This window comes from Microbacterium invictum (assembly GCF_034421375.1).
Classification (GTDB): domain Bacteria; phylum Actinomycetota; class Actinomycetes; order Actinomycetales; family Microbacteriaceae; genus Microbacterium; species Microbacterium invictum_A.
Map to the genome: position 1 here is coordinate 1,189,113 of NZ_CP139779.1, position 456,690 is coordinate 1,645,802.

Below are 456,690 nucleotides of genomic sequence, written 5' to 3' on the forward strand. Positions count from 1 at the left end.
GGCGAGGTCGATGGCCCGCCGCAGATAGTCCTGTGCCCTGCCGTCGCCGAGCTCCAGCGCGAGATTCGACAGGATGCGCGAGTGCAACACACGCGCGTGGTCGGTGTCGATCCCCTCGAGCAGGCTGATGGCCTCGAGCAGTTCTTCGCGCTGCGGGTCATGGTGCGTGTTGAACTCCTGCACGAACTTCTGGCGGATCAGCGCCGCGCGGACGATCGGATCCTCGGGCTCCGCGGCGAGGCCCTCGAGCGCCGCTCGCAACGCACGATCGGGGTCGCCCAGGTCGTGCCAGTCCTGCGCGGCGCTGAGATGAAGTGCCGCCAGCGTCGTGCCCGATCGCATCGCCGCATCGGGCACCTGCCCCCACAGTTCCGTCAAGCGTTCGGCGAGCTTCACCGACGTTGCGGGAGCGAACGTCGCGCGTGACTGCTCCAGCGCCCGCACGGTTGCGTCGAACGCCGGCCCGAGTTCGCGCGCGACGAGCCAGTGCTCGGCGATCGCGGACACCGCTTCCGGTGCGTCGCCGCGATGGTCGGTGAGGTGACGGGCGAAGCGCCGGTGCACGCGAACCCGCTCACTGGGCAGCATCTCGTCGTGGACGGCCTCCTGGGTCAGCGCGTGCCGGAACGTGTAGCCGGAGGCCTCGGCGACGATGACGCGGGCATCGATCGCGTCGCGGAGAGCCTGGTCGAGGGTCCGCTCGTCGTGCCCGGCCACCGCGGTCAGCGTGTCGTGCTCGGTGTGCATGCCGCCCGCGGCCATCACCCTCACGATCTCCTGCGCGGTGTCGTCAAGCCTGCTGTATCGCGCGAGGACGAGCTCGCGCAGTGTGTCGGGGAGGTGCGCCTCGCCGAGATCGACGAGCTCCTCGACGAGGAAGGGGATCCCGCCGCTGCGGTCGATGAGGGCCCGCAGCTCGGTCTCGGGAGGATCGACCCGGGCGAGGAGGCTGACCTGCTCTGCCACCTCGCCGGGGCTCAACGGCAGCACCTCGACCCGGACGATCGCTCGCGTCCGGTCGAGTTCGGCCAGGACGGGACGCAGGGGATGGAAGCGGTCGATGTCATCCGAGCGATAGGTCGCCACGATCGTCAGGTGCCGACCGCGCAAGGTGCTGGCGAAGGTCTTCAGGAGTGCCAGCGTGGCCGCATCCGCCCACTGAAGGTCTTCGATCACGACCACCAGGTGCCGGCTGGCCGACAGGTTCTCCAGCACCACCTCGATGGCCTCGGCGAACTGACCGATCAGCTCTTCGGGCGAGGGGATCTCGGCGGTGACGCCGGGAACGAAGGCGGCGATGGTCGCCAGGGCGGCGGGCGAGCCCGCTGCATGGCGGAGCGCTTCGGTTCCGACAGCGGCGTGGAGGTCGCGCAGGACCCGACGGATGGGCCCGAAGGGTGCGCCGATCGGACCGAGATCGACGCATTGACCGACGGCGACCACGACCGGCAGATCGGGGCGCTCGCGGCGCCCGGCCTCCCTGACGAACTCCTGGATCAGTCGGGTCTTGCCGATGCCCGCCTCGCCACGCACGATGACGGATCGAGGTGTGCCGTCGCGGCCGTCATCCAGGGCGCGCAGCAGCGCACCGAGTTCGTCACCACGACCGACCATCCGAGGGCTCGAGGCGAGGGTGGGCATGCTCATATCGTGGCACTCACCTCCGACAGCGTCGACGGGATCCGCGTGCCGTCGGACCGGTCCCCAGCGCGGACGGGCGGGCTCGGATCATGCCGCGGGTCCGGCGAGCCCGAACCGGCCGGCATGCGGTGCCGATCGGTCGGCTCGGGGGCCGTCGGCCCGGGGTTCGCCCCCCTCCGTCCGCTGGGCCCGGGCCTCACGCATCCGGAGCTCGGCGCGAAGCGCCTCCGCACGCTGTGCCGCGATCCGGCTGGCGGCGTACGTCATCGCGTCCATGTCGCTCTCCCGTCCTCAGGTCTGACAGGGTCGACTCTGCTCCCTAAGGTGGCCGCCCCCCATCGGGCGATCGCCCTATTTCGGGGCCACGCGATCACGTCTGGTCTGAGGGCAGCTGCGGCGTCGGCGCCTCGGGCCATACTCGACGGATGGTGCACCGACTCAGCCGCGACCAGGCGCGACGCATCATCGTGCGCGCGCAGCTGCTCGACGCCGACCGACCCGGCGATGTCGTCGAGGTCGCCGAGCAGCTGGGATACGTCAAGATCGACCCGACCGCGGTCATCGCGCCCTGCGAGCACACCGTGCTGTGGTCGCGGATCGGATGGTCGTACGAGACCGGACAGCTGAAGAAGGCCGTGGAGATCGACCGGCTCCTCTTCGAGTTCCAAGGCGCGTTCCGCCCCATGAGCCTGCTGCCGCTGCTTCGCCCGGGGATGCGCCGGCACCCCGAGCGCGAGAGCAGCCGGCAGTGGCTCGAGGCGAACGCGGGGTTCCGCGCCGATGTCCTGGCGCGGCTGCGGGCGGAGGGTCCGTTGACCTCACGGGAGATCCCCGACACCGCCGCCGAGGCGCGACGGCCCGACGGATGGTCGGGGTCGAATCAGGTGCCGCTCATGCTCGACCTCCTCGCGCGGCGGGGCGAGGTGGCGGTGTCGCGGCGCGAGAGTCGCAGCCGGGTGTGGGATCTCGCCGAGCGCGTGTACCCCGCCGGTCTCCCCGAGATCGACGACGACACCGCCGCAGCCGAGCTCGAGACCCGGCGGCTGAGGGCCGCGGGCCTCGCCCGCGAGAGGTCGGGATGGACGCGGGTGGGCACGGCGGGCGAGCCTGCCGAGGTCGAGGGATCTCCATGGAGATGGCGCGTCGATCCCGAGGCGCTCGACGCGGCCGACATCGACGTCGACGGTCGCGTGGCCCTTCTCAACCCCTACGACAGTCTGCTGTTCGATCGCCCGCGCCTGACCGAAGCCTTCGACTTCGACTACGTGCTCGAGCAGTTCAAGCCCAGGGGAGAGCGGCGGTACGGGTACTTCGCCCACCCCATCCTCCTGGGTGACCGCTTCGTCGGGATGCTGGATGCCGAGCTCGAGCGCGACGCCGAGGTGCTGCGGGTCAACGCGGTCCACGAATTCCTCCCGTTCGAGCGGGAGGAGACCGACATCGTCCGCGCCGAGATCAGCGACCTCGCCGACTGGCTCGGCGTGCGCCTGACCGGGCTGGACTGAACGGCCCGGCGGGAGGCGGGATCAGGCGGTGCCGAGCGACACGGGTGCCCGCTCGGTGGAGGGGATCCAGCCCAGCGACGGCGCAACGTCCCTCGCGAACGACTCGACGAGACGCAGGTTGAACGCGACCCCGAGCTGGCTCGGGATGGTCAGCATGAGGGTGTCGGCGCTCATCACGGCGGCGTCCTCGCGCAGCTGCTCCACGAGCACGTCGGGTGCGGCGGCGTAGGTCTTGCCGAAGGTGGAGCGGAAGCCGTCGATGTAGCCCACGCCGTCGCCGTCCTGCCGGCCGCCGAAGTACAGCTCGTCCTCCGCGCTCGTGATCGGGAAGATCGACCGGCTCACCGAGACGCGGGGCTCGCCGGGGTGACCCGCCTCGCGCCACGCGGCGCGGAAGGCGTCGATCTGCTCCGCCTGGAGGATGTCGAAGGGAAGCCCCCGGTCCTCAGTGAGGAGGGTGGATGACATGAGGTTCACTCCCATGCGGCCGGCCCATTCGGCGGTCTCGCGGTTTCCGGCGCCCCACCAGATGCGCGATCGCAGGCCGGGGGAGTAGGGCTCGATGCGCTGGAGGCCGCTGCCGCCGCCGAAGGGGCTCGACGGGTCGCGCTCGGCGATCCCGTTGCCCTCGATCGCGTGCAGGAACGTCCCGAAGTGGTCGCGGGCGAGGTCTGCGCCGCGGGGATCCTCCGCGCCGGTGTATCCGAAGGCTTCGTACCCGCGCACCACCGTCTCGGGTGACCCGCGGCTCACGCCGAGGGCCAGTCGGCCACCGCTGATGAGATCGACCGACGCAGCCTCCTCCGCGAGGTACAGGGGGTTCTCGTAGCGCATGTCGATGACCCCGGTGCCCATCTCGATGTGCCGCGTCCGAGCCGCGATCGCCGCGAGGAGCGGCATGGGCGAGGACTGCTGGCGCGCGAAGTGGTGCACGCGGAACGAGATGCCGTTCACCCCGAGGTCATCCATCCCCTGCGCGAGGTCGATGGCCTGGAGCATCGACTCGCCGGCGCTCAGCTGCCGACCTCCGCCGAGCGGACCGTAGTGACCGAACGAGAGGGTGCCGAAACTCTTCATGCGAGGAACAACCCCCGCCGGCCGATTCACATTCCCGAGAATGGATCGGATGCTTCGTCGCGGCCGATCACGGGCTCGATGTCGAGGGTCAGATCGATGATCTGCCTCAGCAGTCCGCCCATCGTGGTCGCGCGCAGCAGGGTGAACCGGTCGAGCTCGCCGAGGGGGGCGATCGCGGCGAGCTGCCAGGCCGATTCGACCGGGTCTTCGGACAGCTCGATGTTCGGGTCGTAGGACGCCACCCCGGCGGCTTCGGCCTTGCCCAGCACGCGTCGCACGATGCTTTCGGCCTCGGTGCGCAGCGGCGTCAGCGCGTCATCCCAGGTCAGCTCCGGAAGCGTCGTGACGTCGGCGACGGGGTGCGGATCGTCGTCCAGCCATGCGTCCACGGTGACGCGCTGCTCGCCGACGGCGAGGACGAAGATGTCGTCCTTTCCGACCTGCACCTGCGCCAGGCGCGCCATGGTGCCGAAGGAACTGCGCTGGTCGCCGCCGCCCGCCTCGGGCCCGCGCTCGATGAGCACCACGCCGAACTGCGGATTCTCCTCGTCGAGGAGGCGGCCGAGCATCGTGAGGTAGCGCGGCTCGAAGATGCGCAGCGCCAAGGGCGCGTGGGGGAAGAGCACGCTGCCGAGGGGGAACATCGCCACCTGCGTCACACCCTCAGTCAACCAGCGGATGACCCGGCGCGGGCGGTTTCCCGCGGGATCGCCGTCGCGGGGCATCCGGAGCCGTCGGGGCCTGCGAGGCGTAGCCTGAGAGCATGCGTCATCCGTCACCCGACCCCGTCGCGCCAGGGCAGGAATCGGTCTGGGACTACCCGCGGCCGCCGCGGATCGAGAAGGTCGACGCCCGCGTCACGATCACCCTCGGCGGTGAGGTGATCGTCGACACCGGCGACGTGGTCCGGGTGCTCGAGACCAGTCATCCACCGGTGTACTACCTGCCGATCGGCGCGTTCGTCGAGGGTGCGGTCACCGACGGCGTCGGATCGTCGTTCTGCGAGTTCAAGGGGGCTGCGCGCTACCTCGACGTGCGCGGCGGCGGCGAGAGCCGGCCCGCGGCGGCGTGGAACTATCCGCGGCCGAGCGGCGGGTACGAGCTGCTCGCGGATCGCGTGGCGGTCTACGCGCAGGCGATGGACCGCTGCACGGTCGACGACGAGCTCGTCACGCCGCAGCCCGGAGGCTTCTACGGCGGATGGATCACCTCGCGCGTCGCCGGGCCGTTCAAGGGCGTCGCAGGCTCCATGGGGTGGTGAGGGCGCCCGGGCGGAACCGGGCTGCGTGATAAAGTCGGCGACGGAAGCGTGTCCGAGCGGCCTAAGGAGCATGGCTGGAATCCATGTAGGCGGGGTAACTCGCCTCGCAGGTTCAAATCCTGTCGCTTCCGCGTCGAGGCCCTCATCCCCCGGGATGAGGGCCTCTCCCTTTCACGGGAATGATCGCGACAGCATGCGTCGTTGTCATCCGGGGTCACGTGACGGCGTGCCCCGCCCGGCTCGCCGTAGCCTCGACCAGGCCGTCCTCACCCCCGGACGGACCGACGACCCCCCAGGAGAGATATGAGTTCCGCCACGAGCGCTTCCCCCGCGACCTCCCGGCCCACCACGCCGCAGAGGTCGCGCGCCCGCCGCATCCTGACCTCGTTCGGGTTCCAGATCACCCTCGCCCTCGTGCTCGGGGTCGTGCTGGGTCTGGTGGCCCGTCAGCTCGGGCCCCTCCCCGACGGCAGCCCGAATCCCCTCGCGGCGACCCTCGGCACGATCGGCGACTCGTACGTCACGCTGCTGAAGACCGCGGTCATCCCGCTCATCTTCTTCGCGATCGTGGCGAGCATCGCCCAGCTGCGTCGCGTCACGAACGCGGCCCGCCTCGCCGGGCAGACCCTGCTGTGGTTCGCTATCACCGCCCTCATCGCGGTCTCGATCGGCATCGGGCTCGGCGTCACGATCCAGCCGGGAGCCCGTGTCGACCAGACGGCGCTGACCACCGCCGAGCCTTCCACCGTCGGCACCTGGTGGAACTTCCTCGTGGGCCTCGTGCCGCAGAACGTGTTCGGGCTCACCGTGTCGACGTCGGTGGACGCCGAGACCGGTGCCGCGGTGTCTTCCGTCGGCTTCAACGTGCTCCAGGTGATCGTCGTCGCCGCCGCCGTCGGCATCGCCGCGCTCAAGCTCGGCCGCCGCGCCGAGCCGTTCCTCACCTTCACCGAGTCGACCCTCAAGGTCATCCAGCGCGTGCTGTGGTGGATCATCCGCATCGCCCCCCTCGGCACCCTCGGGCTCATCGCCTCGGCGGTCGTCGAGTACGGGTGGGAGAAGCTCACCACCCTCGCCTGGTTCGCGCTCGCCGTCTACGCCGGCCTCGCGCTCGTGCTCTTCGTGGTCTATCCCACGCTCCTGCGCAGCCACGGTCTGTCCATCCGGCAGTACTTCTCCGGCGTCTGGCCTGCCGTTCAGCTGGCCTTCGTCAGCCGGTCGTCGATCGGCACGCTGCCGCTGACCCAGCGGGTGACCGAGCGCAACCTCGGCGTCCCGCGCGAGTACGCGTCGTTCGCCGTGCCGTTCGGTGCGACGACCAAGATGGACGGCTGCGCGGCGATCTACCCGGCGATCGCGGCGATCTTCGTGGCGCAGTTCTTCGGCATCGACCTGACGATCTGGCAGTACGTGCTCATCGCGCTGGTCTCCGTCGTCGGCTCTGCGGCGACGGCCGGCACCACCGGGGCGACGGTCATGCTCACCCTGACGCTCTCGACGCTCGGGCTGCCGCTCGAGGGCGTCGGGCTCCTCCTCGCGATCGACCCCATCCTCGACATGGGCCGCACCGCGGTGAACGTCGCCGGGCAGGCGCTCGTGCCGACGATCGTCGCGAAGCGCGAGGGCATTCTCGACGTCGAGCTCTACGACGCCCCGCGCGGGGATGTGCCCTTCGCAGACGACTCCGACGACGTCGCCGCTGACGACGCCCCCGGGCGGAACGGGGCGGATGCCGCGGACCGGCCTACGTCGGACGAGTTCGAGGGCCCCGCGGCACCCCCGCAGCTGCAGCCGTCGTCCCGCTGATCCCGCCCCCGCCGCCGAGCGCCCACCTCCCCGCGGCGAGAGTGCATCCGCGGGCCGAGAACGTGGGTGACCCCCGCGCCTTCGGCGCCCAGATGCACTCTCGCGGAGGACGGGCGGGGGCGGCGCGTCAGCCGGCAGGGCGGGACGCGCCCCGGCCGGCGCCGGCGTACAGCGAGCCGGGACGGATGATGAGCGAGCGCGGCACGAGCTGGGCGAGGATGCGCCGCGCCGGCGGCGCGGCAGCCAGCAGACCCGCCCGGACCTCGCTGGCCGCGGTCGCCATCGCCTCGCCCTGACCGAAGCCATGACGCCCGCCGGGCGCGTAGCTGGCCCGCTCGATCGCGCCGATGAGAACGCCCATCGCCTCTGAGGGCGCCCCGGCTTCGCCGACGAGTCGGGAGCCGAGCGCGCGGGGGCTCTCGCTGACCGGCGACGGGATGCCGAGGTCGATCGCGGTGTCCTGCACGACCGCCCATGCCGCGGCGGCATCGCCGGCCCGCGCGCCGGACACCTGCTGCCTGCGGCGGAGATCCCGGACGAGGAGGGGGATCCCCAGGACGACCAGCACGGCGAACACCACGGCCACCGTCGGGAGGGCGTCGACCTCGGCGTCGGGCGCGGCGGTCCCGGCATCCGGTGTCAACGGCTCGCCCGTGTCGGGGTCGACGGCGTCGGGCACGTCGGCGGGAGCGGATGCCTCGGGGGCGGCGTCGGCCCCGTCGGCGGTCTCACCCGGGGCGGAGGTCTCGGGAGAGAAGCGGGTCGGCTGACCCAGACCGTTGGTCGGCTCGAACGGAATCCAGCCGACGCCGTCGAAGTAGATCTCGGGCCAGGCGTGCAACTGCCCCGACATCACCGAGTACACGGTCTGGAACTCCACCGCGTCCCCGGTCGAGGTCCCCGGGAGGTATCCCACGACGATGCGGCTGGGCATGTCGAGGGTCCGGGCCATGAGGGCGAACGCCGAGGCGTAGTGGATGCAGTACCCCTCGCGCACCTCGAGGAACTGCGCGACCGCTTCGGCGCCGCTGCCGTCGAAGCCCTCCTCGACCGGCGCGTCGAGGGAGTAGCGGAAATCGGTGCCCCGGAACCAGCTCTGCAGCGCCAGGAGAGCGTCGTAGTCGGAGGCCGCGCCGGCGGTCACCTCGGCGGCGAGCTCGCCGACGATGGGAGGCAGATCGGCGGGAAGCCCGAGCGTGTCGGCGCGCACTCCCTCGCCCCCGGCCGAGCGCGCGCGGATCTGCTCGAGCGTCGGTCGCGGGACGCTCGAGGTCACCTCGTAGTCCTGACCCTGCGTCCCGCCCTGGCGGGCCTCGACCGTGCGGTTGTAGGGGAACGCCCCCCACACTCCGTCGAGTCCGTCGATGACGGTCGCCGGGTACGACACCGGAAGCCACGTGGAGTTGAGATTGCGGATCTCCACGGTCGTCGAGTACTCCGCCACCTCGATCTCGGGGTCGACCGGGAGGGCGGTCAGAGCCTCGGCGCTGTCGAGCGGGTAGGAGCGACCGCTGTCGGGTTCCCACACCGCGCCGGTGAACTCGGTGAGAGTCGTTGCCCGCAGGTACGGCGGGGTGGGCGCGTCGCTGCGCATGCGCAGCACTTCGACCTCGCGAGGCCGGCGGAGGTCGTCGCCGAGTTGCAGCGTGGCGTCGATGCCGGGCCCGGGACCGAGCTCTCCCGACCCCGGCCGGATCGTGGGCTGGGGGAGGAGGGGGGTGGCCACGAGGGCCACGACGACGGCGATGGCGCCGATGCCGACCGCAGTCGCCGAGACCCCCGTTGCGCGGGTCGCCTCGGTCGTCGCCGGCTCTTCCCGCATGCGGGTGTCGGTGCGGATGAGGAAGAGGATGGCCGCGGCCAGCAGCGCGAAGGCGACGACGTCGATCTCCGCCGGCACGGCGATGGCCGGGATGAGCGAGACGGCGATCAGTCCCACGCCCGCGAGGAGCGGCATCCGTGCCGTCAGGACCACGTGGTCGATGACGACGGCCAGGAGCCCGGTCGCTCCGACGATGAGCAGCGCGAGCGGCCCGCTCGGAGCCAGCGGTGCGACCCCGAGCGCGATCTCCTCGCCGGCGGCGGAGAGGACGTCGGGAATCTCCCGGAAGGTCTCGACCGTCGGGATGACGAGGAGGAACGCCGTGTCCCGGAAGAACACGGCGGTCACGAACGCTGCCCAGACGAGCACCTCGATCAGCGAGACCGCCACCGCCGGAAGTCGGAAGCGGCGCGCGACGTACCCGGTGGCGAGGACCGCCGCGACGATGACGAGGGTCCCCAGCAGCCAGCCGGTGGGGCGCACCACCCGCATGAGGGGGAGGAGCGCGGCGATGAGGGCGGCGAAGACCCCGGCGGTGAGCAGGAGGTCCGCGGCGCGGCGCGAGGACGGTTCAGCGGAGGGCACGGGTCACCCCCCGCTCGCCGGCGGCGGCCCATTCCTGGACGAGATCGCCGTCGGGGTCGAGATGGACCGCGTGCCAGCCGACGTCGCCCGCGCGGTCCAGAGCGCCGCTCCGCGGTGAGGCGGCGAGCAGCACGGCGAAGGTGGAGTGATGCACGATCGGTGCGAGCGCGTCGACGTCGGCGGGGTCGAGGCGTCCGGTGAGGACGATGACGGGGCCGGTCATGACTCCCGCGAACTGCCGCGCCAGCCGCGGCAGATGGTCGTCCCGCCGGGCGGTGACGGTGGCGAACTGGGTGACGAGGTCCTCCACCGCCGCGGTGTCTCCGCCGTCGATGCGCTCGGCGAGGGCGGCGCCGTCGCTGTCGAGGACGCTCACGCCGTAGCCGTCGCGCACCAGTCGTGAGACCACCGAGACGCACGCCGACACCGCGGTCTCGAAGGCGTCGTCGGCGCCCGGTTCGTGCAGCGCCTCGGTCGACCACCGCAGCACCCCGCGATCGAGGACCACCGTCGCCTCGGGGGTGGCCTCCTGCTCCTCCTGCCGCACCATGAGCGCGTCGCGGTGGGCCGTGGCGCGCCAGTGGATGCGTCGCATCGAGTCGCCCGGCGCGTAGGGCCGGGCGATGAGGTTGTCCGCGCCCTGACCGGGCTGATTGTTCTGCGTCTGCAGCGTTCCCCCGGCCTCGCCCGCGAGGCCCGTGAGCGGCGGCAGCTCGATCACGGCCGGGGCGACGGTGACGCGGGTGCGCTGACCGTAGAGGGTGCTGCGGCGGGCCAGGGCGAAGGGGTCGGCGGAATGGACGCGCAGGGGGCCCAGATGGTGGATGCCGCGGCGCACCCCGGTCACCGTGTAGGCGAGGTTCACCACGCGGTCCGAACCCCGCAGGCCCGAGCCGAGGGCGGGGAAGACACCGGCCGCGGCGCCCTCCAGCCCGGGGGGCAGCGTGTCCGTCCACGTTCCGGGCGGCGTCGGCAGCGCGGTGCGGACGCCCACGCGCACGCGTACGAGCGAGGCCCGACCGACTCCCACGGTGTCGGGGGCGAGCGACCGGGTGACCGAGTCGGCGTGGCGGGTGAGGTAGAGGGAGGCCACGGCAGCCACGAGGACGGCGACCAGCAGCATCCCGAAGTACATCAGCTCGGGAATCCCCACCTCGTTCGCGACGACGAAGCAGGTGAGCGCGAGGAGCGCCGCACCGGTTCCGCGCAGGGTCAGGGGCCAGAGTCGTCGGAGCATCGGGTCACTGCCGTGCGGCGATCGGCACCCGCACGCTCGCGGCGATCTGTCCGAGCGCCGACTCGATGACCTCGGTCATCGACTTCGCCCGCGCTCCGCCGGCGGAGCGGGTCGGGATCAGCCGGTGCGCGAAGACCGGGACGAGGAGGGCGGTGATGTCGTCGGGGATGACGAATCCGCGGCCGTCGAGGGCCGCCCAGACCTTCGCGGCCCGCACCAGCTGCAGCGTCGCGCGCGGGCTCGCCCCGAGCCGCAGGTCGCCGTGCGTCCGCGTGGCGGCCGCGAGCGCCACGGCGTAGTCCTCGATCGCCGGAGCGACGTGCACGGCGCGCGCCCAGGCGATGAGCGCCGCGATCTGCGGCGCCGAGGCGACGGGACGGATCGCGTCGAGCGGGTTGACCGACTCGCGCTGACGCAGCATGAGCGCCTCGGACCGGGCATCGGGGTATCCCATCGAGATGCGCATCATGAAGCGGTCGCGCTGTGCCTCGGGGAGGGCGTAGGTCCCCTCCATCTCCAGCGGGTTCTGCGTCGCGACGACGAGGAACGGGTCGGGGAGGGGGTGGGTCGCGCCGTCGACGGTGACCTGGCCCTCCTCCATGGCCTCGAGGAGGGCGGACTGGGTCTTCGGGGAGGACCGGTTGATCTCGTCGGCGATGACGATGTTGGCGAAGACCGCGCCGTGCTTGAACTCGAACTCGCGGGCGACGGGGTTGAATACACTCACCCCGGTCACATCGCCCGGCAGCAGGTCGGGGGTGAACTGGATGCGGCGCACCGTGGCATCCACGCTGGCTGCCAGCGCCCGCGCGAGCATGGTCTTACCGACCCCGGGGACGTCCTCGATGAGAAGGTGCCCCTCGGCGAGGAGGCACACGAGGGCGCTGCGCACCGCGTCGGGCTTGCCGTCGATCACCCGCTGCACCGAGGCCACGATGGACTCTGTGAGGCCCGCGAACTCCTCGGCGGACGCCGGTCGTGGCGGCACGGGGGCTCGGGAGAGCGCGACCTGCTCGGTCGTGACGGGATGATCCATGGGGTCCTCTCGGACGGCGCGCGGGTCGAGCGGCGGCGCTCGTTATGCGATCGTAACCGCCACCGGCACAGGGCGGCCTGGGAATCGTCCGACCTCTCCCGGGGTAGACTCGAGGCAGCTCTCCGCGAGGCGGCACCCAGGCCAACTCCCCCAGGACGGAAACGTAGCAAGGGTAACCAGGCTCTGCCGGGTTCGCGGAGAGTCTTACTTTTCCCCCGGGACGTGCCCCGCTCGAGGCCCCGCCCATAGGCTGGACGGGTGGCGCAGAGCATCTACATCACCTCGGCCGAAGGTCACTCCGGGAAGTCGACGATCGCCCTCGGGGTGCTCGATGCGCTCAGTCACGCCGCCTCGCGCGTCGGGGTGTTCCGCACCATCGCACGGTCCACGGACGAGCCGGACTACGTCCTGGAGATGCTCCTCGCCCACGACGGCGTCGACCTGGCCTACGAGGACTGCATCGGCGTGACCTACGACGACGTGCGCCAGGATCCCGAGCGGGCGCTGGCCACGATCGTCGAGCGCTACCACGCCGTCGCGGCGGCGTGCGACGCCGTCGTGGTGCTCGGCAGCGACTACACCGACGTCGGCAGCCCTGCGGAGCTGACGTACAACGCGCGCATCGCGGTCAATCTGGGGGCGCCGGTGCTCCTGGTCCTCGGCGGCCGCGCCCAGCACGGGCAGGGCGAGCAGCTGGGCACGACGATCGCCCGGACGCCCTCCGAGATGGGTCAGATCGCCGCGCTCGCGCTGGCCGAGCTCGCGCACGAGCGCGCGGAGCTCTTCGCCGTCGTGGCCAACCGCGCCGACCCCGATCGCCTCGACGACGTCGTAGAGGCGATCTCCGGCGTGGTCTCGGCGGCCCGCGCTGCCGGGGGCCGCGCCGTCGACGGCGCGCGACCGGTGCCGGTGTGGGCGCTTCCCGAAGACCGGCTGCTGGTGGCCCCGTCGGTGCGCGACGTGGCCCGCGCCGTGGACGGACGCCTCATCAAGGGCGACGCCGACCTGTTCACCCGCGAGGTGCTCGGGGTGGTCATCGCGGGGATGTCGATGGTGAACGTCCTGCCGCGCCTGACCGAATCGGCGATCGTGGTGATTCCCGCCGATCGCACCGAGGTGCTGCTGGCGACACTCCTGGCGAACTCGTCGGGAACGTTCCCGAGCATCGCCGCGGTCATCCTCAACGGTCCCTTCCCCCTTCCCGAACCGGTCGACACCCTCATCGACGGTCTGGATTCGTCGCTGCCGATCATCGCCACCGACCTCGGCACCTACGACACCGCGGTGAGGATCATGGGGACGCGGGGCCGGTTGGCCGCCGACTCGCAGCGCCGCTACGACACGGCCCTGTCGATGTTCGAGCGGCACGTCGACACCGAGAGCCTCGTCACCGCGCTCGGGCTCGCCCGCCCCACCGTCGTCACACCGCTGATGTTCGAGTACCGCCTGCTCGAGCGCGCCCGCGCCGAGCGCCGCCGCATCGTGCTGCCCGAGGGGGATGACGACCGGATCCTGCGGGCCGCCGGCACGGTGCTGGCGCGGGGCATCGCCGATCTCACGATCCTCGGCGAGGAGATCGAGGTGCGAAACCGCGCGATCGAGCTCGGGATCGACATCCGCGCCGCCGACGTCATCTCGCCCTTCGATGCCGTGCACGTCGACCGCTTCGCGAGGGAGTACGAGAGGCTGCGCGCCCACAAGGGCGTGACCTATGCGCAGGCGGCCGACACCGTGACCGATGTGTCGTACTTCGGCACCCTCATGGTGCACCTCGGCCTCGCCGACGGCATGGTCTCGGGTGCGGCGCACACCACCGCGCACACGATCCGTCCGGCGTTCGAGATCATCAAGACCAAACCCGGCGTGTCCGTGGTCTCCAGCGTCTTCCTCATGGCCCTGGCCGACCGGGTGCTGGTCTACGGCGACTGCGCCGTCATCCCCGATCCGACGGCCGAGCAGCTCGCCGACATCGCCATCTCGTCGGCGGCGACCGCCGAGCAGTTCGGCATCGAGCCGCGGGTGGCGATGCTGTCGTACTCGACGGGGGAGTCCGGCTCGGGGGCCGACGTCGAGAAGGTGCGGGCCGCCACGGCGCTCGTGCGCGAGCGGGCACCCGAGCTGCCCGTCGAGGGCCCGATCCAGTACGACGCCGCCGCCGACGCCGCCGTCGCAGCGGCCAAGGCCCCCGGCTCGGCCGTGGCGGGGCGGGCGACGGTGTTCGTGTTCCCCGACCTGAACACCGGGAACAACACCTACAAGGCGGTGCAGCGTTCGGCGGGGGCGGTCGCGATCGGTCCGGTGCTGCAGGGGCTGAACAAGCCGATCAACGATCTGTCCCGGGGAGCGCTCGTCGACGACATCGTCAACACGATCGCGATCACCGCGATCCAGGCGCAGGGGGAGGACGGGGCGTGAACCCGGTCCTCGTCGTCAACAGCGGCTCGTCGTCGTTCAAATACCAGCTGATCGACATGGCGGACGAGACGCTGCTGGCGTCGGGACTCGTCGAACGGATCGGCGAGGACCGCCCGGGGCGGGCGACGCATACGGTCCACCAGCCGGCGACGACGGGGCCCGCGACCACGATGGTCGATGCGACCTTCTCGCGCGAGCTGCCGATCCCCGACCACACCGCCGGATTCGCCGTGATGCTGGAGGCCTTCGCCGACAATGGCCCGTCGCTGGCCGACACCCCTCCCGTCGCCGTCGGCCATCGCGTCGTCCACGGCGGTGCGCGCTTCTTCGCGCCGACCCTGGTGACCCCGCTCGTCGAGATCACCATCGACGAACTGTCGGTGCTCGCCCCCCTGCACAACCCGGCGAACCTCGCCGGGATCGTGGCGGCGAAGAAGGCCTTCCCCGACGCGCCCCACGTCGCGGTCTTCGACACCGCGTTCCATCAGACCCTGCCGCCCGCCGCCTACACCTATGCGATCGACGCCGACCTCGCGGCGGCCCACCGGATCCGGCGCTACGGCTTCCACGGCACCAGCCACAGATTCGTCAGCGAGGCCGCCGCGGCTTTCCTCGGACGGCCGACGACCGAGCTTCGTCAGATCGTCTTCCACCTCGGCAACGGCGCGTCGGTCACCGCGATCGACGGCGGGCGATCGGTGGAGACCTCGATGGGCCTCACCCCGCTCGAGGGGCTCGTGATGGGCACCCGCTCCGGTGACGTCGATCCGGCTGTGCTGTTCCAGCTCTCCCGTCGTGCCGGGCTCTCCATCGACGAGCTCGATGCGCTGCTGAACAAGCGGAGCGGCCTTCAGGGCCTCGCCGGGGTCTCCGACATGCGCGACATCCAGGCCGGCGTGGATCGCGGAGACGCCGCCGCCACCCTCGCCTTCGACGTCTACGTGCATCGCCTCCGCGCTTACGCGGGGGCCTACCTCGCACAGCTCGGCGGCGTGGACGTCATCTCCTTCACCGCAGGCGTGGGCGAAAACGCCCCCCGTGTGCGCGCCGCGACCCTTCAGACCCTCGGGTTCGCCGGCGTCCGGGTCGATCCGGCACGCAACGACGCGCGCGAGCGCGGCATCCGAGTGATCTCCCGCGACGATTCCGCGGTCACCGTGCTCGTCGTGCCCACCAACGAAGAACTCGAGATCGCGCGGCAGACGCTTACCGTGGCCGGGCGCCCCGAGACCGTGTAACACGCGCGAAACCGCGGTGTTCTCCGGGCTCGATCCCGGGCCACTACGCTTTATCCGACCCTCTCGCTGCTCCGTCCTGCACCCCCCGGCTCGGAGCCTCGCATCGCGTATGGAGAACCCTTGACCGGTCCCTCGCTTCCCGACCTCACCACCTACGACGGTGTGCTGTTCGACCTGGACGGCGTGCTCACGCCCACCGCCGAAGTGCACATGCACGCCTGGCGCACGATGTTCGAAGAGCTCTTCGCGGCGTGGGAGGTCACCCCGCCCTACAGCGACGCGGACTACTTCGCGCACCTCGACGGCAAGAAGAGGTACGACGGTGTGGCCGGCCTGCTGCGCAGCAGAGACGTCGAGGTGCCCTGGGGAGACCCGTCCGACGCATCCACCGCCGACACGGTCTGCGGCATCGGCAACCGCAAGAACGACGTGTTCGCGCGCGTGCTCCGCGACGAGGGCATCGCCCCCTATCCGGGCTCGGTCGCGCTCCTCGACGTCCTCATCGCGGCGGAGGTGCCGATCGCCGTGGTCTCGAGCTCGAAGAACGCCGAGGAGGTGCTCGCCGTCGCCGGCATCCGCGACCGCTTCTCGGTGGTCATGGACGGCGTGATCGCCGAGCGCGATCACCTCGCCTCCAAGCCGGCGCCCGATGTCTTCGCCGAAGCGGCGCGGATGCTGGGGGTGGACCCCGCGCGCAGTGCCGCCGTCGAGGACGCGCTGAGCGGAGTGCAGTCGGCGGTCGCCGCCGGCTACGGGCTCGTGGTCGGGGTCGACCGTGGCGCCGGTGCCGAGACCCTGCGCGACGCGGGCGCCCACGTCGTGGTGAACGACCTCGCCGAGTTCGTGGAGAAGGAGATCCCGGCATGATGGACCGCGACCGGTTCCCCGTCGATGAGTGGCGGCTGATCGAGAAGCGGTTCTCGCTGGAGGATCAGGGCGTCACCGAGACGCTCTTCGCCGTCGGCAACGGCTACGTCGGGCTCCGCGGGAACACCCCTGAGGGGCGTCACGCCCACGAGCACGGCACCTTCATCAACGGGTTCCACGAGACCTTCCCCATCCACCACGCCGAGCAGGCCTACGGCTTCGCCGAGGTCGGTCAGATCATCGTCAACGCCCCCGACGCCAAGATCATGCGCGTCTACGTCGACGACGAGCCGCTGTCCCTGGACGTCGCCGATGTGCGCGAGTACCACCGCGAGCTCGACATGCAGAGCGGCGTGCTGCGTCGTCGCGTGCTCTGGGTGACACCCTCGGGCAAGGAGGTGCTGATCGAGGACGAGCGGATGGTCTCGTTCGAAGAGAAGCACCTCGTGGTCCTCCGTCTCGAGGTCACGGTGCGAAACGCCGACGCGCCGGTGACGATCAACTGCCAGCTCATCAACCGGCAGGACGGCGAAGACGTCTACGGCGGATCGCCCGCGCCGGCCAAGAAGGCGGGGTTCGATCCTCGTCGCAGCGACAAGATCCACGAGCGGGTGCTCCAGCCCAAGGAGTACTGGCAGGACCGCGACCGCTCGGCGCTGGCGTATCAGGTGAGCGATTCCGGGATGACCCTCGCCGTCGTCGCGGACCACGTGGTCGAGACCGAGAACCACTACTCGGCGCGGGGCATCGTCGAGCCCGACATCGCCAAGAACGTCTTCCGGGTGCAGGCGCGCGCCGGCGTTCCGATCCGCGTGACCAAGCTCGTCAGCTACCACACCTCGCGGGGCGTCCCCGCCCGTGAGCTGGTCGATCGGTGCCGCCGCACCATCGACCGGGCCCTGGCCGAGGGCGTGAGTCATCAGTTCGAGCGGCAGCGGGCCTGGCTCGATGCGTTCTGGGCGCGCAGCGACATCCGGATCGGGGGTCAGCCCGAGATCCAGCAGGCCACCCGCTGGTGCCTCTTCGAGCTGGCGCAGGCCGCGGCGCGCGCCGACGGGCAGGGCGTGCCGGCCAAGGGCGTGACGGGGTCGGGGTACAGCGGCCACTACTTCTGGGACACCGAGGTGTACGTCCTGCCGTTCCTGGCGTACACGACCCCGCTCTGGGCGCGCAACGCCCTGCGGATGCGCTACCTCATGCTCCCCGCCGCACGGCGGCGCGCGTATCAGCTCAACGAGGCGGGCGCCCTCTTCCCCTGGCGGACGATCAACGGCGAGGAGGCCTCGGCGTACTACGCCGCGGGCACCGCGCAGTACCACATCAACGCCGACGTCTGCTTCGCGCTGGCCAAGTACGTGCGAGCGACCGGCGACACCGACTTCCTCTACCGCGAGGGCGTGGACATCGCCGTGGAGACCGCGCGGCTGTGGACCACCCTGGGGTTCTGGCGCACGTCCAACGGCGATGCGATCGAATCGTTCCACATCCATGGTGTCACCGGACCCGACGAGTACACCACCGTCGTCAACGACAACCTCTTCACCAACGTCATGGCGCGCTTCAACCTGCGTTTCGCCGCCCGCACCCTGCGGGACATGGCCGAGAGCGACCCCGACGCCTACCGTGCGACGGCACAGCGCCTCTCGCTGGATCCGACCGAGGCCGAGCACTGGGAGCGCGCGGCCGAGGCGATGCACATCCCCTTCAGCACGGCGCTCGGCATCCACCCGCAGGACGAGATCTTCCTCGAGCGCGAGGTGTGGGATCTCGAGGCGACCCCGCCCGACAAGCGCCCGCTGCTGCTGCACTTCCACCCGCTGGTCATCTATCGCTACCAGGTGCTCAAGCAGGCCGACGTGGTCCTCGCGCTGTTCCTGCAGGGGGAGCACTTCTCCGACGAGGACAAGCTCGCCGACTTCGAGTACTACGACCCGCTGACGACGGGCGACTCGACGCTGTCCGCCGTGGTGCAGACGATCCTCGCCGCCGAGGTCGGGTACCAGGAGTTGGCGCTGGACTACTTCCGGCAGGCCATCTTCGTCGACCTCGCCGACCTCCACCACAATGCCGCCGACGGAGTCCACGTCGCTTCGGCGGGCGGGGTGTGGACGGCTCTCATCAGCGGCTTCGGCGGCATGCGCGATCACGCCGGCGAGCTCTCCTTCGACCCGCGTCTGCCGGCCGGGTGGGAGGAGCTGTCGTTCCCCCTGCGCTGGCGCAGCACCCCTGTCCACGTGGCGATCCGCGCCGCCGAGATGCGCGTGCGGATCGAGGGTGAGGAGCCGCTCATCTTCAGCGTGCGCGGGACGCCGTACGTCGTCGCCCCCGGCGAAGAGGTCACCGTCGCGCTGGCGGATCAGGGACCGCTCATCCCCGGACGACCGTCGCTCACCCAGTTCGCCGACGTGCGCCTGGAGGACGGCACGACGCTGTCGGCCTCGGTGCCGACGGTGACCGCGTCCATCCCGATCATCACCTCTCCGATTCCGGCGAGCGGTGAGCCGGAGCCCGTCGGAGAACGGTGAGCCCGCCGGGTCGCGGGTCGACGTGGCCGGCAGAACGGATGTCGGGGCCACGCCGTAGGCTGTTCGGGTGACCACCGCCCTGTATCGCCGCTACCGACCCGAGGCGTTCGGCGAGATGATCGGGCAGGCGCAGGTCACCGAGCCCCTGATGACGGCGTTGCGAAGCGATCGGGTCGGTCACGCCTACCTCTTCTCCGGCCCCCGCGGGTGCGGCAAGACGACCTCGGCACGCATCCTCGCGCGCTGCCTGAACTGCGCCGAGGGCCCCACCGACACCCCCTGCGGCACCTGCGAGAGCTGCGTCGAGCTCGGCCGGGGCGGGGGCGGCTCCCTCGACGTGGTCGAGATCGACGCCGCATCCCACAACGGTGTCGACGACGCCCGAGACCTCCGGGAGCGGGCGGTCTTCGCCCCGGCGCGCGACCGCTTCAAGATCTTCATCCTCGACGAGGCGCACATGGTGACCCCGCAGGGCTTCAACGCCCTGCTGAAGCTCGTCGAGGAACCGCCGGATCACGTGAAGTTCATCTTCGCCACCACCGAGCCTGAGAAGGTCATCGGCACGATCCGGTCGCGAACGCACCACTATCCGTTCCGGCTCGTGCCGCCCGCCGCGATGCTCGAGTACGTCCAGACGCTCTGCGAGAGCGAGGGGGTCACCGTCGAGACCGGTGTGCTGCCGCTCGTCGTGCGCGCCGGGGGAGGCTCACCCCGCGACACACTGTCGCTGCTCGACCAGCTGATCGCCGGGTCCGACGGGCCCGTGGTGCGGTACGAGCGGGCCGTGGCGCTGCTCGGCTACACCCACGGCGAGCTGCTGAACGAGGTCGTCGACGCCTTCGCCGCCGCCGATGCCGCCGCGGCCTTCACCGCCGTCGACCGAGTGGTCCAGACCGGTCAGGACCCCCGCCGTTTCGTCGACGACCTGCTGGAGCGGCTGCGCGACCTCATCATCGTCGGCGCGGCCGGTCAGGGTGCCGCCGCGGTCCTGCGGGGCACCTCGGAGGAGGAGCTCGCGCTGATGATGCGTCAGGCGGACTCTTTCGGCGTCGAACGCCTCTCACGCACAGCCGACATCGTCGTCGGCGCCCTCGACGACATGACCGGCGCGACGTCGCCCCGGCTCCAGCTGGAGCTGATGATCGCGCGCGTTCTGACGCACACGGTGCCCTCGGCGAGCGGCGTCGGCGCGGCGACGGCGGCGCACGTGCCGACGGTGCCCGCACCCGTCTCCGTACCTCCCGGCCCGTCGAGCGCTCCCAGCGCTCGGAGTGCTCCGGCTGCCCCGGGCTCAGTGGGCTCCTCGACCGCCGCGATTCCGCCGGCACCTCGGGACGAGACGGCGCCGGAGGCGGCGACGAGCCCCGCACCGACACCGGTGCAGCCCGTCGCCACCCCGCCCGCCGGCCCCGTCACCCTCGACCTCATGCGCAACGCCTGGACGGAGGTGCTCGCCAGGCTCGAAGATCTGAGTCGGTCGTCCTGGCTGGTGGCCACCAGCGCGCGGGTCGCCGATCTGCAAGACGACGTGCTGACACTGTCCTTTCGGAGTCAGGCCGACGTGGCCAAGTTCAAGCAGCGGACCGGCGGGACCGGCCCCAGCGAAGACCTCCGCACCGCGATCCAGGGCGTCCTGGGGATGCGGGTCAAGTACCTCGCGCGGCACGACGCCGATCCCGCCGAGACGTCCGGTGGCGAAGACCCGGACGGCGACCGCGGGGACGAGGGCCCGCCGCCGCCCCCGGATCCGCAGGACGATCCCGGGCCGGCGGATCCGCAGGGTCGAGGCGGGGGTGCGCGTTCGGATGCGGCGCCGCGACCTCGTCAGGAGGCGCCGATGCGCGGCGGCTCCGGTCGCCCGGCCGGGTCCCCACGCGATGCGATGACTGCGAGTGCCGCGGCGTCGGTGACGGAGTGGGCCGTCGCCCCGGTTCCCGGCGACGACGGGGGCGCACGCGGTGGTGCCGACGCGCGCGCGACGCAGGCGTTCGCCGTCGACGACGACCCCGAGGACGCCGCGATCGAGGTCGCGCGCGTCCGAGCGGCGACAGCGGCCCGCTCGCGCGAGGGCGAGGTGCTCCCCGCCTCCGAGATCGCGTCCTCGGCGGAGCCCGACGACGAGGGCGAGATCGCCCCGACGATCGTCGACGCACCGGTTCCTCCGGTCGTCGCGCCACCGATCGTCACACCCCCGCGACGCTCCGCCGGGATGCAGCGCTATGGCGAAGCGGTCGTCCGCCAGGTTCTCGGCGCCCGGTTCGTCCGTGAAGAGCCCTACGAGCCGCCGACGAGGTTCAGCTGATGTACGACGGCATCGTCCAGGACCTCATCGACGAGTTCGGGCGCCTTCCCGGCATCGGGCCGAAGTCGGCGCAGCGCATCGTCTTCCACATCCTCCAGACGCCGAACTTCGACGTGTCGCGCCTGTCTCAGCTGCTCGGCGACGTGCGTGAAAAGGTGCGCTTCTGCGAGATCTGCGGCAATGTGTCCGAGCAGGAGCGCTGCGCGATCTGCCGCGACCCGCGCCGCAACGTCACGCTCATCTGCGTGGTCGAGGACGCCAAGGACGTCGCAGCGATCGAGCGGACGCGGGAGTTCCGCGGGCTCTACCACGTGCTCGGCGGTGCCATCAGCCCGATCGCGGGGATTGGCCCCGACGATCTGCGGATCACATCGCTCATGCAGCGTCTCGCCGACGGCACGGTGCAGGAGGTCATCCTGGCCACCAACCCCAACCTCGAAGGCGAGGCCACGGCGACGTACCTGAGCAGACTGCTGCACACCCTTCAGATCACCGTCACCCGCCTGGCCTCGGGACTCCCGGTCGGAGGCGACCTCGAGTACGCCGACGAGGTGACCTTGGGGCGGGCCTTCGAAGGCCGGCGCTCGATGTGACCGTATCCGTCACCGCCCCTGTGGCCGCGGCGCGCTTCAGTTCGCGCGGGTGGCTGCTCTTCGCCGTCATGGCGGTGCTCTGGGGCATGCCGTACCTCTTCATCAAAGAGGCCGTCGACACGATCTCGCCCGCAGGGGTCGTCGCCGGTCGGACGCTCGGCGCCGCGCTGCTCCTGCTGCCCTTCGCGCTGCGCGCGCGGGCGCTGCGTCCCGCCTTCGCGAAGATCGGCTGGGTCCTGGCGTTCGGCGCGATCGAGATGGCGGGGCCGTTCTTCCTGCTGAGCCACGCCGAACTGACGCTGTCCTCGGGGCTGACCGGACTGCTCGTGGCCACCGTGCCCCTCTTCGCCGCCATCATCGCCGTGATCGGGGGCGACCGTGCCGCTCTCCGTCCGACGCGCGTGCTGGGCCTGGTGATCGGATTCCTCGGCGTCGGCGTGATCGTCGCGGGGCCCGCTCTCGCCGACGGTGATGTCGTCGCGAGCCTCCTCGCCGTCGGCGAGGTGCTGCTGGTGGCGGTGCTGTATGCCATCGCTCCCTTCATCGTGGCGCACAAGCTGCGCGACGTGCCGCCGCTCGGCACGATCACCGTGTCGCTGTTCGCGGTCGGGGTCTGCTACCTCCCGGTGGCGCTCGTCGTCCAGCAGGGACCCCCGAGCCCGCGGAGCCTGTGGTCGCTCGGACTCCTCGCGGTCCTGTGCACGGCCCTGGCCTTCATCGCGTTCTTCGCCCTCATCCGCGAGGTCGGCCCCGCCCGGGCGCCGCTGTTCACCTACGTCAATCCCGTCGTGGCGATCCTTCTCGGTGTCATCGTGCTCTCCGAACCGCTGACGGCAGGGCTGCTGCTCGGCTTCCCCCTCGTCATCCTCGGATGCTGGCTCGCCGCGACCGGCGGCACTCTCCGCCCGCGGCGCGCCGCGCTGGATCCTCCACCGGTCGCGCCCGGCTGATCACCGGAGGACCTCCACGAGGGCGATCCACGAGACCAGCAGCGCGGAGGCGATGGTGAGGAGCGCTGCCGCCGCCGCTGCGTACAGCCCCCAGGGGTGCCCGAGGAGCATCGCGATCCCCGCCACGGCGTACGCGGCGATCGGCACGAAGCCGATGACGGCCTTGATCACCGGCGGTCGGGTGTCATCGCTCGGTGGGGGAGTCCGCAGGATGACCCGTGCGGCATGCCACGGGAAGACGGCGCCGACGGCGGTGAGCGCGAGGATGATCGCACCGTAGGCGACGACGTCGAGGGCGGGGATCACTCCGATCGCCGCGATCGAGAGGGCCACGACGAGAGCCACGATGCCCGCCCCCAACCGTGCGGTGACGCTCCTCGCCTGGATGACCTCCCGGATGTTGACGCTCGCGGCGACGATCACGAGGCCCGCGAGAGCCGCGGTCGCGCCCACGATCGCCACGTTGAAGTCCGACCACGCCGCCAGATCCGCCGTCATGGTCGGCAGGCTACATGGGAGTCGGGGAATGCGAAGGTCCGTAAGATGGGGGATCGGCGCGCCGTCCCGTCGCGCGTCATCGCCGGGCGCTCTCGCGCCAGACGTACGCGGGGGTCTTACACGTGGCGTTGATCGTCCAGAAATACGGTGGCTCGTCCGTCGCCGATGCCGAGAGCATCAAGCGGGTCGCCAAGCGGATCGTCGACACCCGGCGCGCGGGGCACGAGGTCGTCGTCGCCGTCAGCGCGATGGGCGACACCACCGATGAACTCCTCGAGCTGGCGGGACAGGTCGCCCCGATGCCGGCCCCGCGCGAGCTCGACATGCTGCTCTCCAGCGGTGAGCGCATCTCGATGGCGTTGCTGGCGATGGCGATCCACTCGATGGGCTTCGAAGCGCGATCGTTCACGGGCAGCCAGGCGGGCATGATCACGGATGCCACCCATGGCGCCGCGCGCATCGTCGACGTCACCCCGGTGCGCCTGCGAGAGGCCCTCGACGACGGGGCCATCGTCATCGTCGCGGGGTTCCAGGGCTTCAACCGCGACACCCGAGACATCACGACGCTCGGACGCGGCGGATCCGACACCACCGCCGTGGCGCTGGCCGCAGCGCTCCGCGCGGATGTGTGCGAGATCTACAGCGACGTGGACGGGATCTTCACCGCGGACCCGCGGGTCGTGCCGAGGGCGCAGAAGCTCTCCAGCATCTCCAGTGAGGAGATGCTGGAGCTCGCCGCGAACGGCGCGAAGGTCCTGTACATCCGCGCGGTCGAGTACGCCCGGCGGCACGGGGTGCTGATCCACGCGCGCTCGACGTTCAGCCCGGACGTCGGCACCTGGGTGGTGGGCCCGGGCCAGAGCCTTCCCGAGGGGGAAAAGGGAGAGAACATGGAAGAGCCGATCGTCGCCGGAGTCGCGACCGACCTCAGCCAGGCCAAGATCACCGTCATCGGTGTTCCCGATGTGCCGGGCAAGGCCGCGGACATCTTCAAGATCGTGGCGAAATCCGGCGCGAACGTCGACATGATCGTCCAGAACGCCTCCGCGGCGGCGACCGGTCTGGCTGACATCTCCTTCACGCTGCCCAAGTCCGACGCGACCGCCGCCCTCAAAGCGCTCGCCGGCGAGCAGAGCGAGGTGGGGTTCCAGAGCCTCGTCCACGACGACCAGATCGGCAAGCTCTCGATCGTCGGGGCGGGGATGCGCACGCACTCCGGCGTCGCCGCGACGCTGTTCGAGGCCCTGAGTGTCGCGCGGATCAACATCGAGATGATCTCGACGTCCGAGATCCGCACCTCCGTCGTCGTCCGCGGCGACAATCTCGGCGAGGCGGCGCGCGTCGTCCACAGCGCCTACGGCCTCGACGGCGAGACGGAGGCCGTCGTCTACGCGGGCACCGGGCGCTGACCCTCGGGGGGATCCTCGCCCAGGATTCCCCGCACGAAGGCATCCACCGCGGCATCCGTGGAGATCTCGGGATCGATCGACACCGTGAGCCTGTCGAGCACCAGCCCCTCCAGGGCGTAGTGGAACAGGGCGATCTCGACCTCGCCGCCCGGCAGACCCGCGGCCCGGTTGAAGGCGACGTCGGCGGCGAAGCCCTGCCGCATCCACGCTCTCAGCGGGCCGGCGATCTCGGGGTTGCGCGCGGCTTCGAGGCGGAGGGTGAACAGCGCGAGCGAGACCTCGCGGTCGGCCAGCAGCCGTCGCACGACGTCGCGCGCGTAATCGGCGAACAGCGACGGGGTCGCGGGGCGATCGCGCCAGGGCGCGTACACGGCCGGGTCCGGCGCGAGGCGCTCTCCGATGCGCTCGACGAGCGAGGCGACCAGCGCGGCGCGACTGCGGAAGTAGTTCGAGGTGGTGCCCACAGGCACCGCTGCCTCGGCGTCCACCGCGCGGTGGGTGAGACCCCTCATCCCGTCGCGCGCGATGACCGACAGCCCCGCGTCGGCGAGCATCCGCCGTCGTGCGTCATTCCGTGCCACACCGTCACCCTAGCGTGACCACAACATTTGTCGTACATTGACCACGACAGATGTTGTGAAAGGGGAATCCATGACGAAGCTCGTCTACTACGTCGCGATCAGCCTCGACGGGCGGATCTGCGCACCCGACGGAGGGTTCGAGGCGTTCCCGATGACCGGCGACCACCTCGAGGCGATCCAGGAGGACTGGGCGGACACGCTGCCCTCCGTCCTCTACGATCGGTCCGGGTCGACCGCACCCCGGGAGCGGTTCGCCACCGTCCTCATGGGCTGGAACACCTACGCCGCGGGGCTGAGCATGACCGACTCGCCCTATTCCCATCTCGAGCAGATCGTCTTCTCGCGATCGCGCACCGCGGCGGACGTGGGGGCCGGGGTCACGCTGACGAGGGAGGATCCTCGCCGCGTCGTCGCCGCTCTGAAAGAGCGTGGCGGCGGGGATGTCTGGCTCTGCGGAGGCGGCGACCTCGCCGGTCAGCTCATCGCGGACATCGATCGGCTGGTGCTGAAGGTCAATCCCGTCGTCTTCGGAGACGGACGCCCTCTCTTCGCCGGAGAGTACGACCCGACGGGGTTCGTGCTCGAGTCGAGCCGGACGTTCCAGTCCGGTGTGCTCATCACCGAGTACGCGCGCATGCGCCCTCCGATGTGAGGCGCGCGTTCAGCCTCGCGTCCTACCATTCGCCTGTCGGGACCATCGGTGTGTACCGGGCGGAGGCGGACAGTGCAGAAGCGGGATGCGTCGACGCCGCGGAGATCGCGCAGGATCTGGATCATCGGCGGGACGCTCGCGCTCGCCGCCGGTGTGATCGCCGCTCTCGTCTTCCAGCCGTGGCTGGCCCTCATCGACGTGCGGGTCGACGACGAAATCCCCGTCGCCGTCGCGACCCCGGCGCCGTCTCCCACGGCCGAGCCGCAGATCTCCGCGCCCTCGGAAGACGGCGCCCCCGAGGCATCCGCACCGCCGGCGCCCGCGGGCCCGGTCGATCTGCTCTCAGGGACGTTCATCAGTCACGAGCACGCCACCTCGGGAACCGTCCGGGTCATCGAGAACCCGGACGGTTCGCGGTATCTCGCCATCGAGGACCTCGCGACCACCAACGGCCCCGACGTCCACGTCTGGCTGAGCGCCGGCCCGGTCGTCGAGGGATTCGACGGCTGGTTCACGGCCGCACAGCACCCCTTCGTCGACCTCGGACAGATCAAGGGCAATCTGGGCGATCAGCTCTACGAGATCCCCGATGACGTCGACCTCGACCGATTCCGGACCGTCGACCTGTGGTGCGTGCAGTTCAGCGTGTCGTTCGGTGCGGCCGCGCTCGGCTGAGGCCGGCGCGGCCCGTCACAGACGCGAGCGCTCCGGGCGTCAGCGATAGACTCCGTGACCATGGCACGCATCTCCGACTCCGGTCTCTCCCTCGCCGTCGTCGGTGCCACCGGACAGGTGGGCACCGTCATGCGAGAGATCCTCCTGGAGCGCTCGTTCCCGATCCGAGAGCTCCGCCTCTTCGCCACGGCCCGCTCTGCGGGCACTGCCGTGGAGTTCGGCGGTCGCACCGTGATCATCGAGGACGTCGCCACCGCCGACCCGCAGGGAATCGACATCGCCCTCTTCTCAGCGGGCGCGACGGGAAGTCGCGCCCACGCACCGCGCTTCGCCGAGGCGGGAGCGATCGTCATCGACAACTCCAGCGCCTGGCGCATGGATCCCGACGTGCCTCTCGTCGTCAGCGAGGTCAACCCGCACGCGATCGACGACGCCGTGAAGGGCATCATCGCCAATCCGAACTGCACGACGATGGCGGCCATGCCCGTGCTGAAGCCGCTCCACGCCGAGGCCGGACTCGAGCGGCTGGTCGTGAGCACCTACCAGGCCGTGAGCGGCTCGGGGCTTGCCGGCGCCGAGGAGCTGCTCGGCCAGGTCGAGGGCGTGCTGGCGCAGGGGGACACGCTCCGCCTCGTCCACGACGGATCGGCGGTGGACTTCCCCGCGCCCGAGAAGTACGTCGCGCCCATCGCCTTCGATGTGATCCCGCTGGCGGGGAACCTCGTCGACGACGGCGACAACGAGACGGATGAGGAGAAGAAGCTCCGCAACGAGAGCCGCAAGATCCTCGAGCTCCCCGACCTCCGTGTCGCCGGAACCTGCGTCAGGGTTCCCGTTTTCACGGGTCACTCGCTGAGCATCCACGCGGAGTTCGCGCGCGGGATCTCGCCCGCGCGGGCGACCGAGATCCTCGCCGACGCCCCCGGGGTCCGTCTCGAGGAGGTCCCGACGCCGCTCCAGGCCGCGGGGAAGGATCCGAGCTTCGTCGGCCGCATCCGTGCCGACCAATCGGCCCCCGAGGGGCGCGGGCTCGTCCTGTTCGTCAGCAATGACAATCTCCGGAAGGGCGCTGCACTCAACGCCGTGCAGATCGCCGAGCTCGTGGCTTCGCGCCGGTTCGCCGCTGCCGGCGCGTAGACGGCCGGTCTTTCGATGACGAGAAACTTCCGTCATCCTTTCGCTTCCTCAGACCCTGCTCCCGATCAGGATGTTTTCGACCGCGCGTAGAATCATGGTGTGAGCGATTCCTCCGATTCCGAGACCCCACCGGTGGCACCAGACGAGGTCATCGACGTCGTCCTGATCGGCGGGGGCATCATGTCGGCCACCCTCGGGACGCTGCTCAAGGAGATCCAGCCCGACTGGAGGATCGTCGTCTACGAACGCCTCGGCGAGGTCGCGCAGGAGAGCTCCAACGCGTGGAACAACGCCGGTACCGGCCACGCCGCCCTGTGCGAGCTTAACTACATGCCCGAGGGGCCGGACGGGTCGCTCGACCCGGCGAAGGCCATCGCGATCAACGAGCAGTTCCAGCAGAGTCGCCAGCTGTGGTCCTCCCTGGTCGAAAAGGGCGTGCTCGACGAGCCGTCGACCTTCATCAACGCCACCCCGCACATGACCTTCGTCACGGGCGAGAAGGACGTCGCCTACCTCCGCAAGCGCTACGAGGTGCTCAAACAGCAGCCGCTGTTCGCCGGCATCGAGTACAGCGAGGACTCGCGCGTGATCAACCAGTGGGCGCCGCTGCTGATGAAGAAGCGCAAGAAGGGCGAACCCTTCGCGGCCACCCGGGTTCCCAGCGGCACCGATGTCGACTTCGGTGCGCTCACCCGGCAGCTCTTCGACGACCTCGTCGAGAAGGGCGCGGAGGTCGTCACCAACCGCGAGGTCAAGAAGATCCGGCGGGCGGGGGACGGCACCTGGCGGGTCGTCTGGCGCAACACCGTCGGCCACACGCCCGGCGAGACCCGCGCGCGGTTCGTCTTCGTGGGTGCCGGCGGGTGGGCTCTGAAGCTCCTGCAGTCCAGCCGCATCCCCGAGATCCGCGGTTACGGAGTCTTCCCGATCGGTGGGCAGTGGTTGAAGACCAGCAACCCCGCCCTCGTCGCCCAGCACCGGGCGAAGGTCTACTCGCAGGCCTCGGTCGGAGCGCCGCCGATGTCGGTGCCGCACCTCGACACGCGCGTTGTCGACGGTCAGGCTTCGCTGTTGTTCGGTCCCTTCGCCACCTTCAGCCCCAAGTTCCTCAAGAACGGCAAGATCACCGACATCGTGGCGCAGGTGCGTCCGGGCAACATCCTGCCGATGCTGAAGGTCGCCGTCGACAACCCCGGCTTGATCAAGTACCTCGTGGGCGAACTGCTCAAGAACCACGCCCGCAAGGTGGACAGCCTCCGCGACTTCATGCCGACCGCCCGCGATGAGGACTGGGAGCTGCTACAGGCCGGTCAGCGGGCGCAGGTCATGAAGAAGGACCCGAAGAAGGGTGGCGTGCTGCAGTTCGGCACCGAGGTGGTCACGTCGGCCGACGGCACGATCGCGGGGCTGCTCGGAGCCTCGCCCGGAGCGTCCACCGCGGTGTCGATCATGCTCGGGCTCCTCAAGACCTGCTTCCCCGACCGGATCGACGCGTGGGAGCCGCGGCTGCAGCAGCTCATCCCGAGCTACGGCCACACCCTGAACCCCCGACCCGAGATCGCCGAAGAGGTCCTCTCCGAGACCGCGGAGGCTCTGGCTCTCACAGCCTGATAACGCTGGTCGCTACGCTGGCGCGGTGGGGATCGCGACGCACGCAGTGGCCGGGGCGATGCTTCTCGCCGTCGCCGGCGGGCTGGGCTCGACCGTGGCGTCGACGGGGTCGGAGGTCCCGGCGTGGGAGGTGGGCAGAACCGTCGCCGCCGATGTCGACGACTTCTCCTACGACTCGTTCCGGGGGGAGTACTGGCTCGGGCGAGAGCCGAACGGGCGGAGCGCCCTGTTCACGACCGAGACGATCGTCGCGCGATTTCCCGACATCGATCAGAACCGGGGAATCGTCCGCGCACTCCCGAAGGCCGATGCGGGTGTCGAGCACGACACCTCGGTGGTGAGCGTCACCGGTGGGGACGGCGACCCGATTCCGTGGTGGATCGAGGAGGATGACGACTTCCTCTACGTGCTGACCGGGGACGACACGTTCGTCCGAGGTCCGCAGACCTACATCATCTCGTACACGATGACCGACGTGGTAGTACGGTACGACGACACCGACGCCGACGAATTCACGTGGGACACCGTCGGCACCGACCACGCGCAGCCGTTCGACCGTGTCGAGGCCCTCGTGCACGTGCTCGGCGACGCGTCCGACGGACTGCTCCCGGGACGCGCGTTCTGCTATACCGGGCCCGCGGGATCGACCGAGAGATGCCACATGCGTCCGGTGACCCCGGTCGCGGTGCCGGAGGGATCGGTCGCGGCCTGGGCGGCGGAGCTCGGTCCGGGTGCGCCGCCGGTCGTCGAAGCGACCTTCGTCGCGGACGATGCCGGCCTCGGACCCGACGAGAACGTCACGGTGTCGCTCGGCTTCGCCACCGGCACGTTCGCGGCCCTCTCACCGCCACCCCCTCCCGCCTATCCCTGGACGGAGTGGATGCTGCCGGCCGCGGGATACCTGGCCGGCGTCGGGGGCTTCCTCTTCGTCGGCGCGATGCGCGCACTGCTTCGGCGGAACCCGGACCGCGCCCCGGTCGTCGTGCAGTACGCGCCCCCGGTCGATGAGTCCCCCACGCTCTCGGCGGGTGTGTGGGGCGTGCCCGAGCGGGCACTCGCGGCTCACGTGGTCGATCTCGCCGTTCGCGACAAGGTCGAGATCGTCGCCTCCGGCGACCGTGCCGACGCCGATGACTTCTCCGTGGTGCTGCGCAGCACCGACGATCTCGCGCACGACGATCGACGGGTCGTGACCGCGCTGTACGGGAAGGATGCCGAGGCCGGTGATCGGGTCGATCTCGGGGCCTTCGCGCGCACGCCACCGGTCCGCTCGGTCACCTACGTGCGCCAGATCGATCGGGCCACCATCGACCGCGGCTATCGGGCTGCCGCGCCGGCCTGGATCGGCTGGGTCAGGGGCCTGTTCTCGTCGGGAGGTCTCGTCGTCGCCATCCTGCTGTGCTTCTTCGCCGACGACGTGCCCTCGGTCGTCCGCGACCTCGGCGCCGCCGGAGGGTGGATCTACGGCCTGGCGATCGCGAGTGGTTTCGCCGCCTTCTTCATCCTTCCATTCTTCTCCGTTCCCGGAACCGTCCTGACCCTGGCCGGTGGGCGGCACCGGACCTTTCTCGAGGGGATCCGTCGCTACCTCCTCCTCGCCGAGGAGGAGCGGCTGCGGGCCGCACAGGCCCCGGCGACCGCCGACCTGGTGTCTTCGGGCAGACGACCCCTGACCGATGCCCCGGGCGCGCCGGGGGCCGACGTCGTGAATCTGTACGAGCGGCTTCTTCCGTACGCCGTCCTCTTCGGGATGCAGGGGGAGTGGGTCGAGGTCATCCGCACCGCGGGCGGCAACCTGGTCGGTTCGACGGGGTCGCGGCCGGCGCTCTTCGACGCCGTCACGACCGGCTCGCTCTCGCGGGCGTCGTCCTCCCTCGGCACGCTCGCGGCGACCCCCGTGTCGCGGACGGGCTCGTCGTCGTCCGGGTCGTCCGCCTCGCGCAGCTGGTCATCGTCGGGGAGTTCGCGCGGCGGCGGGTTCTCGGGTGGCGGGGGCGGGGGAGGGCGCTTCGGCGGCCGGTGATCGCGGCGACCGGGCCTAGACTCTCCGGGTGGCCAAGCTGTATTTCCGCTACGGAGCGATGAACTCCGGGAAGTCGACCGCCCTCCTGCAGGCCGCCTACAACTACGAGGAGCGCGGACAGCACGTGCTGCTGGCCAAACCCGCGATCGACACGAAGGATGCCACGAAGGTCTCGAGCCGCCTGGGGGTGACCCGCGACGTCGACTTCCTCGTCGGCCCCGACGACGACATCCGGCTGCTCTTCGGAGAGCACCGCGAGCGCGTGCGGAATGCCGAAGAGGACGCGCTGATGCCCGAGGCGGGGGAGAGTGCGCCCGACGTGGCATGTCTCCTCATCGACGAGGCCCAGTTCCTCACCCGCGAACAGGTCGACGACCTGCTTCGGATCGTCGTGCTCGACGGGGTGCCGGTGCTCGCCTACGGTATCCGCACCGACTTCCGCACCGATGCGTTCCCCGGGTCCGCCCGGCTGATGGAGCTCGCCCACAGTCTGGAAGAGCTCAAGACCATCTGCCGGTGCGGACGCAAAGCGCTCTTCAACGCCCGGCTCGTCGGCGGCCGGTTCGTCTTCGATGGCGACCAGGTCGCCATCGACGAGCTCTCAGCCGACCGCGTGACCTACGAGTCGATGTGCGCGGAGTGCTACCTCCGCGAGTCGGGCGGGCGCCTGGACGGACGGTGATCCGCCCCCTTGCGTGTGGTCTGACCACAAGCTAGGGTGGCGATCTGTTCATCGGAGATCCCATGCCTTCACCGGACGGCGCCGCGGCGCCTGCGCCCGCGCCGCGCGCGTGGCAGGTCGTGCTCGAGCACATCGAGCGAGACCTCCTCGGCGACAGACTCGCCCCCGGCGACCACCTTCCTCCCGAGCGCGACCTCGCGGCGCGACTGGGGGTCGGCAGGTCCAGCGTCCGCGAGGCACTGCGGGTGCTCGAGGTGATGGGGCTGATCCGCACGGGAACGGGTTCGGGCCCGAGCTCGGGGGCGGTGATCATCGCCACCCCGCAGGGTGGCATGTCGGCACTGCTGCGACTGCAGGTGGCCGCGCACGGGTTCCCGCTCAACGACGTCGTGCGCACCCGTGTCGCGCTGGAGACCGCTGTCGTCGAGGACCTCGCCGAGGCGGCGGATCCCGACACGGCCGCCGTCCGCCGCATCCTCGATGCGATGGATGCCGCCGGACGCAGCCGCGAGGAGTTCCTGGCGCTGGACGCGCAGTTCCACCTCGGCCTCGCCGAGGCCTCCGGGAATCTCGTCATCACCGCCACGATGGCGGGGCTCCGCAGCGCGATCGAGTCGTACGTGCGGATCGGCGCCGCACGCGTGGCGGACTGGTCGAAGATGGCGACCCGGCTCCAGCGCGAGCACCGCGCCATCCTGCACGCCGTCGAGGCCGGTGACCCGGGCCTTGCCCGTGACCTCGTCCGCGCCCATATCACCGGCTACTACGCCGACGCGCATCTCGCGCGCGAGAGCGCGACGGAAACGGAGAGGAACCGCTCATGACCGAGTCGTCCATCCCGCGTCGGCTGCCCGTGCCGGCCGATCTGCGGGAGCTGATGCGTTTCACGCGTCCTGACCTGAACGGCACCCGGCGTCGGCTCTCCGCGGCGTTGACGATCGCAGACCTGCGGCGGATCGCTCAGCGCCGCACCCCGAAGGCGGCGTTCGACTACACCGACGGGGCGGCCGAGGGCGAGCTCTCGTTGGCACGGGCCCGGCGCGCGTTCGAGGATGTCGAGTTCCATCCGTCGATCCTTCGTCCTGCCGAGCACGTCGACACCTCCCTCGCCCTCCTCGGCGGCCACAGCGCCCTTCCCTTCGGCATCGCGCCGACCGGCTTCACCCGGCTGATGCACACCGCGGGGGAGCGCGCCGGCGCCTCGGCGGCCGGCGCGGCCGGTATCCCCTTCGCGCTCTCGACCCTCGGAACGACCTCGATCGAGGACGTCAGGGCGGCGAACCCCGATGGTCGCAACTGGTTCCAGCTGTACGTCATGCGCGACCGCGAGATCTCGTACCGCCTGGTGAGGCGGGCCGCCGCGGCGGGCTTCGACACGCTGCTGTTCACGGTGGACACCCCCGTCGCGGGGGCGCGCCTGAGGGACAAGCGGAACGGCTTCTCGATCCCGCCGCAGCTGACGATCGGAACGGTGCTCGACGCCCTTCCGCGACCCTGGTGGTGGTACGACTTCCTCACCACGCCGAAGCTCGAGTTCGCCTCGCTGACCTCGACCGGCGGCACAGTCGGCGAACTGCTGGATGCCGCGATGGACCCCACCATCAGCTATGACGACCTCGCCGTCATCCGGGATCTCTGGCCGGGGAACATCGTCGTCAAGGGTGTGCAGACGGTCGAAGACGCTGTGCGGCTCATCGATGCCGGGGTCGACGGCATCGTGCTGTCCAACCACGGCGGACGTCAGCTCGACCGCGCGCCGGTGCCGTTCCACCTCCTGCCGCGGGTCGTGCGCGAGGTCGGCGAGGACGCCACCGTCATGGTCGATACCGGGATCATGCACGGCGCCGACATCGTCGCCTCGATCGCGCTCGGAGCATCCTTCACCCTCGTCGGGCGGGCCTACCTGTACGGGCTGATGGCCGGCGGGCGGGCCGGCGTCGATCGTGCGATCGCGATCCTCCGCGAGGAGATCGAGCGGACGATGCGCCTGCTCGGTGTGTCCACCCTCGCCGAACTCGCACCGAGCCACGTCACCCAGCTGACCCGACTGGTACCGGTGAGCGACGCGCGCAGCGCGGCGGAGCGCTGAGCGTGTTCTTCGGGCGCTGAGCGGGTTCTTCAGGCGCGGAGCGGAAGTGTCGGCAGGAGCGCGTCGAGGTACTCGGCGGTGTCGTGCCAGCCCTCGACCGCGTGGCAGCGCACTCCCATCGCGAGGACCGGGTAGTCGTTGCCGTGCGGATCGAGGCGATCGCCGACGAAGAGCATGTCGTCCAGCGCAATGCCGGTCTGCTCGGAGAGCCGGCGCATGCCGTACGCCTTGTCGATGCCGCGGTGGGTGATGTCGACCGACGTCGACCCGCCCGAGCGCACCTCCAGGTCGGGGATCCGCGCGGCGACCGCATCGCGGAGGGCGTTCTTCTTCTCGCCGGTGGGATCCCAGGCGGTCTTGGCATCCAGCGGCGCCTGCTGCCCGAGCGCCGAGAAGGTGATCTGCGAGCCGCGGTCCTCGAGGATCTCACCCCACGGCTCGCTCTCCCACAGACCCAGACGCTGAGCCTCCTCCTCGACGGCGGTGAGCGCGCGGGACTTCTGGTCGTCGGTGAGGCTGTGGGCGTAGACCGTCCGGATGCCGTCGGCGTCGATGCGGTAGTACTGCGTCCCGCACGTGGGGAGCAGATGGACGCGATCGAGGACGTCGGATGCCGCAGCCGGGAGCCGGTCGACGACCTGCGTGCGGAACTGGGCGAGCTGTCCGCCGGAGATGATGGCCACCTCGACGCGCTCGGCCAGTGCGATCAGCAGATCGCCGATGCGAGGATCGATCGCGCTCTTGGACGGGGCGAGCGTGTCATCCAGATCGAAGGCGACGAGCTTCGGCGTGGGCTGGGGCGGGGTGGCGTTCACGGCGCTCCTGTTCGGTGTAGTGCGAGAGGCCCCACCGATTCCGGTGAGGCCTCTCTGCGGTCGGGGTGACAGGATTTGAACCTGCGGCCTCTTCGTCCCGAACGAAGCGCGCTACCAAGCTGCGCCACACCCCGTGGCAACCCCCCAAGCCTACCCGATGCCCGCGGTCTGTTCGAACCGGCGCCATCTCGACAGCCCGAGGGCGATGCCGGTGGCGACGACCGTCACTCCGACGACGAGCGGGGCCGCGGTCGTGGCGATGCTCGCGCCGGTGGCCGCGAGAGACGGGGCCGGCGCCGGGGGTGCCGCCTCGACGATCGTGGTCTCGTTCGCCACGCCGCAGGGGCCGTGATGAACCTCTTCGCCGGCGGCATCGACGGCGCGCTCTCGCCAGTAGTAGGTTCCCGGCTCGGTGATCGCGGGGGAGGTCACGGTGTATTCGCCGGCGGCGGCGACGGTGATCGGCGCGCTCTGCCACACCAGGGATTCCGGAGTGCAGGCCTCGGCGGCGGGCACGTCCTGGTCAGCGCGGAAGACGGCGGACGAGACGGTCAGTCCTCCCGGGGGAACGACGCCGCCCACGATGATCGTGTCCGACATCGGCTCACCGGCCGTGACGCGTTCCTGAGCACGCGAGGAGATGTCGGGGACGACCGAGATCTGACTCCTCACACCGAACGCCTCCGTCCACGAGAAGTCGGCGGCGAGGTGCGCGGCGAGCTCGGGCTGCTGCGCGTCGCGAGTGATCGTCCACACCGCCGTGTAGAAGCCGGGGCCGGGGAGTTCTTCCTCCGACGACACGCGATAGGGCACGTCCCCACCCTGGTCGCCGGTCACGAGCGAGAGCGAGCCGACGTGCTCGGCGTCGGCGGGGACGGCGGGCTGAGGTTCGGCGGGTTCCGATGTGGTGCGGTAGATCTCCGCGCTGGCGGTGAGGGGCAGCGGCGACCCGTCTTGCGTCCGCGGCCAGTCGCCGTCGGCGAGTGTGACGGTGACGTCGTCGACGAACGGTCCGCCGGGGATGTAGCGGGAGGCGACCTGCGTGGTGATGGCGGGGGAGAAGAGCGGAACCCGGGGTGCGGCGTCGGCACCGGACACGTCGAAGGTCGCGGGGCCGCCGGGGCCCGCGGTGTCCTGACCGCCGGCGGTTGTGATGTGGCGGACCGCCGGCGCGACGCCGCCGGTGAAGCGACCGGTGCCGCTCACCGTGTAGGCGCGTCCGGGTGCCGGAGGCGCCGTCGTGATGGCGTAGTCGGTGCCGGGGGTCACACCCTCCCGCGTCGCCGCACCGGTGTCGGCGAACACCGCACCGGTGAGGGTCACCGTCCCGACCGCGCTCGCCGCGCCCGTCTCGACCCGGACGGAGCCCCGGCGGTGGTCGACGGGGTCGACGGTGAAGACGAGGGTTCCCGACGGGATGTCGGCGGCGATCCCCATCGCCTCGTCGTAGTACGCGACAGCGCGCTGCTGCACGGCCGCGTTGTGCTCGGGCGCGAGGCGGGAGAAGACCCGGTCGATCACTCCGGCCAGCGCGTCGCCCTGGTAGCCGAACTGGCGGAGCGTCGCGTCCCAGTCGGCGATGGCCTTCACGGCCCAGCCGACCGCCGCGGCCTGCACCGGGTCATCCGTCTGTCCATGGGAGGAGACGAGGTGATTGATGCGGGCGAGCTGCTCGGGAGACAGACCTGCGGCGTCGCCGCTGATGCCGTGGTCGACGCTCGGGCCGGTCGGCAGCGGCAGGCCCGGGAGGATGCAATAGGTGTGCACGCCGTTCACGAGCATGCTGCCGTGCCATCCGAGGGCCGACACCGGCGCCCAGGTGCCGAAGCCGGTGCCGCGGTCTGCGGCGGAGGCGGGTGCGGCCGTGACGACGCACCCGAGCATGAGGGCGAGGATCAAGGCTGCCGTCGCGGCGACGAGCCGGACGGCGCGGCGGGACGCCGAAGATCGGGAGATGGCGGAGTGAGGGACGGTGACGGACATCGTGGCGAACTCCCGGGATGACGGATCGGACGCATCGATCGTCGCCGTCCGCCGTCCCGCGGATTCCGCTCTGACGAGGTTCGGTGGACAAGTCCGCGCTCCCCGCTGTTGTGCAGGAGAGGACGCCGGATCTCAGCGGCGGGGGAGGACCGTGATGAGCGTCGCCTCGGGGCGGCACGCGAAGCGCACCGGGGCGTAGATGGAGTGGCCGAGACCCGCGCTGACATTGAGCGGTGCGGTGCGGTCGGCACGCGTCCAGGTGCTGAGCCCCCGCGCCTGATCGAGCGGGATGTCGCAGTTCGCCACGAGCGCGCCGACGCCGGGGAGGCGCACCTGCCCGCCGTGGGTGTGGCCGGCGAACACCGCGTCGGCTCCGAGATCGACGAAGGAGTCCAGAATCCGTCGATAGGGGGCGTGCGTGACCCCGATGGTCAGCGCGGCGCTCTCCGTCTGCCGCATCCGATCGAGCGGCTCGACGAGGGACCCGAGGCGATCCCAGCCGCGGTGGGCGTCGTTGACGCCGAACGCGTGAAGAGCGGTGCCGGCGACGTCGAGCGCGGCAACGGAGTTGTTCAGGTCGTGCCAGCCGAGCTCGTCCGCGAGATACCGATCCAGCAGATCGGTGTCGAGGTACTCGGTCTCGGTCTTGATCTTGGACGGGCCGAGGAAGTACTTGAACGGGTTTCGGGGGCTGGGGGCGACGTGATCGTTCGATCCGTGCACGTAGACCCCGGGGGTTCCGCGGAACGGCCCGAACGACGCACGGATGCCATCGAGCCCGAGGGGGTGTCCGAGGTTGTCGCCGGTGTTGACGATGAGGTCCGGCTTCAGGGATGCCAGGGCAGCGATCCAGCGCTGCTTCCGACGTTGCCACGGCGCCATGTGGGCGTCCGACAGGTGGAGGACGCGCAGGGGCCGGGCCCCCGCGGGCAGGAGTTGCAGCTGATGTTCACGGAGCGTGAAGAGGTAACGCTCGATCCCGATGCCCCACACGGCGGCGGCGGTGCCGGCCGCCCCCACCGCGCCGAGCGTGGTGAGGGCGGCCCTCGTCAGAGGGTGAGGCACTACTCGTCGTCGTCTTCGTCGTTGCCGGGACCACCCTGGCCGGGGCAGGCTGCGGCGGCGAAGTTGATCGCGACCGTGGCCCCGCGTGTGGTGGCTGTGCCCGCACCCGGATCGGTGCCGGTCACGCGTCCGCCGCCGGCGGACGGATCAGGTGTACACGACCCTTGCACGGCCGAGAATCCGGCAGCGTTCAGCGCACCCGCGGCGACGGCGGGGTTCTGCCCGCTGACGTCGGGGACCGTGACGGCCTGCCCGTTACTGGGGTTGATCGTCACCACCGTGCCTCCCGGGGCCTGGCCGGACGGGTTCTGCTGCACGATGATGTTGGTCGGCTGGTCGGAGTTCACCGCTTCACCCACCGCGACCTCCCAGCCGGCCCCCTCGAGGGTCGCGCGGGCCTGGTCGATGGTCTGGCCCACCACGTTCGGCACCTCGCGGACGACCTGGCGGATCAGGTTCTGCGCGGGGGCGGGGAACTCGTCCCCGCCGTACGCCGCGTTCGCCGCCGCCTGGATCTGCAGGGCGATCGGGTAGCGGATGTCCATGACGCGTCGGTCGTAGGCGTAGGTGCGCGAGATGTCGACGAGGCCGTCGTAGTTGCCGGCCATGACGGCGGTCGTCACATTCGTCGACGACTCGATCATCCACGAGTGACGCTGCTCGTTCGTTCCGGTCTTGCCGAGCATCGGCGTGCCGTCGAACGGGTTCGCCTGCGAGCCCGTTCCGCCCCGCACCATCACGCCCTGGAGGGCGAAGGCGGCGGTGGAAGCGACCTCGGGGGTCAGCACCGTCGAACAGCTCCGAGCGGGGACGAGCTCGGGGCGGTCCACGCCGTTGTTGTCCACCACGCGGTCGATGACCTTCGGCTGGCAGAGGGTTCCGCCGTTGGCGACGGCGGCGTAGGCGCCCGCCATGGCGATCGGCGACACCGACTCGGTGCCGATGATGTCCGAGGGGACGTCGACGTTGATCTGCTCGCCGTTCGTCGGGTTGGTGACGCCCATCTTCGCGACCACGTTGGTGATGTCGCAGAGATCGAGCTCCGCCGCCATCCCGATGAAGCCAGTGTTCAGCGACTGCGCAGTGAACTGCAACGGTGTGCCGTTGTAGCCGCGCTGATTGCCGAAGTTGCGGATCCGGTCGCTCCCGGGGTTGACCCAGTCGCCCTGCCCCTCGCACGAATTGGTCATGCGGGGGATGTTGCGGTCGGTCCCGTTCACGACCTCGCGCAGCGACTTCCCCTGCTCGAGCCAGTCGATGAGGGTGAAGAGCTTGAAGGTCGAACCTGCTCCGAATCCGCCCGACCCCCCGGTGGCTCGATCGCCCGCGAAGACGATCGACGACTCGTTCGGGTCCTCCGTGTAGCCCGGCACGTAGCGGGTGTTCTGCGCGATCGCCAGCACGCGACCGGTCTTGGCCTCGACGCTCGTGGCGACGGCGCCGAATTTCATGCCCTCGATTGACGTCGGCGCGTATTCGGCCATCGACTGCTCCGCGGCCGCCTGCACACGCGGGTCGATCGTCGTGTAGATCTTCAGACCGTCCTGACGGAGCGCGCGGTCGCGCGCCTCCTGCGTCTCGCCGAAGGCGGGGTCGTTCTGGATGGTCGAGACGACGTACTGGCAGAAGTAGGCCGCGGACCCGGTGGACTGGCATCCGGTCACCGGCTGGGTGATCGCGGGCGTGATCGGCTCGATCGCGGCCTGGATGTACTGATCGCGGTTGATCTTGCCGTCATCCAGCATCCGGCTCAGGACGTACAGCTGGCGACCCTTGGTCGCGCTGTAGCCGTCGGCGGCGGCGAGGAGCTGTTCGTCGTTGATGACGCCCTCGTCGCGGAGCGTGTAGAGCGCCTGGATGGTGGTGGGCTCCACATCGTCGATCGACCCGTCCGGCGCGGTGTTGCGCGGAGTGCCATCCGACCCGGTGAATGATCCACCCGGAAGATCGATGCGATAGGAGTTCGGGTTCTGCACGATGCCCGCGAGCGTTGCGGCCTGAGAGACGCTCAGCTGCGACGCGGGAACGTTGAAGTAGTACTTCGACGAGGCATCGATGCCGTAGTTCGTGCCACCGAAGTTGGCGATGTTGAGGTACCCGAGCAGGATGTCGTTCTTGGAGTAGCGCTGCTCGAGGGCGATGGCGTACCTCATCTCCTGGAGTTTGCGTTCGTAGCCCTCGGCGCCGGTGGCGTTCGTCGCCTCCTCCCAGCAGTTGCGCAAAACCTCATCGCGGGTCTTCACAACGTTGTTGTCGGCATCGAGTTCGGCCTCGGCATCGCGCTCGCAGCGCTGGATGAGCACGTTCTTGACGTACTGCTGGCTGATCGACGAGCCACCCTGGGTCTGACCGCCCGAGGCGTTGCTGAGCAGAGCACGGGTGGTGCCGATGAGGTCGACGCCACCGTGCTGGTAGTAGCGCGGGTCCTCGGACGACAGCACCGCGTCGTAGACGACCGGTGCGACCTGGTCGAAGTTCACCGGCGACCGGTTCTGGTCGTAGAACTTCGTCCACTCGACTTCTTGGCCGTTGTCGGGGTTCACGTACATGAGCGTGGTCGGCAGCATCAGCTCGTCGATCTCGAGGTAGCTCGGCATGTTGTCGAACATCGAGATGGCGCTGGAGGCCGCGGCCCCGGACACCGCGATCGCGGGGGTGACGGCGGCGGTCACGAGAACACCGGCGACGGCACTCAGCCCGACGACCCCGAGGAGGCCGCCGAGCACACCGCTACCCGTCCGTTTCGTCTCAGGCATAGGGTTGATCGTAAGGGAGCTTCCTGGGCGATCCCTCGACCGGCGTGCGCCCACGAAGATCTTTCCCAGCATCCGCCTGCGATTCCGCCCCGACCCCAGGAGCCTCGATGACGACGTGGGAGTACCTCACCACTCCGCTGCTGATCCACAACACCGCCGCCATCCTCAACAACTGGGGCAAGCAGGGGTGGGAGCTCGTGCAGGTCGTCCAGGGCCCGGAAGGGGGCCTCGTGGCCTACTTCAAGCGGCCCTCAGGCGGCGGCGCGCCCAACGCGGCGCTCGGTGCCGCGGAGCAGGCGGCGCGCCAGTTCGGAGACGAGCAGTGAGCGTTTCCGCGCGCCTCGCCGAGCTCGGCATCGAGCTCCCCTCTGTCGTTCCTCCGGTGGCCGCCTACGTCCCCGCCAAGGTGCACGGCGACCTCGTCTACACCGCCGGTCAGCTGCCGATGGTCTCGGGGGCACTTCCCGCGACGGGGAAGGTCGGTGAGGGCGAGGGGCTCGTGCCCCCGGATGCCGCGGCTGGATACGCCCGTCAGTGCGCCTTGAACGCCCTCGCGGCGGCAGCGGCCGCCGCTGGGGGTGTGGACCGCCTCGCCGGAGTGCTGAAGGTCACCGGTTTCGTCGCCTCGGTGCCGGCGTTCACGGGTCAGCCCGGGGTCATCAACGGTGCGAGCACCGTTCTCGGTGAGATCTTCGGCGACGCCGGTCGTCACGCCCGCTCCGCCGTCGGCGTGCCGGTCCTGCCCCTGGACGCCCCGGTCGAGGTCGAGGTCGTCTTCACCCTCGCCTGACGCCGCTTCGCGGCATCCCGCTCCCTCACCCTCGGCCCTCCCCGCACGCCTCGGCGAGAGTGCATCGGGGCGCCGAGAATGCGGGTGAACCCCGCACCCTCGGCCCCCTGACGCACTCTCGGCGGAGGTGAGCCGCGCGCGCCTATTTCACCTGGGCGGAGATCACGCTCATGACGGCGGTGTCCGCCAGCGTCGTGGTGTCTCCGACCTCGCGTCCCTCCGCGACATCCCGCAGCAGGCGCCGCATGATCTTGCCCGACCGGGTCTTGGGCAGCTCGCCGACGATGTAGACATCGCGCGGGCGTGCGATCGGGCCGATCTGCTCGCCCACCCACGCGCGGAGCGTCTGCGCGAGACCCTCGGGCGAGTTCTTGTCGAGGTAGCTCTGCTTGATGATGACGAACGCGACCACGGCCTGGCCCGTCGTCTCATCCGATGCTCCGACGACCGCCGCCTCCGCGGTGGCCTCGTGCGCGACGAGCGCCGATTCGATCTCGGTGGTCGACAGGCGATGGCCCGAGACGTTCATCACGTCGTCGACGCGGCCGAGGAGCCAGACGTCGCCGTCGTCGTCCAGGCGGGCGCCGTCACCGGCGAAGTAGTAGCCCTTGTCGTGGAACTTGTCCCAGTAGGTCTCTTTGAATCGCTCAGGGTCGCCCCAGATGCCGCGGAGCATGGACGGCCAGGGCTCCGTGATCACCAGCAGGCCGCCGTTGCCGTTGCCGACGTGGGTGCCGTCGTCGTCGACGACGTCGATCGAGATGCCGGGGAGCGGCACCTGCGCCGATCCGGGCTTCGTCTCGGTCACGCCCGGGAGGGCGGAGATCATCATCGCGCCCGTCTCGGTCTGCCACCAGGTGTCGACGATGGGCGTCTCGCCGTGGCCGATGATCTCGCGGTACCAGACCCACGCCTCGGGGTTGATGGGCTCGCCGACAGAGCCGAGGAGGCGGAGGGACGACAGGTCGAACTTCTGCGGCACCGCGCGTCCGATCTTCATGAACGAGCGGATGGCGGTGGGGGCGGTGTAGAGGATCGTGACGCCGTACTTCTCCACGACCTCCCACCAGCGCCCGGGGTGCGGGGTGTCGGGAGTGCCCTCGTACAGGACCTGCGTGGCACCGTTGGCCAGGGGCCCGTACGTGACGTAGGAGTGTCCGGTGATCCAGCCGATGTCGGCGGTGCACCAGTACACGTCGGTCTCGGGGTGGATGTCGTGGACGACCCGGTTCGTGAACGCGGCCTGCGTGAGGTACCCGCCGGACGTGTGGAGGATGCCCTTCGGCTTCCCTGTGGTGCCCGAGGTGTAGAGGATGAAGAGGGGATTCTCGGCCGGGAAGGCGGATGCCTCGTGCTCAGCCGATGCCGCCGGGACGACGTCGTGCCACCACAGGTCGCGGCCCTCGACCCAGTCGACGTCGTTGCCGCCGCGGCGGACGACGAGGACGTTCTCGACCGTCTCCTGCGGGCCTGAGCCGTTCCGATCGGCGAGGGCCATGTCGACCGCGGGCTTGAGCGGCGACACCTTCCCCTTGCGGTAGCCGCCGTCGGCGGTGATGACGAGCTTGGCACCGGCGTCATCGATGCGCGCCCGGAGGCTGTCGGCGGAGAAGCCGCCGAAGACCACCGAGTGCACGGCGCCGATGCGGGCGACCGCGAGCATGGCGGCGATCGCCTCGGGGATCATCGGCATGTATATGGCGACCCGGTCGTTGACCCCGACACCCAGGCCTTCGAGCACGTTCGCGACGCGCTTGACCTCGTCGGTCAGCTCGGCGTACGTCACGCGGCGTTCCTCGCCCGGCTCGCCCTCCCAGAGCAGGGCGACACGGTCGCCGTTGCCGGCCTCGACGTGACGGTCGAGGCAGTTGTAGGCGACGTTGAGCTCGCCGTCGGCGAACCACTCGGCGAACGGCGGGTTCGTCCAGTTCAGCACCTGGGTGAAGGGGGTGTGCCAGTGGAGCAGATCCCGGGCCTGATCGGCCCAGAATCCTTCACGGTCCTCGGCCGCGCGGGCGTAGAGGTCAGCGTTCGCGATGGCGTTGTCGGCGAACTCGGCCGACGGGGCGAACCGGCGGTTCTCGTTCAACAGGTGGTCGATCTGGCTGCTGGTCATGCTCATCGGTGCGCGCTCCTTCGCGGGCGAACGGGTGTGCCGTGTTCGGCGACGACACTCGTGAGGGTACCGACGGCTCTCACCCCGTCACTACCTCCGTTAGTGGGTGGATGAGAGGAACGTGATAACCCGATGAGAGATCACACCCATCGTTTTGACGACTCCCGCCTCGTGCGTAAGATCATCTCCGGCCGAACTTCGATTCTGGCATTCGCGACGCCCGCCCATCCCCCCGAGCCAGGGCGTCGCAGGAGGCGGTATCCCATTCCCCCCCATGGGATACCGCCTCCTTCTGTCCCCGGCGGCGCCCTGGATCGGGTCGCGCTGCTCCGCGATCCGTCGAAGAATGCTTTCCCGAGCGGGCGCGGGCCACATCCTCTGACGGATCGCGTTCTGGAGGGGTGGCCCGCGTATCGAGGCGTCGACGTCTCCTGCACAGTCGGGTCGGCGGGTGGACTGTCCACCGATGCGTCCGGCGCGACCACCGGAAGCGTCGGCCGTCCCTACGGTCGAGGGCATGTCGCTCCCCTTCGTCGTCCGGCCCCGAGAGGGGACCGGCGGAGCGGACGCCGCGGGCGGGGGCGTGCCGGGGCGCGGTCGGCGCCCTGCGGTGCTCGACGTCCTCTCACCGTTCATCGACGATCCGGACGTCTCGGATGTCTTCGTCAACGGCGCACAGGGCCTGTTCGTCGATCGCGGTGCGGGACCCCGGCGCGCCGACGGCTGGTGCGCCGGCGAAGACGAGGTCCGCGACCTGGCGGTGCACCTCATCGGCGCCGGAGGACGTCACATCGACGACGCGACGCCGTGCGTCGACGTGCGCCTGGAGGGCGGCATCCGCGTCCACGCCGTCCTCCCTCCCATCTCGCCGGAGGGGACCCTCATCTCGCTGCGGATCCCGCGACTGGGCACGCCGACGCTCGACGACCTCGCCGCGACCGGCATGTTCGATCGCGGCGCGCAGCGTGCTCTCGAGCAGCTGGTGGCCGGGCGCGCCAACCTGCTCGTGAGCGGCGCCGCAGGCGCGGGGAAGACCACGCTGCTGGCTGCGCTCCTCTCCGCCGCTCCTGCGCACGAGCGGATCGTCACGATCGAGGATGTCGCGGAGCTGCGCCTCTCGCATCCGCACCACGCCCGCCTCGAGGCGCGCCAGGCCAATCTCGAGGGCGCGGGCGAGATCGCGCTGGCCCGCCTCGTGCGCGAGGCCCTGCGGATGCGCCCGGACCGATTGGTGGTGGGGGAGTGTCGGGGCGCCGAGGTGCGCGAGCTCCTCTCGGCGTTGAACACCGGTCACGACGGGGGCGCGGGAACCGTGCACGCGAACGGACTGGGCGAAGTCGCCACGCGGCTCGAAGCCCTCGGCGCGCTGGCCGGGCTCACCGACCACGCACTCGCCCGTCAGGTGACGAGCGCGATCGACGTCGTGCTGCACGTCGAGCGCAGCGCCGCCGCCCGCCGTCTCGCGGGGGCAGGCCGCCCGCGCCTGGCCGCGACCGGTCGCCTCGAGATCATCCCGGTCGACCTCGAGGAGGTCGCCCACCGATGAGCACGCTGCTTCCGCTCCGCCCGGTGCGGAGGTCGTCGCCGATGGCGCCGCCCGCCGCCGACACCGTTCTGAAGCTCGCGGTCCTCCTGCAGGCCGGGGTGACTCCCGACCGGGCCTGGGAACACCTCGCCGAGACGGGGGATGTCGCCGCCCGCACGATCCGCGACCGTCGCCTTCAGGGCTCGCCCCTTCCTGCGGCGATCAGCGGCACGGGCACGGGCGCCGACGCCTGGCGGGAGGTCGGAGCGGCCTGGGAGGTGGCGACCGTCGCCGGGGCACCGCTCGCGCCGAGCCTGCGGGGTCTCGCCGCCGCCCTCCGCGACGCGCAGGAGGCGGCGGACGAGATCCGCGTCGCCCTGGCCGAACCGACGGGAACGGCCCGGCTCATCGGCTGGCTGCCGCTTCTCGGGATCGGACTCGGCCTCCTGCTCGGCTTCGACACCATCGGGACCCTGACCACTCATCCAGTCGGTATCGCCTGCCTCGTCGGCGGCGGCGTCCTGGTCCTCGTCGCCCGGCGCTGGACGACGGCGCTCGCGCGGCGCGCCCGACCTCCCGCCGGCATCCCGGGCCTCGACGGCGAGTTGCTGGCGATCGCCCTGAGCGGCGGCGTCTCGATCGAGCGGGCGATCGCCCTCGTCGTCGCGGCGTCGGGCGAGCCCCCCGCACCCGCGACCGCCGGACTTCTGGATCTGTCCCGTCGCGCGGGCGTGCCCGCGGTCGAGCTCCTGCGCGCCGCCGCAGCCCTCGCGCGCCATCAGGCCCGTGTCGAGGGGCGCCTGCGCGCGGCGAAGCTGGCGACGAGGCTTTTGCTGCCGCTGGGGGTCTGCACCCTCCCGGCCTTCCTCCTCCTCGGCGTCGGACCGATGTTCCTCAGTGTCCTGTCCTCGGCGGCGATCAGCCTCTGAGCGTCGCCGCCTCGAGCGTGCCCACCATCCATCCCACACGAAGAAGGAAGCCACCCATGACCCACCACCGCACTGCGCGACCGCTCCGGCTCACCCGCCGCCGCGCCGCGACGCTCTTCACCGACGACTCCGGCGCCGCGACCGCCGAGTACGCCATCGCGACCATGGCCGCGGTCGCCTTCGCGGGGCTCCTGGTCCTGATCATGCGCAGCGACGAGGTGCGGGGCATCCTCACCGAACTGGTCCGGCGCGCCCTGACGGTCGCATGACACGCCGTGGGCTCGGCGATGACCGCGGGTCGGTCGTCGCCGAGTTCGCGGTGGCACTCCCCGCCGTCATCGTCGTGGTCCTCTTCTGCGTCGCCGCGCTGACGGCGGCGGCCGTGCAGGTGCGGCTGCAGGACGCCACCGCCGACGCCGCGCGACTCGCTGCGCGCGGCGAGGACGCCGGACGCATTGCCGGCGCGGTCGTCACGGCCGTGCCCGGAGCCGCGAGCACCGTCTCGCACGAGGGCGATCTCGTGTGCGTCTCGGCGACGGCTGCTGCCCACCCGGCGGTGCCGGTGCCCCTCTCCGCACGCAGCTGCGGGCTTGCGGGAGGGTGGTGACCCGATGGCCGGTTCAGCCCTCACCGTCGGGGTCGTCGGGGTGACCGCCGTCCTCGCGATGGGTCTGCTCGCCGTGGGCGGGGCGGCGGTCCAGGCTCAGCGGGTCGCGGGAGCCGCAGATGCCGCTGCGCTCGCCGCCGCCGATGCGGCGTCCGGCGCGATCACGGGCGCGCCCTGCGAGCGAGCGGCTCAGATGGCTGCGACGGTCGGGGCCGAACTCACCCGCTGCGCGCTTGACGACCTCATCGCGACGATCACTCTCGAGCGGCTCGTCGTCGGCTTCCCGGTGTCGGCGTCGGCGCGCGCCGGACCGCCGCCGTGAGGACGACCGGTTCCGCCGGACGCGATCCGGCGTCTCGCTTTCCCGCGACGTCGCCGGGCATGCCGCGCCCGCTCTCAGCGATCACCCCCCTGTGCGGTGTGTATGGTGTGCATCGAAGAAAGGACCCCCGTGGCATCCACAGGCAAGAAGCTCGTCATCGTCGAGTCCCCGACGAAGATGCGCTCCATTCAGGGGTACCTCGGTGACGGGTACGAGGTGCTCAGCTCCGTCGGGCACATCCGCGACCTGGCGAGCAAGAAGGACATCCCCGCCGACAAGAAGGCCGCGTACGGCAAGTACTCCATCGACATCGACAACGACTTCGATCCGCTCTACGTCGTCAACGACCGCAAGACCAAGACCGTCGCCGAACTCAAGCGTGCGCTGAAGAATGCCGACGAGGTCCTCCTCGCCACCGATGAGGACCGCGAGGGCGAGGCCATCGCGTGGCACCTCCTCGAGGTGCTCAAGCCCAAGGTGCCCGTCAAGCGCATGGTCTTCCACGAGATCACCAAGGACGCCATCCGCGCCGCCGTCGACAACACCCGCGAACTCGACCACGCGCTCGTCGACGCCCAGGAGACCCGGCGTGTGCTCGACCGGCTCTACGGCTGGGATGTCTCGCCGGTGCTCTGGCGCAAGGTCGGCAGCGGCCGCGAGGGCGCGGCGCTGAGCGCCGGCCGCGTGCAGTCCGCGGCGACCCGCATGGTGGTCGACCGCGAGCGGGAGCGCATGGCGTTCGTCACCGCCAGCTACTGGGACGTCGAGACCGCAGCGGTCAAGGGATCCCTCGCCGACGGCGCCCAGCCCTTTACCGCGCGGCTCGCGCGCCTGGACGGTGCCTCCCTGGCTCGCGGCACCGACTTCGACGACACCGGAACCCTGAAGAAGGCCGTCGTCGTCCTCGACGAGGCGCGGGCGCGCGCGCTCGCCGCCGCGCTGGAGGCCGCCGGCGAAGCATCCGTCACGGGTCTGGAATCCAAGCCCGGCACCCGCAGCCCCAAACCCCCCTTCACCACCTCGACCCTCCAGCAGGAGGCCGGGCGCAAGCTCTCGATGAGCGCGAAGCACGCCATGGGCGTTGCGCAGCGCCTGTACGAGAAGGGGTACATCACCTATATGCGCACCGACTCCACGGCGCTGTCGACCCAGGCGGTCACAGCGGCGCGGGCGCAGGCTGTGAGCCTCTACGGCGACCGGGCGGTCCCTGCCAATCCGCGGGCGTATCGCAACAACAGCAAGAACGCGCAGGAGGCGCACGAGGCGATCCGTCCCTCGGGCGAGGACTTCCGCACGCCCTCGTCCGTGAAGGATCAGCTCGATCGCGACGAGCTGCGCATGTACGACCTGATCTGGAAGCGCACCATCGCCAGCCAGATGTCGGACGCCAAGTACGAGACGACGACGGTGACGATCACGGCCGACGTCTCCGTCGACGGTGCCGCGCAGCGCGCCGAGTTCACCGCGTCGGGCACCGTGTACACCTTCAAGGGATTCCTCGAGGCGTACGAAGAGGGGACCGACGAGAAGCGGGGCGACGCCCACCGCAGCGACGACCAGTCGCTCCCGATGCTGGCCGTCGGCGACGCGCTGCGCCTGCGCGACATCGAGGCCAAGGGCCACGCGACCTCGCCGAAGCCCCGCTACACCGAGGCGAGCCTGGTGAAGGCCCTGGAGGAGAAGGGGATCGGTCGCCCCTCGACCTTCGCGAGCATCATCGACGTCATCCTCGACCGCGGGTACGTCCGAAAGCGCGGGCAGGCGCTGGTTCCCAGCTGGTTGGCCTTCAGCGTCGTCCGACTGCTCGAGCAGCACTTCGCCGATCTCGTCGACTACGACTTCACCGCCGCGCTCGAGGACGACCTCGACCGGATCGCGCGCGGCGAGCAGCGGCGCACCGATTGGCTCCGCGCCTTCTACTTCGGCAACGAGGAGCATCCGGGTCTTCGCAACATCGTCGAGAACCTCGGCGAGATCGATGCGCGCGAGCTCAACGCCACCCGCATCACCGACACCGCCACGCTCCGCTTCGGCAAGTTCGGCCCCTACCTCGAGATCACCGATCCCGATCAGCCGGAGGCCGAGCCGCGCCGGGTGAACATCCCCGAGGATCTCGCCCCCGACGAGCTCACCCCCGAGAAGGTGCAGGAGCTGCGCGACGCCCCGGTCGCGGGCAACCGCGTGCTCGGCACGAACCCGGCCAACGGCAAGCTCGTCGTCGTCAAGGACGGTCGATTCGGTCCGTACATCGAAGAGAACGACCCCGAAGAGCCCGCCGAGGTCGACCAGGCCACCGGCGAGGTGATCGAGGAGACGCCGAAGAAGGGCAGGAAGGATGCCGCCAAGGCGGCGCCCAAGCCGCGCACGGCATCGCTCTTCGCCTCGATGAGCCCCGACACGATCGACCTCGACACGGCGCTCCGCCTCCTCGACCTTCCGCGTGTCGTCGGTGAGGACCCCGAGTCGGGAGAGCCGATCACGGCGCAGAACGGCCGATTCGGCCCCTACCTGAAGAAGGGCTCCGATTCCCGCTCGCTGGAATCGGAGCAGCAGATCTTCGACGTGACGCTCGAGCAGGCGCTCGCGCTGTACGCGCAGCCTAAATACGGCGCGCGGAAGGCGTCGAGCGCGCTGAAGGAGTTCGACAACGATCCCGTCAGCGGCAAGCCCATCAAGCTCCGTGACGGCCGCTTCGGCCCGTACGTGACCGACGGCGAGACGAACGCGACCATCCCGCGCGGCGAGAACGCGATGGATGTCACCTTCGAGCGCGCCGTGCAGCTGATCGCGGACAAGCGGGCGAAGGGGCCGGCGCCGAAGCGGACGACGCGACGGACGACGACGACCACCCGCAAGCCCGCGGCGAAGAAGAAGTGACTTCCGGCGCCGCCGAGGCGTCGGAGGGGCGGCCCGCAGCGGTCGATCGCCGGCCGGCACCCGGGCTGTTCGTGACGTTCGAGGGCGGTGACGGATCCGGCAAGACCACGCAGGCATCGCGCCTCGAGGAGTGGCTGACCGGGCGCGGCCGCGGGGTGGTGCGCACCCGGGAGCCGGGCGGCACCGAGGTCGGGGTGCTCATCCGCGACATCGTGCTCCACCATCGCGGAGACGTCTCGCCGCGTGCCGAGGCCCTGCTCTACGCCGCCGACCGCGCTCACCACGTCCAGACGGTGGTGCATCCCGCTCTGGAGCGCGGCGACGTCGTGATCCAGGACCGCTACCTCGATTCCTCCGTCGCGTACCAGGGAGCCGGCCGCGTCCTCGGGCCGCGTGAGGTGCGAGACCTCTCGCTCTGGGCCACCGAGGGGTTGCTGCCCGATCTGACCGTGCTGCTCGACCTCGATCCGGCGTCAGCCCGCGCCCGCCTCGACGCCGACGACAAGCCCTTCGACCGGCTCGAAGCCGAGCAGGACGACTTCCACGCGCGTGTGCGCCGCGAATTCCTCGCCCTCGCCGACGCCGAGCCCGGACGCTTCCTCGTGCTCGATGCGACCGCGTCGCCTGACGAGATCGCGGCGGCCGTGCGCGCGCGTGTCGCAGCGCTGCTCGATGCCCGCACATCGTGAGCAACCCCCCAGCCGGGGTGTCGGGCGCGAAGATTAGGCTGAAGCCCATGGAGGCCACCGCGACGACGACGGGCGCCGCGACCGATCCGTGGCGCGGGGTCTGGGGGCAGCCCGACGCCGTGGACGCGCTGCGCAGCGCGGCGGCCGACCCGGCGTCGATGACGCATGCGTGGCTCCTCGTCGGGCCTCCCGGATCGGGTCGGTCCACCCTCGCGTACGCCTTCGCCGCCGCCCTCATCGCCGAACCGGGCGACGAGGCGGCGATCGCCCAGGTCCTCGCCGGCACCCACCCCGATCTCACGGCGTTGCGCACCGAGCAGGTCATCATCCGCATCGACGAGGCTCGGCGCCTGGTGGAGCGGGCCTATTTCGCGCCGTCGCTCGGGCGCCATCGGGTGATCGTCGTCGAAGACGCCGATCGGATGGCCGAGCGCACCTCGAACGTGCTGCTGAAGGCGCTCGAAGAGCCGCCGGAGCGCACGGTGTGGGTGCTCTGCGCGCCGAGCGACGCCGACCTGCTGCCGACTATCCGCTCGCGCGTGCGCACCCTGCGGCTCCGCGAGCCCGCTGTCGCCGATGTCGCGGCGCTGATCGCAGCCCGCACCGGAGCGTCCGCCGAGATCGCCGAGCAGTCCGCGCGGCACGCGCAACGGCACATCGGCATGGCGCAGCGCCTGGCCAGCGACGAGGCCGCCCGTCGGCGTCGGGCCGACACCCTCGCCGACGTGCTGTCGGTGCGCGGTGTCGGGGGAGCGGTCGAGGTGGCCGCCCGCATCGTCGCGGCCGCCACCGAGGATGCCAAGGCCCTCAGTGCGGAGCGCGACGACCAGGAGCGGTCGCAGCTCCGGCGCACGCTCGGCGTCGCCGAGGGAGCCCCCCTCCCGCCCGCGGTCCGCGGCCAGCTCTCCGCGCTGGAAGACGACCAGAAGCGCCGGGCGACACGGAGTCTGCGCGACGGGATCGATCGCGTCCTCACGGATCTGCAGTCGCTCTTCCGCGACGTCCTCATGCGCCAGTTCCATCGTGAGGACGACGTGATCAACCGCGAGTTCGCCGACGACATCCACGCGCTCGCCGATCAGTGGCAGCCGTCGCGTACGCTCGTGGTCCTCGATCAGATCTCCGAGACCCGGCGAAATCTCGAGCAGAACGTCGCTCCGACCCTCGCGATCGAGAGCATGCTGATCACCGTCGCCACCGGAAGGACACCGTGACCCCCGCACCCCCTCGTCTTGGCCGCCGCGTCGCGGCGGCGCTCGCCACCGTCGTCGCGGTGACGCTGGTGCTGTCGGGATGCGTCTACTCCCTGATCCCCGAGACCCGGCCGGCGTCGACGGCGAGCCCCACGCCCGACACCGACGGGGTGGAGCAGGAGCTGCTGCCGTTCTACGAGCAGACGCTCACGTGGACCGACTGCGGCGACGGCTTCGACTGCACCATGGTGAGGGCGCCGCTGGACTGGAGCGACCCGTCGGCGGGCGAGATCCAGCTCTCCGTCGTCCGCCACCGGGCCACCGGCGGCGAGGCGATCGGGTCGTTGCTGACCAATCCGGGAGGACCGGGGGCCAGCGGCGTCTCGCTCATCCGCGACTCCCTCGGATTCGCCGTCGGCGGGCAGCTGCAGGAGCGGTTCGATGTGATCGGGTTCGACCCCCGAGGAGTGGGGGAGTCCACGGCCGTGCGGTGTTACGACTCTGCCGAGATGGACGCCTACCTCTTCCCCGAGGTCTCGGAACCGCGGGGCAGCGAGGCCTGGACGCAGGAGCTGCTGGACGCACACGAGGGCTTCGCGGAGGCGTGCGAGGCGAACAGCGGCGGCATCCTGCCCTTCATCACCACCGAGAACGCGGCCCGCGACATGGACCTCCTGCGGGCGGTCCTCGGCGACGAGCAGCTGAACTACCTCGGCTATTCGTACGGCACCTTCCTCGGGGCCACCTACGCCAAGCTCTACCCCGAGCGGGTCGGGCGCCTGGTGCTCGACGGCGCGATCGACCCGGCCGCCTCGGGAATCGACGTCAGCACGACGCAGGCCATCGGGTTCGAGTCGGCGCTGCGGGCCTACATGGCCGATTGCCTGGCCGGCGACGACTGCCCGTTCCGGGGTGCGGTCGACGAGGCGATGGCCGATCTGGGTGCGCTCCTCGCGAGCGCCGATGCGGCCCCCCTCGTCGCGTCCGACGGGCGTGCGCTCAACGCCGACGCCCTGACCACCGCGATCGTTGCGGCGCTGTACTCCCGCGACAACTGGACGTTCCTCACCAACGCCCTCGGCGACGTCCTGCAGGGCGACCCGGAGTTCGCGTTCGTGCTCGCCGACTTCTACTACAACCGCCAGGAGGGCCAGTACCTCGACAACTCCACCGAGGCGTTCCGGGCGTACAACTGCATGGACTACCCCGACGACGAGACGTTCGAGGCGGACGAGGAGGCGGCGCAGGCGCAGCTGGAGGCCGAGGCCCCCACGATCGCGCCGTACTGGGCAGGGCCCGACCCCTGCGCGGTGTGGCCCTACCCGCCGACGGGAGTGCGTGAGGCGATCACCGCCGACGGTGCCGCGCCCATCGTCGTGGTGGGTACGACCAACGACCCGGCGACCCCCTACGAGTGGTCGGTGTCACTGGCCGATCAGCTGGCGTCGGGGGTGCTCGTGACCCGCGTGGGTGAAGGGCACACCGGGTACAACAAGGGCAACGCGTGCGTCGACGCGGCCGTGGAGTCTTACCTCGTCGACGGCATCGTGCCGGAAGACGGACTGCGGTGCGAGTAGCCCGCCGGTAAGCGCCCGCGCGGTTCGCTCGGGGCCGGGTGAGGCTGTAAGATCGGTGATCGTGCATCGCGAGAGCGACGCGCGCCACCTTAGCTCAGTCGGCAGAGCGATTCACTCGTAATGAATAGGTCAAGGGTTCGATTCCCTTAGGTGGCTCCACGATCCGATCATCCCCGCGCCGGCGTCATCGGCGTCCGCGGCCGAATAAACTCACGGAGTGACCACCTCTGCCGACACCGCGGTGAACGCGGTGCTGGAGATCTTCAGCTGGGTGGGTCTGGGTCTCGGCGGTCTCGTTCTGGTCGTGGCCGGCATCCTCGCTCTCGCGGACGGCACGTGGGAGCCCGTCACCGCCATGATCGACGATGATGACGAGCAGGGGGGCCGGGTCGCCCGGTGGTTCGGCTCCGACGGAGAGGTCGGTGAGGCTCGGTTGACGCACGACCAGCTGCACGCACTGGCGGGTCAGGACTCCGCGCCGGTGTTCGCCCGCCGAGACGATCCGGGGCGGATGCGCCTCACGAAGGGATCGCCCACCGTGCGCTTCGTCGCCTGGTTTGGAGTCGGCCTCGTGGGCCTCGGCATGGTCACCCTGGTGATCTCGTGGATCCTGCTCTTCGCGGGCGGATGAGCCGGCTCGCCGAATAACGGCGGGAGCCGACGGGTCACCCCCGAGGACACCCGCCGTCGTAGGCTCGACCCATGACCCGGGCGCTGTTCATCGTCGACCTCCAGAACGACTTCACCGAGCGCGGTGCGCTGGGCGTGGTGGGGGGAGATGACGTCGCGGCGCGGGTGACGAGATTCCTCGCCGAGCACGCCCGGGACTACGCCCTCATCGTCGCCTCGCGCGACTGGCACGACCCCGACAACGACAACGGCGGCCACTTCTCCGACGCCCCCGACTTCATCGACACGTGGCCGCCCCACTGCGTCGCCGGCTCGTACGGCGCGCAGTACGACGATCTCTTCGACGCCTCGTCGGTCACTCATCACCTGAAGAAGGGCCAGGGGCGGCCGGCGTACTCCCTTTTCGAGGGGCATGCCGAGGACGGCGCCACCGCGGCCGACCTGCTCGATCGTCACGGCATTGTGGACATCGACGTCGCCGGGATCGCGACCGACTACTGCGTGCGCGCCTCGGCGCTGGACGCTCTGGCCGCCGGCCGTCGCGTACGGGTGCTGACGGACCTCATCGCGGGTGTGCACCCGGAATCCAGCGCCCGGGCCCTCGACGAGATCGCACGGGCGGGCGCCGAGCTCGTGCCTGCGCAGATCTGAGTCAGCTGCTCGAGCTGGATCCGCGGTCGAAGGGGGGCGGGCTCACCCCGTCCGGGGGGCCGTTCCCGTTCCCGTTCCCGGGACCGCCTCCGCCGCCTGGCCCGGAGGATCCCTCGTCCGAGGCCGGGTCGCTCGGTGCGGGGGTGGGTGCAGGAGGCGCGGGCGTGGGCGTCGCGCCGCCGACCGCGCCGTCATCGCCGCCGGGCGCGGGAGAGGGGGCGCTCGGGTCAGGAGCGCTCGGGGCAGGGGTCGTTGCCGTTCCGATCGGGCCAGAGCTCGCCGCCGGGGTGGGCGATGTCTGCGGCTCCGCGACCTGACCGTCGTCGAGCCCGACTCCCGTGTCGGACGCCGGGACTGAGTCGAGAACGGTGGCGGGCGAGGTCCCGCCGTCCTCCGCGATCTCCTCGGTGGGCGCGGGGGCGGGGAGGATGCGGGCGGGGGTCGGCTCGGAGACGACCGGGGTCACCGATCCTGCCGTCCCGAATGCGCCCGACAGCGCGCTGACGACGCCGGCGACCAGGAGGGTGGCCACGGCGGCCGCGCCCCACAGGGCCGTGGCGCGGCGGGAACGCCGGGTGCGACCGAGGCGGGCGGCCCGACGGGTGGGTGTGATCGTGGCTGTCGGCGACGCGGAGGCCGGTCCGCTCACCAGGGGCGCGGCGGTCGGCAGCGTCGTCGGCAGTGCGGAGGTGTCCAGATCCCAGACCGGCGTCACCGGCTCGCGGGCGATGTCGCCGGAGGGCTCCGGTGAGGGCGCCGGCGCGGCGGGCGGCATGGCGATCATCATGCCCGTGCTGGTGAGGGCGGATGCCGCGACGGCCACGTCGAGGGCAGTCGGCCGGTCGCGGGGATCGAGCGCGGTCATCGCGATCAGGAGTTCGCGCCAGCCGTCGTCGAGGTCGGGCGGGATCGCCGGCGCCGCGGCCAGCCGGGCGACGAGGGCTTCGGCGCCGGTGCCGCGCCGGTACGCGCGAAGGCCGGTGAGGGCCTCGATGATGACCAGACCCAGCGAGAACACGTCGACCGCGGGGGTCGGGGCATCCCCGCGCACCTGTTCGGGCGCGAGGTAGGCCGCGGTGCCCAGGACGAGGCCCGGCGAGGTGATCCGCGCGCTGTCGTGCAGATAGGCGATGCCGAAGTCGGCGAGCTTGGCACGGAACTGCCGCATCGGCAGCGGCGAGGGGGAGAGCAGGATGTTGGACGGCTTGATGTCGCGGTGCACGATCCCCGCCGAGTGCACGGTGTGGAGGGCATCGGCGAGATCCACGGTCACCGCGGCCGCCGTCGCCGCCGGAAGCGGGCCACCGCTCAGACACTGCGCGAGAGTCGGCCCGTCGACGTACTCCATGACCAGGAAGTCTCCGTCGCCGCCGGGGGTCTCATCCCCGAGGTGGGCGTCCAGAAGGGTCACCAGGGACGGATGGCTGAGACCGGCGAGGAGCCGCATCTCCGACCGCACGCGCGCGGGGTCGTCGTCGATGGATCCCCGCATGCGCTTGATGGCGACGGTGCGGCCGAGGGCGACATCCTCGGCACGGTACACCCGTGCCATCCCGCCTTCGCCGATGCATTCGCCGACGCGGTACCGCCCTGACAGCAAGGGGGGCTCGGCCGGTGGCATACCTGAAACGGTACGGCGGGAGGAGAAGTGGCCGACGGCCCTTGACGGATCGTCCCGACCATGCAGGGGTTGATGCGGTGGGCCCCGTGGGGCTCGAACCCACGACCCGCGGATTAAAAGTCCGATGCTCTACCGACTGAGCTAGAGGCCCGTGGATCCAGCCTAACGGTGTCTCAGCGGCCGGACCGACCGCCGGTTAACGACGTGACCGCCGGTGCCAACCTCGCTCGGCACCGGCGACCACGCCGCCCCATTCACCCGGCCGCACCCCAGATACGGACGGGAGTATCAGATCACTGAGCCGGCGGCGTCAGGACCGAGTCGATCAGGTACACCGTGGCGTTCGCGGTGACCACGCCACCGCAGATCACGCTGGCCTGGTTGACCATGAGCTCGTCACCCGAGCCGGTCACCTCCAGGTCTGCGCCCTGCACGGTGGTCTGGGTGCCGACGACCTCGTCGGGCGAGAGCTGACCGGGCACCACGTGGTAGGTGAGGATCGAGGTCAGGCCGGCGGTGTCGGTCTGCAGCGACTCGAGCGTCGCCGGGTCGAGCGCGGCGAAGGCGTCATTGACCGGCGCGAAGACGGTGAACTCGTCACCGTTCAGCGTGTCGACGAGGTCGACCTCGGGGTTGAGCTGACCGCTGACGGCCTGCACGAGCGTGCTCAGCAGCGGGTTCGCCGACGCGGCCGTGGCGACCGGCTCGGTGGACATGCCCTCGATCGAACCGGCGCCGTCGGGCACCTGCTCGGCGTAGGCCTCGCAGCCGGGGCCGACGAGGTTGGCAGCCGGGTCCATGGTCATGTCCTCCTCCATGGCGGGCGACGACGCTTCGGTCGAGGGCTCCATCGAGGGCTCCATGGTGTCTTCCGCGGTGCCGGCGCCGGACGAACAGGCGCTCAGCGCGAGCGTCGCAGCGAAGGCGAGGGAAAGACCGGCGGTGAGACGAGTCTTGCGTGACATTGCGTTCCTCCTGATAGTCGAAGCGGCTTCGGGCCGCATCCCTGGTGCAGGGACCCCGCCGGTTTCAGCGGGTACAACGGGTCCTTCGGAACGCCTCACCGATCGGATGGGACCGGTCCGGATCCCGGGTTCTGGCAAACCGCTGGATGCTTCGCAACGAACAGGTGTCGACCGAGCGGCGGAATCGGGATTCCGGGGGGAGTACGGCATGCTGGTGCATGTGGTGATCGACGGAGCCGACGTGCGCGAGGACGAACCGCACGCCGACCACGTCGGAGATCTTCTCCAGCGGGTCGCTCAGGGCGATCGCGAGGCCTTCACCCGGCTGTACGACATGCTCTCGTCACGCGTGTTCGGCCTGATCCTGCGGGTGCTGGTCGACCGGTCTCAGAGCGAAGAGGTTCTGCAGGAGGTCTTCCTCGAGATCTGGCAATCCGCTTCCCGATTCGCCCCGAACAAGGGGCAGGGCAGAACGTGGGTGCTCACGATCGCACATCGCCGCGCGGTCGACCGGGTACGGTCGTCGCAGTCGAGTGCAGATCGAGACATCCGCGTGGGGTACCGCGATCTCGGTGTCGCGCACGACACGGTCGCCGAGCACGTGGAACTCCGCCTCGAAGCAGAAAAAGTGAATCGGGCGCTCGACGCCCTCCCGGTGCCGCAGCGTGAGGCGCTGACCCTCGCCTACTTCGGTGGCTACAGTCAGAGCGAAATCGCGGCGCTGGTGGGTGCGCCGCTGGGAACGATCAAGACGAGGATGCGGGACGGACTCTCGCGCCTGCGCATGGAAATGGGGGTGACAACGTGAACGAACAGGAATTCGCCGAGCTTGCAGCCGGCTTCGCGCTCGCCGCGCTGTCACCCGAGGACGCGCAGGTGTTCGCACAGGCGCGGGCCGCCCACCCGGAGTGGGCTCACCATGTCGACGATGCGCTCGAGACGGCCTCCCTCCTGGCCGGAATGGCGCCCGCCGTCGCCCCGCCGCCGTCCATCCGCGACGCCCTTCTGGCGCACGTCTTCGACCGGGATGAGCGCGAACCGGAGATCTCCTCGGCCACCGGGCTGTTCGCCGCGGTGGGCGGCACGTCCGATGCGCCGGCCCCGGACGCCGCCGGGCCGGCCGCTGCACGCACCGACGAAGACGATCACCACCCGGCCACGACGGGCGCGGTCGCCGTCGTCCGTCGCCGGTGGACCCGTGGGCTCCTCGCCCTCGCGGCGAGCTTCGTCCTTCTCGTGGCGCTCGGGTTCGGGGCCGCGTCGGTCAACGAGTACCTGAACCGCACTCCCGCCCAGGTGGCCCTGGCCGCCATCGAGGCGGCGCCGGATGCGACGTCCGTGACGGCCGAAGCCGCCGACGGCGGGGTCGTGACGGCCCGCTGGTCTCCCTCGCTCGAGCAGGCGGTCGTCGTCACCGACGGACTGCCTCGACTCGCCGACGACCAGGTCTTCGAGCTCTGGGTCCTCCGCGGCGACGAGGTGACCTCGGCCGGCACGTTCGAGCCGGCGCCCGGCGGCGAGACCGTCGCGCTGCTGGAGGCGGGCTTCGAGCAGGGCGACACGATCGCGATGTCGGTCGAGCCGACGGGCGGCTCGCCCACGGGGCTGCCGACCTCCGACCCGCTCGTCGCCATCCCCACCGACGCCTGAACACCGACGCCTGAGAACCGACGCCTGAGAACCGACGCCACGGAACCGGCCGCCCGTCGAGACACGGGGGTAACCTGGGGCGGGTGAGTGACGGATCGAGGGAATTCCACAAGCCGGTGAGGCGCCCTGCAGAGCTGTTCGACCGCGTCTTCGCCTCGCGGGATCCTGCGGAGGTCTCACGCGTGGCGCACTCGACCGCGCAGGCCCTGCTGACGAGGGTGCGCTCCGAGCCCACCGCCGAGATCGTCGATCGCCTGGTGACGTTCACCGACCACCACGGAATCGACGATCTCGCGGAGCTGTGGTCTCACGCCCCCGCCAAGAGCCTTCCGGGGGCGCTGTGGCGCCTGTACCTGCTGCAGCTGATGATCCACGACGATCCGCGCACCGCGGCGCTGCTGTACGAGCGCGGGCGTGCGGAGCTGGCGTCGGCGGACGAGGTCATCGCGGGTGCTCCGAGCCCCGCCGGCCCCGACGAGCTCGTCGAGCTGGTCGACACGCTGCTGCGCGGCCTCTTCCAGGGTGATTTCGCCGTCGCGCTCGACCGGGCGGCGGCGTTCTGTCGGGTGCAGGCGTCCGGGGCGAGTCACCTCGCCGACGACTACGAGGCCACCGAGCCCGATCGCGCCGGGGCACTGACCACCCGCGCGCTGCGCCTCACCGACTACGCGGTCGATCTCTCCGCCTGCGCGGGTCTCTGGCGCCGCGACGCGCTCAGCTGACGCACGCCCTCGCCGGAAGACGATGGTGCCGGGCCGCAGAACGCCTCTCGGCGCATGGCCGCTCGCAGCGGCAGAAGATGGAGCCCGGGGTTACTGCGGCCCGGCTACGACAGTCTAACCGACCTCCGACGACGGCTATTCCCGTCACCTAGGCTCGAGGGATGACCTGGCGACACGCCCTGATGATCGACCCCGCCGCATCCGGCGCGGACCTCACGGATTTCACCGCGACGTTCTCCGACGTCGATCCGGCAGGGCCCGTCCTGAGCCTCGGAGAACTGAGCGCGCAGCGCGGCGACGGCGTCTTCGAATCCATCGGCGTCGTCGACGGGCACCCGCAGGACGTCACCGCGCACCTGGAGCGTCTCGCGCACTCGGCACGGCTGTGCGACCTGCCCCGCCCGCATCTGGGTCAGTGGCGGGCGGCGGTGCACGTCGTCGCCGAGCGCTGCCCGGCGGGGGAGAGCGTCATCAAGCTCGTCCTCAGCCGCGGCGTCGACCGGGGCCCTGCCCCCACGGCGTGGGTCACGGCGACGGCTGCGCCGGACTTCACGCGGGTCCGCCGGGACGGTGTCCGGGTGGTGACGCTCGACCGCGGCATCGACAGCGACGCGTCCGCGCGCGCCCCCTGGCTGCTCCTCGGGGCGAAGACCCTGTCGTACGCGGTGAACATGGCGGCGATCCGCGAGGCGCACCGACGGGGGGCGGATGACGCGGTCTTCGTGTCGTCCGACGGGATCGTCCTGGAGGCTCCCACCGCGTCGGTCATTCTGCGATTCGGCGACCGCTTCGTCACCCCCGAGCCCGCGGCGGGCATCCTCCACGGCACGACGCAGCTGAGCCTGTTCGCCTTCCTCGCCGCCCGCGGGTTCGAGGTCGGCTACGAGAGGGTGTCGGTCGATCGCCTGCAGCGGGCGGAGAGCGGATGGCTCGTATCGAGCGTGCGGCTCGCGGCACCGATCGCGCGGGTGGACGACCACCCGATCCCGGTCGACGCCGCGCTGACGGCATCCTTCAACGACCACCTGCTGAGCCCGCGCGGATGACGTCGCGCGCCGCGCGACGGTACTCTCGCCGCGCGACGGTACTCTCGCCGCGCGACGGGCCGAGCCCCCCAGCAGGGCGCGCCGCGCGGCGGAGGTTCGCGGGCTGCTTATCCGAAGCGGCCGGAGACGTAATCCTCGGTGGCCTGGACCGAGGGCGTGGTGAAGATGGTGGTGGTGTCGTCGTACTCGATGAGCTTGCCCGGCTTGCCGGTGCCGGCGATGTTGAAGAACGCCGTCTTGTCCGACACCCGCGAGGCCTGCTGCATGTTGTGGGTGACGATGACGACGGTGTACTCGTTCTTCAGCTCGGCGATGAGCTCCTCGATCGCGTAGGTCGAGATGGGGTCGAGCGCCGAGCAGGGCTCGTCCATCAGCAGGACCTGGGGTGACACGGCGATCGCACGGGCGATGCACAGTCGCTGCTGCTGGCCGCCCGAGAGGCTGGAGCCCGGCCGGTCCAGGCGGTCCTTGACCTCGTTCCAGAGGTTCGCGCCCTTGAGCGACTTCTCCACCAGGCCATCGGCGTCGGACTTCGACAGCCGCTTGTTGTTGAGCTTCACGCCGGCCAGCACGTTGTCGCGGATCGACATCGTGGGGAAGGGGTTGGGGCGCTGGAAGACCATGCCGATCTGGCGGCGGACCAGCACGGGGTCGACGTTCGAGCCGTACAGGTTGTCGCCGTCCAGCAGCACATCGCCCTCGACGCGCGCGCCGGGGATGACCTCGTGCATGCGGTTGAGCGTGCGCAGGAACGTCGACTTGCCGCAGCCGGACGGACCGATGAACGCGGTGACGCTCCGCGGCTCGATGTTGAGGGAGACGCCTTCGACGGCGAGGAAGTCGCCGTAGTAGACGTTCAGGTCGTTGACTTCGATGCTCTTGGACACGGTTCCTCTGATTCGGGTGGGAAGGCTCAGCGGCCCTTGGAGGGCGCGTAGAAGTTGGCGATGACGCGCGCGACGATGTTGAGGGCCATCACGATGAGGATGAGCACGAGCGCGGCGGCCCACGCGCGGTTGATGTAGGCCTCGGCGGGGATGCCCTGGTTCATGAACTGCGTGTACGTGAACACCGGGAGGGTCATCATGCGCCCCTCGAACAGGTTGTAGTTCATGCTCGTGGTGAACCCCGCCGTGATGAGCAGGGGAGCCGTCTCGCCGATCACACGGGCGATCGAGAGCATGATGCCGGTGACGATGCCGCCGATCGCGGTGGGGAGGACCACCTTGGCGATGGTCAGCCACTTCGGCACGCCGAGCGCCAGGGATGCCTCGCGCAGCTCGTTCGGGACCAGCCGCAGCATCTCCTCGCAGGAGCGCACCACCACGGGGATCATCAGCACCGACAGGGCGATGGCGCCCATGATGCCGAGGCGGATTCCCTGACCGAAGAAGATCGCGAAGAGGGCGTACGCGAACAGCCCCGCGACGATCGAGGGGATGCCGGTCATGACGTCGACGAGGAAGGTGATGCCCTGCGCGAGGCGCTTGCCCTCGCCGTACTCGACGAGGTAGATCGCGGTGAAGATGCCGATCGGGATCGAGATGATCGCCGCGGCACCGGTGATGAGGAGCGTGCCGACGATGGCGTGCAGCGCGCCGCCGCCCTCGCCGACGACGTTGCGCATCGACGAGGTGAAGAACTCCGCCGACAGGCCCGCGACGCCGTTGACGACGGCGGTGATCGCCAGCGAGATCAGCGGGACCATGGCGATCGCGAAGGCGGTGGAGACGATGCCCGTCACCAGGCGGTCCACGGCCTTGCGGCGGCCCTCGACGACGCTCGAGACGACCGTGATGAGCACCAGGTACACCAGTGCGGCGACGACCGCAAAGCCGGCGATGTTGAAGCTGCCCTCGGGGGCGAGCGAGACGATGCCGAAGAGGATCAGGCTGAGCAGGATGCTCGCGCCCAGGATGCCCCACGGAGCCCACTTCGGCAGCCGCCCGGTGGTGATCCGCTGGTCGACGGTGAGCGTGGGTGCCGAAGGGGTCTCGGTGGGGGGAGCGGAGGTGATGGCCATGTCAGTTCGCTCCCGAGAATTCCTTGCGCCGGCTGACGATCCAGCGGGCGAGCGCGTTGACGGCGAAGGTCACGATGAAGAGGATGAGGCCGGTGGCGATGAGTACGTTGACGTTCACGCCGTACGCCTCGGGGAAGGTCAGGGCGATGTTCGCGGGGATGGTGCTGGGGTTCTCGGACGTGAAGAGCCGGAAGGTCACGACGCCCGTGGCGGAGAGGACCATGGCCACGGCCATCGTCTCGCCGAGGGCGCGTCCCAGACCGAGCATCGAGGCCGAGACGATCCCCGAGCGACCGAACGGGAAGACCGCCATCCGCACCATCTCCCAGCGGGTGGCGCCGAGGGCGAGGGCGGCCTCTTCGTGGAGGACCGGGGTCTGCAGGAAGATCTCGCGGCAGATGGCCGTGATGATCGGGGTCACCATGACCGCCAGCACCATGGCGGCGGTGAAGATCGTGCGCCCGGTGCCGGAGACGGGGCCGGCGAACAGCGGGAACCATCCGGCGTTGTCGACGAGCCAGGTGTAGACCGGCTGGACGGCGGGGGCGAGGACGAGGATGCCCCAGAGTCCGAAGACCACCGAGGGGACGGCGGCCAGCAGGTCGACGATGTACCCGAGGGTCTGCGCGAGACGCCGCGGGGCGTAGTGCGAGATGAACAGTGCGACGGCGACCGAGAGCGGCACGGCCATCACCAGGGCCAGGAGCGAGGCCCACAGGGTGCCGAAGGCGAGGGGCCAGACGTAGGACCAGAAGGTGGAGGTGAGGACCGAGGCGTTCTCGCTCGTCGCGGTGAGGCCGGGGATCGACTGGACGATGAGGAAGATCGCGACCGCGGCGAGGGTCACCAGGATCATCGAGCCGGCGAACAGCGCGGTGCCCGAGAACCAGCGGTCGCCGGGCCGCTGCTTCGGCTTCGTGCGGGGCTCGGCCGCCGGAGGAGCCAGAGTGGTCATCTCATCCTGTTCTCGGGTGGGGTGGTGAGGTTCTCCCGGGGGAGAGGAACGGTGTCCGACCCGCCGGAGCGGGTCGGACACCGGGGTGTCACTCGGTGACGATCAGGTCGATCGCGGCCTGCATGTTCTCGCGCTGGGTGTCGGAGATCGGAGCGGAGCCGGCGGCCTCAGCCGCGGCGTCCTGGCCCTCGGGGCTGATGACGTACTCGAGGAAGCCCTTCACCAGCGGCGCCTGAGCGGCGTCGGCGTACTCCTCGCACGCGATCATGTAGCTGACCAGGACGATCGGGTATGCGGCCTCATCGGGAGTGCGGTCCAGGGCGATCGCGAGGTCGCCGTCGGTGCGGCCCTCCTCGCGCGGCGACGCGTCGACGATCGCCGACGCAGCCTCGGGGGAGAACGGGATGAACTCTTCGCCGACCTGCACCGCGACCTGACCGAAGCCCTCTGCGCGCGACGCGTCGGCGTAGCCGATGGTGCCCACGCCGCCCTCGACGGCGGAGACGACGCCCGAGGTGCCCTGCGCGGCCTCACCGGTGCTCAGCGGCCACACGCCGTCGGGCTCGTAGGTCCACACGTCGGGGGCTGCCTGGTAGAGGTAGTCGGTGAAGTTCTCGGTGGTGCCCGAGTCGTCGGCGCGGTGGACAGGGGTGATCACCTGGTCGGGAAGCTCGACGCCCTCGTTGAGAGCGGCGATGGCCGGGTCGTTCCAGTTGGTGATCGTGCCCGCGAAGATGCCGGCGATCGTCGCGGCATCCATGTTCAGCTCGTCCACGCCCTCGAGGTTGAAGATCACCGCGATGGGGGAGATGTAGGAGGGGAGCTCGACGATGCCCGAGCCCTCGACGCAGCCGTCGAAGGGGCCCTCGGCGATCTCGTCGGCGGTGAAGGCCCGGTCGGAGCCGGCGAAGGCGACCGCACCGGCCTGGAAAGAGTCGCGGCCCGCGCCCGAGCCCGAGGGGTCGTAGCTGACGGTGACGTCGGGGTTCGCGCCCTGGAAGCCGGCGGACCAGGCCTGGACCGCGACCTCCTGCGACGACGCGCCCGAGCCGACGAGCTCGCCCGAGAGGGTCGATTCGGCGGGGGCGTCGGAGGAGTCGCCACCGGCGGGGGCGGTCTCGTTGGCGGCGCAGGCGGTGAGCGTCAGCGCCGCGACGGCCGCGACGGCGCCCAGCTGAGCAATGCGAGAGATCTTCACTGTGTGAGTCCTTCGGGTTGGGGATGTGGATACCCGGTGCAGGGTCCGAGGGGCACGCTAAGCATCGACTCTTAAGAGAGTGCGCTGGGCCGGTGAACGGGAGGTGAACGGGGCCCGCCCCCGCATGGCCGGCTGCGTTACCTTCTCTCGCTACGATCCGAGACATGCCCGAGCCCGAACCGGACCCTCAGCCCCCGCTGGCGGGTGCCGGTGGCGACCAATCGCCGCTCGATCGCGCCGCGGCCGCCGCCCCGCCGCGGACCCTGTGGGACATCATCCGCGAGACCGCGTCCCGTCACCCGGAGGCGTCGGCGCTGGATGACGGCTCGACGGCCCTGAGCTACCGCGAGACGGTACGCGCGGCGAGCCGTCTCGCGCTCCGGCTCCGCGGTGAAGCGGTGACCACGGGCGACCGGATCGGCGTGCGGATCGCCTCGGGCTCGAAGGATCTCTACGTGGCGATCCTCGGGATCCTCGCCGCCGGCGCGGCGTACGTGCCGGTCGACGCGGACGATCCCGACGAGCGGGCACGCCTGGTCTTCGGCGAGGCCCGCGTCGCCGGCATCCTCACCGACGGGCTCGTCTTCGTCGCCGGTGAGGGCAGGGCGTCCGTACCGACGCCACCGGACGCTCGGGATGGCGCCGTGCCGACCGACACGGCGGCTCTGGCCGCCCTCGCGCCGCCGACGCCCGACGACGACGCGTGGATCATCTTCACCTCCGGCTCGACGGGGGTGCCCAAGGGGGTGGCGGTCACCCATCGGTCGGCGGCGGCCTTCGTCGACGCCGAGGCCCGGCTTTTCCTGCAGGATGCGCCGCTGGGAGCGGAAGACCGGGTGCTCGCGGGGCTGTCGGTCGCCTTCGACGCGTCCTGCGAGGAGATGTGGCTCGCCTGGCGTCACGGCGCGTGCCTGGTCCCGGCCCCGCGGGCGGTGGTGCGATCGGGCGAGGACCTGGCGCCGTGGCTCATCCGTCAGGGGATCACGGTGGTCTCCACCGTGCCGACCCTCGCGGCGATGTGGCCGCAGGACGCGCTGGAGAGCGTGCGGCTCTTGATCTTCGGAGGCGAAGCGTGCCCGCCCGAGCTCGCCGCGCGACTGTCGGTGGAGGGTCGCGAGGTGTGGAACACCTACGGGCCCACCGAGGCGACCGTCGTGGCGTGCGCTGCGCCGCTCGGGGGCGACGGCCCGGTGCGCATCGGTCTGCCCCTGGACGGCTGGGCGCTCGCCGTGGTCGACGCCGACGGCCGGCGGGTGGAACCCGGCGAGACCGGGGAGCTGATCATCGGCGGGGTCGGTCTCGCCCGCTACCTCGACCCGGCGAAGGACGCCGAGAAGTACGCGCCGTTCCCCCCGCTCGGGTGGGAGCGGGCTTACCGGTCGGGCGACCTCGTCCGGTACGACCCCGCGGGGCTGGTGTTCGTGGGTCGCGCCGACGATCAGGTGAAGGTGGGCGGCCGTCGCATCGAGCTCGGCGAGGTCGAGGCGGCGCTGCAGGACATCCCGGGTGTGGCTGCGGCCGCCGCGGCGGTGCGCACCAGCGACGCCGGAGTCCCCCTCCTCGTCGGATACCTCGTCGCCCCAGCGGACCTGGATCGTTCCGCCGCGCGGGCGTTCCTCGCCGAGCGGCTTCCCGCTGCCCTCGTGCCCCTGCTCGCCGTCGTCGACGACCTCCCCGTCCGAACCTCCGGCAAGGTCGATCGTGCCGCCCTGCCGTGGCCGCTCCCCGGTGTCGAGATCGACGTCGGCGACCTCTCGCCCGACGAGGTCTGGCTGGCCGGCCAATGGCAGGCGGTGCTCGGCATGCCCGTGGCCGACCGCGAGGCGGACTTCTTCGACCTGGGCGGCGGCTCGCTCGCCGCGGCGCAGCTCGTGTCGCGTCTTCGGGCCCGGGTGCCGGAATTCTCGGTCGCCGACATCTACGACGTGCCGCGACTCGGCGCGATGGCGAAGGCGCTCGGAGCGGTCGCCGAGGATGCCCGCACCGACTTCCACCGGCCCGTGCCCACACCCCGCCGCGCTCAGTGGGCGCAGACGCTGCTGGCGGCGCCCCTGTTCGTCTTGAGCGGCATCCGGTGGCTCCTCTACCTCCTCGCCGCCTCGGCGCTCCTGCGGCTCGTGCCCGGCTTCGAGGCGCTCCCGAGCGCACCGTGGCCGATGATCGTCGTCGGACTGCTGATCTTCGCCACGCCGCTCGGCCGGATGGCGATCGCCGCCGCGGCGGCGAGGCTCCTGCTCGCCGGCGTCCGGCCCGGCGACTACCCCCGCGGCGGGAGCGTGCACCTGCGGCTCTGGCTCGCCGAGCAGATCGCCGATCAAATCGACGCCGTCGGGCTCGCCGGCGCGCCCTGGGTGGTCTACTACGCCCGCGCCCTCGGGGCGAAGGTGGGCCGAGGCGTGGACCTTCACACCCTCCCGCCGATCACCGGGATGCTCGAGGTCGGCGACGGGGCCGCGATCGAGCCGGAGGTCGACCTCACCGGCACCTGGATCGACGGCGACGTCGTGCGGATCGGCCGCGTGCGGATCGGTGCCAACGCCACGGTCGGTGCGCGTTCGACGCTGGCTCCCGGCACCCGCATCGGTCAGCGGGCCGAGATCGCCCCGGGATCGGCGGTGTTCGGCCGGGTCAAAGCCGACCAGTCGTGGGCGGGATCGCCGGCCGTCCGGGTCGGCGAGGTCGCGGCCGGGTGGCCGGTGGACCGCGCCCCCGCGCCGACCCGGTGGCTGTGGGCGTACGCCGCGGCATCCGTCCTGCTGGCACTCCTGCCGATCGCGGCGTTCTCGCTCGGCGGCCTCGTGGTGGCCGCGGGGATCCGCGGGGCGGATGACCTGGGAGCCGCGTTCCTCGGCGCCCTCGCCCTGCTCGTCCCCGGGGTCCTCGTGGCCGGGATCGCCTTCGCCGGTGCGGTGGTCGTCACGGTGCGGCTGCTGTCCCTCGGGCTGAAGGAGGGCACCTTCCCGGTGCGAAGTGCGAACGGATGGCGCGCCTGGACGATCGAGCGCCTGCTCGACTCGGCACGCACCATCCTCTTCCCGCTCTACTCGAGCCTGTTCACCCCGGTGTGGCTCCGGCTCCTCGGTGCCGAGGTCGGCAAGGACGTCGAGGCGTCGACCGTCCTCCTCCTGCCGTCGATGACCCGGATCGAGGACGGCGCGTTCCTCGCCGACGACACGATGGTGGCCTCCTACGAGCTGCGGCGCGGCTGGGTGCGGATCGGCGCGGTGCGCATCGGCAAACGCGCGTTCCTCGGGAACTCCGGCATGGCCGCGCCCGGTCATCGGGTGCCGCGGGACGGCCTCGTCGCCGTGCTCTCGGCCGCGCCGCGCAAGGCCAAGGCCGGATCGTCGTGGCTCGGCTCGCCCGCCGTGCGGCTGCGCCGGGTCACCGCCGGCGGCGACGACGAGCGGACCTACCACCCGCCGACGCGACTCCGCGTGGCGCGGACCCTGTGGGAACTGTGCCGGATCGTTCCGGTCATCCTCACCTGCGGCATCGGACTCGGGGTCCTCTTCGCCCTCGCGGCGCTCTGGGAGGCAGCCGGACCGGTCGCCGCCCTCCTGCTCTCGGGCGCGGTGCTGCTCGTCGCCGGGGCCGTCGCGGCGCTCTTGAGCACCGCCGCGAAGTGGCTCATCGTCGGGCCCATCCGCGCCGGCGAGTCGCCGCTGTGGTCGAGCTTCGTCTGGCGCACCGAGGTGTCGGACACCTTCACCGAGATGGTCGCCGCGCCCTGGTTCGCCCGGGCGGCCGCCGGAACGCCCGCACTCGCGGTGTGGCTGCGCACCCTGGGCGCCCGCATCGGCCGGGGCGTCTGGTGCGACAGCTACTGGCTGCCCGAGCCCGACCTCGTCACCCTGGGCGACGGCAGCACCGTCAATCGCGGGTGCGTCGTGCAGACCCACCTGTTCCATGATCGAATCATGAGTATGGACACCGTCACCCTCGAACCCGGGGCCACGCTCGGGCCGCACAGCGTCATCCTGCCCGGCGCGGTCATCGGCTCGCACGCCACCGTGGGCCCGGCATCGCTGGTGATGCGCGGCGAAGCGGTGCCCGTCGGCTCGCGCTGGAGCGGCAACCCGATCGGCCCCTGGCGTGCGGTGAAGATCCGCGCCTACCAGTCGACCTCGTGACCGTCTGGCGTTCGTGACACCCGTTTCGGCCTACACCCCCGACAGCGGTGATCCCACCTTCGACGTCGAGTCGTACGACCTCGACCTGACGTACCGTGTGCGCACCAACCGCCTCGACGGGCGGGCGGTGCTGAACGCCGTGGCCGCGCTCCCCACCCGCCAGGTGCGTCTGGACCTCGTCGGGCTCCGTGCCGGAGCGGTACGCGTCGACGGCGACCCGGTCTCGTTCCGCCAGGACGCGCGCTCGCTGCGACTCACCCTTCCCGTGCCGCTCGAGCCGGGGGAGCGATTCTCGATCGATGTCGCCTATGCCGGCGCGCCACGGCCGCGACGGACGCGCTGGGGGACGCTCGGCTGGGAGGAACTGCACGACGGAGCCCTCGTGGCGGCCCAGCCCATCGGTGCGCCGACGTGGTTCCCCTGCAACGACCGCCCCGACGACCGCGCGACCTACCGGATCACCCTCGCCACCGATGCGCCCTACCAGCCGCTCGCCACCGGCGTCGCCGTCGACTCCCGCCGCCGCGGCAGACTCGAGCAGCGCACGTTCGAGCTGCGCGTGCCGACGGCGACCTACCTCGTCGCCGCGCACGTCGGACGCTTCGCGACCACCGAGGTGGCGGTCCCCGGAGTGATCGCCGAGCTCGTCCATCCGCCGGAGCTGGCGGAACCCGCCGCGCGGGCGTTCGCGATGCTTCCGCGCATGATCGCGGTGTTCGAGGACGTGTTCGGTCCGTATCCGCAGGAGCGCTGCACGATGGTCGTCACCGCCGACCCCCTCGAGATCCCGCTCGAGGCGCAGGGTATGGCGCTCTTCGGCGTCAATCACCTCGACCCCGTCTACGAGCGGCTCATCGCGCACGAACTGGCCCACCAGTGGGTGGGCAACAGCGTCGGCCTCCGGGACTGGCGCGACATCTGGCTGAACGAGGGCTTCGCCTGCTACGCCGAGTGGCTGTGGTCGGAGCGCTCGGGGGGACCCACGGCGCACTCCCTCGCCGCCCTGCACCGCGAACGGGTGCGGGCGGAGCCCGCCGACCTCATCCTGTCGGATCCGGGGGCGGCGGCGATGTTCGACGATCGCGTGTACAAGCGCGGAGCGCTCACCCTGCACGCCCTGCGCCTCGCCGCGGGCGACGAGGCGTTCTTCGCCTTCCTGAGGCGATGGACCACGACGCACCGCCATCAGCTGGTCGGTACCGCCGACTTCCGTCTCGCCGTCGCCGAGTCCTTCGGCACGGCGGGGGAGGAGCTCCTTCACCGCTGGATCGATGCCGCCGCGCTCCCGCCGCTTCGCTGACGCAGGATGGCCGCGCTGACGACGAGCTCGGGCGCCGCAACGTCCCATCCCTCGGCCGGCTGCGCGCGGCCGGGCACGATCGCGGACCACGAACCGCCCCGCCCCTCGCGCACGACGACCTCGGCGGGATCGACCGCGAGCCCCCGCCCGTCGGCCTTCAGCGCCGCTTCGATCCGAGTCCATCCGCGCAGGGTGCCGGGCAGACCCGGCCCGGGTACCCCCTCCCATCCCGCGGCGTCGCGTCGGGGATCGGTGCGGGCTTCGGCGTCGATTCCGAACCCGAGGATCCCCGCCGCGGGAACGACGGCGGCGATCGCGATCGCTCCGGCGTAGGCCACCGATCCGCGCAGTCGGGTGCCCTCGAGGACGACGGGGCCGTGCGGCCCCCCGCAGCGCGGACAGGGATTGCGCAGACGGAGGCCGGCGGGGTGTCCCGCGAGCTGCGCGAGCAGCGACCAGGCGACCTCTCGCCGAGCGACCCCCTCGGGCACCTCGGCCCAGTCCAGGGTGAATCCGGGGGGATGCCGCGGGGGCTCGCTCATTGTGCCGCGCTCACGGTGCCGCGCCCGCGGTCATCGCGCGCTGTCACAGCGCGGGCGTGAAGGTCTCGATCGCCAGGACACCGGAGCCCGGTGCGTCGGCCGAGACATGGAGGACGGAGTATCCGGCCGGCTCGAGCGGGGGCGCCTTCGCCAGCATCCCGGGGAGCGTGCCGGTGGCGAGCACCACTTCGCTCAGAATCGTGGGGAGCACCGGGCGGTGGCTGACGAGCACGACCGGTCTGCGGCTGCGCACCCGCTCGCCGATGACCCGGCGCACGTCCGCGGAACCGTCGTCCCACGCTTCCTCACTGATGTTCCGGCAGAACTCCACCTTGCGCCCGGCCGCGGCGGCGAAGGGGGCGACGGTCTTGACGCAGCGGACCGCGGGGCTCGAGAGCACCTGTTGCACACCGAACGCCTGCAGCTGGCCGACGAGGGCCGAAGCCTGGCGCTTGCCGCGGACCGTGAGAGGGCGATCACCGTCCTTCCCGTCCCAGTCCTCGCGCCCGAGGGCTTTGCCGTGGCGGAGCACCACGACCGGGAACGTGCGGGGCGGATCCCCCTCTCGGAGGGCCAGGAACCGCTCCAGGATGTCGATGTCGACCGGGTAGCTGAGGAGCTTCAGGGCCTTCTTCGGCGACCGCCATTCGAGGGCGGCGATCTCGCGGTTGGGAACGAAGGACGAGGCGCGGATGGCGGTCTCGGTCGCCTCCGCGGCCCAGTAGTGCACGACCTTCTCGCGCTTGCTGGGCAGGTGGTACCGGGACACCCCGACGGGGGCGCCGAGGCTCACCTTGATGCCCGTCTCCTCGTGGATCTCGCGCGCAGCCGTCTCGGCGAGGCTCTCGCCCGGATCGACCTTGCCCTTGGGGAGCGTGATGTCGCGGTACTTCGTGCGGTGGATGAGGAGGATCCGCAGCTTCCCCTCCACCACGCGCCACACGACGCCGCCCGCGGCGTAGACCGTGTCGGCCGTCATCGCACCGCCCGTGCGCGCCGGCGGCGCTGCACGTTCGTCATCGTGCGATCCTGCAGGTCGACGAGGGCCTTGCCGTCCTCGCTCCGGCTGTGGCGGGTCCACTCGCCCTCGGGCCCGAGCCACCACGAGCTCGTGGCGTCGTTCATCGCGAGGTCGAACAGGTCCGAGAGCTCTTTCAGATGCTGCTCGGCGGTGACCCGCACCAGCGCCTCGACGCGACGGTCGAGATTCCGGTGCATCATGTCGGCGCTGCCGATGTAGACCTGCGGGTCGCCGTCGTGCGCGAACGAGAAGATCCGCGAGTGCTCGAGATACCGACCCAGGATGCTGCGGACGGTGATGTTCTCACTCATCCCGGGCACCCCGGGCTTGAGGGAGCAGATGCCACGCACCCAGATCTCCACCGGCACCCCGGCCTGGCTCGCCCGGTACAGCGCATCGATGATCTGCTCGTCGACCATGGAGTTGACCTTGATCCGGATGCGCGCGGGCTTTCCCGCCAGGGCGTTCCGGCGCTCGCGATCGATCAGACGCAGCAGGCCCTTGCGCAGGTGCAGGGGGGCGACGAGGAGGCGTTTGAACTTCTTCTCGATCGCGTAGCCCGACAGCTCGTTGAACAGGCGCGTGAGATCGCGCCCCACCTGGTCGTTGGCGGTGAACAGCCCGAAGTCCTCGTAGATGCGGCTGGTCTTGGGGTTGTAGTTCCCGGTTCCGACATGGCTGTACGAGCGCAGGACACCGTCCTCCTCGCGGATGACGTGCGCGAGCTTGCAGTGGGTCTTCAGCCCCACGAGGCCGTAGACGACGTGGACCCCGGCCTTCTCGAGCTTGCGGGCCCAGACGATGTTCGCCGCCTCGTCGAACCGCGCCTTCACCTCGACCAGCGCGAGCACCTGCTTGCCGGCCTCGGCGGCGTCGATGAGAGCCTGCACGATCGGGCTGTCGCCCGAGGTGCGGTAGAGCGTCTGCTTGATGGCGAGGACGTGCGGGTCCTTCGCCGCCTGCTCGAGGAAGGCCTGCACGCTCGTCGCGAACGATTCGTACGGGTGGTGGACCAGCACGTCGGCCTTGCGGATCGCGGTGAAGATATCGGCGCGCTCGTTGTTGTCGCCCGGCTGGAACGCCACCGCGGTGGTCGGCAGGTGCGGCTTGTAGCGCAGATCCGGGCGGTCGAGGCGGGACAGATCGAACAGGCCGCGCAGATCCAGCGGCCCGGGGAGGCGATAGACCTCCTGCGCCGTGATGTCGAGCTCGCTGAGGAGGAGCTCCAACGTCAGGTCGTCCATGTCCTCGGTGACTTCGAGGCGGATCGGCGGGCCGAACCGGCGGCGCAGGAGCTCGGCTTCGAGGGCCTGGATGAGGTTCTCGGTCTCATCCTCCTCGATCGTCATGTCCTCGTTGCGGGTCAGGCGGAAGGCGTGATGGTCGAGGATCTCCATGCCGGGGAAGAGATCGTCGAGGTTGTGGGCGATGAGGTCTTCCAGCGGCAGATAGCGCACACGCTCGCCGTCACGGCCCACCTCGACGAACCGCGGGAGCATCGGGGGGACCTTCAAGCGCGCGAACTCCTGACGCCCCGTGCGGGCGTTTCGGATCCGGATCGCGAGGTTCAACGACAGGCCAGAGATGTAGGGGAAGGGGTGCGCGGGGTCGACCGCGAGCGGCATGAGGACCGGGAAGACCTGCGCCTGGAAGTAGTCGTAGAGCGCGGTGCGCTCGTCGTCGGCCAGATCGTCGTAGGAGAGGATCTCGATCCCCTTCGCCGCGAGCTCGGGACGCACCAGGGTCGTCCAGGCGTCAGCGTGCCGGAGCTGCAGCGCGTGCGCCGCCGAGGAGATGTCGGCCAGCACCTCCTGCGGGGCACGGCCGACATTGGTGGGGACGGCCAGACCGGTGAGGATGCGGCGCTTGAGCCCGGCGACGCGCACCATGAAGAACTCGTCGAGATTGCTGGCGAAGATGGCCAGGAAGTTCGCCCGCTCCAGAGCGGGGAGCGAAGGGTCTTCGGCGAGCTCGAGGACCCGCTGGTTGAACGCCAGCCAGCTCAGCTCGCGGTCGAGGTACCGATCGTCGGGGAGCTCGGAGTCGAACGCCTCGGGAACGTCGAAGTCGTCGTCATCCGCGTCGCCCAGGCCCGCGTCGAGCACGTCGTGTTCGATCATCCCCACATCATTGCAGGGAGAGGTGTCGCATGCGTGAACAGCGTGGACGCGACGGAGGGATCAGGCGTCGGTGCGCTCTCGGTTGGCCGCGCGATCACGGGGTGCGGGGATCTGATCGTCCTCGTAGACGTTGAACCGGTATCCGACGTTGCGCACCGTGCCGATGAGCTGCTCGAGGTCGCCGAGCTTCGCGCGGAGACGCCGCACGTGCACGTCGACGGTGCGGGTGCCGCCGAAGTAGTCGTAGCCCCAGACTTCGCTGAGCAGCTGTTCGCGGGTGAACACGCGGGAGGGGTGTGTGGCGAAGAAGTGCAGGAGCTGGAACTCCTTGTAGGTGAGGTCGAGCGGCTTGCCGTGCACCTTGGCCGAGTAGGACGATTCGTCGATGCTGATCCCGGACGTCTGGATGCGAGTGGAGACCTGCTCCTTCGACACCCGGCCGATCACCAGTCGGACGCGGGCGTCCACCTCGGCGGGGCCGGCGGTCACCAGGATGACGTCGTCGACGCCCCAGTCGGTCGAGACGGCCGTCAGCCCGCCCTCGGTGACGACGAGGATGAGGGGCGCGTCCAGTCCCGTCGTGTTGAGGATCTTGCAGAGCGACTTCGCGCCGACGAGGTCGACGCGCGCATCGACGAAGATGACGTCGGCGGCGGGGGCGTTGACCAGCTGCGCCGGCTCGGCGGGAATGAGACGCACGCGGTGGCTGAGCAGCTCGAGGGCAGGCAAGACAGGGCCTGCTCCCTGCGTGGAGCTCAACACCAGAAGCTGTGCCACTCGCTGCGACCGTCCTCCCGACGCCGTGGGGCGTCGTGCACTTTGACTTCACGTCGTAAAGGCCAGTGTAGAGCGTGGCAGGAAGAGCGCCGACGCCCCGGCGCGCGGGGCTGACCTCGCGCTCCTCGTAGGTCACAATGAAGGCATGTCCGAGATCGAGCTCGTTCCCCGCCGCACCATCGGCGGCATCATCGCGGTGTGGGTGCTCGCGGCGATCGCGGGCACCGTGGTCGGACTCTTCGTTCCCGCCGAGTGGCGCGCCGCCTGGCTGACGGTCAGCCTCGGCGCCTGCCTGATCGTCGCGTTCGCCGTGCAGCTCTGGTACGGCCGGTCCCAGGGCTTCACCGAGCGCGTGGCAGCGAGCGTCCTCGGTGCCCTCCTCGTCCTCGGGGTGCTGAGCATGGGGTTCGCGCTGGCCGCGGTCGTGACGGGATAGGCCTCGGCGGGCGGCGCTAGACTCGAAGTCATGGACCTTCTTGCGCTCGAAATCTTCTACCTGGGGTTGCTGGGTCTCGCGTCGGTCGCGATCGCGGTGGTGTCGGCCGTCGTGGTGAAGAACCTCTATCGCGGTCAGCGCTGACGAGCCCTTCGTGCTCGAGCTTCCGACCGACCTCCCCGCCGATCTCGCCCCCCTCTCGTGGCTCCTGGGCGTCTGGGAGGGTACGGGTGTCATCGACTACGACACCCCCGGGCACCACTACGCCGGCGAGTTCCGTCATCGCGTGAGCTTCAGCCATGACGGCGGCGACCACCTGAACTACTCCGCGCGAGCGTGGCTGCTGGCCCCGGCTCCCGATCCGGCGCCGCAGGAGCTGGTGTCGGAGATGGGGTTCTGGCGCCTGTCGCGCTCCGCCACCGACGCCGATGCCGGTCCGGGCCTCCTGCCGCCGATCGCTGCCGGGCCGACCCGCACCGTCGATGACGTCGAGTCCCTGCGCACCCCCGAGGGCGACTTCGAGGTCGAGGCGGCCGTCGTTCACTCCGACGGTGTCAGCGAGCTGTATCTCGGACGGGTCCGCGGTCCGCGGATCGACCTGGCCACCGACGCCGTGGTCCGCACCGCGGGTGCGAAGCCCTACACCGCCGCCACCCGCATGTACGGGCTCGTCGACGGCCACCTGCTGTGGGCGTGGGACATCGCCGCCGTCGGCGCGCGCCTGGCGGCGCATGCCTCGGCCCGACTGGCGAAGGCGGACTGACGTGCTCCCCTCCCTCGACCTTCCCGGCGCGATCGTCGTCGACGGTGTGCTCCAGCACCTCGGCAATCCCCTCGGCGAGCAGCGGGCGCTCGATCGCGGGCGCGCCGTGGCGCTCCTCGGCGACCGCGGGGTCGTCGCCGTCACCGGGCCCGACCGGCTGTCGTGGCTGGACTCGCTCACCTCGCAGGCCGTGGCCCGTCTCGCCCCCGGGGAGAGCACCGAGCTGCTCGTGCTCGATCCGCACGGACACGTCGAGCACGCGGCATCCGTCCTCGACGACACCGAGACGACCTGGTTGATCGTCGACGCCGCCGACGCCGAGCCGCTGGCGGCGTGGCTGATGCGGATGCGGTTCCGGCTGCGCGTGGAGATCGGGGACGCGAGCGGCGATTTCGTCGTGGTGGGCGGGACGGATGCCGCGGTCCGCGGCGTCCCCGCGGCGGAGCCTGCGGGTCACCGTCTCGCGTGGCAGGACCCGTGGCCCCGGGTTCAGCCCGGCGGTCACGCCTACGGGCCGGACGAGCACCACCCCGGCGCGGACTGGGACTGGACCGAGGTGCTCGTGCGTCCGGACGACGCGGCACGGCTCGTCGACGACGCCCGCCGCGGCGAGCGGATGCTCGCCGGCTCCCTCGCCGCCGACGCTCTGCGCATCGCCGCCTGGCGGCCGCGCTGGCGCACCGAGGTCGACGACCGCGCCCTCCCGCACGAGGCCGATTGGCTGCGGACGGCGGTGCATCTGAGCAAGGGCTGCTATCGCGGGCAGGAGACAGTGGCCAAGGTGCACAACCTCGGTCATCCGCCGCGCCGCCTCGTCGCCCTGCACCTCGACGGCAGCGACAGCGCCCTCCCCGGCACCGGATCGGTGGTGCGGATGGGGGAGGACGCGGTGGGGACGATCACCTCATCGGCGCTGCACCACGAGGACGGGCCGATCGCCCTGGCCCTGGTACGCCGGAACACCCCCATCGACGCCGACCTCGTGGTCGACACCGACGACGCCGCGATCGCCGCGTCGCAGATCGCCATCGTGCCACCCGAGGCAGGTGCGGTCGCCGGCGTTCCGCGCATCACCCGCCTCTCGCGACGCAAGGTCGTCGAGTCCTGACGGCGGCGTGACCGCCGCCGTCGCCGGCGCGGGCACGGTGACGGTCAACGCGGTGCGACCGCCGCCCACGGAACGGTCATCTCACCCAGGCGCCAGCGCCCGCGGTCGCGGACGTCCACACCACGGGCCCGCAGCGCGCGGAGGGCCCCCTCCCACCGCTGCACAGGGCCGAACGGGGCGAGGGCCGCGGCGCGGTCCCACTCGTCGTCCAGCGCCCGCAGCACGTCGTGGACCCTCTCACCGGGCACGTTCCGGTGGATGAGCGCCTTCGGCAGGCGTTCGGCGACGACGCCGGGCCGCTCGAGACCGGCGAGACGGAGCGAGACGGTGAGCGTCCGCGGGACCGCGGAATCGTCGACCGCGATCCAACTGGCGATCCGGCCCCGCTCGTCGCACGTGCCCTCCACCAGGACGCCGCCGGCCTGAAGCCGGGCGGCCATCCGCTCCCAGGCGCCGGCGACGTCGGTCTCGTCGTACTGCCGGAGGACGTTCATGGCACGGATGACCACGGGGCGGCGTCCGGCCGCGAGGGGAACCTCGAATCCGCCGCGGTCGAAGCGCACGCGGGCATCGGTGGCGAAAGAGGTCTCGCCGGAGCGCACCCGGGCGAGCTCCGCCCGGGCGGTCTCCACCCGGGCGGGGTCGATCTCGAGCCCGACGACCTCGGCGTCCGGGCGGACGCGGGCGACCCGTGACCACAGCTCGAGCGCCGTCCAGCCGCGGGCCCCGTAGCCGAGGTCGACGACGATGGGATCCTCCGAGCGTCGGAGGGCCGGGTGCCGGGCGATCCAGCGGTCCACGCGGCGGAGCCGGTTGGTGCCGGTCGTCCCCCGCGTGACGCGACCGATGGGAGCGGGTCCGCCGGTCATCCCTCCATGATGCCAGCGGGTTCGGGGGGCGTCGACGCGCTCAGTAGCATGAAGGTATGACCGAGCCCTCTACGCTGATCCTCCTTCGTCACGGCCAGAGCGAGTGGAACGAGCTCAACCTCTTCACCGGATGGGTGGATGTCCGCCTCACCGAGCAGGGCAAGGCCGAGGCCACCCGCGGCGGCCAGCTGCTGGCCGAGTCGGGGCTCGCTCCCGACATCCTCTACACCTCGGTGCTCAGCCGCGCGATCCAGACCGCGAACCTCGCCCTCGACGCCGCCGACCGGCTGTGGATCCCGGTGAAGCGGTCGTGGCGTCTGAACGAGCGCCACTACGGCGCCCTGCAGGGCAAGGACAAGGCGCAGACCCTGGCGGAGTTCGGTCAGGAGCAGTTCATGCTCTGGCGCCGTTCGTTCGACGTGCCGCCGCCGCCGCTGGACGACGACTCCGAGTTCAGCCAGGTCGGCGACCCGCGCTACGCGGGCATCGACGGCGAGGTGCCCCGCACCGAGTCGCTCGCGCTCGTGATCGACCGTCTGCTGCCGTACTGGAACAGCGACGTCGTCCCCGACCTCCAGACGGGCAAGACCGTGCTCGTCACCGCGCACGGCAACTCGCTGCGGGGCCTGGTGAAGCACCTCGAGGGCATCAGCGACGCCGACATCGCCGAGGTGAACATCCCCACCGGCATCCCGCTCGTCTACCGCCTCGACGAGAACCTCGTGCCCGAGGGCCCGGGGCAGTACCTCGACCCCGAGGCCGCCGCCGCCGGAGCGGCCGCCGTGGCTGCGCAGGGCGCCAAGAAGTAGAACCCCAGGACGCAGAACGGGCCCGCGAATCCGCGGGCCTGTTCTGTCGTTGTCGGGAGCGCTCAGGCGTTCGCCGCCTGCGCCGCCTCGAAGGCTTCGCCGTGGCTCGCCCAGTCGCCGGTGGCGAGGTAGATCATCTTCTTGCCGATCGAGACCGCGTGGTCGGCGAAACGCTCGTGGTAGCGGCTGGCGAGCGTGGCATCCACCGTCGCCGAGGCCTCACCCTCCCAGCTGTCGGAGAGCACCTTCTCGAACACGCTGACGTGGAGGTCGTCGATCTTGTCGTCGAGGTCGCGGATGCGGTCGGTGATCGTGAGATCGATCGTGCGCAGCAGCTCGGTCAGCAGCCGCGCCGCCTCGACGTCGAGCTGGCCCATCTTCGAGAACGTGGACTTCAGGCCCTTGGGGACGGCCCGCTCGGGGAAGCGCATGCGCGTGAGCTGGGCGATGTGCTCGGCGATGTCGCCCATGCGCTCGAGCGACGCGCTGACGCGCAGGGCGCTGACGACGATCCGCAGGTCGCGGGCGACGGGCTGCTGGCGGGCGAGGATCTCGATGGCCAGTTCGTCCAGCTCGACGGTCTTCTGGTCGATGACGAGGTCGGCGTCGATGACCTCCTCGGCCAGTGAGACGTCGCTGGAGCCGAAGGCGCGTGTCGCCTTGTCGATGGCCACCGTCACGAGCTCCGAGATCTCGACCAGACGCGCCTGCACGTCCTCCAGCGACTGATGGAACACTTCGCGCATCGCAGCACCTTTCCTCGTGATCGTCATCCGCGTCGGGCGGGCACGCGTAACCCCCGCGATTGTCGTCAGCGGAGGTTAACGAACGGTGCCCGAACGGTGAATAGTACCGGCCCCGCCCTCGCGGGGCCTTCCGCGGCGCCGGAGCGCTGCTGTCCGGCACTCTACGCTTGATCCCATGGACACGACGCAGCTCGCGCTGCTGGCCCTCCTCGCCGGGGTGGTCATGGGAGCACTTCTGAGCGCCATCGTCCTGGTCTCGATGCGGGCCCGCGATCGCCTCCGCGCCGCGGATTCCCGCGAGCTCCCCGAGGGCATGAGCGAGGTGCTCCACGGCATGGACGACCCGGCGGTGGTGGTCGACAACTCCTTCACCGTGCTGGCGGCGTCCACCTCGGCGGCGCCGTTCCACCTCACCGAGGGCTCGGCGCTCCCCGCCGACGAGCTGCGGGTGCTCGTGCGCAAGATGAAGGATGACGCCACCTCGGCGTCGTCGACCCTGCGCCTCCAACGTGGTGCCCCGCCGGCCGAGCCGCGGCTGGTGTCGGTGCGGGCGACGCGGATCTCTCCTCGCCTGACGCTGCTGGTGCTCCGCGACATCACCGAGCGCGAGCGGGTCGAGCAGATGCGGCGGGACTTCGTCGCGAACACCAGCCACGAGCTGAAGACCCCGGTGGGAGCGGTGAGTCTGCTCGCCGAGGCGATCGAGTCCGCCGCCGACGACCCCGACCAGGTGCGGGTCTTCGCCTCCCGGCTGACCGCCGAGGCGCACCGCCTGGCCCTCCTCACCTCACGGATCATGAACCTCTCCCGGCTGCAGTCGGCCGACGAGCTCTCCGAGGAGCGGAGCGTCTCGGTCGACGAGGTCATCGCCTCCGCCGTGGACGCCCACACCCTGCAGGCCGAATCCGCGGGGGTGACGCTCACGCGCGGCGGATCGCGCGGCCTCTACGTCCGCGGCGACGGTCAGATCCTCAGCGAAGCGGTCGGCAACCTCATCGCCAACGCGATCGCCTACTCCCCGAAGGGCTCGAGCGTCGGCGTCGGCGTCAAGGCCGTCGACGACATCGTCGAGATCGCCGTCGCCGACCGCGGCATCGGCATCCCCGAGGCCGACCAGGAGCGGATCTTCGAGCGCTTCTACCGCACCGACCAGGCGCGGTCGCGCCGCACCGGCGGAACCGGTCTCGGACTCGCCATCGTCAAGCACGCCGTGCAGCGCCACGGCGGGGAGGTGCGGCTGTGGTCGCGCCCCGGGAACGGCTCGACCTTCACGATCCGGCTGCCCCTGGTCGAACCTCCGCTGGACGATGCGCCCGGTCGCCGTCCTCGGCGCAAGCGCCACGCCTCCGCGCTCGGCCGCGCCGCGGCATCCGTCCCCTCCCGCCCCGTCCCGAACGGAGAACCCGAATGACCCGCGTCCTGCTCGTCGAAGACGAACCCGATCTGTCCGACCCGTTGGCCTACCTGCTGGGGCGCGAGGGCTACGAAGTCGAGATCGCCGAGGACGGGGCGCTCGCCCTCACCGCCTTCCGGGAGCGCGGAGCCGACATCGTGCTGCTCGACCTGATGCTCCCCGGCATGCCCGGGACGGAGGTCTGCCGTCAGATCCGGACCACCTCGGCCGTGCCGATCATCATGCTGACCGCGAAGGACTCGGAGGTCGACATCGTCGTCGGGCTCGAGCTCGGAGCGGATGACTACGTCACCAAGCCCTACTCCGCCCGCGAGCTGCTCGCGCGGATGCGCGCGGTGCTCCGCCGCCAGCAGCAGACCGATTCCGACCTGCAGGACCACGTGCTCGTCGGCGGGCGGGTGGTGCTGGACATCGACCGCCACACCGTCAGCGTCGACGACGAGCAGATCAACATGCCGCTCAAGGAATTCGAGCTGCTCGAGGTGCTCATGCGCAACGCGGGGCGCGTCCTCACTCGGGGTCAGCTCATCGACCGGGTGTGGGGGAGCGACTACTTCGGCGACACCAAGACGCTCGATGTGCACATCAAGCGGATCCGGTCGCGGATCGAGCAGAATCCGTCCGACCCGACGATGCTCGTCACGGTGCGGGGTCTCGGCTATCGGTTCGAGGGCTGAGCCGGGCGACCGGGGTCGGTCAGGAGGATTCCGGGACGAACGGCGCGAGGTAGTCCTGCTCGCCGTCGAGCACGGGGACATCGGCGATGACGGTCTCGCCGTCGCCGGACTGGAAGCTTGCGGGCACGTCGCTGCCCGGGAGCATCTCGATCCCTTCGAGGAGGATCGGGTCCTCACCGTCGACCCCGAGGCTGACGACGGTGTTCGCCGGCACGCGGACGGTCTCGGAGACGCCGCTGCCGGGCTCGCCGAACTCCATCGTCACGGTGTGGTTCTCGTCGGTCGAGTTCACGAAGGCACCCAGGAGGTTGCCCGCGGAGCCGTCCTCGTTCGCGACGATGAGCACGTTGCGGATCTGCACGGGTCCGCTCAGGGGGTCGATGATGATGCCGTCCGACGGGGCGTACTGGATGGTCGTCGCCTGCGTCGAGATGAAGGCGCATCCGCTCGCGCCGAGGAGAACAGCCGTGCCGAGGGCGCCGGCAGCCACGAGGCGCGCGGCGGTCCGGGAGCGTCCCGTGCCGAAAGTGCGGTTCAACGAAATCACGGATCCTCCCGGGACGGACGGCGGCAACCCTTGCATTCTATGGGGTGCGCCCGACCCGCACGGGCCACCCGGGAGGGAGTCGCGAGGAGAGGGCGCGGGCGGCCGGCGAACTCTAGCGTATGTCGCCTGTGGTATTCTGGACGTTGCCGAAAGGACATAACTCCATGCTTTTTGAGGTTGGCGAGACGGTCGTCTACCCCCACCACGGGGCAGCGACGATCGCGGAAGTGAAGACCCGCATCATCAAAGGCGAAGAGAAGGTCTATCTCAAGCTCCGCGTCACACAGGGCGACCTCACCATCGAGGTTCCCGCTGACAACGTCGACCTCGTCGGCGTCCGCGATGTGATCGGCAAGGAAGGCCTCGAGCGCGTCTTCGACGTCCTCCGCGCTCCCTTCACCGAAGAGCCCACGAACTGGTCGCGCCGCTACAAGGCGAACCTCGAGAAGCTCGCGTCGGGCGATGTCATCAAGGTCAGCGAGGTCGTGCGCGACCTGTGGCGCCGCGATCAGGACCGCGGCCTGTCGGCGGGCGAGAAGCGGATGCTCGCGAAGGCCAAGCAGATCCTCATCTCCGAGCTCGCGCTGGCGGAGAAGACCGACGAAGAGAAGGCCAGCGTCCTTCTCGATGAGGTGCTCGCCTCCTAGTCGCTAGCGTGGGGATGTGACCATCACCCCCGTTCCCCGCGTCGCGGTCATCGTCGTCGCCGCCGGTTCCGGCACCCGCCTGGGCGCAGGCCCGAAAGCGTTCGTCGGCCTCGACGAGCACACGATCCTCCGTCACGCGCTCGCACGGGTCTTCGAGGCCGCGCCCGCCCAGGTGGTGATCGTGGCACCGTCGGGTCTGGAGGGCAGTGCCCTCACCGACGCGATCGAGGCGGCGGGGGAGCGTCGTGATCTCGTCACGGTCGTCACGGGCGGGGATTCCCGGCAGGCGTCGGTCGCCGCGGGCATCCGGGCGCTCTGGGCCGACGTCGATCACGTCCTCGTCCACGACGCCGCACGCTGCCTCACTCCGCCCGAGGTCTTCGACCGCGTGATCGCCGCGCTCGAACTCGGGCACGCCGGCGCCGTCCCCGTGCTGCCGGTGATCGACACCATCAAGCGTGTCGAGGGCGACCTCATCGTCGGCGTCGTCGACCGCAGCGAGCTCGCCGCAGCGCAGACCCCCCAGGGTTTCCGCCGCGACATCCTCGAGACGGCCTATCGTGCGGCGACCGCGGAGTTCACCGACGACGCCGCCCTCGTCTCCGACGCCGGTCATACGGTCCTGGCGGTCGCCGGCGACGCCCGCGCGTTCAAGGTCACCACGCCGGCCGACCTCGAACGGGCCCGAGGCCTCGTCGCGGCCGCGCCGGTGGCTCACGTGCCCTCCTTCGGCTCTCCCGGCCCGGTCGCGCCGCGCGTGGGGATCGGCACCGACGTGCACGCCGTCGGCGGCGAGGGGACGCTGTGGCTCGCCGGGCTCGAATGGCCGGGCGAACCGGCCCTGTCCGGGCATTCAGACGGCGATGCCGTGGCCCACGCCATCGTCGACGCCCTCCTCGCGGCCGGAGGCCTCGGAGACATCGGCACCCACTTCGGCACCGATCGACCGGAGTTCGCCGGCGCGCACGCCGACGCGTTCCTCGCCCGCACCCGGGCGCTCCTCGCGGAGGCGGGCCTGCGCATCGGGAACGTCTCGGTGCAGGTCCAGGCCCGACGACCGCGTTTCGCCGCGCGACGAGCCGAAGCCGAGGCGGCGCTCTCGCGCGCGCTCGGGGGTGCGCCGGTGTCGGTGTCGGCGACGACGACGGACGGACTCGGATTCACCGGTCGCGGCGACGGTGTGGCCGCGTTCGCGGTCGCCCTCGTCCTGCCCGTGTGAACGACCCTCGGGGGATCACACCTCCCGGGTGAGGAAGACCGAGTGCGGGTCGAGGACGTACTCGCCGAACGGATCGCAGAACGCGAACCCCTCGCTGAGGTAGAGCGCTCGGGCCGGGGCGAATGCCGGTGCGGACCCCGTCTCCAGCCACAGCGATGACATGCCGAGCCCTCGGGCCCGCGCGATGAGACGGCGGAGGATCCGCCGACCGATCCCGCGGCCGCGGTACCCGTCGGCGACCCGCATGGACTTCAGCTCCCCGCGGTCGGGGTCCAGTCTCATCAGCGCACCGACGCCGGCGAGCGCGGCACCGTCCCACGCGCCCCAGAGCTCCACCGCCGGGTCGTCCAGCGCATCGGCTCCCCGGGCGTGCACACTTTCGGGCGGCGACAGCCGGTGCATGTCGCGCAGGTGCAGCTCGATGAGCTCGCGCACCGCGGGATCCCCGACCGTGGCCGGGCGCAGCACGATCTCGGACATCGCCCTAGCCTTCCACCGCGAAGGGTCGCGGATCGCGGGGCGTCCGGGAACCGCGCGCGAGGAGGGCGAGGCCGACCCCCAGAACGATGAGCCCCAGCACCGCGAGCGCCGAGAGGCGCTCGCCGAGGAGGGTGAGGCCGAGGATCGCCGCCGTCAGCGGTTCGCCCAGGGTGAGGGTGGCCGCGGTCGCTGCGGTGAGGCCCCCGAGGCCCCAGGTGAACAGCACGTAGGCGACGGAGATCGTGCCGAGACCGAGCCAGAGGGCCATGGCGAGCCCGACGGGCTCTCCGAGCCACGACACGTCCACGAACGGCAGAGCCGGAAACGACACCAGGGCGGCGCTCGCGCCCATGCCGGCGACGACGGTGAAGGGATCCCAGCCGGAGTCGAGGAGCCTGCGCTGCACGTTCGCGATGACCGCGAACGAGGCGGCGGCGCCGAGGGAGCCCAGGAGGCCCACCGGATCGGTCCCGCTGCTCCCGCCGACGTCGCCCCCGCCGATTCCGAGGAGGATGACGCCGATCGTCGCGGCGCCGGTCGCGAGCGCCCAGGTGGCCGTGGGCAGGCGTCGGGTCAGCAGCCATTCGAGCAGGCCCGCCAGCACCGGTGCCGAGCCGAGCGCCACCACCGTGCCGACCGCGACGCCGTTGCGCTCGGTGCCGAGGAAGAACAGCGGCTGATAGAGCGCCAGACAGATACCGGTGACGGTCATCAGCAGCAGGGGACGGATGCCCGGGCGCGGAGCGGGAGGTGCGTGCACCGGTCGTCGCCCGGCGTGACGGCGCGCGAGGACGCCCGCGAGGAGCGCGAGCCCGGTGCCGCCGATGACCATGCGCATGACGCCGATCGACAGCGGCGTGGTGTCGTCGGGACCCAGAGCCTGCGATGTGCCCGTCGTCCCGAACAGCACCGCGGCGGCGAGGACGGCGAGAACGTGCACCCTACAGTTCTACCGGCCCGCGGCGCGTGCACCCGACCGTTCCGGCGGGGGGCCGGCGGGCGCCGCCGGTAGGCTGGGTCGGTGACTCTCCGGCTCTACGACACCAAGGCGCAGTCCCTGCGCGACTTCGTGCCGCTCGACCCTTCCGAGATCACCGTGTACGTCTGCGGCCCGACCGTGCAGTCCGGGCCGCACATCGGTCACCTGCGCGGCGCGCTGAGCTTCGACATCCTCCGCCGGTGGCTGCGCCACCGCTACGGCCGGGTCACCTTCGTCCGCAACGTCACCGACATCGACGACAAGGTGCTGGCGAACGCGACGACCGACGAGTCGTGGTGGGCGCTGGCCTACCGCATGGAGCAGCAGTTCGCCCGCGCGTACGCCGAAATCGGCATCCTTCCTCCCACCTATGAACCGCGGGCGACCGGATCCATCCCGCAGATGCAGACCCTCATCGAGCGGCTCGTCCAGCGTGGTCACGCCTACGCGGCGGCCGGTGACGTGTACTTCGACGTGCGTTCCTGGCCGTCGTACGGCGACCTGACACGGCAGAGCCTGGACGCGATGGAGCCGGCCGCCGACGCCGACCCCCGCGGCAAGCGCGACCCTCGCGATTTCGCCCTCTGGAAGGGTGCGAAGGACGGCGAACCTGAATCCGCGACGTGGGAGTCGCCCTGGGGCCCCGGGCGCCCCGGCTGGCACATCGAGTGCTCGGCGATGTCGCGGCGCTACCTCGGCCCGTCGTTCGACATCCACGGCGGTGGACTGGATCTGCGCTTCCCCCACCACGAGAACGAGCTCGCGCAGTCGGCTGCCGCCGGCGACGACTTCGCCCGCTACTGGGTGCACAACGGCCTCGTGACCGTCGGCGACCAGAAGATGTCGAAGTCGCTCGGGAACTACCTCCTCGCCGCCGACGTGCTCGCCGAGCGCGACCCGCTCGTGGTGCGCTACGCGCTCGCCGCCGCGCACTACCGCTCGAGCCTGGACATCACCGCCTCCAGCTTCGACGAGGCCGCGGCCGCCGTCGAGCGCATCCGCTCCTTCCTCGAGCGCGCGGCTCGCACGCTCGCGCGCCCCGACGACGACACGGTCGTCACCGCGACCGTCCCCGACGCGTTCGCGGCCGCGATGGACGACGACCTCAACGTCCCGCAGGCGCTCGCCGTGATCCATGAGCGGGTGCGGCAGGGCAATGCTGCGCTGGACGCGGGGGAGAAGGATGCCGCGCGCGCGGCGTGGGCCGATGTCGCCGTGTCGGTGGGCATCCTCGGCATCGATCCGGAGGATCCCCGCTGGCGCGTGGGCGGCGGGGCGGAAGCCGCGGCCCTCGATGCGCTGGTGCACACGATGATCGCCGAACGCGCACGGGCGCGCGCGGAGAAGGATTGGGCGAGCGCGGATCGCATCCGCGACGCGATCGCCGCAGCAGGCGTGGTCCTCGAGGACACCGCCGACGGAACGCATTGGAGTCTGGACAATGGCTAAGCCGGGAAACCCCGCCGCCGGGCGCGGCAAGAAGAAGGGCGCCACCAAGGGCTCGGGCGGGAAGAACCGCCGCTCGCTCGAAGGTCGCGGTCCGACACCGAAGGCCGAGGATCGCGCCTGGCACCCCGCCGGCAAGCGCAAGGCGGCCGCCGAGCGGTATGCGGCTGCGGGCGGCAAGGGGCGTCCGAGCGGATCGGGCACGACCGCCTCCCGGCGGGGGGCGCCGAAGAAGGACGAAGACACCGAGAACGTCACCGGTCGCAACTCCGTGCTCGAAGCCCTCCGGGCGAAGATCCCGGCGACCGCGCTGTACATCGCGCAGCGGGTCGAGATGGACGACCGGGTGAAGGAGATGCTCGCGATCGCGACGCATCGCGAGATCCCGGTGCTGGAGGTCACCCGGCCCGAGCTCGACCGGATGGCGGGGTTCGACGGTGTGCATCAGGGAGTGGCGCTGAAGGTGCCGCCCTATGAGTACGCCCACCCGCAGGACCTCCTGGAGAAGATCGTCGACAGTGGACAGACCCCCTTGCTGGTGGCGCTGGACGGCATCACCGACCCCCGCAACCTCGGCGCGATCATCCGCTCCACCGCGGCATTCGGCGGTCAGGGCATCCTCGTACCCCAGCGGCGCTCGGCCGGAGTGAACTCGGCGGCGTGGAAGACCAGCGCGGGGGCGGCCGCGCGGGTGCCGGTCGCGCTCGCGGCGAACCTCACCACCACGCTGAAGGAATTCAAGAAGCAGGGCGTGTTCGTGCTCGGCCTCGACGGCGGCGGAGACGTCGCCCTGCCCGACCTGCAGCTCGCCGACCGGCCGGTCGTGATCGTCGTGGGGTCGGAGGGCAAGGGTCTGTCGCGGCTCGTGACCGAGACCTGCGATCAGATCGTCTCGATCCCGATCTCCGCGGCCGCGGAATCCTTGAACGCCGGCATCGCGGCATCCGTCGCCCTCTACCAGGTGGCGACGTTGCGGACAGCGAAGAAGACAGCATGACTGCGGGCGGCGTCCGGCTTCGTCGAGACGCCGCCCGCAGGGCACTTCAGGCTCGGCAGCCCATCACTTCTTGTACTGGTAGGGGTTGTAGAGCACCTCGACCTCGGGGATCTCGGGGTGCATCCCCGCGACCCAGTCGTCGCCGACCTCGCGCTCGAGGTACGAGACGGTGTCGTCGAGCTTCGCCTTGACGCCCGGCAGGTCGCCGGCGATCAGCCGCCCCTCGGCCTTGACGACCTCGCCGCCGACGAGCACGGTGTGCACGTCGCCGCGCTGGGCCTGGTAGACCACCTGGCCCCAGGGGTTCACCAGCGGGGCCCACGTCGCCGAGTGCTCGTTCTTCAGCAGCACGACATCGGCGAGCTTGCCCTTCTCGAGCGAGCCGATCTCGCCGTCCTTGCCGAGCGCCTGCGCGCCGCCGCGGGTGGCCATGTGCACGACGTCCTCCGCGCGGAGCTTCACGTGGGTGACGGTCTCGGCCGGCTCGAGCTGGTGAGCGAGGTAGTGCTCGAGGGCGCGGTCGGCGTTGACGGTCGCCCGCATCGCCGAGAACAGGTCGGCGCTGAACCACACACTGGTGTCGACCGAGAGAGAGGTGGGGATGCCGTACTTGCGCAGCTGGTGCACGGGCGGGTAGCCCTGGCCGCACGTGTCCTCGGACTCGGTGGCGAGGGAGACGTTGCCTCCGGTCGCGGCGATCTTCTGATACGAATCCGCCGACAGCGTCGCGGCGTGGACGTAGGTGAACCCCTCGTCCATGACCCCGGCGGCGTAGGCGTTGCGGATCCCCCAGTCGTTGGTCGCGCCCCAGACGCCCGCGTGGGTGGTGACCCGCAGACCCAGGTCCTTCGCGACGCGGTAGGCGGCGAGCTCGGGGAAGTTCTCGTCCTGGTTCGGCACGTCGAAGGCGATCTGGGTGCCGAACATGCGCGCGTCGTCGCGTGAGGCGGTGAGGATCTTCTGCACCTCGGGGTCGGCGGTCCACTCCCACGGCGAGACGTGGATGTTGCCGTAGGCGAAGACGAATCGCCCGGGCGAGGTGGCCAGGGCCTCGTACGCCGCCCAACCGTGGTCGGGCGTGCGCAGGCCGTGCGACCAGTCGACGCTCGTCGTCACCCCGGATTCCACGGCGTCCAGGGCAGAGATGAGATTGCCGGCGGCGTAGTCCTGGGGGCGGAACTTCGCGCCGTGCTGCAGGTAGTACCAGACGAAATACTGCGTGAGGGTCCAGTCGGCGCCGTAGGCGCGCATGGCGGTCTGCCACATGTGCCGGTGGGTGTCGACCATCCCGGGCATGAGGATCCCGCCGGTGGCGTCGATCTCGAAGGTGTTGTCGGGGACGGAGAGATTCGTGCCGACCTCGGCGATGGTGCCGTCGACGACGAGGACGTCGCCGTCGGGGATCACGGTGTGGGTGTCGTCCATGGTCAGGACGATGCCGTGACGGAACACGATGGGCTGGCCGCTCTGCGGCAGCGGGGTTTCAGGCATTTGCGCTCATCCTCCTTGACGGGCGGTTCGTTGCGGTGGTGGGTCGAAGCGGTGCGGGATGTCGGGTCTCAGCTCGGCCGGCGTCTGCTCACCTCCGCGATGGCGGACCAGTCCAGGTCCTTCAGGTCGGGATCGGCCAGGGCGCGATCGAACACGGAGATGAGGGCGGGAAGGGTGGCGGGGTCGACGTCGACGGACGCGGCGACCTGCTCGGCGAGATCGAGGTCCTTCCGACCGAGGGCGATGTGGAAACCCGGCGGGTCGTACGCGCGCTCGGCGATGATCCGGCCGTAGCCGGTGTAGACGACGCCGCCGAACAGCGTCTCGGCGAGCAGCCGGGTGAACTGCGCGGGATCCACGCCGAGCCGCTCCGTCATCGCCACGGTCTCGCCGATCGCCTGCATGGCGTGGATGATGTTGTAGTTCACCGCCGCCTTCACCGCGTTCGCCACGGCCGGGCGCGTTCCCAAGCGCCAGGTGCGGGCGCCGAGCACGTCGAGCAGGGGGGCGACGGTGTCGACGGCGTCGGTGGGGCCGGCGGCGAGGATGTTGAGCTTCCCCTCGGCGGCCACGGCGGGGCGCCCGAGCACCGGGGCTCCGACGTAGCGGGCGCCGACCGCGCCGAACCGGGTGTCGAGCTCTTCCGCGAGGGCGGGGCTGATCGACCCCATGGCGACGTGGACGCCGTCACGGGCGCGGCCGATGGCCTCGTCGGTGAGGACGTCGGTCATCGCGGCGTCGTCGGCGAGCATCGAGAACGACACGTCGGCGGCGAGGGCCTCGGCCGCCGACGCGGCCGCCCGGCCGCCGCGTTCGACCAACCGGGCCACGGCGTCCGGCGAACGGTTCCACAGCACGACGTCGTGTCCGGCGTCGACGAGGCGACCGGCCATGCCGGAGCCCATCGAGCCGAGGCCCAGGAATGCGATGGTGCTCACGCTTCGCCGCGCCCCCAGACGGTGTTCAGGTGGGATTGGGCGTCGCGGTTGAGGTTCAGGGGCCCATCGATCGTGTAGTAGCGGCGGCCTGCGACGATGAGCTCTTCGGCGGGGAACTTGGTGATGACCTCGCAGCCGTCGGCGGTGACGACGACTTCTTCCTCGATGCGGGCGGCGCCCCAGCCGTCGGCGGCGGGCCAGTAGGTCTCGAGGGCGAACACCATGCCTTCTTCGAGGGTCTCGGGGTGGTCGAACGAGGTCAGGCGGGAGAAGATCGGCTTCTCCCAGATCGACAGGCCGACACCGTGGCCGTACTGCAGGGCGAACGCGGCCATCTCGTCGGGGAACCCGAACTCCTCCGCCTTCGGCCACACCGCGACGATGTCGGCGGTTGTGGCGCCGGGCCTGACGAGGGCGATGGCGCGGTCCATGTACTCGCGGGCCCGGGTGTAGGCGTCCTTCTGCGCGGGGCTGGCGGACCCGACGGCGAAGGTGCGGTAGTAGCAGGTGCGGTAGCCGTTGTAGCTGTGCAGGATGTCGAAGAACGCGGGGTCCCCCGGCCGGATCAGCCGGTCGGAGAACACGTGCGGGTGGGGGGAGCAGCGTTCCCCGGAGATCGCGTTGACCCCTTCGACGTACTCCGACCCGAGGTCGTACAGGGTCTTCGCGACCACACCCACCGCCTCGTTCTCGCGGACGCCCGGGCGCAGGAACCGGTACAGCTCCTCGTACGCGGCGTCCACCATCGATGCCGCCTGGGTGAGCAGGCGGATCTCATCATGGGTTTTGATGCGGCGCGCCTCCATGAACACCTGCTGCCCGTCGACGACCTCGATCCCCTCCCGCTGCAACGCCAGCAGCACCGGCATCTCGACCACGTCCACACCGAGCGGCTCACCCGCGAGCCCGAACCTCTCCAGCTCCCGCTTGATCTTGCGGGCCACATCCCCGGCCAGGTCCGCATCCGGCGGGAACGCCCCCCGCAGCGTCGAGATCCCCGCCCGCGCGCCGCTTTCCAGCCGGGGCCGCTTCGCGCCCTCGTGCGGGGCGTGCGGGTCCGCGTCCGCCTCAGCGGTGGTGACATCCAGCCACGGGTTGTACAGCGCATGGTGCTTGGCCGCCGACCCGAAATCCCACACGATCGGATCGGTCTTCCGGGTCAGCAGCGCGAACCGGATCAGCTTGTCCATCGCCCACGTGCCGATATGGGTGCCGCTCATGTACCGGATGTTGGAGAAATCGAACGCCAGCACGGCCCCGAGGCTCGACCGGTCCAACTCGGCGTGAAGTCTGGCCAGCCGCGCATCCCGCAACCGCTCCATGTCGACGCGCTCTTCCCAGTCGACCGCCGCAGGACCCGTCGTGCCGGTGCTCTTCATCGAGTGTTCCCCTTCGCCGGCGAGGGTGTCTTGACTTCACCGCTCGCGTCGAGTTGACTTCCCCAGTAAAGCTCTACTGGACACAGTTGTCCAGTGTTGCTTCCGACATCGCGAGGAGGAGATGTGAGCGGACGCACCATCGTCGTCGTCGGAGGAACCTCCGGCATCGGGCGGGAGATCGCAGCGGACTGCGTGCGACGCGGCGACGGGGTGGTGATCACCGGTCGTGACCTCGGGCGCACCGAGGCGGTCGCCGCCGAGCTCGGCCCCGGTGCCCGCGGCGTCGCCCTGGACATCTCCGAGCCCCACACGATCGCCGACAGCCTGTCGTCCGTGGACAGGGTGGACGGACTCGTCCTCGCCGCCATCGAGCGGGACGCCAACACCATCCGCGATTACGACATCGACCGCGCCATCCGGCTCACGACCCTGAAGCTCGTCGGCTACGCCGCGACCGTGCGGGCGCTGCTGGATCGCATGCCCGTCTCGGCCGACACCGGGATCGTGCTGTTCGGCGGCCGTGCCAAAGACCTGCCCTACCCCGGATCCACGACGGTGTCCACGATCAACGGCGGGGTCACGGGCCTCATCAACACCCTCGCCCTCGAGCTCGCCCCGATCCGCGTCAACGCCCTCCACCCCGGCATCATCGGCGACAGCCCGTTCTGGGCCTCCAAGCCCGCCGGGGTCCTCGAGCAGTACGAGCGCCACACACCCGGGGGACAGCTGGCCACGATGGCCGATGTCGTGGATGCCACGCAGTTCCTGCTGCGCAATCGCGGCGTCTCTGCGGTCAACCTCCCTGTGGACCGTGGCACGGCACTGCTCTGACCAGCGAGAATCAGGGGATGGCTGACACTCTCGGAGCCCGCATCCGCGCCGCGCGCGTGAGTCGTGGGCTGAGCCTGCGGTCGGTCGCCCAGTCGCTGGGGGTCTCTGCGAGCCTGGTGTCGCAGGTGGAGATCGGCAAGACCCAGCCGTCGGTCTCGACGCTGTACGCCATCGCCAACCACCTCGGGGTCTCGCTCGACGAGCTGGTCGGCGGCGCGGCGGCGTCCGCTCCCGCCGGTGCGATCGCCGATGCGGCGGCATCCGCGATCCAGCGGGCGGCCGAGAACCCGGCGATCGAGATGGAGAACGGCGTCCGGTGGGAGCGCCTGGCAGGGCAGCCGGGGGGGCCGGCCGATGCGCTCCTGGTCACCTACCAGCCGGGTGCGAGCAGCTCGATCGAGGGCAAGCTCATGCGGCACGCCGGCACCGAGTACGCGTACCTGCTCGAGGGGGAGCTGACCCTCCAGCTCGAATTCGACACCCATGTCCTGCGCGCAGGGGATTCGCTGCACTTCGACTCCACGAGGCCCCACCTGTTCTCCAACCGGGCCGAGGCGCCCGCACGCGGGGTGTGGTTCGTCGTCGGCCGGCGCCAGCATCACCAGGAGATGCCCGTCGCACCCGGATACGACGACGCCGAGGCCGGCGGTCAGCCCGCCGCGGCCCCGTCGTCGGCGGTCGACGTGCTGCGGGCAATGGAGGGAATGGCAGACCCCGCGACGCGGTGACGGGCGCTCCGCGGGGCGTCGATCCACGGGTCGACGAGCGTCTTGATCTGGCGGGGCCCACCGTCGAGCAGCGGGCGGAGCGCCGCCTGTTCGACATCCTCCAGCGGCACGACGGTCCGGGCGACGTCCGACCAGTCCTCGCGTGTGGCGAGGAGTCTCACCGCCTCGGGGATGTCGTCGGCGAAGACGTGGGCGACCGTCCCGACGATGGTGTACTCGCGGAGGGTGAACGACCCGAGGGGCAGGGCGGGCTCGCCGCGCTGGATGCCGACCGGCAGGATGGTCGCGCTCGGGCATGCGGCGCCCAGCACCTGGGCGAGTCCCTCGGGGCTCCCCGAGACCTCGAAGAACACCTCCGGCTCGAGTCCGGCGGCCGCGATCGCGGCGGTGAGCTCGGTCGTCCGGGCGTTCTGTGCGGCGAAGGCGCCGAGGCGACGGGCGAGCTCGAGCCTGTCGTCGTTGCGGTCGAGGACGAGTACACGCGCGCCGGTGCTGGCGGCGGCGAAGGCGATGAAAGCGCCGATGCCGCCGGCGCCGACCACCACCGCGTCCTGCCCCGCCCGCAGGCCGCTCCGCCGCACCGCGTGCACCGCGATGGCCATCGGCTGTGCGAGCCCCAGCGTGTCCGTGGTCAGTCCCGTGTCGCTGACGTCGAGGACGATCGCCGCCGGGGCGACGACATAACCGGCGAGGCCCCCGTCGCGGTGGAAGCCGAGCGTGCGGTAGGTGCGGCAGAGGTTCGTCCGTCCGGCACGGCAGGGTGCGCACCGGCCGCATGACACTCCCGCGCCGCAGACCACGGTGGCCCCCGGAGCGAGGCCGTCGACGTCCGGGCCGATCGCCTCGACCGTGCCGACGAACTCGTGGCCGAGCACGACCGGCGGCTCGGCGAGCACCTTCCCCCGTCCGAACTCCGTGGCATCCGACCCGCACACACCGCACACTTCGACCCGGATGAGCACCTCGTCGGGGCCGGGAGTGGGGATCGGCCGGTCTTCGACGCGCAGATCGCCGACCGCGTGGAGAACGGCGGCGCGCATGGTCGTCACGTCAGAGTGCCCGCTGTCAGGGGGAGCTGCACGGCCGACCGATCGGCGACGATCGGGCCGAGGTGATCGCGGTACACCTCCGAGTGCAGCGGATGGTCCAGGTACGCATCGAGGGCGGCGGCGTCGTCCACCACGGCGGCGACGGCGAAGTCGGCGCCCCCGGGCCGGAGGTGCAGGTTCGCGCCCGCCACGTACGACCGCAGCACGTCGATGCCCTCGGCCATGCGGTTCAGCGCCTCCGTCAGCGCGGCGACGCGCTCGTCGGAGACGCCGTCGACCCATCGGAACGTGACCAGGTGCAGGATCATGGGGTTCTCGCTCTCCTCGTCGAAAGCCGGAGCATTGTCCAGCATCAGCGGACGACGCTCTCACGCTAGACCGACCCGGTGCTGGGGGCAAGCCGACTGTACACTCTGGCTTGATAGACACTGGTGTGAGAGACACACAGACCGTCGGGCATCGCCGCCCGGCGCCGAATCCGGGAGGAACCATGGTCGGTCCCCGCGTCGCCGTCGTCGGAGCGGGCGCGAACGGTGCCTCGATCGGAGCCGATCTGCACGGGGCAGGGGTCGATGTGACGCTGGTCGAGCAGTGGCCCGTCCACGTCGAGACCATCCGGTCCGAGGGGCTCCGGATCCTCACGCCCGAGGACGAGCTGCACGTGCGCCCGCACATCATCCATCTCTGCGAGGTCGCCGAGCTGCGCGCGGGTTTCGATGTCGTCCTGCTGGTGATGAAGGCCTACGACGCGGGGTGGGCGAGTCGACTGATCGCGCCCTACCTCGCCTCCGACGGCGTGATGGCGGCGGTGCAGAACGGGATGACGGCCGACGCCGTCTCGGCGGCGGTCGGCGTCTCGCGGGCCGTCGGCGCCGTCATCGAATGCTCCGCCACGATGACCGATCCCGGGGTGGTGCACCGGCACACGCCACGGGAGCGGTCGTGGTTCGCCGTCGGGCCCCTGCCCGGCGGCGCCGAGCGGATCGAGCCCGTGGCCGATCTGCTGGCGCTGTCGGGGACGGTGGCGCGGGTCGACGACATCCTCAGTGCCAAGTGGATGAAGCTCGTCAGCAACTGCACTCTTCTCGTGACCTCGGCGATCCTCGGCCTGCCGATGCTCGATGCCCTGCACCAGCCCGGCTTCCGCGACGTGATGGTGGCGGCCGGGAACGAGGCGCTCGCCGTCGGCGGGGCCCTGGGGTACCGGACGCTCCCGATCTTCGGCCTCGAACCGGGCGACCTCGACGACCCGCGGGGAGTGGTCGAGGTCATGACCGATCGTCTCTTCGCCGGCTTCGTCGTGCCCGGCGCGACGACCACCGTGCTGCAGGACTGGCGAAAGGGCCGGCACAGCGAGGTCGACGACCTCAATGGCGAGGTCGTCCGCCGGGGTGCCGGGCTTGCGATCCCGACGCCGGTCAACGCGCTCATCACCGACATCGCGCACCGGATCGAACGGCGTGAGCTCGAGCCCGCGGTCTCTCACCTCGGGATGCTGCGGGCCGCGGTCAGCTGAGCGGCTCGGGGGCGAAGATCCCGGGGTTCCGGCCCAGCTGGCGCCGCGTGCGCCGGATGTGGCCGGCGAGGACGCGCTCGGCCTCCTCGGTGTCGCCGTCCTGGAGGGCGGCGACGATGAGATGGTGCTCCTCGTGTGCGATGCGCCGCGAGTCCTCCGCCCACGACGCCACGTACGCCCGGCGGTAGGGGGCGGTGATGTTCCAGAGCCTGCCGACCAGCTCGCCGAGATGGGCGGTGCGGGCGGCGCCGTAGCTGCGGAGGTGGAACGCCGTGTCCAGTTCGAGGAACGCGTCGGTGTCGGCGCCGACCTGACTGATCCGCGCGGCGAGGGCGCCGAGCTCCGCGATCGCCTGGGAGGTCAGCAGCGGCGCGCTGTAGCCGAGCAGCAGCGGCTCGAGCCGCTCGCGCATCCGGTAGATCTCCTCGCATTCGGCGAGGGTGAGTCGCGCCACCCAGGCTCCGGAGTTGGGGACGACCGTGATGAGCCCCTCGTACTCGAGCTGGCGGATCGCCTCTCTGACCGGCACCCGGCTCGCGCCGAACTGCTCGGCGAGATCCTCCTGACGGATGCGGGTTCCCGGCGGGAAAGTCCCCTGCACGATTCCCTCGCGCACACGCTCGGCAACCCGCGCCCCCGCGTCGCCGTCGCGGCTTCGCACATCCGTCGCGCTCATTCGCCCGGCCTCGCCGGGTGCCACAGCAGCGTCTCGGCCTCGCTCTCGTACGCCTTCCCGCCGGGGAAGCTCACCAGCTCGAGCTGCAGCCCCCACGGGGCGCGGAAGTACAGCCACGTCTGACCCGCGCTCGCACCCGCACTCGCGACGGGCTCTCCCATGATCTCCACGTCGTGCGCACGGAGGTGGGCGATCGCGGCATCCATGTCGTCGACGTATATCGCGAGGTGATGACCGCCGATGTCGCTGTTGCGCGGCGGCGGCCCCTGGCCGTCCGCGGCGTCGTAGGCGAAGACCTCGAGGTTGGTCCCGTGCCCGAGCCGGTAGAAGCGGATCTGTCGGATCTCGGTCCTCGGATGGACTCCCAGCTGCACGGCCATCCAGTCGTCATCCGCGCGCTTGGGACCCAGGCGGTAGACCGGCACCGCGCCCAGCACCTCGACGAGGAAGTCCTCGGCCTCGTCGAGGTCGGGCACCGTGATGCCGATGTGGTCCATCCCCCGCATCCCGGGTATGCCTCGCACCATCGCGTTCACCTTCCGTTTGGATCCAGGATGCCACCTGTGGCGGTGATCTACCAGGAGAACCATGCCCGATCCCTTGCCATTGGATCCAATCAGCCGTACCGTGGGATGGCGCCCTCGGGCTGCCGACCATCGAAGGAGATGCGATGCCGCGACGACGCCGGCTGGACACCGGAACCCCGTGGGTGGAGCTGCGCACCACCGCCGCCGACTGGAAGGCGGCGGACCCGGCGCTGCTGGTGACCATGCTCGGCCAGCTGCATCTGATCCGCGCGTTCGAGGAGTCCGTCCTCGACCTCGCCTCCCAGGGGCTCGTCCACGGGCCGGCGCACTCGAGCATCGGCCAGGAGGGCGGCGCCGTCGGGTCGATCGTGTCGCTGCGGTCATCCGACGCGGTCAACGGATCGCACCGGGGGCACCACCAGTTCCTGGCCAAGGCCATCGGCCACGTCTCCGGCGGCGGTCTGAGCCTGGACACGCTGGTCACCCCCGACCTGCAGGCGCTCCTTCGCCGCACTCTCGCCGAGATCCTCGGCCTCGCCGAGGGCTTCTCCGGCGGACGCGGCGGATCGATGCACCTGCAGTGGCTGGAGGCCGGGGCGCTCGGCACCAACGCCATCGTGGGCGGCGGAGCGCCGCTCGCGACCGGTAACGCGTGGGCGCAGAAGCACGCCGGCACCACCGATATCAGCATCAATTACTTCGGCGACGGGGCGAGTCAGATCGGCTCGGTCCTGGAGTCGATGAACCTGGCCGCCACCTGGCAGCTGCCGGTGATGTACTTCATCGAGAACAACCTCTACGCCGTGTCGACCCACGCCGGCGAAGCCTCGGCCGATCCGCGGTTCTCGATCCGCGCGCAGGGGTTCAGCATCCCTGCGTGGCGCGTGGACGGGATGGATCCGCTGGCCGTGCACCTCGCCACCCAGGAAGCCCTCGAGCGGATGCGCGCGGGGGAGGGCCCCGCCGTGATCGAGGCGGAGGTCTATCGCTTCTTCCACCAGAACGGACCCTACCCGGGGAGCGCCTTCGGCTACCGCACCAAGCAGGAGGAGGCGGAGTGGAAGGCGCGCGACCCGCTGGAGAAGGCCGCGCGCGAGCTCTCCGCCCTCGGGGTCGCCTCCCCGGACGAGATCCGGGCGGTGCGCGAACAGGCCGTCGCCGCCATGGCCGACGCGGTGTCGGCGCTGACCGAGGGTGATCCCGAGAACGCCGGCCGCTCTCGCATCCGCCCCTCCCTCTGGCCGGACCCGGCGGGTGTCGACCGGGGCATCCGGGGCGACGAGAGCGAGCTGGAACGGCTCGTGGCCGCCGACCCCGCCGCGCACGCCGGAGGGTGGCGCGAGGTGAAGTTCGTCGACGCGGTCGCCGAGACGATGAACCGGCGGATGTCGGAGGACTCCCGCATCATCGTGCTCGGCGAAGACGTCCACCGCCTGAACGGAGGGACCAACGGCGCCACGAAGGGGCTGGCCAAGGCCTTCGGGCCCGACCGCGTCATCGGCACGCCCATCAGCGAGAACGGCTTCTTCGGCCTTGCGGGCGGGATCGCCCTCGACGGACGCTTCCGCCCGGTCGTGGAGTTCATGTACCCCGACTTCATGTGGGTCGCCGCGGACCAGGTGTTCAACCAGGTCGGCAAGGCCCGTCACATGTTCGGCGACAACAACCGCGTTCCCCTGGTGCTGCGCACGAAGGTCGCGATGGGCTCGGGGTACGGCTCGCAGCACCTCATGGATCCGGCGGGCATCTTCGCCACGAGCGTCGGCTGGCGGATCGTCGCCGCCTCCACCGCCGCCGACTACGTCGGACTCATGAACGCCGCCCTCGCGCTGGAAGACCCCGTGCTCGTCATCGAGCACGTCGACCTCTACGGCACGGCCGATCGCGTTCCCGACGGCGACCTCGACTACATCATTCCGCCGCGCAGCGCCGCGATCCGCCGCGCGGGCGACGAGGTGACGGTGCTGACCTACCTGTCGATGGTCGCCCACAGTCTCGAGGCGGCGGCCGAGACCGGGATCGATGCCGAGGTGATCGACCTGCGCTGGCTCGACCGTGCGTCGCTGGACTGGGACACCGTGGGCGAGAGTATCCGCAAGACCAACAACGTCCTCATCGTGGAGCAGGGATCGCAGGGGCCGTCGTACGGTGCGTGGCTGTCCGATGAGATCCAGCGTCGCTTCTTCGACTGGCTCGATCAGCCGGTGCAGCGCGTGACCGGGGGAGAGGCGAGCCCGAGTATCTCCAAGGTGCTCGAACGCGCCGCCATCGCCCGCACGGAGGAGGTCGCGCGCGGCCTCGAACGCGTGCGGGCCGAGTGGGGAGGCCGCTGATGGCCGCCGTGGTGAGGATGCCGGCGCTCGCCGCCGGGGCGACCGAGGCCGCGATCCAGAGCTGGCTGGTCTCCGTCGGTGACGAGGTCTCGGCCGGACAGCCGATCGTCGAGATCGAGACCGAGAAGGCCGTCGTCGAGTACGAGGCCGAGGAAGCCGGTGTCCTCGCCCGCATCCTCGTGGACGAAGGCGGGTCGGCCGAGGTCGGATCGCCCATCGCTGTGCTCGCCGCCGCGGGGGAGGAGCTCTCCGACGTGGACGAGAGCGCGACGGATGCCCCGCCCGCGCAGACCCCCGCGACGACGGGCGCGGGCATGGGCACGGAATCCTCCGAGGACGGGACCCTCGCACCGCCCTCGCCGGTGACGGAGGTCGAGGCCGCGCCGGACACCGAGCCTGCACCTCCTCCCGGGCCGGCGCGCCGGCTCTTCGCCTCGCCGCTCGTCCGACGTCTGGCCGCCGAGCGCGGCCTCGACCTGTCGGGGCTGGTCGGCACCGGCCCGAACGGACGGATCGTCCGTCGCGACCTCGAGGCGCACACCGCCCTCGCCGCCGAGCCACCCTCGACGCCGGCCGCTCCTGCCGTGCCCGCCCCCGCGGTTCCCCCCGCCGCGGCCCGCACGGAGGAAGCCCCCGCGGCCGACGTCGAGGTGATCCCCCACACGGGGATGCGCCGCGCGATCGCGCGGCGGCTGACCGAGAGCACCTCGACGGTGCCGCACTTCTTCCTGCGGTCCCGCATCCGTGTCGACGAGCTGCTGGCGCTTCGTGCCCGGATCAACGAGGGGCGGACGAACCGGATCTCGGTGAACGATTTCGTGGTCAAGGCGGTCGCGGCCGCCCTTCGGGAGGTGCCCGAGGCGAATGCGATCTGGACCGACCAGGCGATGCACCGCTTCTCGCACGCCGACATCGCGGTGGCGGTCTCCGTCCCCGGGGGTTTGGTCACCCCCGTCGTCCGCGGGGTGGATCGGATGTCGCTCGGCGAGGTGAGCGCTGCGATCGCCGATCGCGTGGAACGGGCGCGCGCGGGACGTCTGAAACAGGGGGAGCTCGAGGGCGGGAGCTTCTCGGTCTCGAATCTCGGGATGTTCGGCACCGAGGAGTTCGCCGCCATCATCAATCCGCCGCACGCGGGCATCCTCGCCGTCGGGGCGGCGCGTCCCTCCCCGGTGGTGGTCGACGGGGAGCTCGCGGTCGGGACGGTCATGACCGTGACGCTGTCCGCCGATCACCGGGTGATCGACGGCGCACTGGCCGCGCGGTGGCTGGCAGCTTTCACGGCGAGGATGGAGAATCCGCTCAGCATCCTCGTGTGACGGCGCGGGTCCGCGCGAACGTCCGCTTGAATGAGACGAGGACAACGGAAGGATCGCACCATGGCTCGCATCGCCGTCATCGGAGGAACCGGCTACGCCGGAGGACACATCGCTCAAGAGGCCGCCTCGCGGGGCCACACCGTGGTCTCGGTGGCCCGCACCGTGCCGAGCGAGCGCCTCGAGCATGTGACCTACGTCGAGGGGACGATCCTCGACGTGCCCGGGCTCGTCGCGGAGCTGCAGGGCGTCGATGTCGTCGTCATCAGCGTTCCCGCCCGGGATGACATGGCGGGCAAGGTACGTCCGGCGGTGGCAGAGCTGGTGAAGGAGCTGCCGGAGACCGTGCGCATCGGGGTGATCGGCGGCGCCGGCGGGAGCCTTGTGTCGCCCGACGGGCCCCGTGTCGTCGACACCCCCGGGTTCACCGAGGAGTTCAAGCCCGAGGCGCTCGAGGCGATCGGCGTGCTCGAAGACCTGCAGGCAGACGCGGTCGGCCACGACTGGTTCTACGTCCACCCCGCGGGCGGGTTCGGAGCCTGGAACCCCGGAGAGCGGACAGGGAGCTACCGCGACGGCGGGGAGGTTCTCGTGACCGACGCCGACGGGGAGTCCTTCATCTCCGGTCCCGATCTCGGCGTGGCCGTCGTCGACGAGATCGAGCAGCCCACGCACCACCGGGAGCGTTTCACCGTCGGATACTGACGGCAGATCTCACACGAGGTCTCGCCAGTCGACCTCGTCCTCCTCGCCGCCAGACAGGGCGAGCTCGCCGGTGATCACGGGGATACCCGTCGTCTCGGTGGGGGGTCCCATCACGGTCGCCTCGTCGCGCCGGTGCTGGAGGACGTCGTCGATGTAACTCGTGAGGACTTCGGCGAGCGGTACCGAACGGCCCCGCTCCTGCGACATGTACCACCGGTGCTCCAGCACCTGGTGGAAGACCTCGGCGGGTTCGAGCTTGGCCCGGTACTCGAACGGAACGGCCTTGACCACCGGTTCGAACACCCGCGTCAGCCATTCGTGGGCGACCATCTCCTCGTCGGATCCGAGCCGCGAGACGCGGGCGCGGTACTCGTCGAGGTCGTTGAGGAGTCGGCGCGCCTGATTCTCCTCGACGTCGAGCCCCGTGAGGCGCAGAAGTCGGCGCTGGTGGTGGCCCGCGTCGACGACCTTCGGCTGGATCGAGACGCGGGTGCCGTCGCGCGTGGTGTCGATCGACATCTCGCCGATGTCGAAGCCGAGGTCGTTGAGCCGGTGCACCCGCTCGGTGATGTGCCAGATCTCGTCAGAGCGGAACGTCTCGGTGTCGGTCAGGGCGCCCCACAGCGAGTGATACGACTCCATGATGCCGTCGGCGATCGCGATGGCGTCCACACCGCCCTCGAGCCGGCCGCCCGCTTCGAGATCCATGATCTCGCCGGCGATGTTCGTCCGCGCGACGTCGAGGTCGTGCGCACGCTGCCCCGCTGTCAGACCGCTCTCGTGCAGTTCTCCGGTCTCGGCGTCGACGAGGTAGGCGGCGAAGGCGCCGGCGTCGCGGCGGAAGAGGGTGTTCGAGAGAGACACGTCGCCCCAGAAGAAGCCGACGTTGTGCAGCCGCACGAGAAGGAGCGCGAGGGCGTCGACCAGCCGGGTGGCGGTGTCGGGCCGCAGCACCTGGGTGAACAGGGCGCGGTAGGGGAGCGAGAAGCGCAGATGCGAGGTGACCAGGGCCGCGGGGAGCGGCTCGCCCGCGGCATCCGTCCTCCCGGCGATCACCGCGACGCGCTCGACGCACGGGGCGTCGAGCCGCTGCAGATTGCCGAGCATGTCGTACTCGCGGCGCGCCATCTCTTCGGTGGTCTCTTTGATCGCGACCACCCGGCCCGAGAGGGTGGCGAATCGCACCAGGTGCCGTGAGATGCCCTTGGGCAGGAAGACGATGTGGTTCGACGGCCAGTCCGCCAGCGGCGTCGACCACGGAAGTGTCAGCAGCCCCGGATCCACCGCGCTGGCGGTGATGCTCAGGGAATCGACCATCTTTCCTCCGGGGACATGACGCGGCGCGGGGGGCTCAGAGAACCCGCCCGCGCCGCGTCGAGGTGTGTCAGGAGTTCGAGACCACCGGGGCGTCGTTCAGGCGCTCGCCGGTCTCCATGTCGAACGCGTGCACGTGGCCCGCGGTCGCGGCGAGGGTGACCGTGTCGCCGGCCATCGGGTGGCGGCGGCCGTCGACGCGCGCGACGATGTCGGTGCGCTTGCCGTTGATGTCGGTGTGGCCGTACAGGTAGCCGTCCGCGCCGAGCTCTTCGACCAGGTCGACGGTGACCGACAGGCCCTTGCCGTCGGCGGGTCCGACCACGATGTCCTCGGGGCGGACCCCGACGGTGACCTCAGAGCCGTGGGCGCGGCCGACGGTGTCGCGGTCGAGCGGCACGATCTCCGAACCGAAGTGCACGCCACCCTCGGCGAGGGAGGACGGGAACAGGTTCATCGCGGGCGAGCCGATGAAGCCGGCCACGAAGACGTTGTTCGGGCGCTCGTACAGGTCGCGCGGGGTGCCGACCTGCTGGAGGAGGCCGTCCTTGAGCACCGCGATGCGGTCGCCCATGGTGAGGGCCTCGGTCTGGTCGTGGGTGACGTAGACGGTGGTGACACCCAGGCGACGCTGCAGCGACGCGATCTGCGTGCGGGTCTGCACGCGCAGCTTCGCGTCGAGGTTCGACAGCGGCTCGTCCATGAGGAACACCTGGGGCTGGCGGACGATGGCGCGGCCCATGGCGACGCGCTGACGCTGACCACCCGAGAGGGCCTTCGGCTTGCGGGTGAGGTACTGCTCGAGGTCGAGCAGCTTCGCGGCCTCGAGCACGCGCTGCGCGCGCTCTTCCTTGCCGACGCCCGCGATCTTCAGCGCGAAGCCCATGTTCTCGGCGACGGTCATGTGCGGGTACAGCGCGTAGTTCTGGAAGACCATCGCGATGTCGCGGTCCTTCGGCGGGACATCGGTGACGTCGCGGTCGCCGATGAGGATGCGGCCGGAGTTGACCTCTTCCAGGCCCGCGAGCATGCGCAGCGACGTGGACTTGCCACAGCCGGAGGGTCCGACGAGGACCAGGAATTCGCCGTCGCCCACCTCGAGGTTGAGCTTGTCGACGGCCGGGCGAGTGCCGCCCGGGTACAGACGGGTTGCGTTGTCGAAAGTGACGGACGCCATGTGTTCTTCTCCTTCACCGGCAGGTACGTGCCGGACGATCCGTTGTGAATGGAGCGGTATGACCGCAGACGCCCACCATCGGGCGCCTGCCCACAGTATGTCACGCGTGGGCGCGAGCGCCTACGCCCGGGGGCGCGGGAGAGCGCGAAGGGCCGGCATCGTCTGGGCTTTTCCCAGCCTGCCTGATTAGCATCGAACCCGGCCCGCCTCGCCCGCGCCCCGCTTCGTTGCCCATCGGCAGCCCCCATCGTCCGAGAGGTTTCATGTCCCACGACCAGTCACCGAACGTTCCGGCCCCTCGTGAACGCCGGAACGCGGTCCGCGAGAAGGCCCAGCAGGTGCAGGCCCGCCAGTCGCGGCTGCGCTGGCTGCGTCGCGGCAGCCTCACGCTGCTGGCCGTGGGCGTCGTGACGGTCGCGGCGGTCATGGTGACGTGGGCGGTCGGGTCGGCGATGTCGCGTCCGGAGCTGCGTCCGCAGAACGTCACCGATGACGGCTTCGCCGTGACCTCGGTCACCGGCGTGGCCGCCGCCGACGTGGCCTCGGCAGCGGATGACGCGGCCGCGAGCGCCACCCTGGGGGCGACGCCCGAGGCCACTCCCTCGCCGACGCCCACGCCCACCGAGGCGCCGGTCGTCGACATCCGCGTCTATGTGGACTACCTGTCGACGGGCTCGCGGGAGTTCCAGCTCGCCAACGTGCAGCAGCTGAAGACCTGGGTGTCGCAGGCCGCCGTGGAATTGACCTACCACCCCGTGGCGATGCTCACGGCCAAATCGAACGGCACGAAGTACTCGCTGCGCGCGGCCGCGGCGGCCGCGTGCGTCGCGACGCATTCGCCCGAGGAGTTCTTCGCCTTCAACGACGCCCTGCTGCGCGAGCAGCCCGAGGTGGACACCGACGGCTTCACCGACAGCGAGCTCGCCGATCTGGCGCAGGCCGCCGGTGCCGAGTCGCCCAAGCTGGTGCGCTCGTGCATCGAGGAGGAGTCCTTCCTCTCGTGGGCGCGGGATGCGACCGAGCGCGCCCTCAACGGCATTCCCGAGACCGACGGCGTGACCCTGACCGGCACCCCGATGGTGCTCGTGAACGGTGTGCCGTACGTCGGTGCGCTCGACGACCCGCAGGAGTTCTCGCAGTTCGTGCTGACGATCGGCAGCGACGCGTACTACCAGGAAGCGTCGCCGAGTCCGACCGAGACGCCCGCGTCGACCGAGACGCCGTCGCCCGCCGCGACTCCGTGACCCGTGCGCCGGTCGGTAGGATGGGATCCCTGCCGGCTTGGCGCAATTGGTAGCGCACCTAACTTGTAATTAGGGGGTTGCAGGTTCAAGTCCTGTAGCCGGCACCACCCGCTCCGCGCCGCGATCCGTCAATCGATGCGGCCTCGAGCTGATCCGGACAGCGTTTTGTGACGGGTCGCGCCCCCGCCGCGGGCGCTCCCTCCGCGGCGCCCCCGCCGCGCGCGCTCCCTTCGCGGCGCCCGCGCCGCGCTCCTCCGGCGGCCCGCGTCCGACCATGCGCGATCCGTCGATGGACGCGGCCTCGAGCCCTTCCGGGCCGCAATTTGTGACGGGTCGCGGCCGAGAGGACGGGCGGATGCTACGCCGGCGGCGCGAAACTCAGCGCCACCGTGGTGGCGCCGCCCTCGCGCGAGAAGGTCACGGTCGCTGTGACCGTGGTGTCCGCATCCTGCCCCGGACCGATCTGCACCTCGAAGACCTCGCCCGACCCGGTCGAGTTGAACTCCAGCAGGCGCTCGTCCAGCCCCTCGAACTGCGCGGCGTCCCAGCCGAACTCCGCCGCCCGCGCGCGCAGTCCCTCGATCGCGCCACGCCACGACCCCGCGCCGTCGATCCCGACCGTCACCTCCGCGAGGCGGTCTGACGAGGCCACAGCGGTGGCGGTGATGACGTTGTCGATGACGTGCACGTCGTCGCCGGCGGCGATGAGCGCCTGCACCGGCCGGCGGAACTCCGCGTCCTTCGTCTCGTTCGCCCGCAGCCCGAGATCGGACGCCGGAAGAGCGCCCTCGCCCACCCGCACCCGCAGGACGCCCTCGACGTTGACGTAGTCGAACCCTGCGTCGGTCAGCATGCTGCCGCCGTCGGAGGCCTTCTGATCCGCCGAGGCCTCGGGGTCGTCCTCCGCCCACCACGACGCCTGCAACGTGAAGGTCCCGACGACGATCGCTCCGATGATGACGACCAGCAGCGCCGCGGGCAGCCAGCTGAGGAGCGTCCGGGTTCGACGGGTGAGGGGCACACTCCAGCGTACGTCGGCGCATCCCTCCTGTCCTGCGCCCGAGCGGCCATGCCGGTGACTGCATGATGGAGGGATGCCGCCGCCGCGCCTTCCGCTGGTCCTCGCCGTGGGCGGCGCCGTCCTCGTGGGAGTGCTGACGGCGCTCCAGGCGCGGGCCAACGGTCAGCTCGGCGCGAGCATCGGCGACGGGATGGTCGCCGCCTTCATCTCCTTCGCGTCGGGGCTCGTCCTCCTCATCGTCCTCAGTCTTCTCCTCCCCGAGGGTCGCCGCGGGTACCGGCGCCTCGTCGAGGGCCTGCGTGAGCGCGCCATCCCGGGATGGATGCTCCTCGGCGGCGCCGCCGGCGCCCTCACCACCGCGACCCAGGGGCTCGCCGTCGGCATCATCGGCGTCTCGCTCTTCACGGTGGGTGTGGTGGCGGGACAGACCGTGTCGGGGCTCGTCCTCGACCGTGCCGGGTACGGCCCGGCCGGGGTGGTCGCCGTCACCGTGCCGCGGCTGGTCGGGGCGCTGCTGGCGATCTGCGCCGTCGCGTTCGCGCTCGGCGGTGACACGCTCGCCACGGTCCCGCTGTGGATGCTCGTCCTCCCGCTCCTCGCGGGGGCCGGCATCGCCTGGCAGCAGGCGACCAACGGCCGGCTGCGGGTACGGGTCGGTTCGCCCCTGACGGCGACGCTGGTCAACTTCATCGGCGGAACGGCGATCCTGGCCGTGGCGTCCGGGGTCAGTGTCGCGATCTCCGGACTCCCGACGCGCCTGCCGTCTGACCCGCTGCTCTATCTGGGAGGTGCGGCCGGAGTCGTCTACATCGTTTTGTCCGCGGCGATCGTCGGATACACCGGCGTGCTGCTGCTCGGCCTGGGCGCCGTGGTCGGTCAGCTCGCGACATCCGTCCTCGTCGACGCCCTCTGGCCGGCCGTCGGCACTCCCGACACCCTCCAAGCCATCGCGATGGTGACGCTGGCGCTGTCGTCGGTGATCGTCGCGAGCCTGCCGTGGCGCCGGATGCTCCGCGGGTGAACGTTCCACCCCGGCGCGGACGCCACCGCCTCAGCCTCGGTCGGCCTTCCCCACCGGCATCCGCGAGAGGAAGCGATCGGGCTCGATCGGAGTGCGTCGACCCGGGCGCGCGTCGGCCGGCTTGCCGCCGACGTAGAGCCAGCCGAGGAGCTCTTCGTTCTTCTTCAGGCCGTGGGCCCTCGCGACGGCCTTGCTGCGGGTGTAGTGCCCGGTGCGCCAGATGACGCCGTAGCCCGCGTCGTCGAGCAGCAGGCTCAGCATGTGCGCGACGCCCGAGGCGACGGCCTCCTGCTCCCATCGCGGCACCTTGCCGCTCTTGCGGTAGCTGGCGACGACGGCGACGAGGAGCGGGGCTCGCTGGGGCTTCGTCGAGGCGCCCTTGTGGCCCTCGGCCTTGTTGATCGCCCGGCCCAGTCGCTCGCGATCGTCGCCGCGGAGCTCGATGAGGCGCCAGGGCCGCAGCGACGAATGGTCGGCGACGCGGCCGGCGGCGGCCACGAGCCGCGCCAACTCGTCGTGGGTCGGCGCGTCGGTCGTCACCCGCGACCACGATCGCCGACCGGCGACGGCGTCGTACACAGCCGTATTCGTGACGGTGATGCTCACGATTCGGGTGTGAAATCCAGGGCGAGCGAGTTCATGCAGTAGCGGTCGCCCGTCGGGGTGCCGAAGCCGTCGGGGAAGACGTGCCCGAGGTGCGAGCCGCACGCCGCGCAGCGCACCTCGGTACGCACCATCCCGTGGCTGTTGTCCTCGATGAGCTCGACCGCCTCGGGCCGGATCGACTCGTAGAAGCTCGGCCACCCGCAGTGCGAGTCGAACTTCGTGCCGCTCTTGAACAGCTCCGCGCCGCAGGCGGCGCAGGTGTAGAGACCCGCGCGTTCCTCGTCGAGCAGCTCTCCGGTCCAGGGGCGCTCGGTCGCCGCCTCGCGCAGCACCGCGTACTGCTCGGGGCTGAGCTCGGCCCGCCACTGCTCGTCGGACTTGTCCACCGTGTAAGACATGGAACCTCCTTCGTCCATTCAACCGCAGACCCGCGACCCCGGGACGCGCGAGGGGTGTCGCCGGGTACGCGCGGCGACACATTCGGGATGCCGGGGAGGCTCGATCGCGGCACGATGGGGGAGTGCCCGACTCCGCCGCTGACGCCGACGCCGCCGTAGTCGACGCCGCCGCCGACGTCGCCGCGCGGTACCGCAGGTTCGCGGACAGCGAGGCGCCCGGGCGCTCGGCGCTTTACGAGGAGTGGTCGGCGGGCGTCGCCGGCGACCCCGCCATGCAGCGGGTGCTGGCACGGATCCCCGCCGCGCACCGGCAGCCGCCGCTGGTGTTCGCCGTCACCCGCCTCCTCGGCGCTCCTGAGGAGGGCTACCCGGCGTGGGCCGCGTGGACGCACGCGCACGCCGACGCCGTGGTCGACCTGTGCGAGGCCCGGTCGCTGCAGACGAACGAGCCTCTCCGCTGCGCGGCCCTCCTCCCCGCGCTCGCCATGATCACGGGACCCCTGGCGCTGCTCGAGGTCGGCGCGAGCGCGGGCCTGTGCCTCTACCCCGATCGGTACTCCTACCGCTATGCGGCCGGACCGGCGCTCGACCCCGTCGACGGCCCGTCGACGGTCGTCCTGGGCAGCGCGCTACGCGGCCCGGCCGCAGCCCAGGTCGCCGAGACCCTGACAATGCCCCGGGTCGTCTGGCGGGCGGGTCTTGACCTCGCCCCCCTGGATGCCGCCGACGCGGCCGATCGCGACTTCTTGACCGCTCTCGTGTGGCCGGGCGAGACGGGGCGCCGCGAACGGATCGCGGCGGCCCTCGACATCGCGGCGGCGGATCCGCCGCGGTCGTGGCGGGGCGACGCCGCCCAACCGGGTGTCGTGGCGGCCGTCGCCGCCGAGGCTCCGGCGGGGGCGACCCTCGTGATCACGACCCCCGGGGTCCTCCCGCACATCCCGCGCGACGGGCGGCGGCGCCTCCGGGCCGAGATCGATGCCCTCCGCGCCAGGGTCGGGGCGCGGTGGGTCACCCTCACCCCCGCGGGATTGGCCGATCAGTGGCATCCGCCCCTGGATCCGCGGCGATGGACGGGGTTCGTGCTCGCGGTCGACGGAGTCGCGTGCGCCGAGGTCGACCCGCTGGGCGGTTTCGTGGAGTGGCGCGCCGGCAGGGCCGACGTGCGGGGTTAGCGTGAGCGGGTGCCCCTGAACGACAGACCCCTGAGCGAGAGAGATCGGCTGATCCTCGACTTCGAGGCGCTGTGGACCCGGCACGGCAGCGCGAAGGAAGAGGCCATCCGCCTTCGTCTCGGCATGTCGCCGGGGCGCTACTACCAGCTGCTCACACGGCTCATCGACACTACCGAGGCGCAGGAGTACGACCCCATGCTCGTCAAGCGTCTGCGGCGCATTCGCGACGCGCGCGTGCGCGCGCGGGTCATCCGCACGGCGGCGACCGGGCGCTGAGGACCGCTCTGCGCCATCCGGGCATGCGTCCAGCTGTCGCTTAGGTTGCCCCAGCCCGCTTCGGTAGCATCTTGTGGTGCCGAAAACGACCTTTCCGCGGGATCGCTTCGATGACCTCACCGCGGACGAGGGCCGGGTCGGAGCACACCGTGCCGAGAATCCCCGGATGCGCCCCTGGGTGGTTCTGCTGTGGGCGAGCCTCGCCACCATCGTCCTCATCGTCGTGGGCATCTTCGGCACGCTGCTGACCTCGGGTCGCATCCAGCTCGCGCCGGACGCCGAGCCGAGCGCCACGCCCGAGGCCACTGTGGAGCCCGTCATCGACACGGCCTACACGGTGCAGGTGCTCAACGCCACTCCCGAGCAGGGTCTCGCGACTCAGGTGAAGGACGAGATCGTCGCGGCCGGTTGGTCGGCCGATGCGGTCTCGGCCAGCGGTGCCGGGACGACGGACTTCGCCGAGACCACCGTCTACTACGCCTTCCCCGGCGACCAGGCGGCCGCTGCGGGCCTCGCCGAGCTCGTGCTCGGCGGCGCGCGCATCGAGCAGACCGACGTCTACCAGCTCGCCGACGACCCCAACACCCCCGAGGACGAGAGTCAGGCGCTGCAGCTCACGGTCGTCATCGGCCTCGACCGCACCGCCGATGCGCCCGCCGAGGAGTCGCCCGCGCCCTGACGGGCGACGGTGTGTTTCGCCCGCGTAAATGTTTGACAGCGAGCATGTCAACAGTTGCGTGAGAGCACTTTCCGAGCCTGCTGCGATCCCTAGCATGGGCCCTGTCCCGCCGCAGTACAGGAGAGTTCGCAATGACACAGGGCACCGTCAAATGGTTCAACGCCGAGAAGGGTTACGGTTTCATCACCGCCGGTGACGGTCAGGATGTCTTCGTCCACTACTCGAACATCGACATGAGCGGCTTCCGCGTGCTCGAGGAGGGTCAGACTGTCGAGTTCACCGTCGGCTCGGGCCAGAAGGGGCCGCAGGCCGAATCGGTCCGCGTCGTCTGAGAGGCGGATGCCGCAGGGCGGCGTCCCACTCGGACCCCGCCACACGCCGTGTGTCGCGTGGCTTGCACTCACCCATGGCGAGTGCCAGAATGGATTAGCACTCGTGATTGTTGAGTGCTAAGTCCGAAAGCCAACGTCCGGGAGGGACGACACACACATGGCAAAGATCATCGCTTTCGATGAGGAGGCCCGTCGCGGCCTCGAGCGCGGCCTGAACATTCTGGCCGACGCCGTCAAGGTGACCCTGGGTCCCCGCGGTCGCAACGTCGTGCTGGAGAAGAAGTGGGGCGCCCCCACGATCACCAACGACGGTGTCTCGATCGCCAAGGAGATCGAGCTGGACGACCCCTACGAGAAGATCGGCGCCGAGCTGGTCAAGGAGGTCGCCAAGAAGACCGACGACGTCGCCGGTGACGGCACGACCACGGCGACCGTCCTCGCCCAGGCTCTCGTTCGCGAGGGTCTGCGCAACGTCGCCGCCGGTGCCGACCCCATCTCGCTCAAGAAGGGCATCGAGAAGGCCGTCAAGGCTGTGACCGACCAGCTGCTGGCTGACGCCAAGGAGGTCGAGTCGAAGGAGCAGATCGCCGCCACCGCGTCGATCTCGGCCGCAGACTCCACCATCGGCGACCTGATCGCCGAGGCGATCGACAAGGTCGGCAAGGAGGGCGTGGTCACCGTCGAGGAGTCGCAGACGTTCGGCACCGAGCTCGAGCTCACCGAGGGTATGCGCTTCGACAAGGGCTTCATCAACCCCTACTTCGTCACCGACCCCGAGCGCCAGGAAGCGGTCTTCGAAGACCCCTACATCCTGATCGCCAACCAGAAGATCTCCAACATCAAGGACCTTCTGCCCGTCGTCGACAAGGTGATCCAGGACGGCAAGGAGCTCGTCATCATCGCCGAGGACGTCGAGGGCGAAGCCCTGGCGACCCTGGTGCTGAACAAGATCCGCGGCATCTTCAAGTCGGCTGCCGTCAAGGCTCCCGGCTTCGGCGACCGTCGCAAGGCCCAGCTGCAGGACATCGCGATCCTCACCGGCGGCCAGGTCATCACCGAGGAGGTCGGTCTCAAGCTCGAGAACGCCACCCTCGACCTGCTCGGCCGTGCGCGCAAGGTCATCATCACCAAGGACGAGACGACCATCGTCGAGGGTGCCGGTGACGCTGCGCAGATCGAGGGTCGCGTGACCCAGATCCGCCGCGAGATCGACAACACCGACAGCGACTACGACCGCGAGAAGCTCCAGGAGCGTCTCGCCAAGCTCGCCGGCGGCGTCGCCGTCATCAAGGCGGGTGCGGCCACGGAGGTCGAGCTGAAGGAGCGCAAGCACCGCATCGAGGACGCCGTCCGCAACGCGAAGGCTGCCGTCGAAGAGGGCATCGTCCCCGGTGGTGGCGTCGCGCTGATCCAGGCCGGCAAGATCGCCTTCGAGACCCTCGACCTCGTCGGTGACGAGGCTACCGGCGCGAACATCGTCAAGGTCGCCATCGAGGCTCCGCTGAAGCAGATCGCCCTCAACGCCGGCCTCGAGCCCGGCGTCGTCGCCAACAAGGTGGCGGAGCTGCCCGTCGGTCACGGTCTGAACGCCGCGACCGGTGAGTACGGCGACCTCTTCGCTCAGGGCATCATCGACCCCGCGAAGGTCACCCGCTCGGCGCTGCAGAACGCCGCGTCGATCGCCGGCCTGTTCCTCACCACCGAGGCCGTGGTCGCCGACAAGCCCGAGAAGGCTGCCGCGGCGCCCGCCGACCCGACGGGTGGCATGGACTTTTGATACGACGGGACTCAATGTCGCGCAGCGGCGTTGAGTCCCGGGCGTATCAAGGTCGAGTAGCCGCCACCGGCGGCGTATCGAGACCCTAGCCCGCCCGCACACACAGAAGCGCCTCTCCTCCGGGAGGGGCGCTTCTGGTATCACGGCGCATCCCGCAGCATCCCACCCTCGCCTCCCACCCGCCAACTACCATCTCCCGCATGGCCTTCGACGGACTCGACCCCGCCGCCTCGCGCTTCTACGACGACCTCGCCGCCGACAACACCCGCGAATGGTGGCTCGCGAACAAGGCGCGCTACGACGCCGTCGTGCGTGGTCCGTTCGAGGCGCTCGCCGCCGAGCTCGAGCCGGAGTTCGGTCAGCTGAAGATCTTCCGACCGAACCGCGATGTGCGCTTCAGCGCCGACAAGTCCCCCTACAAGCTGCACATCGGAATGGTCTCGCTCACGCCGGTCGCGTACTACCTGCAGCTTTCGGCCACCGGACTTCTCATCGGTGGGGGCTCCTATGACGTTCCGCCGGCCGCGCTCGCGCGCTTCCGTGAGCTCGTCGACGACGACCGCCGCGGCCCCGAGGTGGAGGGCCTTTTCTCGGCGCTCGCCGAGGACGACCTCGTGCCGATGAGCGACGACGCGGTGCTCACCGCACCGAGGGGGTACTCCATCGATCACCCCCGGATCGAGCTGCTGCGGCTCAAGCACCTGGCGGTCGGGCGCACCGAGCCGCTCGCGGACTGGATGTGGGGCCCTGAGGTGTTCGACATCGTCAGCGACGCCTGGCGCAATGTGGGGATGTGGAACGGCTGGATCGCGCAGAATCTGGGGGATCTGCTGATGCGTCCGGATCGCGAGCGGCCCGGTCGGCGCTAGCCGACGCTCGCACGGGTGGACGGTCCCTCCGGGGGAGGGACCGTCCGGTCTTCCGCTGCAGCTTCGTGTGGGGGTCAGCGGAAGAGGCTCGCGGTGGCCAGTTCGGCGTCGGCGTACTGCCGTCCGGCGGAGGCCAGGGCGGTGTTGATGCCGTTCAGGCTGTCTTCGACCTGACGCTGGGTGGCGCGCCACTGGTCGACGACGGAGTGGAAGGCGACGGCGGCGCTGCCGGTCCACGAGCCCTGCAGGTGCGTCAGCTGGGCCAGCATCGACTGCGTGTCGGCCTGGATCCGGTCGATGGTGCCGCGGATGGTGGATGTCGCGGCGAGGAGGGAATCGCTGTCGACGGAATAGGTGGCCATGGGGTACTCCTTTTCGAGGTGGACACCCGCCACGTTAGGGAGGCGACCGGGTCGCCGAACCGGCGACCGGGGGATCGGTGGAGAACCGCGAGCTCGTGCCGCCTGTGCAGGAGAGGACGACCCCGCGTCAGTCCCGAGGCGGCCGCGGGAGCGGCTGCGTCTCGAGCAGCAGGTGGTCCGTGGCATCCCGTGATTCGGCCAGGGGGAAGCCGACCCGGAATGTCGCCCCGCCGCCGGGGGTGTCGAAGACTTCGACCGATCCGTGCAGAGCGTCGACGATCGACGCGACGATCGACAGTCCGAGCCCGGTGCCCCCGGTCTCGCGGGTGCGGGAGGTGTCTGCCCGCCAGAATCGCTGGAAGATCTTGTCCTTGATCTGGTCGGGCACACCCTCGCCGTGGTCGATGACCTCGATCCACCCCAGGTTCGCGTCTCGGTCCAGACCCACCCGGAGTTCGATCGGCGAGTCGTCCGGGGTGAAGCGGCGGGCGTTCCCGAGCAGGTTCGCCACGACCTGGCGGATGCGGTTCTCATCTCCCCAGACGACGACCGCGGAGGCCGCCGCGGCGGTGACGGCGGGCGGCTGAGGGGCGGGCGCGGGCGTGAGCTCCCCGGTCGTCTCGGGGGCCTCAGCCGCCGTGCGGGGGCGGCGGCGCAGGCGCGACAGCGACGCGCTGCGCCGCGGGACGGCCCCGGTGCGGGGTGCGCCGCCGCGTCGCCCGGTGTCGGTCACGGCGGCATCGGCCTCGGGCGCCGGAGCTGTGTGCAGCTGATGGACGGTGGCGTCGAGCACCGTCACGGTGCGCTGCGGAGAGGCGGCGCGGGCATCCAGGCCGGCGTCTCGCGCGATCGGCACCAGATCGACGGGGGTGATCGCGACGTCCCGGCGTTCGTCGAGGCGGGCCAGCGCGAGGAGGTCTTCGACGAGGAGGCCCATGCGGACGGCCTCCTTCTCGATCCGCTCCATCGCCTGGCCGGTGGCCTCGTCGCCGGAGATCCCTCCCATGCGGTACAGCTCGGCGTAGCCCCGGACCGTCACGAGGGGCGTCCGCAGTTCGTGGCTCGCATCCCCGATGAAGCGGCGCATCTGGCGCACGGTCGAATCGCGCTGGGTGATCGCGGCGTCGACGCGCGAGAGCATCGCGTTGATCGCTGTCTTCAGTCGCCCCACCTCGGTCGTCTTCGGTTCGATGTCGGTCATCCGCTGGCTGAAATCGCCCGCGGCGATCGCGTCGGCGGTCGTCTCGACCTGTCCGAGGCTGCGGAAGGTCAGCGTCACGAGGAACCGGGTGAGGGCCGCGGCGGCGGCGATGATGATGACGGCGAGGATGCCGTAGATCGCGATGTAGTTGGCGATCGTGCGGTTCACGGGAGACACGGGAAGCGCGACCATCTCCGAGTAGAAGCCGGCGGCGCCGGGATACTCGTTGAGAATCGTGGTGGCCTGGAATTCGACCGCGCCGTCACGGGACAGGAGCGTCTCGATCGACAGCTCGCTGATCGTCGCGTCGGCGAGCGGATAGGTCTCGGGGAACTCGGGCTGCGGGCCGCCGCGCCCGCCGGCAACGGCGAGAAGCTGACCGTCCTTATCCCAGACGGCGACGTAGTAGTCGGTCGGTGGGGCGCCGGGCACCGCCCGCGCGACGAGGACCCCGTCCTCGATTCCGATGTCGATGAGCGGTGCGGACGAGTTCGCGCTGGCGAGCGCTTCGACCTGGGTGTTCAGGCTCCCGATCAGGCTGTTGCGCAGAAAGATCGCCGTGCCGACCCCGGCCGCGAAGAGACCCACGATGAGCAGGGCGACCGTGACGCCGGTCACCTTCGTCCGTAGACTCGTGCCCCGCCACCATCGCGTGATCGCGTCCGGCTGTTGCCCCAGGGTCTGCTCCTCGTCGTATCCGGCGCAGTCTCGCGCCGTGGTGCCCGGCGTCAGACGGTCTTGCCGGCCTTGAGCATGTAGCCGAACCCGCGCTTGGTCTGGATGAGCGCCTCGGAGGAGTGCGGATCGATCTTCCGGCGGAGGTAGGAGATGTAGCTCTCGACGATCCCGGCGTCGCCGTTGAAGTCGTACTCCCAGACGTGGTCGAGGATCTGGGCCTTCGACAGCACCCGGTTGGGGTTCAGCATCAGGTAGCGCAGCAGCTTGAACTCGGTGGGGGAGAGGTCGATAGAGACGTCGCCGACCCGGACGTCGTGGGTGTCCTGATCCATCGTCAGCTCGCCGGCGCGGATGACCGACTCCTCGTCGGCCTGCATCGTTCGGCGGAGGATCGCCTGGATGCGGGCGACGATCTCGTCGAGGCTGAAGGGCTTGGTGACGTAGTCGTCGCCCCCGACATTCAGGCCGGTGATCTTGTCTTCGGTCTCGTCCTTCGCGGTGAGGAAGAGGATAGGCGCGGTGTACCCGGCGCCGCGGAGGCGCTTGGTGACGCTGAACCCGTTCATGTCGGGGAGCATGACGTCCAGCACGATGAGGTCGGGTTCCTCCTCGAGCACGGCCGAGATCGTCTGCGCACCGTTGGAGACGGCCCGGACCTGGAAGCCGGCGAAACGGAGGCTCGTGATGAGCAGATCACGGATGTTCGGCTCATCGTCCACAACGAGGATGCGGGGTGCAGTCATCCCCTCATTATGGCCATCGATCTCATACGCCGCCTGGATACCGCGCGGAGGGGCGGGATCTCACCCGGCGGGGAGCGGCGTCGTCTCCACGGTGAAGCGGTGGTGACGGAGGCGCTCGGCGAGCGCCTCGCCCATTGCGCTCATCGGGGTGAGCACCCCGCCGACGTCCGGCAGGTCGTCGAAGGCGAGACAGAGCGCCGACTCGCCGAGCATCACGGCGGTGCCGTCGTAGCCCGGGTCGTAGGGGGCCGAGATCCGCGTGCGCATCGGCGCGCCGTCGACGGGATAGACATCCGACTCGACCGTGAATCGGCCCGCCTGCCTCGCCTGCTCGCTCGGTCCCTCGCCGGGGGCGGGGAGCACGCGGTCGAGGAGCGCTCGGGTGGGCGGGAAGAGCAGCCCTCCGACGAGGGCGGCGGTCCCCGCCGACACCCCGGCGGCGATGATGCGGCCCGTCGTGCCGGTGGTGGTGTCGACGACCTCGCGGTAGCGCATCAGCTCGCCGTACGACCAGCCGCCGAGATAGCTCGTCCGCTGCACGATCTGCTGGTTGAAGGCTCCCATCACGAACGGGGCCTGCCAGACCCCGGATGTCTCGTCGAGACGTAGGCCGCGCGGGCGGCTGCTCGCGGGGAGCCGGCGGGATGGCCCCGGGGTGAGGGCGTAGGGGTTCGCCACCGTGCGGCGAAGCGATGAGTCGTTCCGAGCGTCGAGGAGCTGCTGGCGGAGGGAGTCGATCGTCCCCCCGCTCACGCCCCCCTTGATCGCGCGCACCTGCACGACGGCCTCGGCGAGCGGGCCGCCGCCGGAGGCGGCGTGAGCGAGACCGACGCCGATGTCGGACGGGATCGAGTCGAACCCGCACGCGTGGACGATCCGGGCGCCGCTGTCGCGGGCGGCGTCATGCACCTCTCTCACGCTGCGCGCGGCGAAGGTGCTCTCACCGGTGAGGTCGGCGTAGGCCGTGCCCGCGCGGGCGCAGGCCCGCACCAGGGGAAGTCCGTGACGCGCGTAGGGCCCGACGGTCGAGGCGATCACGCGCGTCGACGCCGCCAGCCGGTCCAGAGCCGTCGCGTCGGCGACGTCGACGACGAGCGTGTCCCACGCGACATCCAGATCCCGGCGGAGCGCCGCCAGTCGCTCGGCCGAGCGGCCCGCCAGCGCGATCCGCGCGCCCTCACCGGCGCTCCGGGCGAGGTGCGCGGCGGTGAGCCGGCCGACGAAGCCGGTGGCGCCCAGCAGGACGACGTCGTAGTCCCGCTCCCCGTCGCCCATGCCTCGACACTACGTGCGTATGAGGGCACCGGGCCCCGCCGGGGCGCCTCGATCAGGCCGCAGCGACCTCTTCGGCGTCGAGGATCGTGTAGCTGTAGCCCTGCTCGGCGAGGAAGCGCTGACGGTTCTGCGCGAAGTCCTGGTCGACGGTGTCGCGGGCGATGAGGGTGTAGAAGCTCGCGGTGCGGCCGGACTCCTTCGGGCGCAGCAGGCGCCCGAGGCGCTGGGCCTCCTCCTGACGCGAGCCGAACGACCCCGAGACCTGGATGGCGACGGATGCCTCGGGCAGGTCGACGGAGAAGTTCGCCACCTTCGACACCACGAGCAGCGAGATCTCGCCCTCACGGAAGGCGCCGTAGAGCTCCTCGCGCTCATCGACGGGCGTGGCACCGGTGATCTTGGGCGCCCCCAGGGCGTCGGCCAGCTCGTCGATCTGGTCGAGGTACTGCCCGATCACGAGGATGCGCTCGCCGGGATGGCGGGACACGAGCTGTCGCACGACGTCGATTTTCGCCGGAGCCGTCGCGGCCAGCCGGTAGCGCTCCTCGTCGGCGGCGGCAGCGTACTCGAGGCGCTCGTCGGCGGGGAGGTCGACGCGCACCTCGTAGCAGGCGGCCGGGGAGATGAAGCCCTGCGCCTCGATCTCCTTCCACGGGGCGTCGAACCGCTTGGGGCCGATGAGGCTGAACACGTCGCCCTCGCGGCCGTCCTCGCGCACGAGCGTGGCGGTGAGCCCGAGCCGCCGGCGGGCCTGCAGGTCGGCGGTGAGCTTGAAGACGGGCGCCGGGAGCAGGTGCACCTCGTCGTAGACGATGAGGCCCCAGTCGAGGGCGTCCAGCAGTGCGAGATGGGCGTACTGGCCCTTCCGCTTCGCGGTGAGGATCTGGTACGTCGCGATCGTGACGGGCTTGACCTCTTTCGCCTGGCCCGAGTACTCGCCGATCTCCTCGGGGGTGAGGCTCGTGCGCCGCAGCAGCTCGTCGCGCCACTGCCGAGCGCTGACGGTGTTCGTGACGAGGATGAGGGTGGTCGTCTTGGTCTCGGCCATCGCCCCGGCCCCGACGAGCGTCTTCCCGGCCCCGCAGGGGAGCACGACGACCCCCGAGCCGCCGTCGGCGAAGGTCTCGACGGCCTGCTGTTGGTACGGCCGCAGGTGCCAGCCGTTCTCGGCCAGATCGATCGGATGGGGCGTCCCCGGCGTGTAGCCGGCGTGGTCTTCGGCGGGCCACCCGATCTTCAGCAGCTCCTGCTTGATCTGACCGCGCGCCCAGGCGTCGACTACATACGTGTCGGGGGCGGGGTGGCCGATGAGGAGCGGCTGGATGCGCTTGTTCCGCGACACCTCGGTGAGCACGGCGGAGTCGCTCGAGCGCAGCACGAGGGTGCCCTCGTCGTCGCGCTCGATGACCAGTCGCCCGTACCGCCCCACGGTCTCGCGGATGTCGAGCGACACCGACGGCGGCACCGGGAATCGCGACCAGCGGTCGAGGGTGCCGAGCATGTCGTCGGCCCCGTGCCCGGCGGCCCGGGCGTTCCACAGCCCCAGGCGTGTGATCCGGTAGGTGTGGATGTGCTCGGGCGCACGCTCGAGCTCGGCGAAGATCGCCAGCTCGTGCCGCGCGGATTCCGCCTCGGGATGGGCGACTTCCAGCAGCACCGTCCGATCGCTCTGCACGATGAGGGGTCCGTCAGCCATAGCGTTCCAGTCTACCGGTGCCTCCGGGGGAGGGCGGCCCGAGGGCGGGATGCGGGCGGGATGCCGGAACTCAGGCGACGCTTCGGACGGTGACCACGTGCGAGAGCGGCAGGGTGCGTTCGACATCGCTCGACTGATCCCGGCCGCGCAGCCGGCCGCCGCCGAACCCGGTCGCCTCGAGCGTGAAGGTGCGCTCCGCGCCGTCGGGCATGCGCACCACGACGTCGATCACCGATCGGTTCCGCACCGCCTGGACGATCTCGCGTTCGAGCCAGGCACCCTCGGCGTTGTCGTCGTGCGACCCGCGCAGCACCCGGATGAGTGACGCGTGCGGCTCGGGCGCCGGCTCGGCGCGATCGGTGCGGGGGCGCGCCCGATTGCGAAGGGCCGCCGGGCGGCCGTCGTCGCCGACCGAGACGACCGGGTAGCGGGCGTCGCTGAGGGCCCAGGCCACGGTCTCCTGCGACACCCCCGTGGTGAGCGCGTCGCCGTCGGCGACGAGCCCGAGCGCGCGCAGCCCCTGATCGACCGAGACGGCGTCCAGCAGGGCGGGATCGCCGCTCTCGACCATGGTGCGCCGCGTCGCGGCATCCGTTCGGACCCGGATCAGCCCGTGGCGGGCCGCGGTGCTGTCGATCAGGTAGCCGAGCGGCTGGGGGAGTCCGGTCAGGGACAGACCGGTGAGGAACTCGCGGATCGACGCCGCGGTCTCGCCCTCGGTGAGGCCGGCGGTGAGCGATTCGGCGGTGAACCGGTAGGTCGAGGCCTGGGCACGCGATTCCCGCGCGGCGAGGCGGCGCAGGCGCAGCTCGAGGCGAGGGGCCAGGGGTCCCGGCGCGATCGCCGTGAGGTCTGCCTGCAGGTAGACGCGGTCGATCTCGGCGGGAAGGTGCCGCGTGAGCTCGTCGGTCTGCGGGTCGCCGCCGTCGCGGAGCGGTGTCGCCCAGGCGGGCTCGTGGGCCTCGGGGGTGAGGAGGCCCCACTGCCGCGCGATGCGCGCGAGGCGGTCGGATCGCGGGGCCCACTCCGGGTCGAGCGGGTAGCGCGTGGTCCATGCCGTCACCGGCACATACCCTCCGCGGGGAGTGCGGAGGCCCGAGGGGAGAGCGTCCCGGAACCCGGTCACGACGATCCGCCACCGCTCGGCGGTCGAGGCCTCCAGCCACCGGGCGCCCGCGTCGGAGACGTCCCAGTCGCGTCCGCTCGTGGTCAGAAGACCCGCCGCCGCGGCCGCCCCGACGATGTCGTCGAGCTCGTCGCTCTCGCCCAGCGCCCCCGCATCCAGGAGCTTCCGGCGGTCGGCGGCGCTCACGCCGCCCGAGGTGATCCGGGCGAGGGGTGCGTGGGTCGCGGCGACGAGGACGTCGGCGAGCGACCCGACGGTGGCGAACGTCCGCTCGGCCGCCGCGAGGGTCTCGTCCTCGGACGCCGGCTCGGGGGCGGTCTCGTCCGTCACGGCCTCGAAGGCGTCGGGCCGCTCGTCGCGGATCCGCCGGAGGGCGGTGGCGACCGGATGCCACGGGGCGCCGTCGACGCCGGTGAGGGCGAGTCGCGCCGGCGGCCCGGCCGTCTCCGACGCCGGGAGGGGCCGCCCGTCCAGCTGCGCCGCGAGGGCGGTCAGCTCGCCCCGCGTGAGGTGGACGAGGGCGCGCTCGATCGACGTCTTCTCCAGCAGCGCGTCCGCCGCGTCGAAGAAGTCCTTCCAGGGCGCGGACGGCGAGACTCCCCGGGCGACGAGGATGTCGGCGAGCTCGCGGTCATCGCGACCGGCGAGCCATGTCGCGAGGGCGCGCTCGTCGGAAGCCATCACCCGGCCCGGTTGGCCCGCGCCCTCCGCACGAAGCTCATGATGAGGACCGTCAGCATCAGCACGAACGCCAGCGGCGGGGCGATCCAGACGATGACGCCGATCGTCGGCCAGATGCCGGCCGACATCTCCGCGCCGGCCGCCGACCCGATCATGATGCCCAGGAAGCACACGATCGACAGCAGAATCAGTCCCAGCGACATGAAGGCCAGGATGCGGTCGATCCGCCGCACCGGCAGGTCGGCGTTCGAAGTGGGCGTGCTCATCGTCCACAGCCTATCGGGTGCGCCCCCGCAGCGGTCGGGGGCGTGACCCGCGGTGACGAGCTCGCGCCTGCCCGCGTAGGCTTGGGGAGGGCGCGATCCGCCCGCCATCCATCATGCCCGCAGAGCGCGGGCACCGATTCCAGCGAGGTCTCATGCCCACCGGCAAGGTCAGGTTCTACGACGAGGAGAAGGGCTTCGGCTTCATCACCACAGATGACGGCCAGGACGTGTTCCTGCACGCCACCGCCCTTCCCGCGGGCTCGGAGGCGCCCAAGCCCGGCGCGCGCGTGGAGTTCGGCGTCGCGGACGGCCGCCGTGGTCTGCAGGCGCTGTCGGTGCGGGTTCTGGAGGCCCCGGTGAGCCTCGCCAAGAGGTCCCGCAAGCCCGCCGATGACATGGCCGTGATCGTCGAAGACCTGGTGAAGCTGCTCGACGGGATCGGTGCCGACCTCCGTCGCGGGCGCTACCCCAGCTCTTCCCATTCGAAGAAGGTCGCCGCCGTCCTCCGCAAGGTCGCCGATGACTTCGAAGCCTGAGGCCGACCCGAGGCTGCTCGAGGCGCATGACCTCGCGCTCACGGCGCTGCACGAGATCACGCCGCCCGAGACGATCGGCGAGCCCGCCGGGGTGAAGGTCGAGGATGACGGGGTCGTCTCGCTCCGGTTCGAGAACCGCCTGCACGGCTACCCGGGGTGGTTCTGGACGGTGAGCCTCGCCCGTGTCGACGACGCCGAGCCGACCGTGCTCGAGGCCGAGCTGCTGCCGGGTGATGGTGCGCTGCTCGCCCCCGACTGGGTTCCGTGGGCGGTGCGCCTGGCGGAGTATCAGGCCGCCCAGGCCGCGGCCGTCGATGACGCCGAGGAGGAGGACGAGGACGTCGACGACGACGAGGAGTTCGACGACGACGCGGACGTCGACGACCTGGATGACCTCGACGCGACCGACTTCGATGCGGACGGGTCGCCCATCCTCCACGCCGGGGATCTCGACGGTGTCGACATCGACGAGCTCGCCGACGATGACGAGGCCGACGATGAGGATGTCGACGGCGGGGATGCTGACGAAGACGAAGACGATGACTCGGACGAAGACGACGACGACGTCACCGATGACGACGACGACGAGGCATCCGACGACGAGGAGCCGGACGAGGACTGAGTCGGGGCGCCGGGCCCCGGGGTCTCACATCCGTTCGAGCGTGTAGTCGATCGCGCCGACCAGGGCGCGGACGTCGTCGGGCTCGATCGAGACGAACGTGGCCACGCGCAGCTGGTTGCGACCGAGCTTGCGATACGGCTCGGTGTCGACGATGCCGTTGGAGCGCAGGCTTGCGGCCAACGCAGCGGCATCCACCGTCTCATCGAAGTCGATGGTGACCACCACCGGCGACCGGTCCGCCGGATCGGCGACGAAGGGCGTGGCCACCGGCGAGGCCTCGGCCCAGTCGTAGAGGACCCCCGACGACTCGCGCGTGCGGGCATCGGCCCACGTCAGTCCGCCGTTGTCGAGGATCCAGCCGAGCTGCTCGTCCAGGAGCACGAGCGTCGCCACCGCCGGGGTGTTCAGCGTCTGCTGCAGCCGGGAGTTGTCCAGGGCGTTCTTCAGGCTCAGGAACTCGGGGACGTAGCGGTCGGAGGCGGCGATGCGCTCGATCCGCTCGATGGCGGCGGGAGACACCGCCGCGAACCACAGGCCGCCGTCGGAGCCGAGGTTCTTCTGCGGGGCGAAGTAGTACACGTCGGCCTGCGCCATGTCGAGGTCGATGCCGCCCGCGGCGCTGGTCGCGTCGACGACGGTCAACGCCCCCTCGTCGCCGGTGACGCGCTCGACCGGGGCGGCGACGCCGGTGGAGGTCTCGTTGTGGGGCCACGCGTAGACGTCGACGCCCTCGACGGCCTCGGGGCGGGCGCGGCCGCCCGGGTCGGCCGTGCGCATATCGGGCGCCTCGAGCCAGGGGGCGCGGGCGGCGGCGGCGAACTTGCCCCCGAACTCCCCGAAGACGAGGTTCTGGCTGCGGCGCTCGATCAGTCCGAAGGCCGCCGCGTCCCAGAACGCGGTCGAGCCGCCGTTGCCGGTGATGATCTCGTAGCCCTCGGGAAGGGTGAAGAGCATCCCGAGGCGCTCGCGCACCGACCCCACGAGGTTCTTCACCCCGGCCTGACGGTGCGAGGTGCCCAGCAGGGTCGCGCCGCGGGTCACCAGTGCCTCGAGCTGCGCACCGCGGACCTTGGACGGACCGCATCCGAAACGACCGTCGGTGGGCAGCAGGTCGTGGGGCAGTGCGACGTGGGCCATGCGAGTGATTCTAGGGATGTCGCTGGCGCGCCGTTTCTCGCAGGCTCCGCGCCCGGCAGCGGCCCGAGCTCGGTGTCGGCGGCGGCGACTAGGCTGGAACAGCCCCTGAGACCCGCGAGGACACCGCCAAATGACCGACCTCATCGACACCACCGAGATGTACCTGCGGACCATCCTCGAGCTCGAGGAGGAGCGGATCGTGCCGCTGCGGGCGCGCATCTCCGAGCGCCTCGGGCACTCGGGCCCGACGGTGTCGCAGACGGTGGGGCGGATGGAGCGCGACGGGCTCGTCGTGGTCTCCGAGGATCGCCGGCTCGAGCTGACGGATGCGGGGCGGCAGAAGGCGATCGACGTGATGCGCAAGCACCGCCTCGCCGAGCGGCTCCTCTCCGACGTCATCGGTCTGGACTGGGCATACGTCCACGAAGAGGCGTGCCGCTGGGAGCACGTGATGAGCGAGCAGGTCGAGCGGCGCCTGGTCGAACTGCTCGGCCACCCGACGGAGTCTCCGTACGGCAATCCGATCCCGGGTCTCGACCAGCTGGGCGACATCCCGGCGAACACCTTCGCGCAGGGGGTCATCGGACTCGTCACCAAGCTCAACGCCGCGGGCGGTCCGCTGCGCGGAACGGTGCGCCGACTCGCCGAGCCGGCGCAGGTCGACCCTGAGCTGCTGCAGCAGCTGAAGGCCGCCGGCGTCGTCCCGGGCGGCACCGGCACCTACCGCTACAGCGAGGGGTACGTGCTGGTCGAGATGGACGGCAACGACGAAGCGCTGGAGCTTCCCGTCGAGGTGGCGTCGCACATCTTCCTCGTCGACGCCGAGGTCGAACCGATCCCAACGTGACTTATTCGTTACCTTCGGGTAGCCTCTGAGAGTCCACAGGCGAGAAGCCCGCCGACGGACTCCGCGTGAATTGCCTCATCGGCTCGTCGTTCACGCGGCCCGCCCCGCACATCGTGCCCCCACACTGAGTGTCGACGAGCCAGCGCAGAAATGCGCAGAGGCGCCGGAGGACAATGGCCGATCATCACCACACCCCCGATTCCCCGTCGGCGACCGACGGACCGGGGCTCGAACGCCGAGACCGCACCCGACGCAAGCCCTCGGCCCGCACCACATCCCTGAAGACCGCCCGCCCGGCCGTCGTCGCCCCCGCCGCCCCGCCGAGGAGCAGGCGCCCGCGATCGGGCCGCAAACCGGCGCGGACCCTCGTCATCCTGACCATGGTCGGCGGACTCATCGCCACCGTGGCACTGCCGGCCTACGCCGCCGTCGAGAGCGCGACCGCCGATCCGATGACGCTGCAGCAGGTGGCCGTCGACGACGCCCAGTCGCTCGTCGTCGCCTCCGACGCCGGAGCGGCCGAGCTCTCGCGCAGCAGCTACTCCGCCACCACCGCGGAGGAGATCGAGAAGAAGAAGGCCGAAGAGGCCGCCGCCGAGCGTGCGCGCATCGCCGCCGAGCTCGCGGCCTCCGCCGCATCGTCGTCATCCTCGTCCTCGGGCTCGCGCGCCAACGTCGACCTCTCGATGGTCGCCCCCGGCACCGGCGAGGTGCGCTGGCCGCTGACGGGCTTCACCGTCGGCGACCGCACCTTCGCACGCGGCGGCGCTCACATGGGCACCGACATGCTCGCCCCGTGCGGTGAGCCGCTGTTCGCCGCAGCTGCAGGTGTCGTCCGCGTCTCGCAGGAGAGCTACGGCGGCTACGGTGTGGCCGTCACCATCGACCACGTCATCAATGGCCAGCGCGTCTCGACGCTCTACGGTCACATGACCTACGGCAGCCGCGCCGTCCAGGCCGGGCAGACCGTCTCGGCCGGGCAGATCATCGGCCTCGTGGGCAGCACCGGTCGCTCGACCGCGTGCCACCTGCACTTCGAGACCTACATCAACGGCTCGGTCGTCGACTCCTACGAATGGCTCCTCGCCAACGCAGGCTGACGCGCAGCAAAGAATGACGAGGGCGCCGGGGCATCCCCGGCGCCCTTCGTCGTTTCTCGACACGTCATGCGATGTTCACGTCGCTGAACCCCCGGGCGTGTCGCGTGTATTAGCCTGAGGTCAGCTGACGCTCTAGAGAAGCGGAGGGAGCCGATGGACGGCGTACCACGTATCCGAACCATGGATGCGTTGGGCCTGCTCGTCCTTCGGCATCATGTCGATGGAGGCCACGGTGTGACCGTGGCGCCAAGGCGCTGTCTGTAGACAGCGCCTTTTTTCATGCCCTCAGCCCTCGAATCGTCACGAGTCGAATAACCGTGAAAGCCGTCCCGGCCATTCGAGGGGAACAGGAATGCGCACACTGGTGCTGAATGCGGGCTACGAGCCCTTGGCCGTCGTGTCGTTCAAGCGAGCGCTCGTGCTCGTGATGAACGACAAGGCCACAGTCGTGGAGCACATCCACGGCGAGCCGGTCTGGGGAGCCGCCGGGTCGTACGACCGCCCCGCGGTCATCCTGCTGACCAGATACGTCCGCGTCCCGGGCAGCCGGCGCGTCCCGGTCACCCGGCGGGGCGTGCTCCGCCGCGACGGGCACCGCTGCGGATACTGCGGCAAGTCCGCCTCGACGATCGATCACATCCTGCCGCGTTCGCGCGGCGGGGCGGATTCGTGGGAGAACCTCGTGGCCTGCTGCCTGCGATGCAACAACGTCAAGGGCGATCGCACCCCGCAGGAGATGTCGTGGGAGCTGCGCATCACCCCGCAGCCCCCGCGCGGCGGGCAGTGGACCGTGCGCGGAACCGAGCGCTCCGACCCCCGCTGGGAGCCCTACCTGGCTCTCGCGGCCTGAGCGCCGCGGCGCAAGCGCTTTCGAAAACACGCCCGCAACGCCGTCGACGGGCCGGGCGTTCGTAGCATCGACGGATGCACACTGTTCGACGGATGCACACTGTCGCGCCACCCGCCGTCGCCCTCGGCTCCGTTCCCATGCACCGCCTCGGCGAGGCCGTCGTCACGGTCGTCGGTGCCGACGACGAGCCGATCGCGAACGCCGACGTCACGATCACCCAGATACGCCACGACTTCGCCTTCGGCAACACCGGATTCGACGTCGGCGACGGCGAAGACCTCACCGGCGAGTGGCAGCTGACCGCCGCGGAGGCCGAGCTCTGGCTTCAGATTCACAACGCCGCGACCCTGCCGTTCTACTGGGGAAGGTTCGAGCCGACCCGCGGGGCGCCGCGCACGGCCGAGATGCGCCGGACCGCGCAGTGGCTGCGACAGCGCGGCGTCGCACTGAAGGGGCATCCCCTCGTCTGGCACACCGTGACCGCGCCGTGGCTGCTCGACCTCGACCTCGATGAGATCGAGCGGGCGCAGCGGGAGCGCATCCGGCGCGACGTCGCCGACTTCGCCGGGCTCGTCGACACCTGGGACGCCATCAACGAGACCGTGATCATGCCGGTCTTCGACAACGGCGACAACGGCATCACGCGCCTGGCGAAAGACCGGGGGCGCCTGGCGATGCTGCGGCTGGCGTTCGACGAGGCGCGCGAGACCAACCCGAACGCCGTCCTCCTGGTGAACGACTTCGACCTGTCGCCCGCGTACGAGCGCGTCATCGAAGAGATGATGGATGCCGGCATCCGGCCGGATGCGATCGGACTCCAGACGCACATGCACCAGGGGTACCGCGGTGAGGACGAGATCCTCGAGGTCGCCGACCGATTCGCGCGCTTCGGGCTGCCGCTGCACTTCACCGAGACGACCCTGCTCTCGGGCGACCTGATGCCTCCCGAGATCGACGACCTCAACGACTATCAGGTCGATCACTGGCCGTCGACGCCGGAGGGCGAGGCCCGCCAGGCCGACGAGATCGAGCGGCACTACCGGTCTCTCGTGTCGCATCCGGCGGTGGAGGCCGTCACCTACTGGGGCTTCAGCGACCGGGGCATGTGGCTCGGGGCTCCCGGCGGCCTCGTCCGGGCGGATGGCACGCCGAAGCCGTCCTTCGACGCGCTCCGGCGGCTCATCGCGGACGAGTGGTGGGTGACGCCGACGACGGTGCGCACCGATTCCGTGGGGCGCGTGACGCTCTCGGGCTTCCGGGGGGAGTACGCGGTGAGCGTTGCAGGTCAGCCGGCCGTGCCGCTCCGCCTCGGCCGCGACCTGCTGGCCGAGACGATCCGCGTGTCGCCCGCCGGCCCCTGATTCGAACATCCTCCGCGTTTCCCCGCGCAGAGGATGTCGGAGGCCCCTCCTACGCTCACCACAGGCGTTGAGTTCGTAGAACACATGTTCTACCCTGTGGAGGTGAGGGTGATCGTGCAGAGCGAGGCGACCCGCGACGAGGTTCGCGGCGAAGTGCATCGCCTTCGCGCGCAGCTCGAGCGCGTGCAGGGCCGCCGGATGGATGCTCCGGTGCTGCCGGTCCTCGCCCCGCTGACCGGCATCCTGCCCGGGGGAGGGCTGCGCACCGGGTCGGCCTACTCGCTCACCCGCTCCGCCTCGCTGCTGGCGGCGCTGCTGGCCGGTCCCTCGCAGGACGGCACCTGGTGCGCCGTGGTGGGCATGCCCGACTTCGGCATCGAAGCCGCCGAGAGCGCGGGCGTGGATCTGTCCCACCTCGTCCTTGTTCCCGAGCCCGGTCCCCGCTGGCTGGCGGTCGCCGCCACCCTCGCCGAGGTCATCCCCGTGGTGGCGGTGCGCCCGGCGTCCCGCACGACGAATGCCGAGGTGTCCCGGCTGGGGGCGCGCCTGCGGGATCGCGCAGCGGTGCTGCTGGTGCAGGGGCCGTGGCCCCAGGCCGAGGCCTCGCTCGACCTCGCCGAGCCGGAGTGGTCGGGGGTGGGGCGCGGCCATGGATACCTGGCGGCGCGCGAGGTCACGATCGATGCGCGCAGCCGGCGGTGGCCGATGCCCCGGCGGGCGCGGATGCTGCTGCCCGCGGCCGACGGCGTCGTCGGTGCCGCCGGGTCGGAGGCGGCGTCGGTTCCGGCTCTTCCCCGTCTCGAGGCGGTCGGCTGATGCGCCCCGACGCCCCGGTGCGCAGTCTCGTGCTGTGGTTCCCGGATTGGCCCGTGGCGGCGCTGGCGCGGGATGCCGCCGGCTCGGCGCCTGAGGGCGACGACACCCCGGTGGCCGTCATCGCCGGGGGGATGGTCACCTCCTGCTCGGCGACGGCCCGTGCGGAGGGCGTCCGCCGTGGGCAGCGTCGCCGCGACGCGCAGTCCCGATGCCCGGGACTGCGCGTGGTCGACGCCGACGAGGCCCGCGATCACCGGGCGTTCGCGCCGCTCGTCGCGGCGCTGGAAGAGCGGGCGCCGGGGGTGCAGATCATCCGCCCGGGACTGTGCGCGCTGCGCGCGCGGGGGCCGGCCCGGTACTACGGGGGCGAGACCGAGGCCGCCCGCGTGCTCCTGGGCACGGTCCGCGCCCACGGTGTCGTCGACGCGCGCGCCGGCATCGCCGACGGCCCTTTCACCGCCGAGCAGGCCGCCCGCATCACCCGCGCCTCCGATCCGGTGTCGATCGTTCCCACCGGGGGAGCGGCGGGGTTCCTCGCCCCGCTCCCGATCACCGCGCTCGCCGATGCCGATGTCGTGGCGCTGCTGGCGCGGCTGGGGGTGCAGACCCTCGGCGACTTCAGCCGTCTGGACGCCGAGCGGGTGCGAGAACGCCTCGGAGAGCCGGGGATGCGGCTGCACCGGTTGGCGTCGGGGCTGGATTCGCGTCCCGTCGAACCGCGCGTGCCCCCGCCCGAGCTGCACCGCGAGGTCGCCTTCGAGCCGCCCCTCGAGATCGCCGAGCAGGTGGCGTTCGCCCTGCGCATCGCGGCCGACGAGTTCATCGCGCGCCTCGGCGCGATCGACCTCGTCTGCACCGAGCTGAGGGTCGAGCTCACCGGCGACCGTGGAGAGCGCAGCGAACGGGTGTGGCTGCACCCGCACTCCTTCGACGCGGCGGCGGTCGTCGACCGGGTGAGATGGCAGCTGGCCGAAGAGGCGACGGGTGACGACGGGGGAGTGCTGGCCAGCGGCGTGGCGCTCGTGCGCATCTCTCCCGAGGCGGTGGACGCCGCCTCGCACCACGCCCCGGCGATGTTCGGCGCCGGCACCGATGAGCGGGTCCATCACGTCCTGTCGCGGGTGCAGGCGATGCTCGGTCATCGCGGCGTGCTGACCGCCGAGGTGGGAGGGGGCAGGTGGCTCGCCGAGCGTCAGGTGCTCGTGCCGTGGGGCGATCGCACCGTCCTGACTGCGGAGCGCACCCGGCCCTGGCCGGGGAGCCTCCCCGACCCTCTCCCCGGCACCGTCTTCCCCGAACCGGTGCCGGTGCGCGTCGTCACCGGCGAGGGTTCACCGGTCGCCGTCGACGAGCGCGACCGGATGACGGCGACTCCTGCGGTGCTGGTGGAATCCGGGCGCCCCCGGGCGATCCGGGAGTGGGCGGGTCCGTGGCCGATCGTGGAGCGCACGTGGGATGCCGCCCGCAGCCGCCGGGCGCACCGGTTCCAGGTGGTCGACGCCGACCGCACGGCCTGGCTGCTGGTGTGCGCGGGCGGCTCGTGGATCGCCGAGGGCCGCTATGACTGATCGATGCGGACGGGGCCGCTGATGGGCTTCAACAACCCCGGCGTCCCCTGGTCGGAGCTCGAGCGCGTCCTCAGCGACCGGCGCCGACCGCGCAACGTCCCGGCCGGCGCCGACGGGGGCGACAGTCCCGCCTGGTCGCACAAGCGGGGACCCTACGTCCCGCCCACCATCGAGCGTCCGGCCGAGACGGTGCCGTATGCCGAACTGCATGCGCACTCGTCGTTCTCGTTCCTCGACGGCGCGTCCTCGCCGGAAGAACTGGCAGAGGAGGCCGAGCGTCTCGGCCTGCACGCCCTGGCCGTCACCGACCACGACGGGTTCTACGGCATCGTGCGCTTCGCCGAAGCCGCCGAGAAGCTGCAGGTGAAGACCGTGTTCGGGGCGGAGCTGTCACTCGGTCATGACGACCGGGCGCCCACCCCCTCGCGGGCGGGTGACCCCGACCCCGAGGGGTCGCACCTGCTGGTCCTCGCCCGGGGGGAGGAGGGCTATCACCGGCTCGCCGCCGCCCTCACCCGCGCCCAACTCTTGGGGTCTGAGAAGGGGCGTCCCGCCTACGATCTCGACGAGCTGGCCGCGCGGGCGGAGGGGCACTGGGCGATTCTCACCGGATGCCGCAAGGGGGCCGTTCGCCGGGCGCTCGTCGACGACGGTCCGGCGGGCGCCGCCGCGGCGCTCGATCGCCTCGTCGCCCTGTTCGGCGCGGAGGCGGTGAACGTCGAGCTGATGGATCACGGCAACCCGACCGACACCCGCGACAACGACATCCTCGCCGCGCTCGCCCGGGAGCGCGGGCTCCCGGTGCTGGCGTCCAACAACGTCCACTACGCCGCCCCCGAGCGGGCGCGACTCGCCTCCGCCGTCGCGGCGATCCGCGCGCGCCGGGGGCTCGACGAGCTCGACGGGTGGCTGCCCGCCCACGCCGCCGCGCACCTGCGCTCCGGCGCCGAGATGGCCGAGCGCTTCGCCCGCTACCCCGGAGCGGTGGCGCGGACGGTGGAGCTCGCCGACGAGCTGGCATTTCCGCTCCGTCGCGCGCGCCCCGCACTGCCACGCCAGAAGGTGCCCGAGGGGCACACGCCGATGTCGTGGCTGCGGCACCTGGTGTGGGAGGCCGTTCCCCGCAAGTACCCCGACCTCTCGGCCGACAACCGCGCCCGCATCGAGCGCGAACTGCAGGTCATCGAGACGAAGGACTTCCCCGGCTACTTCCTCATCGTGCACGGCATCGTGCAAGAGGCGCGGCGCCGCGGCATCCTCTGTCAGGGCCGCGGATCGGCGGCCAACAGTGCGGTCTGCTACCTGCTCGATATCACCGCGGTCGACGCCATCGCCTACGAGCTGCCCTTCGAACGCTTCCTCTCCAGCCTCCGGGACGAAGAGCCCGACATCGACGTCGACTTCGACTCCGATCGCCGCGAAGAGATCATCCAGTGGGTCTACGCCACCTATGGTCGCGACCGCGCCGCGCAGGTGGCCAACGTCATCCAGTACCGCCCCAAGAACGCCGTCCGCGACGTCGCCAAAGCCCTCGGCTACTCCACCGGCCAGCAGGATGCCTGGTCGAAGCAGGTCGAGCGCTGGGGGGCGTCGCTGGAGTCGGGCCCCGACAACGACATCCCCGCCCAGGTGATCGAGTACGCCTCCGAGCTGCTGAAGGCCCCCCGCCACCTCGGCATCCACTCCGGAGGGATGGTGCTCACCGACCGCCCCGTCGGCGAGGTCGTCCCCATCGAGCACGCCCGGATGGAGGACCGCACCGTCATCCAGTGGGACAAGGACGACGCGGCCTGGATGGGGCTGGTGAAGTTCGATCTGCTGGGCCTCGGGATGCTCGCTGCGCTGCAGTACTGCTTCGACATGGTCCACACCGCCACCGGTGAGCGGTGGGAGCTGGCGACGCTGCCCAAGGAAGAGCAGGCGGTGTACGACATGCTCTGCCGCGCCGACTCGATCGGGGTGTTCCAGGTGGAATCCCGTGCCCAGATGGGACTTCTCCCGCGGCTGCAGCCGCGGCGGTTCTACGACCTCGTCGTGGAGATCGCCCTCATCCGCCCCGGTCCCATCCAGGGCGGGGCGGTGCACCCGTTCGTGCGGAGGAAGCTGGGCCAGGAGCCGGTGACCTACGCCCATCCGAAGCTCGCGCCGGTGCTGCAGCGCACTCTGGGAGTGCCGGTGTTCCAGGAGCAGCTCATGCAGATGGCGATGGCCATCGGCGACTGCTCGGGTGAGGATGCCGACCTGCTGCGTCGTGCGATGGGATCCAAGCGCGGAGTCGAGCGCATCGAGTCGCTGCGCGAGCGGCTGTACGAGGGGATGGCGCGCAACGGCCTCGTCGGAGAAGATGCCGACGCGATCTACCGTCAGATCCAGGCGTTTGCGAACTTCGGCTTCGCCGAGTCGCACTCGCTGTCGTTCGGGCTCCTCGTCTACGCCAGCTCCTGGATCAAGCTGCACTATCCCGCGGCCTTCCTCGCCGGGCTCCTCCGCGCCCAGCCGATGGGGTTCTACTCGCCCGCGACCCTCGTCGCCGATGCGCGCCGGCACGGGGTCGAGGTGCAGCGCCCCGACCTGCTCCGCTCCGACGTGCACGCGACGCTCGAACCCGTCGGCGACGCGCGCGGCGCGACCGGCCGCCCCGAGTGCGCGCACCGGAACCAGCCTCCGGTGCCGGTGTTCGACCCGAAGGCGCCCGACGAGTCTGCCGCGCATCGGCGCGACGGCCATCACGCCGTGCGGCTGGGGCTCGCGGCGATCAAGGGGATCGGTGAGACCCTCGCGGCGAAGATCGTGACCGAGCGACGGCAGCGGGGCGACTTCCGCGACATGCGGGATCTCGTCCGCCGGACCGGGGCCACCGCGGCGCACCTCGAGGCGCTCGCGACGGCGGGAGCGTTCGAGTGCTTCGGGATCACCCGCCGCGAGGCGCTGTGGATCGCCGGCTCCGCCGCACAGGATCGCGCCGAGTTCCTGCCCGATTCGATGGTCGCGGTGCAGCCGCCGCTCTTCCCGGATCAGTCCAGCTACGACATCCTCGCCGCAGACCTATGGGCGACCGGGATCTCCACCGACGACCACCCCCTCACCCACTTCCGCTCGGGTCTCGATGCCCGCGGGGTGCTCACCTCACAGGAGCTGCGGACCCACGACCCGGGGCGCCGCGTCGAGGTGGCGGGGCTCGTCACCCACCGTCAGCGGCCCGCCACGGCGTCGGGCATCACCTTCCTCAACCTCGAGGACGAGCACGGCGTGGTCAACGTCATCTGCTCCGTCGGCGTCTGGAACCGCTATCGCCGCGTGGCGCGGGATGCGCCGGCCCTCATCGTGCGCGGGATGCTGGAGCGATCGGAGGAGGGCGTCACCAACCTCGTCGCCGATCGCTTCGAGGATCTGCGGGTGGGCGTCGGGCACCGGTCGAGGGACTTCCGCTGACCCCTATGGCGGTAATCGCCGGGGCGGTCCCTCAGGCGACGCGGCGGTGCCGGCGCGAGCGGGCCTCGTCGAGGATGGTGTCGAGGGAGTCGAACCAGCCGGTCCGCACCGGCGCTTGGACCCAGACGACCTCGAACCTCGACCCGTCCTCCTGCACGTAGGCGAGGAGGCAGGCCGGATCGTCGTGAGGCAGTGCGAGGTCGGTGATGACCCATCCTCCGGCCGCAAGCCGCACCAGTTCGAACTGGTCTGCACCGAACGATTCTCTGTCGAACGGCTCCGGCGATGTGCGCGGTGACTCGGTCAGCATGGCGTCCTCGTCCTTCTGCCTGGAATATCAGTGAACCCCTCGCGGACGCTTTTCGGAGGACCCTTTTCTTTCGGCGTTCGGTGTGGCAATATCCGCTGCTCCAACAGGGTGAATCCGAGTCGTCGCGTGCACGCGACAGCACGGCTGCAGCGGCGTCAAGCCCCCTGACCTCCTTCCCCTCCGCTCCTACCGTGGCCGGTGCCCGTGGACGAGTGCGCCGCGGGGACACGGGAGGAACATCATGGCTGACAACCCCACACCGATCGAGCTCCAGAAGTATCTCGGCGGCGTCGACTATCCCGCCTCGCAGGATGACCTCGTCGAGGCGGCCCGAACCAACGGCGCGCCCGACGACCTGGTCTCCGCGCTCGAGAACGCCGGGCAGGACTCGTTCGACAGCCCCACCGACGTCAGCAGCGCCGTCTCCGGCAGCTGACCCGCCCGCGCGCCCGCGGGTCACACCATCCCGGTGCCGAGCAGCGATCCGATGAGGAACGTCGCTCCCAGTGCCAGCGCACCCCCGACGACCGTGCGGATGATCGCACGGAGGCGACGGGCGCCACCGATCCACGCGGCGATATAGCCGGTGATGGCCAACGCGACGAGGACGCTGGCGAAGGTCAGCGCGATGCGCGCCGGGTGGGAGACGAGCAGGATGGTGGCCAGCGGGAGCAGGGCACCCACCGTGAACGCGACGGCGGAGGCGATTGCCGCCGACCACGGGCTCACGACGTCGCTCTGATCGATGTTCAACTCGATCGACAGGTGCGCGGCGAGGGCGTCGCTGTCGGTCAGCTCCCTCGCCACCGCGGTCGCGGTCGGCTCGCTCAGCCCCTGGGCGCGGTACAGGCCCACGAGTTCGGCGAACTCGCCCTCGGGGTCGGTGGCGAGCTCGCGGCGCTCTTTCTCGATCAGCGCGTGCTCGCTGTCGCGCTGACTCGAGACCGACACGTATTCGCCGAGGGCCATCGAGACCGCGCCGCCGACGAGGGCCGCTGCCCCTGCGAGCAGGACCGGACCTACCTCCGCCGTCGCGCCCGCCACGCCCACGACTACCGCTGCGGTGGAGACGATGCCGTCGTTGGCACCGAGCACCCCGGCGCGCAGGCCATTGAGGCGCTGGGCGAGCCCCGGCCGGTGCGGCTCATCGGGGTGCGGGCCGAGAGGCCGATCGTCGGTCATCTTCTGACGTTAGCGGCCGGTCGGGTGTCGTCGCCCGAGGAGAAAACCTGCGATGATGCCGAACCCGAGGAGACCGGCGACCGCAATTGCGACTCCGGCCACCATGAGCGGCGTCAACACGACGAGCGAGCTGGGGAAGAAGGCGGCGCCCGCGAGCGGCTGATAGGCGAACCACCCGAAGGATGCCGCGCCGGCGGAATTCCCCACCAGGTACACCGTGATGCCGCCGAGGACGAGCAAGCCTGCGATGATCGCGGCGATCACGAGGCCGCCCGGCATCCGACGCATGACGCTCACGATAGCGACGCTCATCTACGCGAACATCTGACGCAGCACGGCGAGGTCACCGCCGTCGAGCGCGCGCGCAATGAGATCGGCGTCGGCCGGGTCGGGAAAGAGGTGAGCCAAGTCGTTCGCGAAGATGGCTCGCATCGCGTCGAGATCGCCCGCATGTGCGGCGGCGCTCATCGCCTCTACGGCGAGTTGATACGGAATCTGCTGGTAGCCGGCGGGGGCGTCGTCGGGGTTGAAGTACGGAATCCAGGGGATGGAGCTGTCGGGACGCAACAGAAGAACTTCTCCCGGCTGGATCGTCCGCGTGTGGTTGAGCATCGTGATCATCAGTGGGTTCGCGATACAGAACCGATCACCGATGGCGTGAGGCGCGTCACCGGGAGCAACGGTGTAGGTCACGACCTCACCCTGGTCGTTCAGACCCGTCGTCCCCGCGGCCAGGTCTCGTACGCCACGGTCCACCAGGTCGCCGCTCAAGCTCGCCTTCATCCGGCCGATGTGAAGCCACGCCGGCTTGTCGCATCCCGCGGGGTTGCCCTTCGGGATCGCGGTGCCGTTGCCGACGTACACGTACCCATCGCCAAGCTCGTCGAGCATTCGGTCCGGGTTGGCATCGTCATCACCAGACGCAGGCTCGGCAGGCGCCTCCACGACGCGCTCCTCGGCCGGTGGGGATAGTGCCCAGGACGACACCGCGCCATAGACGCCTGCCACAGCGGGAGCCGCGAGAGCAACGAGGCTGGCGACGCCCGCCACGACAACGCCGGTTGCGACCTTGGCAGCGCGACTCATGTGAGGAACCTAACCTGATGGACCGACTCGTGCCAGACCAGTGGCCGTGTCAGTCTTCGGTCACATCACGGTTCAGCAGGCGGCGGCTCAGGCGACGAGCGCCAGCGCCCGGGCGAGTGACTCGGTCGACTCGTGGTTCTCGGTGAAGGGGACGATGCCGAAGTAGCTGCCGATCACGAGCAGGAAGACGAAGATGATCGACAGGAACAGGATGCCGAGCGACGCCAGGGACAGCAGGAGCGGAAGACGGGAGGTCACCTCTCCATGATGGCGCATCCGCGTCATCCGAGATCGACCGATCTCTCGACGACGATCAGCGCGATTCCAGAATCTGGCGCACCCGGCCGAGCCCGGTCGCCAGGGTCGAGCGGATGGTGTCTTCGATCATCGGCTCCACCAGCCGCAGCATGCCCGACGGCTCGCCGTCGATGGTGGCGCTGACGCGCGTCGCCGCCCCGTCGTCGGTGAGCTCGAACAGGAGGGATGTCGGGAACGTCCCCTTCGTGCTGACGATGGCCATCCGTCCCGGCGGCACGTACTCGGTGACCCGCCAGTCGAAGTCGACCTCGCGGCCCATCACTCGCATCCGGCTGTGGATCGTGCTCCCCACCCCGACCGGCGGCGGCGAGGTCAGCGCCTCCGAAATGACGGTGTCATCCCATTCGGGGCGCCGGCCGGCGTCGGTGAGGTACGCGAACACGTCGGAGCGCGGCCGCGCAATGGTCACGACCTCGGTCACCGAGAACATGGCGGGAGCGCCGTCAGTTGAGTTCGGGGGTGTCGTCGGGGATGACCCCGTCGCCGTAGAGCGACGTGCCCAGGTCGCGCAGGGCCCGCAGGGCGACCCGCTGAGTGAGCGGGCCGTACGAGATGCGGGCGACGCCGAGCTGCTCGTACTCCTTGGCCGGAAGGGCACCGGGGAATCCGATGACCGAGAGCTTCCCGCGGCCCAGGGCCTCGACGATCCGCTCGACGTGCGCACGCTGGATGGCGCCCGGGACGAATACGACGGCAGCCCCCTCGTCGAGGAACGCGCGGCCGCGCCGGATGGCCTCCTCGATGCGCTCGTCGATCGGGGCGTCGCCGCCGCGCAGAAGCGCGTCGGTGCGGGCGTTCAGCTGGAAGGGCACGCCCTCGGCCTCGGCCGCACGCACGATCGCGCGGACCCGCGCGACGGCATCGTCGAAGGGGCGCATGCGGTCTTCGACGTTGGCGCCCACGATGCCGAGCCCGATCGCGCGGCGCACCGTTTCGCCCGGCTCGTCGTACCCGTCGTCGAGGTCGGCGCTGACCGGCAGGTCGACGGACTGGGCGATCCGCCCCGCCGCCTCGAGGGCGGTGTCGAGCGGCATCCCGCCGTCGGGGTAGCCGAGGCTCGCGGCGATCGAGTGCCCGGCGGTCGCGAGCGCGCGGGTCTCGGGCAGGTCGGCGATCGTCCGGGCGCTGATGACGTCCCAGACGTTCACCACCCGCAGGATCTCGGGTGCCTGGTGGAGCGTCTGAAGGGTGCGGGCCTTGTCCTGGGTGCTGGTACCGGAGGTCATACCGCGACGCTACCCGACCCTCACGGTGTCGAGCGCGTCGAGGGCCGCGAGGATCTCGCTCGTCTCGGTGCGCTGGGTGTAGTCGACCTGGATGTCGGCGAAGACGACGGTCCGGGAAGGGTCGAGCACGATCACCGACGGGAACGGGATCGCGGGGGTGTCATCGGCGTTGCTGTCCTTGACGGCGAAGCCGAGCTCGGTGTGGGCCTCCTGCGCGGCGGCGCTCGGCGCGGTGACGATGCCCAGCTCGTGCGCGAGCGCGTTGCCCGGGTCGGAGACGACGGTGTAGCCGAGCTCGCCCTTCTCGACGGCCGCGGCGGTGCCATCGGGGGACTGGGGACTGATCGCGATCAGAGCGACCCCGCGCTCGTCGAGGGCGGGTGCGAGCGACCGCTGGTAGTGGGCGAGGGTGATGTTGCAGAACGGACACCACGCGCCACGGTAGAAGACCAGCACCGCCGGGCGGTCGCCGAGCAGCGAGGCGAGGTCACGCGCCTCCCCCCGCACATCGATCACCGTGGCTGCCGGCAGGGTGTCGCCGACCGACACGACGCCGTCGGGAACACCGGCCTCGCGCAGGTCGCGCTGCTCACCGTCGAAGACCGCGGAGAGTTTCGGGCCGACGGCCTCGGAGAAGCCGGGCACGAACGCGGTGACTTCGTCGGCGATGGTCGTGGGGGAGGTCGTGCTCATAAGTACTCCTCTGTCGAAGATCGGATGTCGGTGGGGCCGCGCGCCGACGGCGGCGTGCTCCGATTATTCGGCGCCCTCCGAAGTGCGGGCTCCGGAAGGCCGGAAATCGCAGTCACGATCCGTAACACTCGGGCGTCAGCCGCTGAACGCGTCGACGAACCGGTCGCGGAAGGCATCCATGCGCCACACCGGCGCATCCACGGACGGGCGGAACCCGGCATCCCATCCCCACGCCTCGATCCGTTCGAACACCGCGGGGTCTTTCGACACGATCGTGACGGGCACGTCGCTGTCGGCATCCGGCCCGCTGACGACACGAGAGGGCTGGTGATCGCCGACCAGCATGAGAACGAGATCCTCGGGGTCGTAGGTCTCGACGAACGACAGGGTCGCACCGAGCGAGTACTCCATCGATTCGGCGTAGTCGGCGCGGGTGCGTCGCTCGTCGGGCCAGAAGCCTGCTGCGGCCGCGTCATCCAGCTGTCCGGCGAAGCGGCTGCCGTCGCCGAGGTCCGCCCACGGCACGAGCCGGGGCGTCGGGCTCCACGGCGTGTGCGACGAGACAAGGGAGACCTCGGCCATGATCGGCGCGCCGTCGCGGCTCAGCTCCTCGTCGAAGAAGCGCTGCCAGGTGAACTGATCGGGCACGCGCGCGAAGCCGAAGGCGGGGCCGGCGTACGCGAGTTCCTGCTCGTCGAGCATCCGATCGAAGCCGTAGAACGCCTCACCCTCCGGCCACGGCTCGGTGTGCGCGGGGTTAACCGTGACCGTGCGCCACCCGGTCTCGCCGAACAGGCGGCTCAGCGTCATCCGCTCACTCGACAGCAGCGCGTCATATTTCTGCTGCGTGTCGACCCACGCGCCGCTCTGCAACGTGCCGTGGGCGAGCCAGCTCACGCCGCCGAAGGTGGGGGAGGTGAGGAACGCGCTCTCGGCGCGGTATCCGTTCTCGGCCAGCCGCGCGGCGCTCTCGTCGATCAGCCGCGTTATGCCCGCCATCTCGTCGGCGTCCGACACCGCGACCTCGCCGTAGCTCTCGACGAACGCGATCACGACGTCCTTGCCGCGGAGCCCGGCGAGGGGGTCGCCGGGAGCGCTACCGGCGAGCGAGTCGTCCTGGAGCGCCCGTTCGAACGCCTCCTGGTCGGGGATGCTCTCCGCCGCCTGCACGGCTTCGCCGACGAGGGTTCTCGTGACATCCGCCGCCGCGACAGCTGCTCCGGTCGGATGCTGCGCCCCGACGACCGACAGGATCACCCACGCGGTCGCCGCGGCGGCGACCGCCATCCGTCCCCGCGCGCCCAGATGCGTCACCGACCGGGCGCACCGCAGCACGCACCGGCCGACCACGAACACGGCGGCAACAGCGACACCAATGATCACGAGCGCTGCGAGGGCCGCGGTGAACGGCCCCACGACGTCCTGCACCACCTTGTAGGCGTTGACGACGGCGCGCCAGTCTTCGGTGGCGGCGAATCCGCGATCGATCGTTCCCCGGAACGTCAGGTCGAGCAGGGCGACGAGCGCCGCGATCACGGTGACCGCCCCGAACGCATACGCGACGACTCGCTGGAAGACGCCGCGAACGGCGACGACGAGCAGCAGCACGAGGATCGTCTCCACCGGCAGCCGCGCCGCGAGGCCCGTGCCGGGATCGAGCGCACCCGCGAGAAGCGGCGCGCCGAGGACCGTCACCCAGGCGAGAGCGGTGACGATCGACGCCCGCCAGGTCACCGGCGCCGGCGGCGCGACACCAGACCCGCCACCGAGGTGACGATTCTGCGGGTGCTGCGCGGCAGCCGTGGCATCCTGTCCGATACCGCGACGCTACCCGACGGGGAGGCCCTGCCCGACGGTGTAGCGGGATCCGTGATGGTCGCTCGGGAGGCGGTCGCCGCGACCGTGCAGCTTCTGCCGCAGGGTGCCGGGCTCGTACGCCTCGGGGTAGACGCCCCGGCGCCGCAGCTCGGGAATGACCCATTTCACGATGTCTTCGAACGTGCCGGGGGTGATCGCGTAGGCGAGGTTGAAACCGTCGACATCCGTCTCGTCGACCCACGCCTGCAGCTCGTCGGCGATCTCTTCCGGCCCGCCCACGATCAGCGGGCCGAGACCGCCGATCGCGCTGTGACGGCCGATGTCGCGGACGACCCATTCCTCGCCATCGTCGTTCGCGGCCTGGAAGTTCGAGACCGTCGACTGGATGGCGTTGCTCTTCACGTTGCCGATCGGGTCATCGAGGTCGTACTCCGACAGGTCGACGCCCATCCACCCCGACATGAAGACGAGGGCCCCCTCTGGGCTGGCGTACTGCAAGAAGTCGGCGTGCTTGGCCCGCGCCTTCTCGGGGGTCTCGTCGGTGATGATCGTCAGCAGGGTGTAGATCTTCGCGGCGTCGCGTGGACGCCCCGCGGCTTCGAGGGCGTCGCGGATGCGCGCGACGGTCGACTTGAGGACGTGCTTGGTGGGGGCGGCGACGAAGATCGCCTCGGCGTTGCCGGCGGCGAACGCGATGCCGCGCGGCGAGGCCCCCGCCTGATAGATCACGGGCGTTCGCTGCGGCGACGGTTCGCTGAGGTGGATGCCGGGGACGGTGTAGTGAGTGCCGTAGTGGCCGATCTCGTGCACCTTGGCCGGGTCGGTAAAGACGCCGGTCCCGCGGTCGCGGACCACCGCGTCATCCTCCCAAGACCCCTCCCAGAGTTTGTAGAGCACCTCGAGGTACTCGTCGGCGACGTCGTAGCGCTGGTCGTGCTCGAGCTGGTCGTCGTGCCCCATGTTCCGCGCGGCGCTCGGCAGGTATCCGGTGACGACGTTCCAGCCGACCCGGCCCTTGGTGAGGTGATCGAGCGTCGACATGCGCCGGGCGAACGGGTAGGGGTGCTCGTACGCGGTACCCGCGGTCACCCCGAATCCGAGGTTCTCGGTGACGGCGGCCATCGCCGACACGAGCAGGATCGGGTCGTTCACCGGCACCTGCGCGCCGTGACGGATCGCGGCCTCGTTCGAGTTGCCGTACACGTCGTAGGTGCCGAGCACATCGGCGATGAAGATGCCGTCGAAGGTGCCCTGTTCGAGAAGCCGTGCGAGGTCGGTCCAGTAGGAGAGGTCCTTGTACCGGGCGGACTGGTCATCGGGATGACGCCACATGCCGGATGACTGGTGCGCGACACAGTTCATGTCGAAGGCGTTGAACCGGATCTGCTTGCTCATGCTTCCAGCATCGGGATGACGTCCGGGGAGGTCGACCGGGCTGTCATCGGGCGTCACACTGCGGGGTGCGCGGCTCGGAGGCCGTTGACGTGGTCTACGACGAGGCGGACGATGGGCGTTGAGGCCAGCCGAGGTGTTCGGTGAGGCCCGACACCGCAGGAACCGGGGGACCGACCATGACCGACGCAGCAGCTCCCAGCCAGGCACGCTCCGTGCTGGCCAGCTTCACCGAGTACGCCGACGCGCAGGCGATGGTCGACAGGCTGTCTGATCAGCAGTTCCCCGTCGAACACGTAGCGATCATCGGCTACAACGTCCGGATCGAGGAGCAGGTGACCGGGCGGATGACGAACTGGACGGCCGCCGGCTACGGCGCCGCCTCGGGCGCTTGGTTCGGCCTTCTCATCGGACTGCTCTTTGGGCTGCTGTCCGACAACATCGCGGCGTGGATCCTGCTGCTGATCCTCGGCCTCGGACTCGGCGCTCTCTGGGGAGCGGTGTTCGGCTTCGTCGGACATGCGGCCACCCGGGGCCGCCGCGACTTCAGCTCCGTCAAGCAGTTCCTCGCGGAGCGGTGGGACGTCACCGTCAGGTCCGACGAGCTGCTGCGGGCCCAGAGCCTTTTGGCGAATACGACGCAGGGCGCGTCGGCGGCTCCGGCCGAGGGTGATCCGGCAACACCGCGGGCGTGAGGGGCGATGTGCGCTCTTGTTCGGGTCCCCTGGAGGGACTCGAACACGTTTTGAGCATTTTGCATAGCGGCGTCGAACAACAACTTCCGCGGATTTACGCGGGTTTTCGAGACCACTGCGACATCCGGCGACGTCCGAAAACAGCCAGCAGCGAATAAGATGCGGCCAAAATGCGGGCAAGAGTTGTTAGTCCTGGAGCAAGCTTCGGGGACATGTCAGAAATGGATGCGGCCAAGTCGGTATTCGCGGCAACCGGAAGAGCACCACTTTGGGCGGTCTGCTCGCAGCGGCTGGTTTTGTTTGGCAGAGTGCTCAGATGGGCTCAAATGCGCGTTAACGCATCCCAATGGTGTCAGCGACCGATCGAGGGCCCCGATGGCCTTGAGCGGACGACAGGTCCGGTGAACTGCTCGCGGAGCTGCTGCTCGCGAGCCTGAACGAGGACCTCCCGACCGGTGGCCTCGTCGACAAGACCCGCAACGCGGGCGCGATTCATCATGCGCGTCGCGGTGCTGACGCTGATGCCGAGCTGTTCCGAGACGAGCTTGAGTGGGCCGTCGTTGATAACGGAAGCGAGCCGGTAGAGCCTGACCGCCTCGCGCAGGTTCTGTTCCTCGGAGCGCGACTCGTCCGCCCGCAGGCGCGCCAGGTACTGTCCGTAGGTCTCCGGCTCGGAGAGATCACCGTCAATGCGGACAACGCGAGCCGCGGCCCACTTGACGATGGCCTGCACTCGGAGGTCGCGCAGCAGCGTGGTGGTCACCTCATCGCCCTGGCCGCTCCGATCCACTCGAATCGACTCAGCCGCCGCCCGCCTCAGCGTCGGGTCGTACACGACGTGCGCGCGCACGGCGCCCGGAATGTCAGGAAGACCAGTCACGACGGCGACCCAGGAGCGTGGAATGTGAATGCCGTCGCCGGCGTCGAGGATCTCGTCGTCGATCAGTTCGATCGAGAGTTCAGGCATGCTGCGAGTTTCCCAGTTTCGGGGAATGCGAGCAAGTGATGACATCGGCCACTCACCGGTGTACAGTGCGTGAGCAAGTGATGACATCTACCAATCAGCGGAGGAGAAGGTCATGAACTCATCGCCGAATTCGCTTGCCCTGACGATGAAGGATGCCGCGAAGCTCGTCGGCGTCGACTACCGCACGATCAAGCTCGGCATCGAGAGCGGGACCATCCCGACGGTCCAGCTCGGCCCGCGCCGGATGATCCCACGCGCCGGACTGCTGCGCGCCTTCGGCGTCGACGCCTGATAGCGGCACGACAGGGGAGGCGGCCCGGCGTCCAAGCGGCCGGCAGGCGCGTCGCCATCCATGTTCGCGCGACGCCCGAACTTGGGGCCCGAGCAGATGCGAAGGCGATCCGTTGGGCCGCGCTAGAGATGCGGCAGCTTTTCGCCGTAGCGCCCGGCATCATCGAAGCATGACGCTCATCGCCGATGCGACGGACCAGACCCCAGGCGCACTGGATCTCGCGGGCGATACAAAGGTCTGGTCGAAGGGCGCTTCATGGCCGATTTTCGGACACGAATCTCACGCCTCCAAACGCGATTTAACTGGCTATCGCTTCCAGTGTCGGAGCCACGATGGCCCACTTCGGTGGGAAGAAGGCGTCGAGCGGTTCGGGTGAGGGGGCGAACTTGGCCTTGATTCGTGTACGCGCGCTCTTCAGATCAGGCAGCGCCTCACGGCAGTACTTGTCCGTTTCGCAAAAGAGGTTCTGCACGTCAATGGCCTGCAGCGGTCGCCCAAACAACCCATTGAATGTCAGGTCGCGGGCTGCAAACTCTTCCTCTTGCCGGTCGACCATCCAGTGCACGACATCGCTGGGGGAGTATTCGCCCGTGCTCTCAAACACCTTCTTGATTCCGCGGAGCGCACCAGGGCCCGGTTGCGTGAAGTCGTTCTCGGAGAAGTCGGTCAACTCGGAGTAATTGAGATCGATCGCCACCTGGTACGACATGAAGTCGCCCATCAGTGGAAACCGGTGCAAAGCGTCGTAAACGTCCTTCAAAGATGACGCCTCAAGGATCTGCTTCTGCAGGTTCTGGATGACGAACATGTCGCGGAACAGCTCGACGTGGTTGAGGTGCTTGATGCCGCGGCCGTACGCGTCCGTCGCGCAGAGGATGAATGCACCCGTGTACAGCCTGCTGTTCTCGGCACGCACGGCATTCAGTGCCTCTTCGAGTCTGTTGCCGCAGAGGTCGTCGATGACGGGCTTGCGCCCGAGATGATGGACGAGGGACCGCCACGTGTTGATGTTGCTGAAAGTTCTGAACAGCACTATCTGGAACGCCAGGTCTTCAGCTGCCGTCGCGTCGTCCACGTAGATTACCTCCTTGATGAGGCCCTGGGAGACGCGGTCCGCAGCGCGGTAGACGTTGCAGAACTTGAACTGACGCAGGATCGCGTCGTCCGTCCATGGCCCAGGCTCGCCCGCGACCCGTCGTTCGTAGACGCGGTGACGCTCGGCGGTGAACCGCCAGAAGATGTCGAACACCTCGTCGCGTGGCTCCGGCGCTATCCGTCCCACGTCAATCCTTCCAGTCCGCAAACTTAACGAGCTCGGCCGCTGCTTCACGCACGACCCAGGGGTTCCTGCGGGCGAGCGTCGCCAAGAGAATCCATGCCGACGACGCCAGCGCTTCCACGGCTGTTGCTCGTTCCGCGGCACTGTTCGTGCCGCCCACTACCTGTGCTTCTACGTGGTGGTACGCGCCCAGGACCATGCTGCGAGCGGCTTCGATATCGATAGTCGCATCGCCGGTCATGTATTGTCTGGCCACGCGCTCGAACCCCTCCACTCCGTCGCTCCACGACGCAAGCCCCGGGTTCGATTCGACGTCTGCAAGGAACGTGCGGTGCTTAACCGCGTACACAAACAGGTCGACGGCGGTGTCGAAACTGACACTCGGCGCCCCGCGCTCGAGGTCCAAGCGTTCCAGGCGATCGACCTTGCGGGCGACGTTCGGCAGGATCGACAGTAGCTCGCCGCGCCGTTTCCAGCTGTCACCGTATGCATCCGCCTTCACGCGATGAAGTGAGACCACGAAGTCGGCGAGATAGACGTCTATCGAAGGAGCGCTCGACAGCGTTTCGTCGCGGGACAAAAACTCTCTGCCGGCAGCGCGGAGACCGAGGTCGGCGACCAAGTCGAAGTGCGAACCTTCCCCACGCTGGTGTGCCCAGTACACGTTCACCATCGTCAGGAAGTCTCGGAGTAGTGGATCGGCGACCTTTGCCAGAGCTTCCGCGTCCAGGCTCCGCCCTCCACGCGCTTGCGCCTCCAATTCGAACCACTGGTTGAGCGCCGCATCAAATTCGACCAGCGGGGTCATGAACTGCGGCGCCGCACCCGCCAGATATGGGTCCTCGGCCAGCGCGTTGCCGAGCATGCGTTCGACTCGCCCGAAGTGGCGCTCGTAGAGATGGAGCGAGCCGATGAAATAGGTAGCGCTCCCTGCCTGTGCACCCGTCCAGAACGACATCATCTCGTGCAGCACGCTCCACTCGAACGTGTTAATGCCGGTGAATCCCCACATCAGATCGTTGCTGCGGACCGTAATCGCGAGGTCCAGGACGTCATCGCGGCACGTGAACTGCAGCCAGTTGGTGCAGGGGATGTCCTTCGACGGCTGATAGTCGAGCGCGGGGTCGAAGATCGACATCACAGCTCGGCGGCTTTGCCGGTCTTGCGTCAGGACGTCGACGACTGCCGTGAGCTGATCTACGCCATGCCAGGCCCGCAACCGGGGACCGTAACCGGCGCGCCAGGTCTTGCCGTCGTCGGAGAAGTCCGCCGCCCGAGGAAGGTAACTCACCAGATCTCCGATGTCGTTCCTGCCGGAAAGGACCCACAGCGTCTCGTAGATCGCGGCGAACGGATTGTTATTGCGGCCGGGTATGACGATGCAGCGTTCGAGTGGATTGAGGAGGGTGATGGTCACCTGGCGCAGCTCACGAGTGACCGCCCCGCGAACGTTGGCCATCTGGCCGCGAGACAAGATCTCTGCGGCCTGCGCAAGAAACGCGGACTGTGCGTTGCGATATTCCATCTCCCCTCCTCCGGTCCAGAGCGTATCGGGGTATGCGCCACTGTCCGCGGATGGCGAGCCGTGCGCTGCGAGGTCTACGTAGTCAGTGGGGTGCGGAAAGACCTGCGCGGGGAAGTGAGGCGACAGTGTTGCATCTCTCGGACGTTCAGCTCGCAGGCCGTCGGAGGACCGCGGATCACGAGGTGGAGGTGATTCCGGTGGATGCTGCCGCCACGCGCAACAGGCTCGTAGAGTCGGCCTCCGCAGGTGCGCGAGGCTTCTCGGGCATCAACGAACCTCGTTACCGGACGCATCACGAACGCTGTAATGCGAGGTTGCCGGCGAGAAATCGCACCCTGATCGTGGCGGGAAACGAAGAAGTTGATGTGAGGCCGAGTGCGACACGTGCGTCGCGGCGGATTCGGAAACTGCGCGACGAATACTAACTCGTGGCTGTTGGAGGCGGCGGTGAATATTGAACCGCCCCTGTCCTGAACGCCACGGACGACGGCTTCGTGCTGTTGCGCTGAACTCCTTGATCGAATCCGGTCTGCGGGAGGTGACTGTTCCGAGTGAAATTCGTTGCGCGTCGCTCAAGATCGCGAGAGCGGGACCGCGTCGGGCCTCTCGGATACGTGGAGCGACGAGATCCAGAGAGGCGAGTTCACCGACGTCTGAGTCCCACCCAGAACGCAAGCATTCTCTCCATCACGCTCCACTCGAGAACGCCAGCGCCCGAGACGGCGATGTGCTCGATGGCCGGTTGCGTGTCAGGTCTGTGCGAACTCGCCCCGAAACCAAGCTCTGGAATGGGCGCCTCTCGGCCATGATAGGGGCGTGGCGCGCATCCTGCATCTCTCCGACCTCCATCTCCACGGTGATCGCGATGACGAATTGGTTGCCGACAACAAGCAGAATGCTGTTCCCGCCTCGGCTCAGGCTTCGGCGGGGGACCGATTGCGCTCGACACTCGAGGCGCTGACACGCGCCGTCAACGAGGACGAACTCGGGCTCGACTGCATCGTCATCTCGGGCGACATCGTTGACCGCAATGATCCCGGTGGCTACCGTCGTCTGCCGGAGATCCTTGCGCCGCTGGTGCCGGCCGTGGTGCCGCCTGAGAGGGTCGTTGTGGTGCCGGGGAACCATGATGTACTCCGCGGAGCGCCACCTTCATCCTCTGAGCGCTATGAGGACTTTGTTCAGCTTCGCAAGCACGGCTACATCACGCCGTTGCTAGAAGGCGTTGACTGGCCGGGAGCAGATGAGGCTCCGGCCCAGCCGACAACGCTCACGGCGAGGGATGGCTCGTATGTCATCGTTGCGATCAACTCTGCGGATCTCTGTCAGACCGACCTGCCGATTGAGCCCGCTCTCGACTCCCGGTTTAGCCAACTTCCTAACGCAGGAGATCCGGCGGTCACCGAGCTTCTCAAAGCCTGGGCGGAACGGGGCGAAGTAGATATAGCGTGGCTCGGGCAGCATCAACTCCGGCATGCAGCCGAGGCTCTTGAAATCGCGTCGAAGCCACTCCGCGATCCGTTGAGAATCACCGTGATGCACCATCAGCTCATGCCGGTCGGTGCGGTAGCCGAAATCAAGCCCTATGAGTCGATACTGAACTTGGGCGAGGTCCTCGAATGGCTCGCCACACAGCGGGTAGATATCGCGTTACACGGCCACAAGCATGTCTCTCGGCCCTTTGCGCTGTCGCACCGAGGTCTGACGACCGTCGATGCTGAGCAACGCATGCTGGTAGTGAGCGCTCCCAGCGCAGGGCACATCGATAATCAAGGTTCGCCCATTGCGCGACTCCTGACGATCGCCCCCACGGCGCCCCGGACTGCGGGCGTGACGATCGTAGATCTCAAGCCTGTTGGCCCGGGAGGGGCGATCGACCTCCATAACCTTCCGACTTCGCAGTGGTATCTCAACGATGACGCGGAGAGGGGGCGCATAGTTGGCACGACGGCGCAAGAGGTGCACGAGCGGATTGTCTCGCTGCCGACTCCGCACAATTCCGCTGCTCTTCCACTCGTGTGCGTTGTCATTGACGGTGCTAGCGGGCTGAGCATCCCTCCGCTCTACCCGGATCTGCCATCAACTGAATCGGATCCACAAGCATGGTTCGATCGGACGATCGGGTGGTGGCAGTCGCCTCGAGCGGGCCGAGGCGCCAGCTTTAACCACGGACAGAGGATCAGCGCCCACGGGTCGGTTGACCCGGAACTGCAAACCGGCCACACGGACCAACTGAAGGAAGCGGCGCGTGCTCTTGCGGACGATGCGGAAACCAGCCGGGCCGTCGCCATTCTGGTCGAGCCGTCCGCAGATCTCTCTGCTGAAAGGCGCTTGTTTCCCGCGTTTGTCCTCGTCCAGTTCCAGATTCGCGCGGGGCAGGTTCACGTCACCGCCTATTTCCGAAAGCAAGAGATGCCGCATTGGTGGCCGATCAACGTGGGAGAGCTCGCCCACCTACAGGGCCGGCTAATCGAGGATCTCTCCGCCCGGGGCAAGCACTACGCCCCGGGATCGATTACGACGATCACCGCCCACCCCGCGTTCGGTCGCGGCACGCCACGCGTCCAGATTCCGGACCTCGACCGCCGAGCCGATAAGCCAATCCGGCTCCTGGAACTGGTCATGCCGCTCTACGGAGTCGGCGACGCCGGGAAGGCGCGGAACGCCTGGGTGGTTGCTCTGTCGGACTGGGCTCCAAGCGAGAAGGCTCCAGCAGATGGCGACCCTGTCCCGGTCTTCGGCCTCAAGGAGTTGATCACGGCACTAAGAGAAGCGAGGGTGATCGCGGGAAGCACTCAAGACCAAGTCGAGCTTGAAGAGCAACTGACGACGCTGCTTCTGATCTGCGAGCGATATCTGGCGACGAATGACGACGATCGAGCGAGGGCTCGACTGCCGTGGCTCGACGCCGTGCCCGGGCGACTCAACCGCCTGCAGAATATCGTCGACCGCATTCTTGGGGTTATTGATGACTAAGGTGGCAGTTCCCCGGGCGCGGGCCTGTATGTATTGGACCATGAGGACGAAGACCCCCTTCATCGTCAACGTCGTTACGTGATCCCGAGGTCGCCCCTGTTAAGGTCTGCGTCCCATGTGATCGACGACTGGCTGGGCGAGAAACTCGGAAGCGCGCGGCGGTCCGTGCCTTGTGGTTGCATTCGGGATGCGCAAGCGGTCGGGTGAGTCCACGGGTGGGCTTGCCGTCGTCGGTAACCTCGTCCTCCAACGCCCTATACACACGGCTGGTGAATGGTGCGAAGCGCTCGCATTTGAGCGAAGACCGTCGACTCGGCCGAGCGTCGGAGGCGATTCAGCTGCGTCGACTTGCCGGATTGATCGACTCCCTCGACACAATCACGGCGCCCGGTGCGGATCGAGAAGTGAGCCTTGGCCATCACCCCCACCCTCTCCGCCCAGCGTGGCTCCCAGGGTGTGTCGGAGGCCAGCCGTAGCATCAAAGTGTGCGAGAAGCCAGGGAACACGGCGAGGGCGCGGCAGCGCGGCGGCTTGGCGACCCATGGCGCAAGCTTCATGACACCGGACGCGGCTACCTGTCCGTTTACTTCTCGGACCCTCTCGCGCGATGGCCGGTTCGCGAGATCACCCGACCTGCGGACAATAAGAGCGATCCGAACATCGAGACCGGAACGTACGGCCTGTTCTCTACGTGCGAGCCGTCGATGCGGAATCGGATCGTTCACGATGGCGCGGCCACTATCTTCTTCCTCACGACGCGCAAGCCGCATCAAGGGAGAGTGATCTCCGGTTACTACCACGTTGGCTGGTACACGGAAGGCACCCAAGGTGCCGTCAATCGTGACTACGCGCTCGCCGCCGACAGGATGCATTTCATCGACCCCATCGCCGTGGAGGACCTGGCGGAGCCGCTGGCAGGAATATGCTCTGCCCAGTTCCGCACAATGAAGCCGATTGACGCCGAGACCGTGGCAGCGCTTCGCAGCGCATGCGACGAACGCCCCGAACGCACAGCCGATTATCTCGGCGAAGTCACTCGCATCGAAACGTTTGCACGCGCTCGATCCGGCTACGCATATCCGTCATGGGGGCGGGAGGCCGGATTCAGCTGGTCGGACGCTCACGACTACTACCAGACGGATGCCGAACTTTCGAGAGTGCCTAACAGCTCCAAGAGCCGTAAGTGGCGCTGTCGAGAGTGCGGCTATGTCATCAAAAGCGGCGCCCTGCTTAAGAAGTGCCCGTTGTGCAAGCAGATGGCCACGCTCACTCCAGCTGAGGAGGGCACGTGACCCGTCGGGTTTTTATCAGCTACCAGCACGCCGATCAGATGAAGGCTCGTGGCTTGAACCTCATGACCTATAACAAGAACGTGAACATTGACTTCACCGGACGGCACCTGCTCGACCCGGTGAAGAGCCAAGATGCGGACTACATCAGCCGAAAGATCAAGGAGCGGATCAAAGGTTCGTCGGCGACGATCGTGCTCATCGGCAAGGAGACCTCGCAAAGCGAATGGGTCGAGAAAGAAATCCGATGGAGTAAGGAGCAGGGAAAGGGGATCATAGGTATCCGTATCGATCCCGACGCCCAAGTCCCTGAGGGGTTGACCGAGTACGGTGCCGAGATTCTTGACTGGAGCACGCCGGCGGACGTCAACCAATTCGACGACGCAATCGAACGGGCGATTGCTGCGACGAGCAGGAGTCGCTCTATGCCGACCAACACCATGAGCACATGCACGAGATGAGCGTTAGCCCTGCGGCGCCCCCTAATATCGTGCTGCCCGGTGTGCACGATGCCGCGAACAGCGCATCTGCGCGCGGACAAACGGCTTACGTGCGTCTTAGTGCGGCGCGACTGCTCTCTCTCCTAATCGCTACTCTCGCGGCTGCTCTTGGCATCGTGATAAGCGGGTTCGACTTTTCTGGTTTGGTGTTACTTGTCGCATTCGTAGCTGCCGCTCTTGCCGAAATCGCTCTCATCCGGTTCCAGCCCGAGCGAGACTGGTATGCCGGCCGAGCTGTGGCAGAGTCCACGAAGACACTCGCCTGGCGCTTTGCGGTGCAGGGCGAGCCGTTCGGGCCTAACGTGAGTGAAGCTGACGCGCAGTCGTTGCTTAGGGAGCGGGTAGAAGAGGTTCTTCAACGCGGTCGGGATCGAATCAACGTCGGCCCCGGGGATGCGATCCTCACCGAAAGCATGATCGAGCTTCGGTCGTCGCCTTTTTCGGTGCGACGAAATGCATACTTGATGCACCGAACTGAGGATCAGCGCCACTGGTACTCGTCGAACGCTCGCAAAAACGAGGTTCGGGCGACTTCCTGGCGGTACGGCCTCCTATTGGGAGAGCTGATCGCTGTCGTCGCAGCGGCGATCGCGTTGGGGCGCGACAAGCCCTTCGACTTCGCGGGGATAATCGCCGCAGTCGTCGCTGGCGGAGCGGCATGGTTGGCAATAAAGCAATACTCTCAATTGACCTCTGCGTACCGAGTAGCAGCGGCCGAGCTCGCGGTTCAGGCGGATGTCCTACGACGAGTCGCTGTTAACGATTGGCCGCAAGCCGTCGCTGACGCGGAGGAAGCGATTAGCCGAGAGCACACCATGTGGCTGGCAACCCGCGGCGAAGAAGGCCCGCCCACCAGTCGGCCTCGCGCAGGGTTATAGGCGAACCGAAAAGTTGACAGGAGCCTTATAGACGAACGCGGGTGTCCTATCCCGTGCTCGATCGCCGACCTTGGACGTCCGGGAACGGATCTGGTTGCAGGACGTCGGGGACGACATCGGCAGCGGAATCAACTAAGAGAGCGCCTTCCCCACCTCCGTTGAGTACCGAGTGGGGCCGTTGCGATAGTCCAAGGACCTGCTGCGTCAGATACAACTTGATGGGCTCACGCCCTTCGGAGACGCATCGAGAGATCCAATACGAATCTATGTTCATGACCTCATAGGAGTGATGCCCACCTCCCTTGCGGAGAAGGCCGGCGGCTGAGCCACGATCATAGAAAAGTTCGAGAAGCGGGGCGGAAGCGCGTCATACGTAATCCTCCTTCTCACACCGGACGACGTCGGCCAGACGATCTCGGAGCACCAGGCTGGCTCGACGCCCAGTCTGCGTGCTCGACAGAACGTCGTGCTCGAGTTGGGCTACTTCATCGGCAAGATCGGGCGGGAGAACGTCGTGGTGATGGACGCAGACGTCGAGCGGCCGTCCGACCTAGCGGGACTCAGCTACGTTGCGTACCCAGGCCTGAATTGGAAGGACGAACTGCGGAAGGAATTCAAGGAGGCGGGCCGGATCTGATGGATCCTGCATCCATCGGGTAGGTCTTAGGATCGCAACGCGTCGCGAAGCCACCGCGATTCGCTTCATCGTGGAGTTGCTGGGCGCCAGACCGCAGGGGTCAGCACCCGAGAAACGAACTCCGCGATGCTGGGTGCGAGACCCACGGAGAAACCGTTGTTCCCGTAGCCCCTGCGGGCGGCACTAATGTATGGCGCATGCCCGATGCGCTCCCAACCTGCTTCATCGCGATGCCCATCACTACGCACCCGGAGCAAGCCGAGGTGTACGGCGATGCCGATCATTGGAAGCACGTGATGGAGACCCTCTTCATCCCCGCGGTCGTCAGGGCCGGCTTCGAACCAATCAGCCCGATTGCCCAGGGAACCGACCTGATCCATGCCGGGATCGTGAAGCATCTGTCGACCGCCGATCTCGTGCTCTGCGATATGAGTACTCATAACCCCAACGTTTTTTTCGAACTTGGCGTTCGTACAGCCGTCAATCGTCCGGTCGCCCTAGTGTGCGAAATCGGTACCCGGCTTCCATTTGATATCTCCAGCCTGATCACACATTCGTACAAACCTACGCTCAATGCGTGGGACACGGGCTCTGAAGTTGCTGCCCTTGCCACACACATCACGGACAGCGCCGCAAGGAGCGAGAACACGAATCCACTTTGGCGTCACTTCGGGTTGACTATCGAGGCCACGGAGCCGCAGCCCGGCGTTACACGTGACGAAGCGCGTGACGAGCTCATGTGGGAGGCGCTCCACGACATTCAGCGCCAACTGTCGGAGCTGACTGACGAGCGGTTCGCTCCGGGCGTCCTTCGGAATTGAGGACCTACTCGACCCCGGCCGCGCATCCGAGCATTTAGTGCCGGGCGAGATGAGACTTCGAGGCCAGCTGCTAGTTAATGACATCGCAAAGACGGTTCATAGAAGTGTCAAGCCGGCCTGGCGAAGCGATACCACAGGTATGTTGCAGCTCGCAGTCAGATTTGCAGCACCCGAACAAGGATCGGCTTTCTCCCTGCCAGTCCGCGATCAAGACCTCCGTGTGGTCGCGCGCCGTCACTCGTTTGAACTCGTTGGTGTCTCAAAAAATCGGGATGGTGTGTCGAGAGCACAGTTCGCTCCCCACGATCAAATGCTCGACCCGAGCCCGATCGAGTGATCCAATTGACGGCCGCCTTCACGTGATCGCGTCGCCGCAGGCCGGTGCTCCACAGAACAGACGGCGGAAGTCGCGCGGGAGCGTCGCTCGCTCTTCAGCCGCGCATTTACAGCTTGCCCGAGCTGCCTTGGCACGGTGAGCGCCGCCGATCCAGCGCGTCTAGATGCCAATCCCGCGCCCGGCAGTCGGCGTCCTGCCCACCGGCCCCGTAGTCATCGCCGCCTCCCGGTTCCTCGCCGCACGCCGCACCTCCGCCTCAGCCGCACGCACCGCATCCTGCATCGTCAACTCGGGTGTGCCGCGCTGCATCGACTCAGCGAGGCACTCGCGGGCCGCGGCATCCGTCCGCGCTACGACGACCGCGACGTTGCTCAGCCGACCGCGCGTGAGGCCCACGTAGAGCCCCGCGGCATCGACATCGGGCCCGACCACCGACGCGTCGGCGGTGTCGCCCTGCACACCGTGCACGGTGGACGCGTAGGCGAGCTGCAGGTGCTCGCGCGCGTATTCGGTGGACACACGCGCCACCTCGCCGCTGTCGCTCACCGAGACAAGAGACAGGTACTCGTCGCTGATGCCGCGCACGATCCACTGTGCGCGATTCTCGACTCCCGTGAGCCGGTCGTTGCGACGGGTCTGGACGGTGTCGCCGACGAGGATGCGCTGCTGCCCGAGTCCCCACGCGGCGACGCGGGCGTCGAGCTCGCCCTGATCGATTCGCCGCTGCTGGATGCCGTCGTTGATCGCATCCGCCTCAGCATTCGTGCCAGATACCAACGTCACCCGGTTGCCGCGTGCGTGCCAGCCAAAGTACGCGTCGATCATCCGCTCACGCGCCGCGTCGTGATGATCGACCCGGTCGACGTGACCGTGTTCGGCAAGCTCGCCCGCAACCACCAGCGCACGCTCGCGATCACCCGCATCGCGGAGCCGCAGCGTGAGCGCCGCGTAGTCGGGATCGCGGAACCGGTGCACCGTGTCGAGCTCGATCGCAGCGTTCGCGTGCCGGAACGCAGAACCCATCGCACCCGCATGCCCGACCGGCAACGCCTGATGCGTGTCACCCACGAACGCCAGCCCGACACCCTGCTCGATCGCGAGCTCGAAGAGGACGGTCGCCGTCCGCAGGTTGACCATTCCGGCTTCGTCAACGACGATCCGATCGCCAGATCGCAGCACGTACTGCGTCGGTCCGCTGTAGGGCACGAATGCTGGATGCCGCGGCCCCGACCTCGCGCGGAAGCCACCGATGCCGCCTTTCGCGCGGGTGCAACGACGAGCATGCGCCGCCGTTGCGACGTGCGCGCCGCGAACGCAGCGCGCAGCATCGTCGTCTTGCCCGTGCCGGCGGGTTCGGTCACGTCACGAGATCGTCGGTGCCGGCGATGGCGCACGCGGCAACGCTTTGCGATGCATCCAGTACTGACGGATCTTCGTTCGGTGCGAACCGGCGCAACTCGCCCGCCAACCGCGAGCGGCCCGGCCAGGCGAGCGCATCCAGGCGGCCCACGAGACGCACCTTGGCGCGCACGGTCTCGGTCGCCATGAACGCCTTCACGTGGGCCGGCGGCACATCCGCAACGAGCCGATAGACGGAACACGTGGCGCGCTCCGTGATCTCGGCGATCACGCCGTCGAGGCGGTCGCGCTCCGCAACGACCCTCGTGCGTGAGAGCGCGCGTATTGCGCCCGCTCGGATGTCGAAGAAGCTGAACCTCCCGCCGCAGGAGGTGGACCGTTCGTCCGCGTCGACGACCGCCTGTGCAGCGAGCAGATCCAGATTGATGGCATGCGGGTCTGTTGCAGCCACTGGAATGGGGGCGCGCGGGGTGGTCAGATTCGGATCGATCGCTGCGATCTCGTCGCGGACGCGCGCCTCCCACGACGTCTCGTCGAGATTGGCCGGCTTGTTCGGACGCGACACCGCCCACGCGCGCCGATCGATTTGCTGCAGCACCTCCACGCTCGGCGCAGATCCTCCGTGCGCCGCCGACCACTCCGTGATCAGGCGCGCGCGGTTGTCTTCGATTTGCGCCGACCGACGCGAGATGGGTCGGACGGCGCCCGCGAGCACGGCGATCTCGCCAGTGTCGTCGAGCGAGTATCCGTGCCGGGCGAGCGCGGCGATCCAGGCGGGATCCGTGCGGGCGGCGAGCTCGCCCTCGGCGTTGATGACGGTGTGCAGTTTCATCGCGACGCGCGAGTCGAGGTTCGACCACCTGTCGTCCGCGCCGAGCACCTTGATGTTCAGCCAGAGGTGACGGTGGATGTGCGGGTCGAGCGCGCGCGAGCGCCGATGCTGCAGCTCGACCACCTCGATGCGGGTGATCGCCTCGCGGATGAGCCCTCCGTGCCCGCGCCGCGCGTTGAGCTCCGTCTGCCATGTGAGCAGGATCCGGTCACGTAGCCGGTCCTGAAGCGCTTCGAACTCGGCGGCAAGTTCGGGATGCAGCAGCGCGGCGATGCTGTAGGACTTCGGGTGGTTGAGCGTTCCGTCGAGCAGCAGGTCGGCGTCGGGGCTCAGCCGCTGATGGCCGCGCTCTTCCCCGGTGACCGGATCATGTCCGGTGAGCCAGACACGAAGGCCGCCGGCGGTGAGCTCGTCCGAGGTGATGACGCCGTTCGCCACGATGAATCGTGAGACGGTCGAATCGGATGCGGCACTGTACGCTTCGAGCGCGTCAATGCCGGGGGAGCGCTGCATGTGAGCATCGCAGGTGCCCTCTAGCGCGTAGCCGATCGCCTGCCGAACCCCTCTGGACTCGACACCTCGCTTCCATCGCTCAAGGCCTCCTCGCATGCCCTCAGAATAGGGTGTGTTTTGCCAGTTATCCAGGTATTTTCCTGGTGTGCAGGTGCGTGCAGGGCAGTGCTTCTAAACGGTGTTCGTCACCCTGGGTGCCTACGTGCATTGTTCTCTGAATTGCTCTCTCGATGGTTACCGCGTCTTCATCGCAGCAGAGCCTTCTTCGGGCTTAGTGGGGCTCTGTGCGGACGCGAAATAGATGAGCCGGCGCATCCGAATGGCTCAGCGGCAGGAATCTGTGAGTAGAGTGCACCTGCCTAGCCGCAGCATCACAGCGGAAGCGGGCGGATGTCTCCAGGCCGCGCCGTCGACGCGCGCGATGGATTCGTAGTTGGATTAGACATCGTGCGATCGTCTACCGCCTTCTCACCCTCGGCCGCACTACCCACCAATCACACGGGGAGCACCATGCCAGACATCGACTTCCAACCCGAGAAGCGATCGGTCGAGGATCTCTATGTTGGCGCTGATTACTACGTGATTCCACGCTTTCAACGGCCCTACAGCTGGGAGGCGACCAACCTAGACGACTTCTGGCGTGACATCGTGTTTGACAATTCGGTGGGCTACTTCATCGGCCCCATGGTCGCTTGGCGTGAATCGGGAAGCCCGATCCGCAGACTCGTCGACGGACAGCAACGCTTGACGACTATCTCGATCATGTTCGCGGTGATCCGTGACGAACTCAAGGCGCTGGGTGAGGAAACCCTCGCGGCCGGAGTTCACCGGTATCTAGAGAAGTACGACCGGAGCAACGAGCTCCAGTTCACCCTGCAGACCGAGGTGAGTTCGCCGTTCCTCTCGCAAGCGATCTTCAAGTACCCGGCGAACAGTGCAATCAATCCGGCAACCGAGGAGGAAGTCGCCCTTTCCCAGGCCCTTGCGCAAGTACGGCGGCTGATCACCGAAGAACTCGGCAAGCGTCAGGATCCGCTCGACTGGCTCTTGGAACTCCGTGATCGAATTCTAGGGCTGAAGGTCATCTGGATCGAGCACAGCAACGAGGATGACGCGTACATCATTTTCGAGACTCTCAACAGTCGCGGAAAGGATCTGGAGGTCGTCGACCTACTCAAGAATCACTTGCTTGCCCGGTTGCGCGGAAACGGGAACGCGGCCGCAGACACATACCGCGCGACTTGGGAGAAGTTGCGGGACCGCCTCGAGTCGACCGATTCAAGAGTTCGTATCGATGCCAATCGGTTCATCCTCCACTGGTGGCTCTCGCAGGAGGACTACGTTGCTCAGCGCAAACTCTTCAGAGCAATCAAAGCGAAAGTGAATTCTGAGCCTCTTGCCGAAGCCCGATTGAATTCCCTAGTCCGCGATGCCGCCCTCTATCGCAAGGTCGTCGAACCTTCCGGAGTGAACTGGGCCACCGAGGTGTCTGACGCCGGACGCAGCCTGAGTGCACTCGCGCTCTTCGGAATCGTGCAACCGGCACCCCTCCTCCTCTCATTGATGCGAGCCCGCGAGGCTAGCCCAAAGCTCGGTGCAGCTCATTTCAAGAAGACTCTTCAGACGATTGAGCGATTCCACTTCCAACGCACAGTCGTGAGTCAGCTGAGCAGCAGCGGCGGCGTTTCCGAGATGTACGCGAAAGCCGCGCGCGAACTCTACCTAGCTGGAACAGACCAGTCAGCGAGAGTGCGAGTCTTGAACGATCTCCGAGCAAAGCTGATCGATCGCAAGCCAGATCGTGAGCAGTTTCTCTTGGCGTTCGAGGAGCGATTCCTCTTCACAGACGACTTCACTCGCGACAGCAAGCTGGTCCGATACGTCCTCTCCGCGTTCCTGCGGGCGGCGCACCCGACGACGGGCCTAGACAACCTGACGATCGAGCACATCATGTCTCAAGCGAAGATCGGCAACGGAGAATCTATGGAAACAGTTGGCTCCCTGGGAAATCTCCTGCTGGTGAGTGAGGCTGTCAACCAGAAGTTGGGAAGCAAGACCTTCGAGGCAAAAAAGGCTGTGCTCAAGCGGGTCGGCTCCGCGTACGACATTGGCGGCGTCGTCGACCAGGCGAACTGGTCTGCGAGCGAGATCACAGCCCGCACCCGTATGCTCGCCGAACGCGCTCACGACGTCATATGGAAGCTCCCAGTCTGACGCCATGCTCGCTGGTCGGACCCTGCCTGGGTCGGATTGGCGACTACATCCCAGCTGGGCGCCTCACAACGCCAGGTGAGCCCTTGTTTCCCGCATGTTCACGGAAGCCGACGGCGGGGGTAAGAGGTTGGGACGAGCTGACGGCGATACGGACGGCAGAAGCTGAGTATCGCTGCGACGGTGTCACCGCGACATCTCACGGCCCGATCATCTCGCCTTCATTTGCGCGCATCGTCGTGTGCTCTGATCGCGGTACGCGCCTGCCCGACTACAGTCCGCCAGGGGCTCAGCCGCCGATCCTGGAACGGGAATGACGGAGAGGTATCGCGGTATCCATGTGTAGAAGACCACTCAAGTTGACCGCCTCATAGTGACCAATGAGCGAGGGGCCCAGTATTGGTGGCCTTCTGCGAGGGTCCGCAATGCGGAGCTTCCTCTCAGGCGAAGATCAGTTCACTGGTCGCCCGGTGGGAGTGTAGGTAACCGAGTTGCGTCATGAGCGCTTTCACGACGGCCTTGCCCAGCTCCAGTGGCACGGCGTTACCAAGCTGGCGCTGAACTTCGACGCGCGTGCCATCGATCTTGAAGTCATCAGGGAAGGACATGAGACGAAGCATTTCCTTCACTCGGAGGCGGCGCGCACGCTCGTCGCCTGAGGCGGTGCGCACGTTCTCCCAGTGGAAGGGACCGACCCAAGGCCCGGGCTGCGCCTGAAGGGTCGTGGAAGGGCGGTTCGGGTCAAGCCGCAGCAGGAAAGTCCAATACCGGCTGCGCCACTCGAAGTGATCTCGGCCCGCGTAGCGATCGGTATGCCACAGATAGTTCTGGCCCGGCGGAACCTCAGATGCGAGTTCGCCATACACGCCATCGACAATCTCGTCGTCGCTTAGGGGCACAAGTTTAGGCAGATCTGCGAACGCCTGGGACGCGGTCACATGCGGCACTTTCGTAACGTCGATCTTCCGATCGCGTTCGCTCCACCCGGAATGCGTGGGTTCGGGAAATTCGAACTTCTCGCCGTCTCGGCGCCCGACGACGAAGACCCGGCGTCGTAGTTGCGGCACGCCGTAGTCGGCGGCAAGCAGAACCTTCCATTGCGGGTTGTATCCGAGTTCGCCGAGCGCTCTCAGTAGCCGGTCGAACTGAGCTCGATGTGTCTTGTAGGTGAGCCCTTGCACGTTCTCGAGAACAAAAGCTTCCGGGCGAGAGTCTCGAACCACGCGAACGTACTCATCGAGTAGGGAAGCGTTAGGGTCCCGGCTCTCTCTCTTCTGTTCGAGCCAGAAGCCCGATTTGCTGAATGGCGTGCACGGTGGGCCGCCCACGACAAGAACCGGCTCCGTGGAGCGAAGCCCTGCTGAAGCGAGGATCTGCTCAGTTGGAACTTCACGGATGTCGCCTGTGAGAGTCGCCGTGTTGGAGAAGTTCGTCTTCAGCGTCGCGAGCGCCGGTGCGTTGTAGTCCGTCGCGACAGCAACTCGCAGGAGACCCTCACCCGGGTCGTTTGAGACGAGCGCTTGCGCGTCAGCGCGTTCCACTGCCAGATCCAGTCCGCCGGCTCCAGAAAACAGGCTCACCACCGGTAGTTGTTCGCGCATCGTCACCTTCTCGTCTCGCACCCGCACGGGCCGGGGCCGGTGCGCGCGCATGTCTGACCAGTATCGTCGGTACCAGTCTGCCGTCTGTGTCCGACATGCCATCGATACGGTCCTGATCGGTGGAGATCCTGCCCGAGGAGGCCACTGTGGAGGAACCGATTGCAGGTCGATCTGTCGGGGAGGTCTATCGGGTCCAGGGACGGGCCGATCTACATGCGTTCCTCCTCGACGCCGTGGAAGAGTCCGGCGGACGCATCCTCTACGCAAGCGACGCCAGTCGAGCACCGATCTTCATTGGTGCTCAGCTCGACACTGATGAGCGCATTGGCATGCTCATCTATCCCTTCCGTGTGACTCGGAACGCGATCAAGAATCGCCCCGTCGATGAGGTGCGTGGCCAGCTTCGCTACGGCTCAGAAGACAGCTGGGAGCGAGAACATCCCGTTGGACGTGATGTTGCCGGCCTCGACGTAACGATGATCCTCGGGATCGATATCGCTGACGACGTGGTGATCGGGCTCGACGCGAATCTCTGGGACCCGCTGCCCATGGGAATCTCGTTCTATGCCAAGGATTCTGAACTCGACCAAGCCATGCGCAATGGATGGCACGTCTGGGAGAAGATCAATCGCGGCGGAAGTAGACGATCTGAGCCACGCTCGCCGACCAACCTCGAGACCGTTGTCGCGTTCGTGCCGAGGCGGCTATTCGATTACGTTCGCCTCGAGCGGCGAGCGAGTGCTCTACGGCTTGATCCGGCGCTTCGCTACTCCGCGGCTCTCGCGATCGGTGACAACGCCAATCGCGACACGACGCCGATCAGGCACGTTCTCGAAGAACAGTTCGCGCTGACAAGCGAACAGATACTTGACATCATTGGCGGACGAAATCGTCTGGCGGTGGCTGTGCGCGGTGGCGTCGCCGAACATCACCTCGAGGACCAGCTGCGCCGGTCACCGGATGTCAAGCAAATCGAGCGTCTTGATGTCGATGCAATGCACGACTTCAATGTCACACTCGTGGACGGGCGGAAACTCCGGGTCGAGTGTAAGAACGCGAGCCCGCGGACTACGGCTGGTGGCGATTTCAAGGTAGAGGTGCAAAAAACTCGCGCGTCAAAGGCGGACCCTGCCTCGCGGTTCTACCCGGTCGACGGCTTCGATGTCGTGGCGGCTTGTCTGTTCTCGCCGACGGGCAAATGGGAGTTCAGGTTTGGTGCTACCGACGCGATGCCTCGGCATGGCAGCTTCCCGGACCGTCTTGCGCCCGTCCAGACGGTGACGGCCGATTGGCGTTCCAATCTCGCGGATCTCGAAACATGAGGATGCGCTCGGGTCCTCGCTTGCGCGATCGGACTGCCCCTATCGAGTCTCGAACTGCTCGCGGCCGCGTGGTTTCTATCCCGCCGCGGTAGGCGGAGGCTCGATTACAGAACCAGACGAGGCGATCCGATCACGAATCTGAGCGACCGTGGATTCGGCGTCCCGCATCAGCTCAAGAATCGCAGCGTGATTACGCCAGTGCTGGTTCCAAAGCTCATCGCCAACTACCTCCAAGAAATCGACGCGCGTCGGGGTACCCCACTGCTCGTAGCGCCGAAGTCGTTCTGCGCGTTCGTCGAGTCCGGGGACGCCGCGCGTTGTCGGGGACAGTCGGGCGGCACCGAACAACCAGTCATACCAGTAGCTGTTTCCTTTGCTCTGATTGCACTTCCCGCATGCGGGTACAAGGTTGTGGATCTCCGAGATGTAACCGGTCGGCTGCTGATTGACTACGAGCGGCCGAAGGTGATCCCACTCGGTCGAAGGGTCACCACAGTAGGCGCACAAGACCTGGCCTGGCATCCCAAGAATGTTGAGCGCCTCCTCGACCTGGGCGGCCGTAGGCCAGATCACTGGGATGATGCCGTTCACGAAGGAGTTCGTGATGCTCGAGGAACGACCCGAGATCCGAACGGCCTTGGGCATTGAAAATCGGTCCAACCGTGGCACGGTTGCGAGCCTACAGATCAACACGCGAACCCTGTCAGGTCGCGAGCCGGTGGACTACATCAGCCCAAACACAGGCGCGACCGCAAAAACTCACGCAACGCGGGGTCGCAGACATAGAGGTAGGTGCCGCGCATTCCGTGCGTCAGCAGCACCCCATAGATGTTGCGGATTACTGGAGCAGGTCGTCGTCGGTGAAGGCGATGCCCGCTCTCGAGTTGACCTTCTCGACGCTAAGGGGCGTCATACTTCGTGGTCCGTCCCTTCGCGCGTTCGGCAGGGTACTTGTCAGCGGTCACGACCAGTTTCGCGAGCACGATCTCGTCAGGATCGACGCTCAGCTGTTCGGCGAGGAGCATGCAGTAGGTAGGGACGTCCGCGAGTTCTTCGCTAACTCGCGGAGGGTCGGCATGATCGTTCCATTGGAAGCACTCCAGCAGCTCGCCAGCCTCGATCGAGCTGCTCTTGGCGAGGTTTGCGGGGGTGTGGAACTTGGCCCAGTTGCGCTCTCGAACGAACTCCTTCAGGGCTTGTCGAACTCGCTCACTCGTCACGAGTGCGACCGTGCAGGGCACCCACTTGGTTCTCCATGCCTGGCGCTCTCCCGACAATCAGCAATCAGCGAGCGGGCGCGGCGGAGTGCCGGGACCGTGAAAATAGCGCAGGCCGGAGCGCAGCGGAGCACCGAGTCTATGTCGCGAAAGCCCGGAATGGAGCCGAACTCGATCGCTACACTCTCGGCGTCGGAGGGAAGCGCGGCCCTGTACGCCAACGCCAGGTGACGACGTCTTCCGTCATCTATCCACATCTGTCATCGGCCGCATTGAAGGCATCCGGTCCGTGCTCGATACTGGCCGGATACTGACCGTCGAGCCGGCATGAGCGGAGGTCGAGATGGGCAGCATCACCCCGTACGAATCGGCGAAGGGCCGCCGCTACCGCGTGCGGTATCGCAAGCCGGATCGCACCGAGGCGGAGAAGCGCGGCTTCACGACGATGCGCGAAGCGAAGCTGTACCTCTCCATGGTCACGGTGTCGAAGTCAAAGGGCGAGTACATCGACCCGTCCTCGTCGCGGGTTCCTGTCCGGATGTTCGCGGACAGCTGGCTGCGATCCAAACAACCGCCGATGTCGAAGCCGTCGTACTACATGACGCTCGAGCGCGCGTGGAAGAACCACGTCGCGCCGGTCTGGGCCGACAGGGAGATTTCTTCGATCCGTCGCTCTGAGGTTCAGGATTGGGTGTCCGACCTCGCGACGCAGAAGTCACGGACCGTCGTCCTCCGTTCGCTGGGGATCCTTGCCGGCATTCTCGATGTGGCGATCGACGATCGGCGTCTCGCGAGCAATCCGGCCCGCAACGTGCGCAACCTGCCTCGGCACGGACCGGGCAAACGTCGCGTCTACCTCTCGCACGACCAGGTCGCGACGCTGGCGGCGTGCTCCGCGCATCCGACGCTCGTCCTGACGCTGGCGTACACCGGCCTGCGGTGGGGTGAGGCGACCGGGCTGCGGGTCCGCAGCGTGAACCGCCTCCGTCGACGGTTCGTCATCGAGGAGAACGCGGTGATGATCGCGTACGAGATCCATGTCGGCACGCCGAAGACGCACGAGAAGCGCTCGGTCCCTTACCCGGAGCGTCTCGCTCCGATGATCGAGCAGGCGTGCGCCGGCAAGGGCCCGGAGGGTCTGCTGTTCGGCGACGGGGTCCATCACATGCGCAACTCGGGGGAGAAGGGGTGGTTCGCGAACGCGGTCCGGCGTGCGCAGGAGTTCGATCCGTCGATCCCGCGGCTGACTCCTCACGACCTCCGTCATACCGCTGCGTCGCTCGCGATCAGCTCAGGCGCGAACGTGAAGGCCGTGCAGCGCATGCTCGGGCACGCGTCTGCGGCGATGACGCTGGACACGTACGCCGACCTCTTCGACGACGATCTGGATGCCGTTGCCACCCGACTGAACGACCAGATGCCGTTGGTGGCGCTGCCGTCGGGTCCGCAGACCCGCTACGCCCGACCGCAGTGACCGCAGAGAGCAGATTGCTCAGTCCTGCCGAGGCTCGAGACGTCCGAGATGCTCGTTTTCGGCGTTTCGAGACGTCCAGCGGAGTGCGCTGAAGGGGCATGTCGGTGCCCTCAGCGCGGCCTCAGAGTTTTCAGAATGCGGGCAAAAAGCGGGCAAAAACGCCATCTGTGTGGTCTGACCTTAGAAGAAACTCCTGGTCAGAGGCTAAAAGAGACTGTGCCCCTGGAGGGACTCGAACCCCCAACCGTTTGCTTAGGACGCAACTGCTCTTCCATTGAGCTACAGAGGCTGGCGGATCGAGTCTAACCGCCGACGACGAGGGCCCCGGTGCGTGTGCACCGAGGCCCGTCGTCAAACTTCAGGTCGTTACGCCTGCGCCGCGAGGGCGAAGCGCACCGAGCCGTCCTCGTTCATCTGAGCGTCGAGGACCTGGTCGTCCAGCGCCGCCTGCGCGGTGCTGTCGAGGAAGACGCGAGCGCCGTCCGCTTCAACGACGGCGTCCGCAGGCTCGGGCTGCGGGGCCAGGGTCAGTTCGAAACCGGCAGTGGGTGCCTCGGCTCCGCGGATGCGGATACCTGCGGCCTGGACGTCGGGGGTGCCTGCGACCACAGCCTTGACGGCGATGGCGGCGTTCTCGGTGAGAGTGAGCATGTGCTTCTCCTTCCGTGGTGGAGTCAGCCACGCTTCCGAGTATCGAGCGCAGGCGCAAGCCAGAGCGCCGATACCCAGGGTTCTTCGATGGAACACTCACGGAACGCAGAAGCGCCGCGATTGCCTAATTCGCGGCTTCGTACGCCTCCATCACCGACGCCGGAATGCGGCCACGCTCTGACACCGACATTCCGCGTTCTTTCGCCCACTGACGAACGGCCGTGTAGTCGGCCTGTCCCGTGCGGCGGCGCTTGCGGGATGCCGCGGATTCGGCCTGTCGGCCGGTCGACACCGAGCGGGCGGCGTCGACATATCGGGACAATGTATTCCGGAATTCGGCGGCGTTATCGACGGTGAGGTCGATCTCATACGCGACGCCGTCGAGAGAGAAGAGAACGGTTTCACCTTCGCCGACTTCGAGGACAGTTCCGTCCAGATCGTCAACGAGTTGATGCACAATTTTTCGGGCCATGGTCACACATTATGGGGTGACGAAGATGCGAAAGGCGCCGCACCGCAGAATTTCGGCTTTTCAGGGGAGGAGGCCCGCCCGACGCGCTTGCATCACTGCGGCATGGCGGGTCGAGACATCCAGTTTCGCCATCGCCGATTTCAGATACGACTTCACCGTCGCTTCGCGAAGCCCCAGGGTGTCGCCGATCTCGGCGTTCGTCTCTCCGAGGGCAGCTCGGGCGAGGACATCCGTTTCCCTGGGGGAGAGGTGGATGTCGCCGATCGACGGGTGGGGCTCATCGTGCGAGAGGGCGGCAAGTCGCTGCTCGACGCGCGCCAGGCGCCGGCGCAGCCCGTCGTCATCCACTCCTGCGGCGATGCTGCGCAGTTCGGCGTAGCTCTCGCGCAGCTCTTCGCGCGCCGCGGCGGGCATCGAGGCCGCGGGCATTTGCAACGGGGTGAAGGTCTCGAGCCGCCGCGCGACCTCGTCGCGGACGCGGAGCTCGGTCGCGAGCTCTTCCGCGACCTGGAAGGCAGGGCGGGCGATGACGTCGCCGACGCGGCGTTCGCCCCAGGATCCGCAATAGATGACGCCCCGGGGCTTTCCCGACACGAGCACCGGTACGGCGAACAGCGTGGCGATGCCCTCACCGAGGATGGCGCGGTCGTAGTCGTGCGTGATGCTGCGGGCGGTGCGGTAGTCGAGCGCGAGCCGCGGTCGCTTCTCGACGTAGGCTCGGCCGCCCAGCCCCTTCATCGGGTGGACGACGAGCCCCTCGAGGTATCGGGTGCGGGCGCCGGAGATCGCCGACACATGGATCGCGTCGTCTCGCGAGAGGCCGCCGAAGGCGACGGGGAAGCCGGTGCGGCGGGTGAGATCTCCCACGGCACGGGAAACGAGTTGCACGTCGCTCGGAGCGCTTGACGAACCGACCACGAACTACCTACTTCCGGGGGTGACGGCTACGTCGCCGCCTTTCGTAGCGTCGACCATAGCAGGCGCCTCGCCGACGGTGGGGGGCGTCGTGAGTTCGGGACCGGCGCAAATGCGCCCACGGTTTGTGTGCAAGGAGGCCACATGTCCGATCGACGCACCGAGTCCGCCCCACCGGGTGGAATCGACTACATCGCGGTGGAGGAATCGCCGCGATTCGGGGAACTGAAACGGCGGCAGCGCAGTTTCATCTTCCCCTTCGCCCTCGCCTTCCTCGTCTGGTATTTCGCTTACGTGCTGCTGTCGTCTTTCGCGGTCGACTTCATGTCGCAGCGCGTGTGGGGTGACATCACCGTCGGCCTGATCTTCGGGCTCGGACAATTCGTCACCACCTTCGGCATCACGATGCTCTACGTCTGGTTCGCCAACCGGAAGCTCGACCCCATCGCCGAAGAGATCCGTGAAGAACTCGAGAAGCGAGAGGCGGCCGGCGCATGAACGAATTCTTCGCCTCCGTCGGGTCGGCGGTCAGCGCCGCGGTGGAAACGACCGAGAACAATCCGGTGCTGAACATCTCGATCTTCGGCGCCTTCGTCGCGGTGACGCTCTTCATCGTCATCCGCGCGAGTAGGAACAACAAGACCGCCGCCGACTATTACGCCGCCGGACGCTCCTTCACCGGGCCGCAGAACGGGTTCGCCATTTCGGGCGACTATCTCTCCGCGGCATCCTTCCTCGGCATCTGCGGCGCGATCGCGATCAACGGATACGACGGCTTCCTCTACTCCATCGGATTCCTCGTCGCGTGGCTCGTCGCCCTGCTGCTCGTGGCAGAGCTGATGCGCAACACCGGCAAGTTCACGATGGCCGACGTCCTCTCCTTCCGCCTGAAGGAGCGCCCCGTGCGCATGGCGGCGGCGATCACGACCCTCGCGGTGTGCTTCTTCTACCTGCTGGCGCAGATGGCGGGGGCGGGGGGCCTGGTCGCCCTGCTGCTCGGCATCACCGAGAGCGTGGGCCAGGCGGTGGTCGTCGCCGTGGTTGGCGTCATCATGATCGTCTACGTACTCGTCGGCGGCATGAAGGGCACCACCTGGGTGCAGATCGTCAAGGCGTTCCTCCTCATCGGCGGAGCGCTCATCATGACCATCTGGGTGCTGGCGATCAACGGCTTCAGCCTCAACACGCTGCTCGAGAACGCGGTGGCCGCGTCGGTGACCGAACCCGCTGACGCCATCCTCGGCCCGGGCCTGCAGTACGGCGGCAACCCGTGGGACTTCATCTCCCTCGCGATCGCGCTCGTGCTCGGCACCGCGGGCCTGCCGCACGTGCTGATGCGCTTCTACACGGTGCCGACCGCCAAAGAGGCGCGTCGCTCGGTCGTGTGGGCGATCTGGCTGATCGGCCTCTTCTACCTGCTCACCCTCGTGCTGGGCTACGGCGCTGCGGCGCTCGTCGGCCCGGAGCGGATCGCCTCGGCACCCGGCGGGGTCAACTCGGCCGCGCCGCTGCTCGCGCTCGAACTCGGCGGGCCGCTGCTCCTCGGGTTCATCAGTGCGGTGGCGTTCGCCACGATCCTCGCCGTGGTCGCGGGGCTCACCATCACCGCCGCGGCGTCGTTCGCCCACGACATCTACGCCAACGTGGTGAAGAAGGGGAACGTGCCGCCCGACGGCGAGGTGAAGGTCGCCCGGCGCACCGTCATCGTGATCGGCATCCTCGCGATCCTCGGCGGCATTGCCGTGCAAGGTCAGAACGTCGCGTTCCTGGTGGCGCTGGCGTTCGCGGTGGCGGCGTCGGCGAACCTCCCGACCATCCTCTACTCGCTGTTCTGGCGGAAGTTCACCACGCGTGGAGCGGTGTGGAGCATGTACGGAGGACTCGCGGCCGCGATCATCCTCATCGTCCTCTCGCCGGTGTTCTGGGGGTCGGAGACCAGCGTGTTCAAGGTGGGCACCGCGATCTGGCCGCTGAACAACCCCGGGATCGTCTCGATCCCGCTCGGGTTCTTCCTCGGCTGGCTGGGGTCGGTCACCTCGCGCGGCGGCGAAGACCGCACCAAGGCGGCCGAGATGGAGGTGCGCTCGCTGACCGGCTTCGGGGCCGAGAAGGCGACGAACCACTAGGACGCCTTCGATCCGGATGCCACGGCCCGGCGGCCCCGCGGAGAGGAACCTCCCGCGGGGCCGCTGCGCGCGACCGGCGGCCTACACGCCCGCCGCACGCTCGAAGTCGACGAGGAACCGCTTCACCTCGGGATGGCCGCCGTACTCGCCGAGCGACCCGTCGGCGCGCACCACCCGGTGCACGGGGATGACGATCGAGAACGGCGTTGTGGCGCAGGCGGTGCCGACCGCGCGCGCCGCGCCGGGGCTCCCTGCGGCAATGGCGACCTCGCCATAGCCGGCGGTCTCGCCGTAGGGGATCCGCTGGATCGCCTCCAGCGCGAGTCGGGTGAAGCCGGTGGCCTGACCGAGGTCGAGCGGCAGGTCGAACTGACGGCGCTCACGGGCGAAGTACTCGTCGAGCTGCTCGGCGGTGCGGCGGGCGAGGGGGTGCTCGGGCCCGGGCTCCACGTCGCCGTAGCGGCGGGCGAGGCCCTCGAGCTCCGGCTCTGCCGGCCCGTGGATCGGGTGCACGGTGAGCAGGGCGTCGTCACGCGCGACGATCAGCACCTCGCCGACGGGGGAGGGGTGGAGGAGGAACCGGGGGGCGAGGGCGGCGATCATGACGACATCCTCGCCCGTCACGCCCACTCCCGCGGGTGCCGGGGCGGCATCTGTGAGTGATCGGCGATCGGGGGTGCCTGTGCAGGAAGGGCCGATCACCCGGCGTGTCGTCAATACCGCGAAAACCCGCCCCGCCTAACGGCGCCCGACCTGGCGGGCGCTTAGTGTGGCTGACGTGTGGCGAGTCGAATCGGATGTCATGGAGAACCGGGGAGGAACAGTGACCGGTCCGGCCGTGAACCCCGGTGACCTCGGTCTTTCCGAGCCGGGCGTCACGGTCGCCCACATCGCCGACCCCGCGCGAGAGACCCTGCGGCGTCAGGCGTCGCAGCTGGGCGGTCGGTCGACACTGCTGCACTACAGCGACTCCCGCGAAGAGGGCATCGAGATCACCGGCGCCCACCCGGGGAGCCTCCCGCAGTTCATCACCGGCCGATCCACGCTGCTGTCGGGGCTGTTTCGCGACGAGGTGGCGCTGCGAAACGCGCGGCTCGCCGCCGAGCGCATCACCGCCAAGAACGTCGAGCTGCGCACCGCCCGAGGGATCGACGCGGTCCACCTCGCGGTGGGCCTCGCCTCATGGCGACTGGGCGGCCTCGCCTGCACCGCACCGGTGCTGCTGCGACCCCTCGCCATCCGGCGGCACCACTCCGACTTCGAGCTGAAGCTGCGGGGCTCGTTCCACGTCAACCCCGAGCTCATCCGGGCCTTCAAGACCCACTTCGGCATCACCGTCGACGGGGCGGCGCTCGCCGCCCTCGCCTACGACGGCGGCGTCTTCAAACCCCAGCCGGTCATCGACCACCTGCGGGCCCTGACCGCCTCGCTGCCGAACGTGAAGGTGCAGCCGCGCCTGGTGGTCTCGACCTTCGCCGACGTCGCATCGCCGATGTCGAGGGATGCCGCGAACCTCGACCACCCTGTGCTGAACGCCCTCGCGGGGCATCCTGCCGATCGCGAACGGGTGATGCACCGCCGGGAGATCCCCTCGATCCTCCCCGCCGACGAGCGTCCCCCCGCCGCCGACGCACTGCTGCTCGACGCCGACGCCGAACAGGAGGGAGTTCTCGCGCGCATCGCGTCGGGCCAGTCGCTCGTCGTCCACACGCTCCCCGGCACCGGCGGCACCCAGACCGTCATCAACGCCGTCGGCTCGCTCGTCCGCGAGGGGCGACGCGTCCTCGTCGTGAGTGCGCGACGCGCGACCCTCGAGGGCGTCCGTCACCGCCTCGCGGGTGTCGGGCTGCCGGGCCTCACCGTCTCGCCGCGGCACGTGCGCCGCGACCTCATCCGCGCGATCGGTCGCAACGAGAAGGCCGAGAAGCCGGCCGTGGCCGAGGTCGATGACGCCCTCGTGCGTCTTCGCACCGTGCTGCGCGACTACCGTCACGCCCTGACGACCACGCACTCCGACCTCGGCGTCTGCACGCTCGACGTGCTGCGCCGGCTCGCAGAACTCTCGGCCCTCGACCCCACGCCGTCGACCGCCGCGCGCTTCGACGTCAGCACGCTCATCCGCCTGGCGGGCAAGCGGCGAGAAGCCGCGACCAAGCTCGCCACCGCCGCGCGCCTCGGCGAATTCCGGTTCGGCCCGCACGACTCGCCGTGGTTCGGCGTCTCGTTCGCCACCACCGCCGATGCCCGCCGTGCGCACGGCCTCGCAGCCCGCCTCCACCGCGCCGACGTGCCGGCGCTCCTCGAGCGCGGCTACGCGATGGTCGGGCAGACCCACATGCGGCCGTTCCAGAGCGTCGCCGAGCTCGGGGTGCAGCTGCGGCTGCTCTCGGGCATCCGCGATTCGCTCGACCGGTTCAGCCCCACGGTGTTCGAGCGGCCGCTCGGCGAGCTCATCCAGGCCCACGGCCCGCGTCGCGACTCGCCGTCGATGAACGCGGCGAACCGTCGACGGCTCAAGCGTCTCTCGCGCGAGTACATCCGGCCCGGCGTCCACATCGTCGACATGCACGAGGCCCTCCTGAAGGTGCAGCAGCAGCGCACCGAGTGGCACCGCTACGTCGAGGCCGGCGTCATCCCCGAGGTGCCCTTCGGGCTGGCCGACGTGCACGTCGCCTGGCAGCGGGTCGACGCCGACCTCGCCGAGCTCGACGAGATCCTCGGGCGCTCGGGCGCCGACGCGCTCGGCTCGATCCCGGTATCGCAGCTCGTGCGCACGCTTGCCGAACTCGCCGCGGAATCGGACGTCTTCGACAACCTCGTCGAGCGGGCGACCCTGCGCTCCGAACTCGCAGGGCTCGGGCTCGAGCCACTCCTCACCGAGCTCTCAGTGCGTCACGTGCCCGAGCAGCAGGTCGGCGCCGAGCTCGAGTGGGCGTGGTGGCAGTCGGCGCTGGAGTACCTGCTGCGCACCGACCGCGCGCTCCTCGGCGCCAACACCGCCGTCGTGGACCGCCTCGAGCGCGACTTCCGGCTCGTCGACGAGGCGCACACCGGTGCGTCCGGGCCGCTGCTGGCCTCGCAGCTCGCAACCCAGTGGCGGATCGGCATCGTCGACGAGGCCGAGGAGGCCGCGGCCCTGCGAGCCGCCCTGAAGTCGGGCGACATCAGCCCCGCTCAGTTCCTCGACGCCGCCCCCACGCTCTCGCGCGCCCTCGCGCCGGTGTGGCTCGCATCGCCCTACGACGTGCCGCTCATCCCCGACTCCCTGCGCTTCGACGTCGTGATCATCGCGGATGCCGGGGCGCTGTGCCTCGCCGAGGCAACGCCGGCCCTGCGGCGCGGCGGTCAGCTGGTGGTCTTCGGCGACCCGGTGACGCAGAAGCCCACACCCTTCCGGGTGGCGTCGGCCATTCCCACCGATGACCCCGATGCGCCCGACGACCCGTTCGACGACGAGAGCGTGTTCGTCCGGCTCTCGGAGCTGTTCCCCGTCGAGACCCTCACCCGCAGCTACCGCGCCGGGGGAGAAGACCTCGCGGCGCTCGTGAACGACGCCTTCTACGGCGGCGAGATCGTGTCGCTGCCGTGGGCGGGGTCGTACCTCGGCCGCGGGAGCCTCAGCGTCGACTACGTCGAGGGCGGCACTGGCGCGCCCGACCCGATCAGCGGAGCCGTCGAGACCCCCGACGCCGAGGTCGCCCGCGTGGTGACCCTGGTCGTCGAGCACGCCGTGAACCGGGCGTCGGAGTCGCTGATGGTCGTCACCGCATCGCGGAAGCACGCCGAGCGGATTCGCGCCGCCGTCGGTGCCGCGTTCGCCGGGCGGACGGATGTCGCAGACTTCGTCGGTCGCGACACCGCCGAGCCGTTCGCCGTCCTCAGCCTCGAAGAGTCGGTGGCCGAGAGCCGCGACCGCGTCATCTTCTCGCTCGGGTTCGGCCTCACCAAGCACGGCCGCGTACTGAGCGACTTCGGCGACCTCTCCACCCCCGACGGCGAGCGGCTGCTCACCGTCGGCATGACCCGCGCCCGCCGGTCGATGGTGATCGTGTCGTCCATCCGTCCCTCGGCGTTCGACGAAGGACGCCTCGAGCACGGCGCGGCGACCCTCATGGGCATCCTCGGCGGCCTCGCCGCCCGCGCGCGCGAAGCGCGCCTCGAAGACCTCGCCGACCCGCTCACCCGGTCGCTGGCCCGCGAGCTCCGCCGCCTCGGCGTCTCGGTCGACGTGCAGTACCGGGGCCTCCTGCCCCTCGTCGCCCAGTACAACGGCAAGGCCGTCGTCGCCGAGAGCGATCCCGAGACCCGCGGCGAGTCGCTCCGCGAAGCGCTGCGGCTGCGGCCCCAGATCCTCCGCCGCCTGGGCTGGCACTACGTGCGCGTGCACTCGTTCGACCTGTACAGCGACCCGGCAGGGGTTGCGGCGCGCATCGCCGAGCTTCTGGGAGCCCCGGCGATCACCGCCGACCCCGACACGCAGCCGGTCGACCTCATCGAGTAAGTCGATGGCCGAGGACGAGCCCCGCCAGCGCGTGGAACGGGTTCCCGGGTCACGACGCGCCCGGCTGACACCCGCGCCCGACACGGAGGCCGAACCCTCCGCCGTCGATGACAGCGAGGACGCCGCCCCCGCGGCATCCGATGGTCTTTCCGGCCCGAATGACGAACGGATGCGGCGGGAGAAACCACCCCACTACTGAGGCGGCGTCTGCGGCAGCAGCCGTTACGGCGTCGGGGGAGTGGTCCGCGAGGTGCCGGCGCCGGGCTGCGCGGCGAGCAGGTCGCGGATCTGGACCAGCAGCTCCTGCTCGGTCGGCACGGGGTCGGCTGCGGCCCCGGTCGCGGCGCCGGCGCGTGCCTCCTGACGCTTCTTCCAGTGGTTCATCGGCATGACGAACACGAAGTAGACGACCGTGGCGACGGCGAGGAAGTTGATCACCGCGGCGATGACGGCGCCGAACGAGAAGACCGAGACGCCGCCGAGCAGGGTGGGCACGTTCACGACGAACGCCGTCTCGAGGTCACCCGTCTGGAAGACCAGCCCGATGAGCGGATTGATGAAGGCGGTGACGAGGACGTTCACGATTCCGGTGAACGCGGCGCCGATCACGACGGCGACGGCGAGGTCGATCACGTTCCCGCGAAGGATGAACTCCTTGAAGCCCTTGATCATCGATGGTGCCTTCCGACGTCGCCGGCTGCCGCCGGGCTACGAACCGCTGGACGCGGGCGAGGCCTTCGCCTCGGACTTCGATGATGGCGAAGACCCGCTCGATTCGCCACCGGAACTCGCCGGTGCGCTCTCACTCTTCGTACCTTCGCTCTTCTTGCCCTCTCCACTGCCGGCACGCGAGTCGGTGCGGTAGAAGCCCGAGCCGTTGAAGGTGACGCCGATCGAGCCGTACTCCTTGCGAAGCGGTCCCTCGCACTCGGGGCAGGTGGTCAGCGCCGGATCGGCGAAGGACTGCACGGCGTCGAAGCGGTGCCCGCACTGCTTGCAGGCGTAGGCGTAGGTGGGCATGTCGGTGTCTTTCGTCGGGGGTGCGCCGATCAGCGTCGGGCAGGCGCGAGATCGATCGTACGCGTCGGGGTGACCACACCCGACACCGGCTGGTCGTGCACATCGCGCGGAACGGAGTCGAGCAGCTCGGTGTCGTAGATGACCGCGTAGACCGGGGGACAGCGCTCCATCGATCCGATGGTCTTGTCGAAGAACCCGCGCCCCCAGCCGAGGCGCGTGCCGTCCTGCCCGACGGCCGCGGCGGGGATGACGAGAAGGTCGACGTCATTCACCGCGATCGGGCCGAGCACCTCGCCGACGGGCTCGGGCAGGCCATACATCCCCTCGGTGATGTCGAGGTCGGGCGTGGCGACCGACCAGTCGAGCAGTCCGTCGGCGCGGGTGATCGGGAGGAGCACACGGATGCCGCGGCGCACCGCCTCGGTGACGAACTGCCGGGTGCCCGGCTCGGTCGTCGTGGAGAGGAAGCACGACATCGAGCGGACGCCGAAACGGTCGAGGAGCGCATCGAGCTGTGCGGTGATGCCGCTCTCGGCGGTGTCGCGTGCTGCCGCCGACATCAGATTCCGGCGCTCGCGCAGATCGGCGCGGAGCGCCCGTTTGGCGTCGGCGATCGCGTCGGACATGCGTTGATCATAGGCGGCGCGGTCTCGGAGATCGCGGTGCTCTGGTGCGGCACGTGCTTTCCGTGAAACATCCACCCCCTACAATCGGGCTCGTGCCTCGTAGCTCATTCAAAGCCGTCATTCCCGCCGCCGGACTGGGAACGCGATTCCTGCCCGCAACCAAGGCGATGCCGAAGGAGATGCTCCCGGTCGTCGACAAGCCCGCGATCCAGTACGTCGTCGAGGAGGCCACCGCGGCCGGCATCGACGACGTGCTCATCATCATCGGGCGCAATAAGAACAACCTGTCGAACCACTTCGACTCGGTGCCCGAGCTCGAGTCGACGCTCGAGCGCAAGGGCGACCACTCGAAGCTGGCGAAGGTTCAGCACTCCAGCGACCTCGCCGACATCCATTTTGTCCGTCAGGGTGAGCCGAAGGGTCTCGGGCACGCTGTCCTGCGGGCCCGCGCCCACGTCGGCGACCACCCGTTCGCGGTGCTGCTGGGCGATGACCTCATCGACGAGCGCGACCCGCTCCTCACGACCATGCTCGAAGAGCACACCAAGCGCGGTGCGGCGATCGTCGCGCTGATGGAGGTCGACCCCGACTCGATCCACCTCTACGGTGCTGCGGCGGTCGAAGCGACCGACGACGACGGTGTGGTGAAGGTCACGGGCCTCGTCGAGAAGCCCGCGAAGGAGGACGCCCCCTCCAACCTCGCGATCATCGGCCGCTACGTTCTCTCGCCCTCGGTGTTCGACATTCTCGAGCGCACCGAGCCCGGCAAGGGCGGCGAGATCCAGCTCACCGACGCCCTTCAGGAGATGGCTTCCGACCCCGACGGGCCGGGCGTCTACGGCGTCGTGTTCCGCGGCCGTCGCTACGACACCGGCGATAGAGTGGATTACATCAAGGCCATCGTGCAGCTCGCCGCCGACCGTGAGGACTTGGGTCCTGAGCTGCGTCCCTGGTTCAAGGAGTTCGCGGCGAAGCTGTGAGCTGACACGGAGCGACCGCCGCAGCGAGGGGGGTGTGTGGACCTGTCATCCCCCCGTGAGCATGGCCCGATCTCGATCCGGCTCATCCGTCAGCGCGACGCGCGGACGGTGCAGAACGAGTTGCTGACCAATCGGTCGTGGCTGCGCCCCTGGGAGGCCACGAGCCCCGACGGCCCGGTGTCGTTCGACATGCGTGCGGGCATCCGCCGTCTGCTGCAGCAGTACCGCGACGGCGCCGGCATCCCGTTCGTGATGGAGTACGACGGCGTGATCGCCGGACAGCTCAACGTGTGGGGGATCGCGCGGGGGTCTTTGGCGACCGCGACCATCGGGTACTGGGTGAGCGAGCGGTTCGCGGGGCGCGGGATCACGCCCACCGCCGTGGCGCTCGCGACCGACGTGTGCTTCGCCGAGGCGCGGCTGCACCGGATGGAGATCTGCATCCGCCCCGAGAACCGCGCGAGCCTGAGGGTGGTGGAGAAGCTCGGATTCCGGTACGAGGGGCTGCGGCGCCGGTACATCCACATCGACGGGGACTGGCGCGACCACTACTGCTTCGCGCTGGTGCGCGAGGACGTTCCCGGGGGAGTGCTCGCCCGGTGGGTCGAGGGACGCGCGCCGCAGGACGCGGCGACGATCCCTCCGGCGGATCGGTTGCACGCCTGATCCGGATGGGCTCGGGTTCGTGCCTCCTGCGCACAGGGCGTGCATGGTGTACCGATGCCACCCCTGTCGTCGCCGATCTGCTTCAACCGGTGGATCGTGCCGCCTGCGGCTCATGCTGCCAGGGGTTCGTGACGCACGGGTTAATGCCGGCGCCCGCGGCGTGCATGGTGTCCGGATGCCACCCCTGTCGTTGCCGATCTGGTTCAACGTGTGGTTCGTGCCGCCTGGGGTTCGTGCCGCCGCGCGCGGCGTGCGTGGTGTCCCGATGCCAGGTCTGCCGTCGCCGATCTGGTTCAACGTGTGGTTCGTGCCGCCTGGGGTTCGTGCCGCCGCGCGCGGCGTGCGTGGTGTCCCGATGCCAGCTCTACCGTCGCCAAATCTGCTTAAACCTGTGGTTGAGGGTTTCGGGTTTGGATGTCGGAGGGTGGTGCCATGATTCATACATGCGTTCGAACCCGCGGCTCACTCTCCTCAGTGACGAGGATCGGTCTGAGCTGACCGGGGTGCTGAGCCGGGTGGAGGCTGCGCAGGTGGCGCTGGCTGCCGCGGAAGCCGAGCAGACACGTGCGCTGGCTGAGGCCGGGGAGTTCGCGGCACGGTTGGCGGAGGGGTCGTCGGCGGTGGTGCGGGATCGGGATATGGCGCTCCGGGGTGTGGCGGCGGAGATCGCCGCGGCGGTCAGGTTGTCGGACCGGTCGGTGCAACGCCAGATCGATTCCGCCTACGCGCTGGTCAACGACTACCCCGCGACGGTGCACTGCCTCGAGAAGGGGCTGATCACCCGGGCGCATGTCGCGGTGGTTGAGGATGTCGGGCGGCGCCTGCCGCCGGGGGTGAAGGGGGAGTTCGATCAGCTGGCGGCGGAGGTCTGTTTGGACGAAACACCCGGGAGGGCGAGGGCGGATTTGGAGGTCATCGCGGAGCGGATGCACCCTCGGTCGCTGACCGAGCGGCACGGGGAGGCGTTCCGGGAGCGGAGGATCGTCCGGTACAGCCTCGGGGAGGGGATGTCGGAGTTGCGGGCGGTGCATTCCACGGTGCTGATCGAGGGGATCTTCCAGCGGATCACCGAGCAGGCGAACGAGGTCATCGCCGCGCGGGAACCGGAAGCGGGTGGGGCTGCGCTCAACGCGGCGGATGCGGAAGCCCTGACGCCGGACACCCGGTCGATCGATGAGGTCCGGGCCGACGTGTTCGCGGACATGCTCCTCACCGCCACCCCGAGCCTTGACCCGGTGCGCGACGGCGAGCTTCCGGGAGGGTTGGGGGCGATCCGGGCGAAGGTGCAGGTCGTGATCCCCGTGATGGCGTTGATGGGGCAGAGTGACGTCCCGTGCGACCTGGCCGGGGTGGGACCGATCGACGCGGGAACCGCGCGGTTGTTGGCGGGGAACAGTGACGGGGTGTGGGAGCGGCTGCTGGTTCATCCGATCACGGGGTTGATCATGGCGGTGGATCAGTACCGGCCGACCGGGGCGATGGTCCGGTTCCTGAAGGGGCGGGACAAGCACTGCCGGTGGCCGGGATGCCGGATGCCCGCCCGAAAATGCGAAGTCGACCACAACCACGACGCCGCCCTCGGGGGGAAGACGGAGATCTGCAACCTGTGCTGTCTGTGCCAACGGCATCACAGTATGAAGCAGTTCACCGCCTGGGAAGTGAAGCAACTCGACGGTGGGGTGATGGAGTGGACCTCCCCTACCGGCCGGATCCACATCGACAATCCACCCGGCCACGGGGTGCACTTCCATCCGGAAGAAGATCTCCCCGACGACCTGTGGGTGAAATGGACCACCCCCGGCACCGAATTCCGGATCTTCGATGAACCGGTCGACGACCCGCACGCACCCGCACCCTTCTGACGCTCGCGCGAGACCATGGCAACCCCAGGTGGTCGCTTGGCCTTCCGAGTTGACACGGTGGCTTCCGGCTGAAGCGGCGGCTTCCCCGGAAGCATCGTGTGATCAGACGACGGCGCGGCTTTGCGGTGCACCACGCGCCAGTGAGCATTTCGCCGACGGTGAACGTCCGGCGAAAACTGATGAAAACCCGGGCCGCATACCCCCGCGCGGACGTAGCGTGACGCCATGCAGGCAGGCTTCCACTTCTGGAACTTCTCCGTCCCCGGCGCTCCCGACACCCTTGCCGAGGTGCTCGGCCGCACCGCGCGCACCGCTGAGCAGGGCGGGTTCGCGCAGTTCACGGTCATGGACCACTGGTTCCAGATGGAACGGGTCGCTCCGGCCGATGAGCCGATGCTCGAGGCCTTCACAACGCTCGGCTTCCTGGCGGCGCACACGCACTCGATGCGGATCGGTCCGCTCGTGACCGGCGTGACCTACCGGCATCCGGGATTGCTCGCGAAGATCGTCACGACGCTCGACGTCCTGAGCGAAGGCCGCGCGATGCTCGGGATCGGTGCCGCCTGGTACGACCGGGAGCACCGTGGCCTGGGGGTGCCCTTCCCGCCGCTCGCCGAACGCTTCGAGCGGCTCGAAGAGACCCTGCAGATCGCGCTGCAGATGTGGAGCGATGACAACGGCGCCTACCGGGGCGAGCACTACGTCCTCGAAGAGACGCTGTCGAGCCCGGCGCCCATCCAGCGGCCCCACCCTCCCATCATGATCGGCGGTCAGGGAGAGAAGAAGACCCTGCGACTGGCCGCCCAGTACGCGCAGATCGTGAACCTCACGACCGCCGACCCCGAGCGCGTGGCGCACCTCCTCGATGTGCTCCGAGGGCACTGCGACCGTGCCGGCACGGACTACGACGCGATCGAGAAGACCGTGGTCTCCGCCTTCTCCGACCCGCACGATCCGGGGTTCCTCCCGCACATGGAGAAGCTGTCGGCTCTCGGGATCACACAGGTCGTGCTCGGCGCCGCCCCCGACGATCCCGTCGGACGGGTCGCGCGGATGGCCGACGAGGTTCTGCCCGCCCTCGCCGACATCTGAGGCGAATCCGCCGCGACGACACGCAACCGCCTTGCCGGGCGCGGATGCCGGTGTCGCATACCGTTATGCGCATGGGCGGACAGGTGCTGGGTGGCGGGGTGATCGTGCTCGTGGCGGTGCTGCTGTGGCTGGTCTACCTGTTGCCCTCATGGCACAGCCGCCGTCAGTTCGACGCCGCGGAACGCAACGCCGTCCGGCTGAACCAGGCGCTGCGGGTCCTCGCCGAGACGAGTGAGACGCCGGCAGAGGTGCGCCTCGAGCTCTCCGCCCGCACCGCGGCGGCACAGCAGAAGCTCGCCAAACGCGCCATGGCCGAACGCGAGGACGCTGCCCTCGAGCAGGCGCGCGTCGACCTCGAGCGGGCACGCGCCGAGAAGGCCGCCGCCAAGGCTGCTCCTGAAGCTCGTCAGGCACGCGCTCGTCGCCGCGTGAGACTGGTCGCGACCTCGCTGGGCTTCGCCGGGCTGGGTCTCGCCGGATGGGGCGCATGGCTGACCGTGTCGACCGGGGCGATCGGCGCCCTCGTCGGAGGTCTCGCCCTCGTCATCCTGTCTATCGCCGCGCTCGCGCAGATGGCTCGCGTCGCGGCGCGGGTGGCGCGTCGGTCTGCGGCATCCGCTGTTCCGGTCGCCCGGACCGCGCCCATCGTGCAGGACGTTCCGCTGCCGGTGGCTCGGCAGCGGGCGGCGTGGGCGCCGCGCGAGCTGCCGAGGCCGCTCACCGTCTCGGCCGGGTCGCAGGCAGCCGCGGTCCGCGACGTCGAGGACGCCCGCGAAGAGCTGCGCCAGGCCGCGGTCGCCGAGGCCCTGCGCGTGCGCGCCGAAGCTGCGCAGCCGCCGTCGATCGAGGTCGCGCGGGCCGCGCGCGCTGCGCAGACCGGTCCGGACTTCGCCCGTATGGGCTTCGTCGACGACGCCGAGATCGAGGATCATGTCCGGCGTTTGCTCCAGCGCCGCGCAGCGGGCGCCTGAGCCCGCCCGGGTTCGTCGGCGACCCGGCGAGGGTGATAATGTAACGGAGGTTCTCGGGCCTGTGGCGCAGTTGGTAGCGCGCTTCGTTCGCAATGAAGAGGTCAGGGGTTCGAATCCCCTCAGGTCCACCGATCCGAGAAGAGCTCGCCCGGCAGGGCGGGCTCTTCCTGTTTCGCGGGTCTGTCAGGTCGCCGGCGGCGCGCTCATAATGGGCGGATGGCCGCGCATCCTCCCCTCCACGACGGACCGTTCTACCACGGCACCCGTGCGGAGCTGGCCCCGGGCGATCGCCTGAGGCCAGGGTTCCGCTCGAACTACCGCTCCGACGTCACCATGAATCACGTCTACTTCACCGCCGCGCTGGACGGCGCCGGCTTGGCGGCGGAGCTCGCCGTGATGCTCGGGCCCGAGAATGCCCGGCCGCATGTCTACCGCGTCGAGGTGACGGGGGATTTCGAGGACGACCCGAACGTCACGGACAAGAAGTTCCCGGGCAACCCGACGCAGTCCTACCGATCGGACTCGCCGCTCATCGTGATCGAAGAGGTCAGCGACTGGACGCGATTGAGTCAGGACGCGCGGGAGATATGGCGCGAACGCCTCGCCGCGCTCGCCGCGACTGGGGCCGAGATCATCAACTGACCTCGGCCCGCATCGGTCAGGCCATGGCCGGTGAGCGGTCGCCGACGGAGAGCCGCTGCGCGGCGAGCCCCTCGGCGGCCATCAGCGGCGTGATGCCCCGTTCGGCGGCATCGTCGAAGACGCGGCGGAGGGTGTCGCCGATGCCGGCGACCCGGTCCATGATCTCGTCCCGGGTGCCGAGCTTCTTCGCCTCGAGGTCGAGGTAGATGACCCCGCCGGCGTTGACGACGAAGTCGGGGGCGTAGAGGATGCCCCGCGCGGCGAGGCGGTCGGAGCCAGAGTGCTCGGCGAGCGGGTTGTTGGCCGGGCCGCAGACCGCGCGGGCGTCGAGATCGTCGATCACCTCGGAGGTGAGGATGCCGCCGATCCCCGCGGGCACGAAGACGTCGGCCGGCACGAGGTGCTCGAACCCGGGTTCGCTCCACGAGGCCTGCAGCTCGCGGGCGAGGTCCCGCTTGGCGGGGTTGACGTCGGTCACCGTGAGGACGGCGCCCTCGGCGGCGAGGCGGAGCGCCAGGCGGCTGCCGACCTGACCGAGGCCCGAGATCGTGATGCGCCGGCCTGCGACCTCCGCACTGCCGGTCACACGCTCGAGCGTCGCGCGCAGCGACGCGTAGACGCCGAGGCTCGTCGGGCCCGCGGGCTCACCCGATCCGCCGACCGCGTCGGGAAGACCCACGACGTGCTCGGTGCGCTCGCGAACCGTGAGCATGTCGTCCGTGGTCGAGCCGACGTCTTCCGCCGTGCGGTAGAGGCCGTTCAGCGCCTCGACCGCGTCGCCGAGGTCGAGGAAGGCCGCGCGTCGACGGTCGGCGTCGAGCATCGTCCCCTCGGGGAGGGCGATCACCGCTTTGCCGCCCCCGGCGTCGAGCCCGGCCGCCGCGTTCTTCAGCGTCATCGCCGCCGACAGGCGCAGGGCATCGCCGAGGGCGTCGCTCCAGTGCGGGTACGTCCACAGCCGCGCGCCGCCGAGGGCGGAACCGAGGACGGAGGAGTGCAGGGCGACCGCGAGGAACAGTCCGCTCCGCCGCCCCGTGATCACCTCCACGCGCTCGTGGGTGAAATCGGGCAAGGGCAGGGTGTGCGACATCGCGTCCTCTTTCGGCGGGCCTTGTGGGCGTGCTCTCTCGGATGCGGCCGCTTCGCCGCACCCGACTCCATTGCATCATCGCCCGGGCTGTGGTTCAACCGGCCGCCGACGCGCGGCGCGTCACCTCACCACGCGAGGAGTTTTTCGGGCTCCATCCGGATGACGGCTTCGAATTGCTGAACGAGTTCGTCGACCGGCATCCCGAAGTCCTCGATCGCCTCGACATACTTCTCGGTCCACGGCTCACGGACGGTAATCAGCCACTCGGCGGCGGATTGATCGATGATCCGGGCCGACCCGCTCAGCACCACCACGTCCGCGCCGAACCGGCCCTGCGTGTTCAGGTGCACCAGCGCCCGAGATCCGCGCCGCACCTGCCGCGCCTTGACCGAATCGGGTCGGGTGAGGATCCATACGGCACCGTCGTGCCAGAAGAACCACACCGGCACCGCGTGGGGCGTGCCGTCCTCTCCGACGGTCGTGAACCAGGCGATCAACTCGGAGTCCAGCAGATGCTGGGCCTTCTCGTGCACGGGGTCGCCTGGTGTGAACAATTCGGCCATCGTGTCCTCCTTCGGTCGGGAGCGGGTCTGTCCGCGGCCAGGCTAATCGGGACCTCCGACCCTAGGCTGACGGTCATGACCTCCTCGCTCCCCGCCCGCAGCCGCCTCGTCCACGACGCCCTCCGCGCCGCCGGCATCGCCGGTGACATCGTGGTGCTTCCCGATGCCGCCTCCACCGCGGTCCTCGCCGCCGAGGCTCTCGGCGTCGAGGTGGGGGCGATCGCGAACAGCCTGGTGTTCTGGAGCGACGGCGAACCGCTCCTGGTGATGACGAGCGGCGCGCACCGCGTCGACACCGCCGCGCTCGCCGCGCGCCTCGGTCGGGACAGCATCCGGCGTGCGACGCCCGAGCAGGTGCGGGATGCCACGGGTCAGGCGATCGGGGGAGTGGCGCCCACCGGCCACCCCGCCCCCCTCACGACGGTGGTGGACGAGGATCTCGCGCAGTATCCCGAGATCTGGGCCGCCGGCGGAACCCCGCACACCGTCTTCCCGCTCACCTTCGACGAACTGGTCCACCTCACCGGCGGGACGGTGAGCAAGGTCGACTGAGCGCCCGGCGCGTCAGCGCCGCTGCAGGGCGCTCAGCGCGACGACCGATGCGGCCGCCGACCACGCCTGCGGCCGGCACGCCGCCGGATAGGGCGCGGGGCGCGACACCTCGGTGACCGGGTCGCCCGAGTGCAGCTCGGGAACCCGGTACGAGAACGCCTCAGCCGCGGCGAGCAGGCCGGAGACGACCTGCTCAGCCTCGTCGCGGAGGCCGGCGCGCAGCATCCCGTGCGCGGCGATCGCGGTGTCGTGGGTCCAGACGCTCCCGCCGTGGTACGACAGCGGCCAATACCCCGCGGCTCCGGTCGACATCGTGCGAATGCCGAACCCGCTCGACAGCGAGGGATCCAGAAGGAGCCGCGCGACATGCGCCTCGTCGTCGGCATCGAGGATGCCGGTGCCGATCAGGTGACCGATGTTGCTCGTCAAGGTGTCCACGGGCTGCTTGTGACGGTCCAGCGCCACCGCCGGGTAGCGCCCCTCGGGGGTCTCGACCCAGTACGAGGCGGCGAAGCGCTCGCGCAGGTCGCCGGCCCAGGCCCGCAGTCGTGCAGCCTCGTCGGCGTCGCCGGCGAGCTGCTCGAGGATCTCGGCCCCGGCGAGGGCGGCCTCGTAGGCGTAGCCCTGCACCTCGCACAGCGCGATCGGGCCCTCCGCCAGCCGGCCGTCGCGCCACTGGATGGAGTCTCCGGAGTCCTTCCAGCCCTGATTGGCGAGTCCGTGGCCGGTGCGATCGAGGTAGTCGATGAAGCCGTCGCCGTCGTTGTCGCCGTGGTGGCGGAGCCAGCCGAGCGCGGCGCGGAGGGCCGGCACGAGCGCGGTGACCTCGGCCTCGGGCATGCCCGCCCGCCAGGCGTCGGCGAGAAGGCAGACCCAGAGCGCCGTCGCGTCGACCGTGCCGTAGTAGAGCGGCGGCAGGGCGATCCCTTCGCCCGGCTGCTCGAGGGTGGTCGAACGCAGTTCGTGGAGGATCTTCCCGGGCTCCTGCGCAGAGTCGGGTTCGTCCCGATCGCCCTGCAGGCGGGCGAGCACCCGAAGAGTGGATGCCGCCATGCCGACGTCGAGCGGCAGCGCGAGCCGCGCCGCCCAGAGGGAATCGCGACCGAACAGCGTGAAGAACCAGGGCGCGCCCGCCGCGTAGAACGCGTCGTCGCCCTCGCCGGGGAGGGTGAGCCGGAGCGCGTCGAGGTCGCCGAGGGCGACCTCGAGCCACCGGCTCAGCCGAGGATCGTGGCCGCGCGCGGCGTCGATCGCCGCCTCCGTGTCGACGCCGGTCGGGCGCGCCGCCCCGCGGACGACCAGGGTGGTGTCGTCGAGGATCATCCGCCACGACACCGTCGCCTCACCGCGAGCGGGGACGGTGATCGACCACACCGCGCGGATGTCGGAGCCGGTCGCCTCGACGAAACCCCCCGCCGCCTCGAGGGTGAACGACGCCGTCTGCGACCGCGCCGACGCTGTGGCATCCGTCCCCCTCACGTCGATGACGGATGGAACGGGCGCGCCGCCCTTGACGTCATGGAGCGAGGCGAACTCGGCGCCGAGGCGGAGCCGCAGGGTCGCCGTCAGCGGTGCGTCCCGCGCGGATCGCAGCGTCACCGTCTCGCGCACCTCGCCGGGGGCCACGACGCGGTCGCGCAGCAGCCTCACCTTGGGATCGGGCGTGTCGTCGTCGACGCCGCGGAGCACCGCGCTGAAGACGGCGCGGGACGGGCCGTCGGGGGCGACCGAGATCCACTCGACCTCGGACTCGTCGCAGGTGAGCTCGAGCTCGCGGACGTGCCGGACATCGCCGTGGTAGATCCCGTCGATCGCCCCCGGGCCGGCGTCGCCGGTCTCGCGCGACCACACCTGCGTGGGAGCGCGGAGCACGATGACGGCGTCGTCGAGCAGCGGCTGACGCGTGCGGGTCGCGGGGGCGGTGGCGGTGTTCATCCTTTGACGGCTCCTTCGGTGGTGTTCATGATGCGCTTTTGGAAGACGAAGAACATCACGGCCACGGGGATCGTCATGATCAGCGCCGCCGCGAGCTTGATCGGGTACTGCGTGCCCTGACTGAGCTGCCCCGAGGCCAGCGATGCGACGCCCTTGGTGAGGGTCGTCAGTTCGGGCGACTGCGTGGCGACGATGAAGTGGCTGAGCTCGTTCCACGACCCCTGGAAGGACAGGATGATGATCGTGATGAGGGCGGGCCTGGCCATCGGCAGCACCACCGACCAGAACACCCGGAAGGCGCCCGCGCCGTCGATGCGGGCCTGCTCCTCGACCGAGACCGGAATGGACTCGAAGAAGTTCTTCATGATGAACACCCCGGCCGCATCGACGAGGAGCGGCAGGATCATCGCCGCATAGGTGTCGTAGATCCCGATCTGGTTCAGCACGAGGAACTTCGGGATAAGAAGGACCACGGCCGGCACGGCCATCACGCCGACGACGAGCGCGAAGATGGCTCCGCGGCCACGGAAGTGCAGGCGGGCGAGGGCGTACCCGGCGAGGGAGACGAAGAACACCCGCCCGAGGGTCACGGCGATCGTGACGATCGTGGAGTTGGCGAACCACAGCGGGAAGTCGCTCCGGCTGAACAGCGTCTCGTACGCCGCGAACGTCACGGTCTGCGGGAAGAGCGAGAGTGCGTTGCTCGCCGCCTCGGAATCGGTCTTGAACGAGGTCGCGACCTGCACCAGGAACGGGAAGATGTAGATGATCGCGAGGATCACCAGGAGCGCGTACAGGAAGATCTGACCGCTGAGGCGGCGGGACAGGCCGCGGCGCCGACCGGCCGGCTCCCGCGTCGTCCGATCCGGATCGACCTGCTCGACCTTCGCCTCTGCCGGAAGTGTCTCACTCACGATCTGCCTCCCTTCACTTCGTAGCGCGCGGCACGCCGCTTCGAGACTCCGCGCTCACGCAGTGCCCAGCGCTGGATGAGCGTGAAGAAGATGATGATGAGGAAGAGCAGGAACGCGATGGCCGACCCCTCTCCCCACTCCTGACGGGTGAACGCCGCCTCGTAGGACAGGTAGGCGGGGGTGACGGTGGTCTTGGCCGGACCGCCCTCGGTGCCCGTATAGATCTGATCGAAGACCTGCCAGCCGCCGATCAGGCCGAGGGTCACGACGGTGAAGATCGTCGGTCGCAGCTGCGGGAGCGTGATGTGCCAGAACCGCTGCCAGCCGTTCGCGCCGTCCATCATGCTGGCTTCGCCGAGTTCGACGCCCACGTTCTGCAGGGCCGCGATGAAGAGGAGCATGAAGGTGCCGCTCGTGGTGAAGACCGCCATGAGGATGAACGCCGACAGGGCGACCGAGGGGCCGGCCAGCCACTCCCACAGGCTCACGCCGAGCACGTCGGTCTGGGTGAGCGCCTCTGGACCGGTGGTGATCCCGACGCCGGCGAGGGCGTTGTGGACGATGCCGCTCGGCTCTTGGAACCAGTTCGGCCCCGAGATGCCGATCCAGGCGAGGACGGCGTTGACCACACCGGTCTGCGAGAAGAGGAACAGCCACAGGATCGTGATCGCCACCGAGGAGGTCACGGAGGGGAAGTAGAACGCGGTGCGGAAGAACCCGCGGCCTCGGAGGACCGCGCGGTTCACCAGGACCGCGAGGAAGAGCGACAGCGCCGTCTGCAGCGGGACCACCAGCAGCACGTACCATGCGATGTTGCGGAGCGAGATGCCGAAGTCGCGCTCGGCGAGGCCGCCTCCGGTCGTCACTGCGGCGTAGTTCTCCAGGCCGACGAAGTTCACCGTCCCCGACAGGGGGCTCCCGCGTCCCGACCAGTCCGAGAAGCTCACCCACAGCGCCATCAGCACCGGGATCAGCAGGAACAGACCCAGGATCAGGATGACGGGGAGGACGAACACCCACCCCGCGGCGGCCTCCCCGCGTCGGATCCCGGAGTTCCGGGACCCGACGCGGGGGGTGGTGACCGTGGCGGTCATGTCAGCCGACCACGGCCTCGAGGTTGCCCTGGACCGAGTCGAGGATCGTCGTCGGGTCGGACTCGGCCAGCGACTCCAGCTGCGCGTTGAAGTCGGTGATCACCGCGGCGGCGTCGGCCTGAGTGGGCAGGAACTGGGCGTACTCGGCACCGTCGATGAAGGCGGCGAGGTCGGGGTTGGCCTCGCGCCACGCGTCGGCGGTGGTCTCCAGCGACGGCATGATGCCGAACGCCTCGGAGAAGGCGAGCTGCTGCTCGGAGGCGGTCAGGTACTCCACCAGCTCGAGGGCGGCCTGCTGGTTGGGGCTGTCGGCGGCCATGCCCCAGCAGTTGGTGAACTGCAGCGTTCCGGGACCACCGGGGCCCTCGGGCAGCTGAGCGACGAGGTAGTTCACATCGGGGTAGTCGTTGCGCATGGCTCCCTCGATCCAGTTGCCCTCGATCACCATCGCGGCAGAGCCGAGGCCGAAGGCCTCGCCGCCCCATCCCGCGCCGATGTCGGTGGCGTAGGCGAAGTTGCCGCCCTCGAGGTTGGTCTTGACGTACTCGAGCGCCTCGACGTTCTCGGGGCTGTTCGCCGTGGCTGCACCGTCGGTGACGAGGCCGCCGCCGGCCTGCGCCATGAAGGCGCCGAGGCGCTGGACCTCGGGGCCGAAGGCGAGACCGGTGACGCCGTCGGTGGTGAGGGTCTGGCTGACCGTGGAAAGCTCTTCCCACGTGGTCGGCACGTCGTCCTCGGTGAGCCCGGCCGCCGCCCACAGGTCGGCGTTGATGATGAGCGCCAGGGTCGAGAAGTCCTTCGGGGCGCAGTAGAACTCGTCCTCGTAGGTGAAGTTCTCCACGAGCGGCGCGTAGAAGTCCCCGGCGTTGGACAGCTCGTCGCCGTAGGCGCGCAACGAGCCGTTGTCGGCGTAGCCGGCGAGGGCGTCGGGGGAGAGGTAGAACAGGTCCGGCGGCGAGCCGGCGGCGAAGCCCTGCGCGAGCTGCTGGTTGAGGTCGCTGGCGATCTCGACGCTCGCCTCGACGCCGGATTCGGCCGACCAGGCGGCGACGGCGTCTTCGACCGCGGTCGCCTCGGCCTCGCCGCTCGAGGCGATGAGGACGCTGATCGCGTCGTCGGAGGACGTCAGCTCGCCGTCGGATGCGGCTCCGCCGCCGTCGTCGAAGCTCCCGCCGCCGCATCCGGTCAGCGCCAGGGCGCCGGCGGTGAGAATCGCTCCCGCGCCGAAGGCGGCGCGCATCTTGCTGCGTGTCATGTCTCCCTCTCCTTTGAATGAAGTCGCGACACCGGTTCCCGAGGATGCTTGATCGTTCAAATATGAACGTTCAAATTGGTGTCGACATGAGACTAGGACGAGGTTCTTTCGGATGTCAACGCGCGACGGATACGCTCGGGTAACAATTTTGATCGTTCAGAGCCGGGGGGTGGGGGATGGCGAAAGCGCCGACGGTCGAGGACGTCGCCCGCCGCGCCGGGGTGTCGCGTCAGACGGTGTCGAACGTGATCAACACCCCCGCCATCGTGCGCGAGGAGACCCGGGCACGGGTGCAGCGGGCGATCGACGAGCTCGCCTATCGTCCCCATGTCGCCGCCCGGAGCCTGCGGACCCGGCGAAGCTCGACCATCGGTGTGCACATCGACCCGTTCACGGGCGGCATCTCCGGCGTCATCCTCGACCGGTTCATCCACGCACTCACCGAGAACGCTAACGAACGAGCGCTGCGGGTGCTGATCTACAGTGCCCGCACCCGCGATGAGGAGATCGCGCGTCTGAGCGACCTGATCGACGGCGGCGAGATCGATGCGGCCGTGATCACGGGGACTGCGTTCGGCGATCCGCGCACGGGGTGGCTGGACGGTCGAGAACTGCCCTACGCGGCATTCGGGCGGCCCTGGGGTGGCGGCGACGTGTGGGAGTCCGGTCACTCCTGGGTGGATGTCGACGGTGCCGCCGGCACCCGAGCGGCGACCTCGCACGCCCTCGAGGTCTACGGACCCCGCGTCGCGTGGCTCGGCTGGCCGCCCGATGCGGGCACGGGGGATGACCGCGAGCGCGGGTGGCGAGAGGCGATGACGGGGTCGGGCTCCGCCGACCGGGTCTTCCGCGTGCCCGACAGCGTGGCGGACGCCCGCGACGTCATGGCACAGGCGTTTTCGGACGCGACCGTGCGCGACGACATCGACGCGGTGGTGTGTGTGAGCGATGCCCTGGCGGTCGGCGCTCACCTCGCAGCCGTCGACACCGGCGCGACCCGCATCGGGCTGATCGGTTTCGACAACACCCCCGTCGCGGAGGCACTGGGACTGTCGAGCGTCGAGCAGGCGCCCGAGCTGGTGGCCCGCGCCGTCCTCGACCTCCTCACCGACGACGGCGGCCGCCGCATCTCGACCGGGGAGCGGGCGCCCGAGCGTCTGCTCGTCCAGCCGCGTCTCGTCATTCGCTGACGCTCACCCGCCGATCCGGCGGGTCAGGGTGCCGGCGGTCTCGCGGACGAGTGCCGCCATCCCGTCATCGGCATCGGCGTCATCCTCGGCCCAGGTCGTGGCGACCGCTGCGGCGGGCCACCCGGCGTGGTCCAGGACGACGGCAGCGACCGAGCCGAATCCGAGCGTGACCTCACCGTGCTCCTCGGCGACCCCCTCGGCGCGGACGGCACGGAGGACCTGGCGGAGCTCGCTCAGGCGCCGCGGACCTCGCCCGGTGCGGTCGGAGAAGGCCCCCGCATCGGGGAACAGCGCACGCACCTGCGCCGGGGGAAGGGCGGCCAGCATCGCCCGACCCGTCGCGGTGAGGTGGGCGGGAAGACGCACCCCGACATCGGTCACCAGGGCGGGGCGACCCGGCGCGCGTTCCTCGACGATGTAGAGCACATCGCGACCGCTCATCACCGCGAGGTGCGCGCTCTGGCCGGCACGGTCGGCGAGCGCTGCCACGACGGGGCGCCCGAGACGGGCGAGCGGCTGCTGGCGTGCATACCCGCCACCCAGCTCGAAGGCGGCGATGCCGAGGCCCCACCGACGTTCCGTCGTCACGTGGACCACGAAGCCGCGCCGTTCCATCGTCGTGAGCAGGTGGTAGACGGTCGAGCGGGGCAGAGTGAGGGCGTCGGCGATGGTCCGGGCGGGGACGGGTCCGCGCTGTCGGGCGAGATAGGAGAGCATCCGCAAGGTCTGGTCGGCGGCGGGCACCTGCGGGCGTCCCCCGGCGACGGCACTGTCTGAGATCACAGACACAGGATGCCACGCGGGCGTGGCGATCCGCCCGGCCACGGAGTGCAATCGAGTCATGTCCCTACTGTCCACGACCACGGAAGTGCTCCTCGGCGATCATCCCCTCGCCCCGGCCGAGGTCGTCGCCGTCGCGCGCCACGGCGCGTCGGTGCGCGTGTCGTCCGCCGCGCTCGCCCGCGTGACCGACTCCCGTGCCCTGATCGAGAGACTCGCCGACGACCCGCGTCCGCACTACGGCATCTCGACGGGTTTCGGCGCCCTCGCGACCACCTTCATCGCCCCCGAGCGACGCCGTCAGCTGCAGGCGAGCCTCATCCGCTCGCACGCCGCCGGAACGGGCGCTGAGGTCGAGGACGAGGTGGTCCGGGCGCTGCAGCTCCTGCGCCTGCAGACCCTCGCCTCGGGACACACGGGCGTGCGCGCCGAGGTCGTGGAGCTGTACGCGGCGATGCTGAATGCGGGGATCACGCCGGTCGTCCGCGAGTACGGGTCTCTCGGGTGCTCGGGCGATCTCGCGCCCCTGGCGCACGTCGCCCTCGCAGCGATGGGAGAAGGGGAAGTGCGGGTGGGCTGCGGCGAGGTCACGTCGGCGCGCGACGCGCTCGCCGCGGCATCCCTCACCTCCGTCGTCCTCGAGGAGAAGGAGGGACTCGCGCTCATCAACGGCACCGACGGGATGCTGGGGATGCTGCTCCTGGCCGCCCACGACCTCGAGATGCTCCTCGACACCGCCGATGTCGCCGCAGCGCTCTCCATCGAGAGCCAGCTCGGCACCGACGCCGTCTTCGCCGCCGACCTCATGGCACTCCGGCCCCACCCGGGACAGCGCGATGCCGCCGCTCAACTGCGGGCGCTCCTCGCCGGCTCGGGCATCGTCGCCAGCCATCGCGACCCGGCCGTCTGCACACGCGTGCAGGACGCCTACTCGCTCCGGTGCAGTCCGCAGGTGCACGGTGCCGCGCGCGACACCCTCGCGCACGCCTCGACCGTCGCCGCCCGCGAACTCGCCGCCGCCATCGACAATCCCGTCGTGACACCCGATGGCCGGGTGGAGTCGAACGGCAACTTCCACGGCGCGCCCCTCGCCTACGTCCTGGACTTCCTCGCGATCGCCGTGGCCGACGTGGCGTCGATCTCGGAGCGACGCACCGACCGCGCGCTCGACGTCGCGCGCAACCAGGGCCTGCCGCCCTTCCTCGCCCACGAGCCCGGGGTCGACTCGGGGTTCATGATCGCTCAGTACGCCGCAGCCGGCATCGTGTCGGAGCTCAAGCGCCTCGCCGCACCCGCCTCGGTCGATTCGATCCCGTCCTCGGCGATGCAGGAGGACCACGTGTCGATGGGGTGGGCGGCGGGTCGCAAACTCCGTCGTGCCCTCGACGGCCTGGCACGCGTGCTGGCGATCGAGGTGATGGTCGGCGTCCGGGCGCAGCTGCTTCGCGCGCCGCTCCGGCCCGCCGCCGCCACCGGTGCGGTCGCCGACCTCGTCCGTGGAGTGTCCGGCGGGCCCGGACCCGACCGCTTCCTCTCGCCCGAGATCGAGGCGGTCACGGGCCTCGTCTCGGCCGGCGCCGTCGCACGCTCCGCGGCGTCCGCTCTCTCGTCCACCGCACCGAAGGAGGATTCATGATCGACGTTCCTGCCCCTGCCCGCTCGATCCGCGCGCCCCGAGGAGGGGAGAGGACCGCGAAGAGCTGGGGAGCCGAGGCTGCCAAGCGCATGCTGATGAACAACCTCGACCCCGAGGTCGCCGAGCGCCCCGACGACCTCGTCGTCTACGGCGGCACCGGGAAGGCGGCCCGCTCGTGGGAGGCGTACGACGCGATCGTGCGCACGCTCGACGAGCTCGAGCCCGATGAGACGCTGCTCGTCCAGTCGGGAAAGCCCGTCGGCGTCTTCCGGACGCACGAGTGGGCGCCCCGCGTGCTCATCGCCAACTCGAATCTCGTGGGCGACTGGGCGACGTGGCCCGAGTTCCGCCGTCTCGAGCACCTGGGCCTGACGATGTACGGCCAGATGACGGCCGGTTCCTGGATCTACATCGGCACGCAGGGCATCTTGCAGGGGACGTACGAGACCTTCGCCGCCGTCGCACGCTCGCTCGGGCGCGATGACCTCGCAGGCACCCTCACGCTCACCGGCGGGTGCGGCGGCATGGGCGGCGCCCAGCCGCTCGCGGTGACACTCAACGGGGGAGCGGTGCTCATCGTCGACGTCGACGCCTCGCGCCTCGCGCGCCGCGTTGCGCACGGGTACCTCGACGAGTACACCACCGACCTCGACGCCGCGATCGCGCGGGTCGTCGCCGCGCGATCGGCGGGCGACGCACTCTCGGTCGGTGTCGTCGGAAATGCGGCCGAGGTCTTCCCCGAGCTGCTGCGCCGGGGCACGCCGATCGACATCGTCACCGACCAGACGAGTGCTCACGATCCGCTTTCGTACCTGCCCGTCGGCGTCTCGGTGGAGGAATGGCGCGCCGAGGCCGAGCGCGACCCGGGGGAGTTCACGCGTCGGGCCCGGGAGTCGATGGCGGCACAGGTGGCCGCGATGGTCGGATTCCAGGATGCCGGCGCCGAGGTGTTCGACTACGGCAACTCGATCCGCGCCGAGGCGCAGCTCGGCGGCTTCGACCGCGCTTTCGCGTTCCCCGGCTTCGTGCCGGCCTACATCCGTCCGCAGTTCGCCGAGGGGCGCGGGCCCTTCCGCTGGGTGGCGCTGTCGGGGGACCCCGACGACATCCGCAATACCGACGAGGCGGTGAAGGCCCTGTTCCCCGACGACGCCGGGCTCGTGCGGTGGCTCGACAGGGCCGGCGGGGCGGTGCATTTCGAGGGGCTCCCGGCGCGCATCTGCTGGCTCGGCTACCAGGAGCGTCACCTCGCGGGGCTGCGGTTCAACGAGATGGTCGCCTCCGGAGAGCTTGCGGGACCCATCGTGATCGGCCGCGATCACCTCGACGCCGGGTCGGTCGCGTCCCCCTACCGGGAGACGGAGGCGATGGCCGACGGCTCCGACGCGATCGCCGACTGGCCGCTGCTGAACGCCCTGCTCAACACCGCGTCGGGCGCGTCGTGGGTGTCGATCCACCACGGGGGCGGGGTGGGGATCGGGAGGTCGATCCACGCCGGTCAGGTCACCGTCGCCGACGGGACGCCGCTCGCGGCCGAGAAGCTCGCCCGCGTGCTCGTCAACGACCCCGGAACCGGCATCATGCGCCACGTCGACGCCGGCTACGACCGCGCGCGAGAGGTCGCCGCCGAGCGCGGCCTGAAGGTGCCGATGCCGTGACTGCGACGCTCATCACGAACATCGGCGAGCTGACGACCAACGTCGGCGCCGCGGGGGATCCGTGCGGCACCGTCCGCGACGCCGCCGTGCTGATCGACGAGGGTCGGATCGTCTGGGTCGGCGCCGCGGCGGAGGCATCGGACGTCTTGTCTCGCTTCGCTCGCGCAACGTCCGGGATAAGGGTCGTGGATGCCGCGCGGCGGGCCGTGCTGCCGGGCTTCGTCGACGCGCACACCCACCTGGTGTTCGCGGGTGACCGTGCCGACGAGTTCGAGGCGCGGATGGCCGGCCGGTCCTATTCCGCAGGGGGAATACACCGGACGGTGGCGGCGACGCGCGCTGCGGGCGATGACGAGCTGCGCATCCGCCTGGCGGAACTCATCCGCGAGCTGCGCGGTCAGGGAACCACCACCGTGGAGATCAAGACGGGGTACGGGCTCACCGTCCACGACGAGGAGCGGCTCGCGCGCCTCGCGGCCGAGGTGACCGCCGAGGTGACGTTCCTCGGCGCGCACGTGATCCCGCCGGAGTACGCCGGTGACCGGAGCGGCTACCTCGACCTCGTCTGCGGCCCAATGCTGGAGTCCTGCGCGCCGTTCAGTCGCTGGATCGACGTCTTCTGCGAGGACGGCGCCTTCACCGGGGAGGAGGCACGCCGGGTGCTCGAGGCCGGTCAGCGCCGGGGCCTCGCGGCCCGCGTGCACGGCAATCAGCTCGGGGAGGGCCCGGGCGTCGCCCTCGCGATCGGTCTCGGCGCCGCATCCGTCGACCACTGCACCTTCCTGAGCGACGCCGACGTCGCCCTGCTCGCGGGCTCGGACACGGTCGCCACGCTCCTGCCGGGGGTGGAGTTCTCCACTCGACAGCCCTACCCCGACGCCCGTCGCCTCATCGACGCCGGGGTCACCGTCGCCCTCGCAAGCGATTGCAACCCCGGGTCGAGCTTCACCAGCTCGATGCCGCTCATGATCGCCCTCGCCGTGCGCGAGATGGGGATGACCGTGCCCGAAGCGGTGTGGGCGGCGACCGCCGGCGGGGCGCGGGCGCTGCGGAGACAGGACGTCGGCGGCATCTCGCCCGGGATGCGTGCGGATCTCGTGCTCCTGGATGCGCCGTCGCGGACCCATCTGGCCTATCGACCGGGCGTGCCGATCGTCGCGGCCGTCTGGAAGGACGGTGAAACGGTCGGGTGACCGCCGTCAGCGCGGCGTGTCGAGGTGCCACTCCGCCGGGTCGACGGCGCCGACGACGGCCCAGTCGTCATCGTCCCAGCGGAACCGGGCGACCGCGCACGTGGGCATCTCGCCGATGCCGCCTCCCGAGAGCGCCTCGGCGAGCTCGGTCATGCCGGGATTGTGCGCGACGACCATCACGCGGGCCGCGCCGCTGCGCCCCGCCGTCGCGAGGAGCGTCGACGGCGGGGCGCCGTAGAGGTCGGGATCGAGGGTGAGCTCGGCCCCGAGCGCCGCCGCGAAGGCGTCGGCGGTGGTGCGGGCGCGGACGGCCGTGCTCGACAGCAGAGCGTCGGGGCGGAAGCCCGTCTCGGCGAGGCGCGCGGCCATTCTCGGGGCGTCGCGCAGACCCCTCTCGTTCAGCGGTCGATCGTGATCGCGAAGCCCCGGGTCGCCCCAGTCCGACTTCGCGTGTCGTACCAGCACCAGTTCGATCGTCATCGGATCGCCCTCCCCGCCAGAAGCTCCAGAACGCACAGCGCCGCCAGTCTCACCGTCCGGCCGTCGTCGGTGTCGGCAGTGGCGTCGATCTCGACGATATCCGCCGTCACGAGTCGCGCGTCCGACGCGGCCGCACGGACCAGCGCGCGCAGCGCGTGGGCGCTCAGCCCGCCCGGGACCGAGGCCGGGCACGCCGGCGCGACGGATCTGTCGCAGACATCCACGTCGATGTCCAGGTGCACGCCGCCGGTACCCGCACCTGCGATCGCGAACGCCTCGTCCATCAGGTCGCCGGCCGGACGGCCGCGAGCCTCGTCGAGGGTGACCAGGGTGATGCCGAGCGCTCGTGCCCGGGCGATGTAGGCGGGGGAGTTGGCGAAGTCGGCGATGCCGATCTGCACGATCCGCGCCGGATCGAGTCCGTCCTCGACGAGCCGGCGCACCGGTGAGCCGTTGGATCTGCCGTCGCGGAGGTCGAGATGAGCGTCGAGCGTGATCAGGCCGCCGGCCCTGGCTCCCTGGGCGACCGGCACGGTGGCGGCGTTGTCGCCGCCGAGGGCGATGACCAGCCCGCCGCGGGCGGCGAGGTCGGCGACGAGGCGGCGGACGCGCGCCTCACCCTCCTCGCCGTCGGGCTCGGGAACATCTCCCGCGTCGACGATCGTGAGCGCGGCGTCGAGGTCGACGGCGGGGGGACCGATCACGGTGGGGCTGTACCGCCGGAGAGCCTCGCGCACGGCCGCAGGGGTGGCGTGGGCCCCGGTCGCCGACAGGGACGTCCGATAGGTCGGCACCCCGAGAAGGGCCACGTCGATCGGGCCGGAGGTCTCGGCGCCGTCGTGCGCCGACGGCCAGTCACCGGCGCGCGGCCACAGGGGGTCGTGGAAGAGGCCGCTCACACCGACACGTAGACCCAGGCCGTGCGGCCGCTGGCGAGCGGCGCCGCGATGCGCCGGTAGAGCGAGACCTCGTACTCGTCCGCGGCGTCGAGCTCGTCCTCGGTGACGCGCAACACCTTCCCCACCACCTTGTCGAGGGGATTCCCGGTCGGCCGGACGATGGGGTGCACCGCATGCCCCGAGACATCCACCACCCGTTCGTCGATGATCTCGGCGTAGTCGACGGTGAATCCGGGCAGGATGTCGGGCTCGGCCTCGACGATCCTGCCGAAGGTGTCCAGCTGCACCTCGGGCTGCTGGAGCGTGCCGTAGCTGAAGAGCAGTTCGCCGCTCACCGATTCCACGCGCTCACTGTAGCGCCGCAAGGAGCGTCATCCCCAGATGGCGCGGGCGATCGTGTAGATGACGAGCCCCGCCAGCGCCCCGACGATCGTGCCGTTCAGACGGATGTACTGCAGGTCGCGTCCGACCATGAGCTCGATCTTCTCGGTCGTCTCCTCGGGGTCCCACCGCTCGACGGTGTCGGTGATGATCGACGCGATGTCGTGGCGGTACCGGTCGACGAGGAAGACCGCGGCCTCGGTCACCCAACCGTCGGCGCGCTTCTGCAGCGCCGCATCGGTCACGAGGCGCTCGCCGATGTCGGCCAGCGCGTCCGTGAGGCGGTGCCGCAGGCCGCTGTCGGGGTCGTCGAGGGCCGCGAGCAGCCCAGACTTCGCCGTGCCCCACGCCTGCGCGGCGAGCTCGCGCACCCGCGGGCTGTCGAACACCGCCGACTTGGCGTCTTCGAGCCGTCCGATGGTGGCCGGGTCGGTCTGCAGATTGTGCGCGAGCCGTTCGAGGTATCCGTCGATCGCGTGCCGGGCGGGATGATCCGGATCGGCGCGCACCGCCGCGACGAACTTCACGGCCTCGTTGTAGACGGTGTCGTCCACCAGTCGCTGCGCGATCTTCGGCACCCAGGCGGGCAGGCGCCGCGAGACCAGGCCCTCGAAGGCGACCCGGTTCGCCGAGAGCCAGTTCTCGATGGTCTCCGCGGCGAGATCGACCGCCCCGTGGTGCGCACCGGCCTCGATGACCCGCTCGAGCCACCCGCCCACCGGGGGCCCCCATTCGGGAACGAGCACGTGCTCGCGCGCGAGCTCTTCGATCACCTCGCGCACGTCGTCGTCGCTCAGCGCGCGCAGCACGCCCGCGGCGATCGCCGACGCCTCCGAACCGACGCGCGCGGCGTGCTCGGGCTGGCGGAGCCACTCCCCGGCGCGGCGCGAGATGCGGGTGGCGGCGAGCTTCGTGCGCACGACCTCGCCGCGAAGGAACTCCGTCTCGACGAACTCCCCGAGCGTCCGGCCGATCTCGTCCTTCCGCTTGGGGATGATCGCGGTGTGGGGGATGGGGAGGCCGAGCGGATGCCGGAAGAGCGCCGTCACGGCGAACCAGTCCGCGAGCGCCCCGACCATCCCGCCCTCCGCGGCGGCGCGGACGTAGCCGAGCCAGGGCACCTGCTCCTGGAGCGAGAACGCGATCGCGAAGACCACGGCCATCGCCAGGAGCGCCCCGAGCGCGACGGCCTTCATGGTGCGCAGAGCGCGGCGCCGCTGCTGATCGGCAGGGCTCAGCTGGTCCGTCGGGGTGCGTGCCATCAGGTCATCCTCGCACGGGCGCGGCCGCCCGTCATCGAACGCCGGATCCGACAGCATCCGCCGCTGTTGACGACGGAATCCGTGAGGTTTTACATCTCCGACACACAATCACGTCTGTACGGGCAACAGCACGTGTGTTTGACTACGGGGCACAGCGGTTCAAAAAGGCGCGGCACTGCCGCCGGCGGAGGATTCATGCCCGAGGCTTCCCTGACCACGCACCCCGCCCCGCGCGTGCCCTCCGCGGGGCCAGCGGAGGACGCGAGCGGCACCACCGGATCGGTCGTTCTGGATCGGGTCACCAAACGCTATGCCGGTCAGACGGCCGTCGACGAGCTCTCGCTCTCGATCGAGTCCGGCGAATTCGTCTCGCTCCTGGGACCCTCGGGATGCGGGAAGACGACCACGCTCCGCATGATCGCGGGATTCGAGCATCCCGATGCCGGCGACATCACCGTCTCCGGTCGGTCGGTCCTCGGCTTGCCGCCCTACCGTCGCGACGTCAACACCGTCTTCCAGGCCTACGCGCTCTTCCCGCACCTGTCCGTCGCCGAGAACGTCGCCTACGGTCTGCAGCAGACGCGCACGCCGAAGGGAGAGGTGCGCGAGCGCGTCGCGGACGCGCTGGACATGGTGCAGATGCGCCGCTTCGCCGACCGCAAACCCACGCAGCTCTCGGGTGGGCAGCAGCAGCGCATCGCCCTCGCCCGGGCGCTGGTCAATCGGCCCTCCGTGCTCCTCCTGGACGAGCCCCTGGGCGCCCTGGACCGGCAGCTGCGCGAGGAGATGCAGCTCGAGCTCAAGCTCCTGCAGTCGCGGCTGGGGATCACCTTCGTCTTCGTCACGCACGATCAGGGCGAGGCGCTGTCGATGAGCGACCGGATCGCGGTGATGCGCGACGGCCGGATCGAACAGCTGGCCGACTCGGACACCATCTACGCACGGCCCTCCTCGGCCTACGTGGCGGCGTTCGTCGGCCAGCAGAACTTCTTCCGCGGTGCGGTGGCGGAGTCGGGTGCGGCGGTCGCCTCTCCGCACGTCCTCGTGCGCGGAACGGAGCGAGTGCTCACCGGATCGCGGGGCGAGGCGGCGGTGCGCCCGGAGTACATCCGGATCGAATCCTCGACGGACGCCGACGGCGTGAACGCCGTGCAGGGCACGCTCATCGGCCTCTCCCACCTGGGCGACACCATGCAGTACCTCGTGAGCCTCGGCGGAGATCAGAGCCTGATCGTCCGCCGGCCCACTCCCGACGCCCCGGCCCTGCGCGTCGGGGATCCGGTGCGGTGCTCCTGGGCCGACCACCACGTCCTGCTCTTCCCCGCCGACGACGCCGCCGAGGAGGGCGGCTACGTCCCGCCGCCGACCGTCTGACCCCCGCCGCAGCATCCCCGCCCTCCCGACACTCCCCGCCCTCCCGACACCCAGGAGCCCCGATGACCGAATCCCGAAACCCGCTCCGGATCCTCGCCCCCGACGCCGCCGTGCCCGTGATCGCGCGTGAACTGTCGAGGCGACGGTTCCTGAGCCTGGCCGCCGTCGTCGGCGGAACGGCCGTGCTCGCCGCCTGTGCGCCCGGCGCGGGGAGCGCACCGGCCCCGCAGGCGACCGGGGGCGATCTCGAGGGCGACCTGTCGGTCTACACCTGGGGCGACTACGACTCGCCCGACGTGGTGGCGAACTTCACGTCGGAGCTCGGACCGAGGGTGGCCCTGGACTCGTACAGCTCGAACGAAGAGCTCATCGCCAAGCTCGTCGCGGCGCGGGGAACGTCCGGCTACGACATCGTGGTCCCCACCGGCGTGTTCATCCCGCAGATGATCGAGAACGATCTGCTCACTCCCTTCAATAAGGACCTGCTGCCGAACCTCGCCAACATGGATCCCGCCTATCTCGGGCGGGCGTGGGACCCCTCCAACGACTATTCGGTGTGCAAGGCGTGGGGGACGACCGGGTTCGTCTACGACAAGACGGTCATCACGCGCGAGCTCGCGACCTGGTCGGACTTCTTCGACGCGGCGCAGAACGAGGCGAGCGGACGGACGTCGATGTCGGACGACCCGGCGGGAATCATCGGCGCGTACTTCTGGGCGAACGACATGGACTGGAACACCGAGGATGCCGCCGAGCTGGAGGAGTGCCGCGCGTTCCTCGTGGAGACCATCGCGCCGCACATCTCCGCGTTCGACTCCTACCCCGGCACGAACGCCATCCCGCAGGGAACGCAGGTGCTGATGCAGGCCTGGAACGGCGACGCCCGGCTCGGCCTGCTCGAGAGCAGCGAGCCCGACCGGTGGCAGTGGGTGCTCCCCGGCCCGGTGACCGAGCTGTGGATGGACAACTGGGCGATCGCCGCGGGCGCGCCGCACCCCGAGGCCGCGCACGCGTTCATCAACTTCTCGATGACGCCTGAGAACCTCGCCCTGAACCTCGACTACATCGGCTACAACGTCGGGGGGAAGGACATGGAGCAGGCCGCCGTCGACGCGGGTCTGGAGTTCACCGACATGATCTTCTTCACCCCCCAACAGCTCGAGAGCATGCGCGAGCAGACTCTGAACGACTCGCAGACCACCCGCGTGGAGATCTGGAACGAGATGAAGGCCGCGGCGGGTGCGTAGACGCAGCGCCGGTGCCGCGCTCGCCGTTCCGGCGTGGGCGTGGCTGCTGGTGTTCTTCGTCGCCCCCGTGGCGATGGTGGTGTGGTTCAGCTTCGGGTACAAGCCCGGAGTCTTCGGGACCCATGCCAACGATGTGCTCTCCTTCGACCGGTACGTCGAGGCGCTGTCCCCGACGTTCTTCGCCACCTTCGCGAACACCCTCTGGGTGGGGATGCTCGGCACGGCGATCTGCTTCCTGATCGGGATGCCCGTCGCCTACTGGATGGCGTTCAAAGTGCGGCCCCAGCGCCGCGGGCTGCTCATCGCCCTCGTGCTCGTGCCCTTCTGGACGAACTTCCTCGTGCGCACGATCGGCTGGCAGGTGATCCTCGCCCCCGAGGGCTGGACGTCGGGGGTGCTGCAGTCGGTCGGCATCATCGACGGCCCCCTCGAACTGCTCTACACCCGCACCGCCGTCCTCATCGGCGTGGTGTACAACTATCTGCCGTTGATGATCCTGCCCCTCTTCGTCGCCTTCGACCGCGTGGGACCGGCTGTTCGCGAGGCGTCGAAGGACCTGGGAGCGGGAAAGCTGACGACGTTCCTCCGGGTGACCCTTCCCCTCTCGCGTCCGGGGGTCATCGCCGGCGTGCTGCTCGTCTTCATCCCGCTGATGGGCGACTACATCACCGCCACCGTGCTCGGCGGAGCACGGGGCAACATGGTCGGGCAGCTCGTGGCCAGCCAATTCCAGACCGCGCAGAACTGGGCGCTGGGCTCGGCGATGGCGGTGCTGCTGATGCTCGTCATCGTGCTGACCATCGCCGTCGCGGCCGCGCTCATCTGGCTGATTGCGCTGCCGTTCCGCGCCCGCACGGGGCTGGTGCTCGGGCCCCCGCCCGAGCCCCCGGCGCCGGTGACCGCCGCGCCCGAGCGGGTGGAGGTGGGGTCGTGACCCTCGAGCGGCGGACGGCTCCGCGATCGTGGTCGGAGATCGCGCTGACGGTCTGGGGCGTCCTGGTGCTGCTGTTCCTCTTCGCCCCGATCATCGTGATCGTCATCTCGTCCTTCAACACCGGGCGCCTCCTCGTGGCGTGGGACGGCTTCGGGTTCGACGCGTTCGGCGCCATCCTCGAAAAGCCCGCCATCCAGAACGCCGTCCGCGTCTCGATCATCACCGCGCTGATCTCCGCCGTCATCGCCACCGTGCTCGGCACCCTCGCCGGAATCGCGATGGCACGGCATCCGGGTCGATGGGTCTGGTGGTTCCTGGGCCTCCTGCTGCTCGTCTCCGTCACCCCCGAGATCGTCGACGCGGTGGCTCTGCTGCCCTTCATGGTCTTCCTCGGGCAGGATCTGGGCCTCGCGATCTTCAACGACGGCATCGTGCGCCTGTCGATCGGCAGCTCGCTCTTCGCCACCGCGGTGGTCTCCTACATCGTGCGCGCGCGCCTGGTCGGGCAGGAGGCGAACCTCGAAGAGGCCTCCGCCGACCTCTATGCGACGCCGCTGACGACCTTCCGTCGCATCACGCTCGCCCTGGCCATGCCCGCGGTGCTCGCGGGATTCCTTCTGGCGTTCACCCTGAGTCTCGACAACACGATCATCGCGGCCTTCGTGCAGGTCTCGGGCACCACCCCGTGGCCGGTCTACGTCCTGAGCGCGGTGCGGTCTGGCCTTCGACCCGAGATAGCCGCCGTCTCCACGATCATGCTGCTCCTGACGCTCGTGGCCCTGGCCCTCGTCGCGCTCGTGCTCCGGCGCGCGGGCGACTCCGCGACCCAGATCGCGCGCACCATGACCGGAGGCTGATCGTGCACGCGGACGTCGTCTTCACCGGGGGACCGGTCTTCCTCGCCGACGCGGCCCGCAGCCGCGCATCGGCCGTCGCTGTGAGCGGCGAGCGCATCGTGGCGGTCGGCCACGACGTGAGCGGCTGGGTCGGCCCGGGCACCGAGGTGGTCGATCTGCGCGGAAGACTCCTCGTCCCCGGCTTCCAGGACGCGCACGTCCACCCGGTGTGGGGCGGGCTCGACATGCTGCGCTGCGACCTGTCGACCGACTCGAGCCGCGACGCCTACCTCGCTCGCATCGCCGCGTTCGCCGCACAGCATCCGGACGACGAGTGGGTGCTCGGCGGCGGGTGGATGATGTCGGCGTTCCCCGGAGGCACGCCGACCGCCGCCGACCTCGACACCGTCGTGGCCGACCGTCCCGCCTTCCTCCCCAACCGGGACGGGCACGGCGCCTGGGTCAACTCCCGCGCGCTCGAGCGGGCGGGCATCACCCGTGACACCCCCGATCCGGCCGACGGTCGGATCGAACGGGATGCCGCGGGGGAGCCCACCGGCACGCTCCACGAAGGCGCGATGAGCCTGGTGAACAGGCTGCTTCCCGCCGAGCCGCCCGAGAGGCTCGTCCAGGCCCTCCTCACGGGGCAGCGCCACCTGCACTCCTTCGGGATCACCGGCTGGCAGGATGCGATCGTCGGCACCGAGTACTCCGACGCTGGCGACCCGCTCCCCGCCTACCTGACGGCCGCCGCATCCGGTCGGCTCACCGCCCGCGTGGTCGGTGCGCTCTGGTGGGACCGACATCGGGGCCTCGACCAGATCGACGACATCGTCCGCCGCCGCGCCGAGTCGTCCGTCGCGCGGTTCCGGGCGACGAGCGTGAAGATCATGCAGGACGGTGTGGCGGAGAACTTCACCGCCGCCATGCTCGATCCCTACCACGACGGGCACGGCCACCACACCGACAACGCGGGCATCTCCTTCGTCGAGCCCGCCGTGCTGAACGAAGCGGCGATCCGGCTGGACGCCCTGGGGTTCCAAATGCACTTCCACGCGATCGGCGACCGCGCCGTGCGCGAATGTCTCGACGCCATCGAGGCTGCCCGACAGGCGAACGGCCCGAGCGGGAATCGTCACCACATCTCGCACATCCAGGTCATCCATCCCGATGACATCCCGCGATTCCGCGACCTGGACGTCACCGCGAACATGCAGATGCTCTGGGCGACGCTCGAGCCGCAGATGGTCGACCTCACGGTGCCGTTCCTCGGCGAGCCGCGCGCATCGCAGCAGTACCCCTTCGGCGATCTCCTCCGATCGGGCGCGACGCTCGCGGCCGGCAGCGACTGGTCGGTCAGCACACCCGACCCGCTCGCGGCCATCCACGTCGCGGTGAATCGTCGTTCCGCACCCAGCGAATGGGAGGGCGACTACGAGCCGTTCCTGCCCGAGCAGGCGCTCGACCTCGGGACGGCGCTCGCGGCCTACACCGCGGGTTCGGCCCGTGTGAACGGCTTCGACGACACCGGCACCATCCGCGTCGGCGCGTTCGCCGACCTCGCGCTCCTCGATCGAGACCCCTTCGCCGCGCCGCCCGACGAGATCGGCTACACCCGTGTGCTCGGCACCTGGGTGGGCGGCGTGCGGGTCCACACCGCCTAGGAACGGCCGCTGATCACGTCGGCGACGCGGGCCAGCCGCGAGGTCTGCGCGCCGCCACGGCTCTCGCGACGATCAGCCGCGCGATAGGCTGCGTAGATCCCCTGGATGCCGAGCCACCGCAGCGGCTCGATCTCCCACCGCCGCGCCGGCTGATCGACCCACGGCAGACGCGTGAGGTCGGTGTCCCGTCCGGCGACGAGGTCGGCGAGCGTGCGCGCGGCGAGGTTCGTGGCGGCGACGCCGGTGCCGACGTACCCGCCGCCCCAGCCGATCCCCGTGGCCGGGTCGTACCCGACGCTCGCCCGCCACGTGCGCGGCACTCCCAGCACACCGCTCCACCCGTGGGCGAGAGGAGTGCCGGCGGTCGACGGGAACCAGGAGCGAAGGATGCCCGCGAGTCCCGCCACCGTGGCTGCGGACACAGCTCCGTCGGCGTCCGTACGCGACCCGAACCGGTAGGGGTTCCCGCGTCCGCCCAGTGCGATCCGCCCGTCCGGGGTGCGCTGCGCGTACGCGTACACGTGCGAGAGGTCCTCGAGCGTGTCGTAGCCGTCCCACCCGATCTCCGCCCACACGGATGCCGGGAGGGGTTCGGTGATGACCATCGCGGAGTTCAGTGGAACCCAGGTGCGGCGCTCGCCCCGCAGAGTCGCCGTGTACCCCTCCGTGGCGCGGATGACGTGCCGGGCGCGAACCGTGCCGGTCGCGGTGACGGCGCGGCCGGGACGAATCCGCTCGACGGGGGTGTCTTCGTGGATCCGCACGCCGAGCCCGCGGACGACGTCGGCCAGGCCCGACACCAGCTTCGCGGGGTGGATCCGTGCGCAGTGCGGCTGCCAGAGTCCGCCGAGCGATCCGGCGACGCGCACCCGCGCATCCGTCTCCTCTCGACTCAGCCGCCGGAAGCCCTCTTCGGGCCACGCGGCCGCGTCCCGCGCGAACGCGTCCGCCCGGGCGAGCTGCGCCGGGTTCCGCGCCACGATGAGGCTTCCGCCCTTGCGGATCTCGGCGTCGATCCCCTCGCGTTCGGTCACGGCGATCACCTCCTCGACCGTCTCGTTGAGCGCGACCTGCAGCGCCGCGGCGGCGGCGCGTCCGTTCTTGGCCGCGTAGTGGTCGTGGCCGCCGGTGACGGTGTTCGTCAACCAGCCCCCGTTGCGCCCCGACGCGCCGAAGCCGGCGAAGCGCGCCTCGAGCACGCGGACGGACAGGCCGGGGTTCTGCCTGGCGAGGTAGTAGGCGAGCCAGAGGCCGGTGTAGCCGGCGCCGATGATGGCGACATCCGCCTCGGCATCCCCGACGAGGCGATCCGTCGGTCGCGGAACGCCCAGCTCCGACATCCAGAACGAGACGTTCCCGATCGAGGGAGGCACGCCGGCTACAGCACCCTCTCGGCGTCCGTCAGCACGGCGCGGAGGATCTGCTCGATCTCGGCGAACTCGGCGGGTCCCGTCGTGAGCGGGGGAGCGAGCTGGATCACGGGGTCGCCGCGGTCATCCGCCCGGCAGTACAGGCCGGCTGCGAACAGCGCCTTGGACAGGAAGCCGCGCAGCAGCCGCTCCGATTCGTCGTCGTCGAACGTCTCACGCGTGGTCTTGTCCTTCACCAGTTCGATGCCGAAGAAGTACCCGTCGCCGCGCACGTCGCCCACGAGCGGCAGATCCCGCAGCTTCTCGAGCTCGGTGCGCAGGAGCGGTGAGTTCTCCCTTACGCGCTCGTTCAGCCGCTCCTCTTCGAAGATGTCGAGGTTCTCGAGGGCGACCGCCGCCGACACCGGGTGTCCGCCGAACGTGTACCCGTGCGCGAACGTCGTCTGGCCGGTGGCGAAGGGTTCGTAGAGGCGGTCGCTGACGATGGTCGCGCCGATCGGCGAGTATCCGCTCGTCATCCCCTTCGCGCACGTGATCATGTCGGGCACGTAGCCGTACGCATCGCAGGCGAACATGTGGCCGATGCGGCCGAAGGCGCAGATGACCTCGTCCGAGACGAGCAGCACGTCGTACCGGTCGCAGATCTCGCGCACGCGCCGGAAGTACCCGGGCGGCGGGGGGAAGCATCCGCCGGAGTTCTGCACCGGCTCGAGGAACACCGCGGCGACCGTCTCGGGTCCTTCGAACTGGATCATCTCCTCGATGCGGTCGGCCGCCCAGACGCCGAACGCCTCTTCGTCGTCTGTGGGTGCGCCCATGTCGCCGGCGCGGTAGAAGTTCGTGTTCGGTACCCGGAACCCGCCGGGCGTCACCGGCTCGAACATCGCCTTCATCGCCGGGATGCCGGTGATCGCAAGGGCTCCCTGCGGCGTGCCGTGGTACGCGACGGAGCGCGAGATCACCTTGTGCTTGGTCGGCTTGCCCTGGAGCTTGAAGTAGTACTTCGCGAGTTTGAACGCGGTCTCGACGGCCTCGCCCCCGCCGGTGGAGAAGAACACCCTGTTCAGGTCGCCCGGAGCGTACGACGCCAGACGATCGGCGAGCTCGATCGCCGCGGGGTGCGCGTACGACCAGATCGGGAAGAAGGCCAGTTCGGATGCCTGCCGCGCGGCCGCCTCGGCCAGTCGCCGTCGCCCGTGGCCGGCGTTGACGACGAACAGCCCCGACAGCCCGTCGAAGTACCTCCGGCCGGCGGCATCCCAGATGTGGTGACCGTCGCCCTTCACGATGATTGGCACCCCGTCGGCGACGGTGGACTGGCGCGTGAAATGCATCCAGAGGTGGTCTTCGGCCATCTGTTGAAGCGACGCGGCGTCGGGCGTGATGCGTGCGGTGCCGGTGGATTCGAGCGTCATCGTGTTCCCCAGTTGTAGAGCTGCTTGTGGAGCTTCAGGTAGACGAACGTCTCGGTGGAACGGACGCCGTCGATGCTGCGGATCTCGGAGTTCAGCAGGGCGAGCAGGTCGTCGTCGCTCTCGCAGACCACCTCGGCGAGGATGTCGAACGACCCCGCCGTCAGCACGACGTAGTCGACGGCGGGGAGGGCAGCCAGCGCCTCGGCGACCTGACGGGTGTCGCCCGAGACGGTGATGCCGATCATCGCCTGGCGGAGAAAGCCGAGTTGGAGCGGGTCGGTGACCGCGACGATCTGCATCACTCCCGACTCGGTGAGCTTCTGCACACGCTGACGCACGGCCGCCTCGCTGAGCCCGACGGACTTGCCGATCTCGGCGTACGAGCGGCGCCCGTCCTCCTGCAGCAGTTCGATGATCGCCTTCGAGACCTCGTCGATGTGCGGGGGAGTGGTCCGCGCTGTCATGGCTCGATTCTGGCACTCGAGCCCGCCCCCGGCAACCGATTCCGTCGATTTGTCGACCCGGAACTATCGAAAACGACAGTACGAGGCCGGTGCGGGCCGACTCAGTGGATCGGGATCAGTGGAGCACGGAGAGCGGCCACGAGCAGTACATGACGATCGAGTTCTTATAGGCCACGACCTTGGTCCGGGACTTGGGAGCTGGTTCCCCGGTGTCGAGCCACGTCTCACCCGCGGCCTCCGTGCCGGGGGGCAGGCAATTGTCGGACGTGCTGATGGACGTCGTCGGACGGGTCGGAGAAACCCACGGTCCCTTCTCTTCACCGGGCGACCCCTCCGACGGGGCGGGGAGGTTGCTCGGCACGGTGAAGTAGCACACCAGGTGGAGCGAACCCCCGTACTCGGCCGTCCGCCAGTTGCGTGTGGTGATGTCCACCCCCGGGGTGCCGGGTGTGCTGGCGCCCGCATAGCAACTGGAAGGTCCGCCGGTCGCGTCAGTGAGACCGGCGCCCGCGTTATGGTCCGCATTGGCCGGTGCGGCGGTGGCGAGGATGAGGACAGCGGCTGCGGCTGCAGCCAGAGGGAGGCGGGTGTGGCGCATGGTGAAGCTCCTCGGAATGTCGTGAGACGGAGCGACCGGTGGAGCGCAGGTGGCCGTGGCGCTCAGAGTAGTGATCCGGAGCCGAGCGTGTCTATGCTCCGCGCGGCGGCCTCCCTCGCCGTCAGCGCGGGGTGACCGGCCCGAGCCAGGCCGAGGCGACGGTGGAGTGCGCCGACTCCGGATCCGACGGGTGGAACTGGCCGGCGATCACGTCGCGATAGAGCCGCGACAGCTCGTTGCGGGCGAAGAAGGACGAACCGCCGGCGACGAGCATTGCCTCGTCGACCACCCGCTTCGCGGTCGTGACCGCGCGGTGCTTGACTCCGGCGAGGAGCGAGAACCAGCGGCTGCCGTGGTCGACACCCGTGTCGAGGTCTTCGCTGAGCGCGGCGATCTGCGGGGGAAGGGCGTCATACGCGATCGCCATGTCGGCGATCCGCCACCGGATGTCGGGGTCGTCGCTGTACTGCGCGCCGGTCTTCTTCGACGTCCGCTGGTGTGCGCACGCCACCGCGAGGTCGAGTGCCCGCCGGGCGATCCCGGTGTACACCGAGGCGATGAGCACCTCGAAGATGCTGAAGATGGCGAACACCAGCGGGTCGGGCTGGGGTCCCGGTGCCACGTGGCGCACCACCCGTCCGGGCGGGGCTACCGCGCCGTGAAGCTCCGTCGTGCGCGACTGCGTCGCCCGCATCCCGAGGGTGTTCCAGTCGTCGCGGATGCTCACCCTCCCCGCCGCCTCCTCGCTGCGGGGAAGGAAGGCGTAGACGATCTTCGGGTCATCGCCCGAGCCGGAGTCCAGACCGTGCAGACCGAGCTGCGTCCACACCGGCGACAGGGTGGTGAAGATCTTGGTGCCGGTGAAGGCGTAGCCGCCGTCGGCACGACGCTCGGCGGCGGTGTCGCTGCCGAAGAGCACCAGGTCGTTGCCGGCCTCGCTGATGCCGAAGGCGAAGATCTCGCCCGCCGCCGCGCCCTCGAGGACGAAGGCGAGGTCGTCGATGCCGCGGTCGGCGAGCTGCCGTGCCACCCCGGTCCAGATGAGGTGCATGTTGATCGCGAGCGCGGTCGCAGGCGCGGCGGTGGCGAGGCGCTGCTGCAGCAGGGCGACCTCGCCCAGCCGCAGTCCCGCACCCCCCGAGCTCGTCGGCACCAGGAGCGAGAGGTAGCCGATGCGGCGGAGCTCGTCCAGGTCGTCGGAGGGGAAGGTGTTCTCCCGGTCGTGGACGGCCGCGCGCTCTCGGAATCGCTCGAGCAGGTCGGAGGGGAGGATCGCCTCGGGATCGGTCACGAGCCCATTGTCCGTCCGTCATGGAGGATGCGGCGCAGTTCGGCGATGGTCTCCTCGGGCTTGTCGCGGTGCGGCGAGTGTCCGGCGCCGGCGACCACCGTCATCCGCACCCGGTCGCCTCCGGCGAGCACCTCGGCGGCGAGCGCGCCGTCGAAGATGCTGTAGACCCCGGGGTCCGCGGCGATGACATCGACGTCGACCTCGAGGCGCGCGACGGCATCGCGGACGTCCCACGCCGGGTTCTGCGTGCTCGTCTGCTCGACCGCCCAGCGGCTGGCCTGCCGGGCGGCGAGGGCCTTCAGCTCGATGTCGTGCGGATGCCACTGCGGGTGCGCCGCACGCACCGCGGTCTCGGTGGGGTCGGCGAATGCGTCCTCCTGACTGCGGCGCACGACCTCGCGGTCGTGATCGGAGAGGTGGATCGCCGGATCGATGAGGACGATCCGACGGGTCCAGCCCGGCGTGTCGGCGGCCGCCAGAGCCGTGGCCGCGCCGCCGAGGGAGTGGCCGATGACGAGATCCCACGTCGGCTCACCGGCGGTGGGATGCGCTTGCACGAGATCGGCGGCGTAGGCCGGGATGGTGTAGTCGAGCGCCCGCGGAGCGGCACCGTGCCCGCGTAGGTCGACGGCGTCTGCGCGCCATCCGTCTTCGGCCAGCGCCACGCCGTAACGCCACATCAGGGCGGCGGTGGAGCCGAGTCCGTGGACGAGGAGGGCGCGCCGCGCGGCCTGCGGATCGCCCCACGAGATGCGGGGGAGGGTTACCGGAAAGATCACGCCCTTCAGCGTATGCGGGCCGTGCCGCGTCGGGGTGGCGGAAGATGGAGGGCATGATCTCGACCGAACTCGCCCTCCAGCTTCGCGCGGCGGGTCTCGTGTGGCATCCGACCTCGGGGGACCGCTTCCAACTGGACGAACCCGAGTTCGACGCCGACGTCTTCACCGTGAGCGAGATGACGATCGAGCCGCGCGACTACCCGACCGGTCGCATCCTGGCCTTCAACGGCACCACCGAGTGGGCGCTGGATTCCGTCGCGCTCGAGGACGCCCTGTGGCTCCCGCACGAGAGCCAGCTGCGGGAGCTCCTTCGCGGGGCGTTCCGGTCCCTGCGCCGTCTCGTCGACACCCACGAGGTGGAGATCGAGCTGGGGGGAGACGTCATCGTCTTCGAGCACCCCGAGCCCGCCGACGCCTACGCGCTGGCCGTGCTGGAGCTGCTGCGTCGCATCCAGTAGGTCCGCCCGGGCGTGTGCTCAGGTGATCGTCGAGACCGGCTCGGTGTCGGGGATGGGGCTCGCGTCGCGCCCGCGCAGATCGGGGAAGCCGCGGACGAAGACCACCGCCACGAGGAAGCCGATGCCGGCGAAGGCCGCCGCCGCCATGTAGGCGCCCTGCGGGCCCACGCCGTCGATGAGGAACCCGGCGACGGCCGACCCGGCGGCCGCGCCGATGAGCTGCCCGGTGCCGATCCATCCGTAGGCCTCGGCGGTCTCGCTGAACTTCACGCTCGCCGAGGTCATCGCGAAGAGCACCGCCAGCGCGGGGGCGATGCCGATCCCCGCGAGGAAGAGCGTGCCGCCGAGCCACCAGACGTCGAGCGAGACCACCGCGAGGAGGAGGCCGAGGGTGAAGATCCCCATCCGGCGTGCCATCGCCCACGGCCCGATCGGGATGTGACCGAAGCCGAGACCGCCGGCGAGGCTGCCGATGGAGAACACCGCCAGCACGAGCCCGGCCTCCAGACCGCTGTGGCCGAACGTCGCCACCACGCCCGCCTCGACCGCGGCGCAGCCGCCGATGAGCAGGAACCCGATGACGGTGGCGAGGAGAACGGGCGGCTTGGCGAGCACCTTGCCGATGCTCCGGCGGCTGCGCGGGATGCGGACGCGTCCGACCTCGGGCGACAGGATGAACCAGAGGCCGCCGCCGACGAGGATCACGACGATGAGGATGAGCGCCTCGACGGTGCCGATCTGGGTCGCGACGAAGGTCACCAGCACGGGCGCGATGATCCAGATGATCTCCTGCAGCGAGGCGTCGAGCGAGAACAGCGGCGTCAGCTGCCGTGAATTGACCATCTTCGGGTAGATCGTCCGCACCGCCGACTGGATCGGGGGCGTGGACAGCCCCGCCACGAGGCCGAGCACCATGTAGGCGGGGAGCGGCATCTCCACGAGTGCCAGCGTCGCGATCGCCGTCGCGCAGATCGCCAGGGTGATCGAGAGCACCCTGCGCATCCCCCACAGGCCCATCCAGCGACTCGTGACCGGGCCGGCGACCGCCTGGCCGACGGAAGTGGCGGCGAGCACCAGGCCGGCCGCCCCGTAGGAGCCCGTCACCTGCTCGATGTGCAGCAGGACGGCGAGGCTCGTCATGCCGCTGGGGAGCCGGGCGGTCAGCTGTGCGGCGATGATGCGCGCCACTCCGGGTGTGCGCAGAAGGTCTCGATATCCCGCCACCCCACCACGGTAGTGCGACACGCCGCGACACGCCGTCGCGCGTTGTCCACAGGAAAACCGATGTCGGAACCCGCCGTTATCGTCGCGCCTGTGGAGGAGTGTTCCGCCGGGAGCGGAAAGCCGCAGGAATCCGGGCTTTCCTGCAACGGGGATCAGGGCGCCGCCTGTGGATGAAACGGTGGACAACCTGTGTTGTACATGGGGATGACGGGGGAAAACTACACGGATGTAACTACTATCCCTAGTGGTGCTGTCCGATGTCGGCACCCATATGTAGTATTGGACTCCCGGTGGGGGTCACCGGCGGAATCATCCGAGATCGAGGGGAGAACGGATCGACATGACGATCACCGTTTACACCAAGCCGTCCTGCGTGCAGTGCACCGCGACCTACCGTGCACTGGACTCGAAGGGCATCGAATACGAGGTCCACGACCTCTCCGAAGACCCGGCCGCGCTCGAGCAGGTCAAGGCCCTCGGCTACCTGCAGGCACCCGTCGTCATCACCGACGAGGACCACTGGTCGGGCTTCCGCCCCGACAAGATCGACGAACTGGCGTCGCGCCTGGCCTGAGCCCGGCGCCGCGTCGGGGACCCGCGAGGATCGAGCCCAGGAGGGAACGATGAGCGCACTGGCGACCTCCGCCCCGCTCCTGGTCTACTTCTCCAGCGTGTCGGGCAACACCGCACGCTTCATCGAGAAGCTCGACCTCCCCGCCGTCCGCATCCCGATCACCGCCTCCGAACCGACCCCGGTCGTGGACGAGCCCTTCGTTCTCGTGACCCCCACCTACGGGGGAGGCCAGGGACGCGGTGAAGAGAAGGGTGCCGTCCCCAAACAGGTCATCCGTTTCCTCAACGACGAGCGGAACAGGCGACTCCTCCGCGGTGTGATCTCCGCGGGGAACAGCAACTTCGGCGAGTCGTTCTGCCTCGCCGGCGAGATCATCAGCCGCAAGTGCCGTGTGCCGCACTTGTACCGGCTCGAAGTATTCGGCACGCCTGAAGACGTGGCACGCGTCAGCGATGGATTGGAACGATGGTGGAAGCTGCACTGACCGAGAAGGACTTCAAGACCGACGCGCGATTCGAGGGTCTGGACTATCACGCCCTGAACGCGATGCTGAACCTGTACGGCCCGGACGGGAAGATCCAGTTCGACGCCGACAAGCGGGCCGCGCGGGAGTACTTCCTGCAGCACGTGAACCAGAACACGGTGTTCTTCCACTCGCTCAAGGAGCGCCTGGACTACCTGGTAGAGAAGGAGTACTACGAGCCCGCCGTGCTCGAGAAGTACCCCTTCGAGTTCATCCAGCAGCTCAACGACCTCGCCTACGGCAAGAAGTTCCGCTTCGAGACCTTCCTCGGCGCGTTCAAGTACTACACCAGCTACACGCTGAAGACCTTCGACGGCAAGCGGTACCTCGAGCGCTTCGAGGACCGCGTGGTGATGACCGCCCTCGGGCTCGCCGACGGCGACCAGGCGCTCGCCGTCCAGCTGGTCGAGGAGATCATCTCCGGGCGGTTCCAGCCGGCCACGCCGACGTTCCTCAACACTGGGAAGGCGCAGCGCGGCGAGCTCGTGTCGTGCTTCCTCCTCCGCATCGAAGACAACATGGAGTCGATCGCCCGCGGCATCAACTCCGCCCTGCAGCTGTCCAAGCGCGGCGGCGGCGTGGCGCTGCTGCTGTCGAACATCCGCGAGGCCGGGGCACCGATCAAGCAGATCGAGAACCAGTCCTCGGGCATCATCCCCGTCATGAAGCTGCTCGAAGACAGCTTCAGCTACGCCAACCAGCTCGGCGCCCGTCAGGGCGCGGGCGCGGTCTACCTCTCGGCCCACCACCCCGACATCCTGCGGTTCCTCGACACCAAGCGCGAGAACGCCGACGAGAAGATCCGCATCAAGACGCTGTCGCTGGGCGTGGTGATCCCCGACATCACCTTCGAGCTGGCCAAGAACGACGAGGACATGTACCTCTTCTCGCCGTACGACGTCGAGCGCGTCTACGGCGTGCCCTTCGGCGACATCTCGGTCACCGAGAAGTACCGCGAGATGGTCGACGACGCCCGGATCAAGAAGACGAAGATCAACGCGCGCGAGTTCTTCCAGACCCTCGCCGAGATCCAGTTCGAGTCGGGCTACCCCTACATCATGTTCGAGGACACGGTGAACAAGGCCAACCCGATCAAGGGTCGGATCAACATGTCCAACCTGTGCTCGGAGATCCTGCAGGTGAACACCCCGACCACCTACAACGAGGACCTCTCCTACGCCCAGATCGGGAAGGACATCTCGTGCAACCTCGGCTCGATGAACATTGCGCTGGCGATGGACGGGGGTGATCTCGGCCAGACGGTCGAGACCGCCATCCGGGCGCTCACCGCAGTGAGTGACCAGAGCCACATCCGCTCGGTCCGCTCGATCGAGGACGGCAACGACCGCTCGCACGCCATCGGCCTCGGGCAGATGAACCTGCACGGCTTCCTCGCCCGCGAGCACATCCACTACGGCTCGGAAGAGGGCCTGGACTTCACGAACATCTACTTCTACACGGTGCTCTTCCACGCGCTGCGCGCGTCGAACCGCCTCGCCATCGAGCGCGGCACCGTCTTCGACGGTTTCTGGGACTCGACCTACGCGTCGGGGGAGTTCTTCGACAAGTACACCGACCAGGTGTGGGCACCGACGACGGAGCGGGTGACGGAGCTGTTCGCCGAGATCCCCGTCCCCACGCAGGACGACTGGCGCGCGCTGAAGGCGAGCATCCAGCAGCACGGCATCTACAACCAGAACCTTCAGGCGGTTCCGCCGACCGGGTCGATCTCGTACATCAACAACTCGACGTCGTCGATCCACCCGATCGCGTCGAAGATCGAGATCCGCAAGGAGGGCAAGCTCGGCCGCGTCTACTACCCGGCGCCGTTCATGACGAACGACAACCTCGAGTACTACGAAGACGCCTACGAGATCGGCTACGAGAAGGTCATCGACACGTACGCGGCGGCGACGCAGCACGTCGACCAGGGGCTGTCCCTCACGCTGTTCTTCAAGGACACCGCGACCACGCGTGACATCAACCGGGCTCAGATCTACGCCTGGAAGAAGGGCATCAAGACGATCTACTACATCCGCCTGCGGCAGATGGCGCTTGAGGGAACCGATATGTCCGAGTGCGTCAGCTGCATGCTGTGACCCTCTGACCAGGACTTTTTAGGAGACACGATGGCTGAGAAGCTGCAACTGCTCAACCGGGTCCAGGCGATCAACTGGAACCGCATCCAGGACGACAAGGACCTCGAGGTCTGGAACCGTCTGGTGAACAACTTCTGGCTGCCCGAGAAGGTGCCGCTGTCCAACGACATCCAGTCGTGGAACACGCTGACCCCGCAGGAGCAGACCCTCACCATGCGGGTCTTCACCGGCCTGACCCTCCTGGACACCATCCAGGGCACCGTCGGCGCGGTCTCGCTGATTCCCGACGCGATCACCCCGCACGAGGAGGCGGTGTACACCAACATCGCATTCATGGAGTCGGTGCACGCCAAGAGCTACTCGTCGATCTTCTCGACGCTGTGCTCGACGCCCGAGATCGATGACGCCTTCCGCTGGTCGACCGAGAACGAGAACCTTCAGAAGAAGGCGCGGATCGTCATGGACTACTACCGCGGCGACGAGCCCCTCAAGCGCAAGGTCGCATCGACCCTGCTCGAGTCGTTCCTGTTCTACTCGGGTTTCTACCTGCCGCTGTACTGGTCGTCGAAGGCCAAGCTGACGAACACGGCCGACATCATCCGCCTCATCATCCGCGACGAGGCCGTGCACGGCTACTACATCGGCTACAAGTTCCAGCGCGGTCTGGAGCTGCTGGATGACGCGGCGCGCCAGGACATCAAGGACTACGCGTTCTCGCTCCTGTACGAGTTGTACGACAACGAGATCCAGTACACGCAGGATCTGTACGACGAGGTCGGCCTCACCGAGGATGTGAAGAAGTTCCTTCACTACAACGCCAACAAGGCGCTGATGAACCTTGGCTACGAGGCGATGTTCCCGGCCACCGTCACCGATGTGAACCCGGCGATCCTGTCGGCGCTGTCACCGAACGCGGACGAGAACCACGACTTCTTCAGCGGGTCGGGATCGTCGTACGTCATCGGCAAGGCGGTCGCGACCGAGGATGACGACTGGGACTTCTGAAAACCCCTGGTGAACGCCCCGTTCCACCAGTCGGCGCATGACGACGAGGCCCCCGGCCAAGGCACCTTCTCGGGTGACTGACCGGGGGCCTCGTCCGCGTATCTCGGGTTCGAGCTGTTGTCGAGGGTTTCGGGTTTTAATGTCGGAGGGTGGTGGGATGCTTCATACATGCGTTCGAACCCGCGGCTCACTCTCCTCAGTGACGAGGATCGGTCTGAGCTGACCGGGGTGCTGAGCCGGGTGGAGGCCGCGCAGGTGGCGCTGGCTGCCGCGGAAGCCGAGCAGACACGGGCGCTGGCTGAGGCCGGGGAGTTCGCGGCACGGTTGGCGGAGGGGTCGTCCGCGGTCGTGCGGGACCGGGACATGGCGCTCCGGGGTGTGGCGGCGGAGATCGCGGCCGCGGTGCGGTTGTCGGATCGTTCGGTGCAACGGCAGATCGATTCTGCGTTCGCATTGGTGACCGAGTATCCCGCGACGCTGCACTGCTGGGAGAAAGGGCTCATCACCCGGGCGCACGTCGCGGTGGTCGAGGACATCGGGCGGCGCCTGCCGGTGGGGGTGAAGGGGGAGTTCGATCAGCTGGCCGCGGAGATCTGCCTGGACGAAACCCCCGGTCGTGCCCGGGCGGATCTGGAGGTCATCGCGGAGCGGATGCATCCCCGGTCGCTGACCGAGCGGCACGGGGAGGCGTTCCGGGAGCGGAGGATCGTCCGCTACAGCCTCGGGGACGGGATGTCGGAGTTGCGGGCGGTGCACTCCACGGTGCTGATCGAGGGGATCTTCCAGCGGATCACCGAGCAGGCGAACGAGGTCATCGCCGCGCGGGAACCGGAAGCGGGTGAGGCTGCGCTCAACGCGGCGGATGCGGAAGCCCTGACGCCGGACACCCGGTCCCTGGACGAGGTGCGCGCCGACGTGTTCGCCGACATGCTCCTCACCGCCACCCCGAGCCTTGACCCGGTGCGCGACGGTGACCTTCCGGGAGGGTTGGGGGCGATCCGGGCGAAGGTGCAGGTCGTGATCCCCGTGATGGCGCTCATGGGGCAGAGTGACGTCCCGTGTGACCTGGCCGGGGTGGGACCCATCGACGCGGACACGGCGCGGTTGCTCGCGGGCAACAGCGACGGCACCTGGGAGCGGCTGCTGACCCATCCGATCACGGGGTTGATCATGGCGGTGGATCAGTACCGGCCGACCGGGGCGATGGTCCGGTTCCTCAAGGGCCGGGACAAGCACTGCCGGTGGCCGGGATGCCGGATGCCCGCCCGAAAATGCGAGCTCGACCACAACCACGACGCCGCCCTCGGGGGCAGAACAGAGATCTGCAACCTCTGCTGCCTGTGCCAACGGCATCACAGCATGAAACAGTTCACCGCCTGGAAAGTGACACAACTCCACGGTGGGATGATGGAGTGGACCTCCCCCACCGGCCGGATCCACATCGACAACCCACCCGGCCACGGAGTGCACTTCCATCCCGAAGAAGATCTCCCCGACGACCTGTGGGTGAAATGGACCACCCCCGGCACCGAATTCCGCATCCTTGACGAACCCGCCGACGACCCCCACACGCCCGCACCCTTCTGACGTCTGAGGCAGCGGTGTGCGCTCACGTCATCGCCCGGCCACGAGCCCGAAGCCGAGGCACACGACGCCTGCGACCGCGAGGACGATGGCGTAGGTCCACCGGAGGTCGAGGTGGATGAGGCGGTCATACGCGCGCGATACGAACCCCGCGGCGCCGGGCAGCCGCGACCACACTCCCGCGAGCAGGACGAACGGGGCGATGAGGGCCAGGAGGAACACGGCGTACGCCAGGATGCGGGGGAGGATCTCGTCACTGACGCCTGCGGTGAGGCGGCCCGTCGTGTACATGATCGGCAGCGTCGTGAACCCGACGATCGAACAGCTGAGACCGAGCCAGAAGTAGCTCCCCGGGTGGGCGTGCGTCCGCGCGGGGCGAGCAGCGTCGGGCCGACGCGGCACGCGGAGCCGCCAGACGGCGACTCCCGCTGCCGCGGCGAGGAAGACGCCCCCGGCGATGAGATCCACGGTCCGGCTCAACGCGAGGGCATCCGCGTCCCGTTCGGCCAGGGCGACGAGATGTGCCGGATTGAAGCTCTGCAACGCCACGAAGAGGATGGTGGCGCCTGTCGCGAGACCGCCGACCATCCACGCCGTCCTCGCCGCGACCTGCGTGTTGCGGGCCAGCATGTCGGCGGTCGCGCCATACAGGGCGGGGTTCAGGCCGAGCGCCAGCCCCAGACCGATCAGCGTCGAGAGGGTGACCACCCATCGGCCGAGGTCGTGCATGTCAGCGACCCCTCGACACGGTGACGGTGAACTTCGCGTTCCGGGCGACCTGACGGGTGGGGCCGACGAGCCGCTCGAGCGCCGCGCGATAGCGCAGGTGCGAGTTCCAGACCGTCCAGAGCTCACCACCCGGAGCGAGCACCCGAGCGGCATCGGCGAACAGTCCGTGGGCAAGCCGCTCGTGCACGGCTGCACCGGTGTGGAACGGGGGATTCACCGCAATGAGGTCGGCGACACCGTCGGGGAGGCTCGACAGCCCGGCATCCTGAATGACCTCGACACGGTCGGCGACGCCGTTGGCGGCGGCCGTTGCGCGGGCGGACGCGACCGCGGCGGCCGAGACGTCCGACGCATGAACACGCAGACGCGGATGCTGCCGAGCCAGCGTCACCGCGATGACTCCCGACCCGCAGGCGAGGTCGACGGCGAGTGCATCATCGCCGATCTTCTCCGGCAGGCTCTCGAGGAGGAATCGCGTGCCGATGTCGAGGCCGGCGCCCGCGAAGACCCCACCGAAGGCGCAGATCTCGAGGTCATCGATCTGCGCACGCCGGGGCTCGGGGTCGCGTCCGTCGTGAGGCTCGGCGGCGATGAGGACCCGCGACTTCTGTCTCGCGGGGCTGACGTCGATGCGTCCGAAATACCGGTGCAGCACATCGTTCATCGCGAGGCTCATGTGCTTGATCCGGCCCCCGGCGTAGACCCGCACCGCGGAGTGGGCGTGCCGCGCGATGAGGCCCGCGATGTCGTCCAACGCGTCCAGCGAACGCGGCAGGCGCAAGAGCACGAGGCGGGCTTCGCGGACGAGCTCGGCGCTCAGCGGCAGCGAATGGAAGCGCCCCGCCATCCCGAGCGTCGCCGCATTCTCTGCGAGGGCGCGCTCCCCGAGGAGGGAGTCCTGGTGCACCCGGATGCCCTCGCCCGGCCCCGTGGATGCGAGGGTCAACGCCCCGTAGGCGTCTCCGATCACGACGACATCCCCGGCGGCGGTGTCGCGGCGGGCCTCCTCGGAGACATCGAGGATCAGTCGGTCGGCGGCGTCGACCGCGACGAGATCCGGCGCCTCGACGTCTGGCCATCGCCGCAGCACGTCGAAGGGGAACTCCACCCCTCCACGCTAGAGGGAGCCCGGCCGGGTCGCCGTCACGACCCGGCCGCTGTGGGTCACCCGATGTGCAGGGGGCGTTCGAGATCGATGTCGATGGGAGGTGCGTCCAAGACGTCGTCGACCCGAGCCGGACCGGCGTATCGGATCAGGCGATCGCTGATCTCCACCCCGTCCGCGAAGACGCGTCGCATCTCCAGGAGGCATCCGTTCGCGAGCTGGACCCGGTCGCCCGCACCCGGCGCCGGAGCATCGTCCGTGGGTGCTTCCGGGCCGCCGAGGCGCAGAGCCGCCGGCGTCACGCCGGCAACGGCGGCTGCGAGGGTATCGAACTCACGGATCTCGCCATTGGGGAGGCGCTCCTTGATGTGGACGTCGAGGTTCCAGAGCGATCCCGGGGTTCGAGTGATCCAGCACTCGATGCCTCCGGATGCGGACTCCCACCCGCCCAACCAGGCGGCAGGCATCGTGTCGGTGTCCGGCTGCGTGCTCCAGGAGATGGGTCTCGTCGGCGGGAACACAGGGTACGGCTCCTGCCAGGTGACGGCGAACTCGAGGGCGTAATCCCAGTCGGAGATCGTGATGAGGGCGGACTTCTCGCCGCGGACTCTCGGGGCGATGATCTTCGTCTCGGTCTGGCCGGGCGCGAGCCGTTCGAGGGGGACGTTCTCGGCCCACCGGAAGACCTCGTCGTCCTCGTCGAGCCCGGTGAAGAAGTCGATCGCGTCCGGGATGTGCTCGATCACCGAGTCGATGTACGGCACCGGGAGATATGACGCCGCCTTCGCGATCGCCTTCGTGACCTTCCGCACATCGTCCTCGCTGTGGGCCCACCCGTCGCTGTTGTCCAGGTCCATCCCGAGGGCCCCGATCCCGATCGAGGGTTGCTGGACCCATCCCGCGAACAGCGGCATCTGGTAGCTGAAGGTCCACCCGGTCTTCAACGGCACCGCCGGGTGAGCGAAGGGGAAGGTCTGCCCGTCCGCGACCACGGCGCCCGTCAGCGCGAAGACATCATGCTCGGCAGACGAGGATTCCATATCGTGACAGATGACCCGGATGAGTCTGACCTCGACATAATTCGCCATGATGATCCCTTCCGATCGATCCATTGATCGTGAGGAGACGGTGGTGCGATGTCTTGATACCGATCGATCCGGCCGGAGAGGCTCGGTCCGCCTCCGTAGGCTGGAAGCCCCCACCTCTCGCCGAGGAGACCTGTGTTCCGCACGCCCCTGACCCTCTTCCGCACGCTCGCCATCGCCGAGGCGGTGTCGTGGACGCTTCTGATCACCGGACTGATCCTCCGTGCGACGGCCGGCCTCGACATCGCCGTGACGATCGGCGGCGGCATCCACGGGTTCGTCTTCCTCGCCTACGGCGCGACCGCGGTCCTCGTCGCGCTCAACCAGCGCTGGGCTCCCGGCCCCGCCATCGTCGCCATCGGCAGCGCAGTGATCCCGTACGCCACCATCCCGACGGAGATCTGGTTGCAGCGCACGGGGCGGCTTCGCGGCCCCTGGCGCACCGAAGAGACCTCCGATCCCCGCGACCGTCGCATCCTCGACCGGATGTTGCGCTTCTTCCTGCAGCGGCCGTGGGTGCTCGCCGTCCTCATCGCCGCCGCAGTCGTGCTGCTGTTCACGGTGCTGCTGATCGTCGGACCGCCTGGGGGCCGGGACTGACCTCCGCGCGATTAGGCTGACGGGATGTCGGACACCACGAGTTCGCTTCGCACCTTCGCCCGCTGGTCGCTGTCCGGTGCGATGGTGTTCGCCGGCCTCACCCACCTCTTCTGGGGCCGCAAGGAGTTCCAGGCGCAGGTGCCGGACTGGACCACGCGCGGCACCGGATTCGACAAAGACGACGTCGTGATCGTCTCGGGGGTGCTGGAGGTCATGCTCGGAGCATCGCTCGTCGTCCTCCCCGGGTCCCGCCGCACGCTCGGGAACTGTCTCGCGGCGTTCTTCGTCGGGATCTTCCCGGGGAACGTCGAGCAGTACCTGAAGAAGCGCGACGGCTTCGGCCTCGACACCGATCGCAAACGATTCCTGCGGCTGTTCTTCCAGCCCGTCCTCGTCGCCGTGGCGCTGTGGTCCACGCGGGACGGACGCCGCTAGCCGCTCGCATCTTCCCCGACGAGCGTGCGCGCGAGCATCGTCGCGCCCGCCGTCGCCGCCGGCATGACGGCCACCGCGCCCAGCGGGATCAGGAAGCAGAGCTGGGTCGCGATCCCGAACCCCCAGACGCGCGGGCGGGCGCGGCGGAGGAGCGCACGCCGTTCCTTCCGCGAGATTCCGCGCGCCGTCAACGCACGCGAGGTCAGCTCGTCCGCGAGGATCCAGCCGGTCAGCACCGTGCCGGTGACCGCCCCGAGGACCGTGCCGACGACGGGGATGAATCCCAGGAGCGCCGCGCAGATCGCGATCAGGATGCCGCGAACGAGAAGGGACAGCGCGTCACCGGCGGATCGCCAGAAGCCGTAGTCTTCTCCGGGGATCTCGCCGCCCGCGCTCTTCTCGACCGAACGCCAGATGCGGTCGTAGAACGGCTCGCCGACGATGAGCGTGACGGCGGTGAAGGTCACGATCGCGATGATGCCCGCACCACCGAGGAGGGCGGCGCTCACGGCGATGCGGAGGACCCCGGTCCAGAACTCCGGCCACCCCGATGCGAAGGGCGTGAGCCACTCGGCGACCTCGGGAACCCAGGCGCCCAGAAGCACGAGGGCCGCGAGGAACACCATCGCGACGACGACGGCGGGCACGAGACCGAGCGCCATCGCCCCGGGACGACGGCCCCACCACCCGAACCCCCGGAGGAGGAGCCCCACCCCGCGCCACAGTTCCGACATCCCGTTCCTTCCGGCCCTGTGAAGGATAGCGAGGCCCGGCCGGATATCGTGGCGGAGTGAACGCGACCGGCTCCACAGTCCTGCATTCGGCGCGACTGGTTTCGGGTGGTGAGGTCACCGAGGACGCCTGGCTGCTGCTCGACGGCGAGGTCGTCTCCGCCCGCGGAACCGGCGACGACTGGCCGCGCCACACGGCCGGAGAAGTGATCGACGTGGGAGGGCGCGTCCTCGCGCCGGGGTTCATCGACCTGCACTGTCACGGCGGCGGGGGAGCGGCCGTCGACGATGGTGCGGCGGCGATCGAGCGCGTCCTTGACGCCCACACCGCTCACGGCACGACGCGTTCTGCGCTCTCGCTGGTCAGCGCCCCCGTCGACGTGCTCTCCTCGCGCCTCGCGGCGATCGCGGAGGCGAAGGCGCGCGACCCCCGCGTGCTCGGCGCGCACCTGGAGGGCCCCTTCCTCCACCCCGACTTCCGGGGGGCGCATGATCCGGAGGCGCTCTGCGATCCCGACCCCGAGACGGTGCGGCGCCTGCGGGATGCCGCCGCCGGCGCGCTCGTGCAGATCACCATCGCCCCCGACCGGCGTCACGCCCTGGAGGCGATCGAGACGTTCGCGCGCGCGGGCGTCGTCGTGGCCGTCGGCCACACCGGTGCCGACCGTGACCTCGCCGACGCGGCGTTCGACCGGGGCGCGACCCTTCTCACCCACGCGTTCAACGCCATGCGCGGCATCCATCATCGGGCGCCCGGGCCGGTGCTCGCCGCGGTGAACACGCCGGGAGTCTTCCTCGAGGCGATCCTCGACGGCAGCCACCTGAACCCCGCAGTCGTCCGCATGCTCTTCACCCTCGCCCCGGGGCGGGTCGCGCTCGTCACCGACGCGATGGCGGCCGCGGGCGCCGCCGACGGCGACTACGCCCTCGGCGATCTGGAGGTCACGGTCTCGGGAGGGGTGGCGACGTTGACGGGCACCGAGACGATCGCCGGTTCCACCCTCACCCAGGATGCCGCGCTCCGCCGCGCCGTCGACGAGGTCGGACTCGACCTTCCCACCGCCGTCACCGCGTTGACCGAGGCCCCGGCGACCGTCCTCGGGCTCGAGGATCGGCTCGGGCGCCTCGCACCGGGCTACGCGGCCGACGTCGTGATGCTCGGACCGGGCCTCGAGGTCGACGCGGTGTGGGCGGCGGGGCGGCGGTTCCGGTGAGTCAGACCGCCGCGGCGACGTCTCTCGCGCGCACCTACCGGTACGTCCGCCTGGCGATCCTCGGCGCGGTCCTCGCCCTCCTCGTCTCCGTCGCGGGGGTGGCGATCGCCGACGGCGTCGCGCCGGAGTCGCTGAGCGCCGGCTTCTACACGCCCGCCCGGACGGTGTTCACCGGATCGCTCTTCGCCGTCTCGCTCGCGCTCCTCGCGCTCTCGGGGCGGAGCGTCCCGCAGGCTCTGCTCGACGTCGCCGCCGTCCTCGCACCGCTCATCGCGATCATCCCGACCCCGGTGGGCGGCGAGGTGCCCGCCGCAGTGCACGGCGACGTCGTCAACGGGCTCGCCACGTTCCTCCTGGTCGGGATCGTCGGGCTCATCGTCGCCCTGCTCGTCGCGCGTGCGCAGGGGAGCCTTACCCGCGGTGTCGCGGCCACCGCCGCCGTCGCCGGCGTGGTCGTCGTCGGCTTCCCGGTGTGGGGGGTCGTTGATCAGGAGAGCCTCCTCCGCGTCGGACATCTCACGGCGACCCTGGCATTCTTCGCCTTGATCGCGGCGGTGGCCGGATGGACCGCCTGGGCGCCGTCGTCCGCGCGACCCTCCGCGCGCGGCGTTTACGGAGGCATCGCGATCGGGATCCTCGCCGCCATCCTCTTCCTCTTCGCCGTCGTCGTCCTGCCGCTCGCCGCCCCGGATCCGCCGGCCTCCGGCATCCCCTTCGTCCTCATCGGCGAGATCGTGCTCCTGCTTCTGTTCGCGGCGTTCTGGGTCGTCGAGACGGCCCGCACCTGGAAGGATCCGGACCCCACGATTCGGTGACAGGCCCCGGGAATAGCTGGCGACCCGTCACGTTGAAGTTGATACGTGTCTGCTCAAGTTCCATGGAGCAGACTTCGCATCACCATTCACGGAGAGTGACATGCCCGAAGACTTCCCCCAGACCGGTGACGGTCAGAGCGCGTTCGACGAGTTCCTCGCTCGCTACCTCGCGGGTGAGCGGGCTCGGGCCGAGCGTTCGATCGACCTGAGCCGCTTCCTGAGCGCCCGCACGCAGGAGATGCTGCAGCGTTCCGGCCGCTACGCGCTCGAGCGCGGTCAGCGTGAGCTCGACGCCTTGCACGTCCTGCGCGTCCTCGTCCAGCACGCCCCGGCGAAGGACGCCGTGGCCCGCATCGGCGCCGACCCCGCGGCGATCGCCCGGGCTGCCGAGGAGCGGCTTCCCGCCGCGTCGACGGCCGCCGACGTCGACGGCGCCGTGGTCACCCCGTCGGTGCAGCGCGCCCTGTTCCACGCGTTCCAGGTCGCCCGCTCCTCCGGCTCGACCTACGTCGACCCCGAGCACCTCTTCTTCGCCCTCGTGCTGGCACAGGACACCCCGGCCGGGCAGATCCTCGCGCAGGCGGGGGTGACCGCCGAGGCCCTCACCCAGAGCGTGCGCGAGACGGTCACGCCCGGCGCAACGAGCACGGACGAGAGTTCGGATGCCGCGGCATCCGATTCCCCGATGCTCGACCGATTCGGCACCGACCTGACCGCGCGTGCCCGTGAGGGGCTGCTCGACCCGGTGATCGGCCGTGAAGACGAGATCGAGCAGACGATCGAGATCCTCAGCCGCCGGACCAAGAACAACCCCGTTCTGGTGGGCGAGGCGGGCGTGGGCAAGACCGCCGTCGTCGAGGGCCTGGCGCAGGCGATCGTGTCGGGCGGCGTTCCCGAGCAGCTTCGCGACAAGCGCGTCATCACCCTCGATCTGCCGGCGATGCTCGCCGGCACCCGCTACCGGGGCGACTTCGAAGAGCGCCTGACGAACACGATGGACGAGATCGCCGCGCGCTCGCACGAGCTGATCGTCTTCATCGACGAGGTGCACACCGTCGTCGGCGCCGGAGGCGGCGGTGAGGGCGCCATGGACGCGGGGAACATCCTCAAGCCCCGCCTCGCCCGTGGCGAGCTGCACCTCGTGGGCGCCACGACGCTGAAGGAGTACCGGACGATCGAGAAGGACCCCGCGCTGGAGCGGCGTTTCCAGCCGGTGAAGGTGGGCGAGCCGTCGCTCGTCGACGCCGTCGAGATCCTCCGCGGCCTCCGCAGCGCCTACGAGGAGCACCACGGGGTCTCGTACACCGACGACGCGCTGCGCGCCGCCGTCGAGCTCAGCGACCGCTACCTCACCGACCGGGTGCTGCCCGACAAGGCGATCGACCTCATCGACCAGGCCGGGGCGCGCCTGCGGCTGCGGCTGGGCGCGAAGATCGACACGCGCGAGCTCATGGCCCGGCTCGCGACGCTCGAGGCGGACAAGAACGCCGCGGTCGCCGCGGAGCGCTACGAAGAGGCCTCGCAGATCCGCGACGAGATCACCGCCGTGCAGGAGCGCCTGCGCGAGGCGACCGACGCGGGGGCGAAGGCCGGGGCGGCCGTGGTGGACGAACCCGAGATCGCCGCGGTGATCAGCCGCGCGACGGGGATTCCCGCACAGCGCCTGACCGAGACCGAGCGCGAGCGCCTGGCGCAGCTGGAGGACGAGCTGCACGCCCGGGTGATCGGACAGGATGACGCGGTGGCCGCCGTCGCCAAGGCGGTTCGCCGCAACCGCACCGGCATGGGCGACAGCCGTCGCCCGGTGGGGTCGTTCCTCTTCCTCGGCCCGACCGGGGTGGGAAAGACCGAGCTGGCGAAGGCACTTGCCCACTCCCTGTTCGATGACGACGGAGCCGTCATCCGCTTCGACATGAGCGAGTTCGGAGAGCGGCACACCGTGTCGCGCCTGGTCGGCGCTCCTCCGGGATACGTCGGCTACGACGAGGCCGGGCAGCTCACCGAACGCGTGCGGCGCAACCCGTACTCGATCGTGCTGTTCGACGAGATCGAGAAGGCCCACCCCGACGTGTTCAACCTGCTGCTGCAGGTGCTCGACGACGGCCGGCTCACGGACGGCCAGGGACGAACGGTCGATTTCCGCAACACCGTGGTCGTGATGACCTCGAACATCGGAAGCGAGTTCCTCGCGTCGCGCTCAGGTGCCATCGGCTTCATCGCCGACGGCGGCGGGGCCACCGGGTTCGGCTCGGACAAGGATCTCCGCGACCGCGTGATGGGGCGTCTCCGCGACGCGATGCGGCCGGAGTTCCTCAACCGCATCGACGAGATCGTGCTCTTCCGCAAGCTCGAGAAGGAGCAGCTGGAGCAGATCGTCGGTCTCATGCTCGGGGCCACCCGGGTGCGGCTGGCAACGCGCGAGGTGTCGCTCGAGGTCGACGACACCGCGATCGCCTGGCTCGCCGACAACGGGTACGAGCCCGAGTACGGGGCGCGTCCCCTGCGCCGGCTCATCCAGCGCGAGGTCGACGACCGCATCGCCGATCTGTTCGTCTCGGGAGCACTCGTCGACGGCGGCTCGGTGCGGCTCGACGCGCTCGCGGGCGAGCTGCGCGTGAGGGCCGCACAGGTGGTCGCTGCGGCCTGACGCCCGATCCGATGGGGCATGCTGAGGTCATGGCATGCTCCATCGGAATCGCCGCCGCGGCCGGGCCTGAGTTCGCCCGGACGATCGCGCCGGCCATCGAAGACGCCGGGTTCAGCGCCCTCTGGGTGAACGACACTCCGGGCCACGATGCGCTCGAAGTCCTCGCCGCTGTCGCCGAGGTCACCGGGCGGCTGGGGCTGGCGACAGGCGTCATTCCCGTGGATCGCCGGCCGGGTGAAGAGATCGCCCGTCGCGTCGTCGATCTGGGTCTCCCGGACGACCGCCTGACGCTGGGGATCGGGTCCGGCGGCCTCCGGCACGGCGCCCTCGACGCGGTGCGTACGGCGGTCGACCACCTGCGGGACGGCACGCCCGCGCGCCTGGTCGTGGGCGCTCTCGGACCCCGGATGCGACACCTGGGAGCAACGACGGCGGACGGCGTGCTGCTCAGCTGGCTGAGCCCCGAGATCGCCGCGGCGCAGGCGGACCAGGCGCACCGGGCAGGCACCGCTGCCCATGCGGCCCTCTACGTCCGCGCCGCCCTCGACGCCGATGCGATGCCACGACTCGAGGCCGAGCGCGACGCGTACGCCGGGTATCCCGCCTACGCGGCGAACTACGCCCGGCTCGGACTCTCGCCCGCCGACACCGTGATCACGCCCGAGACCGCCGCGGATCGGCTCCCCGCCTACCTCGGCGGAGTCGACGAGGTGGTGCTGCGGATGATGCTCGCCGACCCGTCGGACGGAGCGGCCGCTCTCCGGTTCATCGACCGGGCCGCCGAGATCGCCGTTCCCTGACGGGTGTCGCACCTCCGTGGCAGAATCGCGCGCATGCTCCTGAGAGAGGTCGTCGGTGCCGCCGACGCGGTGTCGCGGACGGCGTCGAGGAAGGCGAAGGTCGCCGTGCTGTCCGAGACGCTCCGCGCCATGGCGCCGGAGGAGGTCCCGATCACCGTCGGTCTGCTGCTGGCCAAGCCCCGGCAGGGGCGGCTGGGCGTCGGATGGCGCTCGCTCGCCGCCGAGCGGGATCATGCGCGGGATGCCACGCTCACCGTCCTCGAGGTCGACGCGGCGTTCGAACGCCTCGCCGTCGCCGCCGGAACCGGCTCCGCAGGGCGGCGACAGGGTGAGCTCGACCGCCTCGCTCAGCAGGCGACGGCGGCGGAGTGGGACTTCCTCAGCCGCGTCATCCTCGGCGAGCTGCGCACCGGGGCCCTCGAGGGGGTGCTCCTCGACGCCGTCGCCGCGGCGGCGGATCGCCCCGTCGCGTCGGTGCGCCGCGCGGCGATGCTCTCCGGAGATCTCGGCGAGGCCGCCTCGGTGGCCCTGTTCGGCGAGCCCGCGGCGCTCGACGACGTCGGCCTCGTCGTCGGTCGCGCCGTGCTCCCGATGCTCGCCGCGACGGCGTCCTCGGCGGGTGAGGCGGTGGCGGCGGGTGAGTCGTCCGTGGAGTACAAGCTGGACGGCGCGCGCATCCAGGTGCACCGCGACGGCGACGAGGTGCGGGTGTTCACCCGCACCCTCGCCGACGTCACCCACCGGCTGCCTGAGATCGTCGACACGGTCCGCGCGCTGCCGGTGCGCGCGGCGATCTTCGACGGCGAGACGCTCGCGCTGGACGACGATGGCGCCCCACGGGCCTTTCAGGAGACGATGTCGCGCTTCGGGTCCGAGAGCGCCACGGCCGTCGCCCTCCGTCCCTGGTTCTTCGACCTGCTGCACCTGGACGGCCGGGATCTGCTGGACGAGCCGCTGCACGTGCGACAGGCGGAGCTCGAGCGCGTGGCAGGGGAGTGGCGTATCCCGGCCGTCCGCACGGGTGATCCGGATGTCGCGGAGCAGACGGCGCGCGCGGCCCTCGCTGCCGGACACGAGGGCGTGATGGTCAAGGCCATCGACTCCGCCTACCAGGCCGGCCGGCGAGGCAAGAGCTGGCTGAAGGTCAAGCCCGTCCTCACCTTCGACCTGGTCGTCCTGGCCGTGGAAGAGGGGTCGGGCCGGCGGAGCGGGCTGCTGTCGAACCTGCACCTGGGTGCCCGCGACCCCGACGGCGTCTTCGGGCCGCCCGGCGGGTTCGTGATGGTCGGCAAGACGTTCAAGGGCCTGACCGATCAGCTCCTCGCCTGGCAGACCGCACACTTCCCCACGATCGCGACGGCCCGGACTGCGCACACCGTGCACGTCCGACCCGAGACGGTCGTCGAGATCGCCATCGACGGGGTGCAGCGTTCGACCCGCTACCCCGGCGGCGTCGCGCTGCGCTTCGCGCGCGTCAAAAGGTATCGACCCGACAAGACCGCGACCGACGCCGACACCATCGACGCGCTCCGCGCGCTGCTGCGCGGCTGACCGTGCGCGTCGTCGTCCTCACCGGCGCGGGCATCTCCGCCGAGAGCGGTGTGCCGACGTTCCGCGACGCCGACGGGCTGTGGGAGGGGCATCGCGTCGAGGATGTCGCGACCCCCGAGGCGTTCGAGCGCGATCCCGACACCGTGTTGCGTTTCTACGACGCGCGACGGCGCGCGGTGGCATCCGCTCTGCCCAACCCCGCCCATCGCGCTCTGGCGGAGCTCGAAGACGCTCTGGGGGACGACCTCCTCGTCGTCACGCAGAACGTCGACGACCTGCATGAGCGCGCCGGCACGCGGCGGCTGGTCCATATGCACGGCACCCTCGCGCATGCCCTCTGCACGGCGTGCGGCGGGGTGTCGACCATCGTCGACGACCTCGCCGATCGGCCGGGGTGTCCGCGGTGCGGCGTGCGCGCCCTCCGGCCCGACGTGGTGTGGTTCGGTGAGATGCCCTACGAGCTCGACCGGATCGAGCGGGCGCTCGTGACTGCGGACGTGTTCGTGTCGATCGGCACGTCGGGGAACGTCTACCCGGCCGCGGGGTATGTCGCGTTCGCGTCGGCGCTCGGCGCCCGCACCGTCGAGCTCAACCTCGTGCCGAGCGATGCCGCCGTGCCGTTCGACGAGGTCCGCGCAGGGCCTGCGTCGCAGGTCGTTCCGGCGTGGGTGGCGGAGGTGCTCTCGCACGGATGAGGGCGCCGCGGACCGTGCCGCGGCGCCCTCATCGAGGACGTCAGATCCTGATGCCGCCCGCTCGCAGACGCGACAGCGCATCGACCGTCGCCGCGAGGATGAGCACGCCACCGGTGACCAGGAGGTTGACACCCGCCGGCAGGTTGAGCAGGCCCAGGCCATTGGTGATGACGGCGATGACGAGCGCGCCGATGGCGGCGTGGACGAGACGCCCGCGTCCGCCGAAGAGGCTGACGCCGCCGACGACCGCGGCCGCGACGCCGCTCAGCACGATGTCACGGCCGACCGTGGCGTCGACCGAGCCGACGCGGGTCACCGCCAGGAGCGCCGAGGCGACGGCAAGGCTCGAGCAGATGACGAACGCCCACCACTTCACCCACCGCACCTTCACGCCCGAGCGGCGCGCGGCCTCGGCGTTGCCGCCGATGGCGTAGATGTAGCGCCCGAACTTCGTGCGGTCGAGCACGAGGGTGCCGATCCACAGGATCGTCAGCACGACGGGGACGATGATCGGGACGCCTTCGACCGCGACGACCGACTGTCCGCGGTTCTGGTTGAGGACGTAGACGACCACTCCGCCGATGACCGCGATCGCGGCGAGCTTGATCCACACCAGCGACAGCGCGCGGTTCGGCACGCCGGCGCGGGTGCGGCGGTTGCGGTCCCAGAAGCTCGTCGCCGCCGAGATCAGCAGCATCACCACCAGCATCGCCCATCCGCCCCAGACCGGCAGGTTGCCGTTCTGCAGCGCCAGGAGCTCGGGCACCTCGACGCGGTACAGACCACCGGGCCCGATGACCGTCAGGGCCAGACCCTGGAATCCCAGGAACAGACCCAGCGTGACCACGAAGGAGGGTATCCCCACCCTCGCCACGAAGAACCCGATGAACGCGCCCGTGAGGAAGCCGAAGGCGAACCCGATGAGGAGCGCCAGGGGCCAGGGAATGCCGAACTGGGCCGTGAGCACGACGAACAGTGCCATGCCGACGCCGCCGGTCACCCCGGCGGACAGGTCGATCTCTCCCAGGAGGAGGACGAAGACCAGCGCCATCCCGAGGACGACGAGGGTCGCCGCCTGATTCAGCAGGTTGGCGAAGTTGCGCTCGGTGAGGAAGAACGGACTCAGCGTCGAGAACAGCACCGCCAGCACCAGCAGTCCGCCGACGGCGGGGAGGGCCCCCATGTCGCCGCCGCGGACGCGCTGCATCCACGCGCGGACCTGGTCCATGAGGCCACCCTCGACCCCGCTTCCGATGAGGTCGCTGGTCACCGGGTCGGGCGCCGCCTCGGTGCGGGTCGCATTGCTGCTCATTCGGCTCCTCCCGTGCTGAGCGTGGTGGTGTCGATGATGTCGACCCCGTTCGTCTTGGTTCCGGTGATGTAGCCGACCACGTCGTCGCGGGTGGTCTCGGCGGTCGGGATCTGGGCGACCATCTGACCGAGGTAGAGCACGGCGATGTCGTCGGCGACCGCGAACACGTCGGCCAGGTTGTGGCTGATGAGGATGACGGCGACACCCTGCTGTGCCAGGCGCTGGACGAGATTCAGCACCTGCTCGGTCTGGGCGACCCCGAGCGCCGCCGTCGGCTCGTCGAGGATCACCACGCGGGCCTTCTTCAGCACCGCGCGGGCGATGGCGACGGTCTGACGCTGTCCACCCGAGAGGGACGACACCTTCTGTCGCACGGATTTCACCGTGCGCACCGAGAGGGAGCGCAGGGTGTCGGACGCATCCTTCTCCATGCGGCCCTCGTCGAACATGCCGAAGGTGAGTTCCTCGCGACCGAGGAACATGTTCTGGACGATGTCGAGGTTGTCGCAGAGGGCGAGGTCCTGGTAGACGACCTCGATGCCGAGGCCCGAGGCGTCGCGGGGGGCGACCAGATCGCGGTGCTGTCCGTCGATCAGCACCTCGCCCTCGTCGTAGGGCTGCACGCCGGCCAGCCCCTTGATGAGGGTGGACTTGCCGGCGCCGTTGTCGCCGACGAGGGCGGTCACCTTGCCGGGGTAGACCTTCAGGTTCACGCCCTTGAGGACGCTGACGGGGCCGAAGGACTTCTTGACCCCGACGAGTTCGATGATGGGTTCCAGGGCGGTGGAGGTGTGGGTGGTGTCTGTCATGCTCGCTTCCTTGCGGCCGGAGGGAGGGGCGCGGCGGGGGCGCCACGGCGCGGTGCCGTGGCGCCCCCGGTTCGGCGCGTTCTCACGCGCGGGGCGTCACTCGGTGACGCCGAACTCCTCGCACGCTGCCATCACGTCGGGGGTGCAGACGTCGTCGTAGGCGGCGTCGCCGGCGGCGATGACGTCCTTGACCTCGTTCGGTCCGACGAGGACGGGCGTGACCTGGATGTAGGGCGTTCCGTCTTCGAGCTCGGCGTCGGCGGTGACCTCTTCGCCGTTGAGCAGCGCGACGGCGAGCTCGACGGCGGCTGCGGCCTCATCCGCCACCGGCTTGTAGACCGTGGCGGTCTGCCAGCCGAGGAGGATGTTCTGCAGACCGGCGACGTTGGCGTCCTGGCCCGAGACCGCGACGCCTTCGAGGTTGTTGTCCTGCAGCACCTTGATGACGCCGGCGGCGTTGGTGTCGTTGGCCGCCCAGACGCCGTCGACCTGGCCACCGAGCGAGGTCAGGGCCTGCTCGAAGTTGGTCTGCGACTCGGCCTGGTCCCACACCCCCGGGGGCTCGGCGGCGGGAGTGATCCCGGCCGCTTCCATGACCTCGACCGCGCCGGACTTGAACATCGCGGCGTTGCCGTCGGTCGGGTCACCGCCCATGTAGACCACGGTCGCGGAAGCGGGGTCCTTGCCGGCGGCCTCGAGGCCGTCCAGCACCGTCTGGCCCTGCAGGCGCCCGACCTCCATGTTGTCGAACGACACGTAGTAGTCCGCGCCCTCGAAGGGACGGTCGTACGCGATCACCGGGATGCCCTCGGCGGTGGCGTTCGCCGCAACGGCTTCTGCGGCACCCTGGTAGTCCACGAGCAGCATCACACCGCAGCCCTGGGTGAGCTGCTGGTCGGCGATGGTCGAGTAGGTGTTGGTGTTGCCCTGCGCGTTCTGGATGTCGACCTCGAAGCCCGCGGCCTCCAGGCCCTCCTGCAGGTAGGGGCGGTCGAAGTTCTCCCAGCGGGGCGAGGACGCCGCGTCGGGAAGGATGACGCAGGCGCGGCCCGCAGCGTCGCCGCCGCCGGTGTCTCCGCCGCCATCACCGCTGTCGCCGCCGGTCGAGCTCGAACAGCCCGCCAGCAGCATCACGGCTGCGCCGGCGACCGCCGCGGCCGAGAGGAAGGATTTCTTCATTGTTCACCTTTCATCGTCGAATGGTGAGCGCGACGCCCCGTTGGGCCGCTCACGAGAGCGATCATCCCGAGAGTCGACCCTTGGCGTCAAGTAGTGAACGTAACGCTTTGGCAACGGCCCGGAATGCGTTCGGTCCGTGAAGTCATTCAGCGGCCGGTCGCCTCCCGGGTGCGGCGCGACAGCGAGTCGATGATGACGGCGATGACGAGGACGAGCCCGGTGATCATGTAGCGCACCGACGAGTCCAGGGTCAGCAGCGTCAGGCCCGAGGAGATCGACTGGATCACGATGATCCCGAGCAGTGCGGAGTACGCCGTGCCGCGGCCGCCGAAGAGGCTCGCCCCGCCGATCACCGCCGCCGCGATCGCATTGAGGTTCGTGTCCCCGCCGCCGGAGCTCTGGCTCACGGCGGCCAGTCGGGCGGCCGCCAGGATGCCGCCGATCGCGGCCAGGCTCGAGCACAGGGCGAAGACGGTCACGTAGATGCGTCCGACGCGGATCCCCGCGCGCCGCGCGGCCTCCTTCGACCCGCCCACGGCGTACACCGCCCGTCCCCATCGCGTCTGCTGCAGCACGATGTCGACGACGACCACGAGGGCGAGGAAGAACAGGAACATCACCCCCACGCCCCGAGAAAGGTTGAGGTACCACGTGGCGCCGGCGAGGAAGACGCCGAGGATGATCGTCCGGACGGCGATCTCGCGGTAGCTCTGACTGTCGAGGTTCGCCTGGACACGGCGCCGGGCGCGGCGCACGCGCGAGAGCGCGAACCCGACGACGGCGAGGGCGACGAGCAGGTACGACGCCCAGTCGGGCAGGAACAGCTGCTGCGCGAACACCACGAGCCACGAGTCGAAGGGGAGGTTGATCGAACCGGTCTCGCCGAGGACCCACAGCTGCAGGCCGAGGAACCCCAGGAGGCCGGCCAGCGTGATGACGAAGCTCGGCAGCGCGAACCGGGTCAGCAGAACCCCGTACCCAGCGCCGATCGCCGCCCCGGCCGCGACGGCGGCGACGATGGCCAGCAGCAGATCCCACTGGAGCTGGACGAAGGTCACCGCGAGGATGGCGGCGGCCAGGCCCGAGACCGAGCCCACCGACAGGTCGATCTCGCCGACGAGCAGCACGAGCACCACCCCCAGCGCGATGGTGCCGATGGCGGCGCACTGCATCGTGAGGTTGACGAGGTTCTGGCTGGAGAGGAACGAGGGGTTCAGCGACTGGAACACCGACCAGATGACGACCACCCCGACGATGACCGGAAGGGCACCCAGGTCGCCCTCCCGCACGCGGGCGGCCACGCGCGAGAACGTGTCGGCGGCGGTCATCCGTCGAGGTCCTGCGCGCGCGGACGTCGACGGGGGCGATCGGTGGGGAGGGGGATGATCCGACCCGGCGTGATCTGCTCGGGTGCCGGAGCGGGCCGCGCCGGGACGTCGGCGGTGGCCCCGGTGATCGCGGCGATCAGGGTCTCGGTGGTGATGTCGGCGATGTCGTACTCGCCGTTGTTGCGGCCGAGACGCAGGACGACCGCCCGATCGGCGACGGCCATCACATCGGCCATGTTGTGGCTGATGAGGATGACCCCGTGCCCGCGTTCACGCAGGCGCTCGATGAGGTTCAGCACTTCGGCGGTCTGCGCGACACCGAGCGCCGCCGTCGGTTCGTCGAGGATCACGACGCGAGGATCGCCGATCAGGGAGCGGGCGATCGCGACGGTCTGGCGCTGACCGCCCGACAGCGACGCCACCGGCACGCGCACGGAGGGCAGCTTCGCCGCGAGCTCGCGCAGCAGCGTCCAGGTGCGCTGCTCCATCTCGACCTCGTCGAGCCGCCGGCCCGATACCAGCTCGCGGCCGAGCCACAGGTTCGCCACGACATCGAGGTTGTCGCAGAGCGCGAGGTCTTGGAACACGGTGGCGATGCCGAGCTCCTGAGCGTCGGCGGGGCTCTGCAGGCGCACCGGCGACCCGTCGAACTCGATCACGCCCGCATCGGCGGTGTAGACGCCGGCGAGGATCTTCACGAGCGTCGATTTGCCGGCGCCGTTGTCGCCCACGAGGGCCACGACCTCGCCCTCGTCGACCCAGAAGTCGACGTCGCTGAGGGCCCGGACGGCGCCGAAGCGCTTGCCGATGCCGTGCATGGTCAGCACGCGCTCGCGAGGGCGGGGGCGCGGCGCTGTCATCCCGGTGCTCATCCCAGTCCCGCCCTCTCGCAGGCCGCCGCGTAGTCCGGGGTGCAGATGTCCTCGATCGTCCAGAATCCGTCGGCGACGACGGTGTCGGCGATGTTGTCGACCGTCACCGCGACCGGGTCGAGGAGCGTGGTGGGCGTGCCCTCGATCTCGAGCGGTGCGCTCACCTCGTCGCCGCGCAGGAGCGCGACGGCGACGTCGGCGGCGCGCTCGGCCTGCGGCCGGATCGCCTTGTACACCGTCATGAACTGATCGCCGGTGAGGATCCGCTGGATGGCGGTGAGTTCGGCATCCTGACCGGTCACGATCGGGAACGGGGTGACATTGCCGGCTCGGAGCGCGGCCACCGCACCCCCGGCGGTGGCGTCGTTGGCGGCGTACACGGCGGCGATGCGGTCGCCGTACTGCGCGACCTGCCCGGCGACCCACTCCTGGGCGAGGTCGGGGCTCCACTCCGGGGTGTCGAAGGACGATAGGACGGTCAGTCCGGCGTCGTCGATGACCTCCTGCGCACCGGACTTGAACAGCGCGGCATTGCTGTCGGTCGGCGAGCCGTTGACCATCAGGATGCCTCTCTGCTCCATCTCGGGTTCGACGCCGGCCAGGGCCTCGGTGAGCGCGGCCGCTTGGAGCTGACCCACCTTCTCGTTGTCGAACGAGACATAGTAAGCCAGATCGCCTCCAGCGACGAGTCGGTCGTAGGAGATCACCGGAACCCCCTGCGCATTCGCCTCGCGGACGATCGAGACGGCCGCATTGGCGTCGACCGGATCGAGCACCAGGACGCCGGCGCCGCCGGTGAGGGCCGCCTCCGCCTGCTGCTGCTGCTTCGCAGCATCCTGATCGGCGTTGGAGTACAGCACCCGGAAATCGCCCAGCTCGGCCACGCGCTCCTCGAAGTACGGGCGGTCGAAGGTCTCGTACCGTGCGGTCTTGGCGTCGGGGAGGAGGAGCGCGATCGTCCCCTCCGTGCCGCCGCTCTGCGCAGCGCACCCGGCCGTCGCCAGTGCCATCGCCGTCGCGAGGAGGGCCGCACCGATGCGGCGGAGAGCGGCGGTCATCGGCCGCTCACGCGGTGGCGCGATCGACTCCGGTGTCGACCGCGACGTGATCGAAGGCGACGGCGTCGAGCGCCGCGGCAATGGCTCCCCGGGTCTCGGTCCATTCCCCGAACGAGCTCGCCACGATCTCGGGCAGCCCGTTCCCGGCTGCCAGCGCCGTGCGTTCCAGCGAGTGCCGCATCGGTGCCATCAGGGTCTCGCCGGCCTCGGCGAGCTCGCCGCCGACGACGATCAAGCCTGGATCCAGGAGGTTGCACAGGCTCGCCGCGGCGATGCCGATGTGCCGGCCGGCGTCGGCGATCACGCGCCGGGCGCTGCCGTCGCCGGACTCGGCGCCCTGGATGAGGTCGCCCAGGCGCCGCATCCCCTCTCCCGGCGGGAAGAGGGACAAAAGCGCGGGACCGCCCGCGTAGGTCTCGAGGCAGCCGCGGTTGCTGCAGCGGCAGATGGGCCCGTTCTCGTCGATCGTGACGTGCCCGATCTGACCGGCCTTGCCGTTGACGCCGCGGAACAGCTCCCCGCCGACGACCATGCCGGCGCTGATGGTGTGCCCCACACGCAGGTAGACCGACGACGCGACGTCCCTCGAGACGCCCTCGCGGGCTTCGGCCAGCGCCCCGAGGTTGGCTTCGCTGTCGACGAGGACCGGTCGCTGGATGCGGGCGGTGAGGGATGCCGCGATGTCGACGTTCTCCCATCCTCGGAGGATCCCGGCGGCGCTGACCATCCCGGTGCGCGGATCGATCGGAGCGGGAAGAGCGAGACCGACGCCGAGCAGGTCGTCGACGGAGCCGCCGAGGGAGTCCATCATGTCGCCGAGGAGGAGGGCGAGCCGATCGAGTTCGGCGTCGTGCCGGTGGTCGAGGGGGAGGGGGAGGGAGCTCTGGCTCACCACCGTTCGGGTGACGTCCGAGATCGCGATGTGCAGCTGTCGCGAGCTGAAGTGCGCGCCGGCGACGAGCCCCAGTTGACGGGCGAGGGAGACGAGGGTCGCCCGACGGCCGCTGCGCGAGGTGATCGAGGTGTGGAGCACCCCCGACGCGACGAGCTCCTTGACGATGTTCGACACCGTCGCGGGAGAGAGGCCGGTGATGCCGGCGAGCTCCACCTGCGTCATCCGGCCGTGGCGCTTCAGCGTCTCGAGCAGGCGCGCGCGGTTGGCTTCACGCAGCGACGACTGCGAGCCCGGCGGCGTCTCTCGGCGGATCACATGCACACTGTAGCGGGTCAGGTCTTCTCACCCGCGAGACGGACCAGCACGATGTGGCCCGACTCGTCGACCTCGGCGACGTCCGCGTGCGCCTTGACGAACTCCGAGAAGCTTCGGAACCCATAGGCCTTCTCGCTGAAGGACGGGTCCAGCCGCTTGATCAGGCTCTTCACCGCCGACGCGTGCTGCCAGGCCTCGCCCTCGCGGTCGCTCTCCAGCCGCAGCGCTCTCTGGAGCAGGTCTGCGCCGGGGTCGACGGTCTTCTTCCGCGACCGGCTGCGCGCCGTCTCGGGCTTCTCCGTCACTGCCGGGGCGGGGATACCGGGGAGGGCGTCGTACGCATGGAACTGGTCGCACGCGGCCGCGAGCGACTTCGCGGTGGATCCCGCCACGCCGATGCCGACGACGAAGCGTCCGAGTCGCTTGCAGCGCTGCGCGAGCGGGACGTAGTCGGAGTCGCCCGCGACGATGACGACGTGGGTGAGGTCGTCGAGGCGGAACATGTCCTCGACCGTGTCGACGGCGAGCCTGATGTCCGCGCCGTTCTTGGCATAGGCCGCGGCGGGGAACAGCTGGACGAGATCGACGGCGCGGGCGACCAGCTGCGACCGGTAGACCGCGTTGACCGGCGACGACCAGTCGGCGTAGGCGCGGGTGAGGACGAGGGTGCCGAAGGTGGCGGCGTAGTCGATGATCGCCCCCACGTCGATCATCGCCGCGGCCAGCCGCTCGGTGATCTCGGGGTCGCCGTCCCCGGCGACGATCCGCTGACGGTCGCGGGCATAGGAGTTGCGCCCGTGGACCCGGTCGTACCAGGACATCACGATGTTGTCGAAGTCGAGGTAGACGGCCACGCGGCCGTGGGAATCGGCCATCACTTCTCTCCGGGGTAGCGCACGCCGATCTGCGCGCGGACGTCGTCGAGTGTCCCCATGATCGCCACCGTCTGGTCGATCCCCAGCAGCGGGCTGTCGGTGTCCCCTCGCGCGATGATCTCCTCGGCCGCGAGAGCCTGGAACTGCATGCCGCGTCCGGAGATGTCGGTGACGTAGTCCTCGATCACGGTGCCGTCGGGCGCGGTCACCCGGAAGCTCGTCGGGGCGTACCAGGTGCGGTCGATGTCGATGCGCGCCTCGGTGCCGATGATGTGGGCGGTGTTGGGGCCGGCCGAACGGGACGAGGTGACCGATGTCGAGAGGGCACCGGAGGCATGGGTGAAGATCGTCGCCACGTCGGAGTCTGCGCCGGTGTCGGCGAGGCGCGCGCGAGCGGTGACCGATACGGGCTCCCCGAGGATGTCCCAGAAGAAGGAGATCGGGTAGATCCCGAGGTCGAGGAGGGCGCCACCACCCAGGTGGAGCGCGTTCAGCCGGTGCTCGGGGTCATCGGTGATCTTCTGGGTGTGATCGGCGAACACCGCGCGGATGTCGCCCAGCGTCCCGGCTGCGATGATCTCGCGGATGCGGATCATGTGGGGGAGGTACCGGGTCCACATCGCCTCCATCGCCAGGCGCCCGTTGGCGCGGGCTGCGTCGCGGATCGAGGCGGCCTCGGCGGCGTTGAGGGTGAAGGGCTTCTCGACCAGGACGTGCTTGCCGTGCTCGAGCGCGAGGATCGCGTTCTCGGCGTGGAAAGGGTGCGGGGTGGCGATGTAGAGGATGTCGACATCGGGGTCGGCGACAAGCGCCTCGTAGGAGGAGTGCGCGTGCGGGATGCCGAACTCGGCCGCGAACTCGCGCGATGCCTCCTCACGACGCGAGCCGACGGCGACGAGGTCGCGCTCGGCGGTACGGAGGTCGGAGGCGAACGCGTGCGCGATGCCTCCCGTGGCGAGGATGCCCCAGCGAAGTCCGGTCATGGGTTCGAGCGTACCGGGGTGGACGGTGTCGTCACGGATGCAGGATGACCTTCCCCGCGGCGCCCTGCTCGACGGCCCGGTGCGCGGCCGCGGCGTCGCCGAGGGGGAAGGAGGGACCGAGCTCCACGGAGAACGCCCCGGCGGCCAGGAGGGAGAGCGCCACGGGGAGGGCCTCGGCACGCCACGCCAGCTGCTGCGACGTGAGCGGGTGCGGCGCACCGCCCCCGAACGCCCGGATGCCGAAGCCCGCCGCGTCGCGGCCTCGGACGAGGGTAGCGATGCGCTCGGCGGGGGCCAGAGCGAGGGAGGTGCGGATCGCCTCATCCGTTCCGGCCGCGTCCAGGGCGACGGAGATGCCCTCGGGCGCCACGGCGCGCACCCGGTCGGCGAGGCCCTCGCCGTACGCCACCGGCTCTGCGCCGAGGTCGCGGACGCGGTCGAAGCGCTCCGGCGAGGCCGTCGCGATCACCCGTGCGCCCCAGAGGGCGGCGAGCTGGATGGCGGCCTGACCCACCGCGCCGGATCCGGCATGGAGGAGGAGGGTGTCGCCGTCGCGGACGCCGAGCGAACGCAGCGCCTGATAGGCCGTGCCGACCGGGACCCCGAGTGCCGCACCCTCCGCGGCGGTGACGGACGCGGGGCGAGGCTGCACCGCGCGGATGGGGGCGGCGAGGTCGGTGGCGTAGGTGCCCGTCGCGCCGAAGACGACCACGGGATCGCCCGCGCGGAAGCCGTCCACGCCCTCGCCCACGGCGGTGACGATGCCGGCGGCATCGCTTCCGATGCGCCGCGGCTCCTCGATCGCCGGCGAGGGGCGCAGACCCGAACGCAGCTTGTGATCGATGGGGTTGACCCCCACCGCTTCGACCCGGACGACGACCTCGCCCGCCCCGGCGACGGGATCGGGGATGTCCACGAGGGTCAGGACCCCGGGGTCGCCGAAGGAGGAGTACGCGATCGCCTGAGCCATACCTGCGGGAACGCGGGGCGGCGGCGCGGCTATTCCCGGAGCGCCTTCTGGATGCGCTGCAGCGACACGGGCTCGGCCGTGCCGAGCGGCTGGGCGAACAGGCTGACCCGGTACTCCTCCAGCATCCACCGGGCGCGCACAAGCGCATGCGGCGCGTCCGGCGGGAGCGGGATGACCCCGCCCGCCTCGGCGTAGGCCGCCGCGGCGCGTTCGAACTCGGTCAGTCGCTGCCGGTCGCGGCCGGGGTTGTCGGCGAGGGTGGACGCCCGGTCGGCGGCGGCACGCAGGTAGCGCGGGAGGTGGGCGAGCCGGGCGGCGCCGGTGCGGGAGAGGAAGCCGGGGAAGATCAGGCCCGCCAGCTGCGCCTTGATGTCGCCGAGAGCGCCGAGGAGCGCCATCGAGGTCACGGCGCGGACAGCCCGCTCGACCTCGCGCCCGGCCGTGAGGATCTTCGCCGCCAGGGACACCAGGGCGAACAGCTCGTCGACGCCTGCGCGAGAGAACTCCTCGCGGGCCCGCGCGAACACCGCGGCCGACCGCACGGGCTCCGAGCCTGCGACACGGTCGAGGACCGCGTCGGCGAGCGTCGAGCGCGCGTCCTCGATGAGCGCCCGGGCCGACGGGTAGGGGCTCGCGGCGAGCGCGAGCTTCTCCGGGGCGGTGAGGTGCTCGAGGACGTAGGTCGCCGGGGAGGGCACCGCGAGCAGCAGCAGCCGTCGCACGCCTGCGCGCAGGGCCGCGGCCGCGGCATCCGGAGTCGACTCGATCCGCAGGGCCACGCTCTCCCGCTCGTCGAGAAGGGCGGGGTAGCCTCGCACGACGCCGCCCGCGACCCGGGTGTCGACGAGGGCCGGGAGGTCGCCGAGATCCCAGGTCGTGATCCCGGTGCGCTCGGCGACCGTGACTCCCGTCGCCGCAGTCGCCGACGCCCCGGCCGCGGCGACTTTCGCGGTCGGGCGCTCGAGGGTGCGGGCGACCGAGGAACGTGCGCGGCCGCGGAGGCGGTCCTGGAGTGCGGTGAGGTCGCGATCGCTGCCGAGGGCCCGGCCCCGATCGTCCACGGCGCGGAACGACATGCGGAGGTGCCCGGGGATCCGCTCCAGATCGAAGTCCTCCTCGCCCACCGGCTGGCTGGCGGCGCGTTGGATCAGCCGCGCGAGGGCGACGGTGAGCGTCGTGTCGGGACGACCGTCGGTGGCCTCTGGGCCCTGACCGTGGAGCTCATCGCCGAGCCGGGCCGCCCAGTCGGCGGCGGGGACCACGTGACGGCGGATGGCCTTGGGGAGGGAGCGGATGAGCGCGGCGATGAGCTCGGGACGAAGCCCCGGCACCTGCCAGTCGAAGCCGTCGGGGCGCAGCTGTGCGAGAAGCGGCAGCGGGATGACGACGGTGACGCCGTCGTCGGGAGCGCCGGGCTCGAACCGGTAGGCGAGCGAGAGCACCTGATCGCCCTGCCGCCACCGGGTGGGGAAGTCGCGCTCGTCCGCGCGGGCGGCGTCGTCGAGGAGATCGGCCTCGCTCATGTCGAGCAGGCGCGGGGTGCGGGTCGAGGCGTCCTTCCACCACCGCTCGAACGAGCGCACGTCGAAGACGTCGGCCGGCAGGCGCGCATCGTAGAACGCGTAGACCGCCTCGTCGCCGGCGAGGATGTCTCGGCGGCGTTCGCGCTCCTCGAGCTTCTCCAGCCGTCGGCGCAGGTCGGCGTTGCGGCGCTCGAACGCGCTGAGCCGCTTGTCGAGGTACGACAGATCCACGTCGCCCTCGACGAGCGCGTGGCGCACGAACATCTCCCGGGCCAGCGGCCGGTCGAAGCGGGCCAGCTGCACCCGGCGCCGCGGGATGATCTCGACCCCGAACAGCGTGATCTTCTCGTACGCCGACGCCGCGCCCGCGCTCTTGGACCAGTGGGGTTCGCTGACGCTGCGGTGCGCGAGATCGCCGGCGAGGGCCTCCGCCCAGGCGGGGTCGATCTCGGCGACGGTGCGGGCGAACAGGCGCGAGGTCTCCACGAGTTCGGCGGCCATCACCGCCGCGGGGCGGCGCTTGCGCAGCCCCGAGCCGGGGAAAATCGCGAAGCGTGTTCCTCGCGCGCCGCGGTACTCGGCGCGTCCCTGGTCGCCGCGCCGGCGATCACGACCGCGCTCATCGGGTCGGGAGCTCGGGCGCTCGTCGAGGATGCCGATCTGCGAGAGGAGGCCGGACAGGATCGCCCGGTGGATGTCATCGGGATCGGCCGTGTCCGCGGCATCCGCTCTTCTCGCACCCAGCAGCGCACTGAGCTGCCGGTGCACGTCGAACCATTCCCGAACGCGCACATAGTTCAGGTGCTCGCTGCGGCACAGCCGCCGGAACGCGCTCGAGCCGAGCTCGGCCTGCTGCTCGCGCAGGTGCTTCCACAGATTCAGCAGCGTGAGGAAGTCGCTGGTCGGATCGGTGAAGCGGGCGTGGAGGCGGTCGGCCTCCTCGCGACGCTCCTCCGGTCGCTCGCGGACGTCCTGGATCGACAGGCCCGCGACGATCGCGAGCACCGGAGCGAGCACCTTCGTCCGCTCGGCCTCGATCAGCATGCGCGCGAAGCGCGGGTCGATGGGCAGCCGCGCGATGCGGCGTCCGATGTCGGTCAGCCGCGGGCCGCGCTCCCCGGCGTGCACGGCGCCGAGCTCGGTGAGGAGATCGAGCGCCGCTTTCACGCCGCGAGAATCCGGGCGCGTGAGGAACGGGAACGATGCCACGTCTCCGAAGCCGAGGCTGAGCATCTGCAGGAGCACGGCGGCGAGGCTCGTCCGCAGGATCTCGGGCTCGGTGAATTCGGGTCGAGAGAGGAAGTCGTCCTCGCTGTACAGCCGGATCGCGACGCCCGGCGCGGTCCGCCCGGCGCGGCCCGCGCGCTGCTGGGCCGAGGCCTGGGAGACCGGCTCGATCGGGAGCCGCTGGATCTTGCTGCGGTTGCTGTACCGCGAGATGCGGGCCGTGCCGGTGTCGATGACGTACCGGATGCCGGGCACCGTGAGGCTCGTCTCGGCGACGTTGGTCGCGAGGATGATGCGGCGACGGATCCCCGCGGTGCTCGAGCGTTCGAACACCCGGTGCTGCTCCGCCGAGGTGAGCCGGCCGTAGAGGGGGAGGACCTCGGTGGGTGCGACGTCCCTGGCGTACATGCCGCGGACGGCATCCATGGCGTCGCGGATCTCGGCCTCGCCGGGGAGGAACACCAGCACATCGCCTGCCGGTTCGCGATCGAGCTCTCGCAGGGCCGACAGCAGCCCGTCGATGTCGTCGTCCTCGTGCTCCGTGGCGGGACGGTAGCGGATCTCGACGGGGTAGGTGCGTCCGGAGACCTCGATGATCGGCGCGGGGGTGCCCGAGCGGTCGGCGAAGTGCGCCGCGAAACTCTGCGGATCGATCGTGGCGGAGGTGATGATGACTTTGAGGTCGGGACGCTTCGGCAGGATGCGGGTGAGGTAGCCGATCAGGAAGTCGACGTTCAGCGACCGCTCGTGCGCCTCGTCGACGATGATCGTGTCGTAGCGGCGCAGCAGCCGGTCGCGGTGGATCTCGTTGAGGAGGATCCCGTCGGTCATGAGGGCGACCCGCGTGTCGTCGGAGACCTGGTCGGTGAAGCGCACCTTGTATCCGACCGTGCCGCCGAGAGGCACCTCGAGCTCCTCGGCGATCCGCTCCGCGATCGAGCGGGCGGCGATGCGGCGGGGCTGGGTGTGCGCGATGCGCTCCCGCCCGAGCTCGAGGCAGATCTTCGGCAGCTGCGTGGTCTTGCCCGAACCGGTCGCCCCCGCGACGATCACCACCTGGTGGTCGCGGATGGCGGCGGCGATCTCGTCCCGGGCCGCGCTGACGGGCAGCTCGGGCGGGTAGGCGATCACCGGGGCGGTCGTGGGCATAGCCCTCCATCGTACGGCCGCGGGGGCCGTCGTTAGCGGGTCGCGCGGGATGGCGCAACACGCGACCTCCGCACCGGCGGTGATTCTAGGCTGAGGCCATGACCATCCCCACTGTGAAACTCAATGATGGACACCAGATCCCCCAGCTCGGCTACGGCGTCTTCCTGGTCCCGCCGGAGGACACCGAGCGGGCCGTGAGCGAGGCCCTCGAGATCGGCTACCGCCACATCGACACCGCGGCCATCTACCGCAACGAAGAGGGCGTCGGCGCGGCGATCGCGCAATCGGGCATCCCGCGCGACGAGCTGTTCATCACCACGAAGCTCTGGAACGACCGGCAGGGCGGCGACGAGCCGCTCGCGGCGATCGACGAGAGCCTCGCCAAGCTGGGCCTCGACCACGTCGACCTGTACCTCATCCACTGGCCGGCGCCGAAGCGCGGCTCCTACGTCAACGCCTGGGAGAAGCTCGTCGCGATCCGCGACGCGGGCAAGGCCCGCTCGATCGGGGTGTCGAACTTCCACGTCAGCCACCTCGAAGAGGTCATCGCGGCGACCGGCGTGACGCCGGCGATCAACCAGATCGAGCTGCACCCGGCCTACCAGCGGCGCGACATCACCGGGTGGGCGGCGGAGCACGACGTGCACATCGAGTCGTGGGGGCCGCTCGGCCAGGGCAAGTACGACCTGTTCGAGCTGCCGGCCGTCGCGGATGCCGCCGCTGCCCACGGCAAGTCGCCGGCTCAGGCGGTGCTGCGCTGGCACATCCAGCACGGCTTCATCGTCTTCCCGAAATCGGTGCGCCGGGCACGTCTGCAGGAGAACTTCGACCTGTTCGACTTCGAACTGACGACCGATCAGATGGCGTCCATCGACGCGCTCGATCGCGCGGACGACGGGCGCGTCGGCGCCACGATCGACGAGGTCAACTGACCCGCAGCGCCTCAGCCGGCGGCCGGTGACACCGCGCCGCCGGCTTCGGCTGCGCCGTGGTCGACGGTGATCCCGAACACCAGGTCCAGCGCGCGCTCGAACTCCTCCAGCTCGCCGGCGGCGGCCGCTTCGCGCGCCCGGACGGAGGGCCGGTGCGACAGCACTCCGGCGAGGTGACGGAGCGCGCTGCGGGCCTGCTCGGCGTCGGCGGGCAGCCGCGATAGCTCGTCCTGAAGGGCGTCCTCGATATGACGGCGCACCGCGACGATCGCGGGAGCCGCGGCCCGCTCGGCGGTGAAGGTCGCCGCCGCCGATCCCACGAGTTCGTGGGCACCGGGACCGAGCTCGGGGAGTGCCGCGTGGCGGCCGAGGAGTTCGAGGTCGAGGAGCTCGACACCGGGGAGCTCGCCCACTTCGGGCGAGACATTGCGGGGGAGGCCCAGATCGATGACGATGCGGCGGGCGGTGTCGGGGATGTCGTCGGGGGTGACGACGTACCGGGCGGTGCAGGTGATGACGATCTCGGCGTGCGCGATGGCGCGGGAGAGATCGGCCTCGGGCCGGACGCCGTAGCGGGCGGCGAACCGGGCCGCGCGGCCGGTGGCGGAGTAGACGCCGATGTCGCGGGCCCCGCGGGCGCGAAGGGCGGCGATCGTGGTCGCGGCGTAGCTGCCCGTGCCGACGAGGAGGACGGGAACGCGTCCCCAGTCCGTCACACGGGTGTCGACGAGATCCAGGGCGAGGCGCGCGAGGGAGCGACGGCCGGCCCCGACATCGGCCTTGGCGCGCATCTCTCGGGTGGCGTGAGTGGCGCGCTGAAAGACCTGCTCGAGCTCGGTGCTGGTCGTCCCCTCGGTACGGGCCTGCACGAGCGCCCGCTGCACCTGGCCGCTGATCTCCTCTTCGCCGACGACCATGGACTCCAGGCCTGAGCTCACGGCGAACAGGTGGCGGACGACATCGTCACCGCAGAGCGAGACGGCCGATTCGCGCAACGCGTGCGCGTCGTCGCCGGCGGCATCGCCGAGTGCCTCGAGGACCGCCTCCCGCGCGACGACGGCGCCGCCGGTGAGGGGCTCGTCGAGTTCGAGGTACGCCTCGAAGCGGTTGCAGGTCGACAGGACGACCGCTCCGCGCACGAAGTCGTGCTCCGAGACGAGCGCCCGGCCGGTGGATTCGGCGACGGCCGAGATGCGACCCAGCACCTCGAAATCCGTATTGCGATGATTCGCCGTCACACAGAACAGCACCGGACAAGTCTACCCAACCGACGAGCTCCCGGCCGCGCGCGTCTAGCCTTGAGGGCGTGTCATCCCCCGAATTCCCGCCCCTCCTTCCCGCCACGCATCCCCTCGTCGACGGGCGCACCGCCGACAGTCCGCTGGTGCGCGCTGCGCGCGGGGACCGCCCCGACCGGCCCCCGGTGTGGTTCATGCGGCAGGCGGGCAGGTCGCTCCCGGAGTACCGCGCGTCGCGCGCCGGCACCGAGATGCTCGACGCGTGCCTGACGCCGGACCTCGCCGCCGAGATCACGCTGCAGCCGGTGCGTCGACACGGCGTGGATGCGGCGGTGTTCTTCAGTGACATCGTCGTCCCCGTGCTCCTGGCCGGCGTGGATGTGACCATCGTCCCGGGCCGGGGCCCCGTCATCGATCGACCGGTGCGCTCGTCCGCCGACATCCTGCGCCTGCGCCCCCTCGACCCCGCGGCGCTTTCCCCCATCCGTGAGGCGGTCGCGATCGTGGTGGCCGAGCTCGGATCGACGCCCCTGGTCGGATTCGGCGGCGCACCCTACACGCTCGCGAGCTACCTCGTCGAGGGCGGGCCGTCGAAGGAGCAGCTGCGCACCCGCGCCCTCATGCGCACCGATCCGCACGCGTGGGCGGCTCTGCTGAACTGGTGCGCCGACGTCACGGGTGCGTTCCTGCGCGCCCAGGTCGAGTCGGGCGCGAGCGTGGCCCAGCTGTTCGACTCATGGGCCGGGTCGCTCTCGCGCGCCGACTATCAGAAGCGGGTGGCCCCCCACTCCCGTCGGGCGTTCGATGCGCTCCGGGGAAGCGGCGTGTCCCGCATCCACTTCGGTCTCGGCCTCGGCGACGTGCTCGACCTGTTGCCGGGCATCGGCGCCGACGTCGTCGGCATCGACTGGCGCCTGCCGCTCGATGAGGCCAGCCGCCGCCTCGGGGGCCGTGTTCCGCTGCAGGGCAACATCGATCCCGCCCTGCTGAACGCCCCCTGGCGCCTTCTCGAGCGTCACGTCGAGGAGGTCATCGAGGCGGGCTCGGCGGCCCCCGCCCACATCCTGAACCTCGGCCACGGCGTTCCTCCCGAGACCGACCCGGACGCCCTCACGCGCATCGTCGCGTTCGTCCATGACCGCTGACCTCCTCGTCGTCGGCGGCGGCGTCGCGGGCCTCGTCTTCGCACGACGCGCCGCGCTCGCCGGTCACCGGGTGAGGCTCTTCGAGGCCGCGCGCGTCTTCGGCGGTCAGGTGACGAGGCAGGATGTCGCCGGCGTCGCCCTCGACGCCGGCGCGGAGTCGTTCGCGACGCGGGGCGGCGACGGGCCCGGGACCGTCCTGGGGCTCCTCGGCGAACTCGGCCTCGCCGGCGATGTCGTCGCTCCGGCCGCCGGGTCACCCGCCTGGGTGCAGGAGCGCGACGACCGCGCCTTCCCCCTTCCGGCCGCGGGGCTCCTCGGGATCCCCACAGTCCTCGACGACGCGCTCCTCCCCGCCCTCGGCGAGGCGGGGCTCGCCCGTGCCCGCCAGGACGCGGTCCTGCCTCCCGAGCAGGGCGCCACGGCCCTGACCCTCGGCGAACTCGTCCGCGCCCGCATGGGCGACCGCGTGGTCGAAGCGCTCGTCGCGCCGGTCGTCCGCGGCGTGCACTCCACCACCCCCGATCAGCTGCCCATCGACAGCGCCTCGCCCCACCTGCGGGCGGAGTTCGGGCGAACCGGCTCGCTCGCGGCGGCCGTCGCGTCGATCCGCTCGACATCGCCGGCCGGCAGCCAGGTCGCGGGAGTGCGCGGCGGGGTGTTCCGCCTCGTCGACGCCCTCGTCGCCGACGCCGCCGCGCACGGGGCCGAGCTCACTGCCGGCGCCCGGGTGACGGCCGTCGAAGACGACGGCGTCGAGGTCGACGGACGCCGCCTCCGCGGCATCCCGGTGCTCGCCCGCGCACAGCGTGCGCCCGACCCGGCCCGGCGGATCACCGTGGTGACCCTCGTGGTGGAGGCGCCGGGGTGGCGGGATGCTCCGCGCGGGACAGGGGTGCTCGTCGGGCCCGAGGCCGGGCGCGTGCGGGCGCGGGCCCTCACCCACCTCACCGCGAAGTGGCCGTGGGTCCGCGAGGCGATGGGGGACCGGGAGGCGGTGCGGTTGTCATACGACGGGTCGGCTGCTCCGGATGCCGCGGCCGCGGCCGTCCGCGATGCCGAGACGCTCCTCGGCGCACCCGTCGACGCGCTCCTGGACCACACCGTCCGCACGTGGGACCGCTCCGGCCGCGCCGTCTCGGATGACGCCGCCCTCACCGTCGGCGAAGAGCGGGCGGGAACGGGGCTTTCCGCCGTCGTCCGTCAGGCCGAGGGACTGGCCACATCTCTCACCGTCGAGAGGGCGAGTGGCCGGTGCCCGGGCGAACGGGGGAGGATGGAGGGGTGACCGATACCGCCTCCTCCGCTGCACCCGAGACCCCGAACGACCGCCACTATGCCCTCTGGGCGGTGCTGCGGCGTGCGCCCGGGACGCCGGTACCGGACGGTCTGCCGTCGATCGTCGTGGCGGCCGAGGCCGCCGGCGACACCCTCCGCGGCGTCTACGACGTCTCGGGGCTGCGCGCCGACGCCGACATCCTGCTGTGGTTCGTCGGCCACACCGCCGAGCACCTGCAGGCGGTGCTGCGCGACCTTCGGCGCACCCGCGAGCTCGCACCGCTGGCCCCGACCTGGAACGCCCTGGGCGTCCACCGCGACGCGGAGTTCAGCCGCGACCACAGTCCCGCCTTCGCCCGGGGGCTCGCTCCCAAGCAGTGGCTGACGGTCTACCCCTTCGTGCGCAGCTACGAGTGGTACCTCCTCCCCGCCGCCGAGCGCGGCGCGATGCTCGGCGAGCACGGGCGGATGGGCCGCGACTACCCGCAGGTGCAGAGCAACACCGTCGCGAGCTTCGCCCTGGGCGATTACGAGTGGCTCCTCGCCCTCGAGGCCGACGACGTGATCGACCTCGTCGACCTGATGCGCTACCTCCGTGCCACCGAGGCGCGCCGTCACGTCCGCGAAGAGGTGCCGTTCTTCACCGGGCGACTGATCGACCCCGCCGAGATCGCCGACGTGGTGCGATGACGCTGCGGCTGGGAACCCGCGCGAGCGCGCTGGCGATGGCGCAGGCCGGCACCGTCGCCGCCGCCCTCGGCGCCGAGCTCGTGCCGATCGTCTCCGACGGCGACCGCTCGACCGCGCCCCTTGCCTCGCTCGGCGGCGCCGGGGTGTTCGCCACGGCTCTGCGCGCGGCACTCCGCGCCGGCGAGGTCGACGTCGTCGTGCACTCGTACAAAGACCTCCCCACCGCTCCCGAGGAGGGGCTGGCGATCGGGGCCGTTCCCGCTCGCGCGGACGCGCGGGATGCGCTCTGCGCGCGCGACGGCTTCACCCTCGACACGCTCCCCGAGGGCGCGCGCGTGGGCACCGGTTCGCCCCGCCGGCGCGCGCAGCTCGCCGCCCGGCGCCCCGACCTCGACCTCGTCGACATCCGCGGCAACATCGACACCCGGCTCTCGCGGGTGGGAGCGGATGACACGGAGCGGCGTCTGGATGCGATCCTCCTCGCCGCCGCGGGGCTCAGCCGGATCGACCGCTCCGACGCGGTGACGGAGTTCCTGCCCCTCGAACGCTGGCCGACGGCCCCGGCGCAGGGTGCCCTGGCGGTGGAGGTCCGCGCGGGGGAGGAGCATCGCGTGTCGCGGCTGGATCACCGCCCGACCCGGATGGCGGTCGACGCCGAGCGTGGCGTGCTCGCGCGGCTCGAGGCCGGCTGCGCCGCGCCCATCGGCGCCCACGCCTTCTTCGACGACGGGCTGATGTTCCTCACCGCCCGCATCTACCGTCCCGACGGCTCCGCCCAGCTCACCAGCGCCCACGCCGCCGACGCCGACGACCCGGGCATCGCCGCCGAGCTGGCGGTCCGCGTCGCCGACGAGCTCCTCGCTCAGGGCGCCGCCGATCTCGCACCGGTCGGCCCCGGCGCCCGAGAGGATCACGAATGACCCCGACCCCTCCGCCGTTCCCCGTCACCCGCCCGCGCCGGCTGCGTCAGAGCGCCGCCTGGCGGCGGCTCGTCGGCGAGACGCGGCTGCACCCCGCGCAGCTCGTGCTGCCGATGTTCGTCCGCGAGAACGCCGACGCGCCCCTCCCGATCGGCTCGATGCCGGGTGTGCAGCAGCACTCGCTGGAGTCCTTCCGCCGCGAACTGCAGCGCGCCGCCGCCGCCGGCATCGGCGGGGTGATGCTCTTCGGGGTGCCCGAGCAGAAGGACGCCGTGGGGTCGGGCGCGACCGATCCCGACGGCATCCTCAACGTCGCCACCCGCATCGCCGCCGACGAGGTCGGTGACGCCCTGGTCGTGCAGACCGACCTGTGCCTCGACGAATTCACCGACCACGGTCACTGCGGCGTGCTGGACGCCCGGGGCGAGGTCGACAACGACGCCACGCTCGCCCGGTACCGCGACATGGCGCTCGCGCAGGCTGCCGCCGGCTCTCAGCTGCTCGGGCTCTCGGGGATGATGGACGGCCAGGTCGCCGTCATCCGCGCAGCCCTCGACGAGGCGGGGTTCACGCGCGTCGCGCTGCTGGCCTACGCCGCCAAGTACGCCTCGGCCTTCTACGGTCCCTTCCGCGAGGCCGTCCAGTCCTCGCTCCGGGGCGACCGGCGCACCTACCAGCTCGATCCGGGGAACCGCCGCGAGGGGGCCCTCGAAGTGGCGCTGGATGTCGCCGAGGGGGCGGACATCGTGATGGTCAAGCCCGCGATGTCGTATCTGGACGTCCTGGCCGACGCCGCGGCATCCTCACCGGTCCCGGTCTGGGCCTACCAGGTCAGCGGCGAGTACGCCATGATCGAGGCCGCCGCCGCCCACGGCTGGATCGACCGGGAGCGCGCCATCGACGAGTCGCTGCAGAGCATCGTCCGGGCGGGCGCCGACGCGGTGCTGACGTACTGGGCGCTGGAGGCAGCAGAGAGGTGGGCACGATGAGCACGACCCTCATCCCGACCGACAACGTCGAGGCCGCGGCTCGGGCGCGCGCGGTGATCCCCGGCGGGGTGAACTCGCCGGTCCGCGCCTTCGGGTCGGTGGGTGGCACGCCCCTGTCGATCGTGGGTGCGCACGGAGCGTACGTCCGCGACGTCTCGGGGCGCGAGTACGTCGACCTCGTCGCGTCGTGGGGCCCGGCCCTCCTCGGCCACGCCCACCCCGGTGTCGTCGCCGCCGTGCAGGAGGCCGCCGCTCGCGGACTGTCCTTCGGTGCGTCCACGCCCGGCGAGACGCTCCTCGCCGAAGAGGTGATCGGTCGCCTGCGCGTGGCGGACGCGTCCGAGATCGAGCGGCTCCGCCTGGTGTCCACCGGCACCGAGGCGACGATGACCGCGATCCGCATCGCCCGCGGCGCCACGCAGCGCGACCTCATCGTGAAGTTCTCAGGCCACTACCACGGTCACTCCGACGGCCTCCTTGCCGAGTCGGGGTCGGGGGTCGCGACCCTCGGCCTTCCCGGTTCGGCGGGAGTGCCGGCCGACATCGCCGCGCTCACCCTCGTGCTGCCCTACAACGATCGGGCCGCCATCGCAGAGGCGTTCGCGCTGCACGGCGACCGGATCGCGGCGGTGATCACCGAGGCGGCGGGCGCCAACGCCGGGATCCTGCTGCCCGAGGACGGCTTCAACGCCTTCCTCGCCGAGACGGCGCACGCGCACGGCGCCCTGCTCATCTCCGACGAGGTGCTGACCGGCTTCCGGGTGGACCCCGCCGGATGGTGGGGACTCGAGCATCGCGCCGGGGCGTCGTGGACCCCCGACCTCGTCACCTTCGGCAAGGTCATCGGCGGCGGGATGCCGCTGGCCGGCATCGGCGGGCGCAGAGACCTGATGGAGCTTCTCGCCCCGCTCGGCCCGGTGTACCAGGCGGGCACGCTCAGCGGGAACCCGCTGGCCGTGGCCGCCGGGCTGGCGACGCTGCGGCTGGCCGACGACGCGGTGTACGCCCACGTCGACCGGGCCGCCGCCGCCGTCTCCCGCGCGGCCGGCGAGGCGCTGGATGCCGCCGGGGTCGCCCACGTGGTCACCCACGCCGGGAGCCTGTTCTCGATCGCCTTCCGCGACCGGCCGGTGCGCGACTACGACGACGCCCGGGCGCAGGAGGGATGGCGCTACCGCGCGTTCTTCCACGCGATGCTCGACGCGGGGGTCTCGCTTCCCCCGAGCGTGTTCGAGGCGTGGTTCCTCACGGCCGCGCACGACGACGAGGCGCTGGAGAAGATCCTCGCCGCCCTGCCGAAGGCGGCCGCCGCCGCGGCATCCGCCACGCCTCCCGACGTGGTCTGACGCGCTCCGCGCGGCGCGGCGGGTTCAGACCCAGCCGGGGAGCCAGTTGTGCGCCCGCCAGAAGTCGTAGGGCACGGTCGTGGCGGTGAGGATCGGGTACCAGAACGCCGACACCAGCAGCACGATCACGAGGAAGGCCAGCACGGCGACCCGTCCCTGGAGGCGACGCTGCGGATCGGGGGAGCGGGTGACGTCGCGGAGGGCGAAGGTGAGCGCGAGCACCGTGAAGGGCAGGATCGCCACGGTGTAGAACTGGAACACGGTGCGCTCGGGGTAGAGCAGCCACGGCAGGTAGGTCACCGCCACACCGGTCAGGACCAGCGCGTGACGCCAGTCGCGGTCGCGGAAGAAGCGGTAGGCGAGGTAGACCACCGCGGCGGCGCCCGCCCACCAGATGACGGGGTTCGGCATGGAGTAGATGTTCTGCACGCCCGCGTCGGTCTGGTCGTAGAACATCGAGGTCGGCCGCAGCAGCAACGGCCACTGCCACGCGGGGCTCTCGTACGCGTGATCGGTGTCGAGGGTGACGTGGAAGTTGTAGATGCCCTGGTGATACAGCCACAGGCTCTCGAGCGCGGTCGCGCCGCGCTGACGACCATAACCCCCGGTCGTAGCGAGCCATCCCCACCACGAGGCGAGGTAGATGAGCACCGCCACCGGGACGACCAGCAGGAACGACACCGGCCCCTGCCGCAGCACGCCGTCGACGGCCCAGAGCCGGATGCCCGCGCGCCGACGCTGGAGCAGGTCGGTGACCACGGCGTAGATGCCGATCCCCGCCAGGGCGTAGAGCCCCGACCACTTCACGCCGGTGGCCGCGCCGGCGGCGACCCCGGCGGCGACGAGCCACGGGCGGTCCCAGAGCACCGGTCCGAGCCGGTAGCCGCCGTCGCCGTCGGGTGATCGCGCGGCGAGCGCCGCCGCGAGGCGGTCGGGAAGGCTTCTGCGGTCGAGGGCGACGAACCAGAAGGCCAGGAGGACGAAGAAGGCCACGAAGATGTCGAGCAGGGCGACCCGGCTCATCACGATCGCCAATCCGTCCACGGCCAGGAGCAGCCCCGCGACGCCGGCGAAGACGGTGGAGCCGGTGAGGGTGCGGGCGAGCAGGAACAGCACCAGCACCAGGGCGGTGCCCACCAGCGCGGTGGCGAACCGCCACCCGAAGGACGAATCGGCGCCGAAGAGCCCCATGCCGGCGCCGATCAGGAGCTTGCCGAGCGGCGGATGGACGACGAAAGCGGGATCCCCGGCGAGGAAGATGTCGGTCTCGCCGGCGACGAAGCGGTCGTTGGTGTCGTCGCCCTCGGGCCACTCCGCGGCGTACCCCAGCACCCACTGGGTCCAGGCGTCCTTGACGTAGTACGTCTCGTCGAAGACGAGCGCGTGCGGATGGGCGAGGTTCCAGAACCGCAGGACGGCCGCGAGAAGAGTGACGGCGGTGGCGGTGAGGATCGTCCATCGGCGGAGCTGCCGCGGATCGCCCGCGAGGCGATGCTGCCACCGATCCCATGCCGACGGCAGCGTCGGCGCGGGAGCGGGGGCGGTCACATCGACCAGCCTAAAGGCGCCGCGCGCCTAAGCTGACGGCATGCTGATCCTCGCGGCCACACCGATCGGCAACCTCGGCGACGCGTCGGACCGGCTGCGGCGCGCGCTCGCCGAGACCCCCGTGATCGCGGCCGAGGACACCCGCACGACCCAGCGGCTGCTCGCGGCGCTCGGGGTCGAGAACCGCCCGCGGCTGATCGCCCTGCACGATCACAACGAGAAGGCCAGGGCGGCAGAGATCGTCGACCTCGCCCGTGAGCAGGACGTCCTGCTCCTCAGCGACGCCGGCATGCCCACCGTCAGCGATCCCGGCTTCTCCGTCGTCGCGCGGGCGGCTGTCGAGGGGGTCGCCGTCACGGTCATCCCCGGGCCGAGCGCCGTGGTCACCGCGCTCGCCGCTTCGGGGCTCCCCACCGACCGGTTCACCTTCGAGGGGTTCCCCCCGAGGAAGGCCGGCGAACGCGACACGCTCCTGGCGGAGCTTTCGACCGAGCGGCGCACGATGGTGTTCTTCGAAGCCCCGTCGCGCCTGGCCGAGACCCTCGCCGCGCTCGCCCGGGCCTTCGGATCGGATCGCCCCGCAGCGGTCTGCCGCGAGCTCACCAAACTCCACGAGGAGATCCGCCGGGCGTCTCTCGGCGAGCTCGCCGCCTGGGCGGAGGGCGGAGTGCGCGGTGAGATCGTCGTCGTGGTCGCCGGTGCCGAACGGCGCGGGGTGTCGCTGGCCGACGGGGTGGCGGAGGTGACGGCGCTGGTCGCGGGAGGAATGCGGCTGAAGGATGCCGCCGCGGACGTGGCCGGTCAGACCGGGTTGTCGCGCCGGGATCTGTACGAAGCGGCGCTCGCCGGTCGTCACACGGCAGCCGGCGGCATCCGGTCCACCTAGAATTCTCGGGTGACTTCCGGCCGATCCTTCTACATCACGACGCCGATCTATTATCCGAGCGACGTGCCCCACATCGGCCACGGCTACACCACCGTCGCCGTGGACGCGCTGGCGCGCTGGCATCGGCAGGCCGGTGACGACACCTGGATGCTCACCGGCACCGACGAGCACGGGCAGAAGATGCTGCGTGCGGCGGCGGCGAACGGCGTGACGCCCCAGGAGTGGGTCGACCGCCTGGTGGGCGAGTCGTGGTTCCCGCTGCTGAAGACACTCGACGTGGCCAACGATGACTTCATCCGCACCACGCAGGAGCGGCACGAGGGCAGCGTGCAGAAGTTCTTCCAGGCACTGTACGACCGCGGCTACATCTACGCCGGAGAGTACGAGGCGCTCTACTGCGTCGGGTGCGAGGAGTTCAAGCCCGAGTCCGAGATCGTCGACGGGACGGGTCCGTTCGAGGGCCTGAAGGTGTGCGCCATCCATTCCAAGCCGCTGGAGCTGCTGCAGGAGAAGAACTACTTCTTCAAGCTCAGCGAGTTCACCGAGCCGCTCTTGGCGCTGTACGCCGAGAACCCCGACTTCATCCGTCCGGAGTCCGCCCGCAACGAGGTGATCTCGTTCGTTAAGCAGGGGTTGAAGGATCTGTCGATCTCGCGGTCGACGTTCGACTGGGGCATCCCGCTGCCGTGGGACGAGAGCCACGTCATCTACGTGTGGGTGGACGCCCTGCTGAACTACGCCACCGCTGTGGGCTACGGCAGCGATCCGGAGACGTTCGCGCGGCGCTGGCCGGCGTACCACGTGGTCGGCAAGGACATCCTCCGCTTCCACGCCGTCATCTGGCCTGCTCTGCTGATGGCCGCCGGCATCGAGGTGCCCCGCGGTGTCGTCGCCCACGGCTGGCTGCTGGTCGGCGGCGAGAAGATGTCGAAGTCGAAGCTGACGGGGATCGCCCCCACCGAGATCACCGACGTGTTCGGATCGGACGCGTACCGGTTCTACTTCCTCTCGGCGATCGCCTTCGGCCAGGACGGGTCGTTCTCGTGGGAGGATCTGTCGGCCCGGTACCAGGCCGAGCTCGCGAACGGCTTCGGCAATCTCGCCTCCCGCACGACGGCCATGATCGCCCGTTACCGCGAGGGGATCATTCCGCCCGCGGGGGAGGAGACCGACGGCGACCGGGTCATCCGTGAGACGGTGGCGAGCGCTGCCGAAAGGGCGGATGCCGCGATCGAACGCTTCCGGCCCGACGAGGCGATCGCCGCGATCTGGACGATCGTGGATGCGCTGAACCTCTACATCACCGAGAACGAGCCGTGGGTGCTTGCGAAGGACGACGCCTCGCGCGGACGCCTCGACACCGTGCTGTACACCGCTGCCGAGGGGCTTCGCGCGCTGGCGGTGCTGCTCTCGCCCGTGATGCCGATCGCCACCGAGAAGCTCTGGGTGGGTCTCGGCGGCGACGCCTCGCTCGGCCGGCTGCAGGATCAGCCGCTGCGCGACGCGGGGCGTTGGGGGCAGCTTCTCCCCGGGACGAGCGTCAACGCCCTTGCACCCCTGTTCCCGCGCGTGGAGCAGGCGGGGGACGAGAGGCCCGGAGCGGCGAAGGCGTGAGCGATCCGAGCGGATACATCCGCGAGCGCCACAACGACGGATCGCGGGACGTGCGCTGGCCCGCCGCTCCGGAGCCGCTGCCGGTTGCGGTCTACGACAACCACGCGCACCTCGAGATCATCGACGGCGACGAGCCGCTCGACCTCGACGCCCAGCTCGCTCGCGCCCGGGCCGTCGGTGTGATCGGGGTGGTGCAGGCCGGCGGCGACATCGAGTCCAGTCGCTGGTCGGCCGCCGCCGCGGCATCCCATCCCGACGTCCTCGCCGCCGTCGCCATCCACCCCAACGAAGCACCGGCCTACGCCGAGGCCGGACGCCTCGACGAGGCGATCGGCGTGATCGACGCCCTCGCCGCCGAGCCCCGCGTCCGCGCGATCGGCGAGACGGGGCTGGACTTCTTCCGTACCGGCGAAGAAGGTCTCACCGCCCAGCACACCTCTTTCGAGGCGCACATCGCGCTGGCGAAGAAGCACGGGATCGCCATGCAGATCCACGATCGCGACGCCCATGACGCCGTGCTCGACACCCTCGCCCGGGTCGGAGCGCCCGACCGGACCGTGTTCCACTGCTTCTCGGGAGATGCCGAGATGGCGCGCCGCTGCGCGGACGCGGGCTACTATCTGTCCTTCGCCGGCAATGTGACGTTCAAGAACGCCCAGAACCTGCGTGATGCCCTGAAGGTGACGCCCAGAGAGCGGATGCTGGTCGAGACCGACGCGCCCTTCCTCACCCCGACGCCGCACCGGGGCCGCCCGAACGCGCCCTACCTCGTGCCCGTGACGGTGCGTTTCCTCGCCGCCGAGCTCGAGGTCGAGGTCGATGAGCTGTGCGCCCAGATCGCCTCCAACACCCTCGCCGTCTACGGCGCGTTCACCGACTGAGGCGCGATGAGCGAGCTGTGGGACCTGGTCGACGAGACGGGCCGTCCGCTCGGGCGGACGCATCGGCGGGATGACCCGGCTTTCCCCGAGGGGGCGTTCCACCTCGTCGTGTCGGTGTGCGTCGTGCGGCGGGACGGGCGGGTGCTGACCTCGCGCCGCGCGGCTGTGAAGGACTGGCCGCTGTCGTGGGAGTTCCCTGCGGGCAGCGCCCTGGCCGGCGAGACGAGCCGGCAGGCGGCGGTACGCGAACTCGCCGAGGAGACCGGTGTCGTCGTCGACCCCGCCGCGCTCGTGCTCGTCGGTCGCGTGCGGGAGGAGCAGGCCCTGTTCGACCTGTACCTCGCGCGGGTCGACGATCCCGCGGTCGTGCCCGATCCCGCCGAGGTCAGCGAGGCCGAATGGGCGCCGGTCGACACCGTCTTCGCCCGCACGGCGGCCGGCGAGATGGCAGGGCCATGGGTGCGGCGTCTGCGCGAACTCGGCGACACGCTGCGGGCGCTGATCCGGAGCTGACGGTCAGGCAGGGGTCGGGGCCGCGCCGAGGGCCGGGGGAGCGGCGGCGATGTGGGAGATCGACCGCCACACCAGGGCGAGGGTGATCGCCGACCCCGCGAACGCGAACCACCAGGGTCCGGTCGGTCCCCAGATCTGGGCGATCACGCCGCCGAGGAACTGGCCGATCACGAGCCCGCCGAACACGCCCACCATGTTCACCGACGCGATTCTGCCCTGGAGCGGCAGCGGGACGAGGCGCTGGCGGACGGTGGTCGAGATCGTGCCCCACACGAAGGCGTAGAGGCCGAAGCCGAACATGATGACGAAGGCCACGGCCGGGACGGTGGTCAGCGCGAAGGCGAGGTGCATGAGCACCTCGCACGTCAGGCACACGCGCATGAGGGTCGCGAAGCGGACGCGCTTCTCCAGGAATCCGAAGCCGAACACCGCGATGATCCCGCCGAGGGCGGAGGCGGTCGTGAGCGCGCCGTAGCCGACCGGACCCATGCCGAGATACTCGGTGGCGTACAGCACCAGCACACCCCACGGGGCTGCCCAGGTGACGTTGAAGACGAGGATGATCACCACGAGCGTCCGCACCGGCGCGTTGTGACGCAGCCAGCGCAGGCCTTCGCGGATGGCGCGGAGCTTGGACTCCCGCTCGGTCTCGCCGGAATCGGGCGCGGGGGTGCGAGCGATCCGTGAGATGAGGAGGATCGCCAGGCTCACGCAGAACACCTGCAGCAGGAACGGCACGAACGACCCGGCGGCGAAGAGGAATGCGCCCAGCGGCGGGCCGGCGAGCTGATTTCCCACGAGGAATCCGGCCTGCATCCGTGCGTTCCCGATGCCGAGATCACCGGGCTGGACCAGCATCGGCAGCAGTGTGCTGCCCGCAGAATCGGCGAACACCTCGGCGGTGCCGTAGAGGAACGAGGTCACCAGCACCAGCCAGACCGTCGCCTGCCCGGTGAGCAGGAAGATGACGAGCCCGACGATCACCAGGGCGCGCAGCGCGTTGGCGAGCATGACGAGGCGACGCCGGTCGTGGTGATCCGCCACCGCGCCCGCGAGCAGCCCGAACAGCAGCCACGGCAGGAACTGCATCATGGCGCCGGCGGCCACCAGGATCGGGGACGACGTCAGCGAGGCGATGAGCAGGGGTGCGGCGGCCAGCGCGATCCCGTCACCCAGGTTGCTCGTCCACGACGACGCCAGCAGCCATCGGAAGTCCCGGCCGAGTCGACGAGGAGCGATGAGGTCGCCGAGGGAGGGCATCCGATCATCCTACGATCGGTGGCCGCACAGGGCGCAGCCGGTCAGGCTCCTCTGCCGACCTTCGCCTTCGAGACGAACAGCGTCTCGGTCTGCTCCAGCTCCATCCCCTTGGTCTCGGGGATCTTCAGCAGGACGTAGAAGAACGACAGGCCCGCGAAGACGGCGTACATGGCGTAGGTGAGCGGAAGCGACCAGCTCGACATCGCCGGGAAGCTGACCGTGATGAGGAAGTTCGCGATCCACTGCGCCCCGGCGGCGACGCCGAGCGCCTTCCCGCGGATGCGACTGGGGAAGATCTCGCCCAGCAGCACCCAGACCAGCGGCCCCCACGATGCTCCGAACCCGATGACGAACAGGTTCGCCGCGACCAGCGCGATGGGCCCCCAGGCGCCGGGGAGGCTCACCTCGCCGTCCACGGTCTCGGCGAACGCGAACGACAGCGCCATGGCTCCGAGCGCGACGGTCATCATCACCGATCCGGTGAGGAGGATGGGCTTGCGGCCCACCCGGTCGACGAGCACGATCGCCACGATCGTCACGAGCACGTTCGTCACGGACGTGATGACGCTGATCAGCAGCGAGTTCTGCTCGGTGAAGCCGACCGCCCGCCACAGGGTCGTGGAGTAGTAGAAGATCACGTTGATGCCGACGAACTGCTGGAACACCGACAGGATGATCCCGACCCAGACGATCCCCTGCAGTCCGAACCGGGGGCCGCGCAGCGACACGCCCTTGGACTTCTTGTCGGCCGCGATCGCCTGCTCGAGGTCCTTCATCGTCTGATTCAGGTCCGCTTCGGGCACCAGCCGGGCGAAGATCGCCCGCGCCTCGTCGTACTTCCCCTGCGAGATGAGGAAGCGGGGGGACTCCGGCATCGTGAAGGCCAGGACGCCGTACACGATCGCCGGCACCGCCTCGACCAGCAGCATCCACCGCCAGGCCTCCAGCCCCAGCCACAGCGGCGACGAGGCACCGCCGGCGACCCCCGCGAGGAGGGCGTTGGAGAGCAGTGCGCCGAAGATGCCGAGGGTGATCGCGAGCTGCTGCAGCGAGCCGAGGGTTCCCCGGATCTGCCGCGGGGCGACCTCGGCGATGTAGGCGGGGGCAACGACGGAGGCGATGCCGATCCCGAGGCCGCCGATGAAGCGCCAGACGGTGAGGTCAATCGCGCTGAAGGCCAGTCCCGACCCGATCGCGCTGACGAAGAACAGCACCGACCCGAGCATCATCACGCGCAGACGCCCCCAGCGGTCGCTGAGAACGCCCGCCAGCACCGCGCCGAGCGCACACCCCAGCAGTGCCACGGCGACGACGAAACCGGTGATCACCGCGGTGAGGTCGAACTGGCTCTCGATGGAGTCGACGGCGCCGTTGATGACCGACGAGTCGAACCCGAAGAGGAACCCGCCGACGGCCGCAGCGATCGAGAGGGCAACGGCTCGGCGCCCGAACGGGCTGCGCATGGAGAAGGCCTGGGTGGGAATCGACGCTGAGGAACTCACGAGGGTCACCATAGACCCGGGCGGATGCGCGCGGGGGCGGTTGCGCGGCGAGTCACTAGGGTGGAACACATGGCGGTGACCCTTCTCGGTGCGGGCGAGATCCGTGCCCTCGCCGCCGAGCTGGACGTCACCCCGACCAAGAAACTCGGTCAGAACTTCGTCGTGGACGCCAACACGGTGCGCCGGATCGTCCAGGTCGCCCGGGTCGCGCCCGGCGAGCACGTCGTCGAGGTCGGTCCGGGGCTGGGTTCGCTCACCCTCGCGATCCTGGACGCCGGTGCCGAGGTGACGGCCGTGGAGATCGACCATCGCCTGGCCGCACGGCTGCCGGTCACCGCCGGCGCGCACGGCGTGGCGCCGGGGTCGCTGCACGTCATCGACGATGACGCACTCGCGGTCACCGTCCTCCCCGGCGACCCGACGGTGCTCGTGGCCAATCTCCCCTACAACGTCTCGGTGCCCGTGCTGCTGCACTTCCTGGAGACGTTCCCGGCGCTTCAGCGAGGAGTGGTGATGGTGCAGGCCGAGGTGGGGGAGCGGCTCGCCGCCGCTCCCCGGACCAAGGCCTACGGCTCGCCGAGCGTCAAGGCCTCGTGGTACGGCGCATGGCGGCTGGCGGGAACCGTGCCGCGGCAGGTGTTCTGGCCCGTGCCCAACGTCGACAGCGTCCTCGTGGCCTTCGAGCGGCATCCCGTACCGACCGGCACCGACGACGAGCGGCGCGCGACCTTCTCGCTCATCGACGCCGCGTTCGGGCAGCGACGGAAGATGCTGCGACAGGCCCTGTCGGCCGCGCTCGGGGGCAGCTCGGCGGAGGCCTCGCTGATCCTCGAAGAGGCGGGTGTCGCACCCACTGCTCGAGGGGAGGAGCTCCTCATCGGAGACTTCCTCCGCATCGCGCACGTCCTCGAGGCCCGATCCGCCGCCTGACTACATCGCGCGTACACGGGGTGTGCCCCCTGCATTCACCCGAACGCACCCTACGGTTCATATATCCGGCTACCATCGGACGCACCCGACACCGCCAAGGGGGCGGAGAAGACAGTGGACAGACTCCTCGCCGAGTACCCCAGACCCGAACGCGTGCTGCTGCACCTGAGCGACACGCACCTGCGGGCCCATGGCTCGCGCCTCTACGACCGCATCGACGCGGAAGAGCGCCTGCACAAGGCACTGGCCGCCATCACGGACTCGGGTGTGCGCCCGCACGCGCTGGTGTTCACCGGCGATCTCGCCGACTTCGGCGAGCCCGAGGCCTACGAGCGGGTGCGCGAGCTGGTCGATCCGGTCGCCCAGGCCGTCGGTGCGCGCGTCATCTGGGTCATGGGCAACCACGACCAGCGCTCGGCCTTCCACGCAGGGCTCTGGGGGCACCGGGATGACTCGGGTCGACCGATCGACCGTGTCGACGAGATCGACGGCCTCCGCATCGTGACCCTCGACACCAGTGTCCCCGGCAAGCACCATGGCGAGGTGACCGACGCCCAGCTGTCGTGGCTTCGCCGGGTGCTCGCCGTCCCCGCGCCCCTGGGGACGATCCTCGCGATGCACCACCCGCCGGTGCCGAGCGTGCTCGATCTCGCCGCCAGCGTCGAGCTGCGGGAGCAGTCGCGTCTCGCCGACGTCATCCGGTCGACCGACGTCCGGGCGATCCTCGCCGGTCACCTCCACTACTCCACCTTCGCCACCTTCGCCGGCGTTCCGGTCTCTGTGGCGTCCGCCACCTGCTACACGCAGGACCTGACCGTTCCGGTCGGGGGCACGAGACCCCAGGATGCCGCACAGGCGTTCAACGTGGTGCACGTCTACGACGACACCGTCGTCCACTCGGTCGTGCCGGTGGATGCAGGGCCCGTGCTCGACTTCGTCGATGCGGCCGAGTCGCGGCGACGTCTGGACGACGCCGGCATCGAACTCCGCGGACCCGAGGGAGTCGACGCGGACGCGATCAACGGGAGTTCGCCGCCGACGTCTCCGCTGCCGGTGCTGCACTGACCTCGTCCCGCTCCCACGGGGCCCGCACCGGGAAGTAGCGTTCGAGGCTGTCGCGGATCGCGCGGATGCGCACCTCTTCGGGCAGTTCGGGGAGGCTCCCGTCATTCAGGCAGAACATGTCGGTGTCGCGGCGGGCGAGCAGCCGTTCCATGCGACGCAGCGACGCGAGCTGCGTCGTCTGGATGTAGCGCACCCGGGGCTTGGTGGTCACGATCGCCCGGCCGGTCAGCAGCGCGTAGTAGTGGTAAAGGCTGTTCGTGACGGAGATGTCGGTGGCCGACCGGAACGGGCTGCCCGCGGTGCGGGCGTAGTCCTCGGCGAACTCGCGCTCGAGCTCGTACGCGACCGACCGGCGCATGGGGACGGCGCAGTGCTCGAGGTCGTGCGTGATGAGGCGTCCGAACCGCTCGCGCAACAGGGCTCGGTTCACGCGCAGGCCGTTGTCGTGGCCGCTGCGCTCGGGGCGCGGGTCGCCGGTGCCGATCCGCACGCGGCTTTCCACGAACGTGCTGACGCCCCCGGGGGAGAAGAACAGCTCCGGATCCACCGGCCGCCCGAAGAACATGTCGTCGTTGCTGTAGAGGAAGTGCTCGGCCAGTCCGTCGATGCGGTGCAGCTGCGCCTCCACCGCGTGCGAATTGTGCGTCGGGAGCACACCCGGGTCGGCGAAGAACTCCTCGCTGCGCACGATCGTGACCCGCGGGTGGTCGGCCAGCCACGCGGGGGCGGGGGAGTCGGTGGCGATGAAGATCCGCCGCACCCAGGGCGCGTGCATGTGGACGCTGCGCAGGGCGTACTTCAGCTCGTCGATCTGCCGGTAGCGGGCGGGGGCGTCGTCGCCGTCGCCCACGACATAGCTCTGCATGCGGGCGGCCCGGCTGCGCTGGAATTCGTTGGACGAGCCGTCCACCCACGAGAAGACCATGTCGACCTCGCCCGAGAACTCCGTCGCGTGGGTCTCGTACATGCCGGCGAGGGTGCGCCAGCGCCGGCCGTGGCGCTCGACTGTGGTGTAGGACACATCGTCGGTGCTCATCATCCGGCGGGTGAGGAGCGTGGGGCGCGGTGCCTCGACGAGATCGGCGCCGAATCGCCAGAGATCGACGCGGGTGCCCGAGGACGATCCGTAGCGGAGAGTGCCGCCCGGCGTCACCCGGGGCCGGAACACCGTCACCGTGGCCAGTCCCGCGGGGTCGGACAGGGTGTGCAGGGGAACCGCGTCCTCGCCGGGCGTGCGCGCGTAGAACGGGTCATCCGCGCCGAGACGCCGGAGGGCGTCGTACGCGCGCGCACCGTCCTCGACGTCGACGACGAGGCGGTCGCGGCGCTCGGCGTCGCGTACGAGCAGGACGCCGATGCCGACGGCGGCCAGGGCGTCGGCGACGGCGAGCAGGTCGACGATCGCCGCCTCGCTCACGGGGAGCGTGTCGTGGACGGTGTGCAGCATGCCGTCGACCAGACGCACGTCGTCGCGAGCGAGCAGGTTCGTCCAGGGATCGCTCATCGACGGAAGGGGAGCGACGCGTGCCATGGGAACCTCCTCGGGATGTCGGGTGGGGCGTGCCCAGGGGTGGGCACCGGACAACTGTAGTTCTCCTTCTGTTTCCTCGGCGTTTCCTCGAAAGTCGGCCGCGGGCGCGCGGACCGCCCTTCGCCGTGGGCGATAGCCTCGATGCATGACCGTGGACCCTGCCGGCCCCGCCGATCGCGTCCACGTCCGTGCCCCGGGCAAGCTCAACGTCTTCTTCGAGGTCGGCGCGGTCCAGCCGGACGGCTACCACGACGTCGCCTCGGCCTACCAGGCCGTCTCCCTCGTCGAGGATCTATGGGCCGAGAACGCCGACGACTTCTCCCTCACGGTGTCGGGCTCGGTGGATGTCGCGGGGGTGCCGGTGGACGATCGGAACCTCGCCCTGCGGGCGGCTCGACTGCTGGCCGGCGAGATCGGTCACCGCGGCGGAGTGAGACTCCACATCGACAAGCACGTGCCGGTGGCAGGCGGGATGGGCGGAGGATCTGCGGATGCCGCAGCCGCGCTGGTCGCCTGCGACGCCCTGTGGGGGGCCGAGCTCGGGTCATCCGGACTGCATCGGCTCGCCCGGCGCCTCGGCGCCGACGTGCCCTTCGCCCTCATGGGGGGCACGGCCATCGGCACCGGTCGCGGCGACCAGCTGAACCGCGCTCTGGCCAAGGGGCGCTTCGACTGGGTGGTCGTGACCTCGGAGGACGGACTGTCGACCCCGGAGGTCTACGGGCATCTCGACGTGATGCGGGGTCGATCCAACATCGCCCTGGCCCCGCGGACCCCGGACGTGGATCCGGGTGTGCTCCAGGCGCTGCGGGTCGGCGACGCCGTCGCGCTCGCCGCCCATGTGCGCAACGATCTGCAGACCGCGGCCCTGTCGCTGCGTCCGGACCTCAGGGACGTCCTCGAGCTGGGAGAGGGATCGGGAGCCCTCGTCGGCATCGTGTCGGGGTCGGGGCCGACCCTCGCCTTCCTTGCGGCCGACCCCGAATCGGCGCTCGAGCTGCAGGTCGCGCTGAGCGTCGCCGGACACCGCGCCCTGCACGTTCACGGGCCGGTCGCGGGTGCGCGGATCGTTTCGGAGTAAGTCGCGATCGGGTCCCGGTGTCGGCGGCGTCGGCTAGCGTGAACAGGGTGGTCGCCCCGGCGGCGCATCCGCACGACGTCAGGAGGACTCGATGAAGGCAGTACTGGACGGAACGGTGATCGCCGAGGCATCGAAAGACGAGCTCGTCTCGATCGAGGGGAACTGGTACTTCCCGCCCTCGAGCGTCGTGGAGGGTGTGCTCGTCGAGAGCCCTACGCCGTACACGTGTCCGTGGAAGGGCGAGTGCCAGTATTACGACGTGACGTCGGGCGAGGGCGCGCTGAAGGACCGCGCGTGGTCCTACCCGACCCCGTACCCGACCGCGATCGAGCGCGTCGGCACGGATTTCTCCGGATACGTCGCCTTCTGGAAGGAAGTTCAGGTCGTCGACTGAGGCGACCTGAGGCACCCGCGCGATGATCGAGTTCCGAGGCATCACCAAACGGTTCCCCGACGGCACGGAGGCGGTTCGATCCTTCGACCTCGTCGTGCCCGCCCACACCACCACGGTCTTCGTCGGTTCTTCCGGATGCGGCAAGACCACGCTCCTGCGCATGATCAACCGCATGGTCGAGCCCACGGACGGGACCATCCTCATCGACGGCGACGACATCGCCGGCCGTGATCCGGTCAAGCTCCGCCGGAGCATCGGGTACGTCATGCAGAACTCCGGGCTGCTCCCGCACTTCACCGTCGCCGAGAACATCGCCACCGTCCCGGTGCTGGAGGGCGCGAACCGCAAGAAGGCCCGCGCGCAGGCGCTCGAGCTCATGGACACGGTCGGACTCGACCGCGGCATGGCCGACCGCTACCCCAGCCAGCTCTCCGGCGGTCAGCAGCAGCGCGTCGGGGTCGCCCGAGGCCTTGCCGCCGACCCCAACATCCTCCTCATGGACGAACCCTTCGGTGCGGTCGACCCGATCGTGCGGGCGGAGCTCCAGGAGGAGCTGCTGAGGATCCAGCGCGAGGTCGCCAAGACGATCGTGTTCGTCACCCATGACATCGACGAGGCGTTCCTGCTCGGGGATCAGGTCGTGATCCTCGAGAAGGGCGCCCAGGTGGCCCAGCGCGGCACGCCGGACGAGATCATCGAGGACCCGGCGACCGACTTCGTCGCCTCTTTCATCGGCGCGGACAAGGGCAAGCGTGCGCTGAGGTTGAAGCAGACGCCGCACGGCACGGTCGTCGTCGACGGCGAGGGGCGCACGCAGGGAGCTCTCATCGAGGATGGCGCTCGCACGTGACGTGGGTGCTGAACAACCTCGGACTCATCGGGGAGCTCGCCGTAGTGCACCTGCGGCAGAGCGTCATCGCCCTGGTCCTGGGCTTCGTCATCTCCGTGCCGCTGGGCTGGGTCGCCTGGCGCTACCGACTGGTGCGCAGCGGCGTGATCACGATCACCGGTCTGCTCTACACCATTCCCTCGATCGCCCTGCTGGTGCTGCTGCCCAGCGCCACGGGGTTGTATTCCATCACCAGCGAGACGAACCTCATCGTCGCCCTGACGATCTATGCGGTGGCGATTCTCGTGCGCGCCGTCGCCGACGGGCTCGACTCGGTCGACGAGGGCGTGCGGCAGTCGTCCACCGCGATGGGGTATGCCTCGTTCCGCCGCTTCTGGGCGGTGGAGTTCCCGCTGGCGGGTCCCGTCATCCTCGCCGGGCTCCGGGTGACCGCGGCGAGCACCATCGCGCTGGCGACGGTCGGGATCCTCGCCGGGATCATCAACCTCGGCTACCTGTTCACCAACGGCCTCGACCGACGGATCATCCCCGAGGTCGTCGCGGGTGTCGTCGCCGTCGTGGTCCTCGCCCTCCTCGTCGATCTCGTCCTCCTCGTCGCGGGCCGGCTCCTCATGCCGTGGACCCGGCGCGTGGCGAGCACGCGGGTGAGGACGGGCCGCGTCGCCCTGACGGGAGCGGGCGCATGAACTACTTCATCGACGCGTTCGCGTGGATCTTCGGCGGCGACACCGGCTACCTCGATCCCATTCCGGTCGCCTTCGCCCAGCAGGTCGCCTACACCGTGGTCTCGGTCGTGATCGCCGGCGCCATCGCGACGCCCATCGGATGGTGGATCGGGCACACCGGCAAGGGCCGGGAGATCGCCGTGGCGATCTCGGGCGCCGCACGCGCCATCCCCTCGTTCGGACTGCTGATCCTCCTCACGCTGCTGCTCGGGGTGCTGCGCAAGCCCGAGGCCGCCGTCATCACGTTCGTCGTGCTCGCCATCCCGTCGATCCTCGCCGGGGCGTACGCGGGATTCGAGGCCATCGACCGCCGGGTGATCGACGCAGGGCGGTCGATGGGCATGACCGAACGGCAGATCCTCTGGCGGGTCGAGGTGCCGCTCGGGCTCTCGCTCCTCGTCGGCGGGATCCGGTCCGCGACCCTCCAGGTGGTCGCCACGGTCACGATCGCCGCGTATATCGGACTGGGCGGCCTCGGGCAATACATCATCACCGGCTTGGAGCTGCGCCGCATCGAGGTCATCATCGGTGGTGCGATCCTCGTCGCCGCGCTGGCCCTCGTCCTCGACGGCGTGTTCGCGATCCTGCAACGACTCGCCGTGCCGCGGGGCGTCGTCGCCGGTCTCCGGCAGTCCACCTCCTCACGTGCCCGGGCCCCCCGCATGGCGGCGGCCTGATTCGGCTCCTTCCCTATCCGCATCAGAAAAGAGGAAACCATGTTCACAGCACGACTTCGAAAGGGCCTTGCGGGCGTCGCGATCCTGACGGGTGCCGTCCTCACGATGGCCGGCTGCGCGTCGAGCGACCCGCTCGACTCCGGCGGCGGCGACGAGAGTGCCGGCGCCGGAGACAGCAGCACCATCGTCGTGGGATCGCAGGCCTACTACTCCAACGAGATCATCGCGGAGATCTACGCCCAGGCCCTGGAGAACGCCGGGTTCGAGGTGGAGAGGCAGTTCAACATCGGGCAGCGGGACGCCTACATCCCGCTCCTGGAGAGCGGCGAGGTGAACCTCTTCCCCGAGTACAGCGGCAACCTGCTGCAGTACTTCGACGAGGAGACCACCGCCCGTACCGCCGACGAGGTCTACGCCGCCCTGCCCGACGCGCTCCCGGAGGGGCTGACGGTGCTCGACCAGTCCACCGCCAGCGACCAGGACTCCTACACCGTGACCGCCGCGTTCGCCGACGAGTACTCCCTGTCCTCCATCGCGGACCTGGCGAACGTCGACGTGCCGCTGACCCTCGGCGGTCCGCCCGAGCTCGCCGAGCGCCCCTACGGCCCCGCTGGCCTCGCCGAGACCTACGGGGTGGACGTGTCGTTCTCCGCGACCGGTGACACCACGGTCGAAGACCTCGTGGCCGGCACCGTCAACGTCGCCAACGTCTTCACCGCCGACCCGCGGATCCAGACCGAGGACCTCGTCGTGCTCGAAGATCCCGAGGGCCTGTTCCTCGCGTCGAACGTGGTGCCGGTGGTCAGCGCCGACGTCGCGGACGAGATCGCCGACGTCATCAACCAGGTCAGCGCCGCGCTGACGCCCGAGGCCCTGGTCGCGCTCAACGTGCAGAGCACGGTCGACCAGCTCTCCAGCGCCGAGATCGCCACGCAGTGGCTCGAGGAGAACAGCATCTCCTGACCCGGGAACGGGGGAGGGGCATCGACGGGCGTGCGCCTGTCGGTGCCCCTCACTAGCGTGGTGGGTATGGATGCAGCTGCTGCCGACGCCCATCTCGCGCGCGATGTGGATCCGGTCTCCCGAGAACGCCTCGAGGCTCAGGGCCTCGAGATGAGAATGGTGACCGACGACGCCGACCGGGACGCCTTCATCCAGGTCGTCGCCCGCGGGTTCCTCGATCCCGAACTGACCGACGAGCAGGTGCGCGAGACGCGCTCCCGCGGGAGCTACCGTCGCCTCACGGGCGTCTACGACCCGCAGACGCCGACGGCGTCTGCGCCCGTGGCCACGAGCGCCTCGTGGCTGTCCGAGCTCACGCTGCCCGGCGGCGGCGTGCTGCCCGGAAGCGCCATCAGCGCCGTCACCGTCGCGCCCACCCATCGGCGACGGGGGGTCGCACGGGCTCTGCTGGAGGCCGAGCTGCGCAGCGCGGTCGCGGGCGGTGTGCCGCTGGCGATGCTGACCGTCAGCGAAGCCACCCTGTACGGCCGGTACGGCTTCGGCCCGGCGGCCCCGGCGGCGAACTGGGTCATCGACACCAAGCGGGCCGGATGGCGCGGGCCCGGCCGGTCCGGCCGGGTGGACTTCATCTCACGGGAGACCTGGCGCGAGATCGCGCCCGCCCTCCACGAGGAGGTGCGCCTGCGCTCGGTGGGCGAACTGGAGATCCCCGCCGGCCATTGGGACAGCTTCGCCGGTACGAGGCCCGACGCGAAAGACCCGGGCAAACGCCGCGCGATCCAGTGGCGCGACGACGCCGGACGGGTCCGCGGCGCGGCGCTCTACACCGTCACCGAGAACAGCGACGACTGGACGAAGTCCCGCGTCGACGTGACCTCCCTCCTCGCCGTCACGCCCACCGCCTACGCGGCGCTGTGGCGCTTCCTCCTCGAGCTCGACCTGATCGGCGAGATCCATGCCGGAGAACTCGCCGTGGATGAGCCGCTGTGGTGGATGATCGCCGACCAGCGCGCAGCCACGATCACGCTCCGCGATCACCAGTACGTGCGGATCATCGACGTCCCCCGGGTGCTCGAGGGGCGGACCTACAGCGGTTCGGGCGAGGTCGTCCTCGATGTGGAGGACTCGCTGGGCCTGTCCACCGGCCGCTGGCATCTGCGGGTGGTCGACGGCATCGGCACCGTCGAAGACATCGGCGATTCCGCCGCCGCCGCGCCGGTGGTGCGCCTGGGGATCGAGGAGCTGTCGGCGATCTCCCTCGGTGGCGTGTCGGTCGCGACCCTCGCGGCTGCGGGGCGGCTGGCCGTCGACGACGCCGAAACCGTCTCCCTCCTCTTCCTGACCGCTCGTGCGCCACGGCTGAGCTTCTGGTACTGACTGCCGTGGTCGGCGCGCCCCGACGGTGGCCATAGCCTGGAACGGATATGGCGCATCTTCTCGGGGCCGAAGCCCTGCACCTGGAATTTCCCACGAAGGTCGTCTTCGACGGCATCTCCCTCGGCGTCGATGAGGGAGACCGCATCGGCGTCGTGGGACGCAACGGCGACGGCAAGTCCACCCTGCTGGCCATGCTCGCCGGACGCCTCGAGCCCGATTCCGGCCGCGTGACCGTCCGGCGCGGCGTCCGGGTGGGGGTCCTCGATCAGTCCGACACCCTGGACGACGACCACACCGTGCGCTTCGCCGTGGTCGGCGACCGCGCCGATCACGAATGGGCGGGAGATCCGCGGGTACGCGACGTCATCGAGGGTCTGCTCGAGGGACTGGACTGGGACGGACCGGTCACCGGTCTCTCCGGCGGTCAGCGGCGACGCGTCGCCCTCGCCGCCCTCCTCGTCGGCGACTGGGACGTCCTCTTCCTCGACGAGCCGACCAACCACCTCGACGTCGAGGCGATCGCGTGGCTGGCCGACCACATCCGCGGTCGCTGGCCGGCGAACCAGGGGGGACTCCTGGTTGTCACCCACGATCGGTGGTTCCTCGACGAGGTCTGCACGACGACGTGGGAGGTGCACGACCGCATCGTGGAGCCCTTCGAGGGCGGGTACGCCGCGTACATCCTGCAGCGGGTCGAGCGCGACCGGCAGGCGGCCGCCATCGAAGCGCGCCGGCAGAACCTCGCCCGGAAAGAGCTCGCGTGGCTGCGCCGCGGCGCCCCCGCGCGGACGTCCAAGCCGAAGTTCCGCATCGACGCGGCGAACGCCCTCATCGAGGACGTCCCCGAGCTCCGCGACCCGGTGGCCCTGCAGGCTCTGGCGATCACGCGGCTCGGCAAGGACGTGGTCGACCTGCTCGACGTCTCGGTGGTGTACGACGACGGAGCCACCCGCACCGAGGTCTTCCACGATGTCGAATGGCGCATCGCGCCCGGCGAGCGCACCGGCATCCTGGGCGTCAACGGCGCGGGCAAGTCGACGCTGCTGTCGCTCATCTCGGGGGAGTTGGAGCCCAGCTCCGGCCGGGTGAAGCGGGGGAAGACGGTGCGGGTGGCCATCCTCAGCCAGCAGATGGACGAGCTCGACCCCCACCTGGACGATCCGGTGCGCGTGGTCATCTCAGGCCTGCGCACGACCTACACCCTCGGTGCCGGGTCGAAGGCCCAGGAGCTGTCGCCGGGGCAGCTGCTGGAGCGGATGGGCTTCTCCAGCGCGCAGCTGTCCACCCCCGTCCGCGACCTCTCGGGCGGGCAGAAGCGGCGGCTGCAGCTGCTGCTCATCCTCCTCTCGCAGCCGAACGTCCTGATCCTGGACGAACCCACGAACGATCTCGACACCGACATGCTCGCCGCTCTCGAGGACCTCCTCGACTCCTGGCCGGGCACTCTCCTCGTCGTCTCCCACGACCGGTACTTCATGGAGCGGGTGACCGACCAGCAGTACGCGCTGCTGGGCGGACGCCTGCGTCACCTCCCGGCCGGCGTCGACGAGTACCTGCGGCTGCGGGCCGCGGCACGGCACGCTCCGACGGCGCTGCCGACGTCCTCACCGCCGTTCACGACGCTCGGCGGCGCCGAGCTCCGCGCCGCGCAGAAGGAGGCCGCGGCGCTCGAGCGTCGCATCGAGAAGCTCGAGAGCGAGGTGTCGCGCGCCAAGATCGCCCTCGCAGAGCACGACCAGTCCGACTACACGGGGCTCTCGGCGGAGATGAGCCGCATCGGCGCACTCGAGGCCGAGCGCGACGCGACCGAGGAGCGCTGGTTCGCCCTCATCGAGCAGATCGGCTGAGACTCAGGCGTCGAAGCCGAGGCTGAGCTTGCGCAGCAGTCCCGCGAGGCGATCCCGATCGCTTCGCGACAACGCGCCGAGAAGGAGCGCCTCGGCGTCGACGAGGCGGGTGATCGCGGCGTCGACGCGGGTGCGGCCCTCCTCGGTGAGGGTCACCAGGATGCTCCGGCCGTCCCCCGGGTCGGCCTCGCGTCGCACCAGACGGCGCCCCACGAGGCGGTCGATCCGGTTGGTCATGGTGCCGCTGGAGACGAGCGTCTGCTGGAGCAGCTGCTTGGGGCTCAGCTGGAACGGCTCGCCCGCGCGTCGCAGCGCCGACAGCACGTCCCACTCCCACGGTTCCAGCTCGCTGCGGCGGAACGCCTCGCGCCGGGCGCGATCGAGATGCCGCGACAGCCGATCCACCCGGGAGAGCACCTCCAGGGGAGAGAAGTCGAGGTCGGGCCGCTGCGCGCCCCAGGCCTCGACGATGCGGTCGACTTCGTCCGACTCTCGGGGCATGCATCCACTCTGGCAGACTTGTCGGGCGCCCTCAGCGGGCGCGGTCCGCCGTGGTGTAATGGCAGCACGACAGCCTTTGGAGCTGTGAGGTCTAGGTTCGAGTCCTGGCGGCGGAGCATGACAGACAGCACCGCCCCCGCCTCCCTCTCGGTCATCGTCCTCGCCGCGGGGCAGGGAACACGGATGAAGTCCGCCACCCCGAAGGTGCTCCACCGCATCGGGGGCCGCTCTCTTCTCGGTCACGTCCTGCACACGGCGGCGCACCTGAATCCCCGGCGCACCGCCGTGGTGGTGCGGCATGAACGCGATCTCGTGGCCTCCGAGGTCGCCGCGGTGGCCCCCGGGGCGGTGATCGTCGATCAGGACGAGGTGCCCGGCACCGGACGCGCGGTCGAGCTCGGCGTGGAGGCCCTCGGCGACGACACCGCCGACGTCCTGGTGCTCAGCGCCGACGTGCCCCTGCTCGACGTGCCGATGCTCACCGCGCTCCTCGCCGCGCATCGGGAACGGCGGGCGGCGGCGACGCTGCTGACGGCGGTGCTGGAGGATGCCACGGGCTACGGCCGGGTCATCCGCGCCACGGACGATGCCGTCTCCCGGATCGTGGAGCAGAAGGACGCCGCCCCCGACGAACTGGCGGTGACCGAGATCAACGCGGGCGTCTACGTCTTCCGGGCGGACACGCTCCGGCGAGAGCTCGCACGCGTGGGCACCGCGAACGCGCAGGGCGAGAAGTACCTCACCGATGTCATCGGTCTGCTGCGCGACGCGGCGCTTCCGGTCGCCGCCGTCACCGCACCCGATGCCGCCGCCGCGCTCGGGGTGAACGACCGGATCCAGCTGTCCGAGGCGGCGCGCACCCTCAACGCCCGCACCGTCCGGCACTGGCAGCGGGAGGGCGTGACGGTGATGGATCCGGCCACGACCTGGATCGATGTGACCGCGACCCTCGCCCGCGACGTCACCCTGCTCCCGGGCACGCACGTCCTGCGGGCCACGGTCATCGGGGAGGGGGCCGTCGTGGGTCCCGACACCACACTGGTGGATTGCGAGGTGGGGGAACGTGCGACGGTCACGCGCACCGATGCGACCCTCGCCGTGATCGGCGCAGATGCCTCGGTCGGGCCGTTCGCCTACCTGCGACCGGGCGCCCGGCTGGGCGCCGGCGGCAAGGTCGGGACGTTCGTCGAGGTGAAGAACTCCGACATCGGCGAGCGGAGCAAGGTGCCGCACCTGTCGTACATCGGCGACACCACGATCGGCTCCGGAGTCAACCTGGGTGCCGGAGCGATCACGGCGAACTACGACGACCTCGCCAAGCATCGCACCGAGATCGGCGACGAGGTCCACAGCGGCTCGCACAACGTCTTCGTCGCGCCCGTTAGGATCGGAGACGGCGCGAAGACCGGAGCCGGCGCCGTCATCCGCAAGGACGTCCCCGCCGGAGCTCTGGCCCTGAGTGTGGCCCCTCAGCGCAACATCGAGGGGTGGGTCGAGAAGAACAGGCCCGGGACGGCAGCGGCCGAGGCCGCCGCGCGAGCCCGGACGTCACAGGAAGCGGACGATGGCGCGCAAAACGAAGACGGTTGACCTCGACCTCGACAACGACATCGCCCCGGGCATCGTCGCCAAGACCAAGAAGCGGCTCGTCGTCGCATCCGGCCGTTCACACCAGACCCTGGCGGTCGACGTCGCCGCGGCGCTCGGGACGCAGCTCGTCCCCACCGAGTACCGCACCTTCGCGTCGGGCGAGATCCTCACGCGCTTCGAGGTCTCCATCCGCGGGTGCGACTTCTTCCTCATCCAGTCCTTCGGTCCTCCCGTCAACGAGTGGCTGATGGAGACCCTCATCATGCTCGACGCCGCCAAGCGGGCATCCGCCAAGCGCATCACCGTCGTCGCGCCGTACTATCCCTACAGCCGGCAGGACAAGAAGGGCCGCGGTCGTGAGCCGATCAGCGCCCGCCTGGTCGCCGACCTCCTCCGCACCGCCGGCGCCGATCGTGTGATGAGCGTGGATCTGCACGCCGCCCAGATCCAGGGCTTCTTCGACGGACCCGTGGATCATCTGTTCGCCAAACCCGTGCTGCTCGAGTACTTCCGCAGCACCCTCAGCACCGAGGACCGCGCCAAGCTCACCGTCGTCTCGCCCGACACCGGACGCGTGCGGGTGGCCGACACCTGGTCGGACAGCCTCGGGGCGCCGCTGGCGATCATCCACAAGCGGCGCGATCCGAATGTGGCGAACCAGGTCACCGTGAACGAGATCGTCGGTCAGGTGGATGGCCGCGTCTGCCTCCTCGTCGACGACATGATCGACACCGGCGGCACCATCGTGAAGGCCGCCGAGGCGCTCAAGGCCAGCGGCGCGGAGCGGGTCATCGTCGCGGCGACCCACGCGATCTTCAGCGACCCCGCCGCCGAGCGTCTGCGCAGCGACGCCATCGATGAGGTCGTCGTCACCGACACCGTGCCCGTCCCCGACTCCAAGCGCTTCCCGGGGCTGACGATCCTCCCTATCGCGCCGCTCTTGGCCCGGGCGATCCGAGAGGTCTTCGAGGACGGCTCGGTCACGAGCATGTTCGACGGCGCCGCGTGAGCTGACTCTTTGCTGCGCCTGCGCCGGCTCAAAGCCACTCCATAGGGTGACCGCGGGAGGATGACGGTATCGGCCCCCGTCCCCCTTGGAGGAACAATGATCCGTCTCGATCTCGCCCCCCGTCCCGTCCGCGTCGGTGCCGCCGGAGTCGGTATCGCGGGTGTGCTCCTGCTCGCCGGCTGTGCGAGCGGCGCCGCCGACGGTGCGGATGACTCCGGTTCGACCTCCACCGACACGGGGGCCACCTCGAGCGATTCGGGCACCCCGTCGAGCGATTCGAGCTCCACCGACACCGGATCCTCCAGCGGCGCCTACGCCGACGGCACATACACGGCCGAGGGCACCTACAACACCCCCGAGTCCGTCGAGCAGATCACGGTGACCCTGACCCTCGAGGACGACATCGTCACCGCTGTCGAGGTGACCGGAGACCCGCAGGCCCGCGAGTCGCAGCAGTACCAGTCGCAGTTCATCGGCGGCATCGCCGACGAGGTGGTCGGTCAGAACATCGACGATCTCTCGGTCGATCGCGTCGCGGGCTCTTCGCTGACGAGCGGCGGCTTCAACGCCGCGGTCGAGGAGATCAAGGCCGAAGCGGCGGCGTGAGATGACCCCGCCCGCCGCAGTACGCACGACGCCCGAGATCTGGCGCTTCGAGGCGATCGGCACCCGGTGGGAGGTCGGCACCGCCCAGGCTCTGACCGCGGACGACCGCGCGGCGGTGGCCGAGGCTGTCGACGCGTTCGATCGGGCGTGGTCGAGGTTCCGCGACGACTCCGCGGTGACCACCCTCGCACGCGGGGGCGGAGCCGTCGCCGCCCCGGCCGACACCGACCTGCTGCTCTCGCGCCTGGCCGAGATCGCCGACGCCACCGGCGGTGCGGTCAGTCCGCTCGTCGGCGGTGTGCTCGCGCGCCGCGGATACGACGCCGGGATGTCGCTGACCGACCGGGGCGCCGAACCGGCACCCCTGTGGCGCGAGACCCTGTCGTGGACCCCGGACATGCTGCGCCTGTCCGAACCGGCGACCATCGATGTCGGGGCCCTCGGCAAGGGCCGCCTCGTCGACATCGTCCACGACCTCCTCGCCGAGCGGACGAGCGGCCCCCTCGTCGTCGACGCGTCGGGGGATCTCCGGGTGAGCGGCGCCGAGCTGCGGATCGCGCTCGAGCACCCCTTCGACACCACGCGGGCGATCGGCGTCGTGACCGCGTCGTCCGGGGCGGTCTGCGCGTCAGCGACCAATCGACGCCGCTGGGGCGACGGCCTCCACCACGTGCTCGACGCGCGCACCGGCATACCGGTCCGCACCGTCGCCGCGACCTGGGCGTTCGCGCCCGAGGCGATGACGGCGGACGCGGTCGCCACCGCGCTGTTCTTCGACGGCGGCCCCGAGATCGCCCACCGATGGGGTGCGGAATGGGTGCGCATGACCACCGACGGCCGTGTCGACTGGTCACCGGGTAATCCGGCCGAGCTGTTCCGGCGGACAGCTACGGTGGCATCGTGAACTCGCTGACCGTCGGTATCCGGGCCTTGACCGCCCGGGTCTTCGCGATTCTCGGCCGATACTCGATGTACCGGATCATGCTCCTCGCGCTGGCCGCGCTGACGGCCGTCTCGCTCGTGCTGTCGCTCTTCGGTGTCCTGTCTCAGGGGCCGCTGGAGATCCTCGCCACCGCCGTCGTTCTCGTCGTCGCCTGCGGTGCGGTCGACCTCCTCGCCCAGCGCGTGCTCCGCCTGCCCTGGCGGTGGGAGTCCTCGGTGATCACCGCCGGCATCCTGCTGTTCGTCCTCCGTCCGTCGCTGGACCCGCTGCTGCTCCTCGGCGCCGCCCTGGCCGGTGCGATCGCCGCGCTGTCGAAGTACGTCCTGGCCTGGCGCGGCCGGCACATCCTCAACCCCGCCGCGACGGGCGCCTCGGCGCTGACCCTGCTCAGCGTCTGGGTGCCGGCGCTCGGTGCGTCGGCGTGGTGGGTCGGCAGCCCGGTGCTGGCCGCGCCCGTCATCCTCCTCGGGATCATCGTGCTCTGGCGTGCGGAGAAGCTCCGGATCGCCGCCCTCTTCCTCGTCGTCGCCGTCGGAGTAGCCCTCGTCCGGGTCTTCTCGCAGTACGCGGCGCTGGGTGCGCCGGTGACGCTCGGCGACATCCTTCCTCAGGTGCTGTTCTCGTCGCCGTTCCTGTTCCTCGGCGCCTTCATGCTCTCCGAACCGCTCACCCTGCCGCCCCGGAGGTGGCAGCAGCTGCTCGTCGCCCTCGTCGTGGGCGTCCTCGCGGGGTGGCCGATCGTGATCGGATCGTTCAGTCTCGGGCAGGAGCGGGCCCTGTTGATCGGGAATCTCCTCGGCTTCCTACTCGCCGTCCGCGCGGCGAATCGGCTTCGGCTGCACCAGCGCTCCCATCTCAGCCCCACGGTGCGCGAGCTCACCTTCCGGGTGTCCGGCCCGATGACCTTCGCGCCCGGTCAGTACCTCGAGCTGGACGTGCCCCACCGGCGCGCCGACAGCCGGGGCACCCGCCGTGAGTTCAGCATCGCCAGCGCCCCCGAAGACCTTCCAGAGGTGAAGATCGCCTACCGCGAGCCGGCCCGCAGCGCCCCCTCGAGCTTCAAGCGCGCTCTCGCGCAGCTCGACGCCGGCACCGACCTCTCGGTCACCGGGGTGTGGGGAGACTTCGTCCTCCCGCGGAGTACCGCCGCACCGGTGCTCCTCGTCGCCGCCGGCATCGGGATCACCCCCTTCGTCTCCCAGCTGCGCCATCACCGTCTCGCGGGCGAGGACCGCGACATCGTGCTCGTCTACGTCGCCTCGGATGCCGCCGAGCTGGCCTATCGCGACGAGATCGCCGCCTCGGGGGTGCCCGTGATCGTCTTCACCCGCGGAACACCCGCCGATCTTCCCCCGCACTGGCGATGGGCGCGCGGTGTCCGCCTCGATGCCGACGGTCTGCTCGGTGTCGTTCCCGACATCTCCGCCCGTGACGCGTTCGTCTCGGGCCCGGCCGGGCTCATCGCCGAGCTCGCTCCGGCGCTTCGGCGGGCCCGGTCGCTGACGACGGACGCCTTCAGCGGGTACTGACCCCGGCGGGATCCTCGGGTCTGACGGGCAGCCGCATCTCGAAGGTCGTGTCGCCCGGCGCGCTCGTGACGGCGAGGGTGCCGCCGTGAGCCGCGACGATCGCGCGGGCGATCGACAGACCGAGCCCCGTGCCGCCGGTGTTCCTCGCCCTCGACCGGTCGGCACGGGAGAACCGCTCGAACAGTTCGTCGGCGACGGCGGGATCGATCCCGGGGCCGTCGTCGTGCACCCGCACCACCGCGTGTGTGCCCTGCCGCTCGATCGAGACGCGCACCGTGGTGCCCGCGGGGGTGTGGATGCGCGCGTTGCCGAGGAGGTTCGTCATCACCTGATGCAGGCGCCGCGCGTCGCCCGCGACCACGATCGGATCCTCGTCGACATCGGTCTCCCAGTGGTGATCCGGCCCCGCCGCCTGGGCGTCGCCGAGGGACTCCACGACCAGCTGCGACAGATCGACCGTGCCGTAGACCAGCTCCTGGCCCTCGTCGAGGCGCGCGAGGAGGAGCAGGTCCTCGACGAGCGAGGTCATCCGCAGCGACTGGCTCTGGATGCGCTCCAGAGACGCCTCGGCGGTGTGCACCGCGCCGTCGTCGTGCCCGCGCTCGAGGGCGCGGAGCGACAGCTCGGAGTAGCCGCGGATCGACGCCAGCGGGGTGCGCAGCTCGTGGCTGGCGTCGGCGACGAAGGAGCGCATCCGCTCCTCGTTGCGCTGTCGTGCGGTGAGCGAGGTCGACACGTGATCCAGGAGCGTGTTCAGGGCCTGCCCCACCTGCCCGATCTCGGTGCGCGGGTCGGCCTCGTCGTCGGGGACGCGGTCGCGGATGGAGACCTCGCCCTGATCGAGAGGGACCGCCGCGACCCGACGGGCGGTCTCGGCGACGGAGCGGAGCGGGGCGAGGCCCGCCCGCACCGTCCATGCCGTGGCCACCGCCAGAAGCAGCAGGCCTCCGAGGGTGAGCAGGGCGATGGTCAGCAGCATCTCGCCGATCGTCGTCGCCACCGCGGTGCGGGAGATGCCGACGACGACGATCGCGGGGGAGGCGGGCACGTTGGCCAGTCGGTAGGTCCCGACGCCGTCGAGGGCCGACACGGCGGGGCCGGCGGTGTCGAGCCGATCCACCAGCTCGGTGATCTGGTCGTCGCTGAGCTCGACCACCTTGCCACCGTCGTCGGTGGCGGCCGCGGTCGTCTCGCCGGTGACCGGATCACCGACGACGAGGAGGAAGCCCGGTTGCGGGGCCTGTTCCTCCAGGATGTCCGCGGCCGTGGCGCCGCTGCCGATCAGGGGCCGGATCCAGATCGCCGCCCGGTTCGCGGTCGCCTCGACCTGGCTGTCCAGACTCCGCTCCAGCACCGATCCGAGGATCGCCGAGGTGGCGACGCCGACGAGGATCAGGATGAGGGAGACGATGGCGGCGATCGTGACGATCAGTCGTCGTTGGAGGGTCCAGGGGCGGCGGGCTGGCCTCACTGCGGCGCCTTGATCATGTATCCGACACCACGGACGGTGTGGATCAGGGGCTCCTGGCCCTGGTCGATCTTCTTGCGCAGGTACGAGATGTAGAGCTCGACGACGCTGGAGCGCCCGCCGAAGTCGTAGTTCCACACCCGATCGAGGATCTGGGCCTTGGAGACCACGCGTCGCTGATTGCGCATGAGGAAGCGCAGCAGTTCGAACTCCGTGGCTGTCAGCTCGATCTCCACCCCGGCGCGCTGGACCTCGTGGCTGTCCTCGTTCAGCGAGAGGTCGCCGACCCGGAGGATCGGCTCGGCCTCGGCGGTCTGAGCCGTTCCCGCACGCCGCATGAGTCCGCGAAGGCGCGCGACGACCTCTTCGAGGCTGAACGGCTTGGTGACGTAGTCGTCGCCGCCGGCGGTGAGTCCGGCGACCCGGTCCGAGACGGCGTCCTTCGCCGTGAGGAAGAGCACCGGCACATCGTCGCCGGAGGCGCGCAGGCGCTGCAGCACCGACATGCCGTCGAGGTCGGGCATCATGATGTCGAGCACCATGGCGTCGGGACGGAAGTCGCGCACCGCCTGCAGCGCCTCGAAGCCGGAGGACGCCGTCTTCACCTCCCACCCCTCCATCCGCAGGGCCATCGAGAGCAGGTCGGTGAGCATCTGCTCGTCGTCGACGACGAGGAGACGGAGCGACTCGCCGTCGGGGCGGCGGAGGGCGGAGGGCGAGAGGGCGGTCATGGTGCCCAGTGTGCCTCGTCTCCTATGGATTACCTATGGCGTCCGCTATGCACCGGCTGAGAGCGTCCCATAGGGATCCCATAACTCCTCCTGACGATGCTCTTTGCCGGCATCCCTAGCGTCTCCTCGACGGCCGGTACCGCAGCCCGGCGAGAGGAGACCCATGTACGGGACGTATCTTCGGCGAGAGCTCGCCGGACGGAAGAAACAGACGATCATCGTGGCAGCCGGGCTCGCGCTGGCCATCGCTCTGGTGATGATCGTGACCTCGTTGGCGGCCGGTGTCCGCGATGCCCAGGCCCAGGCGTTGGAATCGGTCTACGGGATCGGCACCGATCTCACGGTGACCGGCAGCACCGCCGAGCCCGGACAGGGCGGCGCCCAGTTCGATTTCGACGAGGACGCCGGGCAGACCGGTGACGACGGCACCACCCAGTTGAACCAGTCGCGCCTGATGACCGAGCCCTTCCGCTCGACGCTCGACGCATCCGTCATCGAGACCGTGACCTCGACCGACGGCGTCGCCTCCGCAGCGGGCGCGCTGAGCCTGACCAACGTGACCTTCTCGGGCGAGCTCCCCGAGCCGCCGAGCGGCACGGGTGACGACACGACGATGCAGGGGCAGCCGCCCCAGCAGTCCGAGGGCGGAGGCGGCGGATTCGGTGGCGGATCCTTCGACCTGAACTCCTTCACCGTGCTCGGCCTGGAGCCCGGCGCCGAGGGCATCGGGCCCATGTCCGCCGTCGACGTGACGGATGGCCGCACGCTGGCAGCCGACGATGCCGGTCAGGACGTCGCCGTGCTCGACGCGACCTACGCCACGAGCGAAGAGCTCGGCGTCGGAGACACCATCGAGATCGGCGGCGCCGAATTCGAGATCGTGGGGATCGTCGCGTCGACCTCGGACGAGGCCGACACGGCGGCGAACGTCTACATCCCGCTCGATGTGGCTCAGGAGCTGTCCGGAGCGGGCGTTGCCGTCTCGACCGTCTACGTGCAGGCCACGTCGTCCGACGCGATCAGCACCGTCCAGACGGCGCTGCAGGACGAGCTTCCCGACGCCACGGTGAGCTCCCAGTCGGACCTCGCCGCCTCGGTGTCGGGGTCGCTCTCCAGCGCCTCGTCCCTCATCACCGACCTCGGCACCTGGCTCGCGCTCATCGTCCTCGCGCTCGCTCTCGCCCTGGCCGTGCTGTTCACGATCTCGGGTGTGTCGCGGCGGACGCGGGAATTCGGCACGCTCAAGGCCATCGGGTGGTCGAACGGCCGCGTGGTCGGTCAAGTGGCCGGTGAGTCGGTGGTCCAGGGACTCATCGGGGGAGCGGTGGGCGTCGCTCTGGGACTGGCCGGCATCCTCGTGGTCAATCTCATCGCCCCGACGATCTCCTCGACGGCCACCGCCCAGACCACGACCGGTCCCGAAGGTGCCGGCGGCCCGGGCGGACCGGGCGGTGGTGGCTTCGGCGAGGCGATGACGACGGCTGCCGCCGACGTGGTCCTTCAGGCTCCCGTCACCCTCTGGGTGATCCTCGCCGCCGTCGGCATCTCGATCCTCGGCGGTCTGGTGGCCGGGGCCTTCGGCGGATGGCGCGCCGCCCGGCTGAGCCCGGCCGAGGCCCTCAGGTCGGTGGGCTGACCGTGATCGACCCGCATGCCGCTGCGCCCTCTCATCCTCATCCCCCCTCTCATCCGGCATCCCAGACAGGAGAACCCGTCATGACCCTCGACACCCCCGCAGTGCAGACACCAGCGACTGATTCGACGTCGGCAGCGCTCTACCGACTGAACGGCGTCACCCGCACCTACTCCCAGAAGGGCCGCGAGGTCACCGCGCTCGTCGGCGTCGATCTGGAGATCGAGGCGGGGGACTTCGTGACGATCCAGGGACCCACGGGAGGGGGGAAATCGACGCTCCTGCAGCTGCTCGGCGCCCTCGACCGCCCGAGCACCGGATCGGTCCACCTCGGCGAGCTCGACATCGCCACCGCCGACAACCGCCGCCTCGGTCGCATCCGTGCGCACGAGATCGGTTTCGTGTTCCAGGGGTTCAACCTCATCCCGACCCTCACCGCAAGCGAGAACGTCGACATGGCTCTCGAGCCGCTGCGCCTTCCCGCGACCGAGAGGGCCGAGCGCGTGAGCGATGCGCTGAGGCGCGTCGGTCTCGCAGAGCGCGCCGATCACCGGCCGGGAGAGCTCTCCGGGGGCCAGCAGCAGCGCGTCGCGATCGCACGGGCCATCGTGAAGAGACCCCGCGTCCTGCTCGCGGACGAACCGACCGGCAACCTCGACGAGAGCATGAGGGACGAGATCCTCGGGGTTCTGCAGCGGCTGAACGACGACGGACTCACCCTCATCATGGTGACCCACGATTCCGCGGTGGCCCGGCGCGCGCGCCGCCGGCTCCGCCTCGAGAAGGGGGTGGTCCGCGACATCACGCGGTGATCCGTCTTACCCGGCACTCCGGGCGTGGGCCGCGATGCGATCGAACAGCGCATCGCGGTCCGCGTCCGTGCGCAACCGGGCGGGGTCGGCGTCGTAGAACGCCACGATCTGCCGCGCGCCCTCGTCGAACGTGATCGTGGTGGTGAACTCCGGCACGAGGGTGCTGACCTTGGTGTTGTCGAAGATCATCGAGTGCGCCTTGTCTCCGAGGAGAGTCGGCCCGAGCTCCGGGGCGAACGCGGCGATCGTCTCGGATGCCACGTGGACGAGGTCGGGGGACGGCACTCCGGCCGCATCGGCGAGCCACCCGTAGATCCGATTCCAGCTCGGTGCGTGATCGCCCGTGACGGTGAAGGCCTCGCCCACCGCGTCGGGATGACCGGCCAGCCCGACGATCGCCACCGCGACGTCATCGCTGTGAGTGATCGTCCACAGGCTCGTCCCGTCGCCGTGCACGATGACCGGGCGACCCGCCCGCATCCGGGCGATGTCGGTCCACCCGCCGAGGGTGGGGAGGAGCTGCTCGTCGTACGTGTGCGACGGACGCACCACGGTCACGGGGAAGCCGCGGTCGCGGTAGGCCTCGACCAGCAGATCCTCGCAGGCGATCTTGTCCCGCGAGTACTGCCAGAACGGATTGCGCAGCGGCGTCGATTCCGTCACCGGGAGCCGCAGGGGCGGCTTCTGATAGGCGGACGCGGAGCTGACGAAGACGTACTGTCCGACGCGGCCGTCGAACAGCTCGAGGTCGGACCGGACGTGCTCGGGGGTGAAGGCCAGGAACTGCAGCACGACGTCGAACCCCTCGGAGCCGAGCGCCGCGCGAACCGCGTCGGGGTCGCGCAGATCCGCTGTGAGCGAGCGCACCTCCGGTGGGAGCACCCGACGCCCCGTCCCGCGATTGACCACGGTGACCTCGTCGCCACGTGCCACGGCGCGGCGCACGCAGGCCGCGCTGATGGTTCCGGTGCCGCCGAGGAAGAGGATGCGTCGCGTCATCCTCCGACCCTAGATCCTCGGGGCGACCGGCGGCGGATCAGTGCGTGTCTTCGGCCGCCGTCTCGGAGCGATCACCCGACCACAGCGTGTGGAAGGTGCCGTCCTGGTCGATGCGCCGGTAGGTGTGCGCCCCGAAGAAGTCGCGCTGTCCCTGGATGAGCGCCGCCGGGAGCCGCGGAGCGCGCAGTCCGTCGTAGTACGCCAGCGAGGACGAGAAGGCCGGGGCCGGGATCCCCGCCGTAGCCGCGGTCGCGACGATGCTCCGCCACGAGTCCTGTGCACGGCCCAGCGCCTCGACGAAGTACGGCGCCGACAGCAGGACCGACAGGTCGGCGGCGTCGGCGTAGGCGTCGGCGATGCGGTTGAGGAACTGCGCCCTGATGATGCAGCCGCCGCGCCAGATGCGCGACACCGCTCCGAGGTCGATCTGCCATCCGTACTGCGCGGCGCCGGCGCGGATGGCGTCGAACCCCTGCGAGTACGCGACGATCTTCGACGCGTACAGCGCGAGCCGGACCTGTTCGATGAAGGCGTCGGGATCGGTGACGGACGTGCCCACCGCGTCCTCCGCCGGCCCGGGGAGCCCGGCGGCGGCCGCACGCTGCTCGGGGTGGGAGGACAGCGATCGTGCGAAGACCGCTTCGGCGATCCCCGACACGGGGACGCCGAGGTCGAGCGCGGTCTGCACCGTCCACGCACCGGTGCCCTTCGCTCCCGCCTGATCGACGATGACGTCCACGAGCGGACGTCCCGTCGCCGCATCGCTCTGCCGGAGCACCTCGGCGGTGATCTCGATGAGGTACGACTCCAGTTCGCCGCGGTTCCATTCGGCGAAGACGTCCGCGATCTCGGCGGGGGACTTGCCGGTGCCGCGGCGGATGAGGTCGTACGCCTCGGCGATCAGCTGCATGTCGGCGTACTCGATGCCGTTGTGGATCATCTTCACGAAGTGACCCGCGCCGTCACGGCCCACGTGCGTCACACACGGTTCGCCCTCGGCGATCGCCGCGATCGAGCGCAGGATCGGGCCGAGGGTGACCCAGGACTCATCGGACCCGCCCGGCATGAGCGACGGGCCGAGCAACGCGCCCTCCTCCCCGCCCGAGACGCCCATGCCCACGAAGTTGATCCCGGTCTCGCGGACGGCCTTCTCGCGGCGGATGGTGTCGCTGAACAGCGCGTTGCCGCCGTCCACGATGATGTCGCCCGGCTCGAACACGCGGACCAGTTCGTCGATGACCGCGTCGGTGCCGCGACCGGCCTTGACCATGATGATCGCCGTGCGGGGGGTGGTGAGGGCGGCGGCGAACTCCTCGTAGGAGAAGGCGGCGACGAAGCCCGCCTCGGGGTGCGCCTGCAGCAGGTGATCGGTCTTCTCGCGGCTGCGGTTGAACACGGCCACCGTGTTGCCCTCGCGGCTGGCGAGATTGCGGGCGAGATTCGAGCCCATCACCGCCAAGCCCACGACACCGATGTTGGCCGTCGGGGCGGCATCGGACGGGCTGGCGACTCCGGCCTCGGCCCGGGGGCGGGGAACGTCTTCCGGCGCCGGAGCGCCTTCGTGTTCCTCGGTCGACCCGGGCTGGTCGTCGCGGTCGGTGGAGATCTTCGGCGCGTGGGAAGGATCGGTCACGGTGAAAGATTATCGGTTCGGTCGCTCTCGACCCGACCCGGGTCTGGCGCCGCGTTCAGTCCTTGCGGTATGCCGTGCGTCCCATCGAGAAAATCGCGCCGACGAGGCCGACGGCGCCGATGACGGTGATCGCCCCGACCACCCAGACGATGACGTGCGAGAGAAAGCCGTAATCCATGGTGTCCTCCGTTGGGATGGCCGGACTCCCATGCTATCGCCGGTCGCTGGTAGACTCTCCCACTGGACTTCGGCGAGGGATCCCTCCTGCTGCGGCAGGGGAGTGGATCCGTGATCGACGGGGGTGTGCAGGCTCGTTTTCCTCACGCGCTCGCGTTCGAGTCGACCCAGACCCAGACCCAGGCCCCCGCGGGCCGAGACGACAGGCGAGAGCCTGCGAGGAGAACATCATGCCCACCGAGACCGACACCACCGTCGTCGCCGAGCGCCGCGAGAACTTCGGCAAGGGATTCGCCCGCCGCCTTCGCGCCGCAGGCAAGATCCCCGCCGTGCTCTACGGCCACGGCACCGACCCCGTGCACCTTGCGCTGCCGGGTCACCAGACGGCGCTGCTCATCCGCCGTGCCAACGCCGTCCTCGACCTCTCCGTCGACGGTGCCCCGCAGCTGGCCCTCGTCAAGGACGTGCAGAAGGACCCGGTGCACCAGATCATCGAGCACATCGACCTGCTCGTGGTCAACAAGGGTGAGAAGGTCCAGGTCGACGTCCCCGTCGTCATCACCGGCGAGCCCTTCGCCGGCACCATCGCGAACCTCGACTCGGCCACGGTCGCGCTCGAGGTGGAGGCCACCCACATCCCCGAGACCATCGAGGTCGACGTGGAGGGTCTCGAGGACGGCACCCACATCACCGCCGGCGACCTCACCCTGCCGCGCGGTGCCGCGCTCCTCACCGAAGCCGATGTGCTGGTCGTGGCGATCTCCGTGCCGATCTCCACCCTCATCGCCGAAGAGGAGATCGCAGAGGCCGACGCCGAGGTCGCGGCCGAGCAGGCCGAGGAGTCCGAGCAGGGCGAGGGCGAGGCGTCGGGCGACGACGACAAGGCCTCCGACAGCGAGTAATCACCGGCCGTGCCGGAGACGTGGCTCGTGGTGGGCCTGGGAAACCCGGGACCCCGCTACGAACGCACACGTCACAACGTCGGCCAGCTCGTCCTCGACGAGCTGGCCGGCCGTCGTGACGCCTCCTTCCGCGCTCACCGCGCGAATGCGCGCGTCGCGGAGACCTGGTTGCGAGCCGGTGGGGCGAAGCTGATCCTCGCCAAGCCCAATTCGTTCATGAACGTCTCCGGCGGCCCGGTGTCGCAGCTCGCGCGGTTCTACCGCACCGAACCGGAGCGGATCGTCGTCGTCCACGACGAACTCGACATCCCCTTCGACACGGTCCGACTGAAGTCAGGCGGTGGACACGGCGGTCACAACGGCGTCCGCGATGTGGCCGCCGCCCTCGGGTCACCGGACTTCGCCCGGGTGCGGGTGGGGATCGGCCGTCCGCCCGGCAGACAGGACGCGGCGGATTGGGTGCTGCAGCCCTTCGCCGCGGGCGACCGGGAGGCCGTCTCGATTCTCGTCGCCGACGCCGCCGACGCGGTCGAAGAGCTGATCGAGCACGGCCTCGTCACGGCCCAGCAGCGATTCCACGCGCCCCGCGCCTGACGCGGACTTCAGCCCGTCGCCGCGGACGCCGCCAGCCCCGCGACGATCACCGCCTGCAGCGTCAGCCCGAAGATGACGGGTCCGAGGGCCGCGCAGACGACGGCGGCGATACCCCAACCGCGTCCCGCGCGCCGCGCGATGGCCACGATGCCCTGGAGGAGGGCCCAGACACCGAGGAGGGTGCCGCTCCAGAAGCCGATCTCGGCCAGCAGCACCCAGTCGCGCACCGGACTGAGCAGCGACCAGTCGAAATCCGTTCCCAGGGTGCCCGCCAAGAGTCGCTCACCGGTTCCTGCGCCGATGAAGTACCCGCCGACGCCGCCCACCGCGGGCGCGACCACGGCGGCGGCGAGCGCCAGGAGGAAGGCCGTCAGCCCCAGGGCTGCGCCGCGGATGGGTTTGGGCGATGAGGGCTCCCACCCCTGCCCGGGCGCGAACCCCGACGGTGGAAGGTACCCCGTGGGCGGCGCGTAACCGGCGGCAGGGGGGTAGCTGCCGGGCATCGGCGCTCCGGGCGCGGGGGGTGTGCTCACGCTGACATCCTAGGAGCGCCGATGTCGGCGGGCGACCGTAGACTTCTGCGGTGACAATTCCCGGGATCGTGCGCGCCCTCGAGCAGGCTGACTCCTTCCGGGAGGCGGTGGCCGCCGGCGCGGCCGACGCCGAGTACTCGGTGGTCGAGGGGCTGGACGCGCCGTTGCTCGCGTCCCTCCTGCAGCGGCGACGCACCGCCGGCAAGCCCGCGGTGCTGCTGGCCATCGCTCCCACCGGCCGCCGGGCCGAGACCCTCGGGCCGGCACTGCAGGCGCTCCTTCCCGACGCCGAGGTGCGTCACTTCCCCGCGTGGGAGACGCTGCCGCACGAACGGCTGAGTCCGACGCCCGAGATCGTCGGCCGTCGGCTCGACGTCCTCGGCCGTATCGCGCGTCTGCACCCGGACGACACGCTCGTCGTCACCGCCTCGGTGCGCGGGGCGGTGCAGCCGCTGGCCGCGGGGCTCGATGCGGCCACCCCGATCGAACTCGCGGTCGGCGAGCGCGGCCATGACCTGGGGCAGGTGGCCGCGCAACTGGTCGAGCGCGCCTACCACCGGGTGGACATGGTGTCGCGGCGCGGCGAGTTCGCCCTGCGCGGCGGCATCCTCGACGTCTTCCCTCCCACCGCCGAGCACCCGTTCCGAGTCGAGTTCTTCGGGGACGAGGTCGATCAGATCCGAGCGTTCTCGGTGGCGGATCAGCGCTCCCTTCCCGGCGAGGTGGCCGTGGTGAGTCTCCTGGCGAGCCGCGAGCTTCTCCTGACCGAGGCCGTCCGCGACCGGGCGCGGGAGTTGAAGGACGAGTTCCCGGGCCTGCGCGGCATGCTCGAGAAGATGGCCGAGGGCATCCCCGTCGAGGGGATGGAGTCGCTGATGCCGGCCGTGGTGGACCAGCTCGTCACGCTGGTGGACTATTTCCCCCGGGGAACGGCGGTCGCCCTGGTGGACCCCGAGCGGGCGATCGCGCGTGCCACCACGCTGAGCGACACCAACCGCGAGTTCCTGGATGCCGCATGGAACGCCGCGACGTCGGGAGCCGAGTCTCCCATCGATCTGGGCGCCGGCGACTTCGTGCCGCTTCCGCGCCTCCGCGAGGTCGTCGCCGAGCGCGGCGGCGTGTGGTGGAGCCTCAGCTCCTTCGATTCGGGGGCGGCCGATGCCTCGGCCGAAGGACTGCTGGATGTCGGCGACACCGGCGTCGCGCGCGTGGCGGCGACCTCCCTCCCCGCCTTCCAGGGGAATGTCGACGGCGCGATCAGCCATGTCGCGGAGCGACTGCGCGCCGGGTGGCGGGTCGTGGTCATGGCCTCGGGGGGTGGGCTCGTCGAGCGTGCCCGCGATGTCCTCGCCGAGCGGGGCCTGGCCGCGCGGCGGGTGGAATCGATCGAGGATCTGCCCGAACCCGGCGTCGCCCAGGTGGTCGCGTGCTCGCTCGAGCGCGGATTCGAGGTCGCCGAAGCACAGCTGTCGGTGATCACCGAGTCGGAGTTCTACGGCCGCACCATCGGCGGCGACGCGCGGGTCGTCAAGAAGCTCGCCTCGCGCCGGCGCAACGTGGTGGACCCGCTTCAGTTGAAGACCGGCGATCACGTCGTCCATGCCACTCACGGCATCGGGCGTTTCATCGAGCTCACCCAGCGCGAGGTGTCCAGCGGCGGACGCAACGCCGTCAAGAGCGTCCGGGAGTACCTGGTTCTCGAGTACGCGCCCTCCAAGCGCGGTTACCCCGGCGACAAGCTCTTCGTGCCCACCGATCAGCTCGACCTGCTGTCGAAGTACGTCGGCGGAGAGGCTCCCACGCTGTCGAAGATGGGCGGGAGCGACTGGGCGCAGGCGAAGGGACGTGCGCGCAAGGCGGTCCGCGACATCGCGGTGGAGCTGGTCAAGCTCTACTCCGCGCGGATGGCGGCGCGCGGTCACGCCTTCGGACCCGACACCCCCTGGCAGCGCGAGCTCGAGGAGGCCTTCCCGTTCGCCGAGACGCCCGATCAGCTGCAGACGATCGATGAGATCAAGGCCGACATGGAGAAGCCGATCCCGATGGACAGGCTGCTCTCGGGCGATGTCGGATTCGGCAAGACCGAGGTCGCGGTGCGTGCCGCCTTCAAGGCCATCCAGGACGGCAAGCAGGTCGCGATGCTCGTGCCCACGACCCTCCTGGTCAAACAGCACCTCGAGACCTTCACCGAGCGCTTCGCCGGGTTCCCCGTGAAGGTGCGGGCGCTGTCGCGATTCCAGACAGACAAGCAGGCCAAGGAGATCGTCGCGGGCCTGGCCGACGGGACGATCGACATGGTCATCGGGACGCACCGCATCCTCACCGAGCGCGTGGTCTTCAAAGACCTGGGGCTGATGATCATCGACGAGGAGCAGCGGTTCGGCGTCGAACACAAGGACGCGCTGAAGAAGCTCAAGACCAACGTCGACATCCTCGCGATGAGCGCGACCCCGATCCCGCGCACGCTCGAGATGGCGGTGACCGGGATCCGCGAGATGTCGACCCTCGCGACACCGCCCGAGGACCGGCATCCGATCCTCACCTACGTCGGAGCCCGCAACGACAAGCAGATCACGGCGGCGATCCGTCGGGAGCTGCTGCGCGAGGGGCAGGTGTTCTACGTGCACAACCGGGTCTCGTCGATCCAGCGGGTGGCCGCCCACCTCGCCGAGCTCGTGCCCGAGGCCCGTGTCGTCGTGGCGCACGGCCAGATGGGCGAGCATCAGCTCGAGCAGGTCGTAGACGATTTCTGGGAGCGCCGCGCGGACGTCCTGGTGTGCACGACGATCATCGAGACCGGGCTCGACATCGCCAATGCCAACACGATCATCATCGACCGGGCCGACAAGTACGGGCTGTCGCAGCTGCACCAGCTCCGCGGGCGCGTGGGTCGCGCACGCGAGCGCGCATACGCGTACTTCCTCTACGACGAGAACAAGCCGCTGTCCGAGACCGCCGCCGATCGGCTGGAGACGATCGCGGTGAACAACGATCTCGGCAGCGGCATGCAGGTGGCGCTGAAAGACCTCGAGCTGCGCGGCGCAGGGAACCTCCTCGGCGCGGAGCAGGCCGGTCACATCGCCGGCGTCGGCTTCGACCTCTACCTCCGCATGATCGGTGAGGCCGTGGCGACCTTCCGCGGCGAGGACACCGAGGGGCCGACCGAGCTCAGGCTCGAGCTGCCCGTGCAGGCGCGTCTGCCCGAGGAGTACATCGACAGCGAGCGGCTGCGGCTGGAGGCCTACCAGAAGCTCTCCGCCGCCGCGACGCCGACCGCGGTCTCGCGCGACGCGGATGGCCGCGATCCGATCGACGCGGTGATCGACGAACTGCGCGATCGCTACGGCGAGCCGCCCGCAGAGGTCGACGGACTCGTCGCCGTCGCCCGACTGCGTCGCAGGGCGGCACGTGCGGGTCTCACCGACGTGGTCGCGATGGGGCCGAATCTGCGTATCGCGCCGGCGGACCTCCCCGACTCGATGCGGGTGAGGCTCCAACGCCTGCACCCCAAGGCCAAGCTCCTCGCCGGCGGCGAAGCGCTGGTCGTCCCGCTTCCTCGCGCGGGGGACGCCCCGCTCGGGGATGCCGAGCTGCTGGCGTGGGTCGAGCAGCTGCTCACGCAGCTGTGGCCCGACGCGACGGTCGACGCGGCGGCCCCGGCGACGGCCTGAGAATTCGTGGGGGCGATTCGACCACCAGGTCGTAGAGTCACCCCATGACGTCGGGCGTTCGCAGCCGGCTGGCCACGGGGGCCCAGGCGTTCGTCAGCAACGCCCGCAATCCCAATCTGCGACGGGCGCAGCTGAGCTTCCTGGGCGCGTGGACCGCGGAGTGGGCGTTCACGGTGGCTCTCGGGATCGTCGCGTACAACAGCGGCGGACCTCTCGCCCTCGGCTTGGTCGGGCTGCTGCGGATGCTGCCGTCCGCCCTCCTGGCTCCCGTCCTGTCTCCTCTGGCCGACCGGGGAAGACGCGAGCGGGTCCTCATCGTGGTCTCGGTCGCGCGCGGCGTCGCCACGGCTCTGGCCGCCGTCACCATCGCGTTCTCAGGACCGGTGGCGCTCGTCTACGTGCTCGCCGTGATCTCCACGATCGCGGCCACGCTCTTCCGCCCCGCCCACTCCGCGCTCCTGCCGACGCTGTGTCGGACCGGGCACGAGCTGGCGAGCGCCAATGTCGTGCGCGGGATGCTCGACTCGATCGCGACCCTCGTCGGGCCCCTGCTGGCAGCCATCCTGCTCGCGGTCGCCGACGTGTGGGTGGTGTTCGGTGTTGCCGCGGCGGCGTCGTTCTGGGCTGCGCTTCTCCTCCTGCGTCTGCGCTACGACGCGCCGGCCCGTGGGCGGTCCGCGCGTCCGGCGCTTCTGAAGGAGACCGTCGAGGGTCTCCGCGCGGTCAGAGGTGACGGCGGCCTGATGCTCATCCTCGGACTGGCCGCAGCGCAGTCGCTCACCCGGGGGGCCTTGACCGTCTTCTCGGTCGTCGTCGCGATCGAGCTCCTCGGACTCGGCGAGCCCGGTGCGGGGGCTCTGATGGCCGCGGTCGGGGTGGGGGCCGTGGTCGGATCGCTCTTCGCCTCCCTGCTCGTCGGCAGCGGACAGCTCGGGGCGTGGTTCGCGATCGGCGTGGCGCTCTGGGGGCTTCCGATCGCCCTCATCGGCGTCTTCCCTGCGCAGGCCGCCGCGCTCGTGCTTCTCGCCTTCGTGGGCATCGGCAACGCCCTGATCGATCTCGCCGGCTTCACCCTGATCGGCAGGCTCGCCCCGGATGCGGTGATGGCGCGCGTCTTCGGAGTGCTCGAGAGCCTCGTCACGATCTCGATCGGGGTCGGGTCCGTTCTCGCGTCGATCGTCATCGCGTGGGTCGGTCTTCCGTGGGCGCTGATCTCGATCGGACTCGTCTGTCCCGTCCTCGCCGCAGCGTCGTGGTGGCGGCTGCGGCGCCTGGATCGATCCGTGGGGGCCTTGGACGCGGACGTGAGTCTGCTGCAGCGGGTCCCCATGCTGGCGCCCCTGCCTCTCCCCGCCATCGAGCAACTCGCTCGGGGTCTCGACGACAGCGAGCTCGCCGCCGGCGAGACGGTCTTCCGCCAAGGCGACGTCGGGGACCTCTACTACGTGATCCGATCCGGCACGGCGGAGGTCCTCGGCGACGGACGACGGGTGGCGAGCCTCGGCCCCGGCGACGGATTCGGTGAGATCGCCCTTCTGCGCCGAAGTCGCCGTACGGCATCAGTCGTCGCCACCGAGCGGCTGAACCTCACTTCGCTGACCGCCGATCGATTCGCGACCGCCGTCCTCGGCTATGCGCCGGCGACCGCTCGTGCCGAGCAGGACGTCGTCGACCATCTCGCCCGCTTCTCGCCGGCCGGGGACCACGCGCACACTGACGAAGAGAGTCACGATCGATGAACGAAAAGCGGAGGATCGGATGACGACACGCAGGACGGCGTTGCTCATCGCCGACATCGGCGGGTACACCGCCTATATGGGCACGCACCGCATGAGCCTCGCTCACGCGGAGGTGAACACCGCACGCCTGCTCGACCGCATCGTGGCCGCCGCGCCGGGATTCGATCTCGTCGAGATCGAAGGGGATGCCGCGTTCCTCTCGCGACGCGTGGCACCCGAGTCCGACGCGACCCTCTCGGACGTGCTGCGCACGGCCGCCGCCATGCACCGGGCGTTCCACGCCGAGCGTGAGTACGTCGTCGCCAATCTCTGCCCGTGCGGCGGGTGCCGGGAGGCGAAGGGGCTGACGCTGAAGTTCGTGGCCCACGTCGGCGACGTGGCACTCCAGAGCATCCGGGGCCGGACCAAACCGGTCGGCATCGACGTGATCCTCCTGCACCGTCTGCTGAAGAACGATGTCTCGATCCGCGAATACGTGCTGCTGACGGACGATCTCTACGCCGGCGGCGCCGATCTCCCGGCTACGGCGACCGGGATCACCGCCGATCTGGAGGGCATCGGGCCGGTGCCCGCCCATTTCGTCGACGTCACGGAGCTCGACGCCGGACCGGGACCGTCCCGTCCGGGCCTCGGGGCGCGCCTTGCCAGCACGTTCTCCGCCGTCGGGCGAGGACTGCCCTACATGGTGGGCTCGAAGAAGCCGCGGAGGGACAGATCGCCGGCGGCGATGGGGTGAACGCTCACCCCGTGTTCTGGAGGCCTGCGGCGACGCCGCTGACCGAGAGCAGCAGAAGGCGCTGCTGCTCGGGATCGGCAGGGGAGCCCGTCGCCGCGTCCGCCCGTAGCGCTCGCAGCGCCCGCAGCTGGAGCAGCGAGAGGGCGTCGACGTAGGGGCTGCGCATCTTCACCGCGCGCTGGAGCACCGGCTTGTTGCCCAGCAGCTCGGCGCCGCCGGTCACCCGGATCACCCACGCCCGTGTGAGCTCCATCTCGCTCATCACCAGCTCGGCGAGGTCGTCGCGGTCGCCGAGGTCCAGGTAGCGCCGGGCGATCCGGGCGTCGGCCTTGGCGAGGCTCATCGCGACGTTGTCGATCAGGGTGTGGAAGAGCGGCCACTCCTGATAGGCGCTCCTGAGCACCTCCTCGTCCCCGACGGCCTCCAGAGCCGATCCGAGGCCGAACCAGCCCGCGAGGTTGATGCGGGCCTGCGTCCACGCGAAGACCCACGGGATCGCGCGGAGATCGGCGAGGGACTCCACCGACAGGCCGCGCCGGGCCGGACGCGATCCGAGCGCCAGCAGTCCGATCTCCTCCATCGGGGTGACCTGGGCGAACCACGGGGCGAAGCCCGGAGCCTTGACCAGCTCGAAGAACCGCGCCCGGGAGGCCTGGTCCATGCGCTCGGCGACCTCGGCGAACCGCTCGGCGGCGCTGCGGTTCCGCACCTCGATCGAGGGCGAGGAAGCCAGCAGCATCGCCGCGACCACCTGGTCGATGTGACGCATCGCGATGGCGGAATCGCCATAGCGCGCGAAGATCACCTCGCCCTGCTCGGTGAGCTTGAAGCGCCCGTCCACCGATCCCGGCGGCTGAGCGAGGATGGCGGAGTTCGCCGGACCGCCGCCGCGCCCGAGGGCGCCGCCTCGTCCGTGGAAGAGCGTCAGCTCGATGTCGTTCTCCTGCGCCCACGCCGAGATCTGCGCCTGCGCCTGGTAGAGCGCGAGGGTCGCGGCGACCGGCCCGACGTCCTTGGACGAGTCGGAGTAGCCGAGCATGACCTCCATGCGCCGGCCGGTAGCCTCCAGCCGTGCGCGGAACTCGGGGTGCGTGACGATCTCGGCGAGGATCCGGGGGGCCGCCTGGAGATCGGCGAAGGTCTCGAACAGCGGGATGACGTCGAGCACCGGGACCCGACCGCCCGGCCCCGCCGCATGGCGGGCCAGACGGTGGACAGCGGCGAGGTCGTCGGCGGACTGGGTGAACGACACGATGTAGCGCCCCGCGGCCCTCGGGCCGTAGCGATCCTGCAGGAACAGCACCGCCCGGAAGACATCGAGCACCTCTTCGGCCAGCTCCGAGCGCTCCCCGCCCTCGTCCAGCTCGGCGAGGACCTTGGCGTGCACGGCGGAGTGCTGTCGCACCTCCAGCTCGCTGAGGTGGAAGCCGTAGGTCTGCACCTGCCAGATCAGCTGCTGCAGGTGTCCGTAGGCCTGCCGCGGCGCGTGCGCGGTGATGAGGGAGTCCTGCACCACCGCGAGATCGCGGTGCAGCTGGTCGGGATCGGTGTAGGCGAGGTCGGCATTGCGCAGACGGGTGGCCTCGATCTTGCGGGCGATCATGAGGAGGATCTGCCGGTGCGGCTCCTGCGGCGAGCGCGCGGCGATCTCGGCGGCGGCATCGTCGTCCTCGGCGCGCAGTCGCTGCCACAGTGCGACGGCCTCGGGGCTCGGGGGAGTGGTCGCGGCGTCGAGGGTCAGGGTCCGCCCGATCCGCTCGGCCGAGCGCTCGAGCCCTCGCAGGACGTGCTCGCTGGCGATCGCGGCGGCCTTCCTCGTGACCGAGGCCGTGACGAAGGGGTTGCCGTCGCGGTCGCCGCCCACCCAGGATCCGATGCGCACGAAGGGCCGCACGAGCGGCGCGGCGCTTCCCGCGCTCTCGGCCTGCAGGGCGTCATCGACCCGGCGGTAGACGTGGGGGACGGCGGTGTACAGCGTCTCGTCGAAGACGGCCATGACCGCTCGTACCTCGTCGGTCGGCGTGGGCTTCTCGTGCCGAAGCGGAGCGGTGCGCCACAGCGTGTCGATCTCCTCGAGCATGCGCCGGCGTGCGCGTCGCTCCTCGCTGCCCCCGTCGGGCGCGCTCTCGTGCTCGGCGAGGAGGGCGGCCAGCCGTCGGATGCTCGTCGACACCGCGCGGCGTCGCGCCTCGGTGGGGTGCGCAGTGAAAACCGGGTGGAAGCGCAGCGACTGCAGGCGGTTCGTCGCGGCATCCTCGCCGATCTCGTCGGCCAGCCGTCGGAATGCCGCCGGGATCGAATCCCCTTCGGCATCGGGGGTGCGGTCCCGCTCGCGCAGCACCCGCACCCGCTGGTGCTCCTCGACGAGATTGGCCAGGTGGAAGTAGCAGGTGAACGCCCGGGCGACCTCGTCCGCGCGGGCGACGGAGAAGGAATCGGCGATCTCCGCGGCGCGGGCGAAGGCCTCGTCGGTCTCGTCGGTATAAGCCTGGATCGTGGCGATCCGCAGGCGCTCGACGTCGTCGAAGAGCTCGGGCGAACCGCTCTCGCGCAGGACCTGCCCGAGGAGCGCGCCGAGGAGCCGGACGTTGGCCCGCATGGATTCGGGGATGCCCTGCCCTGCCTCGTAGCGACCGACGAGATCGATGGCCTCGGTCCGGGTGAGTTCGCGCATCCCCCCACGGTATCGCCGCTGTGTGACGGGGATGTCACAGGGCCGACCGGTAGAATGGGCGACGGTGTGCCGGGAAGCCTGGTCGGCGTACGTTCCGACGTGCCCGCCAGACACCGACGAAAGGACCGCCCGTGTCCCTGCTTCGTTCTGCCCGCTTCCCCGCCGTCGTGCTGCTCGCCGCCGCCGCCGCCGCGCTCATCATCGCCAACTCACCGCTCGGCGCCTCCGCCCAGGCGCTGAAGGAGACCTACCTCGGCATCCCCGGGGTGTTCGAGATGTCCGTGGGCCACTGGGTCCAGGACGGCCTGCTGGCGATCTTCTTCTTCGTCGTCGCCGTCGAGCTTCAGTACGAGCTCACCAGCGGCGAGCTCAACTCGGCGAAGAAGGCGCTCCAGCCCGCGATCGCCGCCGCAGGCGGCGTCATCATCCCGATCGCGATCTTCCTCCTCATCGCCGGACGCTCGGATGCCGCGCAGGGATGGCCGATCCCCACGGCGACCGACATCGCCTTCGCCCTCGGGGTCCTCGCCGTCTTCGGAAAGGGGCTGCCCTCCGGCATCCGCATCTTCCTCCTCGCCCTGGCGATCCTCGACGACATCGTCGGCATCATCTTCATCGCGGTGCTGTTCACCACCGACGTCAATGTCGGGCTCCTCGCCGTCGCTGCGCTGCTCGTCATCGTGTTCGGCTTCCTCAGCCGGCGCCTGGACACCCGCGGGCGGATCCCGATCGCGGTCGCCCTCGTCGTCGTCGGGCTTGCAACCTGGGTGCTGGTCTACCTCTCCGGCGTGCACGCGACGATCGCCGGCGTGGCACTCGGCATCGCCATGGCCCAGCAGCCGGCCCTTCGCGCGCGCCACGCGCTCGAGCCCTGGGTGAACGGGCTGGTCCTGCCGCTCTTCGCCTTCTCGGCGGCGCTCGTGGTCATCCCCGCCGTCTCGCCGACCGAGCTGTCACCGGCGTTCTGGGGCATCCTCGTCGCCCTCCCCGTCGGGAAGATCATCGGCATCTCGATCTTCAGCTGGATCTCGATGAGGCTGCTGAGCCGCGGCGCGACGCCGCCGCTGTCGTTCCTCGACCTCCTGGCGGCGGGAGCGCTCGGGGGCATCGGGTTCACCGTGTCGCTGCTGCTGTCCGAGCTCGCCTTCGCGGGCAGTCCGCTCGTGCGCGACGAGGCGACACTGGGCGTCCTCGCCGGATCGGCGATCTCGATCATCCTCGCCGCCCTCCTGGTCGCGCAGCGCGCGCGCCACTATCGTCGGGTGTCTCCCGAGACCGCCGACGACGAGCTGCCGGAGCCGGCTCGGACGACGGGCGACCTCGCCTGAGCGAGAGGTGCGGATGAGCGAGAACGACGGACTTCGGCGGGCGGCCGAGGTGATGCACGCCGTGCGAGAGCGGTGCGCGTGGTCACGGCTGATCACCCACGACGACCTCGTGCCCTACCTGGTGGAGGAGTCCGCAGAGCTCATCGATGCCGTCGAGGAGGGGTCTCGAGCCGAACTCCGCGAGGAGCTCGGCGACCTCCTCTGGCAGGTGCTCTTCCATGCCGAGATCGCCTCGGAGGATCCCGGCGACCCCTTCGACATCGACGATGTCGCCGCCGCGCTCGCCGAGAAGATGCTGCGCCGTCATCCGCACGTCTTCGGGGACGCCGTCGCCGAGACGCCCGAGGAGGTGCTGGTGCACTGGAACGCCGCCAAGGCGGCGGAGAAGAGCACGCGCACGAGCGTCCTCGACGGGGTGTCGGAGCGGATGCCGGCTCTCGCCCTCGCCCAGAAGATGCTGGGGAAGGCGGCACGCGTGCCGGGCGTCCCCCCGCGTGGGGCCGCCCACCCGGCATCCCCGGCGCCGTCCACCGAGACCGAGCTCGGCGAGGCCCTCCTCGCGCTGACGGCGCACGCGCGCGAGCAGGGGTGGGATGCCGACCGGGCGCTCCGTGCTGCGCTGCGGAACCTCGGGGAGCAGATCCGCACGGCCGAGGCGTCGGAGCGCGCGGCGACCCGCGGCGACGACCTGGAAGGATAGTGCGGTGCCCTCCATGACCCCGCCGCGCGGCATGCGCGACTTCCTCCCCGCAGACAAAGCCCGCCGGGAGCGGGTGCTTCGCACCATCCGGGACCGCTACCGCGTCCACGGGTTCGACGAGATCGAAACCCCGGTGATGGAGGATTACGACCGCCTCCACGCCGGCATCGGCGGCGACAACGAGAAGCTCGCCTACAACGTCCTCAAGCGCGGACTCGACGCCGATGCCATCCGCGCGGCCGCCGACGACCCGGCATCCCTGACGGATCTGGGCCTGCGGTACGACCTCACCGTGCCGCTCGCGCGCTTCTACGCCAGTCACCGCGCTGAGCTGCCGAGCGTCTTCCGCGCGGTGCAGATCGCTCCGGTGTGGCGCGCCGAGCGCCCCCAGAAGGGGCGGTACCGCCAGTTCCTGCAGTGCGACATCGACATCATCGGCGACGGCACGTCCCGTGCGGAGGCCGAGCTCGTCACGGCCACCCTCGACACCCTCGATGCGCTGGGGCTCGAGGGCGGCGAGGTGCGGGTCGGCGACCGGCGACTGCTGGATGCGATGCTCGAGGCCTTCGGCTTCCCCGCCGACGCCCGCCCCGGTGTGCTCATCACCCTCGACAAGCTCGACAAGGTCGGGCCCGAGGGTGTGACGGCGGAACTGCGCGAGCGCGGGGCCGACGAGACCGCGGTGATGGCGGTGGCGAGACACCTCGACAGGGCGGCGGCCGCGGCCTCCGGGTCCGGTCACGCGCTCACCATCGAGGGCATCCGCGCCGCCCTCCCCGACGGCATGCCCGACGAGGTCGTGGCCCACCTCGCGGGGATCGGCGACGCCGTCGCCGCCGCACGCGGGCTGCGCGGGAGAGACGCCGAGATTCCGCTGCGATTCGACCCGTTCCTCGTACGGGGGATGGGCTATTACACCGGAACGATCTTCGAGCTGGCGCACCCCTCGGTGTCGTACTCGCTGGGCGGCGGCGGCCGCTACGACGGGATGATCGGGAGATTCCTCGGGCAGGACGTCCCCGCGGTGGGTTTCTCGCTCGGATTCGAGCGGCTCGTCGACCTTGTGCCGTCGGGCGAGGACACCGTCGCCGACGCGGTCGTGCTGGTGCACGATCGCGAGGCTTCCGTCGACGACCTGCTGGCTCTGAAGTCCGCGCTCGTGGGCCGCGGCGCACGCGTGCGCCTCGAGCAGCGGACGAAGAACCTCAAGGCCCTCCTCGAGCGCGCTCGCGCCGACGGTTTCACCGCTTTCGCGACGGTCGCACCAGGCGAGCGCGACGCGGAGCGGCTCGAGGTCAAGTCGCTCGGCTGATCACCGCCGGCGGTTCCGGCGAAGCCGTGCGAAACGGTAGCCCAGCCCGATCGCGAGGACCGCGGCGCCCCCGATGACGCTCTGCCACGGCAGAGTCAGCGCGAGGACGACGCATCCGGCGGCGCCGAGGAGCGGGAGCCAGCGGGGGTAACGACGAGCGCTCCCCGTCTGCCGATGGGCCGCCAGGTTCGCCACCAGGTAGTAGGTGAGCACCCCGAACGAGGAGAAGCCGATCGCGCTGCGGAGGTCGGTGAACGCCACCAGAAGCGTCACGGCGACCACGATCAGCACCTCGGCGCGGTGGGGTACCCGCCACCGCGGATGCACCGCCGAGAGGAAGGCGGGCAGGTCGCGCTCGCGCGCCATGGCCAGGGTCGTCCGCCCGACGCCGGCGATGAGAGCCAGGAGGGCCCCGAGCGCGGCGGCCGCGGCGCCGATCCGGACCACGGGGTCGACCCACGCCCACCCCGCGGTCGCAGCCGCCGCGGCGACGGGATCGGAGGACGCCGCGGTGGCTTCCGGGCCGAGGGCGGCGAGAATCGCGACCGCAACGACGGCGTAGACCACCACGACGATGAGGAACGCCAGGGTGATCGCCCGCGGGATGACACGCGCGGGGTCGCGCACCTCCTCTCCCATGGTGGCGATGCGGGCGTAGCCGGCGAAGGCGAAGAACAGCAGGCCCGCGGACTGGAGAATGCCGTAGGGGCCTCCGACGAACAGGTCCGCCGCGGTCACCGAGAGGGCCGCGGACGCGCCCGCGGCTCCGGCGCCGGCGGCGATCACCGCGACGGCCAGGCACAGCAGGACGACCGTGACGATGATGCGCGTCAGCTGCGCGGTCCGCGTGATGCCGAACCAGTTGACCGCTCCGAGGCTGACGACGGCGGCGATAGCCAGGGGGCGCTCCCACCCGTCCGGCGCGGCGTAGGCGGCGAAGGTGAGGGCCATGGCCGCGCAGCTGGCGGTCTTGCCCACGACGAAGCCCCAGCCCGCGAGGAACCCCCACCACGGGCCCAGTTCCGCACGCCCGTAGACGTAGGTTCCGCCGGAGGTCGGATAGACCGCGGCGAGCTGGGCGGAGGACGTCGCGTTGGCGTAGGCCACGATGCCGGCCAGCACGAGACCGAGGAGAAGACCCACCCCGGCGGCCTGCGCCGCCGGGGCGAAGGCGGAGAAGACACCGGCGCCGAGCATCGCGCCCAGCCCGATGAACACCGCGTCGCCCAGGCCCAGTCGTCGAGCGAGGGAGGGGGAGGCCATGAGCGGCACCCTACTGAACCCCGGAGACCGAGGCCGTCACCCTCGCGTCGCCATCCGTTCACCGAATCACCGTGCAATGAGCTCATGCGGTCTTCGCCCAGACCCCGTCGCCGCTCGTCCCGAGGTCCCGCTGTCACCGTCGCCTCCGTCCTCGGCGCCACGGCCGCGGTCGTCGTCGCCGTGGGCGTCGGGGTGCCCCGCGCCCTTCGCCGGCAGGCGGCGATCGCCCGCCGGCGGATCGGAAAGCCCCTCGGAGAGCAGGCGCGCGACGCCGACCGCGTCTGGAGACGCCGCCTGGAGGGCGATCCGATCGAGCTGGTGATCCTCGGCGACTCGATCGCGGCGGGGCTAGGCGCCGATCGACCGAAGGAGACGCTGGGGGCCCGAGTGGCGAAGGGGGTGGGAGCGGCGGCCAGACGCCCGGTGCGGCTTCGATCCGTCGCGGTCGTCGGCTCCGAGTCATCCGCCCTCCCCGCGCAGATCGAGCGGATCCCGTCTGATCTGCGCCCGGATCTCGCGGTCATCATCGTCGGCGGCAACGACGTCACCCACCGGGTGCCCCTCGACGTGTCGCTCAGGCACCTCCGCGACGCCGTGCGGGTCCTGCGCGCCCGCGGCGCGCGCGTGGTGGTGGGCACCTGCCCCGACCTCGGCGCGCTCCGGCCGGTTCCGCAGCCCCTGCGCGTCCTGGCCTCGCGGCTGTCGCGTCAGCTCGCGGCCGGGCAGGCGCGGGTCGCGCGGGAGGAGGGCGCGCATGCCGTGTCGCTGAGGGCGGCCGTCGGTCGTTCCTTCGCCCGAGAGCCCGAGACGATGTTCAGTGTCGACCGGTTCCACCCGAGTGCGCTGGGGTACCGGCGCACGGCGGAGGCGCTGATTCCGGCACTCGTGACCGAATGGCGGGCTCGTCCTTGACGCGCGGGGCGGAGCACTTGTTGGCTGAGGGCATGACCCTGCCGACTCCCGACGCGTGGTCGCGCGTCGACCGCTATCTGACCGGCGCCCTCGTGGGCGACGACGCCGCGCTCCGCGAGGCGGTGGCCGACCAGCGGGCAGCCGGCCTCCCGGCCATCGAGGTGGCGCCGCTGACCGGGAAGTTCCTCCACCTCATGGTGCGGATGACCGGCGCCCGACGGGTGCTGGAGATCGGGACGCTCGGCGGGTATTCGTCGATCTGGATGGCGCGGGCTCTGCCGGAGGGCGGGACCGTCGTCACCGTCGAGGCCGAGCCCCGCAACGCCGCCGTCGCACGGACGAACCTCGCCCGTGCCGGAGTGGGGGAGCGGGTGAGCATCAGGGAGGGGCGCGGCTCGGAGGTGCTGCCGGAACTCGTCGGCGAGGAGCCGTTCGACCTGGTGTTCATCGATGCCGACAAGGAGTCCAACACCGTGTACCTCGACTGGGCGGCGCGGCTCGGGCGCGCCGGCACCGTTGTGATCGTCGACAACGTCGTGCGGGCCGGCGAGGTGGCCAACCCCGCCAGCGAGAGCCTGCAGGTGCACGGCGTCCGCCGAGGTCTGGAGATGCTCGCTCGCGATCCGCGCTTCGACGCCACCGCGCTGCAGACCCTCGACGCCAAGGGGTGGGACGGGCTGGCGCTGGCCGTGGTGGTGTGAACGCGCATCACTAGACTCGGTGGCGGACCGACGACGCTCCACCGTTTCATCGGGCGCACGACGCCCTCCCACGAGCAAGGAGACACCCCGTGGCATCAATCGAGGCTGTAGGCGCGCGCGAGATCCTGGATTCGCGCGGCAACCCGACCGTCGAGGTGGAGGTGTTGCTCGACGACGGCATCGTGCAGCGCGCGGCCGTGCCTTCGGGCGCGTCTACCGGTGCGTTCGAGGCGTACGAGCTGCGCGACGGCGACAAGAGCCGGTACGGCGGCAAGGGCGTGCTGAAGGCCGTCGCCGCCGTCATCGACGAGCTCGGCCCCGCGATCGAAGGCGTCGATGCCAGCGAGCAGCGCATCATCGACGAGATCCTCATCGAGACTGACGGCACCGAGAACAAGTCCCGCACCGGCGCCAACGCGATCCTCGGCGTCAGCCTCGCGGTGGCCAAGGCGGCAGCCGACAGCGCCGACCTGCCGCTCTTCCGCTACCTCGGCGGACCCAACGCGCACCTCCTGCCTGTGCCGCTGTTCAACGTCATCAACGGCGGTGAGCACGCCGACAACGGCATCGACTTCCAGGAGTTCTTCCTCGCGCCCATCGGTGCCGACACCTACGCCGAGTCGCTGCGCTGGGGCACCGAGGTGTACCACGTGCTCAAGGGCGAGCTGAAGGCCGCCGGCTTCGCCACGGGCCTCGGTGACGAGGGCGGCTTCGCCCCCGACCTCCCGAGCAACCGCGAGGGTCTGGACTTCCTCGTCCGCGCGATCGAGAAGGCCGGCTTCACCCCCGGCGCGGACATCGCCGTGGGCCTGGACGTGGCGGCGACGGAGTTCTTCGCCGACGGCGTCTACACCGTCGAGGGGAAGGCCTGGAGCGTCGACGACCTCATCTCGTACTTCACCGAGCTGGTCGCCGACTACCCGATCGTCACCATCGAGGACGCCCTCGCCGAGGACGACTGGGACGGCTGGAAGAGCCTGACCGATGCCATCGGGTCGAAGGTGCAGCTGGTCGGCGACGACCTGTTCGTGACCAACCCCACGCGCCTGGCCGACGGGATCTCCCGCGGTGTCGCGAACGCGCTCCTGGTGAAGGTCAATCAGATCGGCACGCTGTCCGAGACCCTCGACGCCATCGCCCTGGCCACCCGGTCGGGCTACGCGTCGATGCTCTCGCACCGCTCGGGCGAGACCGAGGACACCACCATCGCCGACCTGGCCGTGGCCGTCAACGCCGGTCAGATCAAGACCGGCGCGCCCGCTCGCAGCGAGCGGGTGGCGAAATACAATCAGCTTCTGCGCATCGAAGAGGAGCTGGGCGACGCCGCGGAGTTCGCCGGCCGCTCCGCCTTCCCCCGCTACCGGGGCTGACGCGCGTCCGATCGTCGACGAAGGGGGAGCCGTGACCACCGGATCGGCTCCCCCTTCGCCGTCCTCGACGCGCGGGCGCCGTCGTCCCGGAGGCCGCTCCGGCGGCGGCCGTGTCGACGTGCGCGGCTGGCTCGGCGGCATCCGCCTCTCGGGGTTCATGGTGATCATGCTGGGCCTGGTCGTCCTCGCCGCCTTCGTGCTGGTTCCCACGGTCGGGACCTACCTCGATCAGCGTCAGCAGATCGCCGCCCTGGAGCGGTCGGTGGAGCTGACCCGGGAGCAGATCGACGAGCTCGAGTCCGAACGCGAGCGGTGGAGCGACCCCGCCTACATCACCACCGAAGCCCGCGAGCGGCTCTATTACGTGCGTCCCGGAGAAGTGGTGTATCTGATCGACAATGACCTGCCGCCCGAGGACGTCCCCCGTGAGCAGGGCGCCGTCAGCGACGAGGTCGAGCGCACCCGCACCGACTGGATGTCGCAGCTGCTGCGCTCGGTCACCGAGGCCGGTCTCGCCACCAGCGTCACCGACCCCGGGTAGCCTGTCGGGGTGACGAGGCCCCCGTTTCCCCCGGTGAGCGACGCCGACCTGACCGTGGTCCGGCGCCAGCTCGGGCGTCCGGCCCGCGGCGTCCTGGGCATCGCCGCGCGATGCGTGTGCGGCAATCCCACCGTCGTCGCCACCGCGCCCCGGCTCCCCGACGGCACGCCCTTCCCGACCTTCTACTACCTGACCCACCCGGCGGCGACCGCGGCCATGTCGGCGCTGGAGGCCGGGCACGTCATGCCCGAGCTCCTTGCCGAGACACAGGCCGATCCCGACCGGATGGCGGCGTACCGGCGTGCCCACGAGGAGTACCTCGCCGATCGCGCGCAGTTCGGCGAGGTCGTCGAGATCGCCGGGATCTCTGCGGGAGGCATGCCCACGCGGGTGAAGTGCCTGCATGCGCTGGCAGCGCACGCGCTGGCCGCCGGCCCCGGCGTCAATCCGGTGGGCGATGCCGCACTCGCGCGATCGACGTGGTCACCCGATGTGTGCGCGTGCGCCCCGGAGGAGAGCGGATGACCCGGCGCGGCTGCGCGGCGACGATCGGCGTCCTCGTCGCGGCGCTCCTCGGGGGGCTGGTCGCCCCCGCGGCGGCCGTCGCGTCGCCGACGCCCGATGCCGCGGCCGCTGATCCCGTGCGGGCGGCGGAGTACTGGCTCGACGACTACGGCATCCGCGACGCGTGGCGCACCACGCGCGGAGAGGGCGTGCGCATCGCGGTCATCGACACCGGCATCGGCCGCGGTCCGGTCGAGTTCGCCGGTGCCGTCGTCGGCGGCACCGACGTGTCCGACATCGGCGCGCCCGACGGCCGGCTTCCCGTCGGCGCCATCGACGGCAATCACGGCAGCTGGGTCGCCTCGCTCGCCGCGGCGCGCGGCACGGGTCCCGACACGGGCATGATCGGTGTCGCCCCGGCGGCGGAACTGCTCTCGGTGTCGATCGGGGTGGGCAACTCCTCTCCGGTGCCCTTCGCCGAGCAGATCGCCGAAGCCGTCCGGTGGTCGGTCGACAACGGCGCCGACATCATCAACCTCTCCCTCACGACGAACACCCCCGACTGGGATCGCAGCTGGGACGACGCGTTCCTCTACGCCTTCGACAACGACGTGGTCGTGGTGGTCGCCGCCGGCAACCGGGGGACCGGCACGACACGGGTCGGAGCGCCGGCCACCATTCCCGGGGTCCTCGCCGTGGGCGGCGTCGACCCGGAGGGTCGTGCGAGCGTCGAAGCGTCCACCCAGGGCATCACGATCGGAGTGGCCGCGCCGAGCGAGAACCTCCTCGGCGTCTCCGCCGACGGCCGGGTGGTGTCGTGGAACGGCACCAGCGGGGCCGCGCCCATCGTCGCCGGGGTCGCCGCGCTGGTGCGCTCGGCGTACCCCGAGCTCGACGCGGCCAACGTCATCAACCGCATCATCGCCACGGCGCGCCCGGTGCCGGGGGTCGCGGTGCCCGATCCGCTGTACGGCTACGGCCTCATCGACGCCTCGGCGGCGCTCTCGGCGACGGTGCCCGAGGTGACGCAGAATCCGCTCGGCGACCTCGCGGAATGGGTGCGGCTCTACCGCCGGGCCGAGAGCACGAGCGCGCCCGAGCCGCAGCCCACGCCGAGCACCGTGGAGGTGCCGGCGTTGCCGCCGGCCGACGCCGCGGGCCCTCCCGGATCGCCGTTCCTGCCGACGGCGCAGACCCTGCTGTACGGCACCCTGCCGCTCGGGGCCCTGACCGTCGGGGCTATACTGGTGGCGCTCGGCGTCACTGCTGCTGTCCGACGCGTCCGATTGGCGTCCCGCACGCCGAGCCGTTGATCTAGGGGAGTACTCCACATCGTGACCCACACCGCGCACAGGATCCTCATTGTCGGTGGCGGATACGCAGGCTTCTACACGGCGTGGAAGCTCGAGAAGCGTCTGCGCCGCGGCGAGGCCGAGGTGACGATCGTCGATCCGCTCGCCTACATGACCTATCAGCCGTTCCTGCCCGAGGTGGCCGCCGGCTCGATCGAGGCTCGGCATTCGGTGGTCCCCCTGCGACGACACCTGAAGCGCACCCGGATCGTCGCGGCGAAGGTCACCGGAATCGATCACGCCCACAAGACGGCGACGATCACGCCGATCGCCGGTGAGCCGTATCAGCAGGAGTACGACCAGATCGTCGTCACCGCGGGCGCGGTCTCACGCACCTTCCCGATTCCGGGCATCGCCGACAACGCGATCGGGCTGAAGACGATCGAAGAGGCCGTCGCGATCCGCGACCGCCTGCTGACGAACTTCGACAAGGCCGCCGCCCTGCCGCCCGGCCCCGAGCGCGAGCGCCTGCTCACGGTCGTGGTGGTCGGCGGTGGGTTCGCGGGCATCGAGGTCTTCGCCGAGCTGCGCTCGTTCGCGTCGTCGCTCGTGGCGAAGTACCCCGAGCTGACCTTCGACGAGACCCACTTCCACCTCATCGAAGCGATGGGCCGCATCATGCCCGAGGTGTCGCTGAAGACCAGCGAGTGGGTGCTGAAGGACCTGGCCAAGCGCGGAGCCTTCGTCCACCTCGACACCCAGGTCACGAGCGCCGTCGACGGCGATGTGGAACTGTCCACCGGAGAGGTCATCCCCGCCGACCTCATCGTCTGGACGGCCGGTGTCATGGCCAACCCGACCGTCGTACGCGGTGGCGATCTGCCGGTCGAGGAGCGCGGTCGCATCCGCACCCGCGCCGACCTGCGCGTCGGCACGGACGACGAGATCGTCGAGGGCGCCTGGGCGGCGGGCGACGTCGCGGCGGTCCCCGACCTCTCCGGTGGCGGCGTCGGCGGCTACTGCGTGCCGAACGCCCAGCACGCCGTTCGGCAGGGCAAGCTCCTGGCCAAGAACATCGTCGCGGTGCTCCGCGGTGAGAATCCCGTCGACTATCTCCACAAGAACCTCGGAGCCGTCGCAGGTCTCGGCCTCTACAACGGCGCATTCCAGTCGGGCAACATCGCCATCAAGGGCTTCCTCGCCTGGCTCGCCCACCGCGGTTACCATGGCCTCGCCATGCCGACCTGGGAGCGCAAGCTGCGCGTCGTCGCCGGCTGGCTCGGCAACGTCGTCCTGGGTCGTGACATGGCCAATCTCGAAGCGGTCCAGCACCCGCGCGCGGCATTCGAGGAGTTCGCTGCGCGCCCCCGGCCGGCTCAGCCCGCGGTGACACCGCCGCAGGCGCCCCGCGACGCGGGCGCTGCTGCCGACGCACCCGAGAAGTCGCGGGTCGCCGCCGGACGCTGACGCTAAGGTGACGGGTGTCGGACGACGGCGCCCCCGTAGCCCAATGGCAGAGGCAGGCGACTTAAAATCGCTTCAGTGTGGGTTCGAGTCCCACCGGGGGTACGGATCTGCGTGGAGATCGACCCGCGGCGGGCCATGATGATTCGGTGACGATCGATCTTCTGGCCCGGGATGGCGCGGCGACTCTCTCCGCTGAGCGCTGGCGGACCCCGGCGCGGTACTGGGCGGAGCTGTCGGCGGCGACGGCGCATCTGCCGGCACCGGTGGCGGCGATCGATCGCGAAGCACTGTCGTACAACGCCCTCGACATGATGGTGCGCGCCGGGGGCGTCCCCATCCGAGTGGCGAGCAAATCCATCCGCGTCCGCGAGGTGCTCGACGCCGTCCTCCGGCTGCCCGGGTACCGCGGCATCCTGGCTTTCACCCTCGCCGAGGCGCTCTGGCTGAGCGCCGGCTCCGACGATGTCGTCGTGGGCTACCCCACGGCCGACCGGCAGAGCCTCGCCAGACTCATCGCCGACGAGTCGGCGGCGGCCCGGATCACGCTGATGGTGGACGATCCCGCCCAGCTCGACCTCATCGACGCCGTCGCCGGGCCGTCCGCACGTACCGAGCTGCGGGTGGCGCTGGATGTGGACGCCTCGTGGCGCGCTCCGGGGCTCGGTCATGTCGGGGTGCACCGCTCGCCGCTTCACACGGCCCAGGATGCCGCGGGTCTCGCACGGCTCGTCGCCGAGCGTCCGGGCTTCCGATTGGTCGGGCTGATGATGTACGAGGCCCAGATCGCGGGCCAGCCGGACGCGGCCGGGGCCGAGGACGCCGTCATCCGCTGGATGCAGCGCCGATCCGCGGCGGAGCTGCGTGAGCGTCGCGCAGAGGTCGTGGAGCGCGTCCGCGAGGTCGCGCACCTCGACTTCGTCAACGGCGGGGGCACGGGGTCGCTCGAGTCGACAGCCGCCGACCTCGCCGTCACCGAGCTGACCGCCGGGAGCGGGCTGCTCGCGGGTCACCTCTTCGACGGATACCGTGCGTTCGACCCGGCCCCCGCCGCCGGGTTCGCCCTCGATGTGGTCCGCAGGCCCGCACCCGACATCGCCACCGTCCTCGGGGGCGGATGGGTCGCCTCGGGCCCTGCGGGGGACTCACGCCTGGCTCGACCGGTCTGGCCGGCGGGGCTTCGGATGCTGCCGCGCGAGGGCGCGGGAGAGGTCCAAACCCCGCTGCGCGGACCGGCCGCGATGCACCTCGCGGTCGGAGACCGCGTCTGGTTCCGGCATGCCAAGAGCGGAGAACTCGCAGAGCGCGTGGCCGAGTTCGCCCTCGTGTCCGCGGGAGCGATCGTCGATCGGATTCCGACCTACCGCGGCGAAGGGATGGCCTTCCTGTGACCCGCCCGGGCGCCGTCTGGCGCAACTGGGGACGCACCGCGGAGGCGAAACCGGTACGCGCGGAGTTCCCCGGCAGCCCCGAGGCAGTCGAGCGCGCAGTCCGCGCGGCCGCCCGCCGCGGCCTGCGGATCAAGCCGGTCGGGTCGGGGCACAGTTTCTCGGCGATCGCCGTCGCGCCCGAAGTGCTCCTGAACCTCTCGGCACTCTCGGGTGTCGTGGCGATCGACCGGGCAGCCGGGCGGGCGACCCTCGGAGCCGGCACGCCGCTTCATCAGGTGCCCCGCCTCCTCGCCCGTCACGGCCTCGCAATGCAGAACCTCGGCGACATCGATCGACAGACCCTCGCCGGCGCCCTCTCCACCGGCACGCACGGCACGGGCGCCGCCTTCGGGGGTTTGGCCACGCAGGTCGTCGGCGTCACCCTGGTCACCGGCACCGGTGAGACCCGCCGGATCGGCGAGGACGATCCGTTGCTGGCCGCCGTCGCTCTCGGCCTCGGAGCGCTGGGCGTCCTCGTGGATGTGACCCTCCAGTGCGTTCCCGCCTTCCACCTCGCTGCGGTCGAGCGTCCCGAGCCGCTGGACGACGTCGTGGCGGCACTCGACGAGCGGGCGGGCACCGCGGACCACTTCGAGTTCTACTGGTTCCCCCACACCGATGTGGCCCTGACGAAGACGAACGAGCGGCTCCCCGAGACGACCCCGCGTCGTCCTCTGCCGCGTGTCGGCCGCTTCGTGGACGAGACGATCCTCGCCAACGGCGTGTATCGCGGAATCTGCGCCGCAGGAGTCGCCCTCCCCCCGGTCATCCCGGCGTTCTCGCGCCTGGCCGCACGGGTCACCGGCGATCGCGCCTACCTCGATCGGTCGCACCGCGTCTTCACTCAGCGGCGCAACGTGCGCTTCCGTGAGATGGAGTACGCCCTTCCCGCGTCACAGGTCGCCGCGGCGTTCGGCGAGGTGCGCGCGCTCATCGACGCTGAGGGATGGCGGATCTCGTTCCCGATCGAGGTGCGCTTCGCAGCGGGGGACGACCGCTGGCTGTCCTCCGCGTACGGCAGACCGACCGGATACATCGCCGTTCACCGCTACTTCCGCGAGGATCCCACGGCCTACTTCGCGGCCGTGGAGCAGATCATGCTGGCCCACGGCGGGCGCCCGCACTGGGGCAAGCTGCACGCGCTCGACGCCGATGCGCTGCGGGAGCGGTACCCGCGGTTCGATGACTTCCTCGCGGTGCGCAGCGAGTTCGATCCCGAGGGGCTGTTCCGCAATGCGTACCTCGACCGCGTGCTCGGCGTCCCGTCGCCTGTCTAGGGCTGTGAGGTCGCCGCACAGCCGGGGGAGGGGATTGGGGGACGGTTAGGATTGTCAGCACTGACTGGAACGGAGACCCCGGTATGTGGGAATGGCTCATCCCCGTCCTGATCGTCGTCGCACTCGTCGTCATCGCGGGGATCTATCTCTGGGCGACGTACAACTCGCTGGTGCAGCTGAATGTGCGCGTCGACGAGGCATGGAGCGACATCACCGTTCAGCTCAAGCGCAGAGCCGACCTCCTGCCGAACCTCATCGAGTCGGTGAAGGGATACGCCGCACACGAGAAGGCGGTGTTCGAGAACGTCACCCGGGCGCGCGCCGAGACCCTGTCCGCGGGCGGCCCCGCCGAGGCGGGCGTGGCGGAGGGTCACATGCAGCAGGCGCTGCGGTCGCTGTTCGCCGTCGCGGAGGCGTACCCCCAGCTGCAGGCGAGTCAGAACTTCCTGCAGCTGCAGCAGTCCATCGTCGACACCGAGGACAAGATCCAGGCGTCGCGGCGCTTCTACAACGGGGGCGTGCGCGAACTGAACACCAAGATCAAGGTGTTCCCGAACAACCTGTTCGCCCGCAACCTCGGCTTCGACGAGCGGGAATTCTTCGAAGTCGTCGACGGCGCGGCTATTTCGGAGCCTCCGCGCGTTCAGTTTTGACCTCGGTTCGCATCCTCTCCCGCGCCGAGGCGGCGCGCATCGCCGTGCAGGCGCAGCTGCTGACCGCGCAGCGGCCCGGTGACATCGTCGAGACCGTCCAGTCCCTGACGGTCCTTCCCATCGATCCGACGGCGGCGATCGCCCCGACCGCCGACCTGATCCTGTGGAGCCGTATCGGCTGGCCCTATGAGCCGTCCGACTTCCGCCGGCTCTTCCACGACGATCGTGAGATCTTCGAATGGCACGGCTTCTATCGGCCGATGAGCGACCTTCCGCTCTTCCTCCCCGAGATGCGCCGCGGTCCGCGGTCGGCATCCGCCCGCGACTGGGTCGCGTCCAACGAACGGTTCCGTCGCGACATCCTGGACCGGCTTCGGGTTGACGGGCCGCTGCGGCCGACCGACATCGAAGACACCGCCGACGTGCCCTGGCGATCGACGGGATGGACGAACGATCGCAACGTCCTGCAGATGCTCGAGATCCTCACCGGTGTCGGCGAGGTGGCCGTGGATCATCGGGATGCGAAGGGCAGATGGTTCGACCTCGCTGAGCGCATCTACCCGGAGGTGGCGTCACCGCCCGACGACGACGCCGCACGCGGGAGGGCGGAGCGACGGCTGTCGGCCTTGGGGATCGCACGGCGGAAGGCTACCGCGCAGCCGGGGGAGCCCATCGATGTCGGCGACATCGGTGTCGAGGTGATCGTCGACGGGGTCGACGGGCGATGGCGAGTCGACCCGATACTGCTCGACGCCGGCGCTTCGGATCCGCGCACGGCCCTCCTCTCGCCGCACGACCGCCTCGTCTTCGATCGCGTGCGCCTGCGGGAGATCTTCGGCTTCGAGTACGTCCTGGAGATGTACAAGCCCGCCGCATCGCGGCGCTGGGGATACTTCGCGCTGCCGATCCTCCACGGTGATCGGCTGATCGGAAAGCTCGACGCCACCCTCGATCGCCGGGCGGGCACCCTCCGCATCAACGCCGTGCACGAGGACGAGCCCTTCGCCGGCTCGACAGCCGATGCCGTGGACGCCGAGATCGACGATCTGGCCAGATGGCTCGGCGTCGATGTCGCGCGGCCCTAGAGCACGCCGAGCCGGATCCGGTCGCCGGTGACGGCGACGGTTCCCCGCACCCCCCAGGCATCGTCGCGGTATGTCGCGGAGACCGGGGCGCCGTCACGACCGGTGCCCGTCGCGGTGGCGACCACGCTGCCGCCGGTCGCGGCGAAACCGTCGCCACCGATCAGCTGCACCTCGGGGAGGCGCTCGACGCGATAGGCGATCCGCTCGAGCTGCGCGATGTCCGCCGGCCAGGGCACGCGGAGGCCGCAGTTGTCCGGTACGGTGGCGGCGGCGCGGGTGCAGGCGTTCAGGTGCGCGGTGAGGGCGTCGCGCACGGCCTCGACCCCGGCGGCGCCCCACCCGGCCTCGATCGTGACGTCCCGCGTCCGCGCGGGAAGGACCGACACGGAGGCCTCCCCGTCGAGGTAGTCCGCTGGAGCGGCGGTGACCTCGTAGACGCCGGGGAGGAGGAGGACCTCTCCCGTGGGGATCACCGAGGCCCCGACGGTGACGCTGTCGCCGATGGTGGTGGCGACGCTCAGGCGTCCCAGTCCGTCGGTGCCGACCCGCCACCGGTCCGCGGATCGCGCGAGCGACAGGGTGACGTCGTGCTCCTCGCCGGACAGGACGAATGACACATCGACCTCCGCCGAGTCGCCGTCGACGCGGACGCCGACGACGACCGGATCGGTCAGTCGCTCCGCGGCGTCGCCGATGCCGACCCCCGCCGCGCCGGCATCGGGAGTCATCGCCGCTCGCGCCGCCTCATCGTCGCCCTCCGCGAGTGCACGCAGCCACGTGGTCGCCATCGCCTCGGGACCCTCTTCCCGCGATGCGGCGACGGCGAAGACCCCGACCAGCACGGCGACGAAGACGAATCCTGCGGCGGTGAAGATCGCGATCGTGCGCGTGCGGCGCGACCCTCTCATCCCTCCACGCTAGGTCATCCCGCCATGCCGGGTCGCGCCCGGCAGCGCGGCGGCCAGGTGGTCGACCGCGTCGCCCCAGTGAGAGATGGAGATCTGCTCCAGTCCCTGCCAGAGCGCCGCCTGACGCAGCTGCCCGGCGACGCGCTCCACGGTGTCCGGTGCGGTCGCCCGCTCCCACCACGCGGACTGCACCTGCAGCGTCTGCGTCGAGCGCTCGGCCTTGAGATCGACCCGCCCGACGATAGCGTCGTCGACCAGGACGGGCAGCGAGTAGTAGCCGAAGCGCCGCCGGGCGACGGGGGTGTAGATCTCGATGCGGTAGGCGAAGCCGAACAGTCGCTCGGCGCGGTCGCGGAACCACACCATCGGATCGAACGGGGTGAGGATCGACGCCGCCTCGACCCGTCGTGGCACCACGGCGTCGCGATGCAGCCACGCCGGCGCCGGGCGCCCCGCGCTCTGCCAGCCGTCGACACGGACCGGGAGGAGTTCCCCCTCGTCGACGAGGTCGGCCACGGCGGCCAGAACGGCTCGCCGGTCGCGGATCCGCCAGTAGTCGGCGAGATCTGCCGCGGTCGCCACGCCGTATGCCCGCGCCGCACGCCGCACCAGCTCCCGGATGGCGTCGGACCGCGGCACCTCTCGGCCGGCGAGGTCCGCGCCGAGGACGTCGGCGGCGAGCCCGTAGCGGCGCTCGAAACCCCGGCGGCCCGCGATGGCGACCTCGCCGAAGAGCCAGAGGAACTCCAGCGCCTCTTTGACCGCGTCCCATTCCCACCAGCCCCCGCGCGGCGAACGACGCGCATCGCGCTCGATCTCCGCGGGGCGAAGCGGTCCTCGTGCCGCGAGTTCGCTGCGGACCCAGTCCACGACGTCGCGGTGCCGGGAGACCCATCCGCCGGGGTCTCCGGCGTACTTCTGCCGGAACTCCGCCATCCGGAACGTGAAGAGCGGGCGGTCCGCCGCGTCGATGAACGCCGCCACGTGCGCCCAGTACTCGACGTACCGCGGTCGGGGAGCGAAGAGCAGGCGATCGAGGAGCGCGGTGTCGTAAGGCCCGAGCCGGGAGAACAGGGGGAGGTAGTGCGAGCGGGCGAAGACGTTGACGGAATCGATCTGCAGCACAGACATCCGGCGGAGGGACTCGTTCAGCTGCCGCGTGCCGACGCGGGCGGGGCGGACGCGGTGAAGACCCTGAGCCGCTACCGCGACGCGACGCGCCTCCGCGGCGCTCAGCGTCTCACGGGTCGTCACGGCCGCAACACTAGACCCCGCCCCCGACATCCGATGCGGGCGTCGGTTCTAGACTTGCCGAATGGCCGGGTCGGACGAGCGCGAATCGCTGTGGAGCGCCCTGCGCGACCGCTCGCGCGTGGTGTCGACGGAGCTGTCGGGATCGATTCCGCGCGGGCTCCGGCTGGCGGCGGCCTATTCCTGGCGTTTCCTGGCCATCGCCGCCGCCGCGGGCGTCGTGATCTGGCTCGTGATCCAGCTGAAGCTCCTGGTGGTGCCGCTGCTCATCGCGATCCTGGTCACCGCCCTCCTCTGGCCGTTCTTCAGCTGGATGCTGCGCCACCGCGTGCCACGATGGCTCGCGATCGTGATCGCGGTCGTCACGACCCTGGCGGTGGTCTCGGGCCTGCTGTGGGTGGTCGTCTGGCAGGTCACACGCGAGTTCGGCCGGGTCCAAGCGCGGACCCTGGACGCCATCGCCGCCTTCCGCCAGTACCTCATCGACGGGCCCCTCCACCTCTCCGCAGGGCAGATCGACGATCTGCTGAACCAGGTGGGAACGCTCCTGCAGGAGCAGGCCTCGCTGCTGTGGTCGGGGGCGCTCGCGATCGGCACGACCCTGGGCCACGTCGTCACCGGCGCGCTTCTGGCCGTGTTCATCCTGCTCACCCTCCTCGCCGACGGCGGCGGGATCTGGCGATGGAGCACCCGCCTGCTGCCCAAGGCCGCCCGCGTCCCGGTGGACGGGGCCGCGCGCGCGGGCTGGGTGACGCTGGTCAACTATGCGCGCACGCAGCTGCTCGTGGCCACCATCGATGCGATCGGCATCGGGCTGGGTGCTCTCCTGCTGGGGGTGCCCCTGGCCGTCCCCATCGCCGTCCTGGTCTTCCTCGGTGCCTTCGTCCCGATCGTCGGTGCGGTCCTGACCGGCGCGGTCGCCGTGTTCGTCGCGCTGGTCTACAACGGTCCGCTGATCGCCCTGTGGATGCTGATCGTGGTGCTCGGGGTGCAGCAGCTGGAAGGACATGTGCTGCAGCCGCTGCTGATGGGTGCGGCGGTGAAGGTCCATCCCCTCGCCGTCGTGCTCGTCGTCGCGGGCGGGGCGATGATCGCCGGGATCCCGGGCGCCCTCTTCGCCGTGCCGCTGGCCGCCTTCGTCAACGTCGTCGTGCTCTACCTCGGCTCCCGCGGGTGGGAGACCGGGGATCGGCCGCCGCCGGAAGACCTCATCTGGAGCACCGTCCCCCGTCGAAGGAGAACCCCCACGTGAGCATCCCGACGATCGCCGCCTCCGGCATCCCGACGCTCGCAGAGTTCGAGGACGCCGCGGCCGCGCTGCGCGGCGTGGCCGCGCACACGCCGCTGGAGGAGTCGCAGCATCTCACCGACGTCCTCGGCGTCCCGACCTACCTGAAACTGGAGAACCTGCAGCGCACCGGGTCGTTCAAGATCCGCGGGGCGACCTACCGGCTCTCGCGCCTCACCGAGGCCGAGCGCGCGCGCGGCGTGGTCGCCGCCTCCGCCGGCAATCATGCCCAGGGCGTGGCGCTGGCCGCCCAGAAGCTCGGGATCCCGGCGACCATCTTCATGCCGCTCGGTGTCCCGGTGCCCAAGCTCCTGGCGACCCGGGGGTACGGCGCGGACGTTATCCTCGAGGGCGAGACGGTGGAGACGCCGCTCCGGCTGGCGGCGGAGTTCGCCGAGCGGACGGGCGCCGTCCTGATCCATCCCTTCGACCATCGCGACATCATCCTCGGCCAGGGGACCCTCGGGCTGGAGCTGCATCACGACCTTCCCGACGTCGAGACCGTGGTGGTGTGCGTCGGCGGCGGCGGGCTCATCGCCGGGGTCGCGGCCGCCATGAAGGCGCGCGCGGCCGCCGAGGGGCGCCGCATCCGCATCATCGGCGCGCAGGCCGAGAACGCGGCGGGCTACCCCCCGTCGCTGGCCGCCGGCCACCCGGTCACCGCATCGTCGCGCCCGACCATCGCCGACGGCATCGCCGTGGCGCGTCCGGGCGATCTGCCCTTCGCGATGATCCGCGATCTCGTCGACGAGATCGTCACTGTGACCGATGACGACATCGCCCGCGCCATCCTGGTCCTCCTCGAGCGCGCCAAGCAGGTCGTCGAGCCGGGCGGTGCCGCCGGCGTCGCGGCGATCCTGGCCGGCAAGGTCCGATCGGACGGACCCACCATCGCGATCCTCTCGGGCGGGAACATCGATCCGCTCCTGCTGCAGCGCGTCGTCGCCCACGGTCTGGCGGCCTCGGGACGGTACATGACCCTCCGCATCCCGCTGCCCGACCGCCCGGGTCAGCTCGCCCGGGTGTCGGAGGTCCTCGCCCAGGCGGGGGCGAACGTCATCGAGGTGCTGCACACGCGCCACGGGCAGGGGTTGCAGATCAGCGAGGTGATCCTGCAGCTGAGCGTGGAGACCCGCGGGGAGGAGCACCGCGCGCACGTGATGCAGATGCTCTCGGCTGCGGGGTTCGCTCCGACGATCGCCGTCGACTAGGGCCGAGCGGTGGCGGGGCTCACTGCCCTGAGTAGGTCTCGACCTTGAGGATCTCGACGGCGATCTCCCGGCCGTTCGGGGCCGTGTACGAGGTCTTCTCGCCCTCTTTCTTCCCGAGGATCGCCGCGCCCAGCGGCGAGGCCTCGCTGTAGACGTCGAGCTCGGAGCCGGCGGCGATCTCACGGTTGCCGAGCAGGAAGACCTCTTCGCCGCCGGCGACGATCGCCGTCACGACGGTTCCGGATTCGACGACGCCGGTGCTCTCGGGGGCATCGCCGACCTTGGCGTCCTTCAGCAGCTGCTGGAGGGTGCGGATGCGCGCCTCCTGCTTGCCCTGCTCGTCCTTGGCCGCGTGGTAGCCGCCGTTCTCCTTGAGGTCGCCCTCTTCGCGAGCGGCTTCGATGCGCTTGGCGATCTCCTCGCGGCCGGTGGTCGAGAGGTGCTCGAGCTCGGCGGCGAGACGGTCGTAGGCGTCCTGGGTCAGGAAGGTCACCGGGGCTTCGCCAGTCACGTTCGTCTCCTTCGGTCGTCGGCTGGTATGCAAAGACGCCCCGGCGCGGGCCAGGGCGTCCATCTGAGTTGTCCGGCCAGATTACGTCACCCAGCAGGAGTTGACCAAACCGGTGGTGGCCTCGGCGACGGTGGGGATGCTCTCCTGGAAGGCCCGCGCGGTGCCGTCCGTCTCGTCGAGGGTGATCACCTTCCAGCCGACCACCCCGTGGTCGGCGTCCTGCGCCTCCAGCGCGCAGGCGACGCTGCGCCCGGGAGGCGCCGTCACCTGGAAGTCGATGCGGACCGAGCCGTCGTCGACGAGCTGGAAGCCGGTGGTGCGGGCGTCGACGTCGTCCAGAGCGCCGGCCACCGTCATCCATCCGGCCCCGACGATCACGGCCGCGGCGACGACCACGCCCGAGACGACCAGCCACCGGGGCGCGCGGGAACGGGTGCGTCCGTAGCGCTCGTCGAGCATCTGGTGAGTCGTCATGGCCTTCTTCGGGGCGTCTAGGCTGGAGGTTCCAGGCTACGCGTTCCCACGCCCGGAGAGGACACCATGCATCACGCTCTCGCGACTCTCGTCGCGGCCGCCACCCCCTCCCCGGTCCCGACGGTCGATCCCGACCTCGTCACCCCCGGGCCGGTGGGGTTCGCGGTGATCGCGTTCATCGCGCTCGCCGTGGTGCTGCTGGTGTGGGACATGATGCGACGGATCCGTCGCGCTCGGATCCGCGGTGAGATCGCCGAGCAGCTCGATGCCGAGGAGCGGATGCGAGACGGCGACGGAGCGTCCTGACGCTCAGGCGTGGTAGGCCGGCGCCAGCGCGATGAGCAGGCACGCCGTCCAGTGGCAGAGGAACGCCAGCACCGTGCAGACGTGGAAGATCTCGTGGAACCCGAAGTGCCCGGGCCACGGATTCGGTCGCTTCAGGGCGTACACCACGGCGCCGGCGGTGTAGAGCACGCCGCCGACGGCCACCAGGATCATCATCGCGGCGTTGGCGGCGAAGAGGTCGAAGAGGTACATCACCGCCGCCCACCCCAGGACGAGGTACAGCGCGACGTACAGCCAGCGCGGGGCGTGGATCCAGAAGACGCGGAAGAGGATGCCGAGGACGGCCCCGCCCCACACCAGCGACAGCAGCAGGATCGCCTTGTCGGTCGGCAGCGCCAGCACCGCGATCGGTGTGTAGGTGCCGGCGATGAGCAGCAGGATGTTGGCATGGTCGATGCGCTTGAGGATGACCTTGGTTCGCGGTGACCAGTCGAACCGGTGATACAGGGCCGAGGTACCGAACATCAGCATCGAGGTCGCCATGAACACCGTGGACGACCACTTGGCCGCGGCGCCGTCGGCGAAGAGGATGAGCAGGATGCCGGCGACGATCGCGACCGGGAAGGTTCCGGCGTGGATCCAGCCGCGCCAGCTGGGCTTGACCTCGGTCCGTGCGTCGACGGCCGCGGCGTTGAGCAGGGGCAGCTGCGGCATGTCCGGTCCGTCGGGGGAGAGGTCGGTGTCCGGGCGGGAGGTCATCTTCCCAAGGGTACGGCGCCGCGCATGCCGGCGGCTGCACGTGACCTGACGGTGCGCACGGGCGGCGCGGTGGCGGGAGTAGCGTAGATGTGTGAGTGCGACGGACGAGGGGCGGGGGCCGCTCTACCGGCTGTACATCTCGCGGCTGAGGCGCAGTCTCACGCCGGACGTGGTGCCCCACCACATCGCGATGATGATCGACGGCAACCGTCGGTGGGCCAAGCAGCTCGGATACGACTCCGCCGCGCACGGTCATCGTGCGGGAGCCGCGAAGATGCGCGAGTTCCTCCGCTGGTGCGACGACATCGGGGTCAAGGTCGTATCGCTGTACCTCCTCTCCACCGACAACCTCCGTCGCCGCGACTCGCGCGAACTGACCGATCTGCTCGAGATCATCGCCGAGCTCGCCCACGAGCTCTCCCACGAGCGCGACTGGCGGGTGCAGCACGTCGGACGTGCCGACCTGCTCCCCTCCGAGCTCGCCGACGTCCTGGCCACCGCAGAGGAGCGCACCCGCGGCCACCGGGGCCTGCATGTCAATCTCGCCGTCGGCTACGGCGGGCGCAGCGAGATCGTCGATGCGGTGCGGTCGATCATCGCCACCCACGATCGCGAGGGCGGGTCTCTGGAGGAGCTGGCGGCGAGCCTTACCCCCGAGCAGATCGGCGAGCACCTCTACACCGGCGGACAGCCCGACCCCGACCTGGTGATCCGCACGTCGGGCGAACAGCGGCTGAGCGACTTCCTGCTGTGGCAGAGCGCGCACAGCGAGTTCTACTTCGTCGAGGCCCTCGGGCCCGATCTGCGTGAGGTCGACCTCCTACGCGCCGTACGGGACTTCGCCCGCCGCGATCGTCGCTTCGGACGGTGACCGGCGCTCGCCGCGGGCACCCGACGACGCGTCGAAAGAACTTCATCTGCTCGTAACCGGCGGACAGCGTGTCTGGGCCCCGCGAACCCCCGAACGGTCGTAGCGTCATCTCACCGGGCAAGGTGCCCGGTCGGGTCGGCCTTTCGGATCGCGACTCGTGACCCACGGTCGACTCGAGACTGCCGGGTGACACGCCCGGGGCAGGAGTGGGTTGTGACCACACGAGCACCGCACGACCAGCGCCGCGAGCAGTACATCGACGAGGACACGCAGTCGCAGGATCTGCGCACGTACGTCCTGGATACGTCGGTTCTGCTGAGTGATCCGCGGGCGTTCTTCCGGTTCGCCGAACACAGCATCGTCATCCCGGTGGTGGTGATCACCGAGCTGGAGAAGAAGCGTCACGATCCCGAGATCGGGTACTTCGCCCGGCAGGCGCTGCGCCATCTCGACGAGCTGCGCATCGAGCACGGTCGCCTCGACTTCCCGGTCCCGGTCGGATCGGGGGGAACACTCCGGGTCGAGCTCAACAACACCGACCCGACCGTCCTCCCCTCGGGCATGCGCCTGGGCGACAACGACACCCGCATCCTCGCCGTCGCGATGCACCTGACGCAGGACGGCCAGGATGTCACGGTGGTGTCCAAGGACCTCCCGATGCGGGTGAAGGCGGCGTCGCTCGGCATCGTGGCCGAGGAGTATCTCGCCGAGCAGGCCGTGGACTCCGGCTGGACGGGCATCGCCGACATCGACCTGTCCGGCGACGAGGTCAGCGACCTCTACGAGAGCGAGGTCGCGACCGCCGACGTGGTGCACGGGCTGCCCGTCAACACCGGCCTCATCATCCACTCCGAGCGCGGCTCCGCCCTCGGGCGCGTGACCGGCGACGGAGCGTTCCGTCTGGTGCGCGGCGACCGGGACGCCTTCGGGCTCCACGGCCGCTCGGCCGAGCAGCGGATCGCCCTCGACCTGCTGCTGGACCCCGAGGTGGGCATCGTGTCGCTGGGAGGTCGAGCCGGGACGGGGAAGTCCGCGCTCGCCCTCTGTGCGGGCCTCGAGGCGGTGCTGGAGCGTCAGCAGCAGAAGCGGATCATCGTCTTCCGGCCGCTGTTCGCCGTGGGCGGCCAGGAACTGGGGTACCTCCCCGGCGATCAGGCCGAGAAGATGAACCCCTGGGGCCAGGCGGTCTTCGACACCCTCGGCTCGGTGGTCTCCGCCAACGTCATCGAAGAGGTGATCGAGCGCGGCATCCTCGAGGTGCTCCCGCTCACCCACATCCGCGGTCGCTCACTGCACGACGCCTTCGTGATCGTCGACGAGGCGCAGTCCCTGGAGCGGAACGTGCTGCTGACGGTCCTCAGCCGCATCGGCCAGCACTCACGCGTCGTCCTCACCCACGACGTCGGACAGCGTGACAACCTGCGCGTGGGGCGTCATGACGGCATCGCGTCGGTCATCGAGACGCTGAAGGGCCATGACCTGTTCGCCCACGTCACCCTCACCCGTTCCGAGCGCTCGGCCATCGCGGCGCTGGTGACCGACCTGCTCGAGGCGGGGGAGCTCGCGTGAGGCGTCGCGCCCTCGTCGCCGCCAACGTGAGAAGAGTCTCATCTTGCGCAGTGCCGGCGGACGTCGCCGGTCTGCCACCATGGGGGATACGGCCGCGTATCCCCCAAATCGCACGCGGTCGGTGACCGGGCCCCCAACCCGGATACAGCCCCCGGTGTTCCCCCAACGCCGGGGGCTCTCCCGTCCCGCCCCTCAGGAGCGGCGGCGTCACTCCCAGCGGTACCCCGCGCCTCGCACCGTCACGATGTGGTGGGAGCCGAGCTTGGCGCGCAGATACCGGACATAGACATCGACGACGTTCGACCCCGGATCGAAGTCCAGAGACCACACCCGGCTGAGCAGCTGCTCGCGACTGAGGACGCGTCCGGGGCTGCGGAGGAACTGCTCGGCCAGCGCGAACTCGCGCGCCGACAGCTCGACCTCGTCGCCGGCGACTGTGGCCCGGCGACCCAGCAGGTCGAGCATCACCTCGCCGTGCCGCAGCGTCATCCCCGCCGGCGCGGGATTCTCACGCAGGCGCGAGCGCACCCGGGCGAGGAGCTCCTCGAACGTGAAGGGCTTGCGCACATAGTCGTTGGCGCCGGCTTCGAGTCCCTCGACGGTGTCGCGCGTGCTCGTGCGGGCCGTGAGCATGATCACGGGGACGGCGGAACCCCGGGCGCGGAGCTCTCGCAGCACCTCGAAGCCGTCCATCGTCGGCAGGCCGACGTCCAGGAGCACGAGGTCCACGCCGTCGCGGAGGGCGACCGTCAGCGCCTCGCCGCCGTCGGTGACGAGCACCGTGGTGAAGCCGGCATTCTCCAGGCCCCGGCTGACGAAGGCGGCGATGCGCGGCTCGTCTTCGGCGATGAGGATCGTCGTCATGTGCTGGACTCCCGCTGCAGCACGTCGCCCGCGCGCACCGGAGCGGGAAGCTCGGCCGTCTGCGGGGGGACGTGGATGGTGAAGGTGGCGCCGCCACCGGGGGTGTCGGTGACCGCGCAGTACCCGTCGTGACCTTTCGCGATGGCATCGACGATGGCGAGTCCGAGACCCGACCCGCCGGCCAGTCTCGCTCCTTCGGCGCGGTCGAACCGCCGGAAGATGCGATGCCTCGAGGCGTGGGGGATGCCGCCGCCGTGGTCTCTCACGTACAGGCGCGCGCCCGCGGCATCCCACGTGCTCCCCAGCTCGATCGGCGACCCGGCAGGCGTGTACTTCGCGGCGTTGTCGGCGAGTTGCAGCCACGCCTGGAGCAGCCGGTCGGCGTCGCCGGCGATCGTTGCGTCGGCGATCTCGTCGATCCGCCACCGATGCCCGGGGATGACCGCCACGAGCTCGCCGATCCTGGCGGTGAGCAGAGCGAGGTCGACGTCGCCCATCGCGAAGGAGTCGCCCTCGACGGCCGCCAACAGGTCGATGTCCTCGACCAGACGGGTCATCCGGTCGAGTTCGGCGATGCTGATCTCGCGGATCGAGGTGACGTCGGAGGCATCCCGGGGGTCCATCATCTCCAGATGCCCGCGGACGATCGTGATCGGCGTCTTCAGCTCATGACGCACATCGTCCAGCAGCTGTCGCTGCACGTCGACCGAACCCTCGAGGCGGTCGAGCATCGAATTCACCGTGCGGTTGAGGTCGGAGATGTCGTCGGTGCCTTCGGCCGGCAGACGAGGGGAGAGGTCGGTGAGGGTGATGGCGTCGGCGGTCTCGCGGAGCCGGCGGATGGGGGAGAGGAGGCGGCCGGTGACGAACCACCCGACCACCCCGATGGCCGCGAGCACGGCGACGGCCGTGATGCCGTAGGTGACCAGCGCCGAGGCCACCGGGCGAAGGGCGGCGCCGAGTTCCACCGCCCGCACGACGACGCCGCGCGAGGGGTCTGCTGGCAGCGACACCGGCAGGGCGATGTAACGGAGCGTCCCCTCGGGGGTGACCGCCGTCTTCGGCGCGACGGGGACGCCGCTTTCGACACCGCTGAGGATGCGCGCGATGAGCGCGCCGTCTCCGGAGATGTCGATCCCCGAGGCGACACCCGGACCGATGAGCGTCGTGCCGTCGAGGATCGCCAGCGCCGCCTCGTTCCGGGAGGGCACCGTGCGCTCCATCGCCGCGCGGAGGAACTCCTCCACCGTGGCGAGGTCGTCGATCTGCGCGACGTCGTCCTCGGACTCGGCCACGGAGAGCAGACTCTCGGCCTGCCCCGCCAACCGGTCGTCGATCTCGGTCAGCACCATCTCGCGCTGGACGAGGAACGTCACGCTTCCCACCAGGGTCAGTCCGACGCACGCGACCGCGAGGACGGCGGCGAGGATGCGCGTTCTCGCCGACAGCGGGCGCGGGATACGGACCACGCTGTTGATTATCGCCCCCCGCGGCCGCGCGAGGCGGAACCCCGCTCAGACGCGGCGCGCGAGGCTCATCCCGGTCGGGTCATCGACAGCAGGTCGAGGCGCTCGTCGAGCTGCGCCTCGGTGAGTTCGCCTCGCTCGAGGTAACCGAGGTCGATCACCGCGTCGCGCACTGTGATTCCCTGCGCCACCGCATGCTTGGCGATCTTCGCCGCCGCTTCGTAACCGATGAGCTTGTTCAGCGGGGTGACGATCGACGGCGACATGCCCGCGTAGGCGGCGGCGCGCTCGACATTGGCCTCGAGTCCCCGGACGGTCTTGTCGGCCAGCAGCCGGACGGCATTGGCCAGGAGCCGGATCGACTCCAGCACCGCGGTGCCCATGACCGGGATCGCCACGTTCAGCTCGAAGGTTCCCGAGGCACCCGCCCACGCGACCGTCGCATCGTTGCCGATGACCCGAGCGCACACCATGAGATTGGCCTCGGGGACGACCGGATTGACCTTGCCCGGCATGATCGACGACCCCGGCTGGAGGTCGGGGATGTGCAGCTCCGCGAGACCGGTGTTCGGGCCCGATCCCATCCAGCGGATGTCGTTGTTGATCTTCGTCAGCGAGACGGCGATGGTGCGGAGGGCTCCGGATGCCTCGACGAGGCCGTCGCGCGCGCCCTGCGCCTCGAAGTGGTCCTTCGCCTCGGTGATCGGCAGGTCGGTCTCGGACACGATGAGTTCGAGCACGCGCTGCGGGAAGCCGACGGGAGTGTTGATGCCGGTTCCGGTCGCGGTGCCGCCGAGGGGGACCTCGGCGACGCGGGGGAGGACGGCCTGCACGCGTTCGATGCCCAGCCGCATCTGCCGGGCGTAGCCGCCGAACTCCTGACCCAGGGTGACAGGGGTGGCATCCATCAGGTGGGTGCGGCCGGACTTCACGACCTCCGCCCAGGCCTGCGCCTTGTCCTCGAGAGCGACGGCGAGGTGATCCAGTGCGGGAATCAGGTCGTCGATGAGCTCCTGTGTCACGGCGATGTGGACCGACGTGGGGAAGACGTCGTTGGAGGACTGAGAGGCGTTGACGTGATCGTTCGGGTGGACCGCACGGCCGAGGTCACGGGTGGCGAGGGTGGCGAGGACCTCGTTCATGTTCATGTTCGACGAGGTTCCGCTGCCGGTCTGGTAGACATCGATCGGGAACTGGTCGGCGTGGTCGCCCGCGATGATGCGGTCCGCCGCGCGGGCGATGGCGTCGGCGATCTCACCGTCGAGGGTTCCGAGCTCCTTGTTCGCGAGCGCTGCCGCCTTCTTGATACGCGCGAGCGCGACGATCTGCGACGGATCCAGGGGATCGCCCGAGATCGGGAAGTTCTCCACGGCACGCTGTGTCTGGGCGGCGTAGAGCGCGTCCTTGGGTACGCGCACCTCGCCCATGGTGTCGTGTTCGATGCGGTATTCGATGTCGGTCACGTCGTTGTCCTCCGAGGTGTGACGGATGCCGCAGGGCGCGGCGAAGGGGTCGGTGCGGGCGGGGACCTTTCCGGTCAGGCCGCCGAGGTGGTGAGGTCGTCCGAAACGGCGCCCACGATGATCTCGGGGACGGCCACGCCTTCGGCGAGGCGATAGTTCGCGCCGATGACCGCCAGGCGGCCCTCGGCGACGGCGTCGCTGATCAGTTCCGAGGTCTGCAGGATGTCGCCGACGGTGTCGCGCAGGTGCTCGCGTCCGACGGCTTCGCCGTCGATGCTGCTCGAGGCCGGATCGGCGCGCACGACCCGCTGCACGGCCGGGACGATCGGGGCGATCAACCGCCAGATGTGCGGGGGCAGGGCGGGCGCATCGGGGCGCACGGAGTCGATCGCGGCTCGGACCGCACCGCATTCGTCGTGCGCGAGGACGATGATCAGCGGCACGCCGAGGACGGCGACGGCGTACTCGAGGCTGCCGATGACCGAGTCCGAGACGACCTGTCCGGCGTTGCGGACGACGAACAGGTCGCCGAGTCCCTTGTCGAAGATGATCTCGGCGGCCAGCCGCGAGTCGGCGCACCCGAAGAGCGCGGCCCGCGGACGCTGACCGGCAGCGACCTCGTTGCGACGCTCCGCGTCCTGGCGGGGGTGACGCGGTGCTCCCGCGACGAAGCGTGCGTTGCCGCGCTTCATCTCGTCCCACGCCTGCTGCGGACTGGTCTCGCTCACTGACCCTCCTCCTCGGTGGGCAGCGGCAGGTCGGCGGCGACGGCGGTCGCGGCCTCTTCCAGCGCTGCCTGATCGGTGGTGCCGTAGATGAGGATGGTGTCCTCACCGGACGTGGTGCCCAGGGCGGCGGCGACATTGCCGGCTGCGGAGGGGTTGCGGATCTCGTAGCGGTCGAACGGGATGCCGCCGATGGTGACCGTGTCGGCGATCTCGGCGCCGCGGAGGGTGCGCGACGGCCACCCCTCGTCGGCGTCGAAACCCTGCGCCACGCGCACGAATCCGCGGTCCTCGGCGGGGACGTAGACGATCGTCCAGGCGCGGACGGAGTCGCCCTCGACCGTTGCGGCGTTGACCTGCCATTCCGCCGGGACGTCGGGAACCACGAGGGCCCGGTTCTCATTGGCCGAGATGCGCGCCGCGACCTCGGCGACGTCGATCGGCTCTCGCTCCGGGGGAGTGCCGCGGGGGACGGCGAGGATGATGATCAGGACCACGGCGAGGGTCGCGATCAGGGCGGCGATGAGGTTCCGGGTGTTCTGGCTCGCCCGATAGGTGCGCGACGACGCGGCCTTGCGATCGGCGGCCTCGTCGGGCGTCTCCGGGCGCCCCAGCTCGGCGACGATCTTCGGATCGCGGGCCATCAGCCCTCCTGTCCGGCCGGGGCGGCCGAGCGGGCGGCGTCGAGACGGCGCTTCGCGCCCCGCAGCCACTCCTCGCAGCGGGCGGCGAGGGCCTCGCCCCGCTCCCAGAGGGCGAGGGAGTGCTCGAGGGTCGGGGTGCCCTGCTCGAGTTCGGCGACGACACGGACGAGCTCGTCGCGGGCCTGCTCGAACGTCATCGCCTGGATGTCGGCCACGTTCGCGCTCGCCCCGGTCATACCCATCATTCTAGTTCGGCTCCGGCGCGCTCATCCCGAGCCGGATCCGGCGCGACGGTGACGTCGGAGACCCCCTCCGACCGCGCGGCGATGATCCCCCGCTCGACGGTGATGACGAGCTTGGTGCCCGCGGGTGCGGCCGTCGCGTCGCGGACGACGCGGCCGTCCTCACCCTGGGCGATGGCGTACCCGCGCGCGAGCGTCGAAGCGGGGGAGAGCGCGCGCAGGGACGCCCGCAGTTCGGCGGTGGCGCGCTCCGCGGTGTGGAGGGCGCGATCGACCACGTCGCGGCCGCGCACCGTGGTCAGCCAGATCTGCTGCGCCCGCGTGTCCACCATCTGCTCGGGCGCACGCAGGACGGGGCGCGATCGCAGCTGCTCCAGCTGGGCGATGTCGTGCGATACGCGCTGGGTCAGGCGCGAGGTCATCCGCGATCGCAGCTGTCCGATCAGCGCGCGCTGCTCGGCGACATCCGGCACCACCCGCTTGGCGGCGTCGGTGGGCGTGGATGCGCGCACGTCGGCGACGTCGTCGAGGAGCGGATGGTCGTTCTCGTGCCCGATGGCGCTGACCACCGGCGTGTTCGCCTCGGCGACCGCACGGAGCAGGCGCTCGTCGCTGAAACCCAGGAGGGTCTGCGGGTCGCCGCCGCCGCGGGCGATGATGATGACGTCGACCCCCGGGTCGGCATCCAGCGCCTTCAGTGCCCCGATGGTCTCGGGCACGCAGCGGTCCCCCTGCACCGCGGCGTAGGCCGTGCGGAAGTCGACCTGCGGCCAGCGGAGCTCGGCGTTGCGGCGCACGTCCTTCTCGGCGTCGGATCGCTCACCGGTGATCAGTCCGATGGTGCGGGGCAGGAACGGAAGGGGCTTCTTGCGGGAGGGATCGAACAATCCCTCGGCGCGCAGCTTCTGCCGGAGCCGCTCGAGCTTCTCGAGCTGGTCGCCGAGACCCACATGCCGCATCGCCGACACCGCGAAGGTGAAGTCGCCCGTGCGGACGAAGTAGTCCGCCTTGACGCACGCGATGACGTGATCGCCCGCCTTCAGGTCCGAGGGAAGACGCTGCAGCGTCGAGGACCACACCCGGAAGGACACGGTGGAGTCGGTCGCGAGGTCCTTCATGCGGCCGAAGACGTTGCCGCCGCGCACATTCCACGAGGTCACCTCGCCCTCGACCCACACCGAGCCCCAGCGATCGATGAACCCCCGGATGGTGTCGTTCAACCGCGAGACCGAGGTCGGCGCCTCCGCTTTCGAATCGCGCGGGTGGACGGAGTCGGGAGGCGGCGCCATTCCCGGCACCGCGGCGGGTTGGAAGGTCGTCATCGGACTCCATCGGTCGATCGGGGTCGTCGGGGGCGGTTGCCCCGTAGAATCAAGGGGATGAGCACTCCGAGCGTGAGCCTTCCCCTTCCCCGCATACCGGGGCGCCGCGGGCGGCTCCAGGATATCCCGGTGTCCGGACCGAAGAAGGTGCTCCTCGCCGCCCCGCGCGGGTACTGCGCCGGCGTCGACCGGGCGGTGATCGCGGTCGAGAAAGCCCTCGAGCGCTACGGCGCTCCGGTGTACGTCCGTAAGCAGATCGTGCACAACATCCACGTCGTCACCGAGCTGGAGCAGAAGGGCGCGATCTTCGTCGAGGAGGTCGACGAGGTCCCCGAGGGTGCGCACGTCGTCTTCAGCGCGCACGGAGTGTCGCCGGCCGTTGTGGCCGCCGCTGCAGATCGCGGACTGCAGGCGATCGATGCCACGTGTCCGCTGGTGACGAAGGTCCACCGCGAGGCCGTGCGGTTCGCCCGCGACGACTTCGAGATCCTGCTGGTCGGCCACGAGGGTCACGAAGAGGTCGAGGGCACAGCGGGTGAGGCCCCCGACCACGTCACGGTGGTGAACTCGCCCGATGAGGCCGACCGGGTCGAGGTCCGTGACCCGTCGAAGGTCGTGTGGCTCTCGCAGACGACGCTCTCCGTCGACGAGACGATGGAGACCGTCCGGCGCCTGCGCACGCGGTTCCCGCAGCTGCAGGACCCGCCCTCCGACGACATCTGCTACGCCACCCAGAACCGGCAGGTCGCGATCAAGAAGGTCGCCAAGGACGCCGACCTCGTCATCGTCGTCGGCTCGGCGAACTCGTCCAACAGCGTCCGCCTCGTCGAGGTCGCCCTCGAGTACGGCGCGAAGGCGGCCTACCGGGTCGACTACGTCGATGAGGTGAAGCAGGAGTGGCTCGACGGCGTGCAGACCGTCGGGGTGACCAGCGGTGCATCCGTGCCCGAGGTGCTCGTCGAGGAGGTGCTCGCCGAGCTTTCCGGCGCCGGTTACCGTGACGTCGAAGAGGTGCGCACGGCCGAGGAGGATCTGATGTTCTCCCTCCCGAAGGAGCTGCGCACCGACCCCGCCGGTCGTCGTGATGCCCGAGCTCTGGGCGGCCGGGGTCGCGCGTGACCGACGGGTCCGACCCGCGGCCGAGGCCGCAGTACGGCGAGTACGCCACGCCCGAGGAACAGCGGGCGCGCATCCAGCAGCCGGACGTCACCGTCGCGCTGGAGACCGGCGCTTCCCCGTCCGATGCCGCGGCCGACGCACCGGCGCAGCCTACGCCGAAGGAAGCCGCTCCCGACGTCATCGCGATGCGACGCCGCTTCTTCGACCGTGTCCTCACGATCGCCCTGCTCGTCTACGCGGTGCTGTCGGTCGCCACGTCGATCCCGGCGCTCGTGGACTACACCGGCTACGTGCAGACGCTCTTCGAGTTCATGGGCATCACCGAGGCTCCCGCAGCGACCGTCGACGGACGTCCGTGGGGCATCGCGGCGTCCCTCGTGCTCGGCGTCGGCCTCCTTCTGACCGCCACGGTGTCGTGGATGATGCTTCAGCGCGGGAAGGTCGCCTTCTGGGTGCCCATCGCGGGAGGAGTGGTCTTCAACCTCCTCTCGGGTGTGCTCCTCATGGTGCCGCTTCTGAGCGCCCCCGCCCTCATGGGGGCGCTGCTGTCGCAGTGACCGACATAGAGCTCGCCCGCATACCGGCCGGCGACCTGATCGAACGAGACGCCCGCGGGCGTGCCCGCGGCGTCATCCGGATGTCGGCCTTCGACATCGGGGTGTTCCCCGTGACGGAAGAGCTCGTCGCCGAGCTCATCGGCGAGGTCGGCCGACATCCCCGACGCCCTGCGACCGCGCTCAGCTGGTTCCGCGCGGTGCGGCTCTGCAACGCCGCGTCCGAGTGGGAGGGCCTGGACCCGGTGTACACCTTCGAGGGCGAGGAGGTCTTGTGGGACCTCGACGCAGACGGTTTCCGGCTGCCGACCGAGCGGGAGTGGGAGTTCGCGTGCCGCGCGGGGTCGCCCTCGCCTCACTACGGGCCGCTCCCCGATGTGGCGTGGACGGCGCTGGACGGCGTCGGAAGCCCGCAGGATGTCGGTGGCAAGCTCCCGAACCTCTTCGGGATCTTCGACACGCTCGGCAACGTCTGGGAGTGGTGCTGGGATCCGTTCGACCCGGACGCGTCCGGCGATGCGCGTGTCATCAGAGGGGGCGGCTTCGCCGACGATGCCTGGTCGGCGCGAGCCGACATCCGCCGCGGCGCACCTGCCCGATCGACCCACGGGGATGTCGGGATCCGATTCGCCCGGAGCAGTTCGTAGGCTGGAGGACATGCCTCGCCTGATCGCCGTCTGCGCCGTTCACCAGCTGCGACCCGACGCCGGGAGCAACGGCGTGACCGCCATCGACAAGCGCCCGGTGGAAGGCCCCGCGGCCGTCGGCCGTTACGGTGTGCGCGGTGACGTCCAGGCCAATCGCACGCACCACGGCGGGCTCGACAAGGCGGTCTACGCCTACGCGGCGGAGGACGCCGCGTTCTGGGAGCGGCAGCTCGGCCGCGAGCTCGCACCGGGATGGTTCGGCGAGAACCTGCGGGTCGAGGGCCTCGACGTCAATGCCGCGCGGGTCGGCGAGATCTGGCGCATCGGCGATCGTCTGGAGCTGGAGGTGACGATGCCCCGCACCCCCTGTGCCACGTTCGCGCGCTGGGTCGGCGGCAGCGACGGGCGAGGCTGGGTCAAGCGCTTCTCGGACGAGGGTCGGTTGGGGGCGTACCTGCGCGTACGGAGGACCGGTTCGGTCGCCGCGGGAGACGTCCTCGACGTCATCGAGCGCCCCGAGGACGCCCCCACTGTGCTGGAGGTCTACCGCGGCGTCTGACCGTCCGGTCCAGATCCGCCGTCAGGCGCCGAGCGACTTGCCCGCCGACCCCAGCTGCTGGGTCGCCTCGACCACGCGCGCGGCCATGGCCGACTCGGCGACCTTGCCCCACGCACGCGGGTCGTACTGCTTCTTGTTCCCGACCTCGCCGTCGACCTTGAGGACGCCGTCATAGTTGACGAACATGAACCCCGCCACCGACCGGGTGAAGGCGTATTGCGTGTCGGTGTCGATGTTCATCTTCACCACGCCGTTCGCCACGGCCAGGGCGATCTCCTCGTCGCTGGATCCGCTGCCGCCGTGGAAGACGAGGTCGAGCGGCTTGGGAGCCGTCCCGAAGCGCGAAGCGATGCCCTCCTGGATCTCGCCGAGAAGCTCGGGGCGGAGCTTGACGTTGCCGGGCTTGTACACGCCGTGGACGTTTCCGAAGGTGAGCGCGGAGATGTAGCGACCGTTCTCGCCGAGCCCCAGGGCCTCGACCGCCTTGGTGACATCGCCCACGGTCGTGTACAGCGCCTCGTTGGAGCCCTCGTGGGCGACACCGTCCTCCTCGCCCCCGACGACGCCGACCTCGATCTCGAGGATCGCGTTGATGTTCTTCAGGCGCGGCAGAAGGTCCTTCGCGATGTCGATGTTCTCATCCAGCGGCACGGCCGAACCGTCCCACATGTGCGACTGGAAGATCGGGTTCCGGCCCGCCCTGACCTCTTCCTCCGACGCCTCGATGAGCGGCAGCACGAAGTTCGGCAGCGCTTCCTTCGGGCAGTGGTCGGTGTGGAGGGCCACGGTGACGGGGTAGTTCTTGGCGACCTCGGTGGCGAACTTGGCGAAGGCGAGGGCGCCGGCCGCGCGAGCCTTGACGGTGTGACCGGCGAAGTAGTCGGCGCCGCCGGTGGTGACCTGGATGATGCCGTCCGAACCGGCCTCGGTCAGACCCTGGAGCACCGCGTTGATCGTCTGCGAGCTCGACACGTTGATCGCCGGGTACGCGAACCCACCGGCCTTGGCGCGGTCGAGCATGTCGGCGTACTGATCCGGGGTGGCGACGGGCATGAGGACTCCTTGTTGTCGAGTGGCCTGATCATCGAGTGGCCGGGAGGCGTTGTCGAGTGGCCTGGAGGGAGAGGTCGTGCGGCTCCGCGCAAACGCGGGTCGATCGAAACTCTAGCGAAGGCGTCGTCCTCGTGCCCGCCGCCTGCGCGCCCCCGGAGCGGCGGGGACTTTCCGCTGCGGAAAGATCCGGCGTTCCTTCGAGAGCCGCTCCGAGCAGGAACCGTCGCGCGCCGCGCGGGCTGGATAGGCTGACCCTATGGTGAGCATCACCGGCGACATGAGCCCCCTGCACCCCGACCGCAACCTCGCGCTGGAACTGGTGAGGGCCACCGAGGCGGCAGCCATCCGCGCCGTGCCCTTCATCGGGCGGGGCATGAAGGAAGCCGCCGACGGCGCCGCTGTCGACGCGATGCGGGCCTTCCTCACGACGGTGAACTTCGACGGCACCATCGTCATCGGCGAGGGCGAGAAGGATGAGGCGCCGATGCTGTTCAACGGCGAGCGGGTGGGAAACGGCCGCGGCCCCCAGTGCGACATCGCCGTCGACCCCATCGACGGCACGTCGCTGACGGCGGCGGGGCGCAACAACGCGCTGTCGGTGATCGCGGTGTCCGACCGCGGCTCGATGCTCGACGCGTCGGCGGTGTTCTACATGGACAAGCTCGTCACCGGTCCCGCCGGTGTCGGCGTGGTCGACATCCGCCTCCCCATCGGTGAGAACATCCGGCGGCTGGCCGCGGCGCTGGGCAAGCCGGTGGACGAGGTCGTCGTGTCGGTGCTGAACCGTCCGAGGCACGAGCAGCTGATCGCCGACATCCGCGAGGCCGGCGCGGGAACGCGCCTGATGAGCGACGGCGACGTGGCCGGTGGGATCAATGCGGCGCGCCACAATGCGCGCACCGACATGTGCGTCGGAATCGGGGGGAGCCCCGAGGGGATCGTCACCGCCTGCGCCATCAAGGCTCTCGGCGGCCACGTCCAGGGTGTGCTCTGGCCTCGCGATGACGACGAAAAGCAGAAGGGCATCGACGCCGGGCTGCTGCTGGACGGCCACGTCTACGAGGCGGACGATCTGGTGCGGGGGAGCAACACGATCTTCGTCGCCACCGGTGTGACCGACGGCCAGCTCGTCGATGGCGTGCGGCGCGAGGGAGACCACGTCTACACCGAGAGCGTCGTGCTCCGCGGGGCGTCCGGGACGCTCCGGCGCATCACGTCGGAGCATCTGACCTCGAAGTGGCTGTGATCAAGACGCCGTCGCGCGGGCGGCGGACGCGCGGCGAACTTTAGCGAATCGCCGATCGTGACGCAGTCGTGACGGGCTCGCGCGGGTGGGTCTGGCACAATTGGTCGCAGTGCCAACGGAGTCACGTGTCGTTCGTCCACAGCAGGGAGTCACTCCATGTCGGTACAGTCCGTGGGTCCGCAGACGGGAGCTCAGGCGGTCATCGCCGATGCCGTCGACCCCGCCCGCCGTCCTGATGTGCTGTTCCGGGTGCGCCGGGATGAAGACCATCAGCTCTCGCCGTGGTGGATGATCGGCGCCTTCGTCGGCGTTTCGGTCGCGGTGATCACCCTCCTGAGCTTCGTTCCCGGCGGAGCCTGATCGCACGTCGTCGCCGCCCCGGCGGCGGCACGAACGGGACGATCAGTCCGGCCTCGTCCCGAGTCGGTCCCTCAGCACGCCGATATCGGCGGTGACCCCGGGCGCGTCGGTGGTCAGGAGCTCGGGGGCGGTGAATCTGCGTGGTCCGGTCTCGATGGCCGTCGGCGCCCGGAGGCCATCGATCTTGGTCTCGTCGATGCCGGGGAACTTCCTCGCGGTCACGAGGACACGGGACTCCAGCGATCCGACCAGGCCGTTGTATGCGTCGACGGTGCGTTCGAGTGCCCGGCGCAGATCGTCGGCGTGACCCGTGAGGGTTCCGAGCCGGTCGTAGAGCTGGGTGCCGAGGTCGAACAGCGCGCGGGCGTCGGCTGACACGTCCTGCTGCGTCCAGGTGTAGGCGACCGTCTTGAGCACCGCCCACAGGTTGACCGGCGATGCGATCGCCACGCGCCGACCGAAGGCGTAGTCCAGCAGCGACGGGTCGTCCTCCAGCGCCGCGGCGAGCAGCGATTCGCTCGGCATGAAGCAGATGACGAACTCGGGGCTCGAGTCCAGACCCGCCCAATAGGCCTTCTTCGCCAACGCATCCACGTGCGCGCGGACGGCCTTGACATGCTTGTCCCGCAGTGCGCGACGACGCACCGCCTGCTCTCCGGAGGAGCCGTCGGGGATCGCAGACGCCTCGAGGTAGGCGTCGAGCGGCACCTTGGCGTCCACGGGGATCGCCTTGCCGCCGGGGAGGCGGATCACCATGTCGGGACGCCCGCCACCGGCATCCGTGCGGATCGCGCTCTGCAGATCGAAGTCCACGTGCCGGGTCAGCCCCGCAGCTTCGACGACGCGGCGAAGCTGCGTCTCGCCCCACACGCCTCGCGTCGTGCCCGACCGCAGCGCAGAGGCGAGCGATTCGGTCGTCGCTCGCAGGGCCTCGTCGGACTGCTGCGCGCGTCGCAGCTGCTCGGCGAGGCTGCCGAACTGCTCCTGCCGCTCCCGTTCGATCTGGCCGACCCGATGCTGCATGGTCTGAAGGGTCTCGGCCACCGGTGCGAGGGCGCGAAGGACCGCCTGTTCGCGGCGCTCTCGCTCTTCGCGCGTCGCCTGCTCGGCCCGGGACTGGGCCACGACGTCGCGGTAGAGCCGCATCTGCTCGGCCAGCTGCCCGTCGAGCGAGGCGCCCCTGGCCTCCGAGGCCGCCAACCGCTCGCGCAGGCCGGCCGTTCGGTTCTGCGCGCGCATCGCCGCGGCCGTCCAGCCGGCGAGGGCCCCCGCGAGGAGGCTCGCGGTGACGAGAAGGGGAAGGAGGAGGGCGTCCATGTCCTCACCCTGCCCGAGGGGTCGGACATCGGCCCCGCGACGCGCGCGAGCTCGCGCTCAGGCGACCGCGCCGAACGACACGGAGGGTCGCGGCGCCGGCGCGGCGACGCTGGCGATCTGCGACACCCGGACCCCCGTCCACGTCGCGAGGTCGTCCATGTCGTCGGCGGCGACACGCCGGGCCGCGTCGATCATCACGTGCGCACACGCGAGCGCGTCCGCAACGGCATTGTGGTGGGCGAACTCGGCGAACCCCGCCTCCGCTGCGACGTAGGGGAGGCGGTAGGACGGCAGCTGGTAGACCTTCCGGGCCACCTGGAGGCTGCACACGTAGCGATACGGCGGGCAGTCGTCGCCGGTCGCCTCGCAGGCGCGCGCGAGCACGGCCATGTCGAAGCCGGCATTGTGGGCCACCAGGACATCGCTCCCCGCGAAAGCGGCGAGGTCACCCAGCTGCTGCGACCAGGTGGGGGCATCGACGATGTCGGCCGGGCGAATGCCGTGGATGCGCATGTTGATGTCGAAGAAGTGATCGTGGCCCGCGGGCGGGCGGATGAGCCATCCCGCCGTGGCGACGACCTCACCGTCGCGCACCCGCGCGAGACCGACCGCGCATGCCGAGGCGCTGCTGGAGTTCGCCGTCTCGAAGTCGATCGCGGTGAAGTCCAGGGGCACCTCTTCACCCTCATCGTCCTTCGGCCGGGTGCGTCCGAGGCGCGCCGGAGTTCGAGGGATCGCCTCGGCGTAGGCTCGGAGCATGGCGAGCCGCGAGGAGATGTCGACGTCATTCGGGCGTGACGCCGCCCGGTACGAGAGCGGACGTCCCGACTACCCCGCCGAGGCGGTCGCGTGGCTCCTCGAGCCCGTCGTCGTCCCCGGTCGGCGACCTCGCGTCGCCGACGTCGGCGCGGGGACGGGCAAGCTCACCAGGGCCCTCCGAGAGCTCGAGGCCGAGGTCGTCGCGGTCGATCCCGATGCCGCGATGCTCGCGGAACTGCGTCGACGCGTCTCCGGAACCCCCGCCTACGTCGGAACGGCGGAGCGCATGCCGCTCCCCGACGCATCGGTCGACGCGGTCGTCGCCGGTCAGGCGTGGCACTGGGTCGATCCTGTCGCCGGCGCCGCCGAAGCGGGCCGGGTCCTGCGGCGAAGCGGCGTCCTCGGTCTCATCTGGAACGTCCGCGACGACGGTGTCGCCTGGGTGCGACGCCTCACCGGGATCATGCACGGCTCCGCCGCGGAGCAGCTCGTCGCCGAGGGCGGCCCGCAGCCGCATCCGCCCTTCGCCTCCTTCCAGAGCAGGGTCTGGGAATGGGGCCGACCGCTCGGCCGGGAAATGTTCCTCGACATGGTCGCCTCGCGCAGCTACGTCATCACGGCCGGTGAGACCGCCCGCCGGAGCATCCTCGATGAGGTCGGCGAGCTGTTCGACGAGCTCGCCGACGACGGCGTCGTCACCCTTCCCTACCGCACCGAGGCATTCCGTGCGGTGGCCGCCCGCTGATCACGTCGGGAACAGGACGCACCGCCGGTAGGCTGGACTCCCGTGGCTCTCACCATCGGAATCGTCGGTCTTCCCAACGTCGGCAAGTCGACGCTCTTCAACGCCCTCACCAAGAACCAGGTTCTCGCGGCGAACTATCCGTTCGCGACGATCGAGCCGAACGTCGGGGTGGTGAATCTGCCGGATCCGCGTCTGGACGCCCTCGCCGAGGTCTTCCACAGCGAGCGGGTGGTGCCGGCGGCGGTGTCGTTCGTCGACATCGCCGGGATCGTCCGCGGCGCGAGCGAAGGGGAGGGGCTGGGGAACCAGTTCCTCGCCAACATCCGTGAGGCCGACGCGATCGCCCAGGTCGTGCGCGGGTTCGCCGACGATGACGTGGTGCACGTCGACGGAGCGGTCAACCCCGCCGGCGACATGGAGACGATCAACGCAGAGCTGCAGCTGGCCGACCTCCAGACCCTGGAGAAGGCGATCACCCGGTACGAGAAGGAGGTCAAGGGCAAGAAGCTCGACCCCGTCGTGCTCGAGACCGCCGTCGCCGCGCAGGACGCTCTCCACAAGGGCGTACTGCTCTCGGCCTCGGGGCTGGATCTGTCGCCCATCCGGGAGCTGGGCCTCCTGACGGCCAAGCCCTTCATCTTCGTCTTCAACGTCGACGAGGCCGTCCTCACCGACGATGCACGCAAGGCCGAGCTCGCCGCCCTCGTGGCTCCCGCGCAGGCGGTGTTCCTCGACGCGAAGATCGAGTCGGAGTTGATCGACCTCGACCCCGAGGACGCCGCGGAGCTGCTGGCCTCCACGGGGCAGACCGAGTCAGGACTCGACCAGCTCGCCCGGATCGGCTTCGACACCCTCGGCCTGCAGACGTATCTCACCGCCGGACCCAAGGAAGCGCGAGCCTGGACGATCGGCAAGGGCTGGAAGGCGCCGCAGGCGGCCGGTGTCATCCACACCGACTTCGAGAAGGGTTTCATCAAGGCGGAGGTGATCTCCTTCGACGACCTTGTCGCGCTGGGCTCCGTCGCCGAAGCCCGTGCGAAGGGCAAGGCGCGCCTGGAGGGCAAGGACTACGTCATGCAGGACGGCGACGTCGTGGAGTTCCGCTTCAACAACTGAATCGGCGCTCAGTCCGCTTCGCGCGCGGCGTAGACGACCCGGTTGTCCACGTACGATCCGGCGTCGGAGTCGAAGACCCCGCCGCAGGTGATGAGGCGAAGCTCGTCCGAAGAGACCGCCCCGAACACGGCCGCGGTGGGGAAAGCGGACTTCGGGTAGTCCGCGGTCTGGGTGACCACATACGTGTGCACGGTGCCGGCGGCATCCGCGACATCGACCCGGTCGCCGATCTGCACCTCGCGAAGACGGACGAACACGGCGGGGCCGGTCGGCGAGTCGACGTGCCCGGCGATCACCACCGGACCGGTACCACCGGGTCTGCCGCCGCCCGTGAACCATCCCGCTGCGTCGAAGTCCGCGGGAACCTCCATCGAACCGTCGGTGTTCAGACCGAGGTCGATGAGCGGCTCGTCCAGTCCGATGGAGGGCACCGAGACCCGCGTCGGCGGCAGCGCCGTCGCAGCCGGCTCCGATGACGCCGACGGCTCCGGTGACGCCGTCGGCGTCGAGACCGACGGCCCAGGCACCTCCGACACGGCGGGTGCGGACGCCCCCGCGCCCGCGCCCGCCGTGCAGGCGGTGGCGCTGCCGATCGCCAGGGCCACCACGACCGCGAGCGCGCCGCGCGACGTCCATCCCCCCCGGAATGGACGTCGCACAGCCGACCGCGCTCGGGTCATCGCACGGCGGCCTGCCGGCGCCGAGCCACCACGACCGCCGCGCCGAGCCCGAGTCCCGCCACTCCCAGGGCAGCTGCGCCCACGCCGAGCGGAGAGACGCCGCTGTCGGCGGTGCCACCGGCTCCGGTGTCCACACCGCCGACGGGGATGGCGGAGAGCTGGCCGCGCACCACACCCGCCACGAAGTCGACCGTGTGCGAGTCGCCGGTGAATCCGGCCGGGTTGGCTTCGATCTCGGCAAGCGAGAAGCCCTCGCCGCTGTCGACGCCGTCGACCATCACGCCGGTGGTGAAGGGTCCCTGAAGGCACCCCGATGACGTGCGCGGTCCGTCACCGACGGGCTCGGGGTTGGGGAACGCGATGCGCGGGGGCCCCGGCTGACCCGCTGCCGCCTCGTGGATGTGCGTGGCGGTCTTCGCGGGGCTCTGATAGTCGCCGCTCACGCCTTCCAACCGGATGTCGTAGCAGATGATCTCGAGCTCGGAGTTGATGCGGAACGTGAATGTTCCCGTCGCGCCCTCCTGCCCGGGGGTGACGACGCCGTCGGGATTGACGACCTGGTCGGGTGTCGCCATCACCGTGAAGGCGCTCGTGAACGTGCTGGGCTCCTCGACCTCGGTCTCGGCGTGCGCAGGCATTGCGACGGCCAGGGCGGCCACGCCGGCCAGAGCGCCGATCGTCACGAGCCGGGCGGATGTCTTCTTCGTCATATCCTCGAACCTTCCGATCAGGACGCGCGGTCGCATCCGTTGTCGGGTTCTACGAGGGGGCCTGCCGATACGTTCATCGACCGCGGGAAAAACTTCCGCCCGAGTGAATGAAAGACCCGCGCCGCGGGTATCCCCTGATGATCGATCGCCGCGCACCGGCCGGCGCGTGGCGGTCGTTAGCCTGTGAGGAGGCGAGGTGGGAGACACCGCACGACGGGGCGAGGGGGAGCGGATGACCTCGGAGCGGCGCCCCCCGGATGACTTCGACGCGCGACGGGCGTTCGCCGAGAACGGCAGCGCTCTTCTGGGCTACGCCGTCAACGCGCTCCGCGACCGGCCCCTGGCAGAGGATTGCGTGCAGGAGACCTTTCTGCGCGCCTGGCGTTCCCGCCACCGCTTCGACGGCGCCCGGGCGACCGAGCGCACGTGGCTCTTCGCCATCGCGCGCAACGTCATCGTCGACGCTCTCCGCGCCCGTGCCCGGCTGCCCCGCATCGGGGACGACGCCGAGCTCGAGACGCGGATGGCGGAAGCGATCGACCCGCTGGACAGGCTTCGCATCATCGAGGGCCTCGCCGCCTTGAGCGAGGCGCACCGGACGGTCGTCGTAGCCGTCCACATCGAAGGCCGGACCTATCAGGAGCTCGCCGACGCCACCGGCATTCCGGTGGCGACGTGGCGGACCCGGGCCTTCCACGGGCTGAGAGCACTGCGGAGACATCTCCAGGGAACGGAGGAGGAATGATGCGCACCCCCGATGACCGCATCGCCGAACTGATGGCGGCGGCGCTCGCCGGCGAACTCACCGAGAGCGAGGCGGCCGAATGGGACGCCCTCCGGCGACGGCGCCCCGAGGTCGAGGAGGAGTTCCGCCAGCTCGCCGCTCTGTCGAGCCGGCTGCGTGAGGGCGATGTCACGTGGACGGCGCCGCGGGACGCCGACGCGCTCGGCGATCGGATCTTCCGGGCCATCGACGCCGACGCCGCGGTGCCGTCCCCGACGTCCGCGTCGGCAGCCACCGCGACCACCGTCCGGCGGGCGCGGCGGTGGATCACTCCGGCCCTGGCTGCGGCGTGTCTGGCCGTCGGTGTCGTCATCGGCATCGCGTGGCCCGAGCCCCCGGGGGCGACGCCCTCGGGTCCGCCCGGAACGCTCGGGGCGATCGAATCGGTCGACCTCGACGGGATTCCGGCGGATGTCGACATAGAGGCCGATCTCGTGGCGCACACGTGGGGCACCGAGGCCGTCTTCGAAGCGACGGGGCTCGACGTCGGGGCCACCTACGACGTCGTGCTGATCGATGAATCAGGTCAGGAATACTCGGCCGGGGCGATGCTGGGGTCGGAGGTGCCGATCGAGTGCCGCCTCAACGCCGCGGTGCTGCGTGCAGACGCCGTTCGGATCGAGATCCGCTCGGCCGACGATTCGATCCTGGCGCAGGCGGATCTGCCGGAGGCCTGACGCGGCACCGGGTAGGCTCCTCCAGGCGAATGTCCGGCGCTGAGCGCCCCGCAGCCCCGACTCGAGAGGATCCCGATGCCCGACGTGCAGACCGTCGCGCGCGACGCGCGCGTCATCCCGTTCATCGACGAGGGCGAGGGCCCGGTCTCGCTGGTCCTCATTCCCGAGCACAGCCTGGAGGGCGACGCCCTGGGCGCGATCGCCCACTACCTCGCCGAGGAGGCGGGTTTCCGCGTCATCCGTGTGGATGAGCCCGCTGGCGCCGCAACGGATGTGCAGGAGCGCGTCGCCGACGTCATGGCCGTTCTCGACCACGTCGGCCTCGACGACACCTGGGTCGGCGGGCACGGGCCCGGGGGCACGGTGGCGCGCGCCGTCGCGGCCTCGTACACCGCGCGTATCGACGGACTGCTGCTCCTCGGAGCAGAGGAGAGCGAGATCGAGCTCGCGCCCGGCATCCCGGTGCTGATCATCCAGGGGACGGATGACGCGGTGACCCCTTCCGCGAACGGAGAGCGGCTCCACGCCGCGGCCCCCGATCGGGCGACGGTCCGCACGGTTCCCGGCGATCACCTCTTCCCGATGTCCCACCCGATCGAGACGGCGCTGTTCATCGAGGAGTACCTCGACTGGGACTGACCGGGGAGGGTCCGGTCAGTCCGTGATGCGCAGGATCACCCGCTCCTGACGGCCGCGGGCGAAGCGGCTCTCGATGCCCATGATCATGACGTACTCGGCCCCGTACTTGGCGTGGAGCACCTCCGAGCAGCGCTGCACCTCCGCGGGGTCGGCCACGACCTCCGCCGTCGCCATCGTGAGCGGCGCGTGGGGGTCGACGTGTCCCATCCGCCCGCTCGGACGCAGGGTCACGGACGGATTGTTGCGCAGCCGCTTGACCTTCCCCGAGGGGGCCGGCGTCGTGACGACCAGCGCGTCTCCGTCTCGCGCGATCCACACCGGGGTGGACACGCCGATTCCCGTGCGCCGGAACGTCGTCAGGGAGACGAACGCCTCGGAACCGAGGGCGAGCAGGTGCGCAGAGGTCATCACCACACGCTACCGATTCCCAGCGGGAGTTCACCCGAACGGGCCGTCCGGCTGGCACACTCGGCTCATGTCGACCGCCGACCCCTTCCTCCCTGTCCCTCCGCGCCGCGACGATGACCGCCCGTTCCAGCGGGAGGACCATTCCCGCGGCGACGAGTCCGAGCCGGATGTCTTCTTCGAGCAGGGCGAGGGGAGCGCGGCGGACAGCGGCGAGCCGCCCCTGTCACCGACGCACTTCCGCACGCCGACCGGTCAGAGCGTCGACCCCGAGCAGGACATCGACCCCGGAGCCTGACTCGATCCCCCCGGCGCCGCACCCGTGTACCTCGCCCCGGCCGGGTTGGCAAGGGGGCACCTCCTCGCGGGGGTGGCGGAGTAGACATGAGGCATGAAGATCATCGTCTACGCCGGGAGTGAGTTCCTGACGGGGGACGAGGTCGCTGCGGCCCTCCTCGACTACAGTGAATCCCTCGGCGCCGCGCACGCCGCGCACATCGTGGAGATCCCGGTTCGCGAGCCGGACGGCTCGACGATCACCGCGACCTTCCTGGTCGGCCCGGCGAGCCAGATCGTGGTGAAGGACGCCCCGCTGACGGGTGCCGAGATCTCCGCCCCAGAGGTCGTCGCTCAGCTGAAATCCCTGACGCGCGAGCAGCGGCCGGTGATGCGGATGGCCTCCGATCCCCGCGAGGGACTGAACTGGGGCGAGGAGTTCTAGTCCGACACCGTGGCCGTCTCGTCGGCCCAGCCGTGAGTGTTGAACCACGCCGCGCGCGCTGCGGCGTCCTGCTCGTCCGACGGGCCCGTGAAGGCGTCATGGTCTGTCAGCGCATCGTTTTCGAGGTCGACGAAATCCCAGCAGACCGGGCACACCGCCCGACCGTGAGGAAATCCGTCGGGGAGGGGCGCGGCGACGCCCGCCGGCATGCCGCTTCCTTCGCACCGAGGCGCATCCGACTGCGCGTCCGACCACATCCTCCCCGTGCCGACACGATTGTGGAGCCCGGCATGACCGATAGGGCGGGTGCAGACGGCGCCGCCGCTCCTGCTGCGGCACCACACCCTCGCGTTCGCCATCCGGCGATTCTAGACACGCGGATGCCGCGTGGCGCCGTCGATGAAAGGATGACCGCATGCCCGAGTCGCCCGAAGTGCAGGTCCTCGCCGACGTCCTCGACGACGCGGTGTCCCACCGTCGGATCATCGGCGTCGATGTGGGGGAGTTCCGCTCGTGGAAGACCCGGGATCGACCGGTGGAGGGTCTCGTCGGGGCCACGATCACGGGTGTGACGCGCTTCGGCAAACACCTCGACATCGACACCGACCGCGGCGACCTGGTCGTCACGCTCGGACGCGCGGGGTGGGTGCGCCACCGCGTCGAGGATGACGACGACGCAGCGCACGATGCCGCCGAGCCGACCTCGCCTGCCGCGGCGGTGATCGCCACGGTCGAACTCGACGACGACACCGCCCTGGAGTTCACCGACGCCGGCGAATGGCTCTCTCTCGCGCTGTCACTGGTGGATCACCCCCAGGACGTGCCGGCGGTGAAGAAGCTCGGACCCGACCCGCTGTCACCGACGTACACCCGGGCCGACTTCGACCGGATCACCGTCGGACGTCGCAAGCAGCTCAAGGCGCTGCTGCAGGAGCAGGAGAGCATCTCGGGCATCGGCAACGCGTACTCCGACGAGATCCTCCATCGCGCGAAGATCGCACCCACGACGCACGCCGCCGCTCTCGACGAGGCCGAGCGGGAAGTGCTGTTCGAAGCGATCCGAGACGAGCTCGCCGAGGCGGTGCGTGCGCGCCGCAGCATCCCGCTCCCGCGACTGAAACAGGCAAAGGCGGAGTCGATGCGCGTCCACGGGCGCACCGGCGAAGCCTGTCCGGTGTGCGGCGGGAAGGTGGCGGACGTACCCGGGTCCAAGGGGTCGGCGCAGTACTGTCCGACGTGCCAGGGTCCCGCTGACTGAGCGGAGACGTCCGGCCCGCGGGGATCGGATTAGCATGGAGGGATGACCACGCAGACCTCCACGACCGATACTCCCGCCGCGGCGACCACCGAGGACACCAAGCCCCTCGTCCCGGGCGCGAACCTCCTGGGCGCACCGGGCGCCGCCGGTTCGTGCTGCGGCGGCAGCGCCTGCGGCGTCTGAGGACTTCCGCGGAGCCGGTCAGAGTGTCTGACCGGCGTGCGTGCCCTCGGCGATCTCCTCGACGACCTTCGCGTTGAACGCCGGAAGGTCGTCGGGTGTCCGGCTCGAAACGAGTCCCTGGTCGACGACGACCTCCTCGTCCACCCACCGGGCTCCGGCATTGCTCAGATCCGTCTTGAGGCTCGGATAGCTCGTCAGAGTGCGGCCTTCCACAGCTCCGGCCTCGATGAGGATCCAGGCGCCGTGGCAGATGACGCCGACCGGCTTGTGCTGAGAGAAGAAGTCGCGGGCGAAGGCCACCGAGGCGTTATCCATCCGGAGATGGTCGGCATTGACGACGCCGCCGGGCAGCACGAGGGCGTCGTACGAGGCGGCATCGGCGCTCGCGACGGCGACATCGACCGCCTGTTCGTGCCCCTTCTTGCCTGTCACGCTCCCCGTCGCGGGTGAGACGAGGTGCGCCCGGGCACCGGCATCGGTCACCGCCTGCCATGGACTGGTCAACTCGCTGTCCTCGTAGCCGTCGGTGAGGAGGAACGCGACGGTCTTGCCGTTCAGGTCGGTCATGACGGATCCTTTCGTGGGGTCGCCCCCACGCTAGGTCGCTCCGCCGTCCCTGACCCGGGGCTTGCCCCCGGCACCTGTGACGGCTACGCCTCAGTGCGCCGCGGGGAGGGGGAGCCCTTCGTCGGCGGGCTTGCGCACCAGGAAGGCGCTGAACAGCAGCGGCAGCGACACGATCGTCGCGAGCAGGAACGCGGCGTGCGCCCCCTGGGCTCCCGCGTCCTCGGCTCCGGACGCCTCGGCGGCCGCCTGCACGCTGGACATCACGGTGATGAACAGAGCGATGCCGGCTGCCCCGGCGACCTGCTGCACCGTTCCGACCACCGCCGAGCCGTAGGAGTAGTACTTCCGGTCAAGCGACGCCAGCGACGCTGTGAACAGTGGCGTGAACGACAGCGCGAGACCGATCGACAGCGCGGTCTGGCCTGCGGCGATGGCCCACACCGGCGTGGTCGCGGTGAACGTCGTGAAGACCCACAGCATCCCGACGGCGATCACGGTGCCCGGGACGAGAAGGACCCGCGTGCCGTACCGGTCGTAGATGCGACCCACGATCGGGCCCGCGAGACCCATGGCCAGGGCGCCGGGCAGGACGATGAGGCCCGACATGAACGGGTCGAGGCCCACCACGTTCTGCGCGTACAGCGGCAGCACGGTGATGATGCCGAAGAACGCCGCTGACAGCAGCGTCATGTGGCCGGTGGCGAAGCTGAAATTGCGGAAGGTGAAGACCCGCAGATCGAGCAGGGCGTCGTCGGTGCGCTGCAGTCGGATCTGACGCCACGCGAAGAGCGCCAGGGCGATCACGCCGACCGAGAACGCGACGATGAGCGAGACCGTCGCGGTCGTGGATGCGGTCGCCGCCTCGGCGGCCGTGCCGCCGTGCGCCTCGGCAGCGCCCCCGATCTGGCTCAGACCGTAGACGAGGCCGCCGAAGCCGAAGGCCGAGAGGATGACGGACAGAACGTCGATCGGAGCCCGCGTGGTCTCGCCGAGATTGCGGATCCAGATCGCGCCGACGCCCAGGGCGACCAGGGCGATCGGGAGGACGACCCCGAAGTTCCACCGCCACCCGACGGTGTCGATGAGGAAGCCCGACAGCGAGGGTCCGATCGCCGGAGCGAGGGAGATGACGATGCTGACGCGGCCCATCATGCGCCCACGCGACTGCGGCGGGACGACGTTCATGATCGTCGTCATGAGGAGGGGCATCATGATCGCCGTTCCCGAGGCCTGCACGACCCGCGCGACGAGCAGCATGGGGAAGCCGGGGGAGAGGAACGCGATCAGCGTGCCGAGCGAGAAGAGGCTCATCGCGGCGATGAACATCTGCCGGGTCGTGAAGCGGCGCAGGAGGAAGCCCGTGATCGGGATCACCACCGCCATCGTGAGCATGAACGCCGTGGTCAGCCACTGCGCGGCGACGGCGGTGATGCCGAGGTCGACGATGAGACGCGGGATCGCGATGCCCATCGTCGTCTCGTTCAGGATCGCCACGAAGGCGGCCGCCAGCAGCAGCCAGATGATCCGGCTCTCGATCGGACTGAGCGTCGCGGGCGGCGTCGCGGCATCCCGGACGGTGCCGGCGGTGGGAACGGTGTCGGTGGCTGCCACGAGGCTCCTCGGAACGGGTGGATGAAGGCGAAGAGACGGAGGGCGCGCGCAGGCGCGCGTCACCGCGAGGACTGTCAGAGGCTAACCGACGCCTCCGACGCGGCATTCCCGTCCAAGGCGAATCCGCCTGGGGGCAATCCGCTCGGGGAGGGCTTGTCACGACGTGACGGTCGGCTCCGCGTCGTCGTCGTCGGCCGAACCGATCGGATCCGTCGGCTCGGGCTCTGGCTCGGCGGCCAGGAGTCCCGCCGGCGTCGGGGAGGTCAGCTCCTCCTCGGGCACGGCCCTGAGCTCGTCGATCTCGGCGCGGATCTCGGCGAGGTCCTCTCCATCGCGGGCGGGCTGTTCCGGAGTGGTCTCGCTCATGCAGCCACCCTACCGAGCCGGTAGGGGTGGGCGTCAGTAGGCTGGCGAAGGTGAGTATGCGCGGCGGCGGCGGCGGCGGCGGGGGCGGGGGAGCCCCCGGCGGCTTCCGACCCGTCGACATCGAGGCGCAGCGCCGGCTGAACGCCGAGGCGCCGAAGATCCCGAATCTGGGCCGACGCGTCATCGCCCTCTTCCGCCCGTACCTCGGCCGAATCATCCTGACGGGCGTTCTCGTCATCGTCGGCGCCGGTGTGGCGGTGATCCCGCCCCTGCTCGTGCAGCGCATCTTCGACGACGCGCTGTTCCCCGTCGGCGGCGGGTCCCCCGACATCCCCCTCCTCGCCCGGCTCGTGACGATCATGATCGGGCTCTTCCTCCTCTCCGCCGTGCTCGGGGTCGTGCAGACGTGGTTGACCTCGACCGTGGGGAACAGGGTGACCGGCGACCTGCGGGTGCGCCTCTTCGATCATCTCCAGGCGATGGAGCTCGCCTTCTTCACCCGGACCAAGACGGGCGTCATCCAATCCCGGCTGCAGAACGACGTCGGCGGCGTATCGGGGGTGCTCACGAACACGGTGACGAGCATCCTCGGCAACGTCGTCACCGTCATCGCGTCGCTCGTGGCGATGATCATCATCGACTGGCGCCTGACCATCATCGCGGTGGTCATGATGCCGTTCCTCGTCATCGTCCAGCGCCGTGTCGGTCAGGTGCGCGCGCGGATCGCCGGGGAGACCCAGGAGTCGCTGTCGGAGCTGACGTCCATCACGCAGGAGACGCTGAGTGTCTCGGGCATCCTGCTGTCGAAGTCGTTCAACCGCCAGCGCACCGAGTCGGCGCGCTACGCCGACGAGAACGTCAACCAGGTGCGGCTGCAGGTGCGACGCGCGATGAGCGGTCAGGGCTTCTTCGCGGTCGTGCAGGTGCTGATGTCGAGCGTGCCGGCCCTCATCTACCTCGTCGCGGGGCTCCTCGTGACCGGCGGTGCCGACGCGATCACCGCGGGGACGATCGTCGCCTTCACCACCGTGCAAGCGCGCCTGCTCATGCCGCTGATGGGTCTGATGCGCGTGGCGCTCGACCTGCAGACCTCGGCGGCCCTGTTCGCCCGCATCTTCGAGTACCTCGACCTCACGCCGGCGATCCGCGACGCCCCCGACGCCATCGACGTCGCCGAAGCACCCGGACCCCTGGGACGCATCGAGTTCCGCGACGTGGTGTTCCGCTACCCGGATGCCGCACCGGAGACCCGCCCCACCCTCGGAGGTATCTCGTTCGTCGCCGAGCCCGGACAGCACGTCGCTTTCGTCGGTCCCTCCGGCGCGGGCAAGACCACCGTGCTCTACCTCACCCCCCGCTTCTACGAGGCCGGTGACGGAGCGGTGCTCTTCGCCGGCGAGGACGTCCGTCGCCTCACCCAGGAGTCGATCATCGACCGGATCGGGATCGTCTCGCAGGAGACATACCTCTTCCATGCCACGATCCGGCAGAACCTCCGGTACGCGAAACCAGACGCGACGGATGCCGAGCTCGAGGCGGCATGCCGGGCCGCCAACATCCACCACGTCATCGAAGGGTTCGAGCGGGGGTACGACACCGTCGTCGGCGAGCGCGGCTACCGGCTGTCGGGCGGTGAGAAGCAGCGGATCGCGATCGCCCGCGTTCTGCTGAAAGATCCTCCGGTCCTCCTCCTCGACGAGGCGACCTCGGCCCTGGACACCGTCTCGGAGCGGGTGGTGCAGGAGGCGCTGGACGCCGCGGCGAGGGGACGGACCACCCTGTCGATCGCGCACCGCCTCTCGACGGTCATCGCCGCCGACGTCATCCACGTGATCGAGGCCGGGCGGATCGTGGAGTCGGGGACGCACGGCGAACTCGTGGCCGCAGGGGGGCTCTACGCCGAACTCGCGGCGCAGCAGCTCGCCACCACGCGGGTGCTCGACGCCGAGGCCGGCGACGAACCTGCCGACCTCGCCGAGCGTCGAGCGGACCGCGCGCCGGATGAGGAGGCGCAGCCCGAGGTCGCGGACGACCTGCGTCGCGATCGGGAGGAGGTCGCGAGACTCCTCACCGAGCCGGTGGTCGTCCTTCCCGACCGCCCGCTGCCCTGATTTCGACCGGGGCGGCGCTCACCAGAGCGCGGCGGCCGACACCTCCGCCGTCGCAGCGCGCTCGGATCCCCGGCCCTGCAGGTCGCGGACGAACGCCCCCACCGCCCGCCGATAGCCGTCGTCCCGGTGGGTGCGGGCGATGGCGACGAGCGGGGGGAGGTCCAGACGCAGGATGAGCTCGATGCGCGCGCGCACGGCGGCCGGGTGCCCTGCGGAATCCAGGATCTCCAGACCGCCCCGGAGACCGTCGAGGTAGTCGCGCAGGACCGGGAGAGCCTCCTTGTGCTGGGTGATCGACGACCCGTCCGCGCGTTCACGCCACTCCACCACGACGTCGGGGACGACGTCGAACGATCGTGCGGCGGTGTACATCCGCTGGGCGAGGATCTGGTCCTCGTACAGCCGCCCCTCCGGAAAGGTCAGGCCGGCGCGGCGCCAGAAGTCGCGCCGGCTGACCTTGGACCAGGCGACGATGTTCCCGGATGCCTCGGGGTGCTCCTCGAGCGAGGTGCGCCGGCGCTCGGGGTCGGTCGCCGCGGCGACCCACGGTTGCACCGATCCCGCGGTGTACCCGCCCGCGGTGTCGGGTCGCAGTCGCACGTAGGCACCGGCGACGAAGTCGCTGCCGGTGTCGTCGAGGACGGTGAGGAGTCGCTCCAGCGCGGTCGGGGTGAACCGGTCGTCACCGTCGAGGAAGGCCAGGTAGGGAGTATCGACCGCACCGAGCCCGGTGTTTCGGGCGGCCGCGAGGCCGCGCCGCTGGGGGTGGCGGATGACGCGGAAGCGCTCGTCTCGGGCCGCCGCGCGAGCGAAGATCTCGGGGGTGTCGTCCGTGGACCCGTCGTCCACCAGCACCGCGTGCCAGTCGCGGAAGGTCTGGGACTGCAGGGATGCGAGCGCCTCGCCGACCCAGGGCCCGACGTCGAAGCCCGGGACGATGACGGTGAGGGCGGGTGTCACGGGGCCGATCGTATCGCCCGCACGGCCGCCGCGACCTGGTCGGCGAGAGCGTCCACGTCGACGGCGGGCTGGTGGGGGAAGCTGAACCGCACCGCGGTCTGCGCGACCTCGGGGTCGACGCCCATCGCCAGCAGGACGTGCGAGGGCTCGTCGCTGCCCGCCGCGCACGCCGACCCGCTCGAAGACACCACCCCGCGGCGCTCGAGTTCGAGCAGGATCGCCTCGCCCGACGTGCCGGGGAACACGAAGCTCGCCGTGCCGGGGAGCCGATGAACGGGGTGTCCGGTCACACGCGCCTCGGGGACCCGCGCCCGCACGGCGGCGATGAAGCGGTCGCGGTCGACGGCCGCACGGGCGCTGCTTTCTGCCCTTTCGGCCTCGGCGAGCTCGAGCGCGGTCGCGAGGGCCACCGCCCCGGCGACGTCTTCGGTGCCGCTTCGGCGCCCCCGCTCCTGCCCGCCGCCGTGCAGGAGCGGTTCGATCGGGATCCTTCCGCGCACGGCGAGCACCCCGGTGCCCTTGGGGGCGCCGACCTTGTGGCCGGCGATGGCGAGGCTGTCGGCGCCGGTTCCCGCAAGAGACAGCCATCCCGCCGCCTGTACGGCATCGAGGTGAAGGGGGATGCGCCGCGCCGCCGTCGTCGCTGCGATCGCCGCCACATCCTGCACCGTCCCCACCTCGTTGTTGGCGTAGCCGAGGGCGACCAGGGCGGTGTCCTCCTGCAGGGCGTCGCTGACCGTGGCCGGGTCGATCCGTCCGTCGTGGTCGACCGGCAGCACGGTCACCGCGAACCCGTGGATCCGGCGAAGGTACTCCACCGACTCCAGCACCGCCTCGTGCTCGATCGGTGAGGTCACCACGTGCCGGGCGCCCCGGTTCTGCTGGGCCGCGACCGCGATGCCCTTCACTGCGAGGTTGTCGGCCTCGGTACCACCGGAGGTGAAGACGATGTCACCCGCGCGCATCCCGACCACGCGGGCCACGCGCGAACGGGCGTCGTCGAGGGCGGCGGCCGCTGCCTCGCCGACCGTGTGGTGACTCGAGGCGTTGCCGAACCAGCGGGTCAGGTACGGCGCCATGGCCTCGAGGACCTCCGGGCGCACCGGCGTCGTCGCGGCGTTGTCGAGGTAGAGCAGCGACATCGCTCACTCCGCATCCGGAGCGGCGATGCGGATGTCGAGCCCCAGATCCAGCGCTCGGGCCGAATGGGTGAGCGCTCCGACGGAGATGACGTCGACACCGGTCTCGGCGATCGCGCGCACGGTGTCGAGGGAGACGCCGCCGGAGGCCTCGACGATCGCCCGCCCGGCGACGATTCCCACGCCGAGGCGGAGGTCGTCCAGCGAGAAGTTGTCGAGCATTATCGTGTCGACGCCCGCGGCGAGCACAGGCTCGATCTGGTCCAGCCGATCGACCTCGACCTCCACGTGGACGGTGTGGGGGAGGGAGGACATCGCGGTGCGCAGCGCCTCGGTGACCGAGGAGCCGTCCGCGGTGAGGACCGCCAGGTGATTGTCTTTGACCATGACCGCGTCGGACAGCGAGTACCGATGGTTGCGGCCGCCGCCGCTCGTGACGGCGTGACGCTCGAGGGGCCTCAGCCCCGGTGTCGTCTTGCGCGTGTCGACGATCCGGGCCCGGGTGTGCGCGACCTCCGCCACGTAGCGAGCGGTGAGGGTCGCGATTCCCGACATCCGCTGCGTCAGGTTCAGGCCGACGCGTTCGGCGGTCAGGATGCCGCGGGCAGGCCCCTCGACGACGGCGAGCACCGATCCCGGGTCGAACACTGCGCCGTCCTCGAGGAGCGCGGTCACCGTGATCCCGGGGTCGGTCAGACGGAAGGCCGACGCGAAGACGCTCAGCCCGCTCGCGACGCCCGCCTCGCGGGCGATCAGCTCGGCCCGGGCGAAGGCGGTCTCGGGGATGAAGGCCGAGCTCGTCAGGTCACCCCACGGCGCGTCTTCGGAGAGGGCTGCTCCGACGACACGGTCGATCGCCGCCGGCGTCAGCATGACGCCGCCTGTGCCATCGACGCAGGTGCCGGGGCATCGGCGCGGACGTGTGCCCCGACCGACGCGCGTCGTGCCCGGGCGGCTGCGACGAGGTGGCCGGCGACGAGGAGCAGGTTGGCATCCTCGTAGTCCGACTCGGTCGTGGGAGGGGCGACCACTGCGCTCCAGGCGCGGAGGACGGCCGCGGCCTCGGCGAGCCCCCGCTCGGTGCGGACGAGTCCCGCGTGCGTCCACATCAGCTCCTGCAGAGCGGCGCGATCGAAGGGCGGGGGCGCGACCACCGCGATCGGGAGCGCCGGCGCGGTGTCGTCCCACGAGGCAGGGGCGGGCGGGGACGGCCAGCCGGACGCGGCGTCGCCCGCGATGGCGTCGCCCGCCCGGGCGCCGAAGACCGCGCCCTCGAGCAGCGAGTTCGACGCCAGCCGGTTCGCGCCGTGGACGCCGGTGCGTGCCACTTCCCCGACCGCGTAGAGGCCGGGGAGCGAGGTGCGGCCGTGGAGATCGGTCACGACGCCTCCCATGAGGTAGTGCGCGGCGGGTGTGACGGGCACGGGCTCTGCAGCCCAGTCCCACCCTCGGCCGCGCACCGCGGCATCGATCGTGGGGAAGCGTCGGGCGAGGAACGCGCGGCGCTCAGCGAGCGTGGGGCGCAGATGCGTCGCATCCAGGCGCACGGGACGCCCGCCCTGCCGGGCCATCCGGTCGGCGATGGCCCCGGCGACGACATCGCGGGGCGCGAGCTCGCCGTCGGGGTGCACGTCGAAGACGAAGCGCCGCCCGGTGTCGTCGATGAGCGTCGCGCCCTCCCCGCGTACGGCCTCGGAGACGAGGAAGGCCTCGCCGCGATCGTCTTCGGGGAGGACAGTGGGGTGGAACTGGAAGAACTCGAGGTCGGCGATCTCGGCGCCGGCGCGCAGGGCCGCGGCGATCCCGTCGCCGGTGGCCACCGAGGGGTTCGTGGAGTGCGCGTAGAGCTCGCCCGCGCCGCCGGTGGCGAGCACCACGACGTCGGCGGCGAGGGCACGTCGTTCGCCGGCGCGGTCCGGCGTTTCGCCGACGAGCAGCTCCACGCCCCGCACCCGACCGGCATCGACCACGAGGTCGATGAGGAACGCGTGCTCGATCACCGTCACCCCGCTCTCGCGGAGGCGCGCGACGAGCGCCTTCTCCACGGCGGTGCCCGTCGCGTCCCCACCGGCGTGGAGGATCCTCGGGTAGGAGTGCGCGGCCTCGAGCCCCTTCACGAGGGTGCCGTCGGGCGCTCGGTCGAACGCGACACCGAGCGCGATGAGGTCGCGGATGCGGGCGGGACCCTCTTCGGCGAGCACGCGGACGGCCTCGGGGTCGCTGAGTCCCGCGCCCGCCGTGAGGGTGTCGCGGATGTGGTCTTCGACGCGGTCGTCGTCGAACATCACCCCGGCGATGCCGCCCTGGGCGTAGCGGGTGTTGGCGTGCTCGAGGACGTCTTTGGTGACGAGGGTGACCGCGCAGCCGCCGCCGACGGCGTGAAGGGCGGCGGTGAGACCGGCGATGCCGCTGCCGACGACGACGGCGTGCACGGGTGACGGGGTGTGGTTCATGAGGGCTTCGCCGCCAGCATCCGCTCGAGTGCAAGCCGCGCGGGGTCGGCGACCTCGGCCGGGACCGTGATGCGGTTCTGCACCTCCCCGCGGACGAGTCCTTCGAGGACCCAGGCGAGGTACCCGGGGTGGATCCGATACATCGTCGAGCACGGGCACACCACGGGGTCGAGGCAGAAGATGGTGTGCTGCGGATGCTCGGCGGCCAGTCGCTGCACGAGGTTGATCTCGGTGCCGATCGCGAACGTCGTCGGCTCGGTCGCGGCCTGGATGGCCTTGCGGATGTAGTCGGTCGAACCGGCCTCGTCGGCGGCGTCGACGACCGCCATCGGGCACTCGGGATGGACGATGACGCGGACGCCGGGGTGCTCGGCACGCGCGCGGTCGATCTGGTCGACCGTGAAGCGACGGTGCACCGAGCAGAACCCGTGCCAGAGGATGACGCGGGCGCCGACGAGCTCGTCGGCGGTGCTGCCGCCCAGCGGCTTCCGCGGGTTCCACATCGGCATCTGCTCGAGCGGCACGCCCATCGCCTTGGCGGTGTTGCGCCCGAGGTGCTGGTCGGGGAAGAACAGCACCCGGCGCCCGCGGGCGAAGGCCCATTCCAGCACGGTGCGCGCGTTGGAGGAGGTGCAGACGATCCCGCCGTGACGGCCGACGAATCCCTTGATCGCCGCGGAGGAGTTCATGTAGGTCACCGGGATGACGGGGACCCGGCCGTCCTCGTCGGGCGTGTCGAGATCGCCGTAGACGTCGGCGAGCTGCTCCCAGCACTCCTCGACCTGGTCGATGTCGGCCATGTCGGCCATCGAGCAGCCTGCGGCGAGGTTCGGCAGGATGACGGCCTGCTCGGGCCGCGAGAGGAGGTCGGCCGTCTCTGCCATGAAATGCACACCGCAGAAGACGATGGCCTCGGCGTGGGGGTGTGCCAGCGCGGCATTGGCGAGCTGAAAGGAGTCGCCGACGTAGTCGGCGTGGGCGATCACCTCTTCGCGCTGGTAGAAGTGGCCGAGGACGACGACCCGGTCGCCGAGGGTGGCCTTGGCGGCCCGGATCCGGTCGGCGAGCTCGGCCTCGGGGGCTTCGCGGTACTCGCGGGGGAGCTCCCCCTGGCGCGGCGCGCCGGTGGGGATCACATCGCCCATCGACGACCCCGGTCCGTAGCCGGGCCGGGCGTCGAAGTCCCAGGGTCCGACGGCGAGGTCGGTCGCGCAGGTCTCGGTCGTGGATCTCCCCGACACGATCGCCTGGATCTCATGATCGACCGAGGGGTCGACGGGCTCGCGGAGCGCGGGGGTGGGAAGCAGGGTGGTCATCGGACACTCGTTTCGGGCGAGCGCGAGAGGGGCCCGCGGTCGGCGAGCTCCACATCGCGGTTGTAGCGATACAGACGGGCGGGGCGGTGACTGCCGGTGCGGAACCGGTCGGTCGGGATGAGGGTGGCGGAGGTGTCCACCTGGCGGCGGAAGTTCGCGGGGTCGAGCTTTCTGTCGAGGATCGCCTCGTAGACCTCGCGGAGTTCGGCGAGGGTGAACTCGTCGGCGAGCAGGCCGTGGGCGATCCGGCTGTAGCCGACCTTGTTGCGCAGGCGCCACAGGGCGTAGTCGACGATCTCGTTGTGGTCGAAGGCGAGACGGGGGAGGTCGGCGGCGTCGAACCAGCCGACGTTCTCGACGTCGGAGACCTCTTCGGGACGAAGGAGCGCCCAGTAGACGATCGACACGACGCGGGTGGGGGAGCGGTCGACCGCGCCGAAGGCGTAGAGCTGTTCGAGGTAGCTGGGGGCGAGCCCCGTGGTCTCGCCGAGGGTGCGGGATGCCGCGGCATCCAGTCCCTCGCAGGCTCCCAGCCAGCCACCGGGAAGCGCCCACAGGCCCTCGAAGGGGTCCCGGGTGCGCTTCACGAGCGGGAGGACGACCGCCGGCGCATCACCGGGTCTCGGGGTGCGCAGGGAGAAGATCACCGTCGACACCGCCACGCGGATGTCCTCGACTTCGGGATCCATGTTCTTGTCATCCTGACTTTAAGGGTGATCCCATCTTATTGTCATCGCGACCTGAAGGCAAATGGGACGTCGTGCGGCCCCGCTTCGGGGATGTCACAGGCGAGCGCCGTACGCTGGTGGCTCCCTGCCGAAGGATGGCCGTGCTGCTCGTCGATCTCTTCCTCATCGTCCTGCTGGTGGTGGCCCTCGTCGTGGGCCTCCAGCGCGGGCTTGTGGCGAGCCTCGGGACCCTTCTCGGGCTCGCCGCCGGCGGCGTCGCGGCGTGGTGGCTGGCCCCCGTCATCAACGATGCATGGCCCTGGCAGGACTGGCGACCGCTCGTGGTCATCGTCGCGTCGTTCCTCCTCCTGGTCCTCGGCGGCACGATCGGCGGGGCGGTGGGGGGTGTGATCCGGCGCGGCGTGGATCGGGTGAAGCTGCGGGTCATCGACCGGCTCCTCGGGGGCGTGGTGAGCGTCGTCGTCGCTGCGCTCGCGCTCTCGCTCGTCGGCCAGAGCGTGGCGAACACCGGAGCGCCGGTCCTCGGACCGGCGGTGGCGTCGTCGCGCGTCATGACGATCATCAACGGGGTGATCCCGGCGCCCGTCTCCCAGACACTGGGGGAGTGGCGCAGCTTCGTCACCGACGACGGGCTGCCGCGCCTCGGGGGCCTTGTCACCCCGGAGGTCACGCCCGGCACGGCGACGCCGATCCCGCAGGAGGATCCCGAACTCGAACTCGCCTCGGCATCCGTTCTCCGCGTGTCGGGCACGGCCTTCGCCTGCGGCACGAGCTCGACGGGATCGGGCTTCGTCGTCGCCCCCGACCGCGTGGTCACCAACGCCCACGTCGTGGCCGGCGTCGACACCCCCGTCGTGCAGCCCAACGGGGGCACGGCCGTCGAGGGGCGCGTGGTGTACTTCGACCCGATCGACGACCTCGCCGTCATCGCCGTCGACGGCCTCGGCGTCGCCCCGCTCGGTCTCAGCGGCCCCCTCACGGCGGGAAGCGCCGCACAGGTGCAGGGCTATCCGCTCGGAGGGCCCTGGACGCCCACCAGGGCGGAAGTGCTCTCGGTGGGCACGGTGCCGGTTCCCGACATCTACGACGACACCGCCAATCCGCGTGAGATCTATCAGCTCTTCGCCGAGGTGCGACCCGGCAACTCCGGTGGGCCGCTCCTGACCGGAGACGGGGAGGTGGCCGGCGTCGTCTTCGCACGGGCCGACGGCGACGACACGCGGGGGTTCGCGATGACGAATGCCGAACTCGAGCCCGTCGCCGCCGGGGCGGCGGGTCTCAGCGACCGGGTCTCCACCGGCGACTGCCTGGGCTGACGCGCGCAGCCGCGAGACTCTGGGCGAATGGCGTCGACGCCGCTATGCTGGCCCCACCGGCCCCGCCGGGTCACAACTTCACACCGGCCCATGACACGGACGGGAGAGCCTCGGCGCCGACGGCGCCGAGCACCGAAGGAGCAAGCCTCCCCGCCAATCTCTCAGGTACCGCGTACCGTCCGTGCCGGCCGACTCTGAAAAAGGATGCCGCCGCTTTCTGCGTCATCCGCCGACGGTGAAAGCCCGGGCATGCCCCGGCGCGAAACTCTCAGGTCCATGACAGAGGGGGAGTTCTTCGACACGGATGCCCGTGTCGACCCGATCCGACCGGGAGAACTCCATGGACGACACAGCGCGGCAGAGCCCTCTGCACGATCGACACGCCCAGCTCGGCGCGTCGTTCACCGATTTCGGCGGCTGGCTGATGCCGGTCCGCTACACCTCCGACCTCGCCGAACATCACGCCGTGCGCACCGCGGCGGGACTCTTCGACATCTCGCACATGGCAGAGATCTGGGTGCAGGGCGGCGACGCCGCGGGCTTCCTCGACGACGCGCTTGCCGGCCGGATCTCCACCATGGCGATCGGGAAGGCCAAGTACTCGCTCGTCCTGGCCGAGGACGGCGGCATCATCGACGACGTCATCGTCTACCGCACCGGAGAGCAGCACTTCCTCGTCGTCGCGAACGCCGGGAACCGTGAGGCGGTCGTCGATGCATTCGCCGAGGGCGCCGATGCCTGGCGCGCAGGCGAGGAATCCCGGATGCGCCCGGCCGAGGGGGGCGAGTTCGGATACGTCGTCGGTGGTTCGGTCCCGAGGATCGAGGACGTCACGGACGAGACGGCGCTCGTCGCCGTGCAGGGCCCGCGGGCCGAGGAGATCATCCGTGCCGTCGTCGGGATGGAGGTCGAGGGTCTCGACGATCTGGGGTATTACGCCTGGCGCCAGGGGACCTTCGATGACATCCCGCTCTTCGTGGCCCGTACGGGGTACACCGGCGAAGACGGCTTCGAGGTGATGGTCCCCGTCGCCGCAGCGGGCGACCTGTGGGACGCGCTCCTGGCAGCCGGCGCGCCGCTCGGCCTCGTGCCTGCCGGCCTCGCCGCCCGCGACACGCTGCGCCTCGAAGCGGGCATGCCGCTCTACGGCCACGAGCTCGGTCGCGGCATCCGCCCCGCCCAGGCAGGGCTCGGCCGCGTGGTCGCGCCCGACAGGGCGAACGCCGTGCGGTCGGACGACAGCGCACCCGTCCTCGTCGGGCTCGTGTCGGAAGGCCGCCGCGCCGGGCGCGCCGGCTACGGCGTCTTCGCCGGCGACGAACGCGTCGGGGACGTCACGAGCGGCGCTCTCAGCCCGACGCTCGGCCACCCCATCGCCATGGCGTACGTCTCGCCCGCGGCATCCGCTCTCGGCACCGAACTGACCATCGACGTGCGGGGCACCCGCATTCCCGCCACCGTGACCGCCCTGCCGTTCTACCGGAGGAAGAAATGACCGACACCAGCGCCCTGAAGTACACCGCCGAGCACGAGTGGATCTCGCTCGACGGGGATGTCGCCACCGTCGGCATCACCGACTACGCCGCCGACAAGCTCGGCGACGTCGTCTTCGTCGACCTGCCCGCCGTGGACTCCGGCGTGAGCGCCGGCCAGGTCTGCGGCGAGATCGAGTCGACCAAGTCGGTGGGGGAGCTCTACGCCCCCGTCGCCGGCGACGTGGTCGCGGTCAACGAGGCGGTCGTCGACGACCCGTCGCTGGTCAACGCCTCGCCGTACGAGGACGGCTGGCTGCTGAAGCTGCGGGTGGACCCCGCCGCGGTGGACGGTCTTCTCGACCGGGCCGCCTACGAAGCCCTCACCGGGGGCGAGTGATGGCGCGGACCTTCGCCGAGCGGCACATCGGCACCGACGCCGCAGCCGAGACCGCGATGCTCGGCGCCCTCGGGTACGACACCGTCGATGAGCTGCTGAGCGCTGCCGTGCCGGCATCCATCCGGGCGACGCCGCGCGCGTCGTCATCGATCCCCGCCGCCGCGAGTGAGACCGAGGCGCTCGCCGAGCTGCGGGCGCTGGCGTCGCAGAACCGGGGGGCTCGTCCGATGATCGGTCTCGGCTACTACGACACGATCACGCCGTCGGTGATCGCGCGCAACGTGCTCGAGAACCCCTCGTGGTACACCGCCTACACGCCGTACCAGCCCGAGATCTCGCAGGGACGCCTCGAGGCTCTCATCAACTTCCAGACGATGGTCTCCGACCTCACGGGGCTCGCGATCGCGAATGCGTCGATGCTCGACGAGTCCACCGCGGTGGTGGAGGGGATGCTGCTGGCACGGCGGGCTTCCAAGAGCAGCGCGAACGTCTTCGCCGTCGACGCCGACGCGCTGCCCCAGACGCGGGCGCTGCTGCACGCGCGGGCCACGGCCGTCGGCATCGAGATCGTCGAGCGCGACTTCGCTCGGGGTGAGACCCTCCCCGACGGCGTGTTCGGCGTGCTGCTGCAGTACCCCGGGGCAACCGGGCGGGTGTGGGATCCCTCCGGGGTCATCGACGCCGTCCACGTCGCCGGTGGTCTCGCGGTCGTCGCCGCCGACCTCCTCGCCCTGACCCTCCTCGCCTCGCCGGGTTCGCTCGGGGCAGACATCGCCGTCGGGACGACGCAGCGCTTCGGTGTACCCCTCGGGTTCGGCGGCCCCCACGCCGGCTTCATGGCCGTGCGCCAGGGCCTCGAGCGCCAGCTGCCCGGGCGCCTCGTCGGTGTCTCGCAGGACGCCGCCGGGCACCCCGCCTACCGCCTGTCGCTGCAGACCCGTGAGCAGCACATCCGGCGTGAGAAGGCGACGTCGAACATCTGCACCGCCCAGGTGCTGCTGGCCGTGATGGCGTCGATGTACGCCGTCTACCACGGCCCCGACGGGCTGCGCGCGATCGCCAACGAGGTGGCGCAGAAGACCGAGGCGCTCGCCGGACGACTGCGCTCGTACGGGCTGAACCTCGTGTCGGACTCGTTCTTCGACACGCTCCGAGTCGTGACGCCGGGCCCCGCGGAGCGGGTCGTCGAGCGCGCCCGGTCGAAGGGGTATCAGCTGTTCTGGGCGGATGACGCCACCGTCGGCGTGTCGGTGGATGAGACCACGACCGCCGCCGACCTCGCCGCGGTCGCGTGGGCGTTCGGTCTTCCCGATACCGAGGCCGACGGTGCGCGCGAGGTGACGTTCGCCGAGGTCTCGGGGCTCCGCGGGGTGCCGGCCGCTCTCCGTCGTGAGGACGCCTATCTGCAGCATCCCGTCTTCTCGCAGCACCGGAGTGAGACGGCGATGATGCGGTACCTGCATCAGCTGGCCGACCGCGACTATGCGCTGGACCGCGGCATGATCCCGCTCGGGTCCTGCACGATGAAGCTCAACGCCGCCACCGAGATGGCCGCCGTGTCGTGGCCGGAGTTCGCCCGCGTGCATCCGTTCGCGCCGGCCGACGACGTGCGCGGCTACGCGGCGCTCATCGAACAGCTGGAGAGCTGGCTGGCCGAGCTCACCGGGTACGACGCGGTCTCGCTGCAGCCCAACGCCGGCTCTCAGGGCGAGCTCGCGGGGCTCCTCGCGATTCGAGGATGGCACCGTGCGAACGGCGACGAGGGGCGCGTGGTGTGCCTCATCCCGTCCTCCGCGCACGGCACGAACGCCGCCTCGGCGGTGCTCGCGGGCATGCGGGTCGTCGTGGTGGCGTGCGACGAGGCCGGCAACGTCGACATCGACGACCTGCGCGCGAAGATCGCCGCGAACGCGGACGCGCTCGCGGCGCTCATGATCACCTACCCCTCGACCCACGGGGTGTACGAGCACGATGTGCTGGAGATCACCCAGGCGGTGCACGACGCGGGCGGTCAGGTGTACATCGACGGGGCGAACCTCAACGCGCTCCTGGGCTACGCGCGCTTCGGCGACCTCGGCGGCGACGTGTCGCACCTCAACCTGCACAAGACATTCGCCATCCCGCACGGCGGGGGCGGACCTGGCGTCGGGCCGGTGGCGGCGAAGGCGCATCTCGCCCCGTATCTGCCGTCGCATCCGTTCTCGCAGTGGGCCGATCACGCCGGCGGCTTCCGGTTCGAGGGAGGTGCGGTGTCGGCGGCGCCGCACGGGTCGGCGGGCATCCTGCCGATCTCGTGGGCCTACGTCCGGATGATGGGGGAGCGGGGCCTCACGCGGGCCACGGCCTCGGCGGTGCTCGCCGCCAACTACATCGCCGCGCGGCTGCGCGATCACTTCCCGGTGCTCTACACCGGCGAGGGCGGACTGGTCGCGCACGAGTGCATCCTGGATCTTCGCCCGCTCCGCGAGGAGACCGGTGTGACGGTCGACGATGTGGCCAAGCGGCTCATCGACTACGGCTTCCACGCCCCGACGATGTCGTTCCCCGTCGCGGGGACCCTCATGGTCGAGCCCACCGAGTCGGAGGATCTCGCCGAGATCGATCGGTTCATCGACGCGATGATCGCGATCCGCGCCGAGGCGGCGCGCGTGGCTTCGGGCGAGTGGCCCGCCGACGACAATCCGCTCGTGAACGCCCCGCACACGGCCGAGTCGATCGTCGACGCCGAGTGGCGGCATCCGTATTCCCGCGAGGAGGCGGTGTACCCCGTCCGCGCACTGGTGCGGACGAAGTACTGGCCGCCGGTGCGTCGCATCGACCAGGCCTACGGCGATCGCAACCTGACCTGCGCCTGCCCGCCGATCGAGGCGTTCGCGTAGCCCGCGCCCGCCCGCGCGGGCTTCCCGCGGGCGCCCCCACGCATCCCACCCGCCGAAACCCACCTCGGCTGTCGAGACCCGCCTCCTCGAGGTCGGTTTCGACGGCCCGGGTGGGTCTCGGTGTTCAGCGTCGGGGACGAAGCGCCCACATCGTCGCCAGGGCGGCTTCGTTTCGGCGCGTCACCGGCCGCAGACCCGCCGCGTGAAGCTTCTGATCGAGCGGTTCCACGAGGTGCGCGTCGTCCCAATCCCACCGCGCCAGGTCATCGAGGCGCCGTCGCAGCCGATCCTCTCGCTTCTTTTCGAGAAGGAGAGCCGCCCGCGCGAGAGCGGGGTCTGCGGGGTACTTTCCGTATCCATCGGACTCGCCGGCGACGTTCTGGTGTCGCCAGAAGAAGTCGCAGCGGTCGACGAACCCCTCGACCGCGAACGTGACCTGCAGCTCGGGCGCCTCGAATCCAAGCCATCCGATCACCGCTCGACTGACGCTTTCGCCCGGCGACTCCGCAACGGGTGTGGCATTCTCGGCCACCCACTGCAGTCGTCGAGCGCCACGCGTGGTGCGCTGGCGGGCGGCGATCTCGTCGACGGCGAGGACCCGACCTTCGGACTCCAGGCGTCGGAGCGCCGCGTCCGCCACGGCCAGCCCGTACGCCGGCGGCAACAGCCGTGCGAGGTCGACGGTGGTGTCGGCGAGCGAGGTCATCGACAGGCCGGCCGAGCCCTCGATGTCGCGATGACCTGTCGCCGAGTGCACGATCACGTCGCCGAACCGACGCGTGTGGCCCGTTTCGTCCAGCAGGTGGATGTGCGCAGGTTCGCCGAACACGGGGAGTCCCAGGAGTGCGGCGGCCGATTCGTGACTGAAGACGACATCCCCGAGGCTCATCGCCGCAGCGTGCACACGCGCGAGGTAGCGGTTCCAGGGCGCGAGCGCCTGCCACTCGGCGAGTCCGGCGTAGACGCCGTGCCGTACCCGGACGAGGGACGGATCATCGCTGGGTCGCCGGCTGATCGCCTCGGCATCGCGAGATGTGAGAAGGATGATCGGGCTCGGGTGGATGAGCGGCATCCCCCCACCATGGTGATCGCGCGCCGCACGCGGTGCTCGGGGGCACCGGATGTGGATGACACGACGTGACGGCCGCCCTGTGCAGGAGGGGTCGAGTGTCGCGCCGACGCGCCGAGGCTGACCCTCCGCGTCGAGACCGACCGCGACACGACCAGTCTCCGCAGCGGTGATCGGTTTCGGTGAGGTGGACGCGGGAGGGCGAGGCGGGGGCGTCAGGGGGTCGCGGTCGGAGTCGGGGTCGCGGTGGGAGAGGGAGAGGGGATGACGGGGGCGAAGACACCGGGGAAGAGGGCGACGGCCAGCGGGTAGCCGATGAACGCGACGATGTCGATCAGGGTGTGGGTGATGACGAGCGGCATCACCCGACCCCAGCGGCGGTAGCACCAGCCGAAGACGACGCCCATCACGAAGTTCCCGACGATCGCGCCGACGCCCTGGTACGCGTGATAAGCGGCGCGGAGGCCCGCGGTGGCGAGGATGATCGCCCACCACGACCAGCCGACCCGCCGCAGGCGGTCGAAGAGGTAGCCGAGGAAGATGACCTCCTCGGTCAAGCCCGCCCGCAGCGCCGCGAGGACGAGGAGCGGGACGGTGTACCACGCGGCGTCCAGCGGGGAGGCGACCACCGCCACGGTCAGCCCGAGCGCGCGGCCGAGGACGTAGAGTCCGAGCCCCGGCACCCCGATGACGAGGCCCAGCAGCACGGCGCGTCCGACATCGCCGCCGAATCGGCGGAAATCCAGGCCGATCTTGGCGAATGCGCTCTTGCCCGGCTCCCACAGCAGGTAGATCACGAGGGCCACCAGCGCCAGGGAGAAGAAGATGTCGAGGAGCTGGTAGACGAGGTCCCAGATCGCGGCGCTATCCCGTGACGGATTCAGCTGGGTCTGCTGGTCGGAGATCCGGCGGTCCTCTTCGAGCGCGCGGATGATCGATCGGACGAAGGAGAGGAGGCTGTAGACCGCGCTCTGTCCGACGGTGATGGCCAGCACGATGCCGATCTCCCACCACGTGCGTGCCCGGGAGGGCGCCGTGGGATTCCTCACATCATCCGGGGGCGTCACGGCGGCCATCTTGTCAGATTGTCACATCACCGACGCTCTGAGTTAAGGCTCTGTAACGTTTTGGGCCACCCTTTTGACCATCCGCAGAGGGCGTGCTTAGGGTTTCGGTATCCGCGCGGCGTAAGGTCCAGGCCTTTTCGCGTGCGCACAACCCTGCACAGGAGGAACAGTGAGAATGAAGCGCTTCTCGATCGCGGTGGGACTCACCGCGGTCGGCGCACTCGTGATCTCGGGCTGCGCCCCGGGCGACGGCGGCGATGCCGGCGACGACTCGGGTCTGGTCGAAGGATCGTCCATCACCGCGGCGTGGAACCAGGCGTTCTACTCGATGAACGGCAACACGTCGTTCGGAAACGCCACCGCCAACAACAACATCAACTACCTGGTGTTGGACGGCTTCAACTACTACAACAACACCCCCGAGCTCGTGCAGAACACCTCGTTCGGCACCTACGAGCTCGTCAGCGAGGATCCGCTGACGGTCACGTACACGGTCAACGAGGGCGTCAACTGGTCCGACGGCACCCCGATCGACGCCGCCGACCTCATGCTCACGTGGGCCGCGCTTTCGCGTGCGCTCGACACCCCCGACTTCGACCCGAACGAGTTCACCGACCCCGAGACCGGTGAGTTCACGGACGCGTTCCCCGAGGACGTCGTCTTCTTCAACTCGGGCGCGACCCAGGGCTCGCGCTTCGGGCTGGTCACTCAGACGCCCGAGATCAGCGAGGACGGCCAGAGCATCACCCTCACGTACGACGCGCCGTACGTCGATTGGGAGCTCGCGTTCGGATCGCTCGGGACCATTCTTCCTGCGCACGTCGTGGCGAAGAACGCCCTCGGACTCGAGGACAACGAGGAGGCCAAGCAGGCCGTTCTCGATGCGATCGACAGCGAGGACGCCGCATCCCTTGCGTCCGTGTCGAGCGCCTGGAACAACATTTTCAACTTCACCGAGATGCCGGAAGACTCCGAGCTCGTCACGGCCAGCGGCCCGTACATCATCAGCGATTTCGTCGCTGACCAGTACGTGACGCTGACGGCCAACCCCGAGTACAGCGGCGATAACGCCGCCAATATCGAGGAGATCACCGTCCGCTTCATCCCCGACCCGCTCGCGGCGGTGCAGGCGCTCGAGAACGGCGAGGTGGACATCATCCAGCCGCAGGCGACCGCCGACATCACCACGGCGCTCGAGGGCATCGAGGGAATCACCGTCGACGCGAGCGTCGGCGGAACCTACGAGCACGTCGATCTGCAGTTCGACCAGGCGCGTAACCCCGAGAACATCTTCGCCAACCCCGACGTCCGAGAGGCCTTCCTCAAGACGATTCCGCGGCAAGAAATCCTTGAGACGCTCATCCGGCCCATCATCGGCGACGAGGCGATCCTCCGTGACTCGCAGATCTTCGTTCCGGGTGCGGATGGTTATGAGGAGGCCGTCGCAGCAAACGGTTCGGACGCCTACAACGACGTCGACATCGAGGGTGCTCGCCAGCTTCTCGAGCAGTCAGGCGTGACGAACACCGAGGTCTGCCTGCTGTACGCATCGAACAACCCGCGTCGCGTCAACGAGTTCGCGCTCATCCAGCAGTCGGCGAACGAGGCCGGTTTCAACGTCACCGATTGTGGCGCTGAGAACTGGAGTGCACTGCTCGGCACCCCCGGCGCCTACGACGCCTCGCTGTTCGGATGGCAGTCGACCAGCCTCGGAGTGACCGACTGGACCGCGAACTTCGTCACCGGCGGTATCAACAACCTGAGCTTCTACTCCAACTCGCGTATCGACGAGATCTCTCAGGAGATCTCGAGCGAGTTCGATCCGGAGGCACAGAAGGAACTGCAGATCGAAGCTGACCGGATCCTCTTCGAGGACGCCTTCGGAGTGACGATCTTCCAGTTCCCTGAGGTCACCGCGATCAGTGATCGTGTGACCAATGTGTCGTCGTCGATCCTGGCCCCCACGGTGTTCTGGAACGCGTGGGACTGGGAAGTCACGGACGCCGACACCGAGGAGTAAGCGAGACCACGGGCTGACTTCGGGCTGATGCCCGAAACCGCACCAGGGTCGGGGGTGCAGATTCCCTCGGGAATCTGCACCCCTCCCGCTTGTTAGACTTCTCCGCGGCAATGACGCGCGCCCGAGCTGCATCCCCCGCTCCTGTGTGCGACGTGCCGACTCATCGATAGGCAGGCAGCCTCATATGGCTTCATTCATCGTCCGGCGGTTGATCGCGTCGATCTTCGTGCTCTTCGCCGCCACCTTCCTGATGTACATTCTGGTCTCCTTGTCGGGAGACCCCCTCGAGGAGCTCCGGACTTCGAGCGCTCCGAACAAGGCCGAGCTCATCGAAGCCCGGACGCAGCTTTTAAACCTCGACGTTCCCGCGCCGCTTCGCTACTTCCTCTGGCTCGGCGGACTCTTCCGCGGTGACCTCGGCATCAGCATCCAGAACCAGTCGGTCAACGCCCTCCTCTCCAACGCACTGACGTCGACGCTGACGCTGGTGACCACGGCGACGGTCGTGGCGATCGTCCTGGGAATCACGGTCGGCATCATCTCGGCGCTCCGCCAGTACACCGGCTTCGACTACACGGTCACCCTCATCGCGTTCCTCTTCTTCTCCCTCCCGATCTTCTGGGTCGCGGTGCTGCTGAAGCAGTACGGTGCGATCCAGCTGAACTCGTGGCTGGCCGATCCGACGATCGCGATACCGGCGATCGTGCTGATATCGCTCATCGCCGGAGTGCTGTGGATGTCGCTGCTCGGCGGCGCATGGAAGCGGCGCCTCATCGTGTTCGGGGTCGCCACCGTCGCGACCGCCGCCGTTCTGACGTACCTGTCGGCCACCCAGTGGTTCGCCGACCCGAGCATCGGCATCGTCGTCTACGCGGCACTGGTCATCGGCATCGCGTTCGGGATGACGGCCATCTCCACCGGGCTTCGCAACCGCAAGGCGCTGTACGCGGCCCTCGCGGTGGCGGTCCTCGGCATCGCCCTGTACTTCCCGATGATGAACTACATCCTCAACGGGATGACGCTGGGCTTCTTCGTGCTGCTCATCGTCCTCACGGTCGTGGTGACCGGCGCCATCGGATGGTTCTTCGGCGCTCCCGACCGTGGCCCCGTGATCCGGACCGCGATCCTCGTCGGCGTGTTCGCCGCCGGGCTCATCGCCCTCGACAAGTACATGTCGTACTGGGAGGCCTACGCCAACTCCAGCCGCATCCGGGGCCGGCCGATCGCGACGGTGGGGGCGTCGACGCCCGGTCTCGGGGGGAACTTCTGGGTGCAGGGCATCGACCTGTACACCCACCTGCTCCTGCCGACGATCGCGATCGTGCTGATCTCCTTCGCCTCGTACACCCGGTACTCCCGGGCGAGCCTTCTCGAGGTGATGAACCAGGACTACATCCGCACCGCGCGGTCGAAGGGTCTGACCGAGCGCACCGTGGTCGTCCGCCACGCCTTCCGCAACGCCCTCATCCCGATCACCACGATCATCGCCTTCGATGTGGGTGCCCTGGTCGGCGGCGCGGTGGTGACGGAGACCATCTTCGGCTGGACCGGGATGGGGCGTCTGTTCGTCGACGCGCTCCGCGTCGCGGACCCCAATCCGATCATGGCGTTCTTCGTCGTCACCGGGACGCTCGCCGTGGTGTTCAACCTCATCGCGGACCTCGTCTATGCCGCGCTCGACCCGAGAATCAAGGTGGGCTGATGAGCACCGTCACACAAGGACCCGACAACCGCGAGGCCGAGGCGACCGCGGAGATCTCCATCGAGCAGCGCGAGACCGAGGGTCTCAGCCAGGGCCAGATCGTCCGGCGCCGGTTCTTCCGGCACCGCGCGGCCGTCACCTCGATGATCGTGCTGGCCTTCATCGTCGTGCTGTCGTTCACCTCGGTGGGCATCGAGATCGGCAGTCTCCGCATCCCGGGATGGTGGCAGTACGACTGGCGAGAGATCCCGGCCGTGGAGAACCGCGGTGCGCCCACGCTCAGTCTCATCCCCGAGTTCCTCGGCGGTGCCGGCATCGCGTTCGGCAATCACCCGTTCGGGCAGGATGAGGTCGGCCGCGACACCTTCGCGGTGGTCATGCGCGGTGCGCAGCAGTCGCTGATGGTGATGGTCATCGCCGGTGTCGTGGCGACCATCATCGGCGTCGTGATCGGCGCGGTGGCCGGCTACTACCGCAAGTGGGCCGACTCGGTCCTGATGCGCTTCACCGACATCATCATCACGATCCCCCTCATCGTCATCGGAGCGGTGCTCGGAAACGCGCTCGGCAACCTCGGAGCGGCTGTCCTCGGCGTCGTCATCGGGCTGTTCGCGTGGACGACGCTGGCCCGCCTCGTGCGAGGGGAGTTCCTGACCCTTCGCGAGCGCGAGTTCGTCGATGCCGCCCGGGTGTCGGGTGCGCGCGATCGACGGATCATCTTCCGCCACATCCTCCCCAACGCCGTCGGCGTCATCGTCGTCAATGCGACACTCCTCATGGCGGGGGCGATCCTCCTCGAGTCGGCGCTGAGCTTCCTCGGCTTCGGCGTCGTGTCACCCGACACCTCGCTCGGCAAGATCGTCTCCGACAACCAAGCGGCGTTCTCCACGCGTCCGTGGTTGTTCTGGTGGCCCGGTATCTTCATCATCGCGATCGCCCTGTGCGTGAACTTCATCGGCGACGGACTGCGCGACGCGTTCGACCCCCGCCAGAAGAAGATGCCGAGCGAGCGGGCCATGGCCCGGGCCGCGCGCGCGAAGGGACCGGCGGCGCCGATCCTCGACCGTGTCGACCCGCAGGGGCCCGCCTCGGTCACGGTCGCGGGCGAAGCGGTGTACACCGGCGACGTCGAGAACTACCACGATCCCCGCCCCGAAGAGCCCGGCGATGCCGGTCACGGCCGGTTCGATCCGGAGCGCTGAGATGGCGCTTCTACAGCGCGAGCCCGAGGATGGTCGCCGCGCCGCTGATCGCGAGCGCGGCGATCGTGCCCACGTGCGAGGTGACCTTCTCGGCCTCGGGGTCCTCCCCGGGGGCGAGGAGGCCCTGGGCGCGAAGCGCCTCCCACTGGCCGCGGATGAGCTGCGCGAGGTTGCCGGTCGGCGTGGTGACGGCGTCGCTCGGGCGGAGCGAGCCGAACTCGCCGCGCGCGCTATCGCCGACGCCGTCGAAGTCCTTCTCGGCCAGTCCGAGCACGCGGTGCCGTCCCGGCGCGGGCGCCGCCCACACCGACACCTTGCCGCGACCGGTCCGCAGCGTCAGCGCGAAGCGCGTGTCGATGTCGCGGATCGCCGGCCACGGCACGAAGTGGGTGCGAAGGACGTTGACGGCCGTCACCCCGTGCGGCTCGACCTTCAGGCGAGGACGCCAGAACAGGGTCCACGCCAGCACCGAGACGAACACCAGGGGCCACGAGTAACGCAGCCCCGACCCCGGGTCATCCACCCACAGCGCGATGATTCCCCCCGCGCACAACACCACGGTCACGACAGCGAGGATGCGGCCGAACACCGGCCTGTAGTCGACCTCCTGGAACGCCATGACCTCAAGCTTCTCAGATGGGATGCCACCGCATGACTGACACCACCGCCAACACCGGCGCTCCCGAGACGATCCTCGAGGTCGACGGCCTGAACGTCGACTTCTGGGTGGACGGGGAGTTCTACCCCGCCGCCGTCGACATGAACTACGTCGTCCGCCGTGGCGAGGTCCTCGCCATCGTGGGCGAGTCCGGCTCGGGGAAGTCGACCAGCTCCATGTCGCTCCTGGGCCTGCTTCCCGAGAACGCCCGGGTCACCGGGTCGATCAAGCTCCTCGGCCGCGAGCTGCGGGGCGTCGACCAGGCGACCATCCGGTCCCTTCGCGGCAACGAGATCGCGGTGATCTTCCAAGAGCCGATGACGGCGCTGAATCCCGTGTACACGGTCGGCTTCCAGATCGTCGAGGCGCTCCGCTCCCATGACCGCTCCCTCTCGCCGTCGGCCGCGAAGGAGCGCGCGATCGAGCTGCTGCGCCTCGTGGAGATGCCCAATCCCGAGCAGTCCTTCCACAAGTACCCCCATCAGCTCTCCGGCGGTCAGCGCCAGCGCGCCATGATCGCCCAGTCGATCTCGTGCGACCCGCTTCTGCTCATCGCCGACGAGCCGACCACGGCGCTGGACGTCACGGTGCAGGCCGAGATCCTCGACCTTCTCCGCAACCTCCACAAGCGCCTGGACTCGGCGATCATCCTCATCACCCATGACATGGGGGTCGTGGCGGACCTCGCCGACCGCATCATGGTGATGAAGAACGGTATCGTGGTGGAGGCCGGCTCGGTGGACGCCATCTTCCACAAGCCGCAGCATCCCTACACCCAGCAGCTGCTGGCCTCGGTGCCCCACCTCGGCCTGGGCGTTCTGGAGCCGATCGACGAGTCGGCGTCCGACGAAGTGGTCAGCGAGACCTCCGCGGTGCCGACGATCGCGTCGATCCGCGAGCACGCCAACGCCCAGCAGGTCACCGAGACCCGGGAACCGGTGCTGTCGTTCGAGGATGTCGCGATCGAATACCCCAAGCGCGGACGGATCCCCGCGTTCCGGGCGGCTGAGCACATCGATCTGAAGATCTACCCCGGCGAGATCATGGGTCTCGTGGGGGAGTCGGGCTCGGGGAAGACCACGATCGGCCGGGCCGCCATCGGACTCATCCCGATCGCGGAGGGCACGCTCACCACGGTCGGCACCGACATCTCGAACGCCTCGCAGAAGGACCTCTTCGCCATTCGTCGCCGGACCGGCATCGTCTTCCAGGACCCTGCGTCGTCGCTGAACCCCCGCATGCCGATCGGTCAGTCGATCGGGGAGCCGATCCTCCTCGCCGGCGAAGCCAAGGGCAAGGACCTCGATCGCCGGGTCGAAGACCTCCTCGACCAGGTCGAGCTGCCCCGTTCCTACCGCAACCGCTTCCCGCACGAGCTGTCGGGGGGTCAGCGTCAGCGCGTCGGTATCGCCCGGGCCCTGGCCCTGGCCCCCGAGCTGCTCGTCGCCGACGAGCCGACCTCGGCCCTGGACGTCTCGGTGCAGGCGCGGTTCCTCGACCTCCTTCAGGAGCTGCAGCAGGAACTGCAGTTCGCGTGCTTGTTCATCAGCCACGACCTGGCCGTCGTCGACATCCTCGCCCACCGCATCAGCGTGATGCACCTGGGCAAGCTCGTCGAGACCGGGACGCGCGACGAGATCCTCCGCGGTGCGCAGGACCCCTACACCCAGCGCCTCATTGCCGCCGTCCCCGTCCCCGATCCCGACGCGCAGCGCGAGCGCCGTGAGGCGCGCGCGGCGCTCCTCGGCCATTAGTTGATTTTGTTCTTCGCAATGTGTGCAAGCTTTACTTGATTCTCGACTCGTTTCATAATCGTGGTTGAGGTGGATCGGCGAACGGCCCGCAACATTAGAGGGCGTTTAAGATGCTTGACCAAGATACGGGGCGGTCGTAGAGTTCCAAAATGATCAAGAAAAGAAGGACCACAGGGTTACTTTCGATTGCTGCCTCTGTTGGCATTGCGCTCGGTTTATTGGTTCCTGCTACTGCAGCACACGCCGGGCCTTGGGGACCGGTCGTGCAGGTTTTTTGCCCGTCAGGGCAAATCGCTCAGGTCAAGTTCACTGTTACCGGTTCAAGAGCCATCGTTGGATATGGCCGCACTTCTTCGCAGGCTTCTGCTGGTAACTACATTTATGTTGATCCCGGTCAGACCCGATACATAAATCTTGGTGCCAATATCGGCTATTATCAAAAGTGGAACGACCCCGGCTCGGAGGTTTTGTCCGCGACCAAAATGTGCGTCGGATGGTCTTAGTAGAGGGACTAAGCGTTCTCTAAATTCTTGAATTCCCCGCGCCTGCGCGGCCCCTGAACGGGCCGCGCAGGCGCGGGCGGTAGGATGGGACCGCCCGATTCCGGGCTCTCCCCACAGCTTCAAGGATTCCCTCATGGCGCGCGCCCTCCGTCCCGACCTCCGCAACGTCGCGATCGTCGCGCACGTCGACCACGGCAAGACCACCCTGGTGGACGCGATGCTGCGGCAGACCGGGTCGTTCGGCGAACACGCCCACGTCGAAGAGCGTGCGATGGACTCCAACGACCTGGAGCGCGAGAAGGGGATCACGATCCTCGCCAAGAACACCGCGATCACCTACAACGGCGCGCACACCGACGTGCCGGTCACGATCAACGTCATCGACACCCCGGGTCACGCCGACTTCGGCGGCGAGGTCGAGCGGGGCCTGTCGATGGTGGACGGCGTGGTGCTGCTCGTCGACGCCAGCGAAGGCCCGCTTCCCCAGACCCGCTTCGTACTCCGAAAGGCGCTCGAGGCCAAGCTCCCCGTCATCCTGCTGGTCAACAAGACCGACCGCCCCGACGCGCGCATCGCCGAGGTCGAGGAGGAGGCGCACGACCTGCTGCTCGGTCTCGCCTCCGACCTGCAGGACGACGTGCCCGACCTCGACGTCGACGCTCTGCTCGACGTGCCGGTCGTCTACGCGTCCGGCCGTGCCGGAGCGGCATCGCGCACCCGCCCCGCCAACGGCGACCTGCCCGACAATGGCGACCTCGAGCCGCTGTTCGAGGCCATCCTCCAGCACGTGCCGGCACCGTCCTACGATGACGAGGCCCCGCTCCAGGCCTGGGTCACGAACCTCGACTCCAGCCCCTTCCTCGGGCGCCTCGCACTGCTCCGCGTCTTCAACGGCACGCTGAAGAAGGGGCAGACCGTGGCATGGGTGCGCCACGACGGGTCGCACTCCACGGCGCGCATCACCGAGCTGCTGAAGACCCGCGCGCTCGAGCGCTACCCCGCCGAAGAGGCGGGCCCGGGCGACATCGTCGCCATCGCTGGTTTCGAGGACATCACCATCGGCGAGACCATCGCCGACCCCGAGGACGTCCGGCCGCTTCCGGCCATCACCGTGGACGACCCCGCGATCTCGATGACCATCGGGACGAACACCTCACCCCTGGTCGGAAAGGTCAAGGGGCACAAGGTCACCGCCCGCATGGTGAAGGACCGCCTCGACCGCGAGCTCATCGGCAACGTCTCGCTGAAGGTCGTCGACATCGGGCGTCCTGACGCCTGGGAGGTTCAGGGCCGTGGCGAGCTGGCCCTGGCGATCCTCGTGGAGAACATGCGCCGCGAAGGCTTCGAGCTCACCGTGGGCAAGCCCCAGGTCGTCACGCGCAAGGGGGAGGACGGCAAGGTCAAAGAGCCCTTCGAGCACCTCACGATCGACGCCCCCGAGGAGTACCTGGGCGCCATCACCCAGCTCCTCGCCGCGCGCAAGGGCCGCATGGAGACCATGGTCAACCATGGCACCGGCTGGGTCCGGATGGAGTTCATCGTGCCCTCGCGCGGCCTCATCGGCTTCCGCACCGAGTTCCTCTCCGTCACGCGCGGCACCGGCATCGCCAACGCCATCTCCCACGGCTACGACGACTGGGCCGGTCACATCCAGTCCCGCCAGAACGGGTCGATCGTGGCCGACCGTGCGGGGGTCGTGACCCCGTTCGCGATGATGGCTCTGCAGGAGCGCATGAGCTTCTTCGTCCAGCCCACCGAAGAGGTGTACGAGGGGATGGTCGTCGGCGAGAACACCCGCGCCGACGACATGGACGTCAACATCACCAAGGAGAAGAAGCTCACCAACATGCGCTCGTCGACGGCTGACGAGCTCGAGCGGCTGACCCCGCCGCGTCAGCTCTCGCTCGAGGAGAGCCTGGAGTTCGCCCGCGAGGACGAGTGCGTGGAGGTGACGCCCGAGAAGGTGCGCATCCGCAAGGTGGTCCTGGATGCGACCGAACGCGGCCGTGCCGCATCACGTCTGAAGCGCCAGGACGCGAACGCCTGATCCGGGCGCGAGCCGCGATCGGCTCAGCGTGCCTCCGAGACGAGGACGGCGGATGTCGCGGGCACGAGTGCCTCGAACACGTGCGGCGCATCGCCGGCGTAGGTGAGGAAGTCCCCGGGCTCGAGGGTCACCGGGTCGTCCTCGGGGCCGACCACCGCGCGTCCTGAGACGAGGACGACGTACTCGACGGTGCCGCGGGGGTGGGGAGCCGATCGGCGCGCGCCTCCCGGCTCTGCGCGGATCACATACAGATCCCGACGCGCGCCCGGCGGGCAGGCGGACAGCAGGGCCGCCGCATAGGGCGCGAGGGCGGAGGGGACCGCCGGCATCTGGCTCGCGCGGACGAGGCGGGTGACCGGGGCGGGGTCGTCGACGAAGACCGAGAAGGGGATGCCGAGAGCCGTGGCGATCGCCCACAGCGTTTCGACGCTGGGGTTGCCGGCTCCTCCCTCGAGCTGCGACACCGTCGCCTTGGAGATGCCCGCACGCCGAGCCAGTTCCGAGACCGAGAGGCCGGCGCCCTCCCGCTCGCGGCGGACAGAGGTGGCGATCCGAGGGCCGAGCGACTCCATGCGTTCAGTATGGCAAACAATCGTTCGCTTGACTGACGGGTTCTCGTCCTCCAGGATGAGTCCGGATCTCCATCCGGAGCGTCCGTCACCGGAGAGGACCTCGTGATGAACGAGCACGCCGACGCCCGTCAGGCCTGGCGGGACGCCCTCGGCGTCGCACTCGCCACCAGCGCCTACGGGGTGTCGTTCGGCGCGCTCTCGGTGGCCGCTGGGCTGGACGTGTGGCAGACCTGTGTGCTCAGCCTGCTGATGTTCACGGGCGGCTCGCAGTTCGCCTTCGTCGGCATCATTGGAGCAGGGGGAGTCGCAGCCGCTCCCGCCGCGATCGCGTCGGCCGCGCTGCTGGGCGTGCGCAACATCGCGTACGGCATGCGGATGTCGGCGATCGTGGGCCCCGGCGCCGTGAAGCGACTCGCGGCCGCCCACGTCACCATCGACGAGTCCACCGCCGTCTCGCTCGCGCGCGGCACCTCTCGCGGACGAACGATCGGGTTCTGGGTGACGGGTGTGGGCATCTACCTCGGGTGGAACCTGTCCACCCTGGCCGGGGCGCTCCTCGGCGATGTCCTGGGCGACCCGCGCGCGTGGGGGCTCGACGCCGCAGCGGCCGCCGCCTTCCTCGCCCTGCTGTGGCCGCGCCTGCGTGAACGCCAGGCGATCGCGACCGGCATCGCGGCGGCCGTCGTCGCCACCGTCCTGACCCCGACGCTCATGCCGGGGGTGCCGGTTCTGGTCGCGGCCCTCGTCGCCGTCATCATCGGCTGGGGGAATCTCCTCGGCCCTGCCCCGATCGCCGCGGCACCGAAGGCGGGTGGGTCGTGACGCTGTGGACGGCCGTCCTCGCCTCCTCGATCATCTGCGTGGCGCTGAAGGCGATCGGCTACCTCATTCCGCCCAGGGTGCTTGAGGCGCCCCGCCCGGCTCGCATCGCCGACCTCCTCACCGTGGCGCTGCTGGCGGCGCTCGTGGCCGTGCAGACCCTCGGCGCCGGGCAGGCGATCGTCATCGACGCCCGGGTGCCGGCAGTGCTCGTGGCGGGTGGGCTCCTCGTGCTCCGTGCCCCCTTCCTCGTGGTGGTGGCAGCCGCCGCCCTCACCGCCGCACTCCTGCGGTGGGCCGGCTGGGCGGCCTGACCGGCGGCGGCGTCGCGGCAGCGCTTAGGCTGGTCTGATGCGCACGTCGATCCTCGCCCGCATCCTCACCGGGATCGTCGCGGTGGTGATCGGCGGCGCCTACGGACTGGCGGGAACCATCGCCCACCCGTTCACGCTGGGAGTCCTGCCCGTGGGCCTCGTGCTGGCGATCGTGGGATCCACGGCGCTCCTCGTCGCCATCCGTCTTCTCACCGGGGATCGATGGGCGACGCTGGCGGCGGGCCTCGGGATGCTGCTGGCCACCCTCGTCTTCTCCGGCGAAGGCCCGGGTGGAAGCGTCATCGTCCCGCAGACGAGTCTCGGGATCATCTGGACCTTCTCCGTACCGCTCGTCGTCGCCGTCGTCGTCGCGTGGCCCGAACGGATGTCCCCGGCGGCGAAGCCGGTGCGGTCGGAGACCATAGACTGAACTCGTGACGTATGTGATCGCCCTCCCGTGCGTCGATGTCAAGGATCGCGCCTGCATCGACGAGTGCCCGGTCGACTGCATCTACGAGGGTGAACGCTCGTTGTACATCCACCCCGACGAGTGCGTGGACTGCGGCGCGTGCGAGCCCGTCTGCCCGGTCGAGGCGATCTATTACGAGGACGACCTCCCCGAGGAGTGGTCGGACTACTACACGGCGAACGTGGAGTTCTTCTCCGATGTGGGCTCGCCCGGTGGTGCTGCCAAGGTCGGCGTCATCGCCAAGGACCACCCGATCATCGCCGCCCTTCCGCCCCAGGAACACTGACCGTGGGGGTCGCCGACCTCGCCGACTACCCCTGGGATGCCGTCCGGCCGTTCGCGGTCAGGGCTCAGCAGCATCCCGACGGCATCGTCGACCTCTCCGTCGGCTCACCGGTGGACCCCACTCCGGACGTCGTCGCCTCGGCCCTGCGTGACTCCACCGACGCGCATGCCTACCCGCAGACGGCGGGAACGCCCGCACTGCGTACCGCGATCGCCCAGTGGTACGCGCGGCGTCGCGGGGTCTCGGGCCTCACCGATGACGAGGTGCTGCCGACCGTCGGGTCGAAGGAGTTCGTCGCCCTCCTTCCCCTCCTCATGGGTCTCGGGCCCGGCGATGTCGTGGTGCACCCGCGCGCGGCGTACCCGACCTACGAGGTCGGTGCGCGGCTGGTGGGCGCGACCCCGCTCGCCTCGGACGACCCGGCCGAGTGGCCCGACGCGGCGCGCCTGGTGTGGCTGAACTCGCCCGGCAACCCCGACGGCGCGGTGCAGGACGTCGCGGCTCTCCGTGAGGCGCGGGAGCGCGCACGCTCCCTGGGTGCCGTCCTCGCCTCGGACGAGTGCTACGCCGAACTCGGCTGGGACGCCCCGTGGGACGCGACCCCGATTCCGTCGGTGCTCGACCCGCGCGTCACCGACGGTGACCGACGCGGCGTGCTGTCGGTGTATTCGCTCAGCAAGCAGTCGAATCTCGCCGGATATCGGGCGGCCTTCGCCGCCGGCGACGCGGTGCTCCTCGCCGGCATCCACACCGCCCGCAAGCACCTCGGTCTCATCCCACCGGCACCCGTGCAGGCCGCGATGATCGCCGCGCTCGGTGACGACCGTCATGTGGACGAACAGCGCGAGCGGTATCGGCGGCGTCGCGCCATCCTGCATCCCGCCCTGGTCGATGCCGGGTTCCGCATCGACCGCAGCGAGGCCGGGCTGTACCTGTGGGCGACCGAGGGGCGCGACGCCTGGGACAGCCTGGCGGACCTCGCCGACCTCGGCATCCTCGTCGGGCCCGGCACGTTCTATGGACCCCACCACCCGCAGCACATCCGGCTGTCGCTCACCGCGTCGGACGAGCGGATCGAGACCGCCGCCGCACGGCTGCGCGCGCGGAGGATCGTCTGATTCCTCCAGCCGATTCCGTCGGGCTTTGGCGATGACAACAGTTGGCGCCGCGGCCCGATAGGCTGTAGACGGCGCCGCGACACGCGTCGTGGGCCGTATCGTTCGGGCAGGTGATCTTGCCGCCCGGGCTGGACGACACCCCCGGCACGACCAGGAATCGCGAGGAGGCGCCGTGAGCGACGGAACGCAGCAGCAGAAGGCCACCCTCACGATCGGGGAACGCACCGCCGAATTCCCGGTACTGGCGGGGACGGACGGCATCCCGAGCGTCGACATCTCCACCTTGATGCGGCAGACGGGGCACACGACCCTCGACTACGGATTCGTCAACACCTCGGCGACGAAGTCGGCGATCACCTTCATCGACGGCGATAAGGGCATCCTGCGCTACCGCGGGTACCCGATCGAGCAGCTGGCGAAGCACAGCACCTACCTCGAGGTCGCGTGGCTGCTCATCTACGGGGAGCTTCCCACCGCCGACGAACTCGCCGAATTCGACAATCGCATCCGTCGTCACACCCTGCTGCACGAAGACCTCAAGCGGTTCTTCTCCGCCCTTCCCCACACAGCGCACCCGATGTCGGTGCTCTCCGCAGCGACAGCGGCCCTCTCGACCTATTACGAGCGCGAGTCCGACCCGAACAATCCGGAGCACGTCGAGCTGAACACCATCCGGATGCTCGCGAAGCTCCCCGTGATCGCCGCCTACGCGCACAAGAAGAGCGTCGGACAGGCTTTCCTCTACCCCGACAACTCGCTGAGCTTCGTGGACAACTTCCTCAAGCTCAACTTCGGCGTGCTCTCGGAGATCTACGACGTCGATCCCGTGATGACCCGGGCCCTCGAGCGGCTGCTGATCCTCCACGAGGACCACGAGCAGAACGCCTCCACCTCGACGGTGCGCCTCGTCGGATCGACGGGGGCGAATCAGTTCTCCTCGATCTCGGCCGGCATCAATGCGCTCTACGGTCCGCTGCATGGTGGGGCGAACGAGGCGGTGCTGGAGATGCTCGGCCGCATCCGCGACTCGGGCGAGGGCGTCCGCCGCTTCGTCGAGCGCGTGAAGAACAAGGAAGACGGTGTGAAGCTCATGGGCTTCGGGCACCGGGTCTACAAGAACTACGACCCGCGCGCGAAGCTCGTGAAGGAGTCCGCCGACGAGGTCCTCGAGGCGCTCGGGGTGAGCGACCCGCTGCTGGACCTCGCGAAGGAGCTCGAGACGATCGCACTGGAGGACGACTACTTCAAAGAACGTCGCCTCTACCCGAACGTGGACTTCTACACGGGCGTGATCTATAAGGCGATGGGCTTCCCCACCCGCATGTTCACCGTGCTGTTCGCGATCGGGCGCCTGCCCGGCTGGCTCGCGCACTGGCGCGAGATGCAGCAGGATCCGCAGACGAAGATCGGTCGCCCGCAGCAGCTGTACACCGGAGCCGTGGAACGGAACTACCCCGGCCAGGGGTGACCAGGCCCGACGTCAGGCGTGCAGCGCCTCGTTGAGCGTGACGCCGACTCCGGCCCGGCGCACCGCCTCGACGGCCCCGGTGATCGAGTTGCGGCGGTAGAGCAAGCCGTCGCGGCCCGACAGCTCCGCGCCCTTCACCACGGGCTGTGCCCCGTCGGCGCGCAGAGGCTCGTCGGCGAGCACGACCTTGGTGCCGGCCGTCACGTAGAGGCCCGCCTCGACGACGCAGTCGTCGCCGAGGGAGATGCCGATGCCGGCGTTGGCGCCGAGGAGCGTGCGGCGGCCGATCGAGATGCGGTGCGCACCGCCGCCGGAGAGGGTGCCCATGATCGAGGCGCCGCCGCCGATGTCGCTTCCGTCGCCGACGACGACGCCCTGCGAGATTCGGCCCTCGACCATCGAGGCGCCGAGCGTCCCGGCGTTGAAGTTGACGAAACCCTCGTGCATGACGGTGGTCCCGGGGGACAGGTAGGCGCCCAGGCGCACCCGCGAGGCGTCGGCGATGCGAACCGCGGCGGGCGTGACGTAATCGAGCAGGCGCGGGAACTTGTCCAGGCCCTGCACCTGGATGCCGTCCCGGGCGAGGAACGGACGCAGCCGCGTGAGGTCATCGGGATGCATGGGGCCCGCGGTCGTCCAGGCGACGTTGGGCAGCTGGCCGAAGATCCCGTCGAGGTTCAGGTCGTTCGGAGCGACCAGGCGGTGCGACAGCGCGTGCAGGCGGAGGTACGCGTCCACGGTGGAGGTGGGCGGGTGGTCGAGATCGATCTCGATCGCGACGACCTGGATGTCCACGGCCCGGCGGGGATCGGGAACCGCGTGCCGTTCGACGTCGGAGGGGGCCAGCGCCGGATCGAAGCCGCTGGGGAGCCGACCGAGGCGCGGCTCGGGGAACCACGCGTCCAGAGCCGTGCCGTTCTCGGCGATCGTCGACAGCCCTACGCCCCACACCCAGCGGTCTTCACCCATGCCTCCACGGTAGCGAACCCGAGCCCCTCGCCGAACGGTCGGACACGGACATGCTGGGTAGACTCCAGGGCGTGCCCGCGATCGATCTGTCCGCGTCATCCGTGGATCTCACCCGGACCATCTGCGACATCCCCAGTGTCTCCGGCGAGGAGACCCCCCTTGCGGAGGCGATCTTCGCGGCCGTCGCTGATCTGACCCACCTCGAGGTCTATCGCGACGGCGACACCATCGTGGCGCGGACGGATCTGGGGCGGGCCCAGCGGGTTGTGATCGCGGGGCACATCGACACCGTGCCGATCAACGCCAACGTGCCCACCCGCGACGTCGAGATCGACGGCGAGGCCTTCCTCTGGGGGCGGGGGACGGTCGACATGAAGGCGGGCGTCGCGGTGCAGCTCAAGCTCGCCGCCGAACTGACGGCGCCTCGCGTCGACCTCACGTGGATGTGGTACGACCACGAAGAGGTCGACGCCGACCTCAACGGCCTCACCCGCCTCGCCCGGACGCGCCCCGACCTGTTCGCCGGGGATTTCGCGATCCTTGGCGAGCCCTCGAACGGAACAGTCGAGGGTGGGTGCAACGGCAACCTTCGCGCGATCGTCCGCACCTCCGGGGTGCGCGCCCACAGCGCACGGGCCTGGGTCGGGGTCAACGCCATCCACGCCGCGGCCCCCGCGCTGGCCCGACTGGCGGAGTACCGCCCGCGCGACGTCAGCGTCGACGGGCTGGTCTACCGCGAGGGGCTCAACGCCGTCCGCATCCACGGGGGCATCGCCGGCAACGTCATCCCGGATGCCTGCGAGATCGAGGTCAACTACCGCTTCGCGCCGAGTCGCAGCGGCGAGGAAGCGGAGCGCCACGTCCGCGATGTCTTCGCGGGCTTCGACGTCGAGGTCGTCGATCTCGCCGAGGGGGCGCGACCCGGGCTCGACGCGCCGCTGGCCCAGGAGTTCGTCGACGCCGTCGGCGGAGAGCCCCGCCCCAAGTACGGGTGGACCGACGTCGCACGCTTCTCCGCCCTCGGGGTCCCCGCGGTGAACTACGGACCCGGCGATCCCCACCTGGCGCACCACGACGCGGAGCGGGTGCCGATCGCTCAGATCGAGGACGTCGAGCGCGGGCTGCGCGCGTGGCTCGCGGACTGATCTCCTCGCTCGCCGCCCGCCCTGCCGGAGCGGTGCTGCTGCGTCATCCGGCGCTGTTCATCCTCGTCCTCTACGCGCTCGCACGGGCCGTGACCACCGGTCTGTTCCTCCTCGCCTCGGCCCTGGCCCCCGCGGGCAGCCGGTTCGGTCCCGGCGCGAGCCTCGCCGACTACATCGTCGGGTGGGATGCGCAGTGGTACTGGCTGATCGCGGTCGAGGGGTACCCCGCCGACCTGCCCCGCGACGCCGAGGGCACGGTCGGCGAGAATGCCTGGGCCTTCATGCCGGTCTTCCCGATCCTCGCGAGGGCGGTGGGGGTGCCGCTCGGTGCGTGGGGGGCGGGGGGAGTGCTCGTCGCACTCGCCGCGGGCTACGGCTGCTGCGTGCTGCTGTGGATGCTGCTGCGCGAGCGCATCGGCCGGATCGCGGCGATGTGGGCCGTGGCGTTCTTCGCATTCGCGCCCCTCGCGGCGATGTTCCAGGTCGCCTACGCCGAGACGCTGTTCCTCCTCCTCCTGCTGTGGGTCCTGCGGTGTCTGCAGACGCGGCGGTACGGGTGGCTCTACCCCGCGGTCATCCTGATGGCCTACACCCGTCCGGGCGTCCTGGCCGTGGCGCTGCTGTTCGGCCTGTACGGGATCCAGCGCCTCGTCCAGCGGCGCGTCGACCCGCTCCGCCGGGCGGAGGTCGTGCACATCCTCGCGCTCGGAGCGCTGGCGACGGCCGCCGGATTCTCCTGGACTTTCCTCGCCGGCGCGGTGACATCGGACCCGACGGCGTATCTGGACACCGAGCTGGCCTGGCGGCGGCTGTGGGTGGGTGACACCGGCGGGTTCCTGCCCTTCGAGGGCTGGGTCCAGGCGGCGGAGTTCTGGTTCGGGGTCTGGGGGCTTCCCGCGTGGCTCGGGTTCACGGTCCTCGGGCTCGGAACAGCCGCGGTGGGCGGCCTGCTGCTCTTCGAACCCCACATCGCCCGGCTCGGAGTCGAGGTGCGGCTGTGGGCGGTGAGCTATGTGGTGTACCTCTTGGCGGTCTTCTTCCCCCAGTCGAGCGTCTTCCGGCTGCTGCTGCCCCTCTCGCCCCTCTGGGGGGCGTTCGCCGCGCCGCGGCATCCGGCGTGGCGCGTATCGATCCTCGCGTTGTGCGTGCTGGGTCAGTGGTGGTGGATCTGGAACATGTACGGTCTCGGGGTCTCGTTCTGGCAGATCCCCTGAGCGATCCGCATCTTCGGGCGAGGGGCGACGCTGCGGTGTCCGGCGCACCCGATAAACTTGACCGGTATACCGACGACGAAAGGGAGCCGCGATGGCAGCCATGAAGCCGCGAACCGGGGATGGGCCGATGGAGGCCGTGAAGGAAGGGCGCCTCATCATCGTCCGCGTCCCGCTGGAAGGCGGTGGCCGTCTGGTGGTCTCCGTCAACGACGCGGAAGCGAAGGAGCTCTACGACGTCCTCGGCGAGGTCGTGGGCGCCTGAGTCCGCACCGCACACTCGACAGTCAGAGCGACCGGTCTTCGGGCCGGTCGTTCTGCGTCGTCAGGCGTCCGCGCCGACCGTGGTCAGCTGGAGGAGGCTCTCGCCGACGATGGAGAGCGCGCCGATCACCGCGGAGGACGACAGCGTCTCCTGGATGAGCGATCGGTAGGCGGTGGTCACGGCGTCGCGTCGGACCGGGTCGGCCACCGCCCCGCCGCGCAGCACTCGGGGCACCAGCACCGTCCCGCCGATGCGCGCCAGGCGCAGTCCGTGCTCGACGTATTCGAGCACGCCGTCGGGGTCGGCGTCGATGAGGACGATGTCGTAGGAGGCCTCGTTCATGCGGGGGAGCACCTCGGCGGCGCGACCGGTGATGAAGCGCGCGCGGGCCGCGGGGATGCGCGCGTCAGCGAAGGCCTGACGCGCGGCACCCAGGTGCTCGGGCTCGTTGTCGATCGTCGTGAGCGTCGCCCGCGGGGAGCCGTGCAGGAGCCAGAGGCCCGACACCCCTCCTCCGGTTCCGATCTCGACGATGTTCAGCGCGCGCGACGACGCGGCGACGAGGGCGCACTGGGCTCCGACCGCCGCGCTGATCGGTGCGGCGCCGAGCTCGAGGGCGTGAGCCCTCGCGCGTGCGATGTGGTCGGGTTCGGGCGTCGCTTCGTCGGCGAAGCGGTGATTCGCGTCGTGCTCGCCCATGCGCTCGTCCTTCCTTCCGGCCTGCCGCCTCAGCCTACGGTGATCCGCGGGGCTGACTCCTCAGGCGCGGCGGTAATCTGGACGCATGTTCTTCGGGATCACGATCGAGAAGCTTCTGCTGATCGGCGTGATCGCCGCCCTCCTCATCGGTCCCGAGCGACTGCCCCGCTACGCCGAGTCGCTGGCCAGATTCACCCGCCGTACCCGCGACTTCCTGCAGGGCGCGAAAACCCGCGTCCGGGATGAGATGGGCTCGGACTTCGACGATGTCGACTGGAGGTCGCTGGACCCCCGCCAGTACGATCCCCGCCGGATCATCCGCGAAGCGCTCCTCGACGACGCGCCGGTGGCCACCGTCCGCGCGGCGCAGGCGGCATCGGTGGTGACCGCGATGGAGGCTGCCCCCGCGCGGAAGACCTCGCTCAGCGCCGGGGAGCGGCCGCCGTTCGACAGCGAAGCCACCTGATCTCACCGGGTGCGCAGCGGCAGTGCGCGGCCGGCGAGCCCTCTCGGTGAACGGGCGAGCAGCGCCGCGAGATCGTTGATCGCAAGGGCCGCGGGATCGTCGGGATGGGAGAGGACCACCGGTGTCCCGGCGTCTCCATCGGCGCGGAGGGCGGGACTGAGCGGGATCGAGGCGAGGAGTTCGACCGGCTCCGCCGTCGTCGACAGAGCGTCGGCGACCGCCGCCCCGCCTCCGGCGCCGAAGAGGTCGAGCGTCGTTCCGTCGGGGAGGGTCATCGGCGCCATCGTCTCGACCACGCCCACCACCCGCTGTCCGGTCTGCCGAGCGACGAGGCCACTGCGGACGGCGACATCGGCCGCCGCCGACTGCGGCGTCGTGGTCACCAGCACCTCGGCATCAGGGAGGAGCTGACCGACCGAGATGGCGATGTCACCGGTGCCCGGCGGCATGTCGAGCAGCAGGATGTCGAGGTCGCCGAACCAGACGTCGGTGAGGAACTGCTGCACCGTGCGATGAAGCATCGGTCCGCGCCAGGCGACCGCCCCGAGCGGCGCGTCGTCCGCTCCGCGCCTCAGGAACATCCCGATCGAGACGACCTTCACCCCGTGCGCGACCGGGGGGATCATGAGGTCGTCGATGCGGGTCGGCTGCGGCACCGATCCGTCGGCGCCGACAAGTCCGAGCAGCCCCGGGATCGAGAACCCGTGGACATCCGCGTCGACGAGTCCCACCGACAGACCGGACGCCGCGAGCGAGACGGCGAGGTTGGCGGTGAGCGTGGACTTGCCGACACCGCCCTTGCCGCTGGTGACGGCGATCACACGGGTGAGGGAGCCCGGGCCGAAGGGCATCTCCCGCCGTGCCCGCCCTCCGCGCAGGCGCTCGGTGAGTGCTGCCCTCTCATCGGGGGTCATGACGCCGAGGGTGACGTCGACGTCGCGGATGCCGGGAACGGATGCCGCGGCGCGGCGCACGTCGGATTCGATGCGATCGGACGCGGGGCAGCCGACGATCGTCAGTGCGATGGCGACGTGGGCGATCCCGTCGGCGGTGCGGACGTCTTTGACCATCTGCAGCTCGGAGAGCGGGCGCCGCAGTTCGGGGTCGCTCACCGCGCCGACGGCCGCGGCGACGGCCGAGGTCAGCGCCGCGTCGGTCACGGTCGCTCGCCGGGGGCGTCGCGCCGCTGGTCGAGATCCTCCAGCAGGGCACGCAGCTCGCTGCGAAGGGTGTCTTTGGTGACCACCTCGTCGGAGAAGTCGCGCAGGGTCATCCGCAGGGCCACGATCTCGCGGGCGAGGTACTCGGTGTCGGCGAGGTTCCGCTCGGCGCGCTGACGATCCTGCTCGATCTGCACCCGGTCGCGGTCGTCCTGACGGTTCTGCGCGAGCAGGATCAGAGGCGCGGCGTACGACGCCTGCAGCGAGAGGACGAGGGTCAGGGCGGTGAACCCGAACTCCGCGGAATCGAACCGCAGCCAGATCGGCATGAGCGTGTTCCAGGCGATCCAGCTGACGCAAAAGAGCGTCAGACCGAGCAGGAACACCGGCGTGCCCATGTTTCGTGCGATCCACTCGGTGAATCGCCCGAATCGGTCGCGCGAGGGCTGCGGGGTACGGCTGAGGACCCCGGACCGCCCCCGCGGGGCGTCCAGCGACACGGCGCCGCGGTTGCCGCGCGCCATCAGCGCCGCCCCGTCGGGCGCGCCGCCGGGGCGGCGGTGAGCGGAGGTCGGGCGCTGTCGTCGCCGTCGTGCGAGCGCCAGTCCTCAGGGAGCAGGTAGTCCAGCACGTCGTCGACGCTGACGGCGCCGACGAGCCGGTGCGCGCGATCCACGACGGGCAGCGAGACGAGGTTGTAGCTGGCCAGCATGCGCGCGACCTCCGCGGCCGATGCGGTCACGGGGACGGGATCGAGGGTGTCGTCGATGATGGTGCCGAGTCGTTCGTGGGGCGGATAGCGCAGCATCCGCTGGAAATGCACCGTTCCGAGCAGCCGACCTGTCGGCGTCTCGTACGGCGGCAGGGTGACGAAGACCGCGGCGGCAAGGGCCGGATGCAGCTCGTGACGCCGGATGAGGGCGAGGGCCTCGGCGACGGTCGCGTCGGCGGAGAGCACGATCGGCTCGCTCGTCATGAGTCCGCCCGCGGAGTCAGGGAGGTACTTCAGCAGTTCGCGGACGTCCTCGGCCTCCTCGGGTTCCATCAGCTCGAGGAGTTCTTCCAGACGCTCCTCGGGAAGCTGCCCCAGGAGGTCGGCGGCGTCGTCGGGCTCCATGTTGTCGAGGATGTGCGCGGCGCGCTCGTCGCCGAGCTGCTCGAGGATGTGGACCTGGTCGTCCTCGGGCATCTCCTCCAGAGCGTCGGCGAGTCGCTCGTCGGAGAGCTCCTCGGCGACCTCGAGCAGTCGGTCATCGGGAAGGTCGAGGAGGGTGTTGGCGAGGTCGGCGGGTTTGAGCTCGGAATAGGTGGCGACGAGCTGCTCCGCGGACTGCGCCTCGCCGGAGGTGTGATCCTCGCGGACGTCGGCCCACGACGAGAAGGTGGTCGGCCCCTTGGCGAACGGCGAGGCGCTGGTCTTGGGCTTGCGGAGGAACAGCTGGCCGACGTCCCATTCGCCGAGCCGGTTGCGCTCGATCGCGACGTCCTCGATCACCGCGTGACCCGAACCGTCGCGGAAGTAGACCTTGCGACCCAGCAGCTCCGACATCACGCGCACCTCGCCGCCGCGCTGCTGGAACTTCCGCACGTTGATCAGGCCGGTCGTGATGACCTGCCCGGTGGCGATGGAGGTGACCCGGTTGATCGAGAGGAAGACGTTCCGCCGGCCCGGGATCTCGACCACGAGTCCGATGACGCGGGGCGGATCGTCCTTCCGATAGATCACCACGACATCGCGGACCTTGCCCAGGCGATCGCCGGTGGGGTCGAAGACGGAGCACCCCGCCAGGCGCGCGACGAAAACCCTCTGCGTGCTCACGGGTCAAGCGTAGTCGCGCGTGGGAGGATGATGAGATGAGCATGATGGGTGGAGGGCGCCTGCCGCAGGGGCTGGAGGCCCCGGGTCAGGCGATTGCGAGCTTTCCCACGTACGAGGCGGCTCAGAAGGCCGTGTCGACCCTGATCGCCGCGGAGATCCCCGCCCGGGACATCGCGATCGTCGGTCACGATCTCCGCTCGGTCGAGCGGGTCACTGGACGGCTGGGTTACGCCGAGGCCGCACGCTCCGGCGCCATCAACGGACTTCTCCTGGGCATGCTGTTCTCCGCCATCCTCGTCCTCGGCTCGCCGTCGGTGCCGATCCAGGCGTTCGTGGGCGTGCTGTTCGTCGGCATCGCGATCGGCATGCTGCTGAGCCTCGTCACCTACTCGCTGGTGCGTCGCCGGCGCGATTTCGCCTCGGTGATGCAGGTTGTCGCGGAGCGTTACGACGTCACCGTGAGCGCGTCCGACGTCGCGAAGGCCCGCGGGGTGCTCGGCCCCCGCGCGACCGCGCCCGCCGCTGTCCCCGCGACGGCTGCGACCGCCGGCGATGAGCCGGCGTCGGCGCCCGCAGCGGACGGGACGGATGCCGCGGATGGCACCGAGTCGCCGGGCGGGACGCCCGCCGATGCTGAGCCGCCCCGCTACGGCGAACGCGTGACGCCGCCGCCCTCCGCCGGATCGGCGCCGGACGAGAGATGACTCTCGCGCGCGACGAGCGCATCGAGGTCGAGCTCCCGGGCGGCGCCGCCCTGGTGTCGGCCCTTCTCACGGTGCCCGACAACCCGTGGAGTGCGGTCGCCCTCGCGCATGGGGCGGGGGCGGGGCCCGAGCATCCGTTTCTCGCGGGCGCGGCTGCGGCGCTCGCACGTCACGGGGTCGCCGTGATGCGCTTCGCCTTCCCGTACCGCGAAGCCGGGCGCCGGATGCCCGGCCCGGCGACCCACGCGACGGCGACCTGGGTCGCGGCGATGGCGGCGCTCGCGGGCTGGTACCCGACGCTTGCGATCGCGGCGGCGGGGAAGTCCTACGGCGGCCGGATGGCGTCCCTGGCCGCCGCATCAGGGCTGATCGACCCCGCCGCCCTGATGTATCTCGGCTACCCCCTCCACCCGCCGGGCGAGCCGGCGAAGGAGCGCGCCGACCACCTCCCGGGGATCTCGCGGCCTCAGCTGTTCCTGTCGGGAACGCGCGACCCGTTCGTGCAGCCGCCCGACGCCCTCGAGCGTGTCGTCGCGGGATGCCCTGACGCCACCCTCACGTGGGTTCCCGGCGGCGATCACTCCTTCGAGGTCGCCGGTCACCGACGCGCCGGCGAGGTGATCGGGGGCGAGATCGGGGAAACGGTCGCGCAGTGGTGGCGGGGGCGCGCGCCTCAGCGCCCCGCGGCGTAGCCCTGCATCCCACGGGGGTTGGCCGCCGCCCAGAGAAGAGGGGGGTGCGCGCCGTCGGACGGCTCGCGGCCGACGGCGGACACCCGGCCGAGCGACCAGTCGCCGGCCCGCGTCACGACGTGACCGCGCCGTTCCAAGCCGGCGATGACCTCGTCGCCGAGCCGGTCCTCGACGACCGCACCGGCGGGCGTCCAGGTGCGGGGCCAGAACGATTCGGGGAGGGCGGTGGAGTGCAGCGCGGGAGCGTCGATGGCCTCCTGCGCTCGGTAGCCGCCCACGATCATGCGCAGCAGAGCGAGCAGCTGCCACTGGTCCTGCTGATCGCCGCCGGGGGAGCCCATCGCGAACCAGGGCCGTCCGGATCGAAGCGTCAGGGTGGGCGTGAGGGTCGTCCGCGGGCGGCGGCCCGGCTCGAGCGAGGAGGGGTGACCGGGTTCGAGCCACGTCATCTGAAGTCGTGTGCCGAGGCAGAACCCGAGGGCGGGGATCGTGGGGGAGGACTGCAGCCAGCCACCGGACGGCGTGACGGCGATGATGTTCCCCCAGCGATCGGCGACGTCGATGTGACAGGTGTCGCCCCGCGTCCGGCCCCGGCGGTCGACGGTGGGCTCGCCCGTCCCCGCGCCGCCGGAATGATCGGACGTCGTCCGCAGCGGCGGGATCCAGGGCTCGGCGCCGCCCAGGCGCCCAGGTCGGAACGTCTCCGCCGCCTCGTCCCCGATGAGCGCGCGGCGCGCGGCGAGATAGTCCTCGTCGAAGAGGCCCGTGATCCCCTCCGCATCGGAGGCGTCGCCGAACCAGGCTTCGCGGTCGGCGTAGGCGAGCTTCTGCACCTCGAGGATCGTGTGCGCGCCGCGCTCGGTGGAGGGATCGAGCAGGTCGTCGGAGAGGGGTTCGAGCAGCGCGAGCGTCTGCAGGAGCGCCGGGCCCTGCGTCCACGCTCCGGCCTTGGCGATCGTCACCCCGCGGAACTCCCGGGTGAAGGCCGGCTCGTATCCCGCTTCGAAGGCGGCGAAATCGGATGGTTCGATGACGGCGGCGTGCACGCCCCCGCCCGAGTGCCGGTGCGGTGTGCGCAGGAAGGCCGTGGCCTCCGCGGCGACGAAACCCTCCCGCCACTCGCGACGCGCCGCGTCGATGCGCGCCGCTCGATCCATCGCACCCTCGCCGCGCACCTGACGCGCGGCGTGGACGAGACCCTCGAGCACGCTCGCGTAGGCCGGATTGCGGACGACCTCTCCGGCGCGCGGCGGTCTGCCATCCGGCATCCACCGATCGGCTGAACTCGGCCAGTCGTCACGGAACAGCTCCGCGACCCGCCCGATCGTCGCGGCGGCCTGTGCGATGATCGGATGGCCCTCACGGGCGTAGCCGATGGCGTAGGCGAGCACGTCGGCGAGCTCCCACGTACCGTGGTCGCGCAGCAGCACGAGCCAGGCGTCGACGGCGCCGGGGACCGCGGCGGCGAGTCCCCCCGCTCCGGGCACCAGATCGAGTCCCTCGGCGGTGTACCGCGCGATGGTCGCCGCCTCCGGTGCCGGTCCCTGGCCCATCAGCACCACGGGGGTCGGGTCCTCGGCGGTGGCGAACACACCGACGAGATCGCCCCCCGGGCCGTTCAAATGCGGCTCGACCACGTGCAGCACAAAGGCCCCCGCGGTGGCCGCATCGAAGGCGTTGCCGCCGCGCTCGAGCACGGCCTGCGCCGAGGCGGTCGCGATCCAGTGCGTCGAGGCGGCCATCCCGAAGGTGCCCGACAGCGTCGGCCGGGTGGTGAACGCGGCCGGCGGAGTGAAGCTCACGAGGCCGGCGCGCTCGGCGAGAGCCGCGCGACCCACGCCTCGATCTCGTCCGCGGTCCGCGGAAGAGACGCCGACAGGTTCTCGGGCCCGTCTGCGGTCATCAGCACGTCGTCCTCGATGCGCACGCCGATGCCGCGGTACTCGGTCGGCACGGTGAGGTCGTCGATCTGGAAGTACAGGCCCGGTTCGATCGTGAACACCATGCCGGGCTCGAGGATCCCGTCGTAGTACATCTCGCGCCGCGCCTGAGCGCAGTCGTGCACATCGATCCCGAGGTGGTGACTGGTGCCGTGCACCATGTAGCGCCGGTGCTGTCCGCCGCGATCGGCGTCGAGCGCCTCATCGGCCGTGACCGGCAGCAGACCCCACTCGGCGGTGCGCTGCGCAATCACGCGCATCGCCGCCTCGTGGACGGAGCGGAACGTGACCCCGGGGCGGGCGGCGGCGAATGCGGCGTCGGCGGCCTCGCGGACGGTCTCGTACACCCGGCGCTGAACCTCGCTGAACCGGCCGCTCACCGGGATCGTCCGGGTGATGTCGGCGGTGTACAGGCTGTCGACCTCGACGCCGGCGTCGATGAGGATGAGGTCGCCGGGGGCCACGGTGCCGTCGTTGCGGGTCCAGTGCAGGTAGCACGCATGCGGGCCCGATGCGGCGATCGTGTCGTAGCCTTCGCGATTGCCGTCGGTGCGGGCCCGGAGGTGGAAGACGCCCTCCACCACGCGCTCACCGCGCGGATGGGCCAGAACGCGCGGGAGCTCGGCCACGATGTCATCGAATCCGCGCGCGGTCGCCTCGACCGCCAGACGCATCTGCTGGATCTCGAAGGCATCCTTGACCAGGCGGAGCTCGGACACCGCACGGGTCAGTCCGGCGTCGACGTCCACGACCAAGTCGTCGTCGGCCGCCGCGAACTCGTCCACGTGACGGGTACCCAGACCCAGGTCGGCGGCGACTCCGGCCAGGGCGGGCCGCGGTCCGATCCAGAACTCGCCGATCGAGGCGTCGGCGTAGAACTCCGGCGTCGTGCGGTCGGCGCGTTCGCGGAAGTAGAGGGTCGCGCCGTGCCCGCCCTCGGGACGCGGGTCCATGACGAGTACCGCGCCGGGTTCGGAGTCCGAACCCCACCCGGTCAGATGCGAGAACGCGGAGTGGGCGCGGAAGGGGTAGTCGGTGTCGTTGCTACGCGGCTTCATCTCGCCGGCCGGGATGACGAGCCGCTGCCCCGGGAACGCCGCCGAGAGACGCTCCCGGCGCGCGGCGGCGTACTCCGCCTGCGCACGCTGCGGCGGCAGTGTGTCGGGTCGCTCCGCCCACCCCGTGGAGATGCTGTCGAGGAAGCCCTGCGGGAACGGCTGGCGGCGATTGGTGGTCGTGTTCGAGGGGGAGTCGCCGGAGGTCGTCATCCCTCCAGTGTGGCACCTGGCCGCGGCACCCGAGCGGAACGGGCGGTTCTCGCGTCAGCCGGCGGGGTCGAGCTGGACGATCAGCGGGCGGTGGTCGCTGCCGGAGTCGTCCATCGTGCGCAGCACCACCGACGCGGTCGGCGTCCACTGCGCAGACACCATGACGTGATCGATGGCGGCCCCCAGCAGGGCGGGCATCGATGTCGACCACGTCCCCACCGAGCCGTTGCCGGTGCGGCTGGCGGCGTCCCGGCACCGGCCCATGTCGCCGCCGTCTACCCCCAGCCCGCTCATGTGATCGAGAGTTGCGTTGAAATCGCCGGCCATGATGACGTTCTGGTCGGCGCACTGGTCGGCGAGCCACTGCAGATCGGTGCGCCACTGATCCATGTACTCCCGGCGGGGAGCCACGGCGTGTGCGGCGACCACGATGGGTCCCTCTCCGTCGACCGGCATCGCCACCGCGCTCGGCAGCGTCGAGGTGTTCGTCGTGCCGTTGACCGACGACTCGATCACGCTGTAGTCGCCGAGGTCGGGCGTGATGAGCAGGGTGGTGGAGTGGGCATCCCATCCCTCGCCGGGGAAGTACTCCGTGTGGTGCGCCCACATCGGATGGCCGAGCTCGCGCATCGCGATCGCGACCTGCTCGCCGGTCTCGATGGTCGTCTCGGGCAGGGTGACCACGTCAGCATCCATCGCCACCGCGACGCGCGCGATGCTCTCCGCCGTCGTCGCCTCTCCGGCGGTGTTCCACGTCATAACCCGGATGCTGCCCTCGCCCTTCTCGGGGAGGGTCTGGGTGCCGATCCCGCGGCCGACGACCGTGGTGAGGCTCACCGCCGACGCCGCGACGCAGATGAGCACGAGAGTCAGCGCGAACGCACGGAGCGGGCGGATGATCGCGACGAGGAGGAACAGCACCGCCGCGGCGACGAGGACCGCGACCAGGACGGGACGGAACGACACGATCTGGGCGACGGGGAACGTGCGCTCGAGCCGGAAGAACGACGGCCACGTCAGGACGGCGGCCACGATCGCCGCCACCACGGCAAGCAGGATCCCGACCAGGCGAAGCACATCGCGACACTATGCGACGAGCCTGAAAGATCCGTCTGCCCCGCCGTCCGTGGGCGTCCGGGGACCGGTGGCCGGCGGTAGCGTGGGGGGATGCACAGCTCTCCCGGACCCCAGGGCCCCGGGGATCTGCACCTGCACTCGGTCTACTCCGACGGCACCGAGACGCCGGCCGAGGTCATGGCCGCCGCCGGCCGGCACGGCATGCGCACGGCAGCCCTGACCGATCACGACACCACGGCGGGCTGGCGCGAGGCCGCCGATGCGGCCACGAGACTGGGGCTGACGTTCCTGCCGGGGATGGAGCTGTCGGCGAAGCATCAGTGGCGGAGCGTCCACATCCTCGCCTACCTCTTCGACCCCGAGGATGAGAGGCTGCGCGCCCTGACGGATCGCATCCGTTCCTCACGCATGGACCGGGCGCAGGAGATGGCCGAGCGCATCAGCGCCGACTTCGACCTGGGGTGGAGCGACATCCTCGCCCAGACCACCGACGGCGCGACCGTCGGGCGTCCGCACATCGCCGACGCCCTCATCGCCCGAGGATACGTGCGAGACCGCACCGAGGCCTTCTCGCGCATCCTGCACCCCGGCGGCGACTACTACGTCGCGCTCTACGCCCCCGATCCGGTCACCGCGGTCGAGCGCATCACCCGGGCGGGCGGGGTGGCGGTGGTCGCCCACCCGGCAGGGCGGGGGATGCTGCCGCACGGCGTGATGCAGCAGATGATCGATGCCGGGCTCGCCGGCCTGGAGCTGCGCCACCGGGAGAACATCCCCGACCAGGTGCGACAGCTGCGGCGCGTCGTCGAGGAGCGAGACCTGATCGTCACCGGTTCCAGCGACTATCACGGGCAGGGAAAGCCGAACGTCCCGGGCGAGAACAGCACCGACACCGCGATGATCGAGCGGATCATCGACCTCGGGCGAGGGAGCAGCCCCGTCCTGGCCTGAACCCGGACGAGGCGCCGCCCCTACCGTTCAGCAGAGCACGCGCGGGCCGGTCAGGAGAGGACGCGGGCCTTCAGGCGCTCGTACTCCTCGGGCGTGATCGTGCCGGCATCCAGAAGGGTCTTGGCCTTGGCGATCTCGTCGGCCGGGCTCGGGTGCGCTCCCGGCCCCGCAACCGACTTGATGTAGTCGTCCTGCGCCTTCTGCATGGCCCGTACCTGGGCGGCGCTGCGCTCGGCCATGCCGCCGCCTCGCGCGATCAGATAGACGAGGGCCGTGAGGAACGGCACGAAGATGAGGAAGACGATCCAGATCGCCTTCGCCCACCCCTTCATCTTGTGGTCGCGGAAGAGGTCGCCGATGATGGCGAACAGCGCGAACAGGTAGGCGATGAAGGCGAACGCCCACAGGAACCACCAGATGAGGTCCCAGAACGACCCCCAGAATCCCTGGTACTCGATGGTGTCGGTAAAGCGCACGGTCGTGCCTTTCGTCGCGAGGGAGGACGGCGCCTCCTGCGCCGTCACGCTCACCATACCGCTCGACCCGCTTCGCTGCGCGGTGGATGTCAGCCGACGGTGGGAGCTCCACCCGTGCGCGGCGCGCGGCGGCGCCGGCGGCGACGTGCCGGGGCGGCGTTGCCATCGTGGTGACCCTTGCCGCTGCCGTCGTGCGTGCCCTGGCCGTCGGTCTCCGCGGCGCGTTCCGCGCCGTGCTCTGCGGGGACGCTGACGGCGTCCGCGGGAGCCGAACCCTCACTGCGGCGGCGCCGGCGGCGCGGAGCGTCGGACCGGGCGGCGCGGTCGGATCCGCCGGCGGCGGTCTTGACCGTCTCCGTCCGCGGTGCGGTGCTGAGGCGGCCGCGCACTCCGGCGGGGATGCCGAGGTCTTCGAAGAGGTGGGGGCTCGAGGAATAGGTCTCCCGCGGTTCGGGCTGACCGAATTCCAGCGCGCGGTTGATCAGCGCCCACTTGTGCAGGTCTTCCCAGTCGACGAAGGTGACGGCGATACCGGTCTTCCCGGCACGGCCGGTGCGGCCCGCGCGGTGCAGATACGTCTTCTCGTCGTCGGGGATCGTGTGGTTGATGACGTGGGTGACGTCGTCCACATCGATTCCCCGGGCAGCGACGTCGGTGGCGATGAGGATCTCCTTCTTCCCCGCCTTGAACGCCGCCATGGATCGCTCGCGGGCCTCCTGGCTCATGTCGCCGTGGACGGCGACGACGGAGAAGCCGCGGTCGCCGAGCTCGTCCATGAGCTTCTGGGCGGCACGCTTGGTGCGGGTGAAGACGACCGTCTTGCCGCGACCCTCCGCCTGGAGGATCCGCGCGATGACCTCGTCCTTGTCCAGCGAGTGCGCGCGGTAGACGAGGTGGTTGATGTTCGCCTGCGTGAGGCCCTCGTCGGGATCGTTGGCGCGGATGTGGATGGGGTTCGACATGAAGCGGCGTGCGAGGGTCACGATCGGACCGGGCATCGTCGCCGAGAAGAGCTGCGTGTGGCGTACCGCAGGGAGCTTCTGGAAGATCTTCTCGATGTCGGGGAGGAAGCCGAGGTCGAGCATCTTGTCGGCCTCGTCGAGGACGACCTCGACCGCGCCGGAGAGATCCAGCAGGCGCTGGCCCGCGAGGTCGATCAGGCGACCGGGCGTACCCACGACGATCTGCGCACCCGCCTGGAGCTGCTCGATCTGGCCCTCGTAGGCCTTGCCGCCGTAGATCGCGACCACCGAGGTGGAGCGGTTCTGCGTCAGCATGTCGATGTCCTCGTAGACCTGCACCGCGAGCTCGCGGGTCGGGACCACGATCAGCGCCTTCACGCCCGGGGACGGGTCGAGGCCGAGGCGCTGGACGACCGGGATGCCGAACCCGAAGGTCTTCCCGGTGCCGGTCTTCGCCTGCCCGATGATGTCCTGACCGGGGAGGCCGAGGGGGATGGTCTGCTCCTGGATGGGGAAGGAGTCGATGATGCCGCGCGCGGAGAGCGCCTCGACGATGTCCTGATCGACGCCGAGTTCGGCGAAAGTCGTCACGTTGTCATGCCTGTCTGTCGAAGGGGCCCGGATGGTGCAGACGGGCCGCGTGATGGATCCACGCCCTTCGTCGACCGCAGGCGCGGGGGTTCCGATCCGATGCCGGAACGCACTCCAGGATACCCGGCGACGCCCCCACGGCCGCCGCGGGCCCTCCCGCGGCGAGCCGCGAGGGTAAGGTGACGTGCGTGGTGAACTGGTTCTGGCGCAGGCAGCGTGGCACCGCTCGAACCCTGTCGTTGCGGTCGCGTGGGGATTTCGGCGACGCGCGACGCGTGGATTTCGCCGAGCTGGCTCCGGATGTCAACACGTTCCTCGGCCAGGCGGCCTACCTGCAGCTGGGCTTCTTCGAGACGCTCTCCGAGCTGATCGCGATGACGCCCTCGCTGGCGGAGAAGGAATCGCTCTCGAGAGCGGCGGGGGCGGCGCTGGCCAAGCACGAGGAGCTCGTCGCCCTGATCCGCGATCGCGGGGAGGACCCCACCTCGCTCATGCTGCCCTTCCGGGAGCCCCTGGACGCCTTCCGTCGGGCCACCCACGGCGTCCGGCCCGAGGAGACGATGCTCTCGGTGCACATCATCGCCGGCATGCTCGACGACTTCTATCTCGCCCTCTCGGCCAGCTACGCCGAGACGGGGCGTCGAGTGGCCCGGATCCTCCGCACCGACGACGACCGGCAGGCGATCGTCGAGCTGGTCGTCGAGGCGATCCAGAGCGACCCCGAGTGGCGGTCCCTGCTGGCGATGTGGGGGCGCCGCCTGGTGGGGGACACCCTCCTCATCGCCCGGGCGGCACTGCGGCCGACGACCCTCGCCGCCTCCGACGAGAAGCGGGTCGAGCCCGTCTTCACCGCCCTCATGGCGGCGCACTCGCGACGCATGGAGGACATGGGCCTGGCCGCCTGAGGCGCCCCGTCAGCGGTCGATGCCGTTCAGGCGATGCCGAGGCGACCGCGCTCCCGCCGGTCCGCGGCGATCCGCGCCCGGGTGAGGAACGCCACGACCGGCACGGTGACGACGGCCGGCGCGACGATCGCGCTCAGCCAGATCCACGGACTGTCGATCCCCACGCCCGCCCAGGTCAGCGCGCACCAGACGATGCCCGACGCCGCTGCCCCGATGAGGGGGATGAGCACCACGCCGCGGCTCTCGCGCCCCTTCGAGAGGAAGTGGACCGCCAGGCCGATCGCGGCCCCGGCGATGAAGGCCAGCAGGATCTGCATGCGAAGTCCTCAGGCGACGAAGCCGACGCGGCGGGACTCCTCGGTCCCGACCTCGATGTAGGCGAGCCCCGCGGTGGGGACGATGTAGGTGGTGCCCTTGCTGTCGGCGAAGGTGACGTGGGTGGCCCCGGCATCGAGCGCGGCTGCCACCGACGCCTTCACGTCCGCCGCCGACTCGCTCGTGTCGAAGTTGAGCTCGCGGCCGGTGTTCGCGATACCGATACGGATCTCCACAGGTCTGCCTTCCTCTCGCGCTCGGACCTCGATGCGCATGGCAACTCTACGACACCGGTGTGGTGACAGGCGTTGTCGGAGCCTCGGGCTAGCGTCGAGGCGTGACATCGATCGACCTGCGCGCGCTGATCCCCGGGCCGGGGGATGCGCGGTCGGTCTTCGACGACATCACGACCCTGGACGGCGATCAGTCGGCGGTGGTCCATCTGCCCCCGGACGCCTCGGGTGTGGTGGTGGGCGCCCCGGGGTCGGGCAAGACCCACTGCGTCGTCGAGCGCTTCCGGCACCTCGTTCACGACGGCGTCGAGCCCGACGAGATCCTCGTCCTCACCCCGACCCGTCAGACCGCAACGCTTCTGCGCGACCGGCTGTCGCTGGCCGCGGCGCGGGCGACCTCGGGTGCCCCGGCGCGGTCCGTGCCATCCTTCGCCTTCCAGATCGTCCGCGCGGCCGAGGTCGCCGCCGGCGGTGACGCCCCGCAGCTGCTGACCGGTGGCGACGAGGATCAGCTGCTGCGCGATCTCCTCGACGGCGACGCCGAGGACGAGGCCGCGGGTACACCGCGAGGCTGGCCGGCGTGGCTCGGACCGGAGATCCGCGCCACGGCCGGGTTTCGGACGGAGGTCCGCACCTTCCTCGCGGAGTGCACGACACTCGGGCTCGCGCCCGCCGCGCTCGCCCGACTCGCCCGCACCCACGAGGTGGAGGTGTGGCATCCGCTGGCGTCGTTCTTCCAGGAGTACCTGGATGTGCGCGCGGCGATGCGCGGAGCGCACCGTGACGCCGCGGGACTGGTCCGGGAGGCTGTCGGGCTCGTCCGCTCCGCGCGGGACACGGTGTCCGCCCGCGCCGCCGCGGGCGGTGTGCGCATCCTGCTCGTCGACGACGCGCAGGAGCTCACGCTGGGGGCGATCGAGCTGCTGGAGGCCTGTGCCGCTCGCGGGATCGCCGTGCTGGCGTTCGGGGATCCGGATGTCGGGGCGGGCGCGTTCCGCGGTGCGTCGCCGGAGAACTTCGCCCGGCTGGCCGCCTCGCTGCAGACGGTGCACGTGCTGGGTCGGGGGCATCGCGGCACCGCGGCGCAGCGCGAGACGGTGCGCCGCGTCGTGGAGCGAATCGGCGCCGTCGGTGTGGTGGCTCACCGCCGGGCGCCCGACCCCGCGGAGGCGGATACGTCGGTGCGGGCGCTGCTGCTACGGTCCGCGGCCGAGGAGTTCGACGCCGTCGCACGGATCCTCCGTGAGCGTCACCTCCTCGACGGCGTGCCCTGGCGGGACCTGGCGGTGATCGCCCACGACAGTCGTCAGGTCGCCGCGCTCGAAACCGAGCTGTCCGCCCGCGAGGTGCCGGCGCGCTCGCAGGGAGCGGGCCGCGCGCTCGGCGAGGCGCGCGCCGTCCGCGACATCCTCCGGCTGGTGGAGCTGGCCCACCGGCCGGTCGAGGACTGGACTGACGACGACGTCTCGGCCGCCCTCGAGGGAGCATGCGGCCGCCTCGACGCCATCGAGCTGCGGAGGCTGCGGACGAGCCTGCGGCATCTGGAGCTCGCCGCGGGCGGCGACCGGCCGGGGCGGGATCTCCTGCGCTCGGCGATGATCCATCCGCTCGAGTGGGAGCGGGTCGACACACGCGAGGCGCGACGCGCCGCCGCGGTCGCCAACACCCTCGCGCGCCTGCGGGAGCAGATCTCCCGGGACGCCACCGTGCACGAGCTGCTGTGGACGGCGTGGGAACGCAGCCGCCTGGAACGCGCGTGGGTGGAGCAGGCGAAGGGGCACGGGCCCCTCGCCGATCAGGCCGGGCGCGATCTCGACGCGATGGTCGGGCTCTTCCAGGCGGCCAAGCGCTTCGTCGAACGATCCGCCGAGGGCGACGCACGCGCCTTCATCCGGGGCATCCTCGACAGTGCGGTGGCCGACGACCGCCTGGATGCCGCGCTGTCGCGCGACGTCGTCGCCGTGATGACCCCGGCCTCCGCCCTCGGTCTGGACGTCGACACCGTCGTCGTCGCGGGCGTTCAGGAAGGGGTCTGGCCGAACACCCGGCACCGCGGCAGCCTGCTCGAGACATGGCGGCTTCCCGAGGTCGCCCGGCACGCCGGGGCACGGTCCGACGCGGCGACCGCCGCGCTGGACCGACGGCGCAGTGCGCTGCACGACGAGCTGCGTCTGTTCGCGCGCGCCGTGTCCAGGGCGCGCACCCGCACCATCGTCACCGCCGTCGACGACGACGACCTCGGCCCGAGCGTCTTGTTCGATCTGCTGCCCGAACCCGAGGTCCCCGTGGCATCCGCGGCTCACCCGCTGAGCCTCCGGGGCCTCGTCGCCGTCCACCGTCGCACCCTCACCGCCGCCGATGCGCAGGACGATCCTGCCGGGGTGCGGGCAGCAGCCGGGCAGCTCGCGCTGCTCGCCGCCGCCGACGTGCCGGGCGCGTCTCCCGAGGAATGGTACGGGGTGCGTCCGCCGACCTCGCGCGGGCCCCTGCGCGATCTGGAGCATGAACGCGTGCGGGTGTCGCCGTCCCGACTGCACGCCCTCGAGGAGTGCGAGCTGAACTGGCTGATCGCCGAGCTGGGGGGCGACCCCGGGAACACCACCGCCGGGGTCGGGACGATCATCCACGCTGCGCTCGAGATCGCCGCCGCCGGAACGGATGAAGAGGCGCTGTGGCAGGTGGTCGAGGGGCGCTGGCACGAGCTCTCCTTCGACGCGTCGTGGCAGGACCGGGCCGAGCGCGCCCGAGCCCGCGAACTGGTGCGGAGATTGGCGCGCTACCTGCGTCGTTTCGACGCCGACGGGGGCAGACTCCTCGACGCCGAACCCCATTTCGAAGTCCCGCTGGTGTTCGATCCCGCGCGACCCGCGGGACTCACCGTGGGCGCTGCGGGCGAGGCGCCGGCGCGCGCCGTGCTTTCGGGATACATCGACCGAGTCGAAGTCACCGCCGAAGGCGCGGTGGTGATCGTGGATCTGAAGACCGGCAAGAGCGAGCCGCAGACCGACGCGAAGGTGATCGATCACCCCCAGCTCGCCGCCTATCAGCTGGCCTTCGAGTCCGGCGCCATCCCCGGGACCGAGGGGCTGACCTCCGGCGGTGCCCGTCTGCTCGTGCTTCGACCGACCTCGCAGCGCGACTTCGTCACCCCGACGCAGCCGCCTTTCGACGACGAGCGTCGGTCGGCCTTCCTCTCCCGCATCCACGCCGCGGTCACGGTGATGACCGGGACGTCCTTCCGCGCGCCGTACGAAGAGCACTGCCGGGATGAGCACAGTCACGGCCTCTGCCGCATCCACACCGTCGGGGCGGTGAGCGCGTCGTGACCGAGGTGGTGACGGCACGCCTGTCCGCCGCGGTGATCGCGGCCGCGCTCGGCCAGTTCCCGCCGACCGACGAGCAGACCGCGGTGATCGAGTCCCCCCTGCGTCCCGCGCTCGTCGTCGCGGGGGCCGGCAGCGGGAAGACCGAGACGATGGCCGGGCGAGTGGTCTGGCTCATCGCGAACGGATTCGTGCGGCGCGATCAGGTCCTCGGGCTCACGTTCACACGCAAGGCGGCCGGCGAACTCGCCGACCGCGTGCAGCGGCGACTGCGCCGACTCGGCGAATTCGAGAGCGCCGGACTGCTGCCCCTGCTCCCCGAGCTGCACTCCTCGGGAGCCCTGGCGTTCTTATCCACCGAAAGCGCGCACCACGACGCGACGCGACGCGGCTACCTGCGCTCGCTGGCCGAGCGCGCCGGCGTGGAAGGCGGCGGCAGCACCGGCCACGACCTGCTCGAGCGCCCGGTCATCGCGACTTACAACAGCTTCGCCGACCAGATCGTCCGGGAGCACGCGATCCGGATCGGCCGCGACACCGATTCAGCTGTCCTGTCGGAGTCGGCCGCGTGGCTGCTGATGCGGCGGGTGGTGCTCGACTCCGACGATCCCCGCCTCGAGGATCGGCCGGAGGCGCTGCGTACCATCGTCGACGCCGCGCTGCGGATCGCGCGCGACGGTGCCGACAACCTCGTCGATTTCGACGCGCTCCGGCTGTTCCCCGAGAGGTTCGCCGATGTCCTGGCCCGTCCGTCGGAGAAGAGCGCGGTCACGGTCTATAAGGACGTCGTCGACGCCGAGTCCCGGGTTTCGGCGCTCTCGCTGCTGTCGGACCTCGCCCGGGAGTACCTCGACGCGAAGCGTCGACGCGGCGTGATCGACTTCTCCGACCAGGTGGCGGGGGCTCTCGAAGTGGTCCGCCGCCACCCCGGTGCGGCGGCCGACTTCCGCGATCGCTTCCGGGTCGTGCTGCTCGACGAGTACCAGGACACCTCGGTGAGCCAATCCGAGCTGCTCTCCGCACTGTTCGCCGGTTCCGCGGTGATGGCGGTCGGAGACCCCCATCAGGCGATCTACGGATGGCGCGGAGCGAGCTCGGGCAATCTCGGGGGCTTCGCCGCGGCCTTCTCGGGCCAGGCGGGGTGTGGCACCTATGCGCTGATGACCAGCTGGCGAAACAGCCGCGACATCCTTCGTGCCGCCGGGGCCGTGCTCGCACCGCTCGCGCCGCGGTCGCCCGTCACCGTCGCCGAGCTCCGCGCGCGGCCGGGCGCGCCGCAGGGCGAGATCGACATCGCGGTCGACGCCGACATCGACGCCGAGGCCGCACGGGTCGCCGAGTGGTTCGCCCGGGTGCGCGCGGATCGACGCCGCGCAGGCCTGCCCACCACCGGCGCGATCCTGTTCCGCAGCAAGAAGCACATGGTGAGGTTCGGAGACGCTCTGGGCCGGCGCGGTATCGCCCATCGGATCCTGGGCCTGGGGGGATTACTCTCCACCCCCGAGGTGGTCGACGTCGTCAGCGCCCTCCGCGTCATCAGCGACCCCACCGCGGGCTCGTCCCTCATCCGACTGCTCGCCGGGCCGCGCTGGGGGATCGGGCTCGCCGACCTCCGCGCGCTGTCGGACCTCGCCCGACGTCTGGCGACGCACGACACCGCGCTGCGGCCCCTCACGGACGTCGTCGCCGAACGGGTGCGCGCCGGCGCCGGGGAGGACCGAGCCTCGCTCGTCGATGCCCTGGACTTCGTGGTGCGGTCCGCCCCCGATCACGGGTGGCTCGCGGCATTCACGCCGGAGGCGCGGATGCGGCTGAAGGACGCGGGTGCGGTCTTCGCCGGCCTTCGTCAGGCGGCCGGTGCGCCCCTGCCTGATCTCATCCGCCTGATCGAGGCGGAACTCCTGCTGGACATCGAGCTCGCCGCGAATGAGACGCGCGGCCCCGCGCGGATCGCCTCGGCCCAGCTGCGCGCCTTCCTCGACGAGGTGCACGCCTTCCTCGCCGCCGACGACAGAGGCTCTCTCGCCAGCCTGTTGGCCTGGCTCGACCACGCCGAGAAGGTCGACGAGTTCGCGCCGCGAACCGAGCCCCCCGAGGACGACGTCGTGCAGCTCCTGACGATCCACGGGTCCAAGGGGCTCGAATGGGACGCCGTCGCCGTGGTGCGCATGGTCGCCGACGAACTCCCGTCTGCCGCGAAGGACACCCGGGGGTGGCTGGGATTCGGGGTCCTCCCGTACGCCTTCCGTGGCGACGCGGCGTGGCTTCCGACCCTGTCGTGGGAGGCGGAGGCCGCACCCTCGCAGCAGGACCTCAAACGCGAGATCGATGCCTTCATCGCAGCTCATCGGGCGCGGCAGCTCGACGAGGATCGTCGCCTGGCGTACGTCGCCGTCACCCGCGCCCGCGAACACCTGCTGCTGACCGCTTCGCCCTGGTCGGGGACGAAACGCCCGAGGCCGACGGGCGTGTTCCTGCGCGAGATCGCCGCCGCCCTCGGCGTCGACCTCGCCGAGCCGGATCTGGAATCGAACCCGTTCGAGGGCGATCGACGAATCCTCGCGTGGCCGATGGATCCGCTCGGGGCGCGTCGTCAGCGGGTCGAGAATGCCGCCCGCCTGGTGCGAGAGGCGATGGACGCACCTCCGGCCGCGCCGGACGAGGAGGTACGTATGCTGCTTGCCGAGCGTCGCGCGCGGACACGGCACCGCGCCGACCCGCTGCCCACCCGCATCCCCGCGTCCCGGTACAAGGACATGGTCTCGGCGGACGGGGCGCCCGACGACCCGGTGTCGCGACCGCTGCCGGAACGCCCCTACCGGCAGACGCGCATCGGGACGCAATTCCATGAGTGGGTCGAGCGACGTTCGGGGATCACCGCTCGCGCGGTCTCCCTGGACGATGCGCTGTGGGATGCAGGCGACGAGGCGGATTCCACAGCGGTGGATGAGCTCGCCCGGCTGCAGGAGCGCTTCCTGGCATCCGAGTGGGCGGGTCTGAAGCCGATCGAGGTCGAGACCGAGATCGACTTCACCATGACCGGTCCCGACGGCCGCCCGCACGTCATCATCTGCAAGCTCGATGCCGTCTACCGGCGGGGTGACCGCGTCGAGATCGTCGACTGGAAGACCGGCACGCCGCCGAAGAACGCGCGGGAGCGCCAGGAGCGGATGGTGCAGCTGGAGCTCTACCGCCGGGCGTACCACGCCAAGCACGGCATCCCCGTGTCTTCGATCGATGTGGCGCTCTACTACGTCGCCGACGACCTGGTCCTGCGCGGCTGACCGGGTCGGCGGCCTACTCCGAGACCGCCCAGCGTCGCAGCGCCGCCTGCGAGGCGCGCTCCGCCTCGCCCACGTCGTCCAGTCGGTCCCGGATCGGACCGAGATCCAGCGGCGCCGTGTCGTCCGGGGCGGCATCCTGCCGCGCCGCGGCGACATCGCGCCGGGCAGCGGCCTCGTCGGCCGCGTCGGACTCGGGGGCATCGGACCCGGCGTCGTCGGACTCGTCCGCGTCGTCGCCGAACCACCCCGACACCTCGGCGGGGTCGTACGCGTCGGTCTGCATCGAGGTGTCGACCGTCGGCGCAGCCCGCCCCGGAAAACGATCGAGCAACGCGATCGCGTCTTCGACGTCCCCGCGATCCTGCGGCACGAGGTCGTCGCCGGCCACACCGGCGGCGAGCGACTCGAGGAGCTCCACAGCGTCATCGACGATGTCGGAGCGCCCCGTCTCGTGCCCGTGCACGAGCCACTTCGCGAACTCCAACTCCGCATACAGCCGGGCCCGCTCGCGCAGCAGCCCGTCGGGAGCGTGGACGCTGCGGGCCAGATAGGAGGCGAAGACGTCGTCCGCGGCATCGGGGGCCGAGGCCAGCCACATGAAGTCGCCGGCGGGGTCTCCCACGCTCAGGCCGTGCCAGTCGAGGACGCCGGTGACGCGGGGTTCGCCGGCGAAGTCTTCGAACAGGAACGACGAAGCCCCGGCACCGCCGAGGACGACGGTGGTCTCGAAGCGCCAGAGCCCCTCGGCGTCCAGCGCCTGACTCCACCGGACGTCGAGGCTCGGAGGGAGACGACGGGTGGCCACCGCGCGCTCGACCGTGCGCTCGATGTCGTCGCGCAGCTGACGGGTCGTACGGGCGGGGAGTCCCTCGTCCCGGACGACCGAGACCGGGAGGGCGTGGATGGCGGCGATCGCCTCGCCGAGCGAGGTCGCGGCTCCCCGGCCGCCGGGCAGGTGCGGCGGGTCGACGCGGTACCCGGGCAGGAAGTCGGCGACGACCGCGCGGCCGTCGACGAGGGGGGTCTGCCCCAGCACCGTCGGGACGCGGAACGGAAGCAGTCCACGCACACCCGAAGTGAGCACGGTCAGGGCGCGCACCTCTGCCGCCGTCTCCACCGCGGCACCCTCGTCGACCGGCGCCCGTACGACAACACGACGCCCGTCGTCGAGATCGACCAGCGCGGAGTCGTAGCGCCCGGCGCTGTTCTCGGTCAGCGCGGCGACGCCGACGACGCCGGCGCCCGGCAGAGCGGAGGTCACCGACGCGGCTAGAGTGAGGGGTGAGCGTGCCATGTGCCCAGGGTAGGTCGGGCACGCGTCCGGGCCTTCGCGCCACGCCCTGGCTCGTCGACCAACGCGGGAAGGTCTCGATGACATCGTCTGACAGCGCCCGGGATCTGCCCCGTCCGGCGGTCGCCGGGCCGATGACGCGCTGGGATCGCGCCGCCTCTGATCGTTCCGTGGACGGGGTGATCGCCGCGGCGCTGAGCGATCCGCAGACGCGCGTCCTGGCGGTCGCGGGGGATCGCGTCTCCGTCCGGGGCGGGGGACTATCTTGGAGCCCGCCCGACCGATGGACCGGCTCCCGAGCAGTGGAGGTCGCGCACTGGGCGTTCCTCGGGCGGGACGAGGGTGACGCGGCGATCATCCTCGCTGTCGTCGACCCCGATGCGGTCCTCGATCACGAGACGACCCCGTCGCTGCGGATGGTCTCTGCGGACCTCAACGACGCCGAAGGAGCGGTGGCCGTCACGGCCGTGAGCCTCGCCCGATGGCTCGCCGACGCGCCGTTCTGCCCCGCCTGCGGCACCCGCACCGAGGTCCGCGACGCAGGGTGGTCGCGTCGCTGCCCGTTCTGCGGACGGGAGCACTTCCCCCGCACGGATCCGGCCGTGATCGTCGCGATCACCCACCGCGACGACCCCGACCGCCTGCTGCTCGGATCGAACGCGGCGTGGCCCGACGGGCGCTATTCGTGCTTCGCCGGGTTCGTCGAGGCGGGGGAGTCGCTCGAGGGCGCCGTCCGGCGGGAGCTGCGGGAAGAGGCCGGTGTCGAGGTCGGCGCGGTGCGGTATCGCTCCTCGCAGGCGTGGCCGTACCCGCGTTCGCTGATGCTGGGATTCACCGCCGAGGCCGTCGACGCCGGCACGGCACGGCCCGACGGTGAGGAGATCGTCAGCGTTCGGTGGTTCCACCGCCGCGAGATCGGGGAGGCGCTCGCGGGCCGCGGCGAGCTGCTCCTCCCCGGGCCGGCATCGATCGCGCATCGTCTCATCAGCGACTGGCACGCAGCGGGGTCCGCGTGACCGGTCCTCTGGAGGATCTCGACGAGCGTCAGCGCGAGGCGGTCACCGCGCTCCGCGGACCCGTGGTGGTCCTCGCGGGAGCCGGGGCCGGCAAGACGCGGGTCATCACACACCGCATCGCCCACGGTGTCGACACGGGGACGTACTCGCCCGGTCGCGTGATGGCGGTGACCTTCACCACGAAGGCCGCCGGAGAGATGCGCGCCCGCCTCCGCGCCCTCGGCGTCGAGGGGGTCTCCGCGCGGACCTTCCACGCCACCGCGCTGGCACAGCTGAACTACTTCTGGCCGACGCTCGCGGGGGATGCGATGCCTTCGATCGTCGACAACAAGGTGCGCCTCCTCGCGCACGCCGCCGACGGGGTCGGTCTCGAGCCCGACACCGCCACCCTTCGCGACGTCGCGTCCGAGATCGAGTGGCGCAAGGTCACGATGCGCTCGATCGAGGAGTACGCCCGCGACCGGCCCCAGGGGGTGGGTGGTCTCGACGTCGAGCGCATCGTCCGACTCCAGCGCGCCTACGAGGACCTGAAGGACCAGCGTCGGCAGATCGACTTCGAGGACGTGCTCCTGGCATGCGCGGGGATGATCGAAGCCGAGCCGCGCGTGGCCGCGACCATTCACGAGCAGTACCGCCACTTCACCGTCGACGAGTATCAGGACGTCTCACCGCTGCAGGCACGACTGCTCGAGCTGTGGCTCGGCGACCGCCGCGACCTGTGCGTCGTCGGCGACGCCAGTCAGACGATCTACTCGTTCGCCGGAGCCGACCCGCGCTTCCTCCTCGACTTCGAGCGGCGCCACGCCGGCGCCCGCGTCATCCGCCTGGAGCGCAACTACCGCTCCACACCGGCGATCCTCGATGTCGCGAACGCCCTGATGAAAGATCGTCCCGGTGCGCTTCGCCTCGTCTCCGCTGCCGAAGAGAGCCCGGATGCCGCCGGCGAGGCGTTCGTGCCGACGGTGAACGCCTACGACGACGAGCGCGACGAGGCCCGGGCGGTGGCGGCTCGCATCCGCGCGCGCATCGCCGAGGGGGCCGATCCCGCCACGATCGCGGTGCTCTACCGGGCCCACGCTCAGTCCGCCGAGCTCTTGAGGGCGCTGGCGGACGTCGGGGTCCCCACGACCGTGCTCGGCGGTCGACGCTTCTTCGATGTGCCCGAGGTCCGGCAGGCGGTGATGGCGTTGCGGGCCGCGGCCGTGGCACCTCTCACCGGAACCTTCGTCGAGGCCGTGCGCGACGTGCTCCGCTCGCTCGGGCTCACCGACGACCCGCCGCCGGCCGGGGGAGCGGTGCGTGACGCGTGGGAGGCGCGGGCCGCTCTCCTCCGCCTGGCGGAGGAGGCGCCGGAGGGGACGACCCTTCGCGAGTTCGCCGACGAGCTGCTGCGTCGCGCCAGGGTGCACGAGGAGCCGACGCTGCGCACCGTGACGCTGGCCACCCTTCACGCGGCCAAAGGCCTGGAGTGGGACCACGTTCATCTGATCGGACTGGCGGAGGGGCTGCTGCCGATCTCCTACGCCCAGACCTTCGAGACGATCGACGAAGAGCGACGACTGACCTACGTCGGCATCACGCGGGCCGTGCGAACTCTCGAGCTGAGCTGGTCCCGCGGATCACGGGACCGCCGCCCGTCGCGATTCCTGCAGGAGATCGGCACCCGCACCGTGCGTGCGGCTCGTGCCGGAGGACTCGGGGCACCGGCTCGCTCGTCAGGACGACCTCGGTCGTCGTCGACCGCATCGACTCCTCGCCGCTGAGCAGGCGCACCGCGCGTGCTGCGGACTCGACGAGGAGGGGACCCGGAACGTCGGCGACGGTCCTGCCGCACAGCTGGGCTGCCAGCACCGGCCATGCCGCGTCGGCGTCGGTCGAGGTCAGTGCCAGGCAGCTGAGGCAGGCCGTGACCCCCGGCACGACGAGGGGACCGATGCGCACCCGGCTCCCCGACAGGACGAACGGCAGGTGGGTCGCATCGGTGGCCATGAGTGCACTCACCCGCGCGGGATGGACGAGATGAGCCGCCAGCGCGATCACCGGAACCGCGGCGTCGGTCGCCGCTTCACCTGGCCAGTCGGAGGTCTCCAGGGCCAGCCCGCAGCCGGTCATCGCGGCGCGGATCGTCTCGACGAGCTCTGCCGCGACATCGCCGGCGATCTGAAGGACGGCGCGCGGTGGCGGCACCGGACGCTGCGGCTCCAGCGCCGGTGAGATCGCTTCGAGGAGATCGTCGCAGGCTCCGGCGGGGGCGCCGAGCGATGCCGCCACGAGAGGGACCGCAGAGGCGGGGAGGCCCTGGCGCAGCTCGTCGATCAGGCGCTCCTGCCAGAGCGCCGGAGCCGCCAGGGTGACCGCCGGTTCGAGTCCGAACTGCATCTCCCACGGGCTTCGCCAGAGGGGCGGGAAGGCGGGGTCCAGTCGGAGCATGCCCCGATCCTCGCCCCCGGCGACACTCCGCGGGAACTGTCCACAGACCTAGGGGAGAACGGGGGTTCGTCTCGCGCCTGTGCAGGAGAGGTGGTGTCGTCAGACCGGGCGGGGGTCGTCCGGCCGATCCGGGTCATCCTCGCCCGACGGGCCCGCCTCGTCCGACTCGCCGGACAGCAGGCGCTCGAGCGCATCGTCCATCTCGTCCCGCGCCGGCTCCTCGCCCCGCTCGCGGGCCTGAAGTCGCGCGACGAGCGCCGACGGGTCGTCGATGTCGTCGGCTCCGGGCATCAGGTCGGGATAGTCCCACAGACTGTCGCGTCCGGCGATCCCCACCGCGTCGGTCACCGCGCGCCACATCGCGGCGGCCTCCCGCATGCGCCGGGGGCGCAGCTCGAGTCCGACGAGCGATCCGAGCGCCCGCTCTGCGGGCCCTCCGACGGCGCGCCGGCGACGGACGGCTTCCGCGATGCGCACAGCCGAGGGCAGGCGCGAGGTGGCGTTTTCGGTGACCACGTCCACCCATCCCTCGATGGTCGCGAGGAGGTTCTCCAGTCGGGCCAGGGCGGCGTTCTGCGCGTCGCTGCGCGGCGGCAGGAGCGCGCCGCTCTCGAGGGCGCGCCGGAGCTCCTCCGGTTCGGACGGGTCGAATCTCGTCGCCAGATCTTCCAGTGCGTCGGTGTCGACATGGATCGCGCGGGCGAACTCGGTGACCTGCGAGATGACGTGCAGACGCAACCAGCGCGCGTGACGGAACAGGCGTGCGTGGGCGAGCTCCCGCGCGGCGACGTACAGCGCCAGCTGGTCGTCGGGAATCTCGAGATCCCTCCCGAAGTCGTCGAAGTTCTGCGGCAGGATCGCCGCTTCGCCATCGGGCATGAGCGGGATGCCCACGTCGCCTCCGCTGACGACCTCCTTGGAGAGGTTGCCGACGACCTGGCCCAGCTGCGACGCGAACAGCGATCCGCCCACGGTGCGCATGAGCCTTCCTGCACCTTCGACGAGCGCCTTCATCTCCTCGGGCGCCTGCTCGCTGAGGGCACGGGTGAGCGCGTCGGTGATGCTCGTGGCCACCGGCTCGGCCATCTCCCGCCACACCGGCAGGGTCGCCTCGACCCACGCGCCACGCGTGATCGCCCTCGGCGTCGTCGCGAGGTCCGACACCGTCGTCGCCTCGCCGAGCCAGAGGTTCGCGAGGGAGAACGCCTGGTCGAGGTCGGCCCGCTGACCGGAGGTGACGCTCAGCCCATCCTGGTTCGCGATGTGGAGGGCGCCGCGCGTGGTCATGTCCCACGGGATGCCGTCGCTGCCGGCGGTGAAGGCGCCCTGCAGCTGCGACATGATCGTCTGCATCATGGCGGGATCGATGTTCATCCCCGACAGGCGCGCGAGCGCCTCGGGATCGGGAGCACCGCCCCCTCCGCCGAACAGTTGGCGCATGAGCTCCTGGAACTCATCCTCTGGGCTGCGGTCGTCGTCTGGCACGTGAATCGCCCTCTCAGCCGGGTCAAAGACGTGGTGTCTACGCTAGTGGCACGGATGATCGCACTCTCCGAACAGGCCGGGCGGACCCTTACGCCGGTCGCGAACGATCAGCGACACCGGCACGAGGATCACAGCAGGAAGCAGGGACACCGTTGGTGCTGTTCGACGAGAAGGCGACGGTCGCGACGCCGCCGCCGCGGCGGCCGCTGAGCCGCGCCACGCTGGCGGGGATCTGGGCGCTGGTGATCGCCCTGGTCGTGCTGCTGGTCCTGACCTTCCTGCCCACCGCGTACGTCATCCAGCAGCCCGGACCGGTGTACAACACCCTCGGCACCGCGCAGAACGCTGACGGCGAGGACGTCCCGCTCATCACCGTCGACGGCGCCGAGACCTACCCGACCGACGGGTCGCTGGACCTTCTCACCGTTCAGGTTGTCGGCAATCCGGAGCGCACGCCGTCGTGGCTGGAGCTGGCGGGCGCGTGGTTCGATCGGACGCGGGCGGTGCTTCCCCTCGAGTCGGTTTTCCCCGCGGGCCAGACCACCGAGGAGCGTCAGAACCAGAGCACCAGCATGATGGTCAACTCGCAGCAGGATGCGACGGCGGCCGCCCTGACCGAGGCGGGATTCGACGTCCCCTCCGACATCGTCGTGTACGACTTCTCCCCGGACTCCGCCTCGGAGGGACTCCTCGAGGTCGACGACGTGATCGTGGCGGCGAACGGCACAGCCATCGACGGCGTCGACGATCTGCGTGAGATCATCAACGACGGCGAGGACGACCCCGTCGAGCTGACGATCCTTCGCGGCGGCGACGAGGAGACCGTGTCGGTCACCCCCACCGAGACCGTCGCCGAGGACGGCACCACGTCGTGGGTGATCGGCGTCATCCTCGCGAGGGAGTTCGAGTTCCCCATCGACGTGGAGATCCAGCTGAACAACGTCGGCGGCCCGAGCGCGGGGATGATGTTCGCCCTCGGGATCGTCGACCTGCTGAGCCCCGGGGATCTGACCGGCGGCGAAGACGTCGCCGGCACCGGAACCATCACCGCCGACGGAGTGGTCGGTCCCATCGGCGGCATCCGACAGAAGATGTGGGGCGCGGTGGGGGCCGGTGCGGAATGGTTCCTCGCGCCGCAGGCGAACTGCGACGAGGTCGTGGGACACGTCCCCGACGGCCTGCGCGTCTTCGCCGTCGAGGACCTGGACGACGCCTTGACGGCCGTCGAGACCGTCGCCGAGGGCGGCGACCTCGACGCGCTTCCCACCTGTACCGCGACGACGGCCGCGGCCGGGTGACCGCCGGCGGGCTGAGCGTTCGCCCTGACCACTCCCCGCCCGCGCGTGCGCGGGGAAACGCCCTCTTAGGATTGAGACCGTGACCACGACCCCCGCGCCGCAGGCCGCACCCTCCCGATCCCGACGGGCGATCGCGATCACCCTCGCCGTGATCGCGGCACTGGTGGCGGCCTTCTTCATCTTCGCCAACCTGTACGCCGATTGGCTCTGGTATGACCAGCTCGAGTTCACCTCGGTCCTGCTGACCCAGTGGCTGGCGCGCGTGGTGATGTTCGCGGTGGGCTTCCTCGCCATGGGCATCCCGGTCTGGCTCGCCATCCAGCTCGCCTACCGGCTCCGCCCGGTGTACGCCCGCCTGAGCTCGCAGCTCGACCGCTACCAGGAGGTCGTCGAGCCGCTCCGCCGCCTGGCGATGTGGGGGATCCCCGTCTTCTTCGGCTTCTTCGCCGGATTCGCCGCGTCCACGCAGTGGGAGACGACGTGGCTGTGGTTCAACGGGGTGCAGACCGATGTGACCGACCCCGAGTTCGGCCTGGACACCGGGTTCTATATGTTCGCGATGCCGTTCTACGGCTCGGTCCTCGGGTTCGCCTCCGCCGTCCTCCTCGTCTGCCTGCTCGTGTCCGGACTGGTGTCCTACCTCTACGGGTCGGTCCGGGTCGGCCAGCGCGAGCTCCGCATCTCCAAGGCCGCGCGCATCCAGCTCGCCGTCATCGCGGGCCTGTACATCCTGGTGCAGGCCGGGAGCCTGTGGCTCGACCGGTACCGCACCCTCGTCGAGCCGTACGACCGGATCACCGGGCCGGGATACACCGGTGTCAACGCGGTCATCCCCGGTCAGACGATCCTCGCGATCGTCGCGGCGATCGTGGCGATCCTGTTCTTCGTCACCGCTGTCATCGGGCGCTGGCGGTACCCCCTCATCGCCACGGCGCTGCTGGTCGTCTCGGCCATCGTGGTCGGCGTCGGCTACCCGTGGGTGCTGAACACCTTCCAGGTGCGTCCGAACCAGCTCACTCTCGAGAGCGAGTACTACCAGCGCAACATCGACATGACCAAGATGGCCTACGGCATCGACGGGCTGGAGAAGACCGACTTCAGCGCCGTGACCGACGTCGAGCCCGGGCAGCTGCGCGAGGACGCCGAGACGACCGCATCCATCCGCATCATGGACCCGGCGATCATCAGCCCGACCGTCCGGCAGCAGGAGCAGTACCGCGCCTTCTACCAGTTCCCCGAGACGCTGGACGTGGATCGGTACGAGATCGACGGGGAGTCCCAGGATGCCATCGTCTCCGTGCGCGAACTGGACGTCGAGCGCCTCGGCCAGGCGTCGACCTGGCAGAACACCACGGTCGTGTACACGCACGGCTACGGCATGGTCGCTGCACGTGGCAACGCGCGCACCGTCGAGGGCTTCCCCGAGTTCATCGAGCGAGGGATCCCGGTCTCCGGCGTCCTCACCGAGGAAGAGGAGTATCAGCCGAGGATCTACTTCGGCGAGAACTCCCCGCCCTACTCGATCGTGGGCGCTCCGGCGGGAACGGAGCCGTTCGAGCTCGACTACCCCTCCGGTGCGGATGGCGAGAACGAGACCCGCTACACCTTCACCGGTGACGGGGGACCGAGCGTCGGCAACGTCTTCAACCGCCTGATCTACGCGCTGAAGTTCCAGTCCGAGCAGATCCTGTTCTCCGACTTCGTCAACGAGGAATCGCAGATCCTCTACGACCGTGATCCGCTCACGCGCGTGGAGAAGGTCGCCCCGTATCTGACCCTCGACAGCGACCCGTATCCGAGCGTCGTGGACGGCCGGATCGTGTGGATCGTCGACGGCTACACCTTGAGCGCGAACTACCCGTACTCCACGACGGTGAGCCTGCAGCAGGCCATCGCCGACTCCAACAACGTCCAGCCGCGGTTCGCCATCGACGACATCAACTACGTCCGCAACTCGGTCAAGGCCACGGTCGACGCCTACGACGGTTCGGTCACCCTTTACGCGTGGGACGAGGAGGACCCGGTCCTCCAGGCCTGGCAGAACGTGTATCCCTCCACCGTGGAGCCGATCAGCGAGATGTCCGCCGACCTCATGAGCCACGTGCGCTACCCGACGGATCTGTTCAAGATCCAGCGCGCGATGCTCGGGGTGTACCACGTCGATGACGCCCGTGCCTTCTACCAGCGCGACAACGCCTGGGCCACACCGGAGGATCCGCAGGACCCCGGCAGCTTCCAGCCGCCGTACTACTCCACGATCCAGATGCCGGGCCAGGAGACGCCGAGCTACTCGATGTTCACGACCTTCATCCCCTCGTCCGAGGGCGGCGCGAGCCGGAACGTCCTGATGGGGTACCTGGCGGTCGATTCCAATGCCGGAGCAGAGGCGGGCGTGAAGGGCGAGGGTTACGGCAAGCTCCGGATGCTGGAGATCGACGCCGAAACGCCGGTTCCCGGGCCCGGACAGGTCCAGAACACGTTCGACGCCGATCCGACGGTGTCGGCGCAGATCAACATCCTGTCCCAGGGGCAGTCGGACGTGCTCAACGGCAACCTTCTGACGCTCCCCGTCGGTGGCGGTCTGCTCTACGTCCAACCGGTGTTCGTGCAGTCGTCGGGCGGCACGCAGCTGCCCACCCTCCAGCGGGTGCTCGTCGCCTTCGGTGATCGGATCGCGTTCGAGAACACTCTCAACGAGGCTCTGGACACCCTCTTCGGCGGCGACTCGGGAGCCACCGCCGGCGACACGGATGTGCCGCCGGACACCGAGCCCACGCCGACGCCCACGCCGACTCCGACCGAGACCGCCGACGCCGGCGAGACCCCGGCGCCGACCGCGCCCCCGGCCGATGAGTACCAGGCCGCGCTGCAGGAGGCGCAGGACGCGATGATGGACCGCCAGGAGGCCCTTCAGGCGGCGGACTGGGCGGCCTACGGAGAGGCGGACGCGCGACTGACCGCGGCGGTCGAACGGCTCATCGAGCTCGGGGAGCAGTAGCCTCCGGCCGCGGGCGAGCCGGCCGAAGCAGATGCCCCCGGACCGCGTCCCCACCCGGGGCGCCGGTCCGGGGGCATCCGGACTTTCCGCGGCGGTGTGCGGGCGTCAGGCGTCGGCGGTCAGGAGGCCGTAGGAGATGAGCAGCACCGTGACGATGAAGCCCGCGATCTGATTGATCCACAGGAAGCGGCGCCAGCCGGTCGTCGCCCGCTCGGCGGTGTCGTCGGTGACCGATCGATACGGCCACACGATCGCGATGTAGGGGAGTACGGCGATGACGGCCAGCGGCCCGGGCCACGCCGTCGCGAGGATCACCAGGCCCGCCGCGAAGTAGCAGGCGAGGGCGAACCGCACCGTCCAGCGGGCGCCGCGCGCGGTGGCGATCGAGCTGATCCCGGCGGCGCGATCGGCGAGCACGTCCTGGACGGCGCCGAACGCGTGGGAGGCGACGCCCCAGAGCGCGAAGGCGACGATGATCGCGAGGAGCTGCCACGTCCAGGCGACTCCGGCGAGGACGAGAGCGTACACGGCGGGGGAGAAGAAGTGGATGCTGCTGGTCACCGAGTCGGCGAAGGGCCGCTCCTTCAGCCGCAGCGGCGGTGCGCTGTAGAACACCACGAAGAAGAGGCTCGCCCCCAGCACGAGCCACGAGGCGGGGGAGCCCACCCACACCAGGTAGGCCACGAACGGCAGGCACAGCAGCCCCGACACCCACAGCGTGAGGGCGTGCAGCCGCCTGTCGAGCACCGCACCGTGCGCGCCCCCCTTGCGGGGATTGCGCAGATCGGACTCGTAGTCGAAGACGTCGTTGATCCCGTACATCGCCACGTTGTAGGGGATGAGGAAGAACAGCGTGCCCAGGATCAGGGTGAGATCGACCTGGCGCGTGGCCAGCAGGTAGGCGGCGGCGAACGGGTAGGCGGTGTTGATCCAGCTGACGGGCCTCGACGAGACGAAGAGCTGCCGGATGACCCGACCGGGCCGCAGGGGCGTCGGGGTGGTCATGCGGTCTCCTCCGGCACGCGGCGAGCGGTCATCAGGGTGTGGACGGCGGGAACGAGGAATGCCGCCGCGATGGCGTAGAGGAAGTCCTCGATCGGCGCGAGCCCGATGAGGATGCCGCTGCGGTGTTCTTCGTCGTAGGCCACGAGTCCTGTTCCGATGATGACATTGTCGAAGATGGCGGTGAGGATGACGAGCACCACCGCGCCGGCGAGGGATGCCACCATCCTCTCGCGGAACCGTGGTCGTCGCGCGGTGGCCAGCGTCACCCCGGCCGCGAGAAGCACGAACGGGATGCTGATGAGGGTGTAGGTCACGCGTCGCCGACCTCCTGTCGCGCCGCACGGCGGTCGGCGAGATGGCGGCGGATGCGCAGGGCAGCCGCGTAGTAGAGGATCGCCTGGTAGGACAGGAACGTCAGGAAGAACACCTCTTCGATCGGGAGTTCGGGAGCGATCAGGATCCCGACGAACAGGGGACTCTCGCCCTGGAAGAACACCCCCGTGAGGATGCCGACGGCATCCCAGGCGAGGAAGAACAGCACGCCGGCGGCGACCGAGACGACGGTCGCCAGCGGCGTGCGCCAGAGCGCCAGCCGGAAGCGCGCGTCGATCACCGCCATCCCTGCGCCCGAGAACACGATCGCAAGAAGGTAGAGTCCGGGCACCTCACACCCTCGCAGGCTCGGGAAGGGGCCCCGGGCTCCGGTCTCCCCGAAGACGCTTCAGCACCAGCTCGGCCGAGATGAGGCACATCGGAAGACCGATCCCCGGAAGAGTGGAGGCGCCGGCGTAGACGAGTCCACGCACCTTCTTGGAGGCGTTCTTCGGCCGGAAGATGGCGCTCTGATTCAGCGTGTGGGCAAGGCCCAGGGAGTTCCCACGCCACGCGTGCAGATCATGGAGGAAGTCACCCGGGGTGATCGTGCGCCGGACGACGATGCGATCGGCGAGGTCGGGGATGCCGGCCCACTCCGAGATCTGCGCGATGACATGGTCGGCGGCAGCCTCGATGCGCGGGTCACCGTCGCCCTCGACTCCGCCCCGTCCGAGCGACGGGTCGGCCGGGATGGGGACGAGGACGAAGAGGTTCTCGTGCCCGGCCGGCGCGACGGTGTCATCGGTGGCACTCGGCCGGCAGATGTAGATGGACGCGGGGTCCGGGATGTGCGCGTCGGCACCGAAGATCGCCTCGAAATTCGCCTTCCAGCGGTCGACGAACATCAGCGTGTGGTGGGCGAGCTCGGGAAGTTGCCCTTCCACGCCGAGCAGGAGCAGGAGTGCGCCGGGGCTCGGCTGCTTGCGGGTCCACCACTCCTCCGGATACGTCTGGAGTTCGCGGGGGAGGAGCGCCGTCTCGGTGTGGTGCAGGTCGGCGGCCGAGACCACCAGGTCGGCGTCGATCACCTCGCCGCCCTGCAGGCGGACGCCGGTCGCCCGCACGGGCCCTGCATCGTCGGCGGTGAGGATGGCGGCGACCTCGGCGTCGGTGCGGATGGTCACGCCGTGCCGTCGCGCGACGCGCTCCACCGCGCGGATGACCTCGGTGAACCCGCCCCGCGGATACAGGACGCGATCGTCGAGGTCGAGGTGGCTCATGAGGTGGTACAGGCTCGGCACACCGTAGGGGGAGCCGCCGAGGAACACCGCCGGATACTCGAGGATCTGGCGGAGCATCGGCTCGCGGAAACGCTGGTCGACGAAGCGGGCCAGCGTCGTGGTCAGCAGCGGCAGGAGCTGAGGCAGACGCTTGAGGATCGCGGGATCGCGGATCCCCGCCGTGGTCTCGTAGGTGTCGTACAGGAACCGCGAGACGGCCAGGTCGTAGGCGCTGCCTGCCGAGTCGAGATAGGTCGCCAGCGTCTTGCCCGCGCCGGGCTCGATCGACTCGAACAGTGCGGTCGACTCCGCCCGGCCGGAACGGACGTCCACCGACTCTCCGGCGGTGCCGGCGGAAGCGGGCTCACGGTAGACCCGGTAGGCGGGATCGAGCTTGACCAGATCCAGTTCTTCGTCGGCGGTGGTGCCGACGAGGCGGAAGAAGTGGTCGAACACCTCGGGCATGAGGTACCAGCTCGGACCGGTGTCGAAGCGGAACCCGTCGCTCTCCCATGAGCCGGCCCGCCCGCCGACGTCGCTCCGCGCCTCCAGCACGGTCACGTCGTGTCCCTCGGCGGCGAGGAGCGCGGCGGTGGCGAGCCCGGCGATCCCGCCGCCGATCACCACGGTTCGTTCGGCGGTCATTCGCGGGCTCCTCTCGGGTGAAGGCCCAGCATCGCACGCGCGGCGAGGGCGGCCTTGACGGTGTCGGGTACGCGGACCCGGGTGCGGGCGTCGTCTCCCTCGCGGCGGAGGCGACGGGAGAGCTCGGCGAAGAGGTCGTGGGCGACCGTGACAGCTCGTCTGCAGTCCGCGGGGAGCGAAGGGATGGTCGCAGCGGCGGCGGCGAGGTCGGCGTCGATGCGGTCGAGGACCTCGGTGCGGGTGCGTCGACCGGTGGTGACGCCCAGGTAGTCGCGGCCCAGGGCGCCCTCGTCGTGGAAGAGATCCCGCAGAAAGTTGACGTCCTGGAACGCGGCGCCGAGCCGGCGCGCCCCTTCGACGAGCGCCGGATCGGGGAGGGCGGGTCGGGGGTTGTCGGCGTTGACGAACACGTGGAGGCACATCAGGCCCACCACCTCCGCCGAGCCGTAGACGTAGGAGTCGTGCGAGGCGTCGTCGTGGTTGGCGACGGTGAGGTCGGTGCGCATGGACTGGAAGAAGGGCGCGATGAGATCGGCGCCGATGAGGCATTCCCGGGCGGTGCGGGCGAAGGCGTGCACGACGAGGTTGGAGCTGAATCCACGGTCGATGGCCGCCATCGTCTCGTGCTCGAGATCGTCCAGGACCGCCCGTTCCGCCTCGGGATCCAGACCCGCCTCGTGGGCGGGCCCGTCGACGATCTCATCGGCCACCCGGACCAGTGCGTAGACGTTGCGGACGTGCGGCCGCGGCCGCACACCCAGCAGACGGGTGGCGAGGCCGAACGAGGTCGAATACGCGGCGATCACTGCGGCGGATGCGTCCTCGGCCGTGCGGTCGTACTGAGCGAGCCCGGTGGGACGATCGCCGGATGCGGTCACGGAATCCTCTCCTGAATGCGGACGCAGAGGTCCTGCAACAGCATTCTCGCAGCGACGGGGAGCTCTCGGGCGGCGGAGTGCTTTCCTGCTCCCGCGAGTGTGTCGTCGATGAGTTCGCGCAGGCGTGTCCGGGCGCCACTGGCCTCGAGGGCCTCCTGCGCTTCCCGGATGGCGATCGGACCGGTGTGGGCGACGGCGAGTGCATCATTGACCCGTGACCACGCTGCGGTCTGCCGGGCGAACGCGATGAGCGGGGTGCGCTTGGCCTCGCGCAGGTCGCCGCCCTCCTCCTTACCGGCCTGGTCTGCCGTGCCGAAGGCGCCGATGAGGTCGTCCACGAGCTGGAACGCGAGTCCGATGCGGGCGCCGGCGTCCCCCAGAGCGGCGATCGCCGCGTCATCCGCACCGGCGAGCACGGCGCCGGCCTGGAGGGGGGCGCTGAAGGAGTAGACGGCGGTCTTGTCGCGAGCGGCGGCGATGAGCGCGGCATCCTCAGCGAGATCGGGCACGACCGCATTCTCGACGTCGGCGAGCTCTCCGGCGGCCGAGACGAACACGGCGTCGTCGAGGAGGCCGAACAGAGCCTCGCGTGCGCGCGACGTCGTGTCGGAGGTGGCGATGAGCCGGCCGGCCTCGTGCAGGAGGAGGTCGCCGGCGAGGATGCCGGCGGCGTCGCCGAGCGTCGCCGCGCCCCCGGGACTCGCACCCGCGGTGAGGGCGCGAAGGCGGAACTCACCGCCCACGTTGGGGATGCCGCGACGGATGAGGTCGTGGTCGATCACGTCGTCGTGGACGACGAAGGCGGTGTGGAGCAGTTCGAAGGCCGCCGCGACCCGGTAGACGGTCGGCAGTCGCGCCTCGTCGCCGGCGAAGGCGTGGAACGAGGCGACGACGAGAGTGGGGCGCAGGCGCTTTCCGCCGGAGGCGGCGCGGGCGATGGCCTCGCCGAGCACGCAGAAGCCGTCGCCCAGGCGCGCCGCGCGGTCGCTGATGCGCTGCACCGCCGAGTCGATGGCGAGATCGATCTCGGCACTGGAGGCGGCGGGGATCATGAGGCCCGTCGTTGGGGTTCTGCGGCGTCGAACAGGTGGAGCTGCTGGGCCTGGAGGACGAGCCACGGACTGAAGGCCCAGGGCGTACTCACCAGCGAGGCGGCGAGGTCCGCCGGATCGACCCATCGCGCGTCCATGACCTCGGCGGGGTTCAGCACGGGTTCGCGCTCTGCCCGTGCGGTGTAGACGGGGCAGACCTCGTACTCCACAACGCCACTGGCATCGGTGGCCCGGTAGCGGAAGAGGGGCAGGGCGAGCTGGATGTCGCTGAGGACGAGTCCCAGCTCGGATTCGGCGTGGCGCCGGACGGCCGAGAGGACCGGCTCCGCCGGCCGCGGGTGTCCGCAGAAGGAGTTCGTCCACACGCCGGGCCAGGTCTTCTTCGACAGCGCCCGGCGGGTGACCAGAACCTCGCCGTCGTCATTGACGACGTGGCAGGAGAAGGCAAGGTGCAGGGCGGTGTCACTGCCGTGGACACTCGACTTGGGAGCGGTGCCGATGGCGCGGCCGGCCTCGTCGAGAAGGACGACGTGGTCGATCTCCGTCATGGCGCCTCCTGAACAGTTCGCTAGTTTTCCTAGCGATATCGGTTGGTCGATGATACAAGGAGGCTGTGGGGGTGTCTACACGGCACCCTCGCTGCGTCCGCGCCTTCCATGATGCCCTGGAACGAGAGGGTGGGGCGCACGCGCAGGAGGGGTGCGACGCCGCGTGTCGCGGCGAAAATGACGGAAGGCGTCCCTTCCGGGACGCCTTCCTCTGGTTGCGGGGGCAGGATTTGAACCTACGACCTCTGGGTTATGAGCCCAGCGAGCTACCGAACTGCTCCACCCCGCGGCACAAGAGAAAAGCCTAGCACGGGCGATCCGCGTCGTCGAACCGGGGCGGTCCACGGTTGCCGGCGTGCCCCCCGGCCGGGCAGGGTAGCTGCATGCCCGCTTCGCCCGAGAACGTCGTGGACGACCGGACCGACGGGCGCGACGAGTCGCCGACCGAGCGCGCCGATCGGAACTGGAACGAGGTGCTCCAAGAGCTTCGCGTGCTGCAGACAGGCACGCAGATCCTCACCGGCTTTCTGCTGGCCCTCGCGTTCCAGCCGGCGTTCGCCGACTTGAGTGGGGCGCAGCGGGGCTTCTATCTCGCCCTTGTCCTGCTCTCGGCGTTGAGCGCGATCATCGCACTCGCTCCGGTGGCGCTGCATCGCGTGCTCTTCGGACGAGGATTGAAGGCAACGGTGGTGCGGTTCGGCCACTCGGCCCTGCTCACGGCGCTCACGATCGTCGCGCTGCTGCTCTCGGGTGTCGTGGCCTTCGTCTTCGACGTCGTCCTGGGCACCGCTGCGGCGGCGGTCTCCGCCGCTGCGCTGGTGCTGCTGGTGGTCGTGCTCTGGATCGTCACACCCGCGGTCGTCCGTGGTCGCCATCGCAGCGACCCCGGGGTCGCCGAGAAGGGATCCCCGCAGTGAACGTCGATTCCCGTGTCCTCACCGCGGTGGCCCAGTTCGGCCCCACCGCCGACAGCGCGGCCAACCGTCGAAGGGTGGCCGAACTCGTCCGCAGCGCCGCCACGCAGGGGGCGCGAGTCGTCGTCCTCCCCGAATACTCCAACTACTTCATCGATCCCTTCGACGCGTCGCTGGACGCGCACGCCGAGACTCTCGACGGGCCCTTCGTGTCGGCGCTGCAGCAGCTCGCCGCCCAGACACGGACCTGCATCGTCGCCGGCCTGCTGGAGCGCGGCGACGCCCACCGCGTGCGCAACACCGTCGTCGCGGTGACCGAGGCCGGGCCGATCGCGGTGTACCGCAAGATCCACCTCTACGACGCCTTCGGACAGCGGGAGTCCGACTGGATCCAGGCGGGCGAGACGACGCAGCCGCAGACGTTCGTCGTCGGCGGCATCCGATTCGGCCTGATGACCTGCTACGACCTCAGATTCCCTGAGATGGGGCGGATCCTCGCCGACGCCGGTGCCACAGCCTTCCTCGTCCCCGCGGAATGGGTGCGCGGCCCGCTGAAGGAGCATCACTGGCAGACCCTCCTGCAGGCGCGCGCCATCGAGAACACCGCCTATGTGGTCGCCGCCGACCACCCACCGCCCCTGGGGGTGGGCCTCTCGGGCGTGATCGATCCTCAGGGAGTGACTGTTGCCGGCGTGGGATCGGGCACGGGAATCGCGCTCGCCCACCTCGATCCGGGACTCGTCGCGGGGGTCCGCGAACAGAACCCGGCGCTTCGGCTCCGCCGCTTCCGAGTGATCGCCGATTCCCCGCAACCAGGCCGTTAGCGCCGGAGCCGCGACAGCCGGTGCACGGCCTCCTCGAGAACGCCGACCTGCTTGCAGGCCGCGAAGCGGATGAGGCTCGCCACGGAGGGGCGCGCCTCCGGCCGGACGAAGGCGGTCACGGGTACTGCGACGACACCGATCCGCTCGGCCATCTCCCGGCAGAACGAGTCGGCATCGACGACCCCCAGGGCCTGCGCGTCGACGACGGTGAAGTAGGTCGCCGCCGGAACCGACACGTCGAAGCCCGCGGCGCGCAGTCCGTCGCCGAGGAGATCGCGCTTCTGCCGAAGCGTGTCGGCGATCGTCGAGAACCACGCGTCGGGCAGCCTCAGGCCCGCGGCGATGGCGGGTTGGAAGGGCGCACCTCCCGAGTACGTGAGGTACTGCTTGACAGCGACGATGGCGTCGATCAGATCGGCGGGTCCGGTGGCCCACCCGATCTTCCACCCGGTGGTGGAGAAGGTCTTGCCTCCGGACGAGATCGAGACGGTCCGCTCCCACGCACCCGGCATCGCCGCGATCGAGGCGTGTCGGCCTTCGAAGACGAGGTGCTCGTAGACCTCGTCGGTCACGATCCAGGCGTCGTACTCGTGCGCAAGTCGCACCACTTCGGCGCGCAGCGACGGGGAGAACACCGCTCCGGTGGGGTTGTGGGGGTCGTTGACGAGGATGACGCGGGTTCGATCTCCGACCGCGGCGCGGAGGTCTTCCGGGTCTGGCTGGAAGTCCGGAAATCTGAGCGGAACGGTCACCAGGCGAGCGCCGGACAGCGCGACCAGGGCCGCGTAGGCGTCGTAGAAGGGCTCGAACACCACGACCTCGTCCTGGGGTCCGTCCACCAGGGCCAGGAGTGCCGCCGCCAGCGCTTCGGTCGCCCCGGCGGTGACTAGCACGTGGCGATCGGGATCGAGGTGCACGCCGTGGAATCGCAGCCGATGGGCGGCGATCGCCTCGCGCAGCTCCGCCCCGCCCCGCCCGGGCGGATACTGATTCGCGCCGAAGGCGATGGCGGCGCGGGCGGCATCCAGCACCTCGGCCGGCCCGTCCTCGTCGGGGAACCCCTGGCCGAGATTGATCGCCCCGGTTCGGGCCGCCAGGGCCGACATCTCGGCGAAGATGGTAGGGCGGGTGCTGCCGTCCGAGGAGAGCAGCCCGGCGCCGTCGGCCGTTCGCCGCCAGGCTCCGGGAAGGGAACGGGGCATCATGGGCATCCCTCCTGCACGGGTTCCTCAGCATTGCATAGGCGCATCGCGGGCGGATCATAAGAAACCCACAGGATGGATGACCACGCTTGTCCTCAGATCGAGAAGACACGCGATCGAGGGTTTCGATGGGCTCCGGCCCGAGGAGGAACGAAGATGAGCGACAACAGCAGCGAACGCCCGGCGGGCGAGGTCCCGCCGACGCCCCCCGTTCCGGAGACGCCGGCGGCGACGGCCGCCCAGCACACGCCGCCGGCCGGCTGGCATGTCCCCCCGCGGCCCGCGCCGCCGACCGCGGCCGCCGGCAGTGCGTTCTCGACCGGAACCCACCCGACGCAGCCGACCCTTCCCCTCGGCGACGCCGCTCGCGGGTACGGTGACGCGCCGGGCGCGGCGACGCCGACGGCTACCCCCACCAAGCGGAAGTCCGGTGCGGCCCGGGTCGCGGGCCTGCTCGTCGCCGCTGCGGTCGTCGGCGGCGCGGCCGGACTGGGCGGTGCCTACGCGGGGGTCTCGCTGTTCCAGCCGACAGCGACCACGTCGACGGCGACCGGTCCGACCAGCGTGACGGTCAACGACACCGACGAGGTCAACCAGACCACGGCGATCGCCGCCAAGGTGGTGCCCAGCGTGGTGACGATCGAAGCCACGAGCACCGCGGGAAGCGGCACGGGATCAGGGGTGATCCTCTCCAGCGACGGCTACGTGGTGACCAACACCCACGTGGTGACGCTCGACGGAGCGACAGCGGACGCGGCGATCCGCGTGACCACGGCCGACGGCCGCGTCTTCGACGCGGAGATCGTCGGGACCGATCCGTTGTACGACCTCGCGGTGATCAAGCTGCAGGATGCGGAGGGACTCACTCCGATCGAGTTCGCCGACTCGTCCGACCTCAACGTCGGCGATGAGACGACCGCCGTGGGCGCACCCCTCGGACTGTCGAACACGGTGACCACCGGAATCGTCAGCGCCCTGAACCGGTCGATCGAGATCGCCTCCTCTGCCGCGCCCGATGAGGGCGACGCCGACGAGGACCAGGGCGAGGCACCGCCGTTCTCGTTCGACTTCGGCCAGGGCGAGCAGTCGGGTCAGGCAGCGGAGTCGATCAAGATCGCCGTCATCCAGACCGACGCCGCGATCAACCCGGGCAACTCCGGTGGGGCGCTGGTCGACTCGGAGGGTCGGCTGATCGGCGTGAACGTCGCCATCGCCTCTGCGGGCGGCAGCTCCACGACAGGGGGGAACATCGGCGTCGGCTTCGCCATCCCGTCCGACATCGTGCAGCGGGTCACCGACGAGCTGATCGACAACGGCTCGGCGACCCACGGACTGCTGGGTGCGAACGTGCAGTCGGCGGCATACGTCGACGATGCCGACATCACGGGCGCCTACATCGCCGAGGTGACCCCGGGCGGCGCGGCCGAGGCCGCCGGCCTCCAGGCGGGTGACATCGTCACGGAGTTCAACGGTGTGCCGATCACCGACTCCGTCGACCTCACCGCTCAGGTCCGTGCGCTCGCCGCGGGCAGCGAGGTCTCGCTGACCTACGTCCGTGACGGTCAGGAAGCCACGGCCGAGGTGACCCTGGGCGAGCTGCAGCAGTAGCCGTTCCCCGGTTCGGACGCCATCCCGCGATAGGCTCGCGGGATGGCGTCCTTCTCGTTCGGCGCGGGGAACGCACGCAAAGTGGCGAGCATTCCGCTGTACGCGTTCGGTCGTGTCGCGACGTTGCTCGTGCCGCGCCGACGCGACCTCTGGGTGTTCGGGTGCGCGGTGGGCATCGCCGACGGAGCGCTCGCCCTTTGGGACGAAGCGGCGGCCCATGGGCGCCGTGCGGTCTGGCTGACCGCGTCCGAGGACGAGGATAGGGATGCCGCGGCCCGAGGCATCCCGACAGTGCGGAGGTCCTCGCTCCGGGGCTTCTGGCTGACCGCCCGCGCGCGGGTGGTCGTGGTCACCCACGGGTTCGGGGACGTCAACCGTTACGCCACCGGTGGCGCCTTCGTGGTTCAGCTGTGGCACGGCATCCCGCTGAAGCGGATCGGCGTGGATTCCCCCGAGACGGTGCGCAGCAGCATCCTTCCCCGATCGCGCGCGATGCGCGCGTTCATCCGCGCGATGTACCGCGGTGCGACGCGACGCATCGGCCTCATCCCGGCGGCGTCGCACCTCGTGCGGGGCCGTCTGGAATCGGCCTTCTCCCTCCCGGACGAGCGCGTTCCGGTGACCGGTGAGCCACGGGTCGACGTCCTGTCACGAGGCTCGGCCGAGGGGCGTCGACGTCGGGCCCGGGCACTGCTGTCGTCGACGGTGGGGACGATCCCGGACGCGGCGCGGGTGATCCTCTACGCTCCCACCTGGCGCGACGGCGCGCCGGATCCTGCGGTGCCGACGGCGGAGGACTGGCAGGCGCTCGGCGAGAGCCTCGAGGCGCAGGACGCGATCCTGCTCATCCGTTCGCACCCGCTCGGCGCCGGCGAGTACGCGCCGCCCCATCCGACGGCGCGGATCCGGATGATCGGGAGCGACCTCCTTCGGGATGTGACCCCCGTCCTCCCTGGAATCGATCTGCTCATCACCGACTACTCGTCGCTGGTGTTCGACGTGGGCCTGAACCGCACGCCCGTCCTGTTCCTCGCGCCGGATGTCGAGGAGTACGCCGCGCGCCGCGGCTTCTACGGCTCGTTCGACGCCATCGCGTCGGGCGACGTCGCGTCGGACTGGGCGGAGATCATCCGGCGGCTGGGTCCCGCGGTCACCGACGGCGCGGCTCGAGACCGTCTGGCCGAGCGTTCCGCTGCGCGGAGCGCCGAGGTCCACGCCTTCCGTGACGGAGGCAATACCGCACGGGTGCACCGTGCCATCCTGAACGCCACGGGCGCCGCCACCGCCGACGGCCGCACGAGAGGACGCAGATGATCCACGCCCGATTCCAGTCCGACCCCGCGCCCGCGCTCCTTATCTCCGGTTCGGGGCCGGCGCCGCAGCGCGCGAGCCTCGAGGGCCCGCGGGCGGGCGTCTCCGCCGCGGTCGTCGCCGACGGCGATGAGTGGCACATCGATCTGCCGTTGCACGTCGCGCGATGGGGCGGACCGGACCTCCCCCTTCCGCGGGGGTCGTACGCGCTGCGCCTGAGCGGACCCGGAGCCGAAGACGCGGCAGTTCCGGATGTCGCGATGAGCCTCCTCGGCACCCTCCGCGCCGAGGTGCGCGACAACCTGGTCGTGATCGGCCCGCCGGTCGACCCGGTGTACGACTCGGGTGAAGGGCAGGCCGCCCTCGAACGGCGATACGCAACGCGTCCGGGCGAGCTCGAGAACGCGGTCTTCTTCGAGAGCTTCTACGGGCGGAACGCCAGCTGCAACCCGCTCGCCATCGATCGAGAGCTCGCGCGGCGGGCCCCAGGAGTAACCCGCTACTGGAGCGTCGCCGACCTGTCGGTGGTCGTCCCGGACGGCGCCGTGCCCGTCGTCGAGGGGAGCCCCGACTGGTGGCGGGCGCGGGGCGTGTCACGCCTGCTCGTCGTCAACGACTGGCTTCGGCGCCGCTTCTCACGACGCGGCGGACAGATCGTCCTCCAGACCTGGCACGGCACGCCGCTGAAGCGGCTCGCCCTCCACCGCCCGGGCTTCGACCCGCGACGGGCGGCGGCGGTCATCCGCGAATCGTTCCGGTGGGACATCCTCCTCGCCCAGAACCCCTATGCGGCCACCGTGCTCCGCAAGGCCTACGCATTCCTGCGTCGCCCGCTGTGGGTCGAGGGGTACCCGAGGAACGACGTGCTGGTCACCGGCGACGGCGGGCCGACGCGAAGGGCGCTCGGCATCGGGGCCGACGAGCGCGTCATCCTGTACGCCCCCACCTGGCGGGATGACCGCGATGAGATCGTCGACTTCGTCGATCCGTCGAGCCTCGCCGCCGAGACAGGGTCGGTCGTCCTGGTCCGCGGCCACTCCCGGACCCTTCAGCCCGGGCACGACCTCTCCGGTCCCCGGGTGATCGACGTCACCGGATTCCCCGACACCTCCGCTCTGCTCCTCGCCGCGGATGCGCTCGTCACCGACTACTCATCGGTGATGTTCGACTTCAGCGTCACGGGGAAGCCGATGTACTTCCTGGTTCCCGACATGGACCACTACCGGGGGACGCTCCGCGGCTTCTACTTCGACCTCGCCGCCCGCGCTCCGGGGCCGGTGGTCCGCACCCAGCAGGAACTCGTCACGGCGCTCGCGGGGGAGGACACCACGGCCTACGCCGAGAAGTACGACGCGTGGCGCCGTGCCTTCAACGCCCGCGACGACGGACGGGCGGCCGAACGGGTCGTCAGCCGCATCCTCGATCAGGGTCTCATCGGACGCGAGTGACACCCGAGCTGCCGCCGGTCAGGGGAGCGGTGTGTTGCGATCGCCGATCCGCGAGGTGTCGACGGTGTCGTCGGCGCCGCGGATCAGGCCGATGAGGAACCCGGTGCCCCACGCGAAGTGCATCGTGGGAAGCACGGCGAGCGTCCACGCCTTGTCTCGCCAGCCCGCGCCACCACCGGGTCCGGCTGCGACCACGACGAGGAGCACCAGGTAGGCGAGCACCGGCAGGTGGACGATGGAGGCGAGAAGGGCGGGGATGCCGGTGAGCACGCCGGTGAGCTGGAGGACGGCCACGACCGCGGCTGCGGCGGCGTCGATCACGAGCGCCGGCGGGGCGAAGAACCGCAGTGAGTTCACCAGGCCGTAGCGGCGCACCAGTTCACCGCGCCATCGTCCGGTGGCGAAGAACTGCCGTGCGAGCCGGGCCCAGCTCTCGCGGGGCCAGTACGTCACCGAGAGTGTCGGATCGAACCACACTCGGTAGCCGGCGCGGCGGATGCGGAGGTTCAGCTCCCAGTCCTCGCCCCGCCGGATCGATTCGTCGAACAGGCCCACCTCGTCGAGGACGGCACGGCGCATGACCCCGAGGTATGCGGACTCGGCATCGCCCTCGGCGGCTCCGCCATGGTAGGCGCCCCCGCCCAGACCGATCCGGGAGTTGTAGGCTCTCGCCACCGCGCGTTGGAACGGGGTGCGTCCGTCGGCCCGCATCACACCGCCGACGTTCGCCGCGCCGACGCGCGAAAGCGTCTGCAGCGCGCGGCGGGTGTACCCGGGCTCGAGCTCGGAGTGCGCATCGACCCGCACGATGGTGGGGTACCGGCTCGCGCGGATAGCGATGTTCAATCCGACGGGGATGTCGGCCTCGGGGTTGTCGACAAGCACGATGCGGGGGTCGCCGGTGGCGAGGGTGGCGGCGAGCTCGCTGGTGCCGTCGGTGGACGGTGCGAGGGCGATGATCAATTCGATCGGTGCGTCGACGTCCTGCGTCAGAACGGTCTCGACCGCTCGGGCGAGGTAGTCGCGCTCGTTCAGGACGGGCATGACGAAGGACACTCCGGCGCCGACGGGAACGGCGGGCGCGTCCCGCCGCCTCCGTTCGTCTGCCTGCACCCGTCGATCATGTCACGCGACCGCTGGCTAGTCTGGATGGGTGAAGTGGGTGTCCGATGCGGGGAAGGCCGTCGCCCTGGTGCGACGGGCTCTGGAGAATCGGGCGGCCGTGGCCGATGTGCGTCGGCGGCAGGCGGCGGCGCGGCCGCATCCCTCGGACCACTACCGGATCGCTGTGTACTTCGCCGACGGAGCGGTGAACATGTACCAGATGCGGCAGTGGTACCGCCCGCTCCAGGAACTGGCTCGCACATGGCCCGTCGTGGTGCTCAGCCGCGCCGTGACCGGCGCCCGCGCGCTGATGGAGGATGACGCCCTGCCCGTCGCGTTCGTCCCGACGGTGCGCGATCTCGAGCAGTTCCTCGTCGCCGAAGACATCCGGATCGTCTTCTACGTGAACCAGAACACGCGGAACTTCCAGATGTTCCGGTACGGCCGGCGATGGCATGTGTTCATCAACCACGGCGAGTCGGACAAGATGTACATGACCACCAATCAGTACAAGGCCTACGACGTGGCCTTCATCGCGGGTGAGGCCGCTCGCGAACGGCTGTCGAGGGTTCTGTGGGATTACGACCTCGACCGGCGGACGCGGCAGATCGGTCGGCCCCAGGCGGATCACTACTCCGGATCGGTCCCGTATCCCGACGACGACCGGACGGTCGTGCTCTACGCACCCACCTGGGAGGGTGATCGTCCCTCGGCGCACTACGGCTCGATCCGGACCCATGGCGAGGCCCTGGTCTCGGCCCTGTTGGCGACCGGGCGGCACCGCGTCGTCTACCGTCCTCATCCCCGTTCCGGAGTCGTCGACCACGAGTACGGTGCAGCGAATCGACGCATCATCGCCGCGATCGCCGACGCCAACGCCGCAGATCCGTCTGCGCACCACGTCTTCGATGACAGACCCGAACTGGGCTGGCAGCTCGCTGCCGCCGACATCGCCATCGCCGACATCTCGGCCATGGTCTACGACCGACTCGCGGCCGGGAAACCCCTCCTCATCACGCGACCGGCTGACCCCGCCGCCGCTGTGGATGCGCACGGATATCTGTCGGCCTGCGAATGGCTCGACGCCGACCGTGCCTCCGAGATCGTCGCCGAAGCGGATCGCGTCCTGCGGGACCCGGAGGCCGTGTCGCGGCTGCAGCGCTGGGTGCGCCACTACTTCGGAGACACGTCGCCGGGGGCTGCCACGGCGCGGTTCCATGCCGCCGTCGCCGAGCTGATGGCCGCGTGGGAGGAGTGGCACCTGCGCTCCGCCGACGCCGACGGCGACGGCGATGACGCCAACGACGTGCAGGATTCCCCGGATCGCGAGGGCGACGAGGAGCTCGACTAGCGGCTGCGCCAGCATGCCTTCCCTCGGGGTGTCAGAGGGGTGCGGGTGCGTGTGGGTCGTCGGCGGGTTCGTCGAGGTTGCGGAATTCGGTGCCGGGGGTGGTCCATTTGACCCACAGGTCGTCGGGGAGGTCTTCTTCCGGATGGAAGTGCACCCCGTGGCCGGGTGGATTGTCGATATGGGTCCGGCCGGTCGGGGAGGTCCACTCCATAACCCCACCGTCGAGTTGTGTCACTGTCCAGGCGGTGAACTGTTTCATGCTGTGATGCCGTTGGCACAGGCAGCACAGGTTGCAGATCTCCGTCTTCCCCCCGAGGGCGGCGTCGTGGTTGTGGTCGACCTCGCATTTTCGGGCGGGCATCCGGCAGCCCGGCCACCGGCAGTGCTTGTCCCGGCCTTTGAGGAACCGGACCATCGCCCCGGTCGGCCGGTACTGATCCACCGCCATGATCAACCCCGTGATCGGATGGGTCAGCAGCCGCTCCCAGACCCCGTCGCTGTTCCCCGCCAGCGACCGCGCCGTCTCGGCGTCGATCGGGCCTACCCCGGCGAGGTCGCACGGGACATCGCTCTGCCCCATGAGCGCCATGACGGGGATCACGACCTGCACCTTCGCCCGGATCGCCCCCAACCCTCCCGGAAGCTCGCCGTCGCGCACCGGGTCAAGGGTCGGGGTGGCGGTGAGGAGCATGTCGGCGAACACGTCCGCGCGGACCTCGTCGATGGACCGGGTGTCCGCCGAGTCATCGCCTGGCTGCGGTTCCCGCGCGGCGATGACCTCGTTCGCTTCGTCGGTGAGGCGCTGGAAGATCGCCTCGATCAGCACCGTGGAGTGCACCGCCCGCAGCTCCGACATCCCCTCCCCGATCGAGTACCGGACGATCCTCCGCTCCCGGAACGCCTCCCCATGCCGCTCGGTCAGCGACCGAGGGTGCATCCGCTCCGCGATGACCTCCAAATCCGCCCTCGCACGACCAGGGGTCTCGTCCAAACAGATCTCCGCAGCGACCTGATCGAACTCCCCCTTCACCTCCACCGGCAGGCGCCGCCCGACATCCTCCACCACCGCCACGTGCGCCCGCGTGATCAGCCCCTTCTCCCAGCAGTGCAGCGTCGCGGGGTAGTCGTTGACCAGCGCGTAGGCGGTGTCGATCTGGCGTTGCACCGACCGGTCCGACAACCTGATCGCGGCGGCGATCTCCGCCGCCACACCCCGCAACGCCATGTCCCTGTCCCGCACCACCGCCGACGACCCCTCCGCCAACCGTGCCGCGAACGCGCCCGCTTTCGCTTGCACCGCCTCTGCGGCCGCGAGCACCCGCTCCGCTTCCTCGGCCTCCGCGAGGATCCCCGTCAGCTCGGACCGGTCCTCGTCACGGAGGAGAGTGAGCCGCGGGTTCGAACGCATGTATGAATCATCCCACCACCCTCCGACATTCACACCCGAAACCCTCACCCGCAGGGTGAACCCAACCCGAGTCGCGTGGGTCAGCCCCTACCCTCATCGGTCGCGTCCACCGCCCCCGGCGACGTCATCCGCTCGCGACGACCCCCGGAACCGATCATCCGTCCGACCGCGCCGGTGGCTCCGGCGACGGCCGTTCCCGCACGCCGAATCACGCCGACGGCCGCGGATTCCACGCGCTGGGCGCCCGGCCTGGGCTCCACGTCGACGGGCAGGACCTCGGGCGGGAGCCCGAAAGCGCGTCGCGACCCGACGAGGACCCGCCGCCCGAGGATGTTGTTCCCGGCCCCGCCCACGGCCGCACCGATGCCGAACGGCAGCGCTTTGCCGAGCCAGCTCGCTCCGCCACGCGCCGCGAACTGTCTGACGAAGGTCGACTTCAGACGGTCGACGAGGGGGCCGACCGCGGCACGGGGGAGGGTCTTCGTGATGATCTCGCCCCAGTACGAGTCGCGGGCCGGACCCTTTCCGGCGGCCTGCTGAGCGAGCTGCCGAAGGAGGTCGACGCCTTCCGTGCCGAGCATCAGGGTGAGGACCAGCGCCCGGGCGCGATCGGGGTCGGTCACGGCGATTCCGTGCACTTCGGCGATCGACTGCGAGAACAGCGTGGTCGCTTCCAGGAAGCCCACTGTCTCCACGCCGCTCAATGCGAGGGTCACCCCGGTGCCCACTCCGGGAATGACGGCCGTCGCCCCGACGGCGGCCCCGCCGGTCGTCACGGCGGCGAGGTACCGGCGTTCGAGGATCCGGATGATCTGGGCCGGCGTCGCATCGGGATGGCGGAGTCGGATGCTGCGCAGATGGGCAAGAACGACGGGACGCTGGATGGCGAGCACCCGGTCCAGCAGACGTACGACGTGCGGGTGCTCGTCCGATCCGACCGGCGGGAGACCTCCCTGCCAGGGTGCGTCGTCGGTCATCGAGTGGATGCGGTGCACCTTCTCAGCCATGGCGGCGATCCTACGAGCCGGGGCCGTCCGCGCCCTGGGTGTTGACGAGGGCCCGCCGACAGGGGATGACGCTGATCGCGTCGTCAGACAAAGAGGTTCGCCCGCTCCAGATCCTCGGCGAAGTCCACCTCGACCGCGTACAGATCCGAGATGTCCATCACACGCAGCTGCAGACCGTCCTCGACGATCGCGAGCTCGAGGGCGCGCTCGAAGTAGTCCTGGTCCGCGACCCGGTTCAGCTGGCGGATGAATGCGCGCTTGTCGCGGCTGGAGATGTAGTTGATCCCGACCGCCTCACCGATTCCGCCCGTCACCGTCTTGGAGAGCTCCTTGACGAAGCCGTCCTCGGAGAGGGTGTACTTGACCTCTTCGTCCGAGACCTTGGCGGTGTTGACCGTCACGAAGGAGCGATCGCCTTCGATCAGCTCGATCGCGCGGCCGAGCACGCGGGGATCGAAGACGACGTCGCCGTTCATCCACAGCACGCCGCCCTTGCCCGTGGCCGTGAGGGCGCGCAAGAGGGACTTGGAGGTGTTGGTCTGGTCGTACCGGTCGTTGTGCACGTAGTGGACGTCTGGGAATGCGTCGACGATCGCTTCGGCGCGATAGCCGACGACGGTGGTGATGCGCGCGTCGTCGCCGAAAGCTGCCCGGATGTTGTCATGCTGCTGCTGCATGATGCTGCGGCCGTCGTTGAGCTCCGTGAGCGGCTTGGGGAGGCTGCGGCCGAGCCGCGAGCCCATGCCCGCGGCGAGAATAACGGTCTGAACGGTCAAGGTCTGCTCCTGGAGTGTGCGATTCACGGTCGGTTAACCGACTGGACACTCCGTTGTGCCCATCTGATGGTAGCCATAACCCCTGGGAGGAGGCATAATATCTTCCCGCCGTTGCGGCATTGTGATATATCGAACAATGACGGTTCGCTCACAACCCGTTCGCCGAATCGGATGCGCTTGATAGCGTGATGCAGTGACTCCCTCACTCCCGATGCCCGACGATGCTGACACGGCCCGCGCCGCCAGCGACGACGACGGTGTCGTGGCGCGTGAGGTCGAGATCAAGCTCGTCCCGCTGTTGCCCCGGTCTGAGACCGATGAGACGCCCGGGACAGATCCGAGGGCGCCCACGACGCCGACCACACCGACGGAGCCGACGGTGAAGGATGCGGCTGCCCCGTCCCGGGCGCCCCGTGCACCGCGCGCTCCGCGGAAGACTCCGGCACGCAAAACCCCGGTGCGGAAGTCGTCGGCCTCGCCCCGCACGCCCCGCGCCCCCCGCCCGTCCGACGACAGCGTGACGGACACTGCGGCGTCGATCCCGTCCGCGACCGAGGTTCCGGCCTTCCCTCCGGCCGAGGCCGTCGTCGTGCCGCAGATCCCGCCCCTGCCGTCGGTTCCTGCCGACGCCATCGTGATCCCGCCCCGCCCACCCCTGCCGCCGGTCGCCGAGACCGTGCCGGACGACGCGGTCCCGCCACCGGTCGAGGCTCCGGCCGAGGTGTCGGCGGTCGAGGACGCGACGCCCGACGGGTCCCCGGTCGTCGAGGCCCTGCCCCTCGAGGTCCCGACCGAGGAGCCCGCGCCCGCGGAGGCCGTCGACGATGGCGCCGAGCGTGTGTCCGACGAGGTGTCCGAAGAACCAGACGAAGTCCGCCCGACAGCTCCTGAGGCCGCCCCGCTCGCGCTCGCGGACAGCCTCGACCTCCCCGAGCCCGATCTCGATCACGCCGCCCTCACCGTGCGCGGCGTGTCGAAGTCGTTCGGCGGGACGCGCGCCGTCGACGGAATCGACCTGACGATCCCCGCCGGCACGTTCTACGGGCTCGTGGGTCCCAACGGTGCAGGCAAGACGACGACCCTCTCGATGATCGCCGGCCTCCTCCGGCCGGATCGGGGCACCATCCGCGTCGGCGACATCGATGCCGGCGCCAAGCCCCTCCAGGCCAAGAAGCTCATGGGAGTCCTGCCCGACCGGCTGCGCACGTTCGACCGCCTCACCGGACGTCAGCTCCTCTACTACTACGGCGTCCTCCGGGGGCTGCCCTCGTCGGTGGTCGAGGCGCGCAGCGCCGACCTGACTCGCGCCTTCGATCTCACCGATGCGCTGCATCGGGTCGTGTCGGACTACTCCGCCGGAATGGTCAAGAAGATCATGCTCGCCGGCGCCCTGATCCACTCACCGCGCCTGCTCGTTCTGGACGAGCCGTTCGAGTCCGTCGATCCCGTCTCGAGCGCCGTGATCCTCGACATCCTGTCGGCCTACGTCTCGCACGGCGGAACGGTGATCCTCTCCAGCCACGGGATGGAATTCGTCGAGCGCGTCTGTTCCCGCGTCGCGGTCATCGTGGCCGGGCAGGTGCTCGCGGAGGGCACGATCGACGAGGTGCGCGGCGAACTGACGCTCGAGCAGCGCTTCATCGAGCTCGCCGGTGGCCTGAGCGACGTGGAAGGCCTGGAGTGGTTGCACACGTTCTCCGATTGAGACTCGCCCTCGTCGCCGGTGCTCTTCGCGGCGATGGTCGCCACGTCACCCGGATGATCCTGGGATCGGTCCTGCTCGTCGCCGCCGTCGCGGCGGCCTGCTGGGCGCTGCTCACCCTTGCGGACGCACGGGCGGCGGTGGTGCTCGCGGTCACGGTTCTCGGCGGTGCGGGCCTCACCCTGGGGTTCGCCCTCGCGCCCGTGGTCGCCGCGGTATCCGATCCCCTCGACCCCCGCAGGTTCGCCGTGCTCGGGCTCGCCCCGGCACCGCTCGCGGCGACGCTCGCGGTCGCGGGGCTCGTGAGCGTGCCCATCGCCGCCCTCACGACGATGGCCGTCGCCGCCGGCATCACCTGGGGTGAACTCGGCGCCGCGTGGTGGGCGATCGCCCTCGGGGTCATCCTCGCCGTCGTCACCTGCGGCCTGCTCGCACGCGTCGGCATGGCGGTCACCTCTCTCTTCCTGCGTGAACGCCGCTCGCGTGAACTGACCGGGCTGTTCATCCTCGCCGTTCTCGTCGTGGTCGTGCCCGTCGGGGTGTTCCTGGCATCGCTGGAGTGGCGTGGCACGGTTCCCTCGCAGCTGTCCGAGGCGATCGAGATCCTCGCGCTCACCCCGCTCGGCGCGGCGTGGGCCTTCCCGGGGCTGGTGGTCACGGGGGCCGAGTCGGCGCCGCTGTCGTTCCTCGTGGCCATTCTCACGGTCGCAGCCCTCACCGGGCTGTGGTTCGGGCTGGTCCGGATGCTGCTCACGACCTCGGAGCGTCCGCTCACCGGTCGCGAGCGCGGCGGCCTCGGGTGGTTCGCCGTGGCGCCGGGAACCCCGGGCGGCGCGATCGCGGCACGGAGCCTGCTGTACTGGCTGACCGACAGGCGCTACCTCGTGAATGTGCTGGTGATCCCGGTCGCCGCCGTGCTCACCATCGTGCCCCTCCTCGTCGCCGGTGTGCCGCTCGAGATCGCCGTGCTGGTGCCGGTGCCGGTGGCCGCGCTCTTCTCCGGCTGGCTGCCCCACAACGACCTCGCCTACGACTCCACGGCCGTGTGGATGCACATCGGCAGCGGTGTCCGCGGAGCGTCCGACCGGATCGGACGCCTCGTGCCGATCATCCTCATCGGCGTCGTCCTGCTCGCGGTGGCCGTCCCGATCAGCATCTCCCTTCACGGGCGGTGGTCGGCGCTGCCCGCGATGACAGGATTGTGCGCGGCACTGTTCCTCTGCGGCCTCGGGCTGTCGAGCATCACCTCGGCGACCTGGCCCTACCCGGTGACCCGGCCCGGAGACAGCCCCTTCCAGCAGCCTCAGCGGACGGGGTCCGGGGGAGCGCTGGCACAGGCGTTCGTCATGATCGGGGCGATCCTGCTCAGTGCCCCCGTCGCGTGGTGGGGGTGGCTGTCGCTCACGGGCGACGAGGAGGCGACGACTCTCGCTCTGTGGGGCGGCCTCGCGATCGGAGGGTTCACCGCCATCGCCGGTGTCGCCGTGGGATCCGCGGTGTTCGAACGACGGGGGAGCCGCATCATGGAGTTCGCCGAGTCGTCCTGAGCGCCGTGCGATGCCCGGCGCGGGGGCCGCGCGGGTACACTTTCACCTCATGAGCACGCCCCTCGACAGCCCTGACCAGGGCGGCCTCGCAACCCTCGACCGCGAACTCGAAGAGCTCATTCGCGAGGAGACCCTCGAGCCCGGAGACCACGAGCGGTTCTCGCACTACGTCAAGAAGGACAAGATCCTCGAGTCGGCGATGACGGGGAAGCCCGTGCGTGCCCTGTGCGGCAAGAAGTGGACGCCGGGGCGCGACCCCGACAAGTTCCCGGTGTGCCCGACCTGCAAGGAGATCTACGAGTCGATGATCTGACCGGTCGCGGTCCCAGACCTCACTCGACGTCCACGAAGACCGTCGGCAGCGCCGGCTCCGATCGGCTCAGGGCGAGGGCCTTCACCGGCAGTTCCTCACGGATCTCGGCATGGTGCCTCCGAGCGCGGGCGACCCCGTCCGGGCCGAGGGCGGCGGGATCGGTCTCCCCGGCCTCGACGAGCGTCACCTGCAGGGCGCGGGCCTCAGGATGATCCACCGCGGTCGCCATCCGCTCGAATCCGTCGGAGACGGCGATGAGTTCGGATGTCGCGGTGCCGCCCTCCCGCGTGCGGAAGGCCGCCTTCCGCCCCCCACGGGAGGCCTTGTCGGTCGACGCCTTGGCGACGGGCACCCAGCCGCCCGCGGCATCCTGTCGTGCCACCAGCTTGTAGACCATGCCGGCGGTCGGTGACCCCGATCCGGTGACGACCGACGTTCCGACGCCGTAGGAGTCCACCGGTGACGCGGCGAGGGCGGCGATCGCGAACTCGTCGAGGTCGCTGGTGACGGTGATCTTCGTCGCGGTCGCGCCGAGGCGATCCAGCTGCTCCCGGACGGCGGCGGCGACCGTGGGGAGGTCTCCCGAGTCGATGCGCACCCCGCCGAGCCCCGTCCCCGCAACCCGCACTGCGGTCTCCACGCCGGCGGCGATGTCGTACGTGTCCACGAGCAGCGTCGTCCCCACTCCGAGAGCGGCGACCTGGGAGCGGAACGCATCCTCCTCGGTGTCGTGCAGGAGGGTCCACGCGTGTGCGGCCGTGCCCATCGTGGGGACTCCCCACTGGCGGCCCGCTTCGAGGTTGCTGGTCGCGGCGAAACCGGCGATGTAGGCCGCGCGCGCGGCGGCGACGGCGGAGCGCTCCTGCGCCCGCCGCGACCCCATCTCTGCCAGGGGCCGGCCGCCGGCGGCGACGCTCATCCGGGCCGCCGCGGTCGCCACCGCCGAGTCGTGATTCATCACACTCAGCGCGAGCGTCTCCAGCACCACCGCCTCGGCGAAGGTGCCCTCGACCACGAGGATCGGCGAGCCCGGGAAGTAGGCCTCGCCCTCGCGATATCCGTTGATCGTGCCGGTGAATCGGTACTGCTCGAGGAACCGGAGGGTGTCGGCATCGACCACCCGGTGGTCGCGCAGGAACCGCAGCTCCTCCTCGCCGAAGCGATAGTCGGCCAGCAGCTGCAGGAACCGTCCGGTGCCGGCCACGACGCCGAAGCGCCGGGCACCGGGGAGACGTCTGCCGAACAGCTCGAAGACGCATCGTCGCTCGGCGGTGCCGTCGCGCAGAGCCGCATCGAGCATGGTCAGCTCGTAGCGGTCGGTCAGAAGGGCGCTGGACGGCGCGGCGGAAGCGCTCATGGCGGTCACTCTATCGACGGGCGCGAGCCCCGGGCGTCGCGGCGTAGGCTGGATGACCGTGAACGATGCGCCGATCGGAATCTTCGACTCGGGAGTCGGCGGTCTCACCGTCGCCCGTGCCGTCTCGGCGCAGCTGCCGCGCGAATCGATCCTCTACATCGGCGACACGGCGCGCTCGCCCTACGGGCCGAAGCCCATCGCCGACGTGCGCCGCTACGCGCTGGAGATCCTCGACACACTCGTCGAGCAGGGCGTGAAGATGCTCGTCATCGCATGCAACACCGCGTCGGCCGCGATGCTGCGCGATGCCCGCGAGCGCTACGACGTTCCGGTGGTCGAAGTGATCGGGCCCGCGGTCCGCACCGCCATGTCGACCACCCGCAACGGGCGGATCGGCGTCATCGGCACGGACGGGACGATCGGGTCGGGCGCCTATCAGGACATGCTCGAGGTCAACGCCCGGCTCGAGGTCTTCGCCCGGGCCTGCCCCGCCTTCGTCGACTTCGTCGAAGCGGGCGAGACCGACACGCCGCGCGTCCTCGCAACGGCGGAGGAGTACCTCGCCCCGCTCCGCCACGCCGGCGTCGACACCCTCGTCCTCGGCTGCACGCATTACCCGTTCCTCGAGGGCGCGATCAGCTACGTGATGGGGGAGGGCGTGAGCCTCGTCTCCAGCGACACCGAGACCGCCAAGGACGTCTACCGCCAGCTCGTCAGCCGAGACCTGCTCGCGGGCCCCGACGCCGTACCGCGTCATGTCTACGAGGCCACCGGCGCCTCGGCCGACGACTTCGTGCGCCTCGCCCACCGCCTGATGGGCCGCGAGGTGCGGGACGTGCGTCTCGTCCAGACCGGCGCCATCGACCTGCCCGCTCCGCGGGCCTGAAGGAGACCCCCATGTCCGAGATCACCCGTGCCGACGGCCGCAGCCCCGGCGACCTCCGCCCCATCACGATCGAGCGGGGGTGGAGCGCGCAGGCCGAGGGGTCGGCACTGATCTCCTTCGGGGGAACCCGCGTACTGTGCACCGCGTCCTTCACCAACGGCGTACCCCGCTGGCTCACCGGCAAGGGGAAGGGCTGGATCACGGCCGAGTACGCGATGCTGCCGCGCGCGACGAACGATCGCAACGACCGCGAGAGTGTGAAGGGCCGGATCGGCGGACGGACGCACGAGATCTCACGTCTCATCGGTCGTGCGCTGCGGGCCGTCGTCGACACCAAGGCGCTCGGCGAGAACACCATCGTGATCGACTGCGACGTGCTGCAGGCGGACGGCGGCACCCGCACGGCCGCGATCACCGGTGCCTACGTGGCGCTGGCCGACGCGATCGAGTGGGGCCGTGCGAAGAAGTTCATCGCGCAGCGGGCGACCCCCCTGATCGACTCCGTCTCGGCGGTGTCGGTCGGCATCGTCGACGGCGAGCCGCTCCTCGACCTCGCGTACGTCGAGGACGTGCGGGCCGAGACCGACATGAACGTCGTCGTCACCGGCCGCGGGTTCTTCGTCGAGGTGCAGGGTACGGCCGAGGGGGCGCCGTTCGACAAGCGCGAGCTGGACGCGCTGCTCGACCTCGCCGTCGCGGGCTGCGCCGACCTCCGCGACATCCAGACCGCAGCGCTGGCCCCGAACGAGGACTGAGGATGCAGCAGCCGATCGTCCTCGCCACCCACAACGCCCATAAGGTCGCGGAGTTCCAGGCGATCGTCGCCCGGGTTCGTCCCGACCTCGAGGTCGTCGGCTACGACGGGCCCGAGCCCGTCGAGGACGGAGTGACCTTCGCGGCGAACGCGCTCATCAAAGCACGGGCGGCCGCTGCACATACGGGCCTGGCCGCTCTCGCCGACGACTCCGGGATCCGTGTGGACGTGCTCGGCGGCGCGCCGGGGGTGTTCTCGGCCTACTGGGCCGGGCATCGCAAGGACGACGCGGCCAATCGCGCGCTGCTGTTGGATCAGCTGTCGGACCTCCGCGATCCGCACCGCGCGGCCCAGTTCGTCTCGGTGATCGCGCTCGTCGTCCCCGGGAGCGACGAGCGGACGGTCGAGGGCGTCTGGCCGGGCAGGCTCGCCACGGCCGAGCGGGGGACGGGCGGCTTCGGCTACGACCCGATCTTCATCCCCGACGGCCAGCCGCGAGGCGCGGAGCGGACCGTCGGCGAATGGAACGCCGAGGAGAAGAACGCGCAGTCCCATCGGGCCCGGGCGTTCGAGCACCTCGCGCCGCTGCTGACGGCTCTTTGAGCCCGCCGTCCGCGGCCTGAAAAGGACTCTCATTCCCGACAGGCGCGCCCGGCTCACCCCCGCTCTCCTCCCGCCCTAGCCTGGGAGGGTGCACGATCACCCCGAGCCGGCCGGTGGCTGGAGAAGCGCCTCGAGCCGTCGGCTCCTGGCGATCTCGCTGGCGATCACCGCGTCGGTGATGGTGGTCCAGGTGGTCGGGGCGATCCTGTCCGGATCGCTGGCTCTCATCGCCGATGCCGCGCACATGTTCACCGATGCGGCGGGCCTGGTCATCGCCCTTCTCGCCGCGGTCGTGGCGGCCCGCCCCGCCACCGATCGTCGCACCTACGGCTATCAGCGCGCCGAGGTCTTCGGCGCCCTCGCCAACGGTGTGATCCTCATCGTGCTCGCCGCCTGGGTGGGGTTCGAGGCCGTCACGCGGCTGCTGGATTCCGCCGAGGTCGAGGTCGCCGGAGGGGTGATGCTCGTCGTCGCGGTGATCGGGCTCGTCGCGAACGGTGCGGCGATGTGGCTGCTGAGCGTCGCGCAGAGGACGAACCTCAACGTCCGGGGCGCCTACCTCGAGGTGCTCGGCGACCTCCTCGGCTCGATCGCGGTCATCATCGCCGCGATCGTGATCCTCGTGACCGGGTGGGCGCCGGCGGATGCGATCGCATCCCTCGCGATCGCGGCGATGATCGTCCCGCGCGCGGTGGCGCTCCTGCGGGAGGTCGCATCGGTGCTGAGCGAAGCCGCCCCGCGCGGGATGGAGGTGCGCGACATCCGTGCCCACATCCTCGGAACCGCGGGGGTCGTCGACGTCCACGACGTCCACGTGTGGCAGCTCACGAGGGGCGCGCCGGTCTTCAGCGCGCACGTGGTCGTCGCCCCCGAGGTCATCGCCGAGGGACGGTCGGACGCGGTGCTCCGCGACCTGCAGGGCTGCCTCTCCGAGCACTTCGACGTCGCGCACTCGACGTTCCAGGTCGAAGGCGCGGGGCACGTCGAGCACGACGCCCATGCCTGATCAACTCTCCCGGACGACCTCGTCGGGACTCTTGTCGGGCCGGAGCCCGCGCCAGCGCGAGTGACGGAGGATTCCCGTCGGTGTGAACTCGCCGAACTCCACCTCCGCCACCCGTTCGGGACGCACCCACTGCACCCCGCGGGTGTCGGCGGCGGGCACGCCGACGAGAGGGTTCCGATCTATCGCGAGGGGCGTGAGCAGCTCGTGCAGCGTACGCAACTCCCGATCGGTGAAGCCCGTCCCGACTCGTCCCGCGTAGCGCAGGCCCTCGTCATCGGGGATGCCGAGGAGGAGAGAGCCGAAGGTGCCCGCCCGGCCGCCCTGGCCCGGCCGTATTCCCGCGATCACCACCTCCTGCGTGCGGGTCAGCTTGACCTTCAGCCACGCCTCCGACCGCGTGCCCCGCCGGTAGGGCGAGGCGGGGTCTTTCACCACCACGCCTTCCAGCCGCAGGCGCGTGCTCGTCTCCAGGGCGATGCCGACGTCCTCGAACACCGGCGGTGTCACCAGGGCGGGTACGGATGATGCGGCCAGCCGTTCCAGGATCGCCCGCCGCTGCCGGAGCGGGAGGCCCGTGACATCCTTCCCCTCTGCGACGAGCACGTCGAAAAGGTAGTAGTGCACCGGTGTGCGCCCCGCCTCGCGTGCGATGTCGCCCTCGCGGACGAGGTTCATCCGGGTCTGCAGGAGCGGGAAGCTCGGGCGGCCGTGGTCGAGGGCGACGAGCTCGCCGTCGACGATCGCGCGGGCGTCGCCGAGCCCGGCGTCGACGCCGCTGATCTCGGGATAGCGCGCCGTGAGCTCGTTGCCGCTGCGTGCCCACAGGCGCAGGCGCCGGTCCTCCCAGACCCCGATCGCGCGGATGCCGTCCCACTTCGCCTCCGCCCACGCCGGGTCTCCCCAGCGAGCGGCGTCGGAGCGTGCGCGGGCGGGTGTGGCAGAGGTCGAGAGCATGGGTGCCAGGTCGCGGGCTCGAGGCGGCCACGGCGCTTCGGGAGTCGCGGCGAGGTCATCGGCGACCCGCGTCGAGCCGGACGGCGGCGGGGGATCGCTCGGGTCCGCGCGCGATGCCGGAGGCGTGGCCGTGACCGGTTCGGCCTCGCCCTGCGGCCTCCCCGCGGCATCCGTCTTCATGCGGTGGAGCAGCCAACTGGACTTCTCTCCCTCGCCGCCGGTGCGGATGAGGGCCAGCCGCACCCGGCCGAGGGGGCCGCCGGGGCGGCCCTCGGCGGTGAAGATGACCTCGTCGTCGCGCCACTTCTCGGGTTCATAGTGGCCGGCGTCCCAGATCGTCATCGTCCCGGCTCCGTACTGGCCGGCGGGAATGGTCCCCGCGAAGGTCGCGTACTCCATGGGGTGGTCCTCGGTCATCACGGCGAGGGTGTTGCGGGCGGTGGAGTGGGGGATGCCTCGGGGCACCGCCCAGCTGACGAGCACCCCGTCGTGCTCGAGGCGGAGGTCCCAGTGCAGGCGCGAGGCGTGGTGCTCCTGGATGACGAAGATCGGCCACTCGCCGGACGGCGACGACTCGGCGTCCGGCGCCGTCGGCACCGGCTCGGGCGTGGCGCCGGCGGTGCGCTTGGCGATGTAGGCGTGAAGCGGCGCGCGGGCTCTGTCTGACGAGCTCGGGCCGGTGCGGCGATCCAGCGCGGCCAGCGGATCGCCGATCTCGTCGACCCGGTCGAGGACCTCGTCGAATCGGATGTGGCGCAGCTTCGGGTCATCCAGTTCCGCCCACGTGCGCGGCGTCGCGACCGTGGGCTGTGCCCGGCCGCGCAGGGAGTAGGGGGCGATGGTGGTCTTCGAGCCGTTGTTCTGGCTCCAGTCGATGAGCACGCGTCCGTCGCGAATCGCCTTCTTCATGCTGCTCACCACGAGGTCGGGGTGGTCGGCCTCGATCGACCGGGCGAGCTCGTGCGCCAGGCGCGATGCGCGGTCGCTGGTCTGACCGGGCGGGAGGGCGCAGTACAGCTGCAGGCCCTTGCTGCCGCTCGTCACGGGATGGGGATCCAGGCCCATCGGGGTGAGGATGTCGCGAGCCCACCGGGCCACCTCGGCGCACTCGGCGAGACCGACCCCCAGCCCGGGGTCGAGATCGAGCACCAGCCGGTCGGCGTCGCCGCGTTCGCCCTCGGCGGTGAACCGCCACTGCGGGACGTGCAGCTCGAGGCTCGCCACCTGCGCGAGGTAGACGAGGGTCGGGAGGTCCTCGACGAGCGGATAGTCCTTGGTGCCGCTCGAGTGGGGGATCGGCCTCCGCGGCACCCAGTCGGGCGCCCCCGGCTCGAGATGCTTGGCGAAGAACGACATCTCCGGGTGCTCGGCGGTTCCCACGCCCTCCGGCCAGCGCTTCCGGGTCACGGGCCTGCCGGCGACGTGAGGGAGGAGGACGGGGGCGATCCGGGAATAGTAGGCGATCACCTCGCCCTTGGTGGTGCCCGTCTCGGGGTAGAGCACCTTCTCGAGGTTGGTCAGGCGCAGCCGACGACCGCCGATGCGGACCAGTTGCTCATCGCCGGGCATGTGGCAAGGGTAGCCGTGGGCGGTGTGACAGGTGTTCACTGGTGTGATGAGGTCGATCTGGAAGGGCGCGCTGACGTTCGGGCTGGTCAACGTGCCGGTCAAGGTGTACTCCGCTACCGAGGACCACGACGTGTCGCTCCATCAGGTCCACAGCAAGGACGGCGGCCGCATCCGCTATCAGCGCGTGTGCGAGATCGACGGAGAGGTCGTCCCCTACAGCGACATCGACCGCGCCTACGACGACGGCCAGCAGACCGTCGTCCTCACGAAGGACGACTTCGACGCGCTGCCCGCGGAGAAGAGCCGTGAGATCGACGTGGTCGAGTTCGTGCCGAGCGACCAGGTGGATCCGCTGCTGTTCGACAAGGCCTATTACCTCGAGCCCGACTCGGCGTCACCCAAGGCGTACGTGCTCCTGCGCCGAACGCTGGAGCAGACCGACCGCACCGCGATCGTGCGGTTCTCGCTCCGTCAGAAGACGCGGCTGGCGGCGCTGCGGGTTCGCGGCGACGTGCTCGTTCTCCAGACGCTTCTGTGGGCGGACGAGGTGCGCGAGGCGGCGTTCCCATCGCTGGAGGAGAACGTCAAGATCTCGGGCAAGGAGCTCGAGCTCTCGGCGGCCCTTGTCGACAGCTTCGCCAGCGACTTCGATCCCGCCGAGTTCACCGACGACTACCAGGAAGAGCTCCGCACCCTCATCAAGGCCAAGATCGAGCAGGGCGACGCCATCGACACGGCCGAGACCTTCGGCGCCGATGACGACGAGGGCGACGGCGGCGGCGAGGTCATCGACCTCATGGAGGCGCTCCGCGCCAGCGTCGAGCGCTCGCGGGAGGCGCGGTCGGGGAAGAAGGACGACGCCTCCTCGGGCGGCTCGCGCGGTTCGCGCGACTCGTCATCGGATGCCTCGGGCGGGGCGGCGAAGAAGAAGGCGCCTCGCAAGAAGACCGCGAAGGCGTCCTAGCGTCGCGCGCCGTCACGCTCCTGGGTGCGCATCCCCTCGAGCAGTGCATCGCGGAGCGACGAGGGAAGGGTGGGCGGGATGTCGGGCTCGACGCCGAGGGCGTGCAGCGACCGGCTGTAGAAGTTTCGCGCCGCGGCGGCGAAGGCGATGTCGACGATCTCGCGGTCGCTGAAACCGTGTCGCTGCAACTCAGCGGCATCCTCCTTGGTCATGGACGCCGAATCCCCGCTCAGTCTCTCGGCGAACGCCATCATCGCGACCTCGTCGGGGGCGAGCCCCGCCGCGCGGTAGTCGCGGGCGATGCGTTCGAGCTCGTCCGCCTCGATGTAGCCGAGCGCCTTCACGCCGTGATGGGCGCGGCAGGAGGTCGAGCCGAGGGCACCGGCCGCCGCCAGCGTGACCAGCTCGTACCGACGCATCCCGAGGCTGGGAACGACCGCCCGGATGAGCTGCTCGAATGCGGCGACGGCCTCGGGGTTGAGAGCGGTGACCCTGGTGTGGGTCGTCACGTAGCCGAGACTCTCACGATCCTCGGCGTACAGCGTGGCGGCGGCGCCTTCGACCTCGGCATCTGTAGGCGTGCGGATGACGGACATGCGCAGAGGGTACGCCCGGCGCCCGGATCGGGGAAGAGCAGGTCGTCGGGGACGCTCAGGGCTCGGGGGTCGTCTCCGGGCGGTGCTCGGGGCCCCGCTGGAAGACATCGGGGTCGAGCACGAGCTGTCGGGCTTCGACGGCGTCCGTGTCGGTGTCGGCGCCCGCCGCCGCGGCCTTCTTGGCCTTGCGACGCTCGGACAGGTAGTGCCAGACGATGAAGATCACCGTGCCACCGACCGCCGCCAGCAGGATGACGTCGATGTAGTCGGTCACGAACTGGCCGACGCCCGGGATGAAGCCGATGCCGTAGCCGATCATCGTCAGACCGAAGCCCCAGATGACCGCGCCGATGAAGTTGTACAGCGTGTAGCGGTGCCACGGCATGTGTCCGACGCCGGCGGCGACGGGCGCGAACGTGCGGACGATCGGCACGAAGCGGGCCAGGATGATGGTGAGCCCGCCCCACCGCTCGAAGAACGCGTTCGTGCGCTCCACGTTCCGGCGGCTGAAGATGCCGGACTCCTTCCGTTCGAACACCGCGGGACCGCCCTTGTGTCCGATGAGATAGCCCACCTCACCGCCGACGAAGGCCGACAGGCCGATCAGCAGCGCCACCCACCACGCACTGATGCCGAAGACGCCGTTGGGCGCCACCTCGGAGGGGTGGGAGAGCAGGCCCGCCATGATCAGCAGGGTGTCGCCGGGCAGCAGGAATCCCACGAGCAGGCCGGTCTCGGCGAAGACGATGAAGCAGACCACGGCGAGGGCCCAGGGCCCGGCCGCCGCGATGATCGCGGCGGGATCGAGCCAGGGGATGAGAGCGGTGGGAACGGTGTACACGAGAGTCCCGTCGGGTCGTCGGCGGCGGCAAGGGCGCGGCATCTCCTCGGTGAACGGAGAAGATGTGCGTGCGGAAGGTGGGACTTGAACCCACACGCCCGGAGGCACAGGAACCTAAATCCTGCGTGTCTGCCAGTTTCACCACTCCCGCGGGTGGCTTCAGTCTAGGCGAGCGGTTCCCGCACGAGCATGGGGATAACCCGAGAGCTCCGGGCGTCCGATCAGCGCTTGATGCCGAAGAGGAAGTAGGCTGCGGGCCCGATCCAATTCACCAGGATGACGGGGATCCACAGGGGCTTCGGCCCGGTCACCTGACGGCTGTCGCGGTGGGCGAGGTCCCAGAACGCCAGGAACGCGAACGCGGCCTGGACGATGCCGGCGAGTCCGAGGGCGGCCCGCGCCGCGGGCGCCGCGGCGACGGCGGTCTTGGCGGCCTTCACCGCGGGGGAATCCTTCAGAGAGCCCGTGGTGGTCCTGTTGTCGGCCGCGTGCGTCATGGTCGTCCTCTCGGCGATGGTCGCTGAGGACATCCTGCCGCGTCGCGGTGATTCGCGCACCCGTCTTCCGCCCGAGACGCGGCTGTGGATAACATCCGGGCCGGTCTCCGGCGCTTTGCGAGGATGCTCCGGTGACTTCCGCCGTGCTCACCGACGCAGCGCCGACCAGCGCGGTCGCCGCCCGCGTGCGCGACCGGCTGCGCGCGCAGAGTGCGGATCCGACGAAGGATCCGGATGCCGCTGCGCGGATCGCCGCCGACGAGGTCCGCCGTCACAACGACTACGCACTCGCCCGGGGGCTCGCCACCATCGACGACGAGTCCGGCGCCGTGCGCGCCGTCGTCGCCCAGGTCACCGGCTACGGCCCGCTGCAGAGCTACCTCGACGACCCCGGGGTCGAGGAGCTCTGGATCAATGCGCCGGATCGTGTATTCGTGGCGCGGGGCGGAGTATCCGAACGGGTACCCCTCCAGCTCACCGACACGGCCGTTCGCGATCTGGTGGAACGGATGCTGCACGCGACCGGGCGCCGCGTGGACCTCAGCCAGCCGTTCGTGGACGCCTCTCTGCCCGACGGCAGCCGTCTTCACGTGGTCATCCCCGAGATCACCCGACGGCACTGGGCCGTCAACATCCGGAAGTTCCTTCCGGCGTACCGCGATCTCGACGCGCTCGTCGAGGTGGGTTCCCTCGCGCCGCGCGCGGCGGATCTGCTCCGGCGAGCGATGAGCGAGGGCCGAAGCGTCCTGGTGTCGGGAGCGACCCACGCCGGCAAGACGACGCTGCTCGCCGCGCTCGTCGCCGCGAGTCCTCGGGCCCATCGCATCGTGACGGTGGAGGAGACTTTCGAGCTGGCGGTGACGGCTCCGGATCTCGTGGCGATGCAGGGCCGGCAGCCGAGCCTGGAGGGTACCGGCGAGGTGAGTCTGCGCCGGCTCGTCAAAGAGGCCCTGCGGATGCGGCCCGACCGCATCGTCGTCGGTGAGGTGCGTGATGCGGAGGCACTGGATCTGCTCCTGGCGCTCAACACCGGCGTGCCGGGAGCGGCGACCATCCACGCGAACTCCGCGCGGGAGGCGCTGGTGAAGCTCTCGACGCTGCCGCTGCTCGCGGGGCGGAACATCGATGCCGGCTTCGTCGTGCCGGCGGTCGCTCAGGGGGTCGACCTCGTCGTCCACTGCGAGCGAGCGGTCGACGGACGCCGCCGCGTCGGAGAGATCGTCGAGCCCACCGGCGTCCAGGGTGGTGCGATCGCGTCGCGCGTCCTCTACCGGGCGGGGGAGCGATGACGTTCCTCTGGGGTGGGATGCTCGCCGCCGGGATCCTGCTGACGCTGTCGCCCTGGCTGTGGCCCACGACCGGAGGGCGTCGGGCGGTCTCCGCACGTGTCGACGGTCGGACTGCTCAGCTCCTCCGCGAAGCGGGATTGGCCCGCGTGACGCCGTTCGCGCTCGCGGTGGTCTCGGTGCTCGTCGCGGCCGTCGTCGCGGCATCCGCCTTCCTCATCACGACGGTCCTGCCGCTCGCGCTGGTGGCGTTCGCCGGAGCCGGCCTCGCACCCCTGTGGTGGGTCCGTGCGCGGCGCGACCGGATGAGGAAGACCCGCCGGTCGCTGTGGCCCGATGTCTGCGACCTTCTCGTCGCCTCGGTTCGGGCCGGGATGTCGCTCCCTGACGCCGTCGCGAGTCTGGGCGAGTCGGCACCCCTTCCCCTTCGCCCGAACTTCCGGCGTTTCGCCCGCGATCTCGCGGCGTCGGGGCACTTCGACTCCGCCATCGTCGCTCTGAAGCACGACCTCGCCGATCCGGTCGCCGATCGGGTGATCGAGACGCTCCGCATGGCGCGTCAGGTGGGCGGCACCGAGCTGACCACGGTGCTTCGGGCGCTCTCCGCCTCGGTCCGCTCCGACGCGGCGATCCGCGCCGAAGTCGACGCGCGGCAGTCGTGGATCCGTGGGGCGGCGGTCCTCGGTGCGGCCGCCCCGTGGGTGATCCTCTCGCTCCTTTCGCTCCGACCCGAGGGCGCCGCGGCCTACGCCAGCGCAGAGGGTGTCGTCCTGATCGTCGGTGGCGCCGTGGTGTCCGTGGTCGCCTTCCGGATCATGCTGCGCATCGGCCGTCTCCCGGACGCGCGGAGGTGGGCACGATGAACCCCCTCACCCTCACCGATGCGTCGCTCGCGATCGTGCTGGGCGTGGCCCTCGGAGCGGGCCTGCTGCTTCTCCTCTCCCTCGCTCCGCGTTGGCGATCGGCCTCCCTCAGCCAGCGCATCGCCCCCTACATCCGAGACGTCACCGACCCGATCGGCGCGACCCCCGTCACGGCGGGCTTCGGAGACGATCTCGCGGCGATCTGGCGACGAACGCAGGAGGCGGTCGCCCGGCGTCTCGCCGGCTCGGCCTCGATCGAGCGGCGTCTGCGCCAGGCGGCGTGGACCACGGACAGCGCCGCGTTCCGTGGTCGTCAGCTCGGGCTGGCCCTCGCCGGACTCGCCGTCGGCGGCCTGGTCGTCGTGGCGCTCGTGCTCACCGGCCGGGGGTCGCCGGCGACGGCCTTCCTCCCACCCCTGTTCGCGGCGGCGGGAGCGATCATGTGCGACCTGCAGCTGTCCCGCGCCGCTCGGGCGCGCCGGGCACGCATCGAAGAGGAACTGCCGACCGTGCTGGAGTTCCTCGCACTGTGCCTGTCGGCCGGGGAAGGCATCCTCGACGCGCTGCGGCGGGTGGGCGACCTTCCGGGCGGCGAGGTGACCGGCGAGCTGCGCGGCGCCGTCGTCGCGGTCGGCACCGGCTCCTCGCTCTCGGATGCCCTGGCCGAGCTGGGTTCCCGGGTGGATTCCCCCGCCCTGTCACGGGCGGTCGATCACCTCGTGGCGGCCATCGACCGGGGTGCGCCGCTGGCCCAGGTGCTGCACGCCCAGGCGCTCGACGCGCGCGAGGATGCCAAGCGGGCCCTGATCGAGCGCGCGGGACGCAACGAGATCGCCATGCTCGTGCCGCTCGTGTTCCTGATCCTGCCGCTGAGCGTCCTGTTCGCGGTCTTCCCCGGGATATTGCTGCTGCGGTTGGGAGTCGGATGACCTCGACCTCGGCCCGACGTCCGGAACAACCGGCACAACCGTGGGCGCAGACCCCCGACGAAAGGAGAACGGCATGCGCGAGCTCGTGAGCCGACACTGGATCAGCGCGCGGACCGCGTTCGGAGATTTGATCGACGACGATCGCGGCGACGTACCCGGCTGGGTGCTCATCACCCTCATGACCGCCGGGCTCGTCGTGGTGATCTGGGCCCTCGCCGGACCGGCGCTGGCCGGACTGTTCGAGCAGGCCATCGAGCGGGTCTCGGGCTTCTGAGATGCCGGCGACGGCGCGCGGCATCCGTGGTCTGATCAGGTCGTTGACAGCGGATGCTGCGGACGAGCGCGGCTCGGCGCCCGTGGAGTTCGTGCTGGTCGCAGTGATGCTGACCGCCCTCACGCTCGGGGTCCTCCAGCTCGGACTCGGCATCTACGTCCGGAACGTCGTCCACGACGCCGCCGTCGAGGGCGCCTATCACGCGGCGCTGGCGGACACGACGCTGCGCGACGGTGCCGATCGCACCTCCCAGATCGTCGCCCGCACCGTCGGTGCTGCCTACGCCGGAGACGTGTCCGTCGCCGAGACCACCGCCCTCGGCTACCCGGCGGTGGAGGTCAGCGTTCAGGCGCCCCTGCCGGTGATCGGGCTCATCGGTCTGCCGGGCCTGCTGGAGGTGAGTGCCCATGCGCCCGTGGAGTCGTTCGACTGAGCGGACGACCGCCGCCGACGATCCGGATGACCGCGGTTCGGCCGCGCTCGAGTTCATCGTCGTGGGGCTCCTCCTCCTCGTTCCGCTCGTCTACGTCGTCGTCTCGCTGGGGCTCATCCAGGGCCAGGCCCTCGGAGCCGAAGCCGGAGCCCGTCACGTCGCACGGGCCGTCGCCGGCGCGAGCGATGCCGCGGACGCCGACCGGCGCGCCGAGGCCGTGATCGCCTCGATCACGGAGGAGTACGGCCTCGACCCCGACCGCATCGACCTCTCGCTCGCGTGCGCTCCGGCGGGCGCCGCATGTCCGCGAGCGGGCGCGACCCTGCTCGTGCGGGTCCGCAGCACCGTCTCGCTGCCCCTCGTGCCGCCCGTGTTCGGTCTCGACCGGATCGCGGCCGTCCCGGTCGAGGCGACGGCGGCCGAGCGCGTGTCGCGCTTCTGGGAGGGCGGATGACGCGCCGCGCACGGCCCGCCGCTGCACGGTCCGACGAGACCGGCAGCGTCCTGCTCCTCACGCTCGGCTACGCGATCCTCACCCTCGTGGTGGTCTTCGTCTGTGTCGACGCGACGAGTCTTTACCTCGCTCAGAAGCGGGTCGACGCGGCGGCCGACGCCGCCGCCCTGGCGGGTGCGGACGGGTTCGAACTCGTCGTCGACGGCGGTGAGCCGCGCGCCGTTCTCACCGACGACGACGTCGCCGAGCTCGCCGCGGCGCTCGTCGATCAGTGGGGCGGTGATCTGCGGATCATCGCGGCGGGCACGCCGGACGGCACGTCGGCGCGGGTGACGGTGGCGGGCACCTGGCGACCGCCCATCGCCACGGCCTTCGTCCCGGAGGGCGTGCCGCTCGAGGCGACGGCGACCAGCCGCACTGCGCTGCGGTGACGCCCTGAGAGGGAAGTCAGGCGGTCAGACCGATCGCGAGCGAGATGATCGCGATCAGAGGCGGCACCGCCTGGATGGCGGCCGGCCGCAGCATCCGCCGGTTGGACAGGACGAGCACGAGGCCCGCGGCGACCATCGACCCGGTGCCGACGAACACCAGCGTCGCACCGACGACCGTGGCGCCGACGGCGACGAGCACGATGCCCACAAGCGCCGAGACGGCCAGGAACAGGTTGTAGAAGCCCTGGTTGAACGCCATCGCCCGCGTCGCCTGCGCCTCCTCGAGGCTGCGGATGCCGAAGGTCCGGCGGGTGCGGGCGCTCGTCCAGGTCACCGACTCCAGCACGAAGATGTAGACGTGGATCACCGCAGCGATGGCTGCGAAGACGAGTCCTGCGACGACCATGCTCCTGAGACTACGCCCGGGGCGCCGCGGATCACGGGCGCGGCACGAACCGCGGAACCCACCGGGCGAACGCTCCCGCGCCGACGAATCCGACGACGCCGATCACGGCGGCGGCGACCGACAGGGATGCCGCCGCCGCGATCGCCGACACCGCCAGCGGCGCCAGGGCGCCCCCGGCGTCGGTCAGCGTGCGCCACGAGCCGAGGAACGGCGCGGGGTCCTCGGGCGGGGCCGCGTCGGCGCCGAGGGTGAGGAGGATGCCGCTGGAGAGACCGTTGCCGACCCCCAGCACGGCGCCGAACATCGCGAACCACATGTCCGCCGACGCGAGGTCGTGCGTGAACGCCAGGGCGAGGAAGCCTGCCCCCATGAGGATCATCGCGGGAAGCGCCGCCCACAGCCGGCCGAACCGGTCCATCACCTGGCCGCTGGCGTAGAAGAGGGCGAAGTCGATGGCGCCCGACACCCCGACCACGAGCGCGATGGTCTGCGCGTCCAGGCCGATCGAGACTCCCCACAGCGGCAGGACGACCTGTCGCGCCGATCGGACGGCGGAGAGGGATGCCGCGGCGACGCCGAGCCGCGACAGCACGGCCCGATGACGCCACATCGTGCGGAAGACCCCCTCCCGCCGTCGTGCCCGTCCGAGAACGGGTACGGATCCCGTCGTCACCGGCTCGCCGGTGTCGGACTCGCCGGGTCGGGTGTCGCCGGCGCGGGCGGCCGACGCGGCGGCATCCGTTCGAGCCTCGTCCATCCGCAGTGCTCGCTCGGGATCGGGGCCGAGGAGCACCAGGGCGATGACGGCGGCGAGGCAGACGCCGAAGAACCAGATGCTCGCCGCCTCTCCGCCGAAGAGGGCGATGAGGGCGGCGGAGACGAAGGGACCCACGAACATCCCGAGACGGAACGTGCCCCCCAGCAGCGACAGCGCCCGCGCGCGGAACGACAGCGGCACCCGGGTGGTCATGAACGAGTGCCGGGCCAGGCCGAAGGCCGCCGCGCAGAACCCGATGACGAACACCGAGGCGGCGAACACCCCGAGCCCCGGGGCGACGACCATGCCCACGACCCCGAGGAGGGCCAGCACTCCGGCGATCGCCATGGTGAACCGTTCGCCGATGCGTGCGACGGCGTACCCCGCGGGGATGTTGCCGCAGAGCTGGCCGACGACGAGGGCCGAGCCCACGAGTGCCGCCGTGGCGACGTCGGCGCCCAGCCGCGCCGCGATGACGGGGATGAGCGGCAGGATGGCGCCCTCGCCGAGGGCGAACAGCAGCGTCGGGCCGTAGATCATCGGCGCGAAGCGGCCGAGCACTGCCGCCGCGCCGGGGGAGCGGGGCGGGAGATCTGACACGATCATCCACGTTAGTCTGGAGTGTCATGCTCGAATTCGATCCGTCCGACGACATCAAGGCCCTCCGGTCCACGTTCTCCGACATCAAGGCCGTCGTCGACGTCGACGCCCTGGAGTCCGAGATCGCGCGCCTCAGCGAGGAAGCCGGCGCCCCCGACCTCTGGGACGACGTCGACAAGGCGCAGAAGGTCACCAGCGCCCTCAGCCACCGCCAGAGCGAGCTCAAGCGCATCTCCGAGATCGAGCAGCGCCTCGACGATCTCGAGGTGCTCGTCGAACTGGCCAACGAGATGGACGACGAGGACTCCGCCGAGGAGGCCCGTCACGAGATCGCCGAGCTGGAGGACGTCATCGGACAGCTCGAGGTGCAGACGCTCCTCGACGGCGAGTACGATGACCGCTCCGCGGTGGTGACGATCCGATCCGGCGCGGGCGGCGACGACGCCACCGACTTCGCCGAGATGCTCATGCGCATGTACCTGCGGTGGGCCGAGCGGCACAAGTACCCCGTCAAGGTCATGGACACCTCGTACGCCGAGGGCGCCGGTATCAAGTCCGCGACGTTCGAGATCGACGCCCCCTACGCCTATGGCACGCTGTCGGTCGAGGCCGGCACCCACCGGCTCGCCCGGATCAGCCCGTTCGGCGCCGCCGACAAGCGGCAGACGTCCTTCGCGGCGGTCGAGGTGATCCCCGTGATGGAGGAGGCCGTCGAGGTCGACATCCCCGAGGGCGACATCCGCGTCGATGTGTTCCGCTCGTCCGGCCCCGGCGGGCAGTCGGTGAACACGACGGACTCGGCGGTGCGCATCACCCACCTCCCGACCGGGATCGTGGTGTCGATGCAGAACGAGAAGTCGCAGATCCAGAACCGCGCGGCCGCGATGCGCGTGCTCCAGACGCGCCTATTGTTGCTCAAGCGCGAAGAGGAGGCAGCGAAGAAGAAGGAGCTCGCGGGCACCATCACCGCCAGCTGGGGCGACCAGATGCGCTCCTACTTCCTCTACGGCCAGCAGCTGGTCAAAGACCTGCGCACCGGGCACGAGGTCGGCAACCCGGCACCGGTCTTCGACGGCGACATCGACGGTTTCATCGCCGCCGGCATCCGCTGGCGAAAGCGCAAGGACGACGACGACTGACGGATGACGCCGCGCCGGGTGTCGCTCGGCGCATGCGGCGAACCGCCGCTTAGGCTCGTCACGCCATGATCCGGTTCGAGAACGTCACGAAGCACTATCGCGGCACCTCCCGCCCCGCCCTGCACGAGGTCGATTTCGAGGTGCTCCGGGGAGAGTTCGTCTTCCTCGTCGGCGCATCGGGATCGGGGAAGTCCTCCTGCCTCCGGCTGATCCTCCGCGAAGACGTGCCGAGCGAGGGTCGGGTGGTCGTCCTCGGCCGCGACGTACGGACGCTCTCCAACCGCAAGGTCCCCTACTTCCGCCGCCACATCGGGGCGGTGTTCCAGGACTTCCGGCTGCTGCCCTCCAAGACGGTCTTCCAGAACGTCGCCTTCACCCTCCAGGTGATCGGATCGTCCCGCGCCTTCATCCAGCAGGCCGTCCCCGAGGTGCTGGCCCTGGTCGGTCTCGCCGGGAAAGAGAAGCGGTTCCCACATGAGCTCTCCGGCGGCGAGCAGCAGCGCGTGGCCATCGCCCGGGCCCTGGCGAACCGGCCTCAGGTCCTCCTCGCCGACGAGCCCACCGGGAACCTCGACCCCGCCACCTCGGTGGACATCATGCAACTGCTCGCGCGCATCAACGCCAACGGCACCACCGTGGTCATGGCCACGCACGAAGCGGGCTTCGTCGACCAGATGAAACGCCGCGTGATCGAGCTGAAGAACGGCGAGATGGTGCGCGACGAGCGCCACGGCGGCTACGGCGACACCTCGGCCATCCCGAGTCTCGCACCCGAACCCGAGCGGGGCGCAGCCGCCGTCGCCGCCCTCACGGCGGTGCTCGAGCTCCAGCGCGAGGCCGCGGCGATGGCCGGGACGAGCCTGCCGACGGAATCGGAGGCGCCGCCGTGGGCGGGCGAGATCCGCGAGACGGCTCCCGAGCCCCAGACGGTTCGGGTCGGTGCGCCGGCCGAGGACGACGGTCGCGCCGAGGTCGCCGGGCCGCGCGGCCTCACCCGTCCCCCAACACAGCCCGTGCCCGTGCAGGACATCCCCGACGTCGAGGTCGCCGAGCTCGGCGTGGCCGACCGCCTGGGTCTGGGCGGCCGGGACCGCGACGACGAAGTGGGGCCCACCTCATGAGGGTCGGTCTGGTGCTGACCGAGGCGTTCACGGGCCTTCGCCGCAACGCCTCGATGGTCATCTCGGTGGTGCTCGTCACCTTCGTCTCGCTCACCTTCGTGGGGGCGGCGATCCTCATGCAGATGCAGATCGGGAAGATGGAGAACTTCTGGGCCGACCGTGCCCAGGTAGCCATCAGCATGTGCACGTCGGTGTCGACCCAGGAGGGCACCTGTGCGGGAGGGGTCGCCACCGCCGAACAGATCGCCGCCGTGCAGGCCCAGCTCGACAGTCCCGCCATCTCACCGCTCATCGACGAGGTGCGATTCGAGAACCGCGACGAGGCGTACCAGAACGTGATCGACCTGCTCGGCGAGGACTACGCCAGCGTCATCACCCCCGATCAGCTGAACGAGACCTTCCGGATCAACCTCGTGGACCACCGGCGATCGGATGTCATCATCGAGGCCTTCCAGGGCACGGACGGCGTCGAAGTCGTCGAGGATCAGCTGCAGTACCTCGATCCGCTCTTCTCCGCGCTGACCGTCGCGACCTACATCGCGGTCGGCATCGCCGGACTGATGCTCATCGCCGCCGTCCTCCTCATCGCGACCACGATCCGGCTGTCGGCCTTCGCGCGACGCCGGGAGCTCGGGATCATGCGCATGGTGGGGGCATCGAACCGGTTCATCCAGACCCCCTTCGTGCTGGAGGGAGTGTTCGCCGCGCTGATCGGCTCGATCCTCGCCAGCATCACAGTTGTCCTCGGGCTGCGGTTCGGCGTCGAGGAGCTGCGCGGCAGGGTGCAGTTCGTCACGACCTGGGTGGACGGGGGCGACGTCGCCGTCGTCATCCCCGTGATCGTCGCCATCGGTGTGATCCTGGCCGCGCTCTCGGCGAGCTTCGCCATCCGCCGGTGGCTGCGGACCTGAAGCCTGCTAAGCTGGCGGGCTGCCGTGCGCGATCCGGAAGGACGGATGCCGCTGCGCGGCCGTGAAGGAGGAGGGCAGCCATGGCACGCGAACGCGGTGAGAAGGTCATCGCGACGAACCGTCGCGCGCGCCACGACTACCTCATCGACAAGACCTACGAGGCGGGGCTCGTCCTCACCGGCACCGAGGTGAAGTCCCTGCGGCAGGGTCGGGCCAACCTCACCGACGGCTACGCGTACATCGACGGCGGAGAGGCCTTCCTCGACGCGGTCCACATCCCCGAGTACTCGCAGGGTCACTGGACGAATCACGCGGCCAAGCGCACGCGCAAGCTCCTCCTGCACAAGGACGAGATCGTCAAGCTCTCCCACGCCGTCTCCGCCGGCGGCTACACCCTCGTTCCGCTGCGCCTGTACTTCTCCGATGGTCGCGCGAAGGTCGAGATCGCCGTCGCGAAGGGCAAGCGCGAGTTCGACAAGCGTCAGACCCTTCGCGAGCGCCAGGACCGCCGCGAGGCGGAGCGGGCGATGCGCACCCGCAACCGTCTCGGCGAGTGACGCTCCGCCCCGCTGATGCGGGCGGTCACCGGGCGATGAAGCGTGCGTCGACCGTCGCAGCGACGACCACATCGGTGGGCTGGAGCCGGATGTCCGCGCCTCCGGCGTCACCGCTGAACGCCGCGCGCGCCATGAGCGGGCGAGCCGATTCGGCGCGCGCTCCGCGATCCTCGGTCAGCATCCCCGCATCGGCGACCTCGATCGGGGTCACGTCCGACAGCCCGAGCGCCCGGGCGTAGGCCGTCGCGCGTTCGACGGCGACGGTCACCGCCTCGGCGGCGACCGAGCGTTCGAGAGCGGCGCGGGTCAGGGGCGACAGCCGCCACTCGACGCCGGAGAACTGCACGCCGTCGCGCTCGATGACCTCGCTCGCCCACGTCGAGAGGGCGCCGAAATCGGTGAAGGTGGCGGCGAGGTTCACTGCGGCGTGGACGACAGGGGCCAGACGTTTGCCGTCCGCGTTCCACGGACGCTCCGACCACACCGCCACGCTGTCGCTCGACCACTGCGCGACGCGACCCGCCGCGCGGGCGGAGTCGAGTTCGTCGCGCAGCGGCGCGGTCCACGCGGACACCTCCGAGACCACCTGTTCCCTCGTTGCGCCCTCGGCGCGCACCACCAGGGTTGCGACGGCCTCCTCGGGCGCCACCCGAGCCTCGTGCTCTCCGTGCACCGTCACCACGACCTCTTTCATGAGGGCGACTCTACGGCGCGCTGTCAGAAAAATCTCATGCTGCTGCATCCAAACGCGTCGGGTCCCGGGAAGTACTACATGAAAGGCGGTGACCCTCACTGCCACTCACCCCAGGAGGATCTTCATGCGCAAGACCATGGTTGCCGGCCTCACGGTCGGCCTTGTCGCGGCACTGGGCCTCGCCCTTCCCGCGAACGCCAGCACGAGCGGCGAGGCTCAGCTTTCGGTGCTGCACGGCATCCCCGACACC

428 protein-coding genes, 11 tRNA genes, 1 other RNA gene and 1 riboswitch (2 of these 441 running past the window's edge) are annotated in these 456,690 nt (G+C 70.2%); of the genes, 248 read left to right on the top strand and 192 right to left on the bottom strand.

All coding sequences use genetic code 11. The features are described from left to right. Window positions 1-1,641 carry the 5' portion of a helix-turn-helix transcriptional regulator gene (locus tag T9R20_RS05745; protein ID WP_322411581.1) on the bottom strand. Its footprint begins 1,326 nt before the window's first position, so the window shows 1,641 of its 2,967 coding nt (coding positions 1-1,641); it begins with the start codon at window positions 1,639-1,641; its stop codon lies beyond the left edge, outside the window. 87 nt (window positions 1,642-1,728) lie between these two features. Further along, window positions 1,729-1,917 carry a hypothetical protein gene (locus T9R20_RS05750; RefSeq protein WP_322411582.1) on the bottom strand — a complete coding sequence of 63 codons (189 nt, stop codon included), beginning with the start codon at window positions 1,915-1,917 and terminating at the stop codon, window positions 1,729-1,731. Window positions 1,918-2,069: 152 nt separating this feature from the next. Between T9R20_RS05750 and T9R20_RS05755 the strand changes: the two genes are divergently transcribed. Next, window positions 2,070-3,146 (top strand): DNA glycosylase AlkZ-like family protein, encoded by a 1,077-nt coding sequence (locus T9R20_RS05755; protein WP_322412114.1) that lies wholly within the window; start codon window positions 2,070-2,072, stop codon window positions 3,144-3,146. Window positions 3,147-3,167: 21 nt separating this feature from the next. Here T9R20_RS05755 and T9R20_RS05760 read toward each other — a convergent pair whose 3' ends face one another. Together T9R20_RS05760 and T9R20_RS05765 are read right to left on the bottom strand one after the other, a co-directional pair. Next, window positions 3,168-4,223 carry an LLM class flavin-dependent oxidoreductase gene (locus tag T9R20_RS05760; protein WP_322411583.1) on the bottom strand — a complete coding sequence of 352 codons (1,056 nt, stop codon included), beginning with the start codon at window positions 4,221-4,223 and terminating at the stop codon, window positions 3,168-3,170. A 26-nt stretch (window positions 4,224-4,249) separates the two neighbouring features. Beyond that, window positions 4,250-4,882 (bottom strand): LON peptidase substrate-binding domain-containing protein, encoded by a 633-nt coding sequence (locus T9R20_RS05765; RefSeq protein ID WP_322411584.1) that lies wholly within the window; start codon window positions 4,880-4,882, stop codon window positions 4,250-4,252. Window positions 4,883-4,986: 104 nt separating this feature from the next. On the opposite strand from T9R20_RS05765, the gene T9R20_RS05770 reads away from it, so the two are divergent. From T9R20_RS05770 to T9R20_RS05780, 3 genes are all read left to right on the top strand, one after another. Beyond that, window positions 4,987-5,484, top strand: coding sequence for a DUF427 domain-containing protein (locus tag T9R20_RS05770; RefSeq protein WP_322411585.1), 498 nt, complete (start codon window positions 4,987-4,989; stop codon window positions 5,482-5,484). Between the two features lie 42 nt (window positions 5,485-5,526). Then, a tRNA-Ser gene (locus T9R20_RS05775) sits at window positions 5,527-5,615 on the top strand. A gap of 172 nt (window positions 5,616-5,787) precedes the next feature. Then, complete coding sequence (locus T9R20_RS05780) at window positions 5,788-7,290, top strand: dicarboxylate/amino acid:cation symporter (protein ID WP_322411586.1); 1,503 nt, start codon at window positions 5,788-5,790, stop codon at window positions 7,288-7,290. A 127-nt stretch (window positions 7,291-7,417) separates the two neighbouring features. Here the strand turns inward: T9R20_RS05780 and T9R20_RS05785 are convergent, their stop codons facing one another. From T9R20_RS05785 to T9R20_RS05795, 3 genes are read right to left on the bottom strand one after another with little or no spacing between them, the layout of a single operon-like run. Next, window positions 7,418-9,697 carry a DUF3488 and transglutaminase-like domain-containing protein gene (locus tag T9R20_RS05785; RefSeq protein ID WP_322411587.1) on the bottom strand — a complete coding sequence of 760 codons (2,280 nt, stop codon included), beginning with the start codon at window positions 9,695-9,697 and terminating at the stop codon, window positions 7,418-7,420. After that, on the bottom strand, window positions 9,684-10,934 hold the full coding sequence (locus tag T9R20_RS05790) for a DUF58 domain-containing protein (RefSeq protein WP_322411588.1): 1,251 nt from the start codon (window positions 10,932-10,934) through the stop codon (window positions 9,684-9,686). The genes T9R20_RS05785 and T9R20_RS05790 overlap by 14 nt, the downstream gene beginning before the upstream one ends. 4 nt (window positions 10,935-10,938) lie before the next feature. Further along, the gene (locus tag T9R20_RS05795; RefSeq protein WP_322411589.1) at window positions 10,939-11,970 is read right to left on the bottom strand and encodes an AAA family ATPase; all 1,032 of its coding nucleotides are present in this window, start codon (window positions 11,968-11,970) and stop codon (window positions 10,939-10,941) included. 113 nt (window positions 11,971-12,083) lie between these two features. Here T9R20_RS05795 and ffs point away from each other — a divergent pair. From ffs to T9R20_RS05835, 8 genes are all read left to right on the top strand, one after another. Then, an RNA gene (ffs, locus tag T9R20_RS05800) (signal recognition particle sRNA small type) lies at window positions 12,084-12,180 on the top strand. A 48-nt stretch (window positions 12,181-12,228) separates the two neighbouring features. Further along, a complete protein-coding gene (gene pta / locus T9R20_RS05805) occupies window positions 12,229-14,385 on the top strand; it encodes a phosphate acetyltransferase (RefSeq protein WP_322411590.1) in 2,157 nt (718 codons plus the stop codon). Then, window positions 14,382-15,623: an acetate kinase gene (locus T9R20_RS05810; RefSeq protein ID WP_322411591.1), complete on the top strand. Its 1,242-nt coding sequence runs from the start codon at window positions 14,382-14,384 to the stop codon at window positions 15,621-15,623. The genes pta and T9R20_RS05810 overlap by 4 nt, the downstream gene beginning before the upstream one ends. 120 nt (window positions 15,624-15,743) lie before the next feature. Then, on the top strand, window positions 15,744-16,490 hold the full coding sequence (locus tag T9R20_RS05815) for an HAD-IA family hydrolase (RefSeq protein ID WP_322411592.1): 747 nt from the start codon (window positions 15,744-15,746) through the stop codon (window positions 16,488-16,490). Then, window positions 16,487-19,015 (top strand): glycoside hydrolase family 65 protein, encoded by a 2,529-nt coding sequence (locus T9R20_RS05820; RefSeq protein WP_322411593.1) that lies wholly within the window; start codon window positions 16,487-16,489, stop codon window positions 19,013-19,015. The genes T9R20_RS05815 and T9R20_RS05820 overlap by 4 nt, the downstream gene beginning before the upstream one ends. Window positions 19,016-19,082: 67 nt before the next feature. Then, window positions 19,083-21,317, top strand: a complete 2,235-nt coding sequence (locus T9R20_RS05825) for a DNA polymerase III subunit gamma and tau (protein ID WP_322411594.1) — start codon at window positions 19,083-19,085, stop codon at window positions 21,315-21,317. Continuing rightward, window positions 21,317-21,910 (top strand): recombination mediator RecR, encoded by a 594-nt coding sequence (gene recR / locus T9R20_RS05830; RefSeq protein ID WP_322411595.1) that lies wholly within the window; start codon window positions 21,317-21,319, stop codon window positions 21,908-21,910. The genes T9R20_RS05825 and recR overlap by 1 nt, the downstream gene beginning before the upstream one ends. Next, on the top strand, window positions 21,907-22,860 hold the full coding sequence (locus T9R20_RS05835; protein WP_322411596.1) for a DMT family transporter: 954 nt from the start codon (window positions 21,907-21,909) through the stop codon (window positions 22,858-22,860). The genes recR and T9R20_RS05835 overlap by 4 nt, the downstream gene beginning before the upstream one ends. On the opposite strand, the gene T9R20_RS05840 is transcribed toward T9R20_RS05835, so the two are convergent. Next, window positions 22,861-23,358, bottom strand: a complete 498-nt coding sequence (locus tag T9R20_RS05840; RefSeq protein ID WP_322411597.1) for a hypothetical protein — start codon at window positions 23,356-23,358, stop codon at window positions 22,861-22,863. It lies immediately after the preceding gene. A gap of 122 nt (window positions 23,359-23,480) precedes the next feature. Here T9R20_RS05840 and T9R20_RS05845 point away from each other — a divergent pair, with 122 nt between their 5' ends. After that, window positions 23,481-24,767, top strand: coding sequence for an aspartate kinase (locus T9R20_RS05845; protein WP_322411598.1), 1,287 nt, complete (start codon window positions 23,481-23,483; stop codon window positions 24,765-24,767). Here the strand turns inward: T9R20_RS05845 and T9R20_RS05850 are convergent. Next, complete coding sequence (locus T9R20_RS05850) at window positions 24,746-25,348, bottom strand: TetR/AcrR family transcriptional regulator (protein WP_322411599.1); 603 nt, start codon at window positions 25,346-25,348, stop codon at window positions 24,746-24,748. The two genes, T9R20_RS05845 and T9R20_RS05850, sit on opposite strands and share 22 nt — an antisense overlap. Window positions 25,349-25,418: 70 nt before the next feature. Between T9R20_RS05850 and T9R20_RS05855 the strand changes: the two genes are divergently transcribed. The 8 genes from T9R20_RS05855 to T9R20_RS05890 all read left to right on the top strand — a co-directional run bounded on the left by T9R20_RS05855 (window position 25,419) and on the right by T9R20_RS05890 (window position 34,217). Further along, window positions 25,419-26,000: a dihydrofolate reductase family protein gene (locus T9R20_RS05855; RefSeq protein WP_322411600.1), complete on the top strand. Its 582-nt coding sequence runs from the start codon at window positions 25,419-25,421 to the stop codon at window positions 25,998-26,000. 72 nt (window positions 26,001-26,072) lie between these two features. Beyond that, window positions 26,073-26,675, top strand: coding sequence for a DM13 domain-containing protein (locus T9R20_RS05860; RefSeq protein ID WP_322411601.1), 603 nt, complete (start codon window positions 26,073-26,075; stop codon window positions 26,673-26,675). Window positions 26,676-26,735: 60 nt separating this feature from the next. Continuing rightward, on the top strand, window positions 26,736-27,812 hold the full coding sequence (locus T9R20_RS05865; RefSeq protein ID WP_322411602.1) for an aspartate-semialdehyde dehydrogenase: 1,077 nt from the start codon (window positions 26,736-26,738) through the stop codon (window positions 27,810-27,812). Window positions 27,813-27,911: 99 nt separating this feature from the next. Next, on the top strand, window positions 27,912-29,423 hold the full coding sequence (locus T9R20_RS05870) for a malate:quinone oxidoreductase (protein WP_322411603.1): 1,512 nt from the start codon (window positions 27,912-27,914) through the stop codon (window positions 29,421-29,423). 25 nt (window positions 29,424-29,448) lie between these two features. Then, window positions 29,449-31,446, top strand: coding sequence for a DUF2207 domain-containing protein (locus T9R20_RS05875; protein WP_322411604.1), 1,998 nt, complete (start codon window positions 29,449-29,451; stop codon window positions 31,444-31,446). A 28-nt stretch (window positions 31,447-31,474) separates the two neighbouring features. Continuing rightward, on the top strand, window positions 31,475-32,128 hold the full coding sequence (locus T9R20_RS05880) for a thymidine kinase (RefSeq protein WP_322411605.1): 654 nt from the start codon (window positions 31,475-31,477) through the stop codon (window positions 32,126-32,128). Window positions 32,129-32,190: 62 nt separating this feature from the next. Further along, on the top strand, window positions 32,191-32,952 hold the full coding sequence (locus T9R20_RS05885) for a FadR/GntR family transcriptional regulator (protein WP_322411606.1): 762 nt from the start codon (window positions 32,191-32,193) through the stop codon (window positions 32,950-32,952). Then, window positions 32,949-34,217, top strand: coding sequence for an alpha-hydroxy acid oxidase (locus T9R20_RS05890; RefSeq protein WP_322411607.1), 1,269 nt, complete (start codon window positions 32,949-32,951; stop codon window positions 34,215-34,217). Before T9R20_RS05885 ends, T9R20_RS05890 begins: the two co-directional genes overlap by 4 nt. 29 nt (window positions 34,218-34,246) lie before the next feature. On the opposite strand, the gene T9R20_RS05895 is transcribed toward T9R20_RS05890, so the two are convergent. The 5 genes from T9R20_RS05895 to T9R20_RS05915 all read right to left on the bottom strand — a co-directional run bounded on the left by T9R20_RS05895 (window position 34,247) and on the right by T9R20_RS05915 (window position 40,836). Beyond that, window positions 34,247-35,032, bottom strand: a complete 786-nt coding sequence (locus tag T9R20_RS05895; protein ID WP_322411608.1) for an HAD-IIB family hydrolase — start codon at window positions 35,030-35,032, stop codon at window positions 34,247-34,249. Between the two features lie 60 nt (window positions 35,033-35,092). Next, window positions 35,093-35,166, bottom strand: a tRNA-Pro gene (locus T9R20_RS05900). A gap of 16 nt (window positions 35,167-35,182) precedes the next feature. Next, window positions 35,183-37,015: a hypothetical protein gene (locus T9R20_RS05905; RefSeq protein ID WP_322411609.1), complete on the bottom strand. Its 1,833-nt coding sequence runs from the start codon at window positions 37,013-37,015 to the stop codon at window positions 35,183-35,185. A gap of 132 nt (window positions 37,016-37,147) precedes the next feature. Continuing rightward, window positions 37,148-38,080 (bottom strand): metallophosphoesterase, encoded by a 933-nt coding sequence (locus T9R20_RS05910; protein ID WP_322411610.1) that lies wholly within the window; start codon window positions 38,078-38,080, stop codon window positions 37,148-37,150. Then, window positions 38,080-40,836 (bottom strand): transglycosylase domain-containing protein, encoded by a 2,757-nt coding sequence (locus T9R20_RS05915; RefSeq protein ID WP_322411611.1) that lies wholly within the window; start codon window positions 40,834-40,836, stop codon window positions 38,080-38,082. Before T9R20_RS05915 ends, T9R20_RS05910 begins: the two co-directional genes overlap by 1 nt. A 107-nt stretch (window positions 40,837-40,943) precedes the next feature. Here T9R20_RS05915 and T9R20_RS05920 point away from each other — a divergent pair, with 107 nt between their 5' ends. Further along, window positions 40,944-41,162 (top strand): hypothetical protein, encoded by a 219-nt coding sequence (locus T9R20_RS05920; RefSeq protein ID WP_322411612.1) that lies wholly within the window; start codon window positions 40,944-40,946, stop codon window positions 41,160-41,162. Beyond that, on the top strand, window positions 41,159-41,626 hold the full coding sequence (locus T9R20_RS05925) for a RidA family protein (protein ID WP_322411613.1): 468 nt from the start codon (window positions 41,159-41,161) through the stop codon (window positions 41,624-41,626). Before T9R20_RS05920 ends, T9R20_RS05925 begins: the two co-directional genes overlap by 4 nt. Window positions 41,627-41,768: 142 nt before the next feature. On the opposite strand, the gene acs is transcribed toward T9R20_RS05925, so the two are convergent. Continuing rightward, the gene (gene acs / locus T9R20_RS05930; protein ID WP_322412115.1) at window positions 41,769-43,742 is read right to left on the bottom strand and encodes an acetate--CoA ligase; all 1,974 of its coding nucleotides are present in this window, start codon (window positions 43,740-43,742) and stop codon (window positions 41,769-41,771) included. 517 nt (window positions 43,743-44,259) lie between these two features. Between acs and T9R20_RS05935 the strand changes: the two genes are divergently transcribed. The 12 genes from T9R20_RS05935 to T9R20_RS05990 all read left to right on the top strand — a co-directional run bounded on the left by T9R20_RS05935 (window position 44,260) and on the right by T9R20_RS05990 (window position 54,742). After that, entirely contained in the window at window positions 44,260-45,288 is a 1,029-nt protein-coding gene (locus T9R20_RS05935) for a TadA family conjugal transfer-associated ATPase (RefSeq protein WP_322411614.1), read from the top strand. After that, window positions 45,285-46,196, top strand: coding sequence for a type II secretion system F family protein (locus T9R20_RS05940; protein ID WP_322411615.1), 912 nt, complete (start codon window positions 45,285-45,287; stop codon window positions 46,194-46,196). Before T9R20_RS05935 ends, T9R20_RS05940 begins: the two co-directional genes overlap by 4 nt. Window positions 46,197-46,252: 56 nt before the next feature. Continuing rightward, the gene (locus tag T9R20_RS05945; RefSeq protein WP_322411616.1) at window positions 46,253-46,465 is read left to right on the top strand and encodes a DUF4244 domain-containing protein; all 213 of its coding nucleotides are present in this window, start codon (window positions 46,253-46,255) and stop codon (window positions 46,463-46,465) included. Then, window positions 46,462-46,803 (top strand): TadE family type IV pilus minor pilin, encoded by a 342-nt coding sequence (locus T9R20_RS05950; protein WP_322411617.1) that lies wholly within the window; start codon window positions 46,462-46,464, stop codon window positions 46,801-46,803. Before T9R20_RS05945 ends, T9R20_RS05950 begins: the two co-directional genes overlap by 4 nt. 4 nt (window positions 46,804-46,807) lie before the next feature. Continuing rightward, on the top strand, window positions 46,808-47,125 hold the full coding sequence (locus T9R20_RS05955; RefSeq protein ID WP_322411618.1) for an Rv3654c family TadE-like protein: 318 nt from the start codon (window positions 46,808-46,810) through the stop codon (window positions 47,123-47,125). Between the two features lie 129 nt (window positions 47,126-47,254). Continuing rightward, window positions 47,255-50,002: a type I DNA topoisomerase gene (gene topA, locus T9R20_RS05960; protein WP_322411619.1), complete on the top strand. Its 2,748-nt coding sequence runs from the start codon at window positions 47,255-47,257 to the stop codon at window positions 50,000-50,002. 65 nt (window positions 50,003-50,067) lie between these two features. Further along, window positions 50,068-50,691, top strand: coding sequence for a dTMP kinase (gene tmk, locus T9R20_RS05965; RefSeq protein WP_322412116.1), 624 nt, complete (start codon window positions 50,068-50,070; stop codon window positions 50,689-50,691). A 47-nt stretch (window positions 50,692-50,738) separates the two neighbouring features. Then, window positions 50,739-51,905 (top strand): DNA polymerase III subunit delta', encoded by a 1,167-nt coding sequence (locus tag T9R20_RS05970; protein WP_322411620.1) that lies wholly within the window; start codon window positions 50,739-50,741, stop codon window positions 51,903-51,905. After that, window positions 51,902-53,461, top strand: a complete 1,560-nt coding sequence (locus T9R20_RS05975) for an alpha/beta hydrolase (RefSeq protein ID WP_322411621.1) — start codon at window positions 51,902-51,904, stop codon at window positions 53,459-53,461. Before T9R20_RS05970 ends, T9R20_RS05975 begins: the two co-directional genes overlap by 4 nt. An 83-nt stretch (window positions 53,462-53,544) precedes the next feature. Beyond that, window positions 53,545-53,620, top strand: a tRNA-Thr gene (locus T9R20_RS05980). Window positions 53,621-53,678: 58 nt separating this feature from the next. Then, the gene (locus tag T9R20_RS05985) at window positions 53,679-54,092 is read left to right on the top strand and encodes a hypothetical protein (protein ID WP_322411622.1); all 414 of its coding nucleotides are present in this window, start codon (window positions 53,679-53,681) and stop codon (window positions 54,090-54,092) included. Window positions 54,093-54,163: 71 nt separating this feature from the next. Beyond that, complete coding sequence (locus T9R20_RS05990; protein WP_322411623.1) at window positions 54,164-54,742, top strand: isochorismatase family protein; 579 nt, start codon at window positions 54,164-54,166, stop codon at window positions 54,740-54,742. A gap of 1 nt (window position 54,743) precedes the next feature. On the opposite strand, the gene T9R20_RS05995 is transcribed toward T9R20_RS05990, so the two are convergent. From T9R20_RS05995 to T9R20_RS06005, 3 genes are all read right to left on the bottom strand, one after another. Continuing rightward, the gene (locus tag T9R20_RS05995; RefSeq protein WP_322411624.1) at window positions 54,744-56,363 is read right to left on the bottom strand and encodes a serine/threonine-protein kinase; all 1,620 of its coding nucleotides are present in this window, start codon (window positions 56,361-56,363) and stop codon (window positions 54,744-54,746) included. 78 nt (window positions 56,364-56,441) lie between these two features. Beyond that, window positions 56,442-56,514, bottom strand: a tRNA-Lys gene (locus T9R20_RS06000). Between the two features lie 142 nt (window positions 56,515-56,656). Beyond that, window positions 56,657-57,328, bottom strand: coding sequence for a fasciclin domain-containing protein (locus T9R20_RS06005; RefSeq protein ID WP_322411625.1), 672 nt, complete (start codon window positions 57,326-57,328; stop codon window positions 56,657-56,659). Window positions 57,329-57,536: 208 nt separating this feature from the next. On the opposite strand from T9R20_RS06005, the gene sigK reads away from it, so the two are divergent. The 4 genes from sigK (at window position 57,537) to T9R20_RS06025 (ending at window position 60,746) form a co-directional block, all read left to right on the top strand. Next, window positions 57,537-58,136 carry an ECF RNA polymerase sigma factor SigK gene (gene sigK / locus T9R20_RS06010; RefSeq protein WP_322411626.1) on the top strand — a complete coding sequence of 200 codons (600 nt, stop codon included), beginning with the start codon at window positions 57,537-57,539 and terminating at the stop codon, window positions 58,134-58,136. Then, window positions 58,133-58,978: an anti-sigma factor gene (locus tag T9R20_RS06015; RefSeq protein WP_322411627.1), complete on the top strand. Its 846-nt coding sequence runs from the start codon at window positions 58,133-58,135 to the stop codon at window positions 58,976-58,978. The genes sigK and T9R20_RS06015 overlap by 4 nt, the downstream gene beginning before the upstream one ends. An 83-nt stretch (window positions 58,979-59,061) precedes the next feature. Next, window positions 59,062-59,700 (top strand): DNA-directed RNA polymerase subunit beta, encoded by a 639-nt coding sequence (locus T9R20_RS06020; protein ID WP_322411628.1) that lies wholly within the window; start codon window positions 59,062-59,064, stop codon window positions 59,698-59,700. 161 nt (window positions 59,701-59,861) lie between these two features. Continuing rightward, on the top strand, window positions 59,862-60,746 hold the full coding sequence (locus T9R20_RS06025) for an aminotransferase class IV (protein ID WP_322411629.1): 885 nt from the start codon (window positions 59,862-59,864) through the stop codon (window positions 60,744-60,746). Between the two features lie 107 nt (window positions 60,747-60,853). Here T9R20_RS06025 and pstB read toward each other — a convergent pair whose 3' ends face one another. From pstB to pstS, 4 genes are all read right to left on the bottom strand, one after another. After that, window positions 60,854-61,633 (bottom strand): phosphate ABC transporter ATP-binding protein PstB, encoded by a 780-nt coding sequence (gene pstB / locus T9R20_RS06030; protein WP_248241868.1) that lies wholly within the window; start codon window positions 61,631-61,633, stop codon window positions 60,854-60,856. Between the two features lie 26 nt (window positions 61,634-61,659). Then, window positions 61,660-62,769, bottom strand: a complete 1,110-nt coding sequence (pstA, locus tag T9R20_RS06035; protein WP_322411630.1) for a phosphate ABC transporter permease PstA — start codon at window positions 62,767-62,769, stop codon at window positions 61,660-61,662. A 1-nt stretch (window position 62,770) separates the two neighbouring features. Further along, window positions 62,771-63,724 carry a phosphate ABC transporter permease subunit PstC gene (gene pstC, locus T9R20_RS06040; protein ID WP_124293820.1) on the bottom strand — a complete coding sequence of 318 codons (954 nt, stop codon included), beginning with the start codon at window positions 63,722-63,724 and terminating at the stop codon, window positions 62,771-62,773. Window positions 63,725-63,812: 88 nt separating this feature from the next. Then, the gene (pstS, locus tag T9R20_RS06045; RefSeq protein ID WP_322411631.1) at window positions 63,813-64,922 is read right to left on the bottom strand and encodes a phosphate ABC transporter substrate-binding protein PstS; all 1,110 of its coding nucleotides are present in this window, start codon (window positions 64,920-64,922) and stop codon (window positions 63,813-63,815) included. Window positions 64,923-65,086: 164 nt separating this feature from the next. Between pstS and T9R20_RS06050 the strand changes: the two genes are divergently transcribed. Next, window positions 65,087-69,055 (top strand): Pls/PosA family non-ribosomal peptide synthetase, encoded by a 3,969-nt coding sequence (locus tag T9R20_RS06050; RefSeq protein WP_322411632.1) that lies wholly within the window; start codon window positions 65,087-65,089, stop codon window positions 69,053-69,055. Between the two features lie 13 nt (window positions 69,056-69,068). Then, window positions 69,069-70,355, top strand: coding sequence for a M1 family metallopeptidase (locus T9R20_RS06055; RefSeq protein ID WP_322411633.1), 1,287 nt, complete (start codon window positions 69,069-69,071; stop codon window positions 70,353-70,355). Here T9R20_RS06055 and T9R20_RS06060 read toward each other — a convergent pair. Genes T9R20_RS06060 through T9R20_RS06075 form a run of 4 tightly spaced genes read right to left on the bottom strand, consistent with a single transcriptional unit; the run spans window position 70,313 to window position 74,815 of the window. Beyond that, on the bottom strand, window positions 70,313-70,897 hold the full coding sequence (locus tag T9R20_RS06060; RefSeq protein WP_322411634.1) for a chemotaxis protein CheY: 585 nt from the start codon (window positions 70,895-70,897) through the stop codon (window positions 70,313-70,315). The two genes, T9R20_RS06055 and T9R20_RS06060, sit on opposite strands and share 43 nt — an antisense overlap. A 43-nt stretch (window positions 70,898-70,940) precedes the next feature. After that, window positions 70,941-71,876, bottom strand: a complete 936-nt coding sequence (locus T9R20_RS06065; RefSeq protein ID WP_322411635.1) for an NUDIX hydrolase — start codon at window positions 71,874-71,876, stop codon at window positions 70,941-70,943. Then, a complete protein-coding gene (locus T9R20_RS06070; RefSeq protein ID WP_322411636.1) occupies window positions 71,873-74,038 on the bottom strand; it encodes an RNA degradosome polyphosphate kinase in 2,166 nt (721 codons plus the stop codon). The genes T9R20_RS06065 and T9R20_RS06070 overlap by 4 nt, the downstream gene beginning before the upstream one ends. Window positions 74,039-74,098: 60 nt before the next feature. Next, window positions 74,099-74,815 (bottom strand): response regulator transcription factor, encoded by a 717-nt coding sequence (locus T9R20_RS06075; protein ID WP_322411637.1) that lies wholly within the window; start codon window positions 74,813-74,815, stop codon window positions 74,099-74,101. A gap of 145 nt (window positions 74,816-74,960) precedes the next feature. Here T9R20_RS06075 and T9R20_RS06080 point away from each other — a divergent pair, with 145 nt between their 5' ends. The 3 genes from T9R20_RS06080 (at window position 74,961) to T9R20_RS06090 (ending at window position 77,122) form a co-directional block, all read left to right on the top strand. After that, window positions 74,961-75,251 carry a hypothetical protein gene (locus tag T9R20_RS06080; RefSeq protein ID WP_322411638.1) on the top strand — a complete coding sequence of 97 codons (291 nt, stop codon included), beginning with the start codon at window positions 74,961-74,963 and terminating at the stop codon, window positions 75,249-75,251. A gap of 154 nt (window positions 75,252-75,405) precedes the next feature. Further along, window positions 75,406-76,014 carry an FABP family protein gene (locus T9R20_RS06085; protein WP_322411639.1) on the top strand — a complete coding sequence of 203 codons (609 nt, stop codon included), beginning with the start codon at window positions 75,406-75,408 and terminating at the stop codon, window positions 76,012-76,014. Further along, window positions 75,983-77,122, top strand: a complete 1,140-nt coding sequence (locus T9R20_RS06090) for a YgfZ/GcvT domain-containing protein (protein ID WP_416182952.1) — start codon at window positions 75,983-75,985, stop codon at window positions 77,120-77,122. Before T9R20_RS06085 ends, T9R20_RS06090 begins: the two co-directional genes overlap by 32 nt. A 44-nt stretch (window positions 77,123-77,166) precedes the next feature. On the opposite strand, the gene T9R20_RS06095 is transcribed toward T9R20_RS06090, so the two are convergent. Beyond that, complete coding sequence (locus tag T9R20_RS06095; RefSeq protein ID WP_322411641.1) at window positions 77,167-77,991, bottom strand: class I SAM-dependent methyltransferase; 825 nt, start codon at window positions 77,989-77,991, stop codon at window positions 77,167-77,169. Window positions 77,992-78,047: 56 nt separating this feature from the next. On the opposite strand from T9R20_RS06095, the gene T9R20_RS06100 reads away from it, so the two are divergent. Further along, window positions 78,048-78,800: a phosphoglyceromutase gene (locus tag T9R20_RS06100; protein ID WP_322411642.1), complete on the top strand. Its 753-nt coding sequence runs from the start codon at window positions 78,048-78,050 to the stop codon at window positions 78,798-78,800. A 62-nt stretch (window positions 78,801-78,862) separates the two neighbouring features. On the opposite strand, the gene phoU is transcribed toward T9R20_RS06100, so the two are convergent. Continuing rightward, window positions 78,863-79,546, bottom strand: a complete 684-nt coding sequence (gene phoU / locus T9R20_RS06105; RefSeq protein ID WP_322411643.1) for a phosphate signaling complex protein PhoU — start codon at window positions 79,544-79,546, stop codon at window positions 78,863-78,865. Window positions 79,547-79,721: 175 nt separating this feature from the next. Between phoU and T9R20_RS06110 the strand changes: the two genes are divergently transcribed. Both T9R20_RS06110 and T9R20_RS06115 read left to right on the top strand, forming a co-directional pair. Then, a complete protein-coding gene (locus T9R20_RS06110) occupies window positions 79,722-80,957 on the top strand; it encodes a sensor histidine kinase (protein WP_322411644.1) in 1,236 nt (411 codons plus the stop codon). Then, window positions 80,954-81,637 carry a response regulator transcription factor gene (locus T9R20_RS06115; protein ID WP_322411645.1) on the top strand — a complete coding sequence of 228 codons (684 nt, stop codon included), beginning with the start codon at window positions 80,954-80,956 and terminating at the stop codon, window positions 81,635-81,637. The genes T9R20_RS06110 and T9R20_RS06115 overlap by 4 nt, the downstream gene beginning before the upstream one ends. A 19-nt stretch (window positions 81,638-81,656) precedes the next feature. Here the strand turns inward: T9R20_RS06115 and T9R20_RS06120 are convergent, their stop codons facing one another. Beyond that, complete coding sequence (locus T9R20_RS06120) at window positions 81,657-82,184, bottom strand: DNA modification methylase (protein ID WP_322411646.1); 528 nt, start codon at window positions 82,182-82,184, stop codon at window positions 81,657-81,659. A gap of 164 nt (window positions 82,185-82,348) precedes the next feature. Between T9R20_RS06120 and T9R20_RS06125 the strand changes: the two genes are divergently transcribed. After that, window positions 82,349-82,831, top strand: a complete 483-nt coding sequence (locus T9R20_RS06125; protein ID WP_124293803.1) for a CarD family transcriptional regulator — start codon at window positions 82,349-82,351, stop codon at window positions 82,829-82,831. A gap of 16 nt (window positions 82,832-82,847) precedes the next feature. After that, a complete protein-coding gene (ispD, locus tag T9R20_RS06130; RefSeq protein ID WP_322411647.1) occupies window positions 82,848-84,050 on the top strand; it encodes a 2-C-methyl-D-erythritol 4-phosphate cytidylyltransferase in 1,203 nt (400 codons plus the stop codon). Between the two features lie 15 nt (window positions 84,051-84,065). Here ispD and T9R20_RS06135 read toward each other — a convergent pair whose 3' ends face one another. Then, window positions 84,066-84,530 (bottom strand): GNAT family N-acetyltransferase, encoded by a 465-nt coding sequence (locus T9R20_RS06135; protein ID WP_322411648.1) that lies wholly within the window; start codon window positions 84,528-84,530, stop codon window positions 84,066-84,068. 4 nt (window positions 84,531-84,534) lie between these two features. Then, on the bottom strand, window positions 84,535-85,470 hold the full coding sequence (locus T9R20_RS06140) for a DMT family transporter (protein ID WP_322411649.1): 936 nt from the start codon (window positions 85,468-85,470) through the stop codon (window positions 84,535-84,537). Window positions 85,471-85,551: 81 nt separating this feature from the next. Here T9R20_RS06140 and cysS point away from each other — a divergent pair, with 81 nt between their 5' ends. Further along, window positions 85,552-86,958: a cysteine--tRNA ligase gene (gene cysS, locus T9R20_RS06145; protein ID WP_322411650.1), complete on the top strand. Its 1,407-nt coding sequence runs from the start codon at window positions 85,552-85,554 to the stop codon at window positions 86,956-86,958. After that, window positions 86,951-87,952, top strand: a complete 1,002-nt coding sequence (gene rlmB, locus T9R20_RS06150; RefSeq protein ID WP_322411651.1) for a 23S rRNA (guanosine(2251)-2'-O)-methyltransferase RlmB — start codon at window positions 86,951-86,953, stop codon at window positions 87,950-87,952. Before cysS ends, rlmB begins: the two co-directional genes overlap by 8 nt. Before the next feature lie 63 nt (window positions 87,953-88,015). Here the strand turns inward: rlmB and T9R20_RS06155 are convergent, their stop codons facing one another. The 3 genes from T9R20_RS06155 to T9R20_RS06165 form a co-directional block, all read right to left on the bottom strand. Beyond that, window positions 88,016-89,443, bottom strand: coding sequence for an amidohydrolase family protein (locus T9R20_RS06155; protein WP_322411652.1), 1,428 nt, complete (start codon window positions 89,441-89,443; stop codon window positions 88,016-88,018). Window positions 89,444-89,511: 68 nt separating this feature from the next. Further along, entirely contained in the window at window positions 89,512-90,381 is an 870-nt protein-coding gene (locus T9R20_RS06160) for an NAD(P)-dependent oxidoreductase (RefSeq protein ID WP_322411653.1), read from the bottom strand. Continuing rightward, window positions 90,378-91,760 carry a Xaa-Pro peptidase family protein gene (locus T9R20_RS06165; RefSeq protein WP_322411654.1) on the bottom strand — a complete coding sequence of 461 codons (1,383 nt, stop codon included), beginning with the start codon at window positions 91,758-91,760 and terminating at the stop codon, window positions 90,378-90,380. Before T9R20_RS06165 ends, T9R20_RS06160 begins: the two co-directional genes overlap by 4 nt. Before the next feature lie 123 nt (window positions 91,761-91,883). Between T9R20_RS06165 and T9R20_RS06170 the strand changes: the two genes are divergently transcribed. Further along, complete coding sequence (locus T9R20_RS06170) at window positions 91,884-92,591, top strand: SDR family NAD(P)-dependent oxidoreductase (protein WP_322411655.1); 708 nt, start codon at window positions 91,884-91,886, stop codon at window positions 92,589-92,591. Window positions 92,592-92,608: 17 nt separating this feature from the next. Beyond that, window positions 92,609-93,319 carry a helix-turn-helix domain-containing protein gene (locus tag T9R20_RS06175; RefSeq protein WP_322411656.1) on the top strand — a complete coding sequence of 237 codons (711 nt, stop codon included), beginning with the start codon at window positions 92,609-92,611 and terminating at the stop codon, window positions 93,317-93,319. Here the strand turns inward: T9R20_RS06175 and T9R20_RS06180 are convergent. After that, window positions 93,241-94,359: a zinc-dependent alcohol dehydrogenase gene (locus T9R20_RS06180; protein ID WP_322412117.1), complete on the bottom strand. Its 1,119-nt coding sequence runs from the start codon at window positions 94,357-94,359 to the stop codon at window positions 93,241-93,243. The two genes, T9R20_RS06175 and T9R20_RS06180, sit on opposite strands and share 79 nt — an antisense overlap. Before the next feature lie 5 nt (window positions 94,360-94,364). Next, window positions 94,365-94,721, bottom strand: a complete 357-nt coding sequence (locus T9R20_RS06185; RefSeq protein WP_322411657.1) for a Dabb family protein — start codon at window positions 94,719-94,721, stop codon at window positions 94,365-94,367. Between the two features lie 137 nt (window positions 94,722-94,858). Between T9R20_RS06185 and T9R20_RS06190 the strand changes: the two genes are divergently transcribed. Beyond that, a complete protein-coding gene (locus T9R20_RS06190; RefSeq protein ID WP_322411658.1) occupies window positions 94,859-95,884 on the top strand; it encodes a 2-dehydropantoate 2-reductase in 1,026 nt (341 codons plus the stop codon). On the opposite strand, the gene T9R20_RS06195 is transcribed toward T9R20_RS06190, so the two are convergent. Continuing rightward, a complete protein-coding gene (locus T9R20_RS06195; protein ID WP_322411659.1) occupies window positions 95,877-96,560 on the bottom strand; it encodes a GntR family transcriptional regulator in 684 nt (227 codons plus the stop codon). The genes T9R20_RS06190 and T9R20_RS06195 overlap by 8 nt on opposite strands. Continuing rightward, the gene (locus T9R20_RS06200; protein WP_322411660.1) at window positions 96,557-97,057 is read right to left on the bottom strand and encodes a VOC family protein; all 501 of its coding nucleotides are present in this window, start codon (window positions 97,055-97,057) and stop codon (window positions 96,557-96,559) included. The genes T9R20_RS06195 and T9R20_RS06200 overlap by 4 nt, the downstream gene beginning before the upstream one ends. 173 nt (window positions 97,058-97,230) lie before the next feature. On the opposite strand from T9R20_RS06200, the gene T9R20_RS06205 reads away from it, so the two are divergent. Genes T9R20_RS06205 through T9R20_RS06215 form a run of 3 tightly spaced genes read left to right on the top strand, consistent with a single transcriptional unit; the run spans window position 97,231 to window position 101,441 of the window. Continuing rightward, window positions 97,231-99,420 carry an alpha-ketoacid dehydrogenase subunit alpha/beta gene (locus T9R20_RS06205; RefSeq protein WP_322411661.1) on the top strand — a complete coding sequence of 730 codons (2,190 nt, stop codon included), beginning with the start codon at window positions 97,231-97,233 and terminating at the stop codon, window positions 99,418-99,420. Continuing rightward, window positions 99,420-100,739 (top strand): dihydrolipoamide acetyltransferase family protein, encoded by a 1,320-nt coding sequence (locus tag T9R20_RS06210; RefSeq protein WP_322411662.1) that lies wholly within the window; start codon window positions 99,420-99,422, stop codon window positions 100,737-100,739. The genes T9R20_RS06205 and T9R20_RS06210 overlap by 1 nt, the downstream gene beginning before the upstream one ends. A gap of 60 nt (window positions 100,740-100,799) precedes the next feature. Continuing rightward, window positions 100,800-101,441 carry an NAD(P)-dependent oxidoreductase gene (locus T9R20_RS06215; RefSeq protein ID WP_322411663.1) on the top strand — a complete coding sequence of 214 codons (642 nt, stop codon included), beginning with the start codon at window positions 100,800-100,802 and terminating at the stop codon, window positions 101,439-101,441. A gap of 9 nt (window positions 101,442-101,450) precedes the next feature. Here T9R20_RS06215 and T9R20_RS06220 read toward each other — a convergent pair whose 3' ends face one another. Both T9R20_RS06220 and T9R20_RS06225 read right to left on the bottom strand, forming a co-directional pair. After that, window positions 101,451-102,758, bottom strand: a complete 1,308-nt coding sequence (locus tag T9R20_RS06220; RefSeq protein WP_322411664.1) for a DUF4032 domain-containing protein — start codon at window positions 102,756-102,758, stop codon at window positions 101,451-101,453. 67 nt (window positions 102,759-102,825) lie between these two features. Continuing rightward, window positions 102,826-103,932: a sn-glycerol-3-phosphate ABC transporter ATP-binding protein UgpC gene (locus T9R20_RS06225; RefSeq protein WP_322411665.1), complete on the bottom strand. Its 1,107-nt coding sequence runs from the start codon at window positions 103,930-103,932 to the stop codon at window positions 102,826-102,828. 263 nt (window positions 103,933-104,195) lie between these two features. Between T9R20_RS06225 and T9R20_RS06230 the strand changes: the two genes are divergently transcribed. Together T9R20_RS06230 and T9R20_RS06235 are read left to right on the top strand one after the other, a co-directional pair. Beyond that, complete coding sequence (locus T9R20_RS06230) at window positions 104,196-105,176, top strand: DsbA family protein (protein ID WP_322411666.1); 981 nt, start codon at window positions 104,196-104,198, stop codon at window positions 105,174-105,176. Window positions 105,177-105,207: 31 nt separating this feature from the next. Then, window positions 105,208-105,283 (top strand) — tRNA-Thr (locus T9R20_RS06235). A 251-nt stretch (window positions 105,284-105,534) separates the two neighbouring features. Here the strand turns inward: T9R20_RS06235 and T9R20_RS06240 are convergent. After that, complete coding sequence (locus tag T9R20_RS06240) at window positions 105,535-106,197, bottom strand: hypothetical protein (RefSeq protein ID WP_322411667.1); 663 nt, start codon at window positions 106,195-106,197, stop codon at window positions 105,535-105,537. 73 nt (window positions 106,198-106,270) lie between these two features. Between T9R20_RS06240 and T9R20_RS06245 the strand changes: the two genes are divergently transcribed. After that, on the top strand, window positions 106,271-107,218 hold the full coding sequence (locus tag T9R20_RS06245; RefSeq protein ID WP_322411668.1) for a DMT family transporter: 948 nt from the start codon (window positions 106,271-106,273) through the stop codon (window positions 107,216-107,218). Window positions 107,219-107,248: 30 nt separating this feature from the next. Here the strand turns inward: T9R20_RS06245 and T9R20_RS06250 are convergent, their stop codons facing one another. Further along, on the bottom strand, window positions 107,249-107,824 hold the full coding sequence (locus T9R20_RS06250) for a nitroreductase family protein (protein ID WP_322411669.1): 576 nt from the start codon (window positions 107,822-107,824) through the stop codon (window positions 107,249-107,251). Further along, complete coding sequence (gene msrB / locus T9R20_RS06255) at window positions 107,821-108,222, bottom strand: peptide-methionine (R)-S-oxide reductase MsrB (protein ID WP_322411670.1); 402 nt, start codon at window positions 108,220-108,222, stop codon at window positions 107,821-107,823. Before msrB ends, T9R20_RS06250 begins: the two co-directional genes overlap by 4 nt. Window positions 108,223-108,344: 122 nt before the next feature. Here msrB and T9R20_RS06260 point away from each other — a divergent pair, with 122 nt between their 5' ends. The 6 genes from T9R20_RS06260 to T9R20_RS06285 all read left to right on the top strand — a co-directional run bounded on the left by T9R20_RS06260 (window position 108,345) and on the right by T9R20_RS06285 (window position 113,330). Then, on the top strand, window positions 108,345-109,397 hold the full coding sequence (locus T9R20_RS06260) for a DUF2332 family protein (protein ID WP_322411671.1): 1,053 nt from the start codon (window positions 108,345-108,347) through the stop codon (window positions 109,395-109,397). Window positions 109,398-109,406: 9 nt separating this feature from the next. Then, complete coding sequence (locus T9R20_RS06265) at window positions 109,407-109,673, top strand: DUF3263 domain-containing protein (RefSeq protein ID WP_322411672.1); 267 nt, start codon at window positions 109,407-109,409, stop codon at window positions 109,671-109,673. A gap of 76 nt (window positions 109,674-109,749) precedes the next feature. After that, window positions 109,750-110,352, top strand: a complete 603-nt coding sequence (locus T9R20_RS06270) for a LytR C-terminal domain-containing protein (protein ID WP_322411673.1) — start codon at window positions 109,750-109,752, stop codon at window positions 110,350-110,352. A 131-nt stretch (window positions 110,353-110,483) separates the two neighbouring features. Then, on the top strand, window positions 110,484-110,684 hold the full coding sequence (locus tag T9R20_RS06275; protein ID WP_248241759.1) for a cold-shock protein: 201 nt from the start codon (window positions 110,484-110,486) through the stop codon (window positions 110,682-110,684). 157 nt (window positions 110,685-110,841) lie between these two features. Beyond that, window positions 110,842-112,461: a chaperonin GroEL gene (gene groL, locus T9R20_RS06280; RefSeq protein WP_322411674.1), complete on the top strand. Its 1,620-nt coding sequence runs from the start codon at window positions 110,842-110,844 to the stop codon at window positions 112,459-112,461. A 200-nt stretch (window positions 112,462-112,661) separates the two neighbouring features. Further along, the gene (locus T9R20_RS06285; RefSeq protein WP_322411675.1) at window positions 112,662-113,330 is read left to right on the top strand and encodes a DUF2461 domain-containing protein; all 669 of its coding nucleotides are present in this window, start codon (window positions 112,662-112,664) and stop codon (window positions 113,328-113,330) included. A 74-nt stretch (window positions 113,331-113,404) separates the two neighbouring features. On the opposite strand, the gene T9R20_RS06290 is transcribed toward T9R20_RS06285, so the two are convergent. The 7 genes from T9R20_RS06290 to T9R20_RS06320 form a co-directional block, all read right to left on the bottom strand. Further along, window positions 113,405-113,692: a WXG100 family type VII secretion target gene (locus tag T9R20_RS06290; RefSeq protein WP_179560583.1), complete on the bottom strand. Its 288-nt coding sequence runs from the start codon at window positions 113,690-113,692 to the stop codon at window positions 113,405-113,407. Window positions 113,693-113,819: 127 nt separating this feature from the next. Next, complete coding sequence (locus tag T9R20_RS06295) at window positions 113,820-115,511, bottom strand: HAMP domain-containing sensor histidine kinase (RefSeq protein WP_322411676.1); 1,692 nt, start codon at window positions 115,509-115,511, stop codon at window positions 113,820-113,822. 110 nt (window positions 115,512-115,621) lie between these two features. Next, window positions 115,622-116,314, bottom strand: a complete 693-nt coding sequence (locus T9R20_RS06300; RefSeq protein ID WP_124293769.1) for a response regulator transcription factor — start codon at window positions 116,312-116,314, stop codon at window positions 115,622-115,624. Window positions 116,315-116,374: 60 nt separating this feature from the next. Then, window positions 116,375-117,589 (bottom strand): saccharopine dehydrogenase family protein, encoded by a 1,215-nt coding sequence (locus tag T9R20_RS06305; RefSeq protein WP_322411677.1) that lies wholly within the window; start codon window positions 117,587-117,589, stop codon window positions 116,375-116,377. Between the two features lie 52 nt (window positions 117,590-117,641). Continuing rightward, a complete protein-coding gene (locus tag T9R20_RS06310) occupies window positions 117,642-119,285 on the bottom strand; it encodes a DNA repair helicase XPB (protein WP_322411678.1) in 1,644 nt (547 codons plus the stop codon). Window positions 119,286-119,355: 70 nt separating this feature from the next. After that, complete coding sequence (locus T9R20_RS06315; protein WP_322411679.1) at window positions 119,356-121,092, bottom strand: helicase-associated domain-containing protein; 1,737 nt, start codon at window positions 121,090-121,092, stop codon at window positions 119,356-119,358. After that, entirely contained in the window at window positions 121,092-121,358 is a 267-nt protein-coding gene (locus T9R20_RS06320) for a multidrug ABC transporter ATPase (RefSeq protein ID WP_322411680.1), read from the bottom strand. The genes T9R20_RS06315 and T9R20_RS06320 overlap by 1 nt, the downstream gene beginning before the upstream one ends. A gap of 152 nt (window positions 121,359-121,510) precedes the next feature. On the opposite strand from T9R20_RS06320, the gene T9R20_RS06325 reads away from it, so the two are divergent. Then, window positions 121,511-121,894 carry a cold shock domain-containing protein gene (locus T9R20_RS06325; protein WP_322411681.1) on the top strand — a complete coding sequence of 128 codons (384 nt, stop codon included), beginning with the start codon at window positions 121,511-121,513 and terminating at the stop codon, window positions 121,892-121,894. Next, the gene (locus tag T9R20_RS06330) at window positions 121,878-122,516 is read left to right on the top strand and encodes a DUF3027 domain-containing protein (RefSeq protein WP_322411682.1); all 639 of its coding nucleotides are present in this window, start codon (window positions 121,878-121,880) and stop codon (window positions 122,514-122,516) included. The genes T9R20_RS06325 and T9R20_RS06330 overlap by 17 nt, the downstream gene beginning before the upstream one ends. A 24-nt stretch (window positions 122,517-122,540) precedes the next feature. Here the strand turns inward: T9R20_RS06330 and serC are convergent, their stop codons facing one another. Further along, the gene (gene serC, locus T9R20_RS06335) at window positions 122,541-123,653 is read right to left on the bottom strand and encodes a phosphoserine transaminase (RefSeq protein ID WP_322411683.1); all 1,113 of its coding nucleotides are present in this window, start codon (window positions 123,651-123,653) and stop codon (window positions 122,541-122,543) included. Between the two features lie 130 nt (window positions 123,654-123,783). Here serC and T9R20_RS06340 point away from each other — a divergent pair, with 130 nt between their 5' ends. From T9R20_RS06340 to T9R20_RS06370, 7 genes are all read left to right on the top strand, one after another. Next, window positions 123,784-124,500 (top strand): metal-dependent transcriptional regulator, encoded by a 717-nt coding sequence (locus T9R20_RS06340; protein ID WP_322411684.1) that lies wholly within the window; start codon window positions 123,784-123,786, stop codon window positions 124,498-124,500. 173 nt (window positions 124,501-124,673) lie between these two features. Next, window positions 124,674-125,600, top strand: coding sequence for a M23 family metallopeptidase (locus T9R20_RS06345; protein ID WP_322411685.1), 927 nt, complete (start codon window positions 124,674-124,676; stop codon window positions 125,598-125,600). Window positions 125,601-125,952: 352 nt separating this feature from the next. Next, window positions 125,953-126,450, top strand: coding sequence for an HNH endonuclease (locus T9R20_RS06350; RefSeq protein WP_322411686.1), 498 nt, complete (start codon window positions 125,953-125,955; stop codon window positions 126,448-126,450). 74 nt (window positions 126,451-126,524) lie between these two features. Continuing rightward, a complete protein-coding gene (locus tag T9R20_RS06355; protein WP_322411687.1) occupies window positions 126,525-127,811 on the top strand; it encodes an endo-1,4-beta-xylanase in 1,287 nt (428 codons plus the stop codon). Between the two features lie 102 nt (window positions 127,812-127,913). After that, window positions 127,914-128,627, top strand: coding sequence for a hypothetical protein (locus tag T9R20_RS06360; protein WP_322411688.1), 714 nt, complete (start codon window positions 127,914-127,916; stop codon window positions 128,625-128,627). Then, window positions 128,627-130,195 (top strand): DNA polymerase Y family protein, encoded by a 1,569-nt coding sequence (locus T9R20_RS06365; RefSeq protein WP_322411689.1) that lies wholly within the window; start codon window positions 128,627-128,629, stop codon window positions 130,193-130,195. Before T9R20_RS06360 ends, T9R20_RS06365 begins: the two co-directional genes overlap by 1 nt. A 21-nt stretch (window positions 130,196-130,216) precedes the next feature. Then, a complete protein-coding gene (locus T9R20_RS06370) occupies window positions 130,217-133,627 on the top strand; it encodes an error-prone DNA polymerase (RefSeq protein ID WP_322412118.1) in 3,411 nt (1,136 codons plus the stop codon). A gap of 31 nt (window positions 133,628-133,658) precedes the next feature. On the opposite strand, the gene T9R20_RS06375 is transcribed toward T9R20_RS06370, so the two are convergent. After that, window positions 133,659-133,937, bottom strand: coding sequence for a hypothetical protein (locus T9R20_RS06375; protein ID WP_322411690.1), 279 nt, complete (start codon window positions 133,935-133,937; stop codon window positions 133,659-133,661). 241 nt (window positions 133,938-134,178) lie between these two features. Between T9R20_RS06375 and T9R20_RS06380 the strand changes: the two genes are divergently transcribed. Continuing rightward, on the top strand, window positions 134,179-134,373 hold the full coding sequence (locus tag T9R20_RS06380) for a DUF2795 domain-containing protein (protein ID WP_322411691.1): 195 nt from the start codon (window positions 134,179-134,181) through the stop codon (window positions 134,371-134,373). A gap of 20 nt (window positions 134,374-134,393) precedes the next feature. Here T9R20_RS06380 and T9R20_RS06385 read toward each other — a convergent pair whose 3' ends face one another. From T9R20_RS06385 to T9R20_RS06425, 9 genes are all read right to left on the bottom strand, one after another. After that, complete coding sequence (locus tag T9R20_RS06385; protein ID WP_322411692.1) at window positions 134,394-135,119, bottom strand: VIT family protein; 726 nt, start codon at window positions 135,117-135,119, stop codon at window positions 134,394-134,396. A gap of 9 nt (window positions 135,120-135,128) precedes the next feature. Next, complete coding sequence (locus tag T9R20_RS06390) at window positions 135,129-135,431, bottom strand: hypothetical protein (protein WP_322411693.1); 303 nt, start codon at window positions 135,429-135,431, stop codon at window positions 135,129-135,131. Beyond that, complete coding sequence (locus tag T9R20_RS06395; RefSeq protein ID WP_322411694.1) at window positions 135,432-136,205, bottom strand: hypothetical protein; 774 nt, start codon at window positions 136,203-136,205, stop codon at window positions 135,432-135,434. It abuts the gene before it with no gap. An 87-nt stretch (window positions 136,206-136,292) separates the two neighbouring features. Beyond that, complete coding sequence (locus T9R20_RS06400) at window positions 136,293-136,463, bottom strand: hypothetical protein (RefSeq protein ID WP_322411695.1); 171 nt, start codon at window positions 136,461-136,463, stop codon at window positions 136,293-136,295. A gap of 55 nt (window positions 136,464-136,518) precedes the next feature. Further along, window positions 136,519-136,953 carry an SRPBCC family protein gene (locus tag T9R20_RS06405; RefSeq protein ID WP_322411696.1) on the bottom strand — a complete coding sequence of 145 codons (435 nt, stop codon included), beginning with the start codon at window positions 136,951-136,953 and terminating at the stop codon, window positions 136,519-136,521. Between the two features lie 13 nt (window positions 136,954-136,966). Continuing rightward, on the bottom strand, window positions 136,967-137,749 hold the full coding sequence (locus T9R20_RS06410) for an isocitrate lyase/phosphoenolpyruvate mutase family protein (RefSeq protein ID WP_322411697.1): 783 nt from the start codon (window positions 137,747-137,749) through the stop codon (window positions 136,967-136,969). Window positions 137,750-137,758: 9 nt separating this feature from the next. Beyond that, the gene (locus T9R20_RS06415) at window positions 137,759-138,442 is read right to left on the bottom strand and encodes a peroxiredoxin-like family protein (RefSeq protein WP_322411698.1); all 684 of its coding nucleotides are present in this window, start codon (window positions 138,440-138,442) and stop codon (window positions 137,759-137,761) included. A gap of 135 nt (window positions 138,443-138,577) precedes the next feature. After that, window positions 138,578-140,176 (bottom strand): sulfatase-like hydrolase/transferase, encoded by a 1,599-nt coding sequence (locus T9R20_RS06420; protein WP_322411699.1) that lies wholly within the window; start codon window positions 140,174-140,176, stop codon window positions 138,578-138,580. 93 nt (window positions 140,177-140,269) lie between these two features. Continuing rightward, window positions 140,270-141,655: an LLM class flavin-dependent oxidoreductase gene (locus tag T9R20_RS06425; RefSeq protein ID WP_322411700.1), complete on the bottom strand. Its 1,386-nt coding sequence runs from the start codon at window positions 141,653-141,655 to the stop codon at window positions 140,270-140,272. 176 nt (window positions 141,656-141,831) lie between these two features. Between T9R20_RS06425 and T9R20_RS06430 the strand changes: the two genes are divergently transcribed. Then, window positions 141,832-142,347, top strand: coding sequence for a general stress protein (locus T9R20_RS06430; protein WP_322411701.1), 516 nt, complete (start codon window positions 141,832-141,834; stop codon window positions 142,345-142,347). Window positions 142,348-142,699: 352 nt separating this feature from the next. Here the strand turns inward: T9R20_RS06430 and T9R20_RS06435 are convergent, their stop codons facing one another. Next, window positions 142,700-143,314: a hypothetical protein gene (locus T9R20_RS06435; protein ID WP_322411702.1), complete on the bottom strand. Its 615-nt coding sequence runs from the start codon at window positions 143,312-143,314 to the stop codon at window positions 142,700-142,702. 112 nt (window positions 143,315-143,426) lie between these two features. On the opposite strand from T9R20_RS06435, the gene T9R20_RS06440 reads away from it, so the two are divergent. Then, complete coding sequence (locus T9R20_RS06440; protein WP_318247053.1) at window positions 143,427-143,606, top strand: helix-turn-helix domain-containing protein; 180 nt, start codon at window positions 143,427-143,429, stop codon at window positions 143,604-143,606. Window positions 143,607-143,904: 298 nt separating this feature from the next. Here T9R20_RS06440 and T9R20_RS06445 read toward each other — a convergent pair whose 3' ends face one another. Together T9R20_RS06445 and T9R20_RS06450 are read right to left on the bottom strand one after the other, a co-directional pair. Continuing rightward, window positions 143,905-144,855: a nucleotide kinase domain-containing protein gene (locus T9R20_RS06445; protein WP_322411703.1), complete on the bottom strand. Its 951-nt coding sequence runs from the start codon at window positions 144,853-144,855 to the stop codon at window positions 143,905-143,907. 34 nt (window positions 144,856-144,889) lie between these two features. Then, window positions 144,890-146,410, bottom strand: coding sequence for a thymidylate synthase (locus T9R20_RS06450; RefSeq protein WP_322411704.1), 1,521 nt, complete (start codon window positions 146,408-146,410; stop codon window positions 144,890-144,892). A gap of 816 nt (window positions 146,411-147,226) precedes the next feature. Here T9R20_RS06450 and T9R20_RS06455 point away from each other — a divergent pair. The 6 genes from T9R20_RS06455 (at window position 147,227) to T9R20_RS06480 (ending at window position 153,511) form a co-directional block, all read left to right on the top strand. Next, window positions 147,227-149,386: a metallophosphoesterase gene (locus T9R20_RS06455; RefSeq protein ID WP_322411706.1), complete on the top strand. Its 2,160-nt coding sequence runs from the start codon at window positions 147,227-147,229 to the stop codon at window positions 149,384-149,386. Between the two features lie 485 nt (window positions 149,387-149,871). Next, window positions 149,872-150,678, top strand: a complete 807-nt coding sequence (locus T9R20_RS06460) for a rubredoxin-like domain-containing protein (RefSeq protein WP_322411708.1) — start codon at window positions 149,872-149,874, stop codon at window positions 150,676-150,678. After that, entirely contained in the window at window positions 150,675-151,136 is a 462-nt protein-coding gene (locus T9R20_RS06465) for a TIR domain-containing protein (RefSeq protein WP_322411709.1), read from the top strand. Before T9R20_RS06460 ends, T9R20_RS06465 begins: the two co-directional genes overlap by 4 nt. Further along, window positions 151,124-152,053, top strand: coding sequence for a DUF4231 domain-containing protein (locus T9R20_RS06470; RefSeq protein WP_322411710.1), 930 nt, complete (start codon window positions 151,124-151,126; stop codon window positions 152,051-152,053). The genes T9R20_RS06465 and T9R20_RS06470 overlap by 13 nt, the downstream gene beginning before the upstream one ends. Before the next feature lie 334 nt (window positions 152,054-152,387). Beyond that, window positions 152,388-152,690, top strand: a complete 303-nt coding sequence (locus tag T9R20_RS06475; RefSeq protein ID WP_322412119.1) for a TIR domain-containing protein — start codon at window positions 152,388-152,390, stop codon at window positions 152,688-152,690. 197 nt (window positions 152,691-152,887) lie between these two features. Further along, window positions 152,888-153,511: a hypothetical protein gene (locus T9R20_RS06480; protein WP_322411711.1), complete on the top strand. Its 624-nt coding sequence runs from the start codon at window positions 152,888-152,890 to the stop codon at window positions 153,509-153,511. 496 nt (window positions 153,512-154,007) lie between these two features. On the opposite strand, the gene T9R20_RS06485 is transcribed toward T9R20_RS06480, so the two are convergent. Beyond that, entirely contained in the window at window positions 154,008-155,054 is a 1,047-nt protein-coding gene (locus tag T9R20_RS06485) for an ATP-dependent DNA helicase (RefSeq protein ID WP_322411712.1), read from the bottom strand. A gap of 151 nt (window positions 155,055-155,205) precedes the next feature. Next, on the bottom strand, window positions 155,206-156,552 hold the full coding sequence (locus T9R20_RS06490; protein ID WP_322411713.1) for a relaxase domain-containing protein: 1,347 nt from the start codon (window positions 156,550-156,552) through the stop codon (window positions 155,206-155,208). 510 nt (window positions 156,553-157,062) lie between these two features. Here T9R20_RS06490 and T9R20_RS06495 point away from each other — a divergent pair. Continuing rightward, window positions 157,063-158,766, top strand: coding sequence for a DUF262 domain-containing HNH endonuclease family protein (locus T9R20_RS06495; protein WP_322411714.1), 1,704 nt, complete (start codon window positions 157,063-157,065; stop codon window positions 158,764-158,766). A gap of 437 nt (window positions 158,767-159,203) precedes the next feature. On the opposite strand, the gene T9R20_RS06500 is transcribed toward T9R20_RS06495, so the two are convergent. Beyond that, on the bottom strand, window positions 159,204-160,415 hold the full coding sequence (locus T9R20_RS06500) for a DNA cytosine methyltransferase (RefSeq protein ID WP_322411715.1): 1,212 nt from the start codon (window positions 160,413-160,415) through the stop codon (window positions 159,204-159,206). A gap of 68 nt (window positions 160,416-160,483) precedes the next feature. Between T9R20_RS06500 and T9R20_RS06505 the strand changes: the two genes are divergently transcribed. Continuing rightward, window positions 160,484-161,686 (top strand): hypothetical protein, encoded by a 1,203-nt coding sequence (locus T9R20_RS06505; protein ID WP_322411716.1) that lies wholly within the window; start codon window positions 160,484-160,486, stop codon window positions 161,684-161,686. A gap of 75 nt (window positions 161,687-161,761) precedes the next feature. Here T9R20_RS06505 and T9R20_RS06510 read toward each other — a convergent pair whose 3' ends face one another. Both T9R20_RS06510 and T9R20_RS06515 read right to left on the bottom strand, forming a co-directional pair. Further along, a complete protein-coding gene (locus T9R20_RS06510; protein ID WP_322411717.1) occupies window positions 161,762-162,277 on the bottom strand; it encodes an HNH endonuclease in 516 nt (171 codons plus the stop codon). A gap of 308 nt (window positions 162,278-162,585) precedes the next feature. Beyond that, window positions 162,586-162,906: a nucleotide pyrophosphohydrolase gene (locus T9R20_RS06515; RefSeq protein WP_322411718.1), complete on the bottom strand. Its 321-nt coding sequence runs from the start codon at window positions 162,904-162,906 to the stop codon at window positions 162,586-162,588. Window positions 162,907-163,246: 340 nt separating this feature from the next. On the opposite strand from T9R20_RS06515, the gene T9R20_RS06520 reads away from it, so the two are divergent. Then, on the top strand, window positions 163,247-164,377 hold the full coding sequence (locus T9R20_RS06520) for a tyrosine-type recombinase/integrase (RefSeq protein WP_322411719.1): 1,131 nt from the start codon (window positions 163,247-163,249) through the stop codon (window positions 164,375-164,377). A 217-nt stretch (window positions 164,378-164,594) separates the two neighbouring features. On the opposite strand, the gene T9R20_RS06525 is transcribed toward T9R20_RS06520, so the two are convergent. From T9R20_RS06525 to T9R20_RS06540, 4 genes are all read right to left on the bottom strand, one after another. Further along, window positions 164,595-164,666: transfer RNA gene (locus T9R20_RS06525), tRNA-Arg, on the bottom strand. Between the two features lie 77 nt (window positions 164,667-164,743). Beyond that, a complete protein-coding gene (locus tag T9R20_RS06530; RefSeq protein WP_322411720.1) occupies window positions 164,744-165,028 on the bottom strand; it encodes a Fe-S cluster assembly protein HesB in 285 nt (94 codons plus the stop codon). A gap of 124 nt (window positions 165,029-165,152) precedes the next feature. Beyond that, window positions 165,153-165,500, bottom strand: coding sequence for an Lsr2 family protein (locus T9R20_RS06535; RefSeq protein ID WP_322411721.1), 348 nt, complete (start codon window positions 165,498-165,500; stop codon window positions 165,153-165,155). 60 nt (window positions 165,501-165,560) lie between these two features. Then, the gene (locus T9R20_RS06540) at window positions 165,561-166,367 is read right to left on the bottom strand and encodes a LuxR C-terminal-related transcriptional regulator (protein ID WP_322411722.1); all 807 of its coding nucleotides are present in this window, start codon (window positions 166,365-166,367) and stop codon (window positions 165,561-165,563) included. Window positions 166,368-166,559: 192 nt separating this feature from the next. On the opposite strand from T9R20_RS06540, the gene T9R20_RS06545 reads away from it, so the two are divergent. Together T9R20_RS06545 and T9R20_RS06550 are read left to right on the top strand one after the other, a co-directional pair. Then, window positions 166,560-166,913, top strand: a complete 354-nt coding sequence (locus T9R20_RS06545) for a DUF485 domain-containing protein (RefSeq protein WP_322411723.1) — start codon at window positions 166,560-166,562, stop codon at window positions 166,911-166,913. Beyond that, window positions 166,910-168,541: a cation acetate symporter gene (locus T9R20_RS06550; protein WP_322411724.1), complete on the top strand. Its 1,632-nt coding sequence runs from the start codon at window positions 166,910-166,912 to the stop codon at window positions 168,539-168,541. Before T9R20_RS06545 ends, T9R20_RS06550 begins: the two co-directional genes overlap by 4 nt. Before the next feature lie 81 nt (window positions 168,542-168,622). Here T9R20_RS06550 and T9R20_RS06555 read toward each other — a convergent pair whose 3' ends face one another. Beyond that, a complete protein-coding gene (locus T9R20_RS06555; RefSeq protein ID WP_322411725.1) occupies window positions 168,623-169,165 on the bottom strand; it encodes a methylated-DNA--[protein]-cysteine S-methyltransferase in 543 nt (180 codons plus the stop codon). Between the two features lie 178 nt (window positions 169,166-169,343). On the opposite strand from T9R20_RS06555, the gene T9R20_RS06560 reads away from it, so the two are divergent. Together T9R20_RS06560 and T9R20_RS06565 are read left to right on the top strand one after the other, a co-directional pair. After that, a complete protein-coding gene (locus T9R20_RS06560) occupies window positions 169,344-173,042 on the top strand; it encodes an AAA family ATPase (RefSeq protein WP_322411726.1) in 3,699 nt (1,232 codons plus the stop codon). A gap of 4 nt (window positions 173,043-173,046) precedes the next feature. After that, window positions 173,047-173,241, top strand: coding sequence for a hypothetical protein (locus T9R20_RS06565; RefSeq protein ID WP_322411727.1), 195 nt, complete (start codon window positions 173,047-173,049; stop codon window positions 173,239-173,241). Window positions 173,242-173,264: 23 nt separating this feature from the next. Here the strand turns inward: T9R20_RS06565 and mscL are convergent, their stop codons facing one another. The 3 genes from mscL to T9R20_RS06580 are packed head-to-tail and all read right to left on the bottom strand — an operon-like array spanning window position 173,265 to window position 174,688. Next, entirely contained in the window at window positions 173,265-173,714 is a 450-nt protein-coding gene (mscL, locus tag T9R20_RS06570) for a large conductance mechanosensitive channel protein MscL (protein ID WP_322411728.1), read from the bottom strand. Window positions 173,715-173,750: 36 nt separating this feature from the next. Then, the gene (locus tag T9R20_RS06575; protein ID WP_322411729.1) at window positions 173,751-174,062 is read right to left on the bottom strand and encodes an FmdB family zinc ribbon protein; all 312 of its coding nucleotides are present in this window, start codon (window positions 174,060-174,062) and stop codon (window positions 173,751-173,753) included. Window positions 174,063-174,091: 29 nt separating this feature from the next. Beyond that, entirely contained in the window at window positions 174,092-174,688 is a 597-nt protein-coding gene (locus tag T9R20_RS06580; protein WP_322411730.1) for a 5-formyltetrahydrofolate cyclo-ligase, read from the bottom strand. Between the two features lie 92 nt (window positions 174,689-174,780). Here T9R20_RS06580 and galU point away from each other — a divergent pair, with 92 nt between their 5' ends. From galU to arr, 7 genes are all read left to right on the top strand, one after another. Beyond that, a complete protein-coding gene (gene galU / locus T9R20_RS06585) occupies window positions 174,781-175,668 on the top strand; it encodes a UTP--glucose-1-phosphate uridylyltransferase GalU (RefSeq protein ID WP_322411731.1) in 888 nt (295 codons plus the stop codon). Between the two features lie 36 nt (window positions 175,669-175,704). Then, the gene (locus T9R20_RS06590) at window positions 175,705-176,334 is read left to right on the top strand and encodes a GNAT family protein (RefSeq protein WP_322411732.1); all 630 of its coding nucleotides are present in this window, start codon (window positions 175,705-175,707) and stop codon (window positions 176,332-176,334) included. 323 nt (window positions 176,335-176,657) lie between these two features. Then, a complete protein-coding gene (locus tag T9R20_RS06595) occupies window positions 176,658-178,196 on the top strand; it encodes an HNH endonuclease (RefSeq protein ID WP_322411733.1) in 1,539 nt (512 codons plus the stop codon). A 225-nt stretch (window positions 178,197-178,421) separates the two neighbouring features. Then, the gene (locus T9R20_RS06600) at window positions 178,422-179,288 is read left to right on the top strand and encodes an LLM class F420-dependent oxidoreductase (RefSeq protein WP_322411734.1); all 867 of its coding nucleotides are present in this window, start codon (window positions 178,422-178,424) and stop codon (window positions 179,286-179,288) included. A gap of 71 nt (window positions 179,289-179,359) precedes the next feature. Continuing rightward, window positions 179,360-180,259, top strand: a complete 900-nt coding sequence (locus T9R20_RS06605; RefSeq protein ID WP_322411735.1) for a large exoprotein — start codon at window positions 179,360-179,362, stop codon at window positions 180,257-180,259. A 55-nt stretch (window positions 180,260-180,314) separates the two neighbouring features. Beyond that, window positions 180,315-180,387 (top strand) — tRNA-Ala (locus T9R20_RS06610). Window positions 180,388-180,475: 88 nt separating this feature from the next. Beyond that, window positions 180,476-180,901 carry an NAD(+)--rifampin ADP-ribosyltransferase gene (gene arr, locus T9R20_RS06615; RefSeq protein ID WP_322411736.1) on the top strand — a complete coding sequence of 142 codons (426 nt, stop codon included), beginning with the start codon at window positions 180,476-180,478 and terminating at the stop codon, window positions 180,899-180,901. Window positions 180,902-180,917: 16 nt separating this feature from the next. Here arr and T9R20_RS06620 read toward each other — a convergent pair whose 3' ends face one another. Both T9R20_RS06620 and T9R20_RS06625 read right to left on the bottom strand, forming a co-directional pair. Beyond that, entirely contained in the window at window positions 180,918-181,991 is a 1,074-nt protein-coding gene (locus tag T9R20_RS06620; RefSeq protein WP_322411737.1) for a Glu/Leu/Phe/Val dehydrogenase family protein, read from the bottom strand. Between the two features lie 125 nt (window positions 181,992-182,116). Beyond that, window positions 182,117-182,554, bottom strand: coding sequence for a pyridoxamine 5'-phosphate oxidase family protein (locus tag T9R20_RS06625; RefSeq protein WP_322411738.1), 438 nt, complete (start codon window positions 182,552-182,554; stop codon window positions 182,117-182,119). A 75-nt stretch (window positions 182,555-182,629) separates the two neighbouring features. Between T9R20_RS06625 and T9R20_RS06630 the strand changes: the two genes are divergently transcribed. Next, window positions 182,630-183,106 carry a YbaK/EbsC family protein gene (locus T9R20_RS06630; protein ID WP_322411739.1) on the top strand — a complete coding sequence of 159 codons (477 nt, stop codon included), beginning with the start codon at window positions 182,630-182,632 and terminating at the stop codon, window positions 183,104-183,106. 12 nt (window positions 183,107-183,118) lie between these two features. Here T9R20_RS06630 and T9R20_RS06635 read toward each other — a convergent pair whose 3' ends face one another. The 4 genes from T9R20_RS06635 to T9R20_RS06650 form a co-directional block, all read right to left on the bottom strand. After that, window positions 183,119-185,041, bottom strand: coding sequence for a glycogen debranching N-terminal domain-containing protein (locus T9R20_RS06635; protein ID WP_322411740.1), 1,923 nt, complete (start codon window positions 185,039-185,041; stop codon window positions 183,119-183,121). Next, window positions 185,038-185,868 (bottom strand): carbohydrate ABC transporter permease, encoded by an 831-nt coding sequence (locus tag T9R20_RS06640; protein ID WP_322412120.1) that lies wholly within the window; start codon window positions 185,866-185,868, stop codon window positions 185,038-185,040. Before T9R20_RS06640 ends, T9R20_RS06635 begins: the two co-directional genes overlap by 4 nt. Window positions 185,869-185,951: 83 nt before the next feature. Beyond that, complete coding sequence (locus tag T9R20_RS06645) at window positions 185,952-187,049, bottom strand: sugar ABC transporter permease (protein WP_322411741.1); 1,098 nt, start codon at window positions 187,047-187,049, stop codon at window positions 185,952-185,954. 1 nt (window position 187,050) lies between these two features. Next, complete coding sequence (locus tag T9R20_RS06650; RefSeq protein WP_322411742.1) at window positions 187,051-188,304, bottom strand: sugar ABC transporter substrate-binding protein; 1,254 nt, start codon at window positions 188,302-188,304, stop codon at window positions 187,051-187,053. A gap of 176 nt (window positions 188,305-188,480) precedes the next feature. Between T9R20_RS06650 and T9R20_RS06655 the strand changes: the two genes are divergently transcribed. Further along, window positions 188,481-189,494: a LacI family DNA-binding transcriptional regulator gene (locus T9R20_RS06655; protein ID WP_322411743.1), complete on the top strand. Its 1,014-nt coding sequence runs from the start codon at window positions 188,481-188,483 to the stop codon at window positions 189,492-189,494. 3 nt (window positions 189,495-189,497) lie between these two features. Here the strand turns inward: T9R20_RS06655 and T9R20_RS06660 are convergent, their stop codons facing one another. Next, a complete protein-coding gene (locus T9R20_RS06660) occupies window positions 189,498-190,283 on the bottom strand; it encodes an IclR family transcriptional regulator (protein ID WP_416182968.1) in 786 nt (261 codons plus the stop codon). 52 nt (window positions 190,284-190,335) lie between these two features. Between T9R20_RS06660 and hutH the strand changes: the two genes are divergently transcribed. From hutH to hutI, 3 genes are read left to right on the top strand one after another with little or no spacing between them, the layout of a single operon-like run. Then, entirely contained in the window at window positions 190,336-191,910 is a 1,575-nt protein-coding gene (hutH, locus tag T9R20_RS06665) for a histidine ammonia-lyase (protein WP_322411744.1), read from the top strand. Continuing rightward, window positions 191,907-193,568 (top strand): urocanate hydratase, encoded by a 1,662-nt coding sequence (gene hutU, locus T9R20_RS06670; protein WP_322411745.1) that lies wholly within the window; start codon window positions 191,907-191,909, stop codon window positions 193,566-193,568. Before hutH ends, hutU begins: the two co-directional genes overlap by 4 nt. Beyond that, window positions 193,565-194,761, top strand: coding sequence for an imidazolonepropionase (hutI, locus tag T9R20_RS06675; RefSeq protein WP_322411746.1), 1,197 nt, complete (start codon window positions 193,565-193,567; stop codon window positions 194,759-194,761). Before hutU ends, hutI begins: the two co-directional genes overlap by 4 nt. A gap of 6 nt (window positions 194,762-194,767) precedes the next feature. Here the strand turns inward: hutI and T9R20_RS06680 are convergent, their stop codons facing one another. From T9R20_RS06680 to T9R20_RS06695, 4 genes are read right to left on the bottom strand one after another with little or no spacing between them, the layout of a single operon-like run. Then, complete coding sequence (locus T9R20_RS06680; protein ID WP_322411747.1) at window positions 194,768-195,241, bottom strand: SixA phosphatase family protein; 474 nt, start codon at window positions 195,239-195,241, stop codon at window positions 194,768-194,770. Continuing rightward, window positions 195,238-196,140, bottom strand: coding sequence for an arginase family protein (locus tag T9R20_RS06685; protein WP_322411748.1), 903 nt, complete (start codon window positions 196,138-196,140; stop codon window positions 195,238-195,240). Before T9R20_RS06685 ends, T9R20_RS06680 begins: the two co-directional genes overlap by 4 nt. Next, window positions 196,137-196,484, bottom strand: coding sequence for a gamma-glutamylcyclotransferase family protein (locus tag T9R20_RS06690; RefSeq protein ID WP_322411749.1), 348 nt, complete (start codon window positions 196,482-196,484; stop codon window positions 196,137-196,139). Before T9R20_RS06690 ends, T9R20_RS06685 begins: the two co-directional genes overlap by 4 nt. Window positions 196,485-196,511: 27 nt before the next feature. Continuing rightward, window positions 196,512-197,783 carry a DUF445 domain-containing protein gene (locus tag T9R20_RS06695; RefSeq protein WP_322411750.1) on the bottom strand — a complete coding sequence of 424 codons (1,272 nt, stop codon included), beginning with the start codon at window positions 197,781-197,783 and terminating at the stop codon, window positions 196,512-196,514. A gap of 195 nt (window positions 197,784-197,978) precedes the next feature. On the opposite strand from T9R20_RS06695, the gene T9R20_RS06700 reads away from it, so the two are divergent. The 5 genes from T9R20_RS06700 to T9R20_RS06720 all read left to right on the top strand — a co-directional run bounded on the left by T9R20_RS06700 (window position 197,979) and on the right by T9R20_RS06720 (window position 203,838). Next, on the top strand, window positions 197,979-199,157 hold the full coding sequence (locus T9R20_RS06700) for an ABC transporter ATP-binding protein (RefSeq protein WP_322411751.1): 1,179 nt from the start codon (window positions 197,979-197,981) through the stop codon (window positions 199,155-199,157). Between the two features lie 62 nt (window positions 199,158-199,219). Beyond that, window positions 199,220-200,404, top strand: coding sequence for a polyamine ABC transporter substrate-binding protein (locus T9R20_RS06705; RefSeq protein WP_322411752.1), 1,185 nt, complete (start codon window positions 199,220-199,222; stop codon window positions 200,402-200,404). Continuing rightward, window positions 200,397-201,338, top strand: a complete 942-nt coding sequence (locus T9R20_RS06710) for an ABC transporter permease (protein WP_322411753.1) — start codon at window positions 200,397-200,399, stop codon at window positions 201,336-201,338. Before T9R20_RS06705 ends, T9R20_RS06710 begins: the two co-directional genes overlap by 8 nt. Then, window positions 201,335-202,195 carry an ABC transporter permease gene (locus T9R20_RS06715; protein WP_322411754.1) on the top strand — a complete coding sequence of 287 codons (861 nt, stop codon included), beginning with the start codon at window positions 201,335-201,337 and terminating at the stop codon, window positions 202,193-202,195. The genes T9R20_RS06710 and T9R20_RS06715 overlap by 4 nt, the downstream gene beginning before the upstream one ends. Next, window positions 202,195-203,838, top strand: coding sequence for an amidohydrolase (locus T9R20_RS06720; protein ID WP_322412122.1), 1,644 nt, complete (start codon window positions 202,195-202,197; stop codon window positions 203,836-203,838). The genes T9R20_RS06715 and T9R20_RS06720 overlap by 1 nt, the downstream gene beginning before the upstream one ends. On the opposite strand, the gene T9R20_RS06725 is transcribed toward T9R20_RS06720, so the two are convergent. From T9R20_RS06725 to T9R20_RS06750, 6 genes are all read right to left on the bottom strand, one after another. Then, complete coding sequence (locus tag T9R20_RS06725) at window positions 203,835-205,211, bottom strand: FAD-dependent oxidoreductase (protein WP_322411755.1); 1,377 nt, start codon at window positions 205,209-205,211, stop codon at window positions 203,835-203,837. The two genes, T9R20_RS06720 and T9R20_RS06725, sit on opposite strands and share 4 nt — an antisense overlap. Before the next feature lie 5 nt (window positions 205,212-205,216). After that, complete coding sequence (locus tag T9R20_RS06730) at window positions 205,217-206,623, bottom strand: aspartate aminotransferase family protein (protein ID WP_322411756.1); 1,407 nt, start codon at window positions 206,621-206,623, stop codon at window positions 205,217-205,219. After that, window positions 206,620-207,087 carry an Lrp/AsnC family transcriptional regulator gene (locus T9R20_RS06735; protein WP_322411757.1) on the bottom strand — a complete coding sequence of 156 codons (468 nt, stop codon included), beginning with the start codon at window positions 207,085-207,087 and terminating at the stop codon, window positions 206,620-206,622. The genes T9R20_RS06730 and T9R20_RS06735 overlap by 4 nt, the downstream gene beginning before the upstream one ends. 115 nt (window positions 207,088-207,202) lie before the next feature. Beyond that, window positions 207,203-207,685 (bottom strand): hypothetical protein, encoded by a 483-nt coding sequence (locus T9R20_RS06740; protein ID WP_322411758.1) that lies wholly within the window; start codon window positions 207,683-207,685, stop codon window positions 207,203-207,205. 121 nt (window positions 207,686-207,806) lie between these two features. After that, window positions 207,807-208,976, bottom strand: coding sequence for an acyl-CoA dehydrogenase family protein (locus T9R20_RS06745; protein WP_322411759.1), 1,170 nt, complete (start codon window positions 208,974-208,976; stop codon window positions 207,807-207,809). Continuing rightward, the gene (locus tag T9R20_RS06750; protein WP_322411760.1) at window positions 208,973-209,755 is read right to left on the bottom strand and encodes an alpha/beta hydrolase; all 783 of its coding nucleotides are present in this window, start codon (window positions 209,753-209,755) and stop codon (window positions 208,973-208,975) included. Before T9R20_RS06750 ends, T9R20_RS06745 begins: the two co-directional genes overlap by 4 nt. Window positions 209,756-209,808: 53 nt before the next feature. Between T9R20_RS06750 and T9R20_RS06755 the strand changes: the two genes are divergently transcribed. Beyond that, entirely contained in the window at window positions 209,809-210,213 is a 405-nt protein-coding gene (locus T9R20_RS06755) for a pilus assembly protein CpaE (RefSeq protein WP_322411761.1), read from the top strand. A gap of 18 nt (window positions 210,214-210,231) precedes the next feature. Here T9R20_RS06755 and T9R20_RS06760 read toward each other — a convergent pair whose 3' ends face one another. Next, a complete protein-coding gene (locus tag T9R20_RS06760; RefSeq protein WP_322411762.1) occupies window positions 210,232-211,437 on the bottom strand; it encodes an MFS transporter in 1,206 nt (401 codons plus the stop codon). A gap of 340 nt (window positions 211,438-211,777) precedes the next feature. Between T9R20_RS06760 and nrdH the strand changes: the two genes are divergently transcribed. From nrdH to T9R20_RS06785, 5 genes are all read left to right on the top strand, one after another. Continuing rightward, the gene (nrdH, locus tag T9R20_RS06765; RefSeq protein WP_322411763.1) at window positions 211,778-212,011 is read left to right on the top strand and encodes a glutaredoxin-like protein NrdH; all 234 of its coding nucleotides are present in this window, start codon (window positions 211,778-211,780) and stop codon (window positions 212,009-212,011) included. Window positions 212,012-212,060: 49 nt separating this feature from the next. After that, on the top strand, window positions 212,061-212,495 hold the full coding sequence (gene nrdI, locus T9R20_RS06770; RefSeq protein ID WP_322411764.1) for a class Ib ribonucleoside-diphosphate reductase assembly flavoprotein NrdI: 435 nt from the start codon (window positions 212,061-212,063) through the stop codon (window positions 212,493-212,495). After that, window positions 212,477-214,633: a class 1b ribonucleoside-diphosphate reductase subunit alpha gene (nrdE, locus tag T9R20_RS06775; protein ID WP_322411765.1), complete on the top strand. Its 2,157-nt coding sequence runs from the start codon at window positions 212,477-212,479 to the stop codon at window positions 214,631-214,633. The genes nrdI and nrdE overlap by 19 nt, the downstream gene beginning before the upstream one ends. A 30-nt stretch (window positions 214,634-214,663) precedes the next feature. After that, window positions 214,664-215,638: a class 1b ribonucleoside-diphosphate reductase subunit beta gene (gene nrdF / locus T9R20_RS06780; RefSeq protein WP_179561495.1), complete on the top strand. Its 975-nt coding sequence runs from the start codon at window positions 214,664-214,666 to the stop codon at window positions 215,636-215,638. Window positions 215,639-215,806: 168 nt separating this feature from the next. Next, the gene (locus T9R20_RS06785; protein WP_322411766.1) at window positions 215,807-217,225 is read left to right on the top strand and encodes an HNH endonuclease; all 1,419 of its coding nucleotides are present in this window, start codon (window positions 215,807-215,809) and stop codon (window positions 217,223-217,225) included. A 27-nt stretch (window positions 217,226-217,252) separates the two neighbouring features. On the opposite strand, the gene T9R20_RS06790 is transcribed toward T9R20_RS06785, so the two are convergent. The 3 genes from T9R20_RS06790 to T9R20_RS06800 are packed head-to-tail and all read right to left on the bottom strand — an operon-like array spanning window position 217,253 to window position 220,144. Continuing rightward, a complete protein-coding gene (locus T9R20_RS06790; RefSeq protein ID WP_322411767.1) occupies window positions 217,253-217,951 on the bottom strand; it encodes a GAP family protein in 699 nt (232 codons plus the stop codon). A 1-nt stretch (window position 217,952) separates the two neighbouring features. Further along, window positions 217,953-219,059 (bottom strand): class I SAM-dependent methyltransferase, encoded by a 1,107-nt coding sequence (locus tag T9R20_RS06795; RefSeq protein WP_322411768.1) that lies wholly within the window; start codon window positions 219,057-219,059, stop codon window positions 217,953-217,955. A 56-nt stretch (window positions 219,060-219,115) separates the two neighbouring features. Continuing rightward, entirely contained in the window at window positions 219,116-220,144 is a 1,029-nt protein-coding gene (locus T9R20_RS06800; protein WP_322411769.1) for a hypothetical protein, read from the bottom strand. Between the two features lie 132 nt (window positions 220,145-220,276). Here T9R20_RS06800 and T9R20_RS06805 point away from each other — a divergent pair, with 132 nt between their 5' ends. Beyond that, window positions 220,277-220,741: a DUF3817 domain-containing protein gene (locus tag T9R20_RS06805; RefSeq protein ID WP_322411770.1), complete on the top strand. Its 465-nt coding sequence runs from the start codon at window positions 220,277-220,279 to the stop codon at window positions 220,739-220,741. Between the two features lie 24 nt (window positions 220,742-220,765). After that, window positions 220,766-221,176 (top strand): hypothetical protein, encoded by a 411-nt coding sequence (locus T9R20_RS06810; RefSeq protein ID WP_322411771.1) that lies wholly within the window; start codon window positions 220,766-220,768, stop codon window positions 221,174-221,176. Here the strand turns inward: T9R20_RS06810 and T9R20_RS06815 are convergent. Further along, window positions 221,173-221,910, bottom strand: a complete 738-nt coding sequence (locus tag T9R20_RS06815) for an EI24 domain-containing protein (protein ID WP_322411772.1) — start codon at window positions 221,908-221,910, stop codon at window positions 221,173-221,175. The two genes, T9R20_RS06810 and T9R20_RS06815, sit on opposite strands and share 4 nt — an antisense overlap. Window positions 221,911-221,966: 56 nt before the next feature. On the opposite strand from T9R20_RS06815, the gene nagA reads away from it, so the two are divergent. From nagA to T9R20_RS06845, 6 genes are all read left to right on the top strand, one after another. Continuing rightward, window positions 221,967-223,121, top strand: a complete 1,155-nt coding sequence (nagA, locus tag T9R20_RS06820; RefSeq protein WP_322411773.1) for an N-acetylglucosamine-6-phosphate deacetylase — start codon at window positions 221,967-221,969, stop codon at window positions 223,119-223,121. Next, window positions 223,118-223,936: a hypothetical protein gene (locus T9R20_RS06825; RefSeq protein WP_322411774.1), complete on the top strand. Its 819-nt coding sequence runs from the start codon at window positions 223,118-223,120 to the stop codon at window positions 223,934-223,936. Before nagA ends, T9R20_RS06825 begins: the two co-directional genes overlap by 4 nt. 100 nt (window positions 223,937-224,036) lie before the next feature. Beyond that, on the top strand, window positions 224,037-226,583 hold the full coding sequence (locus tag T9R20_RS06830; RefSeq protein WP_322411775.1) for an ATP-dependent Clp protease ATP-binding subunit: 2,547 nt from the start codon (window positions 224,037-224,039) through the stop codon (window positions 226,581-226,583). A 29-nt stretch (window positions 226,584-226,612) separates the two neighbouring features. Beyond that, window positions 226,613-227,383 (top strand): LLM class flavin-dependent oxidoreductase, encoded by a 771-nt coding sequence (locus T9R20_RS06835; RefSeq protein WP_322411776.1) that lies wholly within the window; start codon window positions 226,613-226,615, stop codon window positions 227,381-227,383. Window positions 227,384-227,416: 33 nt separating this feature from the next. Next, window positions 227,417-228,934 (top strand): ATP-dependent DNA ligase, encoded by a 1,518-nt coding sequence (locus T9R20_RS06840; protein ID WP_322411777.1) that lies wholly within the window; start codon window positions 227,417-227,419, stop codon window positions 228,932-228,934. Between the two features lie 2 nt (window positions 228,935-228,936). After that, the gene (locus T9R20_RS06845) at window positions 228,937-229,629 is read left to right on the top strand and encodes an NAD-dependent deacylase (RefSeq protein ID WP_322411778.1); all 693 of its coding nucleotides are present in this window, start codon (window positions 228,937-228,939) and stop codon (window positions 229,627-229,629) included. Between the two features lie 40 nt (window positions 229,630-229,669). Here T9R20_RS06845 and T9R20_RS06850 read toward each other — a convergent pair whose 3' ends face one another. The 11 genes from T9R20_RS06850 to hrpA form a co-directional block, all read right to left on the bottom strand. After that, a complete protein-coding gene (locus tag T9R20_RS06850; RefSeq protein WP_322411779.1) occupies window positions 229,670-230,941 on the bottom strand; it encodes a sugar ABC transporter permease in 1,272 nt (423 codons plus the stop codon). Next, complete coding sequence (locus tag T9R20_RS06855; protein ID WP_322411780.1) at window positions 230,938-231,750, bottom strand: ATP-binding cassette domain-containing protein; 813 nt, start codon at window positions 231,748-231,750, stop codon at window positions 230,938-230,940. Before T9R20_RS06855 ends, T9R20_RS06850 begins: the two co-directional genes overlap by 4 nt. A 96-nt stretch (window positions 231,751-231,846) precedes the next feature. Next, the gene (locus T9R20_RS06860; protein WP_322411781.1) at window positions 231,847-232,929 is read right to left on the bottom strand and encodes a substrate-binding domain-containing protein; all 1,083 of its coding nucleotides are present in this window, start codon (window positions 232,927-232,929) and stop codon (window positions 231,847-231,849) included. Between the two features lie 146 nt (window positions 232,930-233,075). Continuing rightward, entirely contained in the window at window positions 233,076-234,257 is a 1,182-nt protein-coding gene (locus tag T9R20_RS06865; RefSeq protein WP_322411782.1) for a sugar ABC transporter permease, read from the bottom strand. After that, a complete protein-coding gene (locus T9R20_RS06870) occupies window positions 234,254-235,117 on the bottom strand; it encodes an ATP-binding cassette domain-containing protein (protein ID WP_322411783.1) in 864 nt (287 codons plus the stop codon). Before T9R20_RS06870 ends, T9R20_RS06865 begins: the two co-directional genes overlap by 4 nt. 8 nt (window positions 235,118-235,125) lie before the next feature. Continuing rightward, window positions 235,126-236,187: a sugar ABC transporter substrate-binding protein gene (locus tag T9R20_RS06875; RefSeq protein ID WP_322411784.1), complete on the bottom strand. Its 1,062-nt coding sequence runs from the start codon at window positions 236,185-236,187 to the stop codon at window positions 235,126-235,128. A 7-nt stretch (window positions 236,188-236,194) separates the two neighbouring features. Beyond that, window positions 236,195-237,397, bottom strand: coding sequence for an ROK family transcriptional regulator (locus T9R20_RS06880; RefSeq protein ID WP_322411785.1), 1,203 nt, complete (start codon window positions 237,395-237,397; stop codon window positions 236,195-236,197). A gap of 17 nt (window positions 237,398-237,414) precedes the next feature. Beyond that, window positions 237,415-238,272, bottom strand: a complete 858-nt coding sequence (locus T9R20_RS06885; RefSeq protein WP_322411787.1) for an NYN domain-containing protein — start codon at window positions 238,270-238,272, stop codon at window positions 237,415-237,417. Continuing rightward, entirely contained in the window at window positions 238,272-239,255 is a 984-nt protein-coding gene (locus tag T9R20_RS06890) for a Gfo/Idh/MocA family oxidoreductase (RefSeq protein ID WP_322411788.1), read from the bottom strand. The genes T9R20_RS06885 and T9R20_RS06890 overlap by 1 nt, the downstream gene beginning before the upstream one ends. 31 nt (window positions 239,256-239,286) lie before the next feature. Then, the gene (locus T9R20_RS06895; RefSeq protein WP_322411789.1) at window positions 239,287-240,225 is read right to left on the bottom strand and encodes an NADP-dependent oxidoreductase; all 939 of its coding nucleotides are present in this window, start codon (window positions 240,223-240,225) and stop codon (window positions 239,287-239,289) included. Between the two features lie 29 nt (window positions 240,226-240,254). Next, entirely contained in the window at window positions 240,255-244,124 is a 3,870-nt protein-coding gene (hrpA, locus tag T9R20_RS06900) for an ATP-dependent RNA helicase HrpA (RefSeq protein ID WP_416182954.1), read from the bottom strand. A 98-nt stretch (window positions 244,125-244,222) separates the two neighbouring features. On the opposite strand from hrpA, the gene T9R20_RS06905 reads away from it, so the two are divergent. Next, window positions 244,223-245,056, top strand: coding sequence for an aldo/keto reductase (locus T9R20_RS06905; protein ID WP_322411790.1), 834 nt, complete (start codon window positions 244,223-244,225; stop codon window positions 245,054-245,056). Window positions 245,057-245,067: 11 nt separating this feature from the next. Here T9R20_RS06905 and T9R20_RS06910 read toward each other — a convergent pair whose 3' ends face one another. Beyond that, window positions 245,068-246,306, bottom strand: coding sequence for a glutamyl-tRNA reductase (locus tag T9R20_RS06910; RefSeq protein ID WP_322411791.1), 1,239 nt, complete (start codon window positions 246,304-246,306; stop codon window positions 245,068-245,070). A 56-nt stretch (window positions 246,307-246,362) separates the two neighbouring features. Between T9R20_RS06910 and hemE the strand changes: the two genes are divergently transcribed. The 6 genes from hemE to hemL are packed head-to-tail and all read left to right on the top strand — an operon-like array spanning window position 246,363 to window position 252,659. Next, window positions 246,363-247,439: a uroporphyrinogen decarboxylase gene (gene hemE, locus T9R20_RS06915; protein WP_322411792.1), complete on the top strand. Its 1,077-nt coding sequence runs from the start codon at window positions 246,363-246,365 to the stop codon at window positions 247,437-247,439. Continuing rightward, window positions 247,429-248,724 carry a protoporphyrinogen/coproporphyrinogen oxidase gene (locus T9R20_RS06920; protein WP_322411793.1) on the top strand — a complete coding sequence of 432 codons (1,296 nt, stop codon included), beginning with the start codon at window positions 247,429-247,431 and terminating at the stop codon, window positions 248,722-248,724. Before hemE ends, T9R20_RS06920 begins: the two co-directional genes overlap by 11 nt. After that, window positions 248,721-249,404, top strand: coding sequence for a hydrogen peroxide-dependent heme synthase (gene hemQ / locus T9R20_RS06925; RefSeq protein WP_322411794.1), 684 nt, complete (start codon window positions 248,721-248,723; stop codon window positions 249,402-249,404). Before T9R20_RS06920 ends, hemQ begins: the two co-directional genes overlap by 4 nt. Continuing rightward, window positions 249,401-250,324: a hydroxymethylbilane synthase gene (gene hemC / locus T9R20_RS06930; protein ID WP_322411795.1), complete on the top strand. Its 924-nt coding sequence runs from the start codon at window positions 249,401-249,403 to the stop codon at window positions 250,322-250,324. Before hemQ ends, hemC begins: the two co-directional genes overlap by 4 nt. Continuing rightward, on the top strand, window positions 250,321-251,313 hold the full coding sequence (gene hemB / locus T9R20_RS06935; protein ID WP_322411796.1) for a porphobilinogen synthase: 993 nt from the start codon (window positions 250,321-250,323) through the stop codon (window positions 251,311-251,313). Before hemC ends, hemB begins: the two co-directional genes overlap by 4 nt. Next, window positions 251,310-252,659: a glutamate-1-semialdehyde 2,1-aminomutase gene (hemL, locus tag T9R20_RS06940; RefSeq protein WP_322411797.1), complete on the top strand. Its 1,350-nt coding sequence runs from the start codon at window positions 251,310-251,312 to the stop codon at window positions 252,657-252,659. Before hemB ends, hemL begins: the two co-directional genes overlap by 4 nt. 24 nt (window positions 252,660-252,683) lie before the next feature. On the opposite strand, the gene T9R20_RS06945 is transcribed toward hemL, so the two are convergent. Further along, on the bottom strand, window positions 252,684-254,207 hold the full coding sequence (locus T9R20_RS06945) for a dolichyl-phosphate-mannose--protein mannosyltransferase (RefSeq protein WP_322411798.1): 1,524 nt from the start codon (window positions 254,205-254,207) through the stop codon (window positions 252,684-252,686). 40 nt (window positions 254,208-254,247) lie between these two features. Here T9R20_RS06945 and rsmI point away from each other — a divergent pair, with 40 nt between their 5' ends. Genes rsmI through T9R20_RS06965 form a run of 4 tightly spaced genes read left to right on the top strand, consistent with a single transcriptional unit; the run spans window position 254,248 to window position 258,101 of the window. Next, window positions 254,248-255,093 (top strand): 16S rRNA (cytidine(1402)-2'-O)-methyltransferase, encoded by an 846-nt coding sequence (gene rsmI / locus T9R20_RS06950; RefSeq protein WP_322411799.1) that lies wholly within the window; start codon window positions 254,248-254,250, stop codon window positions 255,091-255,093. Between the two features lie 9 nt (window positions 255,094-255,102). Further along, window positions 255,103-256,707: a methionine--tRNA ligase gene (metG, locus tag T9R20_RS06955; protein ID WP_322411800.1), complete on the top strand. Its 1,605-nt coding sequence runs from the start codon at window positions 255,103-255,105 to the stop codon at window positions 256,705-256,707. Further along, window positions 256,704-257,588, top strand: a complete 885-nt coding sequence (locus tag T9R20_RS06960; protein ID WP_322411801.1) for a TatD family hydrolase — start codon at window positions 256,704-256,706, stop codon at window positions 257,586-257,588. The genes metG and T9R20_RS06960 overlap by 4 nt, the downstream gene beginning before the upstream one ends. Window positions 257,589-257,594: 6 nt before the next feature. After that, window positions 257,595-258,101, top strand: coding sequence for an NUDIX hydrolase (locus T9R20_RS06965; RefSeq protein ID WP_322411802.1), 507 nt, complete (start codon window positions 257,595-257,597; stop codon window positions 258,099-258,101). A 3-nt stretch (window positions 258,102-258,104) separates the two neighbouring features. On the opposite strand, the gene T9R20_RS06970 is transcribed toward T9R20_RS06965, so the two are convergent. Next, window positions 258,105-259,361 carry an MFS transporter gene (locus tag T9R20_RS06970; RefSeq protein ID WP_322411803.1) on the bottom strand — a complete coding sequence of 419 codons (1,257 nt, stop codon included), beginning with the start codon at window positions 259,359-259,361 and terminating at the stop codon, window positions 258,105-258,107. A 41-nt stretch (window positions 259,362-259,402) separates the two neighbouring features. Then, window positions 259,403-260,824, bottom strand: coding sequence for a sugar porter family MFS transporter (locus T9R20_RS06975; protein WP_416182969.1), 1,422 nt, complete (start codon window positions 260,822-260,824; stop codon window positions 259,403-259,405). 108 nt (window positions 260,825-260,932) lie between these two features. On the opposite strand from T9R20_RS06975, the gene rsmA reads away from it, so the two are divergent. Both rsmA and T9R20_RS06985 read left to right on the top strand, forming a co-directional pair. Continuing rightward, window positions 260,933-261,793 (top strand): 16S rRNA (adenine(1518)-N(6)/adenine(1519)-N(6))-dimethyltransferase RsmA, encoded by an 861-nt coding sequence (gene rsmA, locus T9R20_RS06980; protein WP_322411805.1) that lies wholly within the window; start codon window positions 260,933-260,935, stop codon window positions 261,791-261,793. Window positions 261,794-261,907: 114 nt separating this feature from the next. Then, complete coding sequence (locus tag T9R20_RS06985; protein WP_322411806.1) at window positions 261,908-262,858, top strand: phosphodiesterase; 951 nt, start codon at window positions 261,908-261,910, stop codon at window positions 262,856-262,858. On the opposite strand, the gene T9R20_RS06990 is transcribed toward T9R20_RS06985, so the two are convergent. After that, on the bottom strand, window positions 262,812-264,389 hold the full coding sequence (locus T9R20_RS06990) for a stealth conserved region 3 domain-containing protein (RefSeq protein WP_322411807.1): 1,578 nt from the start codon (window positions 264,387-264,389) through the stop codon (window positions 262,812-262,814). The genes T9R20_RS06985 and T9R20_RS06990 overlap by 47 nt on opposite strands. 145 nt (window positions 264,390-264,534) lie before the next feature. On the opposite strand from T9R20_RS06990, the gene T9R20_RS06995 reads away from it, so the two are divergent. From T9R20_RS06995 to T9R20_RS07030, 8 genes are all read left to right on the top strand, one after another. After that, window positions 264,535-265,470 carry a 4-(cytidine 5'-diphospho)-2-C-methyl-D-erythritol kinase gene (locus tag T9R20_RS06995; protein WP_322411808.1) on the top strand — a complete coding sequence of 312 codons (936 nt, stop codon included), beginning with the start codon at window positions 264,535-264,537 and terminating at the stop codon, window positions 265,468-265,470. A 91-nt stretch (window positions 265,471-265,561) separates the two neighbouring features. Next, window positions 265,562-265,864, top strand: coding sequence for a DUF427 domain-containing protein (locus tag T9R20_RS07000; RefSeq protein ID WP_322411809.1), 303 nt, complete (start codon window positions 265,562-265,564; stop codon window positions 265,862-265,864). 22 nt (window positions 265,865-265,886) lie between these two features. Beyond that, entirely contained in the window at window positions 265,887-266,714 is an 828-nt protein-coding gene (locus T9R20_RS07005) for an ABC transporter ATP-binding protein (RefSeq protein ID WP_322411810.1), read from the top strand. Further along, on the top strand, window positions 266,711-267,400 hold the full coding sequence (locus T9R20_RS07010) for an ABC transporter permease (protein WP_322411811.1): 690 nt from the start codon (window positions 266,711-266,713) through the stop codon (window positions 267,398-267,400). Before T9R20_RS07005 ends, T9R20_RS07010 begins: the two co-directional genes overlap by 4 nt. Continuing rightward, the gene (locus tag T9R20_RS07015; RefSeq protein WP_322411812.1) at window positions 267,397-268,116 is read left to right on the top strand and encodes an ABC transporter permease; all 720 of its coding nucleotides are present in this window, start codon (window positions 267,397-267,399) and stop codon (window positions 268,114-268,116) included. Before T9R20_RS07010 ends, T9R20_RS07015 begins: the two co-directional genes overlap by 4 nt. 39 nt (window positions 268,117-268,155) lie before the next feature. Continuing rightward, window positions 268,156-269,079 (top strand): ABC transporter substrate-binding protein, encoded by a 924-nt coding sequence (locus tag T9R20_RS07020; RefSeq protein ID WP_322411813.1) that lies wholly within the window; start codon window positions 268,156-268,158, stop codon window positions 269,077-269,079. A 66-nt stretch (window positions 269,080-269,145) separates the two neighbouring features. Beyond that, window positions 269,146-270,456, top strand: coding sequence for a GNAT family N-acetyltransferase (locus tag T9R20_RS07025; protein ID WP_322411814.1), 1,311 nt, complete (start codon window positions 269,146-269,148; stop codon window positions 270,454-270,456). Between the two features lie 47 nt (window positions 270,457-270,503). Beyond that, window positions 270,504-272,303 (top strand): ABC-F family ATP-binding cassette domain-containing protein, encoded by a 1,800-nt coding sequence (locus T9R20_RS07030; protein ID WP_322411815.1) that lies wholly within the window; start codon window positions 270,504-270,506, stop codon window positions 272,301-272,303. A gap of 3 nt (window positions 272,304-272,306) precedes the next feature. Here the strand turns inward: T9R20_RS07030 and T9R20_RS07035 are convergent, their stop codons facing one another. Continuing rightward, window positions 272,307-272,804, bottom strand: a complete 498-nt coding sequence (locus tag T9R20_RS07035; RefSeq protein ID WP_322411816.1) for a MarR family winged helix-turn-helix transcriptional regulator — start codon at window positions 272,802-272,804, stop codon at window positions 272,307-272,309. Window positions 272,805-272,848: 44 nt separating this feature from the next. On the opposite strand from T9R20_RS07035, the gene T9R20_RS07040 reads away from it, so the two are divergent. From T9R20_RS07040 to T9R20_RS07065, 6 genes are all read left to right on the top strand, one after another. Next, a tRNA-Gln gene (locus T9R20_RS07040) sits at window positions 272,849-272,920 on the top strand. 1 nt (window position 272,921) lies between these two features. Then, a complete protein-coding gene (glmU, locus tag T9R20_RS07045; protein WP_322411817.1) occupies window positions 272,922-274,394 on the top strand; it encodes a bifunctional UDP-N-acetylglucosamine diphosphorylase/glucosamine-1-phosphate N-acetyltransferase GlmU in 1,473 nt (490 codons plus the stop codon). Then, a complete protein-coding gene (locus tag T9R20_RS07050; RefSeq protein WP_322411818.1) occupies window positions 274,369-275,403 on the top strand; it encodes a ribose-phosphate diphosphokinase in 1,035 nt (344 codons plus the stop codon). The genes glmU and T9R20_RS07050 overlap by 26 nt, the downstream gene beginning before the upstream one ends. A 96-nt stretch (window positions 275,404-275,499) precedes the next feature. Continuing rightward, window positions 275,500-276,009: an FMN-binding protein gene (locus T9R20_RS07055; protein ID WP_322411819.1), complete on the top strand. Its 510-nt coding sequence runs from the start codon at window positions 275,500-275,502 to the stop codon at window positions 276,007-276,009. 1 nt (window position 276,010) lies between these two features. After that, window positions 276,011-276,913 carry an FAD:protein FMN transferase gene (locus T9R20_RS07060; RefSeq protein WP_322411820.1) on the top strand — a complete coding sequence of 301 codons (903 nt, stop codon included), beginning with the start codon at window positions 276,011-276,013 and terminating at the stop codon, window positions 276,911-276,913. 5 nt (window positions 276,914-276,918) lie between these two features. Further along, window positions 276,919-278,481 carry an FAD-dependent oxidoreductase gene (locus tag T9R20_RS07065; RefSeq protein WP_416182970.1) on the top strand — a complete coding sequence of 521 codons (1,563 nt, stop codon included), beginning with the start codon at window positions 276,919-276,921 and terminating at the stop codon, window positions 278,479-278,481. Here the strand turns inward: T9R20_RS07065 and T9R20_RS07070 are convergent. Further along, window positions 278,468-279,952, bottom strand: coding sequence for a sensor histidine kinase (locus T9R20_RS07070; protein ID WP_322411822.1), 1,485 nt, complete (start codon window positions 279,950-279,952; stop codon window positions 278,468-278,470). The two genes, T9R20_RS07065 and T9R20_RS07070, sit on opposite strands and share 14 nt — an antisense overlap. Continuing rightward, window positions 279,949-280,680, bottom strand: a complete 732-nt coding sequence (locus tag T9R20_RS07075) for a response regulator transcription factor (RefSeq protein ID WP_322411823.1) — start codon at window positions 280,678-280,680, stop codon at window positions 279,949-279,951. The genes T9R20_RS07070 and T9R20_RS07075 overlap by 4 nt, the downstream gene beginning before the upstream one ends. Before the next feature lie 163 nt (window positions 280,681-280,843). Between T9R20_RS07075 and T9R20_RS07080 the strand changes: the two genes are divergently transcribed. Beyond that, window positions 280,844-282,316: an ABC transporter permease gene (locus T9R20_RS07080; RefSeq protein WP_322411824.1), complete on the top strand. Its 1,473-nt coding sequence runs from the start codon at window positions 280,844-280,846 to the stop codon at window positions 282,314-282,316. Window positions 282,317-282,396: 80 nt separating this feature from the next. Continuing rightward, window positions 282,397-283,125, top strand: coding sequence for an ABC transporter ATP-binding protein (locus tag T9R20_RS07085; protein WP_322411825.1), 729 nt, complete (start codon window positions 282,397-282,399; stop codon window positions 283,123-283,125). A gap of 6 nt (window positions 283,126-283,131) precedes the next feature. On the opposite strand, the gene T9R20_RS07090 is transcribed toward T9R20_RS07085, so the two are convergent. From T9R20_RS07090 to T9R20_RS07100, 3 genes are all read right to left on the bottom strand, one after another. Then, window positions 283,132-284,124, bottom strand: a complete 993-nt coding sequence (locus T9R20_RS07090) for an SDR family oxidoreductase (RefSeq protein WP_322411826.1) — start codon at window positions 284,122-284,124, stop codon at window positions 283,132-283,134. 37 nt (window positions 284,125-284,161) lie between these two features. Continuing rightward, a complete protein-coding gene (gndA, locus tag T9R20_RS07095) occupies window positions 284,162-285,598 on the bottom strand; it encodes an NADP-dependent phosphogluconate dehydrogenase (RefSeq protein WP_322412124.1) in 1,437 nt (478 codons plus the stop codon). Between the two features lie 214 nt (window positions 285,599-285,812). Continuing rightward, window positions 285,813-285,935, bottom strand: coding sequence for a hypothetical protein (locus T9R20_RS07100; RefSeq protein WP_322411827.1), 123 nt, complete (start codon window positions 285,933-285,935; stop codon window positions 285,813-285,815). Between the two features lie 229 nt (window positions 285,936-286,164). On the opposite strand from T9R20_RS07100, the gene T9R20_RS07105 reads away from it, so the two are divergent. Continuing rightward, entirely contained in the window at window positions 286,165-286,836 is a 672-nt protein-coding gene (locus T9R20_RS07105; protein WP_322411828.1) for a 50S ribosomal protein L25/general stress protein Ctc, read from the top strand. 9 nt (window positions 286,837-286,845) lie between these two features. Then, window positions 286,846-287,430: an aminoacyl-tRNA hydrolase gene (gene pth, locus T9R20_RS07110; RefSeq protein ID WP_322411829.1), complete on the top strand. Its 585-nt coding sequence runs from the start codon at window positions 286,846-286,848 to the stop codon at window positions 287,428-287,430. Between the two features lie 8 nt (window positions 287,431-287,438). Here pth and T9R20_RS07115 read toward each other — a convergent pair whose 3' ends face one another. Next, a complete protein-coding gene (locus T9R20_RS07115) occupies window positions 287,439-287,963 on the bottom strand; it encodes a hypothetical protein (protein WP_322411830.1) in 525 nt (174 codons plus the stop codon). Window positions 287,964-288,013: 50 nt separating this feature from the next. Here T9R20_RS07115 and mfd point away from each other — a divergent pair, with 50 nt between their 5' ends. Genes mfd through T9R20_RS07130 form a run of 3 tightly spaced genes read left to right on the top strand, consistent with a single transcriptional unit; the run spans window position 288,014 to window position 294,109 of the window. Further along, the gene (gene mfd / locus T9R20_RS07120) at window positions 288,014-291,634 is read left to right on the top strand and encodes a transcription-repair coupling factor (RefSeq protein ID WP_322411831.1); all 3,621 of its coding nucleotides are present in this window, start codon (window positions 288,014-288,016) and stop codon (window positions 291,632-291,634) included. A gap of 44 nt (window positions 291,635-291,678) precedes the next feature. Further along, window positions 291,679-293,373, top strand: coding sequence for an MFS transporter (locus T9R20_RS07125; protein ID WP_322411832.1), 1,695 nt, complete (start codon window positions 291,679-291,681; stop codon window positions 293,371-293,373). A 19-nt stretch (window positions 293,374-293,392) separates the two neighbouring features. After that, window positions 293,393-294,109: a DUF2652 domain-containing protein gene (locus tag T9R20_RS07130; RefSeq protein WP_322411833.1), complete on the top strand. Its 717-nt coding sequence runs from the start codon at window positions 293,393-293,395 to the stop codon at window positions 294,107-294,109. A 4-nt stretch (window positions 294,110-294,113) separates the two neighbouring features. On the opposite strand, the gene T9R20_RS07135 is transcribed toward T9R20_RS07130, so the two are convergent. Further along, window positions 294,114-296,783 (bottom strand): phosphoenolpyruvate carboxylase, encoded by a 2,670-nt coding sequence (locus tag T9R20_RS07135; RefSeq protein WP_322411834.1) that lies wholly within the window; start codon window positions 296,781-296,783, stop codon window positions 294,114-294,116. Window positions 296,784-296,914: 131 nt separating this feature from the next. Here T9R20_RS07135 and nhaA point away from each other — a divergent pair, with 131 nt between their 5' ends. From nhaA to hisS, 3 genes are read left to right on the top strand one after another with little or no spacing between them, the layout of a single operon-like run. After that, entirely contained in the window at window positions 296,915-298,111 is a 1,197-nt protein-coding gene (nhaA, locus tag T9R20_RS07140; protein ID WP_322411835.1) for a Na+/H+ antiporter NhaA, read from the top strand. Between the two features lie 13 nt (window positions 298,112-298,124). Then, window positions 298,125-298,811, top strand: coding sequence for a MazG family protein (locus T9R20_RS07145; protein WP_322411836.1), 687 nt, complete (start codon window positions 298,125-298,127; stop codon window positions 298,809-298,811). 31 nt (window positions 298,812-298,842) lie between these two features. Beyond that, complete coding sequence (gene hisS / locus T9R20_RS07150; protein ID WP_322412125.1) at window positions 298,843-300,123, top strand: histidine--tRNA ligase; 1,281 nt, start codon at window positions 298,843-298,845, stop codon at window positions 300,121-300,123. Here the strand turns inward: hisS and T9R20_RS07155 are convergent, their stop codons facing one another. Next, a complete protein-coding gene (locus T9R20_RS07155; RefSeq protein ID WP_322411837.1) occupies window positions 300,124-301,386 on the bottom strand; it encodes an APC family permease in 1,263 nt (420 codons plus the stop codon). It abuts the gene before it with no gap. A gap of 84 nt (window positions 301,387-301,470) precedes the next feature. On the opposite strand from T9R20_RS07155, the gene T9R20_RS07160 reads away from it, so the two are divergent. From T9R20_RS07160 to T9R20_RS07215, 12 genes are all read left to right on the top strand, one after another. Next, window positions 301,471-302,298: an SGNH/GDSL hydrolase family protein gene (locus tag T9R20_RS07160; RefSeq protein ID WP_322411838.1), complete on the top strand. Its 828-nt coding sequence runs from the start codon at window positions 301,471-301,473 to the stop codon at window positions 302,296-302,298. A 32-nt stretch (window positions 302,299-302,330) separates the two neighbouring features. Continuing rightward, entirely contained in the window at window positions 302,331-302,999 is a 669-nt protein-coding gene (locus T9R20_RS07165; protein ID WP_322411839.1) for an O-methyltransferase, read from the top strand. Between the two features lie 89 nt (window positions 303,000-303,088). Further along, complete coding sequence (gene eno / locus T9R20_RS07170) at window positions 303,089-304,369, top strand: phosphopyruvate hydratase (protein WP_322411840.1); 1,281 nt, start codon at window positions 303,089-303,091, stop codon at window positions 304,367-304,369. Between the two features lie 31 nt (window positions 304,370-304,400). Next, window positions 304,401-304,910 (top strand): septum formation initiator family protein, encoded by a 510-nt coding sequence (locus tag T9R20_RS07175; protein ID WP_322411841.1) that lies wholly within the window; start codon window positions 304,401-304,403, stop codon window positions 304,908-304,910. Between the two features lie 9 nt (window positions 304,911-304,919). After that, window positions 304,920-305,435: a DUF501 domain-containing protein gene (locus tag T9R20_RS07180; protein WP_322411842.1), complete on the top strand. Its 516-nt coding sequence runs from the start codon at window positions 304,920-304,922 to the stop codon at window positions 305,433-305,435. Further along, window positions 305,432-306,727 (top strand): S8 family serine peptidase, encoded by a 1,296-nt coding sequence (locus T9R20_RS07185; protein ID WP_322411843.1) that lies wholly within the window; start codon window positions 305,432-305,434, stop codon window positions 306,725-306,727. The genes T9R20_RS07180 and T9R20_RS07185 overlap by 4 nt, the downstream gene beginning before the upstream one ends. A 21-nt stretch (window positions 306,728-306,748) precedes the next feature. After that, window positions 306,749-308,173 carry an NAD(P)/FAD-dependent oxidoreductase gene (locus T9R20_RS07190; RefSeq protein WP_322411844.1) on the top strand — a complete coding sequence of 475 codons (1,425 nt, stop codon included), beginning with the start codon at window positions 306,749-306,751 and terminating at the stop codon, window positions 308,171-308,173. Window positions 308,174-308,202: 29 nt separating this feature from the next. Further along, window positions 308,203-308,275: transfer RNA gene (locus T9R20_RS07195), tRNA-Leu, on the top strand. Between the two features lie 44 nt (window positions 308,276-308,319). Then, window positions 308,320-309,561 carry an amino acid deaminase/aldolase gene (locus T9R20_RS07200; protein ID WP_416182956.1) on the top strand — a complete coding sequence of 414 codons (1,242 nt, stop codon included), beginning with the start codon at window positions 308,320-308,322 and terminating at the stop codon, window positions 309,559-309,561. Further along, window positions 309,558-310,877 (top strand): D-arabinono-1,4-lactone oxidase, encoded by a 1,320-nt coding sequence (locus T9R20_RS07205; protein WP_322411845.1) that lies wholly within the window; start codon window positions 309,558-309,560, stop codon window positions 310,875-310,877. Before T9R20_RS07200 ends, T9R20_RS07205 begins: the two co-directional genes overlap by 4 nt. Window positions 310,878-310,960: 83 nt before the next feature. Next, window positions 310,961-311,530: a LemA family protein gene (locus T9R20_RS07210; protein ID WP_322411846.1), complete on the top strand. Its 570-nt coding sequence runs from the start codon at window positions 310,961-310,963 to the stop codon at window positions 311,528-311,530. Next, the gene (locus tag T9R20_RS07215) at window positions 311,527-312,615 is read left to right on the top strand and encodes a DNA glycosylase AlkZ-like family protein (RefSeq protein ID WP_322411847.1); all 1,089 of its coding nucleotides are present in this window, start codon (window positions 311,527-311,529) and stop codon (window positions 312,613-312,615) included. The genes T9R20_RS07210 and T9R20_RS07215 overlap by 4 nt, the downstream gene beginning before the upstream one ends. Here the strand turns inward: T9R20_RS07215 and T9R20_RS07220 are convergent. Together T9R20_RS07220 and T9R20_RS07225 are read right to left on the bottom strand one after the other, a co-directional pair. Continuing rightward, a complete protein-coding gene (locus T9R20_RS07220; RefSeq protein ID WP_322411849.1) occupies window positions 312,612-313,523 on the bottom strand; it encodes a hypothetical protein in 912 nt (303 codons plus the stop codon). The genes T9R20_RS07215 and T9R20_RS07220 overlap by 4 nt on opposite strands. Before the next feature lie 9 nt (window positions 313,524-313,532). Next, a complete protein-coding gene (locus T9R20_RS07225) occupies window positions 313,533-314,777 on the bottom strand; it encodes a winged helix-turn-helix domain-containing protein (protein WP_322411850.1) in 1,245 nt (414 codons plus the stop codon). A 61-nt stretch (window positions 314,778-314,838) separates the two neighbouring features. On the opposite strand from T9R20_RS07225, the gene T9R20_RS07230 reads away from it, so the two are divergent. Together T9R20_RS07230 and ilvA are read left to right on the top strand one after the other, a co-directional pair. After that, window positions 314,839-316,026 (top strand): AI-2E family transporter, encoded by a 1,188-nt coding sequence (locus T9R20_RS07230; protein ID WP_322411851.1) that lies wholly within the window; start codon window positions 314,839-314,841, stop codon window positions 316,024-316,026. Next, window positions 316,023-317,273: a threonine ammonia-lyase gene (ilvA, locus tag T9R20_RS07235; protein ID WP_322411853.1), complete on the top strand. Its 1,251-nt coding sequence runs from the start codon at window positions 316,023-316,025 to the stop codon at window positions 317,271-317,273. The genes T9R20_RS07230 and ilvA overlap by 4 nt, the downstream gene beginning before the upstream one ends. A 19-nt stretch (window positions 317,274-317,292) precedes the next feature. Here the strand turns inward: ilvA and greA are convergent, their stop codons facing one another. Beyond that, the gene (gene greA, locus T9R20_RS07240; RefSeq protein ID WP_322411854.1) at window positions 317,293-317,784 is read right to left on the bottom strand and encodes a transcription elongation factor GreA; all 492 of its coding nucleotides are present in this window, start codon (window positions 317,782-317,784) and stop codon (window positions 317,293-317,295) included. Window positions 317,785-317,865: 81 nt separating this feature from the next. After that, on the bottom strand, window positions 317,866-318,258 hold the full coding sequence (locus T9R20_RS07245; RefSeq protein WP_322411855.1) for a DUF4307 domain-containing protein: 393 nt from the start codon (window positions 318,256-318,258) through the stop codon (window positions 317,866-317,868). 66 nt (window positions 318,259-318,324) lie between these two features. Between T9R20_RS07245 and T9R20_RS07250 the strand changes: the two genes are divergently transcribed. Beyond that, on the top strand, window positions 318,325-318,564 hold the full coding sequence (locus tag T9R20_RS07250) for a hypothetical protein (RefSeq protein ID WP_322411856.1): 240 nt from the start codon (window positions 318,325-318,327) through the stop codon (window positions 318,562-318,564). A gap of 3 nt (window positions 318,565-318,567) precedes the next feature. On the opposite strand, the gene trhA is transcribed toward T9R20_RS07250, so the two are convergent. Then, window positions 318,568-319,257 (bottom strand): PAQR family membrane homeostasis protein TrhA, encoded by a 690-nt coding sequence (gene trhA / locus T9R20_RS07255; RefSeq protein WP_322412127.1) that lies wholly within the window; start codon window positions 319,255-319,257, stop codon window positions 318,568-318,570. A 136-nt stretch (window positions 319,258-319,393) separates the two neighbouring features. On the opposite strand from trhA, the gene T9R20_RS07260 reads away from it, so the two are divergent. Both T9R20_RS07260 and T9R20_RS07265 read left to right on the top strand, forming a co-directional pair. Next, window positions 319,394-320,173, top strand: a complete 780-nt coding sequence (locus tag T9R20_RS07260; protein WP_322411857.1) for an isoprenyl transferase — start codon at window positions 319,394-319,396, stop codon at window positions 320,171-320,173. A gap of 213 nt (window positions 320,174-320,386) precedes the next feature. Then, complete coding sequence (locus T9R20_RS07265; RefSeq protein ID WP_416182957.1) at window positions 320,387-321,742, top strand: PhoH family protein; 1,356 nt, start codon at window positions 320,387-320,389, stop codon at window positions 321,740-321,742. A gap of 207 nt (window positions 321,743-321,949) precedes the next feature. Here T9R20_RS07265 and T9R20_RS07270 read toward each other — a convergent pair whose 3' ends face one another. From T9R20_RS07270 to xseA, 7 genes are all read right to left on the bottom strand, one after another. Further along, window positions 321,950-322,606, bottom strand: coding sequence for a response regulator transcription factor (locus tag T9R20_RS07270; RefSeq protein ID WP_322411858.1), 657 nt, complete (start codon window positions 322,604-322,606; stop codon window positions 321,950-321,952). Further along, window positions 322,603-324,075, bottom strand: coding sequence for a HAMP domain-containing sensor histidine kinase (locus tag T9R20_RS07275; RefSeq protein WP_322411859.1), 1,473 nt, complete (start codon window positions 324,073-324,075; stop codon window positions 322,603-322,605). Before T9R20_RS07275 ends, T9R20_RS07270 begins: the two co-directional genes overlap by 4 nt. Window positions 324,076-324,140: 65 nt before the next feature. Next, a complete protein-coding gene (locus T9R20_RS07280; protein WP_322411860.1) occupies window positions 324,141-325,535 on the bottom strand; it encodes a class II fumarate hydratase in 1,395 nt (464 codons plus the stop codon). A gap of 74 nt (window positions 325,536-325,609) precedes the next feature. Then, complete coding sequence (locus T9R20_RS07285; protein WP_322412129.1) at window positions 325,610-326,227, bottom strand: carbonic anhydrase; 618 nt, start codon at window positions 326,225-326,227, stop codon at window positions 325,610-325,612. 32 nt (window positions 326,228-326,259) lie between these two features. Continuing rightward, complete coding sequence (locus T9R20_RS07290) at window positions 326,260-326,904, bottom strand: DUF4245 family protein (protein ID WP_322411861.1); 645 nt, start codon at window positions 326,902-326,904, stop codon at window positions 326,260-326,262. Beyond that, window positions 326,904-327,140, bottom strand: a complete 237-nt coding sequence (locus tag T9R20_RS07295) for an exodeoxyribonuclease VII small subunit (protein WP_322411862.1) — start codon at window positions 327,138-327,140, stop codon at window positions 326,904-326,906. The genes T9R20_RS07290 and T9R20_RS07295 overlap by 1 nt, the downstream gene beginning before the upstream one ends. 5 nt (window positions 327,141-327,145) lie before the next feature. Then, window positions 327,146-328,468 (bottom strand): exodeoxyribonuclease VII large subunit, encoded by a 1,323-nt coding sequence (gene xseA / locus T9R20_RS07300; protein ID WP_322411863.1) that lies wholly within the window; start codon window positions 328,466-328,468, stop codon window positions 327,146-327,148. 57 nt (window positions 328,469-328,525) lie between these two features. Between xseA and T9R20_RS07305 the strand changes: the two genes are divergently transcribed. The 4 genes from T9R20_RS07305 to T9R20_RS07320 are packed head-to-tail and all read left to right on the top strand — an operon-like array spanning window position 328,526 to window position 331,347. Continuing rightward, on the top strand, window positions 328,526-329,587 hold the full coding sequence (locus tag T9R20_RS07305) for a 4-hydroxy-3-methylbut-2-enyl diphosphate reductase (protein WP_322411864.1): 1,062 nt from the start codon (window positions 328,526-328,528) through the stop codon (window positions 329,585-329,587). After that, window positions 329,584-330,144, top strand: a complete 561-nt coding sequence (locus T9R20_RS07310) for a DUF6264 family protein (RefSeq protein WP_322411865.1) — start codon at window positions 329,584-329,586, stop codon at window positions 330,142-330,144. Before T9R20_RS07305 ends, T9R20_RS07310 begins: the two co-directional genes overlap by 4 nt. Further along, on the top strand, window positions 330,141-330,788 hold the full coding sequence (locus tag T9R20_RS07315) for a formylglycine-generating enzyme family protein (protein ID WP_322411866.1): 648 nt from the start codon (window positions 330,141-330,143) through the stop codon (window positions 330,786-330,788). The genes T9R20_RS07310 and T9R20_RS07315 overlap by 4 nt, the downstream gene beginning before the upstream one ends. A gap of 10 nt (window positions 330,789-330,798) precedes the next feature. Next, complete coding sequence (locus T9R20_RS07320; protein ID WP_322411867.1) at window positions 330,799-331,347, top strand: MOSC domain-containing protein; 549 nt, start codon at window positions 330,799-330,801, stop codon at window positions 331,345-331,347. A gap of 21 nt (window positions 331,348-331,368) precedes the next feature. On the opposite strand, the gene fbaA is transcribed toward T9R20_RS07320, so the two are convergent. After that, window positions 331,369-332,400, bottom strand: a complete 1,032-nt coding sequence (fbaA, locus tag T9R20_RS07325) for a class II fructose-bisphosphate aldolase (protein WP_322411868.1) — start codon at window positions 332,398-332,400, stop codon at window positions 331,369-331,371. 256 nt (window positions 332,401-332,656) lie between these two features. Here fbaA and glpX point away from each other — a divergent pair, with 256 nt between their 5' ends. Next, window positions 332,657-333,646: a class II fructose-bisphosphatase gene (glpX, locus tag T9R20_RS07330; protein WP_322411869.1), complete on the top strand. Its 990-nt coding sequence runs from the start codon at window positions 332,657-332,659 to the stop codon at window positions 333,644-333,646. Between the two features lie 156 nt (window positions 333,647-333,802). Beyond that, window positions 333,803-334,006, top strand: a complete 204-nt coding sequence (locus T9R20_RS07335) for a UDP-N-acetylmuramyl pentapeptide phosphotransferase (RefSeq protein ID WP_248240407.1) — start codon at window positions 333,803-333,805, stop codon at window positions 334,004-334,006. Between the two features lie 42 nt (window positions 334,007-334,048). Here T9R20_RS07335 and rmuC read toward each other — a convergent pair whose 3' ends face one another. Together rmuC and T9R20_RS07345 are read right to left on the bottom strand one after the other, a co-directional pair. After that, window positions 334,049-335,323 (bottom strand): DNA recombination protein RmuC, encoded by a 1,275-nt coding sequence (rmuC, locus tag T9R20_RS07340; RefSeq protein ID WP_322411870.1) that lies wholly within the window; start codon window positions 335,321-335,323, stop codon window positions 334,049-334,051. A gap of 57 nt (window positions 335,324-335,380) precedes the next feature. After that, complete coding sequence (locus T9R20_RS07345; protein WP_322412130.1) at window positions 335,381-335,998, bottom strand: exonuclease domain-containing protein; 618 nt, start codon at window positions 335,996-335,998, stop codon at window positions 335,381-335,383. Between the two features lie 82 nt (window positions 335,999-336,080). Between T9R20_RS07345 and T9R20_RS07350 the strand changes: the two genes are divergently transcribed. After that, the gene (locus T9R20_RS07350; RefSeq protein WP_322411871.1) at window positions 336,081-336,827 is read left to right on the top strand and encodes a class I SAM-dependent methyltransferase; all 747 of its coding nucleotides are present in this window, start codon (window positions 336,081-336,083) and stop codon (window positions 336,825-336,827) included. Window positions 336,828-336,869: 42 nt separating this feature from the next. Further along, complete coding sequence (gene ychF, locus T9R20_RS07355) at window positions 336,870-337,943, top strand: redox-regulated ATPase YchF (RefSeq protein ID WP_322411872.1); 1,074 nt, start codon at window positions 336,870-336,872, stop codon at window positions 337,941-337,943. Window positions 337,944-337,951: 8 nt separating this feature from the next. Here the strand turns inward: ychF and T9R20_RS07360 are convergent, their stop codons facing one another. Then, window positions 337,952-338,602 (bottom strand): class F sortase, encoded by a 651-nt coding sequence (locus T9R20_RS07360; protein WP_322411873.1) that lies wholly within the window; start codon window positions 338,600-338,602, stop codon window positions 337,952-337,954. A 17-nt stretch (window positions 338,603-338,619) separates the two neighbouring features. Continuing rightward, window positions 338,620-339,333, bottom strand: coding sequence for a CHRD domain-containing protein (locus T9R20_RS07365; protein WP_322411874.1), 714 nt, complete (start codon window positions 339,331-339,333; stop codon window positions 338,620-338,622). Window positions 339,334-339,529: 196 nt separating this feature from the next. On the opposite strand from T9R20_RS07365, the gene T9R20_RS07370 reads away from it, so the two are divergent. From T9R20_RS07370 to T9R20_RS07380, 3 genes are all read left to right on the top strand, one after another. After that, a complete protein-coding gene (locus tag T9R20_RS07370; protein WP_322411875.1) occupies window positions 339,530-340,078 on the top strand; it encodes an RNA polymerase sigma factor in 549 nt (182 codons plus the stop codon). Further along, window positions 340,078-340,794, top strand: coding sequence for a hypothetical protein (locus T9R20_RS07375; protein WP_322411876.1), 717 nt, complete (start codon window positions 340,078-340,080; stop codon window positions 340,792-340,794). Before T9R20_RS07370 ends, T9R20_RS07375 begins: the two co-directional genes overlap by 1 nt. Before the next feature lie 75 nt (window positions 340,795-340,869). Beyond that, window positions 340,870-341,433, top strand: a complete 564-nt coding sequence (locus T9R20_RS07380) for an alpha/beta fold hydrolase (protein WP_322411877.1) — start codon at window positions 340,870-340,872, stop codon at window positions 341,431-341,433. Between the two features lie 15 nt (window positions 341,434-341,448). Here T9R20_RS07380 and T9R20_RS07385 read toward each other — a convergent pair whose 3' ends face one another. Beyond that, window positions 341,449-341,841 carry a PPOX class F420-dependent oxidoreductase gene (locus T9R20_RS07385; protein WP_322411878.1) on the bottom strand — a complete coding sequence of 131 codons (393 nt, stop codon included), beginning with the start codon at window positions 341,839-341,841 and terminating at the stop codon, window positions 341,449-341,451. A gap of 67 nt (window positions 341,842-341,908) precedes the next feature. Between T9R20_RS07385 and T9R20_RS07390 the strand changes: the two genes are divergently transcribed. Together T9R20_RS07390 and T9R20_RS07395 are read left to right on the top strand one after the other, a co-directional pair. Beyond that, window positions 341,909-342,136 (top strand): hypothetical protein, encoded by a 228-nt coding sequence (locus T9R20_RS07390; protein ID WP_322411879.1) that lies wholly within the window; start codon window positions 341,909-341,911, stop codon window positions 342,134-342,136. 93 nt (window positions 342,137-342,229) lie between these two features. Beyond that, window positions 342,230-342,559 carry a hypothetical protein gene (locus T9R20_RS07395; protein WP_322411880.1) on the top strand — a complete coding sequence of 110 codons (330 nt, stop codon included), beginning with the start codon at window positions 342,230-342,232 and terminating at the stop codon, window positions 342,557-342,559. On the opposite strand, the gene T9R20_RS07400 is transcribed toward T9R20_RS07395, so the two are convergent. Then, complete coding sequence (locus tag T9R20_RS07400; RefSeq protein WP_322411881.1) at window positions 342,556-342,768, bottom strand: hypothetical protein; 213 nt, start codon at window positions 342,766-342,768, stop codon at window positions 342,556-342,558. The genes T9R20_RS07395 and T9R20_RS07400 overlap by 4 nt on opposite strands. A gap of 206 nt (window positions 342,769-342,974) precedes the next feature. Here T9R20_RS07400 and T9R20_RS07405 point away from each other — a divergent pair, with 206 nt between their 5' ends. Further along, entirely contained in the window at window positions 342,975-343,817 is an 843-nt protein-coding gene (locus T9R20_RS07405) for an Fpg/Nei family DNA glycosylase (protein ID WP_322411882.1), read from the top strand. 42 nt (window positions 343,818-343,859) lie between these two features. Beyond that, entirely contained in the window at window positions 343,860-344,000 is a 141-nt protein-coding gene (locus T9R20_RS07410) for a hypothetical protein (RefSeq protein WP_322411883.1), read from the top strand. Between the two features lie 18 nt (window positions 344,001-344,018). Here T9R20_RS07410 and T9R20_RS07415 read toward each other — a convergent pair whose 3' ends face one another. The 3 genes from T9R20_RS07415 to T9R20_RS07425 form a co-directional block, all read right to left on the bottom strand. Then, entirely contained in the window at window positions 344,019-344,567 is a 549-nt protein-coding gene (locus T9R20_RS07415) for a type 1 glutamine amidotransferase domain-containing protein (protein WP_322411884.1), read from the bottom strand. Between the two features lie 90 nt (window positions 344,568-344,657). Next, a complete protein-coding gene (locus T9R20_RS07420) occupies window positions 344,658-346,178 on the bottom strand; it encodes an MDR family MFS transporter (protein WP_416182958.1) in 1,521 nt (506 codons plus the stop codon). A gap of 156 nt (window positions 346,179-346,334) precedes the next feature. Beyond that, window positions 346,335-346,544, bottom strand: a complete 210-nt coding sequence (locus T9R20_RS07425; RefSeq protein WP_322411885.1) for a hypothetical protein — start codon at window positions 346,542-346,544, stop codon at window positions 346,335-346,337. Window positions 346,545-346,600: 56 nt separating this feature from the next. Between T9R20_RS07425 and T9R20_RS07430 the strand changes: the two genes are divergently transcribed. Continuing rightward, the gene (locus tag T9R20_RS07430) at window positions 346,601-348,655 is read left to right on the top strand and encodes an ABC transporter ATP-binding protein (protein ID WP_322412132.1); all 2,055 of its coding nucleotides are present in this window, start codon (window positions 346,601-346,603) and stop codon (window positions 348,653-348,655) included. An 18-nt stretch (window positions 348,656-348,673) separates the two neighbouring features. Here the strand turns inward: T9R20_RS07430 and T9R20_RS07435 are convergent, their stop codons facing one another. Genes T9R20_RS07435 through T9R20_RS07460 form a run of 6 tightly spaced genes read right to left on the bottom strand, consistent with a single transcriptional unit; the run spans window position 348,674 to window position 355,212 of the window. Further along, window positions 348,674-349,615 carry a glycosyltransferase family 2 protein gene (locus tag T9R20_RS07435; RefSeq protein WP_322411886.1) on the bottom strand — a complete coding sequence of 314 codons (942 nt, stop codon included), beginning with the start codon at window positions 349,613-349,615 and terminating at the stop codon, window positions 348,674-348,676. Continuing rightward, window positions 349,612-350,751, bottom strand: a complete 1,140-nt coding sequence (locus T9R20_RS07440) for a cysteine desulfurase family protein (protein ID WP_322412133.1) — start codon at window positions 350,749-350,751, stop codon at window positions 349,612-349,614. Before T9R20_RS07440 ends, T9R20_RS07435 begins: the two co-directional genes overlap by 4 nt. 9 nt (window positions 350,752-350,760) lie before the next feature. Next, window positions 350,761-351,627, bottom strand: coding sequence for a carboxylating nicotinate-nucleotide diphosphorylase (gene nadC / locus T9R20_RS07445; protein ID WP_322411887.1), 867 nt, complete (start codon window positions 351,625-351,627; stop codon window positions 350,761-350,763). Next, window positions 351,621-353,207 carry an L-aspartate oxidase gene (gene nadB, locus T9R20_RS07450; RefSeq protein ID WP_322411888.1) on the bottom strand — a complete coding sequence of 529 codons (1,587 nt, stop codon included), beginning with the start codon at window positions 353,205-353,207 and terminating at the stop codon, window positions 351,621-351,623. The genes nadC and nadB overlap by 7 nt, the downstream gene beginning before the upstream one ends. Then, window positions 353,204-354,523: a quinolinate synthase NadA gene (gene nadA / locus T9R20_RS07455; RefSeq protein ID WP_322411889.1), complete on the bottom strand. Its 1,320-nt coding sequence runs from the start codon at window positions 354,521-354,523 to the stop codon at window positions 353,204-353,206. The genes nadB and nadA overlap by 4 nt, the downstream gene beginning before the upstream one ends. Next, window positions 354,520-355,212, bottom strand: a complete 693-nt coding sequence (locus T9R20_RS07460) for an NUDIX hydrolase (RefSeq protein WP_322411890.1) — start codon at window positions 355,210-355,212, stop codon at window positions 354,520-354,522. Before T9R20_RS07460 ends, nadA begins: the two co-directional genes overlap by 4 nt. Before the next feature lie 134 nt (window positions 355,213-355,346). Between T9R20_RS07460 and T9R20_RS07465 the strand changes: the two genes are divergently transcribed. From T9R20_RS07465 to gcvP, 4 genes are all read left to right on the top strand, one after another. Beyond that, window positions 355,347-356,528 carry a MarP family serine protease gene (locus tag T9R20_RS07465; RefSeq protein ID WP_322411891.1) on the top strand — a complete coding sequence of 394 codons (1,182 nt, stop codon included), beginning with the start codon at window positions 355,347-355,349 and terminating at the stop codon, window positions 356,526-356,528. Between the two features lie 90 nt (window positions 356,529-356,618). Beyond that, window positions 356,619-356,716: riboswitch (glycine riboswitch) on the top strand. A gap of 152 nt (window positions 356,717-356,868) precedes the next feature. Continuing rightward, window positions 356,869-358,023 carry a glycine cleavage system aminomethyltransferase GcvT gene (locus T9R20_RS07470; RefSeq protein ID WP_322411892.1) on the top strand — a complete coding sequence of 385 codons (1,155 nt, stop codon included), beginning with the start codon at window positions 356,869-356,871 and terminating at the stop codon, window positions 358,021-358,023. Next, window positions 358,020-358,400, top strand: coding sequence for a glycine cleavage system protein GcvH (gene gcvH / locus T9R20_RS07475; RefSeq protein WP_322411893.1), 381 nt, complete (start codon window positions 358,020-358,022; stop codon window positions 358,398-358,400). Before T9R20_RS07470 ends, gcvH begins: the two co-directional genes overlap by 4 nt. After that, a complete protein-coding gene (gcvP, locus tag T9R20_RS07480) occupies window positions 358,400-361,279 on the top strand; it encodes an aminomethyl-transferring glycine dehydrogenase (protein WP_322411894.1) in 2,880 nt (959 codons plus the stop codon). The genes gcvH and gcvP overlap by 1 nt, the downstream gene beginning before the upstream one ends. Window positions 361,280-361,403: 124 nt before the next feature. Here gcvP and T9R20_RS07485 read toward each other — a convergent pair whose 3' ends face one another. Together T9R20_RS07485 and T9R20_RS07490 are read right to left on the bottom strand one after the other, a co-directional pair. Beyond that, a complete protein-coding gene (locus T9R20_RS07485; protein WP_322411895.1) occupies window positions 361,404-362,351 on the bottom strand; it encodes a hypothetical protein in 948 nt (315 codons plus the stop codon). Between the two features lie 212 nt (window positions 362,352-362,563). Further along, window positions 362,564-363,424: a CPBP family intramembrane glutamic endopeptidase gene (locus tag T9R20_RS07490; RefSeq protein WP_416182959.1), complete on the bottom strand. Its 861-nt coding sequence runs from the start codon at window positions 363,422-363,424 to the stop codon at window positions 362,564-362,566. 166 nt (window positions 363,425-363,590) lie between these two features. On the opposite strand from T9R20_RS07490, the gene T9R20_RS07495 reads away from it, so the two are divergent. From T9R20_RS07495 to T9R20_RS07505, 3 genes are all read left to right on the top strand, one after another. After that, the gene (locus tag T9R20_RS07495; RefSeq protein ID WP_322411897.1) at window positions 363,591-365,435 is read left to right on the top strand and encodes an ABC transporter family substrate-binding protein; all 1,845 of its coding nucleotides are present in this window, start codon (window positions 363,591-363,593) and stop codon (window positions 365,433-365,435) included. A gap of 184 nt (window positions 365,436-365,619) precedes the next feature. After that, entirely contained in the window at window positions 365,620-367,137 is a 1,518-nt protein-coding gene (locus T9R20_RS07500) for an ABC transporter permease (RefSeq protein ID WP_322411898.1), read from the top strand. Then, window positions 367,137-368,339: an ABC transporter permease gene (locus T9R20_RS07505; protein ID WP_322411899.1), complete on the top strand. Its 1,203-nt coding sequence runs from the start codon at window positions 367,137-367,139 to the stop codon at window positions 368,337-368,339. Before T9R20_RS07500 ends, T9R20_RS07505 begins: the two co-directional genes overlap by 1 nt. Window positions 368,340-368,349: 10 nt before the next feature. Here T9R20_RS07505 and T9R20_RS07510 read toward each other — a convergent pair whose 3' ends face one another. Further along, a complete protein-coding gene (locus tag T9R20_RS07510; RefSeq protein ID WP_322411900.1) occupies window positions 368,350-368,958 on the bottom strand; it encodes a PH domain-containing protein in 609 nt (202 codons plus the stop codon). Between the two features lie 32 nt (window positions 368,959-368,990). Here T9R20_RS07510 and T9R20_RS07515 point away from each other — a divergent pair, with 32 nt between their 5' ends. The 3 genes from T9R20_RS07515 to typA all read left to right on the top strand — a co-directional run bounded on the left by T9R20_RS07515 (window position 368,991) and on the right by typA (window position 373,301). Then, window positions 368,991-370,751: an ABC transporter ATP-binding protein gene (locus tag T9R20_RS07515; RefSeq protein WP_322411901.1), complete on the top strand. Its 1,761-nt coding sequence runs from the start codon at window positions 368,991-368,993 to the stop codon at window positions 370,749-370,751. 149 nt (window positions 370,752-370,900) lie between these two features. After that, window positions 370,901-371,254 carry a hypothetical protein gene (locus T9R20_RS07520; protein ID WP_322411902.1) on the top strand — a complete coding sequence of 118 codons (354 nt, stop codon included), beginning with the start codon at window positions 370,901-370,903 and terminating at the stop codon, window positions 371,252-371,254. 133 nt (window positions 371,255-371,387) lie between these two features. Beyond that, complete coding sequence (typA, locus tag T9R20_RS07525; protein WP_322411903.1) at window positions 371,388-373,301, top strand: translational GTPase TypA; 1,914 nt, start codon at window positions 371,388-371,390, stop codon at window positions 373,299-373,301. A gap of 23 nt (window positions 373,302-373,324) precedes the next feature. Here typA and T9R20_RS07530 read toward each other — a convergent pair whose 3' ends face one another. Next, on the bottom strand, window positions 373,325-373,873 hold the full coding sequence (locus tag T9R20_RS07530) for an XRE family transcriptional regulator (RefSeq protein WP_322411904.1): 549 nt from the start codon (window positions 373,871-373,873) through the stop codon (window positions 373,325-373,327). 105 nt (window positions 373,874-373,978) lie between these two features. Between T9R20_RS07530 and T9R20_RS07535 the strand changes: the two genes are divergently transcribed. The 6 genes from T9R20_RS07535 (at window position 373,979) to T9R20_RS07560 (ending at window position 378,347) form a co-directional block, all read left to right on the top strand. After that, the gene (locus T9R20_RS07535; protein WP_322411905.1) at window positions 373,979-374,695 is read left to right on the top strand and encodes an AzlC family ABC transporter permease; all 717 of its coding nucleotides are present in this window, start codon (window positions 373,979-373,981) and stop codon (window positions 374,693-374,695) included. After that, window positions 374,692-375,006, top strand: a complete 315-nt coding sequence (locus tag T9R20_RS07540) for an AzlD domain-containing protein (RefSeq protein WP_322411906.1) — start codon at window positions 374,692-374,694, stop codon at window positions 375,004-375,006. The genes T9R20_RS07535 and T9R20_RS07540 overlap by 4 nt, the downstream gene beginning before the upstream one ends. Before the next feature lie 37 nt (window positions 375,007-375,043). Then, complete coding sequence (locus T9R20_RS07545) at window positions 375,044-375,436, top strand: histidinol dehydrogenase (protein WP_322411907.1); 393 nt, start codon at window positions 375,044-375,046, stop codon at window positions 375,434-375,436. 4 nt (window positions 375,437-375,440) lie between these two features. Then, on the top strand, window positions 375,441-375,761 hold the full coding sequence (fdxA, locus tag T9R20_RS07550; RefSeq protein ID WP_322411908.1) for a ferredoxin: 321 nt from the start codon (window positions 375,441-375,443) through the stop codon (window positions 375,759-375,761). A gap of 2 nt (window positions 375,762-375,763) precedes the next feature. After that, window positions 375,764-376,879 (top strand): succinyldiaminopimelate transaminase, encoded by a 1,116-nt coding sequence (gene dapC / locus T9R20_RS07555; protein WP_322411909.1) that lies wholly within the window; start codon window positions 375,764-375,766, stop codon window positions 376,877-376,879. A 172-nt stretch (window positions 376,880-377,051) separates the two neighbouring features. Beyond that, on the top strand, window positions 377,052-378,347 hold the full coding sequence (locus T9R20_RS07560; protein WP_322411910.1) for a citrate synthase: 1,296 nt from the start codon (window positions 377,052-377,054) through the stop codon (window positions 378,345-378,347). Between the two features lie 12 nt (window positions 378,348-378,359). Here T9R20_RS07560 and dapD read toward each other — a convergent pair whose 3' ends face one another. Next, window positions 378,360-379,316, bottom strand: coding sequence for a 2,3,4,5-tetrahydropyridine-2,6-dicarboxylate N-succinyltransferase (gene dapD / locus T9R20_RS07565; protein WP_322411911.1), 957 nt, complete (start codon window positions 379,314-379,316; stop codon window positions 378,360-378,362). 71 nt (window positions 379,317-379,387) lie between these two features. Here dapD and dapE point away from each other — a divergent pair, with 71 nt between their 5' ends. The 3 genes from dapE (at window position 379,388) to T9R20_RS07580 (ending at window position 381,937) form a co-directional block, all read left to right on the top strand. Further along, window positions 379,388-380,461: a succinyl-diaminopimelate desuccinylase gene (gene dapE, locus T9R20_RS07570; RefSeq protein ID WP_322411912.1), complete on the top strand. Its 1,074-nt coding sequence runs from the start codon at window positions 379,388-379,390 to the stop codon at window positions 380,459-380,461. Further along, window positions 380,446-381,675, top strand: coding sequence for a hypothetical protein (locus tag T9R20_RS07575; RefSeq protein ID WP_322411913.1), 1,230 nt, complete (start codon window positions 380,446-380,448; stop codon window positions 381,673-381,675). Before dapE ends, T9R20_RS07575 begins: the two co-directional genes overlap by 16 nt. A gap of 91 nt (window positions 381,676-381,766) precedes the next feature. Then, window positions 381,767-381,937 (top strand): DUF3117 domain-containing protein, encoded by a 171-nt coding sequence (locus T9R20_RS07580; RefSeq protein ID WP_124293549.1) that lies wholly within the window; start codon window positions 381,767-381,769, stop codon window positions 381,935-381,937. Between the two features lie 60 nt (window positions 381,938-381,997). Here T9R20_RS07580 and T9R20_RS07585 read toward each other — a convergent pair whose 3' ends face one another. After that, window positions 381,998-382,636: an O-methyltransferase gene (locus T9R20_RS07585; protein ID WP_322411914.1), complete on the bottom strand. Its 639-nt coding sequence runs from the start codon at window positions 382,634-382,636 to the stop codon at window positions 381,998-382,000. Window positions 382,637-382,721: 85 nt separating this feature from the next. Here T9R20_RS07585 and T9R20_RS07590 point away from each other — a divergent pair, with 85 nt between their 5' ends. Further along, the gene (locus T9R20_RS07590) at window positions 382,722-383,102 is read left to right on the top strand and encodes a Sec-independent protein translocase TatB (RefSeq protein ID WP_322411915.1); all 381 of its coding nucleotides are present in this window, start codon (window positions 382,722-382,724) and stop codon (window positions 383,100-383,102) included. Window positions 383,103-383,104: 2 nt separating this feature from the next. On the opposite strand, the gene T9R20_RS07595 is transcribed toward T9R20_RS07590, so the two are convergent. Genes T9R20_RS07595 through T9R20_RS07605 form a run of 3 tightly spaced genes read right to left on the bottom strand, consistent with a single transcriptional unit; the run spans window position 383,105 to window position 386,081 of the window. Further along, a complete protein-coding gene (locus tag T9R20_RS07595) occupies window positions 383,105-384,262 on the bottom strand; it encodes an Mrp/NBP35 family ATP-binding protein (protein WP_322411916.1) in 1,158 nt (385 codons plus the stop codon). Next, window positions 384,259-384,786 carry a DUF1003 domain-containing protein gene (locus T9R20_RS07600; RefSeq protein WP_322411917.1) on the bottom strand — a complete coding sequence of 176 codons (528 nt, stop codon included), beginning with the start codon at window positions 384,784-384,786 and terminating at the stop codon, window positions 384,259-384,261. Before T9R20_RS07600 ends, T9R20_RS07595 begins: the two co-directional genes overlap by 4 nt. Next, window positions 384,786-386,081, bottom strand: a complete 1,296-nt coding sequence (locus T9R20_RS07605) for a magnesium transporter MgtE N-terminal domain-containing protein (protein WP_322411918.1) — start codon at window positions 386,079-386,081, stop codon at window positions 384,786-384,788. Before T9R20_RS07605 ends, T9R20_RS07600 begins: the two co-directional genes overlap by 1 nt. A 35-nt stretch (window positions 386,082-386,116) precedes the next feature. On the opposite strand from T9R20_RS07605, the gene T9R20_RS07610 reads away from it, so the two are divergent. Together T9R20_RS07610 and T9R20_RS07615 are read left to right on the top strand one after the other, a co-directional pair. Continuing rightward, window positions 386,117-386,785, top strand: coding sequence for a general stress protein (locus T9R20_RS07610; protein ID WP_322411919.1), 669 nt, complete (start codon window positions 386,117-386,119; stop codon window positions 386,783-386,785). Beyond that, entirely contained in the window at window positions 386,782-387,477 is a 696-nt protein-coding gene (locus T9R20_RS07615) for an alpha/beta family hydrolase (RefSeq protein WP_322411920.1), read from the top strand. The genes T9R20_RS07610 and T9R20_RS07615 overlap by 4 nt, the downstream gene beginning before the upstream one ends. Here the strand turns inward: T9R20_RS07615 and T9R20_RS07620 are convergent. From T9R20_RS07620 to T9R20_RS07630, 3 genes are read right to left on the bottom strand one after another with little or no spacing between them, the layout of a single operon-like run. Continuing rightward, window positions 387,459-389,279 carry a gamma-glutamyltransferase family protein gene (locus T9R20_RS07620; protein ID WP_322412134.1) on the bottom strand — a complete coding sequence of 607 codons (1,821 nt, stop codon included), beginning with the start codon at window positions 389,277-389,279 and terminating at the stop codon, window positions 387,459-387,461. The genes T9R20_RS07615 and T9R20_RS07620 overlap by 19 nt on opposite strands. Continuing rightward, window positions 389,276-390,685, bottom strand: coding sequence for an aminopeptidase P family protein (locus T9R20_RS07625; RefSeq protein ID WP_322411921.1), 1,410 nt, complete (start codon window positions 390,683-390,685; stop codon window positions 389,276-389,278). Before T9R20_RS07625 ends, T9R20_RS07620 begins: the two co-directional genes overlap by 4 nt. Window positions 390,686-390,739: 54 nt before the next feature. Next, the gene (locus T9R20_RS07630; protein WP_322411922.1) at window positions 390,740-391,762 is read right to left on the bottom strand and encodes an endonuclease/exonuclease/phosphatase family protein; all 1,023 of its coding nucleotides are present in this window, start codon (window positions 391,760-391,762) and stop codon (window positions 390,740-390,742) included. A 90-nt stretch (window positions 391,763-391,852) separates the two neighbouring features. Here T9R20_RS07630 and T9R20_RS07635 point away from each other — a divergent pair, with 90 nt between their 5' ends. Further along, window positions 391,853-392,713, top strand: coding sequence for a PHP domain-containing protein (locus T9R20_RS07635; RefSeq protein ID WP_322411923.1), 861 nt, complete (start codon window positions 391,853-391,855; stop codon window positions 392,711-392,713). 50 nt (window positions 392,714-392,763) lie between these two features. Here T9R20_RS07635 and T9R20_RS07640 read toward each other — a convergent pair whose 3' ends face one another. Together T9R20_RS07640 and T9R20_RS07645 are read right to left on the bottom strand one after the other, a co-directional pair. Beyond that, on the bottom strand, window positions 392,764-393,189 hold the full coding sequence (locus T9R20_RS07640; protein ID WP_416182971.1) for an SHOCT domain-containing protein: 426 nt from the start codon (window positions 393,187-393,189) through the stop codon (window positions 392,764-392,766). Between the two features lie 89 nt (window positions 393,190-393,278). Beyond that, on the bottom strand, window positions 393,279-394,742 hold the full coding sequence (locus T9R20_RS07645; RefSeq protein WP_322411924.1) for a DEAD/DEAH box helicase: 1,464 nt from the start codon (window positions 394,740-394,742) through the stop codon (window positions 393,279-393,281). Between the two features lie 188 nt (window positions 394,743-394,930). Between T9R20_RS07645 and T9R20_RS07650 the strand changes: the two genes are divergently transcribed. Then, entirely contained in the window at window positions 394,931-395,647 is a 717-nt protein-coding gene (locus tag T9R20_RS07650) for a ferritin-like fold-containing protein (RefSeq protein WP_322411925.1), read from the top strand. Between the two features lie 26 nt (window positions 395,648-395,673). On the opposite strand, the gene T9R20_RS07655 is transcribed toward T9R20_RS07650, so the two are convergent. Then, complete coding sequence (locus tag T9R20_RS07655) at window positions 395,674-395,964, bottom strand: hypothetical protein (protein WP_322411926.1); 291 nt, start codon at window positions 395,962-395,964, stop codon at window positions 395,674-395,676. A gap of 9 nt (window positions 395,965-395,973) precedes the next feature. Then, window positions 395,974-396,198 carry a DUF3107 domain-containing protein gene (locus T9R20_RS07660; protein WP_322411927.1) on the bottom strand — a complete coding sequence of 75 codons (225 nt, stop codon included), beginning with the start codon at window positions 396,196-396,198 and terminating at the stop codon, window positions 395,974-395,976. 101 nt (window positions 396,199-396,299) lie between these two features. Between T9R20_RS07660 and T9R20_RS07665 the strand changes: the two genes are divergently transcribed. Next, a complete protein-coding gene (locus tag T9R20_RS07665; RefSeq protein WP_322411928.1) occupies window positions 396,300-399,521 on the top strand; it encodes an ATP-dependent DNA helicase in 3,222 nt (1,073 codons plus the stop codon). After that, a complete protein-coding gene (locus T9R20_RS07670; protein ID WP_322411929.1) occupies window positions 399,518-402,802 on the top strand; it encodes an ATP-dependent DNA helicase in 3,285 nt (1,094 codons plus the stop codon). The genes T9R20_RS07665 and T9R20_RS07670 overlap by 4 nt, the downstream gene beginning before the upstream one ends. 13 nt (window positions 402,803-402,815) lie before the next feature. On the opposite strand, the gene T9R20_RS07675 is transcribed toward T9R20_RS07670, so the two are convergent. Continuing rightward, window positions 402,816-404,096 carry a phosphotransferase gene (locus T9R20_RS07675; RefSeq protein ID WP_322411930.1) on the bottom strand — a complete coding sequence of 427 codons (1,281 nt, stop codon included), beginning with the start codon at window positions 404,094-404,096 and terminating at the stop codon, window positions 402,816-402,818. Window positions 404,097-404,173: 77 nt separating this feature from the next. On the opposite strand from T9R20_RS07675, the gene nudC reads away from it, so the two are divergent. Then, entirely contained in the window at window positions 404,174-405,109 is a 936-nt protein-coding gene (nudC, locus tag T9R20_RS07680; RefSeq protein ID WP_322411931.1) for an NAD(+) diphosphatase, read from the top strand. Continuing rightward, window positions 405,106-406,872: an ATP-dependent helicase gene (locus tag T9R20_RS07685; RefSeq protein ID WP_322411933.1), complete on the top strand. Its 1,767-nt coding sequence runs from the start codon at window positions 405,106-405,108 to the stop codon at window positions 406,870-406,872. The genes nudC and T9R20_RS07685 overlap by 4 nt, the downstream gene beginning before the upstream one ends. Window positions 406,873-407,638: 766 nt before the next feature. Here T9R20_RS07685 and T9R20_RS07690 read toward each other — a convergent pair. Further along, the gene (locus T9R20_RS07690) at window positions 407,639-408,979 is read right to left on the bottom strand and encodes a zinc-dependent metalloprotease (RefSeq protein WP_322412136.1); all 1,341 of its coding nucleotides are present in this window, start codon (window positions 408,977-408,979) and stop codon (window positions 407,639-407,641) included. Window positions 408,980-409,176: 197 nt separating this feature from the next. On the opposite strand from T9R20_RS07690, the gene T9R20_RS07695 reads away from it, so the two are divergent. Then, window positions 409,177-410,322, top strand: a complete 1,146-nt coding sequence (locus tag T9R20_RS07695; protein ID WP_416182960.1) for a PDZ domain-containing protein — start codon at window positions 409,177-409,179, stop codon at window positions 410,320-410,322. Between the two features lie 79 nt (window positions 410,323-410,401). Continuing rightward, a complete protein-coding gene (locus T9R20_RS07700) occupies window positions 410,402-413,320 on the top strand; it encodes a UPF0182 family protein (RefSeq protein WP_322411935.1) in 2,919 nt (972 codons plus the stop codon). Between the two features lie 105 nt (window positions 413,321-413,425). On the opposite strand, the gene T9R20_RS07705 is transcribed toward T9R20_RS07700, so the two are convergent. The 8 genes from T9R20_RS07705 to T9R20_RS07740 form a co-directional block, all read right to left on the bottom strand. After that, window positions 413,426-414,325: a prenyltransferase gene (locus tag T9R20_RS07705; RefSeq protein ID WP_322411936.1), complete on the bottom strand. Its 900-nt coding sequence runs from the start codon at window positions 414,323-414,325 to the stop codon at window positions 413,426-413,428. Then, complete coding sequence (locus tag T9R20_RS07710; protein WP_322411937.1) at window positions 414,322-414,639, bottom strand: lycopene cyclase domain-containing protein; 318 nt, start codon at window positions 414,637-414,639, stop codon at window positions 414,322-414,324. Before T9R20_RS07710 ends, T9R20_RS07705 begins: the two co-directional genes overlap by 4 nt. Continuing rightward, window positions 414,636-414,989 (bottom strand): lycopene cyclase domain-containing protein, encoded by a 354-nt coding sequence (locus T9R20_RS07715; protein ID WP_322411938.1) that lies wholly within the window; start codon window positions 414,987-414,989, stop codon window positions 414,636-414,638. Before T9R20_RS07715 ends, T9R20_RS07710 begins: the two co-directional genes overlap by 4 nt. 1 nt (window position 414,990) lies before the next feature. Next, window positions 414,991-416,565 (bottom strand): phytoene desaturase family protein, encoded by a 1,575-nt coding sequence (gene crtI, locus T9R20_RS07720; RefSeq protein ID WP_322411939.1) that lies wholly within the window; start codon window positions 416,563-416,565, stop codon window positions 414,991-414,993. Further along, the gene (locus T9R20_RS07725) at window positions 416,562-417,443 is read right to left on the bottom strand and encodes a phytoene/squalene synthase family protein (RefSeq protein WP_322411940.1); all 882 of its coding nucleotides are present in this window, start codon (window positions 417,441-417,443) and stop codon (window positions 416,562-416,564) included. Before T9R20_RS07725 ends, crtI begins: the two co-directional genes overlap by 4 nt. Then, window positions 417,440-418,495 carry a polyprenyl synthetase family protein gene (locus T9R20_RS07730; RefSeq protein ID WP_322411941.1) on the bottom strand — a complete coding sequence of 352 codons (1,056 nt, stop codon included), beginning with the start codon at window positions 418,493-418,495 and terminating at the stop codon, window positions 417,440-417,442. The genes T9R20_RS07725 and T9R20_RS07730 overlap by 4 nt, the downstream gene beginning before the upstream one ends. Beyond that, the gene (gene idi, locus T9R20_RS07735; protein ID WP_322411942.1) at window positions 418,492-419,043 is read right to left on the bottom strand and encodes an isopentenyl-diphosphate Delta-isomerase; all 552 of its coding nucleotides are present in this window, start codon (window positions 419,041-419,043) and stop codon (window positions 418,492-418,494) included. Before idi ends, T9R20_RS07730 begins: the two co-directional genes overlap by 4 nt. Before the next feature lie 212 nt (window positions 419,044-419,255). Continuing rightward, window positions 419,256-419,332, bottom strand: a tRNA-Met gene (locus tag T9R20_RS07740). Window positions 419,333-419,426: 94 nt separating this feature from the next. Here T9R20_RS07740 and T9R20_RS07745 point away from each other — a divergent pair. After that, window positions 419,427-419,960, top strand: coding sequence for a DUF6328 family protein (locus T9R20_RS07745; RefSeq protein WP_322411943.1), 534 nt, complete (start codon window positions 419,427-419,429; stop codon window positions 419,958-419,960). Continuing rightward, window positions 419,957-420,781 (top strand): carbon-nitrogen hydrolase family protein, encoded by an 825-nt coding sequence (locus T9R20_RS07750; RefSeq protein ID WP_322411944.1) that lies wholly within the window; start codon window positions 419,957-419,959, stop codon window positions 420,779-420,781. Before T9R20_RS07745 ends, T9R20_RS07750 begins: the two co-directional genes overlap by 4 nt. Here the strand turns inward: T9R20_RS07750 and T9R20_RS07755 are convergent. Then, window positions 420,778-421,983, bottom strand: a complete 1,206-nt coding sequence (locus T9R20_RS07755) for an aminotransferase class I/II-fold pyridoxal phosphate-dependent enzyme (RefSeq protein ID WP_322411945.1) — start codon at window positions 421,981-421,983, stop codon at window positions 420,778-420,780. The genes T9R20_RS07750 and T9R20_RS07755 overlap by 4 nt on opposite strands. 156 nt (window positions 421,984-422,139) lie before the next feature. On the opposite strand from T9R20_RS07755, the gene T9R20_RS07760 reads away from it, so the two are divergent. Genes T9R20_RS07760 through T9R20_RS07770 form a run of 3 tightly spaced genes read left to right on the top strand, consistent with a single transcriptional unit; the run spans window position 422,140 to window position 426,350 of the window. Continuing rightward, window positions 422,140-423,591, top strand: coding sequence for a S1C family serine protease (locus tag T9R20_RS07760; RefSeq protein WP_322411946.1), 1,452 nt, complete (start codon window positions 422,140-422,142; stop codon window positions 423,589-423,591). A gap of 42 nt (window positions 423,592-423,633) precedes the next feature. Then, on the top strand, window positions 423,634-424,905 hold the full coding sequence (locus T9R20_RS07765) for a CDP-glycerol glycerophosphotransferase family protein (protein ID WP_322411947.1): 1,272 nt from the start codon (window positions 423,634-423,636) through the stop codon (window positions 424,903-424,905). Further along, on the top strand, window positions 424,902-426,350 hold the full coding sequence (locus T9R20_RS07770; protein ID WP_322411948.1) for a CDP-glycerol glycerophosphotransferase family protein: 1,449 nt from the start codon (window positions 424,902-424,904) through the stop codon (window positions 426,348-426,350). Before T9R20_RS07765 ends, T9R20_RS07770 begins: the two co-directional genes overlap by 4 nt. Before the next feature lie 18 nt (window positions 426,351-426,368). On the opposite strand, the gene T9R20_RS07775 is transcribed toward T9R20_RS07770, so the two are convergent. Continuing rightward, window positions 426,369-427,394, bottom strand: a complete 1,026-nt coding sequence (locus T9R20_RS07775) for a glycosyltransferase family 2 protein (RefSeq protein WP_322412137.1) — start codon at window positions 427,392-427,394, stop codon at window positions 426,369-426,371. Between the two features lie 109 nt (window positions 427,395-427,503). On the opposite strand from T9R20_RS07775, the gene T9R20_RS07780 reads away from it, so the two are divergent. Continuing rightward, window positions 427,504-428,805: a CDP-glycerol glycerophosphotransferase family protein gene (locus T9R20_RS07780; protein WP_322411949.1), complete on the top strand. Its 1,302-nt coding sequence runs from the start codon at window positions 427,504-427,506 to the stop codon at window positions 428,803-428,805. A 31-nt stretch (window positions 428,806-428,836) separates the two neighbouring features. On the opposite strand, the gene T9R20_RS07785 is transcribed toward T9R20_RS07780, so the two are convergent. The 3 genes from T9R20_RS07785 to T9R20_RS07795 all read right to left on the bottom strand — a co-directional run bounded on the left by T9R20_RS07785 (window position 428,837) and on the right by T9R20_RS07795 (window position 431,996). Next, complete coding sequence (locus tag T9R20_RS07785) at window positions 428,837-430,213, bottom strand: HNH endonuclease (RefSeq protein ID WP_322411950.1); 1,377 nt, start codon at window positions 430,211-430,213, stop codon at window positions 428,837-428,839. Window positions 430,214-430,293: 80 nt separating this feature from the next. Next, window positions 430,294-431,220 carry a hypothetical protein gene (locus T9R20_RS07790; protein WP_322411951.1) on the bottom strand — a complete coding sequence of 309 codons (927 nt, stop codon included), beginning with the start codon at window positions 431,218-431,220 and terminating at the stop codon, window positions 430,294-430,296. A gap of 83 nt (window positions 431,221-431,303) precedes the next feature. Beyond that, a complete protein-coding gene (locus tag T9R20_RS07795; protein ID WP_322411952.1) occupies window positions 431,304-431,996 on the bottom strand; it encodes a phosphocholine cytidylyltransferase family protein in 693 nt (230 codons plus the stop codon). Between the two features lie 193 nt (window positions 431,997-432,189). On the opposite strand from T9R20_RS07795, the gene T9R20_RS07800 reads away from it, so the two are divergent. Genes T9R20_RS07800 through T9R20_RS07810 form a run of 3 tightly spaced genes read left to right on the top strand, consistent with a single transcriptional unit; the run spans window position 432,190 to window position 435,558 of the window. Then, window positions 432,190-433,701: an ATP-binding cassette domain-containing protein gene (locus tag T9R20_RS07800; protein WP_322411953.1), complete on the top strand. Its 1,512-nt coding sequence runs from the start codon at window positions 432,190-432,192 to the stop codon at window positions 433,699-433,701. Beyond that, window positions 433,698-435,245 (top strand): hypothetical protein, encoded by a 1,548-nt coding sequence (locus T9R20_RS07805; RefSeq protein WP_322411954.1) that lies wholly within the window; start codon window positions 433,698-433,700, stop codon window positions 435,243-435,245. The genes T9R20_RS07800 and T9R20_RS07805 overlap by 4 nt, the downstream gene beginning before the upstream one ends. A 49-nt stretch (window positions 435,246-435,294) precedes the next feature. Continuing rightward, window positions 435,295-435,558 carry a DUF3039 domain-containing protein gene (locus tag T9R20_RS07810; protein ID WP_322411955.1) on the top strand — a complete coding sequence of 88 codons (264 nt, stop codon included), beginning with the start codon at window positions 435,295-435,297 and terminating at the stop codon, window positions 435,556-435,558. Window positions 435,559-435,577: 19 nt separating this feature from the next. Here T9R20_RS07810 and T9R20_RS07815 read toward each other — a convergent pair whose 3' ends face one another. After that, window positions 435,578-436,915: a nicotinate phosphoribosyltransferase gene (locus tag T9R20_RS07815; protein WP_322411957.1), complete on the bottom strand. Its 1,338-nt coding sequence runs from the start codon at window positions 436,913-436,915 to the stop codon at window positions 435,578-435,580. Window positions 436,916-436,973: 58 nt separating this feature from the next. On the opposite strand from T9R20_RS07815, the gene murI reads away from it, so the two are divergent. The 4 genes from murI (at window position 436,974) to T9R20_RS07835 (ending at window position 440,164) form a co-directional block, all read left to right on the top strand. Beyond that, window positions 436,974-437,801, top strand: coding sequence for a glutamate racemase (gene murI / locus T9R20_RS07820; RefSeq protein ID WP_322411958.1), 828 nt, complete (start codon window positions 436,974-436,976; stop codon window positions 437,799-437,801). Between the two features lie 11 nt (window positions 437,802-437,812). Then, the gene (gene rph / locus T9R20_RS07825; RefSeq protein ID WP_322411959.1) at window positions 437,813-438,556 is read left to right on the top strand and encodes a ribonuclease PH; all 744 of its coding nucleotides are present in this window, start codon (window positions 437,813-437,815) and stop codon (window positions 438,554-438,556) included. Window positions 438,557-438,558: 2 nt separating this feature from the next. Beyond that, the gene (rdgB, locus tag T9R20_RS07830) at window positions 438,559-439,158 is read left to right on the top strand and encodes an RdgB/HAM1 family non-canonical purine NTP pyrophosphatase (RefSeq protein WP_322411960.1); all 600 of its coding nucleotides are present in this window, start codon (window positions 438,559-438,561) and stop codon (window positions 439,156-439,158) included. A gap of 88 nt (window positions 439,159-439,246) precedes the next feature. Further along, on the top strand, window positions 439,247-440,164 hold the full coding sequence (locus T9R20_RS07835) for a cation diffusion facilitator family transporter (RefSeq protein ID WP_322411961.1): 918 nt from the start codon (window positions 439,247-439,249) through the stop codon (window positions 440,162-440,164). Here the strand turns inward: T9R20_RS07835 and T9R20_RS07840 are convergent, their stop codons facing one another. Then, complete coding sequence (locus T9R20_RS07840; RefSeq protein WP_322411962.1) at window positions 440,165-442,687, bottom strand: ATP-dependent DNA ligase; 2,523 nt, start codon at window positions 442,685-442,687, stop codon at window positions 440,165-440,167. It lies immediately after the preceding gene. A 46-nt stretch (window positions 442,688-442,733) separates the two neighbouring features. On the opposite strand from T9R20_RS07840, the gene T9R20_RS07845 reads away from it, so the two are divergent. Continuing rightward, window positions 442,734-443,651: a Ku protein gene (locus tag T9R20_RS07845; RefSeq protein WP_322411963.1), complete on the top strand. Its 918-nt coding sequence runs from the start codon at window positions 442,734-442,736 to the stop codon at window positions 443,649-443,651. On the opposite strand, the gene T9R20_RS07850 is transcribed toward T9R20_RS07845, so the two are convergent. The 4 genes from T9R20_RS07850 to T9R20_RS07865 all read right to left on the bottom strand — a co-directional run bounded on the left by T9R20_RS07850 (window position 443,648) and on the right by T9R20_RS07865 (window position 445,585). Continuing rightward, window positions 443,648-444,247 (bottom strand): carboxymuconolactone decarboxylase family protein, encoded by a 600-nt coding sequence (locus tag T9R20_RS07850; protein WP_322411964.1) that lies wholly within the window; start codon window positions 444,245-444,247, stop codon window positions 443,648-443,650. The genes T9R20_RS07845 and T9R20_RS07850 overlap by 4 nt on opposite strands. Window positions 444,248-444,302: 55 nt before the next feature. Next, window positions 444,303-445,088 carry a DedA family protein gene (locus T9R20_RS07855; RefSeq protein WP_416182961.1) on the bottom strand — a complete coding sequence of 262 codons (786 nt, stop codon included), beginning with the start codon at window positions 445,086-445,088 and terminating at the stop codon, window positions 444,303-444,305. Window positions 445,089-445,157: 69 nt separating this feature from the next. Then, a tRNA-Leu gene (locus T9R20_RS07860) sits at window positions 445,158-445,239 on the bottom strand. Between the two features lie 70 nt (window positions 445,240-445,309). Continuing rightward, window positions 445,310-445,585 (bottom strand): PLD nuclease N-terminal domain-containing protein, encoded by a 276-nt coding sequence (locus tag T9R20_RS07865; RefSeq protein ID WP_322411966.1) that lies wholly within the window; start codon window positions 445,583-445,585, stop codon window positions 445,310-445,312. A gap of 131 nt (window positions 445,586-445,716) precedes the next feature. Here T9R20_RS07865 and T9R20_RS07870 point away from each other — a divergent pair, with 131 nt between their 5' ends. The 7 genes from T9R20_RS07870 (at window position 445,717) to T9R20_RS07900 (ending at window position 450,255) form a co-directional block, all read left to right on the top strand. Next, complete coding sequence (locus T9R20_RS07870; RefSeq protein WP_322411967.1) at window positions 445,717-446,874, top strand: CpaF family protein; 1,158 nt, start codon at window positions 445,717-445,719, stop codon at window positions 446,872-446,874. Continuing rightward, window positions 446,871-447,734 carry a type II secretion system F family protein gene (locus T9R20_RS07875; protein WP_322411968.1) on the top strand — a complete coding sequence of 288 codons (864 nt, stop codon included), beginning with the start codon at window positions 446,871-446,873 and terminating at the stop codon, window positions 447,732-447,734. The genes T9R20_RS07870 and T9R20_RS07875 overlap by 4 nt, the downstream gene beginning before the upstream one ends. Further along, window positions 447,731-448,663, top strand: coding sequence for a type II secretion system F family protein (locus tag T9R20_RS07880; RefSeq protein ID WP_322411969.1), 933 nt, complete (start codon window positions 447,731-447,733; stop codon window positions 448,661-448,663). The genes T9R20_RS07875 and T9R20_RS07880 overlap by 4 nt, the downstream gene beginning before the upstream one ends. Window positions 448,664-448,736: 73 nt before the next feature. Then, the gene (locus T9R20_RS07885) at window positions 448,737-448,937 is read left to right on the top strand and encodes a hypothetical protein (RefSeq protein ID WP_322411970.1); all 201 of its coding nucleotides are present in this window, start codon (window positions 448,737-448,739) and stop codon (window positions 448,935-448,937) included. A 1-nt stretch (window position 448,938) separates the two neighbouring features. Next, window positions 448,939-449,370, top strand: coding sequence for a TadE/TadG family type IV pilus assembly protein (locus T9R20_RS07890; RefSeq protein WP_322411971.1), 432 nt, complete (start codon window positions 448,939-448,941; stop codon window positions 449,368-449,370). After that, window positions 449,345-449,824, top strand: a complete 480-nt coding sequence (locus tag T9R20_RS07895; protein ID WP_322411972.1) for a TadE family protein — start codon at window positions 449,345-449,347, stop codon at window positions 449,822-449,824. Before T9R20_RS07890 ends, T9R20_RS07895 begins: the two co-directional genes overlap by 26 nt. After that, window positions 449,821-450,255 (top strand): pilus assembly protein TadG-related protein, encoded by a 435-nt coding sequence (locus T9R20_RS07900; protein ID WP_322411973.1) that lies wholly within the window; start codon window positions 449,821-449,823, stop codon window positions 450,253-450,255. The genes T9R20_RS07895 and T9R20_RS07900 overlap by 4 nt, the downstream gene beginning before the upstream one ends. Window positions 450,256-450,271: 16 nt before the next feature. On the opposite strand, the gene T9R20_RS07905 is transcribed toward T9R20_RS07900, so the two are convergent. Beyond that, a complete protein-coding gene (locus T9R20_RS07905; RefSeq protein WP_322411974.1) occupies window positions 450,272-450,661 on the bottom strand; it encodes a DUF1304 domain-containing protein in 390 nt (129 codons plus the stop codon). A gap of 31 nt (window positions 450,662-450,692) precedes the next feature. After that, the gene (locus tag T9R20_RS07910; protein WP_322411975.1) at window positions 450,693-452,024 is read right to left on the bottom strand and encodes an MFS transporter; all 1,332 of its coding nucleotides are present in this window, start codon (window positions 452,022-452,024) and stop codon (window positions 450,693-450,695) included. 20 nt (window positions 452,025-452,044) lie between these two features. Between T9R20_RS07910 and prfB the strand changes: the two genes are divergently transcribed. The 4 genes from prfB to smpB all read left to right on the top strand — a co-directional run bounded on the left by prfB (window position 452,045) and on the right by smpB (window position 455,746). Beyond that, window positions 452,045-453,157 (top strand): peptide chain release factor 2, encoded by a 1,113-nt coding sequence (gene prfB, locus T9R20_RS07915; RefSeq protein ID WP_322411976.1) that lies wholly within the window; start codon window positions 452,045-452,047, stop codon window positions 453,155-453,157. Between the two features lie 65 nt (window positions 453,158-453,222). Then, window positions 453,223-454,278: a cell division ATP-binding protein FtsE gene (gene ftsE, locus T9R20_RS07920; protein WP_322411977.1), complete on the top strand. Its 1,056-nt coding sequence runs from the start codon at window positions 453,223-453,225 to the stop codon at window positions 454,276-454,278. Beyond that, a complete protein-coding gene (gene ftsX, locus T9R20_RS07925; RefSeq protein WP_322411978.1) occupies window positions 454,275-455,189 on the top strand; it encodes a permease-like cell division protein FtsX in 915 nt (304 codons plus the stop codon). Before ftsE ends, ftsX begins: the two co-directional genes overlap by 4 nt. An 80-nt stretch (window positions 455,190-455,269) precedes the next feature. Next, window positions 455,270-455,746 (top strand): SsrA-binding protein SmpB, encoded by a 477-nt coding sequence (gene smpB / locus T9R20_RS07930; protein WP_179560314.1) that lies wholly within the window; start codon window positions 455,270-455,272, stop codon window positions 455,744-455,746. Window positions 455,747-455,771: 25 nt separating this feature from the next. Here smpB and T9R20_RS07935 read toward each other — a convergent pair whose 3' ends face one another. Then, entirely contained in the window at window positions 455,772-456,440 is a 669-nt protein-coding gene (locus T9R20_RS07935) for an SIMPL domain-containing protein (protein WP_322411979.1), read from the bottom strand. 124 nt (window positions 456,441-456,564) lie between these two features. Here T9R20_RS07935 and T9R20_RS07940 point away from each other — a divergent pair, with 124 nt between their 5' ends. Continuing rightward, window positions 456,565-456,690 carry the start of a DUF4397 domain-containing protein gene (locus T9R20_RS07940; RefSeq protein WP_322411980.1) on the top strand. Its footprint extends 699 nt past the window's final position, so 126 of the gene's 825 nt are visible here — the first part of the coding sequence; its start codon is at window positions 456,565-456,567; its stop codon lies off the right edge, out of view.

Coding starts and splice junctions, on each gene's coding strand:
- T9R20_RS06330 (WP_322411682.1), top strand. CDS start 121,878: ATGACTTCGAAGCCTGAGGCCGACCCGAGGCTGCTCGAGGCGCATGAC.
- T9R20_RS06730 (WP_322411756.1), bottom strand. CDS start 206,623: ATGACGCTCGAATCCACCGGCACCGCACGCATCACGCCCGACGCCGCG.
- trhA (WP_322412127.1), bottom strand. CDS start 319,257: ATGCCGCAGCTGCCCCTGCTCAACGCCGCGGCCGTCGACGCACGGACC.
- T9R20_RS06355 (WP_322411687.1), top strand. CDS start 126,525: ATGCACACTGTTCGACGGATGCACACTGTCGCGCCACCCGCCGTCGCC.
- T9R20_RS06090 (WP_416182952.1), top strand. CDS start 75,983: ATGCCTCGGCCCGACTGGCGAAGGCGGACTGACGTGCTCCCCTCCCTC.
- T9R20_RS06990 (WP_322411807.1), bottom strand. CDS start 264,389: ATGGCACGCGTCGCTCCCCTTCCGTCGATGAGCGATCCCTGGACGAAC.
- T9R20_RS06315 (WP_322411679.1), bottom strand. CDS start 121,092: ATGGCTTCCGACGAGCGCGCCCTCGCGACATGGCTCGCCGGTCGCGAT.
- T9R20_RS07390 (WP_322411879.1), top strand. CDS start 341,909: ATGTCGACCGCCGACCCCTTCCTCCCTGTCCCTCCGCGCCGCGACGAT.
- T9R20_RS06545 (WP_322411723.1), top strand. CDS start 166,560: ATGTCCGATCGACGCACCGAGTCCGCCCCACCGGGTGGAATCGACTAC.
- T9R20_RS07875 (WP_322411968.1), top strand. CDS start 446,871: ATGACGTTCCTCTGGGGTGGGATGCTCGCCGCCGGGATCCTGCTGACG.
- nudC (WP_322411931.1), top strand. CDS start 404,174: ATGACATCGTCTGACAGCGCCCGGGATCTGCCCCGTCCGGCGGTCGCC.
- T9R20_RS06620 (WP_322411737.1), bottom strand. CDS start 181,991: ATGTCGCACACCCTGCCCTTGCCCGATTTCACCCACGAGCGCGTGGAG.
- T9R20_RS07785 (WP_322411950.1), bottom strand. CDS start 430,213: ATGCGTTCGAACCCGCGGCTCACTCTCCTCCGTGACGAGGACCGGTCC.
- gcvP (WP_322411894.1), top strand. CDS start 358,400: ATGGCGCGGACCTTCGCCGAGCGGCACATCGGCACCGACGCCGCAGCC.
- T9R20_RS06865 (WP_322411782.1), bottom strand. CDS start 234,257: ATGACCGCCGCCGACACGTTCTCGCGCGTGGCCGCCCGCGTGCGGGAG.
- arr (WP_322411736.1), top strand. CDS start 180,476: ATGGCCGCGCATCCTCCCCTCCACGACGGACCGTTCTACCACGGCACC.
- T9R20_RS06425 (WP_322411700.1), bottom strand. CDS start 141,655: ATGAGCAAGCAGATCCGGTTCAACGCCTTCGACATGAACTGTGTCGCG.
- T9R20_RS07470 (WP_322411892.1), top strand. CDS start 356,869: ATGGACGACACAGCGCGGCAGAGCCCTCTGCACGATCGACACGCCCAG.
- T9R20_RS06550 (WP_322411724.1), top strand. CDS start 166,910: ATGAACGAATTCTTCGCCTCCGTCGGGTCGGCGGTCAGCGCCGCGGTG.
- rlmB (WP_322411651.1), top strand. CDS start 86,951: ATGGCTAAGCCGGGAAACCCCGCCGCCGGGCGCGGCAAGAAGAAGGGC.
- idi (WP_322411942.1), bottom strand. CDS start 419,043: ATGACGGAGATCGACCACGTCGTCCTTCTCGACGAGGCCGGCCGCGCC.
- T9R20_RS07050 (WP_322411818.1), top strand. CDS start 274,369: ATGGCGCGCAAAACGAAGACGGTTGACCTCGACCTCGACAACGACATC.
- T9R20_RS06415 (WP_322411698.1), bottom strand. CDS start 138,442: ATGAGCACGACCTCCCCCACGACCATCGCCGACGAAGTCACCGCGTTC.
- glpX (WP_322411869.1), top strand. CDS start 332,657: ATGGTGAGCATCACCGGCGACATGAGCCCCCTGCACCCCGACCGCAAC.
- T9R20_RS05915 (WP_322411611.1), bottom strand. CDS start 40,836: ATGCCTGAGACGAAACGGACGGGTAGCGGTGTGCTCGGCGGCCTCCTC.
- T9R20_RS07410 (WP_322411883.1), top strand. CDS start 343,860: ATGACCACGCAGACCTCCACGACCGATACTCCCGCCGCGGCGACCACC.
- T9R20_RS06565 (WP_322411727.1), top strand. CDS start 173,047: ATGGCCGAGGACGAGCCCCGCCAGCGCGTGGAACGGGTTCCCGGGTCA.
- T9R20_RS07675 (WP_322411930.1), bottom strand. CDS start 404,096: ATGGCACGCTCACCCCTCACTCTAGCCGCGTCGGTGACCTCCGCTCTG.
- rsmA (WP_322411805.1), top strand. CDS start 260,933: ATGGCGGTGACCCTTCTCGGTGCGGGCGAGATCCGTGCCCTCGCCGCC.
- T9R20_RS06410 (WP_322411697.1), bottom strand. CDS start 137,749: ATGACCTCCGGTACCAGCACCCAGGACAAGGCCCGCACCCTTCAGACG.
- T9R20_RS06230 (WP_322411666.1), top strand. CDS start 104,196: ATGTCCCACGACCAGTCACCGAACGTTCCGGCCCCTCGTGAACGCCGG.
- T9R20_RS06700 (WP_322411751.1), top strand. CDS start 197,979: ATGCCCGAGGCTTCCCTGACCACGCACCCCGCCCCGCGCGTGCCCTCC.
- rdgB (WP_322411960.1), top strand. CDS start 438,559: ATGCAGCAGCCGATCGTCCTCGCCACCCACAACGCCCATAAGGTCGCG.
- xseA (WP_322411863.1), bottom strand. CDS start 328,468: ATGACGACCTTCCAACCCGCCGCGGTGCCGGGAATGGCGCCGCCTCCC.
- T9R20_RS06180 (WP_322412117.1), bottom strand. CDS start 94,359: ATGCGCGCCGCCGTTCTCCACGCGGTCGGCGATCTGCGCGTCGAAGAC.
- T9R20_RS06680 (WP_322411747.1), bottom strand. CDS start 195,241: ATGACGATCGAACTGGTGCTGGTACGACACGCGAAGTCGGACTGGGGC.
- T9R20_RS06705 (WP_322411752.1), top strand. CDS start 199,220: ATGACCGAATCCCGAAACCCGCTCCGGATCCTCGCCCCCGACGCCGCC.
- ftsX (WP_322411978.1), top strand. CDS start 454,275: ATGAGGGTCGGTCTGGTGCTGACCGAGGCGTTCACGGGCCTTCGCCGC.
- T9R20_RS06625 (WP_322411738.1), bottom strand. CDS start 182,554: ATGGCCGAATTGTTCACACCAGGCGACCCCGTGCACGAGAAGGCCCAG.
- T9R20_RS07625 (WP_322411921.1), bottom strand. CDS start 390,685: ATGACGACCTCCGGCGACTCCCCCTCGAACACGACCACCAATCGCCGC.
- T9R20_RS06755 (WP_322411761.1), top strand. CDS start 209,809: ATGATCTCGACCGAACTCGCCCTCCAGCTTCGCGCGGCGGGTCTCGTG.
- T9R20_RS05995 (WP_322411624.1), bottom strand. CDS start 56,363: ATGCCACCGGCCGAGCCCCCCTTGCTGTCAGGGCGGTACCGCGTCGGC.
- T9R20_RS06430 (WP_322411701.1), top strand. CDS start 141,832: ATGACCGACGCAGCAGCTCCCAGCCAGGCACGCTCCGTGCTGGCCAGC.
- T9R20_RS07130 (WP_322411833.1), top strand. CDS start 293,393: ATGACGACACGCAGGACGGCGTTGCTCATCGCCGACATCGGCGGGTAC.
- T9R20_RS07775 (WP_322412137.1), bottom strand. CDS start 427,394: ATGCCCGTCCTGAACGAGCGCGACTACCTCGCCCGAGCGGTCGAGACC.
- T9R20_RS05795 (WP_322411589.1), bottom strand. CDS start 11,970: ATGGATCATCCCGTCACGACCGAGCAGGTCGCGCTCTCCCGAGCCCCC.
- T9R20_RS05950 (WP_322411617.1), top strand. CDS start 46,462: ATGACACGCCGTGGGCTCGGCGATGACCGCGGGTCGGTCGTCGCCGAG.
- T9R20_RS07035 (WP_322411816.1), bottom strand. CDS start 272,804: ATGCCCCGAGAGTCGGACGAAGTCGACCGCATCGTCGAGGCCTGGGGC.
- T9R20_RS07005 (WP_322411810.1), top strand. CDS start 265,887: ATGATCGAGTTCCGAGGCATCACCAAACGGTTCCCCGACGGCACGGAG.
- T9R20_RS07880 (WP_322411969.1), top strand. CDS start 447,731: ATGAACCCCCTCACCCTCACCGATGCGTCGCTCGCGATCGTGCTGGGC.
- T9R20_RS06125 (WP_124293803.1), top strand. CDS start 82,349: ATGCTTTTTGAGGTTGGCGAGACGGTCGTCTACCCCCACCACGGGGCA.
- T9R20_RS07485 (WP_322411895.1), bottom strand. CDS start 362,351: ATGCCGCTCATCCACCCGAGCCCGATCATCCTTCTCACATCTCGCGAT.
- T9R20_RS07755 (WP_322411945.1), bottom strand. CDS start 421,983: ATGCCCCGTTCCCTTCCCGGAGCCTGGCGGCGAACGGCCGACGGCGCC.
- T9R20_RS07745 (WP_322411943.1), top strand. CDS start 419,427: ATGCCCGCTTCGCCCGAGAACGTCGTGGACGACCGGACCGACGGGCGC.
- T9R20_RS06300 (WP_124293769.1), bottom strand. CDS start 116,314: ATGACTGCACCCCGCATCCTCGTTGTGGACGATGAGCCGAACATCCGT.
- T9R20_RS05865 (WP_322411602.1), top strand. CDS start 26,736: ATGGCACGCATCTCCGACTCCGGTCTCTCCCTCGCCGTCGTCGGTGCC.
- T9R20_RS07090 (WP_322411826.1), bottom strand. CDS start 284,124: ATGACGCGACGCATCCTCTTCCTCGGCGGCACCGGAACCATCAGCGCG.
- T9R20_RS06740 (WP_322411758.1), bottom strand. CDS start 207,685: ATGCGCCACACCCGCCTCCCTCTGGCTGCAGCCGCAGCCGCTGTCCTC.
- T9R20_RS07840 (WP_322411962.1), bottom strand. CDS start 442,687: ATGCCCGGCGATGAGCAACTGGTCCGCATCGGCGGTCGTCGGCTGCGC.
- T9R20_RS07230 (WP_322411851.1), top strand. CDS start 314,839: ATGGCCGGGTCGGACGAGCGCGAATCGCTGTGGAGCGCCCTGCGCGAC.
- T9R20_RS06440 (WP_318247053.1), top strand. CDS start 143,427: ATGAACTCATCGCCGAATTCGCTTGCCCTGACGATGAAGGATGCCGCG.
- T9R20_RS05955 (WP_322411618.1), top strand. CDS start 46,808: ATGGCCGGTTCAGCCCTCACCGTCGGGGTCGTCGGGGTGACCGCCGTC.
- dapD (WP_322411911.1), bottom strand. CDS start 379,316: ATGGGTGAAGACCGCTGGGTGTGGGGCGTAGGGCTGTCGACGATCGCC.
- phoU (WP_322411643.1), bottom strand. CDS start 79,546: ATGCGCGAAGTGTTCCATCAGTCGCTGGAGGACGTGCAGGCGCGTCTG.
- T9R20_RS06450 (WP_322411704.1), bottom strand. CDS start 146,410: ATGGAATATCGCAACGCACAGTCCGCGTTTCTTGCGCAGGCCGCAGAG.
- nrdE (WP_322411765.1), top strand. CDS start 212,477: ATGGTGGAAGCTGCACTGACCGAGAAGGACTTCAAGACCGACGCGCGA.
- rmuC (WP_322411870.1), bottom strand. CDS start 335,323: ATGGACGCCCTCCTCCTTCCCCTTCTCGTCACCGCGAGCCTCCTCGCG.
- T9R20_RS07890 (WP_322411971.1), top strand. CDS start 448,939: ATGCCGGCGACGGCGCGCGGCATCCGTGGTCTGATCAGGTCGTTGACA.
- T9R20_RS07585 (WP_322411914.1), bottom strand. CDS start 382,636: ATGGGCGAGCACGACGCGAATCACCGCTTCGCCGACGAAGCGACGCCC.
- T9R20_RS07085 (WP_322411825.1), top strand. CDS start 282,397: ATGACCCTCGACACCCCCGCAGTGCAGACACCAGCGACTGATTCGACG.
- T9R20_RS07295 (WP_322411862.1), bottom strand. CDS start 327,140: ATGACCGGGGCGAGCGCGAACGTGGCCGACATCCAGGCGATGACGTTC.
- T9R20_RS05820 (WP_322411593.1), top strand. CDS start 16,487: ATGATGGACCGCGACCGGTTCCCCGTCGATGAGTGGCGGCTGATCGAG.
- T9R20_RS07025 (WP_322411814.1), top strand. CDS start 269,146: ATGGATGCAGCTGCTGCCGACGCCCATCTCGCGCGCGATGTGGATCCG.
- T9R20_RS07320 (WP_322411867.1), top strand. CDS start 330,799: ATGCCTCGCCTGATCGCCGTCTGCGCCGTTCACCAGCTGCGACCCGAC.
- T9R20_RS07730 (WP_322411941.1), bottom strand. CDS start 418,495: ATGATCCCCGCCGCCTCCAGTGCCGAGATCGATCTCGCCATCGACTCG.
- T9R20_RS07885 (WP_322411970.1), top strand. CDS start 448,737: ATGCGCGAGCTCGTGAGCCGACACTGGATCAGCGCGCGGACCGCGTTC.
- T9R20_RS06050 (WP_322411632.1), top strand. CDS start 65,087: ATGCCCGAGCCCGAACCGGACCCTCAGCCCCCGCTGGCGGGTGCCGGT.
- T9R20_RS06995 (WP_322411808.1), top strand. CDS start 264,535: ATGACCGTGGACCCTGCCGGCCCCGCCGATCGCGTCCACGTCCGTGCC.
- T9R20_RS07285 (WP_322412129.1), bottom strand. CDS start 326,227: ATGAAGCGCGGCAACGCACGCTTCGTCGCGGGAGCACCGCGTCACCCC.
- T9R20_RS06920 (WP_322411793.1), top strand. CDS start 247,429: ATGACCGCTGACCTCCTCGTCGTCGGCGGCGGCGTCGCGGGCCTCGTC.
- T9R20_RS07615 (WP_322411920.1), top strand. CDS start 386,782: ATGACTCTCGCGCGCGACGAGCGCATCGAGGTCGAGCTCCCGGGCGGC.
- T9R20_RS06340 (WP_322411684.1), top strand. CDS start 123,784: ATGACCGACCTCATCGACACCACCGAGATGTACCTGCGGACCATCCTC.
- T9R20_RS07015 (WP_322411812.1), top strand. CDS start 267,397: ATGAACTACTTCATCGACGCGTTCGCGTGGATCTTCGGCGGCGACACC.
- T9R20_RS07245 (WP_322411855.1), bottom strand. CDS start 318,258: ATGACGACTCACCAGATGCTCGACGAGCGCTACGGACGCACCCGTTCC.
- T9R20_RS06470 (WP_322411710.1), top strand. CDS start 151,124: ATGCACGAGATGAGCGTTAGCCCTGCGGCGCCCCCTAATATCGTGCTG.
- T9R20_RS07865 (WP_322411966.1), bottom strand. CDS start 445,585: ATGACGCACGCGGCCGACAACAGGACCACCACGGGCTCTCTGAAGGAT.
- nrdI (WP_322411764.1), top strand. CDS start 212,061: ATGAGCGCACTGGCGACCTCCGCCCCGCTCCTGGTCTACTTCTCCAGC.
- T9R20_RS07220 (WP_322411849.1), bottom strand. CDS start 313,523: ATGAGAGGGTCGCGCCGCACGCGCACGATCGCGATCTTCACCGCCGCA.
- typA (WP_322411903.1), top strand. CDS start 371,388: ATGGCGCGCGCCCTCCGTCCCGACCTCCGCAACGTCGCGATCGTCGCG.
- T9R20_RS07520 (WP_322411902.1), top strand. CDS start 370,901: ATGATCAAGAAAAGAAGGACCACAGGGTTACTTTCGATTGCTGCCTCT.
- T9R20_RS06810 (WP_322411771.1), top strand. CDS start 220,766: ATGTCGGACACCACGAGTTCGCTTCGCACCTTCGCCCGCTGGTCGCTG.
- T9R20_RS07705 (WP_322411936.1), bottom strand. CDS start 414,325: ATGACCACCCCGACGCCCCTGCGGCCCGGTCGGGTCATCCGGCAGCTC.
- T9R20_RS07845 (WP_322411963.1), top strand. CDS start 442,734: ATGAGGTCGATCTGGAAGGGCGCGCTGACGTTCGGGCTGGTCAACGTG.
- msrB (WP_322411670.1), bottom strand. CDS start 108,222: ATGTCTTACACGGTGGACAAGTCCGACGAGCAGTGGCGGGCCGAGCTC.
- T9R20_RS06575 (WP_322411729.1), bottom strand. CDS start 174,062: ATGCCCACCTACGCCTACGCCTGCAAGCAGTGCGGGCACCGCTTCGAC.
- T9R20_RS07125 (WP_322411832.1), top strand. CDS start 291,679: ATGACGTCGGGCGTTCGCAGCCGGCTGGCCACGGGGGCCCAGGCGTTC.
- T9R20_RS07815 (WP_322411957.1), bottom strand. CDS start 436,915: ATGAGCGCTTCCGCCGCGCCGTCCAGCGCCCTTCTGACCGACCGCTAC.
- T9R20_RS07535 (WP_322411905.1), top strand. CDS start 373,979: ATGAACGAGCACGCCGACGCCCGTCAGGCCTGGCGGGACGCCCTCGGC.
- T9R20_RS06375 (WP_322411690.1), bottom strand. CDS start 133,937: ATGCTGACCGAGTCACCGCGCACATCGCCGGAGCCGTTCGACAGAGAA.
- T9R20_RS07580 (WP_124293549.1), top strand. CDS start 381,767: ATGGCAGCCATGAAGCCGCGAACCGGGGATGGGCCGATGGAGGCCGTG.
- T9R20_RS06975 (WP_416182969.1), bottom strand. CDS start 260,824: ATGCGCAGCCCGTTCGGGCGCCGAGCCGTTGCCCTCTCGATCGCTGCG.
- T9R20_RS07270 (WP_322411858.1), bottom strand. CDS start 322,606: ATGACGACGATCCTCATCGCCGAAGACGAGCCGCGCATCGCCGCCTTC.
- T9R20_RS06175 (WP_322411656.1), top strand. CDS start 92,609: ATGGCTGACACTCTCGGAGCCCGCATCCGCGCCGCGCGCGTGAGTCGT.
- T9R20_RS06135 (WP_322411648.1), bottom strand. CDS start 84,530: ATGTCCGAGATCGTGCTGCGCCCGGCCACGGTCGGGGATCCCGCGGTG.
- T9R20_RS07210 (WP_322411846.1), top strand. CDS start 310,961: ATGTGGGAATGGCTCATCCCCGTCCTGATCGTCGTCGCACTCGTCGTC.
- T9R20_RS07335 (WP_248240407.1), top strand. CDS start 333,803: ATGTCGGTACAGTCCGTGGGTCCGCAGACGGGAGCTCAGGCGGTCATC.
- T9R20_RS07400 (WP_322411881.1), bottom strand. CDS start 342,768: ATGCCGGCGGGCGTCGCCGCGCCCCTCCCCGACGGATTTCCTCACGGT.
- T9R20_RS05790 (WP_322411588.1), bottom strand. CDS start 10,934: ATGCTCCGACGACTCTGGCCCCTGACCCTGCGCGGAACCGGTGCGGCG.
- T9R20_RS06155 (WP_322411652.1), bottom strand. CDS start 89,443: ATGCCTGAAACCCCGCTGCCGCAGAGCGGCCAGCCCATCGTGTTCCGT.
- pstC (WP_124293820.1), bottom strand. CDS start 63,724: ATGACCACTCTGGCTCCTCCGGCGGCCGAGCCCCGCACGAAGCCGAAG.
- nadC (WP_322411887.1), bottom strand. CDS start 351,627: ATGCTGACGCCGGCGGCGATCGACCGTGTCGTCGGAGCAGCCCTCTCC.
- crtI (WP_322411939.1), bottom strand. CDS start 416,565: ATGACCGCCGAACGAACCGTGGTGATCGGCGGCGGGATCGCCGGGCTC.
- T9R20_RS07160 (WP_322411838.1), top strand. CDS start 301,471: ATGCGGTCTTCGCCCAGACCCCGTCGCCGCTCGTCCCGAGGTCCCGCT.
- mscL (WP_322411728.1), bottom strand. CDS start 173,714: ATGATCAAGGGCTTCAAGGAGTTCATCCTTCGCGGGAACGTGATCGAC.
- T9R20_RS06870 (WP_322411783.1), bottom strand. CDS start 235,117: ATGACAGCGCCGCGCCCCCGCCCTCGCGAGCGCGTGCTGACCATGCAC.
- T9R20_RS07850 (WP_322411964.1), bottom strand. CDS start 444,247: ATGTCCGTCATCCGCACGCCTACAGATGCCGAGGTCGAAGGCGCCGCC.
- T9R20_RS06405 (WP_322411696.1), bottom strand. CDS start 136,953: ATGTTCTCGGTGACCGAGGTCGTGACCATTGCGCGGCCGCGCTCCGAC.
- rsmI (WP_322411799.1), top strand. CDS start 254,248: ATGCTGATCCTCGCGGCCACACCGATCGGCAACCTCGGCGACGCGTCG.
- T9R20_RS06320 (WP_322411680.1), bottom strand. CDS start 121,358: ATGAGCACGCCCACTTCGAACGCCGACCTGCCGGTGCGGCGGATCGAC.
- T9R20_RS06435 (WP_322411702.1), bottom strand. CDS start 143,314: ATGCCTGAACTCTCGATCGAACTGATCGACGACGAGATCCTCGACGCC.
- T9R20_RS07935 (WP_322411979.1), bottom strand. CDS start 456,440: ATGAAAGAGGTCGTGGTGACGGTGCACGGAGAGCACGAGGCTCGGGTG.
- T9R20_RS06480 (WP_322411711.1), top strand. CDS start 152,888: ATGCCCGATGCGCTCCCAACCTGCTTCATCGCGATGCCCATCACTACG.
- T9R20_RS07765 (WP_322411947.1), top strand. CDS start 423,634: ATGGCGTCCTTCTCGTTCGGCGCGGGGAACGCACGCAAAGTGGCGAGC.
- T9R20_RS06875 (WP_322411784.1), bottom strand. CDS start 236,187: ATGACCGCCGCTCTCCGCCGCATCGGTGCGGCCCTCCTCGCGACGGCG.
- T9R20_RS06165 (WP_322411654.1), bottom strand. CDS start 91,760: ATGAAGAGCACCGGCACGACGGGTCCTGCGGCGGTCGACTGGGAAGAG.
- T9R20_RS06885 (WP_322411787.1), bottom strand. CDS start 238,272: ATGGCCGATTCCCACGGCCGCGTGGCCGTCTACCTCGACTTCGACAAC.
- T9R20_RS06210 (WP_322411662.1), top strand. CDS start 99,420: ATGGCCGCCGTGGTGAGGATGCCGGCGCTCGCCGCCGGGGCGACCGAG.
- T9R20_RS07395 (WP_322411880.1), top strand. CDS start 342,230: ATGAAGATCATCGTCTACGCCGGGAGTGAGTTCCTGACGGGGGACGAG.
- T9R20_RS07490 (WP_416182959.1), bottom strand. CDS start 363,424: ATGGCCGCCGTGACGCCCCCGGATGATGTGAGGAATCCCACGGCGCCC.
- T9R20_RS06245 (WP_322411668.1), top strand. CDS start 106,271: ATGCCGCCGCCGCGCCTTCCGCTGGTCCTCGCCGTGGGCGGCGCCGTC.
- T9R20_RS07385 (WP_322411878.1), bottom strand. CDS start 341,841: ATGACCTCTGCGCACCTGCTCGCCCTCGGTTCCGAGGCGTTCGTCTCC.
- T9R20_RS05770 (WP_322411585.1), top strand. CDS start 4,987: ATGCGTCATCCGTCACCCGACCCCGTCGCGCCAGGGCAGGAATCGGTC.
- T9R20_RS06890 (WP_322411788.1), bottom strand. CDS start 239,255: ATGACCGGACTTCGCTGGGGCATCCTCGCCACGGGAGGCATCGCGCAC.
- T9R20_RS06195 (WP_322411659.1), bottom strand. CDS start 96,560: ATGAGCGCGACGGATGTGCGAAGCCGCGACGGCGACGCGGGGGCGCGG.
- T9R20_RS06080 (WP_322411638.1), top strand. CDS start 74,961: ATGTCCGAGATCGAGCTCGTTCCCCGCCGCACCATCGGCGGCATCATC.
- T9R20_RS07505 (WP_322411899.1), top strand. CDS start 367,137: ATGAGCACCGTCACACAAGGACCCGACAACCGCGAGGCCGAGGCGACC.
- T9R20_RS07905 (WP_322411974.1), bottom strand. CDS start 450,661: ATGGTCGTCGCAGGACTCGTCTTCGCAGCCATCGCTGCGGTGATCCAC.
- T9R20_RS06535 (WP_322411721.1), bottom strand. CDS start 165,500: ATGGCCCGAAAAATTGTGCATCAACTCGTTGACGATCTGGACGGAACT.
- T9R20_RS06970 (WP_322411803.1), bottom strand. CDS start 259,361: ATGCCCTCCCTCGGCGACCTCATCGCTCCTCGTCGACTCGGCCGGGAC.
- T9R20_RS06095 (WP_322411641.1), bottom strand. CDS start 77,991: ATGACCGGCGGACCCGCTCCCATCGGTCGCGTCACGCGGGGGACGACC.
- T9R20_RS06215 (WP_322411663.1), top strand. CDS start 100,800: ATGGCTCGCATCGCCGTCATCGGAGGAACCGGCTACGCCGGAGGACAC.
- T9R20_RS05885 (WP_322411606.1), top strand. CDS start 32,191: ATGCCTTCACCGGACGGCGCCGCGGCGCCTGCGCCCGCGCCGCGCGCG.
- T9R20_RS07425 (WP_322411885.1), bottom strand. CDS start 346,544: ATGAGCGAGACCACTCCGGAACAGCCCGCCCGCGATGGAGAGGACCTC.
- T9R20_RS06560 (WP_322411726.1), top strand. CDS start 169,344: ATGGAGAACCGGGGAGGAACAGTGACCGGTCCGGCCGTGAACCCCGGT.
- T9R20_RS06800 (WP_322411769.1), bottom strand. CDS start 220,144: ATGGCGAATTATGTCGAGGTCAGACTCATCCGGGTCATCTGTCACGAT.
- T9R20_RS07515 (WP_322411901.1), top strand. CDS start 368,991: ATGACTGACACCACCGCCAACACCGGCGCTCCCGAGACGATCCTCGAG.
- T9R20_RS06185 (WP_322411657.1), bottom strand. CDS start 94,721: ATGCTGGACAATGCTCCGGCTTTCGACGAGGAGAGCGAGAACCCCATG.
- T9R20_RS07590 (WP_322411915.1), top strand. CDS start 382,722: ATGTTCTTCGGGATCACGATCGAGAAGCTTCTGCTGATCGGCGTGATC.
- T9R20_RS07365 (WP_322411874.1), bottom strand. CDS start 339,333: ATGACGAAGAAGACATCCGCCCGGCTCGTGACGATCGGCGCTCTGGCC.
- T9R20_RS06905 (WP_322411790.1), top strand. CDS start 244,223: ATGACCATCCCCACTGTGAAACTCAATGATGGACACCAGATCCCCCAG.
- T9R20_RS06860 (WP_322411781.1), bottom strand. CDS start 232,929: ATGAAGAAATCCTTCCTCTCGGCCGCGGCGGTCGCCGGCGCAGCCGTG.
- T9R20_RS06350 (WP_322411686.1), top strand. CDS start 125,953: ATGCGCACACTGGTGCTGAATGCGGGCTACGAGCCCTTGGCCGTCGTG.
- T9R20_RS05780 (WP_322411586.1), top strand. CDS start 5,788: ATGAGTTCCGCCACGAGCGCTTCCCCCGCGACCTCCCGGCCCACCACG.
- T9R20_RS07145 (WP_322411836.1), top strand. CDS start 298,125: ATGAGCGAGAACGACGGACTTCGGCGGGCGGCCGAGGTGATGCACGCC.
- T9R20_RS06370 (WP_322412118.1), top strand. CDS start 130,217: ATGGGCTTCAACAACCCCGGCGTCCCCTGGTCGGAGCTCGAGCGCGTC.
- T9R20_RS05945 (WP_322411616.1), top strand. CDS start 46,253: ATGACCCACCACCGCACTGCGCGACCGCTCCGGCTCACCCGCCGCCGC.
- T9R20_RS06645 (WP_322411741.1), bottom strand. CDS start 187,049: ATGACCGCCACGGTCACCACCCCCCGCGTCGGGTCCCGGAACTCCGGG.
- T9R20_RS07060 (WP_322411820.1), top strand. CDS start 276,011: ATGACCCCGCCCGCCGCAGTACGCACGACGCCCGAGATCTGGCGCTTC.
- sigK (WP_322411626.1), top strand. CDS start 57,537: ATGCTGGTGCATGTGGTGATCGACGGAGCCGACGTGCGCGAGGACGAA.
- T9R20_RS05940 (WP_322411615.1), top strand. CDS start 45,285: ATGAGCACGCTGCTTCCGCTCCGCCCGGTGCGGAGGTCGTCGCCGATG.
- T9R20_RS07185 (WP_322411843.1), top strand. CDS start 305,432: ATGACCCGGCGCGGCTGCGCGGCGACGATCGGCGTCCTCGTCGCGGCG.
- T9R20_RS07495 (WP_322411897.1), top strand. CDS start 363,591: ATGAAGCGCTTCTCGATCGCGGTGGGACTCACCGCGGTCGGCGCACTC.
- T9R20_RS06275 (WP_248241759.1), top strand. CDS start 110,484: ATGACACAGGGCACCGTCAAATGGTTCAACGCCGAGAAGGGTTACGGT.
- T9R20_RS06305 (WP_322411677.1), bottom strand. CDS start 117,589: ATGGGCGACGGGGAGCGGGACTACGACGTCGTCCTGCTGGGCGCCACC.
- T9R20_RS07810 (WP_322411955.1), top strand. CDS start 435,295: ATGAGCACGCCCCTCGACAGCCCTGACCAGGGCGGCCTCGCAACCCTC.
- T9R20_RS06500 (WP_322411715.1), bottom strand. CDS start 160,415: ATGCGCGCGCACCGGCCCCGGCCCGTGCGGGTGCGAGACGAGAAGGTG.
- T9R20_RS07290 (WP_322411861.1), bottom strand. CDS start 326,904: ATGGCCCGCGATCCGAAGATCGTCGCCGAGCTGGGGCGCCCGGAGACG.
- T9R20_RS07080 (WP_322411824.1), top strand. CDS start 280,844: ATGTACGGGACGTATCTTCGGCGAGAGCTCGCCGGACGGAAGAAACAG.
- T9R20_RS06835 (WP_322411776.1), top strand. CDS start 226,613: ATGGCATGCTCCATCGGAATCGCCGCCGCGGCCGGGCCTGAGTTCGCC.
- T9R20_RS07305 (WP_322411864.1), top strand. CDS start 328,526: ATGAGCACTCCGAGCGTGAGCCTTCCCCTTCCCCGCATACCGGGGCGC.
- hutH (WP_322411744.1), top strand. CDS start 190,336: ATGTCCCTACTGTCCACGACCACGGAAGTGCTCCTCGGCGATCATCCC.
- T9R20_RS07895 (WP_322411972.1), top strand. CDS start 449,345: ATGCGCCCGTGGAGTCGTTCGACTGAGCGGACGACCGCCGCCGACGAT.
- T9R20_RS06205 (WP_322411661.1), top strand. CDS start 97,231: ATGCCGCGACGACGCCGGCTGGACACCGGAACCCCGTGGGTGGAGCTG.
- T9R20_RS07690 (WP_322412136.1), bottom strand. CDS start 408,979: ATGCGCCAACTGTTCGGCGGAGGGGGCGGTGCTCCCGATCCCGAGGCG.
- prfB (WP_322411976.1), top strand. CDS start 452,045: ATGCTCGAATTCGATCCGTCCGACGACATCAAGGCCCTCCGGTCCACG.
- hemB (WP_322411796.1), top strand. CDS start 250,321: ATGACCCCGACCCCTCCGCCGTTCCCCGTCACCCGCCCGCGCCGGCTG.
- gcvH (WP_322411893.1), top strand. CDS start 358,020: ATGACCGACACCAGCGCCCTGAAGTACACCGCCGAGCACGAGTGGATC.
- T9R20_RS06605 (WP_322411735.1), top strand. CDS start 179,360: ATGGGCGGACAGGTGCTGGGTGGCGGGGTGATCGTGCTCGTGGCGGTG.
- T9R20_RS06650 (WP_322411742.1), bottom strand. CDS start 188,304: ATGACACGCAGCAAGATGCGCGCCGCCTTCGGCGCGGGAGCGATTCTC.
- T9R20_RS05890 (WP_322411607.1), top strand. CDS start 32,949: ATGACCGAGTCGTCCATCCCGCGTCGGCTGCCCGTGCCGGCCGATCTG.
- T9R20_RS07405 (WP_322411882.1), top strand. CDS start 342,975: ATGCCCGAGTCGCCCGAAGTGCAGGTCCTCGCCGACGTCCTCGACGAC.
- T9R20_RS07000 (WP_322411809.1), top strand. CDS start 265,562: ATGAAGGCAGTACTGGACGGAACGGTGATCGCCGAGGCATCGAAAGAC.
- T9R20_RS07020 (WP_322411813.1), top strand. CDS start 268,156: ATGTTCACAGCACGACTTCGAAAGGGCCTTGCGGGCGTCGCGATCCTG.
- T9R20_RS05750 (WP_322411582.1), bottom strand. CDS start 1,917: ATGGACGCGATGACGTACGCCGCCAGCCGGATCGCGGCACAGCGTGCG.
- T9R20_RS06630 (WP_322411739.1), top strand. CDS start 182,630: ATGACCTCCTCGCTCCCCGCCCGCAGCCGCCTCGTCCACGACGCCCTC.
- T9R20_RS07460 (WP_322411890.1), bottom strand. CDS start 355,212: ATGGATCCCGAAGTCGAGGACATCCGCGTGGCGGTGTCGACGGTGATC.
- T9R20_RS05935 (WP_322411614.1), top strand. CDS start 44,260: ATGTCGCTCCCCTTCGTCGTCCGGCCCCGAGAGGGGACCGGCGGAGCG.
- T9R20_RS06530 (WP_322411720.1), bottom strand. CDS start 165,028: ATGCTCACTCTCACCGAGAACGCCGCCATCGCCGTCAAGGCTGTGGTC.
- hrpA (WP_416182954.1), bottom strand. CDS start 244,124: ATGCCCACGACCGCCCCGGTGATCGCCTACCCGCCCGAGCTGCCCGTC.
- smpB (WP_179560314.1), top strand. CDS start 455,270: ATGGCACGCGAACGCGGTGAGAAGGTCATCGCGACGAACCGTCGCGCG.
- T9R20_RS06220 (WP_322411664.1), bottom strand. CDS start 102,758: ATGGTCGATTCCCTGAGCATCACCGCCAGCGCGGTGGATCCGGGGCTG.
- hemL (WP_322411797.1), top strand. CDS start 251,310: ATGAGCACGACCCTCATCCCGACCGACAACGTCGAGGCCGCGGCTCGG.
- T9R20_RS06385 (WP_322411692.1), bottom strand. CDS start 135,119: ATGACCGACGATCGGCCTCTCGGCCCGCACCCCGATGAGCCGCACCGG.
- T9R20_RS07100 (WP_322411827.1), bottom strand. CDS start 285,935: ATGGATTACGGCTTTCTCTCGCACGTCATCGTCTGGGTGGTCGGGGCG.
- T9R20_RS07380 (WP_322411877.1), top strand. CDS start 340,870: ATGCCCGACGTGCAGACCGTCGCGCGCGACGCGCGCGTCATCCCGTTC.
- groL (WP_322411674.1), top strand. CDS start 110,842: ATGGCAAAGATCATCGCTTTCGATGAGGAGGCCCGTCGCGGCCTCGAG.
- T9R20_RS07760 (WP_322411946.1), top strand. CDS start 422,140: ATGAGCGACAACAGCAGCGAACGCCCGGCGGGCGAGGTCCCGCCGACG.
- T9R20_RS06290 (WP_179560583.1), bottom strand. CDS start 113,692: ATGGCCACCTATTCCGTCGACAGCGATTCCCTCCTCGCCGCGACATCC.
- T9R20_RS07350 (WP_322411871.1), top strand. CDS start 336,081: ATGGCGAGCCGCGAGGAGATGTCGACGTCATTCGGGCGTGACGCCGCC.
- T9R20_RS06060 (WP_322411634.1), bottom strand. CDS start 70,897: ATGAGCGAGCCCCCGCGGCATCCCCCCGGATTCACCCTGGACTGGGCC.
- T9R20_RS06840 (WP_322411777.1), top strand. CDS start 227,417: ATGCTCCTGAGAGAGGTCGTCGGTGCCGCCGACGCGGTGTCGCGGACG.
- nrdF (WP_179561495.1), top strand. CDS start 214,664: ATGGCTGAGAAGCTGCAACTGCTCAACCGGGTCCAGGCGATCAACTGG.
- acs (WP_322412115.1), bottom strand. CDS start 43,742: ATGACCAGCAGCCAGATCGACCACCTGTTGAACGAGAACCGCCGGTTC.
- T9R20_RS06365 (WP_322411689.1), top strand. CDS start 128,627: ATGCGCCCCGACGCCCCGGTGCGCAGTCTCGTGCTGTGGTTCCCGGAT.
- hisS (WP_322412125.1), top strand. CDS start 298,843: ATGCGCGACTTCCTCCCCGCAGACAAAGCCCGCCGGGAGCGGGTGCTT.
- T9R20_RS05905 (WP_322411609.1), bottom strand. CDS start 37,015: ATGTCCGTCACCGTCCCTCACTCCGCCATCTCCCGATCTTCGGCGTCC.
- T9R20_RS07510 (WP_322411900.1), bottom strand. CDS start 368,958: ATGGCGTTCCAGGAGGTCGACTACAGGCCGGTGTTCGGCCGCATCCTC.
- T9R20_RS06285 (WP_322411675.1), top strand. CDS start 112,662: ATGGCCTTCGACGGACTCGACCCCGCCGCCTCGCGCTTCTACGACGAC.
- T9R20_RS06735 (WP_322411757.1), bottom strand. CDS start 207,087: ATGACAGCGCGGACCACTCCCCCGCACATCGACGAGGTCTCGAAGGCG.
- T9R20_RS06395 (WP_322411694.1), bottom strand. CDS start 136,205: ATGAGTCGCGCTGCCAAGGTCGCAACCGGCGTTGTCGTGGCGGGCGTC.
- T9R20_RS06600 (WP_322411734.1), top strand. CDS start 178,422: ATGCAGGCAGGCTTCCACTTCTGGAACTTCTCCGTCCCCGGCGCTCCC.
- T9R20_RS07165 (WP_322411839.1), top strand. CDS start 302,331: ATGACCCTGCCGACTCCCGACGCGTGGTCGCGCGTCGACCGCTATCTG.
- T9R20_RS06390 (WP_322411693.1), bottom strand. CDS start 135,431: ATGAGCGTCGCTATCGTGAGCGTCATGCGTCGGATGCCGGGCGGCCTC.
- T9R20_RS06005 (WP_322411625.1), bottom strand. CDS start 57,328: ATGTCACGCAAGACTCGTCTCACCGCCGGTCTTTCCCTCGCCTTCGCT.
- glmU (WP_322411817.1), top strand. CDS start 272,922: ATGACAGACAGCACCGCCCCCGCCTCCCTCTCGGTCATCGTCCTCGCC.
- T9R20_RS07415 (WP_322411884.1), bottom strand. CDS start 344,567: ATGACCGACCTGAACGGCAAGACCGTCGCGTTCCTCCTCACCGACGGC.
- T9R20_RS06580 (WP_322411730.1), bottom strand. CDS start 174,688: ATGTCCGACGCGATCGCCGACGCCAAACGGGCGCTCCGCGCCGATCTG.
- T9R20_RS06190 (WP_322411658.1), top strand. CDS start 94,859: ATGGTCGGTCCCCGCGTCGCCGTCGTCGGAGCGGGCGCGAACGGTGCC.
- rph (WP_322411959.1), top strand. CDS start 437,813: ATGTCCGAGATCACCCGTGCCGACGGCCGCAGCCCCGGCGACCTCCGC.
- T9R20_RS05855 (WP_322411600.1), top strand. CDS start 25,419: ATGACGAAGCTCGTCTACTACGTCGCGATCAGCCTCGACGGGCGGATC.
- T9R20_RS06790 (WP_322411767.1), bottom strand. CDS start 217,951: ATGCACGACCTCGGCCGATGGGTGGTCACCCTCTCGACGCTGATCGGT.
- T9R20_RS06520 (WP_322411719.1), top strand. CDS start 163,247: ATGGGCAGCATCACCCCGTACGAATCGGCGAAGGGCCGCCGCTACCGC.
- T9R20_RS07250 (WP_322411856.1), top strand. CDS start 318,325: ATGCATCACGCTCTCGCGACTCTCGTCGCGGCCGCCACCCCCTCCCCG.
- T9R20_RS07770 (WP_322411948.1), top strand. CDS start 424,902: ATGATCCACGCCCGATTCCAGTCCGACCCCGCGCCCGCGCTCCTTATC.
- T9R20_RS07910 (WP_322411975.1), bottom strand. CDS start 452,024: ATGATCGTGTCAGATCTCCCGCCCCGCTCCCCCGGCGCGGCGGCAGTG.
- T9R20_RS06200 (WP_322411660.1), bottom strand. CDS start 97,057: ATGGACCACATCGGCATCACGGTGCCCGACCTCGACGAGGCCGAGGAC.
- T9R20_RS06695 (WP_322411750.1), bottom strand. CDS start 197,783: ATGGCACGCACCCCGACGGACCAGCTGAGCCCTGCCGATCAGCAGCGG.
- T9R20_RS06655 (WP_322411743.1), top strand. CDS start 188,481: ATGGCGAAAGCGCCGACGGTCGAGGACGTCGCCCGCCGCGCCGGGGTG.
- hemC (WP_322411795.1), top strand. CDS start 249,401: ATGACGCTGCGGCTGGGAACCCGCGCGAGCGCGCTGGCGATGGCGCAG.
- T9R20_RS06025 (WP_322411629.1), top strand. CDS start 59,862: ATGACCTGGCGACACGCCCTGATGATCGACCCCGCCGCATCCGGCGCG.
- T9R20_RS07790 (WP_322411951.1), bottom strand. CDS start 431,220: ATGGCTGAGAAGGTGCACCGCATCCACTCGATGACCGACGACGCACCC.
- T9R20_RS07545 (WP_322411907.1), top strand. CDS start 375,044: ATGCGCACGTCGATCCTCGCCCGCATCCTCACCGGGATCGTCGCGGTG.
- T9R20_RS06965 (WP_322411802.1), top strand. CDS start 257,595: ATGAGCGAGCTGTGGGACCTGGTCGACGAGACGGGCCGTCCGCTCGGG.
- recR (WP_322411595.1), top strand. CDS start 21,317: ATGTACGACGGCATCGTCCAGGACCTCATCGACGAGTTCGGGCGCCTT.
- pstA (WP_322411630.1), bottom strand. CDS start 62,769: ATGGCCATCACCTCCGCTCCCCCCACCGAGACCCCTTCGGCACCCACG.
- T9R20_RS06065 (WP_322411635.1), bottom strand. CDS start 71,876: ATGACGGCCGACACGGTCTACGCCGCGGGCGGCGTCGTGTGGCGCGTG.
- T9R20_RS06855 (WP_322411780.1), bottom strand. CDS start 231,750: ATGACAGACACCACCCACACCTCCACCGCCCTGGAACCCATCATCGAA.
- T9R20_RS07530 (WP_322411904.1), bottom strand. CDS start 373,873: ATGGAGTCGCTCGGCCCTCGGATCGCCACCTCTGTCCGCCGCGAGCGG.
- T9R20_RS06635 (WP_322411740.1), bottom strand. CDS start 185,041: ATGAACACCGCCACCGCCCCCGCGACCCGCACGCGTCAGCCGCTGCTC.
- serC (WP_322411683.1), bottom strand. CDS start 123,653: ATGGCCCACGTCGCACTGCCCCACGACCTGCTGCCCACCGACGGTCGT.
- T9R20_RS07635 (WP_322411923.1), top strand. CDS start 391,853: ATGCACAGCTCTCCCGGACCCCAGGGCCCCGGGGATCTGCACCTGCAC.
- T9R20_RS07900 (WP_322411973.1), top strand. CDS start 449,821: ATGACGCGCCGCGCACGGCCCGCCGCTGCACGGTCCGACGAGACCGGC.
- T9R20_RS06380 (WP_322411691.1), top strand. CDS start 134,179: ATGGCTGACAACCCCACACCGATCGAGCTCCAGAAGTATCTCGGCGGC.
- T9R20_RS06815 (WP_322411772.1), bottom strand. CDS start 221,910: ATGTCGGAACTGTGGCGCGGGGTGGGGCTCCTCCTCCGGGGGTTCGGG.
- T9R20_RS07135 (WP_322411834.1), bottom strand. CDS start 296,783: ATGCGCGAACTCACCCGGACCGAGGCCATCGATCTCGTCGGTCGCTAC.
- T9R20_RS06225 (WP_322411665.1), bottom strand. CDS start 103,932: ATGGCGTCCGTCACTTTCGACAACGCAACCCGTCTGTACCCGGGCGGC.
- nadA (WP_322411889.1), bottom strand. CDS start 354,523: ATGACCACCCTGCTTCCCACCCCCGCGCTCCGCGAGCCCGTCGACCCC.
- nadB (WP_322411888.1), bottom strand. CDS start 353,207: ATGAACCACACCCCGTCACCCGTGCACGCCGTCGTCGTCGGCAGCGGC.
- T9R20_RS07610 (WP_322411919.1), top strand. CDS start 386,117: ATGAGCATGATGGGTGGAGGGCGCCTGCCGCAGGGGCTGGAGGCCCCG.
- T9R20_RS07155 (WP_322411837.1), bottom strand. CDS start 301,386: ATGGCCTCCCCCTCCCTCGCTCGACGACTGGGCCTGGGCGACGCGGTG.
- T9R20_RS05840 (WP_322411597.1), bottom strand. CDS start 23,358: ATGACGGCGGATCTGGCGGCGTGGTCGGACTTCAACGTGGCGATCGTG.
- T9R20_RS06830 (WP_322411775.1), top strand. CDS start 224,037: ATGCCCGAAGACTTCCCCCAGACCGGTGACGGTCAGAGCGCGTTCGAC.
- T9R20_RS07430 (WP_322412132.1), top strand. CDS start 346,601: ATGCGCGGCGGCGGCGGCGGCGGCGGGGGCGGGGGAGCCCCCGGCGGC.
- T9R20_RS07600 (WP_322411917.1), bottom strand. CDS start 384,786: ATGGCGCGCGGCAACCGCGGCGCCGTGTCGCTGGACGCCCCGCGGGGG.
- T9R20_RS06490 (WP_322411713.1), bottom strand. CDS start 156,552: ATGCAGCGCTCCCCCGGCATTGACGCGCTCGAAGCGTACAGTGCCGCA.
- T9R20_RS06785 (WP_322411766.1), top strand. CDS start 215,807: ATGCGTTCGAACCCGCGGCTCACTCTCCTCAGTGACGAGGATCGGTCT.
- T9R20_RS07075 (WP_322411823.1), bottom strand. CDS start 280,680: ATGACCGCCCTCTCGCCCTCCGCCCTCCGCCGCCCCGACGGCGAGTCG.
- T9R20_RS05760 (WP_322411583.1), bottom strand. CDS start 4,223: ATGAAGAGTTTCGGCACCCTCTCGTTCGGTCACTACGGTCCGCTCGGC.
- T9R20_RS05990 (WP_322411623.1), top strand. CDS start 54,164: ATGACCCGGGCGCTGTTCATCGTCGACCTCCAGAACGACTTCACCGAG.
- T9R20_RS06100 (WP_322411642.1), top strand. CDS start 78,048: ATGACCGAGCCCTCTACGCTGATCCTCCTTCGTCACGGCCAGAGCGAG.
- T9R20_RS06325 (WP_322411681.1), top strand. CDS start 121,511: ATGCCCACCGGCAAGGTCAGGTTCTACGACGAGGAGAAGGGCTTCGGC.
- nrdH (WP_322411763.1), top strand. CDS start 211,778: ATGACGATCACCGTTTACACCAAGCCGTCCTGCGTGCAGTGCACCGCG.
- T9R20_RS07030 (WP_322411815.1), top strand. CDS start 270,504: ATGGCGCATCTTCTCGGGGCCGAAGCCCTGCACCTGGAATTTCCCACG.
- T9R20_RS06345 (WP_322411685.1), top strand. CDS start 124,674: ATGGCCGATCATCACCACACCCCCGATTCCCCGTCGGCGACCGACGGA.
- T9R20_RS06110 (WP_322411644.1), top strand. CDS start 79,722: ATGGACACGACGCAGCTCGCGCTGCTGGCCCTCCTCGCCGGGGTGGTC.
- hutU (WP_322411745.1), top strand. CDS start 191,907: ATGATCGACGTTCCTGCCCCTGCCCGCTCGATCCGCGCGCCCCGAGGA.
- T9R20_RS06850 (WP_322411779.1), bottom strand. CDS start 230,941: ATGAGCAGCAATGCGACCCGCACCGAGGCGGCGCCCGACCCGGTGACC.
- T9R20_RS05920 (WP_322411612.1), top strand. CDS start 40,944: ATGACGACGTGGGAGTACCTCACCACTCCGCTGCTGATCCACAACACC.
- T9R20_RS07655 (WP_322411926.1), bottom strand. CDS start 395,964: ATGCAGATCCTGCTGGCCTTCATCGCCGGGGCCGCGATCGGCCTGGCG.
- T9R20_RS07500 (WP_322411898.1), top strand. CDS start 365,620: ATGGCTTCATTCATCGTCCGGCGGTTGATCGCGTCGATCTTCGTGCTC.
- T9R20_RS07465 (WP_322411891.1), top strand. CDS start 355,347: ATGGCCGTGCTGCTCGTCGATCTCTTCCTCATCGTCCTGCTGGTGGTG.
- T9R20_RS06895 (WP_322411789.1), bottom strand. CDS start 240,225: ATGGCTCAGGCGATCGCGTACTCCTCCTTCGGCGACCCCGGGGTCCTG.
- T9R20_RS07375 (WP_322411876.1), top strand. CDS start 340,078: ATGCGCACCCCCGATGACCGCATCGCCGAACTGATGGCGGCGGCGCTC.
- ftsE (WP_322411977.1), top strand. CDS start 453,223: ATGATCCGGTTCGAGAACGTCACGAAGCACTATCGCGGCACCTCCCGC.
- T9R20_RS06310 (WP_322411678.1), bottom strand. CDS start 119,285: ATGGCTGACGGACCCCTCATCGTGCAGAGCGATCGGACGGTGCTGCTG.
- T9R20_RS05970 (WP_322411620.1), top strand. CDS start 50,739: ATGGAGGCCACCGCGACGACGACGGGCGCCGCGACCGATCCGTGGCGC.
- T9R20_RS07105 (WP_322411828.1), top strand. CDS start 286,165: ATGCCCACCGAGACCGACACCACCGTCGTCGCCGAGCGCCGCGAGAAC.
- T9R20_RS06115 (WP_322411645.1), top strand. CDS start 80,954: ATGACCCGCGTCCTGCTCGTCGAAGACGAACCCGATCTGTCCGACCCG.
- T9R20_RS06070 (WP_322411636.1), bottom strand. CDS start 74,038: ATGATCGAACACGACGTGCTCGACGCGGGCCTGGGCGACGCGGATGAC.
- T9R20_RS06495 (WP_322411714.1), top strand. CDS start 157,063: ATGCCAGACATCGACTTCCAACCCGAGAAGCGATCGGTCGAGGATCTC.
- T9R20_RS07055 (WP_322411819.1), top strand. CDS start 275,500: ATGATCCGTCTCGATCTCGCCCCCCGTCCCGTCCGCGTCGGTGCCGCC.
- fbaA (WP_322411868.1), bottom strand. CDS start 332,400: ATGCCCGTCGCCACCCCGGATCAGTACGCCGACATGCTCGACCGCGCC.